Consider the following 346,502-nt stretch of genomic DNA (forward strand, 5'->3'; position numbering starts at 1 on the left):
ACGAGGATGGTGATGATGATGCCCTCGAGCACCACCAGGCCCATCGCGTCCTCCCAGGACATCTGGCTCGCCACCCCGAACGCCAGGAACGCGTTCAGGCCGAGGCCGGTCGCGATCGCGAAGGGCACGCGGCCGAACACGCCCATCGCGATCGTGAAGATGCCGGCCACGAAGGACGTGGCCGCGGCGATGAGCGGGAGGTTGGGCGAGGAGCCGTCACCGAGGTACTCCCCGGTGGCGTCCGCGACGGTGCCGATGATGAGCGGGTTCAGCACCACGATGTAGGCCATGGTGAAGAACGTGGCGAGCCCGCCACGGATCTCCTGGCCTATGGTCGAGCCACGGGCGGTGATGGAGAAGTAGCGATCAAGGAAGCCCGTCGGGGCGCTCTTGGCGGTGTTGGCGGAGTCCGTGCTAGTCACGCGCGAACTGTGACAGCCCATTACCACTTTCCAAAAGGGTTTTGCGGGGAGATTTTCCGGACTGTAACGTTTTCGTCATAAACGTTACGTTTCACCCGTGGGGCAGCACCCGGCCAGGGCAGGCCGACGGCCCGTACGCACCGCACGGCCGGAGGCCCGCGGTCCGCGCACCGCACGGCCACAGGCCGGCGGTGCGCACACACCACAAGGCCGGAAGGCCGGCGGCCCGCCGCCGCGCGCCCAGGGTCCGGCCGGAGCCGTCCGGCTCCGGAGGAGAACCGGCTGACCGGCCCCGCACCCCGTGACCTCACGCCGCGCCCCGGGTCCGCGTGCCACCGTATCCGAGCCCGGAGACTGCTCGGGCCGCACCCCGCCCTCTCGCACGGCCGGCCTGCGGTGACCGCGCCCCGCCACCCGGAACGGCGGCCCCCGGCCACCGCGGCCCCGAGCCTCCGGAAGGCGGCGGCCGGCGGGCGGCGTCTAAGCTTGCGCACGTGACCCAGCGGCGCCAAGAGGAACTCAAGCCCATCGAGACCCACGACACCGCGACCATCCTGGTCGGCACGGTCCTGTGGGTGATCGCCCTCCTGGCCATGGTGCTGGTGGTCAAGCCGGCCGACCCCCGCCCGGTCTGGACCTGCGTCGCCGGCATCGGGCTCGGCCTCTTCGGCCTCGGCTACGTCCGGATCCGCGACGCCCGCCGCAAGCGGCGCTCGACCGGCGCCTGATCGCTCACCACGGCCGGCCGGCGCCGGACGCTCACAGCGACGTCACCGGGTCGAGGTCGGCCTCGGCGAGCAGAATCGGGACCCGGGCCGGATCGCGGAGCAGGGCGGCGACGGCGAGCCGATCGCCCCATTGACCGGCCGCCCAGGCGAGGCCGCGGGCGAGCCCGTCCACGCCCGAGGCGTGCACGGTCCCCTCGTAGTACCGCCACGGCACCGGCCGCCCGTCGACGAGCAGGCGCTCGTGCTCCACGTAGGTGGCCGGGGCGTCCGGCAGCAGCGAGCGCACCTCGGCGGGCACCGGCCGCTCCACCCCGGTGGAGGTCACCTCGCCGGTGACCACCTCCCCGGCGATGGGCAGGTCGAGCACCTCGGCGAGCGACTCGGCGAGGTCGAACGGCGCGAGGATGAGCGGCCGGTCCTCGACCAGCGGCAGCAGGTCGGGCGCCTCCACCACGACCGGGCCGTCGGAGACGTCGGCGACGACCACCGAGCCCTTGCGGATCGCCCGCACCGCGTCCGGCGGGGTGACCCGCTGCGGGTCCACGCCGGCGAGCGCGATCCACAGCGCGCGGAGCTGGGCCCGGTCCACCTCGGCCTCCGGGTCGGCGAGCCGCTCGAGCAGCTCGTCCGGCCCGCCGTACGAGGCGAGCAGCTCGCCGAGCGACGACCGGACCCCGATGAGCTTGAGCGCCTCCTCGTCGATGACCGCCGGCGCCTCGCCGTACAGGCCGAACAGCAGGGGGTCGCCCGAGGCGAGCCGCAGCTCGGTGGGGCGCCTGCCGGCGAGCACCGGGTGCCGCGACAGCCACCACGCCGTGTACGACGGCACGTCCACCGTCTCCCCGCCGGCGAGCACGCGCAGCGGCTGGAGGGCCCGGCGCAGCGGCGGGCGGGCGAGCAGGGTGAGCGCCGCGGTCCAGTCGGCGATGTACTCCAGGTCGCGCACGGCCATGAACTCCGGGGCGACGGCCGGCACGTCGCTCTCGGGCAGCAGCTCGTAGATCGCCTCCAGCCACTCCTCCTCGCCGTCGAGGCCGTGGTCGCACTCGGCCGGGTCGAGCACCACGTCGTGGTCGTGCACCACGGCGAACCCGTCGAGCACCCCGGCCGCGGTGAGCACCCGGGGGCCGTAGCGCTCCACCAGGTCGGGCGCGGCCACCCCGAACCGCACCTCGGGGTCGATCATCTTGGCGAGGGCGCCGTCGGCGAGGAGGAGGTCGCCGGCCGCGTACCGCTCGCCGTCCGCGCTGCGGAGCGCGAGATCGGCGAGCCACGGCGCCTCCCCGGCGGTGAGCCCGGCCGCCTCCACCAGGGTGAGCACGGCCTGCGCCACGGGCTCGGGGTCGGGGCTGTCGAGCGACTCGGCGACCGCGGTCCGGGTGAGCGGGTCGTCGAGCACGGTGCGCGGGGTCGCCTCGGCCGCGCCGAGCCGGAGCAGCAGCGGGTGGACCGCGTCCGGATGGACGATCCGCAGCCCGAGCGGCGCGAGCAGCGCCGGGTCGAGCCGCTCCGGCCCCTCGGAGAGCACGAGCGTGCCGCGCGGCCCCCGCACCAGCCGCCCGTCGGCGAGCGGCACCGGGATGGCCGCGATCGCCTCCAGGTCGTCGGCCGGGAGCACCTCGTACAGCGACCGCCACCAGGCCGGGTCCTTGTCCCGGACCGCGTCGCCGGAGAGCATGTCCACCGCGTCGGCGAGGTCGATCCGCCGGACCCCGAGGGTGGTGAGCGCCGGGTGCCGCGACGGCCAGTCCGCGGGCAGCAGGCCGGGGACGATGCCGGCGATCTTCTCCAGGAACGCGGCCGGACCGGGCACGGCCTTCGCCTCCCGGCCCGGGACCGGCTCGGGCGCCACGGCCCCGCCCTCCCCGGAGAGCACCGGGAGCAGCGGGGTGTCCGGGAGCATCCGGATGATCTCGTGGCGGATGGCCGCGTCGAGCTCGCCCTTGCCGATCAGGGACGGCACGAGGTCGAGGAGCGCGGGGGTCTTCGGCAGCTCCCGCAAGAGCCGGACGTACGCCTTCGCCGCCTCGCGGGCGAGGAAGTCGGTGAGCGGGCCGGGGGCGACGTGCCGCCGGTCGGTGGTCATCGGGAAGGTGGCGATCAGCAGCGCCGGCAGGTCGATCGGCTCGTCGCTCGGGGTCGGCGCGTGCAGCACCCGGGGCACATCGCCCGTGCCGCCGCCCTCCCGCACGGCCCACCGCACCTCCCAGTACGGCCGGGCCCGCTCCTCGGTGGGGCGGTCGGCGAACAGCTCGGCCACCTGCTCGGGGGTGAACTCGCCCGAGGCGGTGACCACGCGCCAGCCCTCGGCGGTGATCGTCCGGCACCGCCCGTCGACCTCGATCTCGATGCGCTCGAGCGCGGGCAGGGCGATCGGCAGGGCCGGGCTCGCCTCGTCGAGCATGCGCCGTACCGCCTGCTCGGCCGCCTCATCGCGGAGGGGCAGCCGGACGACCGTGTCGAAGCCCTCGGGGACCTCCAGGTCCTCCACCGGGAACGGCAGGCGGAGCAGGGGGACGTGCCCGTCCCGGCGGGCCAGCTCCTCGGCGAGCTCGGGCCGGGCGGCCACGAGCTCGGCCGTCTCCGCCCGGGACCAGCGCACCCCGCCGGTGGCCCGCGACATGATCGCCGGGGTGTCGGTGACCGAGACCACGGCGGCGAAGCCGACGCCGAACCGGCCGGCCGCGCCGATGTCGTCCTTCTTCGCCGAGGCGCGGAGCGTGCACAGGCTCTCCACCCCGGCCGCGTCGAGCGGGGCGCCGACGTTGGCGGCGTAGAGGACGCCGTCCCGGAGCGTCAGCCGCAGGCGGCCGGGCACCCCGGCGCGGAGCGCGGCGTCCGCGGCGTTCTGGGCGAGCTCCACCACCAGCCGGTCGCGGTACCCGCCGAGGGCGAAGTCCTCCTCGGCGTTGGCGTCCTCCCGGAACCGGGCGGGCGAGGCCGTCCACGCGTCGAGAACGGTCTGGCGCAGTCGTTCGGTGTCGAACATGCTCAGGAATTGTTCACGGGTTCCGTCGCGGCCTCGGTCTCGCCCTCATCCTCGCCGAAGTCCACCGGCTCGAAGCCGGTGTCGTCGAGGATCGGCGGCGCCGGCTCCGGGACGGGCGAGGGCAGCTCCGCCTCCGAGTGGGCACCGCACCCGTGGTCGGCGGAGACGACCCGGCCGTCGTCCGGGGCGTACTCGTTCGCGCACACGCCGAAGAGCTGGCCGAGCGAGCCGGCGAGCGGCCAGTAGAACCCGCAGGTGCCGCACTGTCCCGGGGCCGCCTGGGCGATCGGGGCGTTCGGTCCCCCCTGACCGGAGTACCACCGGTCGGCGGCCCGATCCCGGCCGATGGCGGAGAGCACCCGGGCCCGGCCCAGGCCGAACTCGAAGACGGACTGCCGGTCGAGCTCCTCGCTCGTCGAGGTGTAGCCGGGGACCAGCCGCTCGTCGTCGGCCTGCGCGGGCAGCAGGTCGCCCACACCGAGATCACCGGGACGGAGCCGTTCGTGCCACGGCACCCAGCGCGGGGCGAGCAGCGCGCCCTCCCCCGGCAGCAGCACGGTCTCGCTCACCGTGACGTGCCGCGCCCGGGCCGCCCGGGCGACCGTGACCGCCCAGCGCCAGCCGCGGTAGGCACGGTTGAGACACTCGAAGTAGTGCGTGACGACGCGGTCGCCCTCGTTGTCGAAGCCGAGATGCGCACCCACCTCGCCGGGCCCAGCGATCTCCTCCGCGGCCTGGCGGGCCAGATCGGTCGCCGCCACGCACGCCGCGTCGGCTCGGGTGCTTCGGATTCGGGAACGACTCACACTCCATTCTCACCCACTTCACGAGCGGCCCGCACCGTGACCGGGCCGCTCGGAGGGGATCTCATGGAGAGGAGATCGGTGTCCGGGTGCGCCCGGGCCGGCCGGGGGCGCCGTGGCCCGTCGCCCCCGGTCAGCCGTCGAGATCGTCGGCGACCGCGCGCAGCACCACGGCCGCCTTCTTGGCGAGCGCGGCGTCCGGCTGCCTCCCCTTCTGGTAGAAGGACTGGAGTTCGTCGAGTAGCTTGATCAAGTCCTCGACGATCACCGCCATCTCATCCGGCTTCTTCCGCTTCAGCCTGCCTCTGGCTCCCCTCGCCAGGGTGGGTGGCTCGATGATCCTTACCGACAAGGCCTGCTGACCACGGCGGCTCTCCGCGATACCGAACTCGACTTTCTGTCCGGGTTTCAGCGCGGTCACGCCTTTGGGCAGCACAGAGGAATGCACGAAGACCTCACCGCCGTCATCGCGGGTGAGGAAGCCGAAACCCTTTTCGGCGTCGTACCACTTGACCTTGCCACTCGGCACAGGGTGACCTCGTTCAGACTGTCGTGAAGGTGATGGATGTAGGTTATGCCCACAGAGAGGCCACGTGGACCTACTCCGTGGTAGTAAGAGCCTCACATAGTTGAGATCTATTCGCGACTCGGAATCGTTCCCGGAAACGACCATACGATGGACGGGTGACGGGCACGGACACGGCCCGCCACTCCGACGGTGCGCGGGAATTCCGGGAATGGCTCCGCAGCGCATCCGATGAGCGGCTGCGCGAGCTCGTCACCGCGCGCCCCGAACTGATCAGCCCGGTCCCCGCCCATCTCGACGCCCTCGCCGACCGCGCGTGCACCCCGTCCGCGCTCGCCCGCGCCCTGGACCGGCTCGACCGCTTCACCCTGGCGGTGCTGGAGACGCTCGTGCTCCTGGGCGGCCGCGCCACCCGGGACGCTCTGCTCACCCCGCTGGCCCGCGCCGCCGGCGGCCTCGCCGGCGCGGAGACGGTGGGCGCCGCCCTGGACGAGGCCCTGGACCGGCTCCGCGCCCGTGCCCTGCTCTACGACGGCCCTGCGGGCACCGTGCTCGCCGCGCCGGGGATGGCCGAGGCGGTGGAGCCGCCCGCGGGCCTCGGCCCGCCCGCCGCCGAGGTGGTGCGGCTGCTCCATCCGGAGCAGGTCACCGCGATCCTGCGCGCGATCGGCCCCGGCGCGGGCGGTGGGGACGCACCCGGGGACACGGCCGGGGGCGCGGGCCCTCCCGGGGACGCGATTCCCGGTGACGCGGACGTTCCCGGCGGCGCGGTACGGCCCGGCGGCACCGCGGGCTCCGGGGCCGGGCGATCCGGCGCTCCGGGAGCCGGCGGCGCGGGACCGGGCGAGCCGCGGGACCGGCTCGTGGCGCTGCTCACCGACCCGGCGACGGTCCGCCGGCTGGCCGGTGAGGTCTCGGCGCAGGCCCGGGCCGTGCTCGCCGACCTCGCCTGGGGGCCCGCCATGCGGCGGCTGCCGGACGCCCGGCGCGCGCTCGGCACCGCGGCGGCCCGCTCGCCTGTGGAGGAGCTGCTCGCCCGCGGCCTGCTCGCCGCGGTGAGCGACGACACCGTGGTGGTGCCGCGCGAGGTCGCCCTGGTGGTCCGCGGCGACCGGTACCACCGCGACCTGCCCTGCCGCCCGCCCGAGCCGGCCGGCCGGAGGCGGGACCCGGCCCTCGTCGACCGGACCGCCGCCGGGCAGGCGTTCGCCTTCACCCGCGCGGTGGAGGAGCTGTGCGAGCTCTGGGGCGCCGACCCGCCCCGGGTGCTGCGCACGGGCGGCCTCGCCGTACGGGATCTGCGGCGGACCGCGCACCTGCTCGACCTGCCCGAGCGGCTCACCACCCTGGTCGTCGAGGTCGCCTACGCCGCCGGGCTGATCGCGGCCGGGGAGGGCGAGTGGCTGCCGACCGGGTCCTACGACGGATGGCGGGCCGGGGCGGCCGAGCACCGGTGGGCGGTGCTCGCCACCGCCTGGCTCGGCACGGACCGGGTGCCCGGGCTGGCCGGCGAGCGGGACGAGCGGGACCGCGCGCTCGGCGCCCTCCACCCCGAGCTGCGCCGGCCCGCGGCCGCCTGGGTGCGGGAGCAGGTGCTCGGCGTGCTCGCCTCGGCCGCCCCGGGGCTCGCCCCCGAGAAGCAGTCCGTGCTCGCCCGGCTCGCCTGGGAGCGGCCGCGGTTCCGGCCGGCGCTGCGGGAGCGGTACGCCGGGTTCGCCCTGTGGGAGGCCGAGCAGCTCGGGATCACCGGGCTCGGCGCGCTCTCCGCCCACGGCCGGGCGCTCGCCGGGTCGCCGGCCGACACCGGGCCGGCGGAGCGGCTGCTCGCCCCGCTGCTCCCCGAGCCGGTCGACCACGTGCTCCTCCAGGCGGACCTCACCGCGGTGGCGCCCGGGCCGCTCACCACCGAGCCGGCGCGCCTGCTCGCCCTCGCCGCCGACGTGGAGTCCAAGGGCGGCGCCACCGTCTACCGCTTCAGCGAGAAGTCCGTGCTCCGCGCGCTCGACGCCGGCCTGTCCGCCGACGAGCTCACCGCGGCGCTGGAGCGGCACTCGGCCACCCCCGTCCCCCAGCCGCTGCGCTACCTCGTGGCCGACGTCGCCCGCAGGCACGGGAGGGTCCGGGTGGGCGCGGCCGCCGCGTACATCAGGTGCGACGACCCGGCCGTGCTCGACGAGGTGCTCGCCGACAAACGGGCCGAGGGCCTGCGGCTGCTCCGGCTCGCCCCGACCGTGCTCGTCTCCGCGACACCCCGGGCCGAGCTGGTCGACGCGCTCCGGGCGATGGGGTGCGCGCCGGTCGCCGAGTCCCTCGAGGGTGACGTGCTCGTGGCGCGGACCGGCGGCCGGCGGACCTGGAGCCGGCCGGCTCCCCGGGCGGCCGGCTCGGGGCTCGAGCCCGAGGCGGTCGACCCCGGCGTGATCGACGCGGCGGTCCGGGCGCTCCGGGCGGGCGATGAGGCGCACCGGGCCCGCCGTACCGCGGTGGCCTCGCCGGACGGGGAGCCGCCGCGCTCCCCGGCGGGCGTCACCCTCGGCGTGCTCCGGGAGGCGATCCGGCGCGGGACGCGGGTGTGGATCGGCTACCTCGACTCCCAGGGCCGGCTCACCAGCCGCATCGTGGTCCCGGCCCGGATCGAGGGCGGGTACCTCACCGCCTACGACGAGACCCGGGCCGCCGTGGGCCGGTTCGCGCTGCACCGGATCACCGGGGCCGCCGAGCACGGTGGGTGACCCGGCCGGTACGGGAGTGATTCCGGCCGCCCTCGTGTTGGACTCGTGTTGGATGGCCGGAGGAAAGGGGGGACGGTGAACGACGGGCCGCTGATCGTGCAGTCCGACAAGACGCTGCTGCTGGAGGTCGGGCACCCGCTGGCCGACGAGTGCCGCAAGGCGATCGCGCCGTTCGCCGAGCTGGAGCGCGCCCCCGAGCACGTGCACACCTACCGGGTGACCCCGCTCGCCCTGTGGAACGCCCGGGCGGCGGGGCACGACGCCGAGCAGGTCGTGGACGCGCTCCTCCGGTACAGCCGGTACCCGGTGCCGCACGCGCTGCTCATCGACGTCGCCGAGACCATGGCGCGGTACGGCCGGCTCCGGCTGGAGAAGCACCCGATCCACGGGCTGGTCCTCACCGCCTCCGACCGGGCGGTGCTCGAGGAGGTGCTGCGGTCGCGGAAGATCCGGCCGATGCTCGGCGAGCGGCTGGACGAGGACACCGTGGCCGTCCACCCCTCCGAGCGGGGCAACATCAAGCAGGCGCTGCTCAAGCTCGGCTGGCCGGCCGAGGACCTCGCCGGGTACGTGGACGGCGAGTTCCACCCGATCGAGCTGCGCGAGGAGGGCTGGTCGCTCCGGCCGTACCAGCGGGAGGCGGCGGAGGCGTTCTGGCACGGCGGCTCCGGGGTGGTCGTGCTGCCGTGCGGCGCGGGCAAGACGATCGTGGGCATCGCGGCGATGGCGCTCGCCCGGGCGACCACGCTGATCCTCGTCACCAACGCGGTCTCGGCGCACCAGTGGAAGCGCGAGCTGCTCCGGCGGACGGCGCTCACCGCGGACGAGATCGGCGAGTACACGGGCGCGAAGAAGGAGATCCGGCCGGTCACCATCGCCACCTACCAGGTGATGACGACCAAGCGGAACGGGGTCTACCGGCACCTGGAGGTGTTCGACGCCCGCGACTGGGGGCTGATCGTCTACGACGAGGTCCACCTGCTGCCGGCGCCGATCTTCCGGATGACGGCCGAGCTGCAGGCCCGGCGGCGGCTGGGGCTGACCGCGACGCTGGTGCGGGAGGACGGCCGGGAGGGGGACGTCTTCTCGCTCATCGGGCCGAAGCGGTACGACGCGCCCTGGAAGGAGATGGAGAGCCAGGGGTGGATCGCACCGGCCGAGTGCATCGAGGTGCGGGTGACGCTCACCGAACGGGAGCGGCTCGCCTACGCGATGGCCGACCCGGACCAGCGGTACCGCTTCTGCTCGACCACGCCGGCGAAGACGCGGGTGGCCGAGGCCCTGGTCCGCCGGCACGCGGGCGAGCAGATTCTGATCATCGGCCAGTACGTGGATCAGCTCGACGAGCTCGGCGCGCACCTGAACGCGCCCGTGATCAAAGGGGAGACCCGGGTGCGGGAGCGGGAGCGCCTGTTCCAGGCGTTCCGCGACGGGGAGATCCCGGTGCTCGTGGTCTCGAAGGTGGCGAACTTCTCCATTGACCTGCCGGAGGCCACGGTCGCGATCCAGGTCTCCGGAACCTTCGGGTCACGCCAGGAGGAGGCGCAGCGGCTCGGCCGGGTGCTCCGCCCCAAGCCGGGCGGCGGGGGCGCCCGGTTCTACTCGATCGTGAGCCGCGACACCGTCGATCAGGAGTTCGCCGCGCACCGCCAGCGCTTCCTCGCCGAGCAGGGGTACGCGTACCGCATCATCGACGCCGGCGACGTGGGCGAGGAGGACCCGGCGAGATGACCTCGCCGGGGATGGCTCCGACGGGAATCACGTCCAGGAGATCCCGCGGGACCGTGGCAACCGGATCACCCCCTCGCGATCTGCCCCTCGCATCGATCAACCGAGATGCGGAATACCCTACTGCTACCGACAAATCACTCCAAATACTCCCATATTTACGGACATCCACAACGGATCGTGATATTCAGTTGATCTGCCGCCCGCACGTCGGATAAGCTCCTCGTTTTTGCGGCGCCGCTCAGCTCTTCGGCATTGTTTCCGTCGGTTAAGGAGCTTTTCCGTATGTCCGATACCGTGCTCGAGGCGGAGCGCGCCCATCTCGCAGCGTCACGGGCCGCGCTGCGCGCCATGCGCGAACACGCCGAATCCCTCTCCGCGGACGCGGCGGGCGACTGGGTCTCCCGGGAGGTGCTCCGGGGCCTCCTCGATCAGCGGATCGCCGCGCTCGCCGACCACCCGGACACCCCGCTCTTCTTCGGCCGGCTCGACCGCGCGGCCGGCGACGACCTCCCGCACACGATCTACGTCGGCCGCAGGCACGTCCACGACCCGGACGGCCGGCCCATGGTGATCGACTGGCGGGCCCCGGTCGCCCGGGCGTTCTACCAGGCGAGCCCGGCGGACCCGATGGGCGTCGCGCTCCGCCGCCGGTTCGGCTACCGGGGCGGCGAGCTCACCGCGTACGAGGACGAGCCGCTCGACGGCCGGCCCCTCGAGCAGAGCCGGATCCTCCTGGAGGAGATCGAGCGGCCCCGCACCGGCCCGATGCGGGACATCGTCGCCACCATCCAGCCGGACCAGGATGAGATCGTCCGCCGGGACCTGGCCACCACGGTCTGCGTGCAGGGGGCGCCGGGCACCGGCAAGACGGCCGTGGGGCTGCACCGCGCCGCCTACCTGCTGTTCACCCACCGGGAGCGGCTGACCCGGTCGGGCGTGACCATCGTGGGCCCGAACCGCGCGTTCCTCTCCTACATCTCCTCGGTGCTCCCCGCCCTCGGCGAGGTGACGGTCGACCAGACGACCGTGACCGAGCTGCTCGGCGGCCCCGCGCACCCGGAGGATCCCGCGGTCGCCGCGGTCAAGGGCGACGCCCGGATGGCCGAGGTGCTCAGGCGGGCGCTCTGGCTGCACGTGCGCCGGCCGGAGGAGGGCCTGCTCGTCACCCGGGGCATCGACCGCTTCCGGGTGCCCGAGTACGAGATCAGCGAGATCGTGGCCGCGCTGCGCGGCACGACCCGGTACGGCCCGGGCCGCGCCATGCTCGCCCAGCGGCTCGCCCACGCCGTGCTCGTCCAGATGGAACGGCGCGGCCAGGCGCCGGACGACCGGGTGCAGGACGCGGTGGCCAGATCCCGGCCGGTCAAGGCACTGGTCGACGCGGTGTGGCCGAAGCTCACCCCCGAGCAGGTGCTCCACCGGCTGCTCTCCGACCCGGAGTTCCTCGCCCAGGCCGCCGGGCCGCACCTGTCCCCCGCCGAGCAGGAGCTGATCCTCTGGCGGAAGCCGTACCGCTCACCCCGGTCGGCGAAGTGGTCGGCCGCGGACGCCGCCCTCCTCGACGAGCTAGCCGACCTGATCGAACGGACCCCCTCCCAGGGCCACCTCGTCATCGACGAGGCCCAGGACCTCTCCCCCATGCAGCTCCGCGCGCTGGGGCGGCGCTGCCGCACCGGGTCGGCGACCGTGCTCGGCGACCTGGCGCAGGGGACGACCCCGTGGGCGGCGCGGTCGTGGAAGGAGGTGCTCGAGCACCTCGGCCAGCCCGGCGGCGAGATCGTCGAGCTCACCGTCGGCTTCCGCGTGCCCCGGGAGATCCTCGGCTTCGCCGCCCGGCTGCTCCCCGCGATCGCCCCCGGCCTCGCCGAGCCCCGCTCGCTCCGCCCGGGGACCGGGTCCCTCACCGTCCGGCGAGTGCCCGACGTGCTCGAGGCCGTCGCCGGCACGGTGCGGGAGCTGCTCGAGCGCGAGGGCTCGATCGGCGTGATCGCCGCGGACGCGGCCGTGCCCGCGATCGCGTCCGCGCTCGGCGGGGCGGCCGCGGTGCTCGGCCCGGAGGCTCCCGACGACGCGCGGGTGCTGATCGTCCCCGCCACCGTCGCGAAGGGCCTCGAGTACGACCACGTGGTCCTGGTGGAGCCCGCCGACATCGCCGACGCCGAGGAGCGCGGCCTCGCCCGCCTCTACGTGGTGCTCACCCGGGCGGTGACCTCGCTCACCGTCCTCCACCGGCGGGACCTCCCGGGCCCGCTCGCCGGCTGAGCGCGTCCTCGCCGGCTGGAGCCCTCGCGACGGGGAGAACTTCCTCGCCGGCCGCCGTGGCCCCGTACGGCGGGGCGGCGCCAGGGCGAACCCCGCGACCACGACGCGGGAAGGTCGGCATCGGGCGGCGGATGGCATGGGTGGCCCGCGCGCACGCGGACGGGCTACTCCTATCGAGCGTTCGTCGTTCGGTAGGGGCGGATGGCCCGCGCGCACGCGGACGGGCTGCGCGGTGGGCGACGGACATCGGGGCCGCGGCGGGAGAACGGCCGGCCACCGGCGGAACAGAGTGGTGCGGGCGGGCCCCGGTCGCGGGCGGCCTCGGCAACGGAAAAGGGCGGTCCCCGGTGGGAACCGCCCCTGGACGCCCGTTATCGATCAGGCTCAGAAGTCCATGTCGCCACCGGGCGTGGCGTTGGCCTTCTCCTTCTCGGGCTTCTCGGCGATGACGGCCTCGGTGGTGAGGAACAGCCCGGCGATCGACGCGGCGTTCTGCAGCGCCGACCGGGTCACCTTGGCCGGGTCGATGATGCCCGCCTCGAACATGTCGACGTACTCACCGGTCGCCGCGTTGAGGCCGTGGCCCGGCGGAAGGCTGCGCACCTTCTCGACCACGACGCCGCCCTCGAGACCGGCGTTGATGGCGATCTGCTTGAGCGGCTCCTCCAGGGCCTTGCGGACGATGGCGGCACCGGTCGCCTCGTCGCCGCTCAGCTCCAGCTTGTCGAAGGCCTTGGCACCGGCCTGGAGCAGGGCCACGCCACCACCGGGGACGATGCCCTCCTCGACCGCGGCCTTGGCGTTCCGGACCGCGTCCTCGATGCGGTGCTTGCGCTCCTTGAGCTCGACCTCGGTCGCGGCACCGGCCTTGATGACCGCGACACCGCCGGCCAGCTTGGCGAGACGCTCCTGCAGCTTCTCGCGGTCGTAGTCGGAGTCGGTCCGCTCGATCTCGGCGCGGATCTCGTTGACCCGGCCGGCGATCGCCTCGGGGTCACCGGCACCGTCGACGATCGTGGTCTCGTCCTTGGTGACGACGACCTTGCGGGCGCGGCCGAGCAGGTCGAGGGTGGCGTTCTCGAGCTTGAGGCCGACCTCCTCGGAGATGACCTGGCCGCCGGTGAGGATGGCGATGTCCTGGAGCATCGCCTTGCGGCGGTCGCCGAAGCCGGGGGCCTTGACGGCCACGGACTTGAACAGACCGCGGATCTTGTTGACGACGAGGGTGGCGAGAGCCTCGCCCTCGACGTCCTCGGCGATGATGACCAGCGGCTTACCGGCCTGCACGACCTTGTCGAGCAGCGGCAGCAGGTCCTTGTTGGCGGAGACCTTCGCGTTGACGATGAGGATGTAGGGGTCCTCGAAGACCGCCTCCATGCGCTCCGGGTCGGTCACGAAGTAACCGGAGACGTAACCCTTGTCGAAGCGCATACCCTCGGTGAGCTCGAGCTCGAGCCCGAAGGTGTTGCTCTCCTCGACGGTGATGACGCCTTCCTTGCCGACCTTGTCCATCGCCTCGGCGATGAGCTGGCCGATCTCGGCGTCACCGGCGGAGATCGAGGCGGTGGAGGCGATCTGCTCCTTGGTCTCCACCTCCTTGGCCAGCTTGGAGAGCTCCTCGCTGACGCGCTCGACGGCGGCCTCGATGCCCCGCTTCAGGGCCATCGGGTTGGCACCGGCGGCGACGTTGCGCAGGCCCTCACGTACCAGCGCCTGAGCGAGGACGGTGGCCGTGGTGGTGCCGTCACCGGCCACGTCGTCGGTCTTCTTGGCGACTTCCTTGACCAGCTCGGCGCCGATCTTCTCCCAGGGGTCCTCGAGCTCGATCTCCTTGGCGATGGAGACACCGTCGTTGGTGATCGTGGGAGCGCCCCACTTCTTCTCCAGGACGACGTTCCGGCCCTTGGGGCCGAGCGTCACCTTCACGGCGTCGGCGAGCTGGTTCATCCCGCGCTCGAGACCGCGCCGGGCGTCCTCGTCAAACGCGATCATCTTCGCTGCCATAGGGCTAACCTCCCTGTCAGGGTGGCTTCAGCGGACCGAGCCGACGCCCGCGACGGCTTGGGTCCGGCTCCTTCGCGGACCCCATCGCCTCGATCCCGGTGATTGTCACTCTCGACCTTAGAGTGCCAATGCATGTATCTAGCACTCTACCCATTCGAGTGCAAGCGGAAGCCACTCTGACCAGCCGGTACGGCTCCGCGGAAAGAGAAAAGAGGCCTGGTCCGCACCGCGCGGTCCAGACCTCGTGTTCACCTCGGACGGGGGATCAAATGGTCCTCACGGCCTCCGCCTGCGGGCCCTTCCGGCCCTCGGTGATGTCGAACTCCACCCGCTGGCCCTGCTCGAGGGACTTGAAGCCGTCCATCAGGATCGCGGTGTAGTGCACGAACACGTCCTTACCACCGTCTACCGCGATGAAGCCGTAGCCCTTCTCCGCGTCGAACCATTTGACGGTGCCCTGCGCCACGTTATTACTCCTCTTGCCGTGCTGGAGACCATGACCATGACCATCGCCCCCAGTTTTTCGTCGATCACGACGACCCTACCGGGAGAATGCGCAGGGCGACAGCATTCAATGGGCTGATTTCCGCAAGAAGTTCATCGGGCGCGGGATCCGGTGATTATCCATCCGCGCCCTAACGAGAATGATTTCTGGAACGCACCGTTTCCGGCCGCCGCCCCGGGGGAAACGAGGAAGGCCCGGCCGCCGGGACGGTGAGCGGCCGGGCCGTACGGCTCAGGTTCAGCAGCCCCCGGCGACGGCGGGGATCACCGACACCTGGACCCCGTCCGGCGTCGGGGTGTCGAGACCCTGCGCGAACCGGACGTCCTCCTCGCCCACGTAGACGTTGACGAACCGGCGGATCTTGCCGTTCTCATCCAGAATCCGGGCGCCGATCCCGGGGTAGTCGGCGTCGAGCTTCTGCAGCACCTCACGGAGCGTCGCGCCTTCGCCCTGCACCTCGGCCGCCCCACCGGTGTACGACCGCAGAATGGTGGGAATCCGCACGGAAACGCTCATCTCAACTCGCTTTCGTGTCCGATGTCCAACAGGCCGATCAGTTGGCGAATGCCGTACGGAGCGCGTCGAGGGACGGGCGGATGACCGCCGTCGGGCGCGCCTGGCCGGCGACCACGTCGAGGGTCTTCAGCCCATCGCCCGTGTTCAGCACCACGGTCTCGGCGTCGGGGTCGAGCCGGCCGTCCCGGAGCAGCTTGCGCAGGACGCCGACGGTCACCCCGCCCGCCGTCTCGGCGAAGATGCCCTCGGTGCGCGCGAGCAGGCGGATCGCCTCGACCACCTCGTGATCATCGACGTCCTCCACCGCGCCCGAGGTGCGCCGGACCACGTCGAGCACGTACGGGCCGTCCGCCGGGTTCCCGATCGCGAGCGACTTGACGATCGTGTCCGGCTTGACCGGCTGCACCACGTCGTGGCCCGCCTTGAACGCGCGGGCGACCGGCGCGCAGCCGGTGGCCTGGGCGCCGAAGACGCGGTACGGCTTGTCCTCGACCAGCCCGAGCTTGATGAGCTCGCGGAACCCCTTGTCGATCTTGGTGAGCTGCGACCCGGACGCCACCGGGATCACGATCTGGTCGGGCAGCCGCCAGCCGAGCTGTTCGGCGATCTCATAGGCGAGCGTCTTCGACCCCTCGGCGTAGTAGGGCCGCAGGTTGACGTTGACGAAGCCCCACTTCTCCCCGAGCGGGTCGCCGAGCAGCTCCGAGCAGAGGCGGTTGACGTCGTCGTACGAGCCCTCGACCCCGACGATGCGGCCGCCGTACACCGCGGCCATGACGATCTTCGCGGCCTCGAGGTCCGCCGGGATGAACACGCAGGAGTCCAGGCCGGCGCGGGTGGCCGCCGCCGCGACCGCACCGGCGAGGTTCCCGGTGGACGAGCAGGAGAGCGTGCGGAAGCCGAAGGCGCGCGCCGCCTCGACCGCGATCGCCACCACCCGGTCCTTGAACGAATGGGTGGGGTTGCCGGAGTCGTCCTTCACATACAGCGAGCGGAGCCCGAGTTCGGCGGCGAGCCTGTCCGCCTTGACCAGCTTCGTCCAGCCAGGAGCGAGATTGGGCTTCTCAGCGACGTCCGGCGGCACCGGGAGGAGCGCGCGATACCGCCAGATGTTCGGAGGCCCGGAGACGATCTCCTCGCGGCTGATCTCACCGAAGTCATAGGCGACCTCGAGCGGCCCGAAACACTGCGAGCAGGCGAAGATCGGTCCTAGCTTCTCGAGGGCACCGCATTCACGACACGACAGGCCGATGGCACGGCCGAACTCACGGGTTTCGACATGCACCATGAAGGCGAGGCCTTTCCCTCATCTTCACTCCCGACCACCTTGGCCGGGAGCCGGAATTGGCACCTGTCCCGGCCGGCCTCGCGGATACGAGCACAGTCACCGGGAGGGTTGCCGGGGCTTCACAGGGCCGGTCCCTCCACCCCTCTTGATGAGCGATGTTCAATTGTCGATCACATGTCCGCCCGGCGGACGGCCTGCGGCGCCAGGCCGCGATCGCGCCGCGGAAAATCCCGCCCGGGCGGTGTGCCACACGGCGAAATCCGTGTCACACCTCAAGCACTGTACCCTTTCATCCCGCGATTTCGAGATGGCGTCTCATGATGTGAGAAATGCCGTCTCAGCGGTAGGCCTCCCCGAGCACGCTCTGCACGTACTTGCGGGCCTGATGGATGCGGGATTTGGCCGTGCCGATCGGGATGCCGAGCTGCTCGGCCACCTCCGCGTAGTCGAGCTCGCAGATGTCCCGCAGCACCAGCGCCTGGGCGAGCTCCGGCTTCTCCGCCTCGAGCGCCTCCATCGCGTCGAGCAGGTCGAGCCGGGAGCCGGCGATCACGCTCACCCGCCGCGGGTCCGGGCGCTGCTCGGGCAGCTCCTCGGCCTGCTCGGAGGAGCGCCGCTTCAAATTCCGGTAAGTCGTCCGCGCGCAGTTCGCGGTCACGATGTGCAGCCAGGTGCTGAACTTCGCCCGGCCCTCGAACCGCGAGATGTTCCGGGCGACGGCGAGCAGCGTGTCCTGCGCCGCCTCCTCCGCGTCCTGCCGGTACGGCAGCAGCCGCTCGCAGTGCCGTAGCACGTCGGGCTCGATCCGGCGGAGCAGCTCTCCGAGCGCCCGATGGTCGCCTTGAGCGGCCGAGCGCGCCAGAGCCTCGGTCGTCTCGTCCAGTGACATGCCGAATCAAGCCCTTTCAGATCACTTGACATGCTATTGGTGGCGTCTGGATTAATCTTCCGACATGCGCGCCCGAAGAGTCCCGGGGAGGCGTAGATGAGCAGCTCGGTGCTGATCGCTTCCAATAGGGGCCCCGTCTCATTCGCCATCGCGGAAGACGGTTCGCTGACCATGGCCAGGGGCGCCGGCGGACTGGTGTCCGGCCTGACGGAGGCGGTCAAGGGCACCGACGCGCTGTGGATCTGCGCCGCGATATCCGAAGGCGACCGGTACGCGGCGCGGAAGGCGCCCAACGGACGGATCGACAAGGGCGGCTACGACATCACCCCGGTGCGGATGCTCGACATCCCGCCCGCGACCTTCGACCGCGCCTACAACTCCGTGGCGAACTCCACGCTCTGGTACGTCAACCACCTGCTGTACAACACCTCGCTCGCCCCGCAGTTCGACACCACGTTCCGGCGGGAGTGGCAGGCGTACCGGGACTACAACGACGCCTTCGCCACGGCGCTGGCCGAGGAGGCGGCCCCGTGGGCCCGGGTGATGGTGCAGGACTACCACCTCGCACTGACCCCGCTGATGCTCCGGGAGCAGCGGCCCGACCTGCGGATCGCGCACTTCTCGCACACCCCGTGGGCCCCGCCCGAGTACTTCTCGCTCCTCCCCGACGACGTGGCCGCCGAGGTGCTCACCGGCATCCTGGGCGCCGACCACGCCGGCTTCCTCACCGGCCGCTGGGCGTCGGCGTTCATGGACTGCTGCGAGGTCATCCTCGGCGCGACCGTGGACCGCGAGCGCCGCACGGTCCGGTACGACAAGCGGACCACGCAGATCGGCGTCCATCCGCTCGGCGTGGACGGGGAGGCGCTCCTGGCGCGCGCCACCGCCCCCGACGTCGAGTCCCACATGGCGGCGCTCAAGGACCTCATCGGGGACCGCAAGCTGATCGTCCGGGTGGACCGGACCGAGCTGTCCAAGAACATCCTCCGCGGGCTCACCGCCTACCGGGAGTTCCTGGAGAAGCACCCCGAGTGGCACGGCCGGGTGGTCCACCTCGCCTTCGCGTACCCGTCCCGGCACGACCTGCCCGAGTACCGCGAGTACACGGCCGCGGTGCAGCGGTGCGCCAAGGAGATCGAGGACGAGTACGCCACCGACGACTGGGACCCGATCATCCTCCACGTGCGCGACGACTACGCCCGGTCGCTCGCCGCCTACCGGCTCGCCGACGTGCTCCTGGTCAACCCGATCCGGGACGGCATGAACCTCGTTGCCAAGGAGGGCCCGATCCTCTCCGAGCGGTGCGCGCTCGTGCTCTCCCGGGAGGCCGGCGCCGCCGCCGAGCTGGGCCAGGACTCCCTGCTCGTGAACCCGTTCGACATCTCGGGCACCGCGGCCGCCCTCCACGAGGCGCTGCTGCTGCCGGAGACCGAGCGCATCCGGCGGATCGCCCGGCTGCGGAAGGCGTCCACCGCCATGCCGCCCCGCCGCTGGTTCGAGGAGCAGCTCGCCGCCCTCGCCGCCCGCTGACGCCGCGGCGGCTGCCCGCTCCCCCGCCCCGCCACGGGCCCGATCGGCGGTACGGCACGGCCGCGCGGGCGCCGCTCACCGGTCCGGGCGCAGCGCGGCGACGATGGCCCGCAGCAGCCCGACGACCCCGTCCGGCCCGTCCACCACGATGTCGGCCTCGGCGGCGAGCTTCGCCACCTCGGCAGACCCGCTGCACACCCGGACCCCGGGGATGCCCGCCTCGGCGACCGCCCGGAAGGCGGCGAGGTCGCCGAGGTCGTCCCCGGCGAAGAGCACCGAGCGGGCCCGCCGTTCGGCGAGGAACGCGGTCAGGGCCTGCCCCTTGTCCATCCCGGGCGCGCGCAGCTCGAGCACGAACCGGCCCGGTTCGACGATGAGCCCGGTCCGCGCGGCGAGCGCGGTGACCGGCTCGGTGAGCGCGGCGAGGGCCGCCGCGGGATCGGGGCACCGGCGGGTGTGCACCGCCACGGCCCGGCCCTTGTCCTCGATGTGCACGCCGGCGTAGGGCGCGGTGATGGCCGGGAGCTCCGCGCGGACCGCGTCCAGCCCGGGCGGCGGGGGCGGCGCGGTGATCCGGCCGTTCTCCCACCGTTCCATGCCGTAGTGACCGAGGATGACCAGCCCGGGGACGTCGGCGAGCGACCGGCCGTCCGGGGCCGCGCCGAGCGCGAGCGCGGTGGCCGGCGGGCGCCCGGTGATGATCACGACGGCGTTGACGAGCGGGGCGAGATCGGCGAGGACCTCGGGGGCCTCGGGGTGGATCCGGGCGGCGTCCGGGTCGGGGACGATCGGGGAGAGGGTGCCGTCGAAGTCCAGCCCGATCACGGCGCCGGAGGGGTCGCCGAGCAGGGATCGCAGCCCGGGGTGGTCGGGGAGTCTCATGCGTTCGTTCCGTACCGGCGGATCTCCCGGCTCCTCCTGCGGGCGGCGCGCTGCCGCCGGAGCCGCTTCACCAGCATGGGGTCGAAGGCTAAGCTCTCCGGCCGGTCGATCAGCTCACCGAGTAACTGGTAGTAACGGGTGGCCGGGATCCCGAAGGTCTCCCTGATCGCCTGCTCCTTGGAGCCGGCGTGCCGCCACCACTGCCGTTCGAAGGCGAGGATCCGGCGGTCCCGTTCCGAGAGGGCGCAACCGTCATCGGCGGCCGGCTCGACGTCCATCCGCTCCTCCTCGCCGTCGTCGCTCGCCCGTCTTCATCGTAATGGGCGTGCCGGGGCTGTTCACTCCGCGGCCGGAGACGTAATGTCACCGGTGTGACCTCGATAATCACGCTGCTCACCGACTACGGACTGGAAGACGGCTACGTGGCGGCCTGCCACGGAGTGATCCTCGGTATCGCCCCGCAGGCCCGGATCATCGACGTGGGCCACCTCATCCCCGCGGGGGACGTGCGGCGGGGCGCGGCGATCCTCGCCCAGACCATCCCGTACCTCCCGGCCGGGATCCACGTCGCCATCGTGGACCCGTCCGCCGGGACCCGCCGGGCGGTCGTGATCGAGGCGGGAGATCGGATCTTCGTCGGCCCGGACAACGGCGTGCTCTCGTGGGCGGTCACCGCCGCCGGCGGCGCCCGCGCCGCCTACGAGATCACCAACCGGGAGCTGTTCCTCGAGAAGGTCTCGCCGACGTTCCTCGGCCGGGACCTGTTCGCCCCGGTCGCCGCCCACCTCTGCGCCGGGCGGCCGCCGGCCGACGTGGGGCCGCAGCTGCCGATCGACGACCTGGTGGTGCTGCCCGCGCCCACGTCGCGGATGCGGGACGGGAGCGTCGAGGGCGAGGTCCTCTCGGTGGACCACAACGGCAACGTGCAGACGTCGATCACGGCCGCCGATCTGGAGGCGCTCGGCATCCGGGTGGGCGACACCATGGTCGTCGGGCTCGGCCGCCGGCAGTTCACCGTGCAGCTCCGGGAGACGTTCACCACGGTCCCGCCGGGCGAGCTCGTGGCCTTCACCGACTCGGCCGGCCTGGTCGCGATGGCCGTCAACGCCGGCGACGCCTCGGAGCGCCTCGGGCTGCCGCCGGGCGCCCACGTACGGCTCTCGCCCGGCCGCTGACCGCCGGCGGGCCCGAAGGGCCGCGCTGGACCCACCGGCGGTGTGCGCTCACTGGGCCGGGGCGGGGACCTCCGGCCCGGCCTCGCCGGCGCCGACCACGTCGTGCGCCTCGGCGAAGTGGCAGGCCGCCGGGTGGTCGACGCCCGGCCGTACCTCGAGCGCGGGCACCTGCGACGCGCAGATGTCCTGGGCCTTCCAGCACCGGGTGCGGAACCGGCAGCCCGAGGGCGGGTTCGCCGGGGAGGGCGGGTCGCCCTGCAGGATGATCCGCCTGCGGTGCTCCCGGCCCTCCGGGTTCGGGACCGGCACCGCGGAGAGCAGGGCCTGCGTGTAGGGGTGGCTCGGGCGCTCGTAGATCTGGGCGTCCGTGCCCATCTCCACGAACTTGCCGAGGTACATCACCGCGACCCGGTCGGAGATGTGCCGCACCACCGACAGGTCGTGGGCGATGAAGATGTAGGAGAGCTTGAACTCGTCCTGCAGCCGCTTCAGCAGGTTGATGACCTGCGCCTGGATCGACACGTCGAGCGCGGAGACCGGCTCGTCGCAGATGATGATCTTCGGCTGGAGGGCGAGCCCGCGGGCGATCCCGATGCGCTGGCGCTGCCCGCCGGAGAACTGGTGCGGGTAGCGGTTGATGTGGTCGGGGTTGAGGCCGACGACCTCGAGCAGCTCCTGCACCCGCTTGCGGCGCTGGCTCTTGGGCACGACGTCCGGGTGGATCTCGAACGGCTCGCCCACGATGTCGCCGACGGTCATCCGCGGGTTGAGCGAGGTGTACGGGTCCTGCATCACCATCTGGATGTCGCGCCGCAGCCGCTTGAGCTCGGCGCCCTTCGCCTTGGTGATGTCCTTCCCGTCGACCTTGACGGTGCCCGAGGTCGGCCGCTCCAGGGCCATGAGCAGCTTGGCGAGGGTGGACTTGCCGCACCCCGACTCGCCCACGATGCCGAGCGTCTCGCCCCGGTGCAGGTCGAAGGAGACCCCGTCGACGGCCTTGATCGCGCCGACCTGGCGCTTGAAGACGATGCCCTGGGTCAGCGGGAAGTGCTTGACCAGGTCACGGACTTCCAGGATCGGCTCACCGGGTGCCGCCATCGAGGACCTCCCTCCAGTAGTGGCAGGCGCTCTTGCGGGTGCCGCCCACCGGCTGCAGCGGGGGCACCTCGGTCTCGCACCTGTCCCGGCGGTACGGGCAGCGGGGGTGGAACGCGCAGCCGGTCGGCATCTGGAGCAGGTTCGGCGGCGTCCCCTTGATCGCGTGCAGCTCCCTGCCCTTGAGGTCCACCCGCGGGATGGACTCGAGCAGCCCCTTGGAGTACGGGTGGGCGGGGTTGCGGAACAGGTCGTACACCGAGGCCTGCTCGACGATGCGGCCGCCGTACATCACGGCGATCTTGTCGGCGACGTCGGCGACCACGCCGAGATCGTGGGTGATGAGGATCAGGCCCATGTTGCTCTCGCGCTGCAGCTCGGCGAGCAGCTCCATGATCTGGGCCTGCACGGTCACGTCGAGCGCCGTGGTGGGCTCGTCGGCGATGAGGATCTCGGGGTCGAGCGCGATCGCCATGGCGATCATGATCCGCTGGCGCATCCCGCCGGAGAACTGGTGCGGGTAGTCGTTCACCCGGTCCTTGGCCGCGGGGATGCGCACCCGGTCCATGAGCTCGATCGCCTTCTTCTTCGCCTCCGAGCGGGAGGTGCCGCGGTGCACGCGGTACATCTCGGCGATCTGCCAGCCGACGGGGAAGACCGGGTTCAGCGCGGAGAGCGCGTCCTGGAAGATCATGGAGATGCCCTCGCCGCGGATCTTCCGGCGCTCTTCCTCGGGCAGCTTGAGGAGGTCGACCCCGCGGAACCGGATCTGCCCGGCGGTCACCCGTCCCGGCGGCATGTCGAGGATGCCCATGATCGTCTGGGCGGTGACGCTCTTCCCCGAGCCCGACTCGCCGAGCACGGCGAGCGTCTCCCCGGCGTTCACGCTGTAGCTGACGCCGTTGACCGCCTTGGCGACGCCCGACCGGGTGTGGAATTCGACGTGGAGGTTCTCCACCTCGAGCAGGGCTCCCGTGCCGTTCGCGCCGGAGCCGCTGCGCAGAGGCTCGGAGAGCATTTCCACCATGCTGTGCCTCCTCAGCGAAGCTTCGGATCGAGGGCGTCGCGTACGGCTTCGCCCAGCATGACGAAGGTGAGCACGCACAGGGAGAGGAACCCGGCGGGGAAGAGCAGCGCGTGCGCACCCGAGCGGATGTACTGGGCGTGATCGGCGATCGCGATACCCCACGAGATGACCGGCGAGCGCAGCCCGATGCCGAGCAGCGAGAGGGTGGCCTCGGCCCCGATGTAGCTGCCGATGGTGATCGTCGCGTAGACGAGGATCGGCGCGAGCGAGTTCGGCAGCAGGTGCTTGACGATGATGCGCATCGGGCCGGCCCCGAGCGCGCGGGCGGCCACCACGTAGTCCTGGTGCTTGGCCTGGATGATCGCGGACCGGGCGATCCGCATGAGGATCGGCCAGCCGAGCAGGGCGAGGGTGATGATCACCACCGTCATGATCATCGCCCGGCTCGGGTTGGACTGCACCGGGGCGATGGTGCCGAGGATGATGATCGCGCCCAGCACGTACGGCACGCCGAGGAAGATCTCCCCCACCCGGGAGATGATCGAGTCCACCCAGCGGGAGTAGTACGCGGCGATGATGCCGGCCACCCCGCCGAGCACGACGGTCGCGAGGGTGGCGAGCACGCCCACGACGATCGAGGTCCGCGCCCCGTAGATCGTGCGCGCGTAGACGTCCCGGCCCTGCAGGTCGTACCCGAACCAGGCCTCCGCGCTCGGCCCTTCCAGGCTCTTGGCGAGTTCGGCGTAGTCGGGGTTCTTCTGCGTGAAGAGCTGCGGGAACGCCGCCATCAGCAGGAAGAGGATGAGCAGCGCCAGCGAGAACCAGAAGAGCTTCCGCCGCTTGAGATCGTCCCAGCTGTCCCGCCAGAGGCTGCGCGGCTTCTCCGCCGAGAGGCCGTCGCCCCGCGGCTGCTGTGCGAGGTCCATCAGGTCGGGCGCCGCGGTCGGTTCACTCATAGCGGATCCTCGGGTCGAGCATGCCGTAGAGGAGGTCGACGATCAGGTTGGTGAACAGGTACACGAGGACGAGCAGCGAGGCGACCGGCACGACGATCGTGTAGTCCTGGCCGAGGATCGCCCGCCAGAGCAGGCCCCCGATGCCGTGGATGTTGAAGATGCCCTCGGTGATGATGGCGCCCGACATGAGCGAGCCCACCTCGGTGCCGAGGAAGGTCAGCGCCGGGATCAGCGAGTTGCGCAGCAGGTGCACGCCGACGACCCGGCGGCGGGGGAGACCCTTGGCGATCGCGGTGCGGACGTAGTCGGCGCGGAGGTTCTCCACGATGCTCGTCCGGGTGAGCCGCGCGGTGAAGGCCATGTTGAGGCTGGCCAGCACGAACGCGGGGACGATCAGCTCGGAGAGGCGCGCCTCGGGCGACACCGTGGGCTCGACCACGTGGAGCTGCACCCCGAGCAGCCACTGGAGCACGTAGCCGGTGACGAACACGGGGAGGGAGAGGAGGAACAGCGTGGAGGCGGCCACCGCGTTGTCGACGAAACCGCCGCGCCGGAGCCCGGAGAGCACGCCTGCGCCGATGCCGATCAGCGCCTCGATGGCGACGGCGAGCAGCGCGAGCCTGATGGTGACCGGCCAGGCGCTGGCGAGCTGATCGATGACCGGCACCTGGTTGAAGTCGACCCCGAGGTTGCCGGTGAGGAGGTTCTTGAGGAAGTTGAAGTACTGGACCAGCAGCGGCTGGTCGAGGCCGAACTGCTCCCGCATCGCGTTGACGTAGTGGTCGGGGCAGGGCCGCTGCCCGCACCGCGCGGCGAAGGGATCTCCCGGCAGCTGCCAGACCATGTAGTTGATCAGGAACGTCGCGCCGAGCAGCACGGGGATGAGTTGCAACAGGCGCCGAATCGTGTATCGGCCCATGCGCACCTCCAGTCGGACACGGACGGTCTGATGCCCACCCCGGATCGGTGACGGGGTAAGCGTTACGGACAGTCACCGAGGCCGGCTCCGGTCGGGAACCGGCCTCGGGACATGGGCGAACTGGAGGCTTACGCTTCCTTGATCGCGATGGACAGCGGATCGAGGACGCCGAACGGAGTGACCTTGACCCCCGTCACCCACTTCGAGGTGCCGGCCTGCAGCCCGTAGGACCACAGCGGGATGGCGGGCATGTCCTCGGCCAGCATAGCCTCGGCCTCCTGGTAGAGGGCCAGGGACTTGGCCGGGTCGGTCTCGCGGTCGGCCTCGCTCAGCTTGGCGTCGAGCGCCTTGTTGCTGTAGTCACCGTCGTTCGACGAGGCGCCGGTCTTGTACAGCGGGTTCAGGAAGTTCTCGATGTGCGGGTAGTCCATCTGCCACCCGGTACGGAACATTCCCTTGATCTTCCGCTGCGTGACGAGGTCCCGGAGCTCGGCGAAGGTCGGGGTGGCCTTGCCGACGACGGTGAAGCCGGCGTCCGGGCCGAGGGCCTGGTTGATGCTGTTGGCGACGGCGTCCACCCACTCCTTGTGCGCGGAGTCACCGTTGTACCAGAGCGGGAACTCCTTCGGCGGGGTGTAGCCGGCGGCCTTCGCCTTGGCGAGGTACTCCCGGGCCTTGGCCGGGTCGTAGGTGCAGAACTCGCCGCAGGCGCCCGGCTTGTAGCCCTCCACGATCGGGGAGACCCAGCCGTCGATCGGGGTACAGCCGTTGTTGAAGATCTTCTCGGTGATGGTCTTCCGGTCGATCGCGAGCGAGAGCGCCTTCCGGAAGTCCGCGTTACCGCCGTACTCCTTGTCGTACAGCGGGAAGGTGATCGTCTGGACGACGCCCTGCTGGCCCTCGATCGCGCGGTCGCCGAGGTCGCTCTTCCACTTGTCGCCGGCGAGCGCGGACGGCGGGACGAGCTCGGTGAAGTCGAGGTTGTTGGAGAGCAGGTCGGCGTAGGCGGCGTCGTCGTTCTGGTACATGCGGTAGACGATCCGCTTGACCTTCGGCTTCTCCGCCCCGTGGTAGTCGGGGTTCGCCTCGACCACGATCTCCTTGTTGTGGTCCCACTTCACGAACTTGAAGGGGCCGTTGCTGATCGGGTTCTGGGCGAAGCCCTTGGGGTCCTTGAAGAACGCCTCGGGGAGCGGCGCGAAGGTCGAGTACCCGAGCTTGGTGCGGAACACCGCCTGCGGCGCCTTGAGCGTGACCTTGAAGGTGAGCTCGTCGATCACCTCAAGGCCGGACATCTTGTCGCTCTTCGGGGTGGGCGCCTCCTTCGGGCCGTCCGGACCGTCCGGGTCCTCGGTGTAGACGTCCTCGAAGCCCTCGATGTCGGCGAACCAGGGAGCACCGATCTGCTGGTTCGGGGAGTACGCGGTGTAGTTCCACGCGTCGACGTAGTTCTTGGCCGTGACCGGGGTGCCGTCGCTCCACTTGAGGCCCGGCTTGAGCTTGATCGTCCAGACCCGGTTGTCGCTCGTCTCGATGGACTCGGCCTGGTCGAGCTCGGGAGCCGCGGTGTCCGAGTTGTACTTCACCAGCTTGCTGTAGATGAAGTCGGCGATCGTACCACCGCAGGTCTCGTTGATGTTGCCCGGCACGAGTCCGGTCTGGGGCTCGCAGCCGCGAATATAGACGGTGCCGTCGGCAGCGCGCGGGTTCGTCTCGCTGCCGGAGCCGCCACCGCCACCGCCGCACGCGGCGACGCCGAGGGCGAGCAGCGCGGATCCGGCAGCGATCTTCGCGCCCTTAGTCACGCGCATAGTGGACTGATCCTCCCTCTAAGGTTGGGCGTTGGCACTGGCCTGGTCCCGACTTCGATGGGCAGGTCAAAACCGCATACGCCCTGCCAGTTGATGGCGAGCATCTCTCAGGAGTGCCGATGGTGGCGTCTCCGACACGTTGCAGTTCAGAGACACGTTCGCCGCCGGGCTGACACGGCCGGGCGCTCACGGGACCCGCGATCGTCGGCGACAGGGCCCGGCACCTTGAGGGCCGAGCACCTATTCTTGACCGGGTGAGCCTGCGAGACCCGTGCCGTTGTCCCCCCGCCACCATGTCCTGGGCTGCCGTTGACCGGACCTCCGCCGCGGCCACAGTACCCGAGGACGCCGGCGAGCCGGGGGACCAGCATCGCGAGCTCCTCACCGACCACCATCCAGTAGGGCATTCACTAGGGTCCATGCCATGAGCCAGCCGGAATCCGCGCTCGCGGACGCCCAGGGGGACGGCCGAGCTTCGGAAGATCTGGCCGCGCTCGCCAGGCGTTACGGTCTGCGACGCGCCATCGCGCGCCCCAGCATGCCCGCCTACCTGCGCCAACTGTGGGACCGGCGGCACTTTATCGTCACCTACGCGACGTCGAGGAACGTTTCGAAATACTCCGAGTCGGCCCTGGGACAGCTGTGGCAGGTCCTCACGCCCCTGCTCAACGCGGCGGTCTACTGGCTGATGTTCGGGGTCATCCTCGACCAGCGCAAGAACATCGACAACTACCCCGCCTTCCTCATCACCGGGGTGATGGTCTTCACCTTCACCCAGCGCACGGTCATCGGCGGCGCGAAGTCGGTCTCCTCCAACCTCTCGCTGATCCGGGCGCTCCACTTCCCCCGCGCCGCGCTCCCGCTCGCGTACGCGTTCCAGGAGCTGCAGCAGCTCTTCTACTCGATGGCCGTGCTGCTGGTGCTCGTGCTGGTCACGGGCGAGCCGGTGACCTGGCTGTGGCTGCTCATCCCGGTCCCGCTCGCCATGCAGCTCGTCTTCAACATCGGGACGAGCCTGTTCATGGCCCGGGTCGGCGCCTTCGTCCGGGACGTCAACCAGCTGCTGCCGTTCATCACCCGGACCTGGCTCTACGCCTCCGGCGTCTTCTACAGCATCGCCGAGCGGACCAAGGATCTTCCGGACTTCATCCGCTGGGTCCTGGAGTTCAATCCGGCGGCCGCGTATATCGAGTTCATGCGCCATCTCCTGATATATGAGCGCATGCCCGAACGCTGGGCGTGGACGACCTGTCTATTCTGGGCGGTGTTCGCGCTGATCGTCGGCTTCTGGTACTTCTGGCGGGCCGAGGAGAGGTACGGCCGTGGCTGAGCTCACCGAGAACGTTTCCGAGAAGGCCCCTGAGACGGCCGCCAAGGCGTCTCAGGCCGCCGAGGCCGCCGCCCCGGCCTCCGGGACCGCCGCCAAGGGCGCCGCCACCACGCCCGGGGAGCGGGTCCCGACCGTGATCGTGGACAACCTCCACATCGTCTACAAGGTGTACGGCAAGCCGTCCGACGCGCAGAAGGGCAACGCGGCGAACGCGCTCCTGCGCATCCTGCGGCGGCAGGGCCGGCCGGAGATGAAGGAGGTCCACGCCGTCCGCGGGGTGACCTTCGTCGCCTACCACGGCGACGCGATCGGGATCATCGGCCGGAACGGCTCGGGCAAGTCGACCCTGCTGCGCGCCATCGCCGGGCTCCTCCCCCCGCACAAGGGCGCGGTGTACACCCGCGGCCAGCCCTCTCTGCTCGGCGTCAACGCCGCGCTGATGAAGGAGCTCACCGGCGAGCGGAACATCGTGCTCGGCTGCTACGCCATGGGCATGACGCCCGCCGAGGTGCGCGCCAAGTACGACGAGATCGTCGACTTCTCCGGCATCGGGGAGTTCGTCAACTTCCCCATGTCCACGTACTCCTCCGGCATGGGGGCACGGCTGCGGTTCGCCATCTCCTCGGCCAAGACCCACGAGGTGCTCCTCATCGACGAGGCCCTCGCCACCGGTGACCGCGAGTTCCGGCGCAAGAGCCAGGAGCGCATCCGCCAGATGCGCGAGGCGGCGGGCACCGTCTTCCTGGTCGCCCACAACCTCGACGTGATCGAGGAGACCTGCAACCGGGTGATCTGGTTGCACAAAGGGAAGATCAGGATGGAGGGTGATCCCAAGGAGGTCATCAAGGCCTACAACAAGGCCTGACGATCGCACGATCGCATTGGAGGGGTGAAGTGCAGACACCGCCGCCGATCCCATATGAGTATCTCCCCGCCGTGCCGTCGCTGACCGTGGAGAGCGCCGACGTCCGCGACGGCGAGCGGCTGGCCGAGGCCCACGTCTTCAACGGCTGGGGGATGTCGGGGCAGAACCTCTCCCCGCACCTGCGCTGGTCGGGTGCGCCGGAGGGCACGAAGAGCTTCGCGGTGACCTGCTTCGACCCGGACGCCCCCACCGGGAGCGGGTTCTGGCACTGGCTGCTGTACGACATTCCGGCCACCGTCACCGAGCTGCCGACCGGGGCCGGCACCGGCCCGGAGTTCAAGGGCCTGCCCGCCGGGGCCAAGCACGGCCGTAACGACTTCGGGGCCAACGAGTACGGCGGCGCCGCCCCGCCGCCGGGCTGGCCGCACCGGTACGTGTTCGCCGTGCACGCCCTCAAGGTCGAGAAGCTCGACGTGCCCGCGGACGCCACCGCGGCCGTGATCGGCTTCAACATCACGGCGAACACGCTCGCCCGCGGCTACATCGCACCTGTGTACGAAACGAAATAGCCTGCGCCCTCCCCATCGGCTATCATTCGAACACGAGTTCGATGGAGGAGGGTGGCATGAGCGACCTGGCGAGGGCGATCGACAAGCTGGCCGCCGAAGATCCCTCGGAGCTGCCGGTCGGCGTGCTCACCGAGCAGCTCATCGACCTGCACTGGCAGATGGCCCGGCTGCAGGCCCAGATCGCTCGGCGCACTCACCTGCGCGCCTGGCTCAACTGAAAGCCCCGGGCGGGTGGCCCACGGCCCGGGGCAGGACACACGAAGAAACGGTCGGCGCCTGTCACCAGGCGTCGACCGTTTCAGCGTTCGGTGCGGGGTGCGCCGCTAGCAAGCGCTGGCGGTGGAGGCCGCCGACAGGTTCTGCTGCGTCGTCGAGGTGACGACCGGGCGGCGGGCGGCGGTGGTGGCCGCGGCGTCGCCGGAGCCGTTGCCCTTGCACTTCCGGCGCGCGAGCGTGGCCGAGGCCTTCGCGTTCACGTCCGCCACCACGGTGGCGGTGACGTCGGCGGTCTGCTGAAGCGTGGTACCGGTCGCGGCGGCCGGGGCCTGCACGGTCTGCTGGACGGCACCGGCGGTGCCGGCGACCTGGTTGGTGACGCGCTTCGTGGTCTGCTGCGCGGCCGTGCTCGCGGTCTGCACCGCCTCCGGAGCGGGCGTCTCGCAGGGGACGATCGCGAGCAGCCCGCTGGCGGTGCCGGCGGTGGCGGCGACGGTGCCGCTGAGGTCGAGGAGCGCGGTGAGCTGGGCGTTCAGGTCGAGCCCGGCGCTCACCACGGCGCCGGCCGCGGCCGCGGCCGACAGGGTGGCCTGGGCGGCGTTGGCGGTCTCCGCCACGACGGTGGCCGCGGGCCGGCCGACCTCGGCGGCCGCATTGAGCGCGGCGTCGACCTTGGCCGCCACGGTGGCGTCCACGTTGGCCTTCGCGTTGGCGACGGCGTTCACCACGGCGGCGAGGTGGGCCTCGATCGTGGCCAGCACGTTCGCGCTGACCTCTGCCGTGGCGTCGGCGAGGACGTCGGCCGCGAGGCTGGCGGCGGCGTCCAGGTGGCCGTTGGCCTCCGCCGAGAGGCCGGTGAGGGTCCCGCTGGCCAGGGAGACGATCGCCTCGAGGTCGGCACGGAGCCGCGCGGTCAGCCGCACCGTGAGGTCGGCGGCCGCCGCGGCCTGGGCGTTGACCCCAGCGGTCGCCCGGGCGACCGCGTCGCTGGAGAGGTGGCCCAGGATCTTGGCCAGGGAGTTGACGCGAGACTGGGTGCACACCTCGTTGCAGACCTCGGCCTGGGCGGGCGCGGCGACCATGCCGGCGATGCCGACCGCTACGGCGACGACGGCTGTTCTGACCACTCGTTTCATTAACTTGCCCCCGGTTCAATTCCGTTTCACGAGAGTGGGAATGTCGAACCCAAGAACCCCCGTGCGTCGGCGCGCGCCGACAAAGAACGACGGATTTTCTATCACTTCCGCCACGGTCCCGATCCCGGCCTTTACCTGGGGTTACGCCGCGGCCGACCGGGGGAAAATCCGGATATCGACCGACCGAGGAAACCGGGGTGGTCAGCCGATCTCCCAGCGGGGAGAAAGGCACGGTAAACGACTCGCAGCGGCTCGGGAAACGAAGTTTTCCATCGGCTTTTAGCGCTGGCGCGCGTCGCCGCCGCGGCGTGCCGTACGGACGCGCTCACCCGCGCGGGTATTCACGACATATCTCGAAAAGCGCTAGCCTGCCGGTGTGACCAGTCTGACGCCGTACGCCGGTGATGACCCCACGATGCGCGCCTCCGACGCGGACCGCGACCGCGTCGCCGCGATCCTCGGCGAGGCGCTCGCCGCGGGACGCCTCACCAGCACCGAACACGCCGACCGGCTCGACGCCGCGTACGCCGCGGTGACCATCGGCGACCTCATCCCGCTGATCAAGGACCTGCCCGCGACCGCCGGCACCGGGGCACCGGCCGTACCGGAGAGCCACGAGATCTCAGCGGTGCTCAGCAAGATCATCAGAGGCGGCCGGTGGGTCACCGGGCGGCGCACCGTGCTCCGGGCCGTGTTCGGGGCGCTGATCGTTGACCTGAGCGACGCGGTCATCCCGGGCCGCGAGCTGACCCTCGAGCTGAACGCCTTCTGCGGGAAGATCATCCTGACCGTCCCGCCGCACGCACGGGTGATCGACGAGGGCGGCGCGTTCTGCTCCAAACGCACGGTGATCGCGGACGCCGGCGGCGACGGCCCGCTCATCCGGGTCACCGGCGTCCCCCGGTTCAGCAAGGTGATCGTCCACCGCGCCTCCGGCCGGTGAACCCGGACCACGGGGCGCAGACCCACGAGGCCTACCATTTCGCCATGAGTCCTGGAGCGCGGGTGTCGCCGATCGCCGTGGACGCCATGGGCGGCGACAACGCGCCGGGCGAGATCGTCGCCGGGGCCGTCCAGGCGGTCCGGGAGCGGAACGTCCCGGTCGTCCTCGTCGGCCTGCCCCAGCAGCTCGAGGAGGCGCTCGCCGAGCACGACGCGGTCGGGGAGATCCCCATCATCCGCGCCGAGGAGGCGCTCGGCATGGACGAGGGCGCGCTCGCCAGCCTGCGCCGCCCCCGGTCGAGCATCGCCGTCGCCTGCCACCTGGTCCGGCGCGGCGAGGCCGCGGCCGTGGTCTCCGCGGGCTCGACCGCCGGTGTGGTCGCCACCGGCCGGCTGCGGCTCCGCGCCCAGCCCGGCGTGATCCGGCCGGCCATCGCCGTCACCCTGCCGACCCTCCCCCAGCCCACCGTGCTCATCGACGCGGGCGCCACCGCCGACGCCAAGCCCGAGATGCTCGTGCAGTTCGCCCACCTCGGCACGGCGTACGCCGAGGTCGCCCTCGGGCTGCGCCGCCCCCGGGTCGGCCTGCTCACCATCGGCACCGAGGCCGAGAAGGGCAACAAGCTCGCGCGGCGGGCCCACGAGCTGCTCAGCACCGCACCGGGGATCCACTTCGCCGGCAACGTCGAGGGCCACGACCTGCTCACCAGGGTCGTGGACGTGATCATCACCGACGGTTTCACCGGCAACATCGCGCTCAAGGCGCTGGAGGGCAGCGTGCGCTACGCGTTCGACCAGCTCCGCGAGGCCATCGCCGGGAGCCGGATGGCGCGGTTCGGCGCGCTGCTCCAGCGCTCCCGGCTCCGCGAGCTCCAGCGCAGGCTCGACCCCGAGACGCAGGGCGGTGCCGTACTCCTCGGCCTGAACGGGACCGTGGTGATCGCGCACGGCGCCTCCCGGGCGGGGAGCATCGCCTCCGCGTGCGAGCTCGCGGCGCGGCTCGCCGCCCAGCGGATCGTCCAGCGGATCGGGGAACGGATCGCCGCCGCGCCCAAACCGCACCGCCTCTGGTGACCGGCCGGGGCCTCTGGTGACCGGCCTTGGCCCGCGCCGGCGACCGGCCCCGATCCCGGGCGCCCCTCGCGACCCGGCCGGAGCCCTTCCGGCCGCCGATAAGCTTGATGTCCATGACCGACCCGCAGCTCCTGCTCACCGAGCGGGTCCAGCAGGCACTGGGCACCGCGTTCGGCCCGGAGTACGCCGAGGAAGACCCGCTGATCAGGTCCTCCCAGTTCGCCGACTACCAGGCGAACATCGCGCTCAGCCTGGCCAAGCGGCTCCGGCGTGCGCCCAGGGACGTCGCCCAGGACCTGCTCGGCGCGCTCGACCAGACCGGCATCACGGCCGAGGTGAGCGGGCCGGGCTTCATCAACATCACCCTGAGCGACGAGTGGATCGCCGAGCAGGCCGAGCGGCTCCTCCAGGACGAGCGGCTCGGCGTGCCGAAGGTCACGCCGCAGACCGTCGTGATCGACTACTCGGCCCCCAACGCCGCCAAGGAGATGCACGTCGGCCACCTGCGGACGACGATCGTCGGCGACACCCTCGCCCGGACCCACGAGCACCTCGGCAACCGGGTGATCCGGCAGAACCACCTCGGCGACTGGGGCACGCCGTTCGGCATGCTCATCGAGCACCTGCTCGACGTGGGCGAGGAGGAGGCGCTGCGGAGGCTCGCCGCGGGTGAGGGCAACGCCTTCTACCAGGAGGCCCGGAAGAAGTTCGACACCGACCCCGAGTTCGAGGAGCGGTCCCGCCGCCGGGTGCCGCTGCTCCAGGGCGGCGACCCGGAGAGCCTGCGGCTGTGGGGCGAGTTCATCGAGTACACCAAGCGCTACTTCAACAAGGTGTACGCGATGCTCGGCGTCACCCTCACCGACGAGCACATCGCCGGCGAGAGCATGTACAACCCCATGCTCGCCGACGTGTGCGACGAGCTGGAGAAGGCGGGGATCGCCAAGATCAGCGACGGGGCGCTCTGCGTGTTCCCGCCCGGGTTCACCGGCCGGGACGGCGCACCTCTCCCGCTCATCATCCGCAAGCGGGACGGCGGGTACGGCTACGCCACCACCGACCTGGCCGCGATCCGCTACCGGATCCGCGACCTCAAGGCGGACCGGATCCTCTACGTCGTCGGCGCCACCCAGTCCCTCCACTTCCAGATGGTCTTCGCCACCGCGCGGATGGCCGGCTGGCTGACCGACGACATCCGCGCCGAGCACGTGCAGATCGGCAGCGTCCTCGGCAGCGACGGCAAGATGTTCCGGACCCGGAGCGGTGAATCGGTCAAGCTCACCGACCTGCTGAACGAGGCGATCGTCCGGGCCGACGCGGTCATCGCCGACCGCGGCTACGAGCCGGAGGTGCGCGAGCAGATCGCCCGCAAGGTCGGCATGGGCGCGGTCAAGTACGCCGACCTGTCGGTCAGCCACGACAGCGAGTACGTCTTCGACTTCGACCGCATGCTCGCGCTGACCGGCAACACCGGGCCGTACCTGCAGTACGCGACCGCCCGGATCCGCTCGATCTTCCGCACCGGCTCGATCGACCCCGGTTCGGTCACCGGGCCGATCCGGCTGGGCCACCCCACCGAGCGGGCGCTCGCGCTGCAGCTCCTCAAGTTCGGCTCGGTCGTCCAGGCGGTGGCCGACCTGTCCGAGCCGCACCGGCTGTGCGGTTACCTGTTCGAGCTCGCCCAGGCGTTCACCGCGTTCTACGAGAACTGCCCGGTGCTGAAGGCCGAGGACGAGGAGGTCCGGCGGTCGCGGCTCGCCCTGTCCGCGCTCACGCTCCGCATCCTGCTCCAAGGGCTCGACCTGCTCGGTATCGACGTTCCTGAGCGCATGTGACCCGGCTTCCGGGAAGATGTGAAGCGCGTCGTTCGGCGCGCCTCATCCGCCCTTGCCCCGCCGAGGGTCTACTCTGACCCGGGCAAGGGAGTGCCTGCCGATCCCTCGGGAGCGTTTTCCGCGTGAGCATGACCAACTCAGACTCGCAACCGGGCAACGAAGCGGAGCCTCCGGGCCGAACAGGTGATTCCCGAGCAGCGGGAGCACCCGGCATGCCGCCCGGGCAGGCGGCGCCGGCGAACGTGACCGAGCTGCACCGGTACGCCCAGGCGCTGATCGTCCAGCTCACCGCCGACGGCACCGCCCCGGAGCCGCCGCCCGGCGTCACCGACGTACCGGACCACTGGCTGGCCCCCGCCGTGGCCGCCCTGGTGCGGATCATGGCCGGCGAGGACGCGCACGAGGCCGTGGAGCGGGCCAGCCGGCTCGATGCGGAGCGCACCGCCCTGTTCCTCTGCCTCGCCCTGGCGGTCTGCGGCCTGGGCGACCGCGTGCACGCCTCCTGGCTCGGCACCGCCTTCGGCGAGCTCGCCGCGGACCGGCCGGTCACCCCCGGCCAGCGCGCCCTCTGGCTCGCGGCCGCACGGGGCGCCTACGGCCCGGTCGGCAAGATCTTCGTGCTGCGCAAACTCGACGCCACGGCCGTACCGGCCGAGGACGAACGCTGGCTCAAGGCGCTCGTCCCCGCCGAGCCGGAGGTCACGGCTCCCCCCTCGCTCGACGGCTTCTCCGAGCTGGCCGACCTGCCGGAGATCGCGCGGTCGCTCAAGGCCGCCGCCACGCTCCGCCGCCTGCGGGAGCGGTGCGCCGAGATCGTGGCCACCCCGGCGACGGGTGAGGTCACCAAGGTCGTCCAGGGGACCATCTGGGCGGAGGACGAACCCCTCGCCGTGCTCCGCTCGCTCATCGGGCAAGAGGACCGGGAGCCACCCCTGGGCTCGCTCACCGAGCTCCTGCTCCGCGACATCCGCCCCGGCGGCGACCCGCACCTCGCCGCGCTCGCCCTGCACGTCGGCGCGCCCGCGGTGAAGGCGTCGGCCGAAGCGCTGCTCGAGGTGGTCCGCCGGCCACCGCCGGACTCCGTCACCGTGTCGCTCCTCGGCCATCCGGTCACGCTCCGGCCGGAGGGCCCGGACCAGGAGTCGCTCGCCGCGGCCGAGCAGCGGATCGCGGCCGAACGGCTCTCCGGCCGGCCGCGCCCGTGGGGCGCCTACGCGCTCTTCGGCGTGGCGGCCGTGCTGGTCGTCCTCGGGTTGCTGCTCTTCCCGCCGCTGGCCGTCGCCGGCCTCGGCGCCGCCGGAGGGGCCGGGTACCTGCTCTGGCGGCACCGGGTGGCCGAAGGGCAGGAGATGCGGCAGGTGCAGAAGCGGATCAGCGAGCTCTCCGACCTCGCCGACAAGGCGGTGTGGGCGCTGCACGAGTACGCCCGGGAGCTGGAGGCGCGCGCCGAGGCGGCGGCCGAGGACGTGGCCGAGCTGACCCGGATGCTCCGCCGGGGTCCCCGCGCCGCGTGACCGGCGCCGCAGGCTCTGCGGCACCGCGGGCTCTGACAGGGCGGCCGGGCCGAGCCGTCGGCTGCCGGTACGGGTACGGCCCGGCCGGTGGGCGAAGGATCGCCGCATCTACGGCGGTAGGCGCCCCGGGGGCGCCCGCTCGGTGGGCGCTGCCGGCCGGTATGGACGCCTGGCCGGCGCAGCCGTGCGGCGAGGTGGACGCCTGACCCGGCGCGGATGTGTGGCCGGACGGACCGCGGCCGGACGGACATGCGGCCAGGGCACATTCCCTCGTCCATCACCACCAGCGCGCTAGGCGGGCAGGACAGGCCTTCGCGGCCGCCGACCCGATCGCGCCCAGATGGCGGTACGGCCCGGGTGGCCCTGAATCGGCGCGTGACCGGCCGGTGTGGAAGGCCGACCGGCGGAAACGCCCGGGCGTTCACATCCGGGGATCGCGAGGATAAGTGGCCTGTGTTTGGGGCGCCCTGGACGGGCTCGGGACCTCGGCCGTGCGGTGCCGTACGGACACCGGCCCGGACCGCGCGGCGGTATGCCGGCCCATCGCGGCGACCCGCTCCATGCCGGACGTGGCCGGGCAGGCCGCGGTCCGGCACCGGGTCACGTCATGCGGTGGAGACCTCGACGTTGGCCGGAGTGATCAGGAAGACCTTGTCCGCGATACGCTCGATCCTGCCCTCGCAGCCGTAGGCGAGCCCGGCGGCGAAGTCCACCATCCGAGTCGCCTCGGCCGTGGACATGCCCGCCACGTCCATCACCACGGTGTGCCCTTCGCGGAAGTGGCGGCCTACCGTCAGCGCGTCGTCGTACTTCTTGGGGCGAACCATCACGATGCGAGCAGGCTCGGCGACCGGCTGCCAGCGCTTCGCAGCACGCTCAGCGGCAGGCATCCACTCGTCGTCGTACTCTTCCTCGTCGTAGGCCTCGTCGTACTGCTCCACACCACCCAGGCCAAGGTAGCTCGCCACCTTGCGCACTGCCCCCATCGGCTCGTCCTTTTCCGGCTCGTCCTTTCCGGGCTTGCCCCGACACGAGGGACCGTAATCGCGCGGTTCAGCCCGCACCCGGCGACACGCCCGGTGATTTGAATTTTTTTGGCTGGACAATGTGGAGGGCCAGGAGCTGGGTCTCCACGAGGATTCGCGCTATGCGTCCAGCCTAACCAGCCGAACCTGCTACCAGCCGGGAACCCCTGCTGCCTACGCGTTCGCCCGTACGCGGTGAGTTCCCTCTCAGAGCCCGGGTAGTGCCCCGCCTCGCACCGCATGACCTCCTCAAGCACCGAAGATGACCCCGCCGCATCGCCTTATGCGTCCCTTGGCCGCTCTAATGATCAAGACGCACGACCGCCGGATCGAGTTCGGCGAATAGGCAGTGACCTAGCTCACAAAATAGGCAACATAACGAGCGATGTCGACGATATTTCTCGCCGTGTCTTCGGCGTGTCTCCGCGAGTTGTGATCACATCTGCACAGGATGCGCAATCCGGGTACGGCATTTCGCCACTGATTGCGCTGGTCAGCACGGGCGCGTCCGGAATGCGCCTCCGCTCGGGTGCGCGGTGGACCGAGATCCGGCCCGGGCTCTAAGGACGCGCCTCGCCGGCCCTCAAGCGGCAGGGATGCTTCTGACGGCCATCCGATCGGCGCGTCGCCGCGGAGGACGGGAACGGGCGGTTGCGGACGCGGCCCGGCCGCGGTGCGGGACGCTCGTGAGAGGGATCGCCACACGGCTGGGAGATTGCGCACCGGCCGCTCGGGCGAGAGCGAACTGCGCTGAGCCACGCTCCCACGCAGCGGAGATCGCTCCGGTGAGGCCGAGGGGTGCTCGGTGAGCCGGACAGCGCAGGAGCGGAATTCGTCGGGAAACTCCGCGATCTGAGGCTAGGGGTTGGGCCGGCGCACGGCGTCCCTCCGCCGCCGGGCCCACCGGTGCGGGACGCCCAGCGCCCCGCGGAGCGCTTCTCGATCTCCATGCCGAGGCGGGCGAGCTCCCGGAACCGTTCGTCGGTGAGGTCCAGGGCGGCCCCTTGGCTGAATGTGTGCGCGGAAGGGCAGCGGCCGAGCGCCCCCTATTGCCCGGGCCGATTGCCTCTCGGCGACCCGTGGAACGGTTGGCGACGCCACGGCGCCGGGGAAGGCGAGGACGGGAAGCCACCCCACGTATGCGAGCCTCATCCCTTCGATTCCAGTGATCCGTACGGCCCGCATACGTGGCGATCCTCGCGACCCGCACGCCCGGTGGCCCGCGCAATCCGCATACCCAGCGATCCGCGCAGCCCACAGGCCTGACGCCCGTCTCCCCAGCGATCCGCGCGGCCCGTATGCCTGGCTCCGCCCTGCCCCATGCCTGGCGAGCCGGCGCACCTCGCCGCGCGAAAACCTGGTGGTGAGCCCCACTCGGGGGTTGGCAGGTCCCTTGGCCGGGCAGGCTGCAGCTGACCAACGGTCCGGGAGCCGGCGTGCCTGGTCTCGGCTGGCACGGACGCCGGCGGTAATGCTCTCGAATACCGCAACTCCTGCATACCGGAGCGGAGCCTCTCACATCCCAGGCCGACAGCTCGCCGCCTCTCTTGATCCCACCGCATCCGGGCTCGGCAGCGCGATCACTACCTGACTCGCTGATGGCCGATGCGGATGCCGGCGGGCGTCAGGACGTGAGGGTGGTGTCAGGGCGCGCGGATCGTGGGCCGCTGCTCGCGTCGGGCCGCCTCGCCATCACCGATGGTGCGCTCGAGGCCCGGGCGGCCGTTCACCGCGCCAGCGGCTCTTGACCGACACGTGCCGAGGCCGCTCACGTGGTGGCCGAACCCGTCCGCGCGATTCTCCCCTGGTTCCCCGGGCGGAACGATCGGGCGTGGTGACGGGCACTACAGAGCTACGGAGCGGCTGCGAGCGCCCCAGTGCACTGACTGACGATCGCCGGCGCGCCGACGTGTCAGCCCGCTTCCGGGAGCACCCGGAAGGAAGTCATCAATGATCACGGCATGGTGATGACCGCTCCGACCCGCGATTCCGGATTGAGATGCGTCACCACGTCGGTGGGCTGACCGCCATTTGCGAAACCACGGCGCTTCGGCACAGGCGCTCGCATGGCCGCACCGGTACGGGAATCGCCGGCACTATGAGCGTGCCGGACAATGACGGATGGTGGAGCCGGCGCGGGTTTTGACGATCTGGCAGCCGTAGCTTCGCCCTCGCTCAGGCGAGGACGAGCACGTCGAGCACTCCGTTGAGCCGGCTCGCGCGTCGCCGATTGCGCGAATCGCCGAGAAATGAGTGAGCCGCCCGATAAGGGCGGCTCACCGAGATCTGTGTTGCGGCGACGACCTACTCTCCCACACCCTCCCGGGTACAGTACCATCGGCGCTGGAAGGCTTAACTTCCGGGTTCGGAATGTGACCGGGTGTTTCCCTTCCGCTATGGCCACCGCAACGTCTTGTGTCAGTCAACCGGTCACCCCGGTCATCCGGCGCCGACGGCGTGATACGACATCGCCGGATCACGCTCGTTGGTCGCCGACCGGAGTGCGACGGCCTCCCGATCAGGGATCCGCTCGGTTGCTGATCGAGAATCGCATAGTGGGTGCGTGCATGTGAAGTCAAGCCTCTCGGCTTATTAGTACCGGTCGGCTCCACACGTTACCGCGCTTCCACCACCGGCCTATCAACCCAGTCATCTACTGGGAGCCTTACCCGGTTAACCCGGAGGGAGACCTCATCTCGGGGCGGGCTTCCCGCTTAGATGCTTTCAGCGGTTATCCCAACCGAACGTAGCCAACCAGCCGTGCACCTGGCGGCACAACTGGCACACCAGAGGTTCGTCCGTTCCGGTCCTCTCGTACTAGGAACAGCCCCCCTCAAGTCTCCTACGCGCGCAGCGGATAGGGACCGAACTGTCTCGCGACGTTCTAAACCCAGCTCGCGTACCGCTTTAATGGGCGAACAGCCCAACCCTTGGGACCTACTCCAGCCCCAGGATGCGACGAGCCGACATCGAGGTGCCAAACCATCCCGTCGATATGGACTCTTGGGGATGATCAGCCTGTTATCCCCGGGGTACCTTTTAGCCGTTGAGCGACGGCGCTTCCACTCGCCACCGCCGGATCACTAGGCCCTGCTTTCGCATCTGCTCGACCCGTCGGTCTCACAGTTAAGCCCCCTTGTGCCCTTACACTCAACGCCTGATTTCCAACCAGGCTGAGGGGACCTTTGGGCGCCTCCGTTACCCTTTAGGAGGCAACCGCCCCAGTCAAACTACCCACCAGGCACTGTCCCCGATCCCGATAAGGGACCCGGGTTAGACGTCCGAAACAGCCAGAGTGGTATTTCAACGGCGACTCCACGGACACTGGCGTGCCCGCTTCACAGTCTCCCACCTATCCTACACAAGCCATTCCAAACGCCAATGCCAAGCTGCAGTGAAGGTCCCGGGGTCTTTCCGTCCTGCTGCGCGTAACGAGCATCTTTACTCGTAGTGCAATTTCGCCGGGTCCGCGGTTGAGACAGTGCCCAGACCGTTACGCCATTCGTGCAGGTCGGAACTTACCCGACAAGGAATTTCGCTACCTTAGGATGGTTATAGTTACCACCGCCGTTTACCGGCGCTTAGGTTCCGAGCTTCGCAACCCCGAAAGGCCGCTAACCCGTCCCCTTAACGTTCCGGCACCGGGCAGGCGTCAGTCCGTATACTTCGTCTTACGACTTCGCACGGACCTGTGTTTTTAGTAAACAGTCGCCTGGGCCTATTCTCTGCGGCCCCCACCAGCTTCGGCAGCACGTGCCTACACCAGCAGAGGCCCCCCTTCTCCCGAAGTTACGGGGGCAATTTGCCTAGTTCCTTAACCGCGGTTCGCCCGAACGCCTCGGTATTCTCTACCTGACCACCAGAGTCGGTTTAGGGTACGGGCCGCCATAGCGCTCGCTAGAGGCTTTTCTCGGCAGTAGAGGATCACCCACTTCGCCACAATCGGCTCGGCATCGCATCTCGGGCTTAACACGGGGCGGATTTGCCTACCCCGCACCCTACATGCTTACCCCAGGACAACCACCGCCTGGGATGGGCTACCTTCCTGCGTCCCCCCATCGCTTACCTGCCACCGAAGCGGCAGAACGCGCCACGGCGGGTACGGGAATATCAACCCGTTGCCCATCGACTACGCCTATCGGCCTCGCCTTAGGTCCCGACTTACCCTGGGCGGATCAACCTGCCCCAGGAACCCTTGGTCATCCGGCGCAGAAGTTTCTCACTTCTGAAACGCTACTCATGCCTGCATTCTCACTCGCACGGCGTCCACGGCTGGGTCACCCCGCCGCTTCACCCGCCGCACGACGCTCCCCTACCCGTCCCCCGCACACGCGGAAGACGCCACGGCTTCGGCGGTGTGCTTGAGCCCCGCTACATTGTCGGCGCAAAACCACTAGACCAGTGAGCTATTACGCACTCCTTAGAGGATGGCTGCTTCTAAGCCAACCTCCTGGCTGTCACAGCGGCTTCACATCCTTTCCCACTCAGCACACGCTTCGGGGCCTTAGCCGGTGATCTGGGCTGTTTCCCTCTCGACCACGAAGCTTATCCCCCGCGGTCTCACTGCCACGCTCACACTTACCGGCATTCGGAGTTTGGCTGACCTCAGTAACCTGTGAGGGCCCATCGGCCAACCAGTGCTCTACCTCCGGCAAGGACCACGTGACGCTGCACCTAAATGCATTTCGGGGAGAACCAGCTATCACCGAGTTCGATTGGCTTTTCACCGCTACCCGCAGGTCATCCCCCAGGTTTGCAACCCTGGTGGGTTCGGGCCTCCACCCAGTCTTACCTGAGCTTCACCCTGCCCACGGGTAGATCACCCGGCTTCGGGTCTGACGCACGCGACTCAACGCCCTATTCAGACTCGCTTTCGCTACGGCTCCCCCACACGGGTTAACCTCGCCACGCACGTCAACTCGCAGGCTCATTCTTCAAAAGGCACGCGGTCACATCACGACAACACCCAAAGGGCGCTGCCAAGCTCCCACGGCTTGTAGGCACACGGTTTCAGGTACTATTTCACAACCCCTCACCGGGGCGCTTTTCACCTTTCCCTCACGGTACTCGTCCACTATCGGTCACCAGGGAGTATTTAGGCTTACCAGGTGGTCCTGGCAGATTCGCACAGGATTCCTCGGGCCCCGTGCTACTCGGGAACACCCCCAGGCAGTCGGCAAGATTTCGCCTACCCGGCTCTCACGGTCTACGGCCGCCCATTCCAGAGCGTTCGGCTATCCCACCGATTTCTCACTGCCCGCAGCCCCGGCAGAGACTGCAAAGGAGCGTCCCACAACCCCGGTAACGCAACGCCTGCCGGCTTTAACACGCCACCGGTTTAGCCTCTTCCCCTTTCGCTCACCACTACTCAGGGAATCGCTGTTGCTTTCTCTTCCTGCGGGTACTGAGATGTTTCACTTCCCCGCGTTCCCACCAACCGTCCTATGCGTTCAGACGGCGGCGACCCGACACAACTCGGGCCAGGTTCCCCCATTCGGAAATCCCCGGATCAACGCCTGGTAGCCGGCTCCCCGAGGCTTATCGCAGGCTCCCACGTCCTTCATCGGCTCCTGGTGCCAAGGCATCCACCGTGTGCCCTTAGTAACTTGACTACACGATGCTCGCACCCACTATGCAATTCACAATCAGCAACCAGGTCACGGACCTGGCGGATTCCGGTCACTCACTTTACCGTTAAGTGAGCCCACCGGCAAACCGGCCCGTTCCCTCAAAACCCGACAGTGTGCCCGACCAGACCACAAACCCCGAAACCGGCTTCCCCACCAGCGGCGGCCGCATAACGACCGCCACAGAAAGTGGTCATCACCAGCCCAGGCTCGTGTGCCCGGCCGACTAACCAGCGCTCCACATTCACCCACAAACTCAGCCCCAAGGAACTTTTCCAAACCAGGGGCTTAAGGGGTGCACCTTAGAAAGGAGGTGATCCAGCCGCACCTTCCGGTACGGCTACCTTGTTACGACTTCGTCCCAATCACCGACCCCACCTTCGACGGCTCCCTCCCCAAGGGGTTGGGCCACCGGCTTCGGGTGTTGCCGACTTTCAGGACGTGACGGGCGGTGTGTACAAGGCCCGGGAACGTATTCACCGCGGCATTGCTGATCCGCGATTACTAGCGACTCCGACTTCATGGGGTCGAGTTGCAGACCCCAATCCGAACTGAGATCGGCTTTCTAAGGATTGGCTCACCCTCACGGGATCGCGACCCGTTGTACCGACCATTGTAGCATGTTTGCAGCCCAAGGCATAAGGGGCATGATGACTTGACGTCATCCCCGCCTTCCTCCGGGTTGACCCCGGCAGTCTCCCATGAGTCCCCACCACCCACAAGGGGCGTGCTGGCAACACAGGATGGGGGTTACGCTCGTTGCGGGACTTAACCCAACATCTCACGACACGAGCTGACGACAGCCATGCACCACCTGTGCCAGGCGCCCGAAGGCACCCCGCATCTCTGCGGGATTTCCCGGCATGTCAAACCTTGGTAAGGTTCTTCGCGTTGCATCGAATTAAGCAACATGCTCCGCCGCTTGTGCGGGCCCCCGTCAATTCCTTTGAGTTTTAGCCTTGCGGCCGTACTCCCCAGGCGGGGCGCTTAACGCGTTAGCTACGGCACGGGAACCGTGGAAAGCCCCCACACCCAGCGCCCAACGTTTACGGCGTGGACTACCAGGGTATCTAATCCTGTTCGCTCCCCACGCTTTCGCTCCTCAGCGTCAGGACTGGCCCAGCAAGCCGCCTTCGCCACCGGTGTTCCTCCTGATATCTGCGCATTTCACCGCTACACCAGGAATTCCGCTTGCCCCTACCAGCCTCAAGCCCGCCCGTATCCGCCGCAGACCCACGGTTGAGCCGTGGGCTTTCACGGCAGACGCGGCAGGCCGCCTACGAGCTCTTTACGCCCAATGAATCCGGACAACGCTCGCGCCCTACGTATTACCGCGGCTGCTGGCACGTAGTTGGCCGGCGCTTCTTCTGCAGGTACACGTCAACTTCGTCCCTGCTGAAAGAGGTTTACAACCCGAAGGCCTTCATCCCCCACGCGGCGTCGCTGCGTCAGGCTTCCGCCCATTGCGCAATATTCCCCACTGCTGCCTCCCGTAGGAGTCTGGGCCGTGTCTCAGTCCCAGTGTGGCCGACCACCCTCTCAGGCCGGCTACCCGTCATCGCCTTGGTAGGCCGTCACCCCACCAACAAGCTGATAGGCCGCGAGCCCATCCCCGGCCGGAACCCCACAAGGGGGAACCTTTCCACCACCACCCATGCGAGCAGCGGTCATATCCGGTATTAATCCCGGTTTCCCAGGGCTATCCCAGAGCCAGGGGCAGGTTGCTCACGTGTTACTCACCCGTTCGCCGCTCGGCTCCACACCCAAAAGAGTGCGGTCCTCGCTCGACTTGCATGTGTTAAGCACGCCGCCAGCGTTCGTCCTGAGCCAGGATCAAACTCTCCACCGATAAACCTCAAACACACGGGAAGAAAATCCCGGCGACACCACCACGGCACCGCCCACCAACACAGCGAGCCGCACCATGGCAGCCACAATCACCCACCACGACAACACCAGATCACGGCGTCATCGCGACAGCGCCCAATGCACTGGCTTTTGACACACTGTCGAGTTCTCAAGAAACGGGCCCCGGCACCACGACCCGAAACCCCGAAGCCCCGAACCTGGAACCCACCGGGATTTCACGCCCTGGCCCGAAACAGCCCTCCGATTCTCACCAGACCCGAAACCGGTGTCAAACCGACCCAACCGCGGCGGCACTTGACACCAACCCCGACACCGGCAGGAATCAAACGGCCGAACCTTGCCCGAGGCAACCCCTCGACTATAACCACTGGGTGCCGGTCATGCAAACCGATCTTCAGCGGACCTCGAGGGATCATCGGCGGTCGCGTCTCACTGCGGTGATCCGCGCACACCGACCGGCACAGCGTAGCAGAATCCTGAGGTTCCGCCGCGCTCACATGGAGCCTTACCCCCTTATGCACAGCCCATACCTGCGGAAACCCCCGAATTTTTCCCTGTTCGCGTGATCGCGTATGCCGCCGCACCGGCATTGATCTTCGATCATCCACACCGCCCGCTGGAAAAGACAGCGCCGAAGATTGCCGCCATAGACTCGTGCGCGTGAGCGAGAAGCCGCCTGTGGCGAAGAAGGTTCCCGTCGAGCGCACCCACCACGGCGACACCGTCATCGACGAGTACGCCTGGCTGCGCGACAAGAACGATCCGGACACGATCGCGTACCTGGAGGCGGAGAACGCCTACACCGAGAAGATGACGGCCCACCTGGGCGGTCTGCAGGAGACCATCTTCCAGGAGATCAAGGGCCGCACGCTCGAGACGGATCTGTCGGTGCCGGTTCGCAAGGGCGCCTGGTGGTACTACAACCGGACCGAGGAAGGCAAGCAGTACGGCATCCAGTGCCGGGTCGCCGCCGACGGTGACAACCCGCCGGAGCTCCGCCCGGGCGAACCGCTCCCTGGGGAGCAGATCCTGCTCGACGGGAACGAGCTCGCCGGCGACAGCCCGTACTTCTCCATCGGGACGAGCATCGTCAGCCCGGATGGCACGAAGCTCGCCTACTCCACCGACTACACGGGAGACGAGCGCTTCACCCTCCGCTTCAAGGACCTCACCACGGGCGAACTGCTGCCGGACGAGATCCCCGGTGTCTTCTACGGCGGCGCCTGGTCGGCGGACGGCTCGACGTTCTTCTACACGGTCGTGGACGACGCCTGGCGGCCCTACCGCGTCTACCGCCACACCCTCGGCTCAACAGATGAGGACGTTCTCGTCTACGAAGAGGAAGACGAGCGGTTCTGGGTCGGCATCGGGCTCACCCGGAGCCAGCGCTATCTCGTGCTCAGCGCCGGCAGCAAGATCACCAGCGAGATCCGGATCCTGGACGCGGCCGATCCCACCGGTGAGTTCACCGTGGTACGGCCGCGGGAGACGGGCGTCGAGTACTCCCTCGAGCACGCCGGGGACCATTTCCTCATTCTCCACAACGCCAGCGCGCTGAACTTCGCACTCGCCCGGGCACCGCTCGACGATCCGTCCGATTGGACCCCGGTAATCGAGCACCGGGAGGACACCAGGCTCCTCGACGTCGATGCCTTCAAGGACCACATCGCCGTCTACTTCCGCCGCGATGGCCTCACCGGCATCCGCATCCTGCCCCGGGACGGGCGGGAGCCGTACGACATCGAGTTCCCCGAGCCGCTCTACGACGTCGCGCTCTCGGCCAACCCGGAGTACGAGACGAACCGTCTCCGGATCAGCTACACCTCCATGATCACCCCACCGTCCGTCTACGACTACGACCTGCGGACCGGTGAGCTGATCCTGCTCAAGCAGAAGCCCGTTCTCGGCGGGTACGATCCGGCCGACTACGAGCAGTTCCGCGAGTGGGCCACGGCCGACGACGGCACCAGGGTGCCGATCTCCATCGTGGTCAAAAAGGGCACGAAGCGGCCCGCCCCGACCCTGCTGTACGGCTACGGCAGCTACGAGTCCTCCATCGACCCCTACTTCTCGGTCTCCCGCCTTTCCCTGCTGGACCGGGGCGTCGTCTTCGCGATCGCGCACGTCAGAGGCGGTGGCGAGCTGGGCCGCAGGTGGTACGAGGACGGCAAGCTGCTGAAGAAGAAGAACACCTTCACCGACTTCATCGCCTGTGCGCGGCATCTCAAGGCGACCGGCTGGTCGAGCCGGATCGTCGCGCGCGGGGGATCGGCGGGCGGGTTGCTGATGGGAGCGGTCGCGAACCTCGCCCCCGAGGAGTTCGCCGGCATCGTCGCCGAAGTGCCCTTCGTGGACGCGCTGAACACCATCCTCGACCCGTCGCTGCCGCTCACCGTGATCGAGTGGGACGAGTGGGGCGATCCGCTCCACGACCGCGAGGTCTACGCCTACATGAAGTCCTACTCGCCTTACGAGAACATCGGCCCGGGCCCGTATCCGCCGATCCTCGCGATCACCAGCCTGAACGACACCCGCGTGCTCTTCCACGAGCCGGCCAAGTGGATCGCGCGCCTGCGCGATAAGGCCGGTGGCGGCCCCTTCCTGCTGAAGACCGAGATGGGCGCCGGCCATGGCGGGCGGAGCGGGCGCTATGACGCCTGGCGGGAGGAGGCGTTCGCGCTCTCCTGGATCCTCGACCAGCTCGGCTGCGGCACCGTCTGATCGGACCCACCCCGACGTACCCGGGTCTACCGGATCGGCGAGTCCAGCCGCCGATCCGGTAGACCAACCGTCCCCCCCCCCCCCCCGGCGGTCATCCCGCTGCCGGTCAACCCGGCACCGGAGTTCGATCCACGCGCCCCTGCCCAAGTGCGGTCGGCTCGCCCGAAACCGGCGGACACGCCGGGCCGGCCTTCCGCACAGGAGCACCGGCGATCGGGCCCACCGGCCCTGCAAGGGCGTCCACCGATCGAGTCCGGCTGCCGCACGGGAGCCATCCACCGATTAACTCCACCCACCGCATGGGAGCACCCGGCGACGGGTTCGCCTCGCCTGCCGTACCGGGGCGTTGACCGATCGAGTCCACCTGCTCACGGGAGCCAGCCAGCGATCGGGTCCGCCTTGCCGCACAGGGGAGTCCACCGATCGAGTCCACCCGCCGTACAGGGCGGCCATCGATCCACTTGCCGCACGGGAGCGACCCCGATCGGACCGGGCCCGGAGGGCTCAGAGGTCGTTGTGGCGCTGGAGATAGGTCAACGAGGCCCAACCAGGCAGCGCCGGCAGCCAGAAGGTCATCACCCGGAAGAGCAGGACGGCCGAGGTCGCGATCGTGCCGGGAAGACCGGCCACGGTGAGCCCGAGCGAGAGCGACGCCTCGACCGCGCCGAGACCACCGGGGGTGGGCGCGGCCGAGCCGATCGCATTGCCGGCGAGGAACACCACGGCGACGGCGGCGAAGCCCACGTCCCCGCCGAAGGCGCGCACACAGGAGTACAGGCAGACCACGAAGGCCAGGGTGAGCAGCAGGGTTCCGCTCACCCCCTCGATGATCTTCCGCGGCGACTGCAGCACATCGAGCAGGCGCGGGATCACCCCGGCGAACATCTCGCGCACCCGCGTGGAGACGAACCGGCGCACCGGCGGCACGGCGAGCACCACCAGAAGCAGCACCGCGATGCTGAGCAGGGTGACGAGCAACCCGCGCGAAGGGTAGAGCGACGGCGCCGCCTGGGTTCCGGTGAGGTAGCCGAAGAGCAGCAGCAACATGATGTGCGAGCCGAGCCCGATGAGCTGCGACGCCCCGACGCACGCCACCGCCACCCCGGGCGGGATGCCCCGCTTCTGCAGGAAACGGGTGTTGATCGCGACCGCGCCGACCGCCGTCGGCGCGACCAGCTTCACGAACGACCCGGCGAACTGCGCCATCACGGTACGGGTCAGCGGCAGGTGCTCCGGCACGAACCCCCGCAGCATGATCGCAGCGGCGACGTAGCTGAAGAACGCGGCGACCGCGGCCACCCCGCCCCACGCCCAGTTGGCGTGGGTCAGGATCGAGGCCAGGTTGACCTGGCTGAGCTGGGTGAGCAGCAGGTACGCCGCGAGCGCGCTCACGATCACCGTGATCAGCGTCTGCGGGCGGAACCGCTCGAGCCGTACCTCCTCGACCTCCACCTGCGGCTTGAGCGCGACGATCTGCTCGCGGATCGCGGAAAGCAGGTCCTTGCGCTTCTTCAGCGCCGTCCTGATCTCCCGGCTGAGCGCGATCGGCTGGAGCATGGGCAGCGCCTGCGCCAACCGATCGGCCCCCAGCACGGCCTCGGCCGACCTGACCGCGCGCTCCGCCCCGACCCGGGTCGCGAGGTACGCGAGCAGCTGGGCGACGTCGAGCATGAGCAGCAGATCACCGGCGGCGATCTCACCGCTGCGGGCGTCGACCAGAACCACCCGGCCCTCCCGGTCGACGTGGATGCTCTCGCCGGTGAGATGCCGGTGCGCGAGCCGGTGCCGGTGGAGCAGCAGCACCTGCTCCCACATCTGCCGCAGCAGCTCGTCGGTGATCTCCGAATCGTCCAGCTTGTCCACCGGCCGGGTGTCGATGTGCTCGTACGCGAGCAGGGCCGCCTCGGTGCCGATCTCACTGGTGCCGAGCAGCCGGGGCAGCCGGGCACCGGCCGCCTGGGCCGCGTAGGCCATCAGCGCCTCACGCTCCAGCTCCGCCCGGAGCGACCGGATCGCCCGCCGCCTGGTCTCGGAGTTGAGCCTGATGCCCCGCCAGAGCCGGTAGAGGATGCCGGCCGCCTGCCGGTCCCGGTCGAGCACGGCCACGTCGAGCCAGCGGCCGTCGGCGAGCCCGACCAGGTAGCGGCGGCTGCCGGAGCTGTCGTCGTCCATCCGCCGGGCGCTCACCGGGACGAACCCCAGCTTGCGCAGCGCGGCGAGCACCGCGGTCCCCGGTGGCCGGGTGTTGGCGCTGCCGATGCCGTACAGCGTGCCGAACCCCACGGCCTGGCCGACCAGGTACGTCAGGATCACGCCGAGGGCGGTCGCCTTGGACGCGGTGAACAGCGCCAGCACGTCCAACCCGAGCGCGGCCCACATCAGCGCCCGCCACCGCGGCCGCCGCCACATCCGCACCGCGGTCGCGTACGCGATCGCCGCGGTCAGCACGGTGTTGAGCGGCTCGATCTCCCGCCCGACGGTGAGGAGCCGCCGCAGCTCATCCGGCCCGGAGGACGAGAGCAGCCACTCGTCGAGGGAGTAGGAGATGACCAGCGCGAGAATCGCGGCGAGCAGCCCCTGGGTCACCCGCATCCCATCGCGGTGGAAGACCCGCTCGACCGCGAACGCCACCGGCACGACGAGCACCGCGGCGTCGCCGACCAGCCCGGCGAGCACCGACAGCACGTCCGGGGTCCGGCCGGTGCCGGCCCGCACGTCGATCTCCAGGCCGGTGAGCGTGCTCTGCATGGCCATGGCCAGCAGCACGACCGCGCCGAGGATCACCAGGGTGAGCAGGAAACGGAGCGCGTCGGCGGGACGGCGGATGCGCTGTGGCAGCAGAGGCTCGGCGACGAGCACGACGTCTTGGCCCGAGGCGGCGGCGTCCCGGCCGGTGACGTCGACTGTCAAGTCCTGCTCCTTGATGCGCTCTCACCACCAGGGGGTTTCCGCGGCGCCGGCCCGCCGCGTCAGTGCCTCATATCGGCCGCATACCGGCGCCGGGCCGCGAACAGCCGCCGCCGAGGACCAGCCGTGGCTTGATGACCACTCTACGGAGCGTCCCCGGCCGGTGAGCGGGCCCAATTTTCCCGCCCGCTGTCACGGGCGAAAGATACCGTGACGGCCCGGCCGGTGACTCGCCGTTTCGCGGAGCCGATGGCCCGGGGCCGCGACCGGGGAACGAGGACCCGACGGTCATGACCGCCCAAGGCGGAGATTTGGAGGATATCGTCGGCCCATGACCTCGACCACTTTCGGCGCGTGCCCGCTCGACTGCCCGGACACCTGCTCCTGGGTGGTGACGGTGCAGGACGGCAAGGCCGTGAGCCTGCGCGGGAACCGTGAGCACCCGTTCACGCGCGGGGCGCTCTGTGTGAAGGTCAACCGGTACCTGGAGCACGCCAGGGCCGCCGACCGGATCCTGTACCCGATGAGGCGGGTCGGGCCGAAGGGTTCCGGGCGGTTCGAGCGGATCAGCTGGGATGAAGCGCTCTCCGAGATCGCCACCAGGCTGCACTCGATCATCGACGAGTACGGCGGGGAGGCGATCTGGCCGTACCAGGGCACCGGCACGCTCGGCTACATCCAAGGGGAGTCCGGCAAGGCCGGGCGGCGGTTCTGGAACGTCCTCGGGGCGTCCAAGCACGACATGAACATCTGCTCCCGGGCCGGCAACGTGGGCCTGCGGTACGTGAACGGCACCCCGGGCGGCATGGATCCGGAGACGTTCGCCCTCTCCAAACTGATCCTCCTCTGGGGGACGAACCCGCTCACCAGCGGCCACCACGTGTGGAAGTTCATCCAGGAGGCGAGGGCCGCCGGGGCGTACGTCGTGGCGATCGACCCGATCCGCACCCGCACCGCCGACCAGGCGGACGAGCACCTGCCGATCCGGCCGGGCACCGACGCCGCGCTCGCCCTCGGCCTGCTCCATGTCGTGCTCGAGGAGGGCGCCGAGGACCGCGACTTCATCGAGCGGTACACGCTCGGCTGGGAGGAGTTCCAGGCCGAGATCAGGAAGTACCCGGTGGACCGGGTCGCGGAGATCACCGGGCTGCCCGCCGAGCGGATCAGGTCCCTCGGGGTACGGCTCGCGCACACCCGGCCCACCGGGATCCGGGTGACGATGGGCATTCAGCGCCACGCCGGGGGCGGTGCGGCGCTCCGGGCGATCGCCTGCATCCCGGGGGTGACCGGTGACTGGCGCTATCCCGGCGGTGGCCTGGTCTACTCGACCAGCGCGCACGCGCGGCTGAACGTGGACGTCCGCGAGGACCTGCTGCCCAAGCCGGTGCGCACCCTCACGATGACCCGGCTCGCCTCGAGCCTCGACGAGACGGTGAAGTGCCTGTGGGTGTACGGCGCAAACCCGGTCGGCTCGTCCCCGGACCAGAACCGGATCCGGGCCGCGCTGCAGCGGGAGGACCTGTTCACGGTGGTGATGGAGCACTTCCCCACGGACACCGTGGACTACGCGGACATCGTGCTGCCCGCCACGATGCAGATCGAGCACATGGACCTGCACGCGGGCTACGGGCACATGTACCTGATCTGGAACGAGCCCGCGGTGGAGCCGCCCGGCGAGTGCCTCTCCACGACCGAGACGTTCCGCAGGCTCGCCCGGCACATGGGGCTCACCGAGCCGTGCCTGTACGACAGCGATCTGGAGATCGCCGAGCAGCTGCTGAGCACGACCGGGATCTCGCTCGAGGAGCTGCGCAAGAAGGGGTGGGCTCGGCTCGACGTGCCGGACCCGTTCCTGCCGTTCGCCGACGGTTTCCCCACGCCGAGCGGCCGGCTGGAGTTCGTCTCCGCCCGGGCCGAGGCGGACGGGCAGCCCCGGGTGCCGGGGTACACCCCGTCGCTCACCGCGGGTACGGCTCCCGCCGACCGCGCCTACCCGCTGACGCTCATCACGCCGGCGCAGCACATGTTCCTCAACACCACGTTCGGCAACAATCCCGAGCTGCTCCGGCGGTCGAAAGGGCCGAAGGTGCTGGTCAACGAGGCCGATGCCAAGCCGCGCGGGCTGGTGGACGGGCAGCTCGCCCGGGTGTTCAACCGCAACGGGGAGTTCACCGCCTACGTGGAGATCACCGACCGGGTGCGGCCGGGGGTGGTGGCCGCGCCCAAGGGCCACTGGCCGAAGCTCAGCCCGGGCGGCGCCAACCCGAACGCCGTGGTGGACGAGCGCGACGCGGACATGGGCAAGGGCGCGGTGTTCCACGACAACTTCGTCGACATCGCACCGGCCGGGTAGCACGGCCGGCCGCCCCGGGGCTCCCCGGCCGGCCGAGCCCCCACGGTCCCCGATGGAACCGGCCGGGTGTACGGCACCGGTACGGCTGGCCGGGTGTTGCGGCCCGCGGTGTCGGGGTGCGCCTCGCTAGGCCCGGTGCCGGGGACGTGTCTCGCCAGGCCGGAGTGCCGGGGATGTGCCGCACCGAGGCCACGGCACGCCGGCCTCACCAGGGGCGGGCCGTACCGGATGGGCTCCGGGGTGGTTCAGGGGCCGGTCAGGGAGTTCCCCGATGGTCCGGTGAGCCGCCGCGGGGCAGCCTGGGAGCATGAAGGAACTGACCCGTGTCGACGAGATGTCCTTGGCCGGGGCGGCCTTGCACGGCGCGCCCTGGCGTACCGCGATCGTCTCCGGCGGGGCGGTCGGAGCGGCGAGCCTGCTCCTCGGCTGGATCCTCCCGGGCCCGGCCGACCTCACTTGGGCGCTCTGCGTGGGCATCGCGGTGTTCGCGCTGGTGGCGGCGATCGGCGCGATCTCCCGGCCCGATGAGGGCGACCGGGTCACCCGGCAGTCCCGGCGCTGGGCGCTGCGGCATCCCTGGAAGTTCGCCCTCTACCCCGGGATGATCTCCGCCGCGCTGATGCTCCCGGTCCAGCTCGTGGTCGACCGCGAAGGGCTGTTCGGCGCGGTCTGGGACGCCGGCTGGGGGGCCGTGTGGGTGTCCCTGCTCACCGCGCTCATCACCCGCGCCATGCGCTACCGGGCCGGTGTCTCCTGAGCGGGCGCGCCGGGACTCCGGCGGAGCACCGCCGGCGGCGCCGCGATCGAACTCCCGCCCCCTGCGCCACCGGTGCGACGTTCCCGGTGGTCAGCTGATCGGCCGCCGGGAACGAGGCGAACAGGGCGCATGCCGAGCGCGCGGACCGGTTGCCGCATGACCGAACCTTTGCCGCGTGGCCAAACCGTTTGCCGCATGACCGGACCGGTCGCCCCCTGAGGTACGGCCGGGCGGGACGAGCCGTCCGGGGAGCGTCCGGCGGGACGCCGTGCACTCACCCGATGGAGTGACGCGGTGCTCGGCTCAGCTCGGCCCCGCGGCCCGTTCGGCATCGCTGCGACAGACGCAGAACTCGTTGCCGTCCGGGTCCAGCAGGACGACCCAGCCGGTGCCGTCGGAGAACCGGTGATCCTCATGGAGTGTGGCGCCGAGCGCGATCAGCCGCTCCACCTCCTCGTCGCGGGTCCGATCGGCCGGGCGCAGATCAAGGTGGAGCCGGTTCTTGACGCTCTTCCCTTCGGGGACTCGCTGAAAGAGCAGATGGGGGCGGCCACCCGGACGTTCGACCAGGATCTCGTCATCCTCCGGCCCGCCCTCGCCCATGGGCCAGCCGAGGGCATCGCTCCACCATCGGGCGATGCGGTACGGATCGTGGCTGTCGAAGGTGACCGTGTGGACCTCAATCATGGGCCAAGACAACCACGGCCCTGAGACGTCCGCACCTGAATTTCCGCGCGCTGTGGATGGCCGGCTCCCCGGTAAGAGGCCCAGGCGCTCCAGCCCGAGCAGACTCGGGCGTACCGGGCCAGGCCGCCAGGAAGGAACGGCACCGCACGGACCCGAATCGCGCCGCTTGAGAGGGCCATCGAGGCCGGCACGCCGGAGACCGGCCCTGGCGACGCCACGCTGCCCCGCGGGCCGCTCGCCCTCGGCGAGGTCGGCCTCGCCGGTGAGCTCCGCCCGGCGCGCGACGTCCGGCGGCGGCTCGCACGCGCCGCCACCGGTCAGGCTCACGTGATCCGTACTGCGCCCCGCGGCCGATCCCGCAGGTGAGCCCATCCGAGCGCCCGGCCGTCCCCGTGCGTGACCGGCGGCGGCCCGCCTCCGCGGAAAGTCCATGACCCCGCCCGTGACCCCGCCCGTCACCCCGGCAGAAGGGGCGGTACCGGCATATCTCCCCGGAGGGGGTGTCCGGCATGGTTACTGGCGGGTAGCATTCCGACTTGAAGGTTACTGGTCAGTACTTTGCCGGGCCTAGGAGCGGTCACACGATGGGTCACTACAAGAGCAACATCCGCGACCTGGAGTTCAACCTCTTCGAGGTGTTCGGGCGCCGGGAGATCCTCGGCACCGGCCCCTTCGCCGACATCGACGAGGAGACGGCGCGCAACATCCTCGACGAGGTGAACCGGCTCGCGACCGGGCCACTCGCCGAATCGTTCGAGGACGCGGACCGGAACCCGCCGGTCTTCGACCCGGCGACGCACAGCGTCAAGATGCCGGAGAGCTTCAAGAAGTCGTTCCAGGCGTGGATGGACGCCGAGTGGTGGCGCCTGGAGCTTCCGCCGGAGCTCGGCGGCACGCCGGCGCCGCGCAGCCTCGTGTGGTCGGTCGCCGAGCTGGTGCTCGGTTCCAACCCCGCGATCTGGATGTACGCGAGCGGCCCGGCCTTCGCACGCCTGCTCTACATGCTCGGCACCCCTGAGCAGAAGCGGTTCGCCGAGCTCGCCGTGGAGCGGCGCTGGGGCTCGACCATGGTGCTGACCGAGCCGGACGCCGGGTCGGACGTCGGCGCCGGGCGGACCAAGGCGATCCCGCAGCCGGACGGCACCTGGCACATCGAGGGCGTCAAGCGCTTCATCACCAGCGCCGAGCACGACATGGCGGAGAACATCTTCCACCTCGTGCTCGCCCGCCCCGAGGGCGCCGGCCCCGGCACCAAGGGCCTGTCGATGTTCCTCGTGCCCAAGTACCTGGTCGACCTGGAGACCGGCGAGCTGCGCGAGCGCAACGGCGTCTACGTCACGAACGTCGAGAAGAAGATGGGGCTCAAGGTCTCCACGACCTGTGAGCTCCGGTTCGGTGAGAAGCACCCGGCGATCGGCTACCTCGTCGGCAACGTGCACGACGGCATCCGGCAGATGTTCCTCGTCATCGAGCACGCCCGGATGATGGTCGGCACCAAGGCCATCGCCACCCTCTCGACGGGCTACCTGAACGCGCTCGAGTTCGCCAAGAACCGGGTGCAGGGCGCGGACATGACCCAGATGGCCGACAAGACCGCGCCGCGGGTCACCATCACCCACCACCCGGACGTGCGCCGTGAGCTGATGCTCCAGAAGGCGTACGCGGAGGGCATGCGGGCGCTGGTGATCTACACGTCCACCTTCCAGGACGCGGTGCAGATCGCCGAGGCCGAGGGCCGGGACGACGCCGACGCCAAGGCCATGAACGACCTGCTCCTCCCGATCGTGAAGGGCATGGGGTCGGAGCGGTCCTACGAGATGCTCGCCCGGTCGCTGCAGACCCTGGGCGGCTCCGGCTTCCTGCAGGACTACCCGATCGAGCAGTACATCCGCGACTCGAAGATCGACTCGCTCTACGAGGGCACCACGGCGATCCAGGGCATGGACCTGTTCTTCCGCAAGATCGTGCGGAACCAGGGCAAGGCGCTGGGTCAGCTCTACTCGGAGATCAAGGCCTTCGCCGCGTCCGACGCCGGGAACGGCCGGCTGAAGGAGGAGCGGAAGCTGCTCGACGAGGCGGCCGACGAGGTCAAGGCGATGGTGGACAAGATGGTCGGCTGGGCCATCGCCTCGGCCGAGACCCCGAAGGAGATCTACAAGGTCGGCCTCAACACCACCCGCCTGCTCATGGCCCTCGGCGACCTGGTCGTGGGCTGGCTGCTGCTGCGCCAGGCCGAGGTCGCGCTGCGGGCGCTGGGCTCGCCGGACGTCTCCGCCGAGGACCGGGCCTTCTACACCGGCAAGGTGGCCGCGGCCCAGTTCTTCGCCCAGACCGTGCTGCCGCGCCTGGCGAGCGAGCGTCGCGTGGTGGAGTCCACCGGCCTCGACCTGATGGAGATGCCCGAGGAGGCCTTCTGACCCGGCCTGCCGTACGGCACGGCCGTCATCGGACGACCGGGTAGGCCACCGGGGCGGTGTGGCCGTCGTCCCGCCCCGGTGGCCCAACCGGCTCCCCGGGCGTACAGGCGATCGGGTGAGCCGGACGGGATGCCCTTCTCGGCGACCGGCTCCCCGGGCGCACCCGGGCGGCCGCGCACGGTTCGGCCGATGATCACGAATTCGGCCGGGCCGCGGGGTCGCCGTCCGGCGGGAGGGCGAACTGCACCGCCGCCCGCTCCGCGAGGATCGGGGCGATGCATTCGTCGATCACCGCTCGGTGGGCGGGGTGGTCCCGGTAGACGAGGTAGTCCTCGGGTGAGTCGAAGTCGGCGACGAGCCCGAAGGAGAAGTTCCCCGGATTGATGCCGGCGTCCGGCCCGAACCGGTAGCTCTTCAGCTCCGGGATGAGCCGGGGCAGCTCACCCAGCCGCCGGGCCACCTCCGCCTTCTGCTCTTCGGTGGCGTCCTCGGTCCAGCGCAACAGCACGACGTGGCGGAACATGCTCTTCCTTCCCGGGCGATCGAGACGATCACGGCTGACGCCGAGGACGCATGCTAGCCAGCGCCGCTGCCCCGGCCGTGCGCCCGGTGCCCGGGCCGCCGATGTGATCGGTTGACCTTTCCTTCTGCATCCTCACACCATGGCCCCCGCTCCGGCGGGGGCCTTTCTCATTCAAGAGAGCCGGCCCGTTCTCACTCACCGGCCCGTTCTCACTCAAGGGAACTCGGCCCGATCCGTGCCGATCTGCGTGTTCTTCGCCCGACGCGCGCCGGTGACCGGATCGATCCCGGCGGCAGTGCGTCTCGAGAGACCGGCCGGCAACGGCCTGCGACGGCAACGCGCCCGCCAGCCGAGAGGCCGCGGGCTGCGGCAACGCGGATCTTCTTACGGGACGCCGCACCGAAGCCGAATCGCCTTGCCCAGGCAAGCCGCTCGAGGCCTGGAGCCGATGCGAGACGGCCGGACGCCCGAGCGGCGGTCGACCGCTGCCACGACCGGCGCGACCGACATCTGAACACGTGCCAACGATCTACATACTATTGATCCGTGTATTGAGTTCACGTAAAAATAGGTGCTCCAAAACCCGGTTGGAGCACTCGATGAAATACCTCTGCTGCATCCTGCTCGCCATGCTCACCGCTGCCTGCGGTACCCAGACGGCAGGCACCGCGGGGCTGATGGCCGGCGGCTCGCCCACGCCGACCAGAACCACGGTGTGCACCAGCCCGAAGGTGCACCAGTTCGTGAGGGCGATGGAGGACTACGCCCTGGAGGGCTACTTCGACCCCAATCCGCTCCGCGCCATCCCCATGGACGAACTCACCGCCTGGCGCGACACGCTGGATCCGCTCGTGCCCTACAGCGAGAACGAGCATGTGGAGCGGGCCCTCAATCTCGTCCTCGGCGGGCTCGACCGCTTGATCAAGTACTACTACCTGTACCGGCCGATCATCGACTCGGCGGGGCGCGCGATCATCCAGGGCATCACCAGCCTGCGCTTGAGGTGCGAGCGGGAAGGCGTCGAGTTCTGACCCCGGGCATGGCGGAGGCCCGCCGAAGCAGGGACCGCGCATTCTCCTGGTTCAGGTGCGGCAGACCTTCAGACCAGCGCCGTGGACGCCGACCGGATGCGGCTCACCACGGCCGCCGCTCCGTAGATCCCGGTATGGGCGGATGCCACGGTCGTGCCGGGCTGGTGATCGGTGGCCCTGGACATGGGTGGAGGGCGGCGCGCGGCCGCCCTCCACGAACGTCCTCGCATCGAGCCGGTGCCTTCCGCACCCGGCGGCGCGGACGGTCCCGGTTCCGGCGCCGCCGGTCACCCGGGTTCCGCGCCGGTGGCGCCGGTACGGCTCGGCCTCGCGGCGAGCGCAGGGCTCAAGGCCGCGAGCACGGAGCTCAGCCGTCCCGGGAGAGGCGGCGGCTCATCCTCGGCGGGCTCGACGCACGGGCTCGGCCCACGGCGGGCACGCGGCCCAGCCGGTGAGCAAAGGGCTCAGCCCCAGGCGAGCATGCGGATGGGGTCCTCCAGCATGGCCCCCACGTCCCGCAGCACCTTCGAGCCGAGCTCGCCGTCGACCACGCGGTGGTCGAACGAGAGCGCGAGCGTGGTGACCTTCCGGACGGCGAGCTGCCCGTCCACCACCCACGGCATGTCCCGGATCTGCCCGAGGGCGAGGATCGCGACCTCGCCGGGGTTGAGGATCGGCGTGCCGGCGTCGACCCCGAACACCCCGACGTTCGTGATCGTGATCGTGCCGCCGGTGAGCTCGGCCGGGGTGCACCGGCCCGCCCGGGCGCGCTCGACCAGCCGGTTGAGCTCGCGGGCGAGCTCGGGGAGCGAGAGCCGGTCGGCGTCCTTGATGTTGGGGACGATGAGCCCGCGCTCGGTGGCCGCGGCGATCCCGAGGTTCACGTAGTGCTTGACGATGATCTCCTCGTCGGTCCACGTCGAGTTGATCATCGGATGGCGCTTCACCGCCGTGATCAGCGCCTTCGCCACCAGCAGCAGGGGCGAGACCCTCACCTCGGCGAACTCGGGGAGCCGGCGCAGCCGCTCCACGGCCGCCATGGTCTCGGTCACGTCGACCTGGAGGAACTCGGTGACGTGCGGGGCGGTGAAGGCGCTCGCGACCATGGCCTGGGCCGTGGCCTTGCGCACCCCCCGGACCGGGATGCGCTCCTCGCGCTCGGGGTGTCCGGCACCGGCGGGCGCGGCCTGGCCGGTGCGGAGCCGCGCGGCGGCCGCCTCCACATCGGCCCGGGTGATGGAGCCGTGCGGGCCCGTGCCGGTGAGCGTCGACAGGTCGATGCCGAGGTCCTTGGCGAGCTTGCGCACCGGCGGCTTGGCGAGCACGCCGGACCGGCCCGGCCGGGACGGCGCGGGCGCGGCCGGGGTGGGCGCGGCCGGGGTGGGTGCCGTGGCCGCGGCGGTGCTCCGGCGGCGGCGCCGGGTCGCGCCCGGCTTGACCCCGTACCCGACGAGCACCGGCTCCCGCTTCTCCGCCGTGCCGTCCTGCTCGGCCTTGACGGCCTGCCCGTTCTGCTCGGCCGGGGCCGCGGGCTCGGGAGCGGCGGGCGCGTCGCCGGTCCGGACCGAGATGATCGGCGTGCCGACCTCGACGGTCTGGCCCTCGGCGACGAGCAGCTCGGCGACCTTGCCCTCGAACGGGCAGGGCAGCTCGACCACGGCCTTGGCGGTCTCGATCTCGACGATCGTCTGGTTGACGGTGACGGTGTCGCCCGGGGCGACGTGCCACTTGACGATCTCGGCCTCGGTGAGGCCCTCACCCACGTCGGGGAGCTTGAACTCACGCAGCATGTGATCCTCCCTCCCCGGTCAGTAGGTGAACGCCCGGTCGACCGCGTCGAGCACCCGGTCCAGGTCGGGGAGGTAGTGCTCCTCGAGCCGGGAGGGCGGGTACGGCGTGGCGAACCCGCCGACCCGCAGCACCGGGGCCTCCAGGTGGTAGAAGCACTGCTCGGTGATCCGTGCGGCGATCTCGGCGCCGAAGCCGCTGAAGACCGGGGCCTCGTGGACGACCACGCACCGGCCGGTCCGCCGGACGGACTCGGTGAGCACACCCATGTCGAGCGGGCTGAGCGAGCGCAGGTCGATGACCTCCAGGTCCCGCCCCTCCTCGGCGGCGGCCGTCGCCGCCTCCAGGCAGGTCTTCACCATCGGCCCGTAGGCGAGGAGCGTCAGGTCGCGGCCGGGCCGTACCACCCGGGCCCGGTCTATCGGCAGGCCCGGCGCGGAGAGGTCGACCTCGGCCTTGTCCCAGTACCGGCGCTTCGGCTCGAAGAAGATCACCGGGTCATCGCACCGGATCGCGTCCTGGATCATCGTGTACGCGTCGGCCGGGTTGGAGCAGGCGACCACGCGGAGCCCGGCGGTGTGGGTGAAGAACACCTCGGGCGACTCCGAGTGGTGCTCGACCGCGCCGATGCCGCCGCCGCACGGGATGCGGATGACGACCGGCAGCTTGATCGCGCCGAGCGACCGGTACCGCATCTTGGCGAGCTGGGTGATGATCTGGTCGGCCGCCGGGAAGACGAAGCCGTCGAACTGGATCTCGCACACCGGGCGGTAACCGCGCAGGGCGAGCCCGATCGCGGTGCCGACGATGCCCGACTCGGCGAGCGGGGTGTCGATGACGCGGTCCTCGCCGAAGTCCTTCTGCAGGCCGTCGGTCACCCGGAAGACGCCGCCGAGCTTGCCGACGTCCTCCCCCATGATGAGGACCTTGGGGTCGTTCTCCATCGCGCGGCGCAGGCCCTCGTTGAGCGCCTTGACCATGGTCAGCGTGCTCATCGCTCGAACCCCCCGAGGTAGGCCATGAACTGCTCGCGCTCCTCCTCGGGCAGGCCATGCCGGGTCGCGTACACGTGCTCGAAGATCGCCTCCGGCCGTGGGTCGGGCATGGCGAGGCACCGCTGGCGCAGGTCCTTGGCGAGGGCGTCGGCCTCAGCGTCGATCGCGGCGAAGAAGTCCTGGTCCGCGAGCCGGTTCTTGTGGAGGTACGCCTTGACCCGCTCGATCGGGTCCTTCAGCTTCCAGGCCTCGAGCTCCGAGGCGAGCCGGTACCGGGTCGGGTCGTCCGAGGTGGTGTGGGCGCCCATCCGGTAGGTGAACGCCTCGATCAGCGTGGGCCCCTGCCCTTCCCGGGCGTGCTGCAGGGCCTTCCTGGTCACGGCGAGGCAGGCGAAGACGTCGTTGCCGTCGACCCGGATGCCGGGGAACCCGAATCCGGACGCCCGCTTGTAGAGGGGGATCCTCGACTGGCGCTCGATGGGCTCGGAGATCGCCCACTGGTTGTTCTGGCAGAAGAACACCACGGGGGCGTTGAAGACCGAGGCCCAGATGAAGGACTCGTTGACGTCGCCCTGCGAGGTGGCGCCATCGCCGAAGTAGACGATGGCCGCGCCCTCGACGCCGTCACGCTGGATCCCCATGGCGTACCCGACCGCGTGCAGGGTCTGGGAGCCGATGACGATCGTGTACAGGTGGAAGTTGTGCTCCTTGGGGTCCCAGCCGCCATGGCTCACGCCGCGGAACAGGCCGAGCAGGGTCACCGGATCGACCCCGCGGCACCAGGCGACGCCGTGCTCCCGGTAGGTGGGGAAGGCCATGTCGGCATCGGTGAGCGCGCGCCCGGACCCGACCTGTGCGGCCTCCTGTCCGAGCAGCGATGCCCACAGACCGAGCTCGCCCTGCCGCTGCAGGGCGACGGCCTCCTTGTCGATGCGGCGGACCAGGACCAGGTCCCGGTAGAGGGACCGGACCTCCTCCGCGGTCAGCTCGATGTCGTAGTCGGGGTGCTCGACCCGCTCCCCCTCGGGGGTGAGCAGCTGGACGAGCTCAGGGGGGGTGTCATGAGGGGCGTCGGCTGTCACGTGCCTCTCCTGTGCGTCTCGGGCCGGTTACGGGTGGGGTCGCCACCGGTACACCGGTCGGTCAGCCGCGGGCCCCTGGGTCCCGGGGCCACGCGCATTCGCGGAACATCGTGACAGAGGCCATACCCCACTTCCAAGACCCTCCTCGATGTCACCACCCGCGGAGGATCCTCCGGACCTCGTGTCCGGGGACGGGCGATCGATCATCCCGCACGGTACACCACGCGGCCGTCCAGCATGGTGAGCCAAGCGCTGGCCCGCGCCAGGTCGTCCGGATCCGCCGCCTCGATGTCCCGGTCGAGCACCACCAGGTCGGCGAGCTTGCCCGGGGTGAGCGAGCCGATTCGGTCCTCCATGCGGAGCGCGTACGCGGCGTCGATGGTGTGGGCGCGCAGCGCCTCGTCGAGGGTGATGGCCTGGTCGGCCCCGATGGGCCCGCCTTCGCGGGTGCGCCGCCGGATCGCGTTGGCGATGGTCTCCATCGGGCGGAGCGAGGAGACGAACGAGTCGCTGGAGAGCACCGGCCGCAGGCCCGCGTCGATCTCCTCCCGCATCGGCTGCAGGCGGTGCGCCCGCTCGGGCCCGAGCCGGCGGATGAGGTCGGTGCCGCTGTCGTAGAGGAAGTTGGGCTGGTTGACCGGGATCACGCCGAGCGCGGTGAACTCGCGGATCTGCTCCTGGGTCGGGTAGCCGCAGTGCTCGATGCGGGGCCGGGCGTCGTCCCCGCTGACCGCGACCGCGGCCTTGATCGCGTCCAGGGCGTAGGACATGGCGAGGTCGCCCTGGGTGTGGATGCCGACCTGCCAGCCGGCCCGGGCGGCCCGCCGGACCAGCTCGGTCAGCCGCTCGGGCGCGTGGTAGGTGTACCCGGTGAACTGCCCGTGCTCGCCGTACGGCTCGCGGAACAGGGCGGTGCCGCCGAGCAGGGTGCCGTCGGCGTAGAACTTCATCGCCCCGAAGCGGAGCCGGTCGTCGCCGAACGGCCCGGCGAGGCCGATCGCGGCGAGGTCGTCGAGCATGTGGGAGAGCGGCATGCAGACCGTGCGCACCGGGAGCGTGCCGGCCGCGTGCGCGGCCCGGTAGATGGTGAGCTCGCGCCGGGAGACCTGCGGGTCGCAGACCGTGGTCACCCCGGCGGACAGGTAGGTCTCCCCGGCCGCGGCGAGCCAGGCGAGGAGCTGCTCGGCCGGGAGGTCGGTGTGGAAGTTCGGGCCATGGCAGCCGATGTCCACCGCGAGCGGCAGCAGCAGCTCCATGGCCGAGTCGAGCACCATGCCGGTGAGCCGCCCGCCCTCGTCGCGGACGAACTTCCCACCGGGCGGGTCGATGACGTCGTCGGTGATGCCCCGCAGGGCGAACGCGGCGGAGTTGACCACCGCCTGGTGGCCGGAGACGTGGTACACGATCACCGGGTGGTCGGTGGTCGCCTCGTCGAGCCGCCGCATGGTCGGGCGGCCCTCGGGATACTTGGCGTCGTCCATGCCGAACGCCCGGATCCACTGGCCGGGCGGGGTGACCGCGGCCTCGGCCGCGATCACCTCGACGAGGTCGGCGACGCTCGCGACCCGGGGGTAACGGGCGTCGACCGAGGCCAGGGACTCGGCGGTGGACAGCAGGTGGTTGTGCGGGTCGATGAATCCGGGGACCACGGTGCGCCCGCCGGCATCGATCACCTCGGCGTCCGGGCCGGCCGCGGCCCGGACCTCGTCGGCGCGGCCCACGGCGAGCACCCGCCCGTCCCGTACGGCGACGGCCTCCGCGGTGGGCGTGGCGGGGTCCATGGTGCGGACCCGGGCGTTGGTGACGACGATCGACGGCAAGGTCTCCTCCTCGGAACGGTCGCGTGCCAAAGGCGGTCGAGGGCGGGCGGGCAGGCCGGTGCGGGCCTGGTGCCGGTCAGGACAGGGCGTGCCCGGGCACCGCCGGTTGCGGTACGGCGTCGCGGTGGCGCGGCGCGAAGGCCAGGCAGACCAGGCTCAGCACGCACATGGCGATGAGCAGCAGGATCGCGGGGACCGGTCCGCCGCCTCCGGCCTTGACCAGCGCGGTGGCCGCGAGCGGGGAGAGCCCGCCGAAGACCGCTCCGGCGACCTGGTAGGCGAGGGACATCGCCGTGTACCGCACCTTCGGGGCGTACATCTCCGCCAGCAGGGTGGCGATCGGGCCGTAGGTCGCGGACATGGCGAGCCGCATCGCGCCGAGCATCAGGAAGATGAGGAACGCGTTGCCCGATCCCATGACCATGAACTGCGGGAACGCGAGCAGCGCCACGGCGGCGAGGCCGATCGCCACGACCCGGCGGGTGCCGAACCGGTCGCCCAGCCAGGAGACGCCCAGGGTGGCGACGAGCTCGACGAACGAGGCGAAGCTGAGGCCGTTGAGCACGAGCTGCTCGGACGCGCCGACCTCGGGGCCGGTGGAGTAGGCGAGCAGGAACGTGGTGGCGATGTAGTAGCCGCCGATGGCCACGGGGAGCGTGCCGATGCCGAGGAGGATGGTCCGCCACGAGGTGCGGAGCGCCTCCTTGATCGGCAGGGCGACGGGCTTCTCGGCGAGCACCTGCCGGAAGACGGGCGACTCCTCGACGCGGAGCCGGATGAACAGGCCGACGAGCACGAGCACGGCCGAGGCGAGGAACGGGATCCGCCAGCCCCAGGTACGGAGCACGTCGTCCCCGGCGGCGGTGACGAGGCTGAACGCCCCGGTGGCGAGGAGGGCTCCGGCGGGGTTGCCGAGCTGGGCGAAGCCGCCGAAGAAGGTCCGGTTCTTCTCCGGGGCGTGCTCGACCGCCATGAGCACGGCGCCGCCCCACTCGCCGCCCACGGCGAGCCCTTGCACGACGCGGAGGGTCACCAGGGCGATGGGCGCGAGCACGCCGATCGTCTCGTAGGTGGGGAGCAGCCCGACGAGGAACGTCGCCACGCCCATCATGAGCAGGGTGACCACGAGCGCCGACTTGCGGCCCACCCGGTCGCCGAAGTGGCCGAAGACGATCCCGCCGAGGGGGCGGGCGAAGAACCCGACGGCGTAGGTGGCGAACGACGCCATGAGGGCGACCAGCGGGTCCGTGGACTCGGGGAAGAACAGGTCGCCGAAGATCAGCGCGGCCGCGGTCGCGTAGACGTAGAAGTCGTACCACTCGATCGTGGTGCCGACGAACGCTGCGATGGCGGCGCGTCTGGGCGCGCCGGCGGAGTGGGGGGTGCGTCCGTCCATATGGTCCGTCCTCCGGTCAGCTTGGTTGCTGCGACCTTAAGACGGAACAAACCACCGTTATCATGTACAAATCGCCCTGCCGTTCTGTTATCAAAGTGCGGTTTGCACCGGGCGCGCCACCCCCGGGGAACGCCATGCCGCTGACCGTCGCCGACGTGCTCGCCATGCCGAACCTGGAGCTCCGGCTGCTCGCGGGACGGGACGGCCTCACCAACCAGGTGCGGTGGGCGCACGTGACCGAGCTGGCCGACCCGGTCCCCTGGCTGCGCGGCGGTGAGCTGGTGATGACCGTCGGCCTCGGCCTCTCCGCGGACCCCGGGGAACAGGTCGCGTACGTCGGCCGGCTGGCCCAGGCCGGGTGCGCCGGCCTCGCCTTCGCCCTGGACGAGCGGCTCTCGGCCGTACCCCCGGCGGTGCTGGAGGAGGCGGACCGCCGCGCCTTCCCGGTGCTGGAGGTCACCGGAACCACCCCGTTCATCGCGGTGGCGGAGGCCGTGGCCCAGTGGCACGCGGACGAGCGGATCCGCGGCGAGCGGCGCACGGTCGCCGCGCAGGAGGCGATGGCCCGCGCCGCGGTCCGGGGCGGGGCGCCCGGCATCCTCGGCGCGCTCGCCGCGCACACCGGCGGCGAGACCCTCCTCCTCGATCCCCGCGGCCGGATGCGCGCCGCCCGCCCCGACCTGGACCGGGACTGGCACGCCACCGCGATCGCGGCCGTGGCCGGCGGTACGGCCGACCGGCGGCGGGCCATCGCGATCGACCAAGGCGAATGGGTGCTGTCGCTGCAGAGTCTCGGCTTCTCCGGCCCGCCGCGCGGCTGGCTGGCGCTGTGGTGCCGGGGCCCGCTCGAGTGGCACGTGCGCATGCTCGCCAACCAGGCGGCCTGCCTGCTCGCGATCGAGCTGATCGGCGCGCACCGCACCCGCGCCCGGGCCCACGCGCAGCGGGCCGCGCTGCTCGCCAGCGTGCTCGACGCCGATCCCGCGTCCCGGGCCTCGGCCGCCGAGCGGCTGGCCGCGGTCTGCCCGGTGGTGGCGCCGCCGTACGAGGTGATGGTGGTCCGGGCCCGGGACGGCGCGCACGCCGCGCTGGCGGACGCGGCGCTCGACGCGCTCGCCGACGTGCTCGGCGACCCGGCCACCGAGGAGCTGACCTTCGTCTGCCCGCGCCCGGACGGGCTGGTGCTCGTGGTCCCCGAGTCGTCGCCCCGCCACGGCCCCGCCCTCTACGACCGGATCGCGGCGGTGGCCGGCCGGGAGGTCGCCGCGGGGGCGTGCCGGGCGAGCGGGCTGGCCGAGATCGCCACCGCGGTCACTCACGCGGCCGCGATCGCGGCCCGCGGCCGGGGGTACGGCCACGTGGACGACCTCGAGCCGTGGGCGCTGCTGCGCGACGCGCTCGACCCCGCGGGCGCGAGCCGGTTCGCCGAGGCGGTGCTCCAGCCGCTGCGCGAGCACGACGCCCAGCACGGCACCGCCCTGGTCTCCACGGTGCACACGTTCCTCGACTGCGGCCAGAACCTGGAGCGCGCGGCCCGGCGGCTGCGGATCCACCGCAACACGCTCCGCGGCCGGCTGCGGACCGCGGAGCGGGTCTCCGGCAGGTCCCTCGACGACCCGCGGCACCGGCTGGAGCTGTGGCTCGCGCTGTCTCTGGGCGAGCTGGTCCCACCGGGGCGGCAAGGCTGACCCGGGCGGCCGGATACCCTGGCTGCGACACCGGAAACCGCTACGGGAGGACCACAGTGGCGCGCGTCATCGTGGACGTCATGCTGAAGCCCGAGATCCTGGACCCGCAGGGCCAGGCGATCGCCCGGGCGCTGCCCCGGCTCGGCTTCACCGGCGTCACCGACGTACGGCAGGGCAAGCGGTTCGAGCTCCAGCTCGACGGCCCGGCGGACGAGGCCGCCCTCGCGCAGGTCCGGAAGATGGCGGAGACCCTGCTCGCCAACACCGTGATCGAGGACTTCGCGATCCGCGTCGAAGACTGACTCCCGGCCCACCTGCCCCGGCATTTCCCTATATATGGATCTATCGCCCGTAACCGGGGTGATTCCGTGTGCAGGGCGAATCCTGGCGGGATCCTTACCGGGACGCGGATGCTCGGCGATTAGCACGGAACCACCGGGGAAGCCTAGGTGAAGGCTCGTTTCCGAGGGGTTCCGTTTGAACATCGAATTCTCGCTCGTCATGCCGCGGGATCCCATGGGCATTCCCATGGTCCGGCGCATGGTCCGGAGCCTGCTCCGCGCGCTCGGCGTCGCCGAGGAGTGCGCCTCCGACATCCTGATCGCCACCTCGGAGGCCTGCACCAACGCGGTACGGCATGGCGATCCGGCCACCCGGTACGAGGTGACCGCCAGGATCCACGACGAGCGCTGCGAACTGCACGTCGCCGTGGAGGACCGCGGGCCCGGGCTGCCCGCGCTTCCCCGGAGGCAGCCGCCCGCCGACGTGGAGAACGGCCGGGGCATGCTCATCATGCGCACCGTCATGGACGACGTGTCGTACGAGGTGGCGCCCGGCCGGAGCACCGCCGTACGGCTGAGCAAGCGGCTCGCGTGGGAGAAGGACGCGCTCGCCCCGCACCTGGCCCGCCTCTGCTGCCGCTGCCGGGACGGCGAGCGCTGCGCCGCGGTCTGACCGCGCACCCCGATCCACGCCCAGGCCGGCACCGCGGCCTGACCGTGCCGCGCCCGCCACGCCCAGTGGGCGTCTGACGAACCCGACGCGCCCCGAATCCATGGCCGGATGAGCACCGCGGCCTGAGCGCGCCGCGGCCCCGGTCCGCGGCCGGCGGGCTGGTTCCCCGGCTCGGATAGTCTGAGGTGTGCCGCCACACACCGCCGCCGGCGCAGGCCGCCGGTGGCGTGCGCTGCCGAGGAGAGGCCGAGGAGAGTTCGTGAAGGGGAGAGCCTCATGAGTGCGCGGGTAGGCGTCGTCACCTTCCCCGGCACACTCGACGATCAGGACGCCGCGCGAGCCCTGCGGCTGGCCGGCGCCGAAGTGGTGCCCCTGTGGCACGCCGAACGCGACCTCAAGGGAGTCGACGCGGTCTTCCTCCCCGGAGGCTTCTCCTACGGGGATTACCTCCGCTGCGGGGCGATCGCCCGGTTCGCCCCGATCATGGAGGAGCTGATCCCGGCGGCGAAGAGCGGGTTGCCCGTGCTCGGCACCTGCAACGGCTTCCAGATCCTGTGCGAGGCGCACCTGCTCCCCGGTGCGCTCACCCGCAACCAGAACCTGCACTACATCTGCCGCGATCAGCGCATCCGGGTGGAGAACACCCGCACCGCGTGGACCTGCGACTTCGAGCCCGGCCAGGAGCTGCTGCTCCCGATCAAGCACGGTGAGGGGCGGTACGTCGCCGACGAGGAGACGCTCGCCGAGCTCGAGCGCGAGGGCCGGGTCGTCTTCCGGTACGCCGGGGGCAACCCGAACGGCTCGCTCAACGACATCGCCGGCATCACCAACGAGGCCGGCAACATCGTGGGCCTCATGCCCCACCCCGAGCACGCGGTGGAGGAGCTCACCGGAGCGCCGAGCGTGGACGGGCGAGGCTTTTTCACCTCGATTCTGAAGAGGCTGGTGAACGCGTGACCCTCGACACGGTCGAGCGTGCGGCGCAGACCCCGGACGAGCCGCAGCCGTACGCCGAGCTCGGCATGAAGGACGACGAGTACCAGCGGGTCCGCGAGATCCTCGGCCGGCGGCCGACCAGCGCGGAGCTGGCGATCTACTCGGTGATGTGGAGCGAGCACTGCTCCTACAAGTCGTCCAAGGTGCACCTCCGGCAGTTCGCCACGAAGGCCCCGAAGTGCGACGCGCTGCTCGTCGGCATGGGGGAGAACGCCGGGGTGGTCGACATCGGCGACGGCTGGGCCGTCACCTTCAAGATCGAGTCGCACAACCACCCCTCGTACGTGGAGCCGCACCAGGGCGCGGCCACCGGGGTCGGCGGCATCGTCCGCGACATCCTCTCCATGGGCGCCCGCCCGATCGCGGTGATGGACTCCCTGCGGTTCGGCGGGGCCGACCAGCCGGACACCAAGCGCGTGCTGCCCGGGGTCGTCGAGGGCATCAGCTCGTACGGCAACTGCCTCGGCCTGCCGAACATCGGCGGCGAGGTGGTCTTCGACCCCTGCTACATCGGCAACCCGCTCGTCAACGCGCTCTGCGTCGGCCTGCTCCGCAAGGACCAGATCAAGCTCGCCACCGCGCCCGGCCCCGGCAACAAGGTGGTGCTGTTCGGGGCGCGGACCGGGGCGGACGGCATCGGCGGCGCCTCGGTGCTCGCGTCGGCCACGTTCGACGAGGAGTCGCAGGCCAAGCGCCCCGCGGTGCAGGTCGGCGACCCGTTCATGGAGAAGCTGCTCATCGAGTGCTGCCTGGAGCTGTTCCAGGCCGGCGTCGTGGTGGGCATCCAGGACCTCGGCGCGGCCGGGATCTCGTGCGCCACGACCGAGATGGCCGCCAAGGGCGCGGGCGGCATGCGGATCGACCTCAACCTCGTCCCGCTGCGCGACCCCACGCTGCGGCCCGAGGAGATCCTGATGAGCGAGTCCCAGGAGCGCATGATGGCGATCGTCGCTCCGGACGACGTCCCGGCGTTCCTGGCGATCTGCGAGAAGTGGGACGTGCCGGCGACCGTGATCGGCGAGGTCACCGACACCGGCCGGCTGGTGATGACCTGGGACGGCGAGGTCATCGTCGACATCCCGCCCGGCACGGCCGCGAACGAGGGCCCGGTCTACGAGCGCCCGCTCCGCGAGCCCGCCGGCCAGGCGGCGCTCAACGCCGACGGGCCGGAACGGCTGCCGCGCCCGGCCGACCTGCGCGAGACCCTGCTCACCCTGCTCGGCTCGCCGAACCTCGCCTCCAAGGAGTGGGTCACCTCCCAGTACGACCGGTACGTGCGGGGCAACACCGTGCTCGCCCAGCCGGCCGACGCCGGGGTGCTCCGCATCGCCGAGGCGCTGCCGGGCGCCGAGCCGACCACCCGGGGGATCGCGCTCGCGGTCGACGGCAACGGCCGGTACGCGAAGCTCGACCCCTACGCCGGGGCGCAGCTCGCGCTCTCCGAGGCGTACCGGAACGTCGCGGTGACCGGGGCGCGGCCGCTCGCCGTCACCAACTGCCTCAACTTCGGCTCCCCGGAGGATCCGGAGGTCATGTGGCAGTTCGCCGAGGCGGTGCGCGGGCTCGCCGACGCCTGCCAGACCCTCGGGGTCCCGGTCACGGGCGGCAACGTCTCGTTCTACAACCAGACCGGCTCCACCGCGATCCACCCGACCCCCGTCGTCGGGGTGCTCGGCGTGATCGAGGACGTGAGCAAGCGGATCCGGCACGGCTTCACCGCCCCGGGCCTGCGCGTGGCCCTGCTCGGCGAGACCCGGGAGGAGTTCGGCGGCTCGGAGTGGGCGCACGCCATCCACGGCCACCTCGGCGGCATGCCCCCGCAGGTGAACCTCGCGGCCGAGCGGGCGCTCGCCGAGGTGCTGGTCGCCGCGGCGGCCGCGGGCCTGGCCGAGGGCTCGCACGACCTGTCCGACGGCGGCCTCGGGATCGCGCTCGCCGAGTCCTGCCTCGCCCACGGCATCGGCTGCTCGGTCGAGCTCCCCGGTGGCGACCCGTTCGTCGACCTGTTCAGCGAGTCGGTCGCGCGGGCGCTCGTCTGCGTGCGCCCGGAGGCGCTCGAGGAGTTCACCCGGCTCTGCGCGCGGTACGAGGTGCCCTGCCAGGTGCTGGGCACCACCGGCGGCGGCTCGCTCTCCGTCGAGGGGGTCTTCGAGATCGCGGTCGAGGAGCTGCGCGAGACCCACGGCCGCACCCTCCCGGCCATCTTCGGCTGAGGCTGAGGCCCGCCGCGTACTCCGCGGCCCGCCTGCTCCCATCGGCCGGGCCCTGATGGCGCGCGTGCGGTGCCGCTGACGAACCGGAGCCTCCGGGAGCCGCCGGGCACCCACAGAACAGGCGCTGGAAAGGACGAGGGCCGGAGGACGCTCGCCCTCCGGCCCCGTCCCGGACGCGCGGGTCAGTTGCCGACGCAGATCACGTACATGGTGCCTTCGACGCTCGTGCCCCTGATCTCCCAGCCGACCGGCTTGCCGCCGCTGATGACCGGGGCGCTCGTGGTGACCTCGCCGACGACCGAGGTGCCGGAGAAGCCGCCGCCCGTGGCGTACAGCCCGTTACCGCACTGCAGGGTCTTGGAGCCGCCGACCAGCCCGAACTTGAACGACGCGGACTTGTAGGTGATGGTGGCGACGCCGTCCCGTCCGGGCGGGCCCTGCGGGCCGGGGTCACCCTTCTCGCCCTTCGGCCCCTGCGGACCCTGAGGACCCTGCGGGCCGCGGTCACCCTTCTCGCCCTTGGGGCCCTGCGGGCCCTGCGGGCCGGGATCGCCCTTCTCGCCCTTAGGGCCCTGCGGCCCCTGGGGACCCTGAGGACCCTGCGGACCGCGCGGGCCCGGGTCGCCCTTCTCACCCTTGGCGCCGATGCCCGCCGGCCCCTGGGGACCGGTCTTGTTCCAGTAGGTCTTGTACTCGGTCGGCTTGCAGGTCGTGGTCTTCTTGACGATGCGCACGTAGCCCGTCTTCTTGGCCACGCACGCGTAGACGATGTTGCTGGAGCTGGCGGCCGACGACGCCGTGGCCACGCCTCCCACCGTGACCAAGGCTGCGGCGAGCGCGCCCACCGTGACGATCTTGACTGTGCGCCGGCCTCCCGGCGACCTGACGATCACGAGATATCCCTTCCGAGAAGAGAGGCTAGAGAAGAGAGACATGGCCTTGTGGCCAATGTGAAGGACGTTTTTAGGCTTGTTCGGGATTACTCGTGTTATGTCACGGATGTGCATCTTGGCGCTTTGTCAAGCAGCCGGTCAGCTCTCCCAGGGGCGCTCCCGGGCCGCGCTCATCACCGGTGGGCCGTTCTGACCTCTCTCATCCGACGGTGGGCGTCCTGACCCCTCCGGCGGCGCACGGCACCGGCGGGCGGGCCACGGCCGGTCTGCGCTTCGCCGGCGGCCGCCCGGCCCCGCACCCCCGGGCGCCGGTGAGTTCGGCGACAATGGGCGGGTGCCGCCACGGAGGAGAATCGACGCGGAAAGGCTCCGAGAGGCCCTCAACGCCCAGCTCGCCGCGCTCGGCGCGCCACCGTTCGACGGCCCCGACGACGCGGCGGCCGACGCCTGTGCCGAGGCCGTGCTGCGGGCGTACACCGCCGGGCTGACCCCGGTGCGGGACGCGGCCCGCTTCGCCGTACGCCACCTGCTCGACGAGCTCGCCGCCCGGGCCCCGGGGCGGGCGGTGGAGGTCCGGGTGCCGCCGTTCGCCGCGGTGCAGTGCGTGGCGGGGCCCCGCCACACCCGGGGCACCCCGCCCAATGTCGTCGAGACGGACCCGCGGACCTGGCTGGAGCTCGCCACCGGGCGGCTCTCCTGGTCCGCCGCGCTCGCCGAGGGCCGGGTCTCGGCGAGCGGCACGCGGGCCGACCTCTCCGGTCTGCTACCGCTGCGCCAGACCGCTCACTGATGGCGGCTGAGCACGTCCATCACGCAGTCCCGCAGACGGTCCGGGTCGGACGAGATCGTCTCGTCGAGGAGGCAGGCGTCGAGGCCGGTCGAGGTCAGGTAGTGGTACAGGAACACCGCGAAGGCGACGGCCCCGACGAAGGTGCACACGCTGAGCACCAGGCCGGCCACCGCCTGACCCTTGCCGGAGTTCTTGGCGATCCCCGCGATGCCGAGGATGAAGGCCACGATCGCGAAGAGCACGCCGATGCCGCACAGCGGCAGCAGGACCAGGCCGCAGATGCCGAAGATCAGGGCCGCCGTGCCGACCCCGGCGCCCGGCTCCGGCGGCCGCGCCGGCGGCATCGGGGGCAGACCTCCGGTCCCCGGGGCCGGGCCCCCGTACGGCCCCTCGTGCGGCGCCCAGCCGTACGGCTGCTGCGGCCCGGACGGGGGCGGCGGGAACCGGGGATCGTCGGCGGGAGGGGTGTGCTCGGGTGTCGTCACGCAGACCTCCAAGGGAGAACGTCGATGACGCGGGGATCGCCCGGCCCGCTCACCCGGCGGGCCGATGGCCGGTGTACTACGCCGAATGTCCCGGCAAGACCGGGTTCGACCATTTCCATCGCGCAAATAGACTCGGGTACGTGTTGAAGGGCGACGGCCTGCTCGGCCATGACCTCGATCCCGAGGACCGCGCACCGAAGGACGCGTGCGGCGTCTTCGGCGTGTGGGCGCCGGGAGAGGATGTCTCCAAACTGACCTACTACGGCCTGTACGCGCTACAGCATCGCGGCCAGGAATCCGCGGGCATCGCGGTGAGCGAAGGCAGCCGCATCCTCGTCTACAAGGACATGGGGCTCGTGGCCCAGGTCTTCGACGAGCCCATCCTCCGGACGCTCCGCGGCCACCTCGCCATCGGGCACTGCCGCTACTCCACGACCGGGTCGAGCGTGTGGGAGAACGCGCAGCCCACGCTCACCTCGACCGCCCAGGGCGGGATCGCGCTCGCCCACAACGGCAACCTGATCAACACGGCGAGCCTCGCCAAGCGGCTTCCGCCCGGCGCCATCAAGGCGACCACCGACACCGAGGTGCTCACCGCGCTGCTCGCCCAGGACTCGAGCCGGCCGATCGAGGACGTGGCGGCCGAGCTGCTCCCCGAGGTGAAGGGCGCCTACTCCCTCGTCTGGATGGACGAGACCACGCTGTACGCCGCCCGGGACCCCCAGGGCATCCGCCCGCTCGTGCTCGGCAAGCTCGAGCGCGGCTGGGTGATCGCCTCGGAGACCGCCGCCCTCGACATCGTCGGCGCGGTGTTCATCCGCGAGGTCGAACCGGGCGAGCTGATCACCATCGACCAGCGCGGGGTGCGCTCCCGCCGGTTCGCCCTCGCCCGGCCCAAGGGCTGCCTCTTCGAGTACGTCTACCTCGCCCGGCCGGACACCTCGATCGCCGGCCGCGGCGTCTACGCCACCCGGGTCGAGGTGGGCCGCGCGCTCGCCCGCGAGCACCCGGTCGAGGCCGACCTCGTCATCCCCACGCCCGACTCCGGCACCCCGGCCGCCATCGGGTACGCCCAGGAGAGCGGCATCCCGTACGGCCAGGGCCTGGTGAAGAACTCCTACGTCGGCCGCACGTTCATCCAGCCGTCGCAGACCATCCGCCAGCTCGGGATCCGGCTGAAGCTCAACCCGCTGCGCGAGGTGATCAAGGGCAAGCGCCTGGTCGTGGTCGACGACTCGATCGTGCGCGGCAACACCCAGCGGGCCATCGTCGCCATGCTCCGTCAGGCCGGCGCCACCGAGGTCCACGTGCGGATCTCCTCGCCGCCGGTCACCTGGCCCTGCTTCTACGGCATCGACTTCGCCACCCGGGCCGAGCTGATCGCCGGATCGCTCACGGTGGACGAGATCTGCCAGTCCCTCGGCGCCGACTCCCTCGGCTACGTCTCGCTCGAGGCGCTCACCCAGGCGACCACGCTCCCCGCCGACCGGCTCTGCCGGGCCTGCTTCACCGGGGAGTACCCGATCCCGCTGGAGGAAGGGGAGCGGGTGGACAAGCACGTGCTGGAGGCGCAGGCATGACCAGCTACGCCGAGGCCGGGGTCGACATCGCGGCCGGAGAGCGCGCCGTCGAGCTGATGAAGTCCCGGGTGGCCCGTTCCCGGCGGCCCGAGGTGATCGACGACCCCAGCGGCTTCGCCGGGCTCTTCGACGCATCGGCGTTCCTCCGCTACCGCAAGCCGCTCCTCGCCACCTCGACCGACGGGGTCGGCACCAAGGTCATGATCGCCCAGCGGCTGGACAAGCACGACACGATCGGCATCGACCTCGTCGGGATGGTCGTCGACGACCTCGTGGTCTGCGGGGCCGAGCCGCTGTTCATGACCGACTACATCGCCTGCGGCAAGGTCGTGCCCGAGCGCATCGCCGAGATCGTCGGCGGCATCGCCGAAGGCTGCCGGATCGCCGGGTGCGCGCTCATCGGCGGGGAGACGGCCGAGCACCCCGGCGCGATGAAGCCGGACGAGTACGACCTGGCCGGCGCGGGCACCGGGGTGGTGGAGGCGAGCGAGCTCCTCGGCCCGCACCGGGTCGTCCCCGGGGACGTGGTGCTCGGGATGGCGTCGAGCGGCATCCACTCGAACGGGTACTCGCTGGTCCGCCACATCATCGCCACCGCCGGGCTCCGGCTCGACCAGGAGCTGCCCGAGCTCTCCCGGACCCTCGGTGAGGAGCTGCTGGAGCCCACGCGGATCTACGCGCCGCACTGCCTCGCGCTCACCCGCGAGGTCGACGTGCACGCCTTCGCCCACATCACCGGCGGCGGCCTGGCCGCGAACCTCGCCCGGTCGCTGCCCGCCACGGCGGACGCCCTCCTCGACCGCGGCTCGTGGACGCCTCCCGCGATCTTCCAGGTGCTCGCCGGGTACGGCAAGGTGCCGCAGGCGGAGATGGACAGGACGTTCAACCTGGGCGTGGGCATGTGCGCGATCGTCCCGGCCGACCAGGCCGATCGGGCGGTGGAGCTGCTCAACGGGCAGGGCGTCCCCACCTGGGTGCTGGGCGAGGTCGTCCCCGGCTCGGGCGAGGCGCGGTTCCGTTAAGGCGAGCCCGTCGGCGGATCGGTGAGCCCAGGCGCTCCCCGGCCCTTCCGGGCGACCTTGGCCGGCGACGATCAACGCGTGGGGGATTCGCCGGCGACGCCGTGCCCGGCCGGTGAGGCCACCCGTTCGCGAGGCCGCATCGCAGCACAGCCCTGCACTCCCCGGTTCCGGACGGCTCCGGGTGACGATGCTCTGCGACGGCTCCCCTTCTGGGTCCGTCGGCGAGGTCGTCCTCGGCCGGGTGAGGCCCGATTCCGCTCGGGCGGGCCCGGTGGTGCGCACCGGGGTGGGATCTCCGCAGAACCGGGATCAATGAACGCGCTCGGGGTTCCGCCGGTGGCGTCTCCGCACCACGGGGGACGCCCGGGTTTTCCCGCTGCGAGGCCCGTGCCGCGGCGTGTTCGTGCTTCCAGGGGTTCTCGGCTGCTCCAGGGGCTAGATCGGCGTGTGGAACGTCCCGCGGTTCCGCGGGGCCGTCCCGGCAACGGGAGGCCGGCCGGAGCGTGGCCGGCATGGATCCGAGGAGCCCGGTGCTCCCCTGGCGCCGCCGAACGCTCTGGGCTGATCTGATCGGCCGGCGGTTCCGCCGACTCCGGGACTCCTCCCGTTATCGCCATTCAGCTCGGCACGGCCGTCTTCGCGGCGCACGCGGCTCGGGCCCGTCCCGCGCCGCCGCGAGGCCCGGTCTCGGTGGGCACACCCGCCGCACCCCTTCGCCCACCGGTACGCCGCAGGGGTCGTGGGCCGCATGGGCCCTGGAGCGTGCACGGTCAGGCCAGGGCGGCTGTGGCTCGGAGGACGCTGATGCTCAGGACAGCCCTGCGGCAGAGGGCGCAAGGCCCGGTGAGGGTGGCGCTGGGAGGGTGGCTCCTGGGAGTTCCATGGATCTCCGCGTGGCGCGGGCGGAGCCGCCCGGTCGCGTGGCCGCGGTCTGGGAGATCACCGCATCGGAGGTGGCCGGGCCCGAAGATCGGCAGGGCTCGGCGGAGCAGAGGAATCAGGAGAAGCGAGCAGAGGGAACGCATGGCCGCTTCCGGGTCCCCGGGACCCGGCGGCCGGGCGGTGCGGGCCGTACCGTGCGGGGGACGGACACCCGCAGAGGGTGCATGGTTGAGCCGGCCACCCGGCGGGACTTGCGTCCCGCCGGGTGGCTCACAGGTCTGTCACCGACGGATCACTAGCGCCCACGCTGCCCGCTGTCGCCGGCTTCGTCGTCGTCCTCATCGTCGACGCCGTAGTCGGCGTAGCGGCGGGCCAGCTCTTCATAAGGGTCATGCTTCTTGCGGCCGGAACCCTCGTCCAACCCGAGTTCGACGCGCAGACGCTCAAGATCCGTGCCGCCGCTGTTGTACTTCAGCTGACGGGCGACCTTGACCTGCTTGGCCTTGGCTCGGCCGCGCCCCATTGGCTCGACCCCCTCATGCGGGGTCGTGCCCGACCCCTCGTCACTTACGCACCGCGCGCTGACGCCCTGACGTCAGGCGTCAGCCCCTTCGTTCCGTCTATTACCGTACCTGGTTTGTGCGCCGCTCGGTACGCCGTACGAGCGGCAACGTCAACTGCGGAGCCAAATGCCCCGAAGTCGACCGACTTCTGACATTCTTCGCTCAGCTAGCCTATCGGCTGCCACGCCCGGAGGCACGCCTTCCTCGGCGGCGAGCTCAAAGATCCTCAGCGTGGTGTCGAAGATCTTGGACGCCTTCGCCCGGGCGCGCGCCATGTCGAAGCCGTGGATCTCGTCCGCCACCTGGATCACGCCGCCGGCGTTCACCACGTAGTCCGGAGCGTAGAGGATGCCGCGCTCCGCGAGTTGCTTCTCCACCCCGGGGTGGGCGAGCTGGTTGTTCGCGGCACCGCAGACGATCTTCGCCCGGAGCCGGGGGGCGGTCTCGTCGTTGAGCGAGCCGCCGAGCGCGCACGGGGCGTAGATGTCGAGGTCCGCGGTGATGAGCTCCGCGGCGTCCCCCACCACCTCGACCGCCGGATGGCGCCGCCGTACCCGATCGATCGCCTGCTCGTTCACATCGCAGATCACCACCTCGGCGCCCTCCTCGATGAGGTGGTCGACGAGGCGGGCCCCGACCTTGCCGACGCCCTCGATGCCGACCCGCTTGCCCGCCAGCGAGGTGGTGCCGTAGCGGTGCCGGACGGCCGCGCGCATGCCCTGGAAGACGCCGAACGCGGTGAGGATGGACGAGTCGCCGGCCCCGCCGTACTCCGGGCTCCGGCCGGTGACGTACGCGCACTCCCGCGCGATGACGTCCATGTCCTCGCTGTACGTGCCCACGTCGCAGGCGGTGTAGTACCGGCCGCCCAGGGACTGGACGAACCGGCCGTACGCCCGCAGGAGCGCCTCGGACTTGTCGGTCTCGGGGTCGCCGATGATGACGGCCTTGGCGCCGCCGAGATCGAGCCCGGCGAGGGCGTTCTTGTACGCCATGGCCCGGGAGAGGTTGAGCACGTCGGCGAGGGCGGCCTGCTCGCTCTCATAGGGATAGAAGCGGGTGCCGCCAAGCCCGGGCCCGAGGGCCGTGCTGTAGATCGCGATGATCGCGTAGAGGCCGCTGCGCTCGTCCGAGCAGAACACGACCTGCTCGTGCCGCGGCTGGGTGGAACCGGTGGTGCCTACTGGGCCGGAATCCTTGTGGGGAAGCCCGAAGACGTCGGTCACGGTGGTGACTCCTGATCGCCTCTGCGCCGCCTCGGTGCGGCGGTTCGTCATCAGCTTAACGGCACTCCCCCATAATGATCTTGATATGCCCGCGGTACTGCACACGCCGATGGTCTCGTGGCACGATTCTGGGTGTGCTCCCCTATGCCGCCTATCTCCGCGTGTACGAGCCGCTGAGCGCGTTCCCCCCAGAGGATCGGGTCAGGTGGGCGAGGTATGCCGAGTCGAAGGATCGGCCGCGCCGGGCCCGGGCCTTAGAGGCGGAGCACGCGGAGTCCGTCCGGAGGCTGCTCGCCATTCCCCCGCTGCCGGCACCCGAGCGGGAGAGCCAGGACGCGTATCTGCGGCGGATCGGGGACACCCTCTACGTCTGCCCGTGGCAGGTGCGGCTGCGGTCGTGGCTCGCGTTCGCGGCGTTCCGGAAGAGCACCCCCGCCGAGCTCGCCGACCGGCTGGTACCGAGGGCGATCGCCGAGCAGACCGCGGACGACTTCGACCGGTTCAAGCGCACCGAGCGCTCGCTCCGCGTGCACATCCGGACATCCCGGTGGTACATCCCCACCCCGTGGTTCATCCCCTTCGACTCGGCGGAGCGCTGGCTCGTGCTCGGCTCCGAGCGGACGCCGCAGGGGTGGGACCCCGGCACCCCGACCACGACGGCGCCGCCGCGGAACATGCTCTACGTCACCTCCATGGCACAGGCGCGGCGCCGGGTGGCGAGGGCGTTAGCGATCATCCGGCGGCATGTGGGCCGGGTGAGCGCGCTCACGGAGGTGGAGGAGGTCGGCCGCTGGCTGGAGGAGTTCCACCCCCACTCCCTGGTGGAGCTCGACTACGGGGGCCTCGTCCACCTGATGGACGACCAGACCCTGGAGCGGGACCTCTCCGTCGCCGAGCTCGCCGCCGCCCTGGCCAGTTTGGACAACGGTCAGGAAGAGCTTGCTTACGCGATGTATCGGCGGGTGATTCTCCGCTGGAGAGCGATCCGCGCCCTCGAATCCGCAAACTGAGGGTAGATCACCGCGTCTGACCTGCTGCATCAGGTCACGGGATGTTCGATGTCACATCTACGAACTGACCAGTTTGCCGTTTTCACTGCGATACCACGAAACGTGTCGCTAGAATCACCGAGCGTGACAACAACCCGTGGTCGAGACGTTGTGCCCATAGGGGCTCGCCAATCGCACTGCGTGGTTGTATGGTCACATCAGGTGATGTCATAACTGATCCGGAAACCGCACGCTACGGATCAGGCGGCATCACCCGCCAACGCGCCAGACAAGTCGCAGGATCGCTGTCGCCGGTCCAACGGAGGAGAGGCCGCACAATGTCAGCTCGTACACCCGAGGCCGAGCCACTGCTCACCCCGGCGGAGGTCGCCACGATGTTCCGGGTCGACCCGAAGACCGTCACCCGGTGGGCCAAGGCGGGTAAGTTGACCTCCATCCGCACGCTCGGGGGTCACCGGCGCTACCGGGAGACGGAGGTCCGGGCCCTGCTCGCGGGCATACCGCAGCAACGATCCGAGTAACACCGGCTGCACCGCGTACGGGGGGAGCGACGCGCTCGCGTCGATGATGTGAGCGCGTCGACGCACATCCACGCCGGAGACATGTGCGAATGCGCCACGGCGTGGTGTGGCACGACGTGACGGGGCACGGCGCCGCCCGCCCGGCGCCGTCCGCCTATTCCCGCCGCCTTCATTTCCGCGCTTGCCGCCGCGTCCGTTCGCGCCACGCCCCGGATGGACAGACGCCCCCGAGCGGTTAATCGCCGGACAGCAGCCGCTCCAGGAGATGCGCCACCTGGCCGTCGTACCGCTCCGCGACCTGGAGCAGGGCGATCATATGGTCGACCAGCATGCGCTCGAGCGCGCCTCGGTCCATGTCCCGGTGCTCCAGCCAGTCGAGGCCGGCCGTCTCCACCGAGGCGATCCATGACCGGAGGGTCACCCGGAGCACCGGACCGGGCGTGCCGATGTGCATCCGGTTCAGGATGAGCCGGAGCAGGCGCTGCCGCACGCCGTCGACGATCTCACCGACCTCGCCCGAACGGTTCGCGGGCCCACCGCGGAGCAGCGCGGCGAAGCCCGCCGCGTGCTCCTCCACGAAATCGAAGTACGACTTCAGGCCGCGCGCCAGTTCATCGAGAGGCCGCAGCCGCACGTCGCCCGGGGGCCTGAGCCGCGCCTCCAGCTCCTCGGCCGCGCTGCGCAGCGCCGCCAGGTAGAGCTCCTGCTTACCCCCGAAATAGTGGTAGACGAGCGCTCGGGAGGCGCCGGCACGCGCCGCCACGTCGTCGATCGATACGTCCTCGGGGTCGCGCGTACCGAAGAGCTCCAAGGCGACCGAGATGAGCTCTTCCCGGCGCCGGTCCACGCTGAGCCTGCGCCGCACCCGCCGTGGCCCGCCATCCGCTTGGCGTGTCGCTTCCACACCTTTGAACACTAGCGGTCCGCTCCCCGCGATCGCCCGTGGCTCGCCCATGCCTCCGGGCCGCGGTGCCCGGCTCCCGGCACGCCCGGCTCCCGGCCCGCGGCCACCGGCGGCCGCCATGGGGTCAGCCGGCACGGGCTCACCCTTGCGGTGACCCGTTCACCGCGGTGGCTCGCTCACCCTCCATCGCCCATCACCCGGTGCCTCACTCAACTCACCGCTCCGTCGCTCACTCACCCCGGTGGCTCGCTCGGCACCGTCGCTCGGCTCGCCCACCCCGCTCGGCTCACTCCCCGCAGCCGGCTCAACCTCCGCGCTCGGCTGGACCCACGGCTCGCGCAACCCGTCCGGCGCGGAACGGCTGCAATTTCTCAACCCTGTCCGCCCTATGCCTCAAACCTGTGACGTTCCCGCGCCAGCCGTACCCTCGGGGCATTTCGTTCGTTTGGTGAGTCAGGTGCACATTACGCATCGTGGGGAGAACCATGACAGGACCGTCCACGCGGACTACGACCCGGAACGTCGGCGGCCCCCGGCCTGAGAGCGGGGCGTCCGATGGGTTCGGCCCACGGCCGCGCCCGACGATCCGCAACGTCGCCGAACGCGCCGGGGTGTCCAAGTCGCTGGTGTCCCTCGTGCTCCGGGGCTCCCCACATGTGAGCGAGCACCGCCGCGAGGCGGTGCTGCAGGCGGCCAAGGAGCTCGGTTATCGCCCCAACGCGGTCGCGCGCAGCCTGGTCGAGGGCCGCACCCACCTGGTCGGCGCGCTCGTGGCCGACCTGCACAACCCGTTCTACGCCGAGTTCCTGGACGGCCTGCAGGAGAGCCTCCACGGCGACGGGCTCCGGTTACTGATCGGAAGCGGCCGCTCGAACTCCGGATTCGAAGGCGACGCGGTCGAGGCGTTCCTCGAGCTGCGCGTCGACGGCCTGGTGCTGCTCGGCGTCGGCCCCGCCACCAGCACCCTCGCCGAGGCGGCCGCCTACACGCCGACCGTCGTGGTCGGGGAGCGCGATGTCGACGTCGAGGGCGTCGACGTGGTCGTCGTCGACGACGAGCAGGGGGCTCGGCTCGCCGTCGACCACCTCGCCGAGCTCGGTCACAAGCGCATCGCCCACATCAGCGGCACGCCGTCCTCGGCGGCCCGGCTCCGCTGCCAGGGCTACCGCGACGCCATGCGCGACCGCGGGCTCGAGCCGTACATCATGATCGAGAAAGGCGAGTTCACCGAAGAGGACGGGCGGCGCGCCGCGCTCGCCCTCCTGCGGCGGCCGGATCGGCCGACCGCCATCTTCGCCGCCAACGACATGGTCGCCCTGGGCGTGCTCAGCGCCGCGAGCGAGCTCGGCCTCCGGGTCCCGGAGGACCTGTCCGTGGTCGGCTACGACAACACCCACCTCGCCGCGATCAACCACATCTCGCTCACCAGCATCGAGCAGCCGCGCCGGCAGATGGGACGGACCGCCGCCGCCCTGCTGAGCGACCGGATCAGCGACCCGCGGAAGCGGGCCCGGATACGGCAGGTGCCACCGCGGCTCGTGGCGCGGCGCAGCACCGGCCCGGCACCAAGCGAGGGCTAAGGCTCCGTCAACCCCGGCCGTGCCCGCCCACCCCCGGGGTTTACTCATGTCCAGACGCCGCTTTCGGCGATCACGGTGGCCTGAGCCGGTGTCGATCCGGCGACGGCCGAGGACACTCGATCGGGGGGATTCATGGGTGATCGGGAGTTGGTCGCCTGTGCCCAGCGCGCGGCCGGCGAGCTCGAGCGGGCCTGGGCGCGCTGGCGGGCGGCCCGCGGGCTGAGCACCGACGACATCGCCGAGTCCGTGGCGAGCTACGTCTCCCACTCCATCGACCACCCCTTGGGACGCGCCCGGGTGGTGCTCGGCCTCGACGCGGAGGACGCGCGAGAGCTCGCCGCACTGCTCCACCGGCACGAGCAGGAGGCGGCCGAGCCGTCCCGCTAGCCTCGGGTCTGACCCCGGTCCCCGCGCCGGTCACCGCGGCGTCCGCGTGCGCGCGGCGGCCACCCGGGACGCTCCGAGCCGGATGACGGTCTGGTCGGCGCTCGATTGCGCATAGGTTGACTAGAGACCGATGGGAAGGGATCCGAGCGTGATCAGACGAGCGCTTGCCGCCGCGGCTCTCGGCCTGGTGACGGCCGGAGCCGTCGCCTGCGGCGGAGAGACGGCCGCCCCGGGCACCGCCGGCGCATTCACCGACGGCGGAAGCACCGCGTCCCCGGCCCCGGAGCGGAGCCGGCTCAGCCCGGCCGCCCCTGCGGCGGGCGCCGCGATCGCCGCGAGCCCGGCGTCGGCCGCGGCCCGACCGCTCGCCGGAAAGGTCATCGTCATCGACCCCGGCCACAACGGGAACAACTGGCGGGCCCCGGAAAAGATCAACAAGAAGGTGAACGCGGTCACCATGTGGAAGCCATGTGACACCACGGGGACCACCACCAACGACGGCTACCCCGAGTCCGCGTTCGCCTGGGACGTCGCCACCCGGCTGGCCAAGCTGCTCCGGGCCCAGGGCGCGACCGTCAAGCTCACCCGCGAGGACAACAAGGGCGTCGGGCCGTGCATCACCGAGCGCGCGGCCATCGCCAACCGCGCCAAGGCCGACGCATCCATCTCCATCCACGCCGACGGCGCCGGGCAGGGCACCCGCGGCTTCCACGTCATCGTGCCCAAGAAGATCAACGGCCCGGTCGACCCGGTGGTGGGCGACTCCCTCCGCCTGGGCGTCGCCATCCGGAACGCGGTCCGCGAGGTCACCGGCCTGCCGTACGCGAACTACATCGGCAAGAACGGCATCGACCGGCGGGGCGACCTCGGCGGGCTCAACCTGTCCACGGTCCCCAAGGTCTTCCTCGAGACCGGCAACATGCGCAACCCCACCGACGCGAGGAAGATGAAGGACCCCGCCTTCCGGCAGCGGCTCGCCGAGGCGCTGGCGAAGGGCCTCCGGGACTACCTGAGCCGGTAGCGCCCCGGGACCGCATCCTCCCAGGCCCGGCGTCTGGCCGGCGGCCACGGGTGTGTCCCGGCGCGACGCCGGATCGGGACGGCTACCGGGTCGCGGGCCGGTATCCACAGGGCCTCGGCTGAGTCCTCATATCGGGGAGCGCGCCCGGGCATCATCGAGCCGTGGAAGACCTGCTGCCCCGACCCCGGGTGGCCGAGCGCGCCCCGGGAGCGTTCGGCCTCAGCTCAGGCGCCGCGATCAGCGGCCCCGCCGGCCTCGTCGACGCGGTACGGCTCGCCCTGCCCGTGCTCGACCTGCGCCCCGGAAGCCACGCCGCCATCCAGGTCGCCGAGGACCCTTCGCTCGGCCCCGAGGCGTACGGGATCACCATCACGGCCGCCGAGGTGCGGATCACCGCCGCGGACCGCGCGGGCGCCCACTACGCCGGCCAGACCCTGCGCCAGCTCCTGCCCGCGGAGGCGTTCCGGGCGGCCGCGCTCCCCGGCGTGGCGTGGGCCCTGCCGTGCGGCCGCATCGCGGACGCCCCCGCGTTCCCCTGGCGGGGCGCCCACCTCGACGTGGCCCGGCACTTCTTCCCCAAGCGGGAGGTGCTCCGGCTCATCGACCTGCTCGCCGCGCACAAGCTCAACCGGCTCCACCTTCACCTCTCCGACGATCAAGGCTGGCGGGTGGAGAGCCGGGCGTACCCCCGCCTCCACGAGGTCGGCTCCCACCGGGATCGGACGGTCACCGGTTTCCACGGCGAGGAGCCGGCGTTCGACGGGATCCCGCACGGCGGCCACTACACGCTCCACGACCTTGCGGAGATCGCCGCGTACGCGCGGGCCAGGGCGGTCACCGTCGTCCCGGAGATCGACGTGCCCGGGCACAGCTCGGCGATCCTCGCCGCCTACCCCGAGCTCGGGCCGCTGCCGGAGAAGCGGTACCGGGTGCTCGACCGCTGGGGCATCTCACCGGCGATCCTCTCCCCGCTCCCGGCCACGGTGGACTTCCTCGCCACGGTCTTCGACGAGATCATCGGTGCGCTCGGGCCCACGCCGTACTTCCACATCGGCGGGGACGAGTGCGTGCTCGACGACTGGGCCGCGTCCGAGCGGGTCCGCGCCTACCAGGCCGAGCTCGGGCTCGACAGCCCGAGCGAGCTGCACGCCTGGTTCCTCCACCGGCTCGCCGACCTCCTCGCCGAGCGCGGCGTCCGGGCGGTGGTCTGGGACGAGGCCTTCGTGAGCGGGAGGCTCCGGCCGGACACGGTGGTGATGGCGTGGCGCGGGATGGAGGTCGCGCGGCGCGCCGCAGCGGCCGGGCACGAGACCATCGCCGCGCCGGTCTTCCCGATGTACCTCGACTATGCCGAGGCATCCTCCGCCGAGGAGCCGGCCGGGCTCGGGGACGCCACCACCGTGGCCGATGTCGCGGCGTTCGCGCCCGCCCCGGCGGAGTGGACGGCCGAGGAGCGCGCCCGGGTGATCGGCACCCAGTTCCTGCTCTGGAGCGAGTGGATCCCGGACGGCAGGACCCTCGACTACCGGGCCTGGCCGCGTGGCTGCGCCGCCGCCGAGGTCGCCTGGACCGGCCACCCGGCAGATCAGGGGTTCACCGGCAGGCTTGGCGCCCACCTGAAGCGGCTGGACGCGCTGGGCGTGGAGTACCGCCCGCTCACCGGCCCGCGGCCGTGGCAGCGGGGCGGCACCGGGTGGCGGCGCCACCGCCCCGGCCGGGTGCGGGTCACCGAGGTCATGCGCCACCTCGCCGAATCGGCCGCCGCACCCGGGTCGGCCCGGCCGAACCTGTGAGCGCTTGACTGACCCGGGCATCGGCCGGCCGATCATGCCGACCGCCGTCCCGGTCGGCCACGAGACGCCTTGGCGGGCCCGAGCGGCCCGGGTGACCGCTGGGCGCGCCCGGCCGATGCAGCGCGGGTCACCGGTCTTGCCGGGCCTCGCCGGGCACCCGTTCCTGCCGGCAGGCCGCACCGCCCCGGAAGACCCGCTGTCCCCGGCCCTCGCGGCTGATGCCGCGCAGCACAGCCTACGTAGGCCTGGTATCCGCGAGGAAACCTCCCGGCCCGGAACCCGGGTCCGTCAAGGGGTGGCCCGGGGCGTCACGGCGCCGTGCGCCGGCTCAGCCCAGGCGATAGCCGGCTTCCTCGACCGCTCGCCGTACCGCCTCGTCGCTGACCCCTTCGCCGGTGACGTCGAGCCGGCCGGTGGCCAGGTCCACCTCCACCCCCGTCACGCCCGGGATCTCCCCGACCTCCTCCTTGACCGAGGCGACGCAGTGACCGCAGGTCATGCCGACGACGGTGTAGGTCTTCACGCTCATCTCGTCCTCCCCGATCTGGCTCTACGGCTCGACATCCCCACAGGATTCCGTGCGGCACCTCAATCAGGCGGGGATTGAAGGGAATCCGCGTGCGGGCATCGATGAGACCACGGCGGAACCTTACTCTCCGCGCGGCGCCGTCCGCCGAGAGACCGTCGCGAAGGGCGTCGTCACCTCACCGCACACGGCCACGACGCGCCCACGCCCGCAAGCGTGCCGGAAGCATCCCGCGGCGCGGTGGAAGCGTGATGATACGGCCGCCGGCCCGCATCGCGAGCGGGACGGGCGTGGAACCAGGGCCGGTGAGCGGACTCCCGCCCCCTACCGGGCCGGGGAACCGCGGCCGGTGCGCGGGCGCCGATCTATCGGGCGCGATCCGGCCGCCGCTCCGGCGGGCGGAGGCGGCGGAGGGTCAGATACGCGATCGCGGCGGCGAGCACGGCCAGCACCCCGCCCAGCCCAGCGGAGATACTCGTCCCGCCAGGCCGTTCGCTCGCCTTCGGAGGCTGCGGCGGAGATTGTGACGGGGCGGATCTCCGGGCGCGTTCGTACTCCTCGTCGGGGATCCGGCAGAAGCGGCGTTCCCGGCGGGTGCTCGCGCTCGTCATCCGGAGCTCCCGGACCTCGCTCCAGTACTTCCGCCCGTACGGCCGGCAAGCACGGTCTGGGCCACCTCGCGCAGGTGGGGCTCGGTGATGCTGCGCAGCTCCCACATCGTCAGCCAATGGTTGACGATCTGGTTGACGTACATGTGGGCCCGCTGGGCGTCAGGGTCATCGCTGGTGAAGAACGCGCCCCAGCACGCGCGGTACAACGGATCCTCCATGGCCATCCTCATCAGCTCGCCATGCAGGCTCCGCAGCGTCTGTTCGCGGGCGCTCTTCGCCTCCCGGGCCTGGAGGACGAGCGACACGGCCACACCGACCAGGGCGAACATCGCGAGGAGCGCGGACGCCGCACCGTAGGTCTGCCCGACCTCACTCAGCCAGTTCCAATTGGCCGGGCTGTTCTTCCACAGCTCGAGCGCGAGCGGCGAGAACGCGACCAGGGTGGCGCTCACGAGGATGACCAAGCAGATCAAGATGATGGTGAATAACCGGCGACCGCCACGTCCTGGCATGAGATCGGATCGACCACCCCTCGCGTCGCCTCGGTGACGTTCCCCGCCCGCTAGACCGGCGGCAGCGCGCCGAGCTCCCGCTTGAGGGGCGGCGGCAACGCGCTGGGCTCCCGCTTGAGGAAATCGCGGATGCCCTCGGCCTTCTCGTGCAAGTCGCTGATCTCCTTGGCACAGGCGGCGACCCGTTCCCGGTCCTCAATCCTCCTGGCGCCGCGCAATGTGCCGCTTTGATCGTAGAGGACCTGGTACATGACCTCTTCTCCGAGAACGACCAGCTCTGGAAGCATACGGTCGTGTTCCAGGTGCCTGATCTTGTCGGCGTCGAGGACGCGGATATCCTCCCCGGCTAGCGCCCGTAGCCGAATGTAGTACAGCTCCCACCGCAAATACGGTGAATACGGACGTTCGACGATACGCAGCCGATGCATCGATACGTGCCGGGCCGCCTCTTCGACCGGACGCTTGATCTCTTCGGTCCGTTGATCGATGAGGGCGATCGCGCGTCGCCAATCACCCTGGTCGAGGGCGACCCAGCTCGGCTCCTCTGGCTCGCGGAAGGTCTGCCCGCGCTCCAGCTTCCAGAAATCTCCCTTCAAGCGCTGGAAGCAGCGCCAGAAGTCGGCGAGATAGTCTTCACGGTTCAGCTCAATGGCGGGCAGTGTAGGAACATCACTGATCATTTGGAATGTCCGGTTTCGCGGCGATGAGCATCCGGCGTGGGATGACCACGAGCCGCTCGTCGTGATTGATGTACACGCCTGGTGGCAGGCGGTCGCGATAGGCCTCGGTGAGGTCGCGACCGATCACGGCGATATCGCCGTTAGAGAGCTCCCAGATGTCCGGGCACGACGGGCTCGCGGTGGTCTCACCCAGCTCGAGAGCGGACTTGCCCAGACGTCTCTTGAAGTCCGCGGTCGGATCGGCCTCCCAAGGGCGTAACACACTCACCTCCCGGGTGAAGGCGCTTCACCTCCTCTATTTCCTTCATTCTCTCCGCACGAACATTCTCCTACAATAAGCGAAAATACAATTTCGCCAACCCGGTCACGGAAACCCGGAATACGGCGATTCTACTACCGATAAGAGACGACCTGAAATATAGGAAAAAGCCACCCATATATCACTCGAAGGATCGAGTCTCTCACTTCTTCCAGCCGGCTCGGACGATGGTCGCGGGCAGGATGAGCCGGCACGTGCCCGGCCGATCCGATACGTCCCACCACCGAGGAGGGGCGGGGAGCCGGCCAGGATCCGGTTCGCGGCCCGGTCCGGCCGCGAACCGCGGCATCGGCCGTGATCTGCGCCGGGAAAAGAAACGTGCTCACCGGCCGTGAGTGGCCGCATCTCAGCAGGAGCGCAAAGCGGCTCCAGCGAAACGACCACAGGCTTCTCCGGTGAGGCGTGAAACGGGGTAGACCCTGGCCTAACGAAGACGGCGGTGCCCGGGAATACCGACGGGCCGAGGCGGCGAGCACCCTCTTGATCGTGTCCTGGCCGGTAGTGCGGCTTGGGAACTTGCGCTTCTCGTGTCGCCTGCCCCGGCCCGCGTAGGGCTCACCGAGGCGGTCGCGTGCGTGCCGTACCGGGCGGCTCAGGCGGTCCGGCCGATGACCTCGGTGATGGACGCGTAACCGTGGCGGCGCAGCCGGCGCGACAGCCCTCGGTGGATCCGCCACGCCCACAGCGGGCCGCCGTAGACGAACCCCGTGTAGCCCTGCACGAGCGTGGCCCCGGCGAGCAGCCGCTCCCACACGTCGTCGAGGTCCTCGACCCCGCCCACGGACACGAGCGTCAGCCGGTCCCCCACCTTCCGGCGAAGCCGGCGCAGCACCTCGAGCGATCTCGCCTTGAGCGGCCGCCCGGACAGGCCTCCCGCCTCCTTGCTGGGCACGCCCTCCCGGCTGATCGTGGTGTTCGTCGCGATGATCCCGGCGAGGCCCAGCTCCAGGGCGAGGTCGGCCACCGCGTCGATGTCCTCGTCCGCGAGGTCGGGCGCGATCTTGACGAGGAGGGGCGTCCGCCCGGCCGCCTCCTGCACCGCGGTCAGCAGCGGCCGCAGCCGCTCCACCGCCTGAAGGTCGCGCAGGCCCGGAGTGTTCGGCGAGCTGACGTTGACCACGAGGTAGTCGGCGTACGGCGCGACCTGCTTCGCGCTCGCCACGTAGTCGGCCACCGCCCCGGACTCGGGCACCACCTTGGTCTTGCCGATGTTGGCCCCGACCACCACCGGGATGCCCCGGGTACGGCGCAGCCGGCGCGCCGCCGCGGTGGCACCCTCGTTGTTGAACCCCATGCGGTTGATGAGCGCCCGGCACTCCGGCACGCGGAACAGGCGGGGACGGGGATTGCCGGGCTGCGGCCGCGCGGTGACCGTGCCGACCTCCACGAAACCGAAGCCCATGGCGCCGAGGGCCTCGTAGCACCGGGCGTCCTTGTCGAACCCGGCGGCGAGCCCGAACGGCGACGGGAAGTGGACCCCGAACGCCTTCACCCGCAATGCGTCATCGTGCGGCGCGAGCAGCCGGAACAGCAGCCGCTTGCCCACCGGCAGCACCGAGAGCAGGCTCAGCGCCCTGATCGTCAGATTGTGCGTGGTCTCCGCGTCGAACCGGCTCAGGACCTGCGTGAACAAGAAGCGATACATCACCGCCAGCCTAGCGGGGCCCGTCCGGAGCACCGCGGGCGCGTCGCCCGGCACGGGCCGGCCGTACCGGGCCGGGGATGTCCGGCCGCGGACCGGCACGGCGGATCGGCGCGGATCACCGGCGGCGGGCGTGGTCATGCGACCGCCCCGGAGCCATGGCCGCTCCGGGGCGGTCGGAGATCACGGCTCGGCCGGGCCGTGCTCAGTCCTTGACCTTCTTGCCCTCCGGGGTCACCGCGTACCACTCGCCGTCGAAGTCGTCGACGTCGTGGCCGGTGAGGTCACCGGGCTGCTGGTCCTTGGCGTAGTAGTAGAGCGGGTGCTTGTTGTAGGTGACCTGCGTGGTGCCGTCCGGGCGCTGGACCGTGCCGAGCAGGTCCGCCTTGACCCCCGGCCCCGCCTGGGGCTGGCCGAGGGTGAGCACCGGCGGCCAGGCGGCCGCGCAGGCGTCGACGCACGTCGGCTGGCCGTTCTTGTCCTTCGTGAACATGTAGACGGTCCGGCCGCCCTCGCCCACGAGGACCGGGCCGAAGCGGGTCTGCGCCACGTCGATCTTGGCGGGCCCGGTCGGGGTCGCCTGAGCCGGCGACGCTGGAGACATCGGAGACGGGGAGATCTCGGGCGACATCTCCGTGGCCGTCGGCGACAGTTCTCCCGGCGACGTCTGGTTCACCTCGTTGGCGGCGACAGGGGTCGACTTCTGCTCGGCACCGCCGCAGCCTGACACGAGCAGGCCGGCGGCGATGGCGCCGACGAACAGCAGCTTCCTCATCCTTCGAGCCTCCAGGGAAGTAAGCGCGAGCACCGTTCCCAGGAGACACGCGACACCGGGCGCCATGCCGCCCCGACACGAAGATCCGGAACAGGCCTTTGCCATCTCTTCGGCCGGTGATGACCTTCCGGTACGGCTCAGCTCGCCGCCTGCTTGAACTCCCCCGGAAGCTGGGCGAGCGCCCTTTCGAAGACCTCCTTGGGCACCGTGTCGCGCAACGTGGTCAGCACCGCGCTGACCCCTCCCCTGACCTCCTCCGCGGTGAGCCCGGTGCGCCTGCTGACCCGCCTGACGAGATCGCGCAGGCCGATCCGCTCGATCCGCTCCGGTACGTGCAGCGAGTCGCGCAGCTGCGGGGGCAGGCACTCCGCCAGGCTCCGGGCCGCCCCCGAGCTGAGCCGGTTGCTGAGCGTCTCGACGACCGCGCGGGCCAGGTCGGCGGCCTCCTCCCGCGACACCGCCGCCCGGTCCGCCACCGTCCGCACGAATTCCCGGTAGTCCATCCCAAATGCTTTCCCCGGAAAGTCCGAATTGTGCCCCAGGCGGAGCCGATCCCGGGCGGACAGGCCCGGTTGCCGGCCGGCACCGCCGTACGGCCGACACGAACCGGCGAGCGGGCACGCCTCCCCGTGCCTCGGCGGACGCGGTGCCATGCTAAGAAGCCGACCCGACGCCGGATCCGTCCGAGCACCCCCCGCGATCGACCGGTCGCCCGCGGTGTGATAGATCCGGACAGTGCGCATGAAAAGGAGCGTCTTAATGCACGAGCACGCCATCCGGGAAACCGCTCGCATCCCAGCGCGTGCCGTTCCCATCGGCGCTTCCCTGAACGGCGCCCACGGGGAAGATGCAGTGTGCCGGTGCCGCCCCGAGCGCCGTGGGCCGGCCCGATGAGCACGGCACCCGGCACGGCACCGGGAAACGACGAGAACGACCCGCTCACCCCACCCGACCCCGGAGGGCTGGAGGCGTGGATCCGGCAGGTCCTCCGGCTCGCCGGGCCCGGGGCCTCCGCATTCCCGCCGCCACCGCTGCCGCCGTCCGCTCCCGAAGGACCGGCGCCTGACGACGGGGACACCGGATGAGCATCCGGCGGCCCGGCGGTGCTGCGGCCGCGGTGAGTCAGGCCGCCCGGCCCACCCGCTGGGCCAGCCGGTCGAGGCTGTACATCATGATCGACTCGACCACCTCGGCCGGGGGTGTGTGCGCCTCATCACCGAAGCTGAGGTGGACGGTGACGTCGCTGTTCCCGTCGTCGACGCTCGCCACCTGAAGCCATCCGTGGTAGGCGCCGTTGCCGGGCGTGCCCCACTCCATGCGCAGCCGCTCCGGCTCGGTCCTGATCTGCGCGAGGGTGTCCTCCCCGGTGAAGTCGTCGTGCACGCTCACCACCGGAGCGCGCTCTTCGCGCACGTGCAGCTCGCGGGGTATCCAGTTCTCCAGGTGGCTGACGTCGCAGGCCTCTTCGAACACCCGCTCGGCCGGCGCCGCCATGCGGCGAGACCGCTCGAACTCGGTCATCGGCCATCACCTCCCCCTCGGACACGGGCCTACCCCGCGTGCGCGCACTCTCACCTTCACCGCCCCGGGCGTGGCCGCCCGGTTCTCAGCAGCGAAATGACGCGATGGTGTGCCGGCCTCTTGGCTCAGTCAAGGAGATCGGCGACAGCAGGAAAACACCTGCGCTACGCGCCCACCGGGGGTAGGCTCATCGGGGAAGATGCCGTAAAGCGTGAGCGGTTCTTTTCTTCTCCCGCCGCTATCGCTTCTCCTGATTTTCATCATCGCCCGCCCGGGCACGCGCTCGGCTCCCGCCCGGTGTGCGGCGCCGCCCGGCACGTACGGCGCTCACGCTGACCTGCAGTTTTCCATCACTCAGTTCCCCCGGAGATTCCTCCGCACCAATCTTTAAAGGGGGAACAAACAAATTCCTTCCTATTGGCGATGCCATTCCTCTCCCCCGGTACGCATGCTTCCGGGTCTGCGCCAGCCACTGGGCGGCGCGAACCGGAACGTGGACCGGCGAGAATTCACCCGCTGCCGGCGCCGATCGGCACGACCCTCATCATGCCGGTGCTCGATCTCGCAGAGAAGGTCCGGGGGATTCACAAGGCGTGCCCCATTGGATCTGGCTGACGCTGAACATTTGTGGACCGTCACACCCCTGCTCCTCGCCTTCGCGGAATCTCGGCACCCGCGGTCGACCGGTTACCGGCTCCGGAGCGGATCGGAACCGGTGCCCCTTGATGCGTTGCACCGATGACCCGCCACACGGCAACCGGCCCAGAGGTGGCCGTTCCGGCGATCGCCGTGGATCCACCGAGGCGACCGCGCGATGCGCCGTGGACCCGCCGGGTGACCGCCTCGGGCTCTCAGCGCTTGGGAGGAGCGGATCAGAAGGTAGACCGCGATCGAAGAGAAATAGGGCCGGCGATCGCCGGCCCTCTCGGTGAGGTGGTGGCTCCCATCGCGCGGCAGCGGCGAACCTCGCGCAGCCGATGAGCTCAGGGAATCTCCGGACGTCCGCTACCCGAGCCAGCCCTCATCACGGCGCACTGGAATGAGCTCGAGCGATCGTGTGGCAACCCGGCTCGAATGGACGCCGCTGAACCGCGTCGCCGAGAAAAACAAAAACGCCCCGACCACGACCTGCTCGGGTGTCTTTGCTGAAGAGATGTGGTGGTCAGGGGCGGGGTCGAACCGCCGACCTTCCGCTTTTCAGGCGGACGCTCGTACCAACTGAGCTACCTGACCGTGCCTGGTCACGTCTCTCGCGGTCCTGACGGGACTTGAACCCGCGACCTCCACCTTGACAGGGTGGCGAGCACTCCGACCTGCTCTACAGGACCTTATGACCCGGAAGATTCCCTTCCGCGTTATTCGGCGCGACCTAGCTTACCAGCTTTCCGGGGGTGTTGCGCCCCGGAGCCCCGGTGTGCCGGTCCACCGGTGCCCCCAACGGGATTCGAACCCGTGCCGCCGCCTTGAAAGGGCGGTGTCCTAGACCGCTAGACGATGGGGGCCAGGGACCCTGCCCTGTCACCACGGCGTCCTCCGTCGGAGACCCCCGCCAGCATAGGGGACTTCCGCCACCGATGCCAAAGTGGATTACTCAGGCGGGGCAGTGTTCGTACCCGTTGGGGTCGGGGTCTTGTCCGACTCGGGGAGCATTCTAGGGTCCGGTTGCCCTTCAATATGACGTTCGCACTGGATCCAGTGTTCCCCGAGGCCGCCGACGGTGATGTCGTCCCAGGCCACCAGCCGGCGGGTGGCCTTGCTGAAGTAGAGCACCGACGCCGTGAGCGGGGTGGGCTCCTCGTGCTCGAGCCCGCGCAGGCCGGCGCCGCCGGTGGAGCCCTGGACCATGAGCCGGGTGCCGGTGTCGAGCACCTCGGTGGAGCGCCGGTGGGCGTGGCCGGAGAGCACGAGCGGCACGCGCCCGGAGAAGGCGCGGCCCATGGTCGGGTCGTGGACCGCCACGATGTCGACGGTGATCTTCCCCTGCTCCTCGGACTCCTGCGGCGGCGCGGGCGACGGCGAGGCCGAGGCCGCCGGCGATGGCGAGCCCGATGCCGACGGCGACGGGGACGGCGCCGGTGGCGCGGGCGGGGCGAGCCGGAGCGCGTGCCGGCGGCCGAGGTCGACGAGCGCCTGATCGGTGACGCCCTGGAGCGACTTGTCCGGGGTGAACCGCGGGTCGCCCACCCCGTAGATCCGCAGCCCCTTGACCGTGGCGGCCTGCCCGTCGAGCACGATCGCGTTCTTCTGCTTCTCGATCGCCCGCTGGGTGGTCTTGGAGTCGTGGTTGCCCCGGACGTACACGTACGGCACGCCGAGCCGGCCGATCTCCTTGATGTACTCGTTCTCCGCCTTGGTGCCGTGGTCGCTGATGTCTCCGGTGTCGATGATGAAGTCGACCTTGAACTGGTCCTTCAGCGACTTGATGACGTTCCAGCCGAGCGGGTTGATGTGCAGGTCGGAGACGTGGAGCACCCGGATCGTGTCCGGGTCCGGGTCGAAGATCGGCAGGTTCGCCCCGGCCTCGTAGAGCTGGGAGACGTTGGTCACCAGCTTGGCGAGCTGGTCCCGGTACATCGAGAACCGATTCATGATCGTCTCGACGCTGCCGATCAGGGACGGCACGCCGGTGAGCAGCCCGGTGTACCGGGGCTCGGCGATCGACCGCGGGTTGAAGGTGAGCGCCGAGGTCACGCCGAGCACGGCGACCATGGCGAGCGAGCCGGCGCTCGTCCAGGCGGCCCGGGAGAGCCTGCGGAAGAGCAGCAGCCCGGTGAGGAACCCCGCGGCGACCGCGCCGATCGCGCCGCGGATCGCCAGCCGGCGCACCCCGTCGGTGATCTCCTTCTCGATGGTCGCCGGGAGCCGGTCGCTCCACTCGCGGTCCTCGAGCATCTTCTCGGCCACGTCGGGGTGGACCGCCTCGATCGAGAAGTTGAGCCGTACCGGGCTGCGGTGGCTGTCGAACGCGAGCGTGCCCAGCGGCCGGACGTCGAGCACGGTCTCCCCGCGCCAGGCGGGGTCGAGGGACATCGCGATGTCCGCGGGACCGACCGAGGTCTGCACGGTCGCGCCGACGGAGAGGCCGAGCCAGCCGCCGAGCACCGCGGCGACGACGATGGCGATGATCCGGGCGGGGCGGCCACCCACGAACCTCCGGGCGAAGTGCTTGAACCGCAAGATCCGCATCTTCCTTCTTATTACTGATTCCCCCGAGATGATCTGCCCGGACGCGGCACGTGCTGTGAGATGGGAGACAACGGGCTGAACGATGGCCGGCCGCTGCGCCATCGCATCGGTCCGGCAGGCCGGAATCCGGCCCCGCCGGCCAGTATGCGGCCGTGGGCGGACCGCTCGACGTGGCCGCCCGGCCACGGTTTCCTGTCCGGCGCGCGGGCCGGACGCGGCGGGGCGGGCCGGTCCGCTGCGCGCGGGTGTGCCGGCCGCCCGCCGAGACGGTGCCGACCTATGACGCTACCCCATGGCCGGATCAGGGTGACACCATAGAAAAGTGATCGACATCCCGCGGGCGAGGTTCGAGCAGCTCGTCTCCGAGGCGCTGGACACGATCCCACCCGATCTCGCCGAGCTCATGGACAACGTGGTGGTGGTCGTGGTCGACGATCCCCCCGAACCGGGGCTGCTCGGCCTCTACACGGGCGTCCCCCTCACCGAGCGCGGCGCCTGGTACTCGGGCGTGCTCCCCGACCGGATCGAGATCTACCGCAAGCCCACGCTGGAGATCTGCGAGACCGAGGAGGACGTGATCGAAGAGGTGCGGATCACGGTCGTCCACGAGATCGCGCACCACTTCGGCATCGACGACGAGCGCCTGCACGAGCTGGGCTACTGACCATACCGGTTGCCAACCGGGCCGGGTCAGTGCACTGTAAGTAGCATGGTCAACACGCTCTGTCGGCACTCCATGGCTCGGACCACGGCCTCCTCCCCGGAGCACGGCGGCACAGCGGAGTGACATGGCCGTCACGAGGTCCGGCAGGCCGGCAGGACGGCACCGCCGTACCCCCTCGCGCATGACCTACCGCGAGGTCATCGCGGTCGAGGAGTTCCGGTGGCTGTGGCTCGGGCAGGGCCTCTCGCTGCTCGGGGACCAGTTCGCGCAGGTCGCGCTGGCCGTTCTCGTCTACAGCCGCACCGAGTCCGCGCTCGCCACCGCCGCCGTCTACGCGCTCACCTACCTGCCGCCCATCATCGGGGGCCCGCTGCTCGCCGGGCTCGCGGACCGCTACCCCCGGCGGCGGGTCATGCTCTGGTGCGACGTGCTCCGGGCGATGCTCGTCGCGGTGATGGCCGTGCCCGGCATGCCGCTCCCCGCGCTGTGCGCGCTGGTCTTCGGCGTGGTGCTCCTCGGCGCGCCGTTCTCGGCGGCCCGGGCGGCGCTGCTGCCCGAGATCCTCTCCGGTGACCGGTACGTGGTCGGCTCCGCCCTGCAGAACGTGACCAACCAGGCCGTCCAGATGCTCGGGTTCGCCATCGGCGGCGCGGTGATCGCGACGCTGGGGCCGTACCGGGCGCTCGCCCTCGACGCGGCCACCTTCCTCGCCTCGGCGCTGGCGATCGTGGGCAAGGTACGGCACCGCCCCGCGCCGGCCCGCGCGGACGGGCGGCGCCCCGCCATGGGGTCGTCGGTCAGGACCGGGCTGCGGCTGGTCTTCGGTGACCGGCGGCTGCGGACCCTGGTGCTCTTCGCCTGGCTCTGCGGGTTCTACGTGGTGCCGGAGGGGATCGCGGCGCCGTACGCCGCGGCGCTGGACCACGAGACGCTCCCGGTCTCGCTGGTCACCGGGCTGCTGATGGCCGCGATGCCGGCCGGGACGCTGATCGGCGCCCTGCTGTACGGGCGGTTCGCCAGCCCGGCCGGCCGGCTCAAGAGCATGGGCTGGCTGGCGATGCTGAGCTGCGCGCCGCTGATCGTGTGCGCGGCCCGGCCGCCGCTCGAGGTCGTGCTCGCCCTGTGGGCGCTATCGGGGGTCGGGGGTGTCTACCAGATCGCGGCGAACGCCGCGTTCGTGCAGTGCGTCCCGCCCGCCGAGCGCGGGCAGGCGTTCGGGATCGCGCAGTCGGGGCTGCTCGCCGCGCAAGGGCTCGGCATCCTGGCCGCCGGGGCGCTCGCCCAGCGGTTCGGCCCAGAGCCGGTCGTCGCGATAGCGGGAGCCGCCGGGCTGAGCTGCGCCGCCGCGCTGACCATGCTCTGGACCGAGTCCCGTGCCGAGATCATCGCGAAGGTTCACGCGGCCACCGGTCACCCGCGAGGACCCTCGGAGCCGTCCGCGCCGGTCCGGGTGTAGGTGGCCTGCTGGCCGTCCGGCCGGCCCGGCTGGGAGAAGTTGCGCTGGAAGCCCTCGAACTTGAGCCTCATGTCGTGCCAGAGGTGGGAGTCCTTCTGCTTCTCGAGGATGTTCTGGGCGATCGAGGTGGGGGCGCCCTCCTCGGGGATGAGGATCCAGGCCACGGCGTACGCGCCGATGCCCAGCCCGCCGAAGAAGGTGGCGATGGCGAAGGCGAGGCGGAGGATGTTCGGGTCGATGCCCACGTACTCCCCGATGCCGGAGCACACCCCGGCGAGCATCCTGCCGTTCCTGGTCCGCTGAAGCCGCTTTCCGCCGTAGACGTTCATCTCGCTCATGTCTTCAGCGTGCCGCCCGGCCGGCCGCCCGGGGATCGGGATTCCCCCTGGTCTTCCCCTGAGAAGGCCCGGATACGCTGGTTCCATGGAAGACCTGCTCGAGCTCGATGATCAGCTGACCCCCGAGCACCGGATGATCCGGGACACGGTCCGGCGCTTCGTCTCCGAACGAGTGCTCCCCCACGTGGGCGAGTGGTTCGAGCGGGGCGTCTTCCCGGGCCGCGAGCTCGCCCCTGAACTGGGCTCGCTCGGCCTGCTCGGCATGCACCTCGAGGGGTACGGCTGCGCCGGGCTCGACGCCATCTCCTACGGGGTGGCCTGCCGGGAGCTCGAGGCCGGGGACTCCGGGTTGCGCTCGTTCGTCTCGGTTCAGGGTTCCCTGGCCATGTTCCCGATCTGGAAGTACGGGTCGGAGGAGCAGAAGCAGGAGTGGCTGCCCCGGCTCGCCTCAGGGGAGGCCATCGGGTGCTTCGGCCTGACCGAGCCGGACCACGGCTCGGACCCGGGCAGCATGCGGACCTACGCAAAGCAGGACCCGTCCGGTGACTGGATCCTCAACGGATCCAAGATGTGGATCACCAACGGGTCGATCGCGGACGTGGCCGTGGTGTGGGCGCAGACCGACTCGGGCATCCGGGGATTCATCGTCCCCGCCTCCACCCCCGGCTTCTCGGCGCAGGAGATCCACCGCAAGCTGTCGCTGCGCGCCTCGGTGACCTCGTCCCTGCACTTCGACGACGTGCGGCTGCCCGCCTCCGCCGTGCTGCCCGGGGTGACCGGGCTGAAGGGCCCGCTCTCCTGCCTCACCGAGGCGCGGTACGGGATCCTGTGGGGCGTGGTCGGCGCCGCCCGCGCCTGCCTGGAGGCGGCCGTCGACTACGCCAGGACGCGGATCCAGTTCGGCAAGCCGATCGGCGCGTTCCAGCTCACCCAGCGGAAGCTCGCCTGGATGGCGGTGGCGCTCGGGCAGGCCGGGCTCACCGCGCTCCACCTCGGCCGGCTGAAGGAGGCCGGCAGACTGAAGCCCCGGCAGGTCAGCTTCGGCAAGCTGGCGAACGTGCGGGCCGCGCTGGACATCGCGCGCGAGGCCCGCTCGATCCTCGGGGCGAACGGGATCACGCTCGAGTACCCGGTGATCCGGCACATGACCAACCTGGAGTCGGTGCTCACCTACGAGGGCACCGAGGAGGTCCACACCCTCGTGCTCGGGGAGGCCCTCACCGGGGTGGCGGCCTACCGCTGAGGCCGCCGGCCGTACCCGAAGATCCGTCCGGAGCACCGCGGAGATCATCGGAAGAGCATGGCACCTCGCCGAGTACATGGGATTCTCTGTACCCTTGGCTTGGGGTGCTAGCTCAACGGCAGAGCTGCGGACTTTTAATCCGTAGGTTCAGGGTTCGAATCCCTGGCGCCCCACGCCGACGCACTGGGCAGACCTCCGGCTCCGATCACGCGGTGAGGTCTGCCCGGTCGCCGTTTTGGGGCGGGTTCCGCGGCTCCGGTCCGGCGGGCCCGGTACGCGGTGCGTCCGCGCCCCGGTCCGCCTGGCCCCGCCGCCGCTCGCGCGCCACCGTGAGCAGGAGCGGGGAACGGACGCCGAGCCGGGCGGCGGTGTCGGCGATCACCTCGGCGAGCCACCCGGCCGCGTCGCACGACCACTCGGCGAGCTCGCCGTGGAGCACCACGCCGTTGCCGGGCGGGCCGTTCCAGAAGGCGTCGTGGAACGGCGGGGGGAGCCGGTCATCCGGGCCGCCGGCCCGGTGGGACCGGTACGCGAACACGTCCTGATCCAGCTCGGCGAGGCGCTCGGCGAGCCGCTCCGCGACCTCGGGGATCACCGGGTCCCGGCCGCCGTCCACGCCGACCTCCACCGCGGTCCGCGCGCCCGGGTCCAGGTCGGCGAACCAGTGGACCGTCCGCAGCGACGGCACGGGCGCCCGCGGTGGGCGACCGCCGAGGCACTGCACCGGCAGGAGGAGCTGTACGGCGGTCAGGTGCGGCGTGCCGGCGCGCGCCATGGTGTCCGCGGCGCACCGCAGGAACGGCTGGACGGGGAGCGGCCGGTCACCGGCCGGTGCGCGCACCTCCACCTGGAACCAGGCGATGAGCCCGGCCCCGGGCGCGGCCAGGGGGTGGTCCCACCCGGCGTCGTTCATCGCCCACAGGCCGGTGGCGCCGTACGGCAGGCCCGCCTGGTCCGCGCTCGCCTCGTCGAGCCAGCCCATGGCGAGCGACCGCTGGTGGAAGAGCTGATAGGCGTCGTGCTCGGGGTCGTGCCACGGGTGCCGGACCAGCCGGCCGTAGCAGGCGGCGAACATGGTGCCCCCGGGCGGCCGATCCTCGAGCGCTCCGGGCTCTGCGGGGACGTCGCGCACCGGCATGCCGGGTTCTCCCTGTCTGGTGGTTGCGAGAACCCTCCCATTAGTACCCGCGGTGGCCGACGGGGGCCTCGGCGATCGGCCTCCGTGGCGTGCCGAGCTCACCGAGCGCGCCGGCGTGCCGCGCCACGGCGCGGTGCCGGCACCGCATCGGGTACGGAGCGGCATGCCCGCCGGCGGCCGGGTATCCGGCGGCCGTGGCCGGCCGGAGTCCACCACGGTGACATGACCGGATCCCTGACAGCACTTGACCGCGCCCCACCCCTGATTGATTATATTTCCCACGCATAAAGCAGGAAATGTAGAGAAGGACGCGCGGTGCGATCACTCATCGTTCTCGGCCTGGTCGGCTTCGCCGCCCAGCTCGTCGACGGCAGCCTCGGAATGGCCTACGGGGTGACCTCCACCACACTGCTGCTGGCGGCCGGCACCAACGCCGCGGCGGCATCGGCCACCGTCCACCTGGCCGAGATCGGCACCACGCTCGCCTCGGGGATCTCCCACTGGCGGTTCGGCAACATCGACTGGAAGGTCGTCGGCAGGATCGCCGTCCCCGGCGCGATCGGCGCGTTCGCCGGCGCGACCTTCCTGTCGAGCCTGTCGACCGAGGTCGCCGCCCCGATCATGTCGATCATCCTGCTCACGCTGGGCGTCTACATCCTGGTCCGGTTCACCGCCTACGGCCTGCCCCGCCACAACCTGGGCAAGCCGCTGCGCTCCCGCTTCCTCGCCCCGCTCGGCCTGTTCGCCGGGTTCGTGGACGCCACGGGCGGTGGCGGCTGGGGGCCGATCGGCACCCCGGCCATCCTCGCCAGCGGCCGCCTCGCGCCGCGCAAGGTGATCGGCTCGATCGACGCCAGCGAGTCGCTGATCGCGCTCGCGGCCAGCGCCGGCTTCCTGGTCGGCCTCGGCTCGGAGAACATCGACTTCGCCTGGGTGGGGGTGCTGCTGCTCGGCGGTGTGATCGCCGCGCCGATCGCGGCTTGGCTGGTCCGCCACATCCCGCCGCGCATCCTCGGCTCCGCCGTGGGCGGCCTGATCATCCTCACCAACATCCGCACCCTGCTGCGCAGCGACTGGATCGGTGCCCCGGGTGACGTGCAGGCCACCGTCTACATCGCCATCGCGCTCGTCTGGGCCGCGGCCATCGCGTACTCGGTGCGCGAGTACCGCCGCAACAAGGAGCACGAGTCCGTGGAGGCGGTGGAGGCAGTGGAGACCGAGCTGCGCCGGCCCCGCGCCGAGGAGGAGCCCACCCCGGCCTGAGCCACCTCACGGGTCCGCACCGGCGGCCGGACCGTCGGGTGCGCGGTGCGCGGGGTGGCCCACCGCCCGCCGCGGGCCGGGAGGGTCCCCCGCCGCGCCACGCGCGCCGTACGGCCGGCCGCCCCGCACCCGGGCAGGCCCGCGCGCGGCGTGGGCGGGTCCCGGCGCCCCTTCACCCGGGACCGGCCGCCGCCGCGACGAGGCGGGAGGCGAGCTCCGGGTAGGCCGCCCAGTGGAGGTGCAGGTAGGAGGCGGCGATGAGCGGGCCGCCGAAGCCGTCGGCCCCGCCCGGCCAGCGGAACAGCGGCGGTGCCGCGTGGCGCGGCTCGGTGATCGTGCGGTGGAACTCGTGGCCGCGGTACCGCTCCCCCTCCCGGGTGACCACCGATGCGGACGCCACCGCGTCCCGGTAGCCGATGGCGAGCCGGTCGGTCATCCGCGCGGTGATGCCGAGCCGGCCGCACATGGGGTGGCCGTCGAGCTCGCGCCCCAGGTAGAGCAGGCCGGCGCACTCGGCGACGATCGGCCCGCGGAAGGCGGCCAGCTCGGCGCGGAGCGGCTCGTTGGCCGACAGCTCCGCGGCGTACACCTCGGGGAATCCCCCGCCGATCACCACCGCACCCGTGCCCTCGGGGAGGCGCTCGTCCCGGAGGGGGTCGAAGGTCACCACCTGCGCGCCCGCCGCGGAGAGCAGCTCGGCCTGCTCGGGGTAGCCGAAGGTGAACGCCGGGCCACCGGCCACCGCCACCACCGGGCCCGGGCGCGGGTCCGGCACCCCGGCCTCCGGCGTCCACGGCGCGGCGGTGAGCGGCGGCGCCGACCGGGCCACCGCCAGCAGGGCGCCGAGGTCACAGGAGCGCGCGATCAGCTCGGCCATGCGGTCCACCGCGGCCACCGCCTCCGCCCGGCGCTCCGCCGCGGGGATCAGCCCCAGGTGCCGGGAGGGGGTGACCACGCCGTCCACCCGCTGGATCACGCCGAGGGTGGGGATGCCGATCTCGTCCAGCACGGTACGGCACAGCTCCCCGTGCCCGGGGGAGCCGACCTTGTTGAGGATCACCCCGGCGACCCGTACCCGCTCATCGAAGGAGGCGAAGCCCCGCACGAGGGCGGCGACGGAGCGGGCCTGGCGCTCGGCGTCCACCACGAGGACCACCGGGGCGCCGAGGAGCCGGGCGATGTGCGCGGTGGAGCCGAAGTCATCGGTGCCCGCGCCGTCGTACATGCCCATGACGCCCTCGACCACGGCGACGTCGGCGTTCCGGGCGCCGTGGAGGAAGAGCGGCACGATCGACTCCTCGCCGGTGAGCCAGGGGTCGAGATTGCGGCCCGGCCGCCCGGTGGCGAGCGCGTGGTAGCCGGGGTCGATGTAGTCGGGCCCCACCTTGTGCGGGGAGACGCGCAGCCCCCGGGCGCGCAGCGCGGCCATCAGGCCGGTCGCCACCGTGGTCTTGCCGCTGTCCGAGGCGGGTGCGGCGATCACCAGCCGGGGCACCGAGGACCGGGATCGGGCTGCGGTCGCCCGGTCCTCGGCTTGGGCGCCCAGGCGGTCGCCGGGCCAACGGTCCTCTGCCTGGGCCGCCAGGCGGTCGCCGGGCCGGTGACCCTGCCCGGTCGCGGGCGGGCGCCTCCGCGCTCCGGCGGCCGGCCGGCGTTCCGGATGCCGGGCCGTACGGCCGGGGTGCTGCTCGCTCACGTCCCCCATGGTGTCATCCGCGGAGCGGGCGCCCCGGCGGGCGGCGCCGCACCGGATCCCCGTGGGCCGGCGGGCCCGGGAGCGCGGGGCGGCGTCACCGGGGGTCGGTGTTCCACCCGGTCGCGGCCGTGGCGGCACCGGACCGCGCCCGCTCCTCGATGCCCGACCGCAGCCGGGTGAGGCCCGCGCGCAGCTCGCGGGCGGGATCCGTGCCGAAGAGCGACGCGATGGCCCGGCCGACCGCGCCGGCCGCCGGGAGGTAGGAGATCCTGACCTGGATCCGGCTGCGCCCGGGGTCCACGGGAATGAGCTGCACCATGGCGGTGTTGGCGGCGCGCCGCCCGATGACCCGCAGGGAGAGGGTGCGCCCCTCCACCCGCTCGGTCTCGATGGCGGTGAAGCGGACGGGCACCCCGCCCGGCCCCTGCAGCACCCAGTCCGACGTGCCGTCCGGATGGCGGCGGACCTCCAAGATCCGCGGAATGAACTCGGTGAACCGCTCGTAGTCGCTGACGACCGGCCAGACCTCGTCGACCGGGGCCGCCACGCAGATCTCGTCCTGGATCAGGAAGGCGTCCCGCCCGCCGGCCGGGAAACCGATGAGCTGCCGCAGCGGGAGGTTGGCCGCGGCCCGGGCCAGCAGGGCCACGCAGCCGACGCGCACGGCCGCCTGGATCGGCCCGTGCAGCCGCCTGGAGACCACCCAGGCGGCGAGCGCGGCCGAGCCGGTCACGAACCGCGCGGTCGGGGACCAGTGCCGCTGCCGGAGCTCGAACAACGGCTCCCGGGGTTTGCCGCCCTGAAGCTGGGGCACCCCCGCCGGGTCGACGTGGACCCGCCAGAGCGCGCGGACGGCCTTCACCCCGGGGATCCGCGCCACCGCGCGGCGCGCCCGGCCGCTCTCCTTCTCCAGCACGTCACCGGAGAGCACCACGAACCCGTCGGCGACCTCGACGTCCACCGCGTGGGGATGGCTGACGTGCCGCCCGAGCTCGGCGCGGATCCGCTCGTGGAGCACCCGGTCGTCGGCGTGACGGCCGTGGAAGCGGTAGCGCACGCGCGCGACGGCCCCGCGGGCGCGGTTGGTGAGATCACGCCTGAGGACCCCGGCCCCGCCCTGGACGCGCCGGGTGAGACGCCGGGCCTTGTCGGAGACCCGAGCCCGGCGGCTCCGGCCGCAGACGGGGTCGAGGAAGTATTCGATCGCCGCCCCGGCACAGGCGCCGAGCGCGGCCGCCCGCACCCTGCTCGACAGCGAGGGCTCGGGCCGTGCGATCACGGTGAGGCATCGCTCCCACGGTGCCGGATCGGCGTTCGTGACCATGGCATCCACCCCCGTTCGCACCTGCGACGGCTCTACCCGGTGGGCGGCCAACGATTCCGTTGCCCCGCATGGGATTCCATTGCCTGGCCGTGGCGATCGCTCGCGACCGGAGCCGGCCGGACCGCGCGGGCGGGCCCGGCGGTCGCGGACCGCCCGCACGGCGCGCCGCAGCACCGGGCCGTGCGCTCCGGGGCACCGGCCCCCGCAGGCGCACGGCGGTCCTCCGGAGCGTGCGGTCGGCAGGGCGGCGGGTGTGACGCGCATGGCGGTGCACTCGTTGCCGGCGCGGCCGGGATACGGCGTCGCCGAACGCCGATCGCGAATCCCGATCATTTCCGGGCGCGCACCGGACGCGATTTCGGAATCCGGTCAACGACCCGCGATTCCGCATTCCGGAATAAGGGGAAATGCAGCTTTCGAACCATCAGACGCTATCGATCGACCGTGCATCGCCACGACCACCGTGCCACGGCTTTCCCATCGGTCGCATCGGTCTTGCCGGATGGCCGTATCAGCCGCCCGATTTACGCCGAACATAGCAAGACATTTCACATTGCTTACAAACTTTACAGGCAGACAAGGGTAGCTTCGAGGCAAGACGGAATTGTCTTAGACGATGGCTGACGTGGATCATCCCGGGCCAAGGGGTGCGTCCGCCTCGGGCACCGTCCCGACCAACGGGAGGATCTCCGCCGACACGCGCGCCGGCCACCGGCCGAGACAAGGACGAACGACCATGGGGCGAGCAGTACATCCGCTGCCACGGGGCTTGTGGCCCGGCGACGACGGTGCCGGGTCCGGGGACCGTGGCTCCCAGGCCGAGCGGGACCGGTCTCCGGCCGGCCATCACGGCATCCCCCGCGAGGTCCCCGCGCCACGCCGGGCCACCGGGACACCGAGGCTCGCCACGCTGCTCTGGTGCGCGGTGCGGCTCGCCGCGGCACTCCTGGTCCTCACCGTCCTGCCCGCGGCCGCACCGGCGGCCGCGGACGCGACCGGCGCGGCCACCGCCGCTCTCGCCGGCCTCGGTGAGCCGCTCGGTCCGCTCGCCGAGCTCGGCGGCGGACTCGCGGCCGGCCGCCCGGATGCAGACCCCCGGGACGCCGGCGGCCACGCCACCGCGCTCGGCGTCGCCACCGGGCCGGCGACCACGGTGCCGGCCGTGCTCGCCCTCGGCGGTGCCGTACTGCTCATCGGCCTCGGCGCGTACCTCGGCCGCAGGTTCGCCGCCCCGACGGCCAGGTCGGTGCGCGCGCTCAGCGAGGTGCTCGACCGGATCGACGAGCGGTCCCCGACCGGCCGGGTCCCGTTGCCGCGGCGCAACGGCGAGCTGCGCCGGCTCGCCCTGAGCATCAATCGCACCCTGGGCCGGATGCAGGCCGCCCTCGAGCACCAGCAGCGGTTCACCTCCGACGCCTCCCACGACCTGCGTTCGCCGATCACCGCGATACGGGCCGAGGTCGAGGACGCCCTGCTCGCCCCGGACGACCGGAGCGTCACCGAACTGGCCCGCACCATCCTGGGCGGCATCGACCGGCTGCAGGCGACCGTGAACGACCTGCTCATGATCGCGCAGCTCGACGCCCGGGTCGGGGGCGCGGCAACCCGCGTCGACCTCGGCGAACTCGTCGGCGAGGAGCTGGCCATCCGGCGCAGGAGCGCATCGGACGCGGCCACGACGATCGAGTACTCCCACGTCCCCGGGCTCGTGGTCCAGGCCGACCCGGTGCGGCTGCGGCGTCTGATCACCAACCTCCTCGACAACGCCGAACGCCACGCCGCCTCGATGGTCTCCGTGAGGGTGTGGTACGAGCCCGCGATCAATGCGCGCTCCGGCGGATTCGCCATGCTCGAGGTGCTCGACGACGGGCCCGGTATCGCGCCGGACCAGCGCGAGCTGGTGTTCCAGCGGTTCATCCGGCTCGATGCGGCGCGCGCCAAGGACAGCGCGGGCACCGGGCTGGGCCTGGCCATCGCCCGGCAGATCGCCGAGGAAGCGGGCGGCTCCCTGCGGATCCTGGGCAGCCCACGAGGGGCGCGCTTCGTGCTCGCCCTGCCCGCGGTCCACGGCGCGGCCGGGCCTCCCGTCGAACCCGGCGCACCCGGCCTCGCGGCACCCGGCACCCCGGCGTGACGGCATCCGGTCCCCGGCGTGACGGCATCCGGTCCCCGGCGTGACGGCATCCGGTCCCCGGCGTGACGGCATCCGGTCCCCCGGCGACGGCATCCGATGCTCCCGCGTGACGGCCGCCCCGCCGGCGGACCGGCGGCCCGCGCGTTCCCCGGCCCGTCCGGCCGCCGGTGTGCCCGGGCCGCCCGGCCGGCACGGCGATCCCACCGGCTCGGCCACTGGCCCACCCCTTCCGGAGCGCGTGGTAGGGCGGGCCCGCATCGGTGGCCCGGGTACGGCGGGGCCCGCGTCCCGCGTTCGCCGCCCCGCCGGACGGGCAAGAATCCATGACCAGGGAAGTGACGCCCCAGCGGGCGGGAGATCGGGCTCCTGGGGCGTGATCGGATGGGAGCGGGGGTGAGCCCATGCCCGTCACGGCACGCCGTGTGTACGACGAGCCCACATCGGACGACGGCGTCCGGGTCCTGGTGGACCGCATCTGGCCGCGCGGCCTGACCAAGGAGGCAGCCCGGCTGGACGAGTGGATCAAGGATGTGGCGCCCTCGGCCGAGCTGCGGGTCTGGTACGGGCACGTCCCCGAGCGCTTCCCGGAGTTCCGCAGCCGCTACCTCGCCGAGCTCGCCGAGCCGCGCCGCCAGGCCGCGCTCCAGCACCTCCGCGACCTGTCGAAGCAGGGCAGGCTGACCCTGCTCACCGCCACCAAGGACGTCGAGCACAGCAACGCGGCCGTCCTCGCCGAGGTGCTGTCGGACTCCTGAGCCGCCGCCGGGGCGACGGTCCACCCTGCCGGCGCCGCCCGCGCGACCCGGCCGAACGCCAGAGCAGCCCGCGGCGGCCCGCCAACGTCGATGGCGCATGTGGAGCGGAACCGGTCGCCGTCCGCCGGCCGGGGTCGGTGCCGCCGCTCATCGCCGGGCGGGATCATGTGACGGCCGGCGGGCGCGCCTGGAGGCCGGCCGCGTCGCCTCGGGGCATGGGCCGGCCCTGCCGGCTCAGTGGATCTCCCGGGTGTGGTCGCCGGGCACGAGGCGCAGCCGTACGGTCGCCGGGAGCCGGTCCAGCCCGAGCGAGGAGCGCAGCGCGGGTACGGCCTCGGTGCTGAGCCGCCCGACCAGGCCGGCGAGATCGGCCGAGTCCCGGGTGGTGACGTTCACCGCGAGCCGGGGCTCCTCGGGGGTGCCCCGCAGCACGGCATGGGCCCGCCGTACCGCCGGATAGCCGCGCACCTGGTCGGCCAGGGCCCGGCTCGCCGGAGCGCCGCGGATCTCGGTCACCCCGGACGGGCCCTCTTCCAGGCGCAGCCGCCGGAGCCGGGTGGGCCGGACCAGGGCGAGCAGCCAGTCGAGCCCAATGGCCCCGATGATCAGCCCGAGGGCGGCCACGACCGGCCAGAACCACCCGGAGGTGCGGGCGAAGCCGGCGACCCTCTCGTCGAGCAAGGGTCCCCGGGCCGCCTCCGCCCCGAACAGGCCGAGGCCCCGGGCGAGTGCGAGCCCACCGGCGGCGAGCAGCACGAGCCCCACGACGGTGAGGCCGATGCGGTTGGCCGCTCCCCGGTTCATGGTCATCCTCCTTCCGCCCGCCGCGCCCGGCACTGGTTGCCGGGCGGGGGTCACCGGGCGCGTCAGGCCGGCCCGCCGATCACCGGCCGGGCCGGTCAGGCCGGGCCTCGCACCCGGACGTGCACCCGTGGCCGCTGGAGCGGGGCGAGCCGCTCCAGTTCTCCGTCCACGGCCTGGCGCACGCGCTCGGAGACCGTCGCCGTGTCCCGCAGGTCCGTGCGCGCCCGCACGTCGACCTGGGAACCGCGGATCCGCGCCCTGGCCCGCCGCACGCCGGGCGCCTCCCGGGCCACCCGGGAGAGCCGCCCCGCCAGCGCGCGGCGCGGCATCGCGATCACCAGATCGGGATCCCCGGTGCGCAGCGCGACCATCCGGCCGCGGCCCGGCACCAGGGCGATCAGCAGGAGCAGCAGGCCGAGCAGGGCGAGCGCGCCCGCCACCGCCATCGCCCGCGTGTCGTTCCAGGGCGTGCTCCGCGCCCATCCGGCCACCGTGTCGTACGGCACGAGCCGGAGCGGGCGGCCGAGCAACGCCGAGATCACCTCGATCGCGGTCACCACGCCGGCGACGAGCAGCACCAGGGCGGTGAGGAACGCGGGAACCGCGCGGGTCGGCCGGAGCGCGGAGCGTGCGGCCCGGCGCGCGACCCGCCCGTCCGGAGACCGGCCGCCCCCGTCGCGCTCCGCACCGGGGCCGGGTGCGGTCATGTCAGCCGGTGCGGTCAGGCGCTCGGGCCGCGGCCCGGGCTCCGGAGCCGGGTGGCCTGCGTTCACCGCGAATCACCCCCCACGGGCACGAGCCGGACGACGTCGATGTCGACGTTCACCACCGGCACCCCGGTGAGGCGGGACACCCGGTGCCGCAGCCGCTCCCGGAGATCTCCCGCGACACTCGGTACCGGTGCCGGGTAGCGGACCTCCAGGTCGACGTGGACGACGGCGGCGCCGCCGGCGAGCTCCGCGGTGACCCGCGGGGTGCCGGCGAGCCGCTCGTCCTCGGCCGCGACCCGCTCGGCGATCTTGACGAAGGCGCGGCCCGACACGGTCGTGGCGCCGCCTACCTGAGCGCTCATTGCCGCCGCAGGTGGACGCTCGGCATCTGAACGCCGCCCTCCATCATGAGGCCGACGAAGAAGCCGATCACGCCGAGGATGAGAACGAGCAGGAGCGCGCCCGCACCCCCGAAGGCGCCCACGATCCCCAGGACCGTGCCGAACGCGAGCCCGGCCAGGGCCCATACCGGGAAATCACTCATGACTGTTGTCCTTTCGCCGGCCCCCGGCCGGCGTCCTCGATGACCACGTCGTCGATCACGACGTGCACCTGCCTGCCCCCGGCGAGATCGCCGACGGCGTCACGCACCGACCTGGCGAGCTCGGGGAGCCGCGTGCCGTACCGGGCGGCCACATGGATCTCGATCTCGTCGCCGTGCACCGCGACGCCCTGGACGGTGTGCCCGGGCAGTGGGGTCGCCACCGTGCCCAGGCGGCCGCCGGAGAGACCGGCGACGCCGGGGCAGGCCGCCACCCGTTCCGCGATCTCCCTCACGGAGGCCTTTCCTCCACGGTGTCCGGTGGCGGTCATTGGACCCGCTGCCCCGTCCCGGCGCCGACCGGCTCTTCGTCCGGGAGGTGCACGTCGTCGACGGTGACGTTGACCTCGGTGACCTCCAGGCCGCACATCTGCTCGACCGCGTCGGCCACGTTGTCCCGCACCGCCTCGGCCAGCTCCGGAATGGAGGTGCCGTACTCGACCACGAGGTGGATGTCGGCCGCGGCCTGCCGCTCACCGACCTCCACCGCGATGCCGCGCGTGACGCTCTCCTCGCCGCCGAGCCTGCCCTTCAGCGCGCCGAACGCCCGGGCCGCGACCGTGCCGAAGTCGTAGACCCCCTTGATCTGCCGCGCCGCCATTCCTGCGATCTTGGCGACGACCTGGCTGGCGATGCTCGTCCGGCCCCGTTCCGTCGCGAGGCGCCCGGTGTCCGGGCCGTGGGCGCCGCGCTCGGCGGGCGTGCTGCTCTCGGTCATCAGACTTCCCCCGATTTGACCTCCGCGAGGACCACCTCGCGGATTCGTTCGCGTAATACCCGATCCATCCCGATTCATCGGGGGCGCCGGGGCGAGGTTGGGTCATGGAAAACCCCCGAGTGCGCCAAGCGTGTCGGGATCGCGAGATCTCCGCCGGCGACGGGGCCGGCCCTTGAACGCGACTTCGCGGGCCATGCACGCATCCCGCGTCCGTGGACGCATCCCACGGCCATGGACCGTCACCGCCCGGGCGCGGGTCTCCGGTGGTGGGCCAGTCCGGGTGCCGGAGTGGGCCGGAGTAAGTGGGTCACGTCCGGGTGCCGGACGCGGGCGGCCCCCGGGCACGGCCGACCGGCGAGCCGTGTGACCGCGCCGCCCGGCCGTGCCGTACGGCAAGCCGTGCCGTGCGGCAAGGGGAACCCGCGCGCGCCCGTGGCAGGGGAGTCCGCGGTGTGGGGGATCACCGCACGGCCGGCCGCCGTGCCGCACAACGCATCCCGCCACGGACCCGCCGTGCCGCACAACGCATCCCGCCACGGACCCGCCGTGCCGCACAACGACTCCGGCCGCGGACCCGCCGTGCCGCGCGACGCTCCGCGGCCATGGCTTCACCGTCTTGACCCGCCGCGGAACCTCCCAAGGCGGGGATCACCCGTCGCATCCGGCCCCCGGGCGAGCGCGATGCGGCGAATTTACCGGCTCTGTACGGCCCGCAGGTTTCACCGCTGAGCCGGGGGCATGGCGTGGATTGAGGCATATCCCGCGCGGCCACACGCCGGGCGACACGGAGCCGGAGGGGCGAATGAAAGAGGAACTCAAGACGGGGTCGGCCATTCTCGTGGGCTACTACCTCGGCAAGCACAACAAGTTCCGCACGGCCGCCGCTCTGGCGCTGATGCTCCTCGCCGGCCGGCTGCGCGGCGAGGCCGGGCTCGGCGGCCTGCTCGACCAGGCCGGCAAGCTCCTCGGCGGCACCGCCCCGGACCTGGGCAAGGTCACCGGATCGGTCGCCGAGCGGGTGCGCGGCGACCTCGTCGAGGCCGGGAAGAGCGCGGCCAAGGCCGCGGCGAGCCGGCGGATCGACGCGCTGAGCGACCGGCTCCACCGCCGGGCCGAGGCCCTGCGCCACCCGGAGGAAGCACCCGCCGAGGCCGAAGAGGCCGGAGCGGAGAGCGCGCAGGAGGAGGCCGCGGCGCCGGAGCCCAGGATCAAGGTTCCGCGTCCCCGGACCCACCGGGCCCCTGAGCCCGAGCCCGAGGACCTCGCCGAGGAAGAGCTCTACGAGGAGGAGCCGGAGGAGTACGAGGCCGAGGAGCGGCCGGCGCCGCCCCGCCGTACCTCCAAGCCCGTCACCCGCCGGAGGTAGCCACGATGGCCGAGGAAGCACAGCGCGCACAGCAGGCGCCCGAGGAACAGGTCGCACCGACGGCGCGGCTCGCCGCGGAGGCGAAGAACCTCGCCACGGCGCTGGCGGAACGGTCGCTGTCCACCGTGACCCACAAGGTCGATGAGATGGTCGGCCGGCTCACCGACTACGCCGAGCACGGCGGCGCGAGCCTCGCCGGTGCGAGCGGCGGCAAGAAGCTCGGCGCGCTCGCCCTGAAGCTCGGGGAGAAGCTGCCCGGGGTCGGCGGCATGCTCGAGGGCCTCACCGAGGGCGACGGCCGGCATCCCGTCCGCTCGGCCCTCATGACCTACGCCAAGGAGAAGGTCAAGGGCTTCTTCGGCGGCGGGGGCAAGGGAAAGGGCCGCAAGGGCAAGAAGCAGAAGGTCGTCAACATCGTCGAGTCCATCGACATCGGCGCCCCGCGGCGGATCGTCTACGACCAGTGGACGCGGTTCGAGGACTTCCCGAGCTTCATGAAGAAGGTCGAGACCGTCGAGCAGAAGTCCGACGAGAAGCTGAGCTGGAAGGCACAGGTCTTCTGGTCGCACCGCACCTGGGAGTCGACGATCCTCGAGCAGATCCCCGACCAGCGGATCATCTGGCGGTCGCAGGGGCCGAAGGGCTACGTGGACGGCGCGGTGACCTTCCATGAGCTCGGCCCGGACCTCACCCGGGTCCTGCTCGTCCTCGAGTACCACCCGCAGGGCCTGTTCGAGCGCACCGGCAACATCTGGCGCGCCCAGGGACGGCGGGTGCGCCTGGAGCTCAAGCACTTCCGCCGGCACGTCATGACGAACGTGCTGCTCCACCCGGACGACCTGCAGGGCTGGCGGGGCGAGATCCGCGACAGCAAGGTCGTGAAGGACCAGGAGACCGCGCTCCGCGAGGAACGGGAGCGCGCGGGGACGGCAGCCGGGCCCGCGGCCGGGGAGGCCGGGGAGGAGGCCCAGGCGGAGACCGGAGAGCCCGCGGCCGAGGAGGGCCGCGAGGAGATCGAGGAGCCGGCGGCCGAGGAAGGCCGGGAGGAGGAGGCCCTCGAGGAGGGCGCCGAAGAAGCCGAAGAGGCCGAAGAAGAGGAAGAGCCCGAGTACGCGACGGCCTCGGCCGCACCGGGCAGGCGGGCGAGGGCGGCCGGCAGGCCGGCCACGCCGCGGGCCCGGGGCGCCGAACCGCCGCCGTACGAGGCAGCGGAAGAGGAACGTCCGGTACGGCGTCGCCGCCCGCAGGCGCACTAGGTCCCGGGCAGCAGCCCGCGGCCGGTCGCCACCCGGCGTCGGCGCCGCCGTCCCGAGGGACTGCCGGCGCGAACACGCCACACGAGAAGAGAGAGAAGCAATGACCGTAACCGTTCCACCGGCGGGTGGCGCACCGGCCGGCGGAGGCGCGACCGGGTCCGGCCTCGCCGACGTGATCGACACGATCCTCGACAAGGGCCTGGTGATCGACGCCTACGTCCGGGTCTCGCTCGTCGGCATCGAGGTGCTGACCATCGACGCGCGCGTCGTGGTGGCGAGCGTGGACACCTACCTCCGCTTCGCCTCCGCGGTGAACCGGCTGGACCTCACCGAGACGCAGGACGGGCTCCCCGAGCTGGTCGGCGGCCTCACCGAGGGGGTCGCGCACGGCAAGTCCAAGGGGGTGGCCAAGGGCGTGATCGAGGCCGCCGGGGACAAGCTGCGCGAGTTCGCCGCGTCCGAGGAAGACCGCCGCGCCGTGCGACGGCGGCGGGGGGAGTGACATGTCGGGTTCCACCCATACGACGGAACGCGGGACCGGCCGGGCGGCCGAGGCCGCGCCCCCGGCGACGGACCGGTTCGCCTGCTACGTGTACGGCATCGTGCCGGAGGACGTGGAGGTCTCCCCCGGCACCGTGGGCGTGGGCGAGCCGGCCGGCCAGGTCACGCTGGTCCGGCACGGCGAGATCGCCGCGCTCGTCAGCCCGGTGGACGTGGACCGGCCCCTGGGCCGGGCCTCGGACCTGGTCGCGCACGAGCGGCTGCTCGACGGCGCGGCCGCCGAGGTGCCCGTGCTGCCGTTCCGGTTCGGCGCGGTGCTGACCAGCCCTGAGGCGGTGGTCGAGGAGCTGCTCGCCCCGCACCACGACCAGTTCGCGGCCGCGCTGCGGCAGCTCGAGGGCAAGGCGCAGCACGTGCTGAAGGCGCGCTACGCCGAGCGGCCGGTGCTCCTGGAGATCCTCCGGGAGAACGCCGAGGCGAGGCGGCTCCGGGACCGGATCCGCGACCTTCCGGAGGACGCCACCCGCACGGAGCGGATCCGGCTGGGCGAGCTGATCACGCAGGCGATCGAGGCGAAGCGGGAGGCCGACACCCAGGCGGTGCTCGACCGGTTCGCGTCCTGCACGGTGGCCGCGAACGTGCGCGACCCCAGCCACGAGCGGGACGCCGCACACGTCGCCTTCCTGGTGGAACACGCCAAGGCGGACGAGTTCGCCGAGGCGGTCGAGGAGCTCAGCGACGAGTGGGCGGACCGGGTCGAGGTTCGCGTGCTCGGCCCGATGGCGCCGTACGACTTCGTGGTGGCCGAGGGCTGACCCATGCGCGGGAAGGAGGGCCGGGCGTGATGTTCGGGTGGCTCATCGGCTTGCCGCTCGCCCCGGTCCGCCTGGTGATCAGGATGGGCCAGCTCATCCAGGAACAGGCCGAGCACGAGCTGCGGGATCCGGCCGCGGTACGCCGCCGCCTCGAGGCGATCGAGGAGGCGCGGAGCGCGGGTGAGATCTCCGCGGAAGAGGAGGAGCAGGCGATCGACGAGGTGCTCCGGCTGATGTCCGGGACGCGGGGAGGGTGATGATCCGTGCCTCCCGAACGACGACGGCCCCGCTATGCGGAGGAGCCCGAGCCGCAGGAGGCGGTGGGCGAGTCCGCGGATGAGGCCTACGACGAGGCCTACGACGACGTTTACGACGAGGAGCCGGCGTACGACGAGGAGGCGGCGTACGAGGAGCCGCGGGCGCGCCGGCCCCGCCGCCCGCTCACCGCGGCGGCGGCCGCCCAGGCCGGCCTGCGCCACATCGCCCAGCTCACCAGCCGGGACCCGGAGGCCGTGACGCTGGTCGCGCCGCGGGAGCACGGCTGGGTGGTGGACGTGGAGGTGCTCGAGGACCACCGCATCCCGTCGTCGAGCGACATCCTCGCCATCTACGAGATCGAGATGGACGACGAGGGCGACCTGCTCTCCTACCGGCGGACCCGGCGCTACCGCCGCGGACCCGTGGAGTTCACCGAAGGATCGTCATGAGCGACCCCGCCCGCTACCGCCAGCAGTACCCCTCGCCCGCCTCGGCGGGCGGTGGCGGCACCAACCTCGGCGACATCCTCGAACGGGTGCTCGACCGCGGGGTGGTGATCGCGGGCGACATCCGGGTCAACCTGCTCGACATCGAACTGCTGACCATCAAGCTGCGCCTGCTGATCGCATCGGTCGACACCGCCCGCGAGCTCGGCATCGACTGGTGGGAGCACGACCCCTGGCTCACCGGGAAGAGCCGCGAGCTGGTCGATGAGAACCGGCGGCTGCGGGAACGCCTCGCCGCCGTGGAGGAGCGCCTCGCGGAGACCCGGCCGGTCGAGGGCCACGTGGTGGAGGACGAGCCGATCGAGCGGCGGGCCACGCGCAGAGCGGAGCGGCGCCGTGACTGACACCGGTGTCTACCTGTACGCGATCACCCCGGAGACGGTCCGCGGGGACGGCCTCACCGGCATCGGCCAGGCCCCGGTCTACGCGATCACGCATCGCGGGCTCGCCGCCCACGCCAGCGCCGTACCGCTGGACCGGTTCGGCGAGGAGCCGCTGCGCCGCAACCTGGAGGACCTCGACTGGGTGGAGGAGGTGGCCCGCGCCCACCACCGGGTGGTGTCCGCGCTCGCCGCCGAGGGCGCCACCGCCCCGGTCCGGCTCGTCGTCGTGTACACCGGCGACGAGCAGATCCGCGACCTGCTCGACCGCCGGCACGACGCGTTCGCGGAGGTCCTGGAGCTCGTCGACGGCCGGCAGGAGTGGGGCGTCAAGGCGTACGCCACCCCGGTGCCGTCCGGCGGCGGGAGCGGTGAGGGCCGCGTCCCGGCGGGCCGCGGCGGGAGCGGCGGCGCCAAGGGCGGCGGTGCCGGGTTGGCCTACCTGCAGCGGCGCAAGGCGGCGCTGCGCAGCCGTGACGACCTGTGGCGCCGCGGGGCCGCGCAGGCGGAGCGCCTCCACGCGGCCCTGTCGGCGATCGCCGTGGCCGGCCGGCGGCACCGCCCGCAGGATCCGCGCCTGTCCGGCCGGAGCGACTGCATGGTGCTCAACGGCGCGTACCTCCTCGACCCCGATCGGCTGCCGCGGTTCACCGCCGTCCTCGACGCGTTCCAGGGCCAAGGGCTGGACATCGAGCTCACCGGGCCCTGGGCGCCCTACTCGTTCACCACGCTCGAGCTCGATCCGCCCGGTGGCGCGGAGCCCGCCGGCGACACCGAGGAAGGAGCGGACCGCAGGTGACCCTGGAGACCATCACCGGAACGGCCGGCACCACCCGGGGCGAGGCGCTCGCCGCCGAGGGCCGGCTGCCGTCCGAGCGCGTGGCGCTCGTCGACCTGCTCGACCGGCTCCTCGCGGGCGGGGTGGTGATCGTGGGCGACCTCGTGCTCTCCATCGCCGACATCGATCTGGTGCGGATCTCCCTGCGGGCGATCATCGCGTCGATCGAGGGCGACGAGCCGGACGAGCCGCTGCGCGGCGAGCTCCGGGAGGGGCCATGAACGAGCCCGGCCGGTGGCGCTTCACCGCCGACCCGGAGGAGGTCGAGCGCGACCTGAGCAGGCTGGTGCTCACCGTGGTCGAGCTGCTCCGGCAGCTCATCGAGCGCCAGTGCCTGCGGCGGATGGACCGGGGCGACCTCACCGACGAGCAGATCGAGATGCTCGGCCTCACCCTCATGCGCCTCGAGGAGGCCATGGAGGAGCTGTGCGAGCACTTCGATCTCACGCTCAGCGACCTCAACCTCGACCTGGGGCCGCTCGGCACCCTGCTGCCGACCGATCGCTGAGCCTTCCGCGGGATGACCCCGGACCGCGGCGCCGTGCCGTACGGGCCGGCGGGCCGCCCACCGGGCCGGCGGTCATGGGCGGCGGACGGCGCGCTCGCACCCCGCCGCGCGGGCCCTCGCCCATGCCGCGCGCCGGGCGCGGTCCCACCCGGTCGCCGGGCCGTGAGGCCGGGTGCGGTCATGCCGGCCGGGCTCAGGGCTCGACCAGCCCGGCCCGGATGGCGTACCGGGTGAGCTCCAGCCGGTCCCGCATGCCCAGCTTGGCGAGCACGTTGGCGCGGTGCCGGTCCACGGTCTTGACGCTGATCTGCAGGGTCTCGGCGATCTCCTTGGAGGAGTAACCCTCGGCGATCAGCTTGACGATCTCCTCCTCGCGCGGGGTGAGCACGCTGTCGGGCACCCGCTCCCCCCGCCGGGCGCGGGCGAGGTAGTCGCGGATCAGCGCGGTGACCGCGCCGGGGTACAGGAACGGCTCGCCGCGCATCGCCGCCCGGCAGGCCTCCAGCAGGTCGCGGTCGGCCACCGACTTCAGCACGTACCCGGAGGCCCCGGCCTTCAGCGACTCGAAGAAGTACTGCTCGTTGTCGTACATCGAGAGCATGAGGATGCGGATCCCCGGGGCCCGGCGGGAGATCTCCCGGGCGGCCTGGATCCCGGTCATCCGGGGCATGGCGATGTCGAGGATCGCCAGGTCCACCTCGCCCTCCCGGGCCGCGGCCACGGCCTCGGCGCCGTCGGCCGCCTCGGCCACCACGGTCAGATCCGGCTCGGCGTCCAGGATCAGCCGCAGGCCGCGGCGCACCAGGGCGTGGTCGTCCGCCAGCAGGATCCGCGTCACCGTCCGCTGGGCGTCCCGGGTGCCCGTCATCTTCCGATCCACCTCTCCTCCCACAGCGCACCCTCACCCGCCTCGTTCCGCCGTACGGCCGGCGAGCGGCACCTCCAGCAGCACCTCGGTGCCCTCGCCCGGTGGGGAGTCGATCGACAGGCGGGCGCCGATCAGCAGCGCCCGCTCGCGCATGCCGCGGATACCGGCGCCCTCCCGGTCCACCCCGCCGCGCCCGTCGTCGGTGATGCGGAGCCGTACCATGCCGCGTTCGGCGGTGAGCGTCAGCCACACCCGGCTCGCCTTGGCGTGGCGGGAGATGTTCGTCAGGCTCTCCTGCGCGATCCGGTAGATCACCAGTTCCGCTTCGCTGCTCAGCTCGGGTAGGTCGGGGTCGCACCTGCGCTCCACCGGCACGCCGCTGGCGCGGGAGAACTCCGCCGCGAGCGCGCTGAGCGCACTGAGCAGTCCCAGGTCCTCCAGCACCCCGGGGCGCAGCCGGCGGGCCACCTGCCGCACCTCGTCCAGCGACGAGCGCACCGTCTCCTGCACCGCCTGCAGCTCCTCGCGGAGGTTCCGCGGGGCGCGGTCCACCACGCGCTTGAGCTCCAGCAGCGCCACGGTCAGCGTCTGCCCGATCTCGTCGTGCAGCTCCTGGGCGATGCGCTGCCGTTCGGCCTCCTGGGCGGCGAGGACGTGGGCGGTGCTGAAGCTGCGCTCGGCCTCCAGCCGGTCGAGCATCGCGTTGAAGCTCTCGATCAGGTCGGCCAGGTCGCCGTTGCCGCGGTCGGTGAGGCGGGCGCTGCTGCCCATCAGGTCGACGCGGCGCATCAGCGCGGTGAGCGCCTCCAGGGGCGCCAGGCTCTTGCGCAGCAGGATCGCGTTGACCGCGAGGATCACCCCGAGGCCCACGATCAGCACCGGCACCTCGGCCGGCAGCACCGGCGCCGAGACCGTGACCGGGGAGACCGCCAGCACCAGCGTGCCGGCGGTGAACACCAGCCCGTTGGAGAGGAACAGCCGGCGGAACAGCGCCTGGGCGGGCGAGAGTCGCGCGCCCCGCCGGCGGATCTGGCGCGGGCCGGTGCCCGTGGGGGCTCCGGAGGGTCCGGCCCCGTCGCCGGCCGCGGGCCGGGTCACCGCCACCGCGCCCTCGGCCGATCCGCGGCCACGCTCCTCCGCTCGCCGATCGGTCCGCACCTCGGCACGCCGTTCCTCCGGGCGGCCACCGCGTTCACCCCGGTCCGTCATCCTGTGGTTCACCCCGTGCGCCGCGCGCCCGTGCGCACCGGCCTACTGTCCACCCTGCCATAGATGGCGGGAGGTTCCGGTATGCGAGCGTGCCCTGGTCCCCCGTCTGGTCCCAGAAACCTCCCATTGCCCGGCTTTTACACATCTCACCCCCGCCGAGATGGGTGGTAGGCCTGATTTCCTGATGAACGTCTGGGTAAGAAAATGGAAATGGGAGACGGAACGCAGGAGGAGTGCGCATGACGGTGACCGCGAGCGATCCCACGCCCGCGGCCGCTTTCGCATGCCCTGACGCCGCACCCCTCGGCATCCCGCCGGGTCGGCCCCACAGCACGCCGACGGTCTTCCGGCGGCGGACTCCGTCCCCGTACCCTCCGCATCGCCTGCGCCGTGCACGCCGGGGTAAACGCACGCGGCAGATCCGGCGCGGGGTAGACGACGACCGATCCGCATGCCCGCCCGGAACACCGGGTCCGCCGCCCACCCCGTCGCGGCCTCACAGCCGCCCCATCGCCGCGGCGCAGCGCTCTTGATCCTCCGCTGAGCCGCATCGCGGCGTCCACGCCATCTCAGACTTCGGCGGTGTGCGGCGGGGACGCGCTCCGGCCGTCCCATCCCCCTGGGCACTCCCCACGGCCTGCCGGCCCGTGTGCCCGGCCGGATCGCCCTGCCGTCACCGCACGTGATCGACCATGCCCGTTCGGTGTGCCCGCGTGGCGCACCCCAGATGAAAGGTGACCGCACCATGACCGGTATCCGGACGACACGGAATGCCGGGCCGCGCGTCCCGGCGTTCCCGGCCGCCACGGCTGATTCGGCGATATCGGCGGCCACCGCGACCTCGCTCCGTCACGGACCCCCGGGGCGTGGTCGATGAGCGCGATCCTCGCTCTCACGATCTTCGTGGTGGCGTTCGGGTTCATCGCCACCGAGAAGGTCGACAAGGTCAAGGTGGTGCTCATCGCCGCCGGCCTGATGGCCCTCACCGGGCTCATCCCCGGCGACGAGGTGTTCTTCTCCGAGCACGCCGGCATCGACTGGAACGTCATCTTCCTGCTGCTCGGCATGATGATCATCGTCGGGATCATCATGCAGACCGGCGTGTTCGACTACCTGGCCATCTGGGCGGCCAAGCGCTCCCGCGGCCGGCCGTACCGGCTGATGCTGATGCTGATGGCCATCACGGCGATCGCCTCGCCGTTCCTCGACAACGTCACCACCATCATGCTCGTCGCGCCGGTCACCCTGGTGGTGTGCGACCGGCTGCGGATCTCGCCCAAGCCCTACCTGATCGCGGAGGTGCTCGCCTCCAACATCGGCGGCGCCTCCACCCTCATCGGCGACCCGCCCAACATCATCATCGGCAGCCGGGCCGGGCTGAGCTTCAACGACTTCCTCCTGCACATGACGCCGGCCGTCATCATCACGATGGCGGTCTTCCTCCCGCTGTGCTGGCTGATGTTCCGCCGGTCCTTCCAGTACAACCCCGAGCACGTCGCGGAGGTCATGGAGCTGCAGGAGGGGCGGGCCATCAAGGACAGCCGCCTGCTGGTCCGCTGCCTGATCGTGCTCGGCCTGGTGATCATCGGCTTCGGCCTGCACGCGGTGGTGCACGTCGAGCCGTCCATCGTCGCCCTGCTCGGGGCCGGGGCGATGATCCTGGTGTCCGGTGTCGACGTCCACGACGTCCTGCGCCGGGTCGAATGGCCCACGCTGGTGTTCTTCATGGGCCTGTTCGTCATGGTCGCGGGGCTGTCGCACACCGGCGTCATCGAGACCGCCGGCCGGTGGGTCGTCGAGCTGGTGGGGGACAACTACTTCGCCGCGGCCAGCTCGCTGCTGTACGGCTCGGCCGTGCTCGGCGCGTTCTTCGACAACATCCCCTACACCGCCACCATGGCGCCGATCGTGGAGGCGCTCGCCGACCAGGTGACCGATCCGCAGATCGCGCAGGCGCTGTGGTGGGCGTTCGCCCTGGGCGCCGACTACAGCGGCAACGGCACCGCGGTCGCCGCGAGCGCCAACGTGGTGGCCATCGGCCTGGCCGCGCGCAGCGGCCAGCACATCTCCTTCTGGGAGTTCACCCGGTACGGCCTGCTGGTCACCTTCGTGAGCACCGTGGTGGCCTGGCTGTACGTGACGCTGCGCTACTTCGTCTGATCCCGGCCGTCGGGCCCACGGCGGCCGACCGGACCGGGGCGCGAGCCCGCGCGCCCGGCACCGGCGCGGGGACCCTGGGCGGGCCCGCCCGGCCTGGCGGCCGGACGGAGCGCCGGGGTCAGGCGGATCGTCGCGCCGCCTCGCCGACCGGCGGCGGGTCCCCCGGTGAGCGGCCCGCCGCCGGTCAGCTGAAGTCGAGCTCGCCGGTGCGGGTCCGCTTCAGCTCGAAGAAGTACGGGTAGCTCGCGAGCGCGACGGTCGCGTCGAACATCCGGACGGCCTCCTCACCGCGGGGGATCTTGGTGAGCACCGGCCCGAAGAACGCCACCCCGTTGACGTGGATGGTCGGCGTCCCCACGTCGAGGCCGACCGGGTCCATGCCCTCGTGGTGGCTCTTGCGCAGCGCCTCGTCGTACTCCGTGCTGTTCGCGGCCTCGGCCAGCTCGAGGGGGAGGCCGATCTCGGCGAGGGACTCCTTGACGACGGCGTCGAAGTCCTTGTTGTTCTGGTTGTGGATGCGGGTGCCGAGCGCCGTGTAGAGGTCGCGGAGCACGGCCTCGCCGTGATGCACGGCGGCCGCCGCGCAGACCCGCACCGGTCCCCAGGCGCGCTGGAGCAGCTCACGGTACTCCTCGGGGACGTCCCTGCCCTCGTTGAGCACCGACAGGCTCATGACCCGGAAACGCAGGTCGATGTCGCGGTGCTTCTCCACCTCCAGGATCCAGCGGGAGGTGATCCAGGCGAAGGGGCACACCGGATCGAAGTAGAAGTCGACCTTGGTGCGTCCGTCCTGGCCGGTTGCCGTCACTGAAGAGGCCTCCTGTCCGAAAGGATGGTCGTTTTCCTGGCCTCGGCGGCGTCTGCGGGGGCAGGGCCGCGAAACCGTTTCGGTGAACCCCGCCCCGCGGCCCCGTATTCCGGGGCGGACGGTCGCGGGTTCACCGCAGGCGCGCCGCCGGGCCGCGCCCTCCCGAAGGGGGCGGTGCTCCGGCGGGGTGCCGGCTCCGGGCGCGCACGAGCGGCCCGGTCCGGCCGGGCGTCGGCTCCGGCGCGGGGCGAACGGCCGGTCGGGGCGGCCGCACCGGCCGGAGTGAGCGGGCCCCGGTGGGCTCCGGCGAGGCGCCGTCAGGCGGGCGGGCCGGTGGGCTGCCGGGGCGGATCGGTTCACGCGAGCTCCTCCCGGGCGCCGTGGGGTGGCCACGGGCCGCCGCGCCCGGCGGACTTCAAGATCGACTCCGTTTGATGATCATCGAATGTCGGCCTAAGGTGACCGGCATGGAGCCAGCTGACTTACTGGAGCAAGCCCGGTCACGCTCGGCCGATCCGGCGAACCCGCTGGAGAACCTGGCCGCGGCGATCGCGATCGGCCGGGAGCTCGGTGCCGAGGCCGACCCCATGCTCGACCTCGCCCTCCGCGAGGCCAGGGAGGCCGGCATCTCGTGGGCCGCGATCCTGGAGCGGCTCGCGCCCGCTCCGCGCTCGGTCAGACGGCGCCTCCTGGCCCGGCCGTTCACCCGCCGCCGCCTGGCGAACCGCCGCCGCAAGCTCGAGACGGCGTGCTCCTTCTGCCGGCGGCAGCCGGGGCCCCGGGTGTTCATGGTGTACGGGGAGGGCGGCCGGATCTGCCACCACTGCGTGGCGCTCGCCAGCGACATCGTGGCCGACCTCGCCAAGCGGCGCTGACCCTCCCCGGCCCGCCGTACGGCCCGCCCGCTCAGGTGACGGTGAGCCGCTGCCGGTACCGCTCGTCCCGCCACGGCTCGCTCTCGATCACCTCGGCGAGCGCGGTCGCGGCGTCGTAGACGTCGACGTGGCGGAGGTAGAGCGCGGCGAAGCCGAACCGGACCAGCTCGGGCTCCCGGTAGTCGGCGATGACCCCGCGGTCGGCGAGCGCGCGGACGATCGGGTAGCCCTCCGGGTGGCGGTAGCTCACCTGGCTGCCGCGCCGCTCCGGGTCGCGCGGGGTGACCAGGGTGAGCCCGCTGCGGGAGGCGGGGGCGAGCTCGTCGACGAGCTCGATGAACAGCGAGGTCAGCGCCAGGCTCTTCTCCCGCAGCCGCTCCAGGTCCACCCGCTCCCAGATGTCGAGCGACGCGTTGAGCGCGGCGTAGGCGAGCACGGGCGGGCTGCCCGTGGCGAACCGCCGCACCCCGGCCGCGGGCCGATAGTACGGCTCGAAGGCGAACGGCGCGGCGTGCCCGTGCCAGCCGCAGATCGCGTTCTGCACGACCTCCTGGTGGCGGGGGGCGACGTAGAGGTACGCGGGCGCGCCGGGGCCGCCGTTGAGGTACTTGTAGGTGCAGCCGACCGCGAAGTCCGCCTCCCCCACGTCGACGGGCATCGCCCCGGCGGAGTGGCACAGGTCCCAGATCATGATCGCGCCGGCCGCGTGGACCCGGGCGGTGACCGAGGCCATGTCGTGCCGCGCGCCCGTGCGGTAGTCCACGTGGGAGAGGAGCACGCAGGCGACGTCGTCGCCGAGCGCCTCGTCGAGGCCGGGAGCGCCCTCGCCCCAGCCGATCTCCCGGACCTCGTACCCCATGGTCTTGGCGATGCCCTCGACCACGTACCGGTCCGTGGAGAAGTTGTCGAGATCGGAGACGATGACGCGGCGGCCGGGGCGCAGCGGCAGCGCGGCGGAGACGGCCTTGAAGATGTTCACCGAGGTGGAGTCGCCCGCGATCACCTGCCCCGGGCCCGCGCCGATCAGCGGGGCGATCCGGTCACCGGTGGTCTGCGGCAGGTCCCACCAGCCCGCCTTGTTCCAGCTCGCGGTGAGGTCCCGGCCCCACTCGGTCTCCACGGTATGGGCGACCCGTTCCGGGGTCCGCTTGGGGAGCGCCCCCAAGGAGTTGCCGAGCAGGTAGACGACGCCCGGCGGAAGCCGGAACTCATCCCGGAAGGCCCGCAAGGGGTCCTTGTCATCCAAGGACTCGCATTCGGCGCGAGTGATCATTTATCGCCTCCTTTTAGGCGATGCATTATGTCCCCTTTTTGGGTTTTCTGCACGCATACCCTTTCTGATCCGCCGCCGGACCGCGCGCATGACCCCGGGACCAGGCGACGGCGCGCGCCGCACGCGCGCCGGGCAGAACCGGAAATTCACCCCTTGACCACCCCGCAGCACGGTGCGAACAGGGACGGTACGGGGCAAGTTCTCTGTGACACCAATCCCCCGTTGGTGACAGAGGGTGATCGAACGTGACGGAGTCCCCCGTGCATCACGAGTCCCCGATCTATCGCCGCATCGCCGATCGGCTGCGCGAGCAGATCCTGTCCGGCGCGCTCGGCGATGGTGATCGGCTCCCGGGCGAGAACGCGCTCATGAACGAGTACGGCGTCGCCAGGGCGACCGCCCGGCAGGCGCTCGCCGTGCTCATCAACGAGGGCTTGGCCGTACCACGACGGGGATCGGGCGTGTACGTCCGGCTGTTTCGGCCCATCCGGCGGCACGGGCCGCGGCGGCTCTCCCGCGAGCAGTGGGGTGACGGCCGGGCGATCTGGGACCACGACACCATGGGCCGGCCGTACACGGTGGACGAGCTGCGCGTCACGCGGGAGAAGGCCGGCGGACGGGTGGCCGAGGTGCTCGGCACCGACGAGGTGTGGGTGCGCCGCCGTCGCTATTCCGTGGAAGGGCGGCCCGTGCAGCTCGCGGCCTCGCACTACCCGGCCGCCATCGTTGGGGGGACGCCGATCACCGAGGCCGACACCGGCCCGGGAGGGGTCTACGCCAGGCTCGGGGAGCTCGGTCACGCTCCGGCGCGGTTCACCGAGGAGGTCCGGGCACGGATGCCGCTGCCGAACGAGGCCAAGCTGCTGGAGATGCCCGCGGGCACCCCGCTCATCGTCATCGACCGGATCGCCTACACCGCCGCGGGCGTGGCCGTCGAGTACAACGAGATGCTCCTCGACTCGGCCTCATACGTCCTGCAGTACGACTTCGACGCCTAGGCGTCCCCCGGAGCGTCCGCGACCGCGCGGATCCGTCACCCGCTTCCGACCGACCTCCCGCCGGCCCCGGCGGGCACCGCGGCCGCGCCCACGGCCCCGCTCCCACGCCTCGCCGCCGGCCGGCGACGACGGCCGCGGCCTGGCGAACCCACTCTGCCCGGCGGCCCCACGCGCCTCGCGGATGCGCCCCGCCGCCGTGCCCGCTGACCCCACCCCGCGCCGCCGGAGATGCCGTACGGCGCCGGATCCGACCCCCAGGTCCACCGATAGGGTGACCTGACCGTATTGCGCATTGATTTCTCTAGAGAAGTCGCGCACCGTGAAAGCAGCCACCCGAACGAGTGGGCGACCGCGGCGAGGGGCGAGGGACAGGTGTCCGTGGGGCAGCACCTCGGCAACGTCGCCCGCCCGTTCCCCGGATGGCGGAGTGGCGTTGGCCGGCGGTGGGCGACCTGGCAGCACCCGCCCACCCCGGCCGGCCACCGGCCGGGCGGTGACTGTCGGCAACGGCGCGGCTATCCCGAGGGGCCGCGCGGCCGGTCGGCCACGCACGCGCCACCCCGCCGATTCGTGCACGGAAGCCCCTGACCCGATCGGGGGCGGGGGCTTCCACCGCGAAACCTTCCGGTGCCGGCCTTCCGTCAACCGGGCCTTCCGGCGTCAGCCCCGGGCGGCGCCGGAAGGCCGGGTGGCCCGCCGGCACCCCGATCCGGGAGGCCCGGGCGCATCGGCCCCGCTCGGCGCCCGCTGGCGGCAGGCCGCGAGGCCCGGGCACCGCTCATCATGCCCGCGAACCCGGCAAGGGCTACTGCGGCAGCCGCTCCTGCTGCTCGATCCGGTCGAGCGTCACGTCCGTGTCCTCCTTCGCCTCTGGGTCGGAGGCCGGGCGCCGCTCCTCCGCGATCACCCGGACGTCCTCGTCGTCCACCCCGGGGGTGTCGCTCGGTTCGCGTTCCTGGGTGTGGTCGGCGACCACGACCGGATCCTCCGCGTGGGTGTAGCCCGGCTCCTGCCCGGCCGGCGTCTCCGGCAGGAAGGGCTGCTGGATCATCGGCGGGGGCGGCAGCACCGAGGCCTCGTCGATCAGCGGGCCGGCGGCGGCCTCCCGGTGGAGCAGGTCGTTGACCATCGCCCCGATCTCGTTGAGCCGGCGCATGACCTCCCGGTGCGAGTCGGTGAGGAACGCGACCCGGCGGCCGGTGTGCTCGTCCAGCATGGTCGCCCGCTGCTGCGCCGCCGTGACGATGGACTCCGCCTGGGCGCGCGCCTCCCCGACGAGCCGCTCCGCCTCCATCCGCGCGCTGGTGACGAGCCGCTCCGCCTCGGACTGCGCGCTGCGGCGGGTCTCCTCCGCCTCGGCGCGCGCGCTCCCCAGGGTCTCCTCGGCCTCGGCGGTCGCCTGCGACACGAGCCGCTCGGCCGTGGCCGTGGCCTCGGCGATCCGGCGCTCGGCCTCGTCCTGCGCGGCCGACCTGATCGCGTCCGCCTGCTCCCGCGCCGATGCGACCATCCGCTCGGCCTCCGCCCGCGCGTTCTCCCGGAGCCGCGCCGCCTCCTCCTCGGAGGCCTGCCGGTTGGCCGCGGCCTCCTCCTGGGCCAGCCGGAGGATCTGGCTCAACCGCTCCCCCAGCTCCTCGGGGTTCTGCGGCGAGGCCGCCATCTTGCGCCGCGCCTCGGCGAGCTCGACCCGGGCCTGCTCGGCCTGCTCGATGGCGCGCGCGAGCCGCTCCTCCAGGTCACGGATCTGGTTCCGGGTCCGGATCATGTACTCGTGGACCTGGCGGCGGCTATAGCCGCGCATGACGACTTCGAAGGACTCCTCGTTCGCGAGGTCGGGGAAGTTATCGGTCTGATTGGTCATCACAAGTCCTGCGGATCGGGGGTTAGACGGTAGGCACGTCAGATTCTCGACTTTCCTGCGATCAACCGGCTATCGCAACCCGAACGCCGAAGCCGGTAGGGAATCACACCCGATCCGGCCCGGCACCGGCCCGCGGCCGGGAACCGGCGGCGTGGAATCATGACGGCATGCCATACATCGCGGAACTGGACGGCGGCGCCACCCCGGACATCCACCCGGAGGCGTGGATCGCGCCCGGCGCCGTGGTCGTCGGCAAGGTACGGCTCGGCCGCGCCTCGAACGTCTGGTACGGCTCGGTCCTCCGCGGGGACGACGAATGGATCGAGGTCGGCGCCGAGTGCAACATCCAGGACCTGTGCTGCCTCCACGCCGACCCGGGCGAGCCCGCGATCCTCAAGGACCGGGTGAGCCTCGGCCACCGCGCCATGGTCCACGGGGCGCGCGTCGAGCAGGGGGCGCTGATCGGCATCGGCGCGGTCGTGCTCGGCGGGGCGGTGATCGGCGCGGGCTCCCTGATCGCGGCGGGCGCCGTGGTCACCCCGGGCACGAAGATCCCCGCCGGCGTGCTGGTCGCCGGCGTGCCCGGGAGGATCATCCGGGAGCTCACCGACGCGGACCGGGCGTCGTTCGCCAAGACCCCCGACCGGTACGTGGCGAAGGCGCGCCGGCACGCCGCGGCCAACCGGCTGCGCTGATCCGGCCTGCGCCCACCAGGACGCACTTGACGGCGTGCGCTGAACCGGTCCGCGCCGGCAGGGCGCACCCCCGCCCCGACGGCCCCGGCCGCCCCGGTGCTCCAGGCCCGCGGGCCGGTCACCGCCGGCAGCCGAGCGTCCCGGTGAGCGGCCGGTGGTCGGAGAGCTCCGGCTTCACGGAGATCACCTCGGCGCCGTCCGGCAGGAAGTCGTCCTCGGTCGCGAAGATGTAGTCGATCTTCCTGCCGCCCCTGGTCGTGGGGGCGCCGCCCCGCCGCGGCACGCCGTCCGGCGCGGCGTCCACCTCCGTGTACTCCCCCTCGCCGAGGCCCATGCCGTACAGGCAGGACAGCTCCCGGTCCCCGGGCTTCCGGTTGAAGTCGCCGGTGAGGATCACCGGGTCGCCGGCGGCGTACTCCGCGACGAGCTCGGCGACCTGGCGCGGGGACTCGGTCGCGGAGATGTGGGTGACGCAGCCGACCGCCCGCCGCCGGCCGAGCACGCCCCGGGCGCAGAGCAGGCCGCGGGGGTGGATCCGGGCGTCCGGGCGGTCGGGGGGCAGGTCGGCCCGGAGCCGGCGCCGCAGCGGCGGGCCGATGGTGCGGCCCCGGATTGCCAGCGCCATGCCGAAGGACTTCCCGTCGGGCGGGACCGCCCGGCCGGCGAGCCCGCCCCAGAGGCGCCGGCACCGGTCGGGGCCGCGCCGGCCGCCCGGCCGGTCGATCCCGTACCAGACGAACCGGTAGCCGGGCAGCTCCCGCCGGAGCAGGCTCACCTGGGCATAGCACATCTCCGTGAAGGAGGCCATCTCGATGCCCCGGCGCTTGATCAGCCCGGCCACGGTCTTGGCCCAGACCTTGCGGCGCGCCGGCTTGAGGGTGTCCACGCAGGTGCCGTCGCGGTTCCCGGCCGCGCACACGTTGTAGGTCAGCACGTCGATGCGCTCCATCGCGGGGCCGGCGGCGCCGCCGGCCCGGTCCGCCGCGGCCCGGCCGTCCTCCGCCGGCGCGGCGCGCACCGCCGCGCCCTCCGCGGCCCCGGTCTCAACGGGCCCGGAGGTCACCGGACCGGAACCGGGGGCGCCGGGAGCGGCCACCGGGGACCGGGCGCCGCCGGCCTGGGGCTCCGCCGGGCCGGTGGCCGGGGTGCCGGCGCCCGTGCCGGGGTCCCCAGCCCGCGGGCCGGCCACCAGGCGCGCGGCCGGCGGCAGCAGGACGATGGGGAGGGCCACCACCATCGCCACCATCGCGGGCATCGCCGGCCGGCGTCCTTCCTCGGCTCGCCGCACGCGCCGCACCTCCCGGGTCCTGAGCGGTGACGTGGTCACGGTGGGCGGGCCGCCGCGGCGGACGGCTCACCCCTGTCGCCGACGGTAGGCGACCACAGGTCATCCCACCCAGGCACCAGTGGTGAAATTTCCGACATTGATTGCCATGACCGGTGCGGCGACCGAGAGATAGGCCATGAAGACCCAGGGGCGCCGGGAGCCGGTGAGCCCGACGGAGAGGTAGAGCGGCCACCACAGCAGCGAGGCGCGGCCGACCGACATGTAGAACGAGGACATGACGAGCAGCGCCACGGCCTGCGGCGCGAGGTAGGCGACGTCGGGCCAGTCGCGGCGCACGACCCGCCACGCGATCAGCGCCACCAGCACGCCGGCCGCGATCATCTCCTCCCGGTAGGAGGTGCGCAGCACCTCCTCGTTCACCGACCGCTCCCAGGTGTTGAGGAACACCTGCCACGGCCACTCCGCGTACCGGCCCCAGTACTGCGCCTGAGCGTGCTGCCAGGCGAACAGGTCGCCGGTGCGCGCCCACAGGTAGCCCATGAAGAGGGCGACCGGTACGGCCGGCAGCACGAGCCAGGGGGCCGAGCGCCATCCGCGCTCCCGCAGCCCGTTCTCGGCCACCAGGAACCGCACCGCGAGGCCGAAGGCGAGGAAGAGGCCGGTGATCCGGATGGTCGAGGCCAAGGCGGCGCAGATCGCGGCCGCCTCCCACCGGCCCCTCCGGGCGAGCAGCCACGCCGGGAGCGCGAGGGCGAGGAAGGGGGCCTCGGAGTACCCGGCGAGCATGAACACCGCGAACGGGCTGAGGAAGAACGCGACCACGGTCCAGGTGCCGGTGCCCTCGCGGTACGACTCGCTCAGCCGGGCCAGCGCCACCGCGACCACCGCGCTCGCGACGAACGAGACGAGCACGATGGCGAGGTCGTAGTCGGGGATCACCGTGCTCAGCACGCGGAGCAGGAGCGGGAGCCCGGGGAAGAACGCCACCAGCTTCGGCGCGTCCGGCATGTCCGGCGGGCCGTCGTAGCCGTACTGGGCGATGGCGATGAAGTTCTCCGAATCCCACGGCGTGAGCCGGTCGAGGATCGGTGCGTCGGTGCGGCCAGGGGCCGCGAGCATCATGTAGATGTACGCGGCGACCTGCCAGAAGGCCCAGATCAGCAGGGCGTTCCCGTCCGCCGGGTGGACGAGCGGGCGTCCCGCGGCGCGTGCGCCCCGCCCCGCCTCGGGACCGCGATCCCCCGCGGTCTGCGGTTCACCGGTCCGAGGCGGCGATCCGGACATGTCAGGACGTTCTCCGGCCGAGGTTCGCTGGGTTTCGGTCACGAGCACCGATCAAATACCCAAAGAGCGGACGAGCCAAGCGAGGATCAACTTCTGGAACGAATTAGCCACAATCCTGGACAGTCTGCCACAGGAATGAGATGAAATTTCACACCATATCCGTCTAGATCGGCTGTGCCCGAGCTTGGGAATTACCATTGCCGCGTGCACTGGGACGGGTTCACGGCGATCGAACAGGATGTGCGCGCCATGGTCGCCGACCCGCGCTGGGCACCGCTCCCACCGGCGACGAAGGCGCACGCCATTGCCGAGCGGGTCCTGGCCGCCCGGGACGGGTCCCGCTGGCTGTTCGGCGCGCACGCGCGGTGGTACCGCCTTGACAAGGTCGATGGCCGCTGGCATCTGTCCGCGCCCCCGCTCAACCCGGGCTTCCGCGCCGCCACCCGGCCGATGCCGCCGGGTGTGGTGATCCCGCCCGAGCTGATCCCGGCCGGCGCCGACTTCGCCGCCGACCGCGGCTCGACCCTCGCCTTCGTCGGCCCGGACGTGCCCCGGCACATCACCGATCGCGTCCGGGAGGTGCTGGCCGTCCACCGCAAGGTGCACCGCCCCGACTTCCCGCTCACCGAGCCCCGCTTCCGCGCGGTGTTCGCCTCGGACGTGCTGAGCACGGTGGCCGCGGTGTGGGGCACGATCATGTGGTGCGCCTACGCGCCCGCCTTCGACGGCAACGAGGTGCTGCTCTCGATGTTCGGCGAGTTCCTCGCCCGGCCGCTCCCCGGCGACGACTGGGTGCGCTGGCTGCCGATGGGCTCGCTCGACGCGCTCGCCTCGCTCTACGCGGAGCGCATGCGGGCCGGGGCGCACGAGGCGGGTCTCCGGCTCGCCCAGGCGATGGCCGACACCGCCGCGGTGCTCCGCGCCGACGCCCGGTTCCGGCCGCGCGCCGACGCCCTGCTCGCCATGGTCGAGCCGCTGCTCGCCCAGCCCTGGCTCGATCAGCACGCCCTGGACGGCGACGCGGTACGGCGCGCCTGGCTGTCCCGATGCCCGCCCACGCTCGCGTGGGCGACGCTGTCGGAGCTCTCCCTCGGGGAGCACTTCCGGCACCGCCTCTACGACCTCGCCGAGTCCCTCGCCTACACGGCGCCGCGCGGGTTCGAGCCTCGGCTGGTCGCGGTCGCCCTGCTCGCCGCCGACCTGCACGAGCTGTTCGCCGCGGCCGAGCCGCAGCGGGGGGCCGACGCGGTGACCACGATCTACGCCTGGATCGACGACGAGCTCCGGCAGGCGCTCTACCTCGCGCTCACCGATGAGTCGTATCCGCTGCGCGCGTGCTGGCCCCGGAGCGGGGAGCTGCCCGCGGCGCTGGTGCCGCCGGACCGGGACACCGCGGCCGCGCTGCTGGGCGCCGCGTACGCCACCGGCCTGGCCTGGTGCGCGCTGACCGGCACGCCGTCGCCGGAGCGGGGGTTCGCGGTCTCCTCGGCCGTCACGCGCTGCCTGATCCATCAGCGGGACGACCCGCCGGTCGAGCCGGGCCCGGCCTCCGGCTGGGGCCTCCACCCGCCGCTCACCCCGCCGCACGCGGGCGCGCCGGGGCTCGACCGGCCCTGAGCGGGCGTGCTCCGGGGCCGGCCCGCGCAGACGGTTACGGCTGGGACCGGTCAGCCGGTGGAGATCGGTGAAGATCGGTGGAGACGGCCGGGGCGCCCGGTGACGGCCGTTGATCTTCCGGGCCTCGCCGGGGCCCGATGGAGGGCATGAGAGAAGAACGGTCCTCGGCCACAAGTAAACCCCGAAGACCGATATTTCCCCCTTACTCGTGCTTTAGCAATCTCTTCCCTTATTCACCACTGGTTTCACCGAATCGTGACTGGCTTCGCCGGGAAATGATCCATATGGGACCACCGATGCGGCGCTGAATGACCCTGTTGGGCCATGTCGCCGCAAGGTACTCAGACGTAACCTCGTGGTTGGGTGTGGGCTGCAGAAGGAAGGACGGCGCGGTGGGACACGACGATCTCGACTCTCGGGTCCACGACCGTGTCGCGTTGGACGAGATCGCGCTCTACGCCGAGGTACTGGCAGCCGTCAACGTCGCGGGTGACCGGCTGACCTTGGAAGAGCTGGACAACGCGCTCGGGTTGCGGACTTCGGCGAAACACTGACAGCACGCGGAACATCGAGCCGCGGGCGGACACCCCGATCCCGGGCTCTCGTCCGGGGCCCGGGATCGGGTGCCGGCCCGGGACCCACGCGACCGGAGAGGCCGGGACGCCCAGGCCTGACGCCCCGCGCGAGACGGGCCGGAACGCTCAGCCGGCGAGAACGCCGCTCACGACCGGACGAGCCGGGCGATGGCCGCCGCGGCCTCCTTCACCTTCTCCTCGGCCTGCGGGCCGCCCTTGCTGATCGCCTCGGCCACGCAGTGCCCGATGTGATCCTCGAGCAGGCCGAGGGCCACCGACTGGAGCGCACGGGTCACCGCGGAGACCTGGGTGAGGATGTCGATGCAGTAGGCGTCCTGTTCGACCATCCGCTGAAGCCCTCGGACCTGCCCCTCGATCCGGCGCAGGCGCACGAGATAGGCCTGCTTGTCCGCGCTGTACCCGTGCATGCTTCCAACGCTACCTTGCCCGGTCTCCGCCCGGTCGCGGCCGCGAGAAGCCGGTTTCACGGCCTCACGCCGTAAGGGCGCCCATGAGCTCCCGCCAGCGCCCCGCCACGACCGGGGCCGCGTGCGCGGCGGCGGACCGCAGCGCGCCGGCCGCGAGCGACATGCGGCGCCGCTCGTCGTCGATGAGCGTGAGGATCGCGGCGGCGTACCCCTCGATCTCGTTCTCGCCCTCCGGGACCAGCAGGCTGTCCTCCCCGGGGCGGAGGAACCCGGCCGGGCCGCGCGGCCCGTCGAACCCGACCACGGGGACCCCGCAGCTCAGCGCCTCGAGCACGGCCATGCCGAGCACCTCCTGCTTGGACGGCACGGCGACGATCGACGCCTTGGCGAACTCCCCGGGCAGGTCGGGAGTGGTGCCCATGAAGTACACGTGGTTGTGCAGGCCGAGGTCGCAGACGAGCGCGCGGAGCCTCCGCTCCTCCGGGCCGGTGCCGTACAGCCGGAGCCGCCAGTCGGGCCGCTTGTCGGCGACGATCGCGAACGCGCGGACCAGCCGGTCGTACGCCTTGCCCGGGACCAGGCGCCCGCCCGAGCTCACGATCCGGTTGTCCATGCGCGAGCGCGGCCACGGCGCCGGCGGGAGCGGATCGGGGATCACGTGGAGGGGCGCGTCGCGGCCGAGCACCGCCGCCCACTCGTCCCGGCACCGCTCGGTGTGCGTGACCACGGCGTCGAGCCGCGGGTAGTAGCGGCGGACCGGCCCCGGCACGCTCGGCCGGCTCCACTCCCGGGCGATGCGGATGACGCCCTTCGGCGCGTACCGGGCCGCCTGCACGCTCAGCGCGGGCCGCACGGTGATGAGCACGTCGGCGCGGAGCCGGCGGAGCATCCGCCAGACCGCCACCTCGGCGCGGACCTGCTCGCCCGGCAGCAGGCTCCGGCGGGCGCCTGGAGTGGCGTCCACCAGCCACCGCATGGTCACCCGGGGGTCCACCGGGAAGAACGGGCTCTGCCTGGTCCGCTTCACGCTCACGACCTCGACCTCGTGGTGGTCGGCGAGCTGCCCGGCGAGGTTGAGCGTGGCGCGGACGTCGCCCCGCATGCCGTACGCCGAGGGGACCAGAAAGGTGATCTTCATGGACCCACCCTGAGCCGCAGCTCGTCGTCCTCGGTGAAGTACGGCCGGATCGGCACCCCGTCGACGTGCGCGACCGGGTAGTGGACCCGGCGGTTCTTGCCTTCGACATCGTCGAGGCGGCTGGTGAGCGCCAGCGGGCCGTCGACCCCCTCGACCTCGAGGGCGGGCGTCCACTCACCCTGGGCGTCGGGGGTGGCGTCGAGCACGTCGCAGAGGGAGAGCGCGGCGAAGAAGCGGACGCCGTACACGGTGGCCGTGCCGGTCACGGTCGCCGCGCCCCCGCCGTGGAGGGTGATCCGCGCCGCGCGCTTCTCGTCGTCGTCGTGGAGCCCGGTGTAGGCGAGCACCCCGGTGGCCTCGAACCTGCCCTCGCGGAGCCAGACCGCCCGGACGTCGGCGACCGGCTCGGCCGGGTCCACCTTGACCGCGAGGTATCCGTTCCGGGTGCGGTACGCGCGGTAGGCCATGGTGCGGCGCTCCAGCGCGTAGGCGTCGAGCCGGTCGAGCGAGAAGCCCGGGTCGGTGCAGGGTAATCGGGTCCGGCCGCCGTCCTGCTCGAGGTAGGCGTCCCAGCGTCCGGGGGTGAGCCCGAGCGGGGCGAGGGGCACGGCGATGCCGGCCGATCGGCCCTCCCGCACCGGCCTGCCGAGCGCCACGCTCCGTTTGACGCCGGTGCCGCGGTGTTTGAGGACGAGCCGCGCCCCCTCGGTCAGCGGCTTCTCCATGGCCAATCGCAGGGAGAGGACGTCGGTCAGTGCGACCTCCGCGTCCGTGACGATCACACTCACCGTTTCGTCCCCTCCCCGTCGATTGAACCAACGTTGAGGTTACCGTGATTCGCCCGTTATGTGGAGAAAGAGGTTCTTACTCCGGTAAACGATCTACCGAATTGCATCTGACGGTTAAATCTCACAAACCGTACGGATTTCCGGTAAGAACCTTTACCCCTTGACCGACTTGATGAGGAGCGTGGCGACGTCCACGACCTCCAGCGACTCCTTGGCCTGGCCGGCGTTCTTCTTCTCGTTGATGGCGTCGCCGAGCATGACCAAGCAGAACGGGCAGGCCGTGGAAACGGTGTCCGGATCCGTGGTGAGCGCCTCGTCCACCCGCTCGGTGTTGATCCGCTTGCCGATGCGCTCCTCCATCCACATGCGCGCGCCACCGGCGCCGCAGCAGAATCCGCGGTCCTTGCACCGGTGCATTTCCTGGGCCTTGACCCCGGGCACCTTCGACATGATGTCCCGCGGCTGCGTGTACACCTTGTTGTGCCGGCCGAGGAAGCACGGGTCGTGGTAGGTGATCTTCTGCTCGATCGGGGTGATCGGGGTGAGCCGGCCCTCCTCGACCAGCTTGGCGAGGAGCTGGGTGTGGTGGATCACCTCGTAGTGGCCGCCGAACTGCGGGTACTCCCGGGCGAGCGTGTTGAAGCAGTGCGGGCAGGTGGCCACGATCTTCTTGACCCCGGCCTCGTTCAGGGTCTCGATGTTCTGCTGGGCGAGCATGGCGAAGAGGAACTCCATGCCCAGGCGGCGGGCGGGGTCACCGGTGCACGCCTCCATGGGCCCCAGCACGGCGAACTTGACCCCGGCGATGTGCAGGAGCTCGGCGACCGCCTTGGTGGTCTTCTTCGCCCGGTCCTCCAGGGCGCCGGCGCACCCGACCCAGAACAGGTACTCCACGTCCTCGGGCATCTTGTCCTCGACGACGGGCACCTCGAAGTCGAGCTCCTCGAGCCACTCGGCCCGCTTCATCTCGGACATGCCCCACGGGTTGCCCTTGTTCTCGAGGTTCTTGAGCATGACGCCCGCCTCGGACGGGAACGCCGACTCGATCATGACCTGGTAGCGGCGCATGTCGAGGATGTGGTCGATGTGCTCGATGTCGACCGGGCACTGCTCGACGCAGGCGCCGCAGTTGGTGCACGACCACAGCACGTCCGGGTGGATGACCCCGTCCTCGCCGACCAGCGGCTTCTCCACCAGGGTGAGCACGTCCTGGGGGAGCCTCTCCCGCTCCTTCTCCCCGGCGAGCAGGTACGGCGCGACCTTGAAGGCGTGGTCGCGCTGCTCGAGGATGAGCATCTTCGGCGAGAGCGGCTTGCCGGTGTTCCAGGCCGGGCACTGCGACTGGCAGCGGCCGCACTCGGTGCAGCTGTAGAAGTCGAGGAAGCCCTTCCAGGTGATGTCCTGGATCTTGCCCCGGCCGAAGACGTCGGTCTCGGGGTCGGCCTCTTCGAAGTCGAGGACCTTGCCGTTGCTGCGCATCGGCTGCGCCGGGCCGAGGCCGTCCGGGCGGCGGGCGAACAGCACGTTGAGCGGCGCGGTGAAGATGTGCAGGTGCTTGCTGTTCACCACGATGATGAGGAAGACCAGCATGAAGCCGATGTGCAGCAGGAGCCCGATCTGCTCCAGCAGCTCGCTCTTCGGCAGGATCTTGGCCACGGCCTCGGAGGCGAAGGCGCCCGACGCGTAGGGGAAGTTGCCCGTGTTGATCGCGGCGCCGCGGGCGAGGAACAGCGTCCAGATGATGTTGAAGATCATGAACAGGACGAGCCACGCCCCGCCGAGGTGGGAGCCGGCGAACCGGGACTGGCGGCCCAGCCGCTTCGGCGAGTTCTTCACCCGGATCGCCGCGAACACGATCAGGCCGAGCAGGCAGGCGACCGCGATGAAGTCCTGCAGGAAGCCGAGAACCGGCCAGGTGCCGATGATCGGGATGTGGAAGTCGGCGTGCCCGGTGATGGCGCCCTGGATGATGGCGCCGTAGGCCTCGATGTACACCGTCAGGAGGATGAAGAACGCCCACATGACGAAGAAGTGGGCGACTCCCGACGGGGTCCACTTCAGCAGCTTCCGCTGCCCGAACACCTCGACGAGCTGCGCCTTGATCTCAGCACCGATGTTCGCCTTGGCGTACTCCAGGCGCTCCGGGGCGGGCTGTCCGCTGGTGGCGAGCCGATAGAGGAACAGCACACGGCGAGCGGCGACGCCGAACGCCACCACCGTCCCGATGAGCGCGATGATCGCTACCCAGAGCACGGGTCCTCCCCTGAACGCGGGACTAGGTGCACTGAATGATACCGGCGAGTAACTTAGCCCCCTAGGCCGGAACGCCAGCGCACCCGATGTCCCGCTTCCGAGCTAGATACCAGGATTGCTCGATGCTAGAACAAGGCGAATTCCGCCAACGGCTAACCCCCCAGGTACCGCTGGATCGTGGGCGCGAGCAGGTCCACCAGCTCGTCCACCTGGGCGGATGCCATCGGCTCCACGCGGAGTATATGCCGGATTAGCACGATTCCTACTATTTGCGAAATCGCCGCCTCCAGGCGGAGCGGCGGGATGCCGAGCGCGCTCGCCACCTCACCGGCGACCACCTCCGAGAAGAACTCGTGAATCGCCGCGAGCACCTGGTCGTTGCTCATCGCGGAGCGCAGCAGCCCCACGATCCGCTCCTCGGTCTCCGGCTCGGCGATGAGCCCGAGCACGCACCGCACCAGGCGCTCCCCGACCTCCTCCCGCGGCCCGGCCAGCACCGTGGCGGCCACCTCGCGCGGGTCCACCGGAAGCCGCATGGCGGTGGCGAACAGCTCGGCCTTGGTGCCGAAGTAGTGGTGCACCAGCGCCGGGTCGACCCCCGCCTCCCGGGCGATGCCCCGGATGGTCGCGTTGTCGAAGCCCTTCTCCGCGAAGGCGCGCCGTGCCGCGGCGAGGATCGCGGTACGGGTGTCCGCCCCGTCCGGATGCCCGCCCGGGCGGATTCCCTGCCCCCGCAGGCCCGCGTCGCCACAGGCCGTCCGATCCGCCACCGCGTCACTCCCCCGAGCCGCCGCGTCAGCCCTCCGGGCCCTTCCGTCCGGTCGCCAGGTAGACCCGCATCGGCACGGTGAGCCGGCCGTCCGGGAACACCCGCACCAGCTCCGCGCGCTCCCGGGCGAGCAGCTCCGCCACGGCCCGGTCGTCCAGCGCCGCGACGTACGAGAGCGAGCGCAGGTGGGTGAGGAAGCCCTCCAAGCTCACCGAACGGGTCCACTCGACCCACGTCTGCGCCACCAGCAGCCCGGCCTCCGCCATCGCCTCCGCGATCGGCGGCATGCTCCACCCCGGCAGGGCCGGCCCCACGTACGCCGGGCACGCCTCGGCGAGCCGCACCTCCAGGGCGGCGAGCCAGTCGGCCTTGTCCGCGTCCTCGATGTTCCACCAGCCCGCGACCGCGCCGCCCGGCCGGAGCACCCGGACCGCCTCCGCGATCGACGCCCGCCGGTCCAGCCAGTGCCACGCCTGGGCGTAGACCACCAGGTCGGCCACGCCGTCGCGGAACGGCAGCGCGTTGCCGTCCCCCAGTACGGCACGGCACTGCAGGTCCAGGGCCGTCCGGCCGCGGAGCACGGCCAGCATGCGCTCCCCGCGGTCGAGGGCGACCACCCTCGCCCCCCGGTCGAGCAGGCCACGGGTGGCGATCCCCGTCCCCGCGCCCACGTCGAGCACGAGCGCGCCCTTGAGCCGGACGCCGGACAGCTCCTCTAACGCCTGGTACAGCGTCTCCGGATAGTGCGGCCGCGCCGCGTCGTACTCCTCCGCGACCCGGTTGAACACGCGGTGGCCGCCGGTGATCCGCTCGCTCATGAGGCGGGGGTCGACGCGGCGGCGAAGTGCGTCCGGGCGAACGCCAGCCCTTCGGCGAGGTCCTTGATCCGCTCGCTACGGCTCACCGCCTTACGGGTGTTGATCTCCAGGACGATGAGGCCGGTGTACCCGGTGCTCGCCAGGCGCTCCAGGACCTGCGCGCACGGCTGGGCGCCCCGCCCCGGCACCAGGTGCTCGTCCTTGTTGGTGGTGCCGACCCCGTCCGCGAGGTGCAGGTGCGCCAGCCGGTCCCCCAGCTTCGCCGCCATCTCGAGCGCGTCGACGCCGGCGACCGCGGTGTGCGACAGGTCGAGCGTCACGTGCGGGTAGTCGTAGTCGACCGGGTTCCAGCCCGGCGCGTACGGCACGACCTCGCTGCCCCGCGCCCGGAGCGGGAACATGTTCTCCACCGCGAAGACGACGTCGGTCTCCTCGCGCATCCGGGCGAGCCCCGCCTCGAACTCCCTGGCGTACTCGCGCTGCCAGCGGAACGGCGGGTGCACCACCACGGTGGACGCCCCCAGGCGCTCGGCCGCCTCCCGCGCCCGGCGCAGCTTGACCCAGGGATCACGGCCCCACACCCGCTGGGTGACCAGGAGGCAGGGCGCGTGCACCGCGAGGACCGGCACCTCGTAGTGGTCGCTGAGCCGCCGGAGCACCTCCACGTCCTGGCTCACCGGGTCCTGGCCGACCATGACCTCCACGCCGTCGTACCCCAGGCGCGCGGCCAGCTCGAAGGCGTCAGGTGTCCGCTCCGGGTACACCGAGGCGGTCGACAGCGCCACCTTGGCGCCGGGCACCCGGACATCGCTCATGACGTGCGCCTCCTCCGGCGGTTCCACGGGCACGTTCCAGTTCCCCCGCCATCGCGACCCGTTCGCTTGCGCCCGTTCACGGCTCCAGCCTAAATCGGAGCACGCGCTGGTGACGCCTATCGTGTGCGCATGGCGCGGATCCTGCACGGGGCCATTCCCAGCCCGAACATCTGGAACTCTCCCCACACTTACGAGCTTGAGAACCAGGCGGTCGATCCCGACGGGATCGCCGATGCGGCCATGCGCGCCATCCGGGCGTGGCGCGGGGTGACCGTGCTCGACATCGGCTGCGGCACCGGGTTCCACCTGCCCGCCCTCGCCGCGGACGCCGCCCAGGTGGTGGGCGTCGAGCCGCACACCGGCCTCGCCGCCATGGCCGCGGCCCGCTGCGCCGCGCTGCGCAACGTCAGCGTGCGGCCCGGCACCGCCCAGAACCTGCCGGTCGCCGACGCCTCCGTGGACGTCGCCATCGCCCGCTGGGCGTACTTCTTCGGCCCCGGGTGCGAGCCGGGCCTGCGGGAGCTCGCCCGGGTGATGCGCCGGGGCGGCGCCGCCTTCGTCATCGACATCGACGCCTCCCGCGGCGCCTTCGGCCGCTGGTTCCGCGCCTCCCTGCCGTCGTACTCGCCCGAGGCGGTCGAGCGGTTCTGGGCGCGGCACGGCTGGCAGCGCCGCGAGCTCGACCTGCGCATGGTGTTCTCCAGCCGGGAGGACCTCGCCGCCGTGCTCCGCATCGAGTTCACCCCCGAGGTGGCCGAGGCGGCGCTCGCCGAGATCGACGGCCTGGAGATCCCCTACCCCAACGTGCTCCGCTGGCGCTTCTTCTGACCCGGGCCCCGCCGGCGTCGCGCTGAGCGCACCGCCTTGACGCCTCTTGGCCCGCGCCGGTGCGCTGCTCGAACCCGCACGGCCACGGGTGGGCCACGGCCCGGCGGGCACCGGGCCCGCCCACCGCCATCCGCCGTACGGCCGTGCCGTACCGGCTCGGTGAACGTCGGCGCGGGCGGCTAGCCTCCCGATCGTGGGAAAGGCAGCGAGACCGGCGTATCGATGCGCCGAGTGCGGCTGGACGACCGTCAAGTGGGTCGGCCGGTGCGGCGAGTGCCAGGCATGGGGCACGGTGGAGGAGGTGGGCGCCCGGCCCGCCACCACGGCGGTCAAGCCCGGCGCGGTGAGCGCGCCGGCCCGGCCCATCGGCGAGGTGGCCGCGGACACCGCCCAGGCGTCCCCCACCGGGATCTCCGAGCTCGACCGGGTGCTCGGCGGCGGCCTGGTGCCGGGCGCGGTCGTGCTCATCGCCGGTGAGCCCGGCATCGGCAAGTCCACGCTCCTGCTCGACGCGGCCGCGCACGTGGCGCGGCGCGAGACCGTGCTCTACGTGACCGGTGAGGAGTCGGCCGGGCAGGTGCGGATGCGGGCCGACCGGATCGGCGCGATCGAGGACCGGCTCTACCTCGCGGCCGAGACCGATCTCGCCGCCGTGCTCACCCACATCGAGAAGGTCCAGCCGAGCCTGCTCATCATCGACTCGGTGCAGACGATCGCCTCGGCCGAGGCCACCGGCGTCCCCGGGGGCGTCACCCAGGTGCGCGAGGTGGCGGCCACCATGGTCCGCGTCGCCAAGGAGCGGAGCATGGCCACGGTGCTCGTCGGCCACGTCACCAAGGACGGCACGATCGCCGGTCCGCGCGTGCTCGAGCACCTCGTCGACGTGGTGCTGCACTTCGAGGGGGACCGGAACTCCCGGCTGCGGATGGTGCGGGCGGTGAAGAACCGGTTCGGCCCGGTCGACGAGGTCGGCTGCTTCGACCTGCACGAGCACGGGATCACCGGGATCGCCGACCCGAGCGGGCTGTTCGTCTCCCGGCACGCCGAACCCGTGCCCGGGACCTGCATCACGGTCACGATCGAGGGCACCCGGCCGATCCTCGCCGAGGTGCAGGCGCTCGTCGGCCCCACCGAGGCCCCGCAGCCCCGCCGCACCTCCTCCGGGCTCGACGCGTACCGGGTGGCGATGGTGCTCGCGGTGATCGAGCGCCGGCTGCAGTCCCGGCTCAGCAGGCTCGACGTGTTCACCGCGACGGTGGGCGGCATCCGGCTGACCGACCCGGCCGTGGACCTGGCGCTCCTGTTCGCCGTGGTGAGCGCGGCCGGCAACGCCGCGCTGCCCCGCGGGCTGGTCGCCCTCGGCGAGGTCGGCCTCGCCGGTGAGCTCCGCCCGGTGCGCGACGTCCGGCGGCGGCTCGCCGAGGCGGCCCGGCTCGGGTTCACCCAGGCGGTGGTGCCCGCCGGGTCGCTGGAGGACGGCGTCCCCCGGCTCGAGCGGCCCCCGGCGAAGGGCGGCGCCGTCGCGCTGCGGCGGACCGCCCCGCAGACCGCGCCCTTCGCCCCCGGCCTCAAGGTGCTGGAGGCGGAGAACATCTGGGAGGCCCTCTCGCACATCGGCTAGGCCGGAAGGCCCCGGCGCCCGCGGCGGGTCAGCGCAGCCGGAACACGACCCGGGAGCTCTTGAGCTCGCCGGCGTAGGCGGTCGCGACGTAGGTGCCGGCGGTGGCGCGCGGGCGCTTGCTCTTGCAGTCGGTCCCGGACCGGTGCCGGTCCCACTTGATGATCCGGATGTACGGGACGCCCCGCTCCAGGGTCTGCCGTTCGACCCCGGGGCCCGCCACGCAGTCCGCGGTCGACCAGATCCGCTCGCCGCTCGAGGTGACCCGCATCTCCAGGGCGCGCGGCCCCACGTCGACCGTGCACTCGGTCCGCGCGGTGTTCACCACGGTGAGCAGGAAAGTCGGGGTGGCGTCCTTGCCGTACACCTCCTGGCCGCTCTGCAACGCGATCACGAGGTCCTTGGCGTCGCACGGATCGCCGGGGCGGCGGGTCCGCGACGGCTTGGGCGTCGGCGACGCGGACGGCGCCGCCGAGGCCTGTGCCCCCGGCGCGTCGCTCTTGGGCGCCCCCGACGGCAGCGTGACGACCAGCGAACCGGACGGCGTCACCGTGACGGCGGCATGTTCGCCCTTGTCCGGCCCCCGGGTACAGGCCCAGGCCACGACCGCCACCACGACGAGCACGCCGGTGAGCACGGCGATCCGGCGCCGCAGGTAGACGTCGGCCGGCTCCATACCGAGATCACTACGGAACGTGTCCGGATCCATACCCACAGTATGGTGAGCCGTGGCACTGGAGGGGAATCGGCGCGCCGCCGTAGGTACGAGCTGACGTTTCTCCTGGTCGGAGCCGCCCGGCCCTTTGCCCCGCCGAAGGGTGATGCACGGCGATAAGGTCGGACGGTGGCCGTTTCACTCCGTCGACCGATCCTCGACTGGTATGAGGCGCACCGCCGGGACCTGCCGTGGCGGCGGCCGGACGCCACCCCCTGGGGCATTCTGGTGAGCGAGATCATGCTCCAGCAGACCCCGGTGGTGCGGGTGCTGCCGGCGTGGACCGAATGGATGGCCCGCTGGCCCACGCCCGAGGCGCTCGCCAAGGAGCCGCCGGGCGAGGCGGTGCGGCAGTGGGGGCGGCTGGGGTACCCGCGGCGCGCGCTCAACCTGCACGCCTGCGCCAAGGTCATCACCGCCGAGCACGGCGGGCGGGTGCCATCGACCTACGCGGAGCTGCGCGCGCTCCCCGGCGTGGGCGATTACACGGCCGCGGCGGTGGCGAGCTTCGCCTTCGGCGGCCGGCACGCCGTGCTCGACACGAACGTGCGCCGGGTGCTCGCCCGGGCGATCCGGGGCGAGGAGCACCCGCCGCGGGCGACGACCGCGGCCGAGCGGAGGCTCGCCGAGTCCCTCGTCCCCGAGGTGGAGGCGCCGCGCTGGGCGGTCGCGGTGATGGAGCTCGGCGCGCTGGTGTGCACGGCCCGCGCGCCCCGGTGCGAGGCCTGCCCGATCGCCGGACAGTGCGCCTGGCGGCTCGCGGGCCGTCCCGCGGGCCCGGTACGGCGCGGCCAGCGCTACGCGGGGACCGACCGCCAGTGCCGGGGGCGGCTGCTCGCCGTCCTGCGGGAGGCGGACGGCCCGGTGCCGAAGTCGGCCCTGGACGCGGTCTGGCCGGATCAGGCGCAGCGGGAGCGGGCGCTCGACAGCCTGCTCGATGACGGGCTCGCCGAGGTGCTGCCGGACGGCACGTACCGGCTCCCGGCCGGCTGAGCCGGCGGCGGGCTGCCGGGACGCACGGTCGCCGCGCGCCGTCGCCCGCGTTCCCGGCGGCCTCCCGGTGGCGGCGGGCTCGAGGCCTACCGGTGGCGGCGGCTCGGGGGCCGCGGCGGAGGCCTGCACCGCGCGAGCCGGGCGGCGCCGGGTACGGCGGTGCCCCGCAAGCGCGTGCACGGCTCGGCGGCTCGCCTCGCCGCCCCGGCTCGCCGGAGTGCGAGCCGGGATCGATCGGCGAGCGGCTCAGGCGGCGAGCCGGAGGCCCATCGCGGTGAGGTTGCGTCGGGTCCAGTCGAGCTCGGCGGCGAGCCGGTTCACCAGCGCGGACGGGCCCTTGGCCTTGGGCGTCATGGCCTCGTGCGCCTCGACCTCCACATGGGCCGGGCCGCCCACCGCGCCGGACAGCACCGCGTTGAGGGTCTCCTGGATGACCGGCTGGGTGCTGGGGATGCCGCTGCCGTGGTCGTGCACCCGGCCGATCTTCACCACCGGGGTGCGGGCGAGGGCGATGCCGCGGAGCGCGGCGTCCCGCTCCTCCGTTCCGCTGGAGAGGTGGCAGACGTCGAGGCAGACGCCGAGGTGCTCCGAATCGATGCCGCCGACGCTCTCCACCGCCTGCTCGGTGGTCTCGAGCACGCAGCCCGGGGCGGGCTCGAAGCCGACCCGGATGATCTTCCCGGTGACGCCGTAGAGGCCGCGCAGCTCCCGCGCGAGCCGTTCGATCCGGCGCATCGCGATCGCGTGCAGCTCGACCGGCCAGTCCCGGCACCAGCCGATGGGGATGGTGGAGACGCTGCCGACCTGGACGTCCTCCGGCAGCAGGAACGCGAGGATCTTGGCGAGCGCCATCGTGTACCGGTAGCGCTCGGGCTTGGCCCAGTCCGGGCCGGGGGACTCCTGGCGCTTGCCGCCGCCCGTGCCGTTGAGGCTGACCACCTCGAGCCCGCGCTCGTCGAGCGCCCGGCGCAGGCGGACCAGCTCGATGCGGTCGGAGATCAGGTGGTCGGCCACGGCGGGGGCGAGCCACAGGCAGATGCCCAGCCGCTCGACGCCCAGCTTCTTGCGCACCGGCACCGCGTAGCGGGTGAGGTGAGCGATCAGGTTCTCGAGGTCCTCAGCGGGGTGGACCCCTGCGTTGTACGCCAAGTGAACGAGCGTCCCGTTGTGGTGCAACAGGCGCATCTGGTGCCTCCCAGCGTCGTGCGCTCGCGGACCCCGCCGCTCACGCTCTCCTCCCGACCCGCGCGGCACCGGTCCGGCCATCAGCCCGGCTCGACCGGCCCTCGCCGCCGGGGCTCGGGCCGGCGCGCCCGTCCCGGGCGGGCCGTCGCCGGACCGCCGGGAGGGGACGCCTGTCGCGTCCGGAGCGTGGCACTCCGTCATGCCACGCGAGCAAGTCTCTACGAAGTGTAGTACTACAAGTCGTGGCGCAAAAATGTCCTGGTCAACCGGGCTGTGAAAACGTCGAGGGGCGCCTCCCGACGGTCGGGGGCGCCCCTCGGGCGTCGTTGGTTCAGCTCAGGTCAGCGCTGCACGGATGCGGCGATCGAGGCCGCCGAGTCCAGAACCTCCGGGGGCTTGGGCTCGCCGGTGAAGACGAACTTCGCGTTCTCGCCCTCGCCCTCGACGTCGACCTTCACGATGTGGCCCGGACGGAGCTCGCCGTAGAGGATCTTCTCCGACAGCGTGTCCTCGATCTCCCGCTGGATCGTCCGGCGCAGCGGCCGGGCGCCCATGACCGGGTCGTAGCCGCGCTCCGCGAGCAGCTTCTTCGCGGCGTCGGTGAGCACCAGGCCCATGTCGCGGTCCTTCAGCCGCTCGTCCACCCGGGCGATCATCAGGTCGACGATCTGGATGATCTCCTTCTGCGTGAGCTGGTGGAAGACCACGATGTCGTCGACCCGGTTGAGGAACTCCGGCCGGAAGTGCTGCTTGAGCTCCTCCTGGACCTTCGCCTTCATCCGGTCGTAGGTCGTCTCGGTGTCGTCGGACTTCGCGAAGCCGACCCCGATGCCCTTGGAGATGTCCCGGGTACCGAGGTTGGTGGTCATGATGATGACCGTGTTCTTGAAGTCCACGACCCGGCCCTGGGCGTCGGTCAGACGGCCGTCCTCCAGGATCTGCAGGAGCGAGTTGAAGATGTCCGGGTGGGCCTTCTCGATCTCGTCGAAGAGGACCACGGAGAAGGGCTTGCGCCGCACCTTCTCGGTCAGCTGACCGCCCTCCTCGTACCCGACGTAGCCGGGCGGAGAGCCGAACAGCCGCGAGACGGTGTGCTTCTCCATGTACTCGGACATGTCCAGCATGATCAGCGCGTCCTCGTCCCCGAACAGGAACTCGGCGAGCGCCTTGGACAGCTCCGTCTTACCGACACCGGACGGTCCGGCGAAGATGAACGAGCCGCCGGGCCGCCGCGGGTCCTTCAGACCGGCCCGGGTACGGCGGATCGCCCGCGACAGCGCCTTGATCGCGTCGTCCTGGCCGATGATCCGCTTGTGCAGCTCCTCCTCCATGCGGAGCAGCCGCTGCGACTCCTCCTCGGTGAGCTTGAACACCGGGATGCCGGTGGCCGTGGCGAGGACCTCGGCGATGAGCTCCTCCGTGACCTCGGCCACGTGGTCCATGTCGCCGGCCTTCCACTCCTTCTCGCGGCGCTCCCGCTTGAGCTGGAGCTGCTTCTCCTGGTCGCGGAGGGCCGCGGCGCGCTCGAAGTCCTGCGCGTCGATCGCGGACTCCTTCTCGCGCCGGATCTTGGCGATCTGCTCGTCGTACTCCCGCAGGTCCGGCGGGGCGGTCATGCGGCGGATCCGCATGCGGGACCCGGCCTCGTCGATGAGGTCGATCGCCTTGTCCGGCAGGTACCGGTCGCTGATGTAGCGGTCGGCCAGCGTGGCCGCGGCGACCAGCGCGCCGTCGGTGATGGAGACCCGGTGGTGCGCCTCGTAGCGGTCCCGCAGGCCCTTGAGGATCTCGATCGTGTGCGCGATGCTCGGCTCCGCGACCTGAATCGGCTGGAACCTCCGCTCGAGCGCGGCGTCCTTCTCCAGGTGCTTGCGGTACTCGTCGAGGGTCGTCGCACCGATCGTCTGCAGCTCGCCACGGGCCAGCATCGGCTTGAGGATGCTCGCCGCGTCGATCGCCCCCTCGGCCGCGCCGGCGCCGACGAGCGTGTGCAGCTCGTCGATGAACAGGATGATGTCGCCGCGGGTACGGATCTCCTTCAGCACCTTGCGCAGGCGCTCCTCGAAGTCACCGCGGTACCGCGAACCGGCGACCAGCGCACCGAGGTCGAGGGTGTAAAGCTGCTTGTCCTTGAGCGTCTCGGGCACCTCGCCCTTGACGATCTTCTGAGCCAGGCCCTCCACGACCGCGGTCTTGCCGACGCCGGGCTCCCCGACCAGGACCGGGTTGTTCTTGGTCCGGCGGGAGAGGACCTGCATCACCCGCTCGATCTCCTTCTCCCGGCCGATGACCGGGTCGAGCTTGCCCTCCCGCGCGGCCTGGGTCAGGTTGCGGCCGAACTGGTCGAGCACCAGCGACGTCGACGGCGTGGACTCCTGCGTGGCGCCCGCGGCCGCCGGCTCCTTGCCCTGGTAGCCGTGGAGGAGCTGGATCACCTGCTGGCGCACCCGGTTGAGGTCGGCGCCCAGCTTCACCAGCACCTGGGCGGCGACGCCCTCACCCTCGCGGATCAGGCCCAGCAGGATGTGCTCCGTGCCGATGTAGTTGTGACCGAGCTGCAGGGCCTCACGGAGCGACAGCTCAAGGACCTTCTTGGCACGCGGAGTGAACGGGATGTGTCCCGAAGGCGCCGACTGGCCCTGGCCGATGATCTCCTCGACCTGCTGGCGCACACCCTCAAGGCTGATACCGAGGCTTTCCAGGGCCTTGGCGGCGACCCCCTCGCCCTCGTGTATCAAACCAAGAAGAATGTGCTCAGTGCCGATGTAGTTGTGGTTGAGCATCCGGGCCTCTTCCTGGGCCAGGACGACAACCCGCCGCGCACGGTCGGTGAACCTCTCGAACATCTCGTCGCTCCTCACAGCGCGGTCAGGCGAGTGCGGAGGATCCGCCTCGTCGTTCCGCATGGTAGCCCCGACCCAGCGACCGCTCCTATCTATGAGGGGTTCCCCGAGAGCAGGGCGTTCACGCTCTATCCAACCTTCTACGGCGCCCGACATGTTCCCCGTACGCCGCCAGCGAACGAGGTTTTACGGGAGCGCGAACGCGATCGTGCGGCTATCCCGGCCGTCGAGGAGCCGGAGTGGCCGACGGCCGGCATAACCGCACGATCAACGGGTGATGATCGGCGCGCGCTCAGTGCGCCGCCTCATAAGCCTCCAGGATCTCCCGGGATATACGGCCACGGTCGCTCACCCGGTGCCCGTGCGCCTTCGCCCAGGCCCGGATCTCGGCGCTCTTCTCCCGGCTCAAAGTGCTCGACCGCTGGCTGGAACGCCGGCGACGGCTCTGACCGGTGTCCGCGCGCCGCGCGCATTTGACGAACGGCTGCAGCGCGTCACGCAGCTTCTTGGCGTTTTCGTCGCTCAGATCAATCTCATATGTCGTGCCGTCAAGCGCGAAGGTGACCGTCTGACTGGCCTCGCTGCCATCGAGATCGTCGATGAGAATCACCTGCGTATGCTTGGCCATCCGGCAATCCTTTCGCCCCTAAGTTAGATTCTTCAGCCAAACATATACCCGGTTACGCCGACTGACAATTCACCGAAGGGATTGTCCGCGCTCCTCGGCCGGGCGACTTCTCGGTGTGGGTCCCGTCACTGATCGCATGCCGCCGCTCTCGGAACGTGCCGACTTAACGATCTCTCATGGGCCCCTCTCGGCGATGATCGGAGAAGGGGCGCCATCACCATTACCCCTGACATTCTGTCCCGCCGTCCGGCCCGGCACACCTTATCCAGGTCGGAGGTATTTCCCAGGAGGGGCAAGGGGATCCGCCGCCTTCCCGGCCAGCGCGCCCCTGGTCCGGCGTTAGCGTCGCTGGCGACCGCCCGGATCTCCAGGGCGATCCCAGTACACAATGGTAATCCCCTTCTGTACAGCCGTCTTACCGGATGTGCTTGAAATCGTACCCATAATGCCGAGTACCGGGGTCGCCGGTGGCAATCACCGTGCTCTTTCGGCGTCCGGTACGGGGGACGGCCCCGGACGGGGGGCGGGCGCCTGACCCGGGGCGGGCGGCGAAGCCGCAGGTCAGACGGCGTGTCCGGGCTGGCGGGAAATCCGATCACGCGGCCAGGGCGGGCGTGGGGCCGGAAACCCGGTTACCGCCGGCCGCCTCCGGGAAAGCATAAGGACCCTTCACCGGGTGAGCGCAATCCGCATCCTTCCTCCGGCCCGGACAAGGAGATCTTCATAAGCCCGCAGGCAGGCGGGGTCGCCCCCTTGCCCGAGACCGTGGCGGATATGCACGGCTCACCATCGGGACCGGCCGGGAAAGCCGGGAAAGGCCCCGCAGATCTCACCGGGCGGGGCGTTTACCCATGTGCGAATCGCCCCGGCATGACCAGGAAGATCGCCGACGGTGGCGGGGTAAACGATCCAGAAGATGCACGGATGACGTTGCGGTTCCCTTTGCGCCGGAGCGGCCGCCGGGAAGCCGCTTCCATTGGCGAGCCCGGCGGCCATATGGGGCGGAAGTTATCCCGCACGGCCCGCGCTCCATAAGGATTGGCGCGGGCGATTGCCGCCGGCGGGGGACATTCGGCCGCGGCCGTGCCCCGGCGTCCCGCCCGGTCCGGGGTGGTACCGTCGCTTCCGGATTTTTCCCGCTTACGCGATCACCGGGGCATTGAAAAAGCGGGACCGTGATCCATGCACCACCGGCCCCGCTTCCACACCGCTAACCCTCGGCCCTGACCACCACCGTCCGGGCCACTTTGTCGTGCAGCGTCTGGTGGTACGGCCGGTCCCAGGTCAGCCAGAGGTAGTTGACCAGTGCGAACGCGAAGAACGCCAGGCCGAGATACGGGATCCAGGTGAAGAACACGGCGCCTATGTAGACCAGGGTGCGCTTGAGCACCACGTCCGTCCCGAGGCCGCCCTGCGGGTGGCCGTTGAGCTGCGCCACCCGGATGCGCAGCGCCATCTTCCCGACGGTCTGGCCCCGGCTGCTCAGCATCAGGTACTCGTAGGCGACGAGGATCACGCCGACCGCGACGTTGACCAGCGCCTGCGCGAGGTAGAAGTTCTCGGCCTCGACCCGACCGGTCTGCCAGTCGATGCGGATCTCGACCAGGGCATCTTTGATCACCGAATTGATGATCAATACCGGGACCAGGAAGATCAGGCCGTCGATGAACCTGGCGAGCAGGCGGCGCCACCACTCGGCGAGCGGGGCGGGCACCCCGGGCGGCGGTGTCCCCGCCCCCGGGTACGGCTGGCCGTACCCCGGCTGCGCGTAGGCGGGCTGCTGACTATAAGCGGCGTACGGCTGCTGCTGGTCGTAGCCCTGCTGGGCGTACTGCTGCTGGTCGTAGCCGGGCTGCTGCCCGTACGCCGGCTGACCGTAGCCGTACTGGGCGTAGCCCTGCTGACCGTACTGCTGGGCGTACTGCTGCGGGTCGTAGGCGGGCTGCTGCCCGTACCCGGGCTGCGGGCCGTACGCGCCCTGCGCGTACTGCTCACCCTGCGGGCCGTACTGCTGCTGCGCTGGGTCGTACTGCGGCCCTCCGGCACCGTACGGCTGTGCCGCGGCGCCGTACTGCCCCTGACCGTGACCCCCCGGGTAGGGCTGTGCCCCGTACGGCTGCTGCCCGTACGGCTGGCCCGGCTGGCCGTAGCCCGGAGGCCAGCCCGGCTGCTGCCCGTAGGGAGCCGTGCCGCCGTGGCCGCCGTAACCGCCGGGGATGGGGGTCTGAGGCGGAACGAAATCCGGCGCCTGCCCCGAGTGCGGTTTCTGCACGATCGTCGCGTCGGGGTCGAAGGCTCTTTCGGAAGCGTCCGCGTTGGGCCCGCGATCCGAGGGCGGCGGTGGATTGCCGTCGGAATCGTCGCGCGGGTACGGCGGCTGTCCGGTGCTCACCGTGTCACCTCGTTTCACTCCGGCATGCGCGGCATATGGCACGCGAGTTGCACCCTAGCCAAAGTAGCGACACGGGCCACAATAGTCACATCAGACACAGAAGTTACCAAGGATCCGGTTTGCGGTCAGGACTCCGAATCCCCATTGAGGTATAGCAGCATTCGCGTGTTGCCCAAGGTGTTGGGCTTCACGTGTTCGAGATCAAGAAACTCGGCGACGCCTTCGTCATACGAGGCGAGCAGCTCGGCATAGACCTCGGGAGATACCGGCGTGCCCTGGATCGGCCGGAAGCCGTGCTTGGCGAAGAAGTCGACCGCGAAGGTGAGACAGAAAACCCGCTCTACGCCGAGCTCCCGGGCGGTCTCGATGAGCGCGCTGACGATGCGGTGCCCGATGCCCCTGCCCTGCATGGCCGGGTCGACGGCGACCGTGCGGATCTCGGCGAGGTCCTCCCAGAGCACGTGCAGCGCGCCGCATCCCACGACCTCGCCCGCGACCTCGGCGACCCAGAACTCCTGCACGTCTTCATAGAGCGTGACCGTGCTCTTCTTCAGCAGGCGCGGACCGGGCCCGGAGTACAGATCGACGAGACGGCGGATCGCGCGGACATCCGGCGTCCGGGCCCGGCGCACGATCACTTCCGGCATTTCCTCAGGCCTGGCTTTCGCGGACGTCTGCTGCGCGGCCTGCTCCATGGTTCGTCAGCCTAATCCGCCCCCGCCGGGCACCGGGCCGGTACGGCGGCAGCGGCGGGTGGCACGCGGCGGGCCGGCTGCTCCGATGATCGTTACAAATCAGATGTTATTAGGCCCGATTAATAACAAAGGCGAATCTTCAGAGCTCATCGGGGCTGAAGATCACGAAGATCGTGACCCAACCGTGATCGTTCGGTTGTGAAAGCTAGATGAGATACGGTGTTCCAGTTGAGCCAGTGCCCAGTGGTGCACTAGTGTCCAGCGGAGATACCGGCCGGTTCATGCCGGCCGGGCCGCCGAGTCTTCGCCGCATCCGGTGCGGAGAGGGCCGGAGAGCCGACCCGCGGAGCGAGTGAACGGCCCGGGCGGGCCGCGCTCGGCTCGGTGCACGGTGGATCGGAACAGGTGCGGCTCCGGGCCCGAACCCGTCGCGAACCGGCAGGCGTCCTGGAGTGCCGTAGGACATGACCCGGAGCCGCAGCAGGCCGGGGTGTCCGCCACGTACGGCACGCGGAGGAGAGGAGCTTGGTGCGCATGCGTGGAGGACGGCCCACGGGCGACGATGCCCGAGGCCGGAAATCCGCTTCCGGCAGACCTGGAATCTTCCGCCGGTTGGCCTTACTCGGCATCACCACCGCGTTACTCGTGCTCGGCGCCCCCGTCGGAGCGATGGCCGAGCCGAGGCCCGACCTCAAGAAACTCGCCGCCGAGGTCGAACGCCTCCATAACGAGATCGAGATACTCACCGAGCAGTACAACGGCGAGCGGGTCCGCCTCGCCACCGCCCAACGCGCCGCGAAGATCGCGAAACAGAACCTCGCCAAGGCCCAGGCCGAGCTCGCCGAGCGCCGGAAGAAGGCGAGCGCCCTGGCGCAGAACTCGTACATGACCGGCGGTCTCGGCACCGCCCTCGCCCTCATCGACGGCACCGATCCCAAGTCGTACCTCAACCAGGCGGCCACCACGTACGCGCTGGAGATGCAGCAGAGCCAGGAGGTGGCGGCCGTCGCCGCGGCCATGAAGGCCGCCCAGCGCGCCAAGGAGGCGGCGAACGCCCGCCAGGCCGAGGTGGAGAAGCTGCTCAAGAGCCTCGAGGCGCGCCGCGTCAAGATCCAGAAGCTGGTCAAGAAGGCCGAGAGCGACCTCTACCGCCGGGTGGCCATCAGCATCGACGGCCCGGCCAAGAAGATGTGGTTCCCCATCATCGGGAAGGGCAAGGCGGCCGAGGCGGCCCGGTGGGCGCTCACCCAGCAGCTCAAGCCGTACATCTGGGGCGGCGCGGGCCCGCACGGCTACGACTGCTCCGGCCTGGTGATGGCGGCCTACCAGCGGGTGGGCATCAGCCTGCCGCACTACACCGGCGACCTGTGGCGGGCGGGCACCCACATCTCCCGGGACCAGCTGCGCCCCGGTGACCTGGTCTTCTTCTACAACGACCTGCACCACGTCGGCATCTACATCGGCGGCGGCTACATGATCCACGCGCCGCGCACCGGCGACGTGGTGCGCATCGCCAAGATCTCCGGCCGGCCGTACGCCGGGGCGGTGCGGATCGCCGACTGAGCGGCGCCCGCCCGCGAACCTCCGCGTGGCCCGGCCGCTCCCGCGGCCATGCGGACGGCCGCTTCCGTGGCCGGGCGGCCGGTGACGCCACGACCGCGAGCAGATGAGAAATCCGCCGGTCCCGCACGGGACCGGCCTTTTTTTCTGCGCCGCGGTACGGAACTTCTTCTGCGCCGCGGCACGGAACCCGGCTCCGGCCCATGGTCCCGGCGCCCGTCCGGTGGTGCCGGAGCGCGGTACGCCGGCGCACCCGGCTGACGCCTGCCGCCGGTGAACGCCGCTCCACGGGCCGATCCGGCTCCGCTCGGGCGGATCAAGAGCACCGGCCGGAACCGGGCCGCCCGGCCGGAACGACGGGCTCCGGGGCGGCGCCCGGATGTGGCGGCGCGCCCGACGAGGTCATGACGCCGCGCCGGCGGCGGGCATCCCGGCGCGGCCGGCTGAGCCCGGGCTCGGGGAACAGGTCACCGTTCCTCGGCGGGATTCCGGACCGTCGCGGCTGAGCCCAGGCCCGGGGGGGACGGGGGAAGGCCTCAGATCAGCCGGCGGCGGGCCGCCCAGGCCACCGCCTCGATCGCCGTGGACACGCCGATCCGATCGCAGATGGCGCGCAGCCGCCGCCGCACCGTCCGGCCGCTCACGTCGAGGCTGCGCCCGACCCGGTCCGCGGTGTTGCCCTGGGCCAGCTGCGAGAGGATCAGCAGCTCGTCATCGGTGAGGCCGACACGTTCGATGTCCTCGGCGAAGTCGCCATCTTTGGAGACGACGTCGGGGACCTTCATCGTCCTGCCCCTCCCCCACGACGATATTGATCCAGTGCTATTTCAAGGGGTAAATAAACACTTCACATGAAAGGCGTCAAGAGTGAATGAAATCACAAGACCGGGGCGTCCGCACATTCTTTGGCTTCATCACCGTCCGATATAGATGGCACGGCTCGGCCATAAATCCCCAGGTCTCGCCGGGTCGATCAAGATCAATCACACAAAACAACCCTTGGGCGGCTTTGTGCGATCCGCGCAATCTCCGGCGCTTCTCGTCCGGAATGGCGTGCTGAACCCGTGCGCACCGAGGGCGTTCGCCGGCGCCCGCCCGCACACGGGACGGCCGGGATGGCGCACCGGGGCGTGCCCGGCCCCGGGCTCGCCGCCCGTTCCCGGCGGTACGGCACGGCAGGAAACCCCGGCCGGCAGGTTTCGGGCGTGCCGGATACCGATAAAGGTCATCCGGAGCAGGGGCGATGACCACGCGGTCCCGGGCCGGCGGCCCGGCCCGGGCGACGGCGCGAATCGTTCCGGTGATCCGGTCCCTCGACGTTCCGGTGATCCGGTCCCTCGACGGGGATCGAGCGGGCGGCCGCGGTCCCCTGGCGGCCGCCGGCGCCGCGTCTCAGTCTCAGCTCGTGGGCTTGACCAGCGGGAAGAGGATGGTCTCCCGGATGTTCTTGCCGGTGAAGGCCATGATCATGCGGTCGATGCCGACCCCGACCCCGCCCGTCGGCGGCATGCCGTACTCGAGCGCCTCGAGGAAGTCCTCGTCGAGCTGCATCGCCTCCGGGTCCCCACCGGCCGCGAGCAGCGACTGCTCGGTGAGCCGGCGGCGCTGCTCGATCGGGTCGATCAGCTCCGAGTAGGCGGTGCCGAGCTCGGTGCCGAACCCGATCAGGTCCCACTTCTCGGTGAGCAGCGGGTTGTCCCGGTGCTGCCGGGTGAGCGGCGAGGTCTCCAGCGGGTAGTCGTAGACGAACGTCGGCTGGATCAGCGTGGGCTCGACCAGCTCCTCGAACAGCTCCTGGACCAGCTTCCCCGGGCCCCACTTCGGGTCCCAGCGCAGCCCCACCTTGTCGGCGTGCTTGCGGACCTCCTCGAGCGGGGTCTCGGGCGTGACCTCCTCGCCCAGCGCCTCGGACACCGAGCCGTACAGGGTGATCTTCGGCCACTCCTTCTGCCCGAGGTCGACCTCCTGCCCCTTGTGCACGACGACGGTCGTGCCGAGCGCGGCCTGCACGGCGTGCTGGTACATGCGCTGGGTCAGCACGGCCATGTCGTTGTAGTCGAGGTAGGTGCCGTACGCCTCGAGCATGGTGAACTCGGGGTTGTGCGTGGCGTCGGCACCCTCGTTCCGGAAGTTCCGGTTGACCTCGAAGACCTTCTCGATGCCTCCGACCACGAGCCGCTTGAGGTACAGCTCGATCGCGATCCGGAGGTAGAGGTCCATGTCGTAGGCGTTGATGTGGGTCTTGAACGGCCGGGCCGCCGCGCCGCCGTGGATCGGCTGCAGCATCGGCGTCTCGACCTCGAGGTACCCCTCGTTGTGCCAGAAGTCGCGCACCGCCCGGACCGTGGCGCTGCGGATGTACGCCATCTTCCGGGCCTCGTCGTTGACGATCAGGTCGACGTAGCGGCGGCGGACCCGCGCCTCCGGGTCGGTGAGGCCGATGTGCTTCTCCGGCAGCGGCCGCAGGCACTTGGACGTGATCTGCCAGCGCTCGGCCATGACCGAGAGCTCACCGCGCCGGGAGGTGACGACCTCGCCCTCCACCCCGATGTGATCACCGAGGTCGACGTCGCGCTTCCACGCGGCGAGCGACTCCTCGCCCAGCCGGTCGAGGGACAGCATGACCTGCAGGGACCCGGTGCCGTCCCGGATCGTCGCGAAGCACAGCTTGCCGCCGATCCGGGAGAGCATGACCCGGCCCGTGACGCCCACGCGCACACCGGTGTACGCACCGGGCTCCAGGTGACCGTATTTCTCCCGAACCTCCGCGAGGGTGGCGGTACGCGGGAAATTCACCGGGTAAGGATCGATGCCCTCGGCGCGCAGCCGGGCCAGCTTCTCCCGGCGCACCCGCATCTGCTCCGGCAGGTTGTCGCGATTGGTCAGGTCTTCGGTCACGCCGTACAGGTTAGCGACTTCGCGCGACCGGAATCGGCCTCAGGTGGTGTTGCGCAGGTATACGAGGCGCAGACCGATCAGGGTGAGCCACGGTTCGTGGCGGTCGATGGTCCGGGCCTCGTCGATCACGAACGGCGCGCCGGTCCCGGTGGCCACGACGGTGACGTCGTTGGGGTCGTCCGCCAGCTCCGCGGTCATCCGCTCCACGATGCCGTCGACCAGGCCGGCGAAACCGTAGATGATGCCGGACTGGAGCGCCTCGACCGCGTTCTTCGCGATCACCTGGCGCGGCCGGATCAGCTCGACCTTGTGGAGCTGCGCGCCCGCCATGGCGAGCGCGTCGACCGAGATCTCCACGCCGGGGGCGGTCACCGCGCCGATGTACTCGCCCCTTGCCGAGACCGCGTCGAACGAGGTCGCGGTGCCGAAGTCGACCACCACGCACGGCCCGCCGTACAGGTTGAAGGCGGCGAGCGCGTTCACGATCCGGTCGCTGCCCACCTCTTTGGGGTTGTCCATCCGGACGGGGACGCCGGTCCGCACCCCGGGCTCCACGATCACCGTGGGGACGTCCCCGTAGTAGCGCCGGGACATCTCCCGCATCTCGTTGAGCACCGCCGGCACGGTGGAGCAGATCGCGATCCCGCTGATGTCGGTGGTCTTCAGGATCGGCGACTGATCGAGCAACCCCTGGAGCACCACGGCCAGCTCGTCGGCCGTACGGCGGGAGTCGGTGGCGATCCGCCAGTGCTCGATGATCTCGTCACCCTCGAACAGACCCAGCATCGTGTGGGTGTTGCTGACGTCGATGGTGAGCAGCATTCCCCGATTATCCATCACCCGGCCGCCCCCCGAAGATCCATGCCGATGTCGAGCGCCGGCGCCGAATGGGTGAGCGCCCCGACCGCCAGGTAGTCGACCCCGGTCTCCGCCACCGCCCGGGCGCTTTCGAGGGTCAGGCCTCCGCTCGCCTCTAACCGTGCCCTCCCGCGAACCAGTCGTACGGCTTCCGCGAGCCGTTCCACCGAGAAATTATCGAGCAGGATCTCTTCCGCCCCCGCGGCCAGTGCCGGCTCGATCTGGTCGAGGGAGTCCACCTCGACCTCGATCGGCAGGCCGGGGAAGGCCTCCCGCACCGCGCGGAACGCCTCGGCGACGCCCCCGGCCGCGACGATGTGATTGTCTTTGATCAGCGCCGCGTCGTGAAGCCCCATGCGGTGGTTCACCCCGCCGCCGCAGCGCACCGCGTACTTCTCCAGCGCGCGCAGCCCGGGGAGCGTCTTGCGGCTGTCCCGGATGCGGGCCTTGGTGCCGGCGACCGCGTCCACCCAGCGGCGGGTGAGCGTGGCCACGCCGGAGAGGTGGGTGAGGAAGTTGAGCGCGGTCCGCTCCAGGGTGAGCAGGGTGGCCGTCGGCCCGCGCACGGTCATCAGCACGTCCCCCGGCCGGGCCGGCTCCCCGTCCTTGGCGTGCCGCTCCACCTCGATCTCCGGCCCGGCCTGGCGGAAGACCGCCTCGGTCACCGGAAGGCCGGCGATCACGCCCTCTTTGCGCGCCACCAGGTCGGCCACGGCCCGCTGCCCGGCGGGGATGGTGGCCGCCGAGGTCACGTCCTGCCCGCCGGCCAGATCCTCGTCCAGCGCGGTGCGGATCAGCCGGAGCAGGCCGTCCGGGTCGATGCCGAGCCCGGCGAGCTCGGCCGCCAGCGCCGCCGGCAGCCGGCCGGGCTCCGTCCGCGACCGGTGGGGCGTGTGCTGCATGACGAGTCCCTCCGCGGTGAGACGGATGTCGAGGTGGACGAGCCAGCGGTCGTCGTCGCGCTCCGGGTGGTCCTCGCGCCAGTGCGAGCCGCGGGTCTCCTTGCGCTCCGCGGCCGCCGCGACCAGCGCCGAGGCGACGGTGAGCAGGTTCGTCGCCTCCCAGGCCTCGGTGCACGGCTCGACCGCGATCGGGGTCCACCGCGCGTCGGTGAGGGCCCGGGCGACCTCGGCCAGGCTGCGGTCGCTGCGCAGCACGCCGGCCCCGCGGCTCATGTGGCCCTGGATCTTGAGCCGGACCCGCGGGTCGACCAGGCCGGCGGGCCGGTCGTCGGGCGCGGGCTCACCCGGGGTGAGGTCGCGCCCGGCGAGGTCGGCCGCGATCCGCTCGCCGAACACCAGCCCTTCGAGCAGCGAGTTGGAGGCGAGCCGGTTGGCCCCGTGCACCCCGGTGCACGCCACCTCGCCGCAGGCGTAGAGGTTCGGCACGCTGGTCCGGCCGTACAGGTCGGTGCGGACGCCGCCGCTGGCGTAGTGCGCGGCGGGCGCGACCGGGATGGGCTCGGTGACCGGGTCGATGCCGTGCGACCGGCAGACCTCGAGGATCGTGGGGAACCGGGCCCGCCACTTGGCCTCCCCGAAGTGGCGGGCGTCGAGGTAGACGTGGTCCGTCCCGGTCTCCCGCATCCGGCGCATGATCGCCTTGGCCACCACGTCGCGCGGCGCGAGCTCGGCGAGCTCGTGCACGCCCGGCATGAACCGCTCCCCCGAGGCGTCGATGAGCACCGCGCCCTCGCCGCGCACCGCCTCGGAGATCAGCGGCTGCTGGCCAGTCGCCCGCGGGCCGAGCCAGAGCACCGTGGGGTGGAACTGGACGAACTCCAGGTCCCGGACCACCGCGCCGGCGCGCAGCGCGAGCGCGATCCCGTCTCCGGTGGAGACCACGGGGTTCGTGGTGGCCGCGTACACCTGGCCCATGCCGCCGCTCGCGAGCACCACGGCACCGGCGCGCACCGCCCCGACGCCGTCCCGGGCGCCCTCGCCCATGACGTGCAGGGTCACCCCGCAGGCGGCGCCGCGCGCGTCGAGGAGCAGGTCGAGGGCGAGCGCGTGCTCGATCACCTCGATCCGGGGCTCCGCGCGGACCGCGGCGACGAGCGCCCGCTGGATCTCGGTGCCGGTGGCGTCCCCGCCGGCGTGCGCGATCCGGTCACGGCGATGGCCGCCCTCGCGGGTGAGCTGGAGCCGGCCCGACGGGTCCCGGTCGAACTCGGCCCCGCGGGCCATGAGCCGGCGCACCGCGCCGGGCCCCTCGGTCACCAGGACGCGCACCGCCTCCTCGTCGCAGAGGCCGACCCCGGCGATCAGGGTGTCCCGCATGTGCTCGGCGGGGCTGTCGTCCGGGTCGAGGGCGGCGGCGATCCCGCCCTGGGCCCAGCGGGTGGACCCGGCGGACAGCACGTCCTTGGTGACCACGAGCACCCGCCCGCCGGGCCGCAGCTCGGTGAAGCGGAGCGCCACGGTCAGTCCGGCGATCCCCGACCCGACGACGACCACGTCGGCGTCGGCCGTCCAGCCCGGCTCGGGCGCGAGCAGCCGTCTGGGGATGGCGGCGGGGCTCATGGGCTCGTCTCCTCGTACCGCGACCTGATTTCGTCATGGTGACGATAACTTTCGTCACCATGACGATAACGCGGCGGGCCGGTCACCGGCTCACCCGGTGGTGACATCCCCGCGGAGCTCCCCGCCGCCGGGGACGGGCTCGGCCGGGTCGCCGCCCAGCGCGACGATGCGGTTGGCGCGGTCGACGTGCACGATCCGCGGCCGGAAGTCGCGCGCCTCGGCCTCGTCCATCTGGCCGTAGGTCAGGATGATCACCAGGTCGCCCGGGTGGATGAGCCGCGCGGCCGCGCCGTTGACCCCGATCACCCCCGAGCCGCGCTCCCCGGGGATCGCGTAGGTCACCAGCCGGGCGCCGTTGTCGATGTCCACCACGTGGACCTGCTCCCCGGCGAGGATGCCGGCGGCGTCCATCAGGTCCTCGTCGATCGTCAGCGATCCCACGTAGTGCAGGTCGGCCTGGGTGACGACGGCACGGTGGATCTTGGCCGTGAGCATCGTCCTGAGCATGAAGTCCTCGCCTTCCCTGGTCGCGCCGATCCCGTACGGGCGTGCGCGCCGGCACTGTCCCGGCCCTCAGGGTATCGGCCGCGGCCGGGTCACGGCCCGGTGAGCGTGAGCACCACGTTGTCGATGAGCCGGGTGGTCCCTACGCGGGCGGCGACGGCGAGCACGGCCTCGCCCCGGTGCTCCTCGGAGACCTCGGTGAACGTGGCGGGGTCGACGAGCACGAGGTAGTCGAGGACGAGCGGCGGATCGGCCTGGGCCGCCTCGTCGAGCACGGCGCGGGCCGCGCCGAGGATCTCCTTGGGCGTGCGGTGCCGCGCCCCGGCGAAGAGCGCGCGGGAGAGGGCGAGCGCGGTGGTCCGCTCCTCCGGGGAGAGGTAGCGGTTGCGGCTGGAGAGGGCGAGCCCGTCGGGCTCGCGCACCGTCGGCCCGGCGACGATCTCGATCCCGACGTCGAGGTCCGCGACCATGCGGCGGATCAGCGCGAGCTGCTGGGCGTCCTTCTGGCCGAACACGGCGATGTCCGGCCGGACCAGGTTGAAGAGCTTCAGCACGACCGTGAGCACGCCGTCGAAGTGGCCGGGCCGGAACTCCCCCTCGACGATCGAGCCCATCCGCCCCGCGGACACCGAGACCTGCCGGCCCGGCGGGTACATCTCCTCGACGCTCGGCGCGAACACGATGCTCACGCCCTCGGCGGCGCAGACCTCGAGGTCCGCGTCGAACGTGCGCGGGTAGCGGTCGTAGTCCTCGTTCGGGCCGAACTGCAGCGGGTTGACGAAGATGCTCACGGCCACGTGCTCGGCGCGCTCCCTGGCGATCCGCATCAGCGACCGGTGGCCTTCGTGCAGCGCCCCCATGGTCGGCACCAGGGCCAGCGACCGGCGCCCGGCGGCGCCTGCCCCGCCGGCGGTGAGGCCGAGCCGGGCCCGGGCCTCGGCGAGCTCGTCCCGGGTGCGGGCGACGATCACATCCATATGTTGCCTCCCAGCGCGTCCAGAAGCCGCTCGGCCGCCTCCGGCTTGAGCAACCCGGCGGCGAGCGCCCGATCCGCGGTGAGCCTAGCGAGGGCCACGTAGGCCTCGGCCGCCTCGGGGGCCGCGGAGATCAGCGCCTGGACGTGCTTGCGGACCGTGCCGGCGTCGCCCCGCACGACCGGCCCGGTGAGCCCGTTGATGCCGAGGCGGAGCGCGTTGTCGAGGGCGGCGTTGAGCAGCGGGCCGAGCATCCGCCCCGGATCCTCGACGCCGATCCCCGCCAGCAGCTGCTCGGACTCCGCGACCAGCGTCACCAGGTGGTTCGCCGCGTTCGCCAGCGCGGTGTGGTAGAGCACCCGGTCCTGCTCGGCGATCCAGACCGGCTCGCCGCCCATCTCGATCACCAGGGCCTCGGCGATGGGGCGCAGCGCGTCGGGCGCGGTCACCCCGAACGGGCACCCGTCGAGCTTGGTCAGGTCGTCGTCCCGGCCGGTGAACGTCATCACCGGGTGGAGCGCGAGCGGGAGCGCCCCCGCCCGGGTGGCCGGGTCGAGGACGGCGAGGCCGTACGCGCCGCTCGCGTGGACGAAGATCTTGCCGCGCACCTCGGTGCCGGTGGCGACGAGCCCGGCGACCAGCCCGGGGAGGGCGTCGTCGGGCACCGTGCAGAGCACGAGCTCGGACCGTTGGACCACCTCCTCCGGCCGGCTCGGCTCCACGCCGAGGCGCTCGAGCGCCCGGCGCCGGGACTCCTCGGAGACCCCGCTCGCCGCCACCAGCCGGTGCCCGGCCGCCTTGAGCGCCGCCCCCAGGACGGAGCCCACCCGGCCCGCGCCGATCACGCCCACGGCGAGCCGTGCCGGGCGATCGCATGTGTCCATCGCGCCTCCCTCGGATCAGCGTAGCCCCGGCCGGGCCGCTCCTCCCGGGGTCCGGCGCGCCCGCCCGTCCCTCCGCCGGTACCGTGAACGGACGTGTGGCTCACCTGGCGCGCCGCGATGGAGCGGGCGCTCTACGGCCCCGGCGGCTTCTACCTGCGGGAACGCCCGGCGCGGCACTTCCGCACCTCGGTGGGGGCGTCCCCGGCGTTCGCGGACGCGGTGATCCGCCTCGCCGAACGGGTGGACGAGGAGCTCGGGCACCCGGACGCCTTCGACCTGGTGGACGTCGGCAGCGGCGACGGCAAGCTGCCCGCTCTCGTGCTCCGCGGCGCGCCGCCCCGGCTCGCCGCGCGCCTGCGGATCACCGCGGTCGACCTCGCGCCCCGGCCCGCCGGCCTCGACCCCCGGATCACCTGGGCGGCCGAGCTCCCCGGCCGGATCACCGGGCTCGTGATCGCGAACGAGTGGCTCGACAACGTCCCGGTCGACGTGGTCGAGCAGACCGCCTCCGGGCCGCGCCTGGTGCTGGTCGACCCGGAGACCGGCGAGGAACGGCTCGGCCCGCCCCCGAGCCCGGAGGACCTCGCCTGGCTGGCGCGCTGGTGGCCCCTGGAGGAGCCCGGGCACCGCGCCGAGGTCGGGCGGCCGCGCGACGAGGCCTGGGCCTCGGTGATCGTACGGCTGTCGCGCGGCACCGCGGTCGCGATCGACTACGCGCACCGGGCGGGGGACCGGCCGCCCTTCGGCACCCTCGCCGGCCACCGCGGCGGCGCCCCGGTCCCGCCGGTCCCCGACGGGTCGTGCGACATCACCGCCCACGTGGCGCTCGACGCCTGCGCGGCCGCGGGCGAGCGCGCGGGCGCCACGGCCACCCGGCTCACCACGCAGCGGGAGGCGCTGCGCGCGCTGGGCCTCCGCGGGGCCCGGCCGCCGCTGGAGCTGGCCCGCCGCGACCCCCGCGGGTACGTGCGGGCGCTCGGCCGGGCCACGGAGGAGGCCGAGCTGCTCGACCCGGGCGGCCTCGGCGGGTTCACCTGGCTCACCCAGTCGCGGGGCCTCCGGCCGGCTCCGCGCGGTCGCGGATCCGTCGAGGTGTGAGCTCCCCTGGGCCGCGGCCCCGGCCGGCCGGTCGCCGTCGTCCGCGATCCGGGCGAGCGTGGAGATCATCGTGGGGTCGTAAATGCGTTGGGCCGGCGGGGTTCTTGCCGCTATGGTGGGGCCGTCCCGCGGCTGCTGAACCTCGGGGAGTTCGCCCCCGGCCACTTGCCGGGCGGCTCCACGCCATCCGCCTTCCGAACGGATGGCCATCGCATCGTGCCCCTGATCCCAGCAGCCGACAGGAAGGTTTCTTTGGCCGGTTCCAAGCGGCGTGATGCCGCGACGATCCACCATGATCCGCGTCTCGTCCGTGTCGATGACGCGTGGCTTCGACTGCCCAACCCGTGGGGCGTTCCGGTCGAGATCTGTGCGGGTCCGGACGTGCCCATCGAGCCCGCCGCCGTCGACGAGATCCTCGATGTGCTGCGGACGGCCGACACACTGGAACGGCTGGGCACGGCCTGCCGTACCGAGGCGGAGATCGACCGGGTGGTGCTCACCCCCGACTTTCACAAGGGCGCGGGCATCCCGATCGGCACCGTGCTGCGCACCCGCGGCGCGCTGATCCCGCAGGCGGTCGGCAACGACGTCAACTGCGGCATGCGGCTGGAGGCGACGCCGTACACCGTCGACCAGGTGCGGCCCCGGCTCGACGTGCTGGAGCGCCGGCTGCGGCACCTGTTCTTCGAGGGCGGGCGGCGGACGCGCTGTCCGGGGTGCAGCGGGAGGCGCTGCTGCGGGACGGCCTGCCGGGGCTGCTCTCGGTGCCGCGGGCGTCCGGTCAGGACGGCGTCTGGGCGATGCTGCGGCCGGAGGACGCCGACGCCGGGCGGGTGCACCAGGCGGTGTATCCGACGGCGACGGCCGAGGAGTTCCGGGGCTGGATCGACAGTGCGGGCGGGACCAGCCACGACGGCGTCATCGGCAGTGTGGGCGGGGGCAATCACTTCGCCGAGGTGCAGTACGTCGCGGCGGTGCACGATCGGCAGGCCGCGTACGCGTGGGGGCTGCGGCTCGGGCAGGTGGTCACGATGGTGCACAGCGGCTCGTTGTCGCTGGGGCACCAGGCGAACGGCACCGGGCTGGAGCTGGCCAGGCGGATGTGGCCGCGCGGGCTGCCCGAGCCCGAGAACAAGATCTTCCCGATGTTGCTGGACGAGCGGTGGGCCGCGGCCTGCCGGCGGTACCTCAACGTGCTCGGCAACGCGGCGAACTTCGCGGTCGGCAACCGGTTCTTCCTGGCGCTCATGTTGCGGACTGGGCTGGCGGACGTGTGCGGGGAGCCCCGCGGCGGCCTGGCGGCCGGGCTGGTGTACGACGCGCCGCACAACCTGCTGTGGCGGATGGGCGACGGCCGCGTCGTGCACCGGAAAGGGGCCACGCCCGCCGGTGGGTACGCCGAGATGGCCGGCGGGCCGTACGCGATGTGGGGCGAACCGGTCATCGTGCCTGGGTCGATGGGGGCGTCGAGCTACCTGCTGCGCGGTCACGGCAGCGAGCGGGCGCTGGGCAGCGCCTGCCACGGCGCCGGGCGGCGCATCCGGCGCGGCACGGCGATCCGGGGCGGCGACGCCGAGCTCGACGCGTTCCTGCGCGAGTTCCGGGTGGTGACCCCGCTGGATCACAAGGACCCGGCCGTCGCCCGGCGCTCCGATGTGATGGCCGCCTGGCGGCGCGACCTCAAGCAGGAGGCGCCCTGGGCGTACAAGGACATCGGGCCGGTCGTCTCCAGCCTGCGCCGGGCCGGTGTCGCCGAGCCGGTCGTGGAGCTCCGCCCGCTGCTGACGGTGAAGGGGTGAGCGGCGGCATGGCCGCCCGATGCTTCGGGTGGCGCAGGGCCGCCGGACCGGGCCGCGACTGAGGGATCGGTGACCCCGGAGCGGAGCCCGCCGGTTCGGCCGGGCGCTCCGGGGGCGCTGATGCCGGCCACCCGCGCCGCTCGTCGGAGCCGTGCGGGCTCGCTTCGCCGGGTGGGGTCACCCCCGCTCGACGGGAGGCGTAGCGGCGGTGGCCGGGTGTCTGGTCAGCGCACCGCGGAACCCGCCTTCTCGAGCAGGCGGAAGAAGCCCGCTTCGAGGTCGCCGTCGACGGCGAGGCCGTGCAGCGCGCCCTCGTACGCGGTCCGCCCGGCCACCAGCACGCCGACGTGATCGCAGATCTGCGCGATCTCCGCCAGCTGGTGGCTGGAGACCATGACGGTGGTGCCGGCCTCGGCCAGTGACCGCAGCGTCGCCCGCATGTCCCGGATGCCGACCGGGTCGAGCCCGTTCATCGGCTCGTCGAGCACGACCAGCCGGGGGCGGCCGAGCAGCGCGATGGCGATGCCGAGCCGCCACCGCATGCCGAGGGAGTACTTCGCGACCTTGCGGGTGCGCACCTCGGTGAGCTTCACCAGCCCCAGCACCTCGTCGATCCGGGTCTGCGGCACCCCGCGCAGCCGGGCGTGGATGCGCAGATGGGTGACCCCGTCGAGGTGGGGCCACAGGCCGGGCGACTCCAGCAGCGCCCCGACCCGGGTGAGCAGCCGCCGGTCGTGCGGCCGGCCGAACAGGCTGATGCGGCCCGAGGTCGCACGCCGCAGCCCGGCGACGATCTTCATCAGGGTGGTCTTGCCCGCGCCGTTCGGGCCGAGCAGGCCGTACAGGGAGCCCTCCGGCACGGTGAGGTTCGCGCCGTCGAGCGCGTGGAAGTCGCCGTAGTGCTTGTGCAGGTCCCTCATCTCCAGCGCCGCCACCTCAGACCTCCTTCCGCGCCATGTGCCGGCCGCCGATGAGCAGCGCCACGATCGTCACCACGGCCGACAGCACGAGGGCCGGCGGGATGACCGACATGTCGCGCAGCGGGCTGTCCGCGGGCAGCGGCAGGCCGTTGGGCTGGATCTCGGCGAGCGGGAGGATGACGCGCATCGGCCACGCGGGCGGCAGGGCGTACCAGAACGACTTGTCGGCGATGAGCGCCCCGGCCAGCATCCCGGCCACGCCCCAGGCGACGCCCGGGCCGAGGCCCCAGACCGTGCTGACGAGGACGGCGATCGCGGTCGCCGCGAGCCCGGCCGCCCACGACAGGTAGGCGCTGCCGAGGATCATCGGGACGGCCTCGGCGAGCTGCCCGGTGAGCAGCGCGCCCCCGGCGAGCATCACGACCAGGATCGTCGCCGAGACCAGCTGCGCGACGGCGAGCGCGGCGACCTTCGCGGCGAAGTAGCGCCACCGGGGGATCGCGTACGACAGCAGGAAGCGCCAGGGCTCGGTGTCGGCCCGGACCGCGAGCGCCGCGGTGAGCCCGGCGGTCATCGGGACCAGCACGCCCCAGAACTCCAGGGTCACGTTGCTGAAGGTGTCCCAGACGCGGCCGGACCGGCCCTCCGGGGAGAAGAGCGACCCGAGGTAGAGCGGGATCGCTATCACGACCGGCGCCAGCGCCGTGTACCAGGCGAGGAAGCCGGTGCGAATCCTGATCAGTTCCGTGGCGACCAGGGTCGCCATCGACGGGTTGTCGGTCGGCTCGGCGACGGGCCGCGCCGCTCGTTCATGGGCGGGGCTGCCGAGCGGGACGCCGGCCGCGCTTGGATCGTTCATGCTCATCACTCCCTCGCGCCGTACGTAGCGGGCGGGGAGTGGGTGGTTCGCGGCCGTTCGGCGCGGGCCGGTACGGCGAAGCACGCGCTGCGCGGCGGCGAGCCGCGGTAGCGTCCCTTCCGATCTAAGGCAGCGCTGACAGACGTCCAGAACGGAGCGCGCACGTGCCGTCACTCCGCAGATTCCTGCGAACCGGACCGGCGGGCGGCGCTACGTACGAACGTGTGCGGCAGTTGCGTGAACCGGAGCTCGCCACGGAGGCGTCCGAGGACGCCGCCCTCCTGCGGCGTGTGGCGGCCGGCGAGGAGGCGGCGCTGCGCGTGCTCTACGAGCGGCACGCCGGCAGCATGCTGCGCCTCATCCGGCGGCTCACCGCGCGACGTGAGGTAGCGGAGGAGATCCTCCAGGAGTCCTGGCTGGCGGTGTGGCGCTCCGCGGGCGCCTATCGGGGCGAGGCTCCGGTGCGGGCCTGGCTGCTCGGGGTGGCCCGGCGGCAGGCGCACAACCGCCTGCGGCGGACCGAGCCGGCCCAAGTGGAGCTGGACGACGCCGTGGAGCTGCCCGCCGCGGAGCCCGCGCTCGAGGACCAGGTGCTGGCCCGGGCCGAACGCCGGGAGCTCGTGGCCGCCGTGCTCGAACTGCCCGAGCACCTGCGTGAGGTGCTCGTGCTCGTGCTCGCGGAGGACCTGCCGTATCCCGAGGTGGCTGCGATACTCGGTGTCCCGCCCGGCACGGTCAAGAGCCGCATGTGGACGGCCCGCCGGCTTCTCGCGGCGACACTGACAAAGGTGACCGAACAGAAAGGGGGGCGGACTGGTGAACGATGAAGCGCAGGACGCCCTGAGAGCCGCGGTCCGGGAGGCCGACGAGCGACTGCTCGGGCCGGTCGTGGTGCCGTCCTACGACGAGCTGCTGGGCGGGCTGCCGGAGATCGCCGCGGGCCGCGCACGGTCCGCGCCCCGCCCTTCGTTCCGGGCGTCCTTGCGGCTGGCGGCCGGGCTCGTGGTGGCGCAGGCGCGGCTCATGCCCCGGTCCCTCGGCCCGCTGACCGCGGCGGGCCTCGCCGCGGCGGTGCTGCTCGCCCGCCTCGCGCCGACCCCGGGGGCGGTCGTGCAGCTGTTCAGCGCGGTGGTCACGATCGTGCTGCTGCTCGGCGCGGTGACGGCGTGCTCGCACCGGTCCGATCCGCGCCTGGAGCTGCTGTCGGCGATGCCGGTCTCGCCCGCCACGGCGTTCGCCACCAGGCTCGCGCTCGTGCTCGGGATCGACCTCGTGCTCGCGCTGGTGGCCTCGGGCGTCCTCGTGGCGGTGGGCGCGGCGACCGGGCTGGTCACGGTCGTCACCGGCTGGCTCGGGCGTGCCCTGCTGGCGTCGAGCGCGGGCGTGGTCGTCGCGATCTGGCGGTCCCCCGCGTTCGGCACGATGGCGGGAGCGGCGGTCTGGCTGTTCGGCTGGCTGCCCGGGCCCGGCGGTGCCGTACTGACCGGTACCAGCCTGTGGATGCTCGGGTGCGCGGCGGCGCTGCTCGCCCTGGCGGTCTGGCTGGCCCGTCGGCCGCGGCTGTCCGGCGTGGGCGCCTGACCCGGGCGAGCGGCCGCCGGGGCGAGGCGACCGGTGGGCGGTCGCGCTGCCCGGCTCGTCGCCCCGTTCCGGTATGGCGTCACCCGTTCGCGTCGTGCGGGTGCGCGTTTCGAGCACCGTCGCCCGTTCGTTCGGTATGGCGTCACCCCTTGCCGCAGAGTCCGAGCGTGGCGCTGAGCAGGGCGCCGAGGCTGATGTATCCGCCGCCGGCGCCCTTGGCGCGCAGCGGGGTGATCGGCGGGTACCCGGCGTCCTCGGCCTGGCGGTTGAGCGCGTAGGTCGTGCCGTCCGGCGCCACGAAGACGGCGACGCTGGGCGGCCGGCATTCGATCGTGCCGTGGTCGACCGTGAGCGGCCACAGGTAGGCGAGGTTCGCCTCGCTGATCTCCTGCCGGCTGCTCGTGGGGCTCGGCAGCGGCACCGGGCTCCGGTGGGCCGGGTCGCTCCGGCCGGCGCCCGCGCAGCCGCTCACCAGCAGGGCCGTGACGAGGAGGCCGGCGAGGACGCCGCCGCGCCGGCATGCTGTGCTCTTAGTCCTCATGCCCGGTACGTAGCGCGCGGCCGGGCGGCGGTTCAGGCGGCTGAACCGTCCAGCTGGAGCAGTGCCGCGTACCCGTCCTCGAGGGTCGGCGGCACGAGGGTGCCCTCGGCCGGCGGCCGCGCGCTGACCACCCGGTATCGGGTGCCCGCCGCGTCCGCGGACGCGTTGACGACCACCGCGTCGGGCGGCGCCGGCGCTCCGGGCGGCAGCAGGTAGGTGCGGCCCTCGGCGATCGCCGCGAGCCCGGCGGTGCTGCCCTGGTAGGCGACGCGCCCCCGGTGCAGCACGATCGCGTCGGGGCAGGTCTGCGCGGCGTCGTCGAGGATGTGGGTGGAGAGCACCACGGTGCGGCGAGCCCCGCCGAGGCTGGCGAGCAGCGAGCGGAACCGCATGCGTTCGGCGGGGTCGAGCCCGGCCGTGGGCTCGTCCACGATGATCAGCTCGGGATCCGCGAGCAGCGCCTGGGCGATGCCGAGCCGCCGCTTCATCCCACCGGAGTAGGTGCCGATCCGCCGGTTCGCGTGCTCGGACAGGCCGGTCAGGTCGAGCATGCGCTCGATCTGGTCGCGGCGGGTCCGCCGGTCGTCGACGCCTTTCAGCAGGGCGATGTAGTCGAGGAACTCGCGGCCGGTCAGGTCGTCGTACATGGCGAGCTCCTGCGGCAGGTAGCCGAGGATGCGCTTGACCGCCCGCCGTCCGGCCGCCGTGGCGAGGTCGTGGCCGCCCACCACGACGCGGCCCTCGTCCGGCCGCAGCACCCCCACGCAGATGCGCATGAGGGTCGTCTTGCCGGCCCCGTTCGCCCCGAGCAGCGCGGTCATCCCACCGTCCACGGTGAGGGTCACCCTGTCCAGGGCGGGCCGGGCGTCACCGCGGCGGTAACGCTTGGTCAGGTCGGTGATGCTGATGGTGAGGGTCACCGGTAACGCTCCGTCCATTTCCGGGCCACGGCCAGCAGCACCGCCGTGCATGCCAGCACGACGAGCAGGTTCACCGCGGCGGCGCTCGCGCCGATCTCCTGGCCGTTGAGCACGGCGGCGCGGCGCGGGGCGCCGAGCCACGCCACCGCGGGGTAGCCGCCGCCGGGCGAGAGGATCGTGTACGACACCGTGGGGATCGGCAGCACCCGTGGGTTGAGCACGGTCGCCCACGCCCACACGCCGGCGGCGCCGATCCGGGCGATCGTCACCGGCAGCACGAGCCCGGCGACCGCGGTGAACGTGGTGACGAGCAGGCCGCTGGGGATGAGGATCACGACGACCGCGGCGAGGGCGGTGCCGAACGGGCCGGGCGATCCCGCGGCCACCGCCGTCCCGGCCCCGTACGCGAGCAACGCGGCCGTCGTCGGCGCCAGCGCGACCGTCGCCGCCCCGATGAGGGTGCCCGCCATGCGCGCGGACGCGCTGCCCGGCGTGGCCGCGAGCAGGTCGCCCAGCCCGGTACGGCGATGCCAGCGAAGCCGGTCGGCCATCGCCATCGTCAGCCCGAACCCGGCGAGCAGGTTCATCATCACGGCCGTGTCCGCCACCCGGCTCGCAGGGGGCAGGCCCGCCCCGCGCGGGGAGGTGAGCGCGAGCAGCAGGCTCAGCGCGGCCAGCGGCGCCACGGCGACCCACAGCATCCGGGACCGCAGCATCATCGTGATCTCCGCTCGCGCGGACGCGGTCAGCGGCACCAGCCATCCGCCGCCTCTCACACCGCCTCACCTCCCGCCCTGATAGAGCCGCGGATCAGCAGCCATACTCCCGCCACGGTGAACGCGGCGGCCACCGCCGCCGACGGCAGCGGGATCCGGTCCAGCACGAGCAGCTTCGCCAGCCAGGCCGTCATCACCAGGGCCGCGGCCGGCCCGGGCTGGGCCCGCCCCGCCGCCGCGTGACCTCCCAGGCCGATCAGCAGCAGCGAGAACGCGGCGGCCGACGCCACCGGGGAGAGCACCGCCCCGGATCCGGCGGTGTCCTGCCCGGCGACGTCCGGCCCGGTCGCGGCACCCGCCGCGGCCGACAGCCCCAGCACCCCGGCCCCCAGGCCCACGGCGATCACGAGCAGCCACAGCCGCCGGCGCACCGTGACCGGGTACGGGGTGGCGAAGGTGCGCTGCAGCTCCGGCATGACCTCGCGGGCCATGACGCCGACCGCGCACACCCCCGCGACCAGCGGCAGCAGCGCGCCCGGCAGCCGGACCGCGAGGAACTCGCGCATGCCGCCACCGGCCATCACCGCCACGAGCGCCGCGCACGACGCCACCGCCACGGGGGTGCCGAGCGCGACCGGACCGCATCGGCGCATCTCATGCCGCCACAGCTCGACCGGGACGATCGTCATATCAGGGCGGTAGCGGCGGGCGGCCGATCGGTTCAGTGCGCCGTGACGATCTTCCGGCTCGCCGGTGCGGCGGGTCGGCCGGCGTTGGTGCCGGCCCGCCGCGGCCCCGCGGGTAGGTGCGGGCGCCCGGCCGGGCCACGGAGGAGGCCGAGCCGCTCGGCCCGAGCGGCTCCGGCTGGTCCCGGTCGCGGGGCCTCCGGCCGGTTCCGCGGCCGCGGACCCGTCGAGGCGTGAGCTCTCCTGGGCCGCGGACTAGATCCTGACCTTGAGCTCCCGCAGGCCGCGGATGATGTACTGCGGCTTCCACTCCGGCTCGGTCACCGGCTCGATCGCCGGCGCGGCGCGGAGCAGGGCGCGGAACGACTCCTGCAGCTCGACCCGGGCGAGCGGCGCGCCGAGGCAGAAGTGGATCCCGGCGCCGAAGGTGAGGTGCGGGTTGGGGTCCCGGCCGAGGTCGAGCCGGTCGGGGTCGTCGAACACCTCCGGGTCCCGGTTCGCCGAGCCGAACAGCAGCGCGACCTCCGAGCCGCGGGGGATCCGCACCCCGTGGACCTCGATCTCCTCGAGCACCCATCGCTCGAACATCTGGGCGGGGGTGTCGAAGCGCAGCAGCTCCTCGATGGCGGTGGGCAGCAGCTCGGGCTCGGCGCGGAGCCGCTCCAGCGTGCCGGGGTTGCGGAAGAGCGCCCACCACGCGCTCCCCGTGGCGTTGACCGTGGCCTCGTGGCCGGCGTTGAGCAGCAGCACGCAGGTGCCGATCAGCTCGTCCTCGGTGAGCCGGTCGCCGTCGTCCGCGATCCGGGCGAGGGTGGAGATCATGTCGTCGCCCGGCCGCTCGCGGCGCTCCCGGGCGAGCTCGCGCAGGTAGTCGGCGAACTCGACGGCCGCCCGCACCGCGGTGTGCTGCGCCTCGAGCGGCGGGTTGAGCTCGTACATCTTGCACATGTCGGCCGACCAGGGCCGGAGCAGGTGCCGGTCGGCCTCGGGGATGCCGAGCATCTCCGCGATCACGGTGACCGGGAGCGGCTCGGCCACCTCGGCGATGAGGTCGCCGCCTCCGCTCTCGGCGAACCGGGTGGCGAGCTCGGTCGCGATCTGCCGGATCCGCGGGCGGAGCGACTCGACCATCCGCGGGGTGAACGCCTTGGACACCAGCCGGCGCAGCCGGGTGTGGACGGGCGGCTCCACGTCGAGCATCCCGGCGCGGACCACCCGCCAGAACGGCTCCTGGAACTCGGGCTCCGGCTGCCGGCCGAACTCCTCGTGCGTGGCCACGTGCAGGTAGGAACGGCCGAGCCGGCGGTGGTCGCGCAGCAGCGCGTTCACGTCGGCGTAGCGGGAGATCAGCCACTGGTTGGTCGGCTCGAAGTAGCTGACCGGCTCCTTCTCCCGCAGCTCGCGATAGACCTCGTACGGGTGCGCGATGAACTCAGGGCTCCACGGATCAAACGCCACAAACCCACCATATGGGTCGGCCGTTACCGGGACCATCAACCGGAGGTCACACCCGGATCACGTGGCGAACACCCGGAACCTCCCGATCCGGTCCCGCCGGCGCACCGCGATCGGCTATAGTGCCGCCCAGGTAACGAGTGCCAGCGTCAAGCCCCGGCTTGCTGGCCGGCAACCCTCCCGTCCGCGGCGGGGTGCCCCGGGTGAGGACCAGGCCCGGCACGAGGTGTGCCGAGGCAAGCGCGGACTCCGGCAACGCCTCGTCGGAGTCCCTGACTCCGAGGAGGTCGGCGTTGTCCGTCGTTCTGTCCACGCGTCCGTTCGCTTCCCGCACGTCCACGGCCACCCCCGGATCCACGGCCCCGGCCGCCGGCGTCCCGGACGCTCCGCCCGCGGCCGCCGCGGCCCCGGCCGCGCACCGGCCCGGGGAGCGCCCGATCCCCGCGGTCATCGGCGCCGACCTGCGGGTGCCCGTGCGCGGCGGCGGGCTCGTGCCGTACGCGAACCTCGACTACGCGGCGAGCGCGCCCTGCCTCGAGCCGGTGTACGCGGCGGTCACCGCCGCGCTCCCCGCCTACTCCAGCGTCCACCGGGGCGCCGGGTACGCCTCCCGGCTCACCACCGCCCGCTACGAGCGGGCCAGGGAGACCGTGCGCGCGTTCGCGGGAGCCCGGCCCGACGACGCGGTGGTGTTCACCCGGAACACCACGGACGCGATGAACCTGCTCGCCCGCTGCCTGCCCGAGGGCACCACGGTGGTGGTCTTCGACACCGAGCACCACGCGTCCCTGCTCCCCTGGCCCCGCGCGGTACGGCTCGCCCCGCCGGCCTTCCCCGGCGAGGCGGTCCGCATGGCCGACGAGGCGCTCGCCGGGATCGACGGGCCCGCCCTGCTCGTGGTCACCGCCGCCTCCAACGTCACCGGCGAGCTGTGGCCGGTCGCCGCGCTCGCCCACATCGCCCACCGGCACGGCGCGCGGATCGCCGTGGACGCCGCCCAGTTCGCGCCCCACCGGCCGCTCGACATCACCGCCCTCGACCTCGACTACGCCGCCTTCTCCGGGCACAAGCTCTACGCCCCCTTCGGCGCCGGCGCCCTCATCGGCCGGCCGGACTGGCTCGCCCAGGCCGAGCCGTACCTGCGGGGCGGCGGCGCGGTGCGGTCCGTGGCCGAGACCGTGGAGTGGAGCGACGACCCCGAGGCCCGGCACGAGGCGGGCACCCCGAACGTGCTCGGCGCGATCGCGCTCGCCGCGGCGTGCGAGGCCCTCGGCGCCACCGGCTGGACGCCGCTGATCCGCGAGGAGGAGCGGCTGCTCGCCCGGCTCCGGGCCGGGCTCGCCGCCATCGACGGGGTGCACGAGCTCTGCCTGTGGGAGCCCGACCACCCGCGGGTCGGCATCGTCTCCTTCGTCGTCGCCGGCCGCCCCGCCCGCGAGGTCGCCGAGGAGCTCGCCACCGGTCACGGCATCGGCGTCCGCGACGGCAGGTTCTGCGCCCACCCGTTCGTGCGGCACCTCATCGCGGCCCGGCTCCCCGGAGCGGCCGCCGCCGGCGGGTGCGGGGACGGCTCGATCGGCGCGGTGCGCGCCTCGATCGGCATCGGCACCACCGACGAGCACATCGACCGCCTCCTCGCCGCGCTCCGGGAGATCGCCCGCGGGTGAGCCGGTGCGGCCGTGACCGGGGAGCCGCCCGGCATGGGAGCATGGCGGTATGAGCGAGGAGGGCGTGCGGCGAGAACGCGTGGTCGGCATCGGCGCCGGCGCCGAAGGGCTGCCGTCGAAGGAGCTGGCCACCGAGGACATGGTCCTGAACATCGGGCCGCAGCATCCGTCGACGCACGGAGTGCTCCGGCTCCGGCTCACCCTCGACGGCGAGCGGATCGTCCAGGCCGAGCCGATCGTCGGCTACATGCACCGCGGGGCCGAGAAGCTCTTCGAGGTCCGCGACTACCGGCAGATCATCGTGCTGGCGAACCGGCACGACTGGCTCTCGGCCTTCGCCAACGAGCTGGGGGTGGTGCTCGCGGTCGAGCGCATGCTCGGCATGGAGGTCCCCCCGCGCGCGGTCTGGGCCCGGACCCTGCTCGCCGAGCTCAACCGGGTGCTCAACCACCTCATGTTCCTCGGCTCCTACCCGCTCGAGCTCGGCGCGATCACCCCGGTCTTCTACGCGTTCCGGGAGCGCGAGACCCTGCAGCGGGTGATGGAGGAGATCTCCGGCGGCCGCATGCACTACATGTTCAACCGGGTGGGCGGGCTCAAGGAGGACCTGCCGCTCGGCTGGCTCGACCGGGTCACCGCGGCCGTCGCCGCGATCCGGCGGCGCCTGCCCGACCTGGAGGAGCTCGTCGCGGGGAACGAGATCTTCCTCGCCCGGACCAAGGGGATCGGCGTCCTCGACCGGGACACGATCCTGCAGTACGGCGTGAGCGGGCCGATCGCCCGGGCCTCCGGGGTCGACTTCGACCTGCGCCGGGACGAGCCCTACCTCGCCTACGGCGAGCTGCCGGTGAAGGTGGTGACCCGCACGGCCGGCGACTGCCTCGCGCGATTCGAGGTCCTGCTCGAGCAGGTGAAGGTCTCCCTCGACCTCGCCGACGCCTGCGTGGCGCGGCTGCGCGAGCTCCCGCCCGGCCCGATCAACCAGCGGCTGCCCAAGGTGCTGAAGGTGCCCGAGGGCCACACCTACGCCTGGACCGAGAACCCGCTCGGCATCAACGGGTACTACCTGGTCTCCCGCGGGGACAAGACGCCCTGGCGCCTCAAGCTCCGCAGCGCCTCGTTCAACAACGTGCAGGTGCTCCGCGAGGTGCTCCCGGGCAACCTCGTCTCGGACATGATCGCGATCCTCGGCTCGATGTTCTTCGTGGTCGGCGACATCGACAAGTGACGCCGGGCCTCCCGGACCTCCTGCAGGCCGGCCCCGCCGCGGCGGCCCGGGCCGGCGCCGGATCAGCGCGGGCCCTCCGTGGCGCCCGGCGGCCCACCGCCCGCGCCGCCCTCCTCGCCCTCGGGCCTGCGGGGGACGCGGCAGCAGTACTCCAGGAAGAGCGCCGCGCAGATGAGGATCACGCACGAGATGAACGAGCCGCCGCCGATCAGCGCGTCCTGACGCGGCTTGGGCAGGGTGAGCAGGTCGAGCACCCGGAACACGAACCCGGCGAACACCCCGGCGAGCATCGCGGCCGCGTGCGAGGTCGCCTTGGCGAACGCGGCCAGCCGTACCACGGCGAGCGGCTCGACCGGCTTCGTGCCCGGCCGGCGGAGGATCCTCGCCCGGGTGAGCCACCCGGTGTAGGCCTCGCCGAGCGCGAGCAGCAGCGTCGTCGGGATCGCCGTCCACGGCAGCGTCGGCAGCATGGAGTAGCTGCGCTGCAGCACACCCCAGGTGGCCAGCGCGAACACGGTCACCAGACCGACGAGCACCCCGGGATTGCTCGGTCTCACTCGCGCTCCTCGTCAGCCGGGAGGTTGCAGGGACAGATCGGGCCGGAGCCGTACCCCGCTGCGGTCCACCCTGTCGAGCAGGTCACGGATCGGGCCGTGCCCGGGCAGCACCGCGTCCGGCTCGACCTCCGCCCAGGGCACCAGGACGAAGGCCCGCTCGTGCGCCCGCGGGTGCGGCAGGGTGAGCTCGGGGTCATCGGACACGATGTCGCCCACCTTGATCAGGTCGATGTCGAGCGTGCGCGGCCCCCACCGCACCTCCCGGGTACGGCCGAAGGCCTCCTCGATGCTCTGCACCCGCTCGAGCAGGACGCGCGGGGGGTGGGCGGTCTCCACCACGAGCACGGCGTTGAGGTAGGGCCCCTGCTCCGGGCCGCCCACCGGCTCCGTCTCATACACGGACGATATCGCCACGAGCGTGAGCCCGGGGGCGTCGAAGAGCGCGTCCACCGCGCCCTGCAGGTACTCGATCCGGCGGCCCAGGTTGCTGCCGAGCGAGAGAACCGCCCTCATGCCCGACCCCTCCTGATCGTGACCACCACATCGCCGAACGGCACCGGTATCGGCGCCGACGGCTTGTGCACGGACACCTCGGCCGCCTCCACCACCTCGTGGGCGAGGCAGGCGGACGCGAGCCGCTCGGCGAGCGTCTCGATGAGGTTGACCGGCTCGCCCTCGATGATCCGGACCAGCTCCACGGCGAGGGCGCCGTAGTCCACGGTCTTGGTCAGGTCGTCCGCGGCGGCGGCCGGGGCGGTGTCGAGGTGGAGCGTGACGTCGACGACGAACTCCTGGCCGAGCTCCCGCTCGGCGGGAAGGCAGCCGTGCCGCCCCCGGGCCCGCAGGCCGACCAGCCGGATGGTGTCCCGGCCCACCGCGGCCGTGGCCGGCGGGCGGGAGTTCCCGGTCTCCGTCACGCGCGTCCGTCCTCCTCACCCTGGAGCACCGGGGATCCGTGGTAGAGCCAGAGCCGCCACCCGTCCTCGGTGCGCAGGTAGGTGTGGCTCGCCACCACGCGCCCGGCGGCGAAGCCCGGCTCGCCCGCGCCGGGGGCGGTGAGGATGTTCTCCGCGCAGGTGAGCACGGCCACGTCGCCGAAGACGTTCGCCTCCACGTCGGTCAGCACGAACTGGATGTAGGGCGTGTTCGCCATGATCAGCGCCCACGAGCGCAGCACCTCGGACCGCCCGCTCAGCATCGGCCACCCGGGATGCACGCACTTGGGCACCCGGTCGGCGGTGTCCTCGGCCCAGATCTCCGACATCGCCTGGAAGTCGCCGCGCTCGATCGCGTCGTAGAACGCCTGGTGGAGTTCCACGAGCTCCTTCATCGCCGGCTCCCGCTGGGGTGCTTCGCCTCGGTCGCGGCCCAGACGGCCGCGACCCGGACGGCGTCCACGTTCGGGCGGACCGAATGCACCCGGACGCACCAGGCACCGGCGCGCGCGGCGAGCGCGCTGACCGCGACGGTGGCGTCGTCGCACTCGGCGAACGGCCGCGGGGTTCCGTCGGGGCCGGCGAGCAGCCGGCCGAGGAAGCGCTTCCTGGAGGCCCCGATGAGCAGCGGCCGGCCGAGCCGGTGGAGCTCGTCCATGGCGGCGAGCAACGCCCAGTTGTGCTCCGGGCGCTTGGAGAAGCCGAGCCCCGGGTCGAGGATGAGCTGCTCCTCCCGCACCCCCAGGCCGAGCACCGAGTCGACCCGCTTGCGCAGCTCCTCGCAGACCTCGGTGACCACGTCGGCGTAGATCGCGCGGCTGTCCATGTCCGCGCTGTGCCCGCGCCAGTGCATCACCACGTACGGCACGCCCGCCTCGGCCACCACGCGGGGCATGGCGGGATCGGCCAGGCCCCCGCTCACGTCGTTGACGAGCGCGGCCCCGGCCTCCACGGCCGCCTGGGCGACCTCCGCGCGCATGGTGTCCACGCTGACGGTCACGCCCTCCTGGGCGAGGGCGCGGATCACGGGCACGACCCGGCGCAGCTCCTCCTCCAGCGAGACGCGCAAGGCGCCCGGGCGGGTCGACTCGCCACCGACGTCGACGATGTCGGCGCCCTCGGCCACGAGCTCGAGGCCGTGCCGGATCGCGCTGTCGGTGTCGAACCAGCGGCCGCCGTCGGAGAAGGAGTCCGGGGTGACGTTGACGACGCCCATGACCAGACAGCGCCCGGGGTCGGGCAGCCCGGGGACGCTCCATGTGGTCATGGAGCCAAGCCTATGGGGTGAGAGGTCACATTTGGTCCATGAAGGATGTCCCTGTCGATAACGAAGGGAACCGGGATTCCGTCACCTCCGCAGGATGAGCGACATGGCCTCGGCGCGGGTCGCCTCGCAGGTGCGGAAGTCGCCGCGCACCGCCGAGGTGATCGTCTTGGCCCCGGGCTTGCGCACCCCGCGCATGGTCATGCACATGTGCTCGGCCTCGATCACCACGATCACCCCGCGGGGCTCGAGCACCTGCATCAGGCCGTCGGCGATCTGCGAGGTCATCCGCTCCTGGAGCTGAGGGCGGCGGGCGTAGACGTCCACCAGCCTCGCCAGCTTCGACAGGCCCGTGACCTTCCCCTTCTCGTTCGGGGTGTACCCGATGTGCGCCACGCCGTAGAACGGCAGGAGGTGGTGCTCGCACATCGACATGACCTCGATGTCCTTGACCAGGACCATCTCGTCGTGGTCCGCGTCGAACATCGTGGTCAGCGCGTCCTCGGGCCGCTGGCCGAGGCCGGAGAACTGCTCGGCGTACGCTCGCGCGACCCGGGCCGGGGTGTCCCGGAGGCCCTCACGGTCGGGATCCTCACCGATCCCGATGAGGATCTCGCGGACGGCCCGCTCGATGCGCGCACGATCGAAGTTCGGAGGGGGAACCGTCACGGCTAGGCCTCATCCCGCTGCTGTGCACTCTGTTCGCTCGCCGGCCCGCTCGTCGCCGTGCCCGAACCGGCCGCGGAGCCCGCCGCGGTACCGGCCGGCGGCAGCGCGGCGCCGTTGCCGTTGGCCCGCTCCTTCGGCGTGAGCACGGGAGGCCGGTCGGAGGGGAGCCGCTTGCCGTACCCGGCGTACGAGGGGCGCTTCTGCCGCGGCACCACCGGCTTGAAGATCTCGAGGACCTGCTGACGGGAGAGGGTCTCCTTCTCCATCAGCTCGAGGACCAGGTTGTCGAGCACGTCCCGGTACTCGACGAGGATCTCCCAGGCCCGGTCGTGCGCGATCTCGATGAGCCGGCGGACCTCCTCGTCGATCGCCGAGGCGATGCGCTCGGAGTAGTCCCGCTCGTGCCCCATCTCGCGGCCGAGGAACACCTCACCGGTGCCGCTGCCGAACTTCCGCGCGCCCAGCCGCTCGCTCATGCCGTACTCGGTGACCATGCGGCGGGCGAGCTGGGTCGCCTTCTCGATGTCGTTGGCGGCGCCCGTGGTCGGCTCGTGGAAGACCAGCTCCTCGGCGGCCCGGCCACCGAGCAGCATGGCGAGCTGGTCCATCATCTCGGACCTGGTCGCGAGGAACTTGTCCTCCATCGGGAGGGTCATCGTGTACCCGAGCGCGCGGCCCCGCGACAGGATGGTGATCTTGTGCACCGGGTCGGCGTTGGGGAGCGCGTGTGCCACCAGGGCGTGCCCGCCCTCGTGGTACGCGATGATCTTCTTCTCCTCGTCGGACATGACCCGGGACTTCCGCTCGGGCCCGGCCATCACCCGGTCGATGGCCTCCTCGAGGGTGGCCATCGTGATCTGCTTCTGGTCCTGGCGGGCGGTGAGCAGCGCCGCCTCGTTGATCACGTTCGCCAGGTCCGCACCGGTGAAGCCCGGGGTCCGGCGGGCGATCACGTCGAGGTCCACGTCGGGGGCGAACGGCTTGCCCCGGCCGTGCACCCGCAGGATCGCCTTCCGGCCCTCCAGGTCCGGCCGGTCGATCACGATCTGCCGGTCGAAACGGCCGGGACGGAGCAGGGCGGGGTCGAGGATGTCGGGGCGGTTGGTCGCGGCGATGAGGATCACGCCGCCCTTCACGTCGAACCCGTCCATCTCGACCAGGAGCTGGTTCAGGGTCTGCTCGCGCTCGTCGTGGCCACCGCCGAGGCCCGCGCCGCGGTGCCGGCCGACCGCGTCGATCTCGTCGATGAAGATGATCGCGGGGGCGTTCGCCTTGGCCTGCTCGAACAGGTCACGGACCCGGGACGCGCCGACGCCGACGAACATCTCCACGAAGTCGGAGCCGGAGATCGAGTAGAACGGCACCCCGGCCTCACCGGCCACCGCCCGGGCCAGCAGCGTCTTACCGGTTCCCGGCGGGCCGTACAGCAGGACGCCCTTGGGGATCTTGGCGCCGATCGCCTGGAACTTCGCCGGGTTCTGCAGGAACTCCTTGATCTCCTGGAGCTCCTCGATGGCCTCATCGACGCCCGCCACGTCGGCGAAGGTCGTCTTGGGGGTGTCCTTGGTGATCAGCTTGGCCCGCGACTTGCCGAAGTTCATCACCCGGGAGCCACCGCCCTGCATCTGGTTCATGATGAACAGGAAGATCAGGACGATGATGATGATCGGCAAGAAGCTGACCAGCAGGCTGACGAGGAAGTTCTCCTTGGGCACCTCGACCGTCCAGCCCTTGGCGGGCTTGGCCTCGGCCAGTGCCTGCGTGAGCTGGACCCCCTGACCTTCGACCCAGGAAGCCTGGATGCGGTCCGTGGTCTTCCCCGCGACCTGGATCGGCCGGACCAGCGTGAGCTCGATCCGCTGATCCTTGTCGATCACAGTGGCGTTCTTGACATTGCCCTGCTGAATCTGCTGGACGACCGTGGAGGTGTCGGCCTTGGTGTAGTTGCCCTCCCCGTTGAACATGGTGGAGACCAACAGGAGGAGCAAAACCACGCCCAGGATCCACAGCAGTGGGCCACGTGTAAGTCGCTTGAGATCCATCCGTTGCGGAACCCCGACGGGCCCGTCCCTTTCCTGACCTAGGCCTGTCCCGGAAACCCGGGTCGCGGCATCCTTTACCGCTTCTTCAGAACTACCCAGGGGCGCCGGTCCGGTACCCCTGGGCTATCTGAAGGTACACCCGGCCGCCGTTTCGGGTAAGCGTCCCGAACGGCGCCGCTGCCATTCCAACGTACGTCAGGCTCGGCCGTGTTCCCCCGCCGGGTACGGGAATCCACCCTCCCGGAGGCGATTCGCTCAGGGCTTACTCGCCCTGGTGCTCGTACACGTGCGGGGCGAGGGTCCCGATGAAGGGCAGGTTGCGGTAGCGCTCCGCGTAGTCCAGCCCGTACCCGATGACGAACTCGTTCGGGATGTCGAACCCGACGTACCGCACGTCGATCGGCACCTTCACCGCGTCGGGCTTGCGGAGCAGGGTGCAGATCTCCACCGAGGCCGGGCCGCGGGACTTCAGGTTGTTCACCAGCCAGGAGAGGGTGAGCCCGGAGTCGATGATGTCCTCGACGATGAGGACGTGGCGGCCCGCGATGTCGGTGTCGAGATCCTTGAGCACCCGGACCACCCCGGACGACTTGGTGCCCGTGCCGTACGACGACACGGCCATCCAGTCCATCTGCACGGGGAGGTGCATCGCCCGGGCCAGGTCCGCCATGATCATGACCGCACCCTTGAGCACGCCGACGATGAGCAGATCCTTACCGACGTAGTCGGCGTCGATCCGGGCGGCGAGTTCTCTTACCTTGGCCTGGAGCTCTTCTTCCGAGATGAGGACCTTCGCGAGGTCCTTGCCCATGTCGGCAGCGTCCACCTGGGTTGTTCCTTACGCGAGGTTATCGACGAAGTACAGGGTGCCATAGCGCCGGACGACCCGTTTCTTCCCGGGCAGCACGACGCCCTTCTGGCCGTGCCACCCGGTGACGAGCCGCTCGGCCTCCTCGATGTGCACCGCCCCCAGCGCGGAGGCCGGTACCCCGGCGGCGAGGGCCGCCCGGTGGATCACCCGCCGCCGCACGGCGGCCGGCACGCTCTCGAGCACGTCCACGGCGAGCTCGCCCTCGGGGCCGCGCGCCTTGGCGTACACGGCGTCCGCCCACTCGTCGAGCGCGTCCGCGTCGTCCCGGCAGAGCCGGGCGGTGCGCGCGAGGGCCTCGACGACCCCCGGGCCGAGCGCCTCCTCCAGGACCGGGATGACCCGCTTCCGCACCCGCACCCGGGCGTACGCCGGGTCGCTGTTGTGCGGGTCCTCCCAGGGCCGCAGGCCGAGCGCCGCGCACGCCTCCCTGGTCCGGGCCCGGCTGAGCCCGAGGAACGGCCGGCGGTAGATGCCGGACACCGGCGCCATGCCGGCGAGCGACCGGGACCCGCTCCCCCGCGCGAGCCGCAGCAGCACGGTCTCCGCCTGATCGTCGCGGGTGTGCCCGAGCAGCACGGCCACGGCGCCCAGCCGCCGGGCGGCGGCGGAGAGCGCCGCGTACCTGGCGTCCCGGGCCGCGGCCTCCGGGCCGCCCGCCCGGCCGACCACGACGGTGAGCACCTCGGCGGGTTCGAGGCCGAGCTCCGGGGCGAGGGCGGCGACCTCCCGGGCCCGCTGATCCGACCCCTCCTGGAGGCCGTGGTCCACGGTGAGCAGCCCGGCGCGCAGGCCGAGCCGGGGCGCGCAGAACCCGAGCGCCGCCGCGAGCGCGAGCGAGTCCGCGCCGCCGCTGCACGCGGCGAGCACGAGAGACCCCGGGCGCAGGCCGGCCAGCGACAGCCGTACGGCACGGCGGACGTCGGCGACGGCGGGATGCGGGCCCATGCCACCATTCTCCCGCCTCGCCCGGGGAGCGACCCCGCCCGGCCCGCGGCGGCCGAACGGCCGTTCGGATCAAAAGGCGCGGGCGGCGGGGCACGCGCGGGACGTTCCGGGCCGGCCGAGCAGGGAGCGGCGCGTGCCCGATCGTCAGGCGGAGGGCGGTCAGGAAAGCGGAGGGCGGCCGGGCAGGCGCAGGGCGGTCAGGACGACGGGCCGCTGCGGGCCATGGGGACGCGTCGCCGGTCAGGAGGCGGAGCCGCCGCCGAGCACCCGCTCCATCCACGCCCGGGGGTTGGCGATCTCCTCGCGGTTCGGCAGGGTCTCCGGCGACGTCCACACCCGGTTGAACGCGTCCATCCCGGCCTCCTCCACGACCGTGCGGACGAACCGGGAGCCCTCGGCGTACTGCTTCATCTTCAGCTCGATGCCGAGCAGCCGCCGGATGAGCTGGTCCATCCAGGAGCCGCCCTCCCGGCGCCGCTGGAACTTCGCGCGGATCTCGGCGACCGACGGGATCACGGACGGCCCGACCGCGTCCATGACGTAGTCACCGTGCCCCTCCACCAGGGTCATCACCGCGGTGACCCGGTCGAGCACGGCCTTCTGCTCCGGGGTCTGGATCGCCTCGAGCAGGTTCACGTCGCCGCCCCGGAACGCTCCGGCGACCGCGTCCGAGGCGGCGCGCAGGCGCTCGAGCAGCGTGGTGAGGGACATCTCCGAGGCGAGGAGGAACTCGGTGACCTGGCTCCGGACGTACTCCCGCAACCAGGGCACCCCGGTGAACTGCACCCGGTGGGTCTCCTCGTGCAGGCAGACCCAGAGGCGGAAGTCGCGGGGGTTCACGCCGAGCTCGCGCTCCGCGTGCACGATGTTCGGCGCGACCAGGGTGAGGCGGCCGACCGGGGTGGCCCCGCTGGGATCGGGCGGGAGGAACAGCTCGTACTGCCCCAGCACCCGGGAGGCGAGGAACGCGAGCACGGCGCCGACCTCGATGCCGGTGATCCGGGATCCGACCGTGCTGATGATCGCGGGCATGGTCGTCGACATGCGCTGGGTGAGCGGCTCGAGCACCGTCCGGAAGCCGTCCACGTTGGCGCGGATCCAGCCCGGGCGGTCGACGATCGTCGCCGGCTCGGGCGGAGCGGAGTCGATCCGGGTGAAGTCGCGGACGTGCTCCTCGGCGTCCCGGGAGAGCCGTCTGAGCTCGGCGACCGCCTGCCGGGCCTCCTCCCGGCTCACCTGCGGCCCGGGGCGCACGAGGCGGACTCCGGTCGCGACAGCCAGATCCCAGTCGATCACCTGCATACCAACCACCGTATGTCGTTCGGTCGGTCGCCGCGTGCCGGAGTCACGGCGGAGGCGTCAGCTCTGCGAGACGATCGTGGCCATCTCGTCGAGCGCGGCGATCGCGCGTTCCGGGTCCGCCACCTGGTCGGCCATGAACGCGAACGTGAGCACCCTCCCGCTGGAGGTGGACGTGATGCCGGCGAGCGTGTTCACGCCGTTAAGCGTGCCCGTCTTGGCCCGGACCAATCCGGCGCCGGGCGCCGACCGGGGCCGGTGGTAGCGGTCGTGGAGCGTGCCGGTGAACCCGGCGACGGGGAGCCCGCTGATGAGCGAGTGCAGGGAGCCGTCGCCCTGGTTGACGGCGATCGCCAGCAGGCGGGCGAGCGCGGCCGGGGTGATGCGGTTCCGCCGGGACAGGCCGCTGCCGTCGCTGAGCTCGATGCCCTGCTCCGCCTTGAGCCGGGTGAGCACGGCGCGGATCGCCTTCGCCGCCCCGGTGAACGTGGGCGGCTGCCCCTCCTTTATCGCGACGTGCCGGGCGAGCGCCTCGGCGAGGACGTTGTCGCTGAGGGTGAGCATCCGCTCGACGAGCGCGTAGACCGGCGGGGACTCCACCCGGGCTATCTCCGCCATGCCGCCGGCCGCCCGCCCGGGCCGGATGTTCTCGGCCACCTTGATCCCCTGCTTCTCCAGCAGGCCGGCGAAGGCGGTGGCGGTCGCCCGCGGCGGGTCGGGGAGCAGCGAGCCGTCCTCGGCCCGGCCCTCGTCCATGGTGAGCCCGGAGATCAGGGCCACGCTCCCCTCGGTGAAGTAGTTCGGCAGCCACCCCGGTGCGGTCGCCGGCCCGCTGAACACCGAGGCGTCGTACGACAGGGTGACCGAGCGGATGTTCGCCGCCTTGAGGGCGGCGGCGGTGCGGGCGGCGAGCTGGGCGAGCGTGGCCGGCTTGGGGTAGGCGTCCCCGGTCCGGCGGCCCGCGCCGGGCCCGGCGAGGGTGGGGTCGCCACCCCCGACCAGCACGATCGCGTTCTTGGCCGGGTCCCGGACGACCTTGGTGACGAGCCGTGCGTCGGGGCCGACCGTGGCGAGCACGGCGGCCGCGGTGACCACCTTGGTGGTCGAGGCCGGGGTCATCGGCTTGCCCGACCGGCCGTCGAAGAGCACGGCGCCGGTCCGCGCGTCCATCACGATCCCCGCCACGCTCGGGCCCAGTCCAGGGGTACCCATAACGCTGGTCAATTTCGCGGCCAAAGTACCCTTGGCTGGGAGATGAGCCTTGTCGTCCGCCGCGGCCAGCACCGGGCCCGCGGTGACGAGGGGGGTCGGTCTCGGCGACGCGATCGGGGCGGGCGCCCTGCCGCCGTCACGGCCGAGCACATAACTCGCCGCGACGACGGCATGGATCTGCAGCAGGGCGAGGGTGGCGATCACCAACCATCGCTCTCGTCGCACCGTGACCTCGTTTCGCGCCAGCCGGAACACGTTTGTGTGACATTACGCCAACCCGGGAGACCCGGGGGTCGAGCGGAGGATGCCAGTGCAGCCAGTGGAGTTCGACGTCGTCGTTGAGATTCCAAAGGGGCAGCGGAACAAGTACGAAATCGACCACAAGACCGGCCGGATCCGACTTGACCGTCTCCTCTTCACGTCGACCCAGTACCCCGCCGACTACGGGTTCATCGAGGACACCCTGGGCGAGGATGGCGATCCGCTCGACGCGCTGGTGCTGCTCCAGGAGCCGACCTTCCCCGGCTGCCTCATCAGATGCCGGGCGGTGGGCATGTTCCGGATGACGGACGAGAAGGGCCGCGACGACAAGGTGCTCTGCGTGCCCGCCACGGACCCGCGGATGGAGCACATCCGCGACATCCACCACGTGCCCGAGTTCGAGCGGCTGGAGATCCAGCACTTCTTCGAGGTCTACAAGGACCTGGAACCGGGCAAGTCCGTGGAGGGCGCGAACTGGGTCGGCCGGGCCGAGGCGGAAGCGGAGATCGCCGCGTCGTTCAGGCGGTTCCAGGAGCAGCGGCAGGGGGCTTGAGCCGGCCGCTCGCGCGATCGCCGGAGCCGGCTCGGATCACGGTGACCGCCTGGCGCGACGTGCCCGTTCCGCCGGGTCGGACGGGATGAGAGCACCGGAGCGGCCCGGGTGGGATGACGGCTGGTCACGGGATGCCGCAAGGGGTCAGCGCTTCTTGCGCGGCACATCTTTCCAGCTGCCGGGGCGCGTCGCGCCGACCAGGTCGGGACGCCAGATCGATGAGATGCGCACCACGTCCCCCGTCCGGGGGGCGTGGACCATCATGCCCCGGCCGATGTAGATGCCGACGTGGTGGATGGATCGGGGATCGCGGGCGTTCTTTCCGAAGAACACCAGGTCGCCCACGCGGAGTTTGTTCAGCGGGACCCGCTGTCCCGAGGTCCATTGCGAGCCCGTCCAGTGGTCGAGGGAGACGCCCGCTCGCTGCCAGGCCCGCATCGTGAGCCCGGAGCAGTCGAAGCCGGAGGGGCCGGCGCCTGCCCAGACGTAGGGCTTGCCGAGCTGCTTGAGCGCCCATTGGGCGGCGATACCGCCCCGGCCGGATCCCAGCCGGGCGGCCCAGGAGGGGATGCTGAGGCCGTTCCGGCGAACCGTCCGCCGGTTCTTGATCTGCTGCCGGGCGCGTTTGAGCCGGTCCACCCGGGAGCGAGCCGCCTCGAGGCGCTTGGCGAGCTCGGCTTCCCGGCGTTTCAGCCGCTCCAGCTCCTGGATCTGCTTGTCGACGGCCCGTTGCGCGGCCTCCTTGGCGCTCCGTGCCCGTTCCGCGGCCTCGAGCTGCTCGTGGTAGGCCTGCGCCGCGACGGAGTGGAGGATCTGATAGACCCGTCGGGCGTCGAGGAGCCTGCGCAGGGTGGCCTCCTGCTCGCCTCCGATGTGGGCGAGCACGCTCGCCCGTTCGAGGAAGCCGTTGGCGTCTCCCCGGGCCGCGAACAGTGCGGCGAGCTGCGGAGTGAGGGTGAGCCGGCCGCCGCCCTCGGTGGCCTTCGCCACCACGGCCTCCCGGATCGCGTTGTACTGCGCCTCGGCGTGGCGCAGCCGGGCCGCCGCCTGTTCGTACTTCTCCTGGGCCTCCTTGAGCCGGACCCGTTCCCCGTTATAGGCCTCGATGAGCCGTTCCGCCTCGGCGGCGGACTCGCGTTGTCGTTCTCGCGCCGCGGCGATCTCTGCTTTCAGGTTATCGAGCTGATCCGCCCGTTTCTTGACCTGCTGCCGGGCTTTAGCGATTTCCTTGGCCGACGGTCTGGTGTCCGCCACTACCGGACCACAGAGCGTGAGAATGAGACCGGACCCCAGTCCCGCGATCAACCCCGTGGTTCTGAGGAGTGGCATTTTTTCTCCCCCCTTCCGTGCGTGCCACTCCCCACAGTTCCCCTTGATTACTCTGCGTACACATCGAAGTAGCGGACTGTGATCGGCAAATTCGGCCAATTCCGCCCATTAGGGAATGCGAATTGACCGCGGTAGGGGTATTCCTGTGCGGTACGCAAACGATTCCGGGGGCTTGGCGGCCTCATCTGCGGTGCGGGAACCGCGGCCCGCCGTCCGCCGGCGTGCCCGGATCACCCCCTCTCATCCGCGGTGCGGGAGCCGGCACCGGCTCCGTGTGCGGCCGCGTCCACCTGTGGACATCGGACCGGGCCTCGGGCCGGTGCTCCCGCTGCCGGGACCGCGGCTCCGGGGCCGCATACCGGTGCGCCCGATCCCGGAATCGCGGGTTCCCCGATCCCGGGTGCCGCGGGCGATGGTGCGTGCAGCAGGGGCGGTACCGCGCCCGGTGGTACTTACGGGGAACCGGGGTCTGCCCGTGGTACGGCCCGCGATGGTCCGGCGTGGGGCTCCCGTGGCCGTGGTCGTGATCACGTGAGGGCCTGGGGCGGTGCCAGCGCGGCGGCCGCCACGGACGGCCCGGGGTGACGGTGAAGTCCCCGCTCGGCACGGCCGAAGGGCTCTGGTACGGCACGGAAGGGTGATGGGTCGGCCGGGCCGAGGCGGACGGCCGGCGGGTGCGCCGCGGTTCGCTGGGCCGGGGCGCGGGCGTGGGCCGGGGGACGGGCCGCACCAGCGCCGCGGGCCGGGCCAGGACGGGGGACGGCACCGCGGAGGTCGCGGCGTGGGTGGTCGCGGGCGGCCGGCTCGTGCGTACGTCCACGGCCGTCTCCCTGGGCGTGGCGCTGGACGGGGCGGAGCTCGGTGCGGTGGTGCGCGGTGTGGGCCACTGGCGCGGGGCGGCGCCGACCGTGGGCGACGGCGAGTCCGCGGTGAGCTGGGCGAACAGCAGCACGACCGCCACCACGGCGGCGACCGTGGAGATCGCCCCGGAGATCGCCTGGGCGACGCGGCCCTCGCGCTTGGTGCCCTTCTTGGGGAAGCCGGACGGGTCGAGCGGGCCCACCCGGCGGGCGACGTACCGGCGGTACGGGACGAGCTCGGGGTCGGCGAAGCAGCTCAGCACGCGGACGCGCAGCGTCTCCGGCAACCGGACCGGCGGCACCAGGGTGAAGACCTTCTCCGGCGAGACCTGCCGCATCCGGTGGCGGGAACAGGCCTCGCACCGCGCCAGGTGCTTGACGAGCCGGGCGCGGAGCTGCGGCGTGAGCCCGCCGCGTGTCTCCCCGAGGATCCCGGCGACCGCCTCGCACTCGGGGGACGGGCTCCGGGCGAGGAGCTCCACGGTGATCAGGTCGCGGAGCTGACCCGCGGCCGCCTCGTGCCAGCCCTCGACGTGGCGCCGCCCGGTGCCGAGCATGTGGGCCACGTCCTCGAGGGACAGGCCGTGCCGGGTGGTGAGCTCGAGGATCTCGCGGTTCTCCGGGCTCAGGGCGGCCACCGCGCTGCGCGCCACCGCCTGCAGATCGATGACCTCCCCGGCCTCCTGGGTGGGCGGTCCGGCCGGGCCGTCGCCGGCGGCGGGCGGCTGCACGGTGCCGTCCGCGCCGGTCGTGTCGTCGGCCGCGCGCCCGCCGGGGACCCGCCGGCGCAGGCTCTCCCCGCGGGCGAGCGCGTACAGCCAGGGCCGGAACATCGCGGGATCGGCGAGCGAGCCGATGAGGGCCTCTGCGGCGATGAACGTGTCCCGCAGGGCGACCTGGGCGCTGTCGGGATCGCCGAGCAGCGCGCAGCAATACTGATAAATGGGTTCGGCGTACCTGTCGTAGAGCGCGGCGAGGGCATCCGGATCCCTGGCGCGGAGGGCCTCGGCCATGACGCCATCGTTCATATTACGCAGAGTAAACGCTCAGTCACTCGATAATCCACCGTTTTTCAAATACCGGCACGACTGTTCGCCAATGACGTCACGCCTCGGCTGTCGCCCCACCGGTCAACGAATACCTTTTTTCGAAGCTATAGGAAATAATTCGGAAATGGCACCAAATGCTGCAAGAGCGGCGTAATCACAGCCGGTCGGCCCCGAAAAGAAGAAAGCCGATTTTTCTGTGCATATCCGCCTGAATCAGGCCAGCCGGCATCCGGGCACGGCGAAGCACCCGGCCGGGCGAGCCCGCACGGCGGAGACCGGATGCCCCGGCGGACCCGCATGGACCATGGGCATCCCAGTCGGATCCGCGGCGGTAGACCGTAGCCCCGCCGAGCCGCGCCAGACCGGACGACGCCGGCCGGACCCCAGGGGGTCGGACGACGCGACCGGCCCACGATGAACGCCCCGCGGCCGCGGTGGACCGGGAACCCGGGCGGGCGGACCCGGGTGGACCAAGAGCGCGCCCCGACCGGCCCGCGGAGGCTCGCACGGCACCCGGGCGGGCCGGCGGATGATCACACGGGGTCCCGCACCACCAGCCCGGCCTCGGCGCACCCCTGGACGAGCGCGTCGAGGCCGAAGGCGTCGACCGGGCCGAGCGCTCCCGTGCCGCTCACCCCGTGGGCGAGCGCGGTGGTCGCCGCCCAGGCGAGGATCCGGGCGGTGAATTCGTACGGGTCTCCCCCGTCGAGCAGGACCGAGGCGAGCGTGTTCCCCTCGGCGTCGACGGCCTCCGCGACGACCTGCGTGGACAGGGTGGAGCCGGCCGGGCCGGCCCCGGGCCGGATCAGCCGGTCGGCGATCGTCTCGATCGCCCGGCGCGCCCCCGGGAGGGCGGCGAGCAGCGGGGCCGCGCGCGCCGCCAGGGCGAGCGGCCGGTTGAGGGCGCCCATCCAGCCGAGGCAGACGGTGACCTCGCGCAGCCCGGGGTGGGCCGGGGGCAGGGTGAAGTGCTCGGAGGCGCCCACGGCCAGGCCGTGCAGCCGCCGGCCGCCGACGGTGAAGGTCCTGGTCCGGCCCTGCTCTCGGACGATGCGGCCGTCGCGGAAGCCGTACATCGGCTCGAAGAACGCGCCGAGGGCGGACCGGAGCGTGCCCGCGCTCGCGCGCCGGGCCACGTTGCCCCGGAGGAAGTAGCCGACCGCCACCCCGGCGGCGTGGCCGCCCGCCTTGCGCAGGGCGAGCGCCGCGGCGAGGTTGCCGGGCACGTAGTCGTATCCGAACGCGGTGAGCAGGGCGGCCCCCCGCGCCGCCGCCATCGGGCCGTGCCGCTGGAAGATCCGCTTGATGAACCGTGGCTCGCCCGTGCTGTCGAGGTAGACGGCACCGGCCTCGGTCGCCGCGATCACCGCCGGCTCCCCCAGGCGGGTGAAGGGGCCGACGGTCGTGATGAGCACATCGCCGGGACGGACGATCCCCTGCACCGACAGCGGCCGGCGCGCGTCCGCGACGATCGTGGGGAGCTCGACCGATAGGGAGGCGGCGAGCTCCTCCAGCCGCGCCCGGTCGCGCCCGGCGAGCACCGGCCTCGCTCCGCGCTGCACCAGCGCCCGGGCGGTGAGCCGCCCGGTGAACCCGGTGGCCCCGAAGAGCACGATCCTGCCGGTGGACATACCGCTACCGTAACGTGCCACTGATTTCATGATCGGCATCAGGTCCGGCGTCACCAGCCGCCCGCCGGATCACGGCCGCTGCTCGTTCCCGACCCGGTATCCGCGGTCCTTGGCGAACGGCTTCGTGGTCGGCGTGACCGTGTGCACCGGGGCCGCGCCGCCCGCCACGAGGTCGAGGTACGGCTTGGCCGTCGTGCCCCAGGTGCCGGCGAACACGTCGGTCTTCGCGACCTTCCCCGTCACGCCCTCCACTGTGATCACGAACCGGCGCTTGCGGTCGTGGCGCATGCCGTCGACGTGCGCGGTCCCGCCGCCGATCAGCCGGCCGGAGGCGTCCCGGAGCAGGGCGGTCACCACCACGTTCCCGGGTTTGCGGAACGGGTGGCCGACGTAGCCGGTGACGAGGTGGGAGCCGTCCGGCAGCCGCTCGGTGACCACGTCGGAGACGGGGAAGCGCAGGAAGGCGGAGGGGATCCGCGGGACCTCGCGCCAGGAGACCTCCCGGCATTCGATCGTGACCCGCACCGGTTTGCCGCGCGCCGGGGCCTGGCCGCTGAACGCGATCTCGCGCCCGGGTGGGACCGCGTCCAGCGGCTGCTCCACGCGGATGACCTCCTTGCCCGCGGCGTCCACCCCGGTCACCACGGCGACGGCGTGCTCCCCGAAGTGCCAGCGGTTCCGGTTGACGAGCAGTCCCGCCCAGTTCACCGCGTAACCGCCGTCGGTCTTGGTGACCGAGTACGCGTGCTCCTGCAACGAGAGCGGCCGGAGCTCCGCCTGCTGATCATCCTTCGCGCACCCGGAGAGCACCGCTGAGGCGCAGGCGAGTGCGATCATCATTCGGCTCGGTCGCGTCACTCCGCCGTGATAACCCCTCAGGGGTACGGCCGAGCCCGGGACACGCGCGGGCCGAACGGTATCTTTACGGCGGCGTTCTGTTCGGCCGAATGTGGCGGATCGTCAGTGTGCGCCACCTGTGGCGGCGCTTTCCGCCCGCAGGGCCTCGTACGTCTCCCGGCGGAAGAAGCACAGCCGCGCCCGCTTGCCCGGCAGGTCGATCTCGGGGCCGAGCTCGAACCCGGTGCGGAGCAGCCGCGTGATCATCTTCTCGTTGCGGACGTCCGGCTCGGCCACGATCCGCTTGCGGCCGGGGTCGGCGAAGACGAACTCGAGCAGCACGGCGCAGAGGGTGCCGGTGAAGCCGGGCTCCCGCCCGCCCTCGGCCGGGCCGACCAGGAAGTGGACGCCGAAGTCGCCCGGCCGCACCTCGTAGCGCTCGCCCACCGGGTCGTGCTCCGGCTCGTAGGTCTGGAAGAGGGCGACCGGCCGGCCGTCCCGGAGCACCAGGTAGGCGTGGTGGGTGCTGAGGCCGTCCAGGTAGCCGTAGATCTCCAGCACCCGGTCGCGGTCTGCGTCGAGCATCCCCCAGAACCGGGCGCGTTCCTGGGTGACCCAGCCGTGGATGAGGCCGGCGTCGGCCTCGGGGACCACGGGCACCAGCCGCACGGTCCCGAAGCCGTCCACCGTCCGCTCGAACACGGCCCGGCGCTGGGCGGGGGAGGCGGCGCGGGGTTCAGTCGTCATATCGCTCCTCGGTCAACCGGTCCCAGTCGGTCAGCACGGGGATCAGCTCGCCGCGGAGCCAGAGCGGGAGCTGATCACGCTGATGGGGGTGCCCGGGCACGCCCGACGCCCCGAACGGGACCACCCACCGGCTGTTCTCCCGCCGGGCGAGGTCCCACACGTACCGGGCGACGGGCCCGCGCGCGCAGGTGTCGGTGACCCCGGGGACGCTCGACGTGCAGAGCACGCACTCGTGGTCGCCGGAGACGCCGGGCCGGTCGCCGGGCTCCGGATCGGGCAGCGCCCGCCAGGGCGCGATGCGGTGCGCCTCGCCCCAGGGCACCGATGGCGAGCCCGCGGCCGCCACCTCCTCGACCGCCGCCCGGACCAGCTCGGCGACGGCGTCCCGGTCCAGCCCGGGCAGCCGGTCGGTGGTGAGCAGGGTCTCCAGCGCGTACCCGATCCTGGCGAGCGGCTCGAGCCAGGGCCGGAAGAGCGGCGGGTACGGCACGGGCTCGCCCAGCCGGGCGAGCGCGGGGTGGGCGGCGAGCCGGCGCACCACGGCGGCCCGGACGGCCGCGTACGCGGTGGCGTCGGTGGAGGCCGCCTCCATCCGCCGGTCCCAGGCGAGCAGCCGGTCCCGGAGGCGGGCCGCGGGTTCGCTGAGCCCCCCGAGCCCGGCGAGCAGGTCGAGCAGCGGCCCGGCCGAGGCGAGGTGGGTGTCCATGTGGACGGCGGCCATGTCCTCGGCCGACCAGGCCACCGGCCGGTCGAGCAGGTACCGGATGCGGTCGGCCCGGTAGCGGGGGGAGAACTCGACGCCGAACGGCTCGGAGATCCCGCGCTCGTTCGCCATCACCGTGATCCCGCGGACCGGGCGGCGGGGCATCGGCGCGTGCCAGCCGGACCACTCGTACCCCCGCTCCCAGGCCGGCACGGGCCACAGCCGGTTCTCGGGGTCGCGGATCGGCACCGCCCCGGCGACGCGGTGGAGCAGCCCGCCCGCGGTGTCGGCGGCGAGCACGACGTTCACCGGCTCGGCCCACCGGTCGAGCGCCCGGTCGACGTCGGCCACGGTGGCCGCCCGCAGCAGGGCGGGGAGCGCGTCGAACCCGAGGTCGTGGCGGACCCGGGGCGGGTAGCGGAGGCTGAGCGCCTCCCCCGGCGGGAGCCCGTCCTGCGCGTCGTCCGGGCCGCCGAGCACGACCGGGCCGCGCTCGGTCTCGATCACCTCGACCTCGATCCGGTCGCCCCCGGCGACCTCGATGATCTCGACGTGCGCCTCGGCCGGCCGCCAGCCGTCAGGGCCGAGCGCCTCGACGCGGCCGGCGCGCCGCCGGAGCCGCTCCCGGTAGAGGTCCTGGTAGTCGGACATCGCGTTGGTGATCGCCCAGGCGACCCGGCCGGTGTGCCCGAAGTGCGGGATGCCGGGCACGCCGGGGACGGCGAAGCCGGCCACGTCGAACTCCGGGCAGGAGAGGCGGATCTGCTGGTAGACGCCCGGCTCCTCGATGAGCCGGTGCGGGTCGCCGGCGATCAGGGCGGCCCCGGTCGCGGTGCGGTCCCCGGGGATGAGCCAGCCGTTGCTGCCCAGGGTGCCCGGTCCGTCGGTGGCGAAGAGCCCGACCGCCTCGGGGCCGATCCGCTCGGCCACCGCCCAGCGCCAGAGCTTCGCCGGGAAGCCGGCGAAGAGGATGTGGTGCGTCAGCCAGATCGCGAGCGGGGTCCAGGGCTCCCACCGCCCGGGGACGAGGCCGGTGGCGGCGAACTCGGGGGCCTGCCGCGCCCCGGCGGCGAGGCCGGCGTTGACCCCGTCGGCGTAGCGGGACACCCACGCCGCGGTCTCCGATCCGAGCCGGGCGAAGCAGCGCTTGGCGGTGTCGGCGAGCCGTACCCGCCGGGCGAACCGGTCCCAGCCGATGGCGTCCGGGCCGAGGAACGCGGCCGTGGTCCCCAGCGCGCGGTGCCGTTCGACCTCGATCTGCCAGGCCCGGTCGCGGGCGGCGTTGCAGCCCTGGGCGAAGGCGAGCTCGTGGGCGCTGTCCGCGCGCAGGTGCGGGATGCCCCACGGGTCTCGGTAGACCGTGATACTCACATCACTCCGGGGTCATCTGTTAGGTAAGGCTTACCTAAGTTATCATGATCGGGCCAAGCGGCGCCCCACCAGACGCGCCCCCCTCGGCCCGTGAGACCCGGCCTTCTCGACCCAACTAAGGTTAGGCTAACCTAAGCTCGATCATGACGCGAGGACGGACCATGACATCTCACGGGCAGACCGCCCCGGCGGACGCCGTACCGGAGGACGCCAGAGCCCACCTGTTCAACGACCGCAACCTGGACCGGTACCGGCGCGCCGTCACCGAGGGGGTCGAGCGGGTCGCCCGCCGGGTCGCCCGGGCCGACCGGCCGTTCACCGGCGTCTCCCCGGCGCGGCTGGCCGAGCGGATCTCCGGGATCGACCTCGACCGGCCGCTCCACGACCCCACCGCCGCCCTCGACGAGCTCGACGAGGTCTACCTGCGCGACGCGGTCTACTTCCACCACCCCCGCTACCTGGCGCACCTCAACTGCCCGGTGGTGATCCCGGCCCTGCTCGGGGAGGCGATCCTCTCGGCGATCAACTCCTCCCTCGACACCTGGGATCAGAGCGCGGGGGGAACCCTCATCGAGCGCCGGCTCATCGAGTGGGCCGCGGGCCGCGTCGGGCTGGGGAGCGACGCCGACGGCGTGTTCACCAGCGGGGGCACCCAGTCCAACCTCCAGGCCCTGCTGCTCGCCCGGGAGGAGGCGTGCGCCAAGGCCATGGCCGGCTCGCCGTCCCTCCCCCGGCACGAGATCCTCCGGCGGCTCCGCGTCATCGCCTCAGCGGACGGCCACTTCAGCGTGACGAAATCCGCCCGGCTGCTCGGCCTCGAGCCGGGCGCGGTGATCCTCGTGGAGACCGATGAGCGGCGGCGGATGCGGCCGGACGCGCTCGCCCGCGAGCTCGACCGCTGCCGCCGGGACGGGCTCCAGGTCATGGCCGTCGTCGCCACCGCCGGCACCACCGACTTCGGCGCCATCGACCCGCTCCCCGAGATCGCCGACCTGTGCGGCCACGCCGACGTGTGGCTGCACGTCGACGCCGCGTACGGCTGCGGCCTGCTCGTCTCCAAGACCCGGCGGCACCTGCTCAACGGCATCGAGCGCGCCGACTCGGTGACCATCGACTTCCACAAGTCCTTCTTCCAGCCGGTGAGCTCGAGCGCGGTCCTGGTCCGGGACGCCGCCACGCTCCGGCACGCGACCTACCACGCCGACTACCTCAACCCGGCGTACGCGGCCGAGCAGCGGATCCCCAACCAGGTCGACAAGAGCCTGCAGACCACCCGGCGCTTCGACGCGCTCAAGCTCTGGCTCACCTTGCGGATCATGGGGCCGGACGCGATCGGCGAGCTCTTCGACCGGGTGGTCGACCGCGCCGCCCAGGCCTGGGAGCTCATCAACGCCGACCCGCGGTTCGAGGTCCTCGCCAAGTCCCAGCTCAGCACCGTCGTCTTCCGCTACCTCCCGCCCGAGGGCCCGGCGCGGAAACTCACCGACGACGCCAACCTGCACGCGCGGCAGGCCCTCGCCGCCAGCGGGCAGGCCATGGTCGCCGGCACGAAGGTCGACGGCCGCCACTACCTCAAGCTCACCCTGCTCAACCCCGAGACCTCACTCGACGACATCGCCCACGTGATCGGCCTGCTCGCCGGGCACGCCGAGCGCTACGTCACCGAGCGATCGCCGCTCCACTGCGGCACCGCGTGATCCCCGGGCAACCCCACCCCAACGACCGGAGAGGACAGCATGACCTCCACGACGTACGACTTCGTCGGAGTCGGGCTCGGCCCCTTCAACCTGGGGCTCGCCTGCCTCACCCATCCGATCGGCGAGCTGAACGGCGTCTTCCTGGAGAGCCGGGCGGAGTTCGACTGGCACCCCGGGATGATGATCGAGTCGACCACCCTGCAGACGCCGTTCCTCTCCGACCTGGTCACCCTCGCCGACCCGACCTCGCCCTTCTCGTTCCTGCAGTTCCTCAAGGAGACCGGGCGGCTCTACCCGTTCTACATCCGCGAGATCTTCTACCAGCTCCGGAGCGAGTACAACGCGTACTGCCGGTGGGCCGCGGCGAAGCTCGGCAACATCCTCTTCCGCCACGAGGTGACCTCGATCACCTACGACGAGGCCGACGAGGTCTACGTGGTCCGCTCGGTCAGGACCGACACCGGGGAGACCGTCGAGCACCGCGCCCGGCATATCGTGCTCGGCACCGGCACCCGGCCGTACGTCCCCGAGTTCTGCCGGGACCTCGGCGGTGACGCCATCCACAGCGCCGACTACCTCAACGCCAAGGCCGCGCTGCAGGCGAAGAAGAGCATCACCATCATCGGCAGCGGGCAGAGCGCCGCCGAGATCTACCACGACCTGCTCACCGAGATCGACACCCGCGGGTACCGGCTCAACTGGGTGACCCGGTCGCCGCGGTTCTTCCCGCTCGAGTACACCAAGCTCACCCTGGAGATGACGTCCCCGGACTACATCGACTACTTCCACTCCCTGCCGGAGGACGTCCGCTACCGGCTCGAGGCGGAGCAGAAAGGGCTCTACAAGGGCATCAACGCCTCGAAGATCAACGAGATCTTCGACCTGCTCTATGAGAAGTCGGTGAACGGCCCGGTCCCGACCCGGCTGCTCACCAACACCGAGCTGCGCACCGCCGAGTACGACGAGAACACCGGCGAGTACCGGCTCGGCCTCCACCACGTGGAGCAGGGACGGGACTTCACCCTCATCACCGAGGGCCTCATCCTCGCCACCGGCTACCACTACGAGCCCCCGGCGTTCCTGGAGCCGATCCGCCACCGCATCCGCTGGGACAGGCACGGCCGGTTCGACGTCGCGCGGAACTACAGCATCGACGTCACCGGGCGCGGCATCTTCCTGCAGAACGCCGCCACGCACGCGCACAGCATCACCTCGCCCGACCTCGGCATGGGGCCGTACCGCAACTCGTGGATCATCCGCGAGATGCTCGGCCGGGAGTACTACCCGATCGAGAAGTCCTTCTGCTTCCAGGAGTTCGGCGCGCCGGAGGGCGTCATCTCTTGAGCGAGATCATCTTCACCCGCACCGACCCGCTGGGCGAGTTCGCGATCCGCCCGCTCGACCTGGACACCGACGCCGAGCTGCTCCACGGCTGGGTGACCCACCCGAAGGCGGTGTTCTGGATGATGCAGGGCGCGAGCCTCGACCACGTCGTGCGGGAGTACCGCAAGATCATCGAGCACCCGCACCACGACGCGTTCATCGGCCTGTACAACGGGACGCCCGCCTTCCTCATGGAGCGGTACGACCCGGCCGAGGTCGAGCTCGTCGGCCTGTACGAGCCGGAGGAGGGCGACGTCGGCATGCACTTCCTGGTCGCGCCGGCGGACAAGCCGATCCACGGCTTCACCCTGGCCGTGATCACCACGGTGATGGAGATGCTCTTCGCCGACCCGAAGGTCCGGCGCGTGGTGGTCGAGCCCGACGTCCGCAACACGGCCGTGCACCGGCTCAACGCGGCGGTCGGGTTCGAGGTGGCCCGGACCATCCAGAAGCCGGAGAAAACGGCGCTGCTCAGCTTCTGCACCCGGGAGCAGTTCCTCGCCGCCACCCGGAGGACGACCGAGTGAACCCCACCGCAGCCGTCGCCCACCTCACCCCGGGCAACTGGGCCGAAGCCAACCGCTTCCTGGTCAGGAAGGCGCTCGCCGAGTTCGCGCACGAGCGCCTGATCACCCCGGAACGGCTTCCCGACGGCCGGTACCGGGTGCGCAGCGATGACGGGACCGTCGAGTACCGCTTCGCCGCCGACGTGCTCACCCTCGAGCACTGGCGGATCGACCCCGCAGGCATCACCCGGCGCCGCGACGGGGCCGAGCTGCCCCTCGACGCCATCGACCTGTGCGTCGAGCTGCGCCGGACCCTCGGGATCCGGGACGACATGCTCCCCGTGTACCTGGAGGAGATCACCAACACCCTGGCCGGTCTCGCCTACAAGCTCAGCCGGCCGCGCCGTACCGCGGCCGAGCTCGCCGACGCGGACTTCCAGGCGATCGAGAGCGCGATGTTCGAGGGGCACCCGTGCTTCGTCGCCAACAGCGGGCGGGTCGGCTACGGGATCGACGACCACCACCGGTACGCGCCCGAGGCGGCCGCGCCGGTCCGGCTCATCTGGCTGGCGGCCCACCGGGACCACGCCACGTTCACCTGCTGCGCGGACACCGACTACGACCGGTTCATGCGCGAGGAGCTCGGGGAGGAGGTCCTCGGCCGGTTCGCCGCCACCATGGCCGGGCAGGGCCTCGACCTCGCCGACTACCTGCTCATCCCGGTCCACCCCTGGCAGTGGTGGAACAAGATATCGGTGACCTACGCCGCCGAGATCGCCGAGCGGCGGCTCGTCTGCCTCGGGCCGGGGGACGACGAGTACCTCCCCCAGCAGGCGGTCCGCACCTTCTTCAACCGCAGCGCGCCCACGAAGCACTACGTGAAGACGGCGCTGTCCGTGCTGAACATGGGCTTCATGCGGGGCCTGTCGGCCGCGTACATGGCCGGAACCCCGGCGATCAACGACTGGCTGGCGAACCTCATCGCCGGCGACGACGTGCTCCGGGCCACCCGCATGCGGATCATCCGCGAGCGGGCCGCGGCCGGGTACCGGAACCGGCACTACGAGGCCGCCACCGACCGGACCTCGCCGTACCGGAAGATGCTCGCCGCGCTGTGGCGGGAGAGCCCGGTGGCGACGCTGGAGCCGGGCCGGCGCCTCGCCACCATGGCCGCCCTCCTGTACGTCGACCACGAGGGCCGGTCGTTCACCGGGGCGCTGATCGAGCGCTCAGGGCTCACCCCCGAGGTGTGGCTGCGGCGGTACCTCGACGCCTACCTCACCCCGTTGCTCCACTGCTTCTACGCGTACGACCTGGCGTTCATGCCGCACGGCGAGAACGTGATCCTCGTGCTCAACGACGGGGTAGTGGAGCGGGCGATCTTCAAGGACATCGCCGAAGAGATCGTGCTCATGAACGAGGAGACGGAGCTGCCGCCGGAGGTCGAGCGGATCCGCGCCCACGTCCCTGAGCACATGAAGCTGCTCTCGATCTTCACGGACGTCTTCGACTGCTTCTTCCGCTTCCTCAGCGCGATCCTCGCCACCGAGGGGGTCATGGACGAGGAGACGTTCTGGCGGACCGTGGCCGAGTGCGCCGCCGACTACCAGCGCTCCGTCCCCCACCTGGCCGAGCGGTTCAAGCGGTACGACCTGTTCGCCGAGCGGTTCGCGCTGTCCTGCCTCAACCGGCTCCAGCTGCGGAACAACCGGCAGATGGTCGACCTGGCCGACCCGGCGGCCGCGCTGCAGCTCGTCGGGGAGCTGGAGAACCCGCTCGCCCGGTTCGCCGGACGGCCGTGAGCTCCGGGGCGTCGGCGCCGCACCCGGGCGCGGCGCCGATGGCCACGCCGGGCTACCGGTGCGCGGCAGAGGCGCAGAGCCTGTACACTTGAGCCGACTTGCGTTGCCGCCTTAGCTCAGTCGGCCAGAGCGACGCACTCGTAATGCGTAGGTCGTGGGTTCGATTCCCACAGGCGGCTCGGCTGTTCACGAGGGCATCCCTTCGCCGGAAGGGATGCCCTCGTGGTTTTCCGGGCATCGGCCGGCGAGCCCGCGATCACAAGCGGGCGGTACATCGGTCACCAGCGGCGGTACATGATGTGCAGCCCGACATAGCCGAGCCGCGGGTGCCGGAAGCCCTCCGGCACGGTGGCGAGCACCTCGAAGCCGAGGGAGCGGTAGAGCGCGACCGCCCGGGTGTTGCTCTCGGCGACCGCGCTGAACTGCATCCCGCGGAACCCCTGCTCCCGCGCCCAGTCCGCCCCAGGCCGCCGGCGAGCCGGTCACGCCTCCGCGCAGACCTTGCCGTTCTCCGGCACCCGCCGCGAGATCAGGTAGTCGTCGACGATGTCGTCCACGCAGCGCGACCCGGCACGGTAGGCGGTGTGCCCGTCTCCGTCGTACCCGAGCAGGACGCCCGAGGCGAGCGTGGCGGCGAGCCCCTTGGCCCATTCATACGGCGTGGCCGGGTCCCGCGTGGTGCCGATCACGAGGATCGGCGGCGCGCCCACCGCCCTGATCGGGTCCGTCGCCGCCGGCTTCACCGGCCAGTACGCGCACGGCAGCGAGCCCCACATGACATAGGCGCCGAACCGCGGCGCGGCCGCGGCGGCCTTCTCGGCGGCCTTGCGGTACTCGTCCACCTTCGCCGGATACGGGCGGTCCACGCAGTTGATCGCCATGTTCGCTTCGGTCTGGTTGGCGTACGACCCGTCGCGCCGCCGCTCCACCAGGATGTCGGCCAAGCGGAGCAGCTCGGTGCCGTTCCCGGCGAACGCGGACCGCAACGCCTTCCGGAGCCTCGGCCACGCGTCGCGGTCGTAGAGCGGGGTGACGATGCCGAGCACGGCCCATGACTCGGTCACGACGCGGCCGTCAGGCAAGTCGTTGCGAAGCCCGTGTTGGTCCGCCCGCGTCAGCAGCGCGTCGATCTCCGCCAGCGCGCCGCCCACGGTGCGGCTGCGGAAGGGGTTGTCCCGCTGGGTGAGGGCGTCCCTGATGAACGCCCGCAGCGCCACCTCGAACCCCTTGGCCTGCACCTCGTTCGCCTTCAGCGCTGGGACCGCCGGGTCGACGGCGCCGTCGAGGACGAGCGCCCGCACCTGCTTGGGGAAGAGGTCCGCGTACCACGCGCCGAGGAAGGTCCCGTACGACTTGCCGAGGTACGTCAGCCCGGTGTCCCCCAGGACGGCGCGGATCACGTCCATGTCCCGCGCGGCGTACTCCGTGCCGACGTACGGCAGCAGCCGGCGGGAGCGCGCCGCGCAGCGTTCGGCGAACCGCTTCGATCCCTTCTCCAGCGCCACGACCTCGGCCGCCGTGTCCGGGTTGGCGTCGAGGCCGATGAAGGAGTCCAGCTCCTTGCTCGACATGCACCGGATCGGGGTCGACTCGCCGACCCCGCGCGGGTCGAAGCCCACGATGTCGAACCGGGCGCGGATCCGGGCGGTGAACATGGCGCGGGCCGCCCGGGCGTAGGCGATGCCCGAGCCCCCGGGGCCACCCGGGTTGATCAGCAGGGAACCGATGCGGTCGCCAGTGGCCGGCAGGCGGATCACGCTGATCTCGATCCGTTCACCGGACGGCTTCGCGTAGTCGAGGGGCACCTCGATCCGCGCGCACTCGAAGCCGTCGCCGCAGTCACGCCACTCCGGCCGCTGGCTGTAGAACGGCTGCAGCTCGGGGACCGGTGCCTTGATCACCGGACGTTCGTCCATCCGGCCGCCGACGGCGCAACCGGCGACGACGAACACCGCCGCGGCCGTGGCGGCCACGCGGCGGAGCAGGGCGCGGCCACTGCGGGCCGCCTGCGGGCGCGGCCGATCCCCCGCCGTCCGGCCGGGGAGATCACGAAATGCATCGTTCATCGATGCGGAGCGTATCGAAACATCGTCCGGAGAGATCCGCCAACACGGTGAAGTGTGGAAAACCGTGGGCGCAGCGGCCCGCTCACCGATCGTGTCGCTCGCCGTCGGCCTCCACCGGCTCACCCGCCTGATCGCCCGGGGCCCGCGCCGATCCGCCCGGCCGATCGCTCGCCGCCGTCGCCGGCTCGCCCGGCCGATCGCCCACAGCCGCCACGGGCTCGTTCCGCTCCCCGCCCGCGGCCGCCAGGACGCCGTCATGACCGCTCCGGGCCGTCGCCGGCTCACCCGCCGGACCGCTCCCGGCCGGCACCGGCCCCTCCGGATGGCCCGCCGCCGGCGGCTCGTCCCGCGGTACGGCCGGCCCGTTCCGCGGAACGCTCATCGCCTCCGCGGGCTCGGCCTCGCCGTACCGCGCCTCGTACTCCTTGCGGGACGCGCAGACGCTCGCCCGCGGGCAGACGCAGCGGCGGCCGCTCTGGTCCAGCCGGACGACCACCGAGTCGGTGGGCACGTTGTGCCCGACCACCGTGCCCGGCCCCTCGGGCGTGTCCACCGCGGCGCCGACCGGGGGCGCGCTCTCCCGGAACTCCTGGTAGAGCGGGTGCTCGTACTTGAGGCAGCACATGAGCCGGCCGCACGCGCCCGCGATCCGCAGCGGGTTGACCGGCAGGTCCTGGTCCTTGGCCATCCGGACCCAGACCGGTTCGAAGTCCTTGAGGAACGTCGCGCAGCACAGCTCCCGACCGCACGGGCCGATGCCGCCCTGCAGCCGCGCCTCATCCCGGGGCCCGATCTGCCGCAGCTCCACCCTGGCCCGCAGGTTGCGGGCGAGGTCCCGCACCAGCGCCCGGAAGTCGACGCGGTGGGGCGCGGAGAAGTAGACGGTGAAGACGTTCTCGGCGTCCAGGTAGTCGACGGCGACCACCTTCATCGGCAGCCCGTGCCGCTTGATCAGCCGCCGTGACACGCTCTTCGCCTCGGCCCTCCGGCGGCGGTTCGCCTCGTCCCGGGCGAGGTGCTCCTCGGTCGCGAACCCCTGGCAGACCGGCAGCCCTTCGATGTCCTCGCTCACGTACTGCGGCGGCCATACGCACTCGGCCACCTCCGGCCCGTACTCGGTGGGCACCAGCACCTTGTCGCCCACGCGCGGCGAGATTCCACCGGGGTCGAGGTAGTAGAGCCGTCCGTAGCGGGTGAAGCTCACCGCCATGATCATGCCCACGAGCCGGCCTCCTCAGCGCGTACGGCTTCCGCCCGCCCCCACGATATGCCAAGGCGGCGTAAAAGCAGGGCAACCTGGTGAGCCCGCCGGCCGCGATCTGTGGCGCCCGGCGGGGCGACCCCTGAACGTGCGATCCGTGGCCCCGGCCGGGGTGGGCCCTGAACGTGTGAACCGTGACGCCCGGCCCGGGTGAGCCCTGCATATGCGATCTGTGGCGCGGTGCCGCAGTGAGCGCTGAACCGCCGATCGGTGGCGACGCCGTGGGCCGACCTGAACCGGCCGATCCATGGCGCGGCCGGGGTGGCCATGGCAGGCCCGGCGCACGGCACGCGCGGAGTGCCGTTCCGTTGGAGTTGGTCAGGGTACTCGCCGTCGGACGCTCGGAGGGTCCGGCCCCGGGGCGCGCAGCGGCACGCCGCGGCCCTGGTCGACGATCTCGACCCGCGCCACGGCGGGCGGATCGGGATCGCTCAACCGGCCGCGGCCCGTGGGGAGCGGAGGGCGAGGGTCATCGCCTCCACGGCGATCTGCGGGTTGGCGTTCGCGGCCAGGCGCTCCCGGCACTGCATGATCGCGTCGATCCGGCGCAGGGTGTCCTCGGGCGTCGATTCGCGGGCCACGGCCTCCAGGTCGCTCCGGCGGTCCTCGGTGGCCAGCTCCACCCGCGCCCCGAACTGGATGGCGAGCACGTCCCGGTAGAAGGCGGCCAGGTCGAGCAGGGCCTGGTCGAGGGAGTCCCGCTTGATCCGGGTCGCCCGCGACTTCTGCATCGCCTCCAGCTCCTTCAGCGCCCCGGCCGCGCCCCGCACCAGGCCCCGGCCGAGCCCCTTGCCGGAGGAGCCCTCGCCGTACACCTTGCGCAGCTCGGCGGTCTCGGCCTCGTTCAGCGCGGCCGTGGCGGCGTCGGCGTCCTCGGCGGAGACCTTCACCAGCCGCTCGGCCGCGGACACGCACTCGCCGATCCCGGTGAGCGACCGGGGGATGGAGAGCACCTCGTCCCGGCGGCGCCGGGCCTCCTCATCGAGCGCCAGGCGGCGCGCCCGCTCCACGTGCCCCTGGGCGGCCCGGGCGGCGAAGAACGCCATCTCCCGGGGGACTCCGTCGCGGGACATCAGGACCTCGGCGACCGCCTCGGTCGACGGGGCGTGCAGCTTGACCACCCGGCAGCGGGACCGGATCGTGATGATCAGATCGTCCGGCGCGGGGGCGCACAGCAGCCACACGGTGCGCTGCGGCGGCTCCTCGATCGCCTTGAGCAGCGCGTTCGCCGCCTCCTCGGTGAGCCGGTCCGCGTCCTCGAACAGCACGATCCGCCACCGGCCGAGGGTCGGGGCCCCCGCCGCCTTGAGGACCAGGCCGCGGGTCTGCTTGATGCCGTACGACAGGCCCTCGGGGCGCACCCACATCAGGTCGGGGTGCGAGCCGACCTCGACCTGGTGGCAGCTCTCGCAGGCGCCGCACCCTTGGTCGGCGCAGAGCAGCGCGGCGGCGAGCGCCTTGGCGGCCTCCGTCCGCCCGGAGCCGGGCGGCCCGGTGAACAGCCAGGCGTGGGTCATGCCCGCGCCCGCGCCCCCGGCGACGATCTCGGCCGCGGCGGCCGCGGCGGTGCGGAGCACGCCGATCGCCCGCTCCTGCCCCACCAGATCATCGAACACGCCCACGGCCTCAACCTACCGGAGGGAGCCCGCGGGCCGGCGCCGTACGGGGATCAGTCGCGGATGGCGGGCAGCGTGCCGGTCGCCGCCTCGGCCTCCTGCGGCACCGGGTCGGGCAGGATCTCCCGGACCCGGTCCTGGATGATCCGGGTCACCTCTTCCTGCGGCAGCGTCCCGTCGACGACGAGGTACCGCTCGGGCTCGGCGGCGGCGAGCGCCCGCAGCTCGCGGCGGACCCGCTCGTGGAACTCGAGCGGCTCGGCCTCGAGCCGGTCGGCCGGGGAGCCCATGCGCCGGAGCCCCACCGCCGGCGGCACGTCGAGCACCACGGTGAGGTCCGGGACGAGCCCGCCGGTCGCCCACTCGTTGATCCGGGCCACCTCGTCCCGGTCGAGCATCCGCCCGGCGCCCTGGTAGGCGAGGGAGGAGTCCACGTACCGGTCGGAGATCACGGCCGAGCCCCGGCGGAGCGCCGGCCGGATGACCTTCTCCACGTGCTCGGCCCGGTCGGCCGCGTACAGCAGCGCCTCGGACCGGCCGGAGATCCCCTGGTGGGCGGAGTCGAGCAGGATCGCCCGCAGCCGCATGCCGAGCTTGGTGCCCCCGGGCTCGCGGGTCTGCACGACGTCGTACCCCTGATCGCGCAGCCAGATGGCGAGCATCCGCGCCTGCGTGGTCTTTCCGGAGCCCTCACCGCCCTCGAACGCGATGAACAGGCCGCGCCGCTGCTCCTCCTCCTGCTCGGGGACGTACTTCTTCCCGCGGAGCGCGGCGAGCAGGTCGGCGATGATGGGGATGCCGCGCCGGTCGTCCATCTGCCGCAGGGCCACGACGCCGACGGCCACCGCGAGCAGCGCGGCGAGGAGCAGGACCGCGTTCGACCCGTCGAAGCGGTAGCTCAGCCCGGCGAGGGTGAGCGTGTGGCTGCCCACGAACGCGGCCACCGCGGACGCGGCCGCCACCACGAGCAGCAGCACCACCCGGGCGAGCGACTGCAGGAAGGAGAAGGTACGGCCGCGCAGCCCGTCCTCCACCTCCAGGCCGATCACCGTGTACCCGATGATCCAGGCGACGCCCGCGCACGCGCCGAGCAGCACGGTGAGCACCACCACGATCACCAGGTTGTGGATGATCGCGACCGCGGCGAGCGTGATCCCCGCGAGGACGAGGGAGATCCCGAAGAGGCGGCGCCGGGAGAGCGCGCCGAGCAGGCGGAGGCCGAAGAACATACCGAACGCCATGCCCAGGAAGACGGCGCAGAACACGGCACCGTACCCCGCGTCGCCCCCGCCCAGGGCGCCCACATAGGCGCGGGCGATGCCGACCACCGCGCCGCCGGCGGCGAACGCGCCGACCATGCCGACGACCAGGCCGCGCACCACCGGGTTGACCCCGACGAAGCGCCACCCCTCCACGATCTGCCGGAACACCGACGGCGTGGACACGTGCCGGGTGTGGTTCTTCGGGAACTCCCGCAGCGTGGCGATCAGCCCCGCCGACACCAGGTACGCCAGGGAGTTGACGAAGAGCGCGACCTGCGAGGCGCCCACCGGGCTACCGGAGAGGGCGGCGGAGATCGTCTCCACCACGCCGGAGACCACGGCGAACAGCGCGGCCGCCACGGGCGCCGTGCCGTACGTGACGAGGAGGTTGAGCTGGTTCGCCTCCTCGAGCCGCTCCTTGGGCACCATGTTGGGCACCGTGGCGTCCTTGGCCGGCACCCAGAACAGGTTGGCGCACTCGATCAGCAGCGTCGCGATGATCAGCCACTGGTAGTTCCCCACCAGCGGGATCGACAGCACCACGGCGAACCGGACGAGGTCGGCCATGACCATCGTCGGCCGGCGGTCGAACCGATCGGCGATCGCTCCGGCGAGCGGGCCGAGCAGGATCGCGGGGAGCATCTTCGCGACGAAGACGCCGCCGATGGCGAGGCTCTGCGTCTGGAAGCCCGCGCCCGCGGTGAGGCTGCCCGCCAGGGCGGTCAGCGCGATGATGTTGAGCCAGTCTCCGAGGCTGCAAACCGCCATCGCCGTCCACAACCTGCGGAACGGCGTATGGGCCAGCACGTGGGAGGTCTTCCGCCGCGCGGCGGCCCGGCCAGGGGTGCTCATGGTGTCAGCGTATCCAGGTGCTCGCTTGGCTACGGAATCTCGAGCGAGCCGGACCCGCCCGCTCGTGGCCGAAGCGTATTACGGGCCGAGGCCCATCCGGGACCGGATCACCCCAATACCGGACCCATGGGGCGGCTCACGGGCGGCCCGGCCGCGGCGGCCCGGCCGGATCGCCCCCGCCGCGTCTCGATCGAGCGCATGCCACGCACGTCTCGAACAGGATCACCCCACGCGCGTCCCGATCAGGATCACCCTGCGCGCAGAATCACCCGGCCCGCAGCTCGATCAGGGTGATCTCCGGCGGCGCGCCGACCCGGACCGGCGGGCCCCACGCCCCCGCCCCTCGGGTGACGTACACCTGAGTCCGGCCGGCCCCGGCCCGGGGGAAGGAGGCCAGGCCGGCCACCACCGGCTGCTGCAACGGCACGAGCAGGTTGAACGGGGCGAGCTGCCCGCCGTGGGTGTGGCCGGAGAGCTGGAGGTCCACCCCGTGCGCCGCGGCCTGGTGGACCAGGATCGGCTGGTGGGCGAGGAGCACGACCGGGCGGGACGGGTCCCGGCCGCCGAGCGCCCGCGCAAGGTCGGGGCCGTCCCCGGAGGACCCACCGGTCACGTCGTTGACCCCGGCGAGGTCGAGCGCGGCCCCCGCGTGGCTGATCTCCACCCGCTCGTTGCGCAGCGGCCGCACCCCGAGCGACCTCAGCTCCTCGATCCACTCCTGCGGGCCCTCGCCGGAGTAGTACTCGTGGTTGCCGGTGACGAAGTACGCCCCGTACCGGGACTCCAGGTGGCGGAGCGGGGCGGCCAGGTGGCCGAGCTCCTGAACCGTGCCGTCGACGAGGTCCCCGACGATCGCGACCACGTCCGCCTCGAGCTCATTGATCATGCGGACGATGCGCCGGGTGTGGCCGATCCCGGTGAGGGGGCCGAGGTGGATGTCGCTCACCGTGGCGATCCGTAAACCGGCGAGCCGCGGATCGAGCCGGTCGAGCCGGATCGGCACGCGCTCGATCACCGGGTCGCCGAGGGCGGTGCGCATGCCGTACCCCACGGTCGCCAGCGCGCCCATGCCGACGAGCGCGGAGGCCGTGCGGGAGAGGAACATCCTGCGGTCGATCCCACCGGCCTCGGGGGCCGGCGGCGCCGGGTCGCGGACCGCGGTCCCGGTGGCCGTGGCCGGACCGGCGGGATTCCCGGCGGCGGCCGCGGACTCCCGCTCGCCCTCGGCCGGCCTGGCGGCCGCGCCCGCCTCGGGCGCGGCCCGGCCGGGTACGGCCTTCGCGCGGGAGCGCCGGATGAGCACCGCGGCCACCGCCCGCGGGACCTCCAGGGCGAGCGAGAAGACGAACAGGTAGAACATGACCGCCAGCCAGAGGTAGCCCGGCCAGGCGAGGACGCGCTCGGCCTCGATGCCGAGGACCCGCCCGCCGATCATGGTGGCCGGCAGCAGGGCGGTGAGCCCGATCAACGCCCAGGTGAGCAGGCGGCGCGCCCGCGAACCCGGATGGGTGGCCGGTTTGATCAGCCGCCACCAGAGGTACCCCGGAACGGCGAGCAGGACGACCAGCACCAGGATCAGGAACACCGCCGTACGGACTCCTCTCGGCAAGGGGGACGTCGGACCTTCGGCGCCGCCGCCGAGCGGATCGTCACGACGGCTCTGGCGGACGGCTCGGGGTCAGGTGGCGGCCTTCTTCTTGGTCGCCTTCGTCCCGCCGGCCGCGCCGCTCTTCTGGGCGGCCGCCCGTTCACGCCGATCCGCGAGGAGCTCCACCGCGCGCTCGAGCGTGATCTCCTCCACCGTATCGCCCTTGCGCAGGGACGCGTTCGTCTCGCCGTCGGTGACGTACGGCCCGAACCGTCCGTCCTTCACCACGATCGGCCGGTTCGTGTTCGGGTCGACGCCGAGCTCCCGCAGCGGCGCGCTGGCGGCGCGGCCCCGCCCGCGGGTCTTGGGCTGGGCGAACAGCTCCCTGGCCTGCTCGAGCGTGACCGTGAACAGCTCCTCCTCCGAGGCGAGCGAGCGGGACTCGGCGCCCTTCTTCAGGTAAGGGCCGAACCGGCCGTTCTGCGCGGTCACCACCTCGCCGTCGATCTCGCCGAGCACCCGCGGGAGGTTGAGCAGCTTCAGCGCGTCCTCGAGGGTGACCGTCTCGAACGACATCGACTTGAACAGCGAGCTCGTCCGCGGCTTGGGCTGGTCGGCCTTCTTGCCCCGCTTCTTGCCCTCGGCGGCGGTCTCCTCCTCGGGGATGATCTCGGTGACGTACGGGCCGAACCGGCCCTCCTTCACCACGATCATCCGGCCGGTCTCCGGGTCGATGCCGAGCTCCCGCTCCCCGCTCGGCCGGGAGAAGAGCTCCTCGGCCTTCTCCGCGGTGAGCTCGTCCGGGGCGAGGTCCTCGGGGATGTTCACCCGGACGTCGCCGCGCTCCAGGTACGGGCCGTACCGGCCGACCCGGACCACGATGTCGCTGCCCTTGATCGGGAACGAGCAGATCTCCTTGGCGTCGATGTCGCCAAGGTCGTTCACCATGCCCTTCAGGCCTTGGTCTTGGTCCTCGCCGAAGTAGAACCGCCTCAGCCACGGGACCCGCTCGGTCTCACCCCGCGCGATCGCGTCGAGGCACTCCTCCATCCGGGCGGTGAACTCGTAGTCGACGAGGTTGCCGAAGTGCTGCTCCAGCAGGTTGACCACGGCGAAGGCGAGGAACGAGGGCACCAGGGCGTTGCCCTTCTTGAACACGTACCCCCGCTCCAGGATCGTTCCGATGATCGTCGCGTAGGTCGACGGCCGGCCGATCTCCCGCTCTTCCAGCTCCTTGACCAGGGACGCCTCGGTGTACCGCGCGGGCGGCTTGGTGGAGTGGCCGAGCGCGTTGAGCTCCTGCGCGGTGAGCCGGTCGCCCTCGTTGAGCACCGGCAGGCGCTTCTCCTGGTCGTCGCGGTCGGTGCCCGGGTCGTCCGCGTCCTCCACGTACGCCTTGAGGAAGCCGTGGAAGGTGATCGTTCGGCCGGTCGCGGTGAACTCCACGGTGACCGGGTCGGCGCCGGCCGAGGTCCCCTCGACCCGCACCGTGACCGACTCGCCCACGGCGTCCTTCATCTGGGACGCCACGGTGCGCTGCCAGATCAGCTCGTAGAGCCGGAACTCGTCCCCGGTCAGGCCGGTCTCGCCCGGGGTGCGGAACTCCTCCCCGGCCGGGCGGATCGCCTCGTGCGCCTCCTGCGCGTTCTTGACCTTGCTCGTGTAGACGCGCGGCTCCTCGGAGACGTACGCCGGGCCGTAGAGCTTGAGCGCCTGGCGGCGGGCGGCGGCGATCGCCGTCTCGGACAGCGTGACGCTGTCGGTGCGCATGTAGGTGATGAAGCCGTTCTCGTAGAGCCGCTGCGCCACCTGCATCGTGTACTTGGCGGAGAAGCCGAGCTTGCGGCTCGCCTCCTGCTGCAGCGTGGTGGTGCGGAACGGCGCGTACGGCTTGCGCGTGTACGGCCGGCGCTCGACCGACTTCACCCGGTAGGTGGCGCCGTCGAGCCGGCGCACCAGGGCGGCGGCCGCGGCCTCATCGAGGTGGAGGACGTCGGTGCTCTTCAGGGTGCCGGACGAGGTGAAGTCGCGCCCCTGGGCGATCCGCCGGCCGTCCACCGTGGTGAGCGCGGCGCTGAACGTGCGGGGCTCGTCGGCCGCCCGGCCGGTGTCGAAGACGGCCTGCAGGTCCCAGTACTCGGCGGGGGTGAACGCCATCCGCTCGCGCTCCCGCTCGACGACCAGGCGGGTCGCGACGGACTGGACCCGGCCGGCGGAGAGCCGCGGCTTGACCTTCTTCCACAGGACCGGGCTCACCTCGTAGCCGTAGAGCCGGTCGAGGATCCGCCGGGTCTCCTGGGCGTCCACGAGGCGCAGGTTGAGATCGCGCGGGTTCGCCACCGCCTCCCGGATGGCGGTGGGCGTGATCTCGTGGAAGACCATCCGGCGCACCGGGATCTTGGGCTTGAGCACCTCGCGCAGGTGCCACGCGATGGCCTCGCCCTCCCGGTCCTCGTCGGTGGCCAGGTAGAGCTCGTCGGCCTCCTTGAGGAGCTGCTTGAGCTTGGTGACCTGCGCCTTCTTGTCAGGGTTCACGACGTAGAGCGGCTCGAAGTCGTGGTCGACGTTCACCCCGAGGCGGGCCCAAGGCTCTCCGCGGTACTTCTCCGGGATGTCCTCGGCCCTCTCCGGCAGGTCACGGATGTGACCGATGCTCGACTCCACGATGTAGCCGCGCCCAAGGTACCCGGCGATCGTCTTCGCCTTCGCCGGCGACTCGACGATCACCAGACGGGTACCGCCGGCCTTGCCGTTGCTGGCTGGCACGCTGCTTCCTACCTCGCTGTCCGCTCTCGTTCCCCGTCCTCCCGGGGTCGCGAACCCCGGATCAGTGCTGCCCTGACCGCTCGGCTTGGCGCCCGCTTCGCATCCTCCCAAACGGCGTGGTCCGTTATATCCGACACAACCGAAGGGCCGAACTTGAAGGTACCTGCCGTCACGGGCCCCTTACCCCCTTGGGCTACCCGGAAATATCCGGGAAGGTAACGCACCTGGACCTGATCTCCACGTGGACGCAGAATAAGGCTCAACAGGTGCCCTGGCACGCCTCGGAGACGAGACCCAGTGCTTGAGTACTCCTACTTGGATCTGTATCTGCCCCGTGGCACCTCCAGGGAGGCGGCGCGACGGGTGCTGACCGAGCACGCCGAGTACGGGGACTGGGAGCTCGAGCGATTGCGGCTGTATCCCGACGGGAGCAGGCGCGTCCGGTTGCGTCGCAAGATCATACGGGTCGTGCGCACGATGTGAGCCGGTACGGCCCCGCATCAATGGTCAAAAGCGCTTTGCCCGTCCCGGGCCGCGCCCCCGGAACGGGCAAAGCTGGGTCGCTCACCCCTCCGCGGGGGTGAGCGTCTAGGTCGCCCGCGCCGGGCACCGCGTGGGCGGTGCCGTCGCTGCTCCGGCGCGGGCGAGGTCTGTCGTCACGCTTGCCACCGATCCCGGACGGGTCTAGCCGGCGTCACCCGGCCGGGACCGATCGCGGTGGAGCCGGTGGCGGCCGGCGGCGGGGTCGCCGTGGGCGAGCCCGCCGCCGGCGCGGACCCCTGGCCTGGAAGCCTCGGGCCCTATCCGGCCGACCGGCTCCCGGTGCTCATCGGAGCAGACCGTCCAGCGGAAGGACGCTCTTGGCGGTGTCGGTCACGTTGCGGAGCACGCCGCCCACCGGCAGGTTGCCGGTCGCCTGCTCCAGGGTGGCGGCGGCACCGGACTCCGGCTTGCGCGCGCTGTCGCTGAGGACGGGCACGTTCGGCAGCGAGGGCAGGCCCTTCAGGTTGGGCAGGTCCCCGATGACCGGGGCGGACGGCAGGGCGGACGCGCTCATCCGCTTGCGCAGGCCGCTCGCCTCCTTCAGGTCGGAGAGCACGGGGAGGGCCGGCACCTCGGAGAGCGCGCCCTCGCGCTTGACGGCGGCGAGGTGGTGGACGCTCTGGGCCCGGCCGCCGACCCGCGCGGTGCCGAAGCACCCGGCGGCCGCGTCGCCGAGGACCGCCACGGAGTTACCGCAGACGTTGATCGGCGCGGTGATCGGGGCGACCACCTGGTTCCCGCCGAGGATGCTCCCGTACCCGGAGGTCCGGTTGCCACCGGCGGAGACCCCGCCGGCGACCGCGGCGCCACCCCGGCAGCCCGCCTTGGCATCGCCGAGGACGCCGATGGCGTTGCCGCAGACGTTGATCGGCGCGGTGATCGGGGCGACCACCTGGTTGCCACCCAGGATGCTCCGGGCGCCCGAGGTGCGGTTGCCACCGGCCGAGACGCCGCCCTTCACCACCGCACCGCCACGGCAGCCGGCGAAGACGTCGCCGAGGACGCCGATGGCGTTGCCGCAGACGTTGATCGGCGCGGTGATCGGGGCGACCACCTGGTTGCCACCCAGGATGCTCCGGGCGCCCGAGGTGCGGTTGCCACCGGCCGAGACGCCCGGCTTGTGCTTGACCGTGGTGATGATCACCTGGCTGCCGCTGCCCGGCGCGTACCGCCGGTCGGTGTCATGCCCCTTGGAGGCCGGGACGTAGCCCTTGTGCCACTTCCACGTGGCGGTCTTGCCCTTGCGCCACCCCTTGCGGTCGCTGCTGGGGAGCCGCCCGCCGCCCTCGCGGTAGCCGTGGTCGATCGTCCGGCCCTTGCCCTTGCCGACCTCGGCGCCGCCCTTGCAGCCGGAGAAGGCGTTGCCGAGCACCGCGATCGACGTGCCGCAGACGTTGATCGGCGCGGTGATCGGAGCGACCACCTGGTTGCCGCCCAGGATGCTCTTGCTCCCGGAGGTGCGGTTGCCACCGGCCGAGACACCCCGGCCGCCCGCACCGGCCGACGCCCCGCCCTTGCACCCGGCGAAGGCGTTGCCGAGCACCGCGATCGACGTGCCGCAGACGTTGATCGGCGCGGTGATCGGGGCGACCACCTGGTTGCCGCCCAGGATGCTCTTGCTCCCGGAGGTGCGGTTGCCACCGGCCGAGACACCCCGGCCGCCCGCACCGGCCGACGCCCCGCCCTTGCAGTCGGCCTCCGCCCGGCCGAGGATCGCGATCGCGGTGCCGCAGGCGTTGACCGCCGCGCTGATCGGGGCGATCACCTGGTTGCCGCCCAGGATGCTCTTGCTCCCGGAGGTGCGGTTGCCACCGGCCGAGACACCCTGCCCGGACGTGCCGGCCTGGGCCCCGCCCTTGCACCGGGCGTCCGCCTCGCCGAAGAGCGAGATCGCGTTGCCGCAGACGTTGATCGGGGCGGTGATCGGCGCGTTCACCTGGTTGCCGCCCAGGATGCTCTTGCTCCCGGAGGTCCGGTTGCCCGAGCTCCCGCCGCTGCCGACGGTGGCGGACGCGCCGCCGTGGGAGAAGGCCTCCGCGTGGCCGCCGACGCTCACCGCGTTGCCGCTGATGTCGATCGGGAGGTTGATGGGGAGGTTGATCTGGTTGCCGCCACCGATCGAGCCGTCACCGATGGTGTCGGCGTAAGCCGTACCGCTGCCAAGGGCCATGACACCGGCGGCGAGGAAGGCCGCGGAAGCCGAGCCCTTCGCCCACGTTCGCATGATGAATGCTCCTATGTGTGAAAGGGGGTTACCTGACAGCTCGCGACGCATGTCCATGCCTGGGCACAGTGGGGTCATGGACCGTCACGAAGAGTGATGGAGATTCCGCGTCACCCGCCGGCCTGCCTGTGGGAGAGCGTGGTCAGGGCAGGCTCCGTCACCGGTCACCGCGGGATGCGGTACCGGGGCAGTAGGCGGGATTAGTCAGGAGAGAAGGAGGGATCGTCCGCCGCTGTGCGGACCTTCGGGGGACGGATGGCCGCCCATGGGGCGGGCAGCTTGATGAAGTGCGGCTCGACCAGCAAGCCGCCACCGTCCCAGAACATGATCGGACCGCCGTTCCCCTGCGGGACCGCCCCGGAAGCGGCCTGGTCCCCAGGGGTAGGCGGGAAGAGGGGCCTCGACTGGCTGGTGAGGCCGTCAATGGTTCGCCCGGCCATCGCCTCGGCGTCCGCCGAGGCCTTGGTCGCCGTGGGGAAACCGTCGGAGTCCTCCGTAACGGTTCCGCCGACGTCACTGAACGGCGAGCCGGCGGAACGCGTTGCAGAGGAGTGACCGGAGGACACCGACCCGGCGACACCCGGTGAGGAGTGCACGGCCGTCGCTTCGGCGGGCGTTGCGGTGCCGAAGAGACACAGGACCACACCGAGCAGCCACCCGGCGGCGAGCACCGCGCCGGCCATCAGGCGGCGGCCCAGCGGAGAGCCGGCCATGGACCGTGCCAAACGGCCCGCCGAGCGGAGTACGGACGCGGCCGCGGAAGCGCACCGCACAGCCGCGGAGGACTGCGCCTCCCGCTGCTCCCTCGGCGAGTGCGACACGCGACCTCCTGAGTCCGCTGGATCCGCTCGGCACGGAACCGATCCTCAACCGAGAGTTACTGTAGCGGCACCTAACGTGAACGCAACGGGTTTCTCACGAGTAATCGAGGAAACGGTCAAGCACTCGCACCCCAAACCGGAGCGAATCCACCGGAACCCGCTCATCGACTCCGTGGAACATCCCGGCGAAGTCGAGCTCCGGGGGAAGCCGGAGCGGCGTGAAGCCGAACCCCCGGATGCCGAGCCGACTGAACGCCTTCAGGTCGGTGCCCCCGCTCAGCGTGTACGGCACGGCCCGCGCCGTGGGATCCTCGGCGCGCAGCGCATCCGAGATCGCCTGCACCAGCGGGCCCTCGAACGGCGACTCCACCGCGATGTCGTGGTAGACGAACTCCCGGGTCACGTTGGGCCCGAGCAGCTCGTCGACCGTGGCGAAGAACTCCTCCTCGTGGCCGGGGAGGAACCGCCCGTCCACGTGGGCGGTCGCGGTCTGCGGGATCACGTTCGCCTTGTAACCGGCCTGCAGCATGGTCGGGTTGACCGTGTTGCGCAGGGTCGCCCCGACCATCCGGGCCAGCGGGCCGAGTGAGGCCACCAGCGACTCCGCCTCCTCGGCGGTCACCTCGCGGCCGAACACCTCGGCGAAGAAGGCCCGCACCGTCGGCGTCAGCCGTACCGGCCACTCGTAGCGGCCCAGGCGGGCCACGGCCTCGGCGATCTCCGTCACCGCGTTCTCGTCGTTGAGCATCGACCCGTGCCCGGCGCGGCCCGTGGCGGACAGCCGCATCCAGGCGATGCCCTTCTCGGCCGCCTCGATCAGGTAGAGGCGCTCCCTGCCGTCGATGGTCACGCTGAAGCCGCCGACCTCGCCGATCGCCTCGGTGCAGCCCTCGAACAGCTCAGGGTGCTTGTCGACCAGCCACTGCGCACCGTACCGGCCGCCGGCCTCCTCGTCCGCGGTGAACGCGAGCACCACGTCCCGCGGCGGCCTGCGCCCCTCGCTGAGGCGCTGCCGCACCACGGCGAGGATCATCGCGTCCATGTCCTTCATGTCGACCGCGCCACGGCCCCACACGCACCCCTCGGCGATCTCACCGCTCAGCGGGTGGTACCGCCAGTCCGCGGCGTCGAACGGCACCACGTCCAGGTGGCCGTGGAGCAGCAGCGCGTCCCGGTCGGGGTCGGTTCCCTCGATGCGGGCGATCACGCTGGCCCGCCGGGTGTCGGACTCCAGGATCACCGGCTCGAGGCCGACCTCGGAGAGCTTGGCGGCGACGTACTCGGCGGCCTCCCGCTCCCCCGGTCCCGCGTTGTCACCCGCGTTGGTCGTGTCGATGCGGATCAGGTCCCGGCATAGCTCGACGACCTCCTCCTCCCCGTTGATCGGGGTCATGGCGCCTCCTTCGGTGATAACCGGTTGACGGTCACCGGTCCGCTCGCTCGTCTCCCCACAAGCTTGCCCGTTTCGTACCGGCACGTCCGCCCGGTGCCCACCGCGGTACGGGCACCCCCGCGGCGGCTCTATCATTCGATATGGCCGGGGTTTCGTTCCGGGCACAAAACGAGCCGACGGCTCGTTCTCCGGTATGACGCAGGTGCGCGACAGTGCTAATCTGGAGCAGCCGGCGCAGAACGAAGTCCCGCGCAAGGCATCACGTCCGGGTGGCGGAATAGGCAGACGCGCTAGCTTGAGGTGCTAGTGCCCCGAAAGGGGCTTGGGGGTTCAAGTCCCCCCTCGGACACCAGGAAGGCCCTGAGTCCAAGACTCAGGGCCTTGTCGTTTTCCCGGCGTTCGGGTCCATCCGGCGCGTCCGCCCGCGGACGTCGTTCCTCCGCCTCGGCGGCCGCTCCGGGGTCCGCCGCGCGCCGTGCCGCCGGGCGCCGCGGCCGTACGGCACGGCCAGGACTGCGGAGAACGGCGGGCGGGTCCTATGAGGAACGGTGGGCGGGTGCCTGTGAGGGATGGCGCGGCCGCACGGGTACGGTCGGCCGGCCCGCCGGCCGACCGTACCCGTGCCAGGCGGGATGGAGGGTCAGTTCGCCGGCGCGGTGAGCCGGCCCTCGCGCAGCGCGGCCAGGGGCGAGGCGAACATGGTGGCCTTGATCCTCCCGAGGGTCTTGCGGTCCTTACCGGCCAAGGGCCGCACCAGGGCGTCGGCGGAGGCGATGAGCCGGTCGAGGTCGGCGATGTCGTCGACCAGGCCGAGATCACGGGCCTCGGGGCCGCCGAACCGGCGGCCGGTGGTCATGGAGGCGATGGCGGCGGCGGGGGTGAGCTTGGCCTGGATGAGGGCGGCCATGCCGGGGGTGAAAGGCATGCCGAGATCGACCTCAGGCAGGCAGAAGTAGCCCCGGTCGGCGCGCATGATCCGGTAGTCGTGGGCCAGGGCGAGCATGGCCCCGGCGCCGAAGGCGTGGCCGTTGACCGCGGCGACGGTGGGGATTGGCAGGGACAGCACCCGGGCGAGGAGTTCCTGCACGCGCCCGATGAACGGCTGCACTTCCTGGGGGTGCGCGCCGAGCCAGTCCAGGTCCAGGCCGTTGGAGAAGAACTTGCCGGTCCCGGTGGTGATCAGCGCGGCGGGGCCCGGGCGGCCGGCCACGGTGTCCAGGTGGGCGTTGACCTCGGTGATCCAATCCGGGGAGAAGCGGTTCTCGCCCTGGCCCAGGTCCAAGATGAACACGGGGCCGTCGTTGCGCAGTTCAGGCATGATCAGTCCTTGTTCACGGTGGGACGCCGCCGCCCGGGACGGCCGGGCGGCGGGATGCTCAGCACGGCCCGGACGGCGGCCTCCAGCCGCCGCCGGGTGTCGGTGTCGATCGGGGGAGCCGTGGTCGCCGGATCACCGGCGACCGGGGCGGTGATGGCGCGCCGGAAGGCGGCGGTGGGCAGGTCGACCACGCACAGGGTGATGACGCCGACGGCCGCCGCGTCGGTGCGTCCCCACATTCCGTCGGCCAGGCGCAGCAGTACGCTCAGCAGCCGTTTGTCGAGCCCGAGCAGCTCGTCGGCGAGTTGATCGGGCAGGTCGGGCCCGAGGAGCTGCTCGCGGCGCACGGTCATCAGCATCCGGGCCGCGGCGGGGCGCCGGAGCGCGAAGGCCGCGGGCGCGTCGGCCGCGGCCACCACCGCGTCGGCGGCCGCCGTGGCCGGGGACTCCGCGGCCTCCAGCGCCTGCTCGATCGCGGTCTGCTGCGTCTTCAGGAAGTCGTCGGCGGCCCGCAGCCACAGCCGTCCCAGGAGCGCGGGCAGGGAGCCGAACGTGTGGTAGATGGCCCCGTTCGACACCCCGGCCGCGGCCGCCAGGCGGCGGATGGTGACCCCTTGTGGGCCGGAGGCGGCCACCAGCCGCTCCGCGACATCCAAGATCACTTCAGGGTCGTACGTCCTCGGGCGCGCCACGGCGGCACCATAACAGAGCGCTCGCTCTGTTATCCGGCCGGGTGGCCGTGATCCGGCATCGTCGCCGTGCGTGTCAGCCGTGCCGTACCGGTGCCTCCGCCGGGGGCCGGACATCCGCACGATCTCCTGGCCGGTGACGGGCGTGGGATGGCCCGGCCGGCGGGCGACCGCGCCCCGCGGGGGCGCCGCTCGGCCGCGCCGCCACCCCCGGGTAAAGCTAAGGTCATGGCGGTCTACCGGCACCGCGTCCGCTACCACGAAGCCGACGCGCAAGGATTCCTGTTCAACAGTCGCTATCTCGAGCTCGCCGACGTGGCCATGACCGAGTTCTTCCGGTCCCTGGGGTGGCCGTACCGCGAGCTCATCGCGTGCGGGGCCGACCCGGCGGTGGTCAGCGCGCACGTCACCTATGTGAAGCCGGCCCGGTTCGATGACGTGCTGGACGTGGACGTGCGGTGCTCCCGGGTGGGCCGCTCCAGTTTCCAGCTCGACATGACCGTGACCCGGGACGCCGACACGATCGCGTTGATGGAGCTCGTCTACGTGAACGTCGACGCCGAGGCGGCGAGATCACGCCCGTTGCCCGAGGCCGTCGCCGAGGTGCTGCGTGAGTGCGCCGCCCGATCGGCGAATGACGGCGAGGACGGCTGACGCGGCGCCATTCGGACTCGCGTTGCGAGTGTTCCCGCGTTCGAAGCCTGGTACCCGGCCGTCCCTCCTTGTGGTGTGCGATGGCGTCCAGGTCGCGGATCGCGCCTGGACGCCTTCACTGGATGGGGAGCGCCGCAGCCGGGCACCGGGACGCGGCCCTTCGCTGCGGCCTACCCCCATGCCGCTTCGGACCGCCGCCATGCCGTACGGCTCGGCGGACGCCGGAAGGTGGCCCTCGCCAGACCCGCTTTCGAGGTGTTCGAGGGTCACGGACGGCGGGCATGGCCCCATGAGCTCCCCGGCGGCGAGTGAGCGGGTGGGCGAGGCGGATCGCCACGCCCGGCGGGAGTGGCGGCAGGTGCTCACAACCCGCCGGCGATCTCCCGCAGCGCCTGCAGATGATGCTCCCAGGCCTTCCGCCCGGCGGGGGTGAGCGCGACGTACGTGCGCGGGAACCGCCCGACGAACGTCTTGCGCAGCGCCACGTAGCCCGCGTCTTTCAGGGTGGTGAGCTGCTTGGAGAGAGCGGAGTCACTCAGCTCGATCGTCTCGGCGAGGGTCTTGAAGTCGGCCTCGTCCACGGCCGCCAGCGCCGCGACGATCGAGAACCGCACCGGCGCATGGATCACCGGGTCAAGCGCCTTGCGCGGGTGACCCACTCCCCCTCACCTCCTGCGACCGGTGGCCGCGTTCACGGCGATGATGATCCAGAAGGGCAGCGTGCTCAGGATGGAGCCGGTGAGCCACCACCACAGCACCTTCGGGAAGAACACCTGCCCCAGCACGACTGTAAGGGTGTACAGCAGCACCCCCACTGGGGTGACCAGGGAGTACAGGAGCTTGTGGTGGCGCGGGATCACCTTGCGGGATGCGGTGTAGATCACCAGGCCCATCAGCAGCAGCACGGCCAGCGTGAATCCGGCCGTCTGCAAGGGCGGCGGCAGCGCCATGCCGCTGACCAGGACGGCGGCGAACATGGCGAGGCCGAGCAGCGCGATCAACGGCCTGTGCCAGCGCCCTTGGGCGCGCATCCGCTGCGCCAGGTAGGCGGCCTGATCCAGCGACTCTCGCGCGTCCTTCCCGCCGGTCACGCGTTCCCCCCTTCTCCTTGATCCCACTTGAACCACGCGATCGCCGCACCGATCGCCGCCACGGCGCACCCGGATACCACGGCGGCGGACAGCCAGGCCGGATGCTGGGTGGTCGCGCCCGGCATCTGGGTGAGCATCAAGTCGGCGAAAAAGGTGGTCGGCAGCAGGCTGAGCACCTTCACCACTCCGTCCGGGAGCATGGCGAAGGGTATCGCCAGCCCGGACAGGAACAGGGTGACGAGCTGAACGATCGTGCACAGGTTGGTGGCCGCATCCGGGGAGTCGATCCGTCCGCCGATCAGGTAGCCGAGCCCGCCGAACATGGCCGTCCCGAGCAGGATGATGCCGAACAAGGCCGGGATTCGGGCCGGCTCCAGGTCGGCGGCCACGATCGCGATGGCCAATAGGGCGATCGCCTGGATGACCACCATGGCGATACGGACCACCATGTGGGTCAGCAGCAACCGTCCTCGGCCGACGGGGGTGGTGCCGAGCAACCGGAGGGTGCCTTTGGCGCGCATGGCCGCCAGCGACCCGGAGGTGACCGTGAGCGCGGTGGAGGTGACGGCGAGGAACAGTGCCATCGGGGTAACGAGTGTGGCGAAGTCAGGACCGCCCTCGATCTTCGGCACGAGGGCACCGATGAGCAGGAAGATGCCCATCATGCCGAAGGGGAAGAGCAGGGCGAACCAGAAGTAGCGCCTGTCGCGCATCAGCTCGCGGCGGTGCAGCCCGATGAGCTCGCGGGTCATCGTGGACATCACGCCTCCTCGGTCGTGTCGTCGGCGGCGTCGAAGGAGAAGCCGGTCAGGCGCAGGAACACACCTTCGAGTCCGGCCTCTTTCACCTGAATGTCGCGACCGCCCAGCTGAGCGGTGACCAGACCGAGCAGCGCATCGGCGTCACCGGTGGACAGGCTGATCTCGATGGCGCCGTTGCGCCGGTTCTCGACCAGGTCGGAGACCTTGGGATGGCGCCGGAGCGCGTCCAGGTCCCGGCCGGAGTCCACGGTGAAAATGAGCCGCCGCTCGGGCGCGTGCCGGCGGACCAGCTCAGCGGGGGTGCCGCAGGCCACCACCCGGCCTTTGTGCAGGATCGCCACCCGGTCGCACAGGGTGGCGGCCTCCTCCATCGAATGAGTGGACAGCAGGACGGTCCCCCCATCGGCGATGCGGGATCGGATCGCGTTCCACAGCTCCTGGCGGGCCGCGGGATCGAGGCCGGTGGACGGCTCGTCCAGCACGAGCAGCTTCGGACGTGAGATCAGCGCGGTCGCCACAAGGAGCCGCTGGCGCTGCCCACCGGACAACTTGGCCACGCGCACGTTCCGAGCCTCATCCAGCCCCAGCCGGGTGATGACGTGATCGGGGTGCTCGGGGTCCGGGTAGAACGACGCCCACACGCGCAGCAGCTCGGCGACGGTCTGCTGCTCGAACAGCGCCGCATGCTGCGGCTGGATGGCCAGGACACGGCGCAGCCGGTCTCGTTCGGCCGCCGGGTCCAGACCCAGGACCCGTACGGTGCCGGAGGTCGGCCTGCGCAGCCCGGCGATGATCTCGATGCTGGTGGTCTTCCCGGCGCCGTTGGGACCGAGCAGCCCGAAGATCTCGCCTGGTTCCACGGATAGGTCGGCGTGATCGACGGCGTTGAACGCCCGGCCTTCGCGCTCGTAGCGCTTGACCACCCGGTCGAACACCACCGCCGGTTCGGCATGCGGCATCAGCGCGCCTCCCTCTGTCACATAGGGGCGGTAATCCTCGGGCGCTCGCTGTCATGCACACCGTGCGACAGCCGAGGGCGCGCACCTAGACGGCCCGGCTGATCATTGGAAACGCTGTTTCGATATCAATCCATCACCACACCGCCTGACAATCTCGCACGCGCGGACTATTTAATCTTCATCTATACGTTTCGCCGGGTAACAGGTACAATGTGCCGCTTGTTGTCATATGACCTTCACTGCAACTTCGCGTAAAGTGTCAGATCTTGCGACGTCAGGGGTGACTCTCCATACTGGTCAACCGCGTCTCCGCTTTACCGGGCTATTGACAAAGCCAGAACGGGGGAACGATGCTGATCGGACTGTTAGGCCCTGTCGTCATATACGGAGAGGAAGAACGTACGCAACTGTTGGAGCACCGGACGCGCGGCGTCCTCGCGGCGCTGGCAATGCATGCCGGTCAGAAAATCACCCAGGATCAGCTCGCCGCGCTGTTATGGGATGACATTCCCATCGGCGCATCCAACAACATCCGCAGTTACATCAGCCAGCTGCGCAAGCTTTTTCAAAGCACCGATCCCGCTGCGGATGTCTTGAGCTCATTTCGGCGAGGCGGGAATGGCGGAAGCGGGGGTTATCGCCTCAACATTCCACGCAGCAGCGTCGACGCCTACTTGTTCCGGACCCTGGTCAGCCGAGGGCAGACCGCATTACAGGCCGGCGACCTCGACCGGGCCGAAACCGACCTCTCCGACGCCCTCGCGCTATGGCGCGGGACCGCTGGAGGCCCGGACGTGGCGGCGTCCCAAGGGCTGCTCGAGTGGTTGAACGCCCACAACAACCTGCGGGTCGCCGCCCAGGAGGACCTCATCGAAACGCGGCTGAGACGCGGCCAGCACAGCGTCCTCATCCCCGAGATCCGGGAATTGCTGATGCACAACCCGTTCCGGGAGCGATCCTGGGGTCAGCTCGCCCGCGCCTGCTACTTCTCCGGCGATGTCATGGGCGCTCTCGACGCTCTCAACCAGGCACGGCGTATTCTCGCTGACAACCTCGGAATGGAGCCCGGCCATGAACTCCAGTTGATTCAATCCTACATCCTCAACCGGGCCGAACACGAATTGCGTTTCCTACCGCTGATCGACTGCGCCGCCGCCCGTGACGCACGGGTACGTGATCGGTGAGCCGCTGGTCCGTTGCATTCGCTTGACCAGTGTGTTTTCAGCTGCTCCCCCATAAGGAAAACCGATGGCGGATGCACCGCTGCCGCGCCTCAACGCCCCGTCGGCCGGACGTGAAATGCTGCGGGCCACAGATCGGCGCATCCGGAGAATCCGGCGTGCTCGCCACAGGGCACGCACCTGGCTTCGGACCGGTTGACCGCGCGATCCCATTTCAGGCGAGCACGGTTCGCTTTACGCGTACGACTGCCGTCGCCGGTCAGATGAAGCCGAACCCCTGCGGCAGCGGCTCATGCCGGAACAGCTCGAGCGGGACCGCGTCGGCGAGGGCCCGGTAACCCGCCGGGCTCAGGTGCAGGTTGTCCCCGCTGTCGTACGCCGGGCGGAGCCGCCGCGGGTCCGCGGGGTCCCTGGCCGCCAGGTCGAAGTCGAGCACGGCGTCGTACCGGCCGCTGGTGCGGATCCACTGGTTGACCCGCTGCCGGGCGGCCTCGCGGTACCCGTCGGGGTCGTCCATCAGATGCCCGCCGAACGGGGTGAGCGTGGCGCCGTACACGCGGATCCCCAGCGCGTGCGCCCGCGTGATGGCCTGGTCGTACGCGGCGATCAGGTCCTCGGCGACCTGCTTCTGCGCGGCCTCGGTGGCCTCGGCCGTGCCGATGTCGTTGACCCCGGCGAAGAGGATCAGCCACTCGACGCCGCTCTGCGCGAACACGTCCCGGTCGAGCCGGGAGAGCACGTTGGGGCCCAGGCCGTCGTTGAGCACGCGGTTGCCGCCGGCCCCCTGGTTGAGGACCGCGATACGCCCGGCGCCGGGGCCGGCCTGCAGCCGGTCGAACAGCCGGTCCGGCCAGCGGTCGTTCCCGTTGGTGGTCGAGCCCCGGCCGTCGGTGAGCGAGTCGCCGACGCAGACGACGGCCGCCGCGTCGCCCGGGGACCACACCTCCAGACCGCTGATGAAGTACCAGTGCTCGACCGGGGTGGCCCCGGGCAGGTCCTCGGCCTCGACGTGGTCCCCGGCGAGCAGGTAGGAGGTGGTCCGGGAGCCGGGGTGGGAGGTGATGCGGTGGGAGTCCTGGCCGGTGGCCAGGTAGAGCGTCAGGGTGAGGTTGGCCCCGGGGGCCACGGGGAGGTCGAGCGGGTCGGAGACCACGTGCGCCCCGACCGGGATGACCACGGACGGCCTGCCGGTGAAGGTCACCGGGCGGGAGGTGCCCGGCTGGATCGCGCTCACCCCGGCGCGCCCGCCTGCGGGGAGCGCCACCGCGGCCCGGGTGATGGGGAGCGCGGTGCCGCCGAAGGCGTTCGAGATGCGCAGCCGGAGCTTCGTGCCGCCGATGGTGACGCGGACGGTCTGGCGGAGGGTGGTGTCGGCGAGCACCCGGCCGGGCCGGGTGAACGGCTCCGGCGGCATGTTCCCCGGCTCGGTGAGCTGCGGCATCGCCGTCCAGGTGGTGACCCAGTGCATGTCCGCCGGGTCACGCCGCATCACGATCACCTCGCAGGTAGCGCACGACCAGGCCACCGGCCGTCCGCCGCAGCCGGGCGGGGTGCTCCGGCGCGGTCCCGTCGCGGCCGGGCGGCCCGTGGCGGGTGGGCCGAGGACGTTCCCGAGCGTTCTCGATCGCGACGAGCGCGACGGAGCCGCGGATCGGCTCGCGCCGGCGCTCGCCGGCGGCGGGCTGCGGGATCACGCGGTCATCTTAGGTCTCACGAGCACATCGTGGCCTCAAGAGCACGCCACGGTGCGGGGGAACGGCCGGGCCGCCGTACGGCGAGCCGGATCGTGGGCATTCCCGGGCCGTGCTCATGCGATGGGTCCACCCGCCCTGGCCGGCGTGCCGGACCGGGCGTGCTGTACCGGAATGGGCGTGCGTGCCGGACCGGCCGGGTCGTGCCGGCCGTACCGAGGTCCGGCGGTGTCAGCCGCCCCGGCGGTCGAGCACCATCACGTCGAGCAGGTCGGCGTCCGGGACCGGCCGGCACGTGCCGACCACCCGCCACCCCCAGTGCTCGTACATCGCGTGCGCCGGTGCCTGCGGGTGGGACAGCAGCATCGCGTAGGGCTCGCTGCGGCCCGCCAGGAACTCGGCCAGCAGCCGCCTGCCGTACCCCCTCCCCCGGTACGGCTTGCGCAGGATGAGCTCGATGACCGCGACCTTCGGCGCGGTGAGGACCTCGGCCGGCGGGTCGCTCACCTGCCCGGCCCACCAGCTGCCCGGGGGGAAGGTGAGCCCGAAGCAGAACCCGGCCAGCTCACCGGTGGCCGCGTCGATGGCCGAGACCAGCTCGAACCCCTCGCTCCGCACCTGGCGGCGGGTCCGCTCCAGGTACCGGTCGCGCGAGTACAGCGGGCCACTGTGGTACGGAGGCTCGGCGTAGATCTCGGTGTACGCGTCGGCGTACTCATCGCTGCAGGCGCGTTCGGCCGCCTCACCTGTCGCCCGGACGAATTCGACGTCAGCCATCGGGCCTCCTTCATCGCGGTGGGGGAAGGGCGAGAAGCCCACGCTCCATTGCGCTCAGGGCTCGCGCTCCGTTGCGCGCGATAGGGACGAAGCGCTCGCGCGTCATTGCGCCGGGGGAAGGGCGAGGAGCTCGCGGAACTCCACCACCCCGGGCCGGTGCGCCTCGCTCGGCGGGACCATGGCGAGCACATGCGCCGCGACACCCCTTACGAACATGGTGTGGTGCTCGGCGGGCAGGCGTTCCAGGACGGTGCGGGCGTGGCCGACGCCGGCGGCGACGTCACCGGCCCGGATGGCGCTGATCGCCATGTGCAGCTCGACCTGGGTGATCTGGCGGGTGCGCCAGGCCGGGTAGGCGGCGATCGCCTCCTCGTGCGCGGCCTGCGCCTCCTTGACCCGGCCGACCCGGGCCAGGACGAAGGACTTGGTGTGGAGCAGCCGGGTGCGCGGCCAGCCGAACGCGGTGGTGGTGTCCCGGGTGACGCGGTCCGGCAGCCGTTCGTAGATCTCCTCGACCGTCCGCACCGCCTCCAGGGCGGTGCGCGCGTCCCCGCGGAGCGCGGCGAGCAGGGCGCGGGTGCCCTCCGCCTCGGCGACGCCCCCGTACGCCTTGGCGCCGGCGATCTCGGCCGCCTCGTCGATCCGCTGCAAGATCAGCTTGGTGGGCCGCTTGGCATAGCAGGCCATGGTGGCCTCGTAGCCGCGGACGGCGGTCTGCAGCTCGGGGTCCCCGGCGAGGTCGGCGGCGCGGCGGGCGATCCGCCACCAGTGGCTCGCCTCCCGGACCTGCCCGAGCAGCCCGAGGCAGTCGGCCATCAGGAACGCCATGCGCGCGTTCACCGCCGCCCAGCCGCGCTCGTCGCCCGCCGGGCCCCGCCGGATCACCTGCTGGAGTGCGTACGCGTCGAGGGCGAGGTCGCCGAGCACGGCCGCCGGGGGTTTGACGAGGAGCGCGTGCGCGTACTCCCACGCGGTCTCCTCCCAGTCCTCGAGCCGCTCGCCGCCGACCAGCGTGGTCATGGCCTGGCGGATCTTCTCGATGGCGTCGAGCGGGAGCACACCGGCGGTGCCCATGAGGGCGAACGATTGCAAGAGCTGGCGGCGCGTCTGGTCCATGGCGTAACCATCCTGTGGCGTGGCCTCCGGCCGGGAGCCCGAATTCGCGGTATTGGCCAGTACGAAAGCGTGGAGCGCGGTCAGGAAGCCGTTGGCGTTCAAGACGCGGTCGAGGCGCTGGATGGCGTCGGGCGGAGGTTTTCGGTCACCACGTTCCCATCGGGCGAGTATCGACCAATCCACGTGGGCTTGTTGGCCGATCTCCTCGAGTGAGGCGTGCCGAAGTTCGCGCCAGTGCCGTAAAGCCGCACCGAGCAGATGCCATGGGGAGAGCGAGGGATCGACTGGATCAGCGCGACGGGGCATGACCGCTCCTTGGGGGTGGCCCATTCTGGCCAATGACTTTGGCCAGTATTCAAGCCTTGGCTCGCCTTTGCTGTACCGCGACTATGACACAGCGAAACACGCACCGCACACATCCGATCGCGCAACGTAACGGATCTGCCGATGACCCACGCCCCACCGCTGACCGGCACGCACCGCGCCGCGCCGGCCGCCCGGTCCGGCTCAGGCCCCGAGGAGACGGACGTGTATCACCATTCCGCCACGATGAGGCCACGGATCGAGCCGATGCTCCCGCCGCCCGCCACCCCCTCCGCCGCGTGCGCCCAGCAGCTCCAAGCCCATCTGACCAGGAGCTACGCCATCCCCTCCCAGCTCCAGACCAACGGCGACGTCGCCCTCCTCATCGTCGGCCGCGAATTGCACGTCTGGGTCTACGCTGACCGCATACTGTGGGACAGCGGGAAGATCGACGAGAGAACCCGTACGAAGATCTTCACCGCCCTTCCCGCAGGCCAGCCGGCCCGGGCGGCCGGGCTGGTCGCAGGCCGATACCACCAAATCCGCCGTGAACGAGGGTGACTTCGCCAGCGCTCTGGCGGTCTGCCGCGTCATGCCCGAAACTGACCGGTAGCCGTACGCGCTGAGCACCGGCCGCGGCCCCGCCCAGACCGGTACGGGGCGCCGCCGCACCCCAAGACCCGGCCCTGGGACGCTGAACGAGGCGCGGAGCGTCCCAGGGCCGCCATACTTCCGCCATACATGTCGTGACCACACGTGAGGAGAGCGAGATCAGGAAGGATGCAGCGATGACCGAATCGGTTTCACGGATGCGCGCCGACACCGCATCCCCCACCGGCATTCCCCCGTCACACCTCGCGTGCTGACCTGGCAAGGGGAGACGATGAACGTCCACGTTGCCGGCCTCGCCACCCAGCTGCGCCAGCGACTCGCCACCCGGCTCGCCAGGACCGGCACCCTGCGCGCCCCGCGCTTGCGGGAGGCGGTGGAGACCGTGCCCCGCGAGCTCTTCCTCGGCGACCGCGTCTACCGGCGCGTCTCCGGGGAGGGCGGAACCGGCTGGGAGCCGATCACGCCCGTCGACCCGCAGTGGCTCGATCTGGCCCATGAAGATCGTGATTGGGTGACCTGGCTGGACGACGGCGAAGAGACCGCACCGAACCTGATCACCGGCGGGAGGCCGGTCGCCACCGCGGCCCAGCCCGGACTGACCGTCCACATGCTGGAGAGCCTCCGCGCCGGCGAGGGGCACAAGGTGCTGGAGATCGGCACCGGCATGGGCTACTCCACGGCGCTGCTGTGCGAGCTCGTCGGCTCGCACCTGGTCACCACCGTGGAGGTCGACCCCAACGTGGCCGGCCGGGCCGAGCAGGCGCTCCACCGCGCGGGCTATGAGCCCACCATCCTGGTCAGGGACGGCCTCACCGGCCACGCCGAGGGCGCGCCGTACGACCGGATCCTGGCGAAGTTCCCGGTCCGGCGCATCCCGTCCCTGTGGCTGGAGCAGACCCGGCGTGGCGGGGTCCTCGTGGCCGTCCTCTCGGGGTGGCTCGGCGGTCCCGCGCTCACCCGCATCACCCTCACCGGCCCGGACACGGCCGAGGGTGAGTTCTTCAGCGACGCGCTCCCGTACCTGGCGGCGCGGCCGCAGATCAGCCCGCCGCCGATCGGGGAGCTGCCCTCTCGCGACACCGGGGAGCAGCGCGACGCCCAGTACGGCGCGGAGGTCTTCGACGACCCGATGACGCGCTGGCTCGTCCAGCTCGCCGCCCCCAACGCCCGGCACGTCGCCACGGAGGGCCCGGCGGCCGGCCACTGCCTCGTGGACCAGGAGACTGGGTCGTGGGCGTGGCTGATCCGCGAGGACGACCGGTGGATCGTCCGCCAGGGCGGTGACCAGCGGCTCTGGGATCGGGTGGAGGAGACCCTCACCCTGTGGCGTCGGGCGGGGCGGCCGGGGCAGCACGTGTTCCGGCTGCGGATCACCCGGGGTGAGCAGCTCGTCTTCCTGCCCGGGCTGCCCTCGATGCGCTGGGCTCTCCCGAAGTGACGACCGATCGATGACAGGGCAAGGGCGGTCAGCACCGGTCGATCCACCGATCGCCCGGGTGCGCGCCGGCCGTACGGCGCTCGTATGCGACGCCGGCGGTGCCAGGCCCGCCCTTGCCGATCGTCCCGGCCGCCGGGACGCCGCGGGGGACCCACCCCGCCGCCCGGAGCGGCCGATCGTTCTCACTCTTCCACTGGTTCCGGCTTCGGTTCCGGCTTGCCCGAGTCCCGCTTCGGCTCCCGCCCCGCATGCTTGAGCGCGAGGCGCAGGCAGTACTCGATCTGAGCGTTGACACTGCGCAGATCGTCGGCCGCCCACTTGGCGACCGCCTCGTAGACGGCCGGGTCGAGGCGGAGCAGCAGCTTTTTCCGCTCGGGCATGGTCAGGCATAGAGGCTGCCGGCATTGACGACCGGCTGGGTCGCCCGGTCGCCGCAGAGCACGACCAGCAGATTGGACACCATCTGGGCCTTGCGCTCCTCGTCCAGCTCGACCACTCCTCGCTCGGCCAGGCGGTCCAAGGCAAGGCCCACCATACCCACCGCGCCCTCGACGATCTGGGCGCGCGCGGCGACCACCTGCGCGGCCTGCTGCCGGACCAGCATGACCTGGGCGATCTCCGGTGCGTAGGCCAGGTGGGTGAGCCGGGCCTCCAGCACCTCCACGCCGGCGAGGGCGGTGCGCTCGCGCAGCTCGGCGGTGAGCTCCTCGGCCACGTTCTGGTTGTCGCGCAGGCTCGGCCGGCCCTCGGTGTGCGAGTCGTACGGGTGGCTGGTGGCGAGGTGACGGACGGCGGCCTCGGCCTGGATGGACACGTACTCCTCGTAGTCGTCGACCGCGAATACCGCCTTCGCCGTGTCGGTGACCTTGTACACCACCACCGCGGCGATCTCCACGGGGTTCCCGTCGGCGTCGTTGACCTTGAGCTTGGCGGTCTCGAAGTTCCGCACCCGCAGCGTCACCCGGCTCTTGGTGGTGAGCGGGAGCACCCACCGGAAGCCCGGCTCGCTCACCGAGCCGATGTACCGGCCGAGGAACTGCACCACCTTGGCCTCGTTCGGGTTGATGATCGTGAAGCCGGTGACGGCGACCCCGGCGATCAGCGCCCACACGAGCGTCGCCCCGAGCAGGAACCCGAGGCCGTCCGGCATCCCGCCGTCCGGGGGCGTCTCGAGGTCGGCCCCGAGCCAGGCCGGGATGAACGCCAGGGTGACCACGACCAGCACGAGCAGCACCGCGAAGCCGTTCAACTGCAACGCCCGTCGCTCCATCGACCCTCCTGTGCTATCGATGTGATATCACCACGATAGCGCAGGTCGAGCAAGGGTGTGCGATTCGTGTGGTCGTGGTCAGGTGAGGATCGGGTACGGCTCGCGCAGGTCACGCCGACTTCTCCGGAAGGTCAAACGGGGCACCGGCGTTGGCCGGCGTCACCCGGCAGGGCCGGTCAGGGTCCGGACCGGGCAGGTGCAGCCGCTCAGGAACCGCATGGGCCGATGCACCGATCAGGACCTCGGCGGATCACCGGACGCGGGTGGCCCGGGGGCGCCGGCGGATGCGGACGCGCCGGTGGAAGCGGAAACGGCGGGGCCGGTTCGAGCGGGCGCGGACGGATCCGTGGAAGCCGGCATCGGCGCATCACCGGGCGCGGGCCCGGCGGCCTCCTCCTCGGGGACGAACTCCGCGCGCACGCCGAGCAGCCGCACCGGGCGCCGCTCGGTGAACCGGTCGAGGGCGGCGAGCGCGGCCCGCTCGATCGCCTCGGCCCGGCGGGCCGGCCGTACCAGCCGCTGACCATGGGTCCGGGTGGTGAACGGCGCGTACCGGACCTTCACCACCACGCGCCCGACGGGCCGGTCATCGGCCGCGACCTCGTCCGCGACCTGGCGGGCCAGGGCGCCCACCTCGCGGCGCACCCGGTCCCAGCCGGCGAGGTCCTCCTGGTAGGTGATCTCCCGGCCCCGGGAGCGGGCCCGGTACGGCTCGGCGACCACCGGTGAAGGATCCCGGCCGCGGGCGAGCCGCACCAGCCACGGGCCGATCGTCGGCCCGAACCGGCGGGCGAGCTCACGCGGATCCGCGGCGGCGAGCTGGGCGACGGTGCGGATGCCCAGCTCGCCGAGGCGCTTGGCGGTCTTCGGCCCGATGCCCCACAGCACGTCGGTCGGGCGGTCGCCGAGCACCTCCGGCCACGTCCGATCCGTCAGCCGGAACACACCCGCGGGCTTGCCGAAGGCGGTGGCGAGCTTGGCCTGCAGCTTGTTCTGCCCGATGCCGACCGTGCAGTCCAGGGCGGTCGCCTCGCGCACGCGCCGCTGGATCAGCCGGGCCACCGCCTCCGGGTCGCCGGTGTCGACGGCGAGGAACGCCTCGTCCCAGCCGATCACCTCGACCACGTCGCACAGCTCCCGGAGCGTGGCCATCACCGTGTCCGAGGCCGCCTCGTAGGCGGCACGGTCCACGGGCAGGAACACCGCCTCGGGACAGCGCCGCGCCGCCGTGCGCAGCGGAAGCCCGGAGCGCACCCCGTACCGGCGGGCCTCGTAGGAGGCCGTGCTGACCACGCCGCGCCGGCTCGGGTCGCCCGTGCCGCCCACGACCACCGGCCGGCCGCGCAGCTCCGGACGGCGCAGCAGCTCGACCGCCGCGACGAACTGGTCGAGATCGGCGTGCAGCACCCAGCGGGCCACACCGCGTTCCTGCCCGTTCCAGCGGGATCGGCACGTCGCCGGCGGATATCACCGCTGGTGCAGCTCGTGGAAGAGGTTGATCCACTGGTCCGGGTGGACGAAGGAGACCACCGCGTCCAGCGGGATCGCGGCCCGGGCGAACGCCCGCCGTAGCCGCTGCCGCGGGTGGTGGGGGCGCAGGGACGCGTACAGGCTGCCCCCGCGGCCCCGGAAGCCCAGCTCGACCATGGCCCGGTACTCGCGCAGGGCGGAAACGGGAACGAGCGGGGCCGGACGGCGTTCGATCCGCAGGATCGCCGAATCGATCGACGGCATCGGCCGGAAGGCCGACCGGTCGATCCGCCCGGCGATGCGCCAGATGAACCCGGGCCAGGTGCGCACCGTCACCAGGCTCCAGCGGCCGTAACCGCCCGTGCGCTTGCGGGCGTACTCCGCCTGGGTGACCAGGGTGGCCGCCGACAGGGCCGGGGCGCGCAGGCACCAGTCCACGATCGGCGAGGTGAGGTGGTAGGGGATGTTCCCGACCACGGCGAACGGCTCCCGCGGTGGCCGGGCCCTAAGGAAGTCGCCGGCGACCACGTGAACCGCCGGATCGCCCCGGGTGCGCGCGGCGAGCCGGCCCGCCGCCACGGGGTCGATCTCATAGGCGATCACGCGACGGCAGGTCCGGGCGAGCGCCAGGGTGAGCGCGCCGTACCCTGCCCCGGGCTCGACCACCAGGTCATCGGGGCTCAGGCGGGCCGCGTCGACCACCCGCGCGACGGCACGCGGGTCGATCATGAAGTTCTGCGACAGCGCGCGGCGCCGCAGGTTGTGGTTCTTGGAGAGCGCGAAGGCCGGTTTTCCGGCAGGCCAACGGCGATGGTCGGTGATGAACCGCGCCACGGAAGACGCCCTTTCGGCTCCGAGAAACGGACGGGATCTCGGAGGCCCCGGGCACGCGTCATGGGCGCGTCAGCACAGGCGTGGTGAGGCTCCAGCGCGCGAACGCAGTTGAGACACCAGCGAAGGAAAGTGCAGCGGGAAAGCGCGGCTGAACCTCAGGCAGACCGGAACGCGTCCCAGCGGGCCGGGGCCCGCCGGACGCGCGGACGCGCGGCGATCGACCGCCCGCATCCGAGCAGGGCGGCACGCGCGGGGACGTTCATGCGGACGACGCTACGACCTCCGCGAACGCGTCCGCAAATGGTTTCCTGGGCCCGTCCCGTGTCGTACGGGCGGCCTGCGCTGGCCGATTACCCAACGCTGATCGCCTGCATGCTCGGCCGGTACGTGTGCTCAACCACTGCAGTGAGCCTGTCGTATAAGTACAACTTGCCATAAAGCACGCATATATCCTCATGTCCCGAGATATCGGCACATCCACCGCACCGTCCTGCCACCATACAGAGCATGAAGGCGCACAATACGCTGAAATTCGGACATATTCCGGGTCACCCAGTGGGATCGGTCTACCGCAGCCGAGAGGAGCTGCGGCTAGCCGGTTTACACTCCGCAAATCAGGCCGGTATCTCCGGGAACCCCCGGGAGGGAGCCGACGCCATCGTCGTCTCGGGCGGTTACATCGACGACGAGGACAACGGCGACGTCATCCTCTACACCGGGGAAGGCGGGCGCGACGCCAACACCGGACGGCAAGTAAGGGACCAAGAGATCACCAGCAGGGGCAACGCAGCCCTGGTCCGCAGCCAGCTCGAAGGGCTACCGGTCCGGGTCATCCGTGGCAGGCCTAAGGGCAAGGGCCACGGGTCTCCGCACGCACCGAGCTACGGCTATCGCTACGACGGCCTCTACCGAGTCGAAGATCACTGGGCGACGATTGGGAAAGACGGTTATCGCATTTGGCGGTTTCGCCTGGTCAAACTCGAGGATGACGATATTGCGGAGCCTCCGGAGGTTGCTCCTATTCCTGAGGCACATCGGGTAGGACCGGCTCCGGTAACCGTCTCCACCATTCAACGCATCGTCCGCAACAGTACTGTTGCTCAGCTCATCAAGGACTGGTACGGCCATGAGTGCCAGATTTGCGGCCAAGCCATCCAGGTGAGAAAGAACGAGTATTACAGCGAAGCCGCGCACATCCGACCCCTTGGCCGGCCGCACCAGGGCCCTGACGTGCTCGAAAACCTGTTGTGCCTATGCCCGAACGACCATGTCCGATTTGATAATGGCGCGCTCTATCTCTCCGACCAACTGCAAGTGATCAACACGTTAACTGGCGAGGTGATGGGCCCACTCCGAGTGCACAAGAATCACAAGATCGACCTCAACCATGTCGCCTACCACCGCACCCACGTGGCCGCAGTAACCCAGCCTCGCTGATCGCGAAAGTATGTGTCTACGTATCTGTCGAATGGCATCTCAGCCGTGGGGCGCGGCAGACGTACAGCTATCCCCGTTCTGGCGTGAGCAGTATCGCTTCAAAAGAGGACGGCCTGGTGTGCGCGGGCACGACACGCTGTCCCGCGCGCGCCAGGCCCGGCTTACGCAAGTTGGCCTGCTAAGCCCTTGAAGTGCCGTGCCCCAACGAAACCGACAGGTATTCCAGTTGGGCGTGCGCTCCATACCGTGTCACAATGATCGCCGAATTCGCGCGGCGGCCCGCGTGCCGCTGCGGAAGCCGTACGGAAGGAGAGCACGGGACGAGTGCGATAACCGTCCGTCGCGTCGGTCCTGACGAGTGGGCCGTGTGGCGGGAGCTCCGGTTGGCCGCCCTCGCCGACGCCCCGGACGCGTTCGGCTCCTCGCTCGCCGCCGAGCAGGACTACGACGAGGCCACGTGGCGCGACCTGCTGCACCCCGGACGCGGGCTGCGCGCGGTGGCCTTCGCCCCGGACCCGGTCGGCATCGTCGGGGCGCACCACTCGACCGAGGTCTCGGGCATGGTGAAGCTCACCGGCATGTGGGTGCGCCCCACCGCCAGGGGGACCGGGGTGAGACCGGGACACTGGGTAGCGAACCGGGCACGCTCGGCCACACCCGAGTCACGCTCTAGTCGCCAGAGCCGCTAGAGTCTCGCCAAGCACAGGTATCGCGCCGGTGTGCCACCGGCACACCTTCCCCATGCGGCGCGTTCCTCCGCGGGCACCGTCGCCGGTACGGCCGGCCACCGCGCCAAATCGGAACTATCCGTAAAAGTGGAATCGTTCGCCTTTTACCTAATTGAAGATCTATAACGGAAATGTGAGGTTGGCGGCGAGAGTACCGTCATTCCGACCGCGTGGCATTACCGGCACATGACCCCGCTTGGAGTAGCGTCGTTCTCGACAGGATGCCCCGAAACGGATGAAGGCTCGTATATGACTACGCCACTCGAGATTTCTGTCAGCGAGCACAAGACGGTCACCGTGATCACGCTGGCAGGCGAGCTCGACATCGCGACCGGGGATATGGTCCGCAGTGTCGTCAAGGAGCTCGTCGGCGAGGGCCGCACGAGAGTGGTGATCGATGCGTCCCCGCTGCGGTTCTGCGACGCCTCGGGTCTCGAGGCGCTGCTGGACAGTCGCGCGTACATCCTCAGCGTCGGCGGATCGCTGCGCCTCGCGGGCGTGCACGGGGTCTTGGCGCTGGTGCTCGACGTGACCGGCCTGCGTGACCTGTTCGTCATCAACAAGACCCCCGCCGAGAGCGTGACCGCGCTCTCGGTGACCCGTCAGCTTTCCGTGGTCTGATCGATCAAGCCACTTCGCCGGTGCCGAGCACTCCGGGGACGGCGACGGTCTGCTCGACGAGCATCGCGGCCACATCGGGCACGTGGAGCCTCTGCCAGTACGCGGCCCGCTGCCGCGCGGTCCCCGAACCGCGACGCCGGAGCCTCCTGAGCGCGGGCGCGACGATCGCCCAGTCCCCGCTCTCCTCCAGGCTCGGCCGTACGTGATCCACCAAGCGCCGGACGAGGTGCCACGCCGGGACGCGGCGGTTGGTGAACAGGTCCATGGCCTCGCCCTCCAGGCCGTCCCGGGCCGAGAGCCAGCAGGCGGCGCGCAGCAGGGTGTGATCGATCTGCGGGGCGGGCACGCCGGCCCGCACGTCACGCAACGCGGTCGCCGCCAGCGCCCGCACCAGACCGGCGAACATGGCGGTCTCCTCAACCGTCGCGCAGACGTCGGCGGTGCGGAACTCCAGGGTCGGCAGGTGGTGGGAGAGCCGGACGAGCCAGTAGATCATGCCGTGGTCCATGGCCGCGCCGCTGGTGAGCAGGCCCGCCACCAGGCGGTCGTAGTGCTCGGCGGAGTCGAAGTACGGCGGCGGCTCCGCGGTGGGCCAGCGCGACATGAGGATCGCGCGCCAGCTCGCGTACCCGGTGTCCCCGCCGTCGCTGATCGGGGAGTTGGCGGTGATCGCCTGCAGCACGGGCAGCCAGGGCCGGACGTGGTTGCTGACCTGGATGGCCTCCTCCCGGTCGGGGATCCCGATGTGGACGTGGCAGCCGCACACGCCCTGGCCGCGCATCACGGCCCGGAACTCGTCGTACATCGCCCGGTACCGCCGGCCGTTCACCAGCGGCGGGATGTCGGCGTTGCCGCATAACGCGGTCCCGCAGGCGGCGAGCCTGACCCCGGCGCGCCCGGCCGCCGCCGCGGCGGTCGTCCGGATCTCCAGCAGGTCGCGCTGCAGCCGGGTGAGGTCGGTGTGCACGGCGCTGTTCGCCTCGAGCTGGAACCGGGCCATCTCGAAGACGACCCGCGAGGCCGCCGGGCCCTCCAGCTGGTCGCGGACCGCCTCGGCCGCGGGCACGACGCTCCCGGAGGCGGGATCCAGGAGCAGGAACTCCTCCTCCACGCCGATGGTGAGCGGCTGCGATAACGCCGTTTCCGTCGTACCGGTGAGGTAAAGGTCGCGGGTGAATGCCTCTGACGTCAACTCTTTCATCCGGTCTCGCCGATCAACATTTGGCCAACCCACAGTGTGACAAAAGAAGAATCTCTCCGGCAATATCGGCAATCGCGATTCATCTCGACCGGCGGTGCACGTGCATGCGACATCACCACTTCTCCAGAAACACGGTTTCACCTCTGGCGGCCGCAAGCGCCTCCCATGGCGGCGATCCAGGAGCCCCCCAAGCGCCCACGTCCCGGGGCTTTGGCCATGATTTCGCAGGTCAGCGCCCGGATGCGCCGGCACGCGAGATTGGGCTCGCCCAGCCCATATCCACGGCGCGATTAACAATTCGTGAAATCCCGTAACGGTCGGCCAAAATCTCGTGAAACATTCGGCAACCCAGCCCCGCCCATCAATCTGATACCGAGCCGTGGGCCACACCGGTGAACAGAAGGACGGCGCGCCCGTGTCCCGCACCGCCCGCCGCCCGCGTACGGCATGCCCGGGTACGGCACCGCCACGATGACACGCGGAACGGCGGGGTCTTTCGCGGTGCGGCCGGGCCGGGAAACCGGCGCACGGAATTTCGTTGCACCAAGGGCCTGGCGAATGGCGGCCGGAGAATGACCCCAAGGGATCCCGGCGGAAAATGAGCCGCCGGGCTGGGGTAGCCACCGCCGTTGCCCGGCCGGCGGCGTGAGCCCGGAACATCCCAGGTTCCCGGCCCACAGGTGCCGGATCACGGCACCAGGGTCACGAGTGCCGGACCGGGGCACCGGGGTCATGGCCCCTCGTGGAGCGTCCGGGCCCACTGGGCCCGGCGGGTGGCCGGGTCGAGCAGGACGCAGTCGCCGCACTTGCCCGCGCCGGGGATGCGGTAGTAGAGGCAGCAGCTCGTCCGGGTGAAGAACGGCCGGCCCGGCGCGGGCTCGGTGAAGTGGCCCGTGCCGCGCAGGTGCCCGAGACCGAGGAGCCGGGCACCGAGGGTCAGGGCGTCGGCGGCGTGCTCAGGACGGGCGCGGGCCAGCGCCTGGACGGCACCGCCCAGCGCGGAGGCGGCGTTGCCCCACAACAGCCGCGGCGCGAGCTTGACCTGGCTGAGGACCAGGCCGGCCAGCCGCTCGAGCAGGACGGAGACCGACCGGTAGAGGGGTTCGGCGGCCTGGTCCGGGCCGGAGACCGGCCGGCCCGCGGGCGCGGGCAGCCGCAACGGCAGCGGACCACCCGGGACGTCCTGCACCTCCACGGCGTCGGCCGTCCAGTCCAGAAGCACGCGGTGGACGACGGCCGCGCCGAGCACGGGCGACCAAAGCCGGGCCGCGATGCCGAGGTGGAGCACGGAGGCGGCGACCCTGCGCTCGGCGGTGCCGAGCCGGTCGCAGGCGGCGGAGATGCGCGCGCCGAACGCGGCGGAATCCGCGAGCAGCCGGGAGAGCGGCCGCCACGGGCCGGGCGGGGCGCCGGCACCGTGCAGGTGGAAGTAGCCGCCGATCGCGGACACGTCGGCGATCACGTCATCGAGGTCGCGCTCGGTCATCTCCCTCTCCGGGCCGTCTCATGGATCTGCTCGCCCCGCCGATCCGGCTCCCGGCCTGGTGCGCGGTGCCCACCCGGCGCACCCTGCCGGGCATGCCCGCCCCGCCGGCATGGCTCACCCTCCCGGTCCGCCGCACCCTGCCGGGCGCGGTCCCGCGCCCACGCGGTGAGGGCCTCGATGTCCGGGAAGCGGTGCCGCTCACCGCGGTGCTCGGCAAGGTAGCCGCCCTCGGTGACGGTGATCTCCAGGTCCGCGGGACCGCTCGCCACGGCCCGCCAGGAGTAGCGGGCCAGGGCCCGCTCCAGCAGGTACCGGTGCGGGTCGCCCGCGGTGACACGCACGGTCCCGGTCGCCCGGGGCCGCGGGACGAACACCCCGGCGGCGGGGTCGAAGGCCAGGTCGTCGCCGTCGAAGACGGCGCTGAGCGAGCCGTCGATGGTGAGCCGCTCGGGGGTGCCGGTGCGCAGCCGCCCGTCCGAGCCGATCAGCCAGACGTGGTCGGCGATGCGCAGGGCGAGCTCCAGGTCGTGGGTGGAGGCGATGACGGTGAGGGAGCGTTCCCGGGCCAGGCGGCGCAGCAGCCCCATGACGGTGACCCGCGAGCCGACGTCGAGGAACGCGGTCGGCTCGTCGAGGACGATCGCGGTGGGCTCCTGGGCCAGGGCCCGGGCGACCATGACGCGCTGGCGCTCCCCGTCGGACAGCTCGGTCGCCTGCCGGTCGGCGAGGTGGAGCGCGCCGGCCGACTCCAGCGCCCAGGCGACCGCGGCCTCGTCGGCCTCGGTGAGACGGCCGGTGAAGCCGGTGTGCTGGTAGCGGCCCAGCCCGGCCACCTCCCAGGCGGTGAGCAGCGGCGGCAGGTCGCGCTCGGTGAGCACGACGGCGAGGCGGCGGGCGCGTTCCGCCGCGGTCAGCGCCCTGATGTCGGTCCCGTCCAGGAGGACCGTGCCCGCGAGCGGCGGCTGCAGTCCGGTGAGGGTCCGCAGCAGGGTGGACTTCCCCGCCCCGTTCGGGCCGATGAGCACGGTCAGGTCGCCTGGGGCGGCCGCGGCGTTGAGCCCGGTCAGCACCCGGTGCTCGGGCCGGCCGCGGCGGGCGGGGTAGCCCACGGCGAGGTCGTGGAGCGCGAATCCGGTGGTACGTCCGGTCATACGGCGACTCCGATCCGGGCGGCGCGGCTGCGGAGCAGCACGGTGATGACCACGGGGGTGCCGATCAGGGTGGTGATGGCGTTGAGCGGCAGGACGGCGCCAGCCCCGGGCGCCTGGGTCGCCACACAGCACAGCAGTGCCGTACCGGAGCCGAGCAGCATGACCGTGGGCATGAGCACGCGGTGGTCGGCGGTGCCGATCAGCAGCCGCGCGATGTGCGGTACGGCCATGCCGAGGAAGGCGATCGGGCCGCAGCAGGCGGTGACCGCCCCGGCGAGCACCGAGGCGACCAGGATGGTGACGGTGCGGGTGCGGCGCACGTTGACGCCCATGGTCCGGGCGTACCGCTCGCCCAGGAGCAGGGCGTTCAAGGGCTTCACCCCGGCCAGCGCGGCGGCGAGCGCCCCGGCGCAGACGGGCACGAAGACCGCCAGGTCGTCCCAGGTGGTACCGGCGAACGAGCCCAGTCCCCAGGCGAGGTACTGCTGGGCGAGCCGGGGGTCGGTGTAGGTCAGCATCAGGCTGATCAGCGAGACCGTGGCCGCGCCGATCAGCACCCCGATGACCAGGAGGGTGGAGAGCGAGCGGACCCGCCGCGAGAGCAACAGGACGAGCACGAGCACCGCCGCCGCGCCCGCGGTGGCGGCGAGCACGATCCCGATCCGCCCGAACCCCGCCACGCCCGCGGTGAACATCCCGCCCGCGCCGCCCACACCGGTGACGACCAGTGCGACGCCCAGGCTCGCGCCGGAGCTCACGCCGAGGATGTACGGCTCGGCGAGCGGATTGCGGAACAGCGTCTGCATCTGCAGGCCGGCCGCGCCGAGCGCGGCGCCGGCCACGAGCGCGGTGACCGCCCGGGGCAGCCGGACGGTCCACACGATCGTCTCGACGCCGGGGTCTCCGTCGCGGGCCAGGGCCGCGGCCACCGCGCCGAGCGGCAGCGGGGTCGAGCCGACCGTGACGGCGAGCCCGAGGCCCGCCACGGTGAGGACGGCCAGGGCGATGAGCACGCCCGCCCGGCGGCGGGCGGCCCCGGCCCGGGTGTCCAGCGGGCCGTTCACTTGGTGAGCCGCCGGTAGAACGTGAACTCGTGACCGGGGGCCAGCTCGGGGTGGAGGATCGCGATCAGGTCGGCGAGGATGAGATCGGGCCGGGCCACCCCGCGCTCGTAGTAGTCGTTGCCGCCGCCGGGGCCGAGCACCTTGTTGGCGGACCACACGTTCCCGTCCTGGACCGCGGTGAGCTTCGCGTACCGCGGGTCGGCCTGCTCCACATCGGCGAGGGTCCGCCACGTGTTCTCGATGACCAGCCACGTCGGGGCGTGCCCGGCCTTGGCGAGGACCGTCTCCAGGTCGAGGGAGATGCTGCCGGTCCCCTCGGTGCCGGCCCAGGCGTAGGTCCCGCCCGCGTCCTTCAGCAGGGTGGCGGCGTAGCTGCCGCCGGCGGGCATGTACCACTGGCCGGAGTACATCGTGCCGAGCAGGACGGTGGCGGGCTTGACCCCCTTGGCCTTCTCGGCCAGCGCGGTGTACTCGCGCTCGACCTTGCCGAAGATCTCGGCGGCCTTCGCCTCGGTCCCGGTGAGCGCGGCGAAGAACTTGATCCATTCGGCGCGGCCCAGCGGGGTGGACTCCAGCCACTCGGCGTTCTCCAGGATCTTGATCCCGGCGTCGCGCAGCGGGCCGTACGCCTGCTTCTCCATGCCGTCGCCGACCAGCACGTCGGGCCGGGCGCCGATCACCTTCTCGATGTCGATCTCCTCACCGGAGGCGTACTCGATGATCGAGCCGGACCGGACCCGCTGCCACACCTCCGGTGAGGTGACGTACCGGACGGTGGGAATGCCCTTCAGCAGGTCGAGCGCGCCGAGGTCGGCGAGGAACGGCAGGTGCGTGGTGGAGGCGGCGAAGAGCGACCGCACCGGTACCTCGACCATGACCGCGCCGGCGAGGTCTCCGGTCGGCCGGGGCGCGGGCGTCCCGCACCGCACCAGCACGTACTTCTCGGGCTTCGCCCCCGGAGAGGGTTGCTTGACGGTGATGACCTGGTAGTTCTTCGCGTAGGTGATCGTGAAGTTCGTCGCGTGCCTCAGCGTCTGCTTCACCGGGAAGTAGTCGGTGTTCGCGTCGTAGTGCGACACGCACCGGCCGGTGTCCGTGGACGCGGCGACCGGGTCGCCGGAACGCTCCGAGCCGCACGCGGCCAGGCCGACGAGCAGGGATACCGCAAAGGACAGGACGAACGTCTTACGAGGGGAACGCATCGTTCTTCTCCCGGGGGTGACGTGCCCGGCGCTCCGCGACACCGGACACGGGACGAAGGGACGGTGATCCCCCGGAGAGAAATGATCTTGGAAAGCGTGAACCGCACGCCGAAGGCCGCGTGCCGCGCGCAGGCGCGCACCGTGAAGCCCAAGGCCGCGACATGGCCGCCACCATCCTCTCTCGGGGAGATCCGCCCCGATTTCCGCGAGGAGGCGAACAGGTGAGTCTCCTGGCTGACGGCTCAAGCGCCTCCCCCGGCCTTCCCACCCGTGTCGGGCAGTGGCGTATTCGGGATCGGCTCGCCGATCACAGTGGCGGGACCGCACCGGATTCACACCGGTTTCCTCGGCCCTGCTCGCCTTTGCGCCTATGATGCCACGCCGTTCTTGCGCCGGGTGGGCGGCCGCGCGCGGCGGGACGGGGACGGCCGGCCGGTCCTGGGCGCTCGGCCGGCGGCCGGGCACGCCGTCCGGATGGGCAGACCGCCCGGAAGGCGGGCGCGCAACGCCTGCGGCTCTTGTGACGCGCCACCGGTTCTCGCCGGTGCGGAGACGGGTCGCCATGCGCCCGCGGCCGGTGGGACGGCCGTGCTCTTCCCGGCCGTCGCGCTCCCTCACCCGGGTCGCGGGATGGCGCCGGGCGGAACCTCGCGCACGCCCGGCCGGCGCGTCGAGCCCGCAGACAGGCGACCGGCACCCGTGATTTCCGGGCACGGTCAATAAATAAGGGGTACGGCCGACGAAACCGGCGAGCGGCGTGCAGCCGTGCGCACGGATTGACCCTCGTTATCGTCCCGATCGCGTAAACCGGGTTCGCCGGGCGCACCGCCTGACATAGTGTGTGGTCGCGGAATGTTCCGCGACCACAGATGTGCTTCCAGCATTCACCTGAGGTATGCCCATGACGCGGCGGCGACCGCGATCAGAAGGCAGAGGCGAATGGTCCGGGGGGTGCTGTCCACAACATCCCGGACCATTCGTGCCACCTCGGCGATCCACGAGCCGAACTCCGGGTCACGGACTTCCTGACGGCGTCCCCCGCGTCCGCGGGGCCTCACGGTGGTTATGGCGGCCCCCTTTTTCCATCGCTGCGCTCAGCTCAATAACGCTCCCGGTTCTCACCTGCCGGCCTGATTCCGCGCCATGGCGCGGCGCGGAACCCGGAACCGATATGCCGATCTGGCGGGGGATTATTTCGGCCCGGGGCTTCATGGTCACAGGTGCCCGTCACATACGCAATGTATTCCGGCACGGATTCTTCGATCCCTACGAAGAGTGACCGCCGAATCACAGCATGCTATGGCAATTGATTCTGATATGTTCCAATAAGGGCGTTTTATTGTCTGAAATGTCCGCTGGCTCTTTCCGAAGATTTTGCCGGGCACGCGACACGCCGTCATCGTCCCGCGCGGGGATCACCGCGCCGGTCCACCGGCCGGGCCGTACTCGAAGGCTCACGGCCGGGCCGTACCCGGAGCCGCCGCCGCGCCCACCAGGCCGGAAAGCCGCGCCGTACGCCAGCTCGAGGGCCGCCGTACGCCGGGCCGGGAGCCGGGCGGTACGCCGGGCCGGGACGGACGGGTCAGGACCGCCCGGCGGACGCGCGGGCGATGAGCACGCCGGCCACGATCAGCGCCGCGCCGAAGACGAGGAAGCCGATGTCATAGCCGAGCTGATGGGGGCCCGGGCGGACGTGGTGCACCCCGAGGATCTGGTGGTCGACCAGGCCTTCGACCACGTTGAACAACCCCCACCCGGTGATCATCCAGCCGAACAGCTCCCCGAGGCGGTGCGGCGCGGCCCGGGAGAGCATCGCGACGCCGGCGATCACCAGGACGAGGCACAGCGCGTGGAACGCGCCGTCCCCGATCATGTTGAGCCGCAGGTCGTCCGGGTACCAGCCGCTGAGCATGTGGTGCCAGCCCAGCAGCTGGTGCAGCACGATGCCGTCGATGAAGCCGCCGATGCCGAGGCCGAGCACCAGTCCGGCGGGGCGCACGGATGCCATGACGAGTCGTAATCATATCAATACATTCCGTGAGCGCCGCGCATTCACACGCCATCGGCGCCGCCGACCGCCGTGATCATGCACCGGGCTCCGCCCGTCCGCCGCCCGCGCCGGTCCTGTCCGCCGCCGGGCCCGGCCCGCCGCGGCTCTCCGGGCCGCGGGCCGGAGGGGTCAGCCGCAGAGGTCCCGGGCGAGGTGGTCGATCCGCCACATCACCGACTCCACCAGCTCGTCGGTGATCGGGGCCCCGGAGCGGACCTCGGGCAGGTCCCGCCGGTGGACGATCACCAGCCTGCGGTGCCGCTCGTCGATGTCGCGTTCGCCGAGCACCACGCAATCACCCCGGACGAACACGACGGCCGCGTCCGGATCGGCCGACTCCAGGAGCTGCCGGACGCAGTCCGGCTCCACCAACGCCACGCTCGGCACCGGTCCTCCTTTCCGGTACGGCACGGCCGGGAAGCCTCCGGCTACAGCAGGCGGCTCCCGACGCCGGTCACAAGCCGCTTGATGCGCTCCACCCCGCCCTCCGGGCTGAGCGGCGGTGTCTCCATGCCCGCACGGCCGCGCAGGCCGTCGAGCACCTCGCGGAGCGCCTCGGTGGCGCTGTACCGAGGGCGCCACCCCAGCTCGGTCCGGGCCCGGGTGGTGTCCATGATCGGCAGCCGCAGCAGCAGATCGACCATGCCCGGCGCTGCCGGGATCAGCCGGGCCTGCCAGCCGGCCGCCACCGCGCCCCGGACCAGCCAAGCGGGCACCCGGACGCGCCGCGCTCGGAGCATTTCGGCGAGCACGTCACCGTCGATCACCGGGTCGGCGGCGATGTTGAACGCCCCGGAGACCGGCCGGCGCAGCACGAGCCGGTAGGCCTCGGCGGCGTCCGCGGTGTGCACCAGCTGGAACCGCATGCCGGGTATGTCCGGTACGATCAAGCCGGGCCGTACCACGCGCTGGGGCATGAGCGGTCCGGCGAACAGCCGCCACTGCTCGGTCGCCGACTCCCGCTTGACGATGAAGGCGGGGCGCATGCGCACCACGCGGATGCCGGGGTGCTCCCGCTCGAAGGAGTCGAGCAGCCGCTCGACGTACGCCTTCTCCCGGGAGTACGCCGCGCCCGGCCAGCCGTGCGTCGGCCAGCTCTCGTCGATGGCCCGGTCCTGTGGCCCGGGTGAGTAGGCGCCGACGGAAGAGGCGCAGATGAGCGTGGAGACACCGGCCTCCGCGGCGGCCCGGAAGACCCGTGTGCTGCCGATCACGTTGGTCTGCCAGGTGGCCGCCGGGTCGTGCGTCGGGCCGAAGATCCACGCCAGGTGCACCACCGCGTCCGCGCCCGAGAACATCGGCACGAGGTCGGCCGTGCGCACGTCGCCCGTGCGCCACTCGACCTTCGCGGGACGCCAGCTCGGCTCCCGCCGCGCGACGCCGACGATCGAGGTGACCTCGGGGTCGCATTCCAGGGCGGAGATGAGACTCGTTCCGACGTTCCCGGTCGCACCGACCACCACGATCCGCATATCTCACGGTTTCCCTCGAGGTACCGTCCCAAACGGGGCATTCGTCGTGTCACTCCTGGCGAACCAGGGAATGAAGTGGTGATGCGGGAAAGCGCTACCTAGGGGGACCAAGTTCTCAATCTGATTGGAGAGGCGGCACAGGCGCATGGCTCAGATCGTCGGCGGTGGACGGCCCGTCAATGACGCCGAACGGCGGGTCATCGCGCACCTGCGCGACCACGCGCCCGACGACTGGCTGCTGCTCCACAACATCGAGGTACCCCGCGGCCCGGACCTGTTCGAGATCGACGTGGCCGTGCTGACCGGCCACTCGCTCTGCGTCATCGACGTCAAGGGGGCCCGCGGCCGGTTCGAGGTGGTGGGCAACCGGTGGTTCCCGCAGCACCGGGAGGCGTTCGGCTCCCCAGTGGCGAAGCTCCGGGGCACCGCCCGGGCGCTCAAAGGGCTGCTCGTCGACCAGCACCGCGAGCTCGAACGGCTCTACGTGGACAACATCGTGGTGCTCACCGCGCCCGGCGCCGTGCTCATCGACCCGACCGGCCGGGACGCCCGCCACGTCACCGACATGGACGGGCTCATCCCGATGCTGAGCGACGTGTCCCGGGTCCGGCACGGGTGCAGCCGGGACGCCCGGCCGTACCGGAAGGCCGTCCTCGAGGCGCTCAACGCCACCGTCCGCCGCTCCACCGCCCCGCCGCGGTTCGGCAACTGGGAGGTGGAGGAGGAGCTCGGCGGGGACAGCCGGGTCACCGAGTACCGGGCGGTCAACGCCACCACCCCGGTGAGCGAGACCGTGCTGCTCCGCGTCTACCGGGCCGACCCGCTCGCCGAGGAGCGGCGCCGGCTCATCGAGCAGCGGCGGATCGCCAACGCCTACCAGGCGCTCGCCAAGATCCCGCCCCACCCGTGCGTGGTCCGCTCCCGCGACTTCTTCGCCATCGACGACGAGAGCCGGTTCGTGCTCGTCCTCGACGACGTGCACGGGCGGGCGCTCCACCTGCACCTGGGCGACCGCCGGATGAGCCTGGAGACCAAGCTCGACATCATCGAGGACATGCTCGCCGGGCTCGCCCACGTCCACGCCAACAAGGTCATCCACCGGGCGCTCACCCCGGCGTCGGTGCTGGTCACCCCGAACGGCCGGGCCATGCTGACCGGGTTCGACTACGCCAAGCCCGGGCCGCGCAAGCACACGGTCGCCAACGAGCTGCCGAACATCCTCGACGTGCACTACGTCGCCCCGGAGTGCCGGACCCGGCCGGATCGGATGACCCCCGCCGCCGACGTCTACGCCGCCGGGGTCATCGCGTTCCAGCTCCTCACCGGGGAGCTGCCCACCCCCGGCGGCGACGGGGAGGCGGTGGCCGACGGCGTCGCCCCGCAGATCATGGATCTGCTCCGGCGGATGCGCGACCCCACCCCGGGCAAGCGCCCCGACGCGGCGACCGCCCTCGCCGAGCTGCGCCAGGCCCGCACCGTTCAGGTACGGCAGAGCCGCGGCGGCCGCTTCATGCGCCGGGTGCGGACGGCGCTGCGCCGGCTGGCCGGCCGCTGACGCCGGCCCGCCGAACACGGCGATGCCTTCGGTGTTGGCCCACGGGCGTTCCCGGCGGCGCGGGCGATGCCGCGCCGCGCCGGCGGCCCGCCCCGCCGGGCGGCGCATCGGTGCCCGCGCCACGGACCCGTCCCGCGCGCCCGCCGCCGGGCCGGCGCGGCGACGCGCGTTCCCCGCGCTCAGTCGTAGGGCCAGGTCCAATCGCGGATCTCCGGCGGGTCCTCGCCGTGATCGCGGGTGTACGCCCGGGCCCGCAGCCGGGCGTCGACCATCGCCTGCCGGAGGTGGCTCGCGGTGGTGCGCAGGCCGGGCACGCGGTCGATCACGTCCATGACCAGGTGGAACCGGTCGATGTCGTTCATCATCGCCATGTCGAAGGGCGTGGTCGTGGTGCCCTCCTCCTTGTAGCCCCGCACGTGCAGGTTGTCGTGGCCGTTCCGCCGGTAGGTGAGCCGGTGGATGAGCCACGGGTAGCCGTGGAAGTTGAAGATGATCGGCTTGTCCGTGGTGAACAGGGCGTCGAACTCGTGGTCGGACAGGCCGTGCGGGTGCTCCGAGGGCGGCTGCAGGCACATCAGGTCGACCACGTTCACCACCCGGACCCGCAGCTCGGGCAGGTGGGCGCGGAGCAGCGCGGCGGCGGCGAGCGTCTCCATCGTCGGGACGTCCCCGGCGCACGCGAGCACCACGTCCGGCTCGGCCCCCTCATCGGTGGAGGCCCAGCGCAGGATGCCGGCGCCCCGGGTGCAGTGGGCGATCGCCTCGTCCATGCTCATCAGGTCGAGCACGGGCTGCTTGCCCACCACGATCACGTTGACGTAGTCCCGCGAGCGCAGGCAGTGGTCAGCGACCGAGAGCAGGGTGTTGGTGTCCGGCGGCAGGTAGACCCTGACCACGTCGGCCTTCTTGTTCACCACCACGTCGAGGAAGCCCGGGTCCTGGTGGCTGAACCCGTTGTGGTCCTGCCGCCACACGTGCGAGGTGAGCAGGTAGTTGAGCGACGCCACCGGCCGCCGCCAGGGGATCTTCTTCGCCGACTCCAGCCACTTGGCGTGCTGGTTGAACATGGCGTCCACGATGTGGATGAACGCCTCGTAGCAGTTGAACAGGCCGTGCCGCCCGGTGAGCAGGTAGCCCTCGAGCCAGCCCTGGCAGAGGTGCTCGCTCAGCACCTCCATCACCCGGCCCTCCCGGGACAGGTGCTCGTCGGTGCCGAGCACGGCGGCGTCCCAGGCCTTGTCGGTCGCCTCGAACACGGCGGAGAGCCGGTTGGACGCGGTCTCGTCCGGGCCCATCAGCCGGAAGTTGCGCGGGTTGGCCGCGATCACGTCCCGCAGGTAGCTCCCCAGCACCCGGGTGGGCTCGCTGCAGGTCACCGCGGGCTCCTTCACCGGCACCGCGTAGTCGCGGAAGTCGGGCAGCACCAGCGGCACGAGCAGCTCGCCGCCGTTGGCGTGCGGGTTCGCGCTCATCCGCCGCTCGCCCTCGGGCACCTCGCCGAGGACCAGCGGGGTGGGCCGTCCCTCGGCGTCGAACAGCTCCTCCGGCCGGTAGGAGCGCATCCACTCCTCCAGCATGCGCAGGTGCTCGGGGCTGGTGCGGACCTGGGCGAGCGGCACCTGGTGGGATCGCCAGGTGCCCTCCACCGGCACCCCGTCCACCTCCCGCGGGCCGGTCCACCCCTTAGGCGTGCGCAGCACGATCATCGGGAGCCGGCGCTCCCGCCCCGCGGTGTACTCGTCGATCTCCGCGAAGACCTCGTCCAGGGTCCGGGCCATCAGCGGGTGCAGCTCCGCCGGGTCGTCCCCGGCGACGATGTGCACCCGGTACCCGTACCCCTCGAGGAGCTTGACCAGCTCCGGCTCCGGGATGCGCGCCAGCACCGTCGGGTTCGCGATCTTGTACCCGTTCAGGTGCAGGATCGGCAGCACCACCCCGTCCCGGCCTGGGGTGAGGAACTTGTTCGAGTGCCAGCTCGCGGCGAGCGGCCCGGTCTCCGCCTCCCCGTCGCCGATGATGCAGGCGACCACCAGCCCGGGGTTGTCGAACGCGGCGCCGTACGCGTGGGCGAGGGAGTAGCCGAGCTCACCGCCCTCGTGAATGGAGCCGGGCGTCTCCGGCGCGGCGTGGCTGGGCACGCCGCCGGGGAAGGAGAACTGCCGGAACAGCAGCCGCATCCCCTTGGCGTCCTGGGTGATGTGCGGGTACCGCTCCGTGTAGGTGCCCTCCAGCCAGGAGTGCGCCACCACGGCCGGCCCGCCGTGCCCGGGACCGCAGATGTAGATCATGTCCTGGTCGCGCCGGCGGATGATCCGGTTGAGGTGGGCGAAGCAGAAGTTGATCCCCGGCACGGTGCCCCAGTGGCCGAGCAGCCGGGGCTTGATGTGCTCGGGCCGCAGCGGCTCGCGGAGCAGCGGGTTGTCGAGCAGGTAGATCTGCCCGACGGACAGGTAGTTCGCCGCTCTCCAGTAGGCATCGATGCTCGCGATTTCCTCCACGTCTTCGAGCGTTCCCCGACTGTGACGGCGCCAGGTAGGGACCTTGGTCACTACCACCACTGACACAGGCCAAGTACGCTCGCAGCATGATTCGAGTGTTCCTCGTGGACGACCATGAGGTGGTACGACGCGGGGTCGCCGCCCTGCTGGAGGCCGAACCCGACATCGAGATCGTCGGTGAGGCGGGGACGGTGGAGTCCGCGCTGGCCAGGGTCCCGGCCCTGAAGCCGGACGTGGCGATCCTCGACGTGCGGCTCCCCGACGGCAGCGGGGTCGATCTCTGCCGCGACCTGCGCTCGAAGCTGCCCAACCTGGCGTGCCTGATGCTCACCTCGTACGCGGACGACGAGGCGCTGTTCAACGCGGTGATGGCCGGCGCGGCGGGTTACGTGCTCAAGCAGATCCACGGCTCCGACCTGGTCGGCGCGGTCCGCACCGTGGCGAGCGGGCAGTCGCTGCTCGACCCCGCCACCACGGCGAGCATGCTGCGGCGCCTGCGCGAGCAGGCGGCGAAGAAGGACCCCCTGGCCGCGCTCTCCGACCAGGAGCGGCAGATCCTCGAGCTGATCGGGGAGGGCCTCACCAACCGGCAGATCGGCGAGCGGCTCTTCCTCGCCGAGAAGACGGTGAAGAACTACGTGTCGACCTTACTGAGCAAGCTCAACATGCAGCGGCGCACCCAGGCCGCCGCCCTGGCGGCCCGGCTCAAGGCCGAACGGTCCTTATGATGTGACCTTCGCCTCTAAAAGTGGTCAGACTGAGCAGACAAGCTTGCCGACATGAAGCTCGACTCGGCAGGGCTGGAGATTCTCACCCGGGAGGAGTGTCTCAAACTTCTCGCGAGCACTCCGATCGGGCGGATCGTATTCACCGATCGCGCACTCCCCGCCGTCCAGCCCGTGAACTTCTGCCTGCATGAGGGACTGATCGTCATCCGGACCACGGCCACCTCACGGCTGGCCATGGCCGCGCGGAACACCATCGTGGCCTTCGAGGGCGATCACTTCGACATCGAGACCCGTACCGGGTGGTCGGTGACCGCGGTCGGGCACGCCCGGGGGGTGACCGACCCGGAGGAGCTGGAACGGCTGTCCAAGCTGCCGCTCATCCCGTGGGCACCCGGGGTCCGGGAGCACTACATCGTCATCAGCCCCGAACAGGTCTCCGGCCGGCGTCTGGTCCGGTGACGGCCGGTCACTCCCGGGTGTCCCCCTCTCCATCCGCAGCACCCGCGTGGTGCATCCGCCGATAGACCCGGTTGCGCAGCCGTAGGATCACCGCCGCGAGCAGCACGGCGGCCACGGAACCGCCCAGCACCGCGATCTTGACATCGCCGGCGCGCGCGGTGTCGAGACCGAAGGCCAGCCCGCCGATGAGCAGCGACACGGTGAAGCCGATCCCGGCGAGCACCGACAGGCCGGTCACGTCCGTCCAGGTGATGCCCTCGTCGAGCTCGGCGTGGGTGTACCGCGCCACCAGCCAGGTCGCGGCCATGATGCCGAGGGGTTTGCCCACGACCAGCCCGGCGGCGATCCCGAGCACCACCGGGTCGGTGAACGCGCGCACCAGGCCGTCCAGGCCGCCGAGCGGCACTCCCGCGGCCAGGAACGCGAAGGTCGGTACGGCGACGCCGGCCGAGAGCGGCCGGAACCGGTGCTCCAGGTGCTCGGCCAGGCCGGGGCCGTCCGCGTCGTCCCCGTGCGCCTCGTCGGCGGCGACCGGCACGGCGAAGGCGAGCAGCACCCCGGCGACGGTGGCGTGGACGCCTGAGGCGTGCACCAGCGCCCAGGTCGCCACGGCGAGCGGGAGCAGCAGCCACCAGGAGCTGATCCGCCGCTGCACCAGCACGGCGAAGATCGCGAGCGGCACCAGGGCGGCCGCGAGGAAGGCCACGCTGAGCTTGCTCGTGTAGAAGACGGCGATGATGACGACGGCCAGCAGGTCGTCGACCACGGCCAGGGTGAGCAGGAAGGTGCGCAGCGGGGCGGGCAGGTACCGGCCGATCACCGCGAGCACGGCGAGCGCGAAGGCGATGTCGGTGGCGGTGGGGATCGCCCAGCCGCGGGCCGCGCCCGCGACGTCCCGGGTGACCAGCAGGTAGATCGCGGCGGGGACGATGACGCCGCCGACCGCGGCGGCGACCGGGACCATGGCCTGCCGCAGGTCGCGGAGGTCGCCCGCGACGAACTCGCGTTTGAGCTCCAGCCCGGCCACGAAGAAGAAGATCGCCAGCAGCCCGTCGGCGGCCCAGGTGGCCAGGCTCAGGTGGAGGTGCAGCGCCACGGGTCCGATGGCGAAGGACCGCAGCGCCTCATAGGCGTCCCGCCACGGGGAGTTGGCGAGGATCAGCGCGGCCGTGGCGGCCAGCAGCGCCAGAGCGCCGCCGATGGTCTCCTGGCGGAGGATGTCGGCGATGCGCCGGATCTCCGCCCAGGAACGGCGGAACAGGACCGCGGTGGTGCGCTGGCGGGCAAGGTCGCTCATGTAGTGCTCCGGGTGCCGATATGGGGACGATGGCCACTGCCGACCAGACTTCCCGGCGCACCTCGCCCCATCGTATGCGCCGCGCGCGGCGGCAAGGCGCGCAGGTCCCGGCCGGCGGTCCCCGATCGGGCCGCGGCACGGGTGAGCGGGCACCCGCCCTCGCCGTGCCGGCCCGCGGTGGCACGTGACGGGCGGCGGCACGGGGGTACCGCTCAGGCATGATGCAGGAACCTGAGGCACTGCGCCGGTTCGACCCGTTCGACATCTTCGACACCGAGGCCGAACGGCTCGACCGGTACTTCTCCTCCCTCGACGAGGCGGGCTGGAGCCGGCCGTCGCGGTGCGAGGGATGGAGCGTGCGGGACGTGCTCGCCCACCTCGCCGGAGAGGAGCTGTACAACCAGGCCTGCCTCGACAAGGACCTCGACGGGTTCTACGAGATGCTCGAACGCGAGGGGGTCCAGGGCGGGTTCGACGAGTTCAATCGGTGGTGCGTGCGCAAACGCCGCAGCCTGCCCGTCGATCAGGTGCTCGAAGAGTGGCGGACGCGCAACCGCGACACGCGCCGGCGGATGCGCGAGCTGGGCCGGGACGGCCTGCTCCACACCTCGGTCGGGCCCTACCCGGCGGGGTTGCAGGCCTTCCATTACGCGTCCGAGTACGCCACGCACGCCGACGACGTGGGCGCCCCGGTCGCCGAGGAGGAGTCGGCCCGGCGGCTGGAGTGGCGGGCGGTGTTCGGGCTGGTCGCCCTGGCCGAGCACGGGTCGGCGGCGCGGGTGGAGCGCGCCGATGGCCGGTTCCTGGTCCGCACCGCGGACCGAACCGCGGAGCTGTCCCCGGCGGAGTTCGTGGACGCGACCGTGGCGCGGCTGCCGGCCGGCCACCCGCTCGACCCGGCCCTCCGTTCCGCGCTGCGCTGCCTCGCCTGACCCGGCGACCCCGCTGGCGGCGACCAGCCCGGCGATCACGCATATCGATGGGCTGGGGCCCGCCCCCGGTGGCCGCGCCCGCCACGGGCACCGCCGTGCGGTCGTGCTGCCACCGGAGGCGGGTGGCCCGCCTGAACCGAGGGCCCGGCCGCCGTGGCGGCCGGCTGGGTAATAAGACCGGGCACGCGCCCGGTATCCGGGTGCGCCGGACCGGGTTCCCCCGGGCGAGGGCGCCCGCCACGGCGGGCGCGCCCACCGGGACCGGTCCGGGCGTGATGCGGCGCGCACCGGTCCGTGCCGTCCCGGCCGGACGCCGCGGCAACGGAGCGGCGTGGCCCGCGCTGCCGTACCGCATCGGGCGGGCCTCCCGCCGTGGGCACCCTCCGCGGGCCGGTACGGCGATCCCGCGGACGGCCCTGAGCGGCCGGCCGGGAGAGCGCCGCCCGTACGGACCCCGGCGGGAACGGGGCGTCACCGGCCTGCGCCGGCGCTGCCCCGGCATATCTCCTGGAGCCGGGCGTACCGGCTCGCCAACGCGTTGCAATAACCGCAGCATGCGAATATCCCCACTGATAACGGCTCGTGAGCCGGATTGCCGGGGGGATCCTGACGTGTCGCCCATCCAGCCGTGCAGGCATTTGGAGGCGGCACGTCAACAATGCACCGGGACGGGGCGCAATCGCAATGGGACGCGCCAGTGAACGCTGTTTAGCCTTTGTTAAGCGTTTCTCCAATGAATATGCCCATGAAGGCCGAAGGCCGGTTTATTTGCAAAGCGGCGTCTGCCCAGGTCAAGGCAGCCAATCGACCTTCCCACGCACCAGGCCGTAACCGACGAAGGCGACCACGTCGATGAGCGTGTGCGCGACGACGAGCGGCATTGCCCGCCCCCAGCGCTGATAAAGCCGCCCGAACACCACGCCCATCGCCACATTCCCGAGGAATCCCCCGAGCCCTTGATAAAAGTGGTACGAGCCGCGGAGCACGGCGGACACCGCGACGGCGCGCCACGGATGCCAGCCGCATTGCGCGAGCCGGTGCAGCAGATATCCGGCGACGAGCACCTCCTCCAGCACGCCGTTCTGCGCCGCCTCGGCGAGCAGGACGGGCACCCGCCACCACACGTCGGGCAGGGCGTCCGGCACCACGGTGAGGTTGATCCCGGACCGCACGGCCGCGATGTAGAACACCAGCCCGCTGCCGCCGATGGCCGCGGCGAGCACGGCGCCCCGCGCGAGGTCACGGCCCGGTTCGCGGGCGTCGACCCCGAGGGTCCGCAGCGACTCCCCGGACCGGACGAGCAGGTAGGCGACGAGCCCGACCGGGGCAAGGTTGATCAGGATCGAGGCGACGTGGAGGGCGAGGTCGAGCCACGGGCGGCCGGGCGCGAGCGAACCGACGACCACGGCGCGCTGCCCCGGCAGCTCGTCCGGGGCGGTGAGCGCGCCGATGAACCGGATCAGCGCGATCAGCGCGCTCGCCCCGAGCGAGACGCCGAACACGACGACGAGCTCGGCCGCGATGAGCCGCCGGGTCAGGCCGGCCGGTCCGCCGCCCACCACCGTGGCGGCCGGGCGGGAGGGGTCATCGTTCATGGCCGCAGGTTAACCCGCGCCCCGGGCCCGCCCGGCACGTCAGTACGGCAGGGCCCGGGAGGCGTAGGCGGGCGCGGCGAACGGCGCCTTGAACTTCGGGAAGGCGACCGTGTTCGGGTTGCCGTCCGAGGTGTACCGCTCGCTCGGGTTGGCCTTGAGCCAGTCGAGCCAGGCGGCCGAGCAGAACTGCTTGCAGTCCCCGACCTTCTCCTTCGACCGGATGCGCGGGATCCCCGTGGGGTCGAAGTCCTTGCTGAACGGCGAGGCCGCCGGGGTGTACCCGGCGAGGAAGGCGCCGTACAGCTTGTACTCGCCGGACTTCGCCTTCCCCTGCAGCGCCCACTCCTTCTTGCTCGGCTGGTTGCCGTACGGCAGGGCGAGGGTCACCGGCGGGGTGTTGATCAGCTCGGTGACCATGGCCTGGCCGGCCGCGATCGCCTCGGCCACCTGTTCCCGTGACTTGCCGAGCAGGTTGACGTGGTCCTTGGTGTGGTTCCCGATGTCGAACCCGTGGTCCTTGAGCCACTGCAGGACCTGCATCTGCTCTTCCTTGCGGGTCTTGCCGAAGAGGTCACGGGTGACGAAGAAGGTGGCGACCGGACGGAAGTGCGGGTACTTCTTGGCGACGTCGAGCAGGATGCCGACCGCGGAGTCCGGCAGCGGGTTGCCCATGCCGTCCAGGGCGACCTGGGACGGCGAGGCGTCGTCGAAGGTGAGCACGACGGGGTGCATCCCGGCCGGGATGTCGATCTTCCCGGTGACGTACTCGGCCGCGGTGATCGGCACGTACTTCTCGGCGGCGAGCCGTTCCAGCTCGGCGCGGAACTGCTCGGGGCTGAGGTCGTCACCCGGGGGCGGGTTCTTCACCACCCGGTGGTACATGATCACCGGGATCTGGCCGAGCTCGTTGGCCTTCACCCGGGCCGCAGCCGCCATAGCCGCCTTGCGCGCGTTGGCCTCGGCGGCCATCTTCTTGGCCTGGACCTGCGGATCCTCCCTCTTGGCCGCGTCGTCTCCCCCGGACGAGCAGGCGGCGGCGAGAGTCAGGCACACCAGCCCCAGGCCGGCAACCCGGATGCGTCCCATGTCCTCCCCCTCGTCGGGCCGCGGTTGACGATGCGTCACTCGTACCCGGACGGCACGGCGTAATCACAGAACGTATGACAAACAACACGCTCGGTGAATCTCCGCGGCCCTTACCGAGGCCAGGACGCGGGTCAGACCTGGGGTTCCACGCAGAACGCGGTTCCGTCCACGGCGATGGTGACGTCGCCGTCGGAGGCGGGGATGAACACCGACTCGCCGGGGCCCAGCTTCAGCTCCGCGGCGTGCGCGGCGCCCACCTCGGCCACCCCCTCGGTGCAGAGCACGATCCGCGGCACGCCGCCGGCGAGCTCCCGGCGCCGGCCGGACGTGACCAGGCGGAGCAGGAACTCGGGGCAGGGCGGGATGAACGCGCCGTCCACCGCGGTGACCGGCAGCGGCTGGGCGTCGGCCCGGGTGACGCGCAGCAGCTCGGGCACGTCGATCCGCTTCCCGGTGAGCCCGGCCCGGAGCACGTTGTCCGAGCAGGCCATGACCTCCACGCCGAAACCGCTCAGGTAGCAGTGGAGCACGCCCGCGCCGAGGAAGAGCGTCTCGCCTGGGGCGAGCTCGTGGCGGCGGAGCAGCAGCGGGGCGAGCACGGCCGGGTCCTCCGGGTACTGCCGGGCGAGCCGCACCACGAGCGCGTAGTCGGGGTGGTGGACCGAGGAGGCGGCCCAGACCACGGCTTCGACCAGCCGCCGCCGCGGCTGGGGCGTCTCGAGCAGCACCCGGAGCGCGCCGATCAGGTCCCCGTCCTCCAGGCGGGCGACGACCGGCCGGAGCTCCGGCACGTGCAACCGGTCGATCATCGTGGCGGCCTGCTCCGGCGAGCGGAACCCGGCGAGCCCGGTGAACGGGGTGAGCGCGTAGATCAGCTCGGGCTTGTGCCACGGGTCGGAGTAGTTCGCGTCCCCCCGCGCGTACCCGGCGGCGGCCTGGCCGGCGTCCGGGTGGACCTGCAGGGAGAGCGGCCGCTCCACCGCGATCAGCTTCATCAGGTACGGCAGGCGCTCCCCGAACCGTTCGATCACCTGGTCGCCGAGCATCCCGGCCGGGTCGGCGGCGACCGCGTCGGCCAGGGTGAGCTCGGTCCCGTCCCGGACCAGCGTCGACGACCCGGACGGGTGGGCGCCGAACCACATCTCGGCCTCGGGTCCGGTGGCCTGTCGCCCGGTGAGCGCCGCGATGGCGGTACGGGAGCCCCAGGGGTAATCCTTGATCGGATTGGTCAGCAGATCCACAGTGTCCTCGCTCCGGCGGGCCGTCGGCTGGACGGCTCGGGGGTCAGGGGCGCGCCTCGTTCACGCACCTCAGCACCGGATACCTGACGAGCGCGTCCGGATCAAGACCGTACCCTGTGACGTGGCAGATCGCCGTCTCTCCCGGCGGCAAGCCCGGAAAGGCCGGCGTGGTGAGCCCGCATCGCCGGTGAGCCCGCATCGCCTCCACCGCCGCGGGCTCGGCGACGTCCGCCCGGAGAGCCTGCTCTGCAGCGGGTCGCCGGGCGGGAACCTGGGGATCATCCGGTCGATCGTGACCGCGGCGACGAGGTGAGCCCGTAGCCGGGCGGCCGCCTGCCGAAGCAGCGACGCGCGATCCGGTCGCCGGGACGCGCCCCTTGATGGCTCAGCCCGCCGCCGGCCGGAGCTCGGTCAGCATGAGGAGGCCGCCCATCTCCATCCAGTCCCGCCACATGCTCGGAGCGTGCTTGGGGGCTCCCATCGCCTCGGACGGCCAGTTCGTCCAGACCGCGCTGGTCATCTGCGCCCACAGCCCGTTGTACCAGAGCGGGATGATCGGCATCTCCCGGAGGTGGATCTCCTGGAGCCGGGAGATGATCCGCTTCATCCCCTCGACGTCGTCGGTCCGGACGCCGTCGAGCTCCCGGACCAGCCGCCAGGCCTGCTTGTTCTCGTACCGGCCGAAGTTCGCCGTGGTCTGCTGCTTGCGCACCGGCAGGCGGAAGATGAAGTCGTAGTACCGCCACGGGGTGCTGGCGAGCTGGCGGTCGTTGTTGAGGACCATGTCGAACTTGCCGGAGTTGCGGGCGTCGACGAGCGCGTTGTAGTCGGGGAACTCCGGCTCGAGGTTGATCCCGGCCCCCTTGGCGCCCTCGCTGATCACCCGGGCGGCCTCCATCCAGTCGGTCCACCCGGCCGGCACGGCGATCTTGAGCGCGATCTTCGCCCCGCTGGGCGACTCCATGAAGCCGTCCCCGTCCCGGTCCCGGTAGCCGGCGTCGATGAGCAGCTCCTTCGCCTTGGCCGGGCTGTAGAAGAAGCCGAGCCGGTTCACCACGTCCTGGTCGATGTACTTGCTCCACTGCGGGAGGAGCCCGGTCGGGTTCGCCGCCTGCACCAGGTTCTGGTACACGCCCTCGACGATCTTCCTGGTGTCGATGGCGTGGGCGAGCGCCCTCCGGAACACCGGGTCGTCCATCGGCTTCTTCTTGGTGTTCATCACCAGCCAGGCCGTGTTCGCGGCGAGCATGTACGGCGGCCGGTTGTAGTAGGTCTGGAGGCCGAAGTCACCGGTGACCAGGTTGGCGACGCCCGGGAGGAAGTTGTTGCTCAGGTCGAGGTGCTTCTGGAGCAGCCAGTCCATCGCCACCTCGTTGCTCGAGTTGACGATGTCCACGATGTACTTGGGCGCGACCCGCTTGCCGATCACCTTGGTCGCCCACCAGCCGTCCCGGCGCACCCAGACCATGCGGTCCTGGTCGTGCGAGTGGTAGGCGTACGGCCCGGTGCCGATGGGGTTCTCGTTGGCGCCGTTCATCACCTCCTCCTCGGACCGGACCTCCCACAGGTGCTTGGGCACGATCGCCCGGCTGTAGAGGTGGGTCGACCACTCCTGGTGGTTGGCCTCAGTGAAGGTGAACCTGACCGTGTGCTGGTCCACCGCCTCGGCCCGCGCCAGCCACTCCCAGAGCTGGTGGTAGGGGACGGTCTCCAGCTTGCCGAGCTCGAAGGTGAAGACCACGTCCTCGGCGGTGAACGGCTCGCCGTCCGCCCAGGTGATGCCCTTCCGGAGCTTGAGGGTGTACTCCTTCTCCCCGGTCCAGGAGCCGCTCTCGGCGAGCCACGGGATGAGCCGGTCGATGCTCGGGTCGTAGAGGAAGAGGGTCTCGTAGACGAGGCCCTTCGTCCCGGTGGCGAAGTCCCATTCCCGGAGCGGGTTCCAGTTCGCCGGTGGCCCCCACTGCGTGCCGCTGGTGTAGAGGGTCTCGTGCCGGGGGAGCGATTCTCCGCCCGGCACCGCGGCGGCCGCCGGTGCCGGGGATCGCGCGGGCGTCTCGGCCCCGCCCGTGCACGCCGTCAGGAGGCCGACCGCGAGGAGCGGTATCAGCAACCGCACTCGGCTCCGCATCCAGACTCTCCTTTCGCACCCGGGAGCCGGTCGTCATAGCGCCAGAACGGACCCCGACGCCGCCGCGGAGCCCGGGGCCGGGCTCCGCCGGCCGGTCCTGCCGCCACACCTCCCGAGATACGGTCGACTCACCGCGCTTTCCGCTGCGCTGAACCGAATAAGTACCGCGAAACGTAAGAGCCGGGGATCTACCTGTCAATACCTCCCGCGGTCCGCTGGGGCCGGCGCAGGATGGCGTGTTAGCGTGTCCGGGAAGATCTTGACCGGTTCAGTCAGGGGGAGCGTGAAAAGGCCGACCATCGCGGACATCGCCCGCCGGGCCGGGGTCTCCAAAGGCGCGGTCTCTTATGCCCTCAACGGGCGGCCGGGGGTATCCGAGGCGACCCGGGCGCGCATCCTCGCCATCGCCAAGGAGCTCGGCTGGCGGCCGAGCCTCGCCGCCCGGGCCCTCACCGGCGCCCGGGCGCACGCGATCGGGCTCGTGCTCTGCCGGCCGGCGCGCGTCCTCGGCATGGAGCCGTTCCTCATGGAGCTGATCAGCGGCATCGAGGCCGAGCTCTCCGCCCGCTCGTACGCGCTGCTCCTCCGGGTGGTCTCCGACCACCGGGCCGAGCTGGCCGTCCACCGCCGCTGGTGGGGGGAGGGACGGGTGGACGGCGCCTTCCTCGTCGACCTGCACGTCGACGACCCGCGGGTGCCGGAGATCGAGATGCTCGGCATGCCGGCCGTGGTGATCGGCCACCCCTCGGCCGCCGGATCCCTCGTGCCGGTCTGGTCCGACGACGGCGCCGCGGTGGAGGAGACCGTGGCCTACCTGGCCGCCCTCGGCCACCGGCGCATCGCCCGGGTCGCCGGCCTGCCCCGGCTCGTGCACACCGTGATCCGCGACCGGGCGTTCGAGGAGACCTGCCGCCGGCTCGGTGTGACCGAGCGGTCCATCATCCACACCGACCACACCGGGACCGAGGGCGCGCGGGCCACCCGCCGCCTGCTCAGCTCGCCCGACCGGCCGACCGCGATCGTGTACGACAACGAGATCATGGCGGTGGCCGGGCTCTCGGTCGCCCAGGAGCTGCGGATCGACGTGCCCTCCGAGCTCTCCATCGTCGCCTGGGACGACTCGCCGCTCTCCCAGGTGGTCCGGCCGCCGCTCACCGGGCTCACCCGGGACATCCCCGCGTACGGCGCGCACGCGGCACGGCGGCTGCTCGAGCTCATCGACACCGGGACCGCGGAGCCGTACGAGGACGAGGCCCCCCGGCTCACCCCGCGGGGCAGCACCGCGCCGATCGGCTGATCCGCCCGCGGCCTGGACGGTCGATACCCGCGCAGGTACGGGCTCGGGCGCGCTCCGCTGGCGGGGTGCGGTGCGGCAGTCGATACGCGCGCAGGTACGGGCGGGACGGCGGCGGCCACACGCTCACCGGCGGTCGATCCGCGCGCGCAGGTACGCGCGTACCTGCGCGCGCCCGCGTGCATGCCGGGAGCGGCGGGAAGCCCAGGCCCGGTACCGGGCCACCCGCGCGCCCGGGTGGGCGCCGGCCCCCTACGGCCGGGGAGAGACGAGGCCACCTGCGCGCGTCCGGGTGGGCGCCGGGTGCGCGCCGGCCCGGCCGGGCGCCCGACGGACTCGTTCGAGCGCCCCAGTGGGCGCCGGGGACGTCGGGCTGCGAGACGAGTGACGTCTCGCGCCCGCTGGGCGCCGGTTCCGCCGGCAAGAGCGCGGAACCCGGGATACTGAGGGAAGATCGCTACACTTGCTCCGGTTCACCGCTGCCGGCCATCGCCGGGGTGAACCCCGGCCCGACCCCAGGAGCAGGACACGTGGGTCCCACCGACACCCCGCAGGAATCGTCCGTGGACGACACCGCGCGACCGGCCCGGCCGGTGCCGAAGTGGCGTTCCTGGCTGTACGTGGCGCTCTCGGGCGTCCTCGGGGTGGTCATGGGCGGGGTGACCTTCCTGGTCGGCGGGGTCGCCAAGCTGAGCGGCAACGTCAAGCACGAGGAGGTCGGGGACCTCGGGGCGCGCCCAACCAAGATCGGTAAGGCGCTGAACATCCTGATCGTCGGCTCCGATCAGCGCAGGGGCGCGAACGCCAAGTACGGCCGGACCCCCGGCGAGCGCACCGACACCATCCTCCTCGCCCACATCCCGGCGAGACGGGACGGCCTCCTGCTGATCAGCTTCCCGCGGGACTCGCTGGTCCGGCTCCCCGCGTGCCGGGCGACGAAGAACTTCCCCGGCCAGCCCGCGCACGTCGGCATGATCAACGAGTCGTTCAACAACGGCGGCATCACGTGCACGTGGCGGACGATCGAGTCGCTCACCGGCATCCACATCGACCACTTCGTGAAGGTGGACTTCACCGGCTTCAAGTCGATGGTGGACGCCCTCGGCGGGGTGGAGGTCTGCCTCCCCACGCCGATCAACGACCCGAAGGCGATGCTCCGCCTCCCGGCCGGCAAGCAGGTCCTCAACGGTGAGCAGGCGCTCGGCTACGTCCGGGCGCGGTACACCCTCGGCGACGGTTCCGACATCGGCCGCATCCAGCGCCAGCAGATGTTCCTCGCCTCGGTGGCGAAGAAGGCGCTCAGCGGCGACATGCTCACCGACCCGGCCACGCTCTACCGGTTCCTCGACGCGGTGACGAAGTCGGTGACCACCGACCCCGGCCTCGACCTCAACGTGATGAAGGACCTCGCGCTGAGCCTCAAGGACATCACCGCGGACCGGATCCGGTTCGTGACCACGCCGTGGCGCTACTCGCTCACCAACCCCGGACGGGTCGAATGGGTGCAGCCGCAGGCGAACCGGCTGTTCCGGATGGTCGCCGAGGACAGGGTCACCGGCCCGATCAAGGGCGGCGAGCAGCGGATCCCGAAGTCGCAGATCCACATCGTGGTGCAGAACGGCACGGGCCGGAGCGGGCTCGCCACCGCGGTGGCCGCCCAGCTCGAGCAGCGCGGCTACCACATCCTCAAGGTCGGGAACGCCGCGGCGCCGTACCAGAAGACCGTGATCAAGTACTCGCCGAACGGGGCGACCCGGGCGCCGCGGCTGTACCGCGAGCTGCAGCAGACGACCACGCGCCTGGTGCGCGGTGCCCGCACCCGGGCGCTGGTGCTGGTCATCGGCGCCGACTGGCAAGGGCTGCGGCCGACCAGGGCCGTGACGGACGTGGAGGGCTTCACCGCCACCCACGACACCTGCACCGCGACCGCGACCTGACCCGGCGGGTCACGCGGCCTGGACGCGGAAGGTCACCGCGGACCGAAAGCGGCAGGGCACCGCGGCCTGAACGCGGCCCGGACCCGGCCCGGCGTGCCCGGGACCGGCGCTCACCCGCACCGCGGGTGCCCGGGCGAGCGCGCCGCGGTGCCGGGCCCGGCGTGCGCAAGGGTGGACCGGGTCCTCAGGCGCGCGGCCGGTCAGCGACGGCCGAACAACCAGTCGAAGAGGCCACCGCCGCCACCGCTGGACTTGTCCTCCTCGTTGTCCTGCGGGACCTCGACCGGCTCCTCGGCGGGCTCCTCGATCTGCTCGTCCCCGGTGTGGGCGTCGTCGATCTGCAGCCGCGACGGCTCGGTCCTGCCCTGCTGGGTGGTGGTCGGCCGTGACTCCGGCGACGGCCGGCCGGTGGTGTCCCGGGACGGGACGGGTCGCTCCGTGCGCGGGACCACGGGCGCGGTCGTGGCCGGCGAGGTGAGCGTGGGCTCGGGAGTGGGCTCGGGCTCGGCGGGGAACTCCTCGTCCGGTTCGGGCTCCGTGTCCTCGTCCGCGATCGCGTCCTCCGGGGCGTCCGAGGCCGCCGAAGAGGTCACGGACGACACCTTGTCGGCCGGGCAGTCGTCCGCGCACGCCTCCGGCTGTCCCACGTAGACGATGAGCGCGCCGATCACACCCACGGCCGCGACCAGGATCCCGCCGACCTTGAGGAGCGTCCGGCTGCGCCGGGGCGGCTCCTCGTCCTCGTACTCATCGGGGTCCGAGCGCCAGCCGGAGCCGAGGAAACCCTTCGTGGCATGATCGTCACAGCCGAGATCGACGCGGGCGGTATCGGCCGGGCGGTGCTCCGGGCTCTGCTCGGTGTGGTCCGCGAGCAGGTCACCGCTGTCGTCGTACGCCTCGGGCGAGTGGTGCGCGCGGGCGTGCCGCGTGCCGTCCGCGGTGGCCGCGCCGGTCTCCCCGTGGTCACCGGCCTCGTCGGAGTACCGCCAGTCGCCGTCGTTCTGAAGGAGGTACCGTCGGACCAGGGGGTCGGCCTCATTTCGGAAATCGTGGCGATCTGAATCGGCCATGGAGGTCCTTCCTCTCGCACCGCGTGGTGCCGGCTGCTTCGGTCCCCCGTCGACTTCCCGAACGCTTCCAGCGCCACGGGGCCGGCGACCATCCCGGCGCATCTCCACAAGTGCTAGTCAACAAGTATCACAACTAACTTAACTCCCATCACACCAGCATCATGCATGACTCCTCTTCGTAACGCCTGCCGAAACACCCGAATCCGGACAGCTCCTTACGGCGACCGCCCGATGGCACGGTCCATCACCGACCGGTGATCGTTTCGGTCGCCGGACGCGGGCCGGCCGGCGACCGGCGAGCGTGCGCTCAGGGACCGATAACGGTGGCCCAAGTGACCGAAACACGGGCCTGGCGGCCGCCGCCGCCTCATCCGGCCGCGCGGGCGCCGGGACGGCGGCCCCGAAGATCCACGGACCGCATCTGATTGATGACTGCTTGGGGGACTTTTCACATTCGCCCCAGCAGATATGGAAGACTCCGCTTGCAGGGATAATCGCCCGGCATAAAGGCAGGCGGGATGGGTACTGCGGGGCAGCTCGTCGTCAAGCGGTATCGCCTGGTGCGCGCCCACGGCCACGGTGCCATGGGCATCGTCTGGGAAGGCCATGACACGCTCCTCGACCGGCCGGTCGCGGTGCGGGAGGTCCTCCTCCCGGTCACCCTCGCCGAGTCCAAACGGCTGCTGCTCACCCAGCGCCTCGCCAAGGAGGCCCGGCAGGCCGAGCGGCTGCGCCATCCGAACGCCGCCGCCGTCTACGACGTGGCCGAGGAGGACGGCACCCTCTACGTGGTGATGGAGCCCGTGCAGGCGCGCTCGCTCGAGGGGATCGTCAAGGACGACGGTCCGCTCTCCCCCGAGCGGGCCGCGCAGATCGGCCGGAGGCTCCTCTCCGTGCTCACCCACGCGCACTCCCTCGGGGTACGGCACGGCGACGTGCGGCCGGTCAACGTGCTCATCGGGCACGACGGCCGGGTCGTCCTCACCGACTTCGGCACCGCGCCGCTCGCCGCCGACCCGGCGTTCGCCCCCGGCAACCGGCGGATGCAGGCCTACCTCGCCCCGGAGCGCAAGGACACCGAACCCACGCCCGCGGCGGACCTGTGGTCGCTCGGCGCCACCCTCCACTACGCCGTCACCGGCACTCCCCCGGACCCGGCCGCGCGCTCCCACGACGAGGTGCCCGTTCCCCTCCGCCCGGTGGTGAACGGGCTGCTCGCCCGCGACCCCAAGAAGCGCCTCGACCCGCAGGAGGCGGACCGGTTGCTCGCCGCGCTGGAGCCGGCCCAGCCCGCGCCCGCCCCGCCCCGGCGGGCGGGCCGTACCCGGAGGATCGCCGCCATCGCCGGGATCACCGCGGGGACCGTGGTGGTCGCCGCGGCCGCCGGCTGGGTGCTGGCGTGGCCGTGGTCCAGCGACGCCACGCCGACCGTGGTCGCGGAGAGCAGCCGGCCGGCCGTGAGCCCCTCCCCGGTCCCGTCGCCCACCGGGCCGTCCGCGCTCCGGCTCACCTGGTACCGGTCCCCCGCGGGCTGGCGTGCCGCCGTACCGAGGGGGTGGACCCGCCAGCAGGACGGCGAGTTCGCCATGGTGTGGATCGATCCGAAGGGGCGGGCCAACCTCCGGATCGAGGTCACCGCCCAGCGCGGCACCGACGCCCTCGCCGCGCTCCGCGAGGCCGAGGCGATCCTCGAGCCCACGGTGAAGGGCTACCGGTCGATCCGGCTCACCACGGCGGCGAGCAAGTACGGCGACGCCGCGGACTGGGAGTTCACCTGGACCCAGCGCACGTCCTCTCCGGACTCCCTGCTGAAGCGGGGCGTCGCCTACCACCAGCTCCGGCGGGTGATCTCGACGGCGAACACCACCGGGGTGCTCACCTGGACCACGAAGGCCGAGGAGTGGGAGCGGATGCGCCCCACGCTGACCAAGCTCCTCTCGCTCTTCCGCCCCGCGGCCGAGTGATCGTCTCCGCCGGCCCGCCGGCCTGCCCGGCCGCGGGCTGATTCGGTCCGTCCGCCGGCCGGTCGGGCCGTCAGCCGGTTGGCTCTCCGATCGGGCTGGCCGCCGGCCCGGGCCGGGCCGATCAGGCCGGCCCCACACCGATCAGATTCGCGCCGCCCGATCGGCTCCGCGCCACGCAGCCGTGGTGATCAGGCTCTGGGCGTCCGGCCGCCCATCGGTTCGCCGCTCGCTCGCCCCACCTCCCTCTCAGACGCCCCTCGAAGGCCGGCTCCGGCCCGTGCCATCCACAGATCCCGCGTCTTGCCCGCGCGTGCCGCCGCGTTGTGCCATCATTGGACCAGCGCAAAAATGATAACGGTTTTCATCATCACTCAGGGGGGCGCATGCGGGTAGCGTTCGTCGGCAAGGGAGGGAGCGGCAAGACCACGCTGTCGTCGCTCTTCGCCCGCTACGCGGCCGCGCACGGCCCGGTGGTCGCGATCGACGCCGACATCAACCAGCACCTCGGCCTCGTGCTCGGGGCCCCGGAGACGCCGCCTCCGCTCGGCGGCATGCTCACCGAGATCAAGGAGTACCTCCGCGGCGACAACCCGCGGATCAAGGACGCCGCCTCGATGGTGAAGACGACCCCGCCGGGCCGTGGATCCCGGCTGATCACCATCGACGACCCGTTCTTCCCCTCCTGCCGGGTCGACGGGGTCAGGCTCATGGTCACCGGCCCGTTCGCCGAGGACGACCTGGGCGTGGCCTGCTACCACTCGAAGGTCGGCGCCGTCGAGCTGTACCTCAACCACCTGATCGACGGGCCGGGCGAGTACGTGGTGGTGGACATGACCGCCGGCGCGGACTGCTTCGCCTCGGGGCTGTTCACCCGGTTCGACCTCATCTACCTGGTCGCCGAGCCCACCCTCCAGGGCGTCGGGGTCTACCGCCAGTTCCAGCAGTACGCCGCCGACTACGACGTGGCCATCTCAGTGGTCGGCAACAAGATCCAGTCGCCCGGGGACGTCGAGTTCCTCCGCGCGCACGTCGGCGACGACCTGCTCACCTGGTTCGAGCACTCGGCGGCCATCCGGGCCCTGGAGCAGGGCCGGCCTTTCACCCTCGATGACCTGGAGCCGGGCAACGTCCAGGCGCTCGGCGTGCTCCTCAGCACCCTCGACGCGCGGCCCAAGGACTGGGAGAAGTTCGGCAGGCAGGCGATCGAGTTCCACATCAAGAACGCCAAGGCCTGGGCGAACCGGGCGGTCGGCGCGGACCTCACCGCGCAGATCGACCCCGAGTTCGTGTTCGGTCCCACGCTGTCGGCCGCGGGCTCCGGCCGCTGAGGCCCGGCGCCCGGTAGGAGCGTCCGTCCGCCATCCCATGGCGCACGGACACCCGCCGCCCACGGGGAGTGCGGACATCCCGCCCAGTGGGCGCGAAGACCCACCGCCCTCCGGAAACGCGGACATCCGCCCTGTGGACGCGAAGACCCATCGCCCTCCGGGAACGCGGACATCCGCCGTCCCGATGACATCGGCATCCCTGCCCGAGGAGAGGAGAGTCCTCATGTCGCTGACCGTCCCCAACGACCTGCTGGAGCGGGCCCGCGCCGGTGAGGTCGACGACGAGTCGTTCCTCGCCTGCGTCCGCGACTCCCTGCCGTACGCCTGGGAGACGATCTGCAGGCTGGTCGAGGAGCGGAAGCGGACCGGCGCCCCGTTCGCCGACAACCAGGTCCCCCCGCCGGACGAGACCGCCCGCGGCCAGCTGCTCCGCTGCATGGCGAGCGACGCGATGCGCGGCGCGATCGAGCGTCACTTCGGGGTACGGCTGGCCTTCCAGAACTGCCACCGGGTGGCCGTCTTCGACCCGGCGGCCACCGCCGCCTACGCGGAGTTCACCTCACCGCGGGCCCAGCTGCTCAACCAGAGCCCCGAGCTCGTCGACTGCTAGCGGCCGGCGCGCCTCCCCGCGGAGCGCGCCGGTAGCGGCCCGCCGGGTTCGCGGGCCGGCGCGTGGGCCGGGACTTCGCGGGCCGGCGCATGGGCCGGGACGGCGTACCGGCCGGCCTCCCAGGCCCGCCTTCCGGACGACGGCCGGGCCGGTCGGGGGTTCCGCACCATGCACCCATGGAAAGCCCGATCGCCCGGCGTCGAGAGGCGTGCGCCGGGCGATCGGGTCGCAGACGTGGGGGTCGCTCCGGCGCCGCCCCCACCCGGCCGCCCACCGGCGGGGCGCACCGCACCGGCCCTGGGTGCGCCCCGCCGGACCGGGCTTACGGCGGTCCGCCAGGGCAGGGCCGGCCCACCACGGCGTGCGGATCGAGGCCGAACGAGAACGGCGGAGGCCGCCGTGGCGAGCCCCGCCCGGGTCAGCGGGCGCCGCCGGTGACGTAGATGGTCTGGCCGGTGACGTAGGAGGCGTCGTCGGAGGCGAGGAAGGCCACCACGGAGGCGATCTCGGAGGGGTCGGCGACCCGGCGCAGCGGGATCAGCTTCGCGGCGGCGGCCTGGTGCTCCTCCGGGGTGGAGCCGACCCGTGCCGCCGTGGCCGCGGTCATCGCCGTGGCGACATAGCCCGGGGCGACCGCGTTCACCCGGATGCCGAACGGCCCGAGCTCGATCGCCACGGTCGCGGTGAAGGCCTGAATCCCCGCCTTGGCCGCCGAGTAGTTCGCCTGGCCGCGATTGCCGAGCGCGGACCGGCTCGACAGGCTCACGATCGCCCCGGACCGCTGCTCGACCATGTGCTTCTGCACGGCCTTCGTCATCAGGAACACGCTCTTGAGGTTGACGTCGAGGACCCGATCCCAGTCCTCCTCGGACATCTTGAAGAGCAGGTTGTCCCGGATGATGCCTGCGTTGTTCACGAGCACGTCGATCCGGCCGAACCGGTCCACCACATCGGCGACCAGCCGCTCCACCTGAGCGCTGTCGGAGACGTCGGCGCCGAAGGCGGCCGCCTGGCCACCGGTGACGGTGATCTCGTCAACGATCGCGGAGCAGCGGTCGGCGGTCAGGTCCACGCAGGCGACCGTGGCGCCCTCGGCCGCGAGACGGCGGGCGGTGGCGGCCCCGATCCCCTGGGCCGCCCCGGTCACGATCGCGTACTTCCCGGCGAACCTCGACATTGCCCTCTCCCTCCCCGAGGATCGTTAGGCGATCTAGCTAACCCACCGCTCAGTATGGCAACCGAAAATACCGACCGGTAGGTATCTCCGCGTATCGCCGAGACGCACCGAGGAGTACGGCACCCCGGCCGTCCTCGATCTGGTGGTCAAGGATCTCGCTCAAGTGGCAGGGCGTGCGGGTGCTGAGGTCGAGCGACTGCTCCGCGGCGAGGGTCTCGACGTCCAGCCCGTGCACCCATAGGACGCAGAACCCCAGCGACCAGAGGTCCGGGTCGCCCCCATCGTCCTCGGCGAAGATGGCCGACTCCAGCAGGTCGTACAGGTAGGTCGGCGATCGCGGATCGAGCGATTCGAGGGCCGGTGACCGCGCGAGCCGATCGGACGTGGGCTCGCCGGCGTCGATCCCGCCGGCCCCGGCATCGGACGCGCCCGGTCGTCGTCCTCCAGGGGACGGCTCTCCATCGCCTTGGCTTCCTCGTATGCCGGGAAAGCGGTGAGGTCCGCGCCGGGCTCGAACTTCACCACGGCCCGCTTCACCGGCGGCTCGTGATCGATCATGGGGCCGTGGTACCCGCTCCGGCTTGCCGTGCCACTGGATCATCCGCAGCCCTTGTGGCCGCTCGGCCGGTCGATCGTGCCCCGGAATCAGCGCGCGCCCGGCCCGTTCCGGGCGCTGGGCCGCACCCCCTCGGCGTGTCGTTTCGCACGGCCGTCCCGGTCGCCACGATGCGCACCGGCCCTCACCTGGTTCCGGACGTGGGAACGCTAAGGCGCGAGCCGTCACCGCTCACCGTGCCGGCTCCCGGCGTCCCCGGTGGCCCGATGTACGGCCCCGCGTCCGCGATCGCCGCCCGGAAACACTGAAGGCGGGCCGTACCCTCATCGGGCGCAGCTCCCGTGAGCGGCTGCGACGCCCATCGGCCGGCGCCCGAAACCGGGAACGGACACGCGAAGGCGCGGCCCGCCATGGGCGGACCGCGCCCGGTCACGGAGGATCAGCGCACCCAGCCCTTGCCCGTGTAGATCGTGCGCCACTTGCCGCAGGAGGACGGCCGGCCGCCGGTGGTCCGGACCTGGCAGACGCGGACGTCCACCCGGTCCACGTTGCGCTCGTTGTAGGAGAAGGCCTCGAAGCGGCGGTAGCCGCACTCCCGCACCCGCTTGACGTCGTAGTACCGGTGCGGGCCGAAACCGCGCCAGTGACGGAAGCGGATCTCGAGGTAGGCGCACTTCCCGCCGCGCCAGTGCGGGCGCCGGTCGAAGTCCCAGAGCTTGCCGGACACCTGCACCCGGTTGGAGTGGCGGCCGGTGGCGGTGACGCGGATCGCACCGCTCGCCTTCGCGAGGCTGTTGGTCGAGGAGTAGACGCCCCAGTGCCGCGAGTAGTGGATCGGCGCGGCGGAGGCTGAGGTCGAGGTGGCCGGAAGACCGATCGCCAGCGCGGCGGCGGTGGCCGCGGCGGTTCCGAGAACGGTACGGAGGGTGCGTGACATGCTCGGCTCCCTGTTTCGGACTGCCCCGGCCTTTCCGGGGTCGCGAATCACTGATAGCCCGGACCGCCTACAGGGGCCTTGCACGCGCCGGCGATCACTTGACGATCACTTAAATCCCGCTTGACGATCTCCCGGAACGTCCCCGGATGCGCCGATCTCCGGCCAGGCGAGCCCTTCCGGCCCATGCTCGGCGGGGGCGCGCGATCGGCTCGAGCCAGAGCGCGATCCGAGCGAGCCGGGCAAAGGGCACCCCGTTCACGCGGTACGCACCGCTCTCACGGGAAACGCACCGCGGGACGGATCAGTGAGCTCCGGCCCGCTCCGGCGCACGACGTCCCAGGAGCCGATGCGGATCGAGGGAGAAGTACTCCCGCCCCGGCCGTCGCAGGACGTGCGCCGGCGGGCCGATCATCGGCCGAGCGCCCGGTGTCCCGAGGATCTACCGCTCCAGGGCGCCTTCCAGGCCCGGATCGCGACCTCTATGCCCGAGCCGGAGAAGCCGACCCCGGTGCGCGGCCGGACGCGCCATGCGGGCCGGACCATGGCGCCGGCCGGCCCACCGAGCGGCGGACGCCCGCCGGGCTCAGCGGTCCGTGACCGCGCAGAAGTAACCGTCGGCGATCAGCGGCCGGAGGATCTCCGGGGCGCGGCGCAGCAGGTTGGCCGGCTTCTCCCCGGTGAGCTCGGCGATCGCGACGAGCAGGGGGCGCGTCGGCAGCTTTCCGTCGCACACCCCGGCGAGCGCCGCCTCGACCGTGCCGACCGTGGTGGCCCGGCGCAGGCCGCGGGTCTGCCGGAGCACGATGCGGGACGGGTCATCGGCCCCCGGCGGCCCGACCCGCTCCTCCACGATCCCCTCGGCGAGCGCGAGCGGTGTGTCGAGCAGCTCCTCGTCGGCGAGCTCGTGCGCCGACCGGACCGCCTCGAGCACCTCCTCGACGTGCGCCCCGACCGGCTGCTCGACCTCCCAGGGGAGCTCCTCCACCCGGACCACGGGCCGGAGCGAGCCGCGGTTGTGCAGGGCGATCCACCCGAATCCGATCCCGGTGACGCCCATCGACTCCAGCCACCCGAGCCACTCGTCGTAGCGCTCCCGGTAGGCCGGGGTGCCCTGCTCCACGGAGTCGCGCAGCCACAGCTCCACGTACTCGGCGGGGTCGCGCACGACGCGCTGGACCGCCCAGCCGTCGCAGCCGGACTCCTCGAGCCAGCCGCCGACCCGGTCCCGCCAGTCCTCGCCCCGGAGGTGGAGCCAGTTGGCGAGGAACCTGGCGTGCCCGCCGGGCTCCAGGTGCCGGGGCGCGAGCCGTACCAGGTCGCGGCAGAACTCATCCGCCTGGCGGCCGCTCTCCCGGTACGCGTACCGGGCGGTCGGGGAGATCACGAACGGCGGGTTGGCGACGATCAGGTCGAACCGCTCATCGGCCACCGGGTCGTACATCGACCCCTGCCTGGCGTCGACCTCGCCCACCCCGGAGAGCGCCCAGGTGAGCCGGGCGAGGCAGAGCGCCCGGGGGTTCACATCGGTGGCGACGATCTCGGACGCCCGGCCGGCGAGGTGGAGCACCTGGACCCCGGACCCGGTGCCGAGGTCGAGCGCCCGGCCGACCGGCCCGGTCGTCCACGCCAGGCGCGCCAGGCTCGCGGACGCGCCGCCCGCGCCGACCACGTGGTCGCACCGGAGCGCCGGATCGCCCGGCCGTACCTTGCGATCGGCGACCACCCACGCGGGGCGGCCGGACTCGACCTGCCACGGCCGGATCTCCACGGCCGCCCGGACCAGGTCGCCGTCCGCGACCAGCAGCCCTGCCTCGAGCAGCTCGGGCACGGGCAGATCCAGTGCGGCGGGGTCCACGGAGACGCCGAGCCACCACAGCCGGATGAGCGCGGCGAGCGGGTCGCCGTCGGCCGTGGCGCGGAGCGCCGGCACGATCTCCTCGCGGTCGAGGGCGGCGGCGGCCACCTCACCGAGCCGCTCCCGCACCCCCTCGGCGGTGAACCCGGTCTCGAGGAAGCGCTCCCGGAGCCGTGCGGCCAGTCCGGAGGGAAGGTCCATGCGCTCGCCGCCTCCCGCTCAGGCCGACGGCATCTTCAGGCTGAGCCACGCGGCCTCGCCCAGCGCCCGGATCTCCTCCTGGGTGGGCTGGTGGGCGCCCGCGAACCACAGGCGGCACATCTCCTGGGCCGGCCCGAGCCACAGCACGTAGCACATGGTCGGCTCGACCGGGCGGAGGATCTTCTCCTTCATGAACGGACGCCACCAGGCGGCGACCTGGCGGAAGAACGCCCGCCGCAGCTCGGCGACCTCCGGGCCGCCGGGCTCGTGGCGCCGGGGCGGCCGCTCGGTGATCAGCAGGCGGGCGCGCTCGGGGTGCTCGCCACACCAGGACATGTGCATCGCGACGATCGACTCGATCCCGCTGCGGGCGTCGGTGTGCTTGGACAGCTCGGCGATGAACGCGTCCTGGTACGCCTTGAGGATGTCGGCGTACAGCACGCCGAAGACATGCTCTTTGCTGGAGAAGTGGTGGTAGAAGCTGCCGACGCTGACGCCGCTCTCGGCTCGCAGGCTGGCGAGGGTGGTGGCGGAGACGCCGTCACGGCTGAACCGGCGCAACGCCCCTTCGAGGATGCGCGTCCGGCCGTCACGTCCCGCCTTCGCGTTGGTCACAAGGTCAATGGTGTCCAACCGAACGTAGCTCGGCAAATCCCGGGTCACCCCGTAAGGAGCACGTCACCGGCTGTCTAGGCTGGTCACGTGTACCGATTCCTCGCCACGCCGCGATGGGTGGGGCTCACCCTGCTCCTGATCGTCCTCATCCCCGCCTTCTACTTCCTCGGCAAGTGGCAGTACTCCCGCTACGAGGCGCGCTCTGCGGCGAGCGAGCGGATCAGCGCCAACCTGAAGGCGGACCCGGTCCCGCTGGAGCGGCTCGACCGGATCGGCGGCTCCGTGCCCAAGGAGAACGCCTACCGCAGGGTGACCGCCACCGGCCGGTACGACCCCGCGCACGAGCTGGTGGTACGGCTGCGCTCGCAGAACGGCCGCCCCGGCTTCTATGTGGTGACCCCGCTGGTCACCGGCGACGGTGCGGTGCTGGTGAACCGCGGCTGGGTGCCCGTGGGCGCCACGGCCGAGACACCGCCGGAGGTCCCCCCGGCCCCCACCGGGGAGGTGACGGTCACCGGATGGCTCCTGCCCTCCGAGACCGAGGAGTCGACCGGCATCAAGAACCTGTCCGGCCTGCCGCCCGGGCAGATCGTCCTCATCAACACCGAGGAGATCGGCAAGGGCCTGCCGTACCGGCTGTACGGGGGGTTCGTGCAGCTCGCCGAGCAGCGGCCCGCGGCCACCCCCGCGCCCGAACCGGTGCCCGAGCCCAGCGTGGGCGGCGGCGGCCTGCTCAACCTCGCTTACTCACTGCAATGGTGGCTGTTCATCGGCATCGCGATCGCCGGGTGGTTCATCCTCGCCCGGCGCGAGGCCCGGGAGCGGCGGCAGGCCGATACGGCCGTGATCACCGATCGTGATCACGACCGTATCAGCGGGTAACCGAACGGATACCAAGAGGAGACCACCCAGCTTGTTCGGTGTGACCCCTTGGCCCTACCGTTACTACTGTGACGACGCCGGTTCATCCCGACCCAGAACCGAGGCGCCGGGACTACGTGATCATCTCCGTTGATGATCATCTCATCGAGCCGGCCGACCTCTTCAAGGACCGCCTACCGGCGAAGTACAAGGACCAGGCTCCCAAGGTCGTCGAGACCGAGTCGGGTCACCAGGTGTGGCGGTTCGGCGGGGCGACCTACCCGTGCGCCGGGCTCGACGTGGGCGCCGGCCTGCCCAAACGCCAGTGGACTCTCGAACCGGTGCGTTTCGAGGACATGCGGCCGGGCTGCTACGACATCGAGGCCCGGATCGCCGACATGGACCGGGCGGGCATCTGGGCCGCGCTGTGCTTCCCCGGCATGCTGGCCACCCAGGCGGGGGTGATCTTCGCCCGTACCCCCGACCCGGACCTCGGGCTCGCCCTGATGCGGGCGTGGAACGATTGGCACGTGGAGGTGTGGGCGGGCACCTACCCGGAGCGGATCATCGCCCTCCAGCTCCCGTGGCTGCGCGACCCGGAGATCGCGGCCAAGGAGATCAGGGCGAACGCCGCCCGCGGGTTCAAGGCGGTGGTGTTCCCCGAGTTCCCCACCCGGTTGCGCCTGCCGTCGATCCACTCGGGTTACTGGGACCCGTTCTTCGCCGCCTGCGAGGAGACCGGCACCGTGGTCTGCCTGCACACCGGCGGCGCCTCCTGGGTACCGGCGCCCTCACCCGACACCCCGATCGAGGCGATCACCACCCTGATCCCGGCGAGCGCGATGTTCGCCTGCGCCGACTGGCTGTGGTCCGGTGTGCCGCTGCGCTTCCCGGGACTGCGCATCCTCATCGTCGAGGGCGGGATCGGCTGGCTGCCGCTGCTCGCCGAACGGGCCGACTACGCCGCCACCCACCCGGTCGCCGGCGAGCCGAGCTGGCAGGGCCCGCTCAAGCCGAGCGACGTGCTGCGGCGCAACTTCTATTTCGGAACGCTCGACGACAGCGCGATCAGCACGGTCCGGCTCGCCGTGGGCATGGACCACGTGCTGCTGGAGAGCGGCTACCCGCGGGCCGAGTCCACCTGGCCCGACACCCAGCGGACGGTCACCCGCAACCTCGGCAACCTCCCGCCCGCCGATATCGCCCGGATCACGTACGGCAACGCCGCCCGGCTCTTCGGTCACCCGCTGCCGTCCCGGGCGTGGCTGCGGATGGAGACGCTCTGAGGGGTGCCGGCGGCCTTCCCGGCCGGCCCGGCCTGCCGCCGCACCCACTCGGCGTACCGCCCGCTCTCCTGCAGCAGCCCGGTGAGCAGCCAGAGCGCCACCCCGAAGTCGTCCACGACCCCGATCCCCACGAGGAAGTCGGGAATGGCGTCGATCGGCGAGATCAGGTAGGCGAGCGCGAGCACCAGCATGGCGAGCCTGCGCTTGCCCATGGCGGGATACTCGCCGCGCAGCGCGGCGCGGAGCATCCCCGGTAGCGCCTTGATCCGGGTGCCCAGGCTCGGTGAGCCGGGCCGGGACAGCTCACGATACGCGTGTAAGGCCGCCAGCGCCCTGTTGCGCGCCTTCGCCTTGCTCATGACCTCCCCCGTTCGTGACGAGCCCGCGCTCTCCGTCAACGTTCGGCGGCCCGTCCGGGTTCCGCGGGCCGGGACGGCCCGCGGTCTCGCGGGCGCCGGAGGCGTCGGGCGGCCCGCCGCCTGCCCGGCGGCGGGAGCCGGCCGTCCTGGGCCGGCGGGGCGCCCGCGGCCGGGCCGCCGAGCGCGCGAACCGGACCGGGAGGCGAGGATCGGCCGGGGTGCGGCCCGGCACGGCGCACGGCTCGGGCGGCGGGCGGCCCGGCACGGCACGCGGTGCGGCCGGGGCGCTCGGCTCCCACCCGGGTGCGGGTGCCCGGTGCCGCCGCGGTCAGCGCTCCGGCGCGAGGTCCCGGACGGCCTGGGCGACCGGCACGTCCGCGCCGAGCAGCGGGGCGAGCACGGGGGTGTCGAGGCCGCTGGCCACGTACTCGCGGATCCTGGCGCGGCAGGTCGCCGGGTCGCCGTGCACGATGAGGTCGTCGACGACCTCGTCGGGGATCGCCTCGACCGCGCCCCGGCGATCGCCCGCCGCCCAGAGCTCCTGCATGCGGCGGAGCGCCTCCCCGCGGCCGAGCCACTCGTGGAAGGCGGCGTACACCGGCACGGTGAGGTAACCGGCGAGCAACCGCCGGCCGATCGCGCGGGCCCGCTCCCGGTCCTCGGTCACCACCACGAAGATCCGGGCGATCAGCTCGGTGTCCGCCCCCACCTCGGCCCGGACCTTCCGTACGTCCTGCGGGGAGAGCATGTTGGTGATCGCCGCGTCCGCCTCGCGGGCGGCGAGCCGGAGCATCCCGGGCCGGAGCGCGGCCAGCGCGATCTTCGGGGGCACGGCCGGTGGGCGCTCCAGGCGGAAGCCGTCCACCTCGAAGGTCTCGTACCGCTGGGTGATCTTCTTGCCCGTGAGGGCGTCCCGCAGGAAGCGCAGCGTGTCCCGCACCCGCGCGTACGGCTTGGCGAACTCGCCGCCGTTCCACCGCTCGACGATCACCTTCGACGAGGTGCCGATGCCGAGCACGAACCGGCCCGGGGCGAGATCGGCGAGGGTGGCCGCGGACATGGCGAGCAGGGCGGGCCCTCGGGTGTACACGGGGACGATCGCGCTCCCGAGCCGGAGCGTGGGCGCCCAGTCGGCGGCGAGAGCCAGCGGGATGAGGCCGTCGGTGCCGTTGACCTCGGCCGACCACGCGTCGGTGTAGCCGAGCTCGGCGAGCTCGCTGATGACCTGCTTCGACTCGAGCGGGGTCTGGCCGGAGAGCGGAATCGTCATGCCCCAGCGGTCCATGCACCACCTCCAGAGGGAACCTCGGTCGCACCGACCATACCAACCGGACGGTATGAACTCGAGGCCCGCCTCCGCCGTGGCGACACCGGGCGTATGGGGCGATCGGCTGGAGCACGCGGACGCCCGGCGGACGCCGTCCGCTCACGCCGGCACGCGGCGGCCCTCTTGGACGGGGCGCCATGGAGGCGTCACGACGCGACCGCCCGCCTCGCGACCGGCCGCCGAGACAGAACGAGAGCCCTGGCCAGGCGAGATGGCCAGGGCTCACGGCACGTTCGAACGCGCGGCCGGTACCGGGGCTCCCCCGGAGCCCGCGGCCCGTCCTCGGCCGGCCGGCACCGGCGAGGGCGCCCGGGATGGGATCAATTGAACTCGGCGGCCACCAGCGCGGCGATCTCGGCCGTGTTGAGGGCCGCGCCCTTGCGGAGGTTGTCGCCGCAGACGAACAGCTCCAGCGTGTTCGGGAAGTCGAGGGCCTGCCGGATCCGGCCGACGTACGTGGGGTCGGTGCCGACCACGTCGGCCGGGGTGGGGAACACCCGGCTCGCCGGGTCGTCGAGCACCACCACGGTCGGCGCCGCCTCGAGCACCTCCCGCGCCCCCTCGACCGTGACCTCCCGCTCGAACGTCGCGTGGATGGCGAGCGAGTGCGTGGTCACCACGGGGACGCGCACGCAGGTCGCCGAGACCTTCAGGTCGGGGATGCCGAGGATCTTCCGGGACTCGTTGCGGACCTTGAGCTCCTCGGACGACCAGCCGTCCTCCTTGAGCGAGCCGGCCCACGGCACGACGTTGAGCGCGAGCGGCGCGGGGAACGGCGAGTCCGCGAGGTCGGGCACGGCCTTGCGCACGTCCCCGGCGACGGTGCCGATCGACCGGTCCCCGGCCACGGCCTGGAGCTCGTCGTACAGGCGCGTGATGCCGGCGGCCCCGGCCCCGGAGGCCGCCTGGTAGGAGGCGACCACGAGCTCGCGCAGGCCGTACTCCCGGTGGAGCGCGCCCATGACGGCCATCATCGACAGGGTCGTGCAGTTGGGGTTGGCGATGATGCCCTTGGGCCGGTTGCGCACCTGCTCGGCGTTGCACTCCGGCACGACGAGCGGGACGTCCGGGTCCATCCGGAAGGCGCCCGAGTTGTCGACGACCACGACCCCGCGGGACGCGGCGATCGGCGCCCACTCGGCCGACACCTCGTCGGGGACGTCGAACATGGCGATGTCCACGCCGTCGAAGACCTCGGGCGCGAGCGCCTGCACCACCACGTCCTCGCCGCGGACGCTGAGCACCTTCCCGGCCGAGCGCGGCGAGGCGACCAGCCGGATCTCCCCGTAGGCGGCCGACAGGTCGGGCCGGTTGGTGAGGATGTCGAGCATGACCGTGCCCACGGCACCGGTCGCGCCGACGACCGCGAGGGTGGGCTTGCGGCTCATCGACCGGTACCTCCGTACACGACCGCCTCGACCTGGTCGGCGTCGAGGTCGAAGGCACGGTGGGCCGCGTTCACGGCGGTGTCCACGTCGTCCTTACGGACGATCACGGAGATCCGGATCTCCGAGGTGGAGATCATCTCGATGTTCACCCCGGCGTCGGCGAGCGCGCCGAAGAACTTCGCGGTCACCCCCGGGTGCGACCGCATCCCGGCGCCGATCAGGGAGACCTTGCCGATCTGGTCGTCGTAGAGCACCTGCTCGAAGCCGACCTGGTCCTGGATCTTCTTGAGCGCCGCCACCGCGGCCTGGGCGTCGCTGGCGGGGAGCGTGAAGGAGATGTCGGTGCGCCCGGTCGCCGCCGCGGACACGTTCTGCACGATCATGTCGATGTTGATCTCGGCGTCGGCGAGCACCCTGAAGATGGCGGCAGCCTCGCCGACCTTGTCGGGCACGCCGACCACCGTGATCTTGGCCTCGCTCCGGTCGTGCGCGACACCGGAGATGATGGGCTGCTCCATCTCGCTTCCCTCTGTCGTTGGGTCGGCTACGACCCACGTGCCTTCCCGGTTGCTGAACGAGCTTCTGACGTGAATCGGCAGGTTGAACCTGCGGGCGTACTCCACGCAGCGCAGGTGGAGGATCTTCGCACCGCAGGCCGCCATCTCCAGGGTCTCCTCGTAGGAGATCCGCGGGATGCGCCGCGCCGTCGGAACGATCCGGGGATCGGCGGTGAAGATGCCGTCCACGTCGGTGTAGATCTCGCAGAGGTCCGCGCCGAGCGCGGCGGCGAGTGCCACGGCCGTGGTGTCCGAACCGCCCCGGCCGAGCGTGGTCACGTCCTTGGTGTCCTGCGAGACGCCCTGGAACCCGGCCACGATCGCGATCTGACCGTTGTTGATCGCCTCCCTGATCCGGCCCGGGGTCACGTCGATGATCCGCGCCTTGCCGTGCGTGGAGTCGGTGATCACGCCGGCCTGGGAGCCGGTGAAGCTGCGCGCCTCGTAGCCGAGGTTGGCGATCGCCATCGCGAGCAGCGCCATCGAGATCCGCTCACCCGCGGTGAGCAGCATGTCCAGCTCGCGCGCCGGCGGCAGCGGTGAGATCTGCTTCGCCAGGTCCAGCAGCTCGTCCGTGGTGTCCCCCATCGCGGAGACGACCACCACGACCTCGTTGCCCGCTTTTTTCGTCGCGACGATCCGCTGGGCGACCCGCTTGATGCAGGCCGCGTCGGCCACTGACGAACCACCGTACTTCTGTACAACGAGGGCCACTGGACTCTCCGAACAAATAGGGCGTGGGCTCACAGTTTACTTAGAGCCCCGCAACCTACTCGGTTCCCGACCACTATATGGACGCCGAATCACACGACCGTGGGCTCCTCGGCCACGTCGAGGCGCACGTGCGCGACCAGGGCGTGCAACGCCCGCAGCGCCGCGCCCACGTGATTGCCCCAGGTATTGAAGTAGGAGAACTGCCACCACCACAGGGCCTCGAGCGGCCGGCCCGCGTCGTAGTGGCGCAGGCCGTGCACGAGATCGGCCGCGACCGCGGTCAGGTCGTCCGACAACCGGTACGGCGTGATCTTCGTGTCCTTGTACGGATCGAAGACCTCGGCGTAGTCGTCGACCTCGCCGAGGCGGGCGGCGAGCGCGACCCGGAGCGGGTCGATGTCCGGATCCTCGCCGATCGGCGGCTCGATGTTGGTCTCCAGGATCACGTCCTTGACCGCACCGAGCTGGCTGCCGACGAGGCTGATCTGGGCCACCTCCACCAGCAGCAGCGGGAGGAAGGCGTCTCCGCCCTCACCGTTGGCGAGGCGGGCCAGCCCGTCGAGGTAGTTCCGCACGTGTCCGGCGACCCGGTCGGCCAAGTCCGTCCAGTCGTCAGACATCCAGCAGCCTCCGTCCTTCGAAAGCGCGGCCCAAGGTGACCTCGTCGGCATACTCGAGGTCACCGCCAACCGGCAGACCGCTGGCCAGTCGCGTCACCTTGATCCCGAGGGGCTTGACCAGCCGCGCCAGGTAGGTGGCCGTCGCCTCCCCCTCGAGGTTCGGGTCGGTCGCGAGGATCAGCTCGTTGACCTGGCCGTCGGCGAGCCGGGCCATCAGCTCGCGGATCCTCAGGTCATCCGGCCCGATGCCGTCGATCGGGCTGATCGCCCCGCCGAGAACGTGGTAGCGGCCGCGGAACTCCCGGGTCCGTTCGATCGCGACGACGTCCTTCGGTTCCTCGACCACGCAGATTACCTGGTCGTCCCGCCGCGGGTCACGGCAGATCAGGCACTCGTCCTCGGTGGCGACGTTCCCGCAGATACGGCAGAAATGGATCTTCTCCTTGACCTCGAGCAGCGCCTGCGCCAGCCGTTTCACGTCCACCGGATCGGCGCCGAGGATGTGGAAGGCGATGCGCTGCGCGCTCTTCGGCCCGATGCCGGGAAGGCGCCCCAGCTCGTCGATCAGGTTCTGCAGAACCCCTTCGTACATCGTGGCTAGAACCCCGGAGCCTGACCGAGCCCACCGAGCCCCTGCGCGAGCGGGCCGAGCTTCTCCGCCTGCAGCTCCGCGGCGGCCCGCATCGCGTCCCGTACCGCGGCGAGGACGAGGTCGGCGATCGTCTCCGCGGTCTCCTCGGGGTCGTCCGGGTCGATCGCGGAGGGACTGATCTCCAGCTCGAGCAGCTCCCCGCTACCGCTCACCGTGGCGACCACGAGGCCGCCTCCGGCGGTCCCCTGGATCTCGGTGTCGCCGAGCTCCTGCTGCGCGCTGATGAGCTGCTGCTGCATGAGCTGCGCCTGCTCCAGCAGCTGCTGGAGGTTGATGTCCCCTGGGTTCACGATCGCGCTCCTCAGCGTCCGGCGACATGTGTCGTCGCGTCGAGCCTATGGCCTCCACCGCCGTCCGGTATACACCCCGCCCGATCTTCGGGCCGCGGATCCGGACGGCCTACCGGCGCGGCCGCACCACGGCGGACCGCCACCCGCGAGCCTCCGGCCGGCGCGCCCGCGCCACCTCCCATGATTCCGGATTACCCGGGCCATCGGCCGCTCTCTGAATGAACCATACGAATGACCCGCTAATACGGTGATGTCCATAGATTCACTGAAATATTCAGCACATCATTTCTGACCAAAAAATCGCTGATCCATTGAAGAACGCTCCGGCATGTCAACCCGGGTATCCGCACGCCGGCGAATACCCTCCGAATCCGATCACGGGCCGGGGAGGCGAACCACGATCGCCCGGAACCTCCCGGCCGCGCATTGGACGAGAAAAGGAGGAACAGATGCGTCGGCTCACCCTGCTCATCGCCGGAACGGCGTGCGCGGCGGCGTTCCACGTCCAACCGGCGAACGCGGAGGACACCGTCGTGACGTTCACCGTGACCGCCGGCCCGCTCTCGGTGACGGTCCCCGCCTCCGCCTCCATCGGCGCCGGTGAGCCCGGGACCACCATCTCCGGATCGCTCGGCACGATCACGGTCACCGACTCGCGCGGCGCCAACCCGGCGGAGTGGACCGTCACCGTGTCGTCGACCGACTTCACCGCGGCCGGGGTGCCGGCGATCCCCGCGTCGGCGGCGACCTACACCGCCGGAGCCCCGACGAGCACCGAAGGGGACGGGGTGTTCTCCCCGGGCGCGCCCGGCCCGCTCGGCACGACGCCCATGGTCGCGTTCACCCACACCGGGGGCACCGGAGGCAACTCCGCGAGCTGGGAACCTGCCCTCTCCGTCAACGTGCCGAACACCGCCACGGCGGTCACCTACACGGCCACGGTGACCCACCTGGTGGCATGATCCGAGCCCTCACGGCGCTGCTGATCGCGCTGCTCCTCGCTCCGGTGATGGCCGGGCCCGCGGAGGCCGCGGACGGCCGGGGGCGGTTCGGCATCCGGCTCATGGACGCCCCGGTGAGCCGGCGCAACGACCCGCGGGCGCACTACCAGATCGTCGACCACCTGCGGCCCGGCGCCACCATCCGCCGGCGCATCCAGGTCTCGAACGACTCGGCCGCGCCGCTCCGGATCGCCATGGGGGTGAGCCCGGCCGAGATCAGGGAGAACCGGTTCACCGTGACGGACGGCGCCGCCGCGAACGAGCTGCCGGGCTGGATCTCCTTCGACCCCGGCTCCTTCGAGGTGCCGCCGTACGGCCGGACGGTGGTGCGGGCCACGATCCGGGTGCCGGACAGCGCGCCGGAGGGCGAGCGCTACGGGGTCATCTGGGCGGAGACCGGAGCACCGGCGAGCGGGGCCCACAACGTGGGGGTGGTGGCACGGGTGGGCATCCGCGTCTACCTCGACATCGGCCCCGGCGGCGAACCGCCGTCGGACTTCCGGATCGAGCGGCTCATCCCGGCCCGCACCGACGACGGGCGGCCGCAGGTGCTCGCCCTGGTGCGCAACACCGGTGAGCGGGCGCTGGAGATGAGCGGGAGCCTCACCCTGTCGAACGGCCCGGGCGGGCTGCGCGCCGGGCCCTTCACCGCCGCGCCCGGCACGGCGCTCGCCCCCGGTGACCAGGCTCAGGTGCGCGTCGTGCTCGACCGCCGCCTCCCCGCCGGTCCATGGGAGGTACGGCTGGAGCTCGCCAGCGGGCGGATCCGGCGGACCGCCACGGCCACGCTCACCTTCCCGGACGACCCGGGGAGCATGGGCCGGGCGGTGTCCTTCGAGCGGGGCATGCCGTGGCTCATCCTCGGGGCCCTCGGCCTGCTCATCCTCGGCACCGCCATCTTCATGTTCGCGATGCGGCAGAAGCGCACCGCCCGGTGACCGCGGGCCGGACGGTCAGGCGGAGTGGTCGATCTCCTCGATGACCTGGCCGCCGAGCTCCCGCTGGATCAGCGCGAGACCGGTGAGCTCGTCCACCTCGGCGTCGGCGTCGTTGACCGGGTCGACGTCGTCGATGTCCGAGCCGCCGGGGCCGGGCGGGCTCTCCGGCCACCCCGGCTCCGCGCGCCGGCTCGGTGCGGCCGGCCGCCGGGCGGGTGCGGCGGCGGGCGGTGCCGCCCGGTCGTGGACCGGCTCCGGTTCGCCGGGCTCCGGAGGCGGCGCGTCCGGCCAGGTCTCATCGGTGACCGGGACCGCGGCCGGGCCGGGCGGCTGCGGCGCCGATGCGGCCGGCGCGGCGGGCGTGGGCGGAGCGCCGGCGACCGGGGCGGTGGGAGCGGCCGGGGCGGCCGGGGACGCCACCGGGCCGGCGGCCGGTGCCGGGCCCATCGGGGCGCGCCCGGCCGGGCCGCGCTGCGAGCCGACGACCACCTCGACCCGCCACGCCCCGCCGAACACGTCACCGAACGCGGCCGCGACCACCTCTTCGCGCCGGTTGCGGAGGAAGTTCTGCACGTCGCCCGGCCGGTCGAAGCCGATCGTCACGAGGTCGCCCTCGACGCCCAGCGGCCGGGCCTGGTTGAGCATCATCCACGCGACCCGCTGCCGCCGCTTGACCGCCTCGAGGAGGGCCGGCCACGCCTGCTGCACCTCGGCGAGCGAGCGTCCCCCGGCCGGTGGGGCGGCCGGTGCGGGGGGTGCCGCGGGCGCCGGCGGTGCCGTACGGCGGGCCGCACCGGGGCGGACCGGGGTCGGCCAATCGTCGGCGCGGCCCCGCTGCGCGGACTGCGCCGCAGCGGGGGACGGCGGTGGCGGCACCGGGGCCGAGGCCGGCGGCGGTGCGGAAACCTGGGACGCCGGGGCGTGCGACGCCGGCTGTGGTGCGGGGGCCTGGGACGCCGGGGCGTGCGGGGCGCTCTGCGGTGCGGGGACCTGGGCCGCCGCCGGGGCCGGTGCCGGGCCCGCCGCGGGGGCCGGGTGCCCGCCGGGCGGCATGCCGCGCTCCAGCCGTTCCAGCCGGGCGAGCAGCCCCGTCTCACCGGGATCCACCGCGGGCAGCAGGACGCGCGCGCACATCAGCTCCAGCTGCAGCCGCGGCGACGTGGCGCCGCGCATCTCGGTCAGCCCGGCGTTGAACACCTCCGCGGCCCGGGTCAGCTCCGCCGGGCCCATCGACGCGGCCTGCGCCTTGAGGCGCTCCAGCTCGTCCGCGGGCCGGTCGAGCAGCCCGCGATCGGCCGCGTCGGGCACGTTGGCGAGGATCACCAGGTCGCGGAACCGCTCCAGCAGGTCCGTGGCGAAGCGGCGGGGGTCGTGGCCGCCCTCGATCACCCGGTTCACCGTGTCGAACACCCGGGCGCCGTCGCGCTGGGCGAACGCCTCGACGATCTCGTCGAGCAGCCCGCCGTCGGTGTAGCCGAGCAGGGAGACGGCCCGCTGGTAGGTGATGCCGGACTCATCCGCCCCGGCGAGGAGCTGGTCGAGGATCGAGAGGGTGTCCCGCGCCGATCCGGCGCCGGCCCGGACCACGAGCGGCAGCGCCGCGGGCTCGTACGGCACCCCCTCCTGCTGGAGGATCTCCTCGATGAGCTGCCGGAGGGTGGCCGGGGGCATCAGCCGGAAGGGGTAGTGGTGGGTGCGGGACTTGATCGTCCCGATCACCTTCTCCGGCTCGGTGGTGGCGAAGACGAACTTCAGGTGCGGCGGCGGTTCCTCGACGAGCTTGAGCAGCGCGTTGAAGCCCTCACGGGTCACCATGTGGGCCTCGTCGATGATGTAGATCTTGAACCGCGCCGACACCGGGGCGAAGAACGCCCGCTCACGGAGATCGCGCGCGTCGTCCACCCCGCCGTGGGACGCGGCGTCGATCTCGATGACGTCGATGTGGCCGGGCCCGGTGGGGGCGAGCGCCACACAGGACTCGCACTCGCCGCAGGGATCGGGTGTCGGGCCCTTCTCGCAGTTCAGCGACCGGGCGAGGATGCGGGCGCTGGAGGTCTTCCCGCAGCCGCGCGGGCCGCTGAACAGGTAAGCGTGGTGGATCCGCCCGGTGCGCAGTGCCTGCCGTAACGGCTCGGTGACGTGCTCCTGCCCCTTGACCTCGGCGAACGTGCCGGGCCTGTACTTGCGGTACAGCGCAAGACTCATGCCGTCTCCTCGGGGTCGACCCGGCGGGGCGGTCCAGCAACCGAGAGACCCCTCGCGCACCCGCCAGAGCCCGCTTATCCTTGCTGCCTTCCGGCCCTGGGGAGGTTCGCAGGATGACGCCGCGCGAGGGGTCCACCGGACAGTCTAGTCACAACCACGACCGATCCGGACCGTTAACGGTCACGTCACCGGCGAAAGTCCGCTAAGCTTACCGACGGAGGATTCGCCTAGTTGGCCTAGGGCGCACGCTTGGAAAGCGTGTTGGGGGCAACCCCTCGCGAGTTCGAATCTCGCATCCTCCGCTGAGATCGAGAGGGTGGCCGCCTCGGGCGGCCACCCTCTCGGCGTTTCAGGCTCGGTGTCTCGAGGGTTCCACGACGGCGCCTTTCCGCCGCTCCGGCGGCGCCGTCTCGAGCCCAGCGCGTCCCCGGGGTGCCGTTTCGAGCCCCGCGAGTCCCCGGGAAGACGTCTCGAGCCCCGCGACTTCACGGGTGCCGTCTCGAGCCGACGATTTCCCGGCCGGCGCCGTCCTCGAGCCAGCGAGCGTACGGCCACGGCCGGGCGCCTGCCCGGCACCGACAGCGGCCCGGGACACGGCCCGGTCACCCCAGGAACCGGTCCCGGTTCCCCGGCCGTTCCCGGTGTCCCGCCAGGCCGCCCCACCCGTGTCCCGCGCCATCACCCCGGGAACGGCGCGGTCTCGGCTCCCCGGCTCCGCCGTACCGGATGCGTCCGTTCCCTCCTCCCCCGGCCTCGTCCTCCGGACCCGGTCTCCCGCGGTCTCCGGTCGCCGACCGAGGCCGCGGTACCCGCCCGCGGCGCGGATGGCCCAGGATGGAAGGCGAAGATCGCTCAGCTCGAACGCTTCCCGACGGCCAGGATTCACCATGGACTTCGACGACAGAGCCGAACTCGACACCTCGCAGGTCGAGGACGTCGGCAGCGGCGGCGGATCCGGCGGGTTGCTGATCGGCGGCGGCCTCGTGGGCGTGATCGCGCTCGTCGCCGCCGTGGTCTTGGGGGTCGACGTCGACGACGCCAAGAACCTGCTCGATCGGTTCCTCGACGGCCGCGAGGGGAACTCCCAGGTGTCGTCCACCTCCGACCTGAGCAAGGAGTGCAAGACCGGCGCCGACGCCGACCAGTCCGAAAAGTGCCGGGTGGTCGGCGTGGTGAACAGCCTCCAGGCGTACTGGGGGAGCGAGATCTCCGGCTACCGGAAGGCCAAGACCACGCTCTTCTCGTCGAGGGTCAAGACCGCCTGCGGCCTCGCCGACTCCTCGGTCGGGCCGTTCTACTGCCCGGCGGACCGGCACGTCTATCTCGATCTGTCGTTCTTCGACGACCTGCGGACCAAGCTCGGCGCCAAGGGCGGCCCCTTCGCACAGGCCTACGTGATCGCGCACGAGTACGGCCACCACGTGCAGAACCTGCTCGGCACGCTGGCCCGGGCCAGGAACGACCGGGGCGCCACCAGCGACTCGGTGCGGGTCGAGCTGCAGGCGGACTGCTACGCGGGCGTCTGGGCCAAGAACGCCGTGGACACCGGGTTCTTCGCCGAGCCGTTCACCGAAGCGGACATCAAGGAGGCCCTCGACGCCGCCGCCGCGGTGGGGGATGACCGGATCCAGGAGCGCAGCGCGGGCTGGGTCAACCCGGATGAGTTCACGCACGGCACCTCGGCCCAGCGGATGAAGTGGTTCATGCAGGGTTACCGGTCCGGGGACCCGCACCGGTGCGACACGTTCTCCGGGAGCATCTGAGGTTCTTCACGGACGTTGCGGTCCTCCACGGGCGTCTGCGCGGCAGGCCCGGCCCGCCCGGCGGGCGGCGCCGTACCGGCACCCGCACGGCACGGGATGGGACGGCCGGGATGGGCGGCGACGTGTCACCGGAGCGACCGCAACGCGGCGGACCGCAGAGCGGCGAAGACGGGCGATCGCCGGGCGGAGACCGCGGAGCCGGGTGAGAGCAGCGCGGAGACCACGGAGCCGGGAGAGAGCAGCGCCGACACCGCGGAGCAGGGAGAAAGCAACACGGTGAAAGCCGGGGGGAATGCGAAAGAGCCGTCGACCGGTGGAGGTCGGCGGCTCCTTCATCGCTCAGCGGTGGAGGTGGGATTTGAACCCACGGTAGGTTGCCCTACACACGCTTTCGAGGCGTGCGCCCTCGGCCGCTAGGCGACTCCACCGCCCAGCAGCTTACCGGACGAACACCGATTGCCGTACATCGGAATGCCGGGTGCGTTTCATCCGGCGTGTTTCATGCGGCCCGCGCCGTCCGGCGCCGGCCGGTTCAGCCACGGCGGCCGGCGAAGAAGGAGCGCAGCACCGCACCGCACTCCTCGGCGAGCACCCCCAGCACCACCTCGGGCCGGTGGTTGAGGCGCCGGTCGCGCAGCACGTCCCACAGCGACCCCGCCGCGCCCGCCTTCTCGTCGGCCGCGCCGTACACCACCCGGTCGACCCGGGCGAGCACGGCGGCCCCGGCGCACATGGTGCACGGCTCGAGGGTGACGACGAGGGTGCACCCGCTTAGCCGCCACGTGCCGAGCGCACGCGCGGCGGCCCGCAGCGCGAGGACCTCGGCGTGGGCGGTGGGATCCCCGCTCGCCTCCCGGTCGTTGCCGGCCGCGGCGAGCACCGTGCCGTCGGGCCCGAGCACCACCGCGCCGACCGGCACCTCCCCGCGCTCCCCCGCCCGTACGGCCTCCGCGAGCGCGAGGCGCATGGCGGGCTCGTAGTCCTGGGTCATCGCAGCCGGTCGAGCTCGTCGGCGAAGCCGAGACGTTCGGCGATGAGGGAGAGGATGTCCGCCGGGAGCACGCCCTCCTCCATGCTGAGCTCGAGCAGCTCCTCGGCGGTCAGCGAGAGGTCGGCGAGCAGCTCGAGGTCGCCCACCGGCCGGATGCCGAGGTCGGGCGCCTCGCTCACGTCGGACACCCCGGCGAGCTCCAGGAGGATCTCGCCGATCGGGTCGCCCTGGGCGGCGTGCGCGTCCGAGACGAACACCCGCGGGTCGAGGTCGTCCTCGTAGCGGACGATGCCGAACCACTCGTCATCGACCTCGACGCACAGCAGGGCGAGCTCGTCGCCGCCGAGGCCGAGGGCCTCCTGGACGGCATCGCCCAGATCGTCGGCGATCTCGGCGTCGGTGAGGTCGACGCCGGCGCCGGCCCAGCCCTCGCCGGTCTTGACGAAGGCGGCGGAGAACAGGTCGGGTCGCATCCGCGGCTCCCCGGCCTAGCCGATGGCGGCCTCGACCGCGCGTTCGAAGGGCTGCGAGAAGCCGAGCCGCCCGGCGATGCTCGACAGCACCTCATCCGGGAGCAGGTCGAGGTCGCTGGCGAGGGCGCAGAGCTCCATCTCGTCGAGCCCCAGGTCGGCGAAGATCGACAGATCGCCGACCGGGAGGACGGTGTCGAACTCCTCCTCTTCCGGGACGGGGACGTCGAGGTATTCGAGGACCTGCCGGGCCAGGGGCCAATCCCACGCGGCGGTGATATCGGAGAGGAAGACGTTCACCCGTTCGCCGTAGACCCGCAGCACCACGAAGAAGTCATCCCCCACGGCGACCATGCCAATCGTGGGCCCCATGCTCGGGATCTGACGCAGGGCGTGAATCAAACCGTGGAGATCGGAGGTGAGCGCCACGGGAAGCATTTCGGCCTCCCATCGCTCCTCTTCACGGTAGACCACGATGGCGAAGTCGAGAGCGTCCGCGTCTGGCATGGTCAACCCCACCGGCACCGTCCTTACGTCAGGCCATCGTCCCAGACTCGGAGATCCACAGTAGGGCGGTCGTCCTAAATTGTGATCGAGAACATCGGGTCAAGGTGAAGAAAATTTAGCGACACGGTACCTTTGGGTGCCATGGACACGCTCGTCGTTGATCATCCGCTCGTCGCCCACAAACTCACCGCTCTCCGCGATGAGCGGACGGATTCGCCGACGTTCCGTCGGCTCACCGACGAGCTGGTCACCCTGCTGGCCTATGAGGCAACCCGGGACGTGCGCGTCACCGACATCACGGTGAACACCCCGCTCGCGCCGGCCCGGGGGGTACGGCTGGCGCGCCCGTCCCCGCTGGTCGTGCCGATCCTGCGGGCCGGGCTCGGGATGCTCGACGGCATGACCCGGCTGCTGCCGACCGCCGAGGTCGGCTTCCTCGGCATGATCCGGGACGAGTCAACGCTGAAGGCGCAGACCTACGCGACCCGGCTCCCCGACGACCTGTCCGGCCGGCAGTGCTACGTCCTCGACCCCATGCTCGCCACCGGGGGCACCCTGGCCGCCGCGATCAAGTACCTGTTCGAGCGCGGCGCCGACGATGTCACCGCGGTCTGCCTGCTCGCCGCGCCCGAGGGCCTCGCCCGCGTGGAAGAGGAGTTCAAGGGCACCGACCTGCCGATCCGCGTGGTGACCGCCGCGGTCGACGAACGGCTCAACGAGCACGGGTACATCGTCCCCGGGCTCGGCGACGCCGGCGACCGCCTCTACGGCGTGGTCTGACGCCCGTCTGATCGGCCACCACGGCCGATCGATCGAGACGGCCGATCGACCCGCCGCGGCCGGTCGGCTGTCACAGCTGATCGACAGGCCCGGTACCGGCCGCCACGGCGCTCGTGGTCGGGGCACATGGGCCACCGTCCGAACGCGGCACCGGCCGTCCGCGCGCGACCCGACACCGACATTCACTGCGTGGCCGACGCCGGCCTCCACGGCGTGACCCTACGCCGACGTTCACTGCGCGGCGCGACCTCGTCCTTCGCGGCGTGACCCGACGCGGGTCTTCCTTGCACGGCCCGACACCGACCTACACCGCGCGGTCGGATCTCGACCTTCATTGCGCGGTCCGATGTCGACCTTCACTGCGCGGCCGCCGGCCTTTCGCACGGGATCCGGCGGTCTGCCCCGTGGTCCCGGCGGGCTTCGCAGACGGTCCGGCCCCTTCGATGCACGGCCTGACGTCTTCGGCGTGCGCTCCGCCGTCCGCCATGGCCTGCGGCCGCAGCTCGATCGGCGGCGTGGGCCGCACGGATGCGACCGACGGTGCCGAGGCCGGGGATGATGGCCCCGAGGCCCGCGAGTGATGGCCGGCCGGCGGGGTGGCCGGGGCGTCACGCCGTACCTGATCGGCACGTCCGGCTGGGCCGCCGATGCTCTCCCCTATCTCCCTCCTCTCTCCGCTTCTCCACACTCCTACTGTTACACTCCGTTATTCATGGGGTACGCACAGTGACGCGACGTCATCGCGTTTCGCCCGAGCAGCGCCACCAGGGGGGAGCCATGAGCCCGCCTCCGGCACGCGTACGGCACGAGCACGCCGAGGCCGCACCGAGGGCCGGCCTCGAGGACCGCCGCCACCCGGCGATCGTGCCGGTCGCTCACCAGGGTGCGCCCGGGGATCGGCGGCCACCAGCCACGCATCCCGGCCGGGTGTCCCGGCACCGCCCGCGGCACCCGCTCGGATAACGCGGCGCGACGACGGCGCAACGGTGGGCGGGGAAAGGCCGGCGATTATTCACGGCCTTTACCGCTTTACCGAAGAAGGCGTCTGGGTAATGTAGTGGTCATGGGAGTGGTGACGGCGGTGCAGGCCAAGAAGGTCCTGAAATGGGCGGCCATAGTACTGGTCGCCTTTTACCTGCTGACAAGGCCGACGGACGCGGCGCACACCGTGCACGGGGCGTTCAACGGTCTGATGCGTGCGGCTGACTCGATGGCTCAGTTCTTTGCCTCGCTGACATGAGACTTGTGGCCCGCGGGGAATCGGCCCCCTCCTCGATCAACCGTTACCTACTCCCTGGCGAAGTCCCCGTCGTCATGGTCCGGCGCCATCCCGCCGTGCTACTCCGTCCGGCGGCAGAGACTTTCGGTGGGCTGATCGTCGCGGGCCTGCTCAGCAAGATGCTGAGCGACAGCGGGGGCGGTGACGCGCTCCCCATCATCTGGTGCGCCTGGCTCCTGCTGCTCGTCCGCCTGCTCTGGCGGGTGGCGGAGTGGGCCGACGATCACTTCATCGTGACCAACAAGCGCATGCTCGTCACCAGCGGGCTGATCACGCGCAAGGTCGCGATGATGCCGCTCAGCCAGGTCACCGACATGAGCTTCAAGCGGTCCCTGCTCGGCCGCCTCATCGGGTACGGGGAGTTCGAGCTCGAGTCGGCGGGTCAGGATCAGGCGTTCCGCGAGGTGAGGTACCTCCCGTACCCCGAAACCCTCTACCTCGAGGTGTGCCAGCTGATCTTCCCCGATAAGGACAACGACGACGATTAGCGACCGGATCAAAACTATTCGCAACCATCCAGGTTGCCTTCAGGGTTCCGTAACCCAACCTACATCGCCGTGATTCTTAACCGAGGGTTACGTGATTCGGTCATCTCATGCCATCATGACAACGCCATTCGTCGTTCTCCCGCCCTGAGAGTCCAGATGCCGAGTCAGGGAACCATCGGCGACCGCGTCCGCGGCCTGCGGCTGAGCAGGCGCATGTCACAGGCCCAGCTCGCGGGGCCGGACCTGTCCGACAGCTATGTCTCACTGATCGAATCGGGTAAGCGGACGCCCACCCCTGCGGTGGCCCGTCTCCTGGCCGAAAGGCTGGGCTGCACCACCGAGTTCCTCCTCCACGGGATCGAGCCGCGGCAGCGCATCGACACCGAGTTAAGCCTGCGCCACGCCGAGCTCGAGCTGCACCACGGCTCCCCCGCCGTGGCCGCCGACCGGTTCAAGGCGATCATGCAGGCGTCCGACGGGGACAACGCCACGCTCGCCACGCGGGCGCATGTCGGGTTCGCCCGCGCTCTGGAGGCTCAGGGGAAGATCGAGCAGGCCGTCGAGGAGTACGAGCGGCTGCGCCGGGAGGCCATGGAGCACCCCGAGCGGCTCTCCGATCTGCCGCTGATCGTCGCCCTCTGCCGGTGCTACCAACGGGCCGGCGACCGGCTACGGGCCCGCGACCTCGGCGCCGAGGCGCAGGCCAAGGCGGAGCGGATCGGCATCGTCTCCGGCGAGGTGGCCATCGACCTCGCGCTCGCCCTGGTGGAGACCGGGACCGGCCTGCCGTACGTGGAACGGGTCCTCGACCTGACCGGGGTGCCCGAGGTGAGGGATCGCACCGCCGAGGTGCAGGCGCTGTGGCGGGCGAGCACGACCGCGGCCGAAGGGGACGACTCGGCCCTCGCCGTCCAGCTCGCCGAGGACGCGCTCGCCGTCGGCCGTCCCGCCCGGACGGCGCTCACGTCCGCCCGGATCGCGAGAGAACTTGCACAGATTCGGGTGATGGATCCCAATTTTGATGATTTGGAGCGCGCCAAGGAACTCGCCGAAGCGGCCCTCCGGGTCTTCACCGGGCTGTCCGCCGACCCGCGGGAGCTCGGGCGCAGCCTCGCCGTGCTGGGCTGGCTCCGCATCCGGACCGGGGACACGGCCTCGGCGATCGAACTGGCCCAGCGGATGCTGGAGCTCTCCCCGGCCACCGGGGGGATCATCGCGGCGACCGCGCACCTGGTCTTGGCGAAAGCCGCTTTGGCACGCTCCGATGACGCCACACTGGCGCTGCGGCGCGCGCATGAGCTGCTCGACGGCGACCCCGAGGCGCATGAACGGGAGGCCGCCAAGACCTGGCGGATGCTCGGTGACCTTTATGGGCAGGCCGGTGACAGACGCTCGCAGGCGACGGCTTATCGTAAGGCGCTGGAGGCCGTAGGCATCCACGTGACCATTCCCGGCGTCGCCGGCGCGGCCATGCTCGCCGGTTAGCCGACCGGCGCTCGGGGTGTGGTCAGAAGGCTCTGGAATAATTGGGAGCCTCATTCCATCATCGGATGATTGGCATCCCAAAGGAGGCTGGCGGCGGTGAGCCTGCGGACCGCGCAGCGGGCGTCTCTTGTGGACCAGGTGATCGATCAGCTCAAAGAGCAGATCACTTCGGGTTACTGGCAGCTCAACGCCAAGATCCCGACTGAGACCGCGCTCGCGGAGCAACTCGGGGTCGGCCGGAACACCGTGCGGGAGGCCGTGCGGGCGCTGACACACGCCGGGCTGCTCGAGTGCCGGCAGGGTGACGGCACATACGTCCGCGCCACGAGCGAGCTGTCCGGGGTGATGGCGCGACGGCTCCGCGCGGCCGAGCAGCTCGAGATCCTCGAGGTCCGCCGGGCGCTCGAGGTGGAAGCGGCCCGCCTCGCCGCGATCCGCCGCACCGATGAGGACATCGCCGCGATGGAGGCCGCCCTCGCCGAACGGGAGAAGGCCTGGGCGGAGGGCGACCCCGAGACGTTCGTCGAGGCCGACCTGAACTTCCACGTGACGGTCGTCGCCGCCACGCACAACCAGGTCCTGATGGACCTCTACCTGGACTTCTCGGCGGCCCTGCGCTCGAGCATCCGCACCGCGGGCGGCTCGCTGAAGGAGAACTACATCCCGCACGACACGATCGTCCGGGCGATCGTCGCCGGTGACGCGGCCGCCGCCGAGCGCGCCGGCCACGCCTGCATGGAGCACATCCTGATCGCCCTCACCGAGAACGCGGGCGACGGCTCCTCCTCGCCGGGCGACGACTGACCCCGCTCTGCCGGGGGTTCGGCGGGTCCGGTCGTGTCCCCGGGCGGCCGAGCGGCCGGCGGTACGGCCCAACCGATACGGCCCAACCGATACGGCTCAATCGGTACTGCTCAGCCGTGCGGGCGGACGGGCATCACCAGGTAGCGGAAGGCCGGGTCGTCGCCCTCTTCGGTGATGAGGGCGGCGCGGGTCGGGGTGGCCATGTGCAGGCGCACCCGCTCGGTCTCCACCCCGGCCAGGCCGTCGAGCAGGAAGTGCGGCTGGAAGGCGATGTCGATGTCCGGCCCGTCGAGCTCGGCCGCCACGATCTCCGTGCTGCGGCCGATACTCCCCCCGCCCGCGCGGATGAGCACCTGGCCGGGCGAGAAGGCGAGCCGTACCGGAGTGTTGGGCTCGGCGACCAGCGTGACCCGCTTCACCGCCTCGACGAACGGGGCGAGGGCGAGGTCGGCGTGGATCGGCCACTGCTCGGACAGCCGGGACCGATAGTCGATGAACTGATCGTCGAGCAGGCGGACGATCACCGTCCGGTCCTGGTTCCGCAGGCCGATGACGTTCTCGCCGAGGCCGATGGAGATCTCGCCCTCGCGGAGCGACCGCGCCGCCTCCACCAGCAGCCGGGCGGGCACCACCACACCGCGCCGCTCGTCCGGGCGCTCGGGGTGCCAGAGGAACTCGCGGGCCGCGATCCGGTAGCGGTCGGTCGCCGCCATGGAGACCCGGACGCCGTCGATGTCGATCCGGACACCGGTGAGCATGGGGAGACTGTCGTCCCGGCTCGCCGCGGCCGCGACCTGACCGGCCGCGGAGGCGAACACACCCCCGCCCACCGCCCCGGCCTTCGGCGGCATGGCGGGCAGGCTGGGGAAGTCCTCGTCCGGGAGCACGAGCAGGTCGTACTCGAGGCTGCCGCAGGTCAGGACGGCCTCACCGCCGTCCCGGTACAGGTCGACCGGCCGATCGGGGAGGCTCTTGGTGATCTCGGCGAGCACCCGGCCGGGGATGAGCACCCGTCCCGGCGCGGCGACATCGGCCTCGATCTGCGCCCAGGCCGACACCTCGTAGTCGAAGACCGAGATGCGCAGATCCGCATCCGCTTCGAGCAGCAGTCCCGAGAGCGCGGGCACGGTGGACCGTCCCGGCAGCAGGCGGGCCGTCCACGCCACCGCATCCGCCAGCACGTCTCGGTTCACCCGGATCTTCACTGCGACCTCCTAGCACCCCCGTTCGGTGAGAAGGTAACCCCCGGGAGCGACAGAACGAGCGGCGAACCAGCGAAACGGTCGATGCGGCCCACCCGGGCTCGGCCGCGTGGTAACACCGGTCCCCGGCGGCGCATGCACCGGACCAGGGGTGGACCCGCCGGTGCCCGCGCCGGGCACCGCGCCCCCGGCCCGCAGCACCCGCCGCCCGCCGCGGGCGTCCCCCGCGCGGTGCCGCCGGGCGCGATGACGGTGACACATACGACATGGTGACCGATCGCAAAACCGCCGCCCGCCTCACCTGCGGTCGAGGAAGGTCAGCACGGCGAGCACCCGGCGGTTGTCGTCGTCGGACGGGGCGAGGCCGAGCTTGGCGAAGATGCCGGCGATGTGCTTGCTGACCGCGCTCTCGCTGAGGTAGAGCCGCTGCCCGATCGCCGCGTTCGACCGCCCCTCGGCCATGAGCTCCAGCACCTCGCGCTCGCGCGGGGTGAGCCTGCTGAGCGGCTCGGGGCGGGCGGCGAGCAGCCGGGCGATGACCTCCGGGTCCATGGCCGTCCCGCCCGTGGCCACCCGCCGCACCGCGTCGGCGAACTGCTCGCCGTTGAACACCCGGTCCTTCAGCAGGTAGCCGACCCCTCCCGACCCGTCGGCCAGCAGCTCCCGGGCGTACAGCCGCTCCACGTGCTGGGAGAGGACGAGGATCGGCAGGCCGGGGACCCGTTCGCGCGCCTCGAGCGCCACGCGGAGCCCTTCATCGGTGTACGTGGGCGGGAGCCGTACGTCGACGACCGCCACGTCCGGGCGCTCCTCGAGGAGCGCCCGGAGGAGCTGCGGCCCGGACTCCACCGCGGCGACCACGTCGAAGCCGTGGGCGCGGAGCAGGTGGATCAGCCCCTCCCGCAGCAGGTGGTGGTCTTCGGCGAGGACGACGCGCATCACCGCACCCCGGCCCGGTGGACCAGCGCCGGCCAGGCGGCGAAGGCGAGCATCCCGGCACCGAGCAGGATCATCCCGCCGATGACCGGCCACTGGAACGGTTCCGCCACGTGCAGCCCGAGGAACCACGACTTCGCGGTCACCCCGGTCAGCTTGAACACCATCGGCACGAACCCCTGCGGGACCAGGGGGATCCAGCCCAGGACGCCGCACGCGACGAGCGCGATCGCCCGCCGGGTGAGCGGCTGCGGCCGCGGCGCGGGCAGCGCCTGCGGCAGCTCGATCACGGCAGTGGTGGGGCCGCCGGCCGGGCTGCTGAGGGTGAGGACGCCGTCGAACGCGCCGATCCGGCGCTCGATGCCGCGCAGCCCGGTGCCGCGCGCGGGATCGGCGCCGCCCCGGCCGTCATCGGTGACCGTGATCCGCAGGGTGGTGCCGTCGTGGCCGATGTCGACCCAGGCCCGGGTCGCGCCGGCGTGCCGTGCCGCGTTGCCGAGGAGCTCGCTGATCGCGAAGTACGCCGCGGACTCGAGCGGCGCCGCGACCCTGGCCGGCAGGTCGATGGTGACGTGGGTGGGCAGCGGGCAGTCCAGGGCGAGCGCCCGGACCGCGTCGCCGAGCCCGCGTTCGGCGAGCACCGGGGGGTGGATGCCGCGGACGATCCGGCGCAGCTCGTGCAGCGCGTCGGCGGAGGCCTCCCGCGCCTTGGCGAGCATGGCCCGGGCGGCGTTCCGGTCGGTGTCCAGCAGCCGCTCGGCCGTGCCGATCATCATGCCGACGGCCACCAGGCGGGCCTGGGCGCCGTCGTGCAGGTCGCGCTCGATCCGGCGCAGCTCGGCCGCCTGCGCGTCCACGACCTCGGTGCGCACCGCGGAGAGCCGGCGCACCTGCCGCGCGAGCTCGGCCTTCTCGGTCGGGCCGAGCAGCGCGTGCGCGAGGTACCCGTACGCGCGCAGCGCCCACGGCGCGTACCTCGGGGCCACCGCGGCGGCGAGCACGAGCCACGCCAGGCCGAGCGGCGCCCCGCTCACGAGCTGGACGGCGCCCACCGCGGCGAGCAGCACCGGCGCCGCGACGAGCAGCCCGCCCGTCCACGGGACCACCAGCAGGAAGAGCAGGTCCCGCCAGGTGGCCGGATCGTTGAGCAGCCACGTCAGCCGGAGCGCGGTCCCCTGCATCACCGGGCCGCACCGGCCCGGCCCCGGCTCCCCGGCGCGCTCCGCCGGCGGGGTGGGCGGCGGCCGGTACGGCTCGGCGATCGCCACGCCCGCCCACGCGCGGACCAGCCGCCGGTTGACCCGGGCCGCGGCCCGCGCGAGCCGTACCGCGGGAGGGAAGAGGAAGACCAGGCCGGCGAAGAAGCTGAGCAGCACCGCCACCAGCATCACCACGGCCACGAGCTCTCCCAGCACCGCCAGGGAGAACAGGCCAAGCCCCCTGGCCAGCGCCGTCAGCGTCCTTCGCACCATAGGCCCCAGTCTGCGCCATCGGGCGGCCTCCCCCAATGGCCCCCGCTACCCGAAAAGGGTGGAGATGACTCCACCCCGGATGGGCGCCCAGCCGCATTCCGCCGCCGCCCCGGCCCGCCTAGCGTCGAGGCATGGCGATCATCACGGTGGACCACCTGCACAAGGCGTACGGCGATCGGGTGGCGGTCGAGGACGTCTCGTTCTCCGTGGACGAGGGCGAGATCTTCGGGATCGTCGGCCGGAACGGCGCGGGCAAGACGACGACGGTCGAGTGCATCGCCGGGCTGCGCACCCCCACGTCGGGCACGATCCGGGTGGACGCCGACCTGAAGGAGGAGGTCGGGGTCCAGCTGCAGGACTGCTCGCTGCCCGACAAGATCCGGGTCCGGGAGGCGCTCGGGCTCTTCGCCTCGTTCTACGCCCGGCCCGCCGACCTCGGCCGGCTGCTCGACGAGACCGGCCTCGACCCGGACGCGCCGTTCGCGAAGCTCTCCGGCGGGCAGCGCCAGCGGCTGTCGATCGCGCTCGCCCTGGTGGGCGACCCGAAGATCGCCATCCTGGACGAGCTCACCACGGGCCTCGACCCACGGGCGCGCCGGGAGACCTGGGACCTGATCGAGCGCATCCGGGCGCGGGGGGTCACCGTGCTGCTCGTCACCCACTTCATGGCGGAGGTCGAGCGGCTCTGCGACCGGGTCGCCCTGCTCCACGCGGGACGGGTGCGCGCGGTGGACACCCCGGCCGGGCTGATCGCCCGGGCGGGGCTCGGGCAGCGGCTCGTGTTCCGCACGTCCGAGCCGATCGACGGCCTGCGGGACCTGCCCGAGGTCACGTCGGTGACCAGCGCCGGTGACGAGGTTACCGTCACCGGCGCCGGCGACCTGCCCGCCGCGGTGCTGACCCGGCTGCCCGCCTCCCGGATCTCCGGCCTCCGGGTGGAGCGGGCCTCCCTCGACGACGCCTTCCTCGCGCTGACCGGCCAGCCGCCGGCCGAACGGCCGTAGCGCGGCCTTCGACCGGGCCGGCGCCACCGCCGCCGGTCCGTGGCGCCTCGCGCGCGCCGGGGCGACGGCACCGCCCCCGCACCCGGGCACGGCGCTGCCTGCGCACCGGGCCACGGCACCACCTGCTCACCGGGCTCACCGGGCCACGGCACCGCCCCTCGCACCCGGATACGGCACCACCTTTGCCCCCGGGCCACGGCGCCGCCCGCGCACAGAGCCGGGGTGCCGCCCGGCACCGATGCCCGTTCACCGGGCCGATCCCCGAGCCCGGGAACGGCCCACCCGGCCGGGCCACCCGGCACCGGACCGGCCCTTCCGACGCCGCGCCGGGACCGCCCGGCGCCTCCGCTGACCTGGAGCCGCTCATGACGACCCGCCTCCCCCTCGCCCGGCTGATCGCCGTCGAGGCCAGGCTCTTCCTCCGCGAACCCGCCGCGGTGTTCTTCGCCGTCTTCCTCCCCGTGGCCCTGCTGCTGGCCCTCGGCGCCACGATCCCGGGCTTCCGGGAGCCGGTCCCCGCGCTCGGCGGCAACCGGGTGGTGGACGTGCAGCTTCCCGCGATGATGACCCTGCTGACGGTGGTGACGCTCGCGCTCAGCACCCTGCCGACGGCCCTGGTGGTCTACCGGGAGCGGGGCGTGCTGCGCCGGATGTCCACCACCCCGGTACGGCCGGGCACGCTGCTCGCCGCCCAGCTCGTGATCTATTTCGCCGTTTCGGTCGTCTCGGTGGCGCTCATCCTGGTGCTGGGCAACGCGGTCCTCGGCGTGCCCTACCCGCGGGCGCTCGGCGCGTTCGCCGGGAGCTACCTGCTCGGCGCGCTGACCCTGTTCGCCCTGGGGCTGTGGCTCGCCGCGGTGGCGCCGAACTCCCGGGTGGTCCAGGGGGCGGGTTCGGCGGCGATGTTCCCGCTGCTGTTCTTCGCGGGCATGTGGCTGCCCCGGCGGCTCATGCCGGAGGTGCTGCGCCGGATCAGCGATCTCACCCCCACCGGGGCGCTCGGGCAGCTCTTCACGGACGCGTTCGCCGGTCACCCGCCGGAGGCGTTCCACCTCGCCGTGGCGGCCGGTTGGGCCGTGGCCGCCGGTCTCGCCGCGGCGCGCATGTTCCGCTGGGAGTGACGGCGGGCGTGCCGGGATCCCGGTCCCGGCGTGCGGACGCCTCAGGAGTCCAGGACCTTCGCGACACCGGTTCGTGATCGTAAGGCGGCCGGCCGGTTAACGCGCTCTGCCACAATTCGGACCGAGAAAAACCGGATTTTCGGACCGATTTTCGGGGAGGCCCGGTGCCGACGAGGGTGCTGGTCAACACGTTCCATGTCGCCGCGGATCCGAAGGAGGTCTTCGACCACCTCGCCACACCCGAGAGCTACGTGGGGCTGTCTCCCCTGGTGGTGGCCGTCCGGGACGTCGATCGCTCCGACCCGGACGTGGTCCGGTATACCTCGATCGAGCGCTTCGCCTTCGGCCCGTTCCGCTACGACAACCCGATCGCGGTCACCCTGCGCACCGACGGGCTCGCCGTGTACGGGGAGGTGCGCAGCCCGGGCCGCGTCCGGATGCGCTACCGGTTCGACCTGTCGCCTGAGGACGGCGGGACCCGGGTGGAGGATCGGCTGGAGCTGACCGCCCCCTGGTTCCTGACGCGGTTCGCCGCGGGTCAGGCGCGCCGGGTCCAGCTCGCCCGGGCCGGCATCCTCGCCGAGCGGCTGGCCGTCCGGACCGGCTGAGCGCGCTCGTCCTCCCCGTCGCCGCCTCGGCGCCGCCGTCCGGGCAACGGCCCTGCGGCGGTGGTACGGCCGGCGTGCGGCCGCGCTAGGCCGGGGTGGCGGTGGTGCCGGCGGTGGCGTTGCCGTGGACCGTGCGGAGCGCCTGGAGGAGCATCTCGGAGCTCTGCGCGCCCGCGATGCCGTAGGCGTTGTCGAACACGAAGAACGGCACCCCGGTCACGCCGAGCTCCCGGGCCTGCCGGATGTCCTCCTCGACCTCCCGCGTGTACTCGTCACCGGCGAGCACGCGGCGCGCCTCGTCGGCCGGGACGCCGACCTCCGCGGCGAGCTCGGCGAGCGTCTCGGGGTCGTCGAGCACCCTGCCCTCGCAGAGCTGGGCGCGCATGAGCCGCTCGTGCATCTCCGCGCCGAGGCCGTGCGCCTTGGCCAGGTGGGTGAGCCGGTGGGCGGCGAAAGTGTTGACCATGACCGCCCGGTCGAAGTCGTAGGCGAGCCCTTCCTCCGCCGCGAGCGCCTTCACCCGGTCGGTCATCGCGCGGACCTGCTTGAGCGGGAGCCCCATCTTCTTGGCGAGGGACTGGTACACCGGCTCCCGGGTGCCCACGGGGTAGCCCGGATCGAGCTGGAAGCTGCGCCACACCACCTCGACCCGGTCGGCGTGCTCGAACTCGGCCAGCGCCCGCTCCAGCCGCCGTTTGCCGAGGTAGCACCAGGGGCACACGATGTCCGACCATACGTCGATCCGCATCGATCCCTCCGCGCTCACCAGCAGGTCCCGTCCGAGCACACCGGCGCGTCCTCGGTGCCCGGCATCACCAGGCCCGGCGCCGCCGGGTACGGCGTGGCGTGCTCGTCGCGGCCGGTGCCGTCCGGCGTGGACGGCGAGGACCGCTCGGCCGGCTGCCGTGGGGTGTCCATCACGCCTCCTGGTTACTTATTGTGCGTAACAGAACGACACGTAAGTATCCCAGCCCAGTGAAGGGAGGCACCGCGATGCCGGACACGCGGCCGGATCCGCCCGCCGAGGTCGAGGACTGCCCCGTCCGCGAGGTGCTCGACCGGGTGGCCGACAAGTGGAGCGTGCTCGTCATCGTGCTGCTCGGCCGGCGCCCGCACCGGTTCGGCGAGCTGCACCGCGGCATCGAGGGGATCAGCCAGCGCATGCTCACCCTGACGTTGCGGCAGCTCGAACGCGACGGGCTGGTCCGGCGCACCGTGCACGCGAGCGTACCACCCCGGGTCGACTATGAGCTGACACCGCTGGGCCGGACGCTGCTCGCCCCGCTCACCGCGCTGAACGAGTGGGCCATCGCGCACCGCGACGACATCCGGGCCGCGCGGGCGCGCTACGACCGCGCCACCGCCGAGTGATCCGGGGCACCCCATCGGCCGGTCCCCGGGTACGGCCGGCTTCCGGGTGTGCGGCGGGCCCGGTCATCCCGGTGCGTCGCATCCCCGTGACGCGACCGGCACTCCCGCGGACGGTCCTCGGCGGAGGACAGGCCGGCACGACACCGATCTCCCGGCGGTCCGGCGTGCGGACCCGCCGGCGCCGTCCCGGCATGGGCCGCGTCCGTCCCTTCGCGGCGCGCGTTTCCCCGGCGGGCGGAGCCGTACCACCGCTCACCGGCGGCGGGCGCGGTGACCTCCCCGGCCGGTACGGCGGGCCCGAGGACGGCGCGCCGACCTGGCGAGACCCGGCGCGCTAGTGCGCCATGTCGACGAAGCGGCTGTAGTGCCCCTGGAAGGCGACGGTGACGGTGGCGGTCGGGCCGTTGCGGTGCTTGGCGACGATCAGGTCGGCCTCCCCGGCCCGCGGCGACTCCGGCTCGTAGGCGTCCTCCCGGTGGAGCAGGATCACCACGTCCGCGTCCTGCTCGATCGACCCCGACTCCCGCAGGTCGGAGATCTGCGGGCGCTTGTCCTGGCGCTGCTCCGGACCCCGGTTGAGCTGGGAGATCGCGACGACGGGGACCTCGAGCTCCTTGGCGAGGAGCTTGAGCGCCCGGGAGATCTCCGAGACCTCCTGCTGGCGGCTCTCGTGCTTCTTGTTCGAGCTCATCAGCTGGAGGTAGTCGACGATCACGAACCTGAGGTCGTGCCGCTGCTTGAGCCGACGGCACTTGGCCCGGATCTCCATCATCGACATGTTCGGGGAGTCGTCGATGAAGAGCGGGGCGTTGGCGACCTCGCCCATCCGGCGGGCCATGCGGGTCCAGTCCTCGTCGCTCATCATCCCGGAGCGCATGGTGTGGAGCGGCACCCGGGCCTCGGCGGAGAGCAGCCGCATGGTGATCTCGTTGCGGGACATCTCCAGCGAGAAGATCACCGTGGTGAGGCCGTGCTTGATCGCCGCGGACCGGGCGAAGTCCAGCCCCAGCGTGGACTTGCCGATGGCGGGGCGCGCCGCGATGACGATCATCTGCCCGGGGTGGAGCCCGTTGGTGAGGGCGTCGAGGTCCTGGAACCCGGTCGGAACCCCGACGAGCTGGCCGTTGCGGCTGCTGATGGCCTCGATCTCGTCCAGGGCGCCGGGCATGATCTCGGAGAGCGGGAGGTAGTCCTCGCTGGTGCGGCGCTCGGTGACCTTGAACAGCTCGGCCTGGGCCCGGTCGACGAGGTCGTCGACGTCCTCGCCGGTCCCGCCGTACCCGTAGGAGACGATCCGGGTGCCGGCCTCGATCAGCCGCCGGAGGATGGCCTGCTCTTTGACGATCTTCGCGTAGTACCCGGCGTTGGCGGCGGTGGGCACGGTGGCGGTGAGGGTGTGCAGGTAGGCGCCGCCGCCGACCCGGGCGACCTCGCCGCGCTTCTGCAGCTCATCGAAGACCGTGACCGAGTCGGCCGGTTCGCCCCGGCCGTAGAGGTCGATGATCACGTCGTAGATGATCTGGTGGGCGGGCCGGTAGAAGTCCTCCGAGCGGAGCACCTCGATCACGTCGGCGATGGCGTCCTTGGAGAGGAGCATGCCGCCGAGCACCGACTGCTCGGCCTCGATGTTGTGCGGCGGCGTCCGCTCAAAGATCGAGTTCGATCCCCCGGGTCCTGCCGGAAAATCGAGAACGCTCACTCGGCACCCCCTTGCCCAGCAGCACCACCGACCTCAATTCGGAGCGCAAGTTTCGTCTCACACCTCGGTCAGGGCAACTCGATCTGTCGACAGTGCTGTGGATAACGTGTGCAGACGCCGGCCACGACGTGTGGGAAGCCTGGGGACGACCCTGTGGAAAACGCCGGCCTCCACCCCCAGAAGCCCTGCTGAGCTGGGAAAGTTCTGTCCACGTGCTGTGGAACAAATAAAGTTCTCCTCAGCGCCCATGCCGGCCGGGCAGGGCGACGTGAAACAGAAGGGGGCCATGTCACACACGACCGAGACCGGCCGGCGCGACCGTTCGAGCCGAGTCAGCGACCGGGAGATCCTCCGGCTGGCCGTACCCGCCTTCGGCGCCCTGGTCGCCGAGCCGCTCTTCCTGCTCACCGACTCCGTCATCGTCGGCCACCTCCCCGATCCGGCGCTCGGCGCGCTCGGGCTGGCCGGCACGGTGCTCGCCGCGCTGGTCGGCCTCTGCGTCTTCCTCGCGTACGGCACCACCGCGGCCGTGGCGAGGCAGCTCGGCAGCGGGAACCTCGCGCAGGCGATGCGCCGGGGCATCGACGGCCTATGGCTGGCGGCCGTGATCGGCGTCACCATCAGCGCCGTATGCTGGCCGTTGGCGCCATCAATCGTACATGTGTTCGGAGCCGAGGGCACGCTCGCCACGCTGGCCGTCACCTATCTCCGGGTCAGCCTGTTCGGCGTGCCCGCCATGCTGCTGGTGCTCGCCGGCACCGGGGTGCTGCGCGGGCTGCAGGACACCCGCACCCCGCTGGTCATCTCGGTGAGCGCGTTCACGCTCAACGCCCTGCTCAACGCGTGGTTCGTCCTCGGGCTCGGCTGGGGCATCGCCGGGTCGGCCGCGGGCACCGTCATCGCCCAGGTCCTCTCGGCCGCCGTCTACCTCGTCCTGGTGGTCCGCGCCGCCCGGCGGCACGGAACCTCGCTCCGCCCCGACCCCGCGGGGCTGCGCTCCGCGGGCGGCGCCGGCTTCGCCCTGTTCATCCGCACGGTCAGCCTGCAGGCCACGCTGCTCATCACCGCCTCGCTCGCCACGCGGATGGGCGACGCGCAGATCGAGGCGCACACCATCGCGGCGCGGATCTGGACCTTCCTCGCGTTCGCCCACGACTCGATCGCCATCGCCGGGCAGGCGATCATCGGCCGCACGCTCGGCGCCGGTGACACCGCGGCCACCCGCGCCGCCACCACCCGCATGGTGACCTGGGGCATCGGCTGCGGCGTGGTCTTCGGGATCGCCATCGTGCTGCTCCGGCCGGTCATCCCCGGGATCTTCGACGCCGACCAGGCCGTCGCCGCCGAGCTCGCCTCGGTGCTCTGGCTGGTCGCGCTCTTCCAGCCGATCGCGGGCGTGGTCTTCGTGCTCGACGGGGTGCTGATCGGCGCCGGCGACCAGCGCTATCTCGCCTGGGCCCAGCTCGCCGCCACGCTCGCCTTCCTCCCGTTCGCCCTGCTCGCCGGGAGCCTCTTCGCCCTGTGGATCGCCTTCGGCGTGTGGATGGCGGCGCGGGCGCTCACCCTCGGCACCCGGGCGTACGGCACGGCCTGGATGGTAACCGGGGCCGGCACCCCCGCGACGGCCGACCGCGGGTCCGGCGCGTGACCTCCGGCTCCGCGCCGGCTGAGGCGGGCCACCGCGCCATCACCGGCCCGTGCCCGGTGACCTCCGGTGCCGCACCGGCGGAGGCTTCGCGGACCGGGGCGGCACGGCACGGCCGTCGGCCGCGCCGCTCGCCGCCGGGGCGCGGCGCGGTGTTCCTCCCCCGCCCCGGCGGCCGGCGCGAGCGCTCCCGCACGGCCGGCCACGATGCCGCGCGGCCTGACCGGCCGGCGCGATGGGCGGAATCGGGTCGGGCTCCGGTCGCGGCCGGGTCCCCGCCGCGGGCTACAGGCGCCCGGCGTCGACCACCCGCCGGAGGAAGTCCCGGGTGCGGGGGTGCTCCGGCGCGGTGAACATCCGGTCCGGGGAGCCGCGCTCCAGCAGCACCCCGCCGTCGAGGAAGCAGACGGTGTCGGCGATCTCCCGGGCGAAGCCCATCTCATGGGTGGCGATGATCATCGTCATCCCGCTCTCCTTCAGCTCCCGGACGAGGCCGAGCACCTCGGTGACGAGGACGGGGTCGAGCGCGGAGGTGACCTCGTCGAGCAGGAGCAGCCGCGGCTTGGTGGCGATCGCCCGGATGATGGCCACCCGCTGCTGCTGCCCGCCGGAGAGCCGGTCCGGGTACTCGTGCGCCTTGTCCGCGAGCCCGAACCGCGCGAGCAGCTCTCGCGCCTGGTCCTCGGCCTCCCGGCGGGGCACGCCGTGCACCTTCCGCGGGGCCAGCGTGATGTTGGCGAGCACGGTGAGGTGCGGGAAGAGGTTGTACGCCTGGAAGACCATGCCGATCCGGCGGCGTACCGCGTCCGCGTCGACCCGCGGATCGGTGATCTCCTCCCCGTCCAGGTAGATCGCGCCGTCGTCCACGGTCTCGAGCAGGTTGATGCAGCGCAGCAGCGTCGACTTGCCCGAGCCCGACGCGCCGATCAGGCAGACCACCTCGTGCGGGGCGACCTCCAGGTCGATCCCGCGCAGCACGCTGTGGTCCCGGTAGCGCTTCCAGACCCCCTCGATCCGCAGCACGCTCATACCCGGCCGCCTCCCATCTGGCGCCGCGCCGCGCGCTCGGCGAGGTGGTCGGTGAACCGGGCCATGGGCACGGTGAGCACGATGAACAGCAGCGCGGACGCGAGATAGGGCGTGTAGTTGAACATCGACGCGGTGTGGATCTGGGCCTGCCGCAGCGCCTCCAGCGGTCCGAGCACGGCGACGAGCGCGCTGTCCTTCTGCAGGGAGGCGAAGTCGTTGAGGAGCGGGGGGATCACCCGGCGGATCGCCTGCGGCAGCACCACGTGGCGCATGGTCTGCCCGTGGGTGAGCCCGAGCGAGCGCGCGGCCGCCCGCTGGCTCGGGTGGATCGACTCGATGCCCGAGCGGAACACCTCCGCGACGTACGCGCCGTAGGAGAGCACGAGCGCGATGATCCCGAGGGTGACCGGGTCGGTCGGTGCGCCCTGGAGCTGCAGCGCGGGGATGCCGAAGCCCACCAGGTAGACGAGCAGGATCGTCGGGATGCCGCGGAAGATGTCGGTGTACAGCACGGCCACGGCGCGCAACGGGAAGAACACCGGCGAGCGCAGCGACCGCACCAGCGCCACGGCGAGCCCGAGCACGAGGATGAGCGGCTCGGCGATGAGGAAGATCTTGATGTTGAGCAGGAAGCCCCGGAGCACGTCCGGGAAGGCCGCGGCGAAGGCGGCGGGGCTGAAGAACGTCTCCTGGACGCGGGGCCAGCCGGGCGACGCCGTGACGGCCCACACCACGATGATCCCGGCCAGGAGCGTGGAAGCGGTCGCGACGGAGGCCGACCGGCGGGCCTGGCGGCGCCGTTCGGCCTCCCTGCGGAGCTGCCGCTCGCTCTTCACCCACGAGCCGGCGTCGGCCGCCCCCTCGGTCACTTCAGCTCCGGCGCGCCGGCGGCCCCGGTCAGCCAGCGCTGCTCGATGGCGGCGAGCTCACCCGAGGCCTTGAGCTCGCTGAGCGCCTGGTCGACGCAGGGGACGAGCGGGCTGCCCTTCTCGAACAGCAGGCCGAACTCCTCGGGCGCGTCCGAGCTCGACGCGAACTGGCCGACGATCTTCGACCCCTCCACCTGGGCGGCGGTGACGTAGAACGCGGTGGGCAGGTCGACGACGATCACGTCGATCTGCTTGTTCTTCAGCGCGTTGATCGCGTCGATCTGCTGGTTGAACACGCTCGGCTCGGTGTTCGGCTGGATCACCTGCTGGACGGCCTGGAGCGCCGTGGTGCCGGCCTGCACGCCGAACTTGGCGTCCTTGAGGTCGGCGAGGCTGGTCGCCGCGGCGAACTTCGACCCCTCCAGCGCCACCACGGCCTGCTTGACCGTGTAGTAGCCCTGGCTGAAGTCGACCGCCTTCTTCCGCTCCTCGGTGATCGAGATCTGGTTGATGTCGAAGTCGAACTGCTTGGGTCCCGGGGCGAAGGACGAGTCGAACGGCACCACGGTCCAGGTGACCTCGTCCTTGGTGAAGCCGAGCCGCTCGGCGACCGCGTAGGCGACCGCGCTCTCGAACCCCTCACCGTTGGTGGGGTCGTCCTTCTTGAACCACGGCTCGTAGGCGGGCTTGTCGGTGCCGATGGTGAGCTTGCCCGGGTTCTTCACGGGGAGCGCCTCTTTGGCGCAGTTCAGGGAGGCGGTGGCGGAAACGGTGCCTGTGGGGTTCGCGGCCGGGCTTTCCGCCGGGGCGCACGCGGAGGCCGCCAGCGCGAGAGCTCCGAACGCCAGCAGCAAGGGGGGACGGCGCATCACAGCCTCCATCAGGTGAAGCAGTACGAATTTCAAAGAAACAGTGGGAGGATAGCAGCGGTATCCGAATTTATCGGTACAGCGTGGGGGGAATTATCCCAGGCCCCAGCCGCTCGGCCGGCGAGCGAGACAGGCGGCCGGGCGGGCCGCTCCCGCCGCTCCTGCGCGCCCTCGCGTCCCTCGGCGCATCGGGCGCAACGATGCCGATCGGCGTGCTGGTGAGCCGCCGCCACTTCCCGCGCCGCCCGGCTCCTTCCCCCCGCCCACGCGGCCCGCCGCCCGCTCGCCGCCTCCCCTCCGGCCGGCGCGGTACGGACCGTCGCGAACCGGCCCGCGGACACCGAAAGGGCCCCTCCCCGTGGCGGGGAAGGGCCCTCTCAGATGGCCGTCGGGAACGGGCCTCAGGCGGCCACGACCTCGATGTCGAGGCTGGCCGAGACCTCCGGGTGCAGCCGGACGGTGACCCGGTGGGTGCCGAGGCTCTTGATCGGATTCTCGATCATGATGCGGCGCCGGTCGAGCTCGGGACCGCCGGCGGCCTTCACGGCCTCGGCGATGTCACCGGTGGTGACCGAACCGAACAGGCGGCCGGACTCACCCGCACGGGTCCTCAGCTGCACCTTGAGCGAGCCGAGCTGCTGGGCGATCTCCTCGGCGGCCTCCCGGTCGCGGATGGAGCGCAGCTCCCGGGCCCGCTTGATCGCGTCGATCTGGGACTGGGCGCCCTTGCTCCAGCGGATCGCCAGCCCACGGGGCAGCAGGTAGTTGCGGCCGTAACCGTCCTTGACCTCCACCACGTCACCGGGCGCGCCAAGGCCGGAGACCTCAGAGGTGAGAATGAGCTTCATGTCCTGAGTCCTCCTCCCTTAGCGCGAGGTGCTGGTGTACGGCAGCAGGGCCATCTCGCGGGCGTTCTTGATCGCGGTGGCCACGTCACGCTGGTGCTGGGTGCAGTTCCCCGTCACCCGGCGGGCACGGATCTTGCCGCGGTCGGAGATGAACTTGCGCAGCAGCGCGGTGTCCTTGTAGTCGACGTACGAGATCTTCTCGTGACAGAAGAGGCAAACCTTCTTCTTCGGTTTGCGCACTGCCGTCTTCGCCATCGTGGTGCTCCCTTTCAGAGCCCCGCGTACCGCGGGAATGGTCGATCGGTTGAGTGATGCGGAGGATGACCGAAGCGTCGATCACGCGCGTCCCCGGCCCGCCGGACTCGCCCGCCGCCCGAGCACCGGCCGGCGCTCACGCCGGCACGGCCCGGTGCACCCCGGCGGGACGACCGGACCGGGTCAGAACGGGGGCTCGTCGCTGAAGTCGCCGCCGAATCCGCCGTCCTGCGCGCCACCGCCGCCGCCGTACCCATAGCCCGGCGGCGGAGCCGGCGTCGCGGTCGCCCACGGGTCGGCCGCGGGGCCGCTCCCGAAGCCGCCGCTCTGCCGGGTGGTCTTGTTCACCTTGGCGGTGGCGTTGCGCAGCGAGGGGCCGACGTCATCGACCTCGACCTCGTAGACCGTCCGCCTCTCACCTTCCTTGGTCTCATACGACCGCTGACGCAGCCGCCCCTGCACGATCACCCGCATGCCGCGCTGCAGGCTCTCGGCGACGTTCTCCGCCGTCTGCCGCCACACGTTGCAGGTGAGGAACAGAGCCTCGCCGTCCTTCCACTCGTTGGTCTGCCGGTCGAGGTACCGCGGAGTGGACGCGACGCGGAACCGCGCCACGGCCTGCCCCGTGGGGGTGAAGCGCAGCTCCGGGTCGTCGACGAGGTTGCCGACGATGGTTATCTGGGTATCGCCTGCTGCCATCGGTCGCTTCGCCTTTCCTATCCCGTCGGGCCCCGTTCAGCGCCAGAGTACGGCGCTCGCCCGACAATCGCGGCGGGTCAGTGGAGGTCGGGACGGATGACCTTGGTGCGGAGCACGTTCTCGTTGAGGTTGAGCTGACGGTCCAGCTCCCGAACGGTCTCCGGCTTGCAGGTCAGGTCGATGACGGCGTAGATGCCCTCCGACCGCTTGGCGATGTCGTAGGCCAGCTTGCGCCGCCCCCAGACGTCCACCTTCTCCACGGTGCCGCCGTCGTTGCGGACGATGCTGAGGAACTGGTCGAGCGACGGCTCGACGGTGCGCTCATCGAGGGACGGGTCGAGGATGACCATCATCTCGTAACGGCGCATGAGAGATCCGAAACCTCCTTCGGACTTTCGCGGTCACGACACCCTGCCGTGACAGGAGGATCCCTGCGACTGGGGCCGGACTGCTCCCGCCACGGCCCACGTCAGACGCATTCGGTTAACCCTATCAGCACTGTGACGATCGCGTGGACCGGGAAAGGAGAGGGGGTAGGCAGCGGACAAAGGGGGGGATGACGATGCGGCTCGATCCACGGCCGGTGAAGGAGGAACCGCGGTCCCGGCTCGCCGTCAGCCGGCGGCCCCTGCAGAACGCCCTGGCCGGCGTGGTGTTCGTCATCGGCGTCACCGCGTTCGTCCTCGGGTTCATCGTCAGCGCTCACGTGATCGCCTCGGCCCTGGGCGCGATCGGGTTCTTCGCCGGGCTCTTCGCGCAGTACATTTCATCGACGACCGCCCAGCGCACGTTCATCGTCGCCGGCACGGTGGCGGCGTTCGTCGGGGCCGCTCTCGGGATCGCGCACGGCGGCTTCGATCCGAACGTCTGAGGTGGGCGCGGACGGGGTGCGCCGGCCCGCTCCAGCGTGGCACGGCGGCCGCCGGCGGCGCGGTGTGGCCGCCGGGACCCCGCCGGCCACGCCGGGCGGCGCGATGGGAGACGACGGAAGGAGCGGGCATGGACGACGGCCGCGACCGGCTGCGGATCGGAGCCCACGTCGACCAGGATGACCCCCTCGCCCACGCGGCGGAGCTCGACGCCGACGTCGTGCAGTTCTTCCTCGGGGATCCGCAGGGCTGGAAGGGGCCGGTGCTGCCCGCCACGGCCGGCGCGCTGCGGGAGTCCGGCGTCGACGTCTACATCCACGCCCCGTATGTGATCAACGTGGCGTCGGCGAACAACCGGATCCGGATCCCCAGCCGCAAGCTCCTCGAACGCCACCTGGAGGCCGCCGCGGCGCTGGGCGCCAAGGGGCTGGTCGTCCACGGCGGGCATGTGACCGCCGGCGACGACCCGCAGACCGGGTTCGACAACTGGCGCAAGGTCTTCGAGCGCATCGCCTGCCCGATCCCGATCCTGATCGAGAACACCGCGGGCGGCGGCAACGCGATGGCGCGGACGCTCGACCGCATCGCCCGGCTCTGGGACGCGGTGACCGCGGGCGCCCCGGACCCGTCCGTGGTGGGGTTCTGCCTCGACACCTGCCACTTCCACGCGGGCGGTGAGGAGCTGTCCGGCCTCGTCGACCGGGTGAAGGCGATCACCGGCCGGATCGACCTGGTGCACTGCAACGACTCCCGGGACGCCTTCGGCTCGGGCGCCGATCGCCACGCGAACATCGGCGAGGGGCGGATCGACCCCGAGGCCCTGGTCGAGGTCTGCCGCGCGGCCGGCGCCCCGATCGTGGTGGAGACGCCGCCGGCCGGTCAGCGCGACGACATCGCCTTCCTCCGCAAGCGCCTGCTCGCCGCGTCGTGACGGCCCGGGGTCAGGTGCCGATCTCCACGCGCTCCCCCTCGGCCGCGGCGGACGGGGAGGTGCTCCGCCAGAGCCGGGCGCACGACACCACCGCGGCGGCGAGGAGCACGAGGTTCCGGGCGGTGAGGACGAGCGTGCCGGGGAGGGTGCCGGTCCAGCTGTAGTCCTGCTCGAGCCACGGGTACATGATCCCGGTCAGCAGGCCGGCGAGCAGGACGAGCCACGCGGCCGGCCGCTGGCTCGATTCGCCGCGCGGCACCGCGAGGACCACGGCGGCGAGCCCGAGCAGCCAGACCAGGTACTGCGGGGAGAGCACCCTGCTGGTGAGCACGAGCAGCAGCACGACGGTGAACGCGGCGTCGTAGTAGGTCACGGCGGTGGGCCTGGCGCCCACCCACCAGGTGGCGATGAACGTGAGCGCCAGGCAGGTCGAGGCGACGCTCACCGTCGTCGCCGTCTCGATCCCGGGCCCGACCAGCTCCATCGCCCCGTACTGGTAGGTCGTGTAGCCGGGCCACCAGCCGAGCGCCCGGGCGAGGGCGAACGGCGTCGCGGCGAGCGACTCGACCTGCAGCCCGCGCTCCTGCTGGGCGGTGAGCCAGTCGAAGGCGTTCGGCATGAGCAGGGCGGCCGCGCCGCAGACCGCGGCGGTCACGGCGACCGCCGGCCCGGCCGTACGGAGCAGCTCCCATCGGTCGCGCAGCCCGGCGAGCAGGGCGACCGGCCACACCTTGATGGCGAGGCCCACCCCGATGAGCGCGCCGCGCACCGCCGGGCGGGCCGAGACGGTGAGCGCGGCCACGGCGACCAGGGTCACCATGAGGTCGTACCGGGAGATGAGCAGCGGCCCGAGCAGCGCGGCGCCGATCGTCCACGCCCACGTCCCGGTACGGGGACCGCCCTCGAACCGGCGGATGAGCAGCACGATGCCGAGGTCGCAGAGCACCGCGATCAGGTAGAAGCCGGTCCGGTAGTCCACGAAGGGGACGAGGTGCGGGGCGACCAGGGGCAGCGCCGCGAGCGGCGGGTACTGCCACTTCTCGTCGCCGGCCGGGAACTCACCGCCGAGCAGGACCTGCGACCAGCCCTGGTACAGCGTGACGTCGTTCTCGAACGCCCCCTCGTGGCCGACGGGGATCACCTGGAGCGCCGCCAGGAAGAGCGCCGCCCGGGTGAGCACCCAGACGACGCCCAGCCAGGGGAGCCTGCGTCGGACGGTAGCGGCCATGGTTTTGATCATCACAGAGGTCGCCTCACACGCTACCCGCCGCCGCGCGCCGGCCCGGCGAATCCCCTGAATCTCGAGGAAACTTTCACGCGGCTCAGGTCGTCTCCGCGGGCTGCGCGGCGGCGCGCGGGCGGATGCGGAGCGCGAACCGGTCGGGCGCCCGGTCGAACACCCCGCCCGAGCGGTCGTCCACCCCGCCCGTCCGGGTCACGTCGTCCTCGGGCCGGAGGATGTCCCGGACCACCAGCACCATCAGCATGATCACCGTGAGGGCGCGCGCCCAGAGCGCGAGGAAGTACGGCCCGTCGCCGATGCCGAGGTACGCCTCGGGCCCGCCGACCTGGGTGACCAGGTAGCGCCAGATCGCGAAGAAGTACCAGCACTCGGCGAGCTGCCAGATCAGCAGCGGCAGCGGCCTCGGCCGCGCCAGCACGGCGATCGGCACCAGCCAGAGCACGAACTGCGGCGACCATACCTTGTTGGTGATCATGAATGCGGCGAGCGCCAGGAAGCAGACCTGGGCGAGGCGCGGCCGGCGCGGCGCGGCGAGGGTGAGCACGGCCACGCCGAGCAGCAGCACGGCGACCGCGGCCATGGCCATGCCGTTCAGCAGCTCAGGGTCGCCGAGGAAGGCGAGCCACTCCGGCCGGTCGACGCGCTGGAAGAAGAACCACACGCTGCCCCAGTCCGCGCCGCGCTCCCGGCTGAACTCGTAGAACCGCTTCCAGCCGTCGAAGTTGGCGAGCATGACGGGCACGTTCACCGCGAGCCACGTCACCGCGGCGGCCCCGGCGGTCTGCAGGAACGGCCGCCACCTGCCGGTGCGCAGGGTGAGCAGGAAGAGCGCGCCGAAGAACATCAGCGGGTAGAACTTGGTGGCCACGGCGAGCGCGAGCAGCACCCCGGCGAGGTACTGCCGCCGCCTGGCCCAGGCGAGCAGGCCGCCGAGCGCGAGGGCCCCGGCCGCGAGGTCCCAGTTGATGAAGGCGCAGAGGATGACGGCGGGGCCGATGGCGTACCACAGCGCGTCGTGCCACCGGTCCCGGCCGGCGAGGGCGCCGAGCAGCAGCACGCCGGCGACGAGGGCGATCCCCATGAGGACCACGGTGATGTCGTAGAACCTCACCCCGTCGCCGCCGGCGAGGCGCCGGGCGAACTCCATGATCGCGCCGATGCCGACCGGGTACTCGACCGGGTGGTCGAGGTAGGGGATCTTCCCTTCGTTGAGGCGCTCGGCCCAGAACAGCGGATAGATGTCCGTGTAGCAGTAGTGGGTGAACTGGCCGACGCCCGCGTTCCACACCCCGCCGAAGCGGCACGGCCACTTCCACAGGTAGGCGAGCACGGCGCCGAGCCCGGCGATCAGGCCGAGCGGGAGGTACGGCCCGGCCTTCTCGATCTTGGATAACGGGCCTGGGTGCAGGGACCGAGTCGTCATGGACGGTATTGCACCATTGACGGCCCTTCTCCGGCATCCGTCACGGCGTTCCGGCCCGGCGGGCGGCGCCGGGTCCGCCCGTCCGGCGCGGGGATCGCCCGCCCCGGGAGAGGCGCCGGGGGCTCACCGGCGCAACTCCCGCCGAGCGAGATCGCCCGCCCCGGGAGCGGGCCCTCCCGGGGCGGGCGCGAGCCGTACGATCAGCCGACCGTGGTGCGCCTGACGCCTCCGGTCGGCGCGGAGGCGGGCGGCCCGAGCCCCAGCGGGATCTGCTGGCTGCCGTCGCCGCCGTTCGGCCCGCCGCCGATGTCGAGCTCGTGCCGGCCGGGGTCCTCGACGGGGCCGCAGCCCGGCTCGCCGGGCTGGCACTCCTGCTCATCGTCCCCCTGGACGATGTCCGGGAAGTCCTCGTACGGGAACTCCTCCGTCGGAGTGGGCTTCGGCGTCGGGGTGGGGCTCGGCACGATGTTCTGCGGGGTGCCGATCCCCGCCTTCGGCGGGAACTGCTTCACCGGCTGGCCGGCGAGCGCCTCCATCATGAACGTGCGCCAGATCGTGGTCGGTGGACCGGCGCCTTCGAACCCGAGGGAGACCTCGCGCGCCACCGAGCCCTTCGGGCAGGACCCGGCGAACTTGGGCTGCACGATCTTCCCGCTCTTCGTCCGGCACTGCTCCCGGTACATGCCGACGGCGACGGAGAGCTGCGGCGTGAAGCCGACGAACCAGGCCTCCTTCTCGTCGTTGTTGGTACCGGTCTTGCCGGCCGCCGGGCGGCCGATGCCCTTGCCGGCCGCCGTACCCTCGGTGAGCACCTTCTCCAGGGCGGCGACCGCGTCGGCGGCGGCCTCCGGCGAGATGACCTGCTTGACCTCCTTCTTCTCCTTGAGGACGACCGTGGAGCCCTGCCGTACCTCCCGGATCACGTGGTAGTCGACGTGCTTGCCCTCGTTGGCGAAGATCGAGTAACCCGCGGCCTGCTCGACCGGCGTGACCAGGGCGCTGCCGATGGAGAACTGGTACTTGTGCTCCTTGATGTCGTCCTCCATCCGCTTCGGGTCGAGGCCCGCCTCGATGGCGATGTCCTTCACCGCCTTGAGCTGGCCGATCGTGCCGGCGTCGGCGTCGAGCTTGTAGGCCATCGACGCGAAGGCGGTGTTGACCGAGTCCGCCGTGGCGTGGATGACGTCGATCGCCGCGGGCACCTTGTGGCTGTTGCCGATGGGCAGCGTGCCCGGCAGCGGGTCGGGGACGGTCTTGTCACCCGGCACCCAGCTGTTGAGGCTGTACCCGGCCTCGAGCCAGGCGGCGAGCACGTACGGCTTGAACGCGGACGCCGCCTGCTTCTTGGAGTCGAACGGCTCGTTCCACGGGTCCTTGATGTAGTCCTCGCCCCCGTAGAAGGCGAGCACGCGGCCGTTGGTCGGGTCGACCGCGGCGAGGCCGGCGTGGAACTCCTTCGACATCGTGCGGGTGGTGGCGAGCACGGCCTTCCGGGCGATCTGCATGAGCCGCTTGTCGAAGGTCGTGTAGATCTTGTAGCCGCCGGTCTCGATCTGCTCCCGGCTGATGCCGCGCTTGGCGAGCTCCTTGATCGCCTCGGTGAGCATGTACCCGCGCAGCCCGCCGAACTGCTCGGAGACCACCTGCGGCCGGGGCTTGGGGAACTTCGCCGTGGCCGTGATGTTCGGGTACTTGGGCTTGCCGTTCTCGTCGGTCATCTCGGCCATGCCCTTGATCACGTACTCGAACCGCTCCCGGGTGGGGGCGAAGTTGTTGTTGGCCTCGTACCGGTCGAAGTTGCCCGGCTGCTGGATCCGGCCGGCGAGGTAGGCGCCCTGGGCGACGGTGAGGTCCTTGGCCGAGACCTTGAAGAACTCGCGGGCCGCCGCCTCGATGCCGTACGTGTTACGGCCGAAGGGGACGGTGTTGAGGTAGTACTCGAGGACCTTGTCCTTCGACCACTCCTTGTCGAGCTTGATCGCGATGAAGATCTCGCGGATCTTCCGCTTGATCGTCTGTTCCTTGGACAGGGCGTTGAAGTAGTTGCGCGCCATCTGCTGGGTGATGGTGGAACCGCCCTGCACCTGCTGGCCCGTCACCGTCATCCAGACGGAGCGCAGGATCGCGGTGAAGTCGATGCCCGAGTCCTCGTAGAAGCTGCGGTTCTCCGCGGCGATCACCGCGTCGCGGACGTGCTGGGGGACCTGCTCGAGCTTGATCGCGATGCGTTTCGTGCCGAGCCGGGCGATCGGGGTGCCGTCCCGGTAGTAGAAGACGCTCCCCTGGGCGGTCGCGCTCTCCTGGGCGTCCTTCTCGGAGGGGAGCGGGGTGTTCATGTAGGCGACCACGATCATGCCGAACATGCCGGCCGCCACGATGGTGAGCCCGGCCACCACGAGCTTCCAGCTCGGCAGGAAGCGCTTCCACCCCGACCGCCGGGGCTTGCCGTCGTCGGCGAAATCCCGCGGATCACGGGGGCCGCGCCCACCGGGACCCTGCGGCCCGCGAGGGCCCGCCGGTCCTCCGGGGGCGCCCCTGCCTTCCCTGGTCACGCCCTCGGCCGGCTGCCGCCTGCGGCGCCGGGGGCCGGTGGCGAGCACCTCGGTCTCCTCGGCCTCCCGCCGCCGGCGGTAGCCCCCGGTCGGCATGCCCATGACCTGCGTGCGCTCCTGACCGGATGCGGCGGCCCGGCCCGGCGCGGCGCCGTACCGGGTCTCCCGGCCTAAGGGCTCGGCGGGACGGCGCGGGGCGGGCCCCGCGGGGCGGTACGGCGGGCCGTCCGGGGCGGGCGGCACCGGGCTCATCGCCGCCGTGTCCTCGAACGCGGCCTCTCTACGGCGTGCCTGGGCGCTGGGCGGGGCTCCGGAGGCCGGGCCCCACCCCGGCCGGCCGCCTCCGGCGGGCACACGGCCTGTGGGGGACTCCCGCGACGAGCGACGGCGGCGCCCAGGGCGAGGTGATCCACCGGGGCCCGGCAGATCCTCGGGCCGGCCGGTCGGCTCCGGTCCGTAGCTGCTGTGGTTCACGGGTCCTCAACTACTGCTCTGGATTTCGTCGGCACCGGCAACGAGCCGGTCGGCGATGCTCTCCTGGTGGCGGTCACCCTGGTGAGGGGCGGTGCGAACGGGTGCGACGGGGTGAGCGAACCCACCAGGCGGTACCTATGACCACGATGGCAGACCGCTCGCGCGACGACCCCGGTTTCGCCGCAGATCCCAGCCATCTCACGGGTGCCTGCCACGTCAGGCGGCGCCGTCACCGGCGCGGGCCGGCCGACGGCCGTCCTCGCGACGGAGCGGAATGTGATCATGTTACGACGGCGCCCGAAAGGGCATGTTCTTTGAAAGCAGGGTGCACAGGTCGCGCGGCGGGAACCCCGTTTCGGTCCGTCCCCCTCGTCGCGGGCCGGCCGGGGTGCGCGCCGTACCGCTGACCACTGTGACCACATGTGCCCCAGATTACGGCTATTGGCCAATTCTTGACGGATCATTCACCATTGCACTTGAGCGGGCTCGCGACGTATCCTGCCGATGTATCGACTCGATACATCGGCTGGAGACAGGGGGTGGTTCCAGTAGCGCGCTCTCGCGGGGAACTGCTGGAGCTGGCCATCCTGGGATCGCTGCACGAAACCCCCTTGCACGGCTATGAACTGCGCAAACGCCTCAACACGCTGCTGGGGACGTTCCGCGCCTTCTCGTACGGCTCGCTCTATCCGTGCCTACGAGACCTGCTCAATCGAGGCCTCATCACCCAAGAAGAACCCCCTCCTGACACCGTCATCGGCCGGCGATCCAAGATCGTTTACAGGCTCACCGCGGAAGGAAAAGAGCGCCTGCAGGAACTGCTGGCCGAAGCCGGTCCGTCCGCATGGGATGACGAGAGCTTCGGGATCCACTTCGCGTTCTTCCGGCACACCGATGCCGACGTACGGCTGAGGATCCTCGAAGGCCGGCGCAGCCGTCTGGAGGAACGGCTCGAGCGGGTCCGCGCGGCTCTCGCCCGGACGCGGGACTGGCTGGACAGTTACACCCTCGAACTCCAGCGCCACGGGTTGGAGTCGGTCGAGCGCGAAGTGCGCTGGCTCAACGAGCTGATCGACTCCGAGCGACGCACCGCGGCCTCCCCCGAAGGGGAAGGGGCCGGCGGCCGCGGGCGACCCGTACCGGAAGACCAGGGGCAGGAACTGCCCAAGGCAGATGAGTGAAGGAGCAAGTGCTATGGGTTCGGTGCGCGTAGCCATCGTCGGGGTGGGCAACTGCGCCGCCTCTCTGGTGCAGGGCGTCCACTACTACAAGGACGCGGATCCGGACAGCCGTGTGCCGGGCCTCATGCACGTTCGGTTCGGGGACTATCACGTCGGCGACATCGAGTTCGTCGCCGCCTTCGACGTCGACGCCAAGAAGGTGGGGCGCGACCTCTCGGAGGCGATCACGGCCTCGGAGAACAACACGATCAAGATCTGCGACGTACCGCCGCTCGGGGTGACCGTCCAGCGCGGCCCGACCCTCGACGGCCTCGGCACCTACTACCGCGAGGTCATCGAGGAGTCCGACGAGGAGCCGGTGGACGTCGTCAAGGTCCTCAAGGAGACCAAGGCCGACGTGCTCGTCTCCTATCTCCCGGTGGGATCCGAGGAGGCCGACCGCTTCTACGCCCAGTGCGCGATCGACGCGAAGGTCGCGTTCGTCAACGCCCTGCCGGTCTTCATCGCGTCCGACCCGGAGTGGGCGGAGAAGTTCACCAAGGCGGGCGTGCCGATCGTCGGTGACGACATCAAGTCGCAGGTGGGCGCGACCATCACCCACCGCGTGCTGGCCAAGCTCTTCGCGGACCGCGGCGTCGAGTTGCAGCGCACCTACCAGCTCAACTTCGGCGGCAACATGGACTTCATGAACATGCTGGAGCGCTCGCGCCTCCAGTCGAAGAAGATCTCCAAGACGCAGGCGGTCACCTCGCAGATCCCGCACGAGATCTCCAAGGCCGACGTGCACATCGGCCCGTCCGACCACGTGCCGTGGCTCGACGACCGCAAGTGGGCGTACATCCGCCTGGAGGGCAAGGCGTTCGGCGACGTTCCGCTCAACCTCGAGTGCAAGCTCGAGGTCTGGGACTCGCCCAACTCCGCCGGCATCATCATCGACGCGATCCGCGCCGCGAAGATCGCCTTGGACCGCGGCATCGGCGGCCCGCTGCTCTCGCCGTCGTCGTACTTCATGAAGTCGCCGCCGGTGCAGTACTCGGACAACGAGGCGCGCGAGCTCGTCGAGAAGTTCATCCGCGGCGAGATCGAGCGCTGATCCGCCCCGGCCGGGCGCCGATACGGTGCCCCGGCCGGATGCCGGCCGTCTGACGCCGGCGACCTGACCTTGCAGTGATCTCAGACGTCGCGAACGCCCCGGTTCCGGCGCGCGCCGAGCCGGGGCGTTCGTGTCTTTCCCGGCTCTCTCCCGGCGGCCGGCGCCCCGCGCCCGTCACGCCTCCCGCGGTGAGCCGGACCCGTGCCGCGCGGGCCCGGCGGGCGTCACCGGGCGAGCGGCCGCGCCACCGGGGGAAGCCGGTCCTCGTCGGCCACCGGCCAGGCGAGCGGGTCCGGGCCGAGCGCGACGAGCAGCGGGATCTGCTCCCTCGCCCATGGGGAGATCGGCATCGCCCCGCTCAGCACCCCCTCGGCGAAGGAGCCCCACGGCAGCCACTTCACCTCCGCGACCTCGTCGGGGTTGGGCCGCGCGTCCACGGAGACCACGGCGCGGTAGACCGGGCAGATCTCGTGCTCCACGGTCCCGTTCTCCATGACCGCGCGGTACGAGAAGTCCGGCAGCAGCAGGTCCACCCGCTCAACCTGGAGCCCGAGCTCGAAGGCGAGCCGGCGGATCACCGCGGCGTGGACCGGCTCGCCGGGGAGGGGGTGCCCGCAGCAGCTGTTGGTCCACACGCCCGGCCACGTGATCTTGTGGAGGGCCCGGCGGGAGACCAGCACCCGGCCGTGCTCGTCGAAGACGTAACACGAGAACGCGAGGTGGAGCGGGGTCTCGGGGCCGTGCACCTGGGCCTTCGGAGCCGTGCCGATCGCGTTCCCCTCGCGGTCGACCAGCACGACCAGTTCTTCGTTGATCATCAATCTCAGCCTACGCGAACCGATATCTGGAATTCCAGGCGACCTAAAACCGGGGCACCGCCCGGGGCGGCGCGGCCCACCCGTAACCGGACCCCCAAGGATGCGGCCGGTCAGGGAAACGCTCAGGGATCGCCCTGATGCCCGCCCCGATCGTCCCGCGTAGGCTGTCGGCGTGAGCTTCGTCGCGGACCTGCGCACGCTCCTCCAGGGCCGGGACTTCCAGCGGCTGTACGGCACCCGCCTGGCCTCGCAGTTCTCGGACGGCCTCTTCCAGGCGGCGGTGGGGGGCTATGCGTTCTTCAGCCCGGAGCGGCAGGCGACGGCCGTGGCGATCGCCGCCGGGCTCGCCGTGCTGCTCCTGCCGTACAGCTTCCTCGGCCCCTTCGTGGGCGTGTTCATCGACCGCTGGTCGCGACGGCAGATCCTGGTCATCTCCCCGCTGCTGCGCGGGACGCTGCTGCTCATCCTCGCCGCGCTCGTCCTCAGCCACGCCCCGGACTGGCTGTTCTACGGCACCGCGCTCGCCGTGCTCGGCGTGAACCGGTTCTTCCTCGCCGCGCTCGGGGCCTCGCTCCCCCACGTGGTGCCGCCCCACCGGCTCATGGCGGCGAACGCGATCACCCCCACCTCGGGCACGGTCGCCACGTTCCTCGGCGCCGTGGCGGGGTTCCTGCTCCGCTTCGTCGCCGGGCCGGACGCCGCGGGCACCGCGGCCCTGCTCGCGCTCTCCGGGCTCACCTACGGCGCGAGCGCGGCGATCGCGAGGGCCATGGAGCGGTCCCTGCTCGGCCCCGCGTACGACCCGGCGCTGCCGCAGGCGCGGGAGGCGCTCCGCAACGTGCTCCGCGGCCTCGCCGACGGCGCCCGGCACGTCGCCCGGCGGCGGGGCGCGGCCGGGGCGCTCGGCGCGATGGCGTCCCACCGCCTGCTGTACGGCATCCTGATCGCGGAGACCTACATCCTGTACCGCTACCACTTCACCGACGACGCGGACGCCGCGCTCGGCGGGATCGCGGTGGTGGTGGCGACCTCGGGCGCCGGCTACTTCCTCGCCGTGGTGGTCACCCCCTGGGCGACCCGCCGGTTCCCCATCGAGACCTGGATCCCGCTGACGCTCGCCGCCTGCGGCGTGCTCGCCTTCGGCCTGTGCGTCACCTTCCACGAGTGGGGCTTCGCCGCCGCCGGGTTCGCCCTCGGCCTCGGCGGGCAGAGCGTGAAGATCTGCACGGACACCGTGGTGCAGCGGGACGTCGAGGACGCCTACCTCGGCCGGGTCTTCTCCATCTACGACATGCTGTTCAACGGCATGACCGTGGCCGGGGCCGCCATCGCGGCCGCGCTCCTGCCCGCCGATGGCAGGTCGGTCACCACGCTGGCGGTCGCGTCCGCCGGCTACCTGCTCGGCGCCGCGGCGTACCGGCTCCTCGTGCCCCGGGCGGACCGGCCGCCGGTGCTCGCCACCGAGGCCGTCCTCCCCCAGCGGCAGCCGCCCTCCTGATCGCCGCGATACGCCCCGGCGGCACGGCGCGCCTGAACCGGTGTACGGCCCACGCCGCCGCGGCCACCCGTATGCATCCCCGGGCCGCCGTCCCGGATGGCCCCCGCCGGCCGTGCCGCTCGCCCTCGGCCGTCCTGCACGCCCCTTACCGCATGCCCTCGGCCGGCCCCGCCGCATGATCGGCCGGCGGTGGATGACCCCGCCGGCGGCACCCGGCCGCATGACCCTCAGGCACCACCCGGCCGCACCGCCGCGCGACCACGGCCGGCCGTACCACGGCATCCCGGCCCGCGGTACGGCGTGCGCCGGCGAGAGCGCTCCGGTGGCCGCCCGGGGTCTCAGCCGCCGGAGCCGGACGGGAGCACGCCGTTGGCGCGCGCCCACTCGAGCAGCGCCTCCTTGGCGGCCTCCTTGCCGATCAGGCCCCGGTCCATCCGCAGGTCGAGCAGGAACTTGTACGCCTTCCCGACCAGCGGCCCCGGCGGGATGCCGAGGATCTCCTGGATCTCGTGGCCGTTCAGCTCGGGCCGGATCTTGGCGAGCTCCTCCTCCTTGGCGAGCCGCGCGATGCGCTCCTCGAGCTGGTCGTACGCGCGGGCGAGCGCGGCCGCCTTCCGCTTGTTCCGCGTGGTGCAGTCGGCCCGGGTGAGCTTGTGCAGCCGCTCCAGCAGGTGCCCGGCGTCCCGGACGTAGCGCCGCACCGCGCTGTCGGTCCACTCGCCCGAGCCGTAGCCGTGGAAGCGCAAGTGCAGCTCGACCAGCCGGGACACGTCGGCCACCACGTCCTTGGGGAACTTGAGCTCGGTGAGCCGCTTGCGGGCCATCTGCGCCCCGACCACCTCGTGGTGGTGGAAGGTGACCCGCCCGTCCGGCTCGAGCCGCCGCGTCTTCGGCTTGCCGATGTCGTGGAGGAGCGCCGCCCAGCGGAGCACCCGGTCCGGGCCGCCCGTCTCCTGGGCGATCGCCTGCTCGAGCACGATCAGCGTGTGCTCGTAGACGTCCTTGTGCCGGTGGTGCTCGTCGATCTCCAGCCGGAGGTTCGGCAGCTCCGGCAGGACGCGCGCGGCGAGCCCGGTGTCGACGAGCAGGGTCAGCCCGGCGCGCGGGTGCGGCGCGCAGATCAGCTTGTCCAGCTCGTCGCGGATCCGCTCCGCCGACACGATGTCGATCCGCCCGGCCATGGCCGTCATCGCCTCGACCACCTCGGGCGCGACCGTGAAGCCGAGCTGCGCCGCGAACCGGGCCGCGCGGAGCATCCGCAGCGGATCGTCGTCGAACGACTGCTCCGGGCTGCCGGGCGTGCGGAGCACCTTGGCGGCGAGGTCACCGAGCCCGCCGAAGGGGTCCACGAACACGTAGCCCGGGAGGCGCACGGCCATCGCGTTCACGGTGAAGTCCCGCCGGGACAGGTCGCCCTCGAGCGAGTCACCGAAGGAGACCTCTGGCTTGCGTGACGACGGGTCGTACGACTCGCTCCGGTAGGTGGTGATCTCGAGCAGCCTGTCGCCCTTGCGGACGCCCACGGTCCCGAACTCGATGCCGATCGTCCAGACGGCGTCCGCCCAGTCCTTGACGATCTCCAGCACCTGCTCGGGGCGCGCGCTGGTGGTCAGGTCGAGATCCTTGCCGAGGCGGCCCAGGAACACGTCGCGCACGCAGCCGCCGACCAGGGCCAGCTCGTGTCCGCGAGCCGCGAAGAGCTCGCCGAGCTCGTCGGCCACCGGGGCGATCCGCCGGAACAGCTCGTTCACGGCCCGCTGCTGTCTGTCGGTCAGATTCGATGCGGACAAGGCTGGGTAGATCCTTCAGCTACGGAGTGGTTTCTCCCCCGGCGTCACGATCTCACCCGGCTCGGCGAGACCCGCGCCCAGGGATCACCAGGCTACGGCCCGTTCGGGGAGGTTGGACGATGCAAGGAGCATATTGAGATGAAAGACGCTCTCGCGATCCACCGCTGGCTCCTCGCACACCAGATCCACCATGAGATCGTACGTCTTCCCCGTCCCTTGACGTGCTCGGACGAGCTGCCCCTGGTGCTCGGTGTGGCCCCGGAGACCTGCGTTCACGCCTCCGTCTTCGAGGTCTGGCCCCGGGACGGCCGCGGCCCGGGCGGCGCGGCCGCGGTCCCGGTGGCCGTGATCTGCGCGGTGAGCGCCGCGCTCACCTCGGCGGTGGTCGCGGCGGCCCTGCGGGCGCACCGCGCCCAACCGGCCTCCCCCTTCCAGGTGAACCTGCTGACCGACTACCCGGACCGGCTGATCTGCCCGCTGCTGCTCCCGGAGGGCCTGCCGGTGCTGGTCGACCGGCGGCTCTTCGACCGGCTCGGGCCGTACGACGTGGTGCACACCCCCACCGGTGAGCGGTTCACCGTGTTGCGGGTGCGAGCGGCGCAGCTCGCGGCCCTGTTACCGGGCCGGCGGGTGGACTTCCTCCCCCGCCACGAAACCGGGCCGGCGGCCGTGGCCGCCCAGTGCACGCGGCACAGGCCCTAGCATTCTGGGCGTGTGCCGTACCCGCCCGCCGGCTCGCTCATGATCCGTAAAGCCGTTCTGCTGACCGTGCTGGCCGCCCTGCTCGCCATGGCGGGGCTGGCCGGTACCGCTGCCGCGGCGCCGGATCGCGCGCGCAGGGCCGCGGACCCGCTCGTCCTCGGGCAGATCACCCCGGCGATCGCGCGATCCCCGTCCGCACCGATCACGATCGCCGGGACGTTCACCGGCACGTCGGCGTCCGTCCATGTGCGCCTCCACTACTCGCCGGGCCGGCCGTTCCGGCTCCGCTCCGAGATGGCGGCGTTCCTCGCCGACCGTGGCTACGTCACCACCAGGTACAGCACCAAGATCCACTTCGCCGCGGTCCAGTCGGGCAGGCTGCCCTTCCAGCTCTCGGTGACCCCCCAGGAGCTGGGCATGTCCCAGTTCGGGGTCTATCCCCTCGCCATCGAGGTGCTCGACGCGAACAGCGGGCAGCGGATCGCGATCAAACGGACGTTCCTCACCTACGCCCCGGAGGACGCGGAGATCCCCCGGATCGGCCTCGCCGTGGCGCTGCCGCTCACCGAGCGCCCGCACCGCGCCGACGACGCCACGTTCATGGACGACGAGCTGCGCGCGTCGATCACCTCCGGCCGCCTCGCGGGCCTGCTCAAGGTGGCCGGCACCGCGGCCGGGAAGCAGGCCACCTGGTTCGTCGACCCCGCGGTGCTCGACGACGTGCACGCCGTCTCGGCCGGCCGGTACACGGTGAAGACCGCCGACGGCGGCCGGCGCATGCCCGCCGACCAGGCGGCGAGCCGGTGGCTCGCCGATCTGCGCACGGCGCTCGCCGACGCCACCGTGTTCGCCCTGCCGTACGCGGATCCGGACCTGACCGCGCTCATCCACAACGGGCTGGAGGCGCCGGCCGTGGCCGCGATCCAGCGGGGCGGGGCGGTCGCGACGGAGCTGCTCGGCAAGCAGGTCCCCACCTCGATCCTCTGGCCCGCCGGTGGGCGGCTGGACCGGGACACGCTCGACGAGCTCGCCGTGTCCGGGGTGCGGACCGTGCTGCTCGACGGGGACACCCTCCCGGAGCGGCAGGCGGCCGGCCAGGAGACCGCCACCCCGGGCACCACCGCGGCCACCCCGCGCGAGCACCCCGAGCCCGCGGTCCGGATCGACACCGTGGCCGACGAGCAGGTGACCGCGCTCCTCGCCGACCCGGTCCTGAGCGGGATCCTCACCGACGACGTCTCCGGGACCGGGGACGCCGCCCTCCTCGCCCGGCAGCGGTTCCTCGCCGAGACCGCCCTGCTCGCGTCCCAGCGGCAGGAGCAGAGCCGGTCGCCGGCCGCCGGCACCAGGGCCACCGGCCGTGGCGGCACCAGGGCCGCCGGCCGCGCCACCGAGGTCCAGCTGATCGCGGCCCCGCGGAAGCGGCCGTGGACCCCGAACCCCACGGCGCTGTCCGGGCTGCTCAACGCGGCCGCCGAGGCCCCGTGGCTGCGCATGGTCCCGCTCACCGAAGCCGGCACCGGCAACGCGCCCACCGCCCGCACCGACCTGGTCTACGGCGATCAGGACCGCGGCGCCGAGCTCGGCCGCTCCTACCTCGGCACGGTCCGCCGGCTCAGCCAGCAGGCCGACGCCGTGGCGACCATCACCAAGGAGCACACGCCGCTGTTCAACGCGGCGATCCTCCGGATCACCTCGGTCGCCTGGCGGGGCGACCGCAAGCGCACCCGGTTCGCCAAGCAGCTCGACGCGGCGATCGCGAACCGCCTCGGCAAGGTCACGGTGATCGACACGCCGCGGACCATGGCCGGGACCGACGGCCAGGTGCCGGTGAGCGTCGCCAACAACCTCGACAAGGACATCACCGTCAAGATCAGGGTCACCTCGAAGGACGCCTCCCGGCTGGCGATCGACGTGCCCGGCGGGGTCTTCGAGACCGACCTGATCACCGTGCTGCCGGGCCGTACCCAGCTGGTGAACGTCCCGGTGACCGTCCCCGGCGGCGGAGGCGACGCGACCATCGGGATCCAGCTCCTCACCGCGGAGGGCAAGCGGTACGGCAAAGAGGTGCACGTCACCGTGCACGCCACCGACTACACCGGCATCGCCCTCGCCATCGTCGGGGCCGGTTCGGCGATCATGCTGGCCGCCCTCGTGCTCCGCCTGATACGGCGGCGGCGACGGCCCCCCGCGGCCGGGGAGCAGCCCGGACGGGCGCCCGGGCCCGCCCCGCAGACCCCTTCGGCGGAGCCCGCCGGCCCCTCGGCGGAGCCCGCCGGCGAGGCGGCCTCCGATCGGTCGGCGGAGCCCGGGCCGGCCGAGCGGTCCCCGCGGCCCGAGCCCGCGCGGCCGTCCGGGCCGTCCCAGGCGTCCGGGCGATCGCAGCCGTCCGGGCCGCCGGAGCCGGCGGCCCGCGCCCAGGAGCCGGCCGTACCCGCGGACCGGCCTCCGGAGTAGTCGACCCGTGGACGGCCGGGCCACCCACCCGGCCGTCAGGACGTGAAGGAAGACCATGAGCAGGATGCTGCGGGCCAGCGCGATCATGGCGGCCGGCACGATGGTCTCGCGGCTCACCGGCTTCGTCCGCACCGCGTTGCTCGCCGCCGCCGTGGGCACGCTCGCGCTCGGCGACGCGTACAACGCCGCCTACCAGATCCCCTACATCCTGTTCGACCTGCTCCTGCAGGGGGTGCTGAGCAGCGTCATCGTGCCGATGATCGTGCGGGCGCAGCAGCGCGACCCGGACGGCGGGCAGGCCTTCGAGCAGCGGCTGATGACCCTCGCCGTGGTCGGGCTCTCCGCGGTCGCCGTGGTCGGCGTGCTCCTCGCCCGCCCGATCATGGAGCTCTACACCGCGGAGAACTGGTCCGAGCACAAGATCGAGGTCGCCACGACCCTGGCGCGGTTCATGCTGCCGCAGATCGCGTTCTTCGGGGTCGGCGCCATGGCCGGGGCGATCCTCAACACCCGGGACCGGTTCGGCGCCCCCATGTGGGCGCCGGTGGTCAACAACATCGTGGTCATCGGGGTGCTCTGCGCCTACTACGCGATCGGCACCTCGGACATCGAGCGGGTCACCGACCGGGACCTCATGCTGCTCGGCATCGGCACCACGGCCGGCATCGTGGCCCAGGCGATCGTGCTGATCATCGCGCTGCACCGGGTCGGGTTCCGGTTCCGTCCCCGGTTCGACCTGCGCGGCTCCGGCCTCGGCGAGGCGGTCAAGAGCGCGGCCTGGACGTTCGCGTTCGTCGCGATCAACCAGCTCGGCTTCCTCGTCACCACCAAGCTCGCCACCGGCGCCGGTGAGCGGGCCCCGGGCGCGGGCAACAGCGCCTACGCGTACGCGTTCCAGCTCTTCCAGCTCCCGTACGGGATCATCGCGGTCTCCGTGATCACCGCGATGCTGCCCCGGATGAGCCGGCACGTGGCCGACGGCGACCTCGGCTCGGCCCGGGCGGAGTTCGCCTCGGCGGTCCGGCTGGTCTCGTCCGCGATCGTCCCGGCCGGCCTGCTCCTGCTCGTCCTCGGCCCGGCCGTGACCACGGTGATCTTCTCGTACGGCCACATGACCACCGGGAACGCGCTCTACATCGGGCACGTGCTGCAGGTCTTCGGCCTCGCCCTCGTGCCGTTCTCGATCTTCCAGCTCCTGCTGCGGGTCTTCTACAGCTTCGGCGACACCCGGACCCCGGCCGGCCTGGCCGCGATCAACGTCACGCTCAACGCGTCGCTGAGCGTGGTCGCGTACCTCACCCTGCCGCCGCGCTACATCGTGATCGGGCTCGCCTCCTCGTTCCTGATCACCTACTCGGTGGGCGGCGTGATCGCCTGGTCGCTGGCGAGCCGGAAGATCCACGGGCTGGGCGGCCAGGAGGTGCTCGCCGGGCTGTCCCGGATGTTCCTCGCCGCGATCCCGGCCGCGGCGGCCGCGCTCGGCGTGCTCTGGCTCGTCCGCGAGGTGACGGAGATCACCGTGATCACCGCGGGGATCGTGCTCGTGGCCGGCGGCGGGCTGGGCCTCCTGCTCTACGTCGCCATCGCCCACCGGATGCGGGTGCCGGAGATCAACTCCATCATTGGGCTGGTGGCGAGCCGGGTAGGACGGTAAGGGTCGGGAGAGTGAGCGGCAAGCGGCAGGTAACCCGAAAGTCCGATTCGAGCGTCTTCGATCGGGAAGGTGGGAAGCACCCGACGCACTAGCATGGATCCCCTGGGAGTGATCCATACGGACACGACCTGGGTTCGGACCGAACGGAAGCGGGAAGGCGTGGGCGGAAGCACCCGGGATCGGCTCAGGCACGCCGGTGGGCCCCGGACGGGGGCGGCCCTATGAGCATGTCCACGGTGGAGCCCGGCACCTTGCTGGCGGACCGGTTCCGCCTCGAGGACCGGGTGAGCGAGTCCGGCGGTGCCACGCTGTGGAAGGCGGTCGACGAGGTTCTCGCCCGATCGGTCGCCGTCTACACCTTCAGTCCCGAGTTTCCGCGCATCAAGGAGGTCGTCACCGCCGCGCGGCTGGCGAGCCGGGTGAGCGATCCCCGGCTCATCCAGGTGTTCGACGCCTCCGACGAGACCGAGGACGGCACGGCCTACGTGGTGAGCGAGTGGGTCACCGGGGACTCCCTGCTCGACCTGCTCCAGAGTGGACCGATTGAACCGGAGCGCGGCGCGGCCCTGGTCGGGGAGGCGGCCGAGGCGCTCGCCCACGCCTACGAGGTCGGGCTCACGCACCTCAACCTCACCCCCGACCGGCTGATCTGGACCACCGGGAACACGGTCAAGCTGATCGGGGTCGGCCTCGACGCCGCCATCTACGGGCTGAGCGCCGACGACCCCGCCGCCGAGGACGCCAAGGGGCTGGGGCGGCTGCTCTACGCGGCGCTCACCGGCCACTGGCCGGGCGAGGAGGATCACGGGCTCCCGGCCGCGCCGACCGACGACGGCAAGGTCTGCACGCCGCGGCAGGTCACCGCCGGCGTGCCCGGCTACCTCGACGCCATCACCTGCCGCGCCCTCTTCGCCGAGCCGCGGAAGGGGGAGCCGCCGCTCACCACCCCGGCGCAGGTCGCCGAGGCGCTCGCCGACGTGCCGCGCCCCCTCCCGGCTCCCCCGGTGCCCAGCACCCCGCCGGCGGTCAACCTCACCCCGGACGAGCGGAGCCGTCCGGCCCGGCCGCCGCTCGCCACGCCCCGGCAGCCGGTGATCGTGCCGCCGCCGCGGACCGGCGGAGCGCTGAGCCGCGTGCTCCTCTCGGTCATCGTGCTGCTCGTCATGGTGGCCGTGGGCGTCGGCGCGTGGACCGTGGGCAAGAACCTCGGCAACACCCCGACGGTGGTCCAGACGATCATCCAGTCCGCGTCGCCGTCCCAGAAGCTCACCGTGGTCAAGCCGGTGAGCGCGACCGGGTTCGACCCGCTCGGCGACGACAAGACGGAGAACCCCGAGTACGCCGGCCTCGCCATCGACGGCAAGCCCTCCACCGAGTGGCACACCCAGAGCTACACCAGCGCCGACCTCGGCCGGCTCAAGGAGGGCGTCGGCCTCCTCCTCGACATGGGGAAGCCGATCCGGATCGCCGACGTGACCGTGCTGCTCAGCAATTCACCCGGCGCGGACGTGGAGCTGAAGGTGGGCGACGCCGCCCAGCTCTCCTCGCTCAAGACGGTCGCCAAGGCCCGCAACGCCTCCGGGACGGTGAAGCTCACCCCGGAGAAGGAGGCCACGGGTCAGTACGTTGTGATCTGGTTTACCCGAGTTCCGCTCCACGAGGGCAAGTATCGTGGCACCATCTATGAGGTAACGGTGCATTCCCCCGAATCGGCATAGCAGGGCTACGTGAACTCCCCACCAGACAACCGAACGGCCACGTCCCGCACGCGGACGGCGCTGTCCGATGCCGACCTGCTGAACCGCCACCTCAACGGCGATCGATACGCGTTCAGCGAGCTCGTCAGGCGGCACCGGGACCGCATGTGGGCCGTGGCCCTGCGTACGCTCGGCGACCCCGACGAGGCCGCCGACGCCGTGCAGGACGCGTTCGTCTCCGCCTACCGCAAGGCGCACAGCTTCCGCGGTGAGGCGGCGGTCACCACCTGGCTCCACCGGATCGTGGTGAACGCCTGCCTCGACCGGTTGCGCCGCAAGACGGTACGGCCGGTCACCGACGACGAGCTCATGGAGGTCGCCGAACGGGAGTCCCCGGTCACCGATCAGGCCGCGGAGCGCGACATCTCCATGGAGGTCACCGGCGCCCTCAGGCTGCTCCCCGCCGAGCAGCGGGCGGCGCTGGTCCTCGTCGACATGCTGGGCTACTCGGTGGAGGACGCGGCCGCGGTGCTCGGGATCCCCGTCGGCACGGTGAAGAGCCGGTGCGCCCGCGGGCGCGCCAAACTCGTCCCGATCCTTGCGCATTTACGGAACCGTTCAGGCTTCGCTCGCGTCTCATCCGCGAAGGGAGCAGAACTTCGTGACGGGTGACACGCACTACGACCTCGAGGTTCTCGCCGAACTGGCGGAGGGCCTCCTCGATGAGGCCACGGCAGACCAGGTCCGCGAGCACCTTGCGGTCTGTGACTCCTGTGGGGAGAACCTGGCCGACCTGGCCGCGGTTCGCGAGCTCCTCGCCTCCGTCCCGGTGCCCGCCATGCCGCTGGGGGTGGCCAAGCGCATCGACCAGGCCCTCGCCGCGGAGGCGGAGCGGCTGACGCTCGGCGCGCCGTGGGAGGAGATCACGCCTGAGCCGGTTCCGGCCGATGACCGGCCCGCGCCCGCCCCGGCGGAGGCCCCCGCCGACGCCCCGGCGGAGCCGGTACGGCTCGGCGTCGTCGCCGAGGACGGCACGGTCGTCCCGGTCCAGCCGAAGAAGAGGGCCCGGTCGTCGGCGCGGAGGAGGTTCTCCGCCCGGCGCTGGGCGCTGACCGCGGCGGCCGCGGCCGCCGTCGTCATGGGCGGCACCGGGGTGACCGCCGGGCTGCTCGCCGCCGAAGGCGGCGGGTCGCCGGAGCAGACCTACGTGGCGAGTGAGCCGACCGGCACCGCAACGGCCGGGCAGCCGTCGTACACCGTCTACGCGAGCGGCCACAACTACACCAGCGAGGAGCTGAGGGGGCCGCTGCTCGGGTACTTCGGCGTCGCGCCGGGTTCCGGCACCGCGGATGACGAGAGCCTCGACACCTGCGTGCGGCGGTACGCCGAGCTGCTCGACCGGCCGCCGATCGGGGTGGACAAGGCGTTCTACAACGGCAACGAGGCCACGATCATGGCCTTCTGGGAGGATGCGTCGCTCAACGCGGTCCGGGTGGTCGTCGTCGACGCCAACTGCAAGAGCCTGCGACCGCAGAGCCTCGCAAGCTGGAAGTGACCTTCCGCCGGTCGTGACCGGCGCCTGAACGGAAGCCCTCGCGAGCCCATCGCGAGGGCTTCCCCTTGCCGGCCCGCGGGCCGGCCCTCCCCACCGTCCCCCGTGTCAGCCCCGCATGCGAGCCTCGCATGCCGGCCCTGCGCCGCCGCTGCCGAGGGAACCGCTGTCCGGGCCGGGCACCGCTGCCCGGGCCGGGCACCGCTGTCGGGCCGGGCGGCCGTTGCGCGCCAACGGCATGGGCGACCGCACGATCTTCCATTTCGTACGGTTCCCACATCGGCGCCGCATGCCGTTCCCCTATCGGCCCCGAGCCGATCCCGCATGCCGGATCTCATGTCGTGCCCCATGGCGGCTCCCGGCCGACCCATGACGGTCTCACATGCCGGCTCTTATGCCATCCCCCTGTGGCTCCTCAGCCCGCCCTCACGCCGGCCCCGGCATGTCCGATCCTCATGCCGGTCCCGCATACCGGCCCCCTGCCGGCCCCGTACGGCGGCTCCGCGCCGGACGGGAATCCACGCGGCCTAGGATCTGTTGACGCGACTGCAACCACGGCTTCGGGGAAGGCGAGATCGTTGAGCGACGTCCGTAACGTGATCATCATCGGGTCCGGGCCCGCCGGGTACACGGCGGCCCTGTACACCGCGCGCGCCGACCTCAAACCGCTCGTCTTCGAGGGATCGGTCACCGCGGGCGGCGCCCTGATGAACACCACCGAAGTGGAGAACTTTCCCGGGTTCCCCGACGGGATCATGGGCCCGGAGCTCATGGACAACATGCGCAAGCAGGCCGAGCGCTTCGGTGCCGAGCTCGTCGCGGACGACGTGGTCGAGGTGGACCTGCTCGCCGATCCCAAGGTGGTGAAGACCTACACCGCCGCCTACCACGCGAAGGCGGTCATCCTCGCCATGGGCTCGCAGTACCGGGAGCTGGGCCTGGAGAGCGAGAAGCGCCTGTCCGGCCGGGGCGTCTCCTGGTGCGCCACCTGCGACGGGTTCTTCTTCCGCGACCAGGACATCGCGGTCGTCGGCGGCGGCGACTCGGCCATGGAGGAGGCGATCTTCCTCACCCGGTTCGCCAAGTCGGTCACCGTGATCCACCGCCGGGACACCCTCCGGGCCAGCAAGATCATGCAGGACCGGGCGTTCGCCAACGAGAAGATCCGCTTCCTCTGGAACAGCCAGGTCGTCGACATCCTGGGTGAGGACCGGGTCACCGGTGTCCGGGTGCGCAACGTCCACACGGGCGAGGAGACCGAGCTGCAGGTGACCGGCGTGTTCATCGCGATCGGTCACGAGCCGCGCTCCGCACTGGTCAAGGGGCAGGTCGCGCTCGACGAGCAGGGGTACATCATCGTGGACTCGCCCACGACCCGGACCAACATCGAGGGGGTGTTCGCGGCCGGCGACGTCGTGGACCACACCTACCGGCAGGCGATCACCGCGGCCGGCACCGGCTGTGCCGCGGCGCTCGACGCGGAGCGCTGGCTCGCGGAGCGGGCCTGAGGAGCAAGGTCCCCTGATCCACCCACCCACGCGAGACGTAAGGAGAGTTCATCGTGGGCGCCATCAAGGAAGTCACCGACGCCACCTTCCAGGACGAGGTTCTCAAGAGCGATAAGCCGGTCCTCGTCGACTTCTGGGCGCCGTGGTGCGGCCCGTGCCGCCAGATCGCCCCGATCCTGGAGGAGATCGCGAACGAGTACGCCGACAAGCTCACCGTGGTCAAGATGAACATCGACGAGAACATGGAGACCCCGCGGAACTACGGCGTGCTGCAGATCCCGACGCTGAACGTCTACCGGAACGGCGAGGTCGTCCGGCAGATCATCGGCGCCAAGCCGAAGTCGATGCTGCTGCGGGAGCTCGAGGGCATCATCTGAGCCCGAGGGTTCAACGGCGCCGGCGGCGTGAGCCGTACCCGGCCGTGCGGCATCAGTGCCGAAAGCCCCCAAGCACCGCGCTGGGGGCTTTTCGCGTGTCTGAGGGCGCGCGGCTCGGCCCGGGCCGATCGAGTGCCGGACCGGACGATCGCCCTCCGGATGCAGACCGCGCGCGTCAGACCGGGCGCAGCGCGCGCTCCGGGGTCATGGAGCCGAGCAGGCGCTCCAGCGCCACCTCGACGTCCTCCCGCCAGGACAGGGCGGTCTTCAGCTCCAGCCGCAGCCGCGGGAACCGCAGGTGCGGCCGGATGGTCTTGAACCCGACCGCGAGCAGGTACTCGGCGGGCAGCACACAGGCCGGCTTCTCCCACTTCAGATCGCCGAACGCCTCGATGGCCCGCACCCCCCGGCGGGTGAGATCCTTGGCGACCCCCTGCACGAGCATGCGCCCCAGCCCGCCGCCGGAGAACTCCGGGACGATGTGGGCGGTCATCAGCAGCACCGCGTCCGAGCTCACCGGCGAGGTCGGGAACGCGACCGAACGGGGCACGTACAGCGGCGGCGCGTAGAGCACGAAACCCGCCGGCACACCGTCGACGTAGAGGATCTTGCCGCAGCTTCCCCACTCCAGGAGGGTGGCGGAGATCCACGCCTCCTTCTCCAGCGCGGGGTCGCCCGACTCCATCGCACGCTCGCCGCTGACGGGGTCGAGCTCCCAGAACACGCACCGCCTGCACCGGCGCGGCAGGTCATCCAGGTTGTCGAGCGTGACGTTGACCAGCCGACGCGACACGTGATGCCCCAATCCCCGCTCAGGAGTCTCGTCGGAAAGCGCGCGATCGCGGCGTCTCCAGCTGGCATCGTAACTCAGCGATCCCTTCCGGGCCGGGCGCCACGACGACGTATCCCGATTCGCCCTGCTGCTCCGTATCGCGACGGCATGGTCACGTGGCGTGCCCGGTCCGGCCGTGCTGGGGTTAACACCACAGAGCACTGTGGGACACATTTCATGGTCAAAGCCCAGTTGTGATCAGCGTGTCGGGTTACCGTACCCTGGAACTCTCGGCAACGTGATCGGAGGTGGACCGTGGATCACGAACTTGATCGCGGTCGTGGGAACGCTCCCCATGGGTCGCGCATCGACACGTACGTCGACCGGTACGCCGCCCGCGCCGCCGGGATGGTCGCCTCCGAGGTCCGAGCTCTCTTCGCCGTCGCGACGAGGCCCGAGGTGGTCTCGCTCGCCGGCGGCATGCCGTACGTCAGCGCGCTCCCGCTCGAGCAGGTCGGGGACCTCGTCGCCGAGCTGGTCGCCCGGCGGGGCACCGTGGCCCTGCAGTACGGCTCCGGCCAGGGCGATCCCGAGCTGCGCGAGCAGATCTGCGCGGTGATGCGGCTGGAGGGGATCGAGGCGAGCGCCGACGACGTGGTCGTCACGGTCGGGTCGCAGCAGGCCATCGACCTGATCACCCGGATCTTCATCGACCCGGGCGACGTGATCCTCGTCGAAGGCCCGTCGTACGTGGGCGCGCTCAGCACATTCGCCGCGTACCAGGCCAGGGTCGTCCATGTCGCGATGGACGACCACGGGCTCATCCCCGAGGCGCTCGCGCAGACCATCTACGCGCTCCAGGCGGCCGGCAGCCGGATCAAGTTCCTCTACACGGTCCCCACCCACCAGAACCCCACCGGGGTGACCCTGGACGAGGGACGCCGCATCCAGGTGCTGGAGATCTGCCGGCGGGCCGGGGTGCTCGTCGTCGAGGACAACCCGTACGGGCTCCTCGGCTTCGACCGCGAGCCGATGCGTGCCCTCCGCGCCGACGACCCCGAGGGCGTGGTCTACGTCGGCTCGTTCTCCAAGACCCTCGCCCCGGGCTTCCGCGTCGGGTGGGCCCTCGCCCCGCACGCCATCCGCGAGAAGCTCATCCTCGCGATGGAGTCCGCGGTCCTCTCCCACTCGACCTTCAGCCAGCTCGCCGTCGCCCAGTACCTCGCCACCCAGCCGTGGCAGGAGCAGCTCAAGGCGTTCCGCGAGCTCTACCGGGAGCGCCGCGACGCCATGCTCGACGCGCTCGAGGTGTACATGCCGCCCGGCTGCACGTGGACGCGGCCCGGCGGCGGTTTCTTCGTGTGGCTGACCCTGCCCGAAGGGCTGCACTCCAAGGCGATGCTGCCGCGGGCGATCGCCCAGCGGGTCGCCTTCGTCCCCGGCACCGGCTTCTACGCCGACGGCGGCGGCGCCCAGCACGTGCGGCTCTCGTTCTGCTACCCCGAGCCCGACCGCATCCGGGAGGGGGTGCGCCGCCTCGCCGCCGTCATCGAGCAGGAGCTGCGGATGCGGGACACCTTCGGGACCGGGTCCACCCCCGGGCGCACCGGTGTGGACACGCCAAGCCCGGATCTCGCCTGACTTCCGGTACGGCTAGCCTGTTCACGCTGGCCGTACCGGAACTCGAAGCGAGAAAGGCCCTCTCGTGAGCGAGCGAATCAGCACGTGCGTGCGCGAATGGAGTGTGTCGCGCCCTGGTGAACCCACCCTGCCCGGCAGGGAGGAGTCATGAGCGATCTCAGTCACGTGCTCGTCCTCGCCGGAGGGCTCTCCTACGAACGCGAGGTCTCGCTCCGCTCGGGGCGCCGGGTGGCCGAGGTACTGCGGGCCGCCGGGGTGGACGTCGAGGTCCGGGACACCGACGCCGGCCTCGTCCCCGCGGTCCTCGCCGACCCGCCGGAAGCGGCGTTCGTCGCCCTGCACGGCGGAGTGGGCGAGGACGGCGCGATCCGGTCGGTGCTGGAGCTCCTCAACGTGCCGTACGTGGGGGCGACCCCGGACGCCTGCCGCGTCGCGTTCGACAAGCCGACCGCCAAGGCGGTGGTCCGCTCCTGGGGTCTCGCCACCCCCGACTCGGTCGCCCTGCCCAAGGAGACCTTCCACGACCTCGGCGCGAGCGCGGTGCTCGAGCGCATCGTGGACCGGCTCGGCCTGCCCCTGTTCGTGAAGCCGGCCCAGGGCGGGTCCGCACTCGGCGCGTCCATCGTCCGCACCGCAGAGGAGCTCCCGGCCGCGATGGTCGGCTGCTTCGCGTACGGTGACACCGCGCTGATCGAGAAGTACATCGACGGGGTGGAGGTCTCGGTCTCCGTCATCGACCTCGGGGACGGGCCGGTCGCCCTCACCCCGGTCGAGATCGTGCCGGACGGCGGCGTCTACGACTACGCGGCCCGGTACACGGCCGGCCGGACCGAGTTCTTCGCACCGGCCCGGCTCACCGATGAGGAGATCGAGGCGTGCAAGGCGATGGCCGTCACCGCGCACACCGCGCTCGGCCTGCGCGATCTCTCGCGCACCGACATCATCGTGGACCGGTCGGGCCAGCCGTACTTCCTCGAGGTGAACGTCTCCCCGGGGATGACCGAGACCTCGCTCTTCCCCATGGCGGTCGAGACGGCCGGCCGGGATCTGGGCACGGTGTTCCGGGTGTTGCTCGAGCGCGCCGCCCAGCGCGGCTGAGGTCTCCGATCTGCACCGGCATTCCGGCGCGGATCGGTGCTTTGCGGCCGCTCGAGCGCCTCGCGCCGCGTAGCTCACGATCGGCAGCACCCCTCTGGCCGGAGGTGGACGCTGGGCTCCGTGCATCCCTGGGTGGCTGAGGCTCCGCGCATCCCCAGGTGGCTGAGGTTCCGCGCATCCCCAGGTGGCTGAGGTTCCACGCATAGGTGGCTGAATTCGGCGTTGGACTCGGTCCGCAGCGCGGCCGAGGTTTGTCCAGCCGCTCCCTAGCACCGATCTCGCCGCAGGAGTTGATCGCCTAGGCACGGTGGTGACCCACGGGTGGCGTGGTCACCGTGTGCTGACCCGTGGGTCGCCTGAGCACGGTGGCGACCTACGGGTTGCTTGAGCACGGTGGCGACCACGGGTTGCCTGAACAGGGTGGCCCGCAGGTCGCTGAGCATGGTGGGGACCCGCGGATGCCGTTCACGATGATGATCCGCGGGTCACCCGGGCACCCTGGTGACCCGCGGGCCGCAGGCACGAACGCCTCGCTGACCCGGCCGAGGCCACTCCCGGCCTCGCGACCCGGGGTCACCGTGGGTCGATGCCGGAGCGCGTGGGCCGCGGTGTACTCGGCCCGCACGCCTGCAATCGGTCGTACCTGGGGCGCGGTGCCCGGCCGCCGCTTCGCCAGCCGGCCCGCGACCATCGTGACCCACCCGGACGGCCCGCGTAACCGGAGTCCCGCGTAACCGGAGCAGGATGCACCCCTCGTCGTGATCACGGACCTCCGGCCGGAGCAGGTCGGCGTGTCGCTCGGCACCGACCCCGCCTTCACCGTCGCCGTCGCCGGGGCGATGGTCCTCGTCACCGCGGCGATCGCCGTGGCCGAGCGGCTGGGCGTGCGGATCCCCATGTGGGCGCCTGAGGCGGTGGCACCGCCGCGCACGGCGCAGGAGCGGCGCGGCGCCCTCGCCACGGCCGTCGTGGCCGGCGTCACCGAGGAGTTCGCCTTCCGCGGCCTGATCATCGGGTGCCTCGCGTACGCCCTGGGGCTGCCCCTGCCCATCGCCGCCGCGCTCTCCCTCGCCCTCAACGTGCTCTGCCACGTCCTCGCCGTCTACCTGAGCCGCCGCTACCTGAACCGCCGCGTCCACCTCGGCGCGAAGGCCGTGCTCATGGTGGCCCTGGGCGGGGCCGTGCTCACCGCCGCGTACGTGCACACCGGGAGCCTGCTGCTGCCCCTCGTGATGCGCATCCTGCTCGAGGTCCGCGCCCTTCAGGCGCCGCGGGCCCGCGGCGCGAACGACGCCCCGGTGCCCGTGCGAGGATGAGCCCCATGACGGCCGATCGACGCGCGAGCTGGCTCAAAGGAGTGCTCGACCTGCTGGTCCTGGCCAGCCTGAGCGACGGCGAGAGCTACGGCTACCAGATCGCCAAGACCCTCGCCGACGCCGGGCTGGGGCAGATCAAGGGCGGCACCCTCTACCCCGTGCTCAACCGGCTCGAAGAGGCCGGGCTGCTGGCGACCGAGTTCCGCGCCGCCGAGCGCGGGCCCGGCCGCCGCTACTACCGGCTCACCGCTGAGGGCCGTCGCACGCTCGAGGAGGAAGGGGCCCGCTGGCTCGCCTTCGACGAGTCGGTGCGGGCCGTGCTGACCAAGGGACGGTCCCGATGAGCGGCACCTACTTCGATGAGCTGTACTTCGATGAGCTGGCCGTACGGCTGCGCGAGGCGGGGGTGCCGGCCGAGCGCATCGTCGCCACCGTGGACGACCTGCGCGCCTACCTCGCCGACAGCGGCGGCGACCCCGAGGAGGAGTTCGGCCCGGCCGCCGCCTTCGCCGAACACCTGGTCGCGACCACAGACCACGCGGACGGCGGCACCGCCACGGGTGAGCGGTGGACGTGGACCGCCGACATCTTCACCGACCAGCAGCGGCTCAACGAGTTCGGCGAGCAGGGGTGGGAGGTGCAGGGCATCGACCGGCTCGGCCGGTTCGTCTGCACCCGCGACCCCGAACACCCCCAGCGCTGGGAGTACCGCCGCGAGGTGGTCACCCCGACCGGCCGGGACGCGCTCACCCAGCGGCTCGCCCCCGAAGGCTGGGAGCCCTGCGGCACCTGGTTCTGCTACGCCTACTACAAGCGCCCCCACGCCGCGCTCGTCGGCCCCGAGGCGAAGATCGGCGACCCGCCGCCGCGGCCCGGCCGGCGCCTGTTCTTCAGCCCGGCCCTGTACGGCTTCGCCGCCGTCGCCTTCACCGCCGCGGTAGTGCTCGGGCTGTCGAGCCTCGCCGTGCTGGACCGGGCCGGCCTCGATGACGACGACGGCCCCTCCACGCTGCTCGGCATGGCCGTCGGCGCGCTCAGCGCGCTCGTGGTCATCGGCGCGATCGCCGCCATTGCCGAGCTCATCCACCGGCGACGCCGGCGACGCTGAGCCGTACCGGAGCCGCTCTGGTATCGCGGCGGGCAGGCGGCCGGCAGCGGGGTCGTGTCGTGCTCGGCCACCGGGGGCGAGCGGCCCCACCCCAGCGATCGCGAGCACGGCCGCGACCGGCTGCTCTATCTGCACGACAGAAGCGGCCGCCTGGTGTGGCAGCAGCGTTTCAGGTTGATCTACAGCGCCACGGTCGGCCGCGTCCTCACGGTCTACCCCAGGAACGCCATCTGCCGAGCGGTAGCATGCCGCGAAATGGCAGACGGGGGAGTGCTCTTCAGCGGCGTATTCGAAATCCTCAACCGGCGGCATCGAGTGTCCGATCCGGATCCCGATTCCGGGACCTTCAAGCTCCAGGACGACGACCGGACGGTCCGCGTCGTCCTGGAGCCGGAGTTCCTCGCCGCCTACTTCGCGCAGCTCGACGAGCGTGACATCCCTGAGCTCGCCACCACACCACAGGACGCGCAGGACCGGCTCCGCGCCAGGTACCTCGCCATCTGGATCGAAGAGATCTTCGAGTCGGACCTCCAGGAGTCGCTCACGGAGATCCGGCTCACCCGGGCGGCGGACGGCCGGATCTCACTCACCGAGCGGCGCGGCGCCCAGCGCAAGCCGTTCCCGTGGACGCACGCCGAGCCCGGCTATTGGTCCCCTGACCGTCCCGACGTCTGAAGCACGCCCCTGAAAACCGCGTCGCCGGACGCCGACCGGAGGCGAGGAGCGCCACCGACAGGAAACCTCGGAAGGGCGAGTCCGCGGTATGCCCCGATGGGTCGAGGATGAGGATGGCGTCCTTCCGCTCGGTCCGCGCCGGAGGGATGACCGCGTGCTCGACCCGAGCTTCTTCTTGATCAGGCGCACGATCACGACGTCCAGGTGGCCGTCCAGTGCGCTCATGGTGACGCGGAAGGGAATCCGGGCGGCATGGAGCAGCGCCGCCATGAGGCGACTGTCCCGTCCTCCGGCGAGGGCGAGGTTCACCGGCTCCTGGGCGCCGCGCCGCACGGGACGGTGTCCGCGAGGTGTGGTCCACCGCCGGATCGGCCCGGCTCTGGTGTGCACCGTGCTCCCGGATACGCCACTGCGTCCGGCTCGCTGCGCCGCGAGCCGGCTACTAGATCGCCTGGCGCAACCCATGGGCGCCGGCGTGGCAGGCCCCGTCGTGGTTTCACGTGAAACAGAACCTGACTGGTACTTGCTCACGCGTTGGCTGCTGCGTCTCTACCTTCTGCCCGCTCAGAAACGGCATCGCACGACAGCGCTGGTTTCACGTGAAACAGAACCCGACTGGACATCTGCTGAGGCGTTGGCTGCTGCCATTCTGCCTCCGGTCCGCACGGATGCGGCATCGCACGACAGCGCTGGTTTCACGTGAAACAAGCGGTGGCCTGCCAGCGTCGGCCGGCTCGGTCCCCGAGCACCACGTAGTCGGGGTCGATGTCGGTCAGCACGTACCCGATCTCATGCAAGGCGGTGGTGAGCCCGGCCTCGCCGATCACGTACGCGGAGCCCTCCGGGCGCTGGTCGGGTGTGACGGTTGCATGGAGGCGACCACCGGGCACGCGGGGGACATCGGGGCGCATGGCGCAACGGTCCCGGCTCCACCGCCGACCGCAGGCGTCGCCGGGAACGTCCAGGCGCGCACGGCGCGGCATACCGGGTGAGGGATCGGCTCACCGTGAGCTCGGCCGGAAACAATGCGTCAGGGCCGGGAGCAGAAGGGGCCGCTCGCCGCGCTGGTATCCCTGCCTTGGTAGGCTGCTCCGCGCATCCGACGTGTGCGTTCCTTCGTCGGTGTGCGGTGGTGTATGCGGCCCTCCGCCTCCCGCGCGGAGGGCCTTGCTCATCCAGAGCCGGCACCGCGGCCATGTCCGGTGGGCCTACGACACTCAGCACCCGGATAGCAGACCCCAGCGCGAACGCCCCGGCGACCGCGGCCTGCAGCGCAGGGGCGACGTACCGCCCGTGGGACCGTGCCGGGGTGACGGGATCACCCCGCCTCAGCCGCCGACCGCGGCGCGCCCGGTCTTCGCGGTGCTGGGGCATCACCCCAGCCGCTTCGGATGGCATGGCCGCGAGGATCGGCTCGAGGTAGCCGAGTGTGGCGGTCGTGTCGCGCTCACCAGATCAGCACCTCATCGGCCGGCAGAGGCGGCATCTGTTTTCACTGTGCCGGGGCATCGCGCTGGTGGCCTCGGATGCCAAGGTCTCGAGGTCCCCTGCAGGTGGTCGAGCTTAGACGCCGTGCTCGCGAGGTCAGCGCCTCGTCGCCGACGGAGGCGACATCAGTCTTCACCGTGCTGGCGCATCACGCTGGCCGCCTCGGGCGCCATGGTCTCAAGGATCCGCTCGAGGTCGTCGAGCCTAGAGGCCGTGCCTCGTTCACAAGGTCAGCGCCTCGTCGCCGACGGAGGCGACATCAGTCTTCACCGTGCTGGCGCATCACGCTGGCCGCCTCGGGCGCCATGGTCTCAAGGATCCGCTCGAGGTCGTCGAGCGTGGAGAACTCCACCACGATCCGGCCCTTACGGCGCCCGAGATCGACCTTGACCTTGGTCTCGAAGTGATCCGACAACCGGTCGGCGAGGTCGCGGAGCGCCGGGGGCGTCGGCTGCTTGGCGCGCGGCTTTCGCGGCGCGGGACCCGCCGTCGCCTCCCCGAGCGCCACGATCTCTTCGACCGTCCGGACGGAGAGCCCTTCGGCGACGATCCGGTTGGCGAGCCGCTCCTGGGCCTCCGGATCGTCCAGCGCGAGCAGAGCCCGCGCATGCCCGGCGGTGATGGTGCCGGCGGCGAGGCGGAGCTGGACGTTGGGCGGGAGGTTCAGCAGACGCAGGGTGTTGGTGATGTGCGAGCGGGAGCGGCCGACCTTCTTGGCGAGGGCCTCGTGGGTGGCACCGAACTCCTGCAGCAGCTGCTGGTAAGCGGCCGCCTCCTCCAACGGGTTGAGCTGCTCGCGCTGCAGGTTCTCGATGAGCGCCTCGCGCAGCATCTCCACGTCCTGGGTCTTGCGGACGATCGCGGGGATCCGCTCCAGCCCGGCGAGCTGCGCGGCCCGCCACCTCCGCTCGCCCATCACCAGCTCGTAGCGGTCACCCTCGACCGGCCGGACGACCACCGGCTGGAGCAGGCCCACCTCTTTGATCGACGCGGCCAGCTCCTCCAGCCGCTCCTCGTCGAAGACCTCCCGTGGCTGCCGCGGGTTCGGGGAAATGGCGGAGATCGGGATCTCTTGGTAGTGGGCGCCCTCGATCGGCTTCAGCCCGGAGTCTGGGGCGGCTGCCGGTGCGGAATTGGTGGAGTTCGTTCCCGACACCCCGAGGTCGGCGCTCGGCCCCATGGGAATCAGCGCCCCAAGCCCTTTGCCCAATCCCCGACGCTGCTGCACCACCGCTGCTCCTTACAGACCCGCCCAGAGATCAGTGCCCAGCGACACGGCAGCCGCTGGGCACATCACGTTTAACAGCAGAGCGTACCGCTGCGCGATGACCGCCACGCGCGCCGGTGGAAAACCCGGGCCGGCATGACCGCCGACGCCGAAATATCCCGGCATGGCCGAGACCCCTCTGCCGAGGGATGCGGGGTGTCTCTGCGAGAGCCGTACGGAGGGGTCTCGCCGCTGGGAGCACCGGCGATCAGGAGCCGGAGGGCACCGCGCGGTACGCGAGCTCCCGGGCGGCGTCCATGTACGCCATGGCGCCGCTCGACCCGGGGTCGTAGGTCATCACCGACTGGCTGTAGCTCGGCGCCTCGGAGACGCGGACGCTCCGGGGGATGACCGACTTGAGCACCGTGTCGCCGAAGTGCGAGCGCACCTCCTCGGCCACCTGCGACGCGAGCTTGGTGCGCGCGTCGTACATGGTGAGGAGGATCGTCGACACGACCAGCGGCGGGTTGAGGTGCGCGCGCACCAGCTCGACGTTCTGCAGGAGCTGGCTGAGCCCTTCCAGCGCGTAGTACTCGCACTGGATCGGGATGAGCACCTCCTGGGCCGCGGCCAGCGCGTTGACGGTGAGCAGGCCGAGGGACGGCGGGCAGTCGATGAAGATGTAGTCGAGCTCCATCCCGGTGAAGTTGTTCAGTGCCCGCCGGAGCCGGGTCTCCCGGCCCACCATGGGGACCAGCTCGATCTCCGCTCCCGCCAGGTCGAGGGTGGCCGGGGCACAGTACAGGTTCGGCATGCCGGGGACCGGCTTCACGATCGACGCGAGCGGCAGGTCCTCGATCAGCACCTGGTAGACCGAAGGGGTCCCGGAGCGGTGCTCCGTCGCGAGCGCGGTCGACGCGTTCCCCTGCGGATCCAGGTCGATCACCAGGACCCGCTGCCCGTGCATCGACAAGGCGGCGGCGAGGTTGACGGCCGTGGTGGTCTTCCCCACCCCGCCCTTCTGGTTGGCCACGGTCAGCACGCGGCACTTCGGTGGACGGGGCCACTCCCCCTCTTGATTCAGCGAATAACCGATGGACGGCCCAACGGCATTGGGGGTTGCGGCTGTTTCACGTGAAACCACAGCGCTCAACGCCTCTCGTACTAACGGCGATCCAGGGGAATCAGGGGGGACTTGAGTCTGGGCCACACTCGTCGTCCTTTCGACCGGCGGAGTGGAGATAAGGCCAGCCGACCCCCGACGACCGGCCCGCTTCAGTGATCTCCCAGGGTAGGACGACCACCTCATCCGGCCAACCCCAGGCCGGCCGCATCCGGCGCGGAGCTCACCTCTTCCGTCGCCGGCGCTTTCCGTTGCCGGGCGGCCGCCCCGCGACGACGCGGACCAGGGTGGTGGGCGGCTCGACTTTACCCTCCCCTACCGTAACAAGTTCGACCGATCGAGCCCCGGAAGCCTGCAGTTGTCGGCGCGCATTCTCGATCTCCTCGGCGGCCCGCTCCCCCTTCATCGCGAGCAGCTCGCCGCCCTCCCGCAGCAGCGGCAGGCTCCAGGCGACCAGCCGGTCGAGCGGCGCGACCGCGCGAGCCGTCGCCACGTCGAAGACGCGCTTGTACGCGAGCTCCTCCGCCCGCCCGCGCAGCACCTCGACGTTATCGAGCTTCAAGATCTCGGTGATCTCGGAGAGGAACACCGTACGCCGAAGCAGCGGTTCCAGCAGCGTCACCCGGACATCGGGACGTATGATCGCCAGAACCACGCCGGGAAGCCCGGCCCCGGACCCGATGTCCACCAAGGTCGTATTCTCGGGGACCTCCTCCGCCACGACCCCGCAGTTCAGCATGTGCCGGTCCCAGATCCGCGGCACCTCGCGGGGACCGAGCAGCCCGCGTTCGACTCCAGGCCCGGCGAGGAGTTCGGCGTAGACCCGCGCCCGGTCCATGGCCTCACCGGGGAACACCTCCCAGGCGATGGCGGGCGGTTCGGGTATCTCGTTGCTCTCCGTCATCACTTCCTCATCGTAGAGCTTGGGGCGTATCGGCCCTGCGGCCGGAACCTGCGCCTCCGCACGGCCCACCACCGGCAACCGCGGACCAGGCGCTTCTCAGGGATCAAGGTGATCTTCCCGGCTGGGGACCGCGTTACCGGCAATGGGCGCGATCGTCATGCACAAGGCGATGACTGCAATGTGCACAGAGCGAGCATGTGCTGTGGACAACGGGCACCCTATGGCCACAAGGCGGTGCCGGTGCTGTGGACATAGCGGTCACAGTGGCCACACGGTTGGTGCCTTCGCGTCGCCATAGCTTCTGGTGTTCAAAGGGACACCGCACTTCTGGTGTTCAACGAGGGAAACGGCACCGCGAGGCTCACGATGAGGCCGATGAGGCGCACCGAACCCATCAGCAGTGCATCGTGTCCATCGGGTGTGCCTCGCCCCGCCGCCGCGCACCCGCCCACAGCGTCCGCACCCCTCCGCAGCGTGCCGCGCCCATTCTGGGCGGCGCCGCGCCCATGCAGAGCGCCTCGCCCGCGGCCGCGAACGGCGACGGCCGGGCAAGGCAGACGCGTTCCTTCGCGGCACACGGGAGTCCCGGGCGGCCGAGGTGCTGCTGATCAGCGACCTGGCGGACCAGGTGTCGGCTCGATCCATCCACCTGCGGCTCGGGTACCTCGCCCCCACCCGCGAACGTGCGGCGCATCCGTCCCCCGAGCGGAACCGCACCGATGGCCGCACCCATGAGACGTGCCCCTCCGCGACGAGGGCGCCGTACCCAGACCAGAGGCGCTGCCCTTACGGAAGAGGTGCCGGGCCAAACACAAGCCGCCGATTCCGACCGGAACCGGCGGCCGAGTCACGAGCCCGGATGACCTACTCGGGATAGATCACGACGTAGCGGTTCGGCTCCTCGCCCTCGGATTCGCTGTACAGGCCGGCCGCCTTGACCGCGTCGTGGATGCACTTGCGCTCGAAGGGGGTCATCGGCTTGAGCGCCTTCGGCTTCTTGGTCCGCTTGACCTCCTTCGCCAGCGCGGTGCCGTACTTGGTGAGCTCGGCGCGCCGCCGTTCCCGGTAACCGCCCACGTCGAGCATGAGCCTGGACCGTTCGCCCGTCCGCCGGTGCACGGCGAGACGGGTGAGCTCCTGCAACGCCTCGAGGACCTCGCCGCCGCGCCCCACGAGCTCGTCCCCGGTGACGCCGACGATCGAGACCACCGCCCGGTCGCCCACGACGTCCATGTCGATGTCGCCGTCCATGTCGGCGATGTCGAGCAGGCCTTCGAGGTAGTCGGCCGCGATCTCCCCCTCCAGCTCGAGGTGGGCGATGTCAGGAGTCAGCTTGACGCTCTCCTCCGCTCCGGTCACGTCCGGGCTCTCCTTCTCCTACGACTTCTTGCTGCCGGTGCGCTTGCTCCGGGGCAGCCGCCGGGTCTGCTGCCGGCGGATGACCTTCGGCTGCGGCGGCGAGGCGGGCGGTGTCGGGGCTGCCTGTGGTTTGCCCAGCATCTTGCTGAAGATGCCGCGGCGAGGCTCCGGCACGATCACGTTGCCCTTGGCATCGATGATCGGCATGGGGTGGCGGCTGTAGTACCAGTGCTGCTGGCCGAGCGTCCACAGGTTCGTCGTGACCCAGTAGAGGATCAACCCCAGCGGGAAGTTCAGGCTGAAGAGGGCCAGCAGCGGAGAGACGTACATCAAGATCTTCTGCTGCTGCACCATGGGGTTGTCCGGCATCTGCTGGATCGAGCGCCTCACGCTCTGCCGGACGGTGAGGAAGGTCGTGCACGCGCTGATCGCCACGAAGCAGGCGAGCACGATCTTCGTCGTCATCGGGTCGGCGCCGAACTTCTGGATGTCGGCGGCACTGGTGAAGAACGTGGCCGGCAAGGGAGCGCCGATGATGTGCGCCGCCCGGGCGCTGTCCACGAGCGCCTGGCTCATGCCGTAGACGGCGCGATCCTCGGCGATGGCCCGGAGGACGGTGAAGATGGAGATGAAGATCGGGGACTGTGCCAGGATGGGAAGGCAGCCGCCGAGCGGGTTGACCCCCGCCTCCTGGTAGACCCGCATCTGCTCCTCGGCGAGGCGCTGCCGGTCGTGCTTGTACGTCTCGCGCAGCCGCTGCAGCTTGGGGGCGAGCTCCTGCAGCTTCCGCGAGGAGCGCATCTGCTTGACGAAGAGCGGGTAAATGGCGAGACGCATCAGCACGGTGAGCGTGATGATGGTCAACGCCCAGTTCAACCCGCTGTCGGCGGGCAGCACGACGCCGTAGCCCGAGTGGATCTGAGTGATCAGCCAGGCCACCGCCGTATAGAGCCAGTTGAGGAAAGGCAGATCCACCGAGCTAGCTCCCTTGCTTCTCGTCGTGAGTCCGGACTCGGCGCGAAGGCACCGGGTCGACGCCTCCGGGGTGGAACGGGTGACACCGGCCTAGCCGCTTCATGGTGAGCCATGTCCCGCGTAACGGCCCGTGCTGGGAGATGGCCTGGAGTGCGTACGCACTGCACGACGGCCAGAAGCGGCAGTGCGGCCCAAGGAGCGGCCCGATGAACGCCCGGTAGAACCGGATGACCGCGAGGAGCACCCGGGCGACCGGGTCGGCCGGGGTGTGAAGCTCGGTGTCCTGGGGCGCGACCCCTCGCGCCCCGAACTGCTGCTCGGCTGTCATGACGGTCCGTCCGTGGGGGTCCGCCCGGACCCGCGTCGCCGCAGTAAACGTTCGAGCGCGACGTCGAGTTCCGCAGCGAGTCGTTCGCTTCGCATGGACGCGGCCGGTGGATTGGCGCGTACCACCAGCAGGCTACCCCGCGGAAGGCACTGCAGGCGGTCGCGCATGAGGTGTCTCAGCCTGCGTTTGACGCGGTTGCGCACCACGGCCCTCCCAACCGTCTTACCGACGATGAACCCGACCAGCGGTGGAGCGTCGGTATCGCGTCTGCGGAAATGCAAGACCAGGGTGGGACTGCCGACCCGGCGACCCTTACGGATCGCGTCGGCGAAGTCCGCACCCCGTCGCATCCGCGAAGCGGAGGGCAGCACCCTGCCTTCCTTGCTATGTCGGTGGTGAGCCGCCGCCTGTAGACCGGCGGAGATACGGCCGGTGTCAGACCGTCAGCCTGGCGCGCCCCTTCCGGCGGCGCGCGGCCAGAATCGCACGGCCGGCCCGGGTGCGCATGCGCAGCCGGAAGCCGTGGGTCTTCGCGCGGCGGCGGTTGTTCGGCTGGTACGTACGCTTGGTCACGGGTAGGCTCCAGGCTTCGGTTGCGCCCGCAGGGGACTACGGGCGGGACTCTCCTCTACCGACAGGGTGGCGGCTTTCTTCACGCGGGCATGCGAAACTGCCGTCGCGTATAAGCCGACCGGGATACATTACGGGCCGATCGCCGCCGAGGTCAAACCGCACGGGCGCGTCCACAACCGAAGCCGGAGAGATCCACAACGGGTCCACAATCGATCCACAACCGAGCCGGGGGGCGGGCACGGCCCACCCGCTTGTGGATAAA

The 346,502-nt window shown here is 71.7% G+C and carries 302 protein-coding genes, 8 tRNA genes, 3 rRNA genes, 1 other RNA gene, 5 pseudogenes and 3 riboswitches (1 of these 322 running past the window's edge); of the genes and pseudogenes, 127 read left to right on the plus strand and 192 right to left on the minus strand.

What is annotated here, in order from left to right:
- Positions 1 to 443: the beginning of an NCS2 family permease gene (locus tag TBIS_RS16355; protein WP_013133513.1), read on the minus strand. The gene continues 1,078 nt to the left of window position 1, outside the view; the window shows 443 of its 1,521 coding nt (coding positions 1-443); it begins with the start codon at positions 441 to 443; the stop codon falls past the left edge of the window.
- A 473-nt stretch (positions 444 to 916) separates the two neighbouring features.
- Between TBIS_RS16355 and TBIS_RS16360 the strand changes: the two genes are divergently transcribed.
- Complete coding sequence (locus TBIS_RS16360) at positions 917 to 1,150, plus strand: DUF2530 domain-containing protein (protein WP_013133514.1); 234 nt, start codon at positions 917 to 919, stop codon at positions 1,148 to 1,150.
- A gap of 31 nt (positions 1,151 to 1,181) precedes the next feature.
- Here the strand turns inward: TBIS_RS16360 and TBIS_RS16365 are convergent, their stop codons facing one another.
- The 3 genes from TBIS_RS16365 to TBIS_RS16375 form a co-directional block, all read right to left on the minus strand.
- On the minus strand, positions 1,182 to 4,139 hold the full coding sequence (locus TBIS_RS16365; RefSeq protein WP_013133515.1) for a sacsin N-terminal ATP-binding-like domain-containing protein: 2,958 nt from the start codon (positions 4,137 to 4,139) through the stop codon (positions 1,182 to 1,184).
- A gap of 2 nt (positions 4,140 to 4,141) precedes the next feature.
- Positions 4,142 to 4,945 carry a DUF3027 domain-containing protein gene (locus TBIS_RS16370; RefSeq protein WP_013133516.1) on the minus strand — a complete coding sequence of 268 codons (804 nt, stop codon included), beginning with the start codon at positions 4,943 to 4,945 and terminating at the stop codon, positions 4,142 to 4,144.
- Positions 4,946 to 5,075: 130 nt separating this feature from the next.
- On the minus strand, positions 5,076 to 5,471 hold the full coding sequence (locus TBIS_RS16375; protein WP_013133517.1) for a cold-shock protein: 396 nt from the start codon (positions 5,469 to 5,471) through the stop codon (positions 5,076 to 5,078).
- A 155-nt stretch (positions 5,472 to 5,626) separates the two neighbouring features.
- On the opposite strand from TBIS_RS16375, the gene TBIS_RS16380 reads away from it, so the two are divergent.
- From TBIS_RS16380 to TBIS_RS16390, 3 genes are all read left to right on the plus strand, one after another.
- Positions 5,627 to 8,200 (plus strand): helicase-associated domain-containing protein, encoded by a 2,574-nt coding sequence (locus tag TBIS_RS16380; protein WP_013133518.1) that lies wholly within the window; start codon positions 5,627 to 5,629, stop codon positions 8,198 to 8,200.
- 75 nt (positions 8,201 to 8,275) lie between these two features.
- Positions 8,276 to 9,931 (plus strand): DNA repair helicase XPB, encoded by a 1,656-nt coding sequence (locus TBIS_RS16385; protein ID WP_013133519.1) that lies wholly within the window; start codon positions 8,276 to 8,278, stop codon positions 9,929 to 9,931.
- A 282-nt stretch (positions 9,932 to 10,213) separates the two neighbouring features.
- Positions 10,214 to 12,193, plus strand: coding sequence for a HelD family protein (locus tag TBIS_RS16390; RefSeq protein WP_013133520.1), 1,980 nt, complete (start codon positions 10,214 to 10,216; stop codon positions 12,191 to 12,193).
- 384 nt (positions 12,194 to 12,577) lie between these two features.
- On the opposite strand, the gene groL is transcribed toward TBIS_RS16390, so the two are convergent.
- From groL to TBIS_RS16415, 5 genes are all read right to left on the minus strand, one after another.
- The gene (gene groL, locus TBIS_RS16395) at positions 12,578 to 14,197 is read right to left on the minus strand and encodes a chaperonin GroEL (RefSeq protein WP_013133521.1); all 1,620 of its coding nucleotides are present in this window, start codon (positions 14,195 to 14,197) and stop codon (positions 12,578 to 12,580) included.
- Positions 14,198 to 14,462: 265 nt separating this feature from the next.
- Entirely contained in the window at positions 14,463 to 14,663 is a 201-nt protein-coding gene (locus TBIS_RS16400; protein ID WP_013133522.1) for a cold-shock protein, read from the minus strand.
- 276 nt (positions 14,664 to 14,939) lie between these two features.
- Positions 14,940 to 15,218, minus strand: a complete 279-nt coding sequence (locus TBIS_RS16405) for a MoaD/ThiS family protein (RefSeq protein ID WP_013133523.1) — start codon at positions 15,216 to 15,218, stop codon at positions 14,940 to 14,942.
- Positions 15,219 to 15,255: 37 nt separating this feature from the next.
- Positions 15,256 to 16,506 (minus strand): threonine synthase, encoded by a 1,251-nt coding sequence (thrC, locus tag TBIS_RS16410; RefSeq protein WP_013133524.1) that lies wholly within the window; start codon positions 16,504 to 16,506, stop codon positions 15,256 to 15,258.
- A gap of 15 nt (positions 16,507 to 16,521) precedes the next feature.
- Positions 16,522 to 16,661, minus strand: a riboswitch (SAM riboswitch).
- 182 nt (positions 16,662 to 16,843) lie between these two features.
- Positions 16,844 to 17,395, minus strand: a complete 552-nt coding sequence (locus TBIS_RS16415) for an RNA polymerase sigma factor (RefSeq protein WP_013133525.1) — start codon at positions 17,393 to 17,395, stop codon at positions 16,844 to 16,846.
- Between the two features lie 96 nt (positions 17,396 to 17,491).
- Here TBIS_RS16415 and TBIS_RS16420 point away from each other — a divergent pair, with 96 nt between their 5' ends.
- Positions 17,492 to 18,925, plus strand: a complete 1,434-nt coding sequence (locus TBIS_RS16420; RefSeq protein ID WP_013133526.1) for an alpha,alpha-trehalose-phosphate synthase (UDP-forming) — start codon at positions 17,492 to 17,494, stop codon at positions 18,923 to 18,925.
- A 75-nt stretch (positions 18,926 to 19,000) separates the two neighbouring features.
- Here TBIS_RS16420 and otsB read toward each other — a convergent pair whose 3' ends face one another.
- Positions 19,001 to 19,807 (minus strand): trehalose-phosphatase, encoded by an 807-nt coding sequence (otsB, locus tag TBIS_RS16425; RefSeq protein WP_013133527.1) that lies wholly within the window; start codon positions 19,805 to 19,807, stop codon positions 19,001 to 19,003.
- Complete coding sequence (locus tag TBIS_RS16430) at positions 19,804 to 20,085, minus strand: DUF3263 domain-containing protein (protein WP_013133528.1); 282 nt, start codon at positions 20,083 to 20,085, stop codon at positions 19,804 to 19,806. Before TBIS_RS16430 ends, otsB begins: the two co-directional genes overlap by 4 nt.
- Positions 20,086 to 20,178: 93 nt before the next feature.
- Between TBIS_RS16430 and TBIS_RS16435 the strand changes: the two genes are divergently transcribed.
- A complete protein-coding gene (locus TBIS_RS16435) occupies positions 20,179 to 20,982 on the plus strand; it encodes an SAM hydrolase/SAM-dependent halogenase family protein (protein ID WP_013133529.1) in 804 nt (267 codons plus the stop codon).
- 48 nt (positions 20,983 to 21,030) lie between these two features.
- Here the strand turns inward: TBIS_RS16435 and TBIS_RS16440 are convergent, their stop codons facing one another.
- From TBIS_RS16440 to TBIS_RS16460, 5 genes are all read right to left on the minus strand, one after another.
- Positions 21,031 to 22,080 (minus strand): ABC transporter ATP-binding protein, encoded by a 1,050-nt coding sequence (locus tag TBIS_RS16440; RefSeq protein WP_013133530.1) that lies wholly within the window; start codon positions 22,078 to 22,080, stop codon positions 21,031 to 21,033.
- On the minus strand, positions 22,064 to 23,095 hold the full coding sequence (locus TBIS_RS16445; protein ID WP_050760715.1) for an ABC transporter ATP-binding protein: 1,032 nt from the start codon (positions 23,093 to 23,095) through the stop codon (positions 22,064 to 22,066). The genes TBIS_RS16440 and TBIS_RS16445 overlap by 17 nt, the downstream gene beginning before the upstream one ends.
- Before the next feature lie 20 nt (positions 23,096 to 23,115).
- Positions 23,116 to 24,060, minus strand: coding sequence for an ABC transporter permease (locus tag TBIS_RS16450; protein WP_013133532.1), 945 nt, complete (start codon positions 24,058 to 24,060; stop codon positions 23,116 to 23,118).
- Positions 24,053 to 24,979: an ABC transporter permease gene (locus TBIS_RS16455; RefSeq protein ID WP_013133533.1), complete on the minus strand. Its 927-nt coding sequence runs from the start codon at positions 24,977 to 24,979 to the stop codon at positions 24,053 to 24,055. Before TBIS_RS16455 ends, TBIS_RS16450 begins: the two co-directional genes overlap by 8 nt.
- Positions 24,980 to 25,107: 128 nt before the next feature.
- On the minus strand, positions 25,108 to 26,784 hold the full coding sequence (locus tag TBIS_RS16460; RefSeq protein ID WP_206771185.1) for a peptide ABC transporter substrate-binding protein: 1,677 nt from the start codon (positions 26,782 to 26,784) through the stop codon (positions 25,108 to 25,110).
- Between the two features lie 430 nt (positions 26,785 to 27,214).
- On the opposite strand from TBIS_RS16460, the gene TBIS_RS16465 reads away from it, so the two are divergent.
- The 4 genes from TBIS_RS16465 to TBIS_RS19380 are packed head-to-tail and all read left to right on the plus strand — an operon-like array spanning position 27,215 to position 29,772.
- Positions 27,215 to 28,120 (plus strand): ABC transporter permease, encoded by a 906-nt coding sequence (locus TBIS_RS16465; RefSeq protein ID WP_013133535.1) that lies wholly within the window; start codon positions 27,215 to 27,217, stop codon positions 28,118 to 28,120.
- A complete protein-coding gene (locus TBIS_RS16470) occupies positions 28,113 to 28,985 on the plus strand; it encodes an ABC transporter ATP-binding protein (protein WP_013133536.1) in 873 nt (290 codons plus the stop codon). The genes TBIS_RS16465 and TBIS_RS16470 overlap by 8 nt, the downstream gene beginning before the upstream one ends.
- Before the next feature lie 29 nt (positions 28,986 to 29,014).
- Positions 29,015 to 29,554, plus strand: a complete 540-nt coding sequence (locus tag TBIS_RS16475; protein WP_013133537.1) for a YbhB/YbcL family Raf kinase inhibitor-like protein — start codon at positions 29,015 to 29,017, stop codon at positions 29,552 to 29,554.
- A 56-nt stretch (positions 29,555 to 29,610) separates the two neighbouring features.
- Entirely contained in the window at positions 29,611 to 29,772 is a 162-nt protein-coding gene (locus tag TBIS_RS19380) for a hypothetical protein (protein ID WP_013133538.1), read from the plus strand.
- A 105-nt stretch (positions 29,773 to 29,877) separates the two neighbouring features.
- On the opposite strand, the gene TBIS_RS16480 is transcribed toward TBIS_RS19380, so the two are convergent.
- Entirely contained in the window at positions 29,878 to 30,897 is a 1,020-nt protein-coding gene (locus tag TBIS_RS16480) for a hypothetical protein (RefSeq protein ID WP_041431741.1), read from the minus strand.
- A 385-nt stretch (positions 30,898 to 31,282) separates the two neighbouring features.
- Here TBIS_RS16480 and TBIS_RS16485 point away from each other — a divergent pair, with 385 nt between their 5' ends.
- From TBIS_RS16485 to TBIS_RS16500, 4 genes are all read left to right on the plus strand, one after another.
- A complete protein-coding gene (locus TBIS_RS16485; protein ID WP_241019775.1) occupies positions 31,283 to 31,849 on the plus strand; it encodes a DUF1707 SHOCT-like domain-containing protein in 567 nt (188 codons plus the stop codon).
- A gap of 44 nt (positions 31,850 to 31,893) precedes the next feature.
- Entirely contained in the window at positions 31,894 to 32,922 is a 1,029-nt protein-coding gene (plsX, locus tag TBIS_RS16490; RefSeq protein ID WP_013133541.1) for a phosphate acyltransferase PlsX, read from the plus strand.
- A 113-nt stretch (positions 32,923 to 33,035) separates the two neighbouring features.
- On the plus strand, positions 33,036 to 34,757 hold the full coding sequence (gene argS / locus TBIS_RS16495) for an arginine--tRNA ligase (protein ID WP_050760717.1): 1,722 nt from the start codon (positions 33,036 to 33,038) through the stop codon (positions 34,755 to 34,757).
- A gap of 212 nt (positions 34,758 to 34,969) precedes the next feature.
- Complete coding sequence (locus TBIS_RS16500; protein WP_013133543.1) at positions 34,970 to 36,271, plus strand: hypothetical protein; 1,302 nt, start codon at positions 34,970 to 34,972, stop codon at positions 36,269 to 36,271.
- Positions 36,272 to 36,876: 605 nt separating this feature from the next.
- Here the strand turns inward: TBIS_RS16500 and TBIS_RS16505 are convergent.
- The 4 genes from TBIS_RS16505 to TBIS_RS16520 form a co-directional block, all read right to left on the minus strand.
- Positions 36,877 to 37,257, minus strand: coding sequence for a cell division protein SepF (locus tag TBIS_RS16505; protein ID WP_013133544.1), 381 nt, complete (start codon positions 37,255 to 37,257; stop codon positions 36,877 to 36,879).
- Between the two features lie 2,330 nt (positions 37,258 to 39,587).
- Positions 39,588 to 39,704, minus strand: a 5S ribosomal RNA gene (rrf, locus tag TBIS_RS16510).
- Between the two features lie 163 nt (positions 39,705 to 39,867).
- Positions 39,868 to 42,908: ribosomal RNA gene (locus TBIS_RS16515) — 23S ribosomal RNA — on the minus strand.
- A 321-nt stretch (positions 42,909 to 43,229) separates the two neighbouring features.
- A 16S ribosomal RNA gene (locus TBIS_RS16520) occupies positions 43,230 to 44,772 on the minus strand.
- The 16S, 23S and 5S rRNA genes sit together here, the layout of an rRNA operon.
- Before the next feature lie 680 nt (positions 44,773 to 45,452).
- Here TBIS_RS16520 and TBIS_RS16525 point away from each other — a divergent pair.
- A complete protein-coding gene (locus TBIS_RS16525) occupies positions 45,453 to 47,513 on the plus strand; it encodes a S9 family peptidase (protein WP_242384282.1) in 2,061 nt (686 codons plus the stop codon).
- A gap of 504 nt (positions 47,514 to 48,017) precedes the next feature.
- Here TBIS_RS16525 and TBIS_RS16530 read toward each other — a convergent pair.
- On the minus strand, positions 48,018 to 50,423 hold the full coding sequence (locus TBIS_RS16530) for a lysylphosphatidylglycerol synthase transmembrane domain-containing protein (RefSeq protein ID WP_013133546.1): 2,406 nt from the start codon (positions 50,421 to 50,423) through the stop codon (positions 48,018 to 48,020).
- Between the two features lie 328 nt (positions 50,424 to 50,751).
- On the opposite strand from TBIS_RS16530, the gene TBIS_RS16535 reads away from it, so the two are divergent.
- Positions 50,752 to 52,773, plus strand: a complete 2,022-nt coding sequence (locus TBIS_RS16535; RefSeq protein ID WP_013133547.1) for a molybdopterin-containing oxidoreductase family protein — start codon at positions 50,752 to 50,754, stop codon at positions 52,771 to 52,773.
- Between the two features lie 307 nt (positions 52,774 to 53,080).
- Positions 53,081 to 53,530, plus strand: a complete 450-nt coding sequence (locus tag TBIS_RS16540; RefSeq protein WP_013133548.1) for a hypothetical protein — start codon at positions 53,081 to 53,083, stop codon at positions 53,528 to 53,530.
- A 303-nt stretch (positions 53,531 to 53,833) separates the two neighbouring features.
- On the opposite strand, the gene TBIS_RS19360 is transcribed toward TBIS_RS16540, so the two are convergent.
- On the minus strand, positions 53,834 to 54,217 hold the full coding sequence (locus tag TBIS_RS19360; protein ID WP_013133549.1) for a VOC family protein: 384 nt from the start codon (positions 54,215 to 54,217) through the stop codon (positions 53,834 to 53,836).
- Between the two features lie 584 nt (positions 54,218 to 54,801).
- On the opposite strand from TBIS_RS19360, the gene TBIS_RS16550 reads away from it, so the two are divergent.
- Positions 54,802 to 56,634: an acyl-CoA dehydrogenase gene (locus TBIS_RS16550; RefSeq protein ID WP_013133550.1), complete on the plus strand. Its 1,833-nt coding sequence runs from the start codon at positions 54,802 to 54,804 to the stop codon at positions 56,632 to 56,634.
- A 193-nt stretch (positions 56,635 to 56,827) separates the two neighbouring features.
- Here TBIS_RS16550 and TBIS_RS16555 read toward each other — a convergent pair whose 3' ends face one another.
- A complete protein-coding gene (locus tag TBIS_RS16555) occupies positions 56,828 to 57,157 on the minus strand; it encodes a Dabb family protein (protein ID WP_013133551.1) in 330 nt (109 codons plus the stop codon).
- Between the two features lie 599 nt (positions 57,158 to 57,756).
- Here TBIS_RS16555 and TBIS_RS16560 point away from each other — a divergent pair.
- A complete protein-coding gene (locus tag TBIS_RS16560) occupies positions 57,757 to 58,188 on the plus strand; it encodes a hypothetical protein (RefSeq protein WP_013133552.1) in 432 nt (143 codons plus the stop codon).
- A gap of 464 nt (positions 58,189 to 58,652) precedes the next feature.
- Here the strand turns inward: TBIS_RS16560 and TBIS_RS16565 are convergent, their stop codons facing one another.
- The 5 genes from TBIS_RS16565 to TBIS_RS16585 all read right to left on the minus strand — a co-directional run bounded on the left by TBIS_RS16565 (position 58,653) and on the right by TBIS_RS16585 (position 65,269).
- A complete protein-coding gene (locus tag TBIS_RS16565) occupies positions 58,653 to 59,978 on the minus strand; it encodes a dihydrolipoamide acetyltransferase family protein (protein WP_013133553.1) in 1,326 nt (441 codons plus the stop codon).
- A gap of 18 nt (positions 59,979 to 59,996) precedes the next feature.
- A complete protein-coding gene (locus TBIS_RS16570; protein ID WP_013133554.1) occupies positions 59,997 to 60,971 on the minus strand; it encodes an alpha-ketoacid dehydrogenase subunit beta in 975 nt (324 codons plus the stop codon).
- Positions 60,968 to 62,053 carry a pyruvate dehydrogenase (acetyl-transferring) E1 component subunit alpha gene (gene pdhA / locus TBIS_RS16575; RefSeq protein WP_013133555.1) on the minus strand — a complete coding sequence of 362 codons (1,086 nt, stop codon included), beginning with the start codon at positions 62,051 to 62,053 and terminating at the stop codon, positions 60,968 to 60,970. Before pdhA ends, TBIS_RS16570 begins: the two co-directional genes overlap by 4 nt.
- 203 nt (positions 62,054 to 62,256) lie before the next feature.
- Entirely contained in the window at positions 62,257 to 63,873 is a 1,617-nt protein-coding gene (locus TBIS_RS16580) for an amidohydrolase (protein WP_013133556.1), read from the minus strand.
- A 76-nt stretch (positions 63,874 to 63,949) separates the two neighbouring features.
- Positions 63,950 to 65,269 (minus strand): MFS transporter, encoded by a 1,320-nt coding sequence (locus TBIS_RS16585; RefSeq protein WP_013133557.1) that lies wholly within the window; start codon positions 65,267 to 65,269, stop codon positions 63,950 to 63,952.
- A gap of 134 nt (positions 65,270 to 65,403) precedes the next feature.
- On the opposite strand from TBIS_RS16585, the gene TBIS_RS16590 reads away from it, so the two are divergent.
- The 5 genes from TBIS_RS16590 to purL all read left to right on the plus strand — a co-directional run bounded on the left by TBIS_RS16590 (position 65,404) and on the right by purL (position 71,120).
- Positions 65,404 to 66,957, plus strand: a complete 1,554-nt coding sequence (locus TBIS_RS16590; RefSeq protein WP_013133558.1) for a PucR family transcriptional regulator — start codon at positions 65,404 to 65,406, stop codon at positions 66,955 to 66,957.
- Between the two features lie 56 nt (positions 66,958 to 67,013).
- Positions 67,014 to 67,259, plus strand: a complete 246-nt coding sequence (purS, locus tag TBIS_RS16595) for a phosphoribosylformylglycinamidine synthase subunit PurS (RefSeq protein WP_013133559.1) — start codon at positions 67,014 to 67,016, stop codon at positions 67,257 to 67,259.
- Positions 67,260 to 67,434: 175 nt separating this feature from the next.
- Positions 67,435 to 67,911: an ATP-binding protein gene (locus tag TBIS_RS16600; protein WP_013133560.1), complete on the plus strand. Its 477-nt coding sequence runs from the start codon at positions 67,435 to 67,437 to the stop codon at positions 67,909 to 67,911.
- A gap of 276 nt (positions 67,912 to 68,187) precedes the next feature.
- Positions 68,188 to 68,868 carry a phosphoribosylformylglycinamidine synthase subunit PurQ gene (purQ, locus tag TBIS_RS16605; RefSeq protein ID WP_013133561.1) on the plus strand — a complete coding sequence of 227 codons (681 nt, stop codon included), beginning with the start codon at positions 68,188 to 68,190 and terminating at the stop codon, positions 68,866 to 68,868.
- Entirely contained in the window at positions 68,865 to 71,120 is a 2,256-nt protein-coding gene (gene purL / locus TBIS_RS16610) for a phosphoribosylformylglycinamidine synthase subunit PurL (protein ID WP_013133562.1), read from the plus strand. The genes purQ and purL overlap by 4 nt, the downstream gene beginning before the upstream one ends.
- A 182-nt stretch (positions 71,121 to 71,302) precedes the next feature.
- On the opposite strand, the gene TBIS_RS16615 is transcribed toward purL, so the two are convergent.
- Positions 71,303 to 72,013 (minus strand): hypothetical protein, encoded by a 711-nt coding sequence (locus TBIS_RS16615; protein ID WP_206771186.1) that lies wholly within the window; start codon positions 72,011 to 72,013, stop codon positions 71,303 to 71,305.
- 334 nt (positions 72,014 to 72,347) lie between these two features.
- Between TBIS_RS16615 and TBIS_RS16620 the strand changes: the two genes are divergently transcribed.
- Entirely contained in the window at positions 72,348 to 72,803 is a 456-nt protein-coding gene (locus tag TBIS_RS16620; protein WP_013133564.1) for a sterol carrier family protein, read from the plus strand.
- On the opposite strand, the gene TBIS_RS16625 is transcribed toward TBIS_RS16620, so the two are convergent.
- Positions 72,797 to 73,288, minus strand: a complete 492-nt coding sequence (locus tag TBIS_RS16625) for a DUF4190 domain-containing protein (RefSeq protein ID WP_148231553.1) — start codon at positions 73,286 to 73,288, stop codon at positions 72,797 to 72,799. The two genes, TBIS_RS16620 and TBIS_RS16625, sit on opposite strands and share 7 nt — an antisense overlap.
- 140 nt (positions 73,289 to 73,428) lie before the next feature.
- Here TBIS_RS16625 and purF point away from each other — a divergent pair, with 140 nt between their 5' ends.
- Together purF and purM are read left to right on the plus strand one after the other, a co-directional pair.
- Positions 73,429 to 74,868: an amidophosphoribosyltransferase gene (gene purF / locus TBIS_RS16630; RefSeq protein WP_050760568.1), complete on the plus strand. Its 1,440-nt coding sequence runs from the start codon at positions 73,429 to 73,431 to the stop codon at positions 74,866 to 74,868.
- Positions 74,865 to 75,890, plus strand: coding sequence for a phosphoribosylformylglycinamidine cyclo-ligase (gene purM, locus TBIS_RS16635; protein WP_013133567.1), 1,026 nt, complete (start codon positions 74,865 to 74,867; stop codon positions 75,888 to 75,890). The genes purF and purM overlap by 4 nt, the downstream gene beginning before the upstream one ends.
- 1,177 nt (positions 75,891 to 77,067) lie before the next feature.
- On the opposite strand, the gene TBIS_RS16645 is transcribed toward purM, so the two are convergent.
- Together TBIS_RS16645 and TBIS_RS16650 are read right to left on the minus strand one after the other, a co-directional pair.
- On the minus strand, positions 77,068 to 77,295 hold the full coding sequence (locus tag TBIS_RS16645; protein WP_013133568.1) for a DUF3073 domain-containing protein: 228 nt from the start codon (positions 77,293 to 77,295) through the stop codon (positions 77,068 to 77,070).
- A gap of 150 nt (positions 77,296 to 77,445) precedes the next feature.
- The gene (locus TBIS_RS16650; protein ID WP_013133569.1) at positions 77,446 to 78,561 is read right to left on the minus strand and encodes a Leu/Phe/Val dehydrogenase; all 1,116 of its coding nucleotides are present in this window, start codon (positions 78,559 to 78,561) and stop codon (positions 77,446 to 77,448) included.
- A 134-nt stretch (positions 78,562 to 78,695) separates the two neighbouring features.
- Between TBIS_RS16650 and TBIS_RS16655 the strand changes: the two genes are divergently transcribed.
- Positions 78,696 to 79,571 (plus strand): DUF8083 family protein, encoded by an 876-nt coding sequence (locus TBIS_RS16655; RefSeq protein ID WP_013133570.1) that lies wholly within the window; start codon positions 78,696 to 78,698, stop codon positions 79,569 to 79,571.
- 317 nt (positions 79,572 to 79,888) lie between these two features.
- Positions 79,889 to 80,092: a developmental transcriptional regulator BldC gene (bldC, locus tag TBIS_RS16660; protein WP_013133571.1), complete on the plus strand. Its 204-nt coding sequence runs from the start codon at positions 79,889 to 79,891 to the stop codon at positions 80,090 to 80,092.
- A gap of 235 nt (positions 80,093 to 80,327) precedes the next feature.
- Here bldC and TBIS_RS16665 read toward each other — a convergent pair whose 3' ends face one another.
- On the minus strand, positions 80,328 to 80,996 hold the full coding sequence (locus TBIS_RS16665) for a TetR/AcrR family transcriptional regulator (protein ID WP_242384283.1): 669 nt from the start codon (positions 80,994 to 80,996) through the stop codon (positions 80,328 to 80,330).
- A 485-nt stretch (positions 80,997 to 81,481) separates the two neighbouring features.
- Here TBIS_RS16665 and TBIS_RS16670 point away from each other — a divergent pair, with 485 nt between their 5' ends.
- From TBIS_RS16670 to TBIS_RS16685, 4 genes are all read left to right on the plus strand, one after another.
- Positions 81,482 to 82,576, plus strand: coding sequence for a LacI family DNA-binding transcriptional regulator (locus TBIS_RS16670; RefSeq protein WP_013133573.1), 1,095 nt, complete (start codon positions 81,482 to 81,484; stop codon positions 82,574 to 82,576).
- Between the two features lie 132 nt (positions 82,577 to 82,708).
- Positions 82,709 to 82,963 carry a hypothetical protein gene (locus TBIS_RS16675; RefSeq protein ID WP_013133574.1) on the plus strand — a complete coding sequence of 85 codons (255 nt, stop codon included), beginning with the start codon at positions 82,709 to 82,711 and terminating at the stop codon, positions 82,961 to 82,963.
- A 148-nt stretch (positions 82,964 to 83,111) separates the two neighbouring features.
- On the plus strand, positions 83,112 to 83,984 hold the full coding sequence (locus tag TBIS_RS16680; protein WP_013133575.1) for an N-acetylmuramoyl-L-alanine amidase: 873 nt from the start codon (positions 83,112 to 83,114) through the stop codon (positions 83,982 to 83,984).
- Between the two features lie 161 nt (positions 83,985 to 84,145).
- Positions 84,146 to 85,777, plus strand: a complete 1,632-nt coding sequence (locus tag TBIS_RS16685) for a beta-N-acetylhexosaminidase (RefSeq protein WP_013133576.1) — start codon at positions 84,146 to 84,148, stop codon at positions 85,775 to 85,777.
- Between the two features lie 328 nt (positions 85,778 to 86,105).
- Here TBIS_RS16685 and TBIS_RS16690 read toward each other — a convergent pair whose 3' ends face one another.
- From TBIS_RS16690 to TBIS_RS16745, 12 genes and pseudogenes are all read right to left on the minus strand, one after another.
- Complete coding sequence (locus TBIS_RS16690; RefSeq protein WP_013133577.1) at positions 86,106 to 86,306, minus strand: heavy-metal-associated domain-containing protein; 201 nt, start codon at positions 86,304 to 86,306, stop codon at positions 86,106 to 86,108.
- Positions 86,307 to 86,668: 362 nt separating this feature from the next.
- Positions 86,669 to 87,426: pseudogene (locus tag TBIS_RS20265) on the minus strand (DUF6082 family protein).
- Positions 87,427 to 87,476: 50 nt separating this feature from the next.
- Positions 87,477 to 88,106, minus strand: coding sequence for a DUF6879 family protein (locus tag TBIS_RS16700; RefSeq protein WP_013133580.1), 630 nt, complete (start codon positions 88,104 to 88,106; stop codon positions 87,477 to 87,479).
- Positions 88,096 to 88,368, minus strand: a complete 273-nt coding sequence (locus TBIS_RS16705) for a hypothetical protein (protein ID WP_013133581.1) — start codon at positions 88,366 to 88,368, stop codon at positions 88,096 to 88,098. Before TBIS_RS16705 ends, TBIS_RS16700 begins: the two co-directional genes overlap by 11 nt.
- Positions 88,369 to 89,017: 649 nt before the next feature.
- Positions 89,018 to 90,070, minus strand: a complete 1,053-nt coding sequence (locus TBIS_RS16710; RefSeq protein ID WP_050760719.1) for a quinone-dependent dihydroorotate dehydrogenase — start codon at positions 90,068 to 90,070, stop codon at positions 89,018 to 89,020.
- 202 nt (positions 90,071 to 90,272) lie between these two features.
- On the minus strand, positions 90,273 to 90,842 hold the full coding sequence (locus TBIS_RS18350; protein ID WP_013133583.1) for a hypothetical protein: 570 nt from the start codon (positions 90,840 to 90,842) through the stop codon (positions 90,273 to 90,275).
- A gap of 137 nt (positions 90,843 to 90,979) precedes the next feature.
- Complete coding sequence (locus TBIS_RS16720) at positions 90,980 to 91,345, minus strand: DUF2267 domain-containing protein (RefSeq protein ID WP_013133584.1); 366 nt, start codon at positions 91,343 to 91,345, stop codon at positions 90,980 to 90,982.
- 619 nt (positions 91,346 to 91,964) lie between these two features.
- Positions 91,965 to 92,363, minus strand: coding sequence for an SRPBCC family protein (locus tag TBIS_RS16725; RefSeq protein WP_013133585.1), 399 nt, complete (start codon positions 92,361 to 92,363; stop codon positions 91,965 to 91,967).
- Between the two features lie 1,156 nt (positions 92,364 to 93,519).
- A tRNA-Phe gene (locus tag TBIS_RS16730) sits at positions 93,520 to 93,596 on the minus strand.
- A 20-nt stretch (positions 93,597 to 93,616) separates the two neighbouring features.
- Positions 93,617 to 93,691, minus strand: a tRNA-Asp gene (locus TBIS_RS16735).
- Positions 93,692 to 93,792: 101 nt separating this feature from the next.
- Positions 93,793 to 93,865, minus strand: a tRNA-Glu gene (locus TBIS_RS16740).
- 85 nt (positions 93,866 to 93,950) lie between these two features.
- Positions 93,951 to 95,549, minus strand: a complete 1,599-nt coding sequence (locus TBIS_RS16745; RefSeq protein ID WP_013133586.1) for a metallophosphoesterase family protein — start codon at positions 95,547 to 95,549, stop codon at positions 93,951 to 93,953.
- A gap of 322 nt (positions 95,550 to 95,871) precedes the next feature.
- Between TBIS_RS16745 and TBIS_RS16750 the strand changes: the two genes are divergently transcribed.
- Positions 95,872 to 96,213, plus strand: a complete 342-nt coding sequence (locus TBIS_RS16750; protein ID WP_013133587.1) for a metallopeptidase family protein — start codon at positions 95,872 to 95,874, stop codon at positions 96,211 to 96,213.
- 181 nt (positions 96,214 to 96,394) lie between these two features.
- Positions 96,395 to 97,669, plus strand: a complete 1,275-nt coding sequence (locus TBIS_RS16755) for an MFS transporter (RefSeq protein ID WP_013133588.1) — start codon at positions 96,395 to 96,397, stop codon at positions 97,667 to 97,669.
- Here the strand turns inward: TBIS_RS16755 and TBIS_RS16760 are convergent.
- The gene (locus TBIS_RS16760) at positions 97,624 to 98,007 is read right to left on the minus strand and encodes a PspC domain-containing protein (RefSeq protein WP_013133589.1); all 384 of its coding nucleotides are present in this window, start codon (positions 98,005 to 98,007) and stop codon (positions 97,624 to 97,626) included. The two genes, TBIS_RS16755 and TBIS_RS16760, sit on opposite strands and share 46 nt — an antisense overlap.
- A gap of 85 nt (positions 98,008 to 98,092) precedes the next feature.
- On the opposite strand from TBIS_RS16760, the gene TBIS_RS16765 reads away from it, so the two are divergent.
- On the plus strand, positions 98,093 to 99,250 hold the full coding sequence (locus tag TBIS_RS16765; protein ID WP_013133590.1) for an acyl-CoA dehydrogenase family protein: 1,158 nt from the start codon (positions 98,093 to 98,095) through the stop codon (positions 99,248 to 99,250).
- Between the two features lie 101 nt (positions 99,251 to 99,351).
- Positions 99,352 to 99,423, plus strand: a tRNA-Lys gene (locus TBIS_RS16770).
- 32 nt (positions 99,424 to 99,455) lie between these two features.
- On the opposite strand, the gene TBIS_RS16775 is transcribed toward TBIS_RS16770, so the two are convergent.
- Positions 99,456 to 100,388 carry a hypothetical protein gene (locus tag TBIS_RS16775; RefSeq protein ID WP_013133591.1) on the minus strand — a complete coding sequence of 311 codons (933 nt, stop codon included), beginning with the start codon at positions 100,386 to 100,388 and terminating at the stop codon, positions 99,456 to 99,458.
- Positions 100,389 to 100,703: 315 nt separating this feature from the next.
- Here TBIS_RS16775 and TBIS_RS16780 point away from each other — a divergent pair, with 315 nt between their 5' ends.
- Positions 100,704 to 101,651 carry a sulfite exporter TauE/SafE family protein gene (locus TBIS_RS16780; protein WP_013133592.1) on the plus strand — a complete coding sequence of 316 codons (948 nt, stop codon included), beginning with the start codon at positions 100,704 to 100,706 and terminating at the stop codon, positions 101,649 to 101,651.
- A 172-nt stretch (positions 101,652 to 101,823) separates the two neighbouring features.
- Here TBIS_RS16780 and TBIS_RS16785 read toward each other — a convergent pair whose 3' ends face one another.
- Positions 101,824 to 103,356, minus strand: a complete 1,533-nt coding sequence (locus tag TBIS_RS16785; RefSeq protein ID WP_013133593.1) for a cobyrinic acid a,c-diamide synthase CobB — start codon at positions 103,354 to 103,356, stop codon at positions 101,824 to 101,826.
- An 85-nt stretch (positions 103,357 to 103,441) separates the two neighbouring features.
- The gene (locus TBIS_RS18355) at positions 103,442 to 104,671 is read right to left on the minus strand and encodes an SRPBCC family protein (protein WP_013133594.1); all 1,230 of its coding nucleotides are present in this window, start codon (positions 104,669 to 104,671) and stop codon (positions 103,442 to 103,444) included.
- Positions 104,672 to 105,407: 736 nt separating this feature from the next.
- Here TBIS_RS18355 and TBIS_RS16795 point away from each other — a divergent pair.
- Both TBIS_RS16795 and TBIS_RS16800 read left to right on the plus strand, forming a co-directional pair.
- Entirely contained in the window at positions 105,408 to 106,805 is a 1,398-nt protein-coding gene (locus TBIS_RS16795; RefSeq protein ID WP_013133595.1) for a sensor histidine kinase, read from the plus strand.
- Between the two features lie 401 nt (positions 106,806 to 107,206).
- Entirely contained in the window at positions 107,207 to 107,560 is a 354-nt protein-coding gene (locus TBIS_RS16800; RefSeq protein WP_013133596.1) for a DUF488 domain-containing protein, read from the plus strand.
- 234 nt (positions 107,561 to 107,794) lie between these two features.
- Here the strand turns inward: TBIS_RS16800 and TBIS_RS16805 are convergent, their stop codons facing one another.
- The 6 genes from TBIS_RS16805 to TBIS_RS16830 all read right to left on the minus strand — a co-directional run bounded on the left by TBIS_RS16805 (position 107,795) and on the right by TBIS_RS16830 (position 110,393).
- Positions 107,795 to 108,364, minus strand: coding sequence for an Asp23/Gls24 family envelope stress response protein (locus TBIS_RS16805; protein WP_013133597.1), 570 nt, complete (start codon positions 108,362 to 108,364; stop codon positions 107,795 to 107,797).
- Between the two features lie 95 nt (positions 108,365 to 108,459).
- On the minus strand, positions 108,460 to 109,071 hold the full coding sequence (locus TBIS_RS16810; protein ID WP_013133598.1) for a DUF6286 domain-containing protein: 612 nt from the start codon (positions 109,069 to 109,071) through the stop codon (positions 108,460 to 108,462).
- Positions 109,072 to 109,133: 62 nt separating this feature from the next.
- Positions 109,134 to 109,436, minus strand: a complete 303-nt coding sequence (locus tag TBIS_RS16815) for an Asp23/Gls24 family envelope stress response protein (protein WP_013133599.1) — start codon at positions 109,434 to 109,436, stop codon at positions 109,134 to 109,136.
- The gene (locus TBIS_RS16820; protein ID WP_013133600.1) at positions 109,433 to 109,618 is read right to left on the minus strand and encodes a hypothetical protein; all 186 of its coding nucleotides are present in this window, start codon (positions 109,616 to 109,618) and stop codon (positions 109,433 to 109,435) included. Before TBIS_RS16820 ends, TBIS_RS16815 begins: the two co-directional genes overlap by 4 nt.
- A complete protein-coding gene (locus TBIS_RS16825; RefSeq protein WP_013133601.1) occupies positions 109,615 to 109,911 on the minus strand; it encodes an Asp23/Gls24 family envelope stress response protein in 297 nt (98 codons plus the stop codon). The genes TBIS_RS16820 and TBIS_RS16825 overlap by 4 nt, the downstream gene beginning before the upstream one ends.
- 32 nt (positions 109,912 to 109,943) lie before the next feature.
- Positions 109,944 to 110,393: an Asp23/Gls24 family envelope stress response protein gene (locus TBIS_RS16830; RefSeq protein ID WP_013133602.1), complete on the minus strand. Its 450-nt coding sequence runs from the start codon at positions 110,391 to 110,393 to the stop codon at positions 109,944 to 109,946.
- 802 nt (positions 110,394 to 111,195) lie between these two features.
- On the opposite strand from TBIS_RS16830, the gene TBIS_RS16835 reads away from it, so the two are divergent.
- The 10 genes from TBIS_RS16835 (at position 111,196) to TBIS_RS16880 (ending at position 116,821) form a co-directional block, all read left to right on the plus strand.
- Positions 111,196 to 111,759 carry a hypothetical protein gene (locus TBIS_RS16835; RefSeq protein WP_013133603.1) on the plus strand — a complete coding sequence of 188 codons (564 nt, stop codon included), beginning with the start codon at positions 111,196 to 111,198 and terminating at the stop codon, positions 111,757 to 111,759.
- 5 nt (positions 111,760 to 111,764) lie between these two features.
- On the plus strand, positions 111,765 to 113,015 hold the full coding sequence (locus TBIS_RS16840) for an SRPBCC family protein (RefSeq protein WP_013133604.1): 1,251 nt from the start codon (positions 111,765 to 111,767) through the stop codon (positions 113,013 to 113,015).
- Between the two features lie 100 nt (positions 113,016 to 113,115).
- The gene (gvpJ, locus tag TBIS_RS16845; protein WP_013133605.1) at positions 113,116 to 113,517 is read left to right on the plus strand and encodes a gas vesicle protein GvpJ; all 402 of its coding nucleotides are present in this window, start codon (positions 113,116 to 113,118) and stop codon (positions 113,515 to 113,517) included.
- Between the two features lies 1 nt (position 113,518).
- Positions 113,519 to 114,331, plus strand: a complete 813-nt coding sequence (locus TBIS_RS16850; RefSeq protein WP_013133606.1) for a GvpL/GvpF family gas vesicle protein — start codon at positions 113,519 to 113,521, stop codon at positions 114,329 to 114,331.
- Positions 114,332 to 114,360: 29 nt separating this feature from the next.
- Positions 114,361 to 114,588 carry a gas vesicle protein GvpG gene (locus TBIS_RS16855; RefSeq protein WP_013133607.1) on the plus strand — a complete coding sequence of 76 codons (228 nt, stop codon included), beginning with the start codon at positions 114,361 to 114,363 and terminating at the stop codon, positions 114,586 to 114,588.
- Between the two features lie 6 nt (positions 114,589 to 114,594).
- Positions 114,595 to 115,038 carry a gas vesicle protein GvpO gene (gvpO, locus tag TBIS_RS18775; RefSeq protein WP_013133608.1) on the plus strand — a complete coding sequence of 148 codons (444 nt, stop codon included), beginning with the start codon at positions 114,595 to 114,597 and terminating at the stop codon, positions 115,036 to 115,038.
- Positions 115,035 to 115,439: a gas vesicle protein GvpJ gene (gvpJ, locus tag TBIS_RS16865; protein WP_013133609.1), complete on the plus strand. Its 405-nt coding sequence runs from the start codon at positions 115,035 to 115,037 to the stop codon at positions 115,437 to 115,439. The genes gvpO and gvpJ (TBIS_RS16865) overlap by 4 nt, the downstream gene beginning before the upstream one ends.
- Positions 115,432 to 116,274, plus strand: coding sequence for a GvpL/GvpF family gas vesicle protein (locus TBIS_RS16870; protein WP_013133610.1), 843 nt, complete (start codon positions 115,432 to 115,434; stop codon positions 116,272 to 116,274). Before gvpJ (TBIS_RS16865) ends, TBIS_RS16870 begins: the two co-directional genes overlap by 8 nt.
- Entirely contained in the window at positions 116,271 to 116,534 is a 264-nt protein-coding gene (locus TBIS_RS16875; protein ID WP_013133611.1) for a gas vesicle protein, read from the plus strand. Before TBIS_RS16870 ends, TBIS_RS16875 begins: the two co-directional genes overlap by 4 nt.
- Positions 116,531 to 116,821 (plus strand): gas vesicle protein K, encoded by a 291-nt coding sequence (locus tag TBIS_RS16880; RefSeq protein WP_013133612.1) that lies wholly within the window; start codon positions 116,531 to 116,533, stop codon positions 116,819 to 116,821. The genes TBIS_RS16875 and TBIS_RS16880 overlap by 4 nt, the downstream gene beginning before the upstream one ends.
- A 193-nt stretch (positions 116,822 to 117,014) precedes the next feature.
- Here TBIS_RS16880 and TBIS_RS16885 read toward each other — a convergent pair whose 3' ends face one another.
- Both TBIS_RS16885 and TBIS_RS16890 read right to left on the minus strand, forming a co-directional pair.
- Positions 117,015 to 117,689, minus strand: coding sequence for a response regulator (locus TBIS_RS16885; protein ID WP_050760723.1), 675 nt, complete (start codon positions 117,687 to 117,689; stop codon positions 117,015 to 117,017).
- Between the two features lie 33 nt (positions 117,690 to 117,722).
- Complete coding sequence (locus tag TBIS_RS16890; protein WP_083785296.1) at positions 117,723 to 118,898, minus strand: sensor histidine kinase; 1,176 nt, start codon at positions 118,896 to 118,898, stop codon at positions 117,723 to 117,725.
- Between the two features lie 873 nt (positions 118,899 to 119,771).
- Between TBIS_RS16890 and TBIS_RS16895 the strand changes: the two genes are divergently transcribed.
- Positions 119,772 to 121,058, plus strand: a complete 1,287-nt coding sequence (locus TBIS_RS16895; protein ID WP_013133616.1) for an ArsB/NhaD family transporter — start codon at positions 119,772 to 119,774, stop codon at positions 121,056 to 121,058.
- 184 nt (positions 121,059 to 121,242) lie between these two features.
- Here the strand turns inward: TBIS_RS16895 and TBIS_RS16900 are convergent, their stop codons facing one another.
- The gene (locus TBIS_RS16900) at positions 121,243 to 121,866 is read right to left on the minus strand and encodes a mycothiol-dependent nitroreductase Rv2466c family protein (RefSeq protein WP_013133617.1); all 624 of its coding nucleotides are present in this window, start codon (positions 121,864 to 121,866) and stop codon (positions 121,243 to 121,245) included.
- 467 nt (positions 121,867 to 122,333) lie between these two features.
- Here TBIS_RS16900 and TBIS_RS16905 point away from each other — a divergent pair, with 467 nt between their 5' ends.
- Entirely contained in the window at positions 122,334 to 122,741 is a 408-nt protein-coding gene (locus TBIS_RS16905; protein WP_013133618.1) for a ClpX C4-type zinc finger protein, read from the plus strand.
- Between the two features lie 31 nt (positions 122,742 to 122,772).
- Here the strand turns inward: TBIS_RS16905 and kynU are convergent, their stop codons facing one another.
- Positions 122,773 to 124,014, minus strand: a complete 1,242-nt coding sequence (kynU, locus tag TBIS_RS16910; protein WP_013133619.1) for a kynureninase — start codon at positions 124,012 to 124,014, stop codon at positions 122,773 to 122,775.
- A 245-nt stretch (positions 124,015 to 124,259) separates the two neighbouring features.
- Between kynU and TBIS_RS16915 the strand changes: the two genes are divergently transcribed.
- Positions 124,260 to 125,012 (plus strand): GntR family transcriptional regulator, encoded by a 753-nt coding sequence (locus tag TBIS_RS16915; protein WP_013133620.1) that lies wholly within the window; start codon positions 124,260 to 124,262, stop codon positions 125,010 to 125,012.
- Between the two features lie 805 nt (positions 125,013 to 125,817).
- Here the strand turns inward: TBIS_RS16915 and TBIS_RS16920 are convergent.
- Positions 125,818 to 126,873 carry a hypothetical protein gene (locus TBIS_RS16920; RefSeq protein WP_013133621.1) on the minus strand — a complete coding sequence of 352 codons (1,056 nt, stop codon included), beginning with the start codon at positions 126,871 to 126,873 and terminating at the stop codon, positions 125,818 to 125,820.
- Positions 126,874 to 127,040: 167 nt separating this feature from the next.
- Here TBIS_RS16920 and TBIS_RS16925 point away from each other — a divergent pair, with 167 nt between their 5' ends.
- Positions 127,041 to 127,568: a gamma carbonic anhydrase family protein gene (locus tag TBIS_RS16925; protein ID WP_013133622.1), complete on the plus strand. Its 528-nt coding sequence runs from the start codon at positions 127,041 to 127,043 to the stop codon at positions 127,566 to 127,568.
- A gap of 118 nt (positions 127,569 to 127,686) precedes the next feature.
- Here TBIS_RS16925 and TBIS_RS16930 read toward each other — a convergent pair whose 3' ends face one another.
- Complete coding sequence (locus TBIS_RS16930; RefSeq protein WP_158306196.1) at positions 127,687 to 128,856, minus strand: endonuclease/exonuclease/phosphatase family protein; 1,170 nt, start codon at positions 128,854 to 128,856, stop codon at positions 127,687 to 127,689.
- A 99-nt stretch (positions 128,857 to 128,955) separates the two neighbouring features.
- Positions 128,956 to 130,140, minus strand: coding sequence for a mannosyltransferase family protein (locus tag TBIS_RS16935; protein WP_013133624.1), 1,185 nt, complete (start codon positions 130,138 to 130,140; stop codon positions 128,956 to 128,958).
- Between the two features lie 204 nt (positions 130,141 to 130,344).
- On the opposite strand from TBIS_RS16935, the gene TBIS_RS16940 reads away from it, so the two are divergent.
- Both TBIS_RS16940 and TBIS_RS19465 read left to right on the plus strand, forming a co-directional pair.
- On the plus strand, positions 130,345 to 131,757 hold the full coding sequence (locus tag TBIS_RS16940; RefSeq protein WP_204251895.1) for a hypothetical protein: 1,413 nt from the start codon (positions 130,345 to 130,347) through the stop codon (positions 131,755 to 131,757).
- Positions 131,758 to 132,149: 392 nt separating this feature from the next.
- Complete coding sequence (locus TBIS_RS19465; RefSeq protein WP_013133626.1) at positions 132,150 to 132,311, plus strand: hypothetical protein; 162 nt, start codon at positions 132,150 to 132,152, stop codon at positions 132,309 to 132,311.
- Positions 132,312 to 132,478: 167 nt separating this feature from the next.
- Here TBIS_RS19465 and TBIS_RS16950 read toward each other — a convergent pair whose 3' ends face one another.
- From TBIS_RS16950 to TBIS_RS16980, 7 genes are all read right to left on the minus strand, one after another.
- Positions 132,479 to 132,760: a metal-sensitive transcriptional regulator gene (locus TBIS_RS16950; RefSeq protein ID WP_013133627.1), complete on the minus strand. Its 282-nt coding sequence runs from the start codon at positions 132,758 to 132,760 to the stop codon at positions 132,479 to 132,481.
- A gap of 64 nt (positions 132,761 to 132,824) precedes the next feature.
- Complete coding sequence (locus TBIS_RS16955; RefSeq protein WP_013133628.1) at positions 132,825 to 133,898, minus strand: glycosyltransferase; 1,074 nt, start codon at positions 133,896 to 133,898, stop codon at positions 132,825 to 132,827.
- A complete protein-coding gene (locus TBIS_RS16960) occupies positions 133,895 to 134,686 on the minus strand; it encodes a hypothetical protein (protein ID WP_013133629.1) in 792 nt (263 codons plus the stop codon). Before TBIS_RS16960 ends, TBIS_RS16955 begins: the two co-directional genes overlap by 4 nt.
- Positions 134,687 to 134,839: 153 nt before the next feature.
- Positions 134,840 to 136,939, minus strand: a complete 2,100-nt coding sequence (locus TBIS_RS16965) for a (Fe-S)-binding protein (protein ID WP_013133630.1) — start codon at positions 136,937 to 136,939, stop codon at positions 134,840 to 134,842.
- A 152-nt stretch (positions 136,940 to 137,091) separates the two neighbouring features.
- Positions 137,092 to 137,709 (minus strand): TetR/AcrR family transcriptional regulator, encoded by a 618-nt coding sequence (locus TBIS_RS16970; RefSeq protein WP_013133631.1) that lies wholly within the window; start codon positions 137,707 to 137,709, stop codon positions 137,092 to 137,094.
- Between the two features lie 25 nt (positions 137,710 to 137,734).
- Positions 137,735 to 138,526: a class I SAM-dependent methyltransferase gene (locus tag TBIS_RS16975; protein ID WP_013133632.1), complete on the minus strand. Its 792-nt coding sequence runs from the start codon at positions 138,524 to 138,526 to the stop codon at positions 137,735 to 137,737.
- Entirely contained in the window at positions 138,523 to 139,341 is an 819-nt protein-coding gene (locus tag TBIS_RS16980) for a sugar phosphate isomerase/epimerase family protein (protein WP_013133633.1), read from the minus strand. Before TBIS_RS16980 ends, TBIS_RS16975 begins: the two co-directional genes overlap by 4 nt.
- A gap of 129 nt (positions 139,342 to 139,470) precedes the next feature.
- On the opposite strand from TBIS_RS16980, the gene TBIS_RS16985 reads away from it, so the two are divergent.
- Positions 139,471 to 140,169: a class I SAM-dependent methyltransferase gene (locus tag TBIS_RS16985; protein WP_013133634.1), complete on the plus strand. Its 699-nt coding sequence runs from the start codon at positions 139,471 to 139,473 to the stop codon at positions 140,167 to 140,169.
- A 193-nt stretch (positions 140,170 to 140,362) separates the two neighbouring features.
- The gene (radA, locus tag TBIS_RS16990) at positions 140,363 to 141,790 is read left to right on the plus strand and encodes a DNA repair protein RadA (RefSeq protein ID WP_013133635.1); all 1,428 of its coding nucleotides are present in this window, start codon (positions 140,363 to 140,365) and stop codon (positions 141,788 to 141,790) included.
- A 28-nt stretch (positions 141,791 to 141,818) separates the two neighbouring features.
- Here the strand turns inward: radA and TBIS_RS16995 are convergent, their stop codons facing one another.
- Positions 141,819 to 142,463, minus strand: a complete 645-nt coding sequence (locus TBIS_RS16995) for a hypothetical protein (protein WP_013133636.1) — start codon at positions 142,461 to 142,463, stop codon at positions 141,819 to 141,821.
- A gap of 168 nt (positions 142,464 to 142,631) precedes the next feature.
- Here TBIS_RS16995 and TBIS_RS17000 point away from each other — a divergent pair, with 168 nt between their 5' ends.
- A complete protein-coding gene (locus TBIS_RS17000; protein ID WP_013133637.1) occupies positions 142,632 to 143,495 on the plus strand; it encodes an HhH-GPD family protein in 864 nt (287 codons plus the stop codon).
- Positions 143,496 to 143,741: 246 nt separating this feature from the next.
- On the opposite strand, the gene TBIS_RS17005 is transcribed toward TBIS_RS17000, so the two are convergent.
- The 5 genes from TBIS_RS17005 to TBIS_RS17030 form a co-directional block, all read right to left on the minus strand.
- Positions 143,742 to 144,680, minus strand: coding sequence for a sugar phosphate isomerase/epimerase family protein (locus TBIS_RS17005; protein ID WP_013133638.1), 939 nt, complete (start codon positions 144,678 to 144,680; stop codon positions 143,742 to 143,744).
- Between the two features lie 341 nt (positions 144,681 to 145,021).
- Positions 145,022 to 147,526, minus strand: a complete 2,505-nt coding sequence (locus TBIS_RS17010) for an ATP-dependent Clp protease ATP-binding subunit (protein ID WP_013133639.1) — start codon at positions 147,524 to 147,526, stop codon at positions 145,022 to 145,024.
- Positions 147,527 to 147,815: 289 nt separating this feature from the next.
- Positions 147,816 to 148,151 carry a histone-like nucleoid-structuring protein Lsr2 gene (locus TBIS_RS17015; protein ID WP_013133640.1) on the minus strand — a complete coding sequence of 112 codons (336 nt, stop codon included), beginning with the start codon at positions 148,149 to 148,151 and terminating at the stop codon, positions 147,816 to 147,818.
- Positions 148,152 to 149,361: 1,210 nt separating this feature from the next.
- Positions 149,362 to 150,543, minus strand: coding sequence for an RDD family protein (locus tag TBIS_RS20130; RefSeq protein WP_013133641.1), 1,182 nt, complete (start codon positions 150,541 to 150,543; stop codon positions 149,362 to 149,364).
- Positions 150,544 to 150,668: 125 nt separating this feature from the next.
- Positions 150,669 to 151,238: an amino-acid N-acetyltransferase gene (locus TBIS_RS17030; RefSeq protein ID WP_013133642.1), complete on the minus strand. Its 570-nt coding sequence runs from the start codon at positions 151,236 to 151,238 to the stop codon at positions 150,669 to 150,671.
- 612 nt (positions 151,239 to 151,850) lie between these two features.
- Here TBIS_RS17030 and TBIS_RS20135 point away from each other — a divergent pair.
- On the plus strand, positions 151,851 to 152,801 hold the full coding sequence (locus TBIS_RS20135; protein WP_041431765.1) for a C40 family peptidase: 951 nt from the start codon (positions 151,851 to 151,853) through the stop codon (positions 152,799 to 152,801).
- 533 nt (positions 152,802 to 153,334) lie between these two features.
- Here TBIS_RS20135 and TBIS_RS17040 read toward each other — a convergent pair.
- The 7 genes from TBIS_RS17040 to TBIS_RS17070 all read right to left on the minus strand — a co-directional run bounded on the left by TBIS_RS17040 (position 153,335) and on the right by TBIS_RS17070 (position 161,438).
- Positions 153,335 to 153,583 (minus strand): LuxR C-terminal-related transcriptional regulator, encoded by a 249-nt coding sequence (locus TBIS_RS17040; RefSeq protein WP_013133644.1) that lies wholly within the window; start codon positions 153,581 to 153,583, stop codon positions 153,335 to 153,337.
- Positions 153,584 to 154,196: 613 nt separating this feature from the next.
- Positions 154,197 to 155,696, minus strand: coding sequence for a bifunctional lysylphosphatidylglycerol synthetase/lysine--tRNA ligase LysX (lysX, locus tag TBIS_RS17045; protein ID WP_013133645.1), 1,500 nt, complete (start codon positions 155,694 to 155,696; stop codon positions 154,197 to 154,199).
- A gap of 39 nt (positions 155,697 to 155,735) precedes the next feature.
- Positions 155,736 to 156,518 carry a type III pantothenate kinase gene (locus tag TBIS_RS17050; RefSeq protein ID WP_013133646.1) on the minus strand — a complete coding sequence of 261 codons (783 nt, stop codon included), beginning with the start codon at positions 156,516 to 156,518 and terminating at the stop codon, positions 155,736 to 155,738.
- A gap of 14 nt (positions 156,519 to 156,532) precedes the next feature.
- Complete coding sequence (locus TBIS_RS17055; RefSeq protein WP_013133647.1) at positions 156,533 to 159,076, minus strand: L-aspartate oxidase; 2,544 nt, start codon at positions 159,074 to 159,076, stop codon at positions 156,533 to 156,535.
- Between the two features lie 90 nt (positions 159,077 to 159,166).
- On the minus strand, positions 159,167 to 159,583 hold the full coding sequence (panD, locus tag TBIS_RS17060) for an aspartate 1-decarboxylase (protein WP_013133648.1): 417 nt from the start codon (positions 159,581 to 159,583) through the stop codon (positions 159,167 to 159,169).
- Between the two features lie 89 nt (positions 159,584 to 159,672).
- The gene (gene panC, locus TBIS_RS17065) at positions 159,673 to 160,557 is read right to left on the minus strand and encodes a pantoate--beta-alanine ligase (RefSeq protein ID WP_013133649.1); all 885 of its coding nucleotides are present in this window, start codon (positions 160,555 to 160,557) and stop codon (positions 159,673 to 159,675) included.
- Entirely contained in the window at positions 160,548 to 161,438 is an 891-nt protein-coding gene (locus tag TBIS_RS17070; protein ID WP_013133650.1) for a Rossmann-like and DUF2520 domain-containing protein, read from the minus strand. Before TBIS_RS17070 ends, panC begins: the two co-directional genes overlap by 10 nt.
- A 93-nt stretch (positions 161,439 to 161,531) precedes the next feature.
- On the opposite strand from TBIS_RS17070, the gene TBIS_RS17075 reads away from it, so the two are divergent.
- The 3 genes and pseudogenes from TBIS_RS17075 (at position 161,532) to TBIS_RS17080 (ending at position 164,335) form a co-directional block, all read left to right on the plus strand.
- Positions 161,532 to 162,536 carry an SAM-dependent methyltransferase gene (locus TBIS_RS17075; protein ID WP_013133651.1) on the plus strand — a complete coding sequence of 335 codons (1,005 nt, stop codon included), beginning with the start codon at positions 161,532 to 161,534 and terminating at the stop codon, positions 162,534 to 162,536.
- A gap of 492 nt (positions 162,537 to 163,028) precedes the next feature.
- A pseudogene (locus TBIS_RS20270) lies at positions 163,029 to 163,202 on the plus strand (RtcB family protein); the annotation flags it as partial.
- Positions 163,203 to 163,252: 50 nt separating this feature from the next.
- A complete protein-coding gene (locus TBIS_RS17080; RefSeq protein WP_050760575.1) occupies positions 163,253 to 164,335 on the plus strand; it encodes an RtcB family protein in 1,083 nt (360 codons plus the stop codon).
- 224 nt (positions 164,336 to 164,559) lie between these two features.
- On the opposite strand, the gene TBIS_RS17085 is transcribed toward TBIS_RS17080, so the two are convergent.
- The gene (locus tag TBIS_RS17085) at positions 164,560 to 165,270 is read right to left on the minus strand and encodes an ABC transporter ATP-binding protein (protein WP_013133652.1); all 711 of its coding nucleotides are present in this window, start codon (positions 165,268 to 165,270) and stop codon (positions 164,560 to 164,562) included.
- A gap of 1 nt (position 165,271) precedes the next feature.
- Positions 165,272 to 166,114: a lantibiotic immunity ABC transporter MutE/EpiE family permease subunit gene (locus TBIS_RS17090; RefSeq protein ID WP_148231559.1), complete on the minus strand. Its 843-nt coding sequence runs from the start codon at positions 166,112 to 166,114 to the stop codon at positions 165,272 to 165,274.
- Between the two features lie 224 nt (positions 166,115 to 166,338).
- On the opposite strand from TBIS_RS17090, the gene TBIS_RS17095 reads away from it, so the two are divergent.
- Together TBIS_RS17095 and TBIS_RS17100 are read left to right on the plus strand one after the other, a co-directional pair.
- Positions 166,339 to 166,941 carry an RNA polymerase sigma factor gene (locus TBIS_RS17095; RefSeq protein WP_241019779.1) on the plus strand — a complete coding sequence of 201 codons (603 nt, stop codon included), beginning with the start codon at positions 166,339 to 166,341 and terminating at the stop codon, positions 166,939 to 166,941.
- On the plus strand, positions 166,931 to 167,695 hold the full coding sequence (locus TBIS_RS17100; RefSeq protein ID WP_013133655.1) for a hypothetical protein: 765 nt from the start codon (positions 166,931 to 166,933) through the stop codon (positions 167,693 to 167,695). Before TBIS_RS17095 ends, TBIS_RS17100 begins: the two co-directional genes overlap by 11 nt.
- 142 nt (positions 167,696 to 167,837) lie before the next feature.
- On the opposite strand, the gene TBIS_RS17105 is transcribed toward TBIS_RS17100, so the two are convergent.
- From TBIS_RS17105 to TBIS_RS17125, 5 genes are all read right to left on the minus strand, one after another.
- Positions 167,838 to 168,236 carry a YebY family protein gene (locus tag TBIS_RS17105; RefSeq protein ID WP_013133656.1) on the minus strand — a complete coding sequence of 133 codons (399 nt, stop codon included), beginning with the start codon at positions 168,234 to 168,236 and terminating at the stop codon, positions 167,838 to 167,840.
- Positions 168,237 to 168,268: 32 nt separating this feature from the next.
- Complete coding sequence (locus TBIS_RS17110) at positions 168,269 to 169,156, minus strand: ABC transporter ATP-binding protein (protein WP_013133657.1); 888 nt, start codon at positions 169,154 to 169,156, stop codon at positions 168,269 to 168,271.
- Positions 169,153 to 169,932: a hypothetical protein gene (locus TBIS_RS17115; RefSeq protein WP_013133658.1), complete on the minus strand. Its 780-nt coding sequence runs from the start codon at positions 169,930 to 169,932 to the stop codon at positions 169,153 to 169,155. The genes TBIS_RS17110 and TBIS_RS17115 overlap by 4 nt, the downstream gene beginning before the upstream one ends.
- Positions 169,929 to 170,561 carry a hypothetical protein gene (locus TBIS_RS17120; RefSeq protein ID WP_013133659.1) on the minus strand — a complete coding sequence of 211 codons (633 nt, stop codon included), beginning with the start codon at positions 170,559 to 170,561 and terminating at the stop codon, positions 169,929 to 169,931. The genes TBIS_RS17115 and TBIS_RS17120 overlap by 4 nt, the downstream gene beginning before the upstream one ends.
- 252 nt (positions 170,562 to 170,813) lie before the next feature.
- A complete protein-coding gene (locus TBIS_RS17125) occupies positions 170,814 to 172,016 on the minus strand; it encodes a cytochrome P450 (protein ID WP_041431771.1) in 1,203 nt (400 codons plus the stop codon).
- A gap of 129 nt (positions 172,017 to 172,145) precedes the next feature.
- Positions 172,146 to 172,262, plus strand: a riboswitch (SAM riboswitch).
- A gap of 188 nt (positions 172,263 to 172,450) precedes the next feature.
- Here TBIS_RS17125 and TBIS_RS17130 point away from each other — a divergent pair.
- Together TBIS_RS17130 and TBIS_RS17135 are read left to right on the plus strand one after the other, a co-directional pair.
- Positions 172,451 to 173,680, plus strand: coding sequence for an aminotransferase class V-fold PLP-dependent enzyme (locus TBIS_RS17130; RefSeq protein ID WP_148231730.1), 1,230 nt, complete (start codon positions 172,451 to 172,453; stop codon positions 173,678 to 173,680).
- A gap of 49 nt (positions 173,681 to 173,729) precedes the next feature.
- Positions 173,730 to 174,908 carry an NADH-quinone oxidoreductase subunit D gene (locus TBIS_RS17135; RefSeq protein WP_013133662.1) on the plus strand — a complete coding sequence of 393 codons (1,179 nt, stop codon included), beginning with the start codon at positions 173,730 to 173,732 and terminating at the stop codon, positions 174,906 to 174,908.
- Between the two features lie 62 nt (positions 174,909 to 174,970).
- On the opposite strand, the gene TBIS_RS17140 is transcribed toward TBIS_RS17135, so the two are convergent.
- From TBIS_RS17140 to dacB, 11 genes are all read right to left on the minus strand, one after another.
- A complete protein-coding gene (locus TBIS_RS17140; RefSeq protein WP_013133663.1) occupies positions 174,971 to 175,465 on the minus strand; it encodes a DUF3180 domain-containing protein in 495 nt (164 codons plus the stop codon).
- Positions 175,466 to 175,477: 12 nt separating this feature from the next.
- Entirely contained in the window at positions 175,478 to 175,978 is a 501-nt protein-coding gene (gene folK / locus TBIS_RS17145; RefSeq protein WP_013133664.1) for a 2-amino-4-hydroxy-6-hydroxymethyldihydropteridine diphosphokinase, read from the minus strand.
- A complete protein-coding gene (folB, locus tag TBIS_RS17150) occupies positions 175,975 to 176,382 on the minus strand; it encodes a dihydroneopterin aldolase (protein ID WP_013133665.1) in 408 nt (135 codons plus the stop codon). The genes folK and folB overlap by 4 nt, the downstream gene beginning before the upstream one ends.
- Positions 176,379 to 176,795: a nuclear transport factor 2 family protein gene (locus tag TBIS_RS17155; RefSeq protein ID WP_013133666.1), complete on the minus strand. Its 417-nt coding sequence runs from the start codon at positions 176,793 to 176,795 to the stop codon at positions 176,379 to 176,381. The genes folB and TBIS_RS17155 overlap by 4 nt, the downstream gene beginning before the upstream one ends.
- Positions 176,792 to 177,667 carry a dihydropteroate synthase gene (gene folP / locus TBIS_RS17160; RefSeq protein WP_013133667.1) on the minus strand — a complete coding sequence of 292 codons (876 nt, stop codon included), beginning with the start codon at positions 177,665 to 177,667 and terminating at the stop codon, positions 176,792 to 176,794. Before folP ends, TBIS_RS17155 begins: the two co-directional genes overlap by 4 nt.
- 81 nt (positions 177,668 to 177,748) lie before the next feature.
- Positions 177,749 to 178,333 carry a GTP cyclohydrolase I FolE gene (folE, locus tag TBIS_RS17165; protein ID WP_013133668.1) on the minus strand — a complete coding sequence of 195 codons (585 nt, stop codon included), beginning with the start codon at positions 178,331 to 178,333 and terminating at the stop codon, positions 177,749 to 177,751.
- Between the two features lie 2 nt (positions 178,334 to 178,335).
- On the minus strand, positions 178,336 to 180,375 hold the full coding sequence (gene ftsH / locus TBIS_RS17170) for an ATP-dependent zinc metalloprotease FtsH (protein WP_013133669.1): 2,040 nt from the start codon (positions 180,373 to 180,375) through the stop codon (positions 178,336 to 178,338).
- A 262-nt stretch (positions 180,376 to 180,637) separates the two neighbouring features.
- Entirely contained in the window at positions 180,638 to 181,201 is a 564-nt protein-coding gene (hpt, locus tag TBIS_RS17175) for a hypoxanthine phosphoribosyltransferase (RefSeq protein WP_050760578.1), read from the minus strand.
- Positions 181,202 to 181,213: 12 nt separating this feature from the next.
- Complete coding sequence (gene tilS, locus TBIS_RS17180; protein ID WP_013133671.1) at positions 181,214 to 182,191, minus strand: tRNA lysidine(34) synthetase TilS; 978 nt, start codon at positions 182,189 to 182,191, stop codon at positions 181,214 to 181,216.
- Between the two features lie 240 nt (positions 182,192 to 182,431).
- Positions 182,432 to 183,493 (minus strand): zinc-dependent metalloprotease, encoded by a 1,062-nt coding sequence (locus tag TBIS_RS17185; protein WP_013133672.1) that lies wholly within the window; start codon positions 183,491 to 183,493, stop codon positions 182,432 to 182,434.
- A 57-nt stretch (positions 183,494 to 183,550) separates the two neighbouring features.
- Positions 183,551 to 184,957: a D-alanyl-D-alanine carboxypeptidase/D-alanyl-D-alanine endopeptidase gene (gene dacB / locus TBIS_RS17190; RefSeq protein WP_341849543.1), complete on the minus strand. Its 1,407-nt coding sequence runs from the start codon at positions 184,955 to 184,957 to the stop codon at positions 183,551 to 183,553.
- Positions 184,958 to 185,021: 64 nt separating this feature from the next.
- Here dacB and TBIS_RS17195 point away from each other — a divergent pair, with 64 nt between their 5' ends.
- Positions 185,022 to 185,516, plus strand: coding sequence for an inorganic diphosphatase (locus TBIS_RS17195; protein ID WP_041431774.1), 495 nt, complete (start codon positions 185,022 to 185,024; stop codon positions 185,514 to 185,516).
- A 144-nt stretch (positions 185,517 to 185,660) separates the two neighbouring features.
- On the opposite strand, the gene TBIS_RS17200 is transcribed toward TBIS_RS17195, so the two are convergent.
- The 6 genes from TBIS_RS17200 to TBIS_RS17225 form a co-directional block, all read right to left on the minus strand.
- A complete protein-coding gene (locus tag TBIS_RS17200) occupies positions 185,661 to 186,770 on the minus strand; it encodes a C40 family peptidase (RefSeq protein WP_050760579.1) in 1,110 nt (369 codons plus the stop codon).
- 256 nt (positions 186,771 to 187,026) lie between these two features.
- Positions 187,027 to 188,733: an RNA polymerase sigma factor gene (locus TBIS_RS17205; RefSeq protein ID WP_013133676.1), complete on the minus strand. Its 1,707-nt coding sequence runs from the start codon at positions 188,731 to 188,733 to the stop codon at positions 187,027 to 187,029.
- A gap of 554 nt (positions 188,734 to 189,287) precedes the next feature.
- The gene (locus TBIS_RS17210) at positions 189,288 to 190,385 is read right to left on the minus strand and encodes a saccharopine dehydrogenase family protein (RefSeq protein ID WP_041431779.1); all 1,098 of its coding nucleotides are present in this window, start codon (positions 190,383 to 190,385) and stop codon (positions 189,288 to 189,290) included.
- A 69-nt stretch (positions 190,386 to 190,454) separates the two neighbouring features.
- On the minus strand, positions 190,455 to 191,243 hold the full coding sequence (locus tag TBIS_RS17215) for a hypothetical protein (RefSeq protein ID WP_148231560.1): 789 nt from the start codon (positions 191,241 to 191,243) through the stop codon (positions 190,455 to 190,457).
- A 102-nt stretch (positions 191,244 to 191,345) separates the two neighbouring features.
- The gene (locus TBIS_RS17220; protein ID WP_013133679.1) at positions 191,346 to 191,969 is read right to left on the minus strand and encodes a GNAT family N-acetyltransferase; all 624 of its coding nucleotides are present in this window, start codon (positions 191,967 to 191,969) and stop codon (positions 191,346 to 191,348) included.
- Entirely contained in the window at positions 191,959 to 194,043 is a 2,085-nt protein-coding gene (locus TBIS_RS17225; protein ID WP_013133680.1) for a penicillin acylase family protein, read from the minus strand. The genes TBIS_RS17220 and TBIS_RS17225 overlap by 11 nt, the downstream gene beginning before the upstream one ends.
- A gap of 161 nt (positions 194,044 to 194,204) precedes the next feature.
- On the opposite strand from TBIS_RS17225, the gene TBIS_RS17230 reads away from it, so the two are divergent.
- The 5 genes from TBIS_RS17230 to TBIS_RS17250 all read left to right on the plus strand — a co-directional run bounded on the left by TBIS_RS17230 (position 194,205) and on the right by TBIS_RS17250 (position 199,610).
- The gene (locus tag TBIS_RS17230) at positions 194,205 to 195,740 is read left to right on the plus strand and encodes a pyridoxal phosphate-dependent decarboxylase family protein (RefSeq protein WP_013133681.1); all 1,536 of its coding nucleotides are present in this window, start codon (positions 194,205 to 194,207) and stop codon (positions 195,738 to 195,740) included.
- Between the two features lie 39 nt (positions 195,741 to 195,779).
- A complete protein-coding gene (locus TBIS_RS17235) occupies positions 195,780 to 197,084 on the plus strand; it encodes a lysine N(6)-hydroxylase/L-ornithine N(5)-oxygenase family protein (RefSeq protein WP_013133682.1) in 1,305 nt (434 codons plus the stop codon).
- Entirely contained in the window at positions 197,081 to 197,650 is a 570-nt protein-coding gene (locus tag TBIS_RS17240) for a GNAT family N-acetyltransferase (RefSeq protein ID WP_013133683.1), read from the plus strand. Before TBIS_RS17235 ends, TBIS_RS17240 begins: the two co-directional genes overlap by 4 nt.
- Positions 197,647 to 199,431 (plus strand): IucA/IucC family protein, encoded by a 1,785-nt coding sequence (locus TBIS_RS17245; RefSeq protein WP_013133684.1) that lies wholly within the window; start codon positions 197,647 to 197,649, stop codon positions 199,429 to 199,431. Before TBIS_RS17240 ends, TBIS_RS17245 begins: the two co-directional genes overlap by 4 nt.
- Before the next feature lie 105 nt (positions 199,432 to 199,536).
- Positions 199,537 to 199,610: transfer RNA gene (locus TBIS_RS17250), tRNA-Thr, on the plus strand.
- Between the two features lie 99 nt (positions 199,611 to 199,709).
- On the opposite strand, the pseudogene TBIS_RS17255 reads toward TBIS_RS17250, so the two are convergent.
- From TBIS_RS17255 to topA, 7 genes and pseudogenes are all read right to left on the minus strand, one after another.
- Positions 199,710 to 199,877, minus strand: a pseudogene (locus tag TBIS_RS17255) (N-acetyltransferase family protein); the annotation flags it as partial.
- Between the two features lie 36 nt (positions 199,878 to 199,913).
- Positions 199,914 to 201,497 (minus strand): alpha/beta hydrolase, encoded by a 1,584-nt coding sequence (locus TBIS_RS17260; protein WP_013133685.1) that lies wholly within the window; start codon positions 201,495 to 201,497, stop codon positions 199,914 to 199,916.
- An 82-nt stretch (positions 201,498 to 201,579) separates the two neighbouring features.
- The gene (locus tag TBIS_RS17265) at positions 201,580 to 202,713 is read right to left on the minus strand and encodes a PSP1 domain-containing protein (protein ID WP_241019946.1); all 1,134 of its coding nucleotides are present in this window, start codon (positions 202,711 to 202,713) and stop codon (positions 201,580 to 201,582) included.
- 476 nt (positions 202,714 to 203,189) lie between these two features.
- Positions 203,190 to 204,380, minus strand: a complete 1,191-nt coding sequence (locus TBIS_RS17270; RefSeq protein WP_050760580.1) for a DNA polymerase III subunit delta' — start codon at positions 204,378 to 204,380, stop codon at positions 203,190 to 203,192.
- A gap of 47 nt (positions 204,381 to 204,427) precedes the next feature.
- Positions 204,428 to 206,488 carry a dTMP kinase gene (tmk, locus tag TBIS_RS17275; RefSeq protein WP_013133688.1) on the minus strand — a complete coding sequence of 687 codons (2,061 nt, stop codon included), beginning with the start codon at positions 206,486 to 206,488 and terminating at the stop codon, positions 204,428 to 204,430.
- A 265-nt stretch (positions 206,489 to 206,753) separates the two neighbouring features.
- Positions 206,754 to 208,073 carry a metallophosphoesterase gene (locus TBIS_RS17280; protein ID WP_013133689.1) on the minus strand — a complete coding sequence of 440 codons (1,320 nt, stop codon included), beginning with the start codon at positions 208,071 to 208,073 and terminating at the stop codon, positions 206,754 to 206,756.
- A 93-nt stretch (positions 208,074 to 208,166) separates the two neighbouring features.
- The gene (gene topA / locus TBIS_RS17285) at positions 208,167 to 210,842 is read right to left on the minus strand and encodes a type I DNA topoisomerase (protein ID WP_013133690.1); all 2,676 of its coding nucleotides are present in this window, start codon (positions 210,840 to 210,842) and stop codon (positions 208,167 to 208,169) included.
- 297 nt (positions 210,843 to 211,139) lie between these two features.
- Here topA and TBIS_RS17290 point away from each other — a divergent pair, with 297 nt between their 5' ends.
- Positions 211,140 to 211,325, plus strand: a complete 186-nt coding sequence (locus TBIS_RS17290) for a DUF5703 family protein (RefSeq protein ID WP_013133691.1) — start codon at positions 211,140 to 211,142, stop codon at positions 211,323 to 211,325.
- A 343-nt stretch (positions 211,326 to 211,668) separates the two neighbouring features.
- Here TBIS_RS17290 and TBIS_RS17295 read toward each other — a convergent pair whose 3' ends face one another.
- The 3 genes from TBIS_RS17295 to TBIS_RS17305 all read right to left on the minus strand — a co-directional run bounded on the left by TBIS_RS17295 (position 211,669) and on the right by TBIS_RS17305 (position 215,823).
- Positions 211,669 to 213,609, minus strand: coding sequence for a chaplin family protein (locus TBIS_RS17295; RefSeq protein WP_013133692.1), 1,941 nt, complete (start codon positions 213,607 to 213,609; stop codon positions 211,669 to 211,671).
- A gap of 200 nt (positions 213,610 to 213,809) precedes the next feature.
- Positions 213,810 to 214,322: a hypothetical protein gene (locus tag TBIS_RS17300; protein WP_148231561.1), complete on the minus strand. Its 513-nt coding sequence runs from the start codon at positions 214,320 to 214,322 to the stop codon at positions 213,810 to 213,812.
- A gap of 202 nt (positions 214,323 to 214,524) precedes the next feature.
- Positions 214,525 to 215,823 (minus strand): M20/M25/M40 family metallo-hydrolase, encoded by a 1,299-nt coding sequence (locus TBIS_RS17305; protein ID WP_013133694.1) that lies wholly within the window; start codon positions 215,821 to 215,823, stop codon positions 214,525 to 214,527.
- Positions 215,824 to 216,086: 263 nt separating this feature from the next.
- Here TBIS_RS17305 and TBIS_RS17310 point away from each other — a divergent pair.
- Positions 216,087 to 216,175 (plus strand) — tRNA-Leu (locus TBIS_RS17310).
- 288 nt (positions 216,176 to 216,463) lie between these two features.
- Here the strand turns inward: TBIS_RS17310 and TBIS_RS17315 are convergent.
- Both TBIS_RS17315 and TBIS_RS17320 read right to left on the minus strand, forming a co-directional pair.
- Positions 216,464 to 217,141: an enoyl-CoA hydratase/isomerase family protein gene (locus TBIS_RS17315; RefSeq protein WP_013133695.1), complete on the minus strand. Its 678-nt coding sequence runs from the start codon at positions 217,139 to 217,141 to the stop codon at positions 216,464 to 216,466.
- Between the two features lie 2 nt (positions 217,142 to 217,143).
- On the minus strand, positions 217,144 to 217,833 hold the full coding sequence (locus TBIS_RS17320) for a TetR/AcrR family transcriptional regulator (protein ID WP_013133696.1): 690 nt from the start codon (positions 217,831 to 217,833) through the stop codon (positions 217,144 to 217,146).
- Positions 217,834 to 218,058: 225 nt separating this feature from the next.
- On the opposite strand from TBIS_RS17320, the gene TBIS_RS17325 reads away from it, so the two are divergent.
- Complete coding sequence (locus TBIS_RS17325; RefSeq protein ID WP_013133697.1) at positions 218,059 to 218,484, plus strand: acyl-CoA thioesterase; 426 nt, start codon at positions 218,059 to 218,061, stop codon at positions 218,482 to 218,484.
- A gap of 362 nt (positions 218,485 to 218,846) precedes the next feature.
- On the opposite strand, the gene TBIS_RS17330 is transcribed toward TBIS_RS17325, so the two are convergent.
- The 4 genes from TBIS_RS17330 to TBIS_RS17345 are packed head-to-tail and all read right to left on the minus strand — an operon-like array spanning position 218,847 to position 221,295.
- Positions 218,847 to 219,143 (minus strand): winged helix-turn-helix domain-containing protein, encoded by a 297-nt coding sequence (locus tag TBIS_RS17330; protein ID WP_013133698.1) that lies wholly within the window; start codon positions 219,141 to 219,143, stop codon positions 218,847 to 218,849.
- Positions 219,144 to 219,149: 6 nt separating this feature from the next.
- Positions 219,150 to 219,575, minus strand: a complete 426-nt coding sequence (locus tag TBIS_RS17335) for a hypothetical protein (protein WP_013133699.1) — start codon at positions 219,573 to 219,575, stop codon at positions 219,150 to 219,152.
- The gene (locus tag TBIS_RS17340) at positions 219,572 to 220,336 is read right to left on the minus strand and encodes an ABC transporter permease (protein WP_013133700.1); all 765 of its coding nucleotides are present in this window, start codon (positions 220,334 to 220,336) and stop codon (positions 219,572 to 219,574) included. The genes TBIS_RS17335 and TBIS_RS17340 overlap by 4 nt, the downstream gene beginning before the upstream one ends.
- A complete protein-coding gene (locus TBIS_RS17345; RefSeq protein WP_013133701.1) occupies positions 220,336 to 221,295 on the minus strand; it encodes an ABC transporter ATP-binding protein in 960 nt (319 codons plus the stop codon). Before TBIS_RS17345 ends, TBIS_RS17340 begins: the two co-directional genes overlap by 1 nt.
- Before the next feature lie 350 nt (positions 221,296 to 221,645).
- On the opposite strand from TBIS_RS17345, the gene TBIS_RS18370 reads away from it, so the two are divergent.
- On the plus strand, positions 221,646 to 222,479 hold the full coding sequence (locus TBIS_RS18370; RefSeq protein ID WP_013133702.1) for an AfsR/SARP family transcriptional regulator: 834 nt from the start codon (positions 221,646 to 221,648) through the stop codon (positions 222,477 to 222,479).
- A 256-nt stretch (positions 222,480 to 222,735) separates the two neighbouring features.
- Here the strand turns inward: TBIS_RS18370 and TBIS_RS17355 are convergent, their stop codons facing one another.
- The 5 genes and pseudogenes from TBIS_RS17355 to TBIS_RS20275 all read right to left on the minus strand — a co-directional run.
- Positions 222,736 to 223,965 (minus strand): SGNH/GDSL hydrolase family protein, encoded by a 1,230-nt coding sequence (locus TBIS_RS17355; protein ID WP_013133703.1) that lies wholly within the window; start codon positions 223,963 to 223,965, stop codon positions 222,736 to 222,738.
- A complete protein-coding gene (locus TBIS_RS17360) occupies positions 223,955 to 224,170 on the minus strand; it encodes a hypothetical protein (RefSeq protein ID WP_041431786.1) in 216 nt (71 codons plus the stop codon). Before TBIS_RS17360 ends, TBIS_RS17355 begins: the two co-directional genes overlap by 11 nt.
- A gap of 228 nt (positions 224,171 to 224,398) precedes the next feature.
- A complete protein-coding gene (locus tag TBIS_RS17365; RefSeq protein ID WP_013133704.1) occupies positions 224,399 to 224,944 on the minus strand; it encodes a GNAT family N-acetyltransferase in 546 nt (181 codons plus the stop codon).
- 102 nt (positions 224,945 to 225,046) lie between these two features.
- Positions 225,047 to 226,060, minus strand: a complete 1,014-nt coding sequence (locus TBIS_RS17370) for a hypothetical protein (RefSeq protein WP_050760582.1) — start codon at positions 226,058 to 226,060, stop codon at positions 225,047 to 225,049.
- Between the two features lie 99 nt (positions 226,061 to 226,159).
- Positions 226,160 to 226,390, minus strand: a pseudogene (locus TBIS_RS20275) (helix-turn-helix domain-containing protein); the annotation flags it as partial.
- A 219-nt stretch (positions 226,391 to 226,609) separates the two neighbouring features.
- On the opposite strand from TBIS_RS20275, the gene TBIS_RS17375 reads away from it, so the two are divergent.
- Together TBIS_RS17375 and TBIS_RS17380 are read left to right on the plus strand one after the other, a co-directional pair.
- Complete coding sequence (locus TBIS_RS17375) at positions 226,610 to 226,924, plus strand: hypothetical protein (RefSeq protein ID WP_148231563.1); 315 nt, start codon at positions 226,610 to 226,612, stop codon at positions 226,922 to 226,924.
- A 322-nt stretch (positions 226,925 to 227,246) separates the two neighbouring features.
- Entirely contained in the window at positions 227,247 to 228,413 is a 1,167-nt protein-coding gene (locus TBIS_RS17380) for a methyltransferase domain-containing protein (RefSeq protein WP_013133707.1), read from the plus strand.
- 182 nt (positions 228,414 to 228,595) lie between these two features.
- Here the strand turns inward: TBIS_RS17380 and TBIS_RS17385 are convergent, their stop codons facing one another.
- From TBIS_RS17385 to erm, 4 genes are all read right to left on the minus strand, one after another.
- Positions 228,596 to 228,793, minus strand: coding sequence for a type II toxin-antitoxin system antitoxin (locus tag TBIS_RS17385; RefSeq protein WP_013133708.1), 198 nt, complete (start codon positions 228,791 to 228,793; stop codon positions 228,596 to 228,598).
- Positions 228,794 to 228,795: 2 nt separating this feature from the next.
- Complete coding sequence (locus tag TBIS_RS17390; protein ID WP_013133709.1) at positions 228,796 to 229,683, minus strand: SPFH domain-containing protein; 888 nt, start codon at positions 229,681 to 229,683, stop codon at positions 228,796 to 228,798.
- Between the two features lie 234 nt (positions 229,684 to 229,917).
- On the minus strand, positions 229,918 to 231,102 hold the full coding sequence (locus tag TBIS_RS17395; RefSeq protein WP_013133710.1) for a DNA polymerase IV: 1,185 nt from the start codon (positions 231,100 to 231,102) through the stop codon (positions 229,918 to 229,920).
- Positions 231,103 to 231,150: 48 nt separating this feature from the next.
- Positions 231,151 to 231,912 carry an ErmE/ErmH/ErmO/ErmR family 23S rRNA (adenine(2058)-N(6))-methyltransferase gene (erm, locus tag TBIS_RS17400; RefSeq protein WP_425263894.1) on the minus strand — a complete coding sequence of 254 codons (762 nt, stop codon included), beginning with the start codon at positions 231,910 to 231,912 and terminating at the stop codon, positions 231,151 to 231,153.
- Between the two features lie 582 nt (positions 231,913 to 232,494).
- On the opposite strand from erm, the gene TBIS_RS17405 reads away from it, so the two are divergent.
- The 3 genes from TBIS_RS17405 to TBIS_RS17415 all read left to right on the plus strand — a co-directional run bounded on the left by TBIS_RS17405 (position 232,495) and on the right by TBIS_RS17415 (position 234,773).
- Positions 232,495 to 233,424: a YDG/SRA domain-containing protein gene (locus TBIS_RS17405; protein ID WP_013133712.1), complete on the plus strand. Its 930-nt coding sequence runs from the start codon at positions 232,495 to 232,497 to the stop codon at positions 233,422 to 233,424.
- A gap of 365 nt (positions 233,425 to 233,789) precedes the next feature.
- Positions 233,790 to 234,113, plus strand: a complete 324-nt coding sequence (locus TBIS_RS17410) for a hypothetical protein (protein ID WP_050760583.1) — start codon at positions 233,790 to 233,792, stop codon at positions 234,111 to 234,113.
- 288 nt (positions 234,114 to 234,401) lie between these two features.
- Entirely contained in the window at positions 234,402 to 234,773 is a 372-nt protein-coding gene (locus TBIS_RS17415) for an STAS domain-containing protein (protein ID WP_013133714.1), read from the plus strand.
- Positions 234,774 to 234,777: 4 nt separating this feature from the next.
- On the opposite strand, the gene TBIS_RS19365 is transcribed toward TBIS_RS17415, so the two are convergent.
- From TBIS_RS19365 to TBIS_RS17455, 8 genes are all read right to left on the minus strand, one after another.
- Positions 234,778 to 235,965 carry a carboxylate-amine ligase gene (locus TBIS_RS19365; RefSeq protein ID WP_158306197.1) on the minus strand — a complete coding sequence of 396 codons (1,188 nt, stop codon included), beginning with the start codon at positions 235,963 to 235,965 and terminating at the stop codon, positions 234,778 to 234,780.
- A gap of 739 nt (positions 235,966 to 236,704) precedes the next feature.
- Entirely contained in the window at positions 236,705 to 237,460 is a 756-nt protein-coding gene (locus tag TBIS_RS17425; protein ID WP_013133716.1) for a (2Fe-2S)-binding protein, read from the minus strand.
- Positions 237,457 to 238,611, minus strand: a complete 1,155-nt coding sequence (locus tag TBIS_RS17430; RefSeq protein WP_013133717.1) for an ABC transporter ATP-binding protein — start codon at positions 238,609 to 238,611, stop codon at positions 237,457 to 237,459. Before TBIS_RS17430 ends, TBIS_RS17425 begins: the two co-directional genes overlap by 4 nt.
- Positions 238,608 to 239,675 carry a FecCD family ABC transporter permease gene (locus tag TBIS_RS17435; RefSeq protein ID WP_013133718.1) on the minus strand — a complete coding sequence of 356 codons (1,068 nt, stop codon included), beginning with the start codon at positions 239,673 to 239,675 and terminating at the stop codon, positions 238,608 to 238,610. The genes TBIS_RS17430 and TBIS_RS17435 overlap by 4 nt, the downstream gene beginning before the upstream one ends.
- Positions 239,672 to 240,877, minus strand: a complete 1,206-nt coding sequence (locus TBIS_RS19620) for an ABC transporter substrate-binding protein (RefSeq protein WP_013133719.1) — start codon at positions 240,875 to 240,877, stop codon at positions 239,672 to 239,674. The genes TBIS_RS17435 and TBIS_RS19620 overlap by 4 nt, the downstream gene beginning before the upstream one ends.
- A 203-nt stretch (positions 240,878 to 241,080) precedes the next feature.
- A riboswitch (cobalamin riboswitch) is annotated at positions 241,081 to 241,248 on the minus strand.
- A 1,211-nt stretch (positions 241,249 to 242,459) separates the two neighbouring features.
- Positions 242,460 to 242,885 (minus strand): DUF2243 domain-containing protein, encoded by a 426-nt coding sequence (locus TBIS_RS17445; RefSeq protein WP_013133721.1) that lies wholly within the window; start codon positions 242,883 to 242,885, stop codon positions 242,460 to 242,462.
- Between the two features lie 171 nt (positions 242,886 to 243,056).
- A complete protein-coding gene (locus TBIS_RS17450; protein ID WP_013133722.1) occupies positions 243,057 to 243,314 on the minus strand; it encodes a hypothetical protein in 258 nt (85 codons plus the stop codon).
- A 41-nt stretch (positions 243,315 to 243,355) separates the two neighbouring features.
- The gene (locus TBIS_RS17455; RefSeq protein WP_013133723.1) at positions 243,356 to 244,399 is read right to left on the minus strand and encodes an NAD-dependent epimerase/dehydratase family protein; all 1,044 of its coding nucleotides are present in this window, start codon (positions 244,397 to 244,399) and stop codon (positions 243,356 to 243,358) included.
- Between the two features lie 145 nt (positions 244,400 to 244,544).
- Between TBIS_RS17455 and mads6 the strand changes: the two genes are divergently transcribed.
- On the plus strand, positions 244,545 to 245,954 hold the full coding sequence (mads6, locus tag TBIS_RS17460) for a methylation-associated defense system protein kinase MAD6 (protein WP_013133724.1): 1,410 nt from the start codon (positions 244,545 to 244,547) through the stop codon (positions 245,952 to 245,954).
- Between the two features lie 179 nt (positions 245,955 to 246,133).
- Here mads6 and TBIS_RS17465 read toward each other — a convergent pair whose 3' ends face one another.
- Complete coding sequence (locus tag TBIS_RS17465) at positions 246,134 to 248,452, minus strand: phosphoketolase family protein (RefSeq protein ID WP_013133725.1); 2,319 nt, start codon at positions 248,450 to 248,452, stop codon at positions 246,134 to 246,136.
- A gap of 86 nt (positions 248,453 to 248,538) precedes the next feature.
- Here TBIS_RS17465 and TBIS_RS17470 point away from each other — a divergent pair, with 86 nt between their 5' ends.
- Positions 248,539 to 249,180, plus strand: coding sequence for a response regulator transcription factor (locus tag TBIS_RS17470; protein WP_013133726.1), 642 nt, complete (start codon positions 248,539 to 248,541; stop codon positions 249,178 to 249,180).
- Between the two features lie 51 nt (positions 249,181 to 249,231).
- Positions 249,232 to 249,639 carry a pyridoxamine 5'-phosphate oxidase family protein gene (locus tag TBIS_RS17475; protein WP_013133727.1) on the plus strand — a complete coding sequence of 136 codons (408 nt, stop codon included), beginning with the start codon at positions 249,232 to 249,234 and terminating at the stop codon, positions 249,637 to 249,639.
- A 7-nt stretch (positions 249,640 to 249,646) separates the two neighbouring features.
- Here TBIS_RS17475 and nhaA read toward each other — a convergent pair whose 3' ends face one another.
- Positions 249,647 to 250,936, minus strand: a complete 1,290-nt coding sequence (gene nhaA / locus TBIS_RS17480) for a Na+/H+ antiporter NhaA (protein ID WP_013133728.1) — start codon at positions 250,934 to 250,936, stop codon at positions 249,647 to 249,649.
- Between the two features lie 218 nt (positions 250,937 to 251,154).
- On the opposite strand from nhaA, the gene TBIS_RS17485 reads away from it, so the two are divergent.
- Positions 251,155 to 251,868, plus strand: a complete 714-nt coding sequence (locus tag TBIS_RS17485; RefSeq protein ID WP_013133729.1) for a maleylpyruvate isomerase family mycothiol-dependent enzyme — start codon at positions 251,155 to 251,157, stop codon at positions 251,866 to 251,868.
- Between the two features lie 791 nt (positions 251,869 to 252,659).
- Here TBIS_RS17485 and TBIS_RS17490 read toward each other — a convergent pair.
- The 3 genes from TBIS_RS17490 to manA all read right to left on the minus strand — a co-directional run bounded on the left by TBIS_RS17490 (position 252,660) and on the right by manA (position 255,790).
- A complete protein-coding gene (locus TBIS_RS17490) occupies positions 252,660 to 253,463 on the minus strand; it encodes a CPBP family intramembrane glutamic endopeptidase (RefSeq protein ID WP_013133730.1) in 804 nt (267 codons plus the stop codon).
- A 39-nt stretch (positions 253,464 to 253,502) separates the two neighbouring features.
- Positions 253,503 to 254,549 (minus strand): polysaccharide deacetylase family protein, encoded by a 1,047-nt coding sequence (locus tag TBIS_RS17495; protein ID WP_013133731.1) that lies wholly within the window; start codon positions 254,547 to 254,549, stop codon positions 253,503 to 253,505.
- Between the two features lie 131 nt (positions 254,550 to 254,680).
- On the minus strand, positions 254,681 to 255,790 hold the full coding sequence (gene manA, locus TBIS_RS17500; protein WP_013133732.1) for a mannose-6-phosphate isomerase, class I: 1,110 nt from the start codon (positions 255,788 to 255,790) through the stop codon (positions 254,681 to 254,683).
- A gap of 187 nt (positions 255,791 to 255,977) precedes the next feature.
- Between manA and TBIS_RS20140 the strand changes: the two genes are divergently transcribed.
- Positions 255,978 to 256,103, plus strand: a complete 126-nt coding sequence (locus TBIS_RS20140) for a hypothetical protein (protein WP_273369713.1) — start codon at positions 255,978 to 255,980, stop codon at positions 256,101 to 256,103.
- A gap of 72 nt (positions 256,104 to 256,175) precedes the next feature.
- On the opposite strand, the gene TBIS_RS17505 is transcribed toward TBIS_RS20140, so the two are convergent.
- Positions 256,176 to 257,918, minus strand: coding sequence for an ABC transporter substrate-binding protein (locus TBIS_RS17505; protein ID WP_013133733.1), 1,743 nt, complete (start codon positions 257,916 to 257,918; stop codon positions 256,176 to 256,178).
- 283 nt (positions 257,919 to 258,201) lie between these two features.
- On the opposite strand from TBIS_RS17505, the gene TBIS_RS17510 reads away from it, so the two are divergent.
- Together TBIS_RS17510 and TBIS_RS17515 are read left to right on the plus strand one after the other, a co-directional pair.
- Positions 258,202 to 259,215: a LacI family DNA-binding transcriptional regulator gene (locus TBIS_RS17510; RefSeq protein ID WP_013133734.1), complete on the plus strand. Its 1,014-nt coding sequence runs from the start codon at positions 258,202 to 258,204 to the stop codon at positions 259,213 to 259,215.
- A 527-nt stretch (positions 259,216 to 259,742) separates the two neighbouring features.
- Entirely contained in the window at positions 259,743 to 261,149 is a 1,407-nt protein-coding gene (locus TBIS_RS17515; RefSeq protein ID WP_013133735.1) for an LCP family protein, read from the plus strand.
- Between the two features lie 200 nt (positions 261,150 to 261,349).
- On the opposite strand, the gene TBIS_RS17520 is transcribed toward TBIS_RS17515, so the two are convergent.
- Positions 261,350 to 262,219: a hypothetical protein gene (locus TBIS_RS17520; protein ID WP_013133736.1), complete on the minus strand. Its 870-nt coding sequence runs from the start codon at positions 262,217 to 262,219 to the stop codon at positions 261,350 to 261,352.
- 518 nt (positions 262,220 to 262,737) lie between these two features.
- Between TBIS_RS17520 and TBIS_RS18375 the strand changes: the two genes are divergently transcribed.
- The 3 genes from TBIS_RS18375 to TBIS_RS17535 all read left to right on the plus strand — a co-directional run bounded on the left by TBIS_RS18375 (position 262,738) and on the right by TBIS_RS17535 (position 266,121).
- Positions 262,738 to 264,183: a serine/threonine-protein kinase gene (locus TBIS_RS18375; RefSeq protein ID WP_013133737.1), complete on the plus strand. Its 1,446-nt coding sequence runs from the start codon at positions 262,738 to 262,740 to the stop codon at positions 264,181 to 264,183.
- Positions 264,184 to 264,566: 383 nt separating this feature from the next.
- The gene (locus TBIS_RS17530) at positions 264,567 to 265,511 is read left to right on the plus strand and encodes an ATP-binding protein (RefSeq protein ID WP_013133738.1); all 945 of its coding nucleotides are present in this window, start codon (positions 264,567 to 264,569) and stop codon (positions 265,509 to 265,511) included.
- 223 nt (positions 265,512 to 265,734) lie between these two features.
- Entirely contained in the window at positions 265,735 to 266,121 is a 387-nt protein-coding gene (locus tag TBIS_RS17535) for an SCO5389 family protein (RefSeq protein ID WP_013133739.1), read from the plus strand.
- Between the two features lie 418 nt (positions 266,122 to 266,539).
- On the opposite strand, the gene TBIS_RS17540 is transcribed toward TBIS_RS17535, so the two are convergent.
- From TBIS_RS17540 to TBIS_RS17560, 4 genes are all read right to left on the minus strand, one after another.
- Positions 266,540 to 267,298 (minus strand): glucose 1-dehydrogenase, encoded by a 759-nt coding sequence (locus tag TBIS_RS17540; protein ID WP_013133740.1) that lies wholly within the window; start codon positions 267,296 to 267,298, stop codon positions 266,540 to 266,542.
- Positions 267,299 to 268,293: 995 nt separating this feature from the next.
- Positions 268,294 to 268,791, minus strand: a complete 498-nt coding sequence (locus TBIS_RS17550) for a hypothetical protein (RefSeq protein ID WP_013133741.1) — start codon at positions 268,789 to 268,791, stop codon at positions 268,294 to 268,296.
- Between the two features lie 583 nt (positions 268,792 to 269,374).
- Entirely contained in the window at positions 269,375 to 270,847 is a 1,473-nt protein-coding gene (locus TBIS_RS17555) for a DUF7059 domain-containing protein (protein ID WP_013133742.1), read from the minus strand.
- An 18-nt stretch (positions 270,848 to 270,865) separates the two neighbouring features.
- Positions 270,866 to 271,462 (minus strand): TetR/AcrR family transcriptional regulator, encoded by a 597-nt coding sequence (locus TBIS_RS17560; RefSeq protein WP_041431794.1) that lies wholly within the window; start codon positions 271,460 to 271,462, stop codon positions 270,866 to 270,868.
- An 87-nt stretch (positions 271,463 to 271,549) separates the two neighbouring features.
- Here TBIS_RS17560 and TBIS_RS17565 point away from each other — a divergent pair, with 87 nt between their 5' ends.
- Together TBIS_RS17565 and TBIS_RS17570 are read left to right on the plus strand one after the other, a co-directional pair.
- Positions 271,550 to 272,344 carry an SURF1 family cytochrome oxidase biogenesis protein gene (locus TBIS_RS17565; protein WP_013133744.1) on the plus strand — a complete coding sequence of 265 codons (795 nt, stop codon included), beginning with the start codon at positions 271,550 to 271,552 and terminating at the stop codon, positions 272,342 to 272,344.
- Between the two features lie 116 nt (positions 272,345 to 272,460).
- Positions 272,461 to 273,609 carry an amidohydrolase family protein gene (locus TBIS_RS17570; RefSeq protein ID WP_242384286.1) on the plus strand — a complete coding sequence of 383 codons (1,149 nt, stop codon included), beginning with the start codon at positions 272,461 to 272,463 and terminating at the stop codon, positions 273,607 to 273,609.
- Here the strand turns inward: TBIS_RS17570 and TBIS_RS17575 are convergent.
- The 7 genes from TBIS_RS17575 to TBIS_RS17605 form a co-directional block, all read right to left on the minus strand.
- Entirely contained in the window at positions 273,564 to 273,968 is a 405-nt protein-coding gene (locus TBIS_RS17575; protein ID WP_013133746.1) for a YkvA family protein, read from the minus strand. The two genes, TBIS_RS17570 and TBIS_RS17575, sit on opposite strands and share 46 nt — an antisense overlap.
- Positions 273,969 to 274,296: 328 nt before the next feature.
- A complete protein-coding gene (locus TBIS_RS17580; protein WP_013133747.1) occupies positions 274,297 to 275,253 on the minus strand; it encodes an LLM class F420-dependent oxidoreductase in 957 nt (318 codons plus the stop codon).
- A gap of 362 nt (positions 275,254 to 275,615) precedes the next feature.
- The gene (locus TBIS_RS17585; RefSeq protein WP_013133748.1) at positions 275,616 to 276,683 is read right to left on the minus strand and encodes an aspartate-semialdehyde dehydrogenase; all 1,068 of its coding nucleotides are present in this window, start codon (positions 276,681 to 276,683) and stop codon (positions 275,616 to 275,618) included.
- Positions 276,680 to 277,954: an aspartate kinase gene (locus TBIS_RS17590; RefSeq protein ID WP_013133749.1), complete on the minus strand. Its 1,275-nt coding sequence runs from the start codon at positions 277,952 to 277,954 to the stop codon at positions 276,680 to 276,682. Before TBIS_RS17590 ends, TBIS_RS17585 begins: the two co-directional genes overlap by 4 nt.
- Before the next feature lie 89 nt (positions 277,955 to 278,043).
- Positions 278,044 to 278,574 carry a DUF5063 domain-containing protein gene (locus TBIS_RS17595; RefSeq protein WP_013133750.1) on the minus strand — a complete coding sequence of 177 codons (531 nt, stop codon included), beginning with the start codon at positions 278,572 to 278,574 and terminating at the stop codon, positions 278,044 to 278,046.
- On the minus strand, positions 278,567 to 279,166 hold the full coding sequence (gene recR, locus TBIS_RS17600) for a recombination mediator RecR (protein ID WP_013133751.1): 600 nt from the start codon (positions 279,164 to 279,166) through the stop codon (positions 278,567 to 278,569). Before recR ends, TBIS_RS17595 begins: the two co-directional genes overlap by 8 nt.
- Positions 279,167 to 279,171: 5 nt before the next feature.
- Positions 279,172 to 279,516, minus strand: a complete 345-nt coding sequence (locus TBIS_RS17605) for a YbaB/EbfC family nucleoid-associated protein (protein WP_013133752.1) — start codon at positions 279,514 to 279,516, stop codon at positions 279,172 to 279,174.
- 449 nt (positions 279,517 to 279,965) lie between these two features.
- Between TBIS_RS17605 and TBIS_RS17610 the strand changes: the two genes are divergently transcribed.
- Together TBIS_RS17610 and TBIS_RS17615 are read left to right on the plus strand one after the other, a co-directional pair.
- Entirely contained in the window at positions 279,966 to 280,478 is a 513-nt protein-coding gene (locus tag TBIS_RS17610; RefSeq protein ID WP_013133753.1) for a hypothetical protein, read from the plus strand.
- Entirely contained in the window at positions 280,475 to 281,455 is a 981-nt protein-coding gene (locus TBIS_RS17615; protein WP_013133754.1) for a hypothetical protein, read from the plus strand. Before TBIS_RS17610 ends, TBIS_RS17615 begins: the two co-directional genes overlap by 4 nt.
- Before the next feature lie 15 nt (positions 281,456 to 281,470).
- Here the strand turns inward: TBIS_RS17615 and TBIS_RS17620 are convergent, their stop codons facing one another.
- Complete coding sequence (locus tag TBIS_RS17620) at positions 281,471 to 283,660, minus strand: DNA polymerase III subunit gamma and tau (RefSeq protein ID WP_013133755.1); 2,190 nt, start codon at positions 283,658 to 283,660, stop codon at positions 281,471 to 281,473.
- Between the two features lie 40 nt (positions 283,661 to 283,700).
- An RNA gene (gene ffs, locus TBIS_RS18385) (signal recognition particle sRNA small type) lies at positions 283,701 to 283,796 on the minus strand.
- Between the two features lie 80 nt (positions 283,797 to 283,876).
- On the opposite strand from ffs, the gene TBIS_RS17625 reads away from it, so the two are divergent.
- Both TBIS_RS17625 and ypfJ read left to right on the plus strand, forming a co-directional pair.
- Positions 283,877 to 283,962, plus strand: a tRNA-Ser gene (locus TBIS_RS17625).
- Between the two features lie 585 nt (positions 283,963 to 284,547).
- Entirely contained in the window at positions 284,548 to 285,423 is an 876-nt protein-coding gene (ypfJ, locus tag TBIS_RS17630) for a KPN_02809 family neutral zinc metallopeptidase (RefSeq protein WP_013133756.1), read from the plus strand.
- A 343-nt stretch (positions 285,424 to 285,766) separates the two neighbouring features.
- Here ypfJ and TBIS_RS17635 read toward each other — a convergent pair.
- The 4 genes from TBIS_RS17635 to TBIS_RS17650 form a co-directional block, all read right to left on the minus strand.
- Positions 285,767 to 285,851: transfer RNA gene (locus TBIS_RS17635), tRNA-Ser, on the minus strand.
- 104 nt (positions 285,852 to 285,955) lie between these two features.
- Positions 285,956 to 286,414 (minus strand): tRNA adenosine(34) deaminase TadA, encoded by a 459-nt coding sequence (gene tadA / locus TBIS_RS17640; RefSeq protein ID WP_013133757.1) that lies wholly within the window; start codon positions 286,412 to 286,414, stop codon positions 285,956 to 285,958.
- Positions 286,411 to 286,887, minus strand: coding sequence for a tRNA adenosine deaminase-associated protein (locus TBIS_RS17645; protein WP_013133758.1), 477 nt, complete (start codon positions 286,885 to 286,887; stop codon positions 286,411 to 286,413). The genes tadA and TBIS_RS17645 overlap by 4 nt, the downstream gene beginning before the upstream one ends.
- A gap of 15 nt (positions 286,888 to 286,902) precedes the next feature.
- Positions 286,903 to 287,391, minus strand: a complete 489-nt coding sequence (locus TBIS_RS17650) for a tRNA adenosine deaminase-associated protein (protein ID WP_041432599.1) — start codon at positions 287,389 to 287,391, stop codon at positions 286,903 to 286,905.
- Between the two features lie 141 nt (positions 287,392 to 287,532).
- Here TBIS_RS17650 and upp point away from each other — a divergent pair, with 141 nt between their 5' ends.
- From upp to TBIS_RS17675, 5 genes are all read left to right on the plus strand, one after another.
- Positions 287,533 to 288,171: a uracil phosphoribosyltransferase gene (upp, locus tag TBIS_RS17655; RefSeq protein WP_013133760.1), complete on the plus strand. Its 639-nt coding sequence runs from the start codon at positions 287,533 to 287,535 to the stop codon at positions 288,169 to 288,171.
- A gap of 1,063 nt (positions 288,172 to 289,234) precedes the next feature.
- Positions 289,235 to 289,411, plus strand: a complete 177-nt coding sequence (locus tag TBIS_RS19370) for a hypothetical protein (protein WP_013133761.1) — start codon at positions 289,235 to 289,237, stop codon at positions 289,409 to 289,411.
- Complete coding sequence (locus tag TBIS_RS17665) at positions 289,408 to 289,938, plus strand: PH domain-containing protein (RefSeq protein WP_013133762.1); 531 nt, start codon at positions 289,408 to 289,410, stop codon at positions 289,936 to 289,938. Before TBIS_RS19370 ends, TBIS_RS17665 begins: the two co-directional genes overlap by 4 nt.
- Positions 289,939 to 290,094: 156 nt before the next feature.
- Positions 290,095 to 291,423 (plus strand): helix-turn-helix domain-containing protein, encoded by a 1,329-nt coding sequence (locus TBIS_RS17670; RefSeq protein WP_013133763.1) that lies wholly within the window; start codon positions 290,095 to 290,097, stop codon positions 291,421 to 291,423.
- A 96-nt stretch (positions 291,424 to 291,519) separates the two neighbouring features.
- Complete coding sequence (locus TBIS_RS17675) at positions 291,520 to 292,227, plus strand: FadR/GntR family transcriptional regulator (protein WP_013133764.1); 708 nt, start codon at positions 291,520 to 291,522, stop codon at positions 292,225 to 292,227.
- 110 nt (positions 292,228 to 292,337) lie between these two features.
- Here the strand turns inward: TBIS_RS17675 and dnaN are convergent, their stop codons facing one another.
- From dnaN to TBIS_RS17690, 3 genes are all read right to left on the minus strand, one after another.
- A complete protein-coding gene (gene dnaN / locus TBIS_RS17680; RefSeq protein ID WP_013133765.1) occupies positions 292,338 to 293,432 on the minus strand; it encodes a DNA polymerase III subunit beta in 1,095 nt (364 codons plus the stop codon).
- Between the two features lie 294 nt (positions 293,433 to 293,726).
- On the minus strand, positions 293,727 to 294,368 hold the full coding sequence (locus tag TBIS_RS17685) for a response regulator (protein ID WP_013133766.1): 642 nt from the start codon (positions 294,366 to 294,368) through the stop codon (positions 293,727 to 293,729).
- Positions 294,368 to 295,837: a sensor histidine kinase gene (locus TBIS_RS17690; RefSeq protein WP_013133767.1), complete on the minus strand. Its 1,470-nt coding sequence runs from the start codon at positions 295,835 to 295,837 to the stop codon at positions 294,368 to 294,370. The genes TBIS_RS17685 and TBIS_RS17690 overlap by 1 nt, the downstream gene beginning before the upstream one ends.
- Positions 295,838 to 295,968: 131 nt before the next feature.
- Between TBIS_RS17690 and TBIS_RS17695 the strand changes: the two genes are divergently transcribed.
- The 3 genes from TBIS_RS17695 to TBIS_RS17705 all read left to right on the plus strand — a co-directional run bounded on the left by TBIS_RS17695 (position 295,969) and on the right by TBIS_RS17705 (position 298,570).
- Positions 295,969 to 296,841, plus strand: a complete 873-nt coding sequence (locus tag TBIS_RS17695) for an ABC transporter ATP-binding protein (RefSeq protein WP_013133768.1) — start codon at positions 295,969 to 295,971, stop codon at positions 296,839 to 296,841.
- A 365-nt stretch (positions 296,842 to 297,206) separates the two neighbouring features.
- Entirely contained in the window at positions 297,207 to 297,962 is a 756-nt protein-coding gene (locus TBIS_RS17700; RefSeq protein ID WP_013133769.1) for an ABC transporter permease, read from the plus strand.
- A 164-nt stretch (positions 297,963 to 298,126) separates the two neighbouring features.
- Positions 298,127 to 298,570: an SRPBCC family protein gene (locus TBIS_RS17705; protein ID WP_013133770.1), complete on the plus strand. Its 444-nt coding sequence runs from the start codon at positions 298,127 to 298,129 to the stop codon at positions 298,568 to 298,570.
- 85 nt (positions 298,571 to 298,655) lie between these two features.
- On the opposite strand, the gene TBIS_RS17710 is transcribed toward TBIS_RS17705, so the two are convergent.
- Both TBIS_RS17710 and TBIS_RS19470 read right to left on the minus strand, forming a co-directional pair.
- Positions 298,656 to 299,318, minus strand: coding sequence for a DsbA family oxidoreductase (locus tag TBIS_RS17710; RefSeq protein WP_013133771.1), 663 nt, complete (start codon positions 299,316 to 299,318; stop codon positions 298,656 to 298,658).
- A gap of 14 nt (positions 299,319 to 299,332) precedes the next feature.
- Positions 299,333 to 299,488, minus strand: a complete 156-nt coding sequence (locus tag TBIS_RS19470; protein ID WP_013133772.1) for a hypothetical protein — start codon at positions 299,486 to 299,488, stop codon at positions 299,333 to 299,335.
- 75 nt (positions 299,489 to 299,563) lie between these two features.
- Here TBIS_RS19470 and TBIS_RS17715 point away from each other — a divergent pair, with 75 nt between their 5' ends.
- Complete coding sequence (locus tag TBIS_RS17715) at positions 299,564 to 299,941, plus strand: winged helix-turn-helix transcriptional regulator (RefSeq protein WP_013133773.1); 378 nt, start codon at positions 299,564 to 299,566, stop codon at positions 299,939 to 299,941.
- Between the two features lie 334 nt (positions 299,942 to 300,275).
- Here the strand turns inward: TBIS_RS17715 and dnaB are convergent, their stop codons facing one another.
- Positions 300,276 to 301,640, minus strand: coding sequence for a replicative DNA helicase (dnaB, locus tag TBIS_RS17720; RefSeq protein WP_013133774.1), 1,365 nt, complete (start codon positions 301,638 to 301,640; stop codon positions 300,276 to 300,278).
- A 286-nt stretch (positions 301,641 to 301,926) separates the two neighbouring features.
- On the opposite strand from dnaB, the gene TBIS_RS17725 reads away from it, so the two are divergent.
- Positions 301,927 to 303,288, plus strand: a complete 1,362-nt coding sequence (locus TBIS_RS17725) for an MATE family efflux transporter (protein WP_050760730.1) — start codon at positions 301,927 to 301,929, stop codon at positions 303,286 to 303,288.
- Positions 303,289 to 303,570: 282 nt separating this feature from the next.
- Here TBIS_RS17725 and TBIS_RS17730 read toward each other — a convergent pair whose 3' ends face one another.
- From TBIS_RS17730 to rpsF, 7 genes are all read right to left on the minus strand, one after another.
- Entirely contained in the window at positions 303,571 to 304,314 is a 744-nt protein-coding gene (locus tag TBIS_RS17730) for an amino acid ABC transporter ATP-binding protein (protein WP_013133776.1), read from the minus strand.
- Positions 304,311 to 305,183 carry an amino acid ABC transporter permease gene (locus tag TBIS_RS17735; RefSeq protein ID WP_013133777.1) on the minus strand — a complete coding sequence of 291 codons (873 nt, stop codon included), beginning with the start codon at positions 305,181 to 305,183 and terminating at the stop codon, positions 304,311 to 304,313. The genes TBIS_RS17730 and TBIS_RS17735 overlap by 4 nt, the downstream gene beginning before the upstream one ends.
- Complete coding sequence (locus tag TBIS_RS17740) at positions 305,180 to 306,052, minus strand: ABC transporter substrate-binding protein (RefSeq protein ID WP_013133778.1); 873 nt, start codon at positions 306,050 to 306,052, stop codon at positions 305,180 to 305,182. Before TBIS_RS17740 ends, TBIS_RS17735 begins: the two co-directional genes overlap by 4 nt.
- Before the next feature lie 401 nt (positions 306,053 to 306,453).
- Positions 306,454 to 306,900, minus strand: a complete 447-nt coding sequence (gene rplI / locus TBIS_RS17745; RefSeq protein ID WP_013133779.1) for a 50S ribosomal protein L9 — start codon at positions 306,898 to 306,900, stop codon at positions 306,454 to 306,456.
- 18 nt (positions 306,901 to 306,918) lie between these two features.
- Positions 306,919 to 307,155 carry a 30S ribosomal protein S18 gene (rpsR, locus tag TBIS_RS17750; protein WP_013133780.1) on the minus strand — a complete coding sequence of 79 codons (237 nt, stop codon included), beginning with the start codon at positions 307,153 to 307,155 and terminating at the stop codon, positions 306,919 to 306,921.
- 183 nt (positions 307,156 to 307,338) lie between these two features.
- Positions 307,339 to 307,854 carry a single-stranded DNA-binding protein gene (locus TBIS_RS17755; RefSeq protein WP_013133781.1) on the minus strand — a complete coding sequence of 172 codons (516 nt, stop codon included), beginning with the start codon at positions 307,852 to 307,854 and terminating at the stop codon, positions 307,339 to 307,341.
- Positions 307,855 to 307,931: 77 nt separating this feature from the next.
- A complete protein-coding gene (gene rpsF, locus TBIS_RS17760; protein ID WP_013133782.1) occupies positions 307,932 to 308,222 on the minus strand; it encodes a 30S ribosomal protein S6 in 291 nt (96 codons plus the stop codon).
- Positions 308,223 to 308,416: 194 nt separating this feature from the next.
- Here rpsF and TBIS_RS17765 point away from each other — a divergent pair, with 194 nt between their 5' ends.
- Positions 308,417 to 308,725, plus strand: a complete 309-nt coding sequence (locus TBIS_RS17765) for a hypothetical protein (protein WP_013133783.1) — start codon at positions 308,417 to 308,419, stop codon at positions 308,723 to 308,725.
- A gap of 128 nt (positions 308,726 to 308,853) precedes the next feature.
- Complete coding sequence (locus tag TBIS_RS17770; protein ID WP_013133784.1) at positions 308,854 to 309,654, plus strand: deoxyribonuclease IV; 801 nt, start codon at positions 308,854 to 308,856, stop codon at positions 309,652 to 309,654.
- Between the two features lie 10 nt (positions 309,655 to 309,664).
- Here the strand turns inward: TBIS_RS17770 and TBIS_RS17775 are convergent, their stop codons facing one another.
- The 3 genes from TBIS_RS17775 to TBIS_RS17785 all read right to left on the minus strand — a co-directional run bounded on the left by TBIS_RS17775 (position 309,665) and on the right by TBIS_RS17785 (position 315,124).
- Entirely contained in the window at positions 309,665 to 310,882 is a 1,218-nt protein-coding gene (locus TBIS_RS17775) for a glycosyltransferase family 87 protein (RefSeq protein ID WP_050760586.1), read from the minus strand.
- A gap of 94 nt (positions 310,883 to 310,976) precedes the next feature.
- Positions 310,977 to 312,320: a glycosyltransferase family 87 protein gene (locus tag TBIS_RS17780; protein ID WP_013133786.1), complete on the minus strand. Its 1,344-nt coding sequence runs from the start codon at positions 312,318 to 312,320 to the stop codon at positions 310,977 to 310,979.
- A gap of 200 nt (positions 312,321 to 312,520) precedes the next feature.
- The gene (locus TBIS_RS17785; protein WP_013133787.1) at positions 312,521 to 315,124 is read right to left on the minus strand and encodes a transglycosylase domain-containing protein; all 2,604 of its coding nucleotides are present in this window, start codon (positions 315,122 to 315,124) and stop codon (positions 312,521 to 312,523) included.
- Positions 315,125 to 315,885: 761 nt separating this feature from the next.
- Between TBIS_RS17785 and TBIS_RS17790 the strand changes: the two genes are divergently transcribed.
- Both TBIS_RS17790 and TBIS_RS17795 read left to right on the plus strand, forming a co-directional pair.
- Positions 315,886 to 316,527 (plus strand): PadR family transcriptional regulator, encoded by a 642-nt coding sequence (locus TBIS_RS17790; protein ID WP_013133788.1) that lies wholly within the window; start codon positions 315,886 to 315,888, stop codon positions 316,525 to 316,527.
- A 13-nt stretch (positions 316,528 to 316,540) separates the two neighbouring features.
- Positions 316,541 to 317,620, plus strand: coding sequence for an inositol-3-phosphate synthase (locus TBIS_RS17795; protein ID WP_013133789.1), 1,080 nt, complete (start codon positions 316,541 to 316,543; stop codon positions 317,618 to 317,620).
- A gap of 224 nt (positions 317,621 to 317,844) precedes the next feature.
- On the opposite strand, the gene idi is transcribed toward TBIS_RS17795, so the two are convergent.
- Complete coding sequence (gene idi, locus TBIS_RS17800) at positions 317,845 to 318,438, minus strand: isopentenyl-diphosphate Delta-isomerase (protein ID WP_013133790.1); 594 nt, start codon at positions 318,436 to 318,438, stop codon at positions 317,845 to 317,847.
- A gap of 172 nt (positions 318,439 to 318,610) precedes the next feature.
- Here idi and TBIS_RS17805 point away from each other — a divergent pair, with 172 nt between their 5' ends.
- On the plus strand, positions 318,611 to 319,936 hold the full coding sequence (locus TBIS_RS17805; protein WP_013133791.1) for an MFS transporter: 1,326 nt from the start codon (positions 318,611 to 318,613) through the stop codon (positions 319,934 to 319,936).
- 338 nt (positions 319,937 to 320,274) lie between these two features.
- Here the strand turns inward: TBIS_RS17805 and TBIS_RS17810 are convergent, their stop codons facing one another.
- Positions 320,275 to 321,726 (minus strand): CCA tRNA nucleotidyltransferase, encoded by a 1,452-nt coding sequence (locus TBIS_RS17810; protein ID WP_013133792.1) that lies wholly within the window; start codon positions 321,724 to 321,726, stop codon positions 320,275 to 320,277.
- 138 nt (positions 321,727 to 321,864) lie between these two features.
- Here TBIS_RS17810 and TBIS_RS17815 point away from each other — a divergent pair, with 138 nt between their 5' ends.
- The 8 genes from TBIS_RS17815 to trxA all read left to right on the plus strand — a co-directional run bounded on the left by TBIS_RS17815 (position 321,865) and on the right by trxA (position 331,673).
- The gene (locus tag TBIS_RS17815) at positions 321,865 to 322,428 is read left to right on the plus strand and encodes an aminoacyl-tRNA deacylase (RefSeq protein WP_013133793.1); all 564 of its coding nucleotides are present in this window, start codon (positions 321,865 to 321,867) and stop codon (positions 322,426 to 322,428) included.
- Between the two features lie 12 nt (positions 322,429 to 322,440).
- Positions 322,441 to 324,885, plus strand: coding sequence for a DUF6049 family protein (locus tag TBIS_RS17820; RefSeq protein ID WP_013133794.1), 2,445 nt, complete (start codon positions 322,441 to 322,443; stop codon positions 324,883 to 324,885).
- A 55-nt stretch (positions 324,886 to 324,940) separates the two neighbouring features.
- The gene (gene murJ / locus TBIS_RS17825; protein WP_013133795.1) at positions 324,941 to 326,539 is read left to right on the plus strand and encodes a murein biosynthesis integral membrane protein MurJ; all 1,599 of its coding nucleotides are present in this window, start codon (positions 324,941 to 324,943) and stop codon (positions 326,537 to 326,539) included.
- Positions 326,540 to 326,766: 227 nt separating this feature from the next.
- The gene (locus tag TBIS_RS17830; protein ID WP_242384287.1) at positions 326,767 to 328,257 is read left to right on the plus strand and encodes a protein kinase family protein; all 1,491 of its coding nucleotides are present in this window, start codon (positions 326,767 to 326,769) and stop codon (positions 328,255 to 328,257) included.
- Positions 328,258 to 328,266: 9 nt separating this feature from the next.
- On the plus strand, positions 328,267 to 328,908 hold the full coding sequence (gene sigM, locus TBIS_RS17835; protein WP_013133797.1) for an RNA polymerase sigma factor SigM: 642 nt from the start codon (positions 328,267 to 328,269) through the stop codon (positions 328,906 to 328,908).
- Positions 328,898 to 329,791 (plus strand): anti-sigma factor family protein, encoded by an 894-nt coding sequence (locus TBIS_RS17840; RefSeq protein ID WP_013133798.1) that lies wholly within the window; start codon positions 328,898 to 328,900, stop codon positions 329,789 to 329,791. The genes sigM and TBIS_RS17840 overlap by 11 nt, the downstream gene beginning before the upstream one ends.
- A 575-nt stretch (positions 329,792 to 330,366) precedes the next feature.
- Positions 330,367 to 331,296 carry a thioredoxin-disulfide reductase gene (gene trxB, locus TBIS_RS17845; protein WP_013133799.1) on the plus strand — a complete coding sequence of 310 codons (930 nt, stop codon included), beginning with the start codon at positions 330,367 to 330,369 and terminating at the stop codon, positions 331,294 to 331,296.
- A 53-nt stretch (positions 331,297 to 331,349) separates the two neighbouring features.
- Positions 331,350 to 331,673: a thioredoxin gene (gene trxA / locus TBIS_RS17850; RefSeq protein ID WP_013133800.1), complete on the plus strand. Its 324-nt coding sequence runs from the start codon at positions 331,350 to 331,352 to the stop codon at positions 331,671 to 331,673.
- A 175-nt stretch (positions 331,674 to 331,848) separates the two neighbouring features.
- Here the strand turns inward: trxA and TBIS_RS17855 are convergent, their stop codons facing one another.
- The gene (locus TBIS_RS17855; RefSeq protein WP_013133801.1) at positions 331,849 to 332,466 is read right to left on the minus strand and encodes a hypothetical protein; all 618 of its coding nucleotides are present in this window, start codon (positions 332,464 to 332,466) and stop codon (positions 331,849 to 331,851) included.
- A gap of 387 nt (positions 332,467 to 332,853) precedes the next feature.
- Here TBIS_RS17855 and TBIS_RS17860 point away from each other — a divergent pair, with 387 nt between their 5' ends.
- From TBIS_RS17860 to TBIS_RS17885, 6 genes are all read left to right on the plus strand, one after another.
- A complete protein-coding gene (locus TBIS_RS17860; RefSeq protein WP_083785302.1) occupies positions 332,854 to 334,086 on the plus strand; it encodes an aminotransferase-like domain-containing protein in 1,233 nt (410 codons plus the stop codon).
- 147 nt (positions 334,087 to 334,233) lie between these two features.
- Complete coding sequence (locus tag TBIS_RS17865; RefSeq protein ID WP_013133803.1) at positions 334,234 to 335,184, plus strand: D-alanine--D-alanine ligase family protein; 951 nt, start codon at positions 334,234 to 334,236, stop codon at positions 335,182 to 335,184.
- A gap of 758 nt (positions 335,185 to 335,942) precedes the next feature.
- Positions 335,943 to 336,500, plus strand: a complete 558-nt coding sequence (locus TBIS_RS18380; RefSeq protein ID WP_013133804.1) for a CPBP family intramembrane glutamic endopeptidase — start codon at positions 335,943 to 335,945, stop codon at positions 336,498 to 336,500.
- Positions 336,501 to 336,505: 5 nt separating this feature from the next.
- Positions 336,506 to 336,844 (plus strand): PadR family transcriptional regulator, encoded by a 339-nt coding sequence (locus TBIS_RS17875; RefSeq protein WP_013133504.1) that lies wholly within the window; start codon positions 336,506 to 336,508, stop codon positions 336,842 to 336,844.
- Positions 336,841 to 337,608, plus strand: a complete 768-nt coding sequence (locus TBIS_RS17880; RefSeq protein ID WP_013133805.1) for a hypothetical protein — start codon at positions 336,841 to 336,843, stop codon at positions 337,606 to 337,608. The genes TBIS_RS17875 and TBIS_RS17880 overlap by 4 nt, the downstream gene beginning before the upstream one ends.
- 255 nt (positions 337,609 to 337,863) lie before the next feature.
- Positions 337,864 to 338,283: a hypothetical protein gene (locus TBIS_RS17885; RefSeq protein ID WP_041432619.1), complete on the plus strand. Its 420-nt coding sequence runs from the start codon at positions 337,864 to 337,866 to the stop codon at positions 338,281 to 338,283.
- A 737-nt stretch (positions 338,284 to 339,020) separates the two neighbouring features.
- On the opposite strand, the pseudogene TBIS_RS19230 reads toward TBIS_RS17885, so the two are convergent.
- The 9 genes and pseudogenes from TBIS_RS19230 to rpmH all read right to left on the minus strand — a co-directional run.
- A pseudogene (locus TBIS_RS19230) lies at positions 339,021 to 339,137 on the minus strand (TIGR01457 family HAD-type hydrolase); the annotation flags it as partial.
- Between the two features lie 893 nt (positions 339,138 to 340,030).
- Complete coding sequence (locus TBIS_RS17890; protein WP_013133807.1) at positions 340,031 to 341,002, minus strand: ParB/RepB/Spo0J family partition protein; 972 nt, start codon at positions 341,000 to 341,002, stop codon at positions 340,031 to 340,033.
- A 244-nt stretch (positions 341,003 to 341,246) separates the two neighbouring features.
- Entirely contained in the window at positions 341,247 to 342,074 is an 828-nt protein-coding gene (locus TBIS_RS17895; RefSeq protein ID WP_241019950.1) for a ParA family protein, read from the minus strand.
- Between the two features lie 250 nt (positions 342,075 to 342,324).
- Entirely contained in the window at positions 342,325 to 343,005 is a 681-nt protein-coding gene (gene rsmG / locus TBIS_RS17900; protein ID WP_013133809.1) for a 16S rRNA (guanine(527)-N(7))-methyltransferase RsmG, read from the minus strand.
- Positions 343,006 to 343,869: 864 nt separating this feature from the next.
- Positions 343,870 to 344,364 (minus strand): Jag family protein, encoded by a 495-nt coding sequence (locus TBIS_RS17905; RefSeq protein ID WP_013133811.1) that lies wholly within the window; start codon positions 344,362 to 344,364, stop codon positions 343,870 to 343,872.
- An 18-nt stretch (positions 344,365 to 344,382) separates the two neighbouring features.
- Positions 344,383 to 345,339, minus strand: a complete 957-nt coding sequence (yidC, locus tag TBIS_RS17910; protein ID WP_013133812.1) for a membrane protein insertase YidC — start codon at positions 345,337 to 345,339, stop codon at positions 344,383 to 344,385.
- Between the two features lie 4 nt (positions 345,340 to 345,343).
- The gene (gene yidD / locus TBIS_RS19980) at positions 345,344 to 345,667 is read right to left on the minus strand and encodes a membrane protein insertion efficiency factor YidD (protein WP_013133813.1); all 324 of its coding nucleotides are present in this window, start codon (positions 345,665 to 345,667) and stop codon (positions 345,344 to 345,346) included.
- Complete coding sequence (gene rnpA, locus TBIS_RS18790; protein WP_013133814.1) at positions 345,664 to 346,038, minus strand: ribonuclease P protein component; 375 nt, start codon at positions 346,036 to 346,038, stop codon at positions 345,664 to 345,666. Before rnpA ends, yidD begins: the two co-directional genes overlap by 4 nt.
- Before the next feature lie 64 nt (positions 346,039 to 346,102).
- Positions 346,103 to 346,240, minus strand: coding sequence for a 50S ribosomal protein L34 (rpmH, locus tag TBIS_RS17920; RefSeq protein WP_013133815.1), 138 nt, complete (start codon positions 346,238 to 346,240; stop codon positions 346,103 to 346,105).
- Between the last annotated feature and the right edge of the window lie 262 nt (positions 346,241 to 346,502).

The sequence above is a fragment of the Thermobispora bispora DSM 43833 genome (assembly GCF_000092645.1).
Taxonomy (GTDB): Bacteria; Actinomycetota; Actinomycetes; order Streptosporangiales; family Streptosporangiaceae; genus Thermobispora; species Thermobispora bispora.

Excerpts from the sequence above, each read along its gene's own strand:
- TBIS_RS16365 (WP_013133515.1), bottom strand. The coding sequence starts at position 4,139 with ATGTTCGACACCGAACGACTGCGCCAGACCGTTCTCGACGCGTGGACG.
- TBIS_RS16390 (WP_013133520.1), top strand. The coding sequence starts at position 10,214 with ATGTCCGATACCGTGCTCGAGGCGGAGCGCGCCCATCTCGCAGCGTCA.
- groL (WP_013133521.1), bottom strand. The coding sequence starts at position 14,197 with ATGGCAGCGAAGATGATCGCGTTTGACGAGGACGCCCGGCGCGGTCTC.
- TBIS_RS16405 (WP_013133523.1), bottom strand. The coding sequence starts at position 15,218 with ATGAGCGTTTCCGTGCGGATTCCCACCATTCTGCGGTCGTACACCGGT.
- thrC (WP_013133524.1), bottom strand. The coding sequence starts at position 16,506 with ATGGTGCATGTCGAAACCCGTGAGTTCGGCCGTGCCATCGGCCTGTCG.
- TBIS_RS16415 (WP_013133525.1), bottom strand. The coding sequence starts at position 17,395 with ATGTCACTGGACGAGACGACCGAGGCTCTGGCGCGCTCGGCCGCTCAA.
- TBIS_RS16420 (WP_013133526.1), top strand. The coding sequence starts at position 17,492 with ATGAGCAGCTCGGTGCTGATCGCTTCCAATAGGGGCCCCGTCTCATTC.
- otsB (WP_013133527.1), bottom strand. The coding sequence starts at position 19,807 with ATGAGACTCCCCGACCACCCCGGGCTGCGATCCCTGCTCGGCGACCCC.
- TBIS_RS16430 (WP_013133528.1), bottom strand. The coding sequence starts at position 20,085 with ATGGACGTCGAGCCGGCCGCCGATGACGGTTGCGCCCTCTCGGAACGG.
- TBIS_RS16440 (WP_013133530.1), bottom strand. The coding sequence starts at position 22,080 with ATGGCGGCACCCGGTGAGCCGATCCTGGAAGTCCGTGACCTGGTCAAG.
- TBIS_RS16445 (WP_050760715.1), bottom strand. The coding sequence starts at position 23,095 with ATGCTCTCCGAGCCTCTGCGCAGCGGCTCCGGCGCGAACGGCACGGGA.
- TBIS_RS16450 (WP_013133532.1), bottom strand. The coding sequence starts at position 24,060 with ATGAGTGAACCGACCGCGGCGCCCGACCTGATGGACCTCGCACAGCAG.
- TBIS_RS16455 (WP_013133533.1), bottom strand. The coding sequence starts at position 24,979 with ATGGGCCGATACACGATTCGGCGCCTGTTGCAACTCATCCCCGTGCTG.
- TBIS_RS16465 (WP_013133535.1), top strand. The coding sequence starts at position 27,215 with ATGAGCCAGCCGGAATCCGCGCTCGCGGACGCCCAGGGGGACGGCCGA.
- TBIS_RS19380 (WP_013133538.1), top strand. The coding sequence starts at position 29,611 with ATGAGCGACCTGGCGAGGGCGATCGACAAGCTGGCCGCCGAAGATCCC.
- plsX (WP_013133541.1), top strand. The coding sequence starts at position 31,894 with ATGAGTCCTGGAGCGCGGGTGTCGCCGATCGCCGTGGACGCCATGGGC.
- argS (WP_050760717.1), top strand. The coding sequence starts at position 33,036 with ATGACCGACCCGCAGCTCCTGCTCACCGAGCGGGTCCAGCAGGCACTG.
- TBIS_RS16500 (WP_013133543.1), top strand. The coding sequence starts at position 34,970 with ATGCCGCCCGGGCAGGCGGCGCCGGCGAACGTGACCGAGCTGCACCGG.
- TBIS_RS16505 (WP_013133544.1), bottom strand. The coding sequence starts at position 37,257 with ATGGGGGCAGTGCGCAAGGTGGCGAGCTACCTTGGCCTGGGTGGTGTG.
- TBIS_RS16535 (WP_013133547.1), top strand. The coding sequence starts at position 50,752 with ATGACCTCGACCACTTTCGGCGCGTGCCCGCTCGACTGCCCGGACACC.
- TBIS_RS16540 (WP_013133548.1), top strand. The coding sequence starts at position 53,081 with ATGAAGGAACTGACCCGTGTCGACGAGATGTCCTTGGCCGGGGCGGCC.
- TBIS_RS19360 (WP_013133549.1), bottom strand. The coding sequence starts at position 54,217 with ATGATTGAGGTCCACACGGTCACCTTCGACAGCCACGATCCGTACCGC.
- TBIS_RS16550 (WP_013133550.1), top strand. The coding sequence starts at position 54,802 with ATGGGTCACTACAAGAGCAACATCCGCGACCTGGAGTTCAACCTCTTC.
- TBIS_RS16555 (WP_013133551.1), bottom strand. The coding sequence starts at position 57,157 with ATGTTCCGCCACGTCGTGCTGTTGCGCTGGACCGAGGACGCCACCGAA.
- TBIS_RS16560 (WP_013133552.1), top strand. The coding sequence starts at position 57,757 with ATGAAATACCTCTGCTGCATCCTGCTCGCCATGCTCACCGCTGCCTGC.
- TBIS_RS16565 (WP_013133553.1), bottom strand. The coding sequence starts at position 59,978 with ATGCTGCGTGAGTTCAAGCTCCCCGACGTGGGTGAGGGCCTCACCGAG.
- TBIS_RS16570 (WP_013133554.1), bottom strand. The coding sequence starts at position 60,971 with ATGAGCACGCTGACCATGGTCAAGGCGCTCAACGAGGGCCTGCGCCGC.
- TBIS_RS16585 (WP_013133557.1), bottom strand. The coding sequence starts at position 65,269 with ATGGACGGACGCACCCCCCACTCCGCCGGCGCGCCCAGACGCGCCGCC.
- TBIS_RS16590 (WP_013133558.1), top strand. The coding sequence starts at position 65,404 with ATGCCGCTGACCGTCGCCGACGTGCTCGCCATGCCGAACCTGGAGCTC.
- purQ (WP_013133561.1), top strand. The coding sequence starts at position 68,188 with ATGAGTGCGCGGGTAGGCGTCGTCACCTTCCCCGGCACACTCGACGAT.
- purM (WP_013133567.1), top strand. The coding sequence starts at position 74,865 with ATGACCAGCTACGCCGAGGCCGGGGTCGACATCGCGGCCGGAGAGCGC.
- TBIS_RS16645 (WP_013133568.1), bottom strand. The coding sequence starts at position 77,295 with ATGGGGCGCGGCCGAGCCAAGGCCAAGCAGGTCAAGGTCGCCCGTCAG.
- bldC (WP_013133571.1), top strand. The coding sequence starts at position 79,889 with ATGTCAGCTCGTACACCCGAGGCCGAGCCACTGCTCACCCCGGCGGAG.
- TBIS_RS16670 (WP_013133573.1), top strand. The coding sequence starts at position 81,482 with ATGACAGGACCGTCCACGCGGACTACGACCCGGAACGTCGGCGGCCCC.
- TBIS_RS16675 (WP_013133574.1), top strand. The coding sequence starts at position 82,709 with ATGGGTGATCGGGAGTTGGTCGCCTGTGCCCAGCGCGCGGCCGGCGAG.
- TBIS_RS16690 (WP_013133577.1), bottom strand. The coding sequence starts at position 86,306 with ATGAGCGTGAAGACCTACACCGTCGTCGGCATGACCTGCGGTCACTGC.
- TBIS_RS16700 (WP_013133580.1), bottom strand. The coding sequence starts at position 88,106 with ATGATCAGTGATGTTCCTACACTGCCCGCCATTGAGCTGAACCGTGAA.
- TBIS_RS16710 (WP_050760719.1), bottom strand. The coding sequence starts at position 90,070 with ATGTATCGCTTCTTGTTCACGCAGGTCCTGAGCCGGTTCGACGCGGAG.
- TBIS_RS18350 (WP_013133583.1), bottom strand. The coding sequence starts at position 90,842 with ATGAGGAAGCTGCTGTTCGTCGGCGCCATCGCCGCCGGCCTGCTCGTG.
- TBIS_RS16720 (WP_013133584.1), bottom strand. The coding sequence starts at position 91,345 with ATGGACTACCGGGAATTCGTGCGGACGGTGGCGGACCGGGCGGCGGTG.
- TBIS_RS16725 (WP_013133585.1), bottom strand. The coding sequence starts at position 92,363 with ATGACCGAGTTCGAGCGGTCTCGCCGCATGGCGGCGCCGGCCGAGCGG.
- TBIS_RS16745 (WP_013133586.1), bottom strand. The coding sequence starts at position 95,549 with ATGCGGATCTTGCGGTTCAAGCACTTCGCCCGGAGGTTCGTGGGTGGC.
- TBIS_RS16755 (WP_013133588.1), top strand. The coding sequence starts at position 96,395 with ATGACCTACCGCGAGGTCATCGCGGTCGAGGAGTTCCGGTGGCTGTGG.
- TBIS_RS16760 (WP_013133589.1), bottom strand. The coding sequence starts at position 98,007 with ATGAGCGAGATGAACGTCTACGGCGGAAAGCGGCTTCAGCGGACCAGG.
- TBIS_RS16765 (WP_013133590.1), top strand. The coding sequence starts at position 98,093 with ATGGAAGACCTGCTCGAGCTCGATGATCAGCTGACCCCCGAGCACCGG.
- TBIS_RS16775 (WP_013133591.1), bottom strand. The coding sequence starts at position 100,388 with ATGCCGGTGCGCGACGTCCCCGCAGAGCCCGGAGCGCTCGAGGATCGG.
- TBIS_RS16785 (WP_013133593.1), bottom strand. The coding sequence starts at position 103,356 with ATGGGGGACGTGAGCGAGCAGCACCCCGGCCGTACGGCCCGGCATCCG.
- TBIS_RS18355 (WP_013133594.1), bottom strand. The coding sequence starts at position 104,671 with ATGGTCACGAACGCCGATCCGGCACCGTGGGAGCGATGCCTCACCGTG.
- TBIS_RS16795 (WP_013133595.1), top strand. The coding sequence starts at position 105,408 with ATGGGGCGAGCAGTACATCCGCTGCCACGGGGCTTGTGGCCCGGCGAC.
- TBIS_RS16800 (WP_013133596.1), top strand. The coding sequence starts at position 107,207 with ATGCCCGTCACGGCACGCCGTGTGTACGACGAGCCCACATCGGACGAC.
- TBIS_RS16805 (WP_013133597.1), bottom strand. The coding sequence starts at position 108,364 with ATGAACCGGGGAGCGGCCAACCGCATCGGCCTCACCGTCGTGGGGCTC.
- TBIS_RS16810 (WP_013133598.1), bottom strand. The coding sequence starts at position 109,071 with ATGACCGCACCCGGCCCCGGTGCGGAGCGCGACGGGGGCGGCCGGTCT.
- TBIS_RS16815 (WP_013133599.1), bottom strand. The coding sequence starts at position 109,436 with ATGAGCGCTCAGGTAGGCGGCGCCACGACCGTGTCGGGCCGCGCCTTC.
- TBIS_RS16820 (WP_013133600.1), bottom strand. The coding sequence starts at position 109,618 with ATGAGTGATTTCCCGGTATGGGCCCTGGCCGGGCTCGCGTTCGGCACG.
- TBIS_RS16830 (WP_013133602.1), bottom strand. The coding sequence starts at position 110,393 with ATGACCGAGAGCAGCACGCCCGCCGAGCGCGGCGCCCACGGCCCGGAC.
- TBIS_RS16835 (WP_013133603.1), top strand. The coding sequence starts at position 111,196 with ATGAAAGAGGAACTCAAGACGGGGTCGGCCATTCTCGTGGGCTACTAC.
- TBIS_RS16840 (WP_013133604.1), top strand. The coding sequence starts at position 111,765 with ATGGCCGAGGAAGCACAGCGCGCACAGCAGGCGCCCGAGGAACAGGTC.
- gvpJ (WP_013133605.1), top strand. The coding sequence starts at position 113,116 with ATGACCGTAACCGTTCCACCGGCGGGTGGCGCACCGGCCGGCGGAGGC.
- TBIS_RS16850 (WP_013133606.1), top strand. The coding sequence starts at position 113,519 with ATGTCGGGTTCCACCCATACGACGGAACGCGGGACCGGCCGGGCGGCC.
- TBIS_RS16855 (WP_013133607.1), top strand. The coding sequence starts at position 114,361 with ATGTTCGGGTGGCTCATCGGCTTGCCGCTCGCCCCGGTCCGCCTGGTG.
- gvpJ (WP_013133609.1), top strand. The coding sequence starts at position 115,035 with ATGAGCGACCCCGCCCGCTACCGCCAGCAGTACCCCTCGCCCGCCTCG.
- TBIS_RS16880 (WP_013133612.1), top strand. The coding sequence starts at position 116,531 with ATGAACGAGCCCGGCCGGTGGCGCTTCACCGCCGACCCGGAGGAGGTC.
- TBIS_RS16885 (WP_050760723.1), bottom strand. The coding sequence starts at position 117,689 with ATGACGGGCACCCGGGACGCCCAGCGGACGGTGACGCGGATCCTGCTG.
- TBIS_RS16890 (WP_083785296.1), bottom strand. The coding sequence starts at position 118,898 with ATGACGGACCGGGGTGAACGCGGTGGCCGCCCGGAGGAACGGCGTGCC.
- TBIS_RS16895 (WP_013133616.1), top strand. The coding sequence starts at position 119,772 with ATGAGCGCGATCCTCGCTCTCACGATCTTCGTGGTGGCGTTCGGGTTC.
- TBIS_RS16905 (WP_013133618.1), top strand. The coding sequence starts at position 122,334 with ATGGAGCCAGCTGACTTACTGGAGCAAGCCCGGTCACGCTCGGCCGAT.
- kynU (WP_013133619.1), bottom strand. The coding sequence starts at position 124,014 with ATGATCACTCGCGCCGAATGCGAGTCCTTGGATGACAAGGACCCCTTG.
- TBIS_RS16920 (WP_013133621.1), bottom strand. The coding sequence starts at position 126,873 with ATGACCAATCAGACCGATAACTTCCCCGACCTCGCGAACGAGGAGTCC.
- TBIS_RS16925 (WP_013133622.1), top strand. The coding sequence starts at position 127,041 with ATGCCATACATCGCGGAACTGGACGGCGGCGCCACCCCGGACATCCAC.
- TBIS_RS16935 (WP_013133624.1), bottom strand. The coding sequence starts at position 130,140 with ATGTCCGGATCGCCGCCTCGGACCGGTGAACCGCAGACCGCGGGGGAT.
- TBIS_RS16950 (WP_013133627.1), bottom strand. The coding sequence starts at position 132,760 with ATGCACGGGTACAGCGCGGACAAGCAGGCCTATCTCGTGCGCCTGCGC.
- TBIS_RS16955 (WP_013133628.1), bottom strand. The coding sequence starts at position 133,898 with ATGAAGATCACCTTTCTGGTCCCCTCGGCGTACGGCATGCGGGGCGAC.
- TBIS_RS16975 (WP_013133632.1), bottom strand. The coding sequence starts at position 138,526 with ATGAGCGAGCGGATCACCGGCGGCCACCGCGTGTTCAACCGGGTCGCG.
- TBIS_RS16980 (WP_013133633.1), bottom strand. The coding sequence starts at position 139,341 with ATGAGCGATGTCCGGGTGCCCGGCGCCAAGGTGGCGCTGTCGACCGCC.
- TBIS_RS16985 (WP_013133634.1), top strand. The coding sequence starts at position 139,471 with ATGGCGCGGATCCTGCACGGGGCCATTCCCAGCCCGAACATCTGGAAC.
- TBIS_RS16995 (WP_013133636.1), bottom strand. The coding sequence starts at position 142,463 with ATGGAGCCGGCCGACGTCTACCTGCGGCGCCGGATCGCCGTGCTCACC.
- TBIS_RS17005 (WP_013133638.1), bottom strand. The coding sequence starts at position 144,680 with ATGCGCCTGTTGCACCACAACGGGACGCTCGTTCACTTGGCGTACAAC.
- TBIS_RS17010 (WP_013133639.1), bottom strand. The coding sequence starts at position 147,526 with ATGTTCGAGAGGTTCACCGACCGTGCGCGGCGGGTTGTCGTCCTGGCC.
- TBIS_RS17015 (WP_013133640.1), bottom strand. The coding sequence starts at position 148,151 with ATGGCCAAGCATACGCAGGTGATTCTCATCGACGATCTCGATGGCAGC.
- TBIS_RS17030 (WP_013133642.1), bottom strand. The coding sequence starts at position 151,238 with ATGGAGCAGGCCGCGCAGCAGACGTCCGCGAAAGCCAGGCCTGAGGAA.
- TBIS_RS17040 (WP_013133644.1), bottom strand. The coding sequence starts at position 153,583 with ATGAAGGTCCCCGACGTCGTCTCCAAAGATGGCGACTTCGCCGAGGAC.
- TBIS_RS17050 (WP_013133646.1), bottom strand. The coding sequence starts at position 156,518 with ATGCTGCTCACCATCGACGTCAGCAACACCCACACGATGCTGGGTCTG.
- TBIS_RS17055 (WP_013133647.1), bottom strand. The coding sequence starts at position 159,076 with ATGAGCCCCGCCGCCATCCCCAGACGGCTGCTCGCGCCCGAGCCGGGC.
- panD (WP_013133648.1), bottom strand. The coding sequence starts at position 159,583 with ATGCTCAGGACGATGCTCACGGCCAAGATCCACCGTGCCGTCGTCACC.
- panC (WP_013133649.1), bottom strand. The coding sequence starts at position 160,557 with ATGGATGTGATCGTCGCCCGCACCCGGGACGAGCTCGCCGAGGCCCGG.
- TBIS_RS17070 (WP_013133650.1), bottom strand. The coding sequence starts at position 161,438 with ATGGACACATGCGATCGCCCGGCACGGCTCGCCGTGGGCGTGATCGGC.
- TBIS_RS17090 (WP_148231559.1), bottom strand. The coding sequence starts at position 166,114 with ATGAACGATCCAAGCGCGGCCGGCGTCCCGCTCGGCAGCCCCGCCCAT.
- TBIS_RS17105 (WP_013133656.1), bottom strand. The coding sequence starts at position 168,236 with ATGAGGACTAAGAGCACAGCATGCCGGCGCGGCGGCGTCCTCGCCGGC.
- TBIS_RS17120 (WP_013133659.1), bottom strand. The coding sequence starts at position 170,561 with ATGACGATCGTCCCGGTCGAGCTGTGGCGGCATGAGATGCGCCGATGC.
- TBIS_RS17135 (WP_013133662.1), top strand. The coding sequence starts at position 173,730 with ATGAGCGAGGAGGGCGTGCGGCGAGAACGCGTGGTCGGCATCGGCGCC.
- folK (WP_013133664.1), bottom strand. The coding sequence starts at position 175,978 with ATGAGGGCGGTTCTCTCGCTCGGCAGCAACCTGGGCCGCCGGATCGAG.
- TBIS_RS17155 (WP_013133666.1), bottom strand. The coding sequence starts at position 176,795 with ATGAAGGAGCTCGTGGAACTCCACCAGGCGTTCTACGACGCGATCGAG.
- folP (WP_013133667.1), bottom strand. The coding sequence starts at position 177,667 with ATGACCACATGGAGCGTCCCCGGGCTGCCCGACCCCGGGCGCTGTCTG.
- ftsH (WP_013133669.1), bottom strand. The coding sequence starts at position 180,375 with ATGGATCTCAAGCGACTTACACGTGGCCCACTGCTGTGGATCCTGGGC.
- tilS (WP_013133671.1), bottom strand. The coding sequence starts at position 182,191 with ATGGGCCCGCATCCCGCCGTCGCCGACGTCCGCCGTGCCGTACGGCTG.
- TBIS_RS17185 (WP_013133672.1), bottom strand. The coding sequence starts at position 183,493 with ATGCAGGTGATCGACTGGGATCTGGCTGTCGCGACCGGAGTCCGCCTC.
- TBIS_RS17205 (WP_013133676.1), bottom strand. The coding sequence starts at position 188,733 with ATGAACGATGGCGTCATGGCCGAGGCCCTCCGCGCCAGGGATCCGGAT.
- TBIS_RS17210 (WP_041431779.1), bottom strand. The coding sequence starts at position 190,385 with ATGTCCACCGGCAGGATCGTGCTCTTCGGGGCCACCGGGTTCACCGGG.
- TBIS_RS17220 (WP_013133679.1), bottom strand. The coding sequence starts at position 191,969 with ATGACGACTGAACCCCGCGCCGCCTCCCCCGCCCAGCGCCGGGCCGTG.
- TBIS_RS17230 (WP_013133681.1), top strand. The coding sequence starts at position 194,205 with ATGACATCTCACGGGCAGACCGCCCCGGCGGACGCCGTACCGGAGGAC.
- TBIS_RS17235 (WP_013133682.1), top strand. The coding sequence starts at position 195,780 with ATGACCTCCACGACGTACGACTTCGTCGGAGTCGGGCTCGGCCCCTTC.
- TBIS_RS17260 (WP_013133685.1), bottom strand. The coding sequence starts at position 201,497 with ATGAACGATGCATTTCGTGATCTCCCCGGCCGGACGGCGGGGGATCGG.
- TBIS_RS17265 (WP_241019946.1), bottom strand. The coding sequence starts at position 202,713 with ATGATCATGGCGGTGAGCTTCACCCGCTACGGACGGCTCTACTACCTC.
- tmk (WP_013133688.1), bottom strand. The coding sequence starts at position 206,488 with ATGAGCACCCCTGGCCGGGCCGCCGCGCGGCGGAAGACCTCCCACGTG.
- TBIS_RS17295 (WP_013133692.1), bottom strand. The coding sequence starts at position 213,609 with ATGCGAACGTGGGCGAAGGGCTCGGCTTCCGCGGCCTTCCTCGCCGCC.
- TBIS_RS17300 (WP_148231561.1), bottom strand. The coding sequence starts at position 214,322 with ATGGCCGGCTCTCCGCTGGGCCGCCGCCTGATGGCCGGCGCGGTGCTC.
- TBIS_RS17305 (WP_013133694.1), bottom strand. The coding sequence starts at position 215,823 with ATGACCCCGATCAACGGGGAGGAGGAGGTCGTCGAGCTATGCCGGGAC.
- TBIS_RS17315 (WP_013133695.1), bottom strand. The coding sequence starts at position 217,141 with ATGCCTGAACTGCGCAACGACGGCCCCGTGTTCATCTTGGACCTGGGC.
- TBIS_RS17325 (WP_013133697.1), top strand. The coding sequence starts at position 218,059 with ATGGCGGTCTACCGGCACCGCGTCCGCTACCACGAAGCCGACGCGCAA.
- TBIS_RS17340 (WP_013133700.1), bottom strand. The coding sequence starts at position 220,336 with ATGTCCACGATGACCCGCGAGCTCATCGGGCTGCACCGCCGCGAGCTG.
- TBIS_RS17345 (WP_013133701.1), bottom strand. The coding sequence starts at position 221,295 with ATGCCGCATGCCGAACCGGCGGTGGTGTTCGACCGGGTGGTCAAGCGC.
- TBIS_RS18370 (WP_013133702.1), top strand. The coding sequence starts at position 221,646 with ATGCTGATCGGACTGTTAGGCCCTGTCGTCATATACGGAGAGGAAGAA.
- TBIS_RS17355 (WP_013133703.1), bottom strand. The coding sequence starts at position 223,965 with ATGCGGCGTGACCCGGCGGACATGCACTGGGTCACCACCTGGACGGCG.
- TBIS_RS17365 (WP_013133704.1), bottom strand. The coding sequence starts at position 224,944 with ATGGCTGACGTCGAATTCGTCCGGGCGACAGGTGAGGCGGCCGAACGC.
- TBIS_RS17370 (WP_050760582.1), bottom strand. The coding sequence starts at position 226,060 with ATGGACCAGACGCGCCGCCAGCTCTTGCAATCGTTCGCCCTCATGGGC.
- TBIS_RS17375 (WP_148231563.1), top strand. The coding sequence starts at position 226,610 with ATGAGGCCACGGATCGAGCCGATGCTCCCGCCGCCCGCCACCCCCTCC.
- TBIS_RS17380 (WP_013133707.1), top strand. The coding sequence starts at position 227,247 with ATGAACGTCCACGTTGCCGGCCTCGCCACCCAGCTGCGCCAGCGACTC.
- TBIS_RS17385 (WP_013133708.1), bottom strand. The coding sequence starts at position 228,793 with ATGCCCGAGCGGAAAAAGCTGCTGCTCCGCCTCGACCCGGCCGTCTAC.
- TBIS_RS17390 (WP_013133709.1), bottom strand. The coding sequence starts at position 229,683 with ATGGAGCGACGGGCGTTGCAGTTGAACGGCTTCGCGGTGCTGCTCGTG.
- TBIS_RS17405 (WP_013133712.1), top strand. The coding sequence starts at position 232,495 with ATGAAGGCGCACAATACGCTGAAATTCGGACATATTCCGGGTCACCCA.
- TBIS_RS17415 (WP_013133714.1), top strand. The coding sequence starts at position 234,402 with ATGACTACGCCACTCGAGATTTCTGTCAGCGAGCACAAGACGGTCACC.
- TBIS_RS17425 (WP_013133716.1), bottom strand. The coding sequence starts at position 237,460 with ATGACCGAGCGCGACCTCGATGACGTGATCGCCGACGTGTCCGCGATC.
- TBIS_RS17430 (WP_013133717.1), bottom strand. The coding sequence starts at position 238,611 with ATGACCGGACGTACCACCGGATTCGCGCTCCACGACCTCGCCGTGGGC.
- TBIS_RS19620 (WP_013133719.1), bottom strand. The coding sequence starts at position 240,877 with ATGCGTTCCCCTCGTAAGACGTTCGTCCTGTCCTTTGCGGTATCCCTG.
- TBIS_RS17445 (WP_013133721.1), bottom strand. The coding sequence starts at position 242,885 with ATGGCATCCGTGCGCCCCGCCGGACTGGTGCTCGGCCTCGGCATCGGC.
- TBIS_RS17455 (WP_013133723.1), bottom strand. The coding sequence starts at position 244,399 with ATGCGGATCGTGGTGGTCGGTGCGACCGGGAACGTCGGAACGAGTCTC.
- mads6 (WP_013133724.1), top strand. The coding sequence starts at position 244,545 with ATGGCTCAGATCGTCGGCGGTGGACGGCCCGTCAATGACGCCGAACGG.
- TBIS_RS17470 (WP_013133726.1), top strand. The coding sequence starts at position 248,539 with ATGATTCGAGTGTTCCTCGTGGACGACCATGAGGTGGTACGACGCGGG.
- TBIS_RS17475 (WP_013133727.1), top strand. The coding sequence starts at position 249,232 with ATGAAGCTCGACTCGGCAGGGCTGGAGATTCTCACCCGGGAGGAGTGT.
- nhaA (WP_013133728.1), bottom strand. The coding sequence starts at position 250,936 with ATGAGCGACCTTGCCCGCCAGCGCACCACCGCGGTCCTGTTCCGCCGT.
- TBIS_RS17485 (WP_013133729.1), top strand. The coding sequence starts at position 251,155 with ATGATGCAGGAACCTGAGGCACTGCGCCGGTTCGACCCGTTCGACATC.
- TBIS_RS17490 (WP_013133730.1), bottom strand. The coding sequence starts at position 253,463 with ATGAACGATGACCCCTCCCGCCCGGCCGCCACGGTGGTGGGCGGCGGA.
- TBIS_RS17495 (WP_013133731.1), bottom strand. The coding sequence starts at position 254,549 with ATGGGACGCATCCGGGTTGCCGGCCTGGGGCTGGTGTGCCTGACTCTC.
- TBIS_RS17505 (WP_013133733.1), bottom strand. The coding sequence starts at position 257,918 with ATGCGGAGCCGAGTGCGGTTGCTGATACCGCTCCTCGCGGTCGGCCTC.
- TBIS_RS17520 (WP_013133736.1), bottom strand. The coding sequence starts at position 262,219 with ATGGCCGATTCAGATCGCCACGATTTCCGAAATGAGGCCGACCCCCTG.
- TBIS_RS18375 (WP_013133737.1), top strand. The coding sequence starts at position 262,738 with ATGGGTACTGCGGGGCAGCTCGTCGTCAAGCGGTATCGCCTGGTGCGC.
- TBIS_RS17530 (WP_013133738.1), top strand. The coding sequence starts at position 264,567 with ATGCGGGTAGCGTTCGTCGGCAAGGGAGGGAGCGGCAAGACCACGCTG.
- TBIS_RS17535 (WP_013133739.1), top strand. The coding sequence starts at position 265,735 with ATGTCGCTGACCGTCCCCAACGACCTGCTGGAGCGGGCCCGCGCCGGT.
- TBIS_RS17540 (WP_013133740.1), bottom strand. The coding sequence starts at position 267,298 with ATGTCGAGGTTCGCCGGGAAGTACGCGATCGTGACCGGGGCGGCCCAG.
- TBIS_RS17550 (WP_013133741.1), bottom strand. The coding sequence starts at position 268,791 with ATGTCACGCACCCTCCGTACCGTTCTCGGAACCGCCGCGGCCACCGCC.
- TBIS_RS17555 (WP_013133742.1), bottom strand. The coding sequence starts at position 270,847 with ATGGACCTTCCCTCCGGACTGGCCGCACGGCTCCGGGAGCGCTTCCTC.
- TBIS_RS17575 (WP_013133746.1), bottom strand. The coding sequence starts at position 273,968 with ATGAGCAAGGCGAAGGCGCGCAACAGGGCGCTGGCGGCCTTACACGCG.
- TBIS_RS17580 (WP_013133747.1), bottom strand. The coding sequence starts at position 275,253 with ATGGACCGCTGGGGCATGACGATTCCGCTCTCCGGCCAGACCCCGCTC.
- TBIS_RS17585 (WP_013133748.1), bottom strand. The coding sequence starts at position 276,683 with ATGAGCCGCAAGCCCACCCTCGCGGTCGTCGGCGCGACCGGTGCCGTG.
- TBIS_RS17595 (WP_013133750.1), bottom strand. The coding sequence starts at position 278,574 with ATGTCTGACGACTGGACGGACTTGGCCGACCGGGTCGCCGGACACGTG.
- recR (WP_013133751.1), bottom strand. The coding sequence starts at position 279,166 with ATGTACGAAGGGGTTCTGCAGAACCTGATCGACGAGCTGGGGCGCCTT.
- TBIS_RS17610 (WP_013133753.1), top strand. The coding sequence starts at position 279,966 with ATGCGTCGGCTCACCCTGCTCATCGCCGGAACGGCGTGCGCGGCGGCG.
- TBIS_RS17615 (WP_013133754.1), top strand. The coding sequence starts at position 280,475 with ATGATCCGAGCCCTCACGGCGCTGCTGATCGCGCTGCTCCTCGCTCCG.
- TBIS_RS17620 (WP_013133755.1), bottom strand. The coding sequence starts at position 283,660 with ATGAGTCTTGCGCTGTACCGCAAGTACAGGCCCGGCACGTTCGCCGAG.
- ypfJ (WP_013133756.1), top strand. The coding sequence starts at position 284,548 with ATGGACTTCGACGACAGAGCCGAACTCGACACCTCGCAGGTCGAGGAC.
- tadA (WP_013133757.1), bottom strand. The coding sequence starts at position 286,414 with ATGACCCAGGACTACGAGCCCGCCATGCGCCTCGCGCTCGCGGAGGCC.
- TBIS_RS17645 (WP_013133758.1), bottom strand. The coding sequence starts at position 286,887 with ATGCGACCCGACCTGTTCTCCGCCGCCTTCGTCAAGACCGGCGAGGGC.
- TBIS_RS17650 (WP_041432599.1), bottom strand. The coding sequence starts at position 287,391 with ATGCCAGACGCGGACGCTCTCGACTTCGCCATCGTGGTCTACCGTGAA.
- upp (WP_013133760.1), top strand. The coding sequence starts at position 287,533 with ATGGACACGCTCGTCGTTGATCATCCGCTCGTCGCCCACAAACTCACC.
- TBIS_RS19370 (WP_013133761.1), top strand. The coding sequence starts at position 289,235 with ATGGGAGTGGTGACGGCGGTGCAGGCCAAGAAGGTCCTGAAATGGGCG.
- TBIS_RS17665 (WP_013133762.1), top strand. The coding sequence starts at position 289,408 with ATGAGACTTGTGGCCCGCGGGGAATCGGCCCCCTCCTCGATCAACCGT.
- TBIS_RS17670 (WP_013133763.1), top strand. The coding sequence starts at position 290,095 with ATGCCGAGTCAGGGAACCATCGGCGACCGCGTCCGCGGCCTGCGGCTG.
- TBIS_RS17685 (WP_013133766.1), bottom strand. The coding sequence starts at position 294,368 with ATGCGCGTCGTCCTCGCCGAAGACCACCACCTGCTGCGGGAGGGGCTG.
- TBIS_RS17690 (WP_013133767.1), bottom strand. The coding sequence starts at position 295,837 with ATGGTGCGAAGGACGCTGACGGCGCTGGCCAGGGGGCTTGGCCTGTTC.
- TBIS_RS17695 (WP_013133768.1), top strand. The coding sequence starts at position 295,969 with ATGGCGATCATCACGGTGGACCACCTGCACAAGGCGTACGGCGATCGG.
- TBIS_RS17700 (WP_013133769.1), top strand. The coding sequence starts at position 297,207 with ATGACGACCCGCCTCCCCCTCGCCCGGCTGATCGCCGTCGAGGCCAGG.
- TBIS_RS17710 (WP_013133771.1), bottom strand. The coding sequence starts at position 299,318 with ATGCGGATCGACGTATGGTCGGACATCGTGTGCCCCTGGTGCTACCTC.
- TBIS_RS19470 (WP_013133772.1), bottom strand. The coding sequence starts at position 299,488 with ATGGACACCCCACGGCAGCCGGCCGAGCGGTCCTCGCCGTCCACGCCG.
- TBIS_RS17715 (WP_013133773.1), top strand. The coding sequence starts at position 299,564 with ATGCCGGACACGCGGCCGGATCCGCCCGCCGAGGTCGAGGACTGCCCC.
- TBIS_RS17725 (WP_050760730.1), top strand. The coding sequence starts at position 301,927 with ATGTCACACACGACCGAGACCGGCCGGCGCGACCGTTCGAGCCGAGTC.
- TBIS_RS17730 (WP_013133776.1), bottom strand. The coding sequence starts at position 304,314 with ATGAGCGTGCTGCGGATCGAGGGGGTCTGGAAGCGCTACCGGGACCAC.
- TBIS_RS17740 (WP_013133778.1), bottom strand. The coding sequence starts at position 306,052 with ATGCGCCGTCCCCCCTTGCTGCTGGCGTTCGGAGCTCTCGCGCTGGCG.
- rplI (WP_013133779.1), bottom strand. The coding sequence starts at position 306,900 with ATGAAGCTCATTCTCACCTCTGAGGTCTCCGGCCTTGGCGCGCCCGGT.
- rpsR (WP_013133780.1), bottom strand. The coding sequence starts at position 307,155 with ATGGCGAAGACGGCAGTGCGCAAACCGAAGAAGAAGGTTTGCCTCTTC.
- TBIS_RS17755 (WP_013133781.1), bottom strand. The coding sequence starts at position 307,854 with ATGGCAGCAGGCGATACCCAGATAACCATCGTCGGCAACCTCGTCGAC.
- rpsF (WP_013133782.1), bottom strand. The coding sequence starts at position 308,222 with ATGCGCCGTTACGAGATGATGGTCATCCTCGACCCGTCCCTCGATGAG.
- TBIS_RS17765 (WP_013133783.1), top strand. The coding sequence starts at position 308,417 with ATGCGGCTCGATCCACGGCCGGTGAAGGAGGAACCGCGGTCCCGGCTC.
- TBIS_RS17770 (WP_013133784.1), top strand. The coding sequence starts at position 308,854 with ATGGACGACGGCCGCGACCGGCTGCGGATCGGAGCCCACGTCGACCAG.
- TBIS_RS17775 (WP_050760586.1), bottom strand. The coding sequence starts at position 310,882 with ATGGCCGCTACCGTCCGACGCAGGCTCCCCTGGCTGGGCGTCGTCTGG.
- TBIS_RS17780 (WP_013133786.1), bottom strand. The coding sequence starts at position 312,320 with ATGACGACTCGGTCCCTGCACCCAGGCCCGTTATCCAAGATCGAGAAG.
- TBIS_RS17785 (WP_013133787.1), bottom strand. The coding sequence starts at position 315,124 with ATGAGCCCGGTGCCGCCCGCCCCGGACGGCCCGCCGTACCGCCCCGCG.
- TBIS_RS17795 (WP_013133789.1), top strand. The coding sequence starts at position 316,541 with ATGGGTTCGGTGCGCGTAGCCATCGTCGGGGTGGGCAACTGCGCCGCC.
- idi (WP_013133790.1), bottom strand. The coding sequence starts at position 318,438 with ATGATCAACGAAGAACTGGTCGTGCTGGTCGACCGCGAGGGGAACGCG.
- TBIS_RS17815 (WP_013133793.1), top strand. The coding sequence starts at position 321,865 with ATGAAAGACGCTCTCGCGATCCACCGCTGGCTCCTCGCACACCAGATC.
- murJ (WP_013133795.1), top strand. The coding sequence starts at position 324,941 with ATGAGCAGGATGCTGCGGGCCAGCGCGATCATGGCGGCCGGCACGATG.
- TBIS_RS17830 (WP_242384287.1), top strand. The coding sequence starts at position 326,767 with ATGTCCACGGTGGAGCCCGGCACCTTGCTGGCGGACCGGTTCCGCCTC.
- TBIS_RS17860 (WP_083785302.1), top strand. The coding sequence starts at position 332,854 with ATGGTCGCCTCCGAGGTCCGAGCTCTCTTCGCCGTCGCGACGAGGCCC.
- TBIS_RS17865 (WP_013133803.1), top strand. The coding sequence starts at position 334,234 with ATGAGCGATCTCAGTCACGTGCTCGTCCTCGCCGGAGGGCTCTCCTAC.
- TBIS_RS17875 (WP_013133504.1), top strand. The coding sequence starts at position 336,506 with ATGACGGCCGATCGACGCGCGAGCTGGCTCAAAGGAGTGCTCGACCTG.
- TBIS_RS17880 (WP_013133805.1), top strand. The coding sequence starts at position 336,841 with ATGAGCGGCACCTACTTCGATGAGCTGTACTTCGATGAGCTGGCCGTA.
- TBIS_RS17885 (WP_041432619.1), top strand. The coding sequence starts at position 337,864 with ATGGCAGACGGGGGAGTGCTCTTCAGCGGCGTATTCGAAATCCTCAAC.
- rsmG (WP_013133809.1), bottom strand. The coding sequence starts at position 343,005 with ATGACGGAGAGCAACGAGATACCCGAACCGCCCGCCATCGCCTGGGAG.
- yidD (WP_013133813.1), bottom strand. The coding sequence starts at position 345,667 with ATGACAGCCGAGCAGCAGTTCGGGGCGCGAGGGGTCGCGCCCCAGGAC.